The sequence below is a fragment of the Mycolicibacterium tokaiense genome, assembly GCF_010725885.1.
Lineage (GTDB): Bacteria > Actinomycetota > Actinomycetes > Mycobacteriales > Mycobacteriaceae > Mycobacterium > Mycobacterium tokaiense.
Window position 1 is genome coordinate 4,717,063 of the sequence record NZ_AP022600.1, and the last position, 461,373, is coordinate 5,178,435.

The following is a 461,373-nucleotide window of genomic DNA, read 5'->3' on the forward strand; positions in this document are numbered from 1 at the left end:
GCCGATGAGTCCGCTGACGGCGCGCAGATACTCCTGCACTACCGCGGTTTTACTCGGGAAGTGTTGATACAGCGTCCGTTTGGACACCGACGCCTCTGCGGCCAGTTGCTCGACACCGGTTGCGTTGATGCCTTCGTGATAAAACAGATCGGCCGCGGCATCCAGGATTCGCTGGCGTGCGCCGCGCCCCCCGGAGCCGGCGGTGGTGCTGTCGCGCTGCATGGCCATCACCTCAGGATACCGATGGGTGTACCGCCTCAGCTCCAGCTGCGGGCCGAGCGCGCCGTCCAGTACTCCTGCGGATCCTCGCCCGCGCTGACCAGCTCGGCCAGCACGCCGGTCGGTAGTGGTGTGCGTGCTCCTTGGATGTGCGACTCGATCTGAGCCACCGTGACGGCGCCGGATAACACGCGTGCTGCCCACGGCTGGTGTACCGCGGCGGCGATCGCCAGCTGGTCGAGTCCGATCTGCAGCTCTGCGGCGATGTGTGCGGCTCGTTGCACTGCGGGGGAGAGGTCGGATGTCCCGGGTACCAGCCGCCCGTTGGCGAAGCATTCCTTGATGACCACCGCCAGGCCTGCGGCGTGTGCCTCTGAGAGCGCCTCTTGCGCAGAGGTTTCCAGGAGATTCCACGTCGACTGGACCGAGGCGAACAGCGGTGCGCCGCCGACCTCGAGGCCGAGGGCAGCTCGGATGACCGTCGCCTGCGACGGTCCCGAGGTGGAGAGCCCGACCCGAACACCCCGGTCCCGCAGAGTGGCCAGCATCTGCTGCAGCCGGGGGTTACCGAGGACGGGACTGTCGGGGGTCACCGAATGAACCTGATAGAGACTCAGCCGGGGCCCCAGCAGCGCCGTGGTCTCGGCCAGCTGGGTCTCGAAAGCGGCGGGCGTGTGATCCTTGATCTCGTGCTCGCCGGCATCAACGCGCCAGTCGCCGACGTAGCGGTAACCCCATTTGGATGCGACGACGACGTCACCGACGTCGGGTCGTGCCCGCAACCAGTCAGCCAGGAATTCCTCGGCGCGGCCGTACGACCGCGCGGTGTCGACGTAGCGAATTCCCTTCTGATACGCGGTATCGAGGACATCGAAGGTTCGCTGTCGCAAGGCGGTCACCGATCGATCCGGGCCGATGTCGCTGCCGCGACTGCTCGTCAGGTACGCGGGTCTGCCCAATGCAGCGAGGCCGAGGCCCACCCGGGTGTCGGCGTCGCCGGTGATCTGTCTGGTCATCGTGCTCCTCGCTTCTGACGTCATGACGCTTAGTGGCGCGTGTAGGTATCCAGGACCCCGGTCCGTGCGGCATCGCGAAGTCGGGAACGATCACCGGGGTCTGCGTGGAGCGCCACACCGTGGCCAGATCGCGGCCTTCCTTCTCGGATGCCGCGTCCAGCGGTGCCAATTTCTCGCCGTACCGGTTGTTCGAGCGGTTCGCACCATTGCGTTGCCTCAAGCCGTGACTGGTCCACCCCGCGAGCGTAGGTCGCCGGGCCGTCAGAGCGCTTGGAGTGGGTGACGGTGTGAGGGTCCGTGCCGTCAGGCGGCCAGGTCCAACCACTGACCAACCGCCAGCACGCGTGCGCGCCGACCGGCGTTCGCGGTGAATTCGCCCGCCGGGTCGCCGACCTCCACGTAGCCCGCAATCTTGTTGGGCTGCTCGGCTTCGTAGTGCATCGGCACGGCATAACGGGCATCGAGAATCTCCGCGGCCGCGGCGGCCTGCATGGGATCCATGGCAGCGGGCAGCGGGCTCGGCGGCTGCAGGTGCGGCACATCGACCACTGCTCCGTTGGCGGGCAGGAACACCGCGTCGAACGGGCTGTGTCGGCGCGCGATACGCCACCAGGCGCCGTGGAACATGGTGTCACCTCCGTGGAAGAGCCGCTGGCCGTCCGCCTCAACCACCCAGTTCAGCTGCGGGTCGCCCAGCCCGTCGATCGCGGGCACCGCCGTCACGGTGAACGGCCCGAGTTCTCGGGTGGACCAGGTGTCGACCACTTCGGCAGCCAAACCGTGGTCGGCCAGTTCGTGCTCGGCCAGCAGCGTGGTGACGTTGTCGGTGTCGTCGCCGTAGCCGCGCGCCGGACGGAGCACCGGCGCTCCCGGCACAAGAACCTCGGCGAGCGCAGCAGCATCGGTGTGATCCCGGTGCAGGTGCGTGACCAGTGCGGCGCTGACCGGCCCACTCGGCGCTGTCAGGCCCAGGCCGTCTATCCAGTCCGCGAACAGCGGAGAAATGTCCCCTACGTAGTCGATCACCAGACGTTCGCCGCCCGCTTCGATCTCCACACCTGCCCACCCGAGGCGTCGCACCCGCATCGTGCACTTCCTTTCAATCAGATTTCACCGTCGCCAAAAATTTAGCGTACGAACGTTCTCCAAGCAATAGCGTACATACGTTCGCTATTCTTGCCAGATGTCACCACGACGTTCAGCCGCTGAGGCCCAGGCCACGCGAGGTCGAATCCTCGGCCGGGCCGCCGAGATTGCTTCCGAGGAAGGATTGGAGGGCATCACCATCGGCCGACTTGCCGACGAGCTGGGCATGAGCAAGTCGGGTGTTCACAAACATTTCGGCTCCAAGGAGGTTCTCCAGATCTCCACGCTGGACAAGGCTTTCGTGGATTTCTGGCATCGGGTCGTGGAGCCGGCTCTTGGTGAGCCCGTGGGGCTGCGGCGACTGCGCGCGGTGTGCGCGAACTCTGTTGATTACCTCGAGACGCCGCTATTGCCGGGAGGTTGTCTGATGACGGCAGCGCTCACAGAGTTCGACGGCCGTCCCGGCCCGGTTCGCGACGCGGTGGCCGAGGTGTGGTCGCGCTGGCGCGGGCAACTGCGGGCGGACCTCGCAGCAGCGGTTGCCGGCCGCGAACTGCCTTCCGACTTCGATGTCGAGCAGGCGCTGTTCGACATCATTGCTGCCGGGCTGGGCTTGAATGCGGCCATGCAACTCGAAGGTGACCCGGCAGCCCCGGGTCGGGCCCGCAGGGCAATCGAACGGGCGCTCGAGCAGCCCTGAAGGCTGCACCGGGCAGACGTGGGCCGGCAGCGCCCGCACAGCCAATAGACCAGCAGCACAGGTCAATTCGTCACTGTGACGGTATGGCGGGTGATGGGCTTGTGCGCACGGGGGCAGGAGGGTGGCGTCGGGCGGTCGCATGTCGTCTTGGCGGGCGAGGTGACATCGGTGACCGCGCCAGGGGTCGCAGCAGATTTCCGAGTCCTATAGAGCGCGGGACCAAGCCATTCGTCACTGTGACGTATTGCAGGAGGAAGCATGGCAGAGGGTCGAGCCGGACATCGTCGAGCGGCTCACCGTCGCGACATCCACATCGCGGCGTCGGCCGGTTGACTCGTTGTCCATGTCCCAGCCCAAGCTGAAAGCTTGGGCTGGGGGCTGCGCGCAGGCTGCGGCCGCGGGCCGGGACGGTCGAACTACGGAGCGGGCAGTGCCGAGGGGCGTCGGGACCTCGAACCGGATAGAGACGGATGTTGCCCCTACGAACCGCAGGTCGACAATTCGCCGATAAGCCACATTATGTCAACTAAAGTACGCCGTGTCGCATTGCTGCTCAACGGTTCTCGCCTACCGCGCAAGACCGAGGAATGCCATCAGCGCTCGCTCGACCCCGACGACTTGCTCCGCCGTCAGTCGACCGACTCGGGCGTGGACGCTCGACCTCTTGACGGTTGTGAGCTTGTCGATCATCACGTCACTGTCGTCACCACGCACGCAGCGTCTCCATATCGCGCAGGACCTGCACGGCCTCAGCACGGTCTGACTCGTCTTCGGCAAGCCTCTCGGCCTCGGCGCGAATCGACGCGGCGGCCTTTCGTCGCGCGGCACCGCGTCGTCGGCGAGGAATACGGCCGGATCGAATACGGCTGGTTCCCAGTAAGCTAATCCATTTTCGTCAGGTGAATCATTGGCGAGTTGTGCATGCCCCAACGAACGCATCGCCGCCCGTGTGGCACGACACTTGATCAACCGGTGAGATCGTCGCCTCCCCCAGCGCCCCAATCTTTACGCTCTCCCTCAGCGGTGAGCAAAGCCCGGACTTGCGGGATCGGCTGCAAGCGCCCCGTTTTGCTGTCTGTCCAGTCGCCGAGCCTCACACCGTAGCCATCGGCGGACGACGGCTGGTCATCGGCGATGTTTATGCCATTTTTCCCCGCGCCACAGCGGTAAACGCTGACGCGGCCATCGCCGCCAGGCCGGACCGAATCCTCCACCAGGAATTGGTCCGGCGAGTACGACACCGGCTGCCCCGCCATCACTCGCCTCTCTTCGCCAACCTTCGGTACAGGGTCGCACGGGAAACGCCCAACGTCTGCTCGATCACTGGAACCGTGTTCGGGGCGATGCTTGGGCCAGAATGGGCCCGTCGCCTCGGGGTGGTGCGCCGCGCGCTGTCTCGCCGATAGGCCGCTCGGCCGGGCCGTCGCGCTCCGACGTTCAGCGGAATTGAGAAAGACTCCTCGCAGCAGGAATACGACCGAATCGAATATGGCGGGTTCCCCGTTTAACATCGTTGCACAGCAGAAAATTTCACACGCCGACAAGTTATTCGGTCGCGGGTGACCACTGACGAAGATGTTGTCCCACAGCACAATCGATTACGCGAGCCGTACTAGAGTTCATCCTTTCATCGCCACACTTCGGAAAGCAGCCGAAGGACGTTGCCGCCGAGGACCGCCCGTATGTCGATGTCGCTGTATCCATGTTGCACGAGCCATCCCGTTATGTTGAAGAAGTTCTCGCTCGGGTTCTCCATTCCGTCCACGAAGGCCACCCGGTCGTACTTCAGGTCGCCTGGATGTAGAACCGAGGAAAACCCGGCAGCCTCGCCCGTGGCGCGGTGAAACCCGACGTGGTCGCCGTAGAACGTATCCGGCCCGAAGGCGACGTGATCGATACCCATGATCTCCACCGCGTGGACGAAGTGATCCATCACCGAATCGATCGAATGGGTGCGGTGACCGTAGGACACCGTGGTGTGGGGAGCCGCCTCTATCCCCAACACACCTCCGCGTTCGGCGCAGGCTCTCAACACCTCGTCTGGCTTCATCCGAGCAGTAGGCCACACAGCGCGAGCGCCGGCGTGCGTGATCGCCACTGGGGTCGACGACGCGTCGATGGCGTCGAGCGAGGTCTGGTCGCTCGCGTGCGAGACGTCGACGAGCATGCCCAGCAGGTTCATTCGCTCGATCGCCCGGCGTCCAAACGTGGTCAGCCCGCCGTCGCGCGACTCCTTCTGTCCGCTACCCAGCGCGTTCGACTCAGCAAAGACCAAGCCCATCTGCCTGAGACCGAGGCCGTGCAAGACGTCGATACGGTCGAGGTCGTTCTCGATCGGGGTCGACGACTCTGTCCCCATCACGAAGGCGACATCACCGTCACGGTGGGCATTGATGATGTCTGACGACGTTCTTGCCACGACGACGCCAGGCTGCTGGTCGATGTCGGCGAGGCGGGTGCCCAGCCAAGTGATCAGTTCCGTCCACGTCCAGCTTCCGAGGACTCCGAACCAGTTGTCGAAGACCGCCGTCATTCCTGATCGACGAAGATCCGTGTATGCCGTGTAGAGGTGTGACTGCCGCAAGTACTCAGCCGTGTGTGCCACATTGCTGGGCAACATCTGGGGGTGGTCATGGAAACTGATGACTAGCTCATCCGTCACCAGCCGGTCGACCCGCGCCCTCTGCTCCTCGTCCAGCTGCGGGTCGAATCTGCTGCGGCGCAATGCGGGATCCGACAGTTCGACGGCGGGAAAGTCCACTCCCCGCCTGAGGTGGCCATAGGATTCGTAGAACGAGTTCCCCCTCGAAGGACTGGTCATGACAGGCTCGACGAGTGTTGACCTGAGTTGCGGCGGACGTGTCCGCTGGACGTCACCACGACGGTGGCGTCCAATTGCCGTGAGGCCATGGCGAAGTCATGAAGAATCGACCGGCCCACGCCAGGCCGAGCCATGATCGGCTGACTGTCGGAATCCAGTTCGCAAGGCTCCAGGCGCAGCGTCGGTCCGTCGGGGCCGCCGAGTCCGACGTAGAACACCGCGCTTTGATACCAGGGTCCGCTGAGGAGACCCGCTCCGTAGGGCGCGTTCAACTGTGAGGATTCGGTCGGCGTCATCGACGTGGGGCTCCATCCGTCGCACCAGTCGAAGAGGAAGTTGCCGGTTGAGTACAGAATCAACGCATTTCGGTAGAACTCTGCGGGGTGGATGCAGTGCGGGTGATGCCCGATGATCAGATCAGCTCCGGCGTCGACAAGACGCCGAGCCAGCGGCTGCTGGTACTCGGCCAGTGGGCCCTGCGCGATCGGTAGGTATGAGAATGGGACGCCCCAGTGCATCGCGACGACCACGAAGTCGTTCCGGGATTTCGCCTCTCGGATGAGGACTTCGGCTGTTCGAACGTCCGGTTCGTGAGCATGCGAGTGCACGAATGGCGGGATGCCGGGGGTTTCGTCGAGTAAGCCACTGTCCACCTCGAACGTCGAGCGCACCCGTATGGCGGCAATTCCCGGCCTGTCCATCGTCGCATTCGCCCCCCGTGGTAGAGCCGAACAAAAACTGAAGAAGGCAACTGACTGGCCCGCGGCTGTGAGCACCTGCGGGCGGGTGGCCTCCGAGTGGGATTCGCCGAACCCCGCATGTCTGACACCGGCAGCGTCGAGCGCCCGGACCGTGTCCCGCATCCCGTCGGCGCCGAAGTCCATCGCGTGATTCATCGCCAGTGACACGAGGTCAAAGCCCAACTCGGCCAACTCCTTGGCGGCCGACACTGGCGCGCGCATGGTGACGAGCTTCTCGGCGCGGTCGTTCGAGTCCGTGAGTGGAACCTCGAGATTGCCGATGGTCAGGTCCCCTGCGGGCAGGAGGCCGAGAGCCGAGTCCCCCGGGCCGGGACGGTCGAGCCGTGGCCGGCGCGGTCGACCGGAAACTACTACGTCGCCGACGACGGTCAATTCCATGAATACCTCGTTCCGCAAAGTGGCACGTTGTACCGTAATGTAATACACACCAGGCCGATCGGCAAGGTCTATGCCACCATGTGGAACGGCGTACGTGAGTGTTATGGTCGATTCCCCATGAACGCAGCAGATGGCAGTTCCGGAGCGCCGGGTCCCGACAATGTGGCCAGCATCCGCTCGATGAACAGCGTCCTGAGCACTCTTCGGATCTTCGAAGAGGTGGCGATGCGCCAACCAATCGGTGTCTCGGACTTGTCACGCGTGACCGGGATACCCAAGAGTTCAGTCCAACGGTGCCTGGTGACGCTCAGGCAGGCTGGTTGGCTGAGAGTCGTCGACACGGTCCAGACCCGTTGGGGCGTAACGGCACGGGCGCTTTCTCTGGGGCTTCGAGGCGCTGGTGAACAAGATCTCCGACAGCTGGCCGATCCGGTGATCAAGCGCCTGGCAGCCGAGACCGGCGAAACGGTGCACCTCGCTCTGCGGGACGGAAACGAGAGCGTCATCATCGGCAGGGCCGACACGACGAAGGATGTGCGGGTGATCCTGGAACTTGGCACCCGCCTGCCATTGCAAGCCACGTCGGCGGGTGTCGCGATGCTGGCCCGCCTCGCGCCCGCCGACGTCGCCGAGGTGCTCAAACACGAGGTGGACCAGGTCGAGGGCGCCACGGTACCGAGCACCGATCAACTCCGGCGGGAAATCGAACTGACCGCCGTCCGCGGCTACGCGCTCAACGTCTCGTCCTGGTACCGACCCCACGTCTGCTCCATCGGGGTCGCGGTGACGGACTCGATGGACAAACCGATCGCAGGGATCGCGATTTCGATACCCGAGATGCGGTACGACTCCACGAACGAAGCAACGCTGGCCGAGTTGGCGAATGCGGCGGCCGCGGAGATCAACGGGCTCATCCGTTCCGCGTAGCTCGCTCGCCAACGTGCGGTCACGGCGTGTGATGCAGCGTTCGGCGACCGATCGTCATTCGCCGATCAGCGACGTCAGCAGCTTCGCCGTCTCCTCGGGTGACTCGGCCGGAAAGTGGTGACTCCCCAAATCGACGGGGACGAAGTTGATCCGATCGCCGAACCGCTCAACAGCTTCAGATGCGAGGAGGGCGCGTACGGCGAAAGCCGTGATCGGCTGCGTCGTCTCACTCAGCGCATGCTCCATATTCCACCGCACCAGTCCCTCGATCGCCCGGGTGCCGGCCGGCTGGCGGACCTTCACCATCATGCCGAAGTAGGAGTCGATCAGTTCTTGACTGAATCCCTCGGGTGAGCCGCCTTCGACCAAAGCGCGGACCGCCGCTGCGAAGTCGTCGTGAAAAGGCCGCATGGTTGCCTCTGCCTGGCTGTCGTCCATCGCGGGAAACAGCCCGAGATAGTGCAGGGCATCGAGCACCACCACGTGAGTGACGACGTCGGGCAATAGGCGTCCGACTTCGACGGCTACCGCGCCCCCGAGTGAGTGCCCAACCACGACGCACTGGGTGATCGACTCGGCGGACAGTACGGCGGCAACGTCGCGAGCGAATTCCTCCATCGTCCAGGCAGTTCGACGCGACCGCGAGTCACCGTGCTCGGCAAGGTCGACGGCAACGGCCCGAAGCTCCGCGGGTAGATGGCTGACGACGTCGTCGAAATACGCTCGCTCGCATCCCCATCCATGAATCAAGACCAACGTCGGCCCCTCCGGGGGGCCGGTGACCGAGTATCGGATCGTGGTCTCCTCAGGCCGCTCGACCATGCGATCCCCCGCTGGCAATCCTTTAGTCATGCTTGCTCCTGTTCTACCGACCTTGACTCGAGGTCGGTCAAATCGATCGTGTACGGAGTGCTCTCGCAGACCGGGTATGGATTGATCACCATCCGTCCCGCTTCCATGTCCATCAGCACCGAGAACAGCGAAGCGCCCTGCTCCAGAGGATCATCGGAGACGGCCGGGTGGCGGCAGATGCTCTTCGGATGGCTCAGGTGATCCGTCAGAACAGTTTGGACGTCGCGCACCGATACCTGACGCGCGCGCAGTTGGTCTTCCAACAAGTGCCGCACGCGTCCGGATCGAATCAAGGTGAGTGGCGAGACGTTGCGGCGAAGATCCTTGACCGACAGTCCACTCTCGAAGTGGTTCGCATGGGCGATGAGACCGTCATGCGGCAACAGCCAGCCGAAGTCGTCGGGTGCAAACTCGACGTCGATCGCTTCGCCACCACGCGCGGCGATGAGAAAGTTCCCCGAGCTTATCCTGGCCGACCGCGTGACGGCCTCAATCGCATCCGAGAGATTCGTGGCTTGCAGGACTCCTCGCAAGAGAATGTGATACGGGATCCCCGCCCCTGCCCCATCCCGATCCGAGACGAGCATGTTGGAGCAGACTCCGATACCGGCACTGTTCATGCCGGCCTTGGCCAACATGCCGGCCTCGCAGAGGGTTACGACGTTGTGCCCCTCGAGATCTTGAGTGACCATGACGAAGCTCAGGGGACCCTGGTCCAGGCGCCAGTCCCAATTCTGCGCCAAAAGCGTGCTACCACTGGCGGTTCGAGAGCCCAGCACCGCGAGCGACGTGCACCCCTCTTCATGGTAGCCGCTTCCGTAGAGCAGCTCCGTGCGCGAGTTGAGGGCGTAAGCCTGCTCAGCCGAGATGCCGGCAGCGTCGGCCATCGCGGTCAGCATTGCGTCGATGTCGGATGAGTAGACACTGACGAGTCGACGAAAGTGGTTGCCCCACCGCTGGATGTCCGTGTCCGTCAACCCCGCGGAGTCCCGGAAGCTCCGCGCGTAGGAGGCATAGTTCTTGCCGATGGCGTCGCGCTTCGCGGCACCGTAGGCAGTCCCCATGTCGCCATAGGAGCCCGACAACGTGAGGACGTCGACGGTCGGCGGTGCCGACGGGCCGCACCCGGTCACGGTGTGCCCGGATGGACGAGTGCTTCACCGACGAGTCGTGTTGCGCACATCAGACCACACCGTTGTGCCCGGCGGTCGTCGGCTCCAGCGGCACTGTCTGAACGACGTCCTGCCACGCCTCGACTCCGTGTTGGAATGCCACGACGCCCGCCTCTGGCAGGGAGATTTCGATTGCCTCCAGGATCTCCTGCGGCGTCAACCCGAGATCTAGACCCACCTGAATATGGCTGCGCAGCTGCGGCAGTGGCGCACGCATGACCGTCAGGCTGAGGATGAACAGCAGTTCCTTCGTCTTGCGGTCGAGGGTCCGCTGACGCAGATAGGCGGCGTCGACGAGCTGGTTGGCTGCCTGCAGGACTGGGAAGTCCGCCGCGGCCATGACTCTGTGATAGTCGAGCACGTAGCCACGCTTGGCGACCATGTCGTCGATGTAGGTCTGAGCATCCGTTGTCACTGTGGTTTCCTTTGTTCGCGCTGCGATCGGACACGCAGCGGGGTGGCGTTCGTGTGTTCGTACACCCGAACGATCTCCGTGTGGTCGGGCGACGGACCGGTCAGTTCGCGCGCCTGCAACGCGGAGGTATGCGCTGCATCGGTTACCGGAGCGATCAATCCGGCGCCGACGGTCAAGGAACGTGCGATGGCGAGGTCCTTCAACATCAGGTCCATCCCGAAGCCGGACGAGAATGTTCCCGTGAGTACGTGGGAGGGAAACTTGACCTCGCTGGCCTGGCTTCGGCCGGTGGAAGCGTTGATGACCTCCAGCATCGCCTCCGGCTCGATGCCAAACCGCGCAGCCGCAGACAACGTCTCCGCGGCCGCGGCGATGTTCGTCGCCGAAAGCAGGTTGTTCAGCGCCTTGGCGACGTCACCGGCCCCTGGTGCGCCGACGTGGTGAATCGACCCGCCGAGCGCACCAAGGACGTTGCGCGCCCGTTCGAAGGCACTCGTCTCGGCGCCGACCATGATCGCCAACTCGGCCGTTTCTGCCTTCGCCACCCCTCCCGACACCGGCGCGTCCACGTAGGCGATACCGCGCTGAGAGGCCAGTGCGGCCAGCCGTTGGGTGCTCGAAGGTTCAGCGGAACTCATGTCGATGATCAGCGAATCGGCCGCCAGCTGCTCGAGGAGACGTCCGGGGCCAAGGACGAGGGACTCGACGACGGGGCTACTCGGCACCATCAAGACAACTGTGTCAACGCTCGTCGGTAGGCGCGCCAGGTCGACGGCCTTCGACCCCAGTTCAGCGGCAAGGGCATTGGCCACGTCGACGTTGACGTCGCTGAGGAGGACGTCGAAGCGTTTTGCGAGATTACGGGCCATCGGAGCGCCCATGTTTCCGAGTCCGATGAACAATATCGTCATCGTCTCTCGCCGTCTGCGAAGGCGCTGATCACTCCAGCCGCGATCGCCGCTCGCTCCGGGATGCGGTCGAGCAAGACGTGTTCACTGCGGGCGTGCGGTCCCGCGCCCACGGCGCCCATGCCGTCCAACACCGGTACACCGAGCGCCGCGGCGAAATTGCCATCGCTTCCTCCGCCGACCGAGATCTCACCGAGATCGACGCCAAGGGCTCGGGCAGCCGCCCTCGCCAGTCCATACATGCCGGTGGTCAGAGGACTTCGCTCCATCGCAGGGCGGTTCCACTCCCCGTCCACGGTCACCGTGGCTCCCTCCGTCGCTTCGAGCGCGTCGAGCGCCTCGGCGACGCGAGCGACTTCGGAGTTCTTCGTGAAGCGAACGTCGACTTCGGCTCGCGCGTACCCCGCGACGACGTTCGAACGGCTACCACCGTGAATCACCCCGACATTGACGGTGGTCCCGGCCCCTACGTCGGTCAGCTGGGTGAGACGAAGAACGATGCGGGCCAACTCCTCGATCGCGCTGATCCCAGACAAGAAATCCGCCCCAGCGTGCGCCTCCCGACCGGTCACCGTAACGGCGAAACGCCCGATGCCCTTCCGCGCTGTCTTGACCGAGGACTGTTCACTCGCCTCGAAAACGATGACCGCGGTTGACTTCTTGCTATAGGTCTCGATGACGGTCCGCGAATGCGGACTGCCAATCTCTTCGTCGCCGGTGAACAACATGTGCACGGTCGGACGAGCGATATCGAGCTCGGCCAATCCGCGTACTGTCCAGAGCGACTGAATCAGTCCGGTCTTCATGTCGTAGATGCCGGGCCCGGAGGCGCGGTCACCGTCGCGTGCGACCGGCCAACCCGAAATCGTGCCAACGTCCCACACCGTGTCGTAGTGGCTCAACAACGTCACTGACGCCTCACCTGAGCCTTCAAATGTGAGAGCCAGAACGTCCCCATACCCGTCACCGTCGTACACGGTGCGGTCCTGCGGTGTCGGAAGGTGCGTTCTGACCCAGCGGTCGATCCACGACAGCCCGCGGTCCAAGAGGAGCTTGTCATCGCTAGGCGTCTCGATCGACACGAACTCGAACAGGTCCGCGACGACGTTCTCTTGGTGCGTGCGCAGCCATTGTTCCATTCGACGCACGTCGTCGGCGTCGACCAGTCGGTCGGCGAGACCCGGCGGGATGGTGTCGGTCATGAAAGTACCGCCTTCCGGGGCTGATTGGCGGACCGAGTGCCTGCCCTTGCTCCACCTGGTTGGTGTCTCGCGTGGAGCGGTAGCGCGGCCCGCGCGCGGACGTAGGCGGCGACATTCCCATGGCTCGCGAACCACACCGCGTCGTGTGAGGTGGCGTACTTGATCAATTCGCGCAGGACCACGATCCGCGACCTGTGACCGATGATGTGCGGATGACAGACGAGCTGGAAGATCCCGCCGTCGGCATACGCGGAGTCGAACTCGTCCTTCATGATCGTCAGCCACTGCCGGGGTGTGGTGTACGGGCGATGGGGACCGTAACGCTGCATGGTGAAGTACGGCGCATCGTCCCGGATCCACTCCATGGGAATCTCGACGATGCCGCTTGGTTCACCCTCGACGAGAAGTTCGTAGGGCATGTCGTCGGCCATCAGCGACGTGTCGTATTCGATGCCGATCTCGTGAAAGATCTCCACCGTCGACGTGGTGAAATCAGCGCTCGGTGTGCGGACTCCGCGCGGTCTCACACCCACCAGCTTCTCCAAGGTATCCAGGCTTCGATGGGCAAGCGCTCGTTCCTCAGTTGGACTGAGCAGATCAGTGCGTTCGTGGATCCAACCATGCGCCCCGATCTCGTGACCGGCCGCTGCGTAGGCCTTCACCTCGTCGGGGTGCAGAAGTGCCGACACGGCTGGTACGTAGAACGTCGCGGGTATTGAGAACTCGTCCAACAATTGGAGAAGCCGGCGAGCTCCGACACGCGACCCGAACTCACCGCGGGCAAGTGCCCCAGGGGACGTGTCGCCGTCGCGCAGCGGGATGGTCTCGTGGTCAGCGTCGAAGCTCAAGGCGACAACGGCTTTCGCCCCGTTGGGCCACGCGGCCGGCGTGAGGTCGCGGCCCGCCCGGATGTGTCCGACGTGTTCCCGCCACACCTCGTCAGGCCACGTCCACGGACGCGACTCGTTGTCGCTCATGTGCTTACATCCTTCCGTGGGTGGGGACTGGCAGGGGATTTTGTGTCCTCGTGCTCCCCCTCAAGCGAGCGGCGTGAGGTTTCGGGGAGCGTGAGCGTGGTGAGGAAACCGACGAGGGCGACGAGTCCTACGTAGACCCCGATCCAGTGGGCCCTTCCCGTCGTGGCGAGCCAGGTAACGACGTACGGCGCCGTTCCACCGAACATGGCGACCGAGAGGGCGTAGGGAATGGCCGTCCCGGCGGCTCGCGTCTCGGTGGGGAACAACTCGTTGTACTGGCTCGCGATGATCGCGCCGTCGAAGGCGAGTAAAACGGCTCCGATGAGCTGCACCACCACGAGCATGGGCAGGCTTACGCCGAGGAGCGCCACAGCCGGGTACGAGCAGGCGACGAAGCCCAGCGTGAAGATGTACAGGTTCGTCTTGCGGCCGAATCGATCTGAGAACGCACCACAGAGTGGCAGGATGCAGCACGTGAGCGCCAGGGCGATCGTGTTGGCGACCATCGCCTGTCCTAGCGGGATGCCGCCCATCGTGTGCGCGAGGGTGGGCATGTAGGTCAGCCAGAGGTAGTTGATCGTGGTCGCTGGGATCCCAAGTCCGAAGACTTGGAGCATCTGCTTGGGATTGCGCTGCAGAGCCTCGACGGCACTGTGGCGCTTCTGCTGCCCGGCGCGGTCCTCGACACGTACGAAGGCATCGGTTTCGTCTGCTGCACGACGTAGTACGAATCCCACCAGGCCCAGAAGGAACGCGACGACGAACGCGATGCGCCACCCCCACGCCGTCAGGGCAGCAGGGGGAAGCGTGTTCGTCAGCAGGGTGCCCATCAGCGAGGCGGCCAGAATGCCGGCCGCCGACGACACCTGCTGAAACGACCCGATGAAGCCGCGTCGACCGGCCGGAGCCATCTCCGCGAGATAGGTCATCGATCCGCTGGCTTCGCCGCCGGCGGCGAAACCCTGAGCCAGGCGCGCCGTGATCAGTGTGATCGGCGCGAGGACGCCGATGGACTCGTATGAGGGCAACACCGCCATGACCAACGCCGCGAACGACGTGATGGTGACGGCGATGATGAGGGTGCGTTTGCGTCCGACCCGGTCGGCGTACGAGCCCAACACCACCGCCCCGACGGGGCGTGCCACGAAGCCAACTGCGAAGACGGCCAAGCCCGCCAGCAGGCTCGTCACGTCGTCATCGGCGACGAAGAACAGGGGCGAGAAGATCGCCACGAACGTCCCGTAGACCGCCCAGTCGTAGAACTCGACGGCATTGCCGATGGCCGCGGCCCACACCGCTCGCCTCTGGGCAACGGTGAGTTGAACATGCCTGCGCTCCAGCTGATTTGGCCTGGCATCGGTTCCTTCAGTGCAATCCACGACGGCATCCCTGGCTTCAGTGTCCTCGGCGTCCACGCGTTCTCCTGACTCCTTCGCGTGCCGTCTGACCGCGCTGCCCGCGGCGAACGACGGATCGGTTCATGCCATCTGGCGGCATGCTGTACCGTAATACGGCAAGGCGGAAGAACGCAAGCGTCATTGAAAAGGAGTTGTTGATGGACGTGGAACAGATCGCCCAACCTGTACGGCTGCGCGAGGTCGAGATACGCAACCGCATCTGGATGTCACCGATGGCGCAGTACTCGGCAACCGGCGACGGCTGCCTCACTGAGTGGCATTTGCTGCACTATGGCGCACGTGCTGTCGGCGGCGTGGGAATGGTCATGGTCGAGAGCACGGCAATCGGCCCCGACGACCGATGCACTCTCGTGGATCCAGGCATTTGGTCTGAGGCACAGGTTGATTCGCACCGAAAGGTGACTGACGTCATCCGGCGCGCCGGTGCCGTGCCTGCAGTCCAACTACAGGCGGCCGGCCGCAAGTCGTCACACCGCGTGCCGTGGGAGCGCAGCGGCCAGAACAGCCCCGTTGCCCCCGAGGAGGGCGGTTGGATTCCAGTCGCGCCGTCCGCGGTTCCGTTTGGCAAGCTCACCGTACCCCGGGTATTGCAGCGTGCCGAGATCGCGATGGTGATCGACCGCTTCGCACGGGCGGCGGTCAACGCACACGACGCAGGCTACGACGTGGTCGAAGTCCATGCCGCCCACGGATATCTGCTACACCAATTCCTTTCCCCCCTCTCGAACCAGCGAGCCGACGAGTACGGCGGATCGCTGGAGAACCGCATGCGATTTCCGCTGGCAGCGGCGCGGGCAGTGCGCAACGAGTTCCCGTCGAACAAGCCGGTGTTCTTCCGCGTCAGCACGAACGACTGGGCGGGCGGGGGGTTCGATCTGGCGGAGGCCATTGAGTTCGCACAGTGTCTGCGGGAGCTGGACATCGACCTGCTCGACGTCACATCGGGTGGCTTACTGGTGGACGCTCCTCCGCCGCCGAAGCCTGCTCTCAACGTCGAGTCGGCAGACCGCATTCGACAGGATGCCGGTATCCGCGTTGCACCGGTGGGCCAGATCGGCGATCCGAGTGTCCTGGAGGACGTCTTCAGCCGGACCAAGGTGGATGCCGTATTCCTGGGACGTCCGCTCCTGCGCGACCCGTACCTTGCCCTCCGACTCCTCGCCGGTGACCCCCATGATCTATGGCCGATGCAGTACCACCGCGCGCTCTGAAATCTACGGCGGTGGCGGCGGTTGCCTTCAAGCGCGCTCGTCGCACCGCATTGACGCCAAGGACCTCGCGGACCGCGCCGTCAACATCGCCCGCGGCTTCGACGTCATGCTGGCCGCCGCCACGGATGAATTTCTCACCATCGGTTGCAGGCAATGCTCGATCCTGGCCGAGGGTGGTGCTCGCGGTCTCGCCCCGGACAACCGGCACGCTGCATGAGATCCGCAACAACTGGGACGAACTCAGCCGGGCGCTTGCCGCCGCTGGCTTCACCGAAGAATGGCGGATCATCAACCGACCCGACACCGTCCACCAATTCCCCGGCCTTCACCTCCTCGCCTACCGCCGGTGAAGAGTCGAGTCACCAGCTCGCTGGCGGAAGGTGCTAAGAGAAAGGCCCCGCACTCTGCGGAAGAGTGCGCAAGGTACATCCTCGAATTGCTGCGCGACCTTACGGGCTTGCGTCGCCGAGCAGGTGATCGAAGAGCCGCCCCGCCGCTTGCGCGGCTGCGTGTTCGTCGCCGGCGGCGATGTGCGCCACCACATTGCTGTGGTCGACGGCCAGCGCCTTGGCGAAGGTCTTGGTGGTGGCCGCCACGCTGGCGGCAATGGTCTCCAGCAGGCCGCGGTAGAGCTCGATCAGGATCGTGTTGTGGGAACACCGCACCACGGCGAGATGGAAGTCGGCGTCGGCGCGAGCGAATTCCTCCTCCCCCGAGCTCAGGCAGTCCTGGCTTCTGGCCAACAGCGCGCGTAGTTCCCCGAGTTCGTCGGCGGTGTGGTTGAGCGCTGCCAGCCGGGCACCTTCGACCTCGAGGGCCCGCCGGACCTGCAGGATCTCGCGCAGCTCGCTGCCGCAAAGTCGTCGGAGCGCACCGGATACCTCGCTGGTGGCGCGCACGTAGGTGCCGTCGCCCTGGCGGACGTCCAAGATCCCGGCGTGCGCCAGTGCGCGGACGGCCTCGCGGACGGTGTTGCGGCCCACCCCGAGGTGGTCGACGAGTACGGACTCGTTCGGGATGCGCTCACCCACTGGCCACTCCCCGGCGTTCACCGAGCTCCGCAGTTGTTCGATCACCTGATCAACGAGGCCGGCGCGACGCGTAGTGGTCAACGGCACAGCTCGTCCTTTCATCCAATCATGGGATCTATGCAACCATAGCAGTCGTGCGAGCCGAAACATGGATGAAACAAGCCGATGATCAGGACGTTTCATCGGCGGATTTCCGGGACAACCCTGTTTCGGTTGTCGCTGGGGGTGCACTGTTGGCGGTGGCGGTGGTGCTCACCGCGCTGAACCTGCGGCCCGCGGTGACCAGCGTCGCGCCTCTGCTGGGTGAGATGCGCGTGGAATTCGGTGTCACGGCCACCTGGGCCGGTCTGCTCACCACCTTGCCCGCGCTGTGTTTTGCCGCCGCCGGACTGGCCGCCCCGCGGTTGTCGGCGCGGATCGGGCTGGGGCGCACGGTGTCACTGTCGCTGCTGATCATCGCGGCGGGCCTGCTCATCCGCGTCGCTGGCGGATCCACTGTGGTGCTGGGCGCCAGCCTGGTCGCCTGTGCCGGTATCGCCTTGGTCAACGTGCTGATCCCCGTCGTGATCAAAGGGTCGTTCCCGGCCCGGATCGGCCTGATGACCGGTATCTACACCGCTGCGCTGCAAGCAGGTGGGGCCTTGGGGTCGGCGGTCACGCCCGGTCTCGAGGGGCCGCTGGGCGGCTGGCGGCCGGCGCTGGCGGTGTGGGCGGCGCTGGCTCTGATCGCCCTGGCCGTGTGGGTGCCGGTCTCCCGGCGCCATGGCGCGGCCTGGGTCCGACGGATCGAACACGCCGAGCCGCCACGTTCGCTGCTGCGCAACCGCCTGGCGTGGACTGTCACCGTGTTCTTCGGGTGCCAGGCCTTCATGGCCTACATCGTGATGGGTTGGTTGCCCGAGGTGTTCATCGACAACGGGGTGCCCAAGGTGCAGGCCGGCGTCCTGGTGGGCCTGGCCTCGCTCATTGGTGTGCCGATCGCGCTGGTGGTGGCCCCCATGGCCGCTCGTCGCGGGAGTCAGAGCGGGTGGATCGTCGGGCTCGGCCTGTTCGGAGTGGTGGGCATTCTCGGCGTCATGCTGGCGCCGGCGGCCCAGCCGGTGCTGTGGAGTGTGCTCATCGGCATCGGGCAGAGCGTCTTCGCTCTGGCGATCGCGGTGATCGCACTGCGTGCCCGGACCGCGGAGGAAACCGCGCAACTGTCTGGGATGGCCCAGGGACTGGGCTACCTGATCGCCGGTACCGGGCCCCTGCTGTTCGGCGTGCTCCACGACGTCAGCGGTGGCTGGACGGTGCCCTGGACTCTGTTCCTCGTGGTCTACGCCGTGCAGATGGCCACCGGCGCCGTCGCCGGACGCAACCGCTACGTCTAGCTACGGGAGTGGCTGCGCCCCAGCGGGGTTCAGCGCGTCGAGCATGAGGCTCGGGTGGCGCCGGCGTAGCTCCAGTGCAGTACGTCTTCTTCACTGTTGCGCAGTTCGCGCACCGTGACTGCATCCACATATCCAGTGAATCACCGGTGAGGCACGAACGCGGGGTATTGGGAGTGCACCGTCGCGCGCGGATGAATATGCATGGCCTGAATATGCAGTCTTACCGGTAAAGTACGCCGTGTTCATCTAATGGATCATCATGCGGCGCCCGACGTGCCCTCGCCTGCCGCATCGGATCACGATGACCAAAGGACCTCGACGCCAACGGCTTTCGGAACGTGCACGGACGTGGCCAGCAGGCGGCTCTATGGAGTCCGCAAGCGGCGCACGATCACCTTCACCGCCCACCCCGGGTCCCGAATCCCCCACCGCACCAGGGGACCTACCTGACCCAATTCCTTGGGGGGTTTGGCATGTTGCCCGGGGCATTGCAAGGAGCTCAACATTCAAAGCGTGGAGCCGGACGCCCCTTCACCGGCACCCAGTCGTCGGGGCAGGTGACGCACCCGGGGGCCGAGTTCCTTCCGGCATAGCGTGGCGAATGCGTCGAGGTGCGGCATGATCCGATTCGTGTTGTACGCCAGGGCAACCGCCTGCGGCGGCGCGTCCCTGACCGGTATGCACCGTACGCTCGCATCGACGGAGAACGCTGCGATGCCTCTGGGTAACAGCGCGACAGCTTGACCGGCAGATACCGCCAATACCGCCCGAGCCGATCGACCTCGACATCGACCACGGCACACGGACGCTCTACTGGACCGACCGCGGTGATCCGCCGCGCGGAAACACCGTCAGCCGGGCGCCGCTGGAGGCCGGTCCCGATGGCAGGCCCGAACCCGAGATCCTTGTCGATCACCTGATGGAGGGCATCGGCCTGGCGCTCGACATCGCCGAGGTCCGCGACTGGGCCGAACAACCGTTGTGCTCCTGCGCGGCGTAGCCCGCAGTGCGGACCGTCGGCGTCTGACTGCGCTGTGGCGGCGTTATCCGGCTGATCCGTGGTACTCGTTCAGGTCGAGGAAGTCGTCAACCCCCAACATGCCCAGTACCCGTCGCTCGAGTGGTCTGATGCTCGTGCGCTCTGGGTCGTGGACGATCCGCGGCTCGGACAAGGTCAGCGTGCGGCCCTGGGTTCGCAACGTACAACCCTGTGCCGCGACGACATTCTTCACCCATTGGCTATCGGCGCCGTAGGTGAGGGCGATGCGTACCCCGGTTGGCGTCCGAAAGACACTGACGGGGGTTGTATAGCTTCGCCCGGAGCTGCGACCCTGGTGAATCACCAGCCCAAAACCTGGAGCCCAGGGCGCGATATGTTGGGTGACCTTATTGAGGCCCACTCGATTCAACCGGGCCACCGACTTCGGAATCGGCATTCGCCACCCCTCCCCAAGTTGGGACACACGCACTGCGGACTACCGCACGCGCAAATACTGCCACAGTCCGATGGGGTCCACTCAAGATGTTGAAACGGCGATGTGGCGAACGTCCGCGATCAGCGCCAAGGACCGCAATCCCCACTGATCGGCGACAACCGGCTCGGTACCCACGCTGTATCGGCCGCCGCTGAAATCCTGCGTTGGCAAGGGTGGCGATCATGAGGTCGATATCGTGGCGGAGGGCATCCGGGTTCACCGGCGGTAAATTCTCGCGGCGACGAATCAGTTCCGCAGTCAGGTTTCAGCCGGTGCCGACACCTCGGATTCTGCGGCAAGGAACGCGGTTCGGTATCTGCCCGGTGGAACGCCCTGCCACCGAGCGAAGGTCCGATTGAACGCATATTCCGAGCTGTATCCGACGTCACGGGCAATATGTGCAACCGGGAGCGCGGTGAGCCGAAGTTTGTTCGCGGCCAGTTCCATTCGCCATCTTGTCAGGTACTCGGACGGCGGGCATCCCACCTCTGTGCTGAAGCGGCGCACGAGCGTCGCACGGGAAACTCCGGCGCTTCTGGCGAGAGTGTCCAGCGTCCACGGATGCGCCGGATCACGATGAATCGCCGTGAGCGCTGCGCCGGTGACAGGATCGGTGAGTCCACGTAGCCAAGACGGCGGGTGTTCCTCCGCGCGACTTGATTCGAGCCAAACCCGCAGCAGCAGAATGAGCATGATGTGCACGATGTGGTCGAGGACCGCGCTGGTACCTGGCCCGGGGTGACCCAACTCGTCACCTAGCAGCTGCAGCGCACTTCGCAGAGGCGGCGGCGCTGTCAGCGCTGGAACGTGTACGACATCCGGCAACAGGCCGAATGCATTGAACGCCGTCGCCGGATCGTGTCGGAAAGCCACGCACAAGATGCGGGTAGCCGCTGGCTGACTGCCCACCGGTAGGTTCTCTCCCGCCCTGACGGCTGCCGCCGCGCCGTCGTGGTCGAAAGGTCGCACCGGAGCGCTGGGGTCGCTGGCCAGCACATGGGTGGGGCCGCTCGGCAGCAGCACCAGATCGCCGGACACAAGAGAGAGTGGGCTACGACCGTCCACCAACAAACACGCGCTACCTGCCGTGACCGCGTGGAATGCTGCGCCGGGCATGGCATCTGCATCCATGAGCATTCCCCAGCGTCCCCCGGCGACCACGCTGGCGGCCAACGAGCCGCGAACGGACGCCCGCTCAAGGACGTCGGTCAAAGTGTCCATCGCTTGAGGGTATTACCAATAGCTTCATCACAACAGATGTCGCGATCTGATCAGACAAAAAAGTGAGTAGCTCAGACATCGCCGAGATCTGCTCTGCGCTATAGCGTCAACGGGGCCGGAGATTGGCAGAAGAATTCCTAGCGCTTCCCAAGGAGTATCAGTGCGAGTTCTCATCGTCTACGCCCACCCGAATCCGAGGTCGCTGAACGCAACCTTGCGGGACCACGCTGTCAGTGTGCTGCAGCGCGGTGGACACGACGTCCAGGTATCAGACCTCTACGCGATGAAGTGGAAAGCCGTCGCCGACGCCGACGACTTCCCGTCGCGAGACAGCTCAGCGCCGCTCGACCTCGTTTCGGCGTCCGGAGAAGCCTACCTTGCCGGTTCCCAGATGCGTGAGATCGCAGCCGAACAGGACAAGCTGCTGTGGGCGGACGCCATCATCTTCCAATTCCCCATCTGGTGGTACGGCCTACCGGCGATCCTCAAGGGCTGGGTCGACAGGGTGTACGCGTACCGCTTCGCGTATGGCTACAAGGACGGAACCAATGCCTACCGCTTCGGCGAAGGCATCCTCGCCGGCAAGCGAGCATTGGTTTCAGTGACCGCAGGCGGGCCCGCCGCCGATTACGGGCCTCGCGGAATCAACGGCCCATTGGAACAACTCCTATTCCCCTTCACCCGTGGGGCACTGTTCTACCCAGGGATGGAGGTGTTGCCGATCTTTGCTGTGTATGGCGCGATGTTTCTTGACGGTGACGGGGTTCAGTGCGCCCGGGAGGCGCTCGAGCAGCGGCTCATGGGGCTGTTCACCGACACCCCTATCCCCTTCCGCCGCCAAAACGGTGGCGACTACCCCGATAGGCACACGCTGGCTGAGGATGTCGCTCCTGGGGTCTCCGGTCTGGCGGCCCATCTGGCCTAGATACAGCAGCACACGTCATGGCCGCCGGGAAGACGGTAAATCGAAGGCACTGGAAATGAAAGCAGTGCAAATGGTGGGTTTTCAGTGGGATCGCGAGTCTGCGACTTGTCGACATCGAGCCATCGCGTCCGAGCCTCGGGAGGTTCTGACGCGGTTGGCGCGTGATCATCACGACCGCCTCGATGGGGCAACGACTACTCGGTGCACCCGTCGGTTATTGGGCACGAGGTCGGATGGTCCCGGATATACAGCGATCGCGGCGCAGGAAGCGCCGCGGTTTGGAACTCGGGAGAACATAGGGGAATTGATGGTTGATGGAAGGCGTCGTGTCGTGATGCCGTTGCCGGACAACGACTTCGACACCACCGAGGCCGCCGTGTCGTGGAAGGCATTCGTACAAGGCGGCTGTGAGGTGACTTTTGCCACCGAGCATGGGCGCGTGGCTGCCTGCGATCAGCGGCTGCTGTCAAGTGGCTGGTTCCATCCACTGCCGGCGCACGAGGAAGCCGTAGTGGCCTACGACGAGATGATCCAGACGGCAGCGTTTCTGTCGCCAATCACGTATCGCGCGATCGAGGCCGACCATTTCGATGCGATACACCTTTCGGGTGGGCACGCCAAGGGCATGCGGCAGTACCTCGACAGCACGGTGCTGCAGCAGAAGGTGGTCGACTTCGTGCGGGCCGACAAATTGGTAGGTGCGGTGTGCCATGGAGTGCTGGTGCCCGCCAGGGCCATCGACCCTGCCACGGGAAAGAGCGTGCTTGACGGTCACCGGGTGACCACGCTGACGAAGCCGCTGGAGAAGTGGGCGTTCCGCACCACTGTCTTGCGTGTTGGTCGCCGATACCGGACCTACTGGAAGTACACCGAAACCGAGGTGCGTGCCGCTGTCGGAACGACGGGTGCCATGCTCCGCGGGGAGACCGTCGAATCGCCGTTCATCGTCGAGGACGGTCGGTTCCTCACCGGTAGATACCCACTCGACGTTGCGCTCTACGCCCAGACCTTCGTGCGGATGTTGGCCGACGCGCATCACCAGGACGCATAGGTGCCACTGGCATCGCCATGCCGGGCTGGCGAATAGCGGTCGTCGAACCGTGGATGAGGCCACCTCGTCCCGCCCGAGGCGCCGCCTCGCCCGCCACCGGCGCTGCGACCGGGCGGTGTCGGTCACCCCGAGGACACGCCGTGTCCCCTGGAAACGGCATCGCCGCATGGCGGTCAGGCCGAGTGGCCGCCGGCGGGCGACTGACCACAGGCCGACGGCTGTTTCCCGTTCAAGCAGAGTACGAAGGACGAAGATCATGAGTTACAGCAGGATATTGTCGAGTTTTGTTATGGCTTGGCTTGTTTCGGCCGCACAGTCAGCCGTCGTCGCACCCTCCGCGTCGGCTGCGTCGTGTCCCGATGTCGAGGTTATCTTCGCTCGCGGAACCCACGAACCCCCCGGTGCAGGGAAAACGGGCCAGGCATTCGTCGATGCGCTGCGCCCGCAGTTGGGCGAGCGCTCACTCGAGGTCTATACGGTTGACTACCCGGCATCCGATCAATGGGCTACGGGCGCTGACGGCATCAGGGACGCCGCCGCTCGCGTGGTCTCAATCGCGACGTCCTGCCCCCGAACCAAGACGGTGCTCGGGGGGTACTCGCAAGGAGCCGCGGTGGCAGGCTTCGTGACGTCGTCCGCCGTGCCGAACGGTGTCGATCCCACGACGGTACCCCAACCGCTGTCCCCGGACGTGGCCGAGCACGTCGTAGCAGTCGTGCTGTTCGGTCTGCCGAATGCCCGTGCAATGAACTTCCTCGGTCAGCCGCCGGTGACGATCGGCCCGCTATACGAGGGCAAGACCCGTGAACTGTGTGCCGTGGATGATCCCGTCTGTTCAGACGGGCTCAACTTCGCGGGCCACAACCCCGCTAACTACATCGGCGAACTAGCCAGTCAGGGGGCGTTGTTCGCCGCCGGTCGCCTGGTTGACGGAACGCGTTGACGCCGTGGCCTCAGGCTGTCGGTTATCCAGCGTCGATGAATGCGCGATGGGGCCTCGAATTGGCTCAGTCGAAACCATCCCGCCTCACGGACTGGGCGCGGTGCGAAGCCGATCCGCAACCTGCAGTCACGAGCTTGAGGCTTGAGACATTCACGCTGCGGCTGTCGCCCATCCAGCACCTGGCCCCTACCGCTCAGCACACCCACCACATGTCAGACCCATGTGGTGGACCTCCACGAACTGCGTTCGCGGATCGCGGCCAAATCCCGGTTCATGATGCCCGGGTACTGCTTGCCCGGGTACCAGGGCTGCGCGGTCACGTCGTCGAACCCGGGCATGGACTGCATGTGCGCGAGCATCCGTGCGCGCATCTCGCCGTCTGGAAGTGGGCCCTGGCAGGCCCCCATGTTGTCGACAAGGTGATCCGGGTTCGACGTGGCCGGCAACACGACGGTCACAGCGGGGTGTGCAATGACCCATTTGAGGAAGTACTGCGACCACGTCTGGATGCCCAGATCGGCGACGAAGTCCGGTAACGGCTGGTTCCGCACGAACTGGTGCAGCCGGCCCTTTTCCAAGGGCATGTTCACCGTCACCGCCACACCGTTGTCCGCAGCCATCGGCAAGATTCGTTCCTCGGCGCTACGTTGTGCGATCGAGTACCGGGTCTGCACGAAGTCGATGTCACCGTTCTGGATCCAGCTTGCCATCGGTTCGAAGTAGGCGGGGTCGTGATGCGTGACTCCCAACCGCTGGATGCGTCCTTCGGCCTTCCACGCGTGCAGAACCGGGACGATCATGTCGACGTTGACCAGGGCGTGACACTGCATCACGTCGATGGGCGCGGTACGCGAGAGTCGGTGCATGGAGTTGTTCAGGCTTGTCTCGGCATGTGAGTCATCGCCGAGATGTCCACCGGTGGACCAGATCTTGTTGGTGACGTACAGGTCGTCTTGTATACCTTCGGCCACTGCGGTCTGGCCGATGATCTCCTCGGCCAACCCGTACAGCGGCGAGGTGTCTATGGCTCGTCCCCCCGCGGCCCAGAACCGACGCAACACCTCGGCGCGGGCCGCCCGGGCCTCGTCGGGGATGGCATCGAAGGTTTGGAATGTGCCGAGACCGATTGCCGGCAAGTAGATGTCCGACCCGGGAACCTTTCGGCTGATCAAGCCGGCACCCACAGGTGGTGCCGCCGGGAGAGCGGATACTCCCCCAGCCCCCATCGCCTCTGGAGTTCCCGTCTGCGCCAGGCTCCGACGGCCGACCGCGACGTGGGCACCGCCGCCGACGAGCGCAGCCGCGGCACCCGCGCCGCCTACTTGCAGGAGCCGACGGCGGGAAGGCCGCCACTGACCTGGAGCGGCCGGCCTACGATCAGGTGGGTTCATATCCTCTGCTCCTCGAGCTGGGTGACGCGAACTTCTGCGCGCCGCCGCAGGATCGGTGGTCAGACATGACGGTATGCGGGACACCTCAGCGCAGCCAGGGAGACATAGGAACTTCATAAATGCGCGATCTCCCCCGAGGCGTCAGACCGGAACCCACACCGGCTCTGGCCCCAGTGCGGCATTGACTTTCGCCACCGACCCGGGTTCCGCATAGGCGATCACCGGATGGTCCGAGCACGCAGCGGAGAAGAAGCGCCGCACCGCATCGGGCGGCGTGAGAATCGACACCGCCTGCTCGATCAATCCACCGGGCAGATACTTGGCATAGAACGTGAACGCGATAGTGTGGCGGCGGTTTTCGAACTCGAATTCCAGCACGGCGTTGGCCGGCGGGTCCGGGATTCCTCCGGGCAGGGCGTCGCCGGATAACTCGAACCGCACTTGACGAGGCACGTCGCGGTGTCCGCTGATTCGCGCCAACTCCGCGACCGTGGCAACCGGATCCTCGTGGCTGACCTCGACCTGGTCGGTGAAAAAGGCCAGGCGCGCCCAGGGTGTGGCCCGCTGCTCTGCCAGCATGCCCAGGATCACCAGGGTCAACGGGAGGTCGATCTCTGTGAAAGCGTCGGTGTACTCGGCGCTTTCGATGACCGCTGCGTCGGTGACTTCACCGCTCTGCAGGATGTCGGCCTGCTGTAGCAGATTCACCATCGACAGCAGTTGTGAGCGCAGCTCGGGTGCCAGTGGATAATGTGGCGGCTCGGTGTCCGGCAGGAGCCGCTCGGGTGGCGACGGCGCATACTCCGGCGGCATGGGCAGTGCCGGTCGCGTTGGTGCCCCGCGGGGCGGCGGAGCGACGCCTCGTGCTGCGGGAAATTCTCTGCGGCACATCCGCAGACACCCGATGCCGGCCGCCAGAAAGAGCCATCCGAGAAGCTGGTCCGGCATCGGTGTCGAGGGAATTATCTCAATCGCAAACCAGACCACGACACCGGCGGCGATCAACCACAGTAACGGCGGAAGCCAGCTCAGGTATCGCATCGGGAGGCAATTCTATGGCCGTCGCGCCACCGTTGTCGCCAAGCGGCCCGTCAAGCGTGGTCTGTGGTAACCGCCAGGTCACGGCCGGCCTTCACGTCGGCGGTCAGTGCGTTGATCTTGCCCTGGGCCAGCGACACTGCGTCTGAGCCTAGCAGCTGGTGCAGCGGGCCTTGCCCCGTCACGGCGATGTCGATGATCGCCGCGGCCCCCTTGGTCGGGTTACCGAGCTGGGTGCCTTGCATCTGTAGGTGCTGTTCGGTCATGTCCCGGATCGCGGGGTACCCGTCCCCCGCGGCGACGGGGAGCGCAAGCGAGTCAGTGGTCAAGAAGTCGGTACGGAAGTACCCCGGTTCAACGATGGTGAGGTTGACGCCGAAGCCGGCCATCTCCTGCGCCAGCGCCTCACTGAGCCCGTTGAGGGCGAACTTGCCCGCACTGTAGAGCCCCCATCCTGGGAACGCGGTCAACCCGAGGATCGATGACACGTTCATGATGTGCCCGCTACCGGCACTGCGCAGGTGAGGAATGCTGGCTCGCAGCACGTTCCACGCGCCGAACACCTGCAGGTCGAACATCGCCCGCGCTTCGGTGTCTGTGGTCTCCTCAACTGCGGCGATCATGCCGTAGCCGGCGTTGTTCACCACGACGTCGAGGTGCGCGAACCGCTCCACGGTGGCGTCGACAGCAGCACTCACCGCGGTGGGGTCGGCCAGGTCGACCTCCAGTGCCAGCAGCCCGGTGGTGTCGATGCCAGACAACGCACCGAGCAGACGCTCGGCAGACCGGGTGGTCGCCGCGACGTTGTCGCCGCGCTGCAGCAGCTGGCGAACCAGCTCGAGGCCCAGGCCCCGCGAAGCGCCGGTCACGAACCACGTGGCGGGACGGTCGGTCGGGTAAGTCATGAGGTCTCCTCGCGAAGTGTATTGGCGCCGAGATCCTTTGAAATCGGCATGCAGCCAGTCTCGGCGTCCGAAGGGCTCCTCGGGGGCGCATAACAGGCCCGCCTCGGCCTGGGCCGGAGCCGCCTGGGACTCGTTGTCCTACCCTCGACCCGCCCTGCTCTGGGACGATTGTGAACATGGCCGACGCCAACCGAGACCTCGCGGATTTCCTGAAGCGCGCTCGCAGCGCAGTCGATCCCGCACGTGCGGGTCTGCCCACCGGCAGCCGGATCCGTCGGGTACCTGGCCTTCGCCGCGAAGAGGTGGCGCTGCTGGCCGGCGTCTCGACCGATTACTACACCCGGCTGGAGCAGGGTCGGCGCATCAACCCGTCGACTTCCGTGCTCGACGCGATCGCGCGTGCCCTGGAACTCGATACGACCGGGCGCGCCCACCTGGGCCGCCTCGTCGGCGCGCCGTCATTGCGGCGTAAGGCGCACCGTCCGGTGCAACGGGTCCGGCCCGGCCTGTACCAGCTGCTGGATACGCTGGACAACACACCGGCGATGATCCTGGGCAGACGCACCGATGTGCTCGCCGCCAACCACGCCGCGCGGGCAGTGTTCGCCGACTTCGACGCCATGCTCCCACGGGAGCGCAACTATGCGCGCTGGATGTTCACCACAGAGCAGGCCCGAAACCTTTTCCTGGACTGGGAGGTTCAGGCCCGATCGGCCGTCGAGAACCTGCGCCTCGACGTCGGGAGGGACCCGAACGATCCAGCTGCTGAAGAACTGATCGCCGAACTGTCCGGCCGAAGTGATGAGTTCCGGACATGGTGGTCGGAGCATCGGGTGTTCCAACGGACGTACGGCACCAAACGTCTGCACCATCCTGTCGTCGGCGAACTCTCCGTCGACTTCGAAACGTTCTCGATGCCCGGTGACGCGGACCAGGCACTGTTCGTCTACACGACCGAGGCCGGCACGCCGTCGCGGGATGCGCTGAACCTGCTACTGAGTTGGAGCTCCGCCAAGCCCGTTGATTCCGGCTCGTAGTGACCTGGGTGGGCCGCACCCAGGAACACTCGGCCCTGGTTGCGTATGCCCGCCTGCGCGAGCATGGGGTCGATTCCGCCTGTTCTCCCCTACCTGAGGACTCCATGCGCTACACCTTGCTCGGCCGCTCCGGCATCCGCGTCTCCGAGTTCGCTCTCGGCACGATGACTTTCGGTGACAATTGGGGGTGGGGCGCGCCGGTGGAGACCAGCACGAGGATGCTGGAGGTGTATGCCGAGGCGGGCGGGAACTTCATCGACACCGCCAACGTCTACACCGGCGGCGTGGCCGAGACGATCCTCGGCGAGGCTCTGCACGGGCGTTGGGACCGATTCGTGCTCGGCACGAAGTTCACTCTGCAGACCGAGGCCGGGGACCCCAACCTTGCGGGCAACCACCGCAAGAACCTGACCCGGTCGCTGGAGGCGAGCCTGCGGCGCCTGAAGACCGACCACATCGACGTGCTGTGGGTGCACGCCCGCGACACGCTCACCCCGCTGCCAGAGCTGATGCGGGCGCTGGACGACCAGGTTCGGGCCGGCAAAGTCCTCCACATCGGAGTATCGGACTGGCCTGCGTGGGAGATCGCCAAGGCCAACACCTTGGCTGAGTTGCGAGGCTGGTCCCCGTTCATCGGCGTGCAGCTGCGCTACAACCTGCTCAGTCGCTCCGTGGAGTCCGAACTGACGCCGATGGCGCACGCCGAGGATCTGGCGATCCTCGCCTGGGGCCCGTTGGCCGAGGGCAGACTGACCGGCAAGTATCTCGGCGGCGGGCAGGGACGCCTTACTCGCGGCGGCTGGGACTTCAGCGGCGAGAGCAGCGACCACATCGTCCGCGAGGTCGTCGCGATCGCAGAGGCCGGAGGGTGGACGCCCGCGCAGGTCGCGTTCGCCTGGCTGCGCTCACGAGCCGGCACCGTCATCCCGCTGCTCGGCGCCACCAGCGAGCAGCAGCTGCGGACCAATCTCGCCGCCGCCGACATCGTGCTGGGCGCCGACACGCTCGAGCGCCTGGACCGGATCAGCGCGCCGGACCTCGGCTTTCCGCACGACGTCATGGCCGGCGAAGACATGATCGGCCTGGTCTACGGCGACCAGTGGCGCCGGATCCTCGACCACCGCCGCGGATCCCGTCGTCCCGTCAACGACGACGATCGGCTCGCCCCGGTCACCGCCCCGCGCCGCTGACGCGGAGTCGACTACCAGCTTTCGTCCCTAGACTGACGCACGTGCGATTCTCCGTGTGGCCCGGCACCACTCAACCGTGGGATGACGTGCTCGAACTGGCGCAGTTCGCCGATGACGGGTTCTGGCATTCGCTGTATGTTGCCGACCATTTCATGTCCCCCGGTGACAGACCCGGCCAGACCAGCAACTGGCTGGAGGCCACCGCTGTCATGGCGGCGTTGGCCACCGGCACGTCGAACATCCGGCTGGCCAACCTGGTGCTGTCGATGACCTTCCGCCATCCGGCGGTGGTGGCGAATCTTGCGGCGACGATTGACCGGATCAGCGGAGGCCGTTTCACGCTCGGGCTGGGCGCCGGCTGGCAGGACACCGAACACGAGCAGTACGGGCTGCAGTTGGGTGAGCCCAAGGAGCGGGTCGATCGCTTCGCCGAGGGCCTTTCCGTCATCTCGGGGCTGCTGACGAACGAGACGACGACATTCAACGGGCAGTACTACCACCTGACTGATGCGTTGTGCGAGCCCAAGCCGGTGCAATCGCCGCTGCCGCTGCTGGTCGGTGGAACGGGTCGACGGATGTTGCGGCTGATCGCCCGGCACGCGCACCAGTGGAATCAATGGTCGGCACCGGGTGGGTTCGCCGAGCGATCCGCGGCGCTGGACGAGGCGTGTCACCAAGAAGGCCGGGATCCGGACACGGTGTGGCGTTCCACGCAAGCGTTGGTGATTGTCACCGATTCACCCGAAGCGGAGGCCCAAGCGAAGGCCAAAGCAGAGTCGACACCACAACCGGTGGTCTACGGGCCGGCGGCGAGAATCGCTGAGGCGGTCGCGATCTGGCGTGACGAGGGGGTCGACGAGGTGATTGTCCCCGACTTCGGGATGCCGCGTGGTCCGGAACGCTTGGACGCGTATCGCGCGTTGGCCGAGGCGTTCCGGCCGCTCAACAGCGAGAGTTGAAGCGTTCAGGTGCCGGCGCCACCGTCGAGCAACCAGTGATAGCGCATGCTGAGCGCCCGCTCGATCGCGCCGAGCGCGGCCGCCAATCCCAACGAGATCGACAGCCACAGTGGCAGGCTCAGGGGCGAGTCGACGGTGCCGAGTGTGTCCGCAATCGGCAGAATCCGGGAGATCGGTGCAGCGACCTGCAGCAGATTGAGTCCGACTCCGATGAGCAGGAAGAGAATCGACACGGCACCGAGTAGTCGGCTGGCTCCGGGATTCTCCCGGGCGAAGCGCATTCGACGTCCCTCCGCCGATGCGGGGTCGGGCACGAGTCGGTGCTCGGTGCCGTCGTCGGCGACAAAAGCGCAGCGGCGCATGCCCATCTCGCTCGTTCGCACCTCGATGGCGCCGCCGTCGATGGGAAACCGACCGGGTACACGCGACTCCGCGGCGAGACGCCCGTCGCGGTACATCCGCGCCATCACCTCGCCCGTATCGGGATCGCCGCCGTGCCGCACCTCGATGGTGTGGATGATCGCTGCGTCGCCGACCGGTAACGAGATCGACAGCACCGAACGACGCAGCATCTGCCACCACCGAAACGGCTTGAGCGCACTGCCGTCCCCCGGTTTCACCCGGCGTGCGAGCCGCCGGTCGTTCCAGCCGGACATCATCACGGACCCTTCCTGTCGAGACGCGGTATCCGAGCCACGGTAGGACCGGCTACGGGCCAGACGAATCGGCCGACGGCCTCCGATGTCGCGACTTCGGTTGCTCGGATCACGACTTTCGGATGAGGTGTCCGAGGCGCGCTCGTAGATACGCTCGCCGAATGCGCGAGGTCAGAGTGACCCCCACCGAGGCCGTCGAATTTCACCGCGTCCTCGCCACCGATCACCGACGCATCGGCAGAGGAATACTGGCGATCGTCTTGCTGATCGGCGGGTTGCAGGTGTTTGCGGTCGCCCTCACCACCGGTGCCGCCTTCCTGGATGCGGTGTCGGGTAACACGGCTCGCGGCGGCTTCACCCCGCTCACCTACGGTGCCGGCATGCTGTCCGTGGCGCTGCTGCTGCCGTGGAGCAGACTGATTCAGCGCTGGTTGTACGGTCTGCCGGGAGGCTCGTTGTCCTCGGTGACGTCTCGGTTCCGCTGGGACGTCCTGGGACGATCGCTGATCCTGGTGGGCCCGGCGTGGGTGATCATCCTGATCGTGCAGTACTGGGTTCCGTTGCCGCAAACCTCATGGGGATACCACGATGTCATCGGACTGCTGGTGATCACGCTGCTGATCGCTCCCCTGCAGGCGGCGGGAGAAGAGTACGGATTCCGCGGACTGATCTTCCAAGTGGCCGGCAGTTGGTCCGTTGGCCGCCGAGCGGGACTCGTTCTCGCGATCGCGGTTTCCAGCGTGCTTTTCGCGGCGATTCATGTCTCCACCAGCGGCTGGCTCAACCTCTGGTACGTCGTCTTCGCGGTCGGCACCGGGGTCATCAGCTGGCGAACCGGCGGGATCGAGATCGCAGTGGTACTGCATGCGGTCTACAACACGCTCAGCTTCGTCTTCGACGCCGCATTGCACATCGACCCGATCGCGACCACCAACCGTTCCGGCTCGGCGGTCGGCATCGAAGCGCTGCTTCCCGGCATCGTCATCGTCGCCGTGACGATCGTCGTCTTTCTCGTCACGAGAAGCAGTGGGCCCGTGGTTACGCCGGCGGACCCGGTTGATCAGCGACACGAGGGAGTCTCTGTTGCGTGAAAAGGTCTGCTGCGACAGCACATTGCCGACCCCTGTCGAGTACCGGCGGATTGGAAGGCGGCCCATCGCGCATGAGTGGTCGAGCCCCGAGGTCAGGTTCTTGGTGACGATCTCAGGCCAGTCCTTTCAGCATCAGGTTCCAGTACATGAACGGCAACCCGTACTTCTTCAGATACCAGTAGCCGCGGTGCGGCTTGGTCGGGTCCAGCAGCGGTAGCGACGGGGTGATGTTGAGGTCGTAGTCGAATTCCGCCAGTAGCATCGCTTGCGAGGACGTCACGACCGGACATGACCCGTAGCCGTTGTAGGAGGCGGCCGGCGGACGGCCCTTCAACAGGGAGTCGATGTTCTCGACGACCACCGGCGCCTGCTTGCGTATCGCGGCCCCGGTCTTGGAGTTCGGGGACGATCCGGCATCGCCGAGGCTGAACACGTTGGGATACCGAACGTGCTGCATCGTGTGTTTGTTGATCTCGACGTACCCCCCGGCATCGCCGGTCGACAGCGGGCTGGACTTGATCCAGTCCGGTGCCGACTGACGTGGGACGGTGTGGAGGACGTCGTAGGGCAGCAGCGTCTGGGCCCCACCCTCCCCGGTGTGGGTGACGCCCGCCTTGTGCGCGGCCGCATCGATCGAGGTCACTTCCGCGTTGGTATGCACGGTGATGCCGTAGTCCGCAGCGATCGTGTCAAGTGTGTCAGCGATCGCCGGGATGCCGAACAATCGCGGTGTCGGTACCACCAGATGTACATCGATGTCGGAGAGCACGCCCTGTTTGCGCCAGTAGTCGCTGGCCAGGTAGGCGATCTTCTGCGGCGCCCCGGCGCACTTGATCGGGCCCGACGGCATCGCGAACACCGCTGTGCCCGAACGCAGACCACGGATGAACTCCCAGGTTCGCGGAGCCAGGTCGAACCGGTAGTTCGACGACACCCCGTCCGTGCCGAGAGCGTCTGCCAGCCCTTCGGTGCGGTTCCAGTCCAGCTGGATGCCGGGGCAGACCACGAGCACGTCGTACTCGTAGGCCGCTCCGTCGGCGCAGGTGACCGTGTTGGCGTCGGGGTCGACCGTCGCTGCGGCATTCTTGATCCAGGTGGCGCCCGCCGGCATCACCGAAGCCTCGGGACGCGCGGTCGTCGACGCTTTCGCCTGTCCCCCGCCGACCAGCGTCCACAGCGGTTGGTAGTAGTGCACCTCGGACGGTTCGATGACGGCCACATCGGAGTGACCTCTACGCAGCAGGCGGGCCGCCACCGAGATTCCGGCGGTGCCACCGCCGACGATGACGATCTGGTGCTTGTCGGTGATCATGGTTCTCTCTGTCGCTCACACGTTCTGGTGTGATTCCTCCCAGGCGCCGAAGCCGCCCAGGATGTCACTCACGTCAGTGAAACCGTTGCGGCGCAACAGGCTTGCCGCCACCGAGGAACGGTAGCCGCCGGCGCAGTACACGACGGTCGGCCTGGCCGGGTCCAACTCGCCCACCCGGGCGGGCAGCTGGCCCACCGGGATGGCAATCGCGTTCGGAATGGTTCCGGCGGCAACCTCACCCGGGTTGCGCACGTCGACGACCTGCAGGTCGGCCAGTTCGGTGGCACGTTGATCGAACGCCCTGGCCGTCAGCCGAGACGCCATCTGAACGTCGTCCTGATGCGCGAACATCACCTCGAACGGGCTGTCCAGATAGCCGATGACCCGGTCGAATCCGATGCGGGCGAGGCGGGTTTTGGCTTCCAGCTCCTGACCCGGTTCGGTGAACAGCACGATGTCGACATCGGTGGGGACTACCGAACCGGCGAACTCGGCGTAGCGGCCCTCCAACCCGATGTTGACCGCGCCGCGCAGGTGGCCCATGGCGAATTCCTCGGGTCCACGTCCGTCGACCAGGATCGCGCCGCCGGCCATCGCGTCACGCACCTGCTGGTAGGTCATCGCGGCCGGCATCTTGGTCTCGTCGAGCAGTTCCCGGGCTTTGCGATTGAGAATCGCGTCGTAGACGAAGTAGCTGGGCGCCGGCGGCTGGCCCTCGGTGACCAGCGCCATGAAGGTGTCCTTGTCCGGCGCGCGCAGCGCGTAGTTGGTCGCCTTCTGCTCCCCCATCGTCGACCACAGATCGGTCGACAGATTCTTGCCGCAGGCCGAGCCCGCACCGTGGGCCGGGTAAACCCGGGTGGCGTCCGGCAGCGTCATCAGCTTGTTGTGCAGCGAGTCGTAGAGCTTCTCGGCCAATTCCTCGCGAGTGAATCCGATCGACGCCAGCAGGTCGGGCCGGCCGACGTCGCCGATGAACAGCGCATCACCGGTCAGCACCCCGTAGGGAATCTCGTCGCCGGCGTGTTCGTAGACCACGATGCTCAGCGACTCCGGCGTGTGACCGGGGGTGTGCAGGAACTCCAGCGTCACGTCGCCCAGCGAATACCGCTGGCCGTCTGCCACACCCATCGAGTCGAATTCGGTCTCGGCGACCGAGGAGTACACGATCTTGGCGCCGGTTGCCTTCGCCAGCTCCAGGTGGCCGGACAGAAAGTCGGCATGGAAGTGCGTCTCGATGACGAGCTCGATCCTGTAGCCGAGCTCTTCGGCATCGCGCAGGTACTCGGCAACGTCTCGCTGCGGGTCGACAACGACTGCGCGCCGGGTGGTTTCGTCGGCGATCAGATACGACGCATGGGACAGGCAGTCCAAGTAGTACTGGATGAACTTCATGGCGGTGGTCCTCTCATTCGGTAGGTGGCTGGCCTTCTGAGTCCAGAGTGCCGATACCCCTATGGGTATGTCAAGTACCCTAGGGGGTATAAAAGTTCCCCCTTGCTCGTACCCCCTGGGGTATGCATATCATGACTGTCGGCATACCCCCACTGGTATCTACCCATCCACACCATTCCGCGGAAAGGACACGACAATGACCGCGCCCATCACCATCGATTCCCACGACCTGAGCCGGCTGCTCGATTCGGCCACCCCACCCCGGGTGCTCGACGTGCGCACACCCGGCGAGTTCGAGAGCGCCCACATCGCCGGCGCCTACAACGTGCCGCTGGACCTGCTGCGTGAGCACCGCGACGAGATCGTCAAGCACCTCGACGAGGACGTCGTCCTGGTCTGCCGCTCCGGCCAGCGTGCCACGCAAGCCGAGGAGACCCTGCGCGCCGCCGGCCTGTCGAACGTGCACATCCTCGAAGGCGGGATATCGGCATGGCAGACCAAGGGATTTGCGGTCAACCGCGGCGCCGCGCGCTGGGACCTGGAGCGGCAGGTCCGCCTGGTGGCGGGCTCACTTGTGCTGTCGAGCATCCTGGCCAGCATCGCCGCGCCGAGACTCAAGTGGGTGGCGGGCGCGGTCGGCGGCGGACTGACGTTCGCGGCCCTGTCCAACACCTGCGCGATGGGCACGCTGCTGTCGAAGCTGCCCTACAACCGCGGCGCCTCCTGCGACGCCCAGAGCGTGGTGTCCCAGCTGGTTGACGGCAGCGTGTCATGACCGCGCTGGCCATCGGCCTGGCTGTCTTCGTCGGCATCGCACTGGGACTGCTCGGCGGCGGCGGGTCGATCCTGACCGTGCCCCTGCTGGCATACGTGGCCGGCATGGACGCCAAACAGGCCATCGCCACCTCACTGCTGGTCGTCGGCGTCACCAGCGCGATCGGCGCCGTCTCCCACGCCCGTGCCGGCCGAGTGCAGTGGCGCACCGGTCTGATCTTCGGTGCTGCGGGCATGGCCGGCGCCTATGCCGGTGGGCTGCTGGCCCGCTTCATCCCGGGCACCGTGCTGCTCATCGGCTTCGCGCTGATGATGATCGCCACCGCCGTTGCGATGCTGCGGGGGCGAAAGAACGTCCAGCAGGCGCACGATTCCCAGCGGCTGCCCGTTCCCAAGATCCTGGCCGAGGGCTTGGCGGTCGGGCTGGTCACCGGCCTGGTCGGCGCCGGTGGGGGCTTCCTCGTGGTGCCCGCCCTCGCGCTGCTCGGCGGTCTGCCGATGCCGGTTGCGGTCGGCACCTCGCTGATCGTGATCGCGATGAAGTCGTTCGCGGGCCTGGGCGGATATCTGTCCAGCGTGCAGATCGACTGGTCGGTGGCGCTGGCCGTGACGGCCGCCGCTGTGGTGGGTGCGCTGATCGGGGCGCGGTTGACCGCGATGGTCAACCCCGATGCGCTGCGCAAGGCGTTCGGTTGGTTCGTGCTGGCGATGTCGTCGGTCATCCTGGCCCAGGAGATCCATCTCGGTGTCGGGATTGCCGCGGCATCGCTCACCGCGATCGCCGCACTGATGACGTTCGCCTGCAACAGGTACGCTCACTGCCCTCTTCGCCGCCTCACCGGCGCCGGGGCCACCCGGGGTGCACCGGCGTGACTGCCGGGGAATACCCCCGCGGGTACCATCGCTGTAACGTCCGTTGAAGGGAGATATGCCATGGTTGGCGACGAAGATGCGATCGCTGCGGTGCTCAACAGGCTGCGCAGGGCGCAGGGTCAGCTCGCCGGAGTGATCTCGATGATCGAGCAGGGCCGCGAGTGCAAAGACGTGGTCACCCAACTGGCCGCGGTGTCGCGGGCCTTGGACCGTGCCGGTTTCAAGATCGTGGCGACCGGGATGCGCGAGTGCATGACGGGCGAAGCAGCAGACGGCAAACAGCCGATGACCGAAGCCGAGCTGGAGAAGCTGTTCCTGGCGCTGGCCTGACACCAACAGATCGGAGCATCATGAGTTACGCATTGTCGACGACGCTGCACACAACGTTCGAGGACGCGGTGGAGCGCACCCGGAAAGCATTGGCGGAACAGGGTTTCGGTGTGCTCACCGAAATCGACATGAAAGCCACCCTGAAAGCAAAACTCGGTGAGGACATGGAGGACTATGTGATCCTCGGCGCATGCAACCCGCCGCTGGCGCACCGTGCGGTCAACGCCGACCGCCAGATCGGACTGTTGCTGCCGTGCAACGTCGCCGTCCGCGCCGACACCTCGGGCGGCGGTGACACGGTGATCGTCGACGCGATGGACCCGCAGATCATGGTCCAGGTGTCGGATCAACCAGGGCTGCGCGAGGTCGCCGACGAGGCCGCCGCCAAACTGCGGGCCGCGATCGAGTCGCTCTGAGCCCAGCCGTCTCAGTGCGATAGATAAGGTCGTAGAGCGGTGGCCAAGATGCGGTCGAATACGCAGTCGGGCAGTAGCCGCGCCAGCGACAGCAGTTCGGCGTCGCGACCCACGGTATAACGCGTGTGTGGTCTGCGGGCCGTGATCGCTGTGGCAATCACTGCGGCGGCAACCTCGGCGTGCAGGCCGGCTAGGTCCGGTCCACGTTCTCATGCAGGGAACGGATCATCTTCTGTAGCATCCGGAACGCGGTCAGCTGCTCGGCCTCGGTCATGCCGGCCAGCATTCGGGTTTCAACGGATCGGACCGCAACCGTCGCCTTGGCCAGGCTCCGTCGGCCGCGAGGTGTGAGCTGTGCCGGAAGAACCTTCCCCACAGCCGCTTCCGCCGGCCTGGTCACGTAGCCCTCTCGCTCAAGGGCCTGCAGCAACACATTCATCGACTGCCGAGTGACGAACGCACCCCGTGCGAGCTCGGAATTCGACAGGCCCGGTCGCTGAGCCAACAGCTCGAGGCACGAGTAATGCGTCACGCTCATCCCGAGCGGGCGAAGCACCTCCTCCATGGCTGCACGCAGCGCGCTCGACGCCTCTTTCAGTAGGTATCCGAGTGACGAATCCAGGTTGATGCCAGCGCCGTCTTGACTCATGTCAGTATTCTGACATAGCTTACTGTATGTCAGAAAACTGACATGGATACGGAGGAGCGTCTACATGCCTGTCACCGGCCCAGACTTCATCTCCCTGCAGGCGCGCAACCTCAGTGCGTCGCAGGCGTTCTACGAGCGATACCTCGGGCTGGTTCGATCACCGGCCGGACCGCCGCACGCCGTTGTCTTCGACACGAAGCCAATCGCGTTCGCATTACGCAGTGTCATTCCGGGCACGGATCTGGCATCCGTCGCGCAGCCGGGCATCGGTGCCGGGATCTGGCTGCACGCCAACGACGTCCAGGCCATCCACGATGCTCTTGTCTCCGACGGTCACACCATCGTCTCTGCGCCGATCGATGGTCCTTTCGGTCGGACATTCACCTTTGCCGACCCCGACGGCTACCAGGTCACCCTCCACGACCGCACGTGATGGACGCTCAGCGCACCATGGCCAGCACGTCGCGCACCAGTCGTCGGGCGTACTCGCCGTCGACCTCCAGGGCGAAGGCCACGTGGTGGTAAAGCGGTGCGATGACGTGATCAAGGATCTGCAGGACCGTGGGAGTTGGCTCTCCCCGTTCGCTGGCCCGTCGAACCATCTCTGACGCCTGCTCCTGGCGCGTGTTCATGACCGGGCAGCTCGCGATGATCTCGGCGCGTGCCGACACCATTGCCCGGAGATAGCGGGTCCGCTCGGGGCGCGCGATGTCCGCTGCGATGATCATCGCCCACTGCGTGAGGTCCTCCTCCAACGATCCCGTATCGGGAACCGATTCGCCGTCCCGAGTGAGGGCCGCAACGGCGACTTCCTCGAGGAGCCCGTTCACGTCGGCCCAGCGTCGATACAGCGTCGTCGGGTTCACCCCGGCTCGTTCCGCAATGACCGGAAAGCTGATCTTGGAAGCCCCCTCCCCCACGAGCTCACCCACTGACGTGTAGATCGCGGTCAATACCCGGTTGGCACGCCCGTTGGGGCGGCTCGGGCCTTCGTCATTGCGCACCCCATGAGTCTACGCAAAGAACTTTGCTTTTTCCCGGCTGCGTGCCGTACGGTAAAAAGCAAAGAAAATTGCTTTCGAAGGGAGGCTGCATGTCCTGTGCATCACCATCGCCGTTGGTATCGCATACCTTCAGTACGCCTCGACAAACCACCCACTACCTGGAAAGCGGCGCGGCCGACGGACCGCTGATGATCTTCGTCCATGGCTGGCCCAGCATCGGCCTGATGTGGCGCGCCCAGATGGACGCGTTCGCAACTGACGGTTGGCGTTGCGTCGCCCCCGATCTGCGCGGTTACGGCCAGTCCTTTGCCCCGGCAGCCAACGACGCCTACACCATCGAGGCGGCCGTGACGGACATGGCCGAGCTGCATGACCACCTCGGCGGCCAACCGGCGATCTGGGTGGGCCACGACTGGGGAAGCGTTGTGGTCGCCGAACTCGCTGCCCACCATCCCGATCGCAGCCGGGGGGTGGTGCTGACCTCGCTGGCCTACCAACCCGACGGACACGCCATGCGTACCCTCCTGCCGCTGGTCGACCGGACGATCTACCCGACCAGCGAGTACCCGGATGGTCAGTGGGATTACTACCGCTATTACACAACACATTTCGAGTCCGCGGTCGCGGATCTCGATGCCGACCCGAGGTCGTCGTTGGCGTCGGTCTTTCGGCCAGGTGACCCTGGAGGCGTCGGCAAGGTATCCCCGAACGCGCTGGTGTCTCGCAACGGCGGCCGCTTCGGATCGACCCATCAGGCCCCGCCCACTGAGCCCGACCCGAACCTCTGGCCGCCTGCGGATTTCGACCTGCTGGTGAAGGCGTTCCACACGCACGGCTTTCGCCCGAGCTGCGCCTGGTACCTGAACGACGGCGCAAATCTCGCCTACGCCAACGAGGCTCCCGATGGCGGTCGGCTGGCGCAGCCGGTGTTGTTCGTCAACGGCGACTTCGACCAGATCTGCAGCATCACCGGAAACCGTCAGGGTGACCCGATGCGCGCGAGTTGCGCCGACCTCACCGAGGTGTCCATGCCCGCTGGCCACTGGCTGCCCTTGGAGCGCAAGGCGGAGCACGTTCAGGCCATCCGTACCTGGCTTCAGAACAAGCATCTCTGATGCCGGAGCCGCCGAACCCGGCAGCGTCGGCGCGGCGAAGCGGAATCGTGTTGGGCGCGTTGGTCGCTCCCGTCTCCGTCGCCATCGGTGCTCCATCGGTGGCGCTGCCTTCGGTATCGTCGGCCCTGGGGGTGTCTTTTGCCGCCACCGAGTGGATCATCTCGGTGTGGTCGCTGGGCTCCGCAGTGGCGATGCCGTTGATCGGACGCCTCGCGCAGCGGTGGGGGCTGCGTCTGACGCTTGCGTTCTCGGTGGCGGCCCTGTCGGCCGGTTCGATCCTGGCCGCCACCGCGCCGGTGCTTGCCGTCGTCGTGATCGGCCGGACTCTCGGCGGATTCGGCGCAGGAGGCATGGTGATCTGCGTCTACGCGTGCATCGATCAGACCCTGGATCGACGGGGCCGAGTCAGCGCACTGGCGGCCGTCGCGGTGTGTCAGGCCACGGCGTCGGGCAGTGGCACCCTGGTCGGCGGATTGCTGACCCAGTTCTGGGGTTGGCGCGCAACGATGGCGGTGCCCGCGCTGGCGTTGCTGATGCTTGTTCCGGCACTGCACCTCATTCCTGGCGGCGCCGACCGCCGCCGGCACCTCGACCTCACCGGAGCGATGCTGCTGTCGGCGCTGGCTGCGCTGATCATCGCGCTGTTGCACGTCACATCCGCTGCTCTGCCCCTGCCGGTTCTGCTCGTGATGGTCGGGGCGACAATCGGCACGGCCGGGGCCTTGGTGAATCATGTGAGGCTCTGTCCGCAAGGTTTCGTGCCGCGTGGGGTCATCACCGCGCCAGGGCTGCTCGCCGGGGGTGTCGTGGGCCTGACGCTGTTCGCCGGCTACTACGGAGTGCTGAGCGCGGCACCGGAACTGCTGTCACAACAACAGGATTCGCCGATGAAGACCGGCCTTGTCCTGCTGCCCGCCGCTGTGTGCGGGGTGGTGACCGGGCCGGTTCTCGCGGCGCTGTGGCGCCGCCGACAACCGCTGTGGCAGACCACGGCCCTGCTGGGGACGTTGACGGCGACAGCGGCCACGCTGGCCGGTTGGCTACCGCTGCCGGCGATCGTGGCCGGCGCCGTCGCCATGACCGCCATCGGGTTTGCCGCCGCGCAGGTCATCCTGATAGGTCATGTGCGTAACCTGGTCGCGCCCGGGGATCGTGCCGTCGCGGCGGGGTTGTTCAGCTTCATGCTCTATGGCGGCGGCTCGATCGGCCCTGCCGTCGTTGGTGGCCTGTCGGCGGTGTCGATGCGATTGGCGTTGAGCGCCGTGGCGGCGGTGGCTGTGGCCGGCGCTGCACTGAGCATCCTGACCTGGCTGAGGGGAGCTAGTGCGGCAGACCGCTGGCCATGAAGACACTCTCCGGATCGTACTGACGTTTGGCCGCCACCAGCCGTTCCCGGTTTCCGCCGTAAGCGTCCTCGGCGCGGGGATCGTCAGGAGCCATGAGATTGGTCCATCCGCCGGGTTCGGCGACGTCGTCGAGGCGACGTTCGCTCGCGTGCACCCAGGCACGTTCAGCAGTGCCGTCGCCCTGCTGCCATGTCCCGAGGATTTCCACAACCAGGTGCGGGTTCCGATAGGCGTGTGCGGTTGCGTCTGCGGGCACGCGGGTTGCAGCGCCATGGACGTGATGCACGTTCAGAACGCATCCTTGCGGCATATTGTCCCAACAGGCCAGGAACGCATCGATGAAATCCTCTGTGATACCCGAGATGATTCTCGTTCCAACGTGATAGTTGAGCCCAGGGGGAAACGACGCGTTGTTCGACTGCACGAGGTCGGCGACGGAATGCCGCGCGACATCAAGGGATACCGGTGTGCCCAGGGATCGGACGCGGTTGATCTGAGCTGGTCCCTCGTCGGCCGGTCCCGCCCACACCGGACTGGTGAACAGCACTGGCGCATCGCCGGTGTGTATGGCACCGAACATGACATCGAGTGCGTCGTCGAGGGTGTCGTGCAGGACTCGCAGATTGAGTAACACCTGCTGTGCTTCTGCTCGGCTGAATGCGACGGTGCCGGCGTACACATCGGCGATGGCGTGCAGTCTGATCCTGATACTGGTCACCACGCCGAAGTTGCCTCCGCCGCCGCGCAGAGCCCAGAACAGTTCCGCTTCGTGATCGGCGTCGGCCACCACGACAGATCCATCCGCGAGCACGACTTCCGCTGACAGCAAGTTGTCCACGCCGAGACCGGTGACGCCGAGCAAGGTGCTGTAGCCGCCGCCGAGGATGAGTCCGACCACCCCCACCGTTCCCACAGTTCCCAGTGCCGCTGACAGGCCGTGTTCACGCGCCGCGGCAAGCACGTGGTCGCTGGTCGCGCCACCGGCCACGAGGGCAACGTCGCCCTCGATGTCCACCGAACACATCCCACCCATGTCCACGACCAGACCCGAGCTCCGGATGGCCCGTCCGCTCCAGTCGTGACCCCCACCGCGCACCGAGATCGGCAGGTTGCAGCGTCGTGCAATGCGCACGGCCGTGGCGACATCATCGACCGACTCGGGCCGCACGATCATTGCCGGGACCCGGTCCACGGCGGCGTTCACCACCCGCCGTCGTTCGTCGAAGTCCTTTCCTGTCAGGATCTGCTCTGCCCTGAGTTCCTGCAGCAGCAATGATTGTGCGGCCTCTGCCGCCCCGGTGGTCACGGATCCCTCTCCTTGTCATCCTGGTGACGTCTGTTGTGTCACGAGTGGAGTCGTGTGGCGCGGGGCGTCGAGCGTTACGCCGGTGGTGCACTCCCGGCTCGGCTCGGCCCGCGGAGTGCTCGCCCCGCGCCACGCGCTAGTGTTCGCTGGGCAGATACCCAGCGTTCGTGAGGTAGGTGGACAGTGGAGTCCGATACGGCCGATCGCGGTGTTGTGGGCCGTGTGGCGCATCTCGATGTCACCGCGGTCAAAGGCTTCACCGTCGTCACCACTGATCGCATCACCGTCACCGAAACCGGCGTCCTCGGTAACCGCGAGTTCTTCTTCGTCGAACCCAGCGGCCGGCTGTACTCGGTGGATGTCGACTCGGGCCTGCTGCCGTATTGGTCGCAGTATGCGCCATCGACCAACCGACTGAGCATCGGCAGGGGCGCGGACCAGATCTTCGACGAGTCCGTTCCCGCCGACGGCCGGACCGCTGAGTTCGAGTTCGAGAGCTCCGCTCGACGTGGCCGGTTCGTGCCGGGTCCGTGGGACGAGTGGGCGTCCTCGGTGACCGGTCGGACACTGGCGCTGGTGCGTAGCGTGGAACCGGGCGGCGCCTACGACACCTATCCGCTCACCCTGCAGACCGAGGCCTCGTTGGCCGCGCTCGGCGTCGAAGCCGACGGCTCCCCGATGGACCGTCGCCGCTTCCGGATGCAGCTGACGCTGGCAGAGGTGGATTCTGCGTTCGTCGAAGATGATTGGGAACAGCGGACGGCACGGGTGGGCAGCTGCCTCATCCGGATCGGTGGTCCGGTGCCGAGATGCGTTGGGGCCGAGCACAACCCCACGGATCTCTCCCGCACGGTGAAGGTTCTGCAGACCATCAACCGTGTCCGGGGGCCCGGGTTCGGGGAGTTTGGCCGTGGACTCATGTTCGGGGTGTACGCATCGGTGCTCGAACCCGGAGTCATCAATGTCGGTGACACCCTGGCTCTCGACCCCACCTGAACGGCGCCGCACGTTTCCGAAGGGCAGGCTCAGTGCGCCGGCGGTCACCGTCTACGAACCCCTGACCACCTACGGCGAGTACAGCGCGCTGGAGTTCCGGGCCCTGGTCGAGTACGGCATGAGCACGGCGGAAGCGATCACGGCCGCCACCGTGACTGCCTCACAGGCTGTGGGGATGTCACATCTGATCTGCAGCGTGGAACCCGGGAAGCTGGCTGATCTGCTGGTGCTGCGCCGGGACCCGACGGTTGATCCGATGGTGGTCTACGACGTCGCGAACATCTACCTGACGTTCTGCGATGGCAAACTGACCGTCGTGGACGGATTGTTGGCGTGGTGAAACACTGTGCTTGACACAGGGTTTCGGCTTCCTGCTAGGGCTGAGGCCGACCGAGGTGAAAGCCCTGGCCGTATTCGATACCCAGACGAATCAGCGTCTCGAGCTGGTCGGCCGTCTCCACCGCCTCGGCGATCAACTTCGCATCGAGCTCGGCTGCCAGGGAGGTGAGAGCGGTGGCTATCGCACGCTTGGCCGGATCTCGCTCGATGCCTGCGACCAACTCGCCGTCGATCTTGATGATGTCAGGCCGGAGCCGCAGCAGTTGGATGAAGCTGGCGTAACCCGCGCCGGCATCGTCGACTGCCACTTCGATCCCCCGCTCTCTCAGCGCCGTCAACCCGGTACCGAGGTCTTCGGGAAACGGTTCGTGCTCGGTGATCTCGACAATCAACTGTCGATCCTGGCGTACCAGGAAATCCTGAATTGCCGGCTCCAGCACAGCGGTTGGGCTCAGGTTGACCGAAACCGGGTAATCGCCCGGGATGGCGGCAGCGGCGGCGGAGACCGCACGCAGTGCGGCGCATTCCAGGTCGAGGCCTCGACCCAATCGGCGTGCCGTACTGAACCATTGCGCCGGGGTCAATCCCATCGATGCGGGAAACCGCGCCAATCCCTCGTACGCGATCGGAGTGCGGCTTGCCAGCCGAACAATGGGCTGAAACGCCACGCCCAGCATGTCTGGGTGATCGAGCAGCGAGTCCAGTCGATTCTGGTGCCTCTCGGCCTCTACAGCTTCGGGCATCATCACCGATGCCACGAACCGAGCGGTGAAAGCTCCCTGCCCGCGGTCGGGGCCGTCGGTGATCACGTCGGTCAGCAGCGTCGAGAGCTCGAACTGGCTGCCGATCAACGTCGAGACGAAGTTGCTGACCGCAACCATCGGTTCGATATCGGTCTCGGTGAACGCTTCAGGGCCTGCTGCGGCGAGCATCAGCGACCCGATGACCGTGTCGTTGTACACCAGCGGGATCATCGCCCAAGAGCGGGTGCCCCACTGCCTGTTGCTCGCGCGAACACTCTCGGAGAGCCGTCGGTCAACCCGTGCATCCCGGATCAGAATTGGGTGTCGCTCCCGCGCGGCTACGCCTTGCAGACTGCCGTCCTTGGCGATCACGTAGCCCATCGCCGGCGCGAGGACGCCGCTTGCCGACACGGTGACGTAGGCATTGTCGGTGCCGCGGAGCAGGTTGATTGCTGCACCGTCCGCGCTTGCCACGAATGCGCACGCCTGTTCTGCGACGCGGACCATCAACGACGCTGGATCAACCGAAGCGGTCAGTGCTCGAACCAGCCGATCCATTGCGCTCTTCCTCCGCCTGGCAACGCGGCATTGCCAGCGAGTCTGTGTGCGGGGCGAGGCCCGAGTTCCTCCGGAGCCCGCCTTGGTCGCACAAGGGTACCGAGTTGTCCGTGAGGAGGCCTCACAACAGCGAAAGTGACACCCATTGCTAGACGACAGGCATAGCCGTCATCCTGGCGGCCGCGGCTGTTCTGAGGTCCTGACCTTGGACCGGGGCGGCAGCGATGCGCCCGACGTGAGGCACTGGGCGAACAGAAGACTGCAGTGAGTGGAGAGTGCCAGACGCAGGTCGCCGCTCTACTGGGCGAAGCGCACGGTGATCTTCGTTGTCGCCTCGACAGGTTGGCCAGGGGCTGGACTCTGAAACGCTATCTGGTTTACCGAGTACTCCCCAGCAGCGACATCGGGTTCTTTGACCACAGAACCCGCCCAGCCTGCAGCGCCCAACACCTGTTCGGCCTCAGCCCAGAACATTCCGGTGATGTCCGGCATGGCAAAGCTCACGGGATCTGGAGCTGCGGGGCCCACCGAGGCGGGGGCTGATGCTGATGCGGGTGTTCGCCCACCCGCGCACCCCACCGTCAACACCAGCACCGTCACCGCAATCTGAAGCGCTCGCATCGCTCCACCATCTCACCGCCAGCCCAACTCCGGTGCCACCTGGGTCAGCACACTGTGGACGACGTGGGCGTTGTAGTCGACCCCGAGTTGATTGGGCACAGTCAGCAGCAGCGTATCGGCCGCGGCGATGGCTTCATCCTCGGCGAGTTCGGCGACCAGCTTGTCGGGCTCCCCCGCGTAGGTCTTGCCGAAGCGCGCTGTACCGCCGTCGAGGAAACCGACCTGGTCGGTGCTGTCGCGGTTATGCCAGAACAATTGCTTGTCCACGTCGTTGACGATCGGGAAGATGCTGCGGCTCACCGAGACCCGCGGCTCGCGGTCGTGCCCCGCCTGCTTCCAACTATCACGGAAGCGCTGGATCTGCTCGGCTTGGAGTTGATGGAAGGGCACACCCGTGTCTTCGGAGAGAAGCGTCGAACTCATCAGATTCATCCCGTGCCGAGCTGTCCACTCAGCGGTGGCGCGGGTGCCCGCACCCCACCAGATCCTTTGGCGCAGCCCCGGCGAGTGCGGCTCGACCCTGAGCAGGCCGGGCGGATTGGGAAACATGGGGCTCGGATTGGGTTGCGCAAAACCCTCCCCCTTCAGCACCTCCAAGAACACCCGCGTGTGTTCGCGCGCCATCTCGGCGCCGTCGGCGTCATCCTCGGCGGGTTCGTAACCGAAGTATCGGTAACCCCCGATCACCTGCTCGGGTGATCCGCGGCTGATGCCCAGTTGGAGCCTGCCACCCGAAATCAGGTCCGCAGCTCCCGCATCCTCGGCCATGTACAGCGGGTTCTCGTAACGCATGTCGATGACGCCCGTACCGAGCTCGATGCGGTGGGTACGGGCAGCCGCCGCGGCAAGCAGTGGGAACGGCGAGGCAAGTTGTCTGGCGAAGTGGTGCACGCGGAAATAGGCCCCGTCTGCGCCCATCTCCTCTGCTGCCACGGCCAACTCCACTGATTGCAGCAGCGCGTCCCCCGCGGAGCGCACCCGGGAGTGCGGGCTGTCCGACCAGTGTCCGAAAGACAGGAAGCCGATCCTTTTCACGAGACCACCAACGAACCGCGGCGACGGCGAATTCCCTGGGTGGCGACCATCCTGGTTCGACGCGGGGCCGGCTGGGCACTCTGAACCGACCACGCATGCCACCTGGAACGAGGATCCCGCGATGACGATGCCCAGTGATGCTGCCGACGCAGTGGAACCTCGGGGAACCAACGATGGTCCCCGTGATCACCACGACGTCGACACCGATCACAACGCCCACGTCGATGACAACAACGTTCCCCACCCTGGTCGCCAGTCCACAGACGGATAGCGGCTGATGCCACAGTGACCGGTTCCGCACGTGGGACCGTTACGGATCGCTCGGAGTCATCTCTGGTCGTCTGCCCACGACGCCAGCAGGACCAACTTGTCGGAGGTGGAACTTCCAGCAGGCGCGGTGTAGACGTTGACATGCAGATCGGGGTCAGTAGCGAGGTCCAGAGACTCGAAGTCGAGATCGAGCCGACCGACGACCGGATGGTCGATCTGCTTGCTGCCGTGACCGTGTAGCCGCACATCCTGTGACGCCCACTGCTGCCGAAACGCTTCGCTCTGTGCGTAGAGCTCGTTCACCAGTGCGCGGAGTTCGTCATCATCGGGGTGGCGGCCCGTCTGCATGCGCAGAACCGCCGCGCAGTTGCGCGCCACCTGGTTGTACTCGACGAAAAACATCGCGGCTTCGCGTGGGTGTAGATAGACGAAGCGCGCCACGTTCGCGGGCCGTCGGGCGTCGGCCAGCACCGGCGCAAACAGCGCGCGAGCAAGGTGATTCATGGCGAGGACGTCGTGGCGCCCATTGCGGATCAAGGCCGGCGCACCGGTGATGGCGTCGAGCACGTGCTGCAGCGCCGGACGCACACTCGCCGAGGATGTGGGGTGGTCGCGCCCTCCGGCTGCGGAGCGGCGCGCGAGACCGAACAGGTGATCGCGCTCGGCAGCGTCGAGCTGCAACGCGGCGGCGAGTGCGTCCAGCACCCGCTCCGAGGTACCGGCGATGTTGCCGCGCTCGATGCGCACGTAGTACTCGATCGAGATCCCCGCCAGGACCGCCACTTCTTCGCGGCGCAGACCCTCGACCCGACGGGTGCCGGTGTGCGACGGCAACCCGGCTGCCTGAGGTGCAATGCGGGCGCGTCGCGACCTGAGGAATTGGCGAACCTCGGTACGCAGATCAACCGTGGCAGTCATCTCCTCACGATAGGCCCACGCGTCAGGCAGTCGTTGCGATACCGCCGTCGACAGGCACGATCGCGCCGGAGACGTAAGCCCCGGCCCGGCTGGCCAGAAACACCGCGACGCCCGCCATGTCGTCGTCGCGCCCGATCCTGCGCAGCGGGGCGGACGCCGCGATCGTGTCACCCAGTTCGTCGAGGGTGGCGGCCATCATCGCCGATGGGAACGGGCCCGGCGCCACCGCGTTCACCGTGATGTGCTGTGGACCAAGCTCCTTGGCAAGTACGCGGGTGAGTTGATGCAGTGCAGCTTTGCTGCTGGAGTACGAATAGTTGGGCCGGTTCGGGATGTGGATGGCGGCGATGCTGCCGATATTGATGACCCGAGCGGGATCGTCGGCCGTACCTGCGTGGCGCAGAGCCGGAAGCAGCGACTGCACCAGCCAGAAAGGCGCCTTCAGATTGAGGTCGAGGACGGAATCCCAGCCCACATCCGGGAAGGTGGCCAGCGGTTCGTCCCACATGGCTCCTGCGTTGTTGACCAGGATGTCGAGGCTCTCGGAGCCGTCGGTGACCAGGTCTGCGAGGCGGACGCACTCCCGATGCTGCGACAGGTCGGCGGGAGTGGCCGAGACATCGCCGAATTCTGCAAGGTGCTTCTGCGCCCGATCGCACGCAGCGGCGTCGCGTGAGCTGACGGTGACGCGCGCGCCCGCCTGCAGGAGCCCGCGGGCAATCATCATCCCGATGCCCCTGGTGCCCCCGGTGACCAGCGCGCGCTTACCGCTGAGGTCGAAAAGCCGCTCGTGAGTTGTGTATTGAGTGTCGATCACCCCCAGCACGCTAGGGGAGATGTCAGACGACGGACAGCTCCCGCCAGTAGGGGTAGTGACAGTGTCCCCCACGCGGGATCTGAGCCGCCGCTCAGCCGGCCTGACTCTTGCGTGCCGCAATCGTGTAGGTGAGGGGCAGACGCTCTGGATTGCGCGCCAGCACGTACTCGCCGTCGAACTCGGTACTGTCGATCATCGCGTCGCCCAACGCTTTCCAGGGCACCTCGCGGTGCTCATCGAGAGCGGTGACCGTCAGGCCGGCTTCGGTGAGGGCGGTGAAGACCTCGCCGATGCCGTGATTGAACGAGACGCCCCGCGGCGCCGATACCGACCCCTGACCGCCGTACGTGCTGTCGTCCGAGAACGGAGTCCCAGCGGTTTCGAAATACGGATAGTGCACCACCAGCAGATCGTCGTCACGGTCGTCACTGAGGGTGTCGAGCATGGGGTGGCCCTCCCTCAGGAACACCCGGCCCCCGGGACGCAGCAGGTCGGCGACCACCGTCGCCCACTGTCGGATGTCGGGAAGCCAGCACAGCGCGCCGATGCCGGTGTAGACGAGGTCGCAACAGCCGGTGCCGAGAAACCCCGCGGCGTCGTAGATATCGGACACCACGAACGCGGCGTCGACGCCGATGCGCTGCGCCAGGTCGGTCGCGGCGGCAACGGCGGACGGAGAAAAATCCAGCCCGGTCACCGAACGCGCGCCGAGCCGTGCCAGTGACACTGTGTCGGTCCCGATGTGGCACTGCAGGTGGACGACATCCAGACCGGTGATGTCGCCGAGGCGGGGTCGGTCAAAGCGCACCACCGTGGATAAGAACTCGGGGTCCGCGAAACCGGCCAGATCGTAGCCATCAAGACCCAGATGCACCGGCACCCGCGCCTCCCAGTTCGCCAGGTTCAGAGCCCGCCAGTCCCCCGCCACAGGGCGATCCTTGCAGAACTCCGCCTCACCTCACGACACGGCGGCGCCGCAAGGCCAGCACGGCGGCGCCGATGATGGCGACGATCGCCGCGACCGCGGTCGCCGACAGTGGCGCGCTGCCCCGCTGTGATGCGCCAACCGTGATGGCAACCAGGGCCCAGAGCACACCGGCGACGTATCCGGGTGTGCCGTTCAGCATGTTCGTCACCCCGACCGCGACCACGGTCGCCACGATCAGCACCGCCAGCTGCCACCACAGGGTGGTCGCCGACGCTCCGGTGGAGATCAGCGCCGCAGCCACGTTGGCGAACACCGCGATGCTGCTCCACCCGAGATAGAGCCCGAACGTGACGGTGGCCAGCGTCGCCAACCAGGAGGGGCAGTTCAGATCGTGCCGGCGTCGGACCAGCAGCCGCATGATGTGCACCAGACCGGATGCCATCACAGCGAATATCACGACGCTGACCCACAACCAGTCCTGCGCTGCCACCACCAGCCAGAGGCTGAATCCGACGAACACCACGCTGGCGTCGACCAGCACCGCGGTCTCCCACCACGAGCCCAGACCGAAGCGCAGCACGGCGATCATCGTCACGGCGCACAGCAGTGTGATCAGACCCCACAGACTGAATGCGTAACCGGCCGGCGTGATCAGGGCCTCGTTGGTGGCGCCGTCCCGCAGGAAATTGCCCGCGAGGGCGTTCGCCACCACCGGCGCAGCGAGCTGCGTCAACGCCAGGACCATCGCGATCCAGCGCCAGGGCCGGGTCGAAGGAGCGGTGGCAAGCGGGGCGTGTTCGGTCGGTGTCATGGCCTTCCTCGGTCGCCGTGCAGCGTTCACCGAGTATTCGGAGCCAATTCCGCCGCGGATGGGTGTGCGCGGAATAAACCCGCACCGGGGCAACTTGGCTGAAGAGTCGACCGTCCCCGACCCAGGAGCCAATATGCCCCGTCCCGTCCGTGTCGCTGTGCAGATCGTCCCTGGAGGCACCCCCGACTACCGCACCTGGCGTGACGCCGTGCTGGCCGCCGACGACCTGGGCGTGGACGTGATCTTCGGGTACGACCACTTCCATCTCCCGGCGATGGACGCCATGGTCGACGGCAAACCCGTGATGTCCGAGGTACAGGCCGACGTCGCCAACTTCGAGGGCTGGACCGCGCTTGCGTCGTGGGGCGAGATCACCTCGCACGCCGAAATCGGACTGCTCGTCACCGGTGTCGGGTACCGCAACCCGGACCTGCTCGCCGACATGGCCCGCACCGTCGACCACATCAGTGGCGGCCGGGTGATCCTCGGCCTCGGCGCCGGGTGGTACGAAAAGGACTACACCACCTACGGATACGAGTTCGGTACCTTCGGATCACGCTTCGACCTCTTCGACGAGAGTCTGATCCGCATCGAGAAGCGACTGGCAGTACTCAATCCGCCGCCGGTGCGCACGATGCCGATCCTCATCGGCGGAACGGGCCCGAAGCGGTCCCTTCCGGCAGTGGCGCGGCACGCCGACATCTGGCACGCCTACCAGGAGCTCGACGCGTTCCGCCGGTCCAGCGACCGGGTGGACGAGCTGGCCGCGACGTTCGGGCGCAGCGGCGCCGACATCGAGCGTTCGACGCTGTGGCAGAACCCCGAGAGCGCCGACGCGTTCCGCGACGTCGGCGTCACGCTCTTCCAGACCGAACTCACCGCCCGTGACGGCTACGATCTCACGGCACTCAAGCAGGTGCTCGGCTGGCGCGACAACGGCTGACGGCTCAGCAGCGGAACCCGCGTGCCGCGGTGACCGACCAGATGGGCTCGACCTCGCCGTCGCGCACCGTCAACAGGTCCACTCCGGCCACCCCGTCGGACATGGTGCGCAGCAGCGCGATTCGACCGCTTCTCTCATCGACGACCAGTTGCCGGTGCACGGTGTATCCCAGCTCTTCGGCCCAGGTATGCGCCAGCTTCGCCATCGTGTCGCGGTCGAGCGCATCGCCGGGCGCCGGATCCGGCGCGTCGCGGTGCGGGCCCACGAACGTCCAGTTCTCCCGAATGCGATTGCCCTGCAGCACATTCACATCGATTCCGCTCATCACCGTGCCTTCCCGGGACGTCACGTCCCACAGGTAGGCGTAGGTATGGCCGTCGATGACGTACAGCCGTGGCACGAACACGTTCCCGGTCTTTTCCCGCGCTGCCGTGACAAAGGATTCCTGTTGAACCGGACCGACGACCGAGTCCAGGTCAGGGCCGCTGCCCCACCACTGCACACAGTCGTCGGTCATCAATTGGTGTGCCAGTGAGGAGTCCTCGTTCCACATGCGGGCCCAGGCCTCGGTGAGGTCGATGATGTCTTGTGTGCTCATGCCCACCACTGTGCCCACCGATGGCGACACCGTTGTGTCGGTGTTTCAGATCACATTTTCAGCGGTCCAAGGGCGAGGCGCCGATGCGGTCGAGCTCCTCGCTGTACTCGATGTCGCGGGCCGGCGCGTGCTCATCGGTCAGCCGTGCTGCCGTGATGCGGTCGAGCCGAAAGCCCCGGACCCCGGATCGCAACCGGCACCAGGCCACCAGACACCATCCCCCAGGGAGCTGTAACAGGCCGAGCGGCTCGACAGCACGGCTGGTGCGGGCACCGTCGCCGCCCACGTAATCCAGCTGCAGCACCCGTTCCGCGGCGATGGCTGCCGACACGGTGTCGTTGATCGCGGCATCGGCGTGCGGCGGTGGCCGGCCGACGGTGTGGACGCGGGTGGCCAAGGATTCCTCGCGGGCGCGCACGTCGGCCGGCAGGACGGCCAAGACTTTCTGCGCGGCGATGCGCGCCGACGCTGCGAATGGTGAGCTGGTGATCGAGCGCATGGCGAGGCTGATGGCCAGCGCTTCGGTGGCGGTGAGGGTCACCGGCGGCAGGGTGCGATCGCGGTCCAGGAAGTAGCCTCCTGAGCGCCCCACTCCCCCGCGAATCGCAACCCCCGATTCGCGCAGGGCCGCCAGGTCGCGCTCGATGGTGCGGGTGGTGATCTCGAAGCGGTCAGCCAGCCAGGCCGCCGTGCGGGGGCGTGGCGACACCGCACGCAGCTCCTCGACGATGGCGTACAACCGGTCCGCGCGGTTCACAAACCGAGTGTAGGGGCAAGCTCGATCGTCTCGGCCAGCTGCCGCAACGCCGATTCCGAAGTCGACCCCGGCGTCGCGTCACAAACCAACAGGTGCTGCTCACGGGCGGCCGGAATGTCGAACGTGTGGTAGTCGAGGATCACTGTGCCGACAGCAGGGTGTTGCAGCGCCTTGGTGTGGTGGCCTTTGTCCACGACGTGGTGGCTGTTCCACATGGCCTCGAATGAGTGGCTGGCACTGAGCAATTCATCGACCACGGACTGCACGGCCGCTCTGGAGTACCTCTTCCCCCATGCCTGCCGCAGCGACGCTGCCGTCGCCAGCGCAATCTGGTCCCAGTCGACGAAGAATCGCTTACCTTCCGGGTCGAGGAAAATCATCCGCGCGAAGTTGTCCGACGCCGAGAACCCCTGATGCAGAGCATGACCCAGGCCATTGGCGGCCAGAATGTCCTGTGCGTCGTTGTAGACGAACGCCGGCGTCGAGGACCAGCGCTGCAGCAACGCCCGCGTGGGTTCCGCGACAGCCGTTGCGCCCGGGCCGACGCGCGCAGTCGGGTCCGCGCCGGCCAGCCGAAACAGATGGAGGCGCTCGTCGGTATTGAGGTGCAGCACCCGCGCCAACGCCTCCAATAATTGCGCGGACGGATGTGACTCGCGGCCCTGCTCCAGCCGCGTGTAGTAGTCGCTGCTGATCGCGGCCAGGGTGGCGACCTCCTCGCGTCGCAGCCCCTGCACCTGGCGGCGGCCGCGCGGCAGACCCACCTGCTCGGGTTCGAGGGCGTGACGTCGCGAACGCAGGTAGGCGCCGAGATCGGTGCCCCTGCGCCCCGAAGATGCCGTCATACGCGACAAGCGTAGCGGCTGAGAACAGTTGGGTGTCAGATGCTCACCCGGTCCACGATCTCGTAGTACGCGAACAGATCGAGCCACTCGATGCCGGCGACCACCTTGTGGTTCTCCATGGTCAGGATGTACAGATAGCTGTTGGCGTACGGTTGCCCATCCTTCGCCATCCCGGTGCTGTCGATTCTGGCGATCACGTCGTCTCCGTCCGCCCAGATTCCCCGCGAGGTGACGGCCAGCGGCCCGGCCAGGCGATCGAACAACGCAGCCTCGGCCTTGTCGTGCAATTCCCGGAGCCCGTGGTAGACCCCCGCGACCGGGCCGTGGCCGGCAATGGTCCATTCGGTGTCGTCGGTGAAGAGTTCGGTGAAGAAAATCGTGAAATCGTCCGCCGCTTTGTTCAGGGCTTCTTCGACGGCTGCCCGGTTACGTTGCTCTGTCTCTGAATACGGCATGGCTTCCCTTCGATCGGCAGAGTCGCTCTTTGCAACCCCAGATCGAACCTAGCCAGGCAGCTGGTCGCCGGGCAGGTGACGCTTCCCCTGGGTGTCGTGCACCCCCCGGCGTGACAACCGCTGCGGTCAGCCCGCGACCTCCGTGGCCAGCTTCGCCAGCGTGTCGGACAGCTGGTCTTCGGTGACCAACGGAAACTTCACCTTCTCGAGCAATTTCTTGTCGGTCACCTTCGACCAGTCGTAGGTGTGGCGGACCAGGGTCTCACCCGGACCCTGGGATTCCAGCTCCCACAACCATTCCCAGCCGGGCGGTTCGGTGCCGGCGGGCGCGGTCTGCCACGCCAACAGCTTGTCCTTCGCATAACCGGTCACGTGGTTGTCCGTCTTGTACTCACCACCCATGTGCGCGCCCTCCATGTTCATCGTGAACACGTCGCCGACCTTCTGGATGCGGTCGGCATGGTCCACGCTGCGTACGAACCCCGAGCCGTCGAGGGCCTGGTGCCGGTTGGGGTTGGAAAGGACATCGAAGACCGCGTCCACGGGCGCCGGGATGGACCGCTGCACTGTCACCTTGCTTGTATCGCTCATGCCTTCACAGTGCCCGCCCTGGCCCCCCGTGTAAACGTGACCGACGACCGTCATGGGTGCCAGCACTACCAAGCACCTGCACGCCAGCGGCATTGTTGTCACTCGCCACCGGCGGAGAAGCTGGACCGGTCATCCCAGATCGACAGGAGTCCGCTCATGAGTACCGCAGTCCGAGACGATCTTGTTCTCTCCCACGCAGTGGTGACCGCCGACGTCGAGGCTCCTTTTGCTCGCGTCGACATCGCCCAGTGGCTCAAGACCCTGCCCACCCACGAGTACCAGCGCTGTGCACCGGGAGATCACAAGGCCGCCGGCTACACCGTCGACGATGACGGCACGCCGATGTCGATCAACATCGAGATGATCGGCACCGGACTGGTGATCCAGCAGTATCGCTTCGAGGTGGCGCAAGCGCACTATTGCAAGATGGTCTCGCTGTCCGACGTCCTGACCCCCGCGGGGTGGACCACCACCCAGGTGATCTGGGAGCTGCATATGGAGCAACTCGACGGCGACAGCTGCCGCTACACCAACACGGTCACCTCGCACCCCACCGAAGACTTTCTCACATTTGTTGCGGCACAGGGCCAGACGTTTGACGAGGCGGCGGCGGCGCGGCAGGACGCTTCCGGTCGGCACTGCCGCGTCGAGACGCCGAACTACGCGCGCTCCATCGCCGAGTGGGCGCGGCAACAGTGACGTCGGCCATCCTCTTCGACCAGCCCGGCCCACCCGAGGTACTGCGCTGGACGCCGGTCGATCCGGTGCGGCCGGCGCCGCAGGACGTGGTGATCCGCATCGCTGCCGCAGGGGTGAACAATGCCGACCTGATGCAGCGACGGGGGCGCTATCCGGTGCCGGCCTGGGCGCCACGGCCGCTGGGCCTGGAATGCGCGGGCGTAATCACCGCCGTGGGCGCCGAGGTGACGGGCTGGGCGCCCGGGGACGAGGTCTGCGCGCTACTCGACGGCGGCGGGTACGCCGACGAAGTTGCGGTGCCGGGAACCCAGGTGATGCCGATCCCCAGCGGACTCAGCCTGCTCGAAGCCGCGGCCGTCCCCGAAGTGGCGGCCACGGTGTACTCCAACCTCGCGATGGTGGCCGGACTCACCGCTGGGCACACCGTGCTCATCCACGGCGCCGGCGGCGGCATCGGAACCTTCGCCATCCAGTGGGCCGCCGCGATCGGGGCGACGGTCATCACCACCGCGGGCAGCGACGCCAAGGTGCAGGCAGGGCTGCAACTCGGTGCCGACACTGCGATCAACTACCGCACTCACGACTTCGTCGCCGAGACGCTGGCTGCGACCGGTGGCCGCGGTGTCGACGCCATCCTGGACGTGGTGGGCGCCGACTACCTGGAACGCAACGTTGCGACCCTGGCACCGGACGGTCATCTTGTGGTCATCGGCGGATCCACCGCCCCCGCCCCGCTGGACCTGGGCTTGCTGATGTCCAAACGGGCCAGTGTGAGCGCCACGATGTTGCGCGCCCGGCCCGTCGACCAGAAGGCCGCGATCATCGCCGGTGTCACCCGCGACGTGCTGCCGCTGTTCAGCAGCGGCGCGATCCGGGTGGTGGTGGACACCGTGATCCCGATGGCGGAAGCAGCACGCGCACACGCGCTGCTGGAGTCCAAGGGCACTGTCGGCAAGGTCATCCTCGAGAACCGGGGCAATTGACGCCGTTGCGGGTAGAGAGGAGAGGTGACAGACGCGACAAAGGCGGCGCCCGGCCGCGGAGCGGTGTACGGGGGCCATCTCCGATCGACGGCGGTGGTGGCGCTGCAGTTCATCGCGGTGGCCGCCGCTCTGTGGGTGCTGGCCTGGGTGGTCGGGCAGACCTGGGTGATCCTGCTGCCGGTGGTGTTGGCGCTGATCGTGTGCACGGTGCTGTGGCCGCCGGTGCGCTGGTTGCGCAACAAGGGCGTGCCCCCGGCTGCCGCTGTGCTGGCGGTCCTCTTGGTGGCGGTGGGGGTGATTGCGGGCATCGTCGCCGCGATCGCCCCTGCCATCGTGGAACAGTCCACCGAACTGGCGCAACAGGCCTCGGCGGGTATAGTCCAGGTGCAGGACTGGCTGGCCGGCCCGCCACTGAACATCAGTGAGGCACAACTCAATTCGGCTGTCTCGGCCATCACTGACCGTCTGAATTCGAGCAGCGCCCAGATCGCGTCGGGCGTGTTCACCGGCGTGGGCGCCGCCACCTCGGCGCTGGTGACCGTGTTCACCGCCGTGGTGGTGACCTTCTTCTTTCTCAAGGACGGCCCCCGGTTCCTGCCGTGGCTCAAGCGCACGGTGGGCTCCCCTGCGGCCCCGCACGTCGGCGAGGTCCTCAGCCGGGTGTGGGCCACGCTCGGTGGGTTCATCCGCACCCAGGCGCTGGTGAGTCTGGTTGACGCGGTGTTGATCGGGATCGGCCTGCTGATCCTCGGGGTGCCGCTGGCCTACGCCCTGGCGATCCTCACCTTCATCGGCGGCTTCATCCCCATCGTCGGCGCCTTCGTCGCCGGCGCGTTCGCGGTGCTGATCGCCCTGGTGTCCAACGGCCTGGTGAACGCCCTGATCGTTCTGGGCATCATCATCGCGGTGCAACAACTCGAGGGCAACGTGCTGCAACCGTGGCTGCAGGCCAAGTCGATGAAGTTGCACGCGGTGATCGTGCTGCTCGCGGTGACCCTGGGGGCGTCCACGTTCGGCGTCATCGGCGCCTTCCTGGCGGTCCCCGTTGCCGCTGCGGGCGCGGTGATCCTGCGCTACTACGACGAGCAGGTCAGCTTGCGTTCGGGCGAGAAGCCGCCGCCAAGTGATGACGAGGCCAGTGATGATGAGGAAGACGAGGCCGCGGATCCGGTAGCCGATCCCGCGTGAGCGTGCCCGGCTACAGGTGTTCCGAGTAGAACGCCGCCAGACGGTCCACGGCCTGGTCGACGTACCGCGGCTCGTCGTACATCTCGTAGTGTCCGGCGCCGTCGACCACCAGCAGATCCACCGGGTTCGCCGCCTTCTCCCACAGCGCCATCCCGGCCTCGTACTGCCCGGTGTTTCCCCGCCGGCCGGCCACGATCACCTGCAACGGCTGCGTCAGGAGCTGGTCGACGAGATGGAAGGCGTCGAAGCCGAGCAGCAGGGAGTCACTCCAGCGCAGCCGACGGTTGGTGGAGCGCTCGTTGCGGCCCCGCGGGGTGCGGTAATACGTGACGGCCTGGGTGGTGTCCAGATCGGTGAGTCCGGCGGTGGCGGCGTCCTCGAGGGTGTCCGGCAACCAGTTGACCCGTTCTTCCGGCTGCGCTTGACGCGCCTCGGCGAGCGCCTCCAGGGCCGCAACCGGTCCCTGCGGCGAGAAACCCGGGCTACGCCAGGACGTTCCCATGTTCCCGGCCACCACCGTGCCGAGGGCTTTGATGCGGTGGTCGGTGCGGGTGGTGTACACGGCGTAACCGCCACCGGCGCAGATACCGAGGGCGCCGATCCGACCGGGGTCGACACCATCGATACCGCTGAGGGCATCGATCACGTAGGAAATGTCTTCACTGCGGCGGTAGGGATCCTCGAGATCTCGAGGTTCTCCCCCACTCTCACCCTGGTGGGCAGGGTCGAAGGTGATGGCGGCGAAGCCGCGGGCGGCCAGCCGCGACGCGTAGTTCGCGCCGATCTGCTCTTTGACGCTGCTGCCCGGCGTCGACAACACCACGGTGGGGTGAGGTTGCCCGGACCCGAAGCCCGGCGGGACGTGCAGGTCGGCCGCGAGGGTGATCGGACCGCGAGGGATGGTGAGATGGTGAAGCATGGACAACTCCCGAAGTTGTTCGAAACTAAACTAGTTTAAAACTGTACCATCGGCCAGGAGGTGGGATGTCGAACGAGGACGGCGCCCAGCTGTGGAAGTTGAACCAACGGCTCCTGACCCGCGTGATGAACGCCGCCGCCCCGCAGTTCGCCGACCTGGGGTTGGAGACCAAGGAGTTCTTCGTCCTCGACGAGGTGGACACCTGCCACTATCCGGTGGCGATCGCCGAAAAATTGATGCTGCCGAAAGCCAGCGTCACGGTGTATCTGCGCAATCTTGTGGCCGCCGGACTGGTGCGGCGCGAGATCGACGAAAGCGATCTGCGCCGGCACCGCCTCACCACCACCGACAAGGGCCGCCGGGTGCTCGCCGACGCACTCGACGCGCTGGCGCACCAGTTCGGGATGATGATGGCCCGTCTGGAGGCTCGCGATCAGGTGGAACTGCGTCGCATCCTGCTCACGCTGCTTGAGTCCGACTGAGTCGAGTCACCCTGCGGTGAGGCTGCGGTGCTCCGCGGACGTGATGGCCACCGCCGCCACGGCGATACCCACGACGATCCCGATGGCGGTGTCGGCGATGCGGTCCACCGCCACCGCAGGAGCCAATCCCGTGCCCAGGCCGGTGAGCAGCAAGGCCATCGGCGTCACGGCCAAAGACGTCAGCGCGTAGTTGACTCCTGCGCACACCTCCGCGGCGATCTGGAAGACGATGATCGCGGCGACCGCACCCCAGTACCCCAGCGGTAGCGCGAGCAGCGCGGCTGCCACCACCGCGCCACCGATGTTGCCCAGTAGCCGCTGGGCGCCGCGCTGCACCGTCATGTGATAGCCGACGCCCTGCATGGTCGCCACCGCGCCCATCGCGGCCCACATCGGATGGTCGAACCCCAGACCGGCGGCCACAGTGGCACCCAAGGCGCCCGCGCACGCGATACGCAGACCCCGGACAGCCAGTGCGGCGTGCGGTGCGCGGGTCAACGTCGAGGTCAGTGATTCCCGCTGCGCCGCAGTCGGATTCGCGGCTGGACGTCGAGAGAGCCACCAGGGTGCCATTGCCGCTGCCACGCCGATGACCGCACCGCCGACGGTCATCCCCGTCAACCGGGCCACATCGCCGGCGTCCCCGGCTGCACCCTGAGCGCCAACCGCCGCGAACACGAACACCACCGCGCCCGGTCCGACGATGTGCAATGCCCACATCAGATAGGCGGCAGCGCCGGCCAACAACGCGATGACGACGACGTCTACGGCGAAGGGAAGCGCGGCGGCACCCAGCACTGCGCCGGCGCCCACCGACGCAGTGATACCCGCGGCCAGCATCAGGAGCCGTCCTTGCCGGACCGGATACGGATCGGGTCGGCAGAACGCGGACACCAGTGCCCCGAGTGCCGCAAAGCCGGCCAGGTGGTGCAGATGCACGAGGCCGCCGACGACGAACACCACGGCCATCGCCAGCCCCACGCGCAGCGGAGCGCCGAGGGAGGCGCCGCGAAAATCGGCTCGCAACGCACCACGCCAGGACCTCGGAGAGAGGGCGTGTTGCAGTGCGGCGGAGCTACGGCTGACGTGGTGAAGCGCGATCACCGCTGAACTTTAACACTATTTTACTAGTGAACTATCGTCCGGATACCATGTCTGGCGTGTCCCAGTCGTCGAGAGGTGCCCCACCCACGGATGTCGTGGACGGCATTCGCAGCGAGTGGCAGCAGGCGTATCCCCATCTCGACACCGCACCCGTGGAGATCCTGGGCCGGGTGCATCGCATCGCCTCGATCAGTAACCAGCGCCTCGATCTGCACCTCGAGCGCCACGGCATCAACCGGTCGGAATTCTCCGTGCTCAGCGCCCTGGCCCGCGCCGCCCGTCCACTGCGCGCCAGCGAGGTGGTGTCGACCACCATGTTGAGCGGGGCGTCCATCACCAAGATCACCGACAGCCTGCTGCGTCGCGATCTCCTGACCCGGCAGAAATCCGAACGCGACGGCCGGGTGGTGCTACTGGTGCTGACGGACGCGGGCCGGGCCGTCGTCGACGACGAGATGCCGCGACGGCTCGCCGACGACGAGGCGATGATCGCCGGCCTCGATCCTGCAGAGCGCGACACCTTGGCCCAGCTGCTGCGCAAGGTCTGTGTGACGCTCGGCGGGTGACGGGTCAGTCCGAATCGTCGGAAACGCTGCCCTGTGAGCCGCTCGATCCGTTGCCTGCCCCGAGTCCGCCGGAGCCCCCCGTACCGCCGGCGCCGCCTTCCTTGCCACCGCTGACGCTGTCGGCATCACCGCCGTCGCCGCCGTCCCCGCCGCGACCACCGAGCCCGCCCGAGCCACCCAGGCCGCCGTCCCCGCCGGAGACGTCACCGCCGTCGGCGTCCGCGTCGCCACCCTGGCCACCCTTGCCGCCCTGACCCAGCAGACCGCCGCCGGCACCGCCCACGCCGCCGATGCCGCCCTTGGCGTCACCGTCGTCCGACGTGGCGGCGCCGCCCTGGCCGCCGGTGCCGCCGCGACCCCCGATTAGTCCGCCCGATCCGCCGGACCCGCCTGCTGCGCCCTCGGCAGCCTCGTCGACGCCGGCCTCCGAGGAGTCGTCCGCGCCCCCGCGACCCCCTGCGCCGCCGTTGCCGAAGCCCCAGCCCGCCTTGCCCCCGGCGCCTCCGGCGGTGGCATCAGATTCGCGGTCCGCATCGACGTACACCGCATCGACGCCGTCTCCGCCTGCCCCGCCGTTGCCCCCGAAGAGTCCGCCGGCACCACCTGCGCCGCCGGCAGTGGCCGGAAGGTTGTCCTGCGCAAAGGTTCCGGTGCCGCCGGTGCCGCCGTTGCCGAACAGGCCGGCATTTCCGCCCTTGCCACCGTTGGCGCCATTGCCGCCGTTACCGAAGAAGAGGCCACCGTTGCCTCCGTTGCAGGCGTCGCCGGTGCAGTCTGCGGAGGCGTTCACCCCGTCGCCGATCAGGAGTCCGCCGGTCCCGAACAGGGGGCGGGCGCTGAAGACATCGGGAAGCCCGGCCAGCGCGGCGGCGGAATCGCCGACTCCGGTGTCGCAGTTGGGGTCGAGGATGTCGCAGTCGGCGGCCACCAGGGCCACTGGGGTCTGCTGTGGCGTCGGGATGTCGGGAACGGCCAGCGCCAGTGCGCCCAGGCCCACCAGCGCGGCACCGGCAAGTCCGGTGGTGAGGTATTTCTGACCCGTGCGTCGCCCGGCGGTCACGTACATGGAGACTCCCTCGTTGCACACCACCCGGCGCTGCGGCCGGGTCGCTCCCTTAGTTTTTCCTGAGAGAGCCCGCCATGATTGTTGAGTTTGCCAGCGTGTCCGTCAAGCCCTGGCGGCGATATGCACCTACGTCAATATTTTGTTTGCGACAGAAGGTCAATGACGCCTCTTCGTCGGCCTTCGTAGTGACCACCGGTTTGCGCGAAACTCCGGCTCCCTGATGGCCGCGAAGCTACGATCATTTGCTTCGTCAGAACGGTGTCGGCTGCGTCGAGGGTAGGTCATCGAGCAACGCGCTGACCATCGGCGTCAGTACCATGCTCGGCCTCGCCGCCTCGCAACCTGAACATCGTGACGGCATGTTCGAGGGTGACCCCGTCCGCGTCGCCGACCATGACCATCGTCGGAGCCGGAATCGCGCGCACCTCGTCGTCGCTGATCTCCTGATCGTTGATGTTGAGCGTCTTCATCTTCGTTGTGTACGCCCCGAATGCATCTTGGTCCGGGGTGTGGGCCTTGAAGATCGTCTTGACCGTTGTCCCGGAAAAGCTCTCGGGAACAAGCGTTTTCATGGCCCCGAACACCGCCGGGTACCAACCGTCGCGATGGAAGGTTGCCGACATCATCACCAGTTTGTTCACCAGTGGGGCATGACGGATGGCGAGCTGCAGGGCTATCTCACCACCTTGTGAATACTCCAGTGCGTCAGCACTTTTCGCATCACGCGCGCGCAGCAGTGCGGCCGTGGCCCTGCTGATCGAACACGATCACGGTGCGTTCGGGCGCGAACGCACGCGTCCACGCCTGCGTCGAGTCGGTGGACATGAACGCACCCGGGATCGCCAAAAGCGGCGCGGCGGCGGCGTCGAGCGTGCCGTAGACCTCGAAGTAGATTTCCAGCCCGTTGGTCGGCAGGTGGCCGCTGCTGGAACTCATCGCGATCTAGTCTGGGCCGGTGAAACAGTGGGCCGACCCGGAACCCACGGTGTGGCGCTGGCACGCAGTCGGCCTGGTCGCCCTGCTGCTGATGCTGGGTCTGTACGCGGTGGCCGGGTATGCCGCCGGCGGTCGTGGCGGGCTCTTCGCCGTGTTGGGCACGTTCGCCGCCGTCGCGGTTGCCGCGGCGCTGCTGGGCAGGGCGTGCCGGTGGCAGGAGAGCCGCCGGCCGATGATCGCGTGGCCCACCATCGCACTGCTGGCCACGCTGTTCGCGGGCTGGGTGGACCCGGCGGCCACCCGCGATCTGCCTGGGACCATCACCATCACCTTCGCTTTCATCGGGCTCGCCTGCGGACGTGGACGCTCGATCCTGCTGCTGCCGTTGGGAATTGCTGCATTTGTGATAGCTGCCGACGATCCCGGCCTGCCCACCGTCGTGGTGACCGCGCTGATGTGGGTGCTGGTGGCTGAGGTGCCCGCGTGGTTGATCGCCCGGCTGGAGGAACAAAGTGCGCTCCTGCGTCGGATAGCGCAGACCGATGCGCTGACCCAGTTGCTCGACCGCAGCACCCTGGCCGCCCGGATGTCCGAGCACGCCGCGGATGCCGCGGTGCTGCTGATCGACCTCGACGGCTTCAAGCGCTACAACGATCGCTGCGGCCACGAGGAGGGCGACAAGCTGTTGGTCGCCTTCGCCGACGCGCTGCGCCAGTCGATCCGAGGGGAGGACCTGGCCTTCCGGCTCGGCGGTGACGAGTTCTTGGTGTTGCTGCCCAGGGCGGACCAAACGGCTGCCGAGGGTGTCCTGGTCGGGCTTCGGCAGCGCTGGTCCGAGGCCGGCACCCCCGTGAGCTTCAGCGTTGGCATCGCCGCCGCGGAGCCGGACCTGGTGCGGGTGGCTGACGAGCGGATGTACCGGGACAAGCGATCGCGCGGCTTGCCCGCGGACTGACGCGTCGACGTGATGTTGTTTTGGGAGGATGGGTCGGTGACCGGACCGACGCACTCCCCCGATGAGACACCGGCGCCCGGTTTGGGGTCCCGCGCTGCAGCGGTGCTGGCCGTGTTGTCGTCGGCGGCGGTGCTGGTAGTCGAGATCACCGCCCTGCGCCTGCTGGCTCCCTACCTCGGCCTCACACTCGAGACCAGCACCCTGGTCATCGGTATCGCGTTGGCGGCGATTGCCCTCGGGTCCTGGTTCGGCGGCCGCGCCGCCGACGTGGTGAATCCGCGTCGGCTCATCGGTGCAGCGTTGGGAGTGTCGGGTGCGGTGGTGGCGCTCACGCCCGCACTCTTGCGGACGGCGGCCGAGTGGGCCCAACCGCTGCTGATGCTGATCGCCGCGTTGACGATCCTGGTGCCCGGTGCCCTCTTGGCCGCAATCACCCCGATGGTCACCAAGCTGCGTCTGACCAGTCTGACCGAGACCGGGACCGTGGTGGGCCGCCTGTCCGGGCTGAGCACTGTCGGCGCCATCGCCGGTACGGTGCTGACCGGCTTTGTCCTGATCACCTGGTTGCCCGTGAGCGCCATCCTGGTCGGTCTGGGCGTCCTGCTGGTCCTCGGCGGGGCGCTCGTCGAGTGGCGGATGCGGCGCTGGAACGCCGGGCGCACCGCAGTGCTGACCGTCTTCACGGTGGCCGGCGGGCTTGCGGGCTACTTCGGGCCCGGCGGCTGCGACACCGAGACCAAATACCACTGCACCCGCGTGATCGCCGATCCTGAACGCAGCAGTGGCCGCACTCTGCTGCTCGACGGCATTCAGCACTCCTACGTCGATCTCGATGACCCGACGTTTTTGCGCTACACCTATGTCCGCGCCATTGCTTCGGTGGTCGATGCGGCTTTCCCGCGCGGCCAAGCGCTGGCGGCCTATCACCTCGGTGGCGGGGGGCTCACCGTGCCGCGATACCTGGCGGCCACCCGGCCGGGCACCCGCAGCGTCGTCTCCGAGATCGACGGTGGCGTGGTGCGGATCGACTACGACGAGCTCGGTCTGCCGCGGGATGCCGGGATCGAGGTGCGGGTCGAGGATGGCCGGCTGGGGCTGCGCGAGCTGGAGTCCGACAGCCGCGATCTCGTCGTCGGCGACGCGTTCGGTGGTGTCGCGGTGCCCTGGCACCTCACCACGGTGGAGGCTGTGAGCGAGGTCCACCGGATACTCGACGCCGACGGGGTGTACGTGGCGAACCTGATCGACTACGGCAACCTCGGCTTCGCCCGCGCCCAGGTGGCCACCTTGCGGGACGTCTTCGAGCACGTGGTGGTGCTGGGAGAACCCAACGACCTGGGGCTCGATCCGGTGGAGCCCATCGACGGCGGGAACATGGTGGTGGTGGCCTCGGATCGACACCTGGATCTGGATGCGGTGCGACGGGCTCTGGATGCCGAATCCACCGGGTGGACCGTGTCGTCGGGCGACGACCTGGCCCGTTGGGTTGGCGATGCGGTGGTCCTGCGCGATGACCATGCCCCGGTTGACCAACTGCTCGAACCCACCCGGCCGGCGCGAAGCTGACCGGCGCGTAGGTTGGTCCCGTGGTGCGCGCCCTGGTTTTCGACGTCTTCGGCACGCTCGTCGACTGGCGCAGCGGTGTCGCCGAGGCATTCCGAGCGGCCGACGTCCCCGGTGATCCGGGTGAGCTCGCCGACGCGTGGCGGGCGCGGTACCGGCCGATCCTGGACGCGGTCAACGACGGCCAACGGCCGTGGGGCACCTTCGACGAGCTGCATCTGGTGACACTGGACGATCTGCTCGCCGAACGCGGGGTGTCTGTGCCGCTTGCAGTGCGTCAGCAGTTGGTGCATGCCTGGCACCGGCTGGACCCGTGGCCGGATGCGCGCAGCGGGCTCGAGGAGCTGCGCCGCGAGCGAGTGGTGGCGCCGCTGTCCAACGGCCACGTCGCACTGCTGGTGGACCTGGCCCGACACGGCGATCTGCGCTTCGACTGTGTGCTGTCGGCCGAACTGGCCAACGCCTACAAGCCGGCGCCCCAGACGTACTTGACCGCAGCCCGGCTGCTCGACGTCGCACCAGAAGATCTGATGCTCGTCGCGGCCCACCCGTCCGATCTGCAGGGCGCCCGATCCGCCGGGCTGCGCACCGCGTTCATCGATCGCCCTCTGGAGTTCGGGCCGCACACCGCGTCCCGGCAGGACCCGGCGGCCGATGTCTCGGTGGCTGATCTGCACGAGCTGGCGGTGGCGCTGCAATAGCCCCTGGACAGGGGTGCAGAAGGTGGCTTAGATGCACGAGTGATTGCTGAGCACGCCCGCAGCGGCGTTGCCATGGCCATCGGCGCCCAGGTCTCGGTCCAGCTCGGCATGGTTGTCGCCATCGGGCTGATCGACCGGATCGGCTCGGACGGCACCGCGTGGCTGCGGATGGCGTGGGCGGGGGTGCTGCTCCTGGTCGTCGTCCGTCCCCGCCCCTCGGCATTCACCTGGCGAACCTTCGGCATGTGTGTGGTTCTCGGATGCGTCACCGCCGCGATCTCGCTGCTGTTCATGGCCTCCCTGGACCGCCTCAGTCTCGGCACGGCAACCGCCCTGGAATTCCTGGGACCGCTCGCGGTAGCGGCCGTGCACGGCCGCGGACGGCACCGGTACGTCTGGCCCGGGCTGGCCGCGCTGGGCGTCATCCTGCTGTGTGAACCATTCAGCGGCGGCATCGACGCCAAGGGGGCGCTGCTGGCCATCGCAGCCGGAATCTGTTGGGCGGCCTACATTCTGCTGACACAGCGGGTCGGTGACGAGGTGGCCGGCGTCAACGGCCTGGCGATCTCGATGCCGGTTGCTGGGCTGGTCTCGAGTCTTTTCGTGAGCACAACGGTGTTCGAGAACATGACACCCGAGCTGCTGCTGATCGGGCTCGGCATGGCGGTCCTGCTGCCGGTGGTGCCCTACGTGCTGGAGCTGGTGGCATTGCGCTCGCTGACCACCGCTACCTTCGGAACTCTGATGGCGCTCGAACCCGCGTTCGCGCTCGTGGTCGGATGGCTGCTGCTGGAACAGGACTCCGGTGTGCTGGGCATCCTCGGTATCGCCGCGGTGGTGGCTGCGGGCATCGGTGCGGCCAGGGGTGGTGGCCGGGAGATGGCCGTCCCCCTCGAAGTCGGTTGACCCGGCTCCCTCAGGGTGCCGGGAACACCGGAGCCGGCGCGGCCGGCCCCGCCGGCGGAGCCGGGAAGACCGGGGCGGCGGGGTCACCGGCGGGCTGGTCGTACCAGCCGGGAGGCGGCGGTCCGCTGAGCGGGTGATAGCCCTCGGGCAGCGCAGGACCGCCCAGCTGCGGCTCGGCGGAGTTGCGTTCCCCGGGCGCGGACGTGGTGGACTCCGGTGCATTGATCGACACGAAGCCCGGCGGCAGCGCCGGAGCGGGGCCGGCCCCTGCGGGCGGCGGCGCCGGAGCACCTGCGGGCCCACCGGCCAGCGCACCTACCGGGTCACCGCTGCGGGCGGCGCGCCAGATGTCGCCGAGGTAGCCGAACGGGCTGCCGGAGTTGCCCTGGCCGTAGGCCGGATTCGCCATCTGCGGCACCGGTGGAGGTCCGGGTGGCGGAGGCGGCATCGCCGGCCCGGGCGCAGGCGGCGGCGCGGGTACCGGCTCGGCAGCGGCAGTGCCCGCGGCGCCGAGCGCGCCCGCGGCGGCCAGCAAGCCGGCGAGTGCGACCTTGGCGGCCAACGTGGCCGATACCGGTGTGTCGTGTTCCCGCTCAGTCATGAATCCCCGTAGTTCCTCTCGTATGGCGCCCGCGAGGCGTCCGTAAAGGATCGCAGGACCGACATCGCCCCTAGGCTAACGCCTCCACCGAAGATCGTCAGCCCGATCACACCCGCTATCGCGCCGGTCATCCGCCTCGTTACGCCTGGCCGGCGTCGTCGGCCTCGTTGGATGCCGGCTGATCGTCACCGCCACCGGCATCGGTGTCGTCATCGGTGTCCTCGTCCGCAGTGGGCGCGTCTTCGTCGGTCTCGGTGGTGTCGTCGGTCTCGGTCTCGGTCTCGCTGACCTCATCCTTGTCGACTTCATCCTCATCTGAGTCGTCCGTCAGCGACGCAGCCCTGACCGAACCTGAGCTGCGCGACGGACGTTCCTCGGAGTCGGACTCGTCCTCCTCGACAGCCGCGGTCTCGGCATCGGTGCCCGCGGGAACCGGCGCCTCGAACAGCTCATCGGCCTCCTCCTGGGTGGACGGCCTGTCGTACTGCGCCTCGACGTGTTCACGCCAGTCGTCGTTCACCAGATCTGCCACCCAGCCGAGACCGAGGTTGCGCAGCGGATCCAGGATCGGCAGGTCTTGGTCGACCACCATCTCGTAGGTGATCCCGCCGGCGGTCCAGGTCACCACGTTGCCCGCGGCTCGCTCAGCGTCGAGATCGAGGTCGTCGTAGACAGTGGGATGGACGAACAACATGCCGTACACCGCGTTGGCGACGGCCAGCACATCGAACCGGTCCGGCCAGTCGGCCCAGCCGTCGTACTGCTTCCACACCTCGGTGACCTCGAAGCCGGTATCGGTGGGGACCCTGGGCGCCCACGGCACGCCGTAGGTGTTCTCCGGGTCGCCGACCAGCAGGAACGACGTGGAGCCCGGGTCAACCGCGGTGGTCGGGGCGTAGTTGCGCAACCAGAAGCCGGCCACCTGGGCGCCCTGGGAGAAACCGAACACGAGCTTGGTGTCGGCGTCTGCGGTCAATCGGTCATCGAGGCGGGCGGCGCCCTGAGAAATGGCTCCGTTCTCGCCGAACACACCGCGCCGGTGCGACAGGTCCAGCGAGGCCGACGTCGGGACCCGTTCGCACTCGTACACCAGGCAGACCGCTCCCCCGAACAGGCTGGGGGTGGTCTCGGCCAGGTTGTAGTTCAGCGGCTCCAGTGTGTAGGCCGTCGCAGCCTTTGCCGCCGGTGTCGCAGTCGGCGGGGCGGCAACCAACGCGCCGGCCAGCACCGCGATCGGGATCACCACAGATCTGTTCATCGAAAACCGCCCCCTACCCCCCGCGTCACGCACGTAGTGGAGGTGACGCTAGCAAATCCAGCATTCCCTGGCGGGGGAACACAGCGGTTTGCTGCACGGGATCCGAAGCCAGGTCGGGTAGACCTGTGTCATGACACGGTCTCGGGTGTTGATCCTCGGCGGCGGCTTCGGCGGCCTGTTCTGCGCGCGTCGTCTCGGCGGAGTGGATGTCGACGTGACACTGGTGGACCGGGCCGGCTCCCATGTTTTCCAGCCGCTGCTCTACCAGTGCGCCACGGGGACCCTGAGCATCGGTCAGATCAGCCGGTCGCTGCGTGAGGAGTTGGCCGGTCATCACAATGTCACCACGCTGATGGGGGAAGCGTGTGACATCGACGTCGATGCGCGGCGGGTCACGGTGCGCCGACCTGACGACACCACCTTCGGGCTGGATTACGACGTGCTGGTCCTCGCAGTCGGGATGCGGCAGGCGTACTTCGGGCACGAAGAGTTCGCCCAGTGGGCGCCGGGCATGAAAACCCTCGACGACGCCGTGAGCATCCGGCGACGGCTGTTCGGCGCCTTCGAGATGGCCGAGACCCTGCCGCCCGGACCGGACCGGGACGCCTGGCTGACCTTCGCCGTCGCCGGCGGTGGGCCCACCGGTGTTGAGTTGGCCGGCCAGATCCGGGAGATGGCCACCCGGGCACTGGCCAACGAGTTCCACAGCATCGAGCCCCAAGACGCCCGGGTGATGCTCTTCGACGGCGGTGAGCGGGTGCTGGGCAGCTTCGCGCCGGCGCTCACCGACAAGGCGACCAGGATCCTCCAACAGCTCGGCGTCGAACTGAATCTGGGTGTGCACGTCACCGATGTGCGCAGCGACGGAATAACCGTCACCCCGAAAAGTGGTGGACCCGAACAGGTTCACCGCACTCACACCGTGCTGTGGACTGCGGGGGTGGAAGCAGTTCCGTTCGCCCGCAAGGTCGCGGCCGCCTTGGGCGCCCAGACCGACAAGGCCGGTCGCATCGCGGTCGAGGCTGACCTCACGGTGCCCGGGCATCCCGAAGTGTTCGTGATCGGCGATCTGGTGGGACGCGATCATCTGCCCGGTGTCGCCGAGAACGCCATGCAAGGTGGTCTGCACGTCGCGTCCTGCATCCGTCGCGACGCCACCGGCGCGCCCCGGCGCCCATACCGCTACCGGGATCTCGGGTCAGCGGCCTACATCAGCTACGGGCACGCCCTGCTGCAGGCCGGGCCGGTCAAGCTGTCCGGCCGGCTCGGGTGGCTTGCCTGGGGCTTCATCCACATCGCGTTTCTCACCGGCGTGCAGAACCGGATCAGCACCGTCGCCTCGTGGCTGACCACGATCGGGCGGGCTCGCCGCACCGACCGTACGTTCACCCTGGGCAACACCACCTCGCCGGAACACCCGTACAACTGGCTGAAGTTTGTGCATCCCAACATGATTCACCACACAACGACAGGGGCCACCGCGAACCCGGAGGTTCGTGGTGGCCCCGTCGTCGACGCCGATCAGTAGGTCGGGACGAACACTCCGTTGACCCAGACACCCCAGTGCTGCCAACCCTGGTCCCAGACCTGCGGGTTGCCCTGGGCCCAGATCGGATCAACCGGTTTGGGCGGAGCCCAGGCCGGCGGCGTTGCCGTGCTGGGGCCGGCCGGCGGCACCGGCGGCGGAGTCCAGCCCGGCTCGGCGGCAGCCGTCGCGGCGCCGAACCCGGCGGCACCTACAGTCAGGCCGCCCACCATGGCGGCCCCGGCGAGAACTTTCTTCCACTTCATGACAGATCACTCCATTCCTGGGTCCACTGCGACCCATTTCCTGTTGCGAACAGGATCTAACTAACCCGCGGACCGGGGTGATAAACCCGAATGTGACGATCGAGGTGATGATGGACGGTGTGGAATCGACCCGCGTGGACCGGTGGCTGTGGGCGGTGCGGCTGGCCAAGACCCGACCTGACGCGGCCGAGGCCTGCCGCGGCGGGCACGTCCGCGTCAACGACCGCACGGCCAAACCCTCCACCACGGTGGTCCCCGGCGATACCGTGCGCGCCCGGCTCGGCGACACCACCCGCATCGTCGAGGTGGTGCAGGTGATCCAGAAACGGGTCGGGGCCCCGGTGGCCGTGACCTGCTATCTGGACCGCACACCGCCCCCGCCGAGTGTGCCCGCCATCCCCATTGCGATGCGCGACCGCGGTACCGGTCGTCCCACCAAACGCGACCGCCGGGTGCTGGACAGGTGGCGGGCCGGTCAAGGCTGATCCAATCGCGGGATTGACGTGCGACGATGTGCCGGTGACCCGCATGGCACACGTGCTGACGCTGTTGGGCGTGATCGCGGTACCGGTCATCGGCTGGTTCGCCGCGGACTGGTCCGGGGCCACCACCTTGGTGGTGTACTGGTTCGAGACGCTGGCGGTGTGCGGCTTCATCTGCGCCAGGCTGGCCCTGCACCGGCGCTGGAAACCGTTGCGCGGACACTTCGACTACCGCGGACCCAGCGAAGGGCGGAGCGCCCAGACCTCCTCGTTCATCTCGGGGTTTGCGTTGATCGCGTTCGCATTCAGCGCAGCGCACGGACTGTTCCTCGGCGTCATCCTGTTGTTGCTCAACCACAACGGGGTCGGATCGCTGGTCCAGATCGACTGGCACAGTGTGGGTTTTGGATGCCTGACGGTGGTCGGGCTGTTGGCCCTGGATTTTCTGATCGATCTCATCAGCCTGCGGCAGTGGACGTTCTGGCAGGTCGAGCAACTGGCCAACGGCGGACTGTCCCGGGTGATCGTGGTGCACCTGACGCTCATCTTCGGATTCCTCGGGGTGGCCATCACCAGTGCTCCGGACGCGTTCTTCGGCGTTTTTGTGGTCCTCAAGAGCATGGCCGCGCTCAGTGGTGTGGTTCCCCAATACGAGCCGGCCGTGGCGCCGAAATGGTTGAGCTCCATCATGAATCGGGTGCCCAGCGTCCACCCGGGCAAGAAGTTCGAGGACTTCTGGACCCAGGATCGCGCCGACGAGCGAGAGCGCCGGGAGCGTAACGAACAACCCTGGGTACGGGGCCGGCGTTAATCGAAGTCGGCGGTGGCGGCGTTGTCGCGTTGGGCGGACACCTCGATCAGCCGCTGCGACAGGGCGGCGGTCATCAGAGCCCAGGCGTCGGACCCCAGCACCAGGCGCCGGGGCGGGTGATCAGCGTCGGCCGCCCGGATGATCGCGGCCACAGTGCGTTCCGGGCTGTCGGGCATGTCCTCCTCGGCGATCGCGGCCACGTCGGCCGGGCCCCCGCGATACGAGGCGCTGAGGTCCACTCGGGCTGCGGCATCGAAGAACCCGGTACGCACCACCCCCGGTTCGATCAGCGTGGTGTGAATGCCGAAGGGTTCCACTTCGACGGCCAGCGCGTCATAGAAGCCCTCGATGCCCCACTTGGTGACGTGATACAGCGAGAAGGCGGGGAAGGTGATCTGTCCGCCCATGCTCGACATCTGCATCAGATGGCCGCCGCCCTGGGCGCGCAGTCGCGGCACCACCGCTCTGGCCAGCTGGATACTGGCGGTCAAATTGGTCGCGATCATCTGATCGATCTGCTGGTCGGTCAGATCCTCGGCGACGCCGAACACCCCGTATCCGGCATTGGAGACGGCGACGTCGATGTGCCCCACCTCGTCGAACGCCTCGCCCACCACCTGCCGCATCGCGGTGGTGTCGGTGACGTCCAGAGCGCGCCGCCAGAGCCGGGCGCCGTAACGGGTGGCCAGGTCGTCGAGATCTGTCGGGCGGCGGGCGGTGGCCGCCACCGTGTCGCCCCGTTCGAGCGCCTGCTCCACCAGCAGCCGCCCCATACCGCGGGAGGCGCCGGTGATGAACCAAGTCGTGGTCATGTGAATCCCTCTCTGTTGATACAAGTCAACCGGGCGCGGGACCGTTGTTATCCATTCCGGTTATGAGAAGTTCGGCGAGTACCCATACGTAAAATGAATGGCTACCGTGGAGCCCGTGGACGAAGTGACGCTCGAAGGCCTGCGGGTGTGCCGGGAAATCGCACTCCTGGGGTCCTTCAGTGCGGCAGCACGCTCGCTCGGTTACTCCCAGCCGGCCATCTCACGTCAGGTGGCCGCCATGGAAAGCGCTGTGGGACAACAGTTGTTCATCCGCGAAGTGCGCGGGGTGAACCTCACTGCGGCGGGATCCGTGCTGCTCGAACACGCGCCGCGCATTCTCGGCAACGTAGCCGACCTGCAGCGCAACCTCGAGAGCCTCGGTGACAGCGTGACCGGACGCGTGTCGGTGGGGGCCTTCCCCGCGGCCATGGCCGTGCTGGTGCCCCTGGCGGTCGCGCACCTGGGTGGTGAGCATCCCGGGCTTCGGGTGGCGCTGACGGAGGCAGCCACCCCCGCCTTGCTGCGCGACTTGCGCACCGCCCGTCTCGATGTGGTGGTGATCGGTGTGGGCGCCGGTCTGCCCGACTATGACCTCGATGGACTCCGGTCGCACCGGGTGTACGCCGGCGACCTGTGTGTTGCCGTCAGCCGGCACCACCGGTTGGCCGCTTCGGCCGAGGTCGACGTCCGGGAACTGCTCGATGAAAGCTGGATCGCCGGAACCGGTTCCACAGCTGAACCCCAGTTCGGCGCCTGGCCCACGCTGCCTGATCCGGTGATCAGGTATCGGCTGCGGGGCTGGCCGGCACGGTTGGGCATGGTCGCAGCCGGACTCGGGATCTGCCTGCTCCCGGAGCTGGCGGCCCGCTCGGTCCCCGCGGGCGTGGCCGTCCTCCGGGTCCGGGATGCCGGATGGAGCGGCCGGGCCACCCTGGCGCTCACTCGGGAGGACCCGGCGCCGTCTCTGACCGCTGTGGTGGCCGCGCTGCGCGCCGCTGCCGGCGATATCGCCGCACCCTGAGGACTCACCCGGGATCGGGCACCTGGGCTTGCCAGCGTCGCCGGCGCTGCTGCTCGGTCTGCTCCCACCAGGGCGGGCTCCCGCGCTCCCCCAGAGCCACCTTCGCGGCCTGCACCCCGGCCCGCGCCGCCGCCTCGCCCTCGGTGCCCTTGGTGCGACGGACCTCCCGTCGCCACGCCATCAGCACGCGGGTCAGCTCGGCTCGGCGCGCCTCCGGGATCATCGGGTCCGTCGCACGCCACCGGCGGCCGTCGATCAGGAAGTGGTGACCGTCGTCGGTCAGCTCGGGCATCGCTGTGGATAGCCTGCGGGCCCGAACCGGAAACCGGGTATCCGCGACGGCGTGGTGGCATCGCTTCGACGGCAGCTGCGAGACAGCATCCGGGACATGGCGACCGCACGCGGCCCGGAAAGCAGCATCTGCCCCTCCGACGCGGCGCGGGCTGTCGGTGGCCAGGACTGGCGCGACCTGATGGACGACGCCCGCGACTGCGCGCGCGAACTGGCCCGAGCCGGCCAGGTGGAGATCACCCAGCGTGGTGAGGTGCTGGATCCCGACGCACAGTGGCGTGGACCGGTGCGTATCCGCATAGTGCGCCGCTGAACGGGTATCGCTGGCTGATGACTGCACCTGGTTCCCCTGATTCCGATCAGCACGACGCGGACGTCCCGCCCGCCAATCCGGCCTACGCGACCCCGCCCCCGGACGGGCTGCCCGACGCCGAGAGTGCGGACACCGACTAAGCGGATTTGAGGGTGCCGTGCGCGGCCTTTTCGGTGCGGATGTCCACCGGGAGTTTGCGGACGTCGATCATCCGGCGCATCCACAGCCGGGCCGGCTCCTCGACGAAGTGATACAGCAGCGCTGAGGCGGCCAGGGCCCCGAGGATCAACCCCGCCACCACCCCTTTGGCCCACCAGCTGGGCACCAGCACGATCTCGAACTGGAGCACCGCCCAATTCCAGGCGGTGTGCACGATCTCGTGCACCATGTAGAGACAGAACGAGATGTGCCCCAGATAGACCATCGGCCGCCACGACAGCAGAGTCGGCAGGCTGCCCGCGCCGACGGCAAGCGCGACCACGAACGGGACGAACAGCACGTCCACCAAGCCCACCGAGTCGTAGATCCGCGGCGAGGGGTTGGCGTCGAACCAGTAGAGCAGGCCCACGATGGCCGCCACCAGTCCCAGCGAGGTCCAGCCCGAAATTCGGCGGGAGCGGTCAGTGGGCCGCAGCTTGCGGACCGCGGCGCAGGCCAGAGCCCCCGCGGTGAACTGCATGACGATGCGGGGCAGCCAACTCCACGGCGAGTAGAAGTAGCCGCTGGCCAGCAGCAGCATGATCGGGGGCAGCGACGCCGCAACTGCCAGCAGGATCAGCCCGCGGGCGCGGGTGGCCTGGCTGATCCGGAAGATCACCAGGATCAGCGCCCCGAACAGTAGGTAGGCCAGCCATTCTGCGCTGATGGACCAGGCCGGCCCGTTCCAACTGGTGCCGTCGAAGAACGGCACGGACCACAACTGCACCATGAAGAACTGCGACAGATAGTTACCGGCGGTGAGTTCGTGGACGGCCTCGCTGGGAATGTGGCCGACGTAGAGGGTGAAGATGATCCACAGCGCAGCCAGGTGCATGGTCACCAGGTAGATGGGCCAGACGCGGGCCAGCCGTAACCACAGGAAGTGCAGGGTGGCTCTGGTGGACCAATGCGGCCCCATCTTGTCCAGGTAGCTCCAGGTCAGCACGAACCCGCTGAGGATGAAGAACAGGTCCACGCCCTGGGCGCCACTGTTGAGGACGGGTGCCAGCGCGGAGCGGAAACCAGGTGCTGCCTGCTCCAGCAACGGACGGAAGTGGAACAGCACAACCCATAGGGCAGCCACGATGCGCAAGCCGGACAGGGCTTTGATCTCTCCGGTGCGCACAAGACTCTTTCGTGTGGATTTCTGCAGGTTTCGATTCGGCGTCGGCGGTTCGGACGATACCAGCGAGGGGGTGGCGTCGCGGTGCCCCGACGCGCCCCCGGCGGTGTGTTCACAGGGAATAACCACTATCCGGTGACGTTGCCGGACACATGCGAGCCATCGTCTACAACCCCCGCGCCCGAGCCGATCTCGACTTCGCCGACGTCGCGGAACCGCAGCCGGCGGCGAATGAGGCCCTCATCGAAGTGCGAGCCATCGGGCTGAACTTCGGGGAGATCCATTGGGTCGACTTCGCCCGGCAGCCTGGGGAGATTCCCGGCTGGGACAGTGCGGGTGTGGTCCTGCAGGCAGCCGCCGACGGCTCGGGTCCGCCGCCCGGCACCCGGGTGGTGGGATTCGGTCCGGCGGCGGGATGGGCGCAGCGCCGGGCGGTGGCGACGCAGAACCTGGCTACGTTGCCCGACCGCGTCGACTTCGAGGAGGCGGCGGCGGTACCCGTGGCCGGCGTCACGGCGCTGCAGGCGCTGCGCGCCCTCGGTCCGATCGTCGGGCGCCGCGTCTTGATCACCGGCGCCTCGGGCGGTGTCGGTCGCTTCGCGGTCCAGATAGCGGCCCGGGCCGGCGCCCATGTCATCGCCGCGGTGGGGAGCCGGGCGCGCGGGGCGGGACTGACCGAGCTGGGCGCGGACGAGGTTGTCGTCGGCCTGGCCGAAGTCGACCAGCCGGTCTTCGGAGTACTGGACAACGTGGGCGGCGAATTGCTGGACGAGGCCTTCCGGTTGGTCGGCGAAGGCGGGTCGGTGCAGTCCATCGGGATGGCGTCCGGGCGACCCACCACGATTGACTTCGAGGCGCACCGGCGCCTCGGCGTGCACAAGCGCATCGAACCGTTCACCGTGCGCCTGCCGCTGCGCGACGATCTGAACCACCTGCTGACGCTGCTGGAACGCGGCGACCTGGACCCGCAGATCGGTCTACGCGACAGCTGGGACACCATTGCGGACGCCGCCGAGGCGCTGCTGGGCCGCCGCGTTGCGGGAAAGGCGGTGTTGACGGTCAGCTGACCCGCGGGATTCCGTTGCGCAGGTTGTTGTCGGCGAAGGCGCCGCGGAACTCCGCCGCGGGGTGCGAGTCCGGCAACCTGTCCCCCTTGCCCAGCAGCTTGTGCCGCAGCGTTCCCGATTTCTCGGTGGTGATCAGGCCACGCTCACGCAACGTGGGGAACAGCCGGTCGGCCACTTCCTGGAATGAGCCCGGAACGGTGGCGTGGTAGACGTTGATGCCGTTGACGCCCGCGTCGCGCCAGTCTTCGAGGCGATCCGCGATTTCACTGGCGGTGCCCACCACGCGGTTGGCACCCTCCATCACCCAGGCCAGATCCCGGATGGTCGGCTCCGCATTGCCCGACGACTCCGCGGCCCACCGGGCGTAGCTCTTCACTCCGGTGAACTCCCCCAGTTCGCTCAGCGGGGTGTCGAGCGGATGGCTGCCCGCGTCGATGCCGGCGTCACCGAGGGCATGCAGCGCAACACCTTCCAGATCGAGGTAACGCTTGATCTCGTCGTTGCGCCGTACCGCCTCGGCGTGGGTGTCGCCGATGACGAAGGACAGTCCCTGCGCGAAGGTGATGTCGTCGGGGTCGCGTCCGTTGTCTGCGGCCAGTCGGCGCGTCTCCGTCGTCAGTGTGTGCGCGGCTTCGGGATTCGGGCTGCTGATATAAACGCCCTCCGCGTTGCGCGCCGAGAACAGCTGCCCGGCCGGCGAGGAGCCGGCCTGGAACAGCACCGGGGTGCGCTGCGGGGACGGCGAGGAAAAGTGTGGGCCCTCCACGGTGTAGCGCTTGCCGACATGGTTGATCTTGTGGATCTTGCCCGGGTCGGAGTGGATTCCCCGTTCTTTGTCCTGGACCAGGGCGTCGTCGTCCCAGGAACCCTCCCACAGCTTGTAGGCCACCTCGACGTACTCATAGGCCCATTCGTAGCGCTCGTCGTGGGCGAGGGTGCCCTCGTGACCGAAGCTGCGGAACATGTTCTCGTTGAAGCTGGTCACGATGTTCCAGCCGAGTCTGCCGTCGGTGTAGTGATCCAGTGACGACATCCGCCTGGCGAAGTCGAACGGGTGGTCCTGGATGATCGAACTGGTGAACACGATGCCCAGGTTCTCGGTGGCCGCCGCCAGCGCCGAAGCCAGCACCGACGGGTCGTTCACCGGTATCTGGATGCCCGCCTCGACGGCCTTGCTCCAATTGCCGTTCCACGTCTGGCGCAGACCGAAGACATCGGCGAAGAACAACAGGTCGTAGCCGGCCTTGTCGACCTGCGCGGCCAGCGACGTCCAGTGCCGCAGTTCGTTGAACTTGTGGTTCTGCGCTTCCGGTGCCCGCCAGAGTCCGTGCAGCACATGAGAAGCGGTGTTCATGACAAACGCCGAGTAGTAGAGCGGCCTCGTGGTGTCAGCCACCGATGGGGCCCAGCGTGTCGCGGATCAGGGCGTTGTCGGTGGTCTCCAGGAACTCGGCGATCTTGGGGTCTTGGAAAGTCTCGATCAGCTTCTGCACGTTCGGATCCTCGAGGTGCTTGTTGCTCACCACGAGTCCGCCCTCGCTACCCGCGGGGGCGGGGTGGCGGGCCAGGATCTGGTCTTCGGTCAGACCGGCGGCGTAGACGTCGGAGATGTGCACGGTGACGGCATCGACGTCGGCGAGGCTGCGCGCCAACTGGCCGATGGGCACCTGGACGAACTCGTAATTCTTCGGATTGGACTCGATGTCGCCCAACTGCGGCAGGCCGTCGATGGTGTCCTTACCTGGCTTCAGTGTGATCTGACCGGCCTCGGCGAGGTCCAGCAGGGCGATGGCCTGGCCGGCCGGGTCGTCGCGCAGGGCGATGCTGGCCCCTGTGGGCAACTCATCCCAGCTGCGGTAGTTGTTCGAGTAGGTGGCCTGATCCCAGGTGAATGTCGGTGCAGCCAGGGTCAATTCGAAACCGTTGGCGGCGATGGCGTCGTTGAGGAACGGCTGGTGCTCGAAGAAGTTGCCGGCGACGTTGCCGGCGTCGACGGCGCGGTTGATCTCGATCAGGTTGTCGATCTGGACCGGTTCGATGGTGATGCCATGATCGGGTGCGACCTCGGTGCTGATGAACTGCAGCAGGTTCTCAGCGGCGATGTCGGTGCTCCAGGTGGCCACTTTCAGATTGGTGCCGAAAGGTTGATCCGCATTGGAGGTGTTGGCGTAGATGATGCCGCCGACGACGGCGGCAATGGCCACCCCGCCACCGGCAAGCTTCAACACCAGCGGCCTGCGGCCACGCTTCTTGGTTTCGATCGCGATGGTCACAGTTTTCCTAACGGGTGAGTGCGGCGACCGCGCGGTCACCGACAAATTGGACGACCTGGATGGTGACGATCAACGTGATGACCGTGGCGATCATGATGTTGTCGTCAAAACGGTTGTAGCCGTATGTGATTGCAAGGTTGCCGATGCCGCCGGCGCCGATGGATCCGGCGATGGCCGAGTATTCGATCATGGCGATGGTGTTGACCGTCAGCGCTCCGGCCAGTGCGGGCAGCGCCTCGGACAGCTGCACCGAGCGGATCACCTGTACCGCCGAACCGCCACTGGCCTGCCCCATGTCGGTGACGTCGGGGCGGACGTCACGCAACGCGTTCTGCACCAGCCGTGCGAAGAACGGAACGCCGGCAACGGTCATCGGCACGATGGCGGCGGGAATGCCGATGGTGGTGCCCACGATGAAGCGGGTGACCGGGATGATCGCCGCCATCAGGATCAGGAACGGCAGCGAGCGCCCGATGTTGACGATCGTGTTGAGCACCCGGAACACCCGGGGGTCCGGGAACAGACCCAATCCCGACGTGTTGTGCAGGACGATGCCCACCGGGGTGCCGATCAGCACCACCAGCGCCATGGTGACCGCCACCATCACCCAGGTCTGGCCGTAGGCCGGCAGCAACAGGCTGGGCACGTTCGCCCACGGGGTGTTGAAATCCTCGATGGCCAGCAGGGTCGTCACGCGACGGCCTCCGCCACAGGTGCTGTGGTGGCGCGCACGTGCAGTCCGCGATCGGTGAGGTAGTCACGGAAGCCCCGCGGTGCTGCCGGTGCAATGGCCAGCACGGCGCGACCCACCGCGATTCCTCGGATGGCCTCGACGCTGGCGCTGAGCACACTGACTGTCGCGTCGGCGATCCCCGGAGCGGCGGAGATCGTCGTCAACCAGTCCAGCGGTACGTCCCGTGAGGCGTAAGAGACCTCCCACACCTCGCCGTCGCCGCGCACCGGCACGCTCGGCCGGTCCGGCAGCAGTTCGTGTGCGAGCAGTGACGTCGGATCCAGGATGACGTCCTCGACCGACCCGCTCTCGATGATCCGTCCGTCGTCGATGCGGGCCACTGAGTCGGCGATCTCGCGGACCACCTCCATCTCGTGCGTGATCAAGATGATGGACAGCCCGTACTCGTCTCGCAGATGGCTCAGCAGCCCGAGAATCTGCTTGGTGGTGCTCGGATCGAGGCCGGAGGTGGCCTCGTCGGAGAGCAGATTCGCGGGCCCCAGCGCCAGCGCCCGGGCGATGCCCACACGTTGCTTCTGCCCGCCCGAGAGCTGGGCTGGATAGAACCCGCTGCGATCGGTGAGACCCACCCGATCCAGCAGTTCGGCGACCCGCGACTGGATGGCATTGTCGGTGGCGTGCAGGTATTCCAGTGGCAGCGCGACGTTCTGGGCGACCGTGCGGCGGCGCAGCAGCGGTGCCGACTGGAAGATCACCCCGACGCTACGACGTGCGGTAAGCAGCTCGGCTCCGTCGATGCGGGTGAAGTCCTTGCCGTCCACTCGGACCGTGCCGCTGGTCGGGCGCTCCAGAAAGCTCACACATCGGGACAGGGTGCTCTTGCCGGCACCACTGGGTCCCACCACCGCCAGGATCTCCCCGCTGCCGACCGACAGGGTGATGTCGTCGAGCACAGTGCGGTCCCCGAACCGTTTGGTCAGGTTCTCGATCTCGATCATGAACGCTCTCTTGTCGAAAGGAATTGTGGGCGCGTGTGTTTGCGTGGCCGGTCAGGCGCACAGCCGCCCAAGCTACGCAGCTGTCACACAGCCGAGAAGAGTAGGAATCGCACTGATTCCAACGACGGCGCGGAGGTGCCCGCGCAACGCCGATGAGCTGCGCGGACGGTGGATCGTGAGGTTCACCACTGCCGGGGATGGGGCTGTGGGTCCGCTAGCGTGAAAGCAGTTGTCATCAAACAGAACCGAACAGTGAGGCGTCGTGAGCCCGAAGTTCCACTGGTACTTGCCGACACACGGCGACACCACCACCATTGCCGACAACCGAGGGACCGCCGCGGTGCGGAGCCGGTCTCACCTGGAACCCACGCTGCAAAACCTGACGGCGCTCAGCCGAGCGGCCGAGGACTTCGGGTTCGAAGCGGTACTGACGCCCACCGGCTCGCACTGCGAGGACTCCTGGATTGCCACTGCAGCCCTGGCTCAACACACCGAACGGTTGAAGTTCCTGGTGGCCTTCCGGCCGGGCGTGCTGTCACCGAGCCTGGCGGCCGCTCAGGTGAGCACCTACCAGCGGTTCACCGGGAACCGGTTGGCGCTCAACATCGTCACCGGCGGTGACGATACCGAGATGCACCGCTACGGCGACCACATCGACAAGGCCGCGCGGTACCGTCGCACCGGAGAGTTCCTCACCGTCGTGCGCGGGATCTGGGGCAACCCCGAATTCTCCTTTCGCGGTGAGTTCTACGACGTGACCGCCGCGACGACGGCCTATCCCATCGAGCAGGTGCCGACCGTCTACTTCGGCGGGTCCTCGCCGGAGGCGATCGAGGTGGCGGCCCAGCACGCCGATGTCTACCTGACCTGGGGTGAACCGCCGGATCAGGTAGCGGACAAGATCTTTCGGGTGCGCGAAGCCGCCGCCCGGTACGGCCGGACGCTGCGGTTCGGCCTGCGACTGCACTCCGTGGCCCGGCCCACCCACGAGCAGGCCTGGCAGCGGGCCGACGAGTTGATCGCTGGTTTGTCGGCCGAGAAAGTGCGTGCCACCCACGAGCGGTACCTGGCCAGCGGTTCCGAAGGTCAGCGCAGAATGGCGGCGCTGACCACCGGCGAGCTGGTGGATGCGCGCAGCCTCGAGGTCCACCCCGGGCTGTGGGCCGGGCCCAGCCTGCTGCGCGACGGTGCCGGCACCGCCGCCATCGGCAGCTACGAGGAGGTGGCCGCGGTGTTCGACGAATACCGCCGGCTGGGCATTTCCGAGTTCATCCTGTCGGGGTATCCGCAATCGGTCGAGATCGACCACGTCGGACGCGGTGTGCTTCCCCTGTTGGCGTCAGCTCCCGCTGCCGCCCACCTCGGCGGGTAGCGGCGGCCGGTCGTCAACGGGTGTGGCGGGCTCGGCCGGGGCTGCCTCGGGCGCGGCCGGTGTGGCGGTGCCGTGGAAATCCAACATGGTCTCGGAGCGCAGTGTCTGCGAACCGCTGGTGATCTTCAATGCGGCGGAGGTCACGGTGTAGGTGACTCCGTCCCGGGTCGCGGTATAGCTGCCGCCGGATCCGGTTGCGGGCAGAATCAACCGGGCGCCGTCGCGCACCCGCACACCGCGGTACTGCAGGCCGTCTGCCGTCTCGCAGATCGCGACCCGCGAGGTCGATGTACTGCCGAACACCACAGTGTCGGCCACTGATGTACACCGCGCCGTCGAGTCGAGGTACCCCTGGCCGTCGGACGGCGGCGCGGCGTTCGCGGTGGGCGCCGCGAAGACGGCGCCAGCAGCGGCCAAGGATGTCAGCACCATGCGGGAAGTAGCCATTGATATCCAGGTCATCACAACGGCATTCCCGCCTTCAGCATCTGCGGCGGAAACGTGCGTGATCGTCACCGGATTGCAATCGCCGAGTTACCGTCCGGGGGCGGTACTCGCTGACGCATACTGCCGACCATGAGCTGCCGACGTCTCGTTGCTGTGAGCACCCTGGTGTCGATGTTCTGCGCTGGCATCGCGAGCCCCGCGTGGGCCGGCCCGCAAGCATCGGCCCCGACTGTGGAGAGCGCCGAGCAGACCATCGTCGACGGCTATGTGTCCAAGCAGATCGCCTGCACCCCCGAGATGCCGCCGGCGTTTGAGTCGATCACGTGGGACCCGCCCGGCTTCGTGCCTGCTACCGGAGGCAGCGGAATGATCACCGACGCGAACCCGGCCCTCGGTGGCCAATTCACGGCGGCCTGGACCGGCTCCGAATGGTCAGTCGAATACCTGTACTGCTAGGCCCTATATGAACGGCGATCGGGTGGGTGGGCCGTGGTCGAGGGCGCGTAGCAGGGCGTTGTGTTCGCGTTCGGTGGTGATGCGTTGGGCGGTACTCCCGGATGGCAGTAACCAGCTCCTTGGGGGTCAGATCCCCGTAGGTCACCGGATCCGGAAGCGTATCGAACATACATTCGATTGTGCCACCACCCACCGACACGACGGAAGCCGCCGAATCCCTGCCTGTGGATAGAGATACAGCAACCTCGCAATGCCCCTCCGCTGTCACCCATGGCGGCTAGACTCGGCACTCTCACAGGGAAAATGCGAGCTCAACGAGGAGCGTGAGCCCATGGCCATCGACGCCGACGCCACCGCCCAAACCCCCTTCGATCAACAGGTGACTGCCACCCAGCGATACTTCGAGGACCCGAGGTTCGAGGGCATCATCAGGCTTTACAGCGCCAGGCAGGTGGTCGAACAGCGCGGCACCATCCCCGCCGACTACCCGGTGGCGCGGGAGGCTGCGGTGGCATTCCATGCCCGCCTGCGCGAGTTGTTCGCGCAGAAGAAGAGCATCACCACATTCGGGCCGTACTCCCCCGGCCAGGCGGTGGTGATGAAGCGGATGGGCATCGAGGGCATCTATCTCGGTGGCTGGGCCACCTCGGCGAAGGGCTCCATCTCCGAGGACCCGGGGCCGGATCTGGCGAGCTATCCACTCAGTCAGGTGCCCGACGAGGCGGCCGGCCTGGTGCGCGCGTTGCTCACTGCCGACCGAAACCAGCAGTACCTGCGCCTGCAGATGACCGAGGAACAGCGCGCGGCCTCCCCCGCGGTCGACTACCGGCCCTTCATCATTGCCGATGCCGACACCGGCCACGGTGGAGATCCACACGTGCGCAACCTGATTCGACGCTTTGTCGAGTCCGGTGTTCCGGGCTACCACATCGAGGACCAGCGTCCTGGCACCAAGAAGTGTGGGCACCAGGGTGGCAAGGTGCTGGTGCCCTCGGATGAACAACTCAAGCGGCTCAACGCAGCACGCTTTCAGCTCGACATCATGGGCGTGCCCGGCATCATCGTGGCGCGCACCGACGCCGAGGCCGCCAACCTGATCGACAGCCGCGCCGACGAGCGCGATCAGCCGTTCCTGTTGGGTGCCACCAATCTCAAGATCCCGTCGTACAAGTCGTGTTTCCTGGCGATGATGCGGCGGTTCTACGAGCGTGGCGCCAGCGAGATCAATGGGCACATGCTGTACGCCCTGCCCGAGGGGGAATACAGCACCGCCACCGCGTGGCTGGAACGCCAAGGTCTCATCGCCGTCATCGACGACGCTGCCGCCGCGTGGCTGGACGGCAAAGCCGCGTCCATCGATGCGGTCTACGACGAGGTGGAGTCGAAGTTCATCGACGCCTGGCAGCTTGACTCGGGCCTGCAGACCTACGGCGAAGCGGTGGCCGAGCTTCTCGAGTTCCGCGCCAGGGAGGGCGAATCGGCCGAGATGACGGCCGCGCAGTGGCGCGAATTCGCCGTGACCGCACCGTTGTACACGGCCAGGGAGAAGGCCAAGGAACTGGGCGCCGATGTGGCCTGGGACTGCGAACGGGCCAAGACTCCGGAGGGCTACTTCCAGGTGCGCGGCGGCATTCCGTATGCCATCGCCAAATCGCTGGCCGCAGCGCCGTTCGCCGATGTCCTGTGGATGGAGACCAAGACCGCTGACCTGGCTGATGCCCGCGAATTCGCCGAGGCCATCCACGCGGTGTACCCGGAGCAGATGCTGGCCTACAACCTGTCACCGTCGTTCAATTGGGACACCACCGGGATGAGCGACGACGAAATGCGGGCATTTCCAGAGGAACTCGGCAAGATGGGCTTCGTCTTCAACTTCATCACCTACGGCGGCCACCAGGTGGACGGGGTGGCCTGTGAAGAGTTCGCCACCGCGCTCCGGCAGGAGGGCATGCTGGCCTTGGCGCGGCTGCAACGGAAGATGCGTCTGGTCGAATCCCCCTACCGCACACCTCAGACGCTGGTGGGTGGGCCCCGCAGCGACGCAGCCCTGGCCGCGGTGTCGGGGCGCACCGCCACCACCAAGGCCATGGGCAAAGGATCCACCCAGCACCAACACCTGGTGCAGACCGAGGTGCCCAAGAAGCTGCTGGAAGAGTGGTTGGCGCTGTGGAGCGAGCACTACCAGCTGGGCGAGAAACTGCGGGTGCAGCTGCGTCCGCGGCGCGCCGGGTCGGATGTGCTGGATCTGCAGATCATCAGCGAAGGCGCACAGGAGGGCGCCGACCCGCTGGCCAACGTGGTGGTGGACCCCATCAAGGACCGCCACGGCCGCAGCATCCTGACCGTCCGCGACCAGAACACCTTCGCCGAGAAGTTTCGCAAGAAGCGCCTGATGGACCTCATCCACCTGTGGCTGATCCACCGCTTCAAGCCGGAGATCGTCTACTACGTGACGCCCACCGAGGACAACATCTATCAGACCGAGAAGATGAAGTCGCACGGCATCTTCAGCGACGTCTACCAGGAGGTCGGCGAGATCATCGTCGCCGACGTCAACCAGCCGCGCATCGATGAGCTGTTGGCCCCCGACCGGGAGGCATTGGGTCGACTGATCCGTAAAGACGACTAGGAGTGGGTACCCGGCGCGGCATGAGTGAGTGGGAAGTCATCGCCGCCCGGGCACACAACCCCGGTGACCCTGCCGACGGCGCGGAGGAGCAGCTGCTGGTGCGAGGGTCAGAGGCGGAGGCACGCCGCGTGTTCGCCGACACCGTGGCCGAGGCGGCGGAAGCACACTACGACTACGTGCGACTGCGCGACGGGCAACGAGTGGTGCAAGCGTGGCCGCAACCGACCGGATGGACCAGTTGAGCTCTAGACTCGTGGAGTGCTGAGAGTTCTCGCCGCCCTGTGCGTGCTCATGTGGACGGCGGCGGGCGTGGCGGGTGCTGAACCTGCGACCGACCGCCCGGCCACCACCCAACGCATCGAGGTCAGCGCTCCCGCAGCGAATTCGCCGACCGGCACGCTGACCGCCTATGAGTGGATGAACGGGCAATGGCGGGTGTTTCTGGGGCCCACCCATGCCGACCTGGGTGAGTTGGGTGTCGGGGTGAGCGAGGACGACGTGTTCCGGACGCCCGTGGGCACCTACCCGCTGGGGCAGGCTTTCGGTCGCGAACCCAACCCGGGAACGCGGTTGCCCTACTTCCAGACCACCGACGCCGATTGGTGGGACGAGGACCCCGAGTCGCCGACGTACAACACCCACGTGCATTCAGAAGACATGCCGTCCGACGATGCCGAGAACCTCTACGACTCCGGCGTGATCTACGACTACGCAGTGCTGATCGAGCACAACCCGCAACGAATCCCGGGCCGCTCTGCCGGCATCTTCCTGCACGTCACCGACGGCACGCCCACGTGGGGCTGTGTGGCCATCGGGCGTGATGAGATGCGCACGCTGCTCACCTGGCTGGACCCCGCCGCCGCGCCGCAGATCACCGTCGCTGTCAGCGGAAACCCATCGGACTGAAGGAGACCACCGTGACTGCGCTGACCCCCGAGGTCGTCGAGTTCCTCATGACGGGAACCCGCACCGGCATGCTGGGCTACCTGGCCTCCGACGGTCGCCCGCTGGTGGCGCCGGTGTGGTTCCTGGTCGAGGACGATCACCTGGTGTTCAACACCGCTGCGGGCACCGCGAAAGGCAAGGCCCTGCAACGCGATCCGCGGTTAGTGATGACGGTCGACGACCCCCATCCGCCGTTCTCGTTCGTCCAGGTCCAGGGGGTGGCAGAGTTGAGCGATGATCCCACCGCCCTGCGCGACATCGCGACCCGGATCGGCGGCCGCTACATGGGCGCCGACCGCGCCGAAGAATTCGGCAGGCGCAACGGTGTCCCGGGCGAGCTCATCGTCAGGGTGCGTCCCACCAAGGTGATCGCCGCGTTCAACCTCGCGGATTAACCGCGCTCGCCGACCGCCGCCTCCAGCCGGTCCTCGTAAGCTCCCTCACCGCGGCCCAGAGCGATGGTCGCGGCCACCATGACCAGTGCGGCCAGCAGCAGAGCCAGCGCCTCCAGGCCGTTGACCGATATGTCTTCCGAGAGCATCACCGCACCGAGGGCCACCGCCACCACCGGCTCCAGCACCAACATGGTGGGCACGGAGGTCTGCAGCGCGCCGGCGTGAAAGGCGGACTGCTGCAGGACCGTACCGATCACCGCCACCGCAATCAGGAGATAGACCTCGGGGCGTAGGAACACCGCACCGGCACCGGCATGAGTGGCAGTGTGCATGACGATCTTCGTCAACACCGCCATCACCCCGAACAACACACCCACCACGACCGCCAGCAGCACGGCCCGCGGGGTACCGGAGGTCCGGATGGCCAGGGCCACCAGGGCAACCGAGAACACGGCGGTGACCGCGCACAGAAGGGTCAGCGTGAGCGTCGGCACCACATACTCTCCGGGCTCGGTGCGCGCGAGGATCACGAACACGGTCAACGCGACCGTGAGCAGCACCGCCCACAACCACTCGCTGGCCGAGACGGTGCGATCGGCCAGCCGGGCACTCAGCGGCAGCGCGAACAGCAGTGCCGACACCAACAGCGGCTGCACCAGGATCAGTGAACCGTGCGCCAGCGCCGCCGCCTGGAACGCGTAGCCGGTCACTGCGGCCCCGGTGCCCGCCCACCACAGCGGCCGCCGAACCAGGGTGCGCAGCATCACGGGGCTGACGCCGGCTTCAGGTGGGACGTCGAGGGTGGCTCGCTGGCGCACCACGATGCCAACGGCCATGAAGACGGCGGCGAGCAACGCGGAAACCACGGTCAGACTGTGCGTGACCAACGTTGTGTCATCCTTCCCGGCACTGCCGGCATGAGTCGGTGTGCCGGAACATCAACCGTAATGGTTCCCCGTTGAAGCGTCCGCGTACCGCGGCCGATCCTGGGCATCCCTGATTCGTGGAGACCACCGAATACGCCCCGGGCCGCGCCGTCGATGTGTTCGGCGGGCCGGGCCGCCCGACCGTCCTGCTGTGGCACGGTATGCAGACCGATGCCCGTGCGGCCGTGCGACCGCTGGCGGAATTGATCGCGAGGCACGGCCCGGCCGTGTTGGCCCCGGACTGGGACTCGCATGCCGCCGACGGCGGTCGCGCCGATCTGCTGGCGTCGGCGGCCTTCGCCCGGGAGCGCGCCGGCACCGCCGACGTCGTGCTCGTGGGATGGTCGCTCGGTGGCGCGGCGGCCGCGGGTATGGCCCTGGGCCGTGCGGACTCCGAGCTCAGTCCGGTGCACACGGTGACCCTGGGCGGCGCCTTCACGGCGCCGGACCCGCTGACGGGAAGGCCGTTGACCAACCTGGTTCCGCAGCGGCCGGACGGGCCGTTGCTGCTGCTGCATGGACGCGTCGATGACGTCGTCCCTGTCGCTGTCAGCCGGGACTTCGCCGCCCATCTGACGCGCATCGGCCGGCCGGTGCGCCTGGCCGAGCTCGACACCGACCACGCCGCGATCGCGGGCGCCCGGTACGACGCGGCCGGCGACCGGTACCTGCCCGCCGAGGATGCTGACGCGCTTGCCGTCACCGCCCTGGTCGCGGTGCAGATCGCCGGTCTGCTGTCTACGTGCTCACCGTGATCAGAACGCGTAGCGGATCCGGCACGACGGCAGGTATTCCCCGATCATCCCGGTGAGCTGATCCACCCACCGGCGTTTCCAGGTGCTCTTGTAGCGCACGTTCGACTGGCCGTTCTGACTGAGTTTGGCCTCCTGCAGGTCGGGCCGCCACAGCAGTTCCTCGCCTCGCGGGTGCCAGCCCAGGTTGACCTCGTGCAGCCCGGCGTTGTGGGTCAGGAAGATGATCTCGGCGGCCAGCTGCGCCTTGGTGCGGTCGTTGGTGCCGTCGGCGATCTGCTGGAGCAGGGTCGCCCACTCGGCCTGCCAGTGCTCGTGCACGATCACCGGACTGAAGTTCAGGTGCACCTCGTACCCGGCGTCGACGAAGTCGTCCAGCGCGGCGATCCGATCCACGATCGACGAGGTGCGGATATCCACCAGCTTGGACGTCTCCTTCGGCATCAGGCTGAACCGGACCCGGGTGCCGCCCCGGGGCTCGAGGTCGAGCAGGCCGCGGTTGACGTACTTGGTCGCGAAACTGGCCTTGGCGTTGGGTATCCGGCCGAACAGGTTGATCAGATCGGCGACGTTGTCGGAGACCAGGGCGTCCACCGAGCAGTCGCTGTTCTCGCCGATGTCATAGACCCAGTCCACCGGATCACATTGATTGGGCTCGGGTTTGACGCCCTGGCGCCGCGCGTGGCGTTCGAGGTAGCCGAGGATCTGTTCGATGTTGGCAAACACCGTGATGGGGTTGGCGTAGCCCTTGCGCCGCGGGACATAACAGTAGGAGCAGGCCATGGCGCACCCGTTGGATGTCGAGGGGGCGATCCAGTCGCTGGAGCGCTCGTTGCGGCGCGCGGTCAGACTTCTCTTCTCCCCCAGCACCAACACGTTGCGCTTGATCCGCACCCAGTCTGAGACATTGCCTTCATTGCCATACAGCCCCGGAATCGACTGGTGCGACGGCACTTCGACGAGTTCGGCATCGGGGTGGCCGGCCAGGATCTCCCGAGCCCGGGCGAAACGGGTGATGTCGGGTTCATGGTAGATGCGGGTGATGTCCAGCAGCCGGCCGGTCTGCGTACTCACGTGTCGCCCGAAGCCGTGGCGCGGGCCACCAGATAGAGCACGGCGCCCACCGTCAGCAGGATCGCCGCGAAGAGCCAGACCTGCGCAGTCTGCTGGGTCAGCAGCAGCACACACGAGCCGACACCCAACACCGGGATCGCCGTCCAGACGCGGAAGTGCTCGTACGGCACGGTGTCTCGGCGCAACACGAGCACCGCGACGTTGGTGGAGATGAACACGAACAGCAGCAGCAGGACCACCGTCTCGGCCAGGGTGGCCAGGTCCCCGACCAGAGTCAGCCCCATCGCGACCACGGTGGTGGCGATGATCGACACCCAGGGCGTGTGCCGATGCGGCAGCACCCGGCCCAGTACCGCCGGCAGCAGACCGTGCTCGGCCATGCCGAAGGCGAGCCGGCTGGCCATGATCATCGTGAGGAGCGCACCATTGGCCACCGCCACCAGGGCGATGGCGCTGAACAGCCACCCGGGTACCGCCACACCGGTGGCCGCCACGACGTCCAGCAGCGGACCCGACGACCCGGCGAGCTCCTCCGGCGGCAGCGCGACGGCGCTGGCGATTCCGACTGCGGCGTAGACGATTCCGGCGGTGATGAGGGCACCGAACAGCGCGGCCGGATACACCTTGCTGGGGTTGCGGATCTCTTCGGCCACATTGGCCGAGGTCTCGAACCCGACGAAGGAGTAGTAGGCCACGATGGCACCGCCGAGGATGGCCAGGGCAGGGCTGGTGTCGGCCGGGAACTGCCCGACCCGGCTCAGTTCTCCTCCCCCGCCCCCAACCATGACGGCCACCGTGACGATGACGATCAATAAGCCGGTCAGCTCGATGGCGGTCATCACCACATTGGTCTTCAGGGACTCGCTGATGCCCCGGGCGTTGAGACAGGCGATCAGCGCCAGGAACACGATGGCCGCCAGCACAGGCGGAACGTCGATGAACGTGGTCAGGTAGTCGCCGCTGAAGGCCAGCGCCAGGCCCGCCGCACTGGTGATGCCCGCAGCCAGCATGCAGAAGCCCACCAGAAACGACACCAGGGGTCGCCCGAAGGCCCGCTCGGCGAACACCGCCGCGCCGCCGGCCCGTGGGTACTTGGTGACGAGCTCGGCATAGGAGCCTGCAGTGAGCAGGGCCAGCAGCAGGGCCGTGACCAGCGGGGCCCACAGCGCGCCGCCGACGTCGGCGGACAGTTCGCCCATCAGGGCGTAGATGCCGGCGCCGAGCACGTCTCCGAGGATGAACAGGAACAGCAGCGGTCCGGTGATCCTGCGATCGAGTTTGGTGTCGCTCGTGGTGGTCACCGAGGCGTGGTACCCGCCCCGGACCGGGCGACACCTACAGGCGGCCCACGCGGCGTAATCCGTCGGCCGTGTCGGCGACCGTCTCGGCGGGATCCCGCAGCAAGATGCCAAAATCCCGCTCTGCGGCCGAATCGTCGGACCTCGGCATCTGCGTGTAGTACTGCATGGCCGCAGAATTGATCGGGGTCTCGAACGGCAGCTGGTCCCCGATGACGTCGAAGACGCGCCCGACTGCCCGCAGCGCGGTGTCCGGCACCGGGTACACCAGCAGGCCGCGGTCGGCCGCAGCGCCGATCATCGAGGCCAATTCGCCCACCGAGACGCGGCGGCCGCCGGCCATGTAGCGCCGCGGGCCCTTCCCGGGCTCGAGCAGCGCCACGTGCAGCGCGGCCAGGTCGCGAACGTCGACGACGATCCAGGCGGCACTGCGGCCGGGGACGCCCCACATCTTGACCGAGGCCTCGACGCCGTCGGCGGCCTCGCCGAACTGGTCGCCGGCGGGCGGGCCCAGGACCATGCCGGGATAGGTGATGTCCACGGGTGCGCCGGCGTCCTGCAGCCCCCGGGCGTAGGCCTCGACCAGGGCCTTGGACTTGCCGTAGCCGTCGGAGCCACCCGCGACCGGCAGATCGGCGTGCAGCACGTCGAGGCCCGGCCGAAACAGGGCGGTGAAGCTGGAGACGTGGATGATCGGGTCCAGCTCGGCGGCCACCGCGCCTCCCAGGACATTGCGCGCACCTTCGAGGTTGGTGATCAGCATCTCGTCGGCCCGGTCCGGATCGGTGGACACCATTGCCGCGCAATGGATCACCGCATCACAGCCGTCGAGCGCGGCAGCGGTGGCGGCGGAATCGGCGATGTCACCCACCACGTGGTCGGAGATGTCGGCGCCGATCTGTTCGGCGCTGGTGCGCAGCCGCTGCGGACTGCGGACCAGGAATCGCACCTGGTGACCCGCGTCCTGGACAGCTTTCGCCGTCCACGCGCCGACGAAACCGGTGCCCCCGGTGACCAGGACCTTCACTGTGCCTCCCTCGTGTTACCGCCTCGAACGGTAACCGACAGGTGTCCAGCTAAGGGTCAACTCGCGGGGTAATCGCGCATCAGCAGATCGGCCAGGCAGTACACCGGCACGCCGAGCCGGGTGCGCAGCCCGTCGGCGTAGGCGCGGGCGATCATTTCGCCGCGCGCGGGATCGAAGTCCCCGGACAGGTCGACAGCGATCCGGCAGCCGAAGGTGTCGGTGCCGACGACGGCCACCTGCGTCACACCGTCAGGAACGGTCGATCCGGCAACTGCGGTCCGCACGGCGTCCACATCGGCCGACCCCTCTACGTATACCGCGACAAAAGACTCCACGTTGTCGATCATGACCAGTTCGGCGTTGCCGCGCAGTGCGCCGCGCCTGCGTTTGCCGGAGCTTCATCCAGCGTTTACGTGCTCAGCCATCTCCGCGATCCGGTGCACCGCGACAGCGAGCACCGGGAGATATGCCGGTGCCCAGACGGGGCTGCTCATCCACACCCGGCACCCGGACTGCTGGGGGCTGACGCCGTGCGCGGTAGCCGGGATGCCGGCGACCTTCCACGCCCAGCGGTGCTCCGGCTCGAAGTCGGTGATCTCGAACGGGACCGAGATGCCGACGGGTGTGGTGACGGTCCCGCGGGCACCGAGTTCCAACGGGCCTGCGGTGAGCCGGGCGCGCGACACCGTCGGCCCCCACTTCGGCCACAGGTCGAGGTCGGTCAAGATCTGCCACACCACATCCGGCGAGGCGTCGACGTGCGTTCCGGCGGTCCACATGGCAACAGGGTTACCCAGTGGGAGCGGGTCCGGTCAGCAGGTGCGCGATCAGGGGCGCAGCCCAGCGGATCAGCTCGTCGCGGTCGAGGTCGGCGACGGCCGGATTGGCCACGACGTACCGCGTGGTGGCCAGGCCGATGATGAACGCGCCGAGCAGTCCGGCCCGCTGCGCGCCGTGGTCGGGCACCACGGCTGCCACGGTGGGTGCCACCTGCTCGGCGAACACCCGGCGCATGGTGTTGGCGGCGGTGTTGCTGGTCATGGCCGCGCGCAGCAAGGCCACGAAGGTGGTGCCCTCCTCCCACACCGCGAAGAAACGCGACAGCAGGGCCTCGGCGATGTGGTGGGGATCCAGACCCCGCAGGTCCGGCAGGTCGAGGTCGAATTCAGCGGCTGCGGCGAACAGATCCTGCTTGCTGCCGAAATACCGGATGACCAGCGCGGCGTCCACGCCGACGTCGGCAGCGACAGCCCGCAGCGTGGTCCGTTCGTAGCCGTCCGCACCGAAGCGGGTGCGTGCGGCGGCCAGGATGTCCGACCGGGTGGCCTCGGCGTTGCGGGGGCGTGGGGACGGCATCAGCGAAGTCTAAGTCATCGGCTGTTGACATGGCCTCGGCCAGCGGCATAGCGTCTAAGTCATCAACCGTTGACATAGCTCAGGAGGCAACCGTGCACCGCGTGACGGCCATCCAGATCGGCCTCGACCCCGACGTCATCGACTACACCTCCCCGGCGTTTGCACAATTCCCCGGCCTGACCCCGGCGGGGTTGCGCGCGGCCAACGACCAGAACCTCGCCGGCCTGCGATCGGCGGGCTACCAGGTGGACAACTGCCTGATCCCGGCCGACCGGACCGGGGCCGATCAGGCGCGCGACGCGCTGGCCGCCCGGCGTTATGACGCCGTGCTGATCGGCGCCGGCATCCGCCTGGTCGCCGACAACACCCTGTTGTTCGAAGCCATCGTCAACGCCGCGCACACCCTGGCGCCGCAGTGCCGCTTCGTCTTCAATCGTGCCGCGGCCTCCACCCCTGACGACATCCGACGCTGGTACCCGAATCCGGAGCTGGCGTCGTGACCGCCGGATGGGACGGCGACGTGATCGTCGTCGGCGCCGGCCCCACCGGACTCACCGCCGCAGGCGACCTGGCCCGGGCCGGCCGATCGGTGCTGGTCCTCGACCGTCGCCTCGCGGTGAACCCGTCCAGCCGGGCCTTCGCCACCATGGCCCGCACCCTGGAGGTGCTGGACGCTCGCGGCCTCGCCGACGACCTCTTGGCGCTGGGGCAACATGCTCCCGGTGTCACCCTGTTCGCCGGTGCCCGGCTGGATCTGACGCATCTGGAATCGGACTACCGCTTCGTCCTGGTCACCCCGCAGACGAACATCGACGCTGCGCTGGCCACATACGCGGGCGACGCCGGGGCCGAGATCCGCCGCGGTGTGGAGGTGGCGGCCCTGGAGCAGGACGACGACGGCGTGACGGTTGCCGTGACGGGCGGGCAGCGACTGCGGGCGCGCTACGTGATCGGCGCCGACGGTGCGCACAGCACTGTGCGCACCCTGGTGGGCGCGGACTTCCCGGGCAAGACGGTGCTCTCCTCCATCGTCCTGGCGGACGTGCAACTCGAGCGCACCCCCGACGGCGACGGGCTGACGGTCGGCAGCACCCGGGACGTGTTCGGCTTCCTGGCGCCGTACGGGCGCCGCGAGGACGGCGGTGACTGGTACCGAACCATGGTCTGGGACCGCCGGCATCAGGTGCCCGACACCGAGCCGGTGTCCGACGCCGAGGTGATCGATGTCCTGCGACGCGCGATGGGCATCGACTACGGGGTCGCGAGCATCAGCTGGCGCTCCCGGTTCCATTGCGACGAACGGCAGGTGACGTCCTACCGGCACGGCCGTGTGTTCCTGGCCGGCGACGCCGCGCATGTGCACTCGCCGATGGGCGGTCAGGGGATGAACACCGGGATCCAGGACGCCGCCAACCTGGCCTGGAAGATCGACGCCGTACTCGGCGGCGCGCCGGAGTCGCTGCTGGACACCTACCACGACGAGCGCCACCCGATCGGCGCCCGCGTGCTGATGCAATCCGGCCTGATGGCGCGTGCTGTCACCCTGGCATTCCGCCCGGCCCGTCTGCTGCGAAACCTGCTGATACCCAGACTGCTTCGGCTGGCACGCGTGCGTGATCTGATGGCCGGCAGCTTCGCGGGCACCACGCTGCGCTACGGCCGGGGCCGGGGCGACCATCCCCTGGTGGGCACCAGGGCCACCGCCATCCCCCTGACCGACAGCCGGGTGACCGTGCTGCAGCGTCAACCGGGTTTCCTCCTGATTCGCGAACGTGGCACCGCCCAGCCCGATGCGCAGGCCGTGCTGCACGCCGAGCGCGCTGACGGCGGGCCCGCGGTGCTGGTGCGCCCGGACGGCTACATCAGCTGGGCCGGAACCGGATCCGACGTCGCCGGGTGGACGGCGGTGCGCAATCGCCTCACGCCGTCACGCGTGGCTTCCTGACGAAGAACGCACCCACCACGGTGAGCACCGACAGGGCGGCGGCGGCCAGGAACGCGGTGTGCACGCCCGAGGCCTGGGCGGCCACCGGGTCCGCGCCGCTGCCGATCGCGGCCGCGGTTGCCGTGGACATCAACGTGATGCACAGCGCGGTGCCCGCGGCGCCGGCGAGTTGCTGGCCCGTGCTGACAATGGCACTGCCGTGGGAGTACAGCCGCGCGGGCAGGGCTCCCAGCGCCGAGGTCATCAGTGGAGTCAGCATGAAAGACAGTGATACACAGAGCATCACGTGCATCACGATCACCGCTGTCACGGTTGATCCCCCGTCCAGGGTGGTGAAGCCCCAGAGCGCGGCACTCAGCGTGACGGAACCCGGGATCACCAGGGGCCGGGCGCCGAACCGGTCGAACAACCGCCCCACCACCGGACCCAACACCCCGAGGGCCAGACCGCCGGGCAGTAGCAACAACCCGGTCTGCAGGGTGTCCAGGCCCAGCACGTTCTGCAGGTAGAGCGGCAGCAGGATCAGGGTGCCGAACAGAGCGCCCATGCTGATCAGCACCAGCGCCACCGCTGTGCTGAACGTGCGCACCGCAAACGGGCGCAGGTCCATCAGCGCGCGATCGGTGCGCTGCAGGCGCACCTGCCGTAGCACGAATGCCACCAGGGCCGCGGCGCCCACGGCAATCGGGATGGCCGGCGGCAGCAGGGCGTGACCTACGCTGGCCTCGCCGATGCTGCTGAGCCCGAAGATCAGGCCGCCGAAGGCCACGGCCGAGGCAGCCACCGACAGCAGGTCGAAGGACACCGGTCGGGGTTCGTTGACGTTGCGCACCAGGATGATTCCCAGCACCAGCGCCACGACGGCCGGCGGCAGCATCACGAGGAAGAGCCAGCGCCAGCCGAGACTGCTGAGCACCAGGCCGGACGTGGTGGGCCCCACCGCAGGTGCCATCGCGATGACCACGGTGATCAGACCCATCATCCGGCCCCGCCGAGCTTCGGGGACGAAGGTCATCACGGTGGTCATCAGCAGCGGCAGCAGCAGGGCCGTGCCCGCGGCCTGGATCACCCGACCGGCCAGCAGCATCGCGAAACCCGGTGCTGCTGCGGCACACAACGTACCCGCGGTGAACAGCGAGGCTGCGGTGATGAACACCGCACGGGTGCTGAACCGGTCGAGAATCGAGCCCGTCATCGGGATCACCACCGCCATGGTGAGCATGAAGGCCGTCGTCAGCCATTGACCCGTCGATGCGGTGATGTCCAGCTCGGTCATCAGCTTGGGCAGGGCCACGCCCATGATCGTCTCGTTCAGGATCACCAGGAACGTCGACAGCAGCAGCAACGCGATCAGCTTGACCACGCCCGGAGGCAACCGCTGCTCCGGTGGCACTGAGGTCACGTGCAGCACGTCCCCACCTGTTCTCCCCCGGCCCGCATTTTCGGCAAACTCTGTCATAATGGCACCAACTGGCGTCTTGACAGTTACTGTCACAAGACTAGCAGCCTTCGGAAAGGGCCGATGACGCACTCGACTCCTGATCTCCGCACGCGCCGGCGCCTGGCCACCGAGGAGGAACTGCACCAGGCTGCGCTGGCACTGATGACCGAGCGCGGCTTTGCGGCCACCACGGTCGATGACATCGTGGCCGCGGCGGGGGTGTCGCAGCGCACGTTCTTCCGGTACTTCGCCACCAAGGAAGATGCAGTGCTGCTGGGATACCGCGAGCTCGATGACGCCATCGACTCACTGCAGGTCCCCGGTGACCCCCACAGCGCACTGGCGGCGCTGCTGCTCTTCCACCAGGATCAGTTGGACCAGTTGGCGCAGGACGAGGCGGACCGGTACCTCCTCCTGCAGCGGCTGATCAGCACCGAGCCCGCGCTGCGTGACGCGGTGGCCGCTCGCGAGCTGGCCAGCATGGACCGTCTGCGGTTACGACTGCAGACGCAGCTTCCGGCGACACCGCCGCTGACCAGCAGGCTCATCGCCGAGATGGCGACGGCGGTCCTGCGGGTCACGTTCGACCACTGGCGTGCCGACCCCGACGGCTCGGTCGCCGAACTGCCGCGGCTGTACCGCCAGGTGCGGGCGACCGCACAGGCCCTGGTGACGCCACCGCGCCGCTAGTGAGGGTGTTGAGTCGCCCACTCGGTCAACAGCTGCGCCGCCTCGCTCTGGTAGGCGTGTTCGGCCCAGTCTGCAGGGGTGCCCCCGAACCGGGACTCGACCACCGTCGGATCGGCGCCCGTGGCGAGCAGCCGGCGCATCAGCGGCAGATCACCCTTCCAGGCCGCGTGATGCAGCGCGGTGGCACCGGTTTCGTCGCGGGCGAACGGATCCGGCGGCGGGGCCGGCGGCGCCATCTCCGCACCGGAGGTGTCGATCCCGAACCTCGCCAGCAGCCGCAGTCGATCGGCGAACCGATGTTCGGCGGCCCAGTCCAGCTGGCGCCGCCACATCTGCTCCCGCGACTCCATCCGGTCGCCGAGACGCGTCTCCCACGGACCGGGACCCGCGTCGGCCAGCCCGTGGCCGAACAGCAACTCCAGGTGGGTGTTGTCGGGCCGGAACATGCGGTTGTACAGGGTCTGCTGATCCACCGGGTGCGCCCCGCGGCGCAGCAGTAACTCGGCCAGCGCCGGTTCGGCCAGGTGTCGCGGCTGACGGCGCGGCCCCTGCTCGCCTTCCCCGAAAACCCCGGTGAGCGCGGTAAAGGGCGGCGTCAGACCCTGCCACAGAAAGCCCGCGTCGGGATCGGCGCCGGCGTCCAGAAGTGTTGTCGCGCATGCCAACGCATCCGTCACAGACTCACACGCCCGGCTGTAGCACAGATACAACAGCGGCTCCCACTGCATCGGGCCACCCCGCGTCGATGCAGCCGCAACGTCACGAGCGCAGTGCGCCGCCACGGCGGCCGGGTCGGCTGCTGCAGCTGCAGCCCAGACATGCGCCCCGGGTAGAGCAGGATCCGAGCGCAGCATTGCGGTGGCGGCGGCAAACCGCGGCGGGGCGTCGGTGACGTCGTAGTGCAGCACCGCCAGGGCGCAGAAGTGATCTGCGGCGCTCAGGTCTTGTGGCGGTGTCACCAGTGACAGGATAGGCCCCGTGGCCGAGCGTGTGACATTCGAGAGCAGCACCGGACCCCTGCTGGCAGGCATCCTCGACCTACCCGACGGTGAGGTGCGCGGTTGGGGTGTGTTCGCTCACGGCTTCACTCTGGGCAAGGACTGCCCGGCCGCCAGCAGGATGTGCAAACAGCTTGCCGCCGAAGGCATCGGCATGCTGCGGTTCGACAACCTCGGTCTCGGACATTCCGAGGGCGACTGGGGTGACGGCTCCTTCTCACACAAGGTGGCCGACACCGTGCGCGCGGTGCAGTTCCTAGGTGACACGGGCCGGGAGGTGCGCCTGCTGGTGGGCCACTCGTTCGGCGGTGCCGCCGTGATCGCCGCGGCCCACGAGTGCCCGACGGTGGCGGCCGTGGCCAGCGTCGGAGCGCCGTTCGACCCGGGCCATGTGGAACACAACTACGACGCGCTGATCCAGCGGATCGAGCAGGACGGCGAGGCGACGTTTCTGGTCGGCGGCAAGGCGTTGACCCTCAAACGGCATTTCATCGAGGATGTCCGGGCTGCCGACCTTCGGGAACGCATCCGCACGCTGCGGCGAGCACTGCTGGTCATGCATTCGCCTACCGACAACACCGTGGGCATCGCCAACGCCAGCGACATCTTCCGCACCGCCCGGCACCCACGCAGTTTCGTCTCCCTGGAAGGGGCCGACCACTTGCTGACCGGCAAGAACCAGGCGGCCCGCGCCGCCCGCATCATCAGCGCCTGGGCCGATCCCTATTTGTGAGCAGCGCAACGGGGTAACGAACGCTGCTACCGTGGCGATGAGAAAGCTGTGCGAGGTCACAATGACCACGCGGCGCCCACGGGGGCGGGCAATGAAAGGTGTAACCAGATGTCGATGGCGAAGAGGCTGATCATCGGTTCCGGCGCGGCGCTGGTGGCGCTGGCTGCGGGTAGCGGGATCGCCGCCGCCCAACCCGATGTCGAGACGATCGTGAACTCGTCCTGCTCCTACCCGCAGGTGATGGCCGCGCTCAACGCGCAGTCACCGGAGTCCGCGAAGCAGATCGAGAGCAACCAGGTGGCCAACTCGTGGCTGCAGCAGCTGGTCGCGTCGCCGCCGGACGGCCGCCGGGCGATGATCGCCCAGATCCAGGCCTACCCGCAGCTCAACAGCTACACCGGGCTGATCAACTCGGTGGCCGCCAGCTGCAGCAACTACTGAGCTGAGCCGCCGGGCAGCGTGTGAGCGCACTGCGGACGGGTATGCGCCCGAACATGTCGTTGGACAAGCACCCGCAGAGCGATCCGTCGCTGCCCCCGGATCCGGATCCGTCGACCGCCACTGGGCTCGAGCCCGGTGGCGGTGTCGTTCCCGGGGACACCCCGCCGGATTCGGCGTCGGCGACCACCGGGTTGGGTGAACCCGAGCCGCGACCCCGACGCAAGATGACGCCCACCGGCGCCATCACGCTGGCCGTCATCGTGCTCTTCGCCGCGCTGTTCGCTGCGGCCGCCGTCGGCGCACTGCTCGAGGTTTTCTGAGATTCAGTCCGGGTCGGCGGCCGGCTGCACCGGCGTCAGACTGGCCAGACCGCTGATGTCCAGCACCGGGATCAGCACGGGGTTCGCGATCACCCGGACCCGCTCGCTGCGGTGGAACAGCACACTGATCGCACCGCTGTCGAGATAGTCCACCGCACTGAGATCCACAGTTACCCGCGCGGTCCCGGGAACCTCCGCGACCACCGCATCGAGTGCACTGCTGAAGCGGGCGACGTTGCTGAGATCGATCTCACCGGCTGCGATCAGCACCGACGTTCCGTCATCGGTGCGGCGGGTGTCCAGCGACAGCGGAGTCGTCATGCGCGGATCCTCGACGACAGCGCGACGGTGGTCCCGTCGGCGCTGGACTGGATCGACACGTCATCCATGAGCGCATGCATGAGGGTGACGCCACGCCCGCGGGTGATGTCGGCGCCCGGGCGGGGGGTCTTCCAGACCCCGGTGTCGACGACAGCGAGGTGCAATTCGTCGACCAGGATGTCCGCACGCAGGTGCACCTGCCCGCCCGGCGAATCGCGGTGCCCGTGTTCGATCGCATTGGCCACCGCTTCACCCACCGCGATCAGGATGTTCTGCGCCTGCTCGAGTCCGACCCCGGCGCGGTTGAGCCATCCGCGTAACTCGCCGCGGGTGGGGGCCAGATTCGAGACGTCGGCGGTGAAGTCCAGCTGCAGGGGGCCGGGCTGGCGATACAGCAGCAGGGCGACGTCGTCCTGATAGCCGCCGTCCGGTGACAACCGGGTCATGATGCGGGTGGACAGGTCCTCCAGGCCGAGGGTGCGGCCCTCCTGCACCAGACCGGCGGCGCGCGTGATGCCGTGGTCCAGCGGGTCGCTGCGCCGCTCGACCAGGCCGTCGGTGTAGAGCAGCAGCGTCGAACGGGCCGGCAACACGTGGACTGCCTCCGGGCGGGTCCAGCCCTGGCGGATGCCCAACGGAATGGTCCTGGCGTCCTCGAGCAGTGTCACGCTGCGGTCGGATCGCACGACAATCGGCGGCGGGTGTCCGGCGCTGGAGTACACCAGCTCGCCGGTCCCCGGTGTCAGGACGGCGCAGAACGCCGTCGTGCAGGCGGCGCCGGGCAGGCGGGCGGCGAAGCGGTCCAGGCCGCCCAGCGCAGCACTCGGGCTCGCGTTCTCCAACAGCAGCGCGCGGCACGCACTGCGCAGTTGACCCATCACCGTCGCTGCCGAAAGCCCGTGTCCCACACAGTCTCCGACGATCAGGCCCACGCGACCGTCATCGAGGTCCACGACGTCATACCAGTCGCCACCGACCTGCAGCGGCCGCGACGCCGGTTGGTAGCGCACCGCGATGCCGTTGGGCAGCTGAGCGGGTCCCAGCAGAGCGTGCTGCAGCGCCAGGGCGGTCTCGCGTTGCTGGTCGAGCTGGTGGACGCGCTGCAGGCCCTGCCCCAGCCGGCCGGCCAGCACGGTGAGCAACGTCTGGTCCTCGGCGGTCAGCTCGCGGGATTCCGACAGCTGCACCCAGAGCACCACCACGCCCCGGGGATGATGCAGTGCGACACCGGCATAACCCGGCGCCGCGGCCACCGTGGTGAGCAATTCACCGTCGCGCAGCTCGGTGATGCGGTCGCGCACCCAGCCGGGCAACTGCGCCCAGGACGCGGTCTGGCCGGCGCCGAGTACCACCGGGTCCGCGTCGGCAAACTCACCTGCGGTGGCGAACACGACGGCCAGCACGTGGCGGGCCTGCCAGAGCCCGTGCAGTTCGGCGGCCGCAGCCTGTAGTGCCTCATCGACGGTATCCGCTTGTGCCAGTTGGCGATTGAGCTCGGCGAGTACGGTCTGACGCTGCACCGTGTAGTGCTCGGCGGTCACATCGCGCAAGGTGCCGACGGTGACCTGACGTCCGGTGTCCGGGTCGGCGGCCTGGCTGAAGGTGAACGTCACCCACACCCGGTGGCCGTTACGGTGAGTCACCGGCACCGTGTACTCACCGTGGGTGCGGCCCAGCAGCCCGTCGAAGGCGCGCTGCACCTGCTGGTGCGCCTGCTGGTCGGTCGCGGGATCCGGCCACCAGGGATGCACCGCGGGATACGGCAGGCCTTCCGGGCCGTAGCCCAGGATATCGGCGAACGCCGCGTTGATCTCGATGACGGCCCCGCTGTCGTCACAGACGAAAAACGCCTCCTGCAGGGACTCGATCAGCGCGGTACGCCAGCGGGCGTGATGGTTGCGCAGCCGCGACAGCTCGATGTTGGCCCGGACCCTGGCCAGCAGTTCGGCCGCCGCAAACGGCTTCACCAGGTAGTCGTCGGCCCCGGCCTGCAGTCCTTCGATGGAGGCCTCCTGGCCGGCGCGCGCCGAGAGCAGCAGTACCGGTACGGCGGCGGTGCGCGAATCGGTGCGCAGCGCAGCCACCAGCCCCAACCCGTCGAGCCGGGGCATCATCACGTCGCTGACCACCAGGTCGGGTTGATCGGTGCGAATGGCCTCGAGCGCTTCCTGGCCGTCGCGCGCGGTGCTGACCTGGTACCCGGACTCAGACAGCAACCGGCCGAGGTAGTCGCGCATGTCGGCATTGTCATCGGCCACCAGCACTCGTGCGGAGGCACTGTCGGTGACGCCCACCGCGGCGTCGGCCAGCTCGTCCCCGCCGGGCAGCCAGCGCAGGGCCTCGTGCACATACGTCTCCGGGGACACCGCCGCCGGGCGGTCGGGGGCGGTGGCGGTGGCGGACACCGCATCGGCCGGGAGGTGGGCGCTGCCGAACGGCACCCGGATGGTGAATGTGGTGCCGGAGCCCTCGACGCTCTCGGCGGTGATGGTGCCGCCGTGCAGGCTCACCAGTTCTTTCACCAAGGCCAGCCCGATCCCGCTGCCCTCGTTGGAGCGGGCCCGGACGTTCTCGATGCGGTGGAAGCGCTCGAACAATCGCGACTGCTCGGCGGCCGGGACGCCGACCCCGGTATCGGCAACGGTGACCACCGCGCCGGCCGCTGCCCGACCCACCGTGACGGTGATGGTGCCGTCGAAGGTGAATTTCAGTGCATTGGAGAGCAGGTTGAGCATCACCTTCTCCCACATGTCGCGGTCGATGTACACCGGCTCGTCGAGCGGTGGACAGTTGACCACCAGCGCCAACCCGGCCCGTTCGATCGCCGAGCGGAACACCCCGGCCAGTTCGGCGGTGGCCCCGGCCAGGTCCACCGGCTCGAACCGGGCCTGCATCCGGTCGGCCTCGATCCGCGAGAAATCAAGCAGGGTGTTGACCAGCTTGCCCAGTCGTAACCCGTTGCGCCGCACCACTTCCAGCTCCCGGCGCGCGGCGTCGGGCAGGGCATCTTCGGCGCCGAGAAGGTCGTTGACCGGACCCATGATCAACGTCAGCGGGGTGCGGAACTCATGGCTGATGTTGGAGAAGAAGGTGGTTTTGGCCCGGTCCAGCTCGGCCAGTTCCTCGGCCCGCTGCTGCTGACTGCGGTAGCTGCGCGCGCTGCCGATCTCGGCGGCCAGATGGGCGGCCACCAACTCGACGAACCCCCGGTAGCCGTCGTCGAACGGCCGGTAGCGATTCAGGCCGGCGACCAGGAATCCGCTGGGGGCGCCACCCTGCTGCAAGAGTGGGACCACCACCGCCTGCGCAGGCGGCTGGTCCCAGTCGCCGGTCGGCAGGTCCGCGACACCGTCGAGTTCCACCACCACAGAGTCACCGCGGGCGGGCACCTCGACCGGCCAGACGGTCGACCCGTTGGCGGGGATGTAGTCGGGGGCGGCCGGATGGGAGGGGTCGATGCCGCTGGTGGCGGCCAGGCGAGCCCCGTCGGCGTCGAAGAGATAGGTCAGGGTGAACGGCAGATCGCGTCCATTGATCGCCAGCCGGCGCGCCGCGGCCGCCAGCATCAGGTCCTCGGAGATCACCAGGCTGGGTTCGGCACCCAGGTCACGCAGGGTGGTCATCCGGCGCTCGTTGATGACCCGCTCGGTGTCCTCGCTGACCACGCAGAGCAGGCCGACGGCCCGGCCCGAATCGTCGTGCAGCGGGCTGTAGGAGAACGTGTGGTACGTCTCCTCCTGGTAGCCGGACCGTTGCAGGAACAGCAGCAGCGCCTCGTCCCAGGTGGACGAGCCCTCCACCACCACCTCGTGGACCCGCGGACCGATGTCGTCCCAGATCTCCGCCCACACCTCCTGTGACGGCCGACCCAGCGCCCAGGGGTACTTCTTGCCCAGGGTGTCGTCCCGGTAGGCCGCGTTGCAGAAGAACGTCAGCTCGGGCCCCCAGGCCGCCCACATGGAAAACCGCGACGAGAGCAGGATCTGGAGCGCGGTCTGCAGACTCTGCGGCCACTGCGCGGGCGGCCCCAGCGGAGTCTGCGCCCAGTCGACCAGCGCCAATTGACTGCCGACGTCCGGGTCGGCGTCGAAGACGGTCGCGGCTCCGGTGGGCGGAAGAGGGTCGGTCCCCGCTGAACTCACTCGCTCGATCCTCCCGCGACAAACCGACACTCAGGACGTAAACATACGTCAACTACCCAGTCCTGCGAGGTAAGCAGCCCGGCAGGCGCGCCTGGCCAGCTTGCCGCTGGTGGTACGCGGGATGGTGCCCGCGGGAACCAGCTGCACGTCGGCCACCGGCACCCCGTGCCGGTCCGAGACTGCCGAGCGGACCGCGGCCGTCGCGGCGGCGGCATCGAGGCGAGCGGTGCCCGCCGCCCGTTCGGCAATCACCACCACCTGCCCATCGTCGACGGTGAACGCGGCGACGTACCCGCGCCGCACCATCGGCGACGCCGCCGCCGCGGTGTCCTCGATGTGGTGCGGGTAGAGCTGGCGCCCGTCGACCAGCAGCAGATCGGCGCGGCGGCCGGTGACATAGAGCTGCCCGTCGAGATACAGCCCGAGGTCACCGGTGCGTAACCAGCGGGCGTCCCCGGGTACGCCCGCCCCGTGTCGCGCGCCGGGTCGGGCCAGCCGGGCGCCGAAGGTGTCTGCGGTGTCGGCGGGACGGTTCCAGTAGCCGCGCCCGATGTTGGCGCCGTGCAGCCAGATCTCGCCGACTCCCCCGTCGGGAACTTCCTCGCCGGTGTCGGGGTCGACGATCACCGCCGCCAGGCTCCGAGCCACCTGCCCGCAGGCCACATGGGCCTGCGCCTGCGGATCGGTGTCCGAAACCACCACGGCCTGGCCTGTTTCCAGATGACGGCGGCTCAAGTGCGTCACGGTCGGTTCGTCCCGCGGCCCGATCGTCGATACGAACAGGGTGGCTTCGGCGATGCCGTACGAAGGTTTGAAGGCCGTGCGGGGCAATCCGTACGGACCGAACGCGTCCTCGAACGCGCGGATGGCGACCGGGCTGACCGGCTCGGAGCCGATGATCAGGACCACGTTGGCGAGATCGATCCCGGTGGTGCCGGCGTCGGGACGTCCGCGCAGGGCTGCCCACTCGTAGGCGAAGTTGGGTGCCGCGGTGATCACCCGCGCATCTCGTGCCTCGTCGGACAGGGCGGTGATCCAGCGCAGCGGACGGCGCACGAACGCCGTCGGTGACATCAATGTCGAGTGGCCGCCGTAGACGGCGGGGAAGCCGATCATCGACAGCCCCATGTCGTGGTAGAGCGGCAGCCAGCTGACGCCGTGGATGTCGCGGTCCAGCAGGTCGATGGACAGGATCATCTGGATCAGGTTGGTGCCCACCGCCCGGTGGGTGATCTCCACCCCCACCGGCGCACGGGTGGAGCCGGAGGTGTACTGCAGGTGCGAGACATCGTCGACGTGGATCTCGATGTCCGCGAAGTGTTCTCCCTCTGCGTCGTCGATGGTGTCGACACTCACCACATGCGGCTGATCAGGTCTGCCGGCGAGGAACGCCTGCACCGCGGCCGCGACGGCGGTGGTGGTGAGCACCACGGTGGGGGTGGCGTCGCGCAGCGCGGTGTCCAGGCGTTCGGCATGGCCGGGCAACTCGGGAGCGAACAGCGGAACGGCGATGTTGCCGGCCTTCACGGTGGCGAAGAACGCGGCCACGTAATCGAGGCCCTGGGGTGCCAGGATGGCCACCCGTTCGCCGCGGCTGGTGAGCCGCTGCAGCCGCGCGGCGATGGCGGCCAGTCGGCGCCCGAGCTGCGCCCAGGTGTATTCGACGGCGCTTCCGCGTTCCGAGGTCGTGAAGTCCAGGTACCGGTAGGCGACGGCGTCACCGACGTGGGTGATGTTGCGGTCGATCAGTGACAGCAGCGTCACACCGGGCGGCAGGACGATGTTGCCTCCCGGGTCCAGGCACTCTTCGATGCGCAGCAGTCCCGGCGGCGGTTCGTAGGTGGTCGGGATGTCGGGGGTCACCGCAGGTTCTTACGGATCCAGGCGCCGAACGGGTGCTTGACCGTCAGTGCGCCGAAGCGGACGTTGCCGCGCACGATCAGATGCACGCGCCCGACCGGGGGGCCGGCGTTCACCCGGGAGTTCGCGCTGGCGCCCAGGCACCGCAGGTGATCGAGGTCGGCGGTGAAGTCGTCCGGCACGATGATGTCGGTGCTGCCGCAGATGTCGTCGAGGTCGAACGTCACCACCGGCGTGCGGATGTCCGCCTGCGTGAGGTCCAGGACGACGCTGGAGAAGCGGCTCTTGATCGCCACCCGACCCGGCACGAGCCAGCGACCGCTGCGGCGGATCGAGGACATGGTGACGTTCAGCGGCAACACCTCGACCTGGGCCGGCGCCGAGTGCACGGGCAGATCGGCCACCACCTCCCCGAGTTCGCCGCGGGTGCGCGCGGCCAGCGCGGCATCCATCCGGTCGGTGAATTCGTCGAGGGTCAGCATGCCCTGGCCGACGGCCTGCTGCAGCAGCCCGACCACCTGTTCGCGCTCGGCATCTCCCACCCGGTAGTCGCGTGCGTCCACCCGTACCAGCATAGGGACGAGACCGATCCGTAACACTCGTCCCATCCGTCACGACTCTTTACGGAGACGACAGTTACGGAGGATGACGTGCGGACAGTACTCGCGACCCTGGTCCTGGTGTTCGCCGTCGCGTTCGGCGGCCACGTCGCCGCGCCCGCCCAGGCGCAGCCGCTGGCCACCGCGGGAAAGGACTTCTCCCGACCCGCGATCGTGATCCTCGGTTACGGCCTCAACGACGACGGCAGCATGCGCACCATCCTGCGGCGCCGGGTGCTCACCGGCATGGCGGTGGCGGCGATGTTCCCGCAGTCGCCCATCATCGTCACCGGCGGTAATCCGCGCAACGGCAGGACCGAGGCCGGGCAGATGCGAAACATGCTCATGCTCTTCGGATTTCCGGCCAGCCGGATCATCGTCGAAGACCGCGCCACCAGCACCGTGCAGAACGCCCGGTTCTCCGTGCCGTTGGCGCGTGACGCCGGCACATCCGGGATCATCCTGGTGACCTCCTCGACGCACCAGGACCGCGCAGACGGGAACTTCGCCGACGCGGGTGCGAACGTGCTGGCCACTGTCAGCTACCCCGACGGCAATCCGTCGGTGAACACCGCCCAGTTCGCCCGCGACATGCTCAGCCCGTTCCTGGCGATCAATTAGTGGGCGAGGCCGACCGGGCCCACTGGGATGCCCGCTACGCGCAGCCCGGATCCACGGAACCGGGGCTGTCGGAGGTGTTCGCGCCGTACCTCGACCTGTTCCCCACCACGGGCATTGCGCTGGACATCGCGTGCGGGCGCGGAGCGGCCGCGGTGTTCCTGGCCCGGCGCGGGATGTCGGTCACCGGGGTGGATGTCTCCCCGGTGGCCGTCGAGCAGGCGCGTGAGCTGGCCGACCGCTACGGCGTGCGCTGCCGCTTCGAGGTGGTCGACCTCGACGACGGTCTGCCCCCGGGACCGCCCGTGGATGTGGTGGTGTGCCAACGCTTCCGCGATGCCCGGCTGGATGCAGCCATCGTCGACCGGCTGACGCCCGGTGGGCTCCTGGCGATCAGCGCGCTCAGCGAGGTGGGTGCCGGCCCGGGCCGGTTCCGGACGCCTGCCGGCGAGTTGGCGCGGGCGTTCGCCGGCCTCGCCGTCGCAGCCACCGGCGAAGCCGACGGCGTCGCGTGGTTGTTGGGTCGCCGTCCGGTTTGACACGACCCCAGGTTGGTCACTCTGCGTAGGCTTACCTAACCTGAATGAGGGTTGGTAGTCGGGCGCACAGCGAGGAGGACCAGGTGTTCGGGAAGATCCGCGGGCTCGCAGCAGCCCTGACGGCGACAGCCCTGGTGGTGGCCGCATGCGGCACCGCCGAGAACACCGCCGCCGGCGGCGACGGGTGGTCCTACACCTCCGGTAACGGCGAGACCGTCACGGCCGACGCGGTACCCAGCCGGATCATCGCCCAGGGCGAGGCGGCTGCCGCGCTGCTGAGCTTCGGGATCCGGCCGGTGGGCATCTATCTCAACCAGGCGCTGTCGGAGACCCGTGCCCTCGACGGCTTCGACCTCGACGGCATCGAGATCCTGGGTGAGACCTGGGGGCAGATCGACGTCGAGAAGGCCGCCGGGCTGCGCCCGGATCTCATCGTGAGTGGTTACTGGCCCGTCGAGCAGGCCTACGGCGGGTTCGAGGAGGGCGTCGAAGCCACCTCGAAGAAAGCTGCCGAGCTGGCGCCCGTGGTCGGACCGGTCGCCACCGAGTCGGTCCAGTCGATGTTGGCCGGTTTCGAGGAGCTGGCCGTGACGTTGGGCGCCGACGTCGACAACGCCGAGATCAACGCACAGAAAACCGATTTCGAGCAGGCCAAGCAGCGCTTCACCGACGCCGTGGCCGCCAAACCCGGCCTGACGGCCATGGGTATGTCCCCCGGCGACGAACTGCTCTACATCGCGGTGCCGGAGCACTCCGCAGAGCTGGCGGACTTCAGCTCGTTCGGGCTCGACATCCTGGTGCCGGACAGCCCGGATCCCGCATTCCCGTACTGGGAGAATCTGAGCTGGGAGAACGCGGACAAGTATCAGCCCGACCTGATCCTGCTCGATGACCGGACCTACGACGCCAGCCTGGACAAGGCGCAGCGCCAACCCACCTGGGGCCAGCTCAAAGCCGTGCAGGCCGGTGCTGTCACGCCGTGGCCGGCCTTCTGGATCAGCACTTGGGCGGCCTACGCCGAGCAGCTCGACCAACTGACCGCCGCCGTGGAGAAGTCGAACCCCAGCCTGTCGTGACCATCCACACCCGCCCCGGCCGTCTGGGCGCCGTCTATGCGGTGCTGCTCGTGGTCCTCGCCGCGGTGATCTGCGCCGGCATCGGGTGGGGGTCCCGTGATGTCGACGTCTCCACCGTCTGGTCCGCGTTGACCGATTTTGATCCGGACGCCCCCGCACAGACCGTGATCAGAGAGATGCGCCTGCCCCGCACCCTGATCGGCCTGCTGGCCGGTGCCGCGTTGGGTCTCGGCGGAGCGATTCTGCAGGGATCCACCCGCAACCCGCTGGCCGATCCGGGGATCATGGGCATCAACGCCGGTGCCGGCGCCTTCATCGTGATCGCCATTCTCCTGGTCGGCGCCATGCCGTTGAGTGTGTATGTGGTGCTTGCCTTTCTCGGGGCGGCCCTGACCACTGCCCTGGTGTACGTGGTCGCGGCGTTCGGCCGCGAAGGCGCCACGCCGGTGAAGCTGGCTCTCGCCGGTGCCGCCGTCAGCGCCGGGTTGTACTCGGTGACCTCCGGGGTGGTGCTGCTCGATGTCGACGCGCTCAACGAGCTGCGGTTCTGGCAGGTGGGTGCGTTGGCGGGCAGGTACTGGCCGGTGCTGACACAGGCGGCGCCGTTCCTGATCATCGGCATCGTCGCCGCGCTGGCCTGCGGCCGGTTGCTCAATGGGCTGGCATTGGGCGACGACCTCGCGGTGGCCCTGGGTCAGCGGGTGCAGCGCACCCGCATCGGGCTGTTCCTGGTGGTGGCGGTGCTCTGCGGTGCCGCGACGGCGGCCTGCGGCCCAATTGTGTTCGTCGGGCTGGTGATTCCGCACGTGGCGCGCGCACTGTGCGGCCCGGATTACCGCTGGGTGCTCGCCTACAGCGCCGTCCTGGGTCCCATCGTGCTGCTGATCGCCGACATCATCGGCCGCGTCATCGCACCACCGGGTGAGGTGCAGGTGGGCGTGGTGCTCGGGGTGCTCGGCGCACCCGCGTTCATCGCCCTGGTCCGCCGCCGCGACCTCGCGGAGTTGTGATGGTGGGCACCGGAGCAGACACCTTCCGCCACACCAGGGCTCGGCTGCGCCGCCGGTCGGTGGTGGTGACCACGCTGCTCGGCATGGCGGCCGCGGCGCTGGCCGTCGTCACCATGATGGTGGGCGACACTGCGCTGAGCGCCGGGGAGGTGCTCGGATCGGTACTCGGTTTCGCCGAAGACGCGGCCGTCGACTTCGTGGTCTGGGAGTTGCGGCTGCCGGGCGCGGCCACGGCGCTGTTCGTCGGGTTGGCCCTGGGTGCGGCGGGCCTGATCGTCCAGACGCTGCTGGCGAACCCGCTGGCGTCACCGGATCTGATCGGGATCTCCTCTGGCGCAGGTCTTTTTGCGGTGACAGCGATTGTGCTGCTCCAGGTCGGCGCGCTGGCGGTGGCCGGTGCCGCGGTGGCGGGAGCGGTAGTGGCGGCGGTGCTGATCTACGTGCTGGCCTGGCGCGGCGGCCTGACGGGTTACCGGTTCATCCTCGTCGGCATCGGCATCACGCAGCTGATGACGGCGCTGATCGGGTGGGTGCTGGCCAAGGCCGAGATCGGCGACGCGCGGCAGGCGATGACCTGGCTGGTGGGGTCGGTGGGGCAAGCGGGCAGTGTGCAGCTGCGACTGCTGGCCGGGGCGGTGGCGGTGCTGTTGCCGGTCGCGCTGCTGTCGGCGCGGGCCCTGCGGGTGCTTCAGTTGGGTGACGACGGCGCCCGGGGGCTCGGCATCCGGGTCGAGACGGCGCGATCGGCGATGATCGGGGTGTCGGTGCTGCTGGTGGCGTTCTCCGTCGCCGCGGCCGGACCACTGGCGTTCGTGGCCCTGACGGCGGGGCCCATCGCGGTGCGCCTGCTGCGCGGCTCGGGTACCGGGGTATTAGCCGCCGCATTCGTGGGCGCCATCATCGTGCTGGCCGCCGATCTGGTTGCCGCACATGGTCTTCCGGTGTCACTGCCAACGGGTGTGGTGACCGGCGCGGTGGGTGCGCCCTATCTGATCTGGTTGTTGACGACGGTGAACCGGGAAGGACGTGGCGGATGACCACCGACCACCAGCTCAGCGCTACCGACCTCACGCTGGGATACGGCGACACCGATGTGGTGGCCCACCTCGACGTCGCAGTGCCGCCGGGGCGGGTGACGGTGATCGTCGGGGCCAACGCGTGCGGCAAGTCCACCCTGTTGCGCGGGCTAACGCGACTGCTCACGCCGCGCGGGGGCGCGGTCCTGCTGGACGGCAGCTCGGTGCAGGAGATGGCGAGCATCGACGTGGCCAAGGTGGTCGGGCTGCTGCCGCAGTCTCCCGTGGCGCCGGATGGGATCACGGTGGCCGACCTGGTGGGCCGCGGACGGTATCCGCACCAGGGCTGGTTTCGGCGGTGGTCGGCCGCGGATGACGCAGCTGTTGGAAAAGCCCTGGAGGTCACCGCAACTCGCGAGCTGGCCGACAGAACCCTGGCGTCGCTGTCCGGTGGCCAGCGCCAGCGCGTCTGGGTGGCAATGGCCCTGGCCCAGCAGACCGACATCCTGCTGCTCGACGAACCCACCACGTTCCTGGACATCAATCACCAGGTCGACCTGCTTGACCTGCTCACCGACCTCAACCGCGCCGACCAGACCACGGTGGTGATCGTCCTGCACGACCTCAACCTCGCCTTCCGGTATGCCGACCACGTCATCGCGATGAAGAGCGGGCGCATCGTCTCCCAAGGAGCACCCCGCGACATCGTGGACGCCGAGTTGGTGGGTGACGTCTTCGGCCTGGATTGTGTGGTGATGCCCGATCCGTTGGGAGGCGCGCCGATGGTGGTTCCGCGCGGCCGCCATCACAGCTGAGCCCGCAGCAGGCTGCCCTCCCCCAGGTCGATTCCGCTGACCTCCAACACCCTCAGGTGCGGCACGCCGGCGGCATCGGACCGCTCCGGGAAGTCGAACACCGCCAAGAAGAGGAACATCGGATAGTCGGGGGCCTGGTCGGTGCTTCTGGTGTGCACGCCGTCGATGCTGAAGTCGACACGACCGCTACGCCATTCGACCGCGTAGCGGTGTGGCTCGCCGACGTCGATCCGCCGCCGCGGCGCCGAGAAGTCCTCGCGCAGTGCCGGATCGCGAAACCGGTGGATGCCCTGTCCCACGTCGGCGTGCCCGTCGCGCACGGTGTCACCGAACACCTCCATCAGGCAGATCTCCCCGCACCGGTCCGGCTGGTCCTCCAGACCCACCATCCACGCCGAGAACATCGACCGGTCGGTCAGCTCCGCCGAACACGTCACCTCCACCCGGCCGAAGTGCGGGGCGAATCCCAGGACCGTCGGCTGGTGCTCGCGGACCCGCTGGCCGGGCAGGAATGGTTGCGGGGCGTCTGTGGAACCCACCGGACCGGACCGATTGACGCTCTGGATGCCGGACACCCGCAGCGGCGGCGAATGCTGATCGGGGCACCACAGCGGATGGCTGTCCGGGATGGACAGGTCAAGGCCTGCGGCGCCCGTGGTGTAGGTGGCGGCGGCCTGGGCTCGTGAACTCCAAGCCGGCAGGTAGGCGGGGGTCCATACCTCGGTGTCGAGGTGGGAAAACCGATCCCGGAAGGTCATGGGATCAGTGTGACCGCAGGCACCGACAGTTCGAATCGTGGTGACGCAAAGCAGTGCTCTCCCGCGGGACGACGTCGAAAATCCTGCCAGTGACCCGCACCATCCGCTTCAACGCGTTCGACATGAACTGCGTGGCCCACCAGTCCCCCGGCCTCTGGCGACACCCCGACGACCGGTCCGCCACCTACACAGACCTGACCTACTGGACCGAGCTCGCGACGCTGCTGGAGCGCGGCCGCTTCGACGGGCTGTTCATCGCCGACGTCCTGGGCACCTACGACATCTACGGTGCCAGCGACGAAGCCGCCATCCGCCAAGCTGCGCAGGTGCCGGTCAACGATCCGCTGATGCTGGTCTCCGCGATGGCCTACGTCACCGAACACCTGGGCTTCGGCATCACCACCGGCACCGGGTTCGAGCATCCCTACCCCTTCGCCCGCCGGGTCTCCACGCTCGATCACCTCACCAAGGGCCGGGTGGGCTGGAACGTCGTCACCGGGTACCTGCCGGCCGCCGCGCGCAACATGGGCCAGACCGATCAACCCGCCCACGACGCCCGCTACGACCACGCCGACGAGTACCTCGAGGTGCTCTACAAGCTGTGGGAAGGGTCCTGGGAGGACGACGCGGTGGTCCGCGACGCCGCCCGCGGCGTGTACACCGATCCGGCCAAGGTGCACCACATCGGCCACCAGGGACGGCACTTCAGCGTGCCCGGCATCCATCTGTCCGAGCCGTCGCCACAGCGCACCCCGGTGCTCTTCCAGGCCGGCGCCTCCCCGCGCGGCGTGCGCTTCGCCGCCGAGAACGCCGAGGCCATCTTCACCGCCGCCCCCACCAAGGCGATCCTGCGCGAGAACGTCACCACCATCCGGCGCGAGCTCGAACTGGCCGGCCGCGATCCCTATGCCGCCAAGATCTTCAACCTCTCCACCGTGATCACCGCCGCCACCGATGAGGAGGCCCACGCCAAGCACGCCGAGTACCTGTCCTACGGCGACGCCGAGGGAGCGCTGACCTTCATGTCCGGCTGGATGGGCGTTGACCTGTCGCGCTACGGCCTCGACGAGCCGATCGGCCACGTCGACTCCAACGCCATCCTCTCCGCGGTCAAGGCCTTCCAGTCCGCCGATCCCGACGGCGGCGAATGGGCGGTGCGCGACATCGCCGACTGGGGCAAGATCGGCGGCATCGGTCCCCGGTTCGTGGGCTCCGGTGAGCGCATTGCCGACCTGCTCCAGGAGTGGGTGCACGAGACCGACGTCGACGGCTTCAACCTCGCGTACGCGGTCTCTCCCGGCTCGTTCGCCGATTTCATCGACCACGTGGTACCGGTATTGACCGCACGCGGGGCCTACCAGAGCGAATACACCCCTGGGTCGTTGCGCCACAAGCTGTTCGGCCGCGGGGACCGGCTGCCCGACGAGCATCGCGGCGCGCGCTATCGCGTCGGCGGGCCGGCGGCGACCATCATCGAGCGGCCGTCCACGGTGCCGTCGTCGTCGGCGTCGGTAGCCTCGCAACCGAACGCGACGCGCTAGGAGAGATGACGAGATGACGCTGAAGCTGCACTGGTTCCTGCCCACCTACGGCGACAGCCGCCTGATCGTCGGCGGCGGTCACGGGCTGCCGGCAGGCACCGCGCACAGCGACCGGGACGCCTCGATCGACTACCTGGCCACCATCGTGCGCAGCGCCGAGTCCTTCGGGTTCACCGGAGCCCTGATCCCCACCGGCGCCTGGTGTGAAGATGCGTTCGTCACCGCCGCCCTGCTGGCGCGGGAGACCACCTCGCTGGCCTTCCTGGTGGCGTTCCGCCCGGGCCTGGTGAGCCCCACCCTGTCCGCCCAGATGGCCGCGACGTTCGCCCGCCACGCCCCCGGCCGGATCCTGCTCAACGTGGTGGTGGGCGGCGAGGCGCACGAGCAGCGGTCCTTCGGTGATTACCTGGACAAGGACGCCCGCTACGAGCGGTGCGACGAGTTCCTCGACGTGGTGCGGCGGCTGTGGGCCGGGGAGACCGTGAGCAAGCACGGCAACCACATCAGCGTCGACGAGGCGGCACTGGCGATGCCGCCCAACCCGATTCCGCCGTTGTACTTCGGGGGCAGTTCCGCGGCGGCCGGGCCCGTGGCGGCCAGGCACTCCGACGTCTACCTGACCTGGGGTGAGCCGCCGGCGGCGGTGCGGGACAAGATCGAATGGATCCGCAAACTGGCCGCCGAGGAGGGTCGCACGGTGCGCTTCGGCATTCGGCTGCACACCATCTCGCGCGACACCGCGCAGGAGGCGTGGGCGCAGGCCGGGCGGCTGCTCGACGCGCTGGACGAGGAGACGGTGCGCACAACCCAGGAAGGATTGGCGCGCAGTCAGTCCGAGGGCCAGAAGCGGATGCTGGCCCTGCACGAGGCCAACCGGGCCGACGGCACGTGGAACGACGCCCGCAGCCTGGAGATCGCGCCGAATCTCTGGTCAGGCGTGGGCCTGGTGCGCGGTGGTGCGGGCACTGCGCTGGTGGGCAGCCACACCGAGGTCGCCGACCGCATCGCCGAATACGCCGAGATCGGTATCGACGAGTTCATCTTCTCCGGCTACCCCCATCTGGAAGAGCTGTACTGGTTCGGCGAAGGTGTGGTGCCGATTCTGCGGCAGCGCGGCCTCTTCAGCGGTGGTGTCTCCGGGCCGGCGGCATCCATCCCGTTTGTGGGATCGGCGCGGTGAACGTACTCGGGGTTGCCGCTGCGTTGTCCCGCGATTTCGCCTTCGAGGCGGCGGCCCGGGACGCCGAGCGGCGGCTGCCTCACGATCAGGTCAAGGCGCTCAAGGAATCCGGGCTGCTGGCGCTGTCGGTGCCGACCGAGTACGGCGGCGTCGACGCCCCGGCCGAGGTGATCGCCGAGGTGTTCCGCCTGATCGGACATGCCGACGGATCGCTGGCGCAGATTCCGCACTCGCACTACACCTTCCTGGAGGCGCTGCGGTTACAGGGCACCCCCGAGCAGTGCCGGTTCTACTACGGCCACGTGCTCGACGGCGCGCTGTTTGCCAATGCCCAATCCGAGCGCGGGCCGCACGCCATCAATGTCGACACCACCACGCTCACGCTGCAGCCCTCCGGCGACTATGTGCTGTCTGGTCGTAAGTTCTATTGCACGGGAGCGCTTTTCGCTGACTGGGTGATCGTGCGGGCGTCGCTGGCCGATGGGCAGCCGCCGACGTCGTCGACGCCGAAGGCGCTGGCCTACGTGCCCCGGGACATCCCCGGCCTGGAGGTGGTGGACGACTGGGACGGTATGGGTCAGCGCACCACCGCTTCCGGCACCGTCACTCTTGATGACGTCCAAGTGCCCGCCGAGTACGTGGTGCCCTTCTCCCCCATCTTCGCCGGCCCCACGGTGTACGGCTCACGAGCCCAGTTGCTGCATGCAGCCATCGATGTCGGCATCGCCACCGGCGCGCTGGACGAGGCGGTGCGTCAGGCCGGCAAGGCGCGGCCGCACTTCGAGGCCGACGTCTCGGCGTCCGCGGATGACCCGACAGTGATCAACATCGCCGGCGAGCTGACGGTGACGGTGCGTGGCGCGCAGGCGCTGCTGGCCGAGGCGGCACGCCAGGTCGATGCCGCACGCGCTGACCTCACGGAGGACACCTGCGCGGCCGCGGCGATCGCGGTGGCCGTGGCCAAAGTCGCTGCGGTACGGGCCTCGTTGGAGGCCACCTCGACACTGTTCGATCTCGGTGGCACCCGCAGTGCCTCCGGCAGTGCGAACCTGTCGCGGTACTGGCGCGATGCCCGCACCCACACGCTGCACGATCCGACCCGGTGGAAGCTGCAGCACATCGGCCGCTACACGCTGTCCGGGACGACGCCGCCGCGGCACGGGCAGCTCTAGCTGTACTCAGCCGTGACGTTGGTAGCGGGCGTGTTGGCTTGATGTGAGGAGAACCTCCGGGTGAGGTGTGGCTTGTCGAAGGCCCATCACCAACCCGGAGGTTCTCGTGTCTCACCGTAATGCCCGCACCACGCTGCATGGGCGAAGGCTCATCGTCGAGCGCTACCAGCAGGGCTGGAAACAGGCCCATATCGCCGACGCGATGGGGATCTCCCGCAAGTGTGTCCACACCTGGATTAGCCGGTTCGCCGCCGAAGGCGAAGCCGGACTCTACGACCGGTCCTCGCGGCCGCACCACAGCCCTACGCGCACCTCGGCACGGGTAGAACGCCAAGTAGTCGCCGCGCGGCGCAGCATCGCCGGGGCCAGGACTGGCTAGGCCCTGAGCTGGGAATCCCTGCCCGGACAGTGGCACGGATTCTGCGGCGCCGCGGCGTGCCGTACCTGCGTGATTGCGATCCGATGACCGGTGCGGTGATCAAAGCCTCCCGGGCCAGCACACGACGCTATGAACGCGAACACCCCGGCGAACTGGTGCACGTCGACGTCAAGAAGCTTGGCCGTATCCCCGACGGTGGCGGATGGCGTGCCCACGGGCGCAGCGAAGACGTCCGTGGCCGCGGAATCGGCTATGACTACGTGCACTCCATGATCGATGACCACAGCCGGCTTGCGTACTCAGAGATCCACGCTGACGAGAAAGGCGCGACCTGCGCGGGGTTCATCTCTCGGGCCGCGCAATACTTTCAATCCCAGGGCATTCCGCACATTGAACGGGTCATCACAGACAACCATCTGAGCTATCGCCGCTCAGCAGCGGTCGCTGCGGCCATCGACGCACTCAACGCCCGGCATCTATTCATCAAGCCGCACTGCCCCTGGCAAAACGGCAAAGTGGAGCGTTATAACCGCACCCTGCAAACAGAATGGTCTTATCACCGGGTGTTCGCATCAAACGCACACCGAGCCCAAGCCCTTGCACCCTGGGTCGAGTTCTACAACACTCAACGCCGCCACAGCGCACTCGACGGGCTACCACCGATCAGCCGACTGCGACCAACCTGATGGCCGAGTACATCTAGCTCGTTCAGGTGTAGAGCGTGATGGGCTGGACGTCGCCGGTCAGATAGTGCGCGCCGATCTCCAGCTTCTTGTAGTCGACCGGGTCGTGCAGGGAGTGCGTACGGATGTTGCGCCAGAACAGGTCCAGGCCTACCTCCGAGCGCGCTGAGCTGGACCCGGTGACCTCGAACACGCGGTGGGCCACCTCGAGCGCGGTCTCCGTGGTCACCACCTTGGCGTGGGCGATCCCGATCTCGACCTCCGCGCGATCGGCGGCCGTCACTGCGTCACCCCGGGCGATGACCCGGTCGAATCGGCCGTTCCACCGGTCGGCGAGGGCCTCGGCCGCGGCGGTCTTGGCCAACAGTTCACCGAACACCCGCTGCACGAACGGGTCCCGGGAATAGTGCTCGGCATCGCTGAGCAACCACGCACCCTTGCGGGCCAGAGTCAGCTCCCGCGCCCGGGCCAACGCCCCCTCGGCGATGCCGAGGTAGAGGTTGGCAAAGCCCAGCTGTACGCCCGGGGTCACCAAGGTGGAGTAGGGCTCGTCGCCCACGACACCCAGGACGTCGTCCGGACTGACGGCCACATCGGTGAACCGGACGCTGCCGCTGGCGGACAGCCTCTGCCCCAAGGCATCCCAGTCACCGAGGTACTCGACACCGGGGCGGTCGTGCTCGAGCACCGTGGCCAGCACGCGATCCGTTTCGAGCGCCATCACCAGGGTGACGTCGCCGGTGGAGGCACCCGTGGAGAACCGCTTGACGCCGTTGAGGCGGTACCCGTCTCCGTGTGCCGTCAGCGTCAGGTCGGGGTCCACCGGATTCACCGAGTCGCCCCAGAGCCAGCGTCCGTCGGCGGATGCGCTGAACCAGTGCTCCCAACGCGACTCCTCGCCGAAGAACACGATGGATGCGTGGTTGCAGTAGTGGTAGCTGAGGATCTGCGCGATGGAGGCGTCGGTGCGGGCAAGCACCCGGACGGCGCGCAGCGCGCTGGACCAGTGGCCGCCACCGCCGCCGTAGCGAGTGGGGATCAGCAGAGTGGCCAGTCCGGATTCCTTCAGTAGCTTGAGCTCTGCGCTCGGGTCCTGATTCGCGCGGTCCCGGTCCAGGACATCGGCAGCAAGGGTCTGGGCCACCTCGGCGGCCACGGCATCCCAGTGTCCGGTTTCGGTGTCGTCCAGCGGGGTGGTCCAGGGCGTACGCGACATGAGCGACGAGCGTAGTGCCGCCGGTGCCCTCGGTACCCAGTTCTATTCTGCGAGAACTTAATCAAACGGCACCGCTGGTCGGCCCATGGAGCGCTGATTGAATGGGCGGCGTGAGTGTGCGAGAGAAGTGGGCGGCGGTGATCTCGGCTGCGGCCGCGGGGGACGTGGCGCAGCGGGATCGCGCCCGAGAGTTGCCGTTCGCGTCGATCGATGTGCTCAAGTCGGCGGGCTTCGGGGCGCTGCGGGTTCCCGAGGAGTTCGGTGGTGCCGGACTGCGGTGGGTCGACATCGTCCCGCTCTGGATCGACCTCGCCGCTGCGGATGCGAACCTGACCCAGGCGCTACGTGGACATTTCACGTTCGTCGAGGACCTGCTGTTCCGCCACCGCCGCGGGCAGGATCAGAGCCGATGGTTCGAGCGGTTTGTCGCGGGCGAGATCGTCGGGAACGCGTGGACGGAGATCGGGACCACCACGATCGGTGACCTGGCGACCGTGTTGCGCACCAACGGGGATCACCACCTGCTCACCGGGCGCAAGTTCTACACCACCGGAACGATCTTCGCTGAGTGGGCCGACGTCACCGCCACCCTCGACGGCACCCACGTGGTGGCCGCCGTGCGCACCGGCCAGCCGGGCGTCCGGGTGCTCGACGACTGGGACGGCTTCGGGCAGCGCGGGACCGGCAGCGGCACCGCCGAGTTCACCGACGCGCGGGTGGAGTTCGACGATGTGCTGCCGTTCGACCAACGCCACCCGTATCAGACTGCGCTCTATCAGGTGAACCTGGTGGCGACGCTGGCCGGGATCGCCGCCGCGGTGCACCGCGATGTCATCGCCGAGGTGCAGGGGCGCACCAGAAACTATTCGCACGCCAACAGCAGCCGAGTGCGGGACGACCCGCAGGTTCTCGGACTCATCGGAGAGATATCGGCGACGGCGTACGCCGCCGAAGCTGTGGCGGTGCGGGCTGCCGAGGCGCTGGACAATGCGGCGGTCTCGTCGGATGACCATTCGGCTACTGAACGCGCCGAGCTGGAGGCCACTGCCGCGCAGGTGGCGGTCTCTCGAATGGTGCTGAGGTCCACGTCGGATTTGTTCGACGCGCTGGGCGCCTCCGCGACGTCCGCCTCGCGTGCCTTGGATCGGCACTGGCGCAACGCCCGAACTGTCGCGTCGCACAATCCTCGGATCTTCAAGGCCCGCGTTCTGGGCGCTCACGACGTGAACGGCACCCCGCCCCCGTATGCGTGGGCCATCGGGACGACCGCGGCCAAATAGTGCTGCCAATGTCCTATTTTTGCTGGCAGACGCGGTGCGACGATGATAAAATCGAATGTATGTTCGAAGGATGCGATCCCGGAGCGCTGCTCACCGAGGTGGAGTGCACCCGCCTTGATGAGTCGGCGGTGTGGGCGCATCGGATGGCCGCCATCGCCGCGCTGCTGGCCCAGCGGATGAACGAAGGCTACGACCAACAAGCCCTGCTACCCGACGGTGATCCCGGCTTCGGGTTGATCTCCGGGTTCGTGCGCACCGCCGCCGAAGTCGGGCCCGCGTTGGGGGTGCCGCCGGCGGTGGCCATGAAAGTCGTCGGTTATGCCGATGCGTTGGAGGAGCGGTTGCCGCAGATCTACGGCCTGCTGGCCTCCGGGCGGTTGGACTGGGAGTCCACCAAACTGATCGTCAACCGCACAGCACAGGTGTCCGACACCGCAATCCGGGATGTGGACCGCAATCTGGCGGCGAAGATCGCGACCTGGGACTGCTGGTCGCGGACCCGGCTGCAGGGCGCGGTGGATCGGGCGATCCTGCACGTCGATCCCGAGGGTGCGAAAGAGCGTCGGGTCGCCGCGGACACCGAACGCCGGGTCAGCGCGAAGGCGCTGCCCAACGGGATGGGTGAGATCCGCCTGTATGCCGGCGCTCCGGTGATCGCGAAAGTGGATGCGCGGCTGGATCAGATGGCCAAGGCGGTGTGCGCCCAGGATCCGCGAACGTTGGTGCAGCGGCGGGTGGATGCGGCGGAGGCCATCGCCGACGGCAGCTTTGTGTTGGCGTGTGCGTGCGGGCTGGAGGACTGCCCGGCACCGAAACCCACCACGGACGCGACTGCGGGCGCGGCGGCGCAGTACGTCATCAACGTGATCGCCCCCGCCGCCACCGTCACCGGCGACAGCGACGAACCCGGCTTCCTGCAGGGCTACGGGGTGATCGACGCCGACCAGGTACGCGAACTCGTTGACCAACCGGGCACCGTGTGCCGCGATGTGCGCAACCCCGACACCGACCCGAATGCCCCCACCGAAACCCGCGACGGCACCTCGATGCTACTGCGCCACCACTGGTCCGCAGCCATGGACCGCTGGGTCCGCGTCCGTGGCCTGACATGCTCGTTCCCGTTCTGCAACCAACCCGCCTGGACAGCCGACCTCGACCACAGCATCCCGTTCAACCACCAACATCCGCTGCGCGGTGGCTGGACCGCCGGGTTCAACCTGGACCCCAAATGCCGCACCCATCATCGCATCAAAACCTTCCTCACCGGCGAAAGCGGCTGGACCACCACACAACTCACCGGCGGCACCATCGAATGGACCTCCCCCACCGGCCGGACGTACCGGTCGACTCCGGATGGGGCGGAGTTGTTCGACGACCTCGCCGCAGCGTGCCGCCCCAAACCGTGGACCCGACCCCGGGACCCCAAAGTCCAGAAAGCCAACCGGATCGCGGCCGCTCGGGCCGGGTTGGCCGCCAAACAAGCCGCCAACCAGCAGACCCGGTGGATCAACCAGGGGCGGGCACACGAAATTCAGCAGCGGGTGCGGCGCAACGACGTCCGCTTCAAGCGACTGGTCCTCAGTGGCAGGCGCCGCACCGCCAGCTGGTGCCCCTGGATAAACGATCCGTGGGAAGACGAGTCGATCACCGCCGACTGGCGACCACCACCCCCACCGCCACCGCGCGACGACAGCGACGAACCACCCTTCTGACGGGTGATCAGGCGACGCGCTGCCCGTCGCCGGTATTGAAGACGTGGGCACGACCGGGACGCACCCGCACCGATACGGGAGCTCCCGGAGTCAGCGTAGAGCTCCACGCCGCGGCCTCCACCACCGCGGTGAGCCGATGCTCCCCCACCGTGACGATGACGACGTAGCGGGGGCCCAGGAGTTCGACCAGTTCCACGGTTCCATCGGCAGATTCGGCCGCGGCAGGCTCGATCAGCACATCTTCGGGACGCACGGCGATCGTGACATCACCGATGGCGGTAATCGGCCACACGACACCGCCTGAGGTAAACACACCGCCGCGCGCGCTGCCGGTGAGCAGGTTGGCGCTCGGTGACCCGATGAAGCCGGCGACGAAGGTGGTGGCCGGGCTGCCGTAGAGCTCAGCAGGTGTGCCGCGCTGGGCGATCCGTCCCCCGTCGAGGACCACCAGTTGGTCGGCGATGGTCATCGCCTCCTCCTGATCATGGGTCACATACAGGGCGGTGATACCCAGGTCTTGCTGCAACCGCCGGATCTCGGAGCGCAGTTCCACCCGCAGCTTCGCGTCCAGATTGCTCAGCGGCTCGTCGAACAGGAACAGCGACGGTGTACGCACCAGGGCTCGGGCGATGGCCACGCGCTGCTGCTGACCACCGGAAAGCTGGCGCGGCTTGCGGTCGAGCAGCGCGGTGATACCCACGCGATCGGCGGCCTGGCGAACCCGTTGAGTGACCTCGTCTTTCGGCACCCGGGCGTTGCGCAGGGGAAAGCCGATGTTGCCCGCCACGGACAGCTGCGGGTACAGCGCGTAGTTCTGGAACACCATCGCCACGTCCCGGTCCCGCGGCGCCTCGGCAGTGACATCACGCCCGTCGATCAGAATGCTGCCACTGTCCGCCGCTTCCAGGCCCGCAGCGATCCGCAGCGTGGTGGACTTGCCGCAGCCCGACGGACCCACCAGGACCGTCAGCGAACCGTCCGGCAGCTCGAGATCCAGTCCGTCGACCACGGTGTTGCCGCCGAAAGCCTTGGTGATGCCTCGCAACTCGACGGCGCTCACTTGGTCGCCCCCACCGACAGACCTCCGACCAGGAACCGCTGAGCCGCCAAAGCCAGCACGTAGACCGGCAGAATTCCCAGCAGCCCGGCCGCCGCCTGCTGCCCGAACTGCACATTGCGGTCGCCCTGGAACAGCGACAAGCCCACCGTCAACGTCTGACTCTCCTTCGTCACCGCCAGGTACACCGCGAACAGGAAATCGTTGTAACTGAGGAAGAACACCACCAACAACGCCGCGACGATGCCCGGCCACAGCAGCGGAAGCACGGCCTTACGGAAAGCACCCGCCACAGACAGGCCGTCGATCACCGCGGCCTCGTCGATCTCCACCGGAATCCGCCGCACGAACCCGTCCAGCAGCCAGGCCGCCACCGGTACGTTGGCGACGCCGTTGACGACGATCAAACCGAACACGTTGTTGGTCAGACCCACATCACGCAGCAGGAAGAACAGCGGGATGATCGCCACGATAGGCGGGGCACAGTAACTGGCCAACAACACCGTCAGCAGTTGCTCGCCGCGGAACCGCCGGGCAGTGAAATATGCTGCCGGCGTGGCGATCACCACCGCGAGCAGGGCCGCACCGATGGCCGAGATCCACGAGTTCTGCAGCATGGTGCCCAACTCGATGGTGTCGAACACGGATGTGAAGTTGTTCAGCGTCCACGCCGACGGCAGCAGGCTGGAGTTCAGCACATCAGCGGGCGGGCGCACCGCCAGCGACACGAGGTAACCGATCGGCACCAGCGCCACCGCCGTGGCGACCAGGAGCACCGCCCACACCACCGGACGCCGGCTCACTGCTGTTCCCCCTGCACGGCGCGGGCCCGCATGGCCGTCACGACGGTCGCCACGGCGCCGACCACCGTCGCGAACACCAGCGTCTGAACAGCCGCGGCACCCATGTCAAAGCTGCCGCGCAGACCCGTCTGATAGATGACGAACGGTGACAGGGTGGTCGCGAAACCGGGTCCGCCCGAGGTGATCACGACGATCAGATCGAAGACCTTGTAGCCGATGACGAGTTCCAGCACCGCCACCGCCCAGACGGTGGGGGCGATCGCCGGCCAGGTCACCGTGGTGAACGTGCGCCAGGCGCCTGCACCGTCGATGCGCGCCGATTCCACCAGTTCGGGGCGCACCACCCCGAGTGCGGCGAACACCACCAGCACCGCGAACGGCACCCACTGCCAGATGTGGATCACCAGCAGCACCAGGAAAGCGCCGACGCCGGAGCCCAGCGGATTCGCCCCGGCCAGGCCCACCGCCGCGAACACATTCGCCAGCCCACCGCCCACCGGCGCCAGCAGCAGTTTCCACGCCACACCGATGAGCACTGGCGCCGTGACCAGGGGCAGCAGCAGCAACGCCCCCACCACACCGAATCGGGCACCCCTGGCTCGCAGCAACACGGCGATCACGGTTCCGATACCGGTGGTCAACACCGCCGCCAGCACCGCAAAGACGGTCGACTTCCCCAGCGACGGCGTGAAAGCCGGCGCTGCGAAAGCAGTCCGGACGTTGTCGATCCCGCTGAACGCACGCAGGGGGTGGGCCAGTGAGGAATCCGTGAACGCCAGGCCGAGCAGATACACCGTGGGATAGCCGAGGAACAGCACCAGTCCGGCAATGGCCGGCAGCGCCAGCCACAGCGGGACGCGTCGCATCATGAAGCGGCGCTCTCCCAACTACTCTGGGCGTTCTCCAGCGACTGATCCACCGTCTGGGTCCCCGCGATGGCCAACGCCAGCTGATCCACCAGGTCTTGCAACAACTTCGGCGCACCGGCCTGCTTGGGCCACACCAGCGGGTCACCGTTGAGGCCGGCCCGGATCGGCTCCACCGCAGCCGTCACCACCTTGGCGTAGCCGTCGGAATCCAGCACCTCCCCGCGCACGGGGTCGATGCCGGCGCCGGCGGTCGAGGACACCGCAAGGTTCTGCGGCCCGGCAGTAGCCCAGTTCAGGAAGGCTGCAGCGGCGTCCTGCTGCTGCGACGCCGTCGAAATACCCAGGCCGAACCCGGCGTCGAGCGCTGTCCGCGGCGTGGTGTTGGTACCCCCGACCGGCAATGACACCGCGCCCCATCGGCCGGCGATCTTCGAGGCCGTCGGGTCCTCGGCGCGCAGTGCCATGTCGGTCCAGGTGTCCAGCAAGGCACCCTGGCCGGACAGGAACGACTGATTCGCCTGATCGAACCCGACCTGCAGTGGGGTGGGCAGTGCCACGGGGGCGACGTCCACCAGATGCTGTAGAGCGGCGCGGGAGGCGTCCGACGTCAGATCGGGCTTGCCGTCGGCATCGAGCAGGTTGCCGCCGTAGCCGGTGAGCCGGTTGATGTACGAGCAGCCGAGGATCATGGGCACCTGCTGGCCGGACACGATGGCCCCGTACGCGGCCCCCCGGGCGTCCGTGGTGATCTTGGCTGCCACGTCGTCGTACTCGTCCCAGGTGGTGGGCGGCTCGACGCCGTAACGGTCCAGCAGTTCGGCGTTGTAGAAGAGGATGTGGACGTCGCCGTCGTAGGGCAATCCGTAGCGTTTGTCGTCGAGCAGGGTGTACGGGTCATAGATCGACGGCAGGTAACCCGCGACCCCGATGCCGTCGGCGTTGGCGTCGATCCACTGGGTCAGATCGACCAGCGCGCCGGCGTCCACCAGGTCCCCCAGGCCGAAATAGAAGTAATCGAAGACGTCGAATTCCCCAGTGCCGCTCTGCACGTCGAGGATCTGCTTGCTGGTCAGCTGGTCATATGGCGCCGCGGTGACTTCCAGGGTGCCGCCCGTCGCCGCGTTCCATGCCGGCGCCAGGACGTCGCGGAACGAGGTCACGTGCGGTTGGTTGACCAGAAGTCGTAGTGTCACCCCGTCGAATTTGCCTGTCAGCGCCGTGTTTTCGGCGAGGGCATTGCCGCCGCCGGATGATCCGCACGCGGCCAGCGTGGGTGCCAAGGCGGCAGCACCGCCGGCCAGGGCGAGCAACTGCAGAGCGCGCCGCCGGGAAAGAACCTGTTGGGTCACGGAAACGCAGGGTACAAATGGGGCTGCCGCGCGGCGAGACAAAAACTCACCGGGATCCTGACCGCCAGTGAGACTCCGTACCCATTTGCGGCTCTGCTATGCCCGATCCGACAATCGTCACAAATCAGGTTGTGCACCCCCCGTGCCCGGGTAGGCAACTTACATGCGCATCAGCGCTGTTGAATACATCTATCGACTCGACCACGGGAGAGAGCCGAACATGACCACAATCGCCAAAACCACTTTGATCGCCCAGCTGCGCGCGGTGCTGGACCTCACGCACACCGAGATCCAGGTCGCCGAAACTCGCGTGGCGCAGGCCCGCACCGACGCCGTCCGGACCGAGCTGGAGCAGAACGCCGCCAACGGGCGGCTGCGGGCAGAGGCCGTGGAGCAGGCCATCCGGGACCTCGGTGGTTTTCCCGACGTCATCGGACCGCTCCTGGGCCGCGCGGCAGCAGCCGTCAAGGCACTGACCGAGCAGGCGGCGCCGTTTGACGAAGCTCTGCTGGGCGACCTGGCGTTGGAAGACCAGCTGCTGGACCGCTCGCGCTACATCAAGGCACTGGCCGTCGCCGCGAAGGAACCCGACGTCGTGGCGCTTGCCGACCAGCTCATCGCGGCGCATTCTGCCACGGTGACCTGGCTGACCACGGTGCTGGCTGAGGATGCCCTCGGCGGTCCGGCGGCACTGCGGCGGACGCCGGTGCAGGCCGTGGCCGGACTGGCCGTCAAGTTGGCCAACCTCCCGGTCACCTGGTCCTACCGCGCCGCCGACCGTGCGGTTGATTCGCTGCGCAACACCCGGCCGGCGCTGCAGAATCTGCGTGAACGCGGCGGTCGCGCCGGTGAAATCACCGGTAAGGCGGTTGCGGCTGCCCGTGACGGTGCACTGTTGAGCGCCGAGAAGACCGTGCGTCGCGAGGGTGCCGCCGACGCCGCCGATGCACTGCACAGCGTCCGCGCCGGAGCCGGTGTGGTCGACGACAGCGAACTGCCCATCACCGGGTACGACGAGCTGAACCAGACCGACGCCATCGCTGCCGTCAAGGAACTCGACGATCCCGCCGACATCCGTGTGATCGTCGCCTACGAGGAGGCCCACAAGGATCGGGCCCGGGTGGTGTCGGCAGCGCAGACCCGTATTGCCGCCATTGCTCAGGAGGTCGTCGGCATCAGCTGATGTCGACTCAGAACCAGCCGGTGGCCGACGAGAGCTGACGTTCGAGCTCGTCGGTCATCGAGCGCACGTAGGTCGCCGAGAGGTGGTGTTCATCGTGATACACCAGCACGTTGCCCTCCACCGCTCGGCACACCTCGGCGCTGCACACCGCATCGCTGAGGTCCAACAGGTGTAGGCCGGGATACCGATCCACATAGTCCAGGGCCGGGTTGCGGTCGTTGAGCGCCTCGCTGCGCGGCAGCCCGCACGAGTCGGCGTCACCGCCGGCGGCCAGGCAGTCCGGCGGGGAGAACAACACTCCGTCCCGGAACATCCACGGGGTGTCCCGCAACGCGAGCACCGGAATTCCGGCGTCCTCGAATCTGTCCCAGATGCCCAGATAGTTGTCCGGCACAAAGTCCCCGGGGGCGTCCGTATAGGGGCGGGTGGCCGTGGTGAACACGAAATCCGGCCGATCGGCGACCATCCGCGACATGGCCTCGTCGATCCACACCCGGCACTCGGGGTAAGGCTCCAGCGAACCGGCGATGATGGGGACTTCAGCAGTGGTCAGCGGGCACCCCATCTTGAGGTACGTCGTGACGGTGAATCCGTGCCGACGGCCCAGTTCGTCCAGCGCAGTGATCCAGTGCTCGGAATGCGACCCCCCGGCCAGGGCGACGGTGCGCGTCGCTGACCGGTCGCCGTACTCGCACATCACCAATTCCGTGCTGAGGAAGTCGGAGACACACCCGTCGATGCTCGTCATGGGCAGGTCGTCACGCGCTTCCAGGACTGACGGCCGCATCGGCAGCTTGGCCACCCGGGCAGATTCGAGCAGCGCCCGCGCCCCCGGATAGTCCCGCGGCGGAAGGGCGGTCAGCTCGCTGCCACCGGCACGGACGGCCTCGACGTGGCCCCGCCACGCCACCGAGGCAACCACCAGTCCCGCCGTCAAGGCCACCACCACGGTGGCCGCCGCGGCCGCAGGCCACCGCCACGCCATGGGACGGTTGCGTTCCCGCAGCGGTTCCTCCACCAACCGCATGGTCACCCAGGCCAACGCGAGCGACACCGCGATCACCGCCGCCCCGTCGAGGAGCCCCGCGGATTCGCGATCGGTGTGGGCCAGCCAGAAGATCAGCAGCGGCCAGTGCCACAGGTACAGCGCATACGCCAGACCGCCCAGGGTGACCATCGCCGGGGTGCCCAGCATCCGCAGCGGCCAGCCACCGGTCCGGTTCCCGTCACCACCGCCGGCCAGGACCACCAGCAGGGCCGCACCCACCGGCACCAGCGCCCAGCGCGCCGGATACTCCCGCACCCCGTCGATCAGCCAACCGCAGAGCAGGATCGCGACCACCCCTGCTGACGCCGCCACCACCCTCAACCAGCCGGGCCAGCGCACCGCGGACACCACCGCCGCGGCCAGCACCCCCACCAGAGGTTCCCAGGCCCGGGCGAAGGTGTCGTAGTAGGCGCTGGCCTGGTCCGTGGCGTGGGCCAGATTGGCGTAGACGAATGACGCCAGGGCCGCGCCGGCGACCACGGTGAGGATCATCGTGCGGCGGTGTCTGGCGGGCAGCGCGACACCGACGGCCATGACCGCGGCGACGACCACCAGCAGGGCCAGGAAGAACTGCCCCTGGACGGACATCGACCACAGGTGCTGCAGGGGGCTCACCGATTCCCCGGCCCGCAGGTAGTCGCTGGCGGTGTCGGCCAGCTGCCAGTTCTGGAAGTAGCCCAGGCTGGCGAGCGACTGCTCAGCGAAGGTCTCCCAGCGGGTCTGCGGCTGAATGGCCACGGTGAGCGCCGCGCAGGCTGCCAGCACCACTGCCAGGGCGGGCACCAGGCGTCGCACCAGTCTGCGCAGTTCGGTCAGCAGCGGCAGTTGTCCCCCGTCGGCCGCCAGCCTCAGCAGGCGACCGCCGAAGAAGAAGCCCGACAGCACCAGGAACACGTCCACGCCGCCGGAGACCCGGCCGAACCAGACGTGGAACACGACGACCAGCGCGATGGCCAGGCCTCGTAGGCCGTCCAGATCGCTGCGATACCGCCTAACCTCGGCGGGAGAGGTCACGTCCTGTGTCAGTGGGTGCAAAACTCATCGATCCTGCACCGTGTCGCAGGCCCTTTCCGTCAGCCGATGATACGGCCCAGGTACGGCGTCATATCCGCGGTGCGTACCGGTGACACCGCCACGCCCTTGTCACCGACCTCGACCATCTGGCCGTTGCCGATGAACAGGGCCACGCTCTGGGTACCCTCGGGGCCGTAGAACAGCAGGTCGCCGGGCAGAGCCTGGGCCGGCAGCACCTTGCGCACAGCCTGGTACTGCTCGCCGGAGGACCGCGGCATTGTGATGCCCACTCCACCGAAGGCGTAGACGATCAGGCCGGAGGCGTCGAAGCCCACGACGTCCGGAACCGTGGGGGCCGACGGGGCCACCGGCGCGGTGGTGGGCGCAAGGGTCAATCCACCCAGTGTCGGCGGCACGGTGATCGCAGGGGCCGGAGCGGCCGCGTCGGTGACGGCCGCGGCGGCCGGGCGCGGTTCGCCCTTGGTGGGTCCCTGGGCGTTGCCGCCGCCGTAGGTGAACGGGACGCCGCGCGCAGCCATGGCCCGCGAGATGACCACGTTGATGGCCTGCAGCTGTTCGGGGGTGCGGCCGAATGGGTCCGCGGTTGCTGTTCCGGCGCCGAAGCCGATCCCGACCGACGCCATCAAGACAGCCAAGCTGCACACGATCGCGTAGAGGCGCCTGCTCATCTCACCCATTTCGCCATGGGTCCACCACCCCGCGGGCGGACCACTGTGCCTCTACTTGTACAGCGAAATCCGCCCGCGGCTCCAATTGGCGCACGGCACAACGTCAATGAGATGCCGTACCGTGACCGAACGGTTACGACAGAGCGGCCAGGGCGGCGTCGTAGTCGGGTTCCTGTGCGATCTCGGGCACCAGTTCGGTGTAGGCCACCGTGCCGTCGGCGTTGATCACCACGATGGCGCGGCCCAGCAGACCCGCCATGGGGCCGTCGGCGATGGTGATGCCGTAGTCGGCGCCGAAGCTGTCGCGAAAGCCCGAGCCGGTGGTCACGTTCTCGATGCCCTCGGCGCCGCAGAACCGCTTCTGTGCGAAGGGCAGATCGTTGGACACGTTCAGCACGGCGACACCACTGGCTGCGGCGCGCTCGTTGAAGGTCCGCACGCTGGTGGCGCACACCGGGGTGTCCACGGACGGAAAGATGTTGAGCAGCAGCGGTTTGCCCGAGAACTGATCACTGCCGACGGTTCCGAGATCGGTTCCGGTGAGGGTGAACGCCGGCGCCGTGGACCCGACGGCGGGCAGCTCTCCGACAGTGTTGATGGGGTTTCCCTTGAGCGTTATCTGTGCCATGGGGCTATAAGTTACCGGCGTCCTGACGAGCCGTCCTACGCTGGGCTGGTGCAGGTGCTCTCCATCCACATCGCCAAGGCCCGCAGGCTGCCGGCCCGTCCGGTGGACTCGGTGTTCGCCGAAGAGGGCAAGGGCCTGGTGGGTGATCGTTACCACGGCACCCGGCACCGGCACGTCACCATCCAGTCCCAGCAGCGCCTCGATGAAGCCGCCGCTGACCTGGGCCACGGCTTCGACCCCGGAGCCACCCGGCGCAACATCACCGTCGACGCCGGGGACATCCCCACCGCACCCGGGACCCGGCTGCACATCGGTGACGTCGAACTCGAGGTGGTCCGGGTGGCGGCGCCGTGCCGTCTGCTCGACGACGACATCGGACCCGGCGCGGCGGCGGCGTTGCGCCGACGGGGCGGCTCGGTCTTCCGCATTCTGCGTTCGGGCACCATCAGTGTCGGAGACGCCGTTCTGCCCGCTTAGAGGTCCACCGGCAGTTCGGCCAGCCCGCGCAGCGTGACGTTGGGCTTGTACACCGGCTCTGCCCCCAGCCGCGCGCCGGGGAAACGCGCCGTCACCGCCGACAGGGCCGCGGCGGCTTCGAGGCGGACCAGCGGCGCCCCCAGGCAGAAATGTGTGCCCCGGCCGAAAGCCAAGTGTCGGATTGTCTTTCGATCCGGATCGAACTCGTCGGGCCGCTCGTTGGCCGACGGGTCACGGTGGGCCGCGGCCAGCAGCACGATCATGGTGTCCCCTTGTGGTACCCGCGTACCACCGATCACCATCTCCTCGGCCGCGATGCGGCCCAGCAGCTGTGCGGGGGCGTCATAGCGCAGGGACTCCTCGATGACCTTGCCCACGCGACTGCGGTCTGCGCCCAGGGCCGCCCACTGCCGGGGATGGCGCAGCATCGCCAGGACGGCGTGAGCGATCAGGCTGACGGTGGATTCGTGGCCGGCGATGAGCAGCAGGTTGCAGGTCGAGATGATCTCGTCCTCGGTCAGCTGGTCCCCGGTCTCCTCGACCGCGATGAGCGCAGAGATCAGGTCGTCACCCGGGTGGCCGCGGCGGCGTTCGATGAGGTCGCGGAAGTACCGGCGCAGCCACTTGCCTGCCTCGATGCGTTGGTCGAAACCGTCCGGCACGGCGCCGGTGGCCGCCAGGAACGGGTCGACGGTCTGGCCGAGCAGAGTCGAGGCGCGTCCGAACTGCGGCTCGTCTTCAACCGGGACCCCGAGCAGCCGGCAGATCACCCCGACCGCCAGCGGGTAGGCCAGGTCGGCCACCGCATCGAAGTGGCCACGCCGCTGCGCGGCGTCCAGCAAGTCGTCGACCATGGCCGCGATGTCGGGAGCCAGCTCGTTGACCACTTTGGGGACGAAGGCCTTGCTCACCAGGGTGCGCAATCGGGTGTGGTCCGGCGGATCCAGGAAGAGGAACGCCGGGGCGCGACGGCGGTCCACCAGGCCGGCCAGACCGAAGGGCCGCGGGGCTTCCCCCGCGGCGATCTGCCGCTGTGCCAGTGTCGATTTGAGGCGGTCGCTGGCGGAGGCCGGATGCCGCAGCACCGCATCGCAGTCGGCGAAGGAGGTGAAGACGGTGAGACTGACCTCCGGTATCTGGACCGGGCCGTGTTCGCGCAGGGCGTGGAAGTGCGGATAGGGATCGAGTCGGTTCGACGGTGAGAGGGCCGCTCCCAGCAACGCATGCGATTCGGTCACGGTCACCATGGACTCATTGTGCAGAATGCGACGGCCGCAACGGAATGAACACGGATTCCAGGACGGCGGACCGTCCCGCGCGCGCAGCGGTCCGACGCGACGCCGTGTTCAGCCGGTCGATGGTCCCCACCAGCAATCTCCGCGGGTCGACGCCGGGCAGTCTGCCCCACGCTGCCTGCGCGGACGCGGCCAGGTGGCGACCCCGGTGCGTAGTGAGAATCACTTCTTCCTGGATCTCGTAACCATCGATCCACAGCACCTCACCCGGCGCGACGGCGAGCGCGCCCACCGGCATGTCGTCGACGGTGATTGCGTGCACGGTGTTGTCCCGGTGCCAGCGGCGCACGTCGTCGGGATCGGCGGCGCGCAGGTTTCGGGCGAGTTGCGGGTCCTGCTCTGCAAGCGCCGCGTAGCGTGCGATCACCAAGTCGACGGCCTCCTCTGCATCGCCGAAGGCGGTCAGGCCGACGCGGCCGTCGGGTGCGGTCAGTCGCGCACACGGCGCCGCGAATACCGTGTCGTCGACGACGGTGCCCGGCAGCGGCCGCACCCCGGGCAGGTCGTGCAGCCGGGCCCAGCGCACGTCGAAGGTCCGCCACTCCCGGCGCACGCAGTCGGCCAGCGCGGCGACGTCGGTGAAGTCGTGACAGATCACGTCGACGAACGGGCGGCCGATGTCGCGGCCGTAGAATCGGATGCCACCCATCATCACGCCCGCCGACGTGGTGACGATGCGGTGGGCGTAATCGCCCTCGACCACGCCGGGCAGCTTGATGTGGGCGCTGAACTCGCGGTCGAAGTCAGCGTTGCCCACGCGGTGAAACTCCCCCGCCAACCACTGAGTCACGCGGGCAAAACCCTTGTCGCCGAAGAGGTTTGCGGCACACATCAGATGCCCGGCCAGCGAGGGCCACCGTGCCGGATCGCCGCCCATCCCCCGACCTTACCGTGGGCTAGAGTGGCCCCGGTGACAACACCGAGCGCCGATCCGTGGTCCACGCAGCTGTGGCAGGAGATCACCCCGATCTTCGAGGCCATCGTCGCGCATCCGTTCATCACCGGCCTGACCGATGGCTCGTTGGAGGCCGACGTCTTCGCCCACTATGTGGCTCAGGACGTGCACTACCTCCGGGAGTACGCGCGCACGCTTGCGTTGATCGGGGCCAGGTGCCCCACGCTGGCCGACACCGCGATGTTCGCCAAACATGCCGCCGGCGTGGTGGACGACGAGCTGGCCCTGCACGCGTCCCTGCTGCCGGAGCTGGGGCTGGACCCGGCCGACATCGCTGCCACGCCAGTGGCACCCACCACGGTCGCCTACACCAGCTACCTGCTCTCCACCACCTACTCGGGCAGTTTCGTCGACGGCCTGGCGGCCATCCTGCCCTGCTATTGGATCTATCTCGAGGTGGGCCGCCATCTGGTGACGAAGGGTTCACCGGACCCCCGGTTCCAGCGCTGGATCGACACCTACTCCGGCGACGAGTTCGCCGCCGCCGTGGCCGAGGTGATCGCCCTCGCCGACCGGGTGGGTCCGACGCTGGACCCCGAGGCGCAGGTTCAGGCCCGGATGCACTTCACCACCACGGCACGGTACGAGTGGATGTTCTTCGACGCGGCGTTTCGCCGTGAGAACTGGCCCGTCTGACAGTCTTTCAGATCGTGACCCGGGGACGGCGCGGTTGCGTAGGCTCAGGCACACGGGGTGAGCCGTAGTTCGCGGGGTGGAACATGACCGAGATGCCGCAGTGGCGCCATCGCCGTGATGTCCGCGCCTCTGCGTCCTCTCCCGACCACGCGCTGTTCCCGGCGATGTCGGAGCTGCTGGATGGCGCCGGTACCGAGCGGGTGGATGTCCTGAGGTCGCTGCTGCACATGTCCCAGGCGGTGCTGTGCGCGCGGTACTTCGACGAGGTACTGGAAGTCGTTGCGCACCACACCCTGTCGGTCCTGGATGCGGCGTCGGTGTCGATCAGCCGCTGGGAACGCGACGAAAACGCGCTGCGCACCCTGATCAACGCCGGCAAACTCGGCCCGGGCGAAGAACCGTGGCCGGAGAACGAAACATATCCGGTGGATGTCGATCGCCGCATCATGCAGCTGCTGCGCCAGGGGCTGCCCTACGTCCATTCCATCGACGATCCATCCCCGGATCCCCGCTCGGTGCTGTGGACCGTCCAGAAGGAGAGCGAGCTGGCCGTTCCGGTGATGTACAACGACGCCATGTGGGGCGAGCTGTGGGTCAGCGGCACCGACGGCAGGCGTTTCGGCGCCGATGACGTCCAGCTGCTGCAGGCCATCGCCGCGCACATGGCCGTGGCTGTCGGCCGGTCCCAGCTGTTCAGCACGGTCTGGCGGCAGGCGTTCGAAGACCCCCTCACCGGGCTTGCCAACCGGCGCGGCCTCGATCAGGCGTTCGCCGACATGACCGTCGAGGAGGTCCGGCCGGCATTGCTGGTGTGCGACCTGGACGGTTTCAAGGAGGTCAACGACCAGCGCGGGCACCCCGCCGGTGATGCGCTGCTGCGCACCGTCGCCGACGCATTGGCAGCCACCGCCTCGGCCATCCCCGGTTCCGTGGTGGCCCGACTCGGCGGTGACGAGTTCTGCGTGGTGTTGCCCCGCTGCGGACTCCAGGACGCCGAGAACTTCGCCGTCGGCGCCACCCGCGCGATCATCGAGTATGCGGGCGAGCCGATCTCATTGAGCTGGGGCGCCGCAGTCAGCGGAACGTCGGTGGCCGACGGGCCTGCACTGGTGGCGGCGGCGGACGCAGCCCTGCTGCAGTCCAAACGGCTGGGGCCGGGCCGGTTCAGCACCGGGATCGCCGACGACAACCCGGTACCCGCAGCGGGGGTTCGGCAACGCGGTGTCCTGCCGGCGCTGACCGTCGACCTGGTGGCACACGTCACCGGCCTGCTGGACCGCTACCCACCGCGGACACCCGCCCAGGCTCTGCAGATCCTGGCCGTGCAGGTGTGCAATGTCGCCGGCGCGGCGGCCTGGTCGCTGTCGATGGTGACGGAGGACGGTCAGGGCATCCGCGCGTATCGCGGGGTGGAGAGCGCCCGCGACGGGGTGTCCGGGTTACGGGTGCTGGCCGCGCCACAGGACACCGTGTTCGCGCTGGCCGACTACCCGGCCACGGCACGGGCGCTGACCACCGGCGTGCCGTTCCTGGCGTCGGTCGACCTCACGGAGTCGGATCCGGCGGAGGTCGCGCTGCTCGAGGAACTCGGCTACCGCGCGGTGCTGGTGGCCACGGCCGACGACGGCGCCACCCGCTACATCGTCGAGATCTACTCCGATACCGGCCACACCGAACTGGCGGCCATCATGGCGCAGGTGCGGGTGCTCGCGGCGTACTGCTGCGCCCCGCGGCGGCCGTGACGGCCTACGCGTAGAGCTTCTCGAACTGCTGCACCGAACGCTCGATGTCCCCTTTGACCGCGCGCGCGGCCACCGCGCCGATGGGACCGAACAGCGGTGGGCCGCCGAGGTCGAGGGTCACGGCGAACGCGCATCCGTTCGCGGTCGGCGTCACCTTCATGGCGAGCCCGTACCTGGTGCCCCCGACTCCCGAGCCGATGACCTCGAGTTGTGAAGGTGGGTCGAACCGTTTGACCGTCCAGGTGACGCGATTGCGCATCCCCTTGGCGCCTGCCACCCCGACAATCCTTGTGCCTACGGTGATCTCGTCGGGCAGGTCGCTGCGCCACCCCTCGTGCATCACCAGCCAGTCCCCCAGGGAACCGAGATCGGAGGCGTGCGCCCAGGCGTCGTCGGGGCTCAGGGACAGCTCCCGGGTGAGCTGGAGTTTGGCCATGGCCCGAATGATAACGGGTGCTACCACAGCCCTTTTCAGATTGGTGGCGGCCAAGTCTTGACTCATTCCAGAAAAGCGGGCAGGGTGGCGGATGTGAACCCGGACTCGGATTACGCGGAGCAGCTGCGCACAGCTGACCTCCGGGTGACACGACCCCGGGTCGCCGTTCTCGAAGCCGTCCACGCCCACCCGCACGCCGACACCGAGACGATCTTCGGTGCCGTCCGCTCCGCTCTGCCGGAGGTCTCCCGGCAAGCCGTCTACGACGTGCTCAATGCCTTGACTGCTGTGGGGCTGGTGCGACGGATCCAGCCGTCGGGCTCGGTTGCCCGCTATGAATCGCGGGTCGACGACAACCACCACCACGTGGTGTGCCGCTCCTGTGGCGTCATCGCCGACGTCGACTGCGCCGTCGGCGACACGCCCTGTCTCACCGCATCAGACGATCTCGGCTTCACCATCGACGAGGCCGAGGTCATCTACTGGGGCCTGTGCCCCGATTGTGCAGCACCTGTTTCATCAGCCCTGAGAAGATAACCGCCCTTCTGAAAGGAATCTCGTGTCCTCTGATACCTCCGATGCGCGCCCTCCGCACTCGGATGCCAAGACCAGCAGCAACAGCGAGTCCGAGAACCCGATCATCGACTCGCCGACGCCCAAGGTGCATGCTCCGCTGACCAACAAGGACTGGTGGCCCGAGCAGGTCGACGTCTCGGTTCTGCACAAGCAGTCATCCAAGGGCAATCCATTCGGTGAGGCCTTCGACTACGCGGCGGAATTCGCCAAGCTCGATGTCGAGGCGTTCAAGGCCGACGTCATCGACCTCATCCGGACCTCGCAGGACTGGTGGCCCGCCGACTACGGCAACTACGCCGGCCTGTTCATCCGGATGAGCTGGCACGCCGCAGGCACCTACCGGATCTACGACGGCCGCGGCGGGGCCGGGCAGGGCGCGCAGCGCTTCGCCCCCCTCAACAGCTGGCCCGACAACGCGAACCTGGACAAGGCGCGCCGGCTGCTGTGGCCGATCAAGCGCAAGTACGGCAACAAGATCTCCTGGGCCGACCTGATCGCCTACGCCGGCAACGCCGCGCTGGAACAGTCCGGCTTCAAGACCGCGGGATTCGCGTTCGGTCGCGAGGACATCTACGAGCCCGAGGAGATCCTGTTCGGTCAGGAGGACACCTGGCTGGGTACCGACAAGCGCTACGGCGGCACCAACGACAGCGACCGCGAGCTGGCCGAGCCGTTCGGCGCCACCACCATGGGCCTGATCTATGTCAACCCCGAAGGCCCGGAGGGCAAGCCGGATCCGCTGGCCGCCGCGCACGACATCCGCGAGACATTCGGCCGGATGGCGATGAACGACGAAGAGACCGCGGCGCTGATCGTCGGTGGCCACACCTTGGGCAAGACCCACGGCGCCGCCGACGTCAACGTGGGCCCCGAGCCCGAAGGCGCCCCGATCGAGCAGCAGGGCCTGGGCTGGAAGTGCCCCTTCGGTTCCGGTAAGGGCAACGACACGGTCACCAGCGGGCTCGAGGTCATCTGGACCGGCACCAACAGCGAGTGGAGCAACCGCTACCTGGAGATCCTCTACGGCAACGAGTGGGAGCTGACCAAGAGCCCCGCCGGGGCCTGGCAGTTCGAGGCCAAGGACGCCGAGGCCACCATCCCCGATCCGTTCGGCGGTCCGCCGCGCAAGCCCACCATGCTGGTGACCGACGTCTCGATGCGCGTGGATCCGATCTACGGTGAGATCACCCGCCGTTGGCTCGACCATCCCGAAGAGATGGACGAGGCCTTCGCCAAGGCCTGGTACAAGCTGCTGCACCGAGACATGGGCCCGATCAGCCGCTACCTCGGCCCGTGGGTGGCCGAGCCGCAGCTGTGGCAGGATCCGGTGCCGGCCGTCGAGGGTGCGTTGGTCTCGGATGCCGAGGTCGCGGACCTGAAGGCGAAGGTCCTGGATTCCGGCCTGTCGATCCAGCAGCTGGTCAAGACGGCGTGGGCGTCGGCGTCGAGCTTCCGCGGCACCGACAAGCGCGGCGGCGCCAACGGCGCCCGGCTGCGTCTGGAGCCGCAGCGCAGCTGGGAGGTCAACGAGCCCTCCGAGCTGGCCAAGGTGCTGCCGGTGCTGGAGAAGATCCAGGACGAGTTCAACGGCAAGGCTTCTGCATCTGTCTCACTGGCCGACCTGATCATCATCGCGGGTAACGCGGCGATCGAAAAGGCCGCCAAGGACGGCGGTTTCGACATCACGGTGCCGTTCACCCCGGGCCGCACCGATGCCACCCAGGAACAGACCGACGTCGAGTCGTTCGCAGTGCTCGAACCGCAGGCCGACGGCTTCCGCAGCTTCGCCAAGGCGGGCGAGAAGGCTCAGCTGGAGCAGTTGCTGGTGGACAAGGCGTACTTCCTGGACCTCACCGCTCCGGAGATGACCGTCCTGATCGGCGGGTTGCGGGCACTGGGCGCCAACCATGGCGGCAGCAAGCACGGCGTGTTCACCGACTCCCCCGGTGTGCTGTCCACCGACTTCTTCGTCAACCTTCTGGACATGGGGACGAAGTGGAAGTCGGCGGAGACCGGGGAGAACGTCTACGAGGGCGTCGACCGGGCCACCGGCGAGAAGAAGTGGACCGCCACCGCCGCCGACCTGGTGTTCGGCTCCAACTCGGTGCTGCGTGCCATCGTCGAGGTGTACGCCCAGGACGACAACAAGGACAAGTTCGTCAACGATTTTGTCAAGGCGTGGGTCAAGGTGATGGAGGCCGACCGCTTCGACATCTGATCGACGACCGACTGACGCCCCGCGAGCATGCGTGCTCGCGGGGCGTTCTCGTTTGCTTTGTCGGTGCCGGTTCCCTAGTTTGCCGGCGAGCCCACAGAACTTACCCGCAAGTAATCTCTGCCCTGTTGAGCCGGGTCCACTGAGAAGTGTGTGACGACTGTTTCTTATCAAAGCATTAGCTGAATCGGGCTCCGTAGCGGGTGGGCGGCGATACCGTAGATCACAGTTCGGTCACCATCGGGAAACGAGGCTGTCAATGACTGCTGATATTCGTGCTTGCTCGCGCCACCTCGCCACCGTGGTCGCCGTCCGCGGGGACATCACCGCTGCCGACATCGAACCGGTGACGGCCCGGGTGCTGCGCTTCGTCCTGCCGGACACCTCCTTCGTGCTGGATCTCAGTGAGTCGACGTCCATCGCCGCCGAAGGCGCCGCACTCCTGGCCGCCGTTGATGACGCGTGTGCCGTTGCCGGCGTGGAATGGGCGCTGGTCAGCGCGGCGCCCGTGATGGCGCTGTTCGACGAGGACCTGCGGGACCGACTGCTGCCGGTGGTCGACAGCGTCGCCGACGCGCTCCATGATTTTGCCGACGCCGCGGCGGCCCGGCGCAGCATGCTGCTGCCACTGCTGCAACGCACGGCCTGACGGCGCGCCCCCTGCCTTCGAACATGTGACCGCCGTCCACGGTAAGGTCGTCTGGTCGCACTCCAGCAAGGGTTGCGCCGTCTGACCGGCTGTGACCGAAGGACCCTGATTTGTCGATGACTGCGCCGCACGTCCCGGATCCGGCGCCGGTCCTGCCCTACCATCCCTATGATCAGCGGCTGTCGCTGTTGCTCGTTGAGGATGACCGCGCCGATGCCGTTCTGGTCGAGGAACTGATCGCCGACACCGCCGCCGACATCGGGCTGGTGTGGGCACCGACAATGGCCGACGCCCAACGCGAACTGGCCGCCGCGCGGCCGGACTGTGTGCTGCTGGACCTGAACCTGCCCGATGCGGCCGGTATCACCGCGCTGGACCGGATCGCCGCCTTCGACTCCACCGTCCCGGTCATCGTCCTCACCGGGCTCAACGACGAACCCTTCGGAGTGTCCGCGGTGGCATCCGGCGCGCAGGACTATCTGGTCAAGGGCCGGGTCGAACCCGAGATGCTGCGCCGCGCGGTGCTCTATGCCATCGAGCGCAAGCGCGCCGAGCTCACTGCTGTGGAACTCCACGCCAGCCAGCTGCGGGCCTCGGAGAACGCCCGCCTGGAGCGCGGACTGTTGCCGTCGCCTCTGCTGCTCGACCACCCGGGGGTGGAGATCGTGGCGCAGTACCGTCCCAGCCGCGCGAATGCGCTGCTGGGGGGCGACTTCTACGACTTCGTCCAGACCCCGGACCGCACGGTGCACGTCATGATCGGCGATGTCGCCGGGCACGGTCCCGACGAGGCGGCGCTCGGGGTGGCGTTGCGGATTGCCTGGCGCACCCTGACGCTGGCCGGCCTGCGGGGGTCGGACCGCATGGGCCAGCTGGGCCGAATCCTGCACGCCGAACGCGCCACCAGGAAGATCTTCGCGACTGTGCTGAGCCTCGCGATCCCGCCGGACAGCCCCACCATCACCGCGGTGCGAGCCGGCCACCCCGGAATGCTGCTGCACGGCGGCGGCACCGTGGAGTGGGTGGAACCGCCGGGCGGACCCGCGCTGGGGCTGCGCAGCGGGTCGTGGGAAGCCACACAGGTCGCCCTGCCGCCCGGGTACGGGCTGGTGCTGCTCACCGACGGCCTGTTCGAGGGGCACTCTGGGCGCGGCAATGAACGCCTCGGCGAAGACGGCCTGCTGAAGCTGGCTCGCTCCTTCGCGGACCTGCGCGGTGCGGAGTTCGTCGACGCTCTCATCAACGGCGCCGAGGACCTGGCCCGCGACCACGGCGGACTCACCGACGACATCGCCGTGGTCCGCGTCGAGCGGGTCACCCGATGACCGAACCGCACACCCGATCCGACCGGATTCTCACGGTGCAGGGTTGGCTGAACCTGGTGCTGTCCGTCATGGGCCTGGTGGTCCTGGCCGGCGGTGTCGCGACGGTGCTGCTGCTGGGCCGCTCCGACCAGGTCACCGAGGAACTGACCGAGGACATCGGCCCCGCCCGCATCGCCGCGTATCAGCTGCAGGCAGCGCTGCGGGATCAGGAGACGGCAGTACGCGGTTACCTGATCGCCGCCGACCGCCAGTTCCTGGCCCCCTACTACGACGGTCAGCGGCTGGAAGCCGAAGCCGCCGCCGCCCTGCGCGAATCCGTCGGCGACCGCCCGGAGCTGATGGAGGACCTGACTGCCATCGAGGAGACCGCGGCCACCTGGCGCTCGGGGTACGCCGAGCCGGTGATCAGCACTGTCACCCCGGGAATCCCCGCGCTGGTGGACACCGCGACCGCCGAATCGGGCCGGGTGGCCTTCGACCGCCTGCGCGAGATGTTCTCCGTCCAGAACGCCAACCTGGTGCAGGCACGCCAAGCCGCCGCCGATGACCTGGACCGGGTGGACACCTGGCGCAACATCGTGCTGATCACGGTGGTGGTGGCCTTCCTGCTCACCGCGGGCCTGCTGGCGATCCTGGTGCGCAACGCCGTCACCCGGCCGTTGGCGATGCTGGCTGCCGCGTGCCGGCGCATCACCGATGGCGAATTCGCCGAACGCATTCCCCAAAGTGGCCCCCGCGACATCCGCGGGATTGCCAGCGACGTCGAGGACATGCGGCGGCGCATCGTCGAGGAACTCGAGACGTCCACCACCGCGCGCGCACGCCTGGCCGAACAGGCCGCCGAGCTCGACGAACAGGCGATCGAACTGCGCCGCTCCAACGCCGAACTCGAGCAGTTCGCCTACGTGGCCTCCCATGACCTGCAGGAGCCGCTGCGCAAGGTGGCGTCGTTCTGCCAGCTGCTGGAGAAGCGCTACGGCGACCAACTCGACGAGCGCGGCACCGAATACATCCGGTTCGCCGTCGACGGTGCCAAGCGGATGCAGCAGTTGATCAACGACCTGCTGGCCTTCTCCCGGGTGGGCAGGCTCAACGCCGCCCACGCCGACGTCGACCTTGCGGCCACCCTCGACGCCGGGCTGGCGAATCTGGCCGCCGCCGTCGAGGAGACCGGTGCCGAGATCGTCCGGCCCGCCACGCTGCCGCACCTGGTCGGTGATCCGACGCTGCTGGCGCTGTTGTGGCAGAACCTGATCGGCAATGCCATGAAGTTCCGCCGACCGGAAGCCGTGCCGCGGATCGTCATCGACTGCGCACCGGGTTCCGGGGAACGCGCCGGGTTCTGGGTGTTGTCGCTGACCGACAACGGGATCGGCATCGAGGCCGAGTTCGCCGACAAGGTATTCGTGATCTTCCAGCGCCTGCACGGACGCGACACCTACAGTGGCACCGGTATCGGTCTTGCGGTGTGCCGCAAGATCGTCGAACACCACGGCGGAACCATCTGGATCGACACGTCGTACACCGACGGAACACGTTTCTGCTTCACCCTGCCCGCCGAAACCCTGCCCGCCGAAACCCTGCCCGCCGAACCGGAAGGAAACCCCGCATGACAGACGAGGGTCGCGCGATCGACGTACTGCTCATCGAAGACGATCCCGGTGACGAGCTGATCACCCGGGAAGCGTTCGAGCACAACAAGATCAAGAACACCCTGCACGTCGCGCACGACGGTCAGGAGGGCCTGGACTTCCTGTACCGCCGGGGCCCGTTCGAGGGCGCACCGCGGCCCGACCTGATCCTGCTGGATCTGAACCTGCCCAAGTACGACGGTCGTCAGCTGCTGGAGAAGATCAAGTCCGACGCCGAACTGTCGTTGATCCCGGTGGTCGTGCTCACCACCTCCTCCGCCGAGGAGGACATTCTGCGCAGCTACAAACTGCACGCCAACGCCTACGTGACCAAGCCCGTGGACCTGGACCAGTTCATGAACGCCGTCCGTCAGATCGACGAGTTCTTCGTCCAGGTCGTCCGGCTGCCCAAGTACTGAGTCGCCATGCCGTCCATCCTGACCGTGAACATCGCGGCTGCGCGCGTGAACCCGGACAAGCCCGACCTGTCCACCGGTATCGACAAGCGGCCCACCGGAGACCCGGTCGAGGTGCGCGAGCCCGGCCCGCGCCGCGGTGGTCTGGGCAGCGGGCTGGTGGGCGACCTGATCGGCAACCCCAAGTTCCACGGCGGTGACGATCAGGCCGTTTACGCCTACGCCCGCGAGGATCTCGACGCCTGGCAGATCGAACTCGGCCGGGAGCTGCCCAACGGCATCTTCGGCGAGAACTTCACCACCTGCGGGCTCGACGTGACGGGGGCGCGGATCGGGGAACGCTGGCAGGTGGGCTCCCACGGCCTCGTCCTCGAGGTCACCTCGCCGCGGACGCCGTGCCGCACCTTCGCCAAGTTCCTCGACATCCGGGGCTGGATGAAGACGTTCACCGAAGCCGCCACCCCGGGCGCCTATCTGCGGGTGATCCACCCGGGCACGGTGCAGGCCGGCGACGAAGTGGAACTGGTGAGTCGCCCGGACCACGAGATCACGGTGGGCATGGTGTTCCGCGCGATCATGGGCGAACCCGAGCTGCTGCCGCACCTCCTGGTTGCCGATGCATTGCCGGACAAGATCAAGCAGAAGGCCGGCAGGCACGCCTGACCCGGGTGCGCGTCAGGACCACTCGAAGTGCTGGTAGTCCTTCGGTGTTCGCCAGTTGCCGCCCCAGGTCCAGCCGTGATCGGTGAAGGCGCGCACGGCGGCATCACCGTCCTTGAGCAGCCCGGGGTCGATGCGGTTGCGGTCGACGAACACCTCGGCGTTGGCCGGCTGATAAGCCCCGGTGCGGTCGATGTAGGGGTTGAAGCGGGGATTGATGTCGATGGCCTGACCGTAGGCGTGATAGGACCAGCTGCCCGAGCCGGGAATGTCGCGACAGTTGAAGGCCGAGGTGTTGTTGTCGCGCATCGACAGTTCGTCGTCGGCGTTGGGATAGTTCTCGACGGTGCGCATGCGTTCGATCGGGAAGCCCAGCCGGTAGAGCCGGTCGAACGCCGCGATCACCGCGTCGGTCAGGTCCTGGTGCACCACCAGTTGCCCGCGGTGGGTCTGCAGGTCCAGCCCCAGATAGTCGAGTTCGACCAGCCGCAGCTGCTCGGGTGGCACCGGGCAGCCGGGTCGCCAGGTGGCGCCGAGTTGCTCTGCGGTGACGGGTGACACGGTGGCCGGCTGGGCGTGCGCAACCGGTGCCGCGAGACACCCGATGGCGATCAGCAGGCTAGTGGCAGCCGCCAGCGTTGTGGTCCTCACCGTATTCATCGTGCCAGCGCCACCACTGATACGGCGGGGACTGCGGCGTGCCTGCCGGTGAATCCTCCCACTGCTCCTGGCGACCCAGCGCTGTGATGTCGAGATAACTCCAGGTGGAGCCCAGTGCCTCGTCACCGCGGTTGTTGATGAAATAGGTCCGGTAGATGCGACCGTCCTCGCGGATGAAGGCGTTGGTGCCGTGCCAGAGATCCACCCCGAAGTCGGCGTCGAAGCTGTCGGTGAGGGTGAACCACGGCATGGCCCAACCCATCCGCTGCCTGACCCGGGCGATGTCCGCCTGGGCGCCCCGGGAGACGAACACCAGAGTGGTGTCGCGGGCGTTGAGGTGGGCCAGGTTGCCGACGTGGTCGGCCACCATCGAGCACCCGACGCAGGGACGGTCGGGCCAGCCGTGCACATCGTCGTCGAAGAAGGCGCGGTAGACCACGAGCTGGCGGCGACCGTCGAACAGATCACCCAGGGTGGCCGGTCCGTCGGGGCCGTCGAAACGGTAGGGCCGGGTCACTTCCAGCCACGGCATCCGACGGCGTTTGGCAGCCAGTGCGTCACGCGCCCGGGTCAGCGCTTTCTCCTCGATCAGCAGCTGCTGCCAGGCCGCCTCCCACTCCTGTTGGCCCACAACGGTTCTGGTGGTCATGCCGCCACCCCGGCTGCTTCCAGGCCGCTCTTGAGATTGGACAGCTTCCACGGCCAGCCCCCCGAGATCAACGGGCGCACCACGCTGCCCGGGGGGAACCCGGCATGCACCACGGTGAGTTTGACCTGGTCCTCGACGTGAACGAGTTCGAAGGTGACCGTGGAGCGCGGCTCGGTGGCGGCCTGTTCGACCACGCCTGCGTCGATGCCCTTGGCGGTGGCTATCTCAGGCACGAAGGTGTGGAAGGTGACCGACAGCCGGGTGTAGGGCTGGTAGTCGAGTACCACCTGCTCGGGGTTGCGGATGTCGAGTTGCCCGTCGCACCAGGCGTAGGTGGAACCGACGTCCCACTTCTCGGTGACCAGCGCGTGCCCCAGGTAGCGCTGGGAGAACACCGGGTCCGTGAGCGCCTGCCAGAGCCGCTCTGGTGTTGTTCTGATGTAGGTTGTGTACACGAAATCTGTTGTCTGGGTCATGGTTTCACCTTCCAGTGCGGTCTTGAGGTCGGCCAAGGCCTGCACGCGGGCCCGGTCGTAACGGCGGATCCAGCGATCGGCGATCGCGTTGATGGGTTCGGCGTTGACGTAGTGCAGCTTTTCCCGGCCCTGCCTGCGGGTGCTGATGAGGTTGGCCGCTTCGAGCACGGCGAGGTGTTTGCTGACCGATTGCCGGGCCATCGCCAGGCCGCTGCACAGCTCGGTCAGGGTCTGCCCGGTTCGCTCGTCGAGACTGTCCAGCAGGGCGCGCCGGCTGGGGTCGGCCAACGCTTTGAACACCTCGTCCATACGGGAGGACAATATGCAGCCATGTGGCTGCATGTCAAGGGTGGTGTTGAATTCCACCATGGGAACTCGCTGGACCGGAACCGATGCACCCCGCGGAGACGACTACGACCGTCGATGGCGCCGGCTGGCTCGGGCCGGCCAGAACGTCCACGGCGAAGCCGACCTGGCGCAGCACCTGCTGCAGGAGACCGGCGGCACACGCGTCCTGGACGCCGGCTGCGGAACCGGAAGGGTGGCAATCGAATTGGCTGCCCGCGGGTACAGCACGCTGGGCGTGGACGCCGACGAGGGCATGCTGACCGCCGCCCGGTCGAAGGCACCCGGCCTGAGCTGGGTTCTGGGCGACCTGAGCACGTGGGAAGCGCCCGAACCCGTCGACCTGGCCCTGCTCGCCGGCAATGTGATGATCTACCTGGCGCCCGGTTCCGAAGCCGCAGTGCTGCAGCGAATGGCGGCCACGGTGGTCGACGGTGGCCTGGTGGTTGCCGGCTTCACCCTGCGCCCGGACCGCCTGGGGCTCAGCGACTACGACCGCCACGCCGAGGCGGCGGGCCTGACCCCGGTACACCGCTGGGCGACGTGGGACCGGGCGCCGTTCACCGGCGGCGACTACTCGGTCTCGGTGCACCGCAAGTGAACTCCGCCCTCCCCCAGCCGGATCCCGCGCTCCCCCACCTTGCCGACGTGGTCCCGGGGGTGCTGGCCGCCATGGGCGTCGGCGGTCTGGACTCCCCGCTGTCCTTCGGAGAGGTGTCGGGTGCCTGCGTCCTGCTGGTCGACGGGCTGGGTGCGGATCTGCTGGACGCCCACGCCGCCGACGCGCCCACCCTGGCCGCGCTGCGCAGCAGCAGTCTGCAGGTGGGCTTCCCGTCCACCACCGCTGCCGGGCTCGCCGCCGTCGGCACCGGCCGGCGCTCCGGGCAACACGGGATGGTCGGCTACACGTTCCGGGTGCCCGGCACCGGGGTGATCAACGCGTTGCGCTGGCGCCCCCATCCGTGGGGTGCCGACCTGCGCGAGCAGCTGATTCCCGAAGAGGTGCAACCACTTCCGACCACATTCGAGACCGCCGCGATGGCCGGGGTGGCGGTCAGCGTCGTCTCGGCAGCGGAGTTCACCGACTCGGGCCTGACCCGGGCGGTGCTGCGCGGCGGTCGCTACGTCGGGGTGCACGCCCTCGGTGACCTGGCCGCCACCGTCGCCCAGGTGATCGACGACGGCGGCTTCTGCTACGGCTACCACGCAGATCTGGACCTGGTGGGCCATCTGCACGGCCCCGGGTCCCGGGCCTGGCGGCTGCAGCTACGACAGGTGGACCGGCTGGTGGAATCCGTGGTCGAGGCACTGCCGCCGGGCGGTCTGCTGGCGGTGGTGGCCGACCACGGGATGGTCACAGCCGACCCGGAGACCACGCTGGACATCGACGCGGCACCGGAACTGCTGGACGGGGTCGAGGACATCGCCGGTGAACCCCGCGCCCGGCACGTCTATGTCCGGGCAGGTGCGGCCGCCGACGTGGGCCAGACCTGGTCGGCCGTCGTCGCCGACCGGGCCTGGGTACTCACCCGCGACCAGGCCATCACCGCCGGCTGGTTCGGCCCGCAGGTCAGCGCCCGGGTGGCCGCCCGGATCGGCGACCTGGTGGTGGCGGCCAGGGACTCTGCGGCGATGGTGCGGCGCACCGTCGAACCACTGGAATCGGCGCTGCTGGGCCACCACGGCTCGCTGACCTCCGCCGAGCAACGGGTGCCGCTGCTGCTGGCCCGCGGCCGGCTCGGTTAGGGTCTGCGCCGTGATCGTGCTGCTGCCACCCTCGGAAACCAAACAGCCCGACGGGGACGGGCCGCCGCTGGACCTCGACAGCCTGGCCACCGCGGAGCTGACCCCGCTGCGCGCCGAGCTGATCGACGAGCTGGTGACCCTGGCAGCCGACCGGCCCGCCAGCCGCGCCGCGCTGGGCATCTCCGCCGCCCAGGACGCCGAAATCGACCGCAACGCCGCCCTGCGCACCGCCCCGACGATGCCCGCGATCCACCGCTATACCGGCGTGCTGTACGACGCACTGGATGTCGGATCCCTGCGGGGTGCCGCGGCGGCGCGCGCAAGCGCCCGGCTGGCCGTCGGCTCCGCACTGTTCGGCCTGCTGCGCGCCGATGACCAGGTACCCGCCTACCGGCTCTCGGCCGGATCGAAATTGCCCGGTAGACCCACGTTGTCGGCCCGTTGGCGGCCGGTGCTGGAGCCCGCGCTGGCCCAGCTGGCCGATCGCGAGCTGGTGGTGGATCTGCGGTCCGGGTCGTACGCGGGTCTCGGCCGGCTACCCGCCGCGGTACGGGTGGATGTGCTGGCCGAGCATCCGGACGGGCACCGCAGCGTGGTGAGCCATTTCAACAAGGCGCACAAGGGCCGACTGGCCCGGGCGCTGGTCTCCTCGCGGGCCGAGCCCACCGATGCCGCCGGGGTGGCCGCCGTGGCCCGCCGCGCCGGGATGCGAATGGAGCGCAGCGGAAACGAGCTCACCGTGGTGATCCCCGCCTGACGGCAGCTCCGGCTGATCTCCAGCTGTTCTCCACACAAGCTCCAAGCTCGCGCCGCGCCGACCGCGCAGGATCAACCACATGCGAATCCAGAAACCTGTGTTGTCGATCTCCGCGGTTGCCGTGGTGGGTGCCGGACTGTGGCTGGCCAACGTCGCCGCCGATCCCGGCTCCGGCCCCGAGCTGGCATCGCCCCCGCCGTCGCCCGCCGCCGCCACCCTCACCACGGTCGCGCCCGCACCCCCTCCGCCACCGGTGCAGCAGTTCCCCACGGCGGCAACCTATTCTGGAACGGTCACCACACAAGGGGCGCCGATCGCCGTGGACATCACCGTCACCGACGGCACCGCCCGTGCCTACGTCTGCGACGGCGCGGCGATCGAGACCTGGATGTCCGGCACCGTCAGCGGCAATGTGATGAAGCTGGCCAGTGCCGACGGCACCATCGACGCGACGCTGCGCGACGCCACCGTGACCGGGACCCTGACCATCGGCGAGAAAAGCTGGGCGCTCACGGCACCGCAGGTGACCGATGCGCAGTGAGCTGGACCCCGACGCTCCCACCCAGCGTGCGCCCGTGGTCGGTGCGTCGCAGGCGGCCGTGCTGGGTACCGTCCTGATCGGGGCGGCAGTGGCAGTGGGACTCGGGGTCTTCGCCAAGGTGCACGAGCCCCGCTTCTTCGCGGTGAACGTGGCCGGATTCTCCAGCCCCACCGCGGTGAAGTCGTGGCTGGCCACCCTGGCGATGGCCCTGGGGGTGTTCCAGATGCTCTCGGCGCTGGCGATGTACCGGCTGCTGCCCCCCACCCGGACCCCGACCTGGCTGCGGCCCGCCCACGTCTGGTCCGGCCGGGTGGCCGTGCTGGCCAGCCTGCCGGTGGCGGTGCACTGCCTCTACGCGCTGGGCTTCCAGGCCTCCGACAGCCGGGTGCTGTTCCACTCCCTGTTCGGGTGCCTGTTCTACGGCGTCTTCGTGACCAAGATGCTGCTGCTGACCAAGCCGGGATTGCGGCCCTGGGTGCTCCCGGTCGCCGGCGGTCTGCTGTTCTTCGCGCTGGTGTACACCTGGCTGACCTCGGCGCTGTGGTTTTTCCAACTCAAAGGACTGACGCTGTGAGCACAGACGACAACAATCCCACCATGGACATCCCCGCCCTCAGGATCACCCGCCCCCGCTTCCTCGCCGCCCTCGGCCTCGGGGGTGCTGCCGCCACGCTGGCCGCGTGCAGTACCTACTCCGAGCAGTCGGCACCCTCGTCGTCGGGAGAGGCCGCCACCCCCGCGGCCCCGAGCGGATCGCAGGCTTTGGCGGCAACGGATCAGGTGCCGGTGGGCTCGGGCATCATCGTCGACGACGTGGTGCTCACCCAGCCGGTGGCCGGCGAGTTCAAAGGCTTCTCCAACATCTGCACCCACACCGGGTGCACGCTCAACGAAGTCGCCGACGGCACCATCAACTGCCCCTGCCACGGCAGCAAGTTCAACCTCGACGGCACCGTCGCCCGTGGGCCGGCGAGCCGACCGCTGGATCCCGCAGCCATTGTGGTGGAAGGCAATTCAATCCTGGCCGGGTGACAGGTTGGCCAGCACGGCGGCCGTGGTGTCCGCGGCCGTCATGCAGGTGAAATGATCACCGGCCGACTCGACGACGCGCACGCCTGCGTTGACCTCGCGCAGCGCCGCCACCGTCGCCGCCGGCACCACCTGCGGACCCGGCGCTATGGCCCGCACCACCGCAGCCGACATGGTCAACGCCCGCCAGTACGGGCTCCAGTCCCGCGGCCAGCGTTGCCCCAGATCTTCCTGGGCGGCCTGCCACGACGTCGTGGGTGCCCAGCGACCGTCGGGCAACTGGGCCAGTTCGTAGCGGTAGAACTCTTCCCAGTAGTCCGACCACGGCGCGATGTGTCCCGCAGCCCGCACCGCCGCCAGATACTCCTGCGGGTCATCGACGGTGCTCTGCAGCCGGGCCAGCCCGTCGCGGATCGGCACCAGCGCTGCCGGATCCGTCGGTCCCGCGTGGTCGATCAGCGTGATGCTGTGCAGCCGATCCCCGTCGTCGCGGGCGACCTGCATGGCGATGAGAGCGCCCAGTGACCAACCGATCAGGTCGAAGGTATGCGCTCCCAGCACGTCGGCCAGCGCGCGGACGTCGGCGGCGTGGCTCGCCAGACCGTAGGTGCCGGTGGTGGTGATCTCGCTGCGGCCGGTACCGCGCAGATCGAAGGCCACCGCCCGTCGGCCCGTGGCCGCGACCGCTTCACCGAGGTGCGTGTAGGCGGTCAGATTCGCCGCCAGCCCGGGCACACACAGCACCAGTGGCGTCGCCGGGTCACCCCAGCTGCGGATGCGGATCCGGCCCGACGGCAGGAGCAGGTCGTCGTCCATCCGGGCAATGTACTTGACCCCAGAAACGATCACGGGTCGTCGCCGGGGTCGATGATCCGTTCACCGGTGGTGGAGGTTGTTGGTGCGGGATCGCCCGCAGTCGAGGTGTGGGGGCGGTATCCACTCGGTGACACCGTCCTCGGGGCGGTTGCGGGTGGTCCAGCCGGTGGTCTCGACCATGCGGTAGTTGGGCCCGCACGCCAGGGTGAGGTCGTTGATGTCGGTGCGGCCGCCGTCCTTCCAGTCCTGGTTGGCGTGATGCACCTGGCAGCGGTACGCACTGGCGGTACACCCGGGCATGGTGCAGCCCCGGTGTTTGGCGAGCAGCATCAACCGCTGGGCGAGGGTCGCGGTCCTCTTGGCTCGGCCCAGGTGCAGGGGTAGGCCGTTGCCGTCGAACAGCGCCAGCCACGGGCGGGAGTGGGCGGCGAACTTGAGCACGTCGGCGATCGGCAGCCTCGTGCCGCCGGCGGTCAACCCGTGGCCGGTGCCCTTCTCCAGATCGGTCAGGCTGACGGTGATCGCGACATTCGCCGGTAATCCGTTGATGGTCCCGGTCGGCTTCGTGGTGAGCATGCGTTGGCACAGGGCGAGCAGAGCGTCGTGGTTGCGTTTGCCGGCGGTGCGGGTGTCGTTGCGTATCTGCTCGTCGGTGGGTTCACCGTCAAGGCAGGGGGTTTCGTCGGCGAGGTTGCACATCCCCGGGGCGGCGTTGCTTGCCGACCCGGATGTAGGCCAGGGCTTGGCGGTCCTCATCGGAGAGTTCGCCGTCCTGGTTGAGCAGGTAGAGCATGTGCGCGGCGGCGGCGCGGAACTCGGCGGGTCCGAGTTCGCAGGCATGCTGGGCCAACTGGACCTCGGCATTCTTCCGGGTCTGGAAGTCCACGAAGCCGGGCAGCTTGCGGAAGAACCACCGGACATGCTTGATGTGCTCGGCGCCGATCAACCCCTGCGCCTGACCGCGCGCAAACCCCGGCATTGTGGGCGCCATGGGCTCACCGGTCAGCGAGGTCCGCGGCCCCAACAACGCCGCGTCATCAAGCCGGCGGTGCGCTTCCGAGGTGGAGATCCGTAGCCGCTGCGACAGCACTGCGGCGTAATTCTTGGCGCCCAGGGAGATCGGTGAGCTTTGGGAGGTGATCCTTTGATACACCCGGTGATCGAGCACCGGCTGCGCGCGGGTGATGGGTTCGCGCCGCTGCTGCAGCGCCAACAACTCGGCATCGGAGAATGCGTCGATCGACAACCGATTCATCCGGGCGGTCAGCTCTTCGATCTGCGCCAGGGCAGCCAGCATCGCCTCCCGGTCTGCGACAGGTGACGTTCCCATGCCTAGAACATATAGGCGACCACCGACATTTAGATTGAGTGAGTGCTCGCGGACAGCCAGGCTACCGACTGGAACCTTCTGGGATTCCTGATTTCTGAGTGGCTGTCGCGGCACAACCTGCGCGATTCTGGTGTCCCTGTTCGGGAACTTGGAGCCGACTGATGGTTGGACTCCTGCTTATGGAATGTCTGGGCTATGCCAGCCTCGATCGCAGGTTAACCACCCACTTGATCGAAAGGACATGGCATGGAACTGATCCTAGGCATTGATGTCGCCTGCAGGGCTGCTCATCAAGCGTCCCTGGCGCGCCCTGACGGGACCTTCGTCTGGACAGGTCGGCGATTCTTCACTCGCCCCGATGAACTCGAGAAGCTCTGGACCGCTTGCGGACTAAAGAAGCGCGACACCGTACGCATCATCATGGAACCCACCCGCAACGCCTGGGCGCCGTTGGCATCGTGGTTCCGCCACCGAGGTGCACGAGTGTCCATGGTTCCCACGACGCAATCTGCCGATCTACGAGCCTATTACTCCAAACACGCCAAAAACGACCACCTCGACTCCAAAATGCTGGCCCGGCTGCCACTCCTGCACCCGAAGGATTGCGCGATCACACCGGCGGCGGCCCGGCTGAGCCACTGCGCCGGATCGTCAAAATCCGATCATCCATCGTCAAACGCCGCACCGCGGTCTTTCAACGCCTCGATGCCCAACTGGAGTTGCTCGGCCCGGCCTGGTACGACGCCTTGAGTGCCCGATTCGGCAAGACCGCCCTAGAACTGCTGGCCCGCTACGCCGATCCCAACACAGTGATCCGCCTCGGACATGCACGGCTGACCCGATTCCTGATCCGCCACTCCCGCGGCGCCTGGCGTGAAACCTACGCCACCGCGATCCTCGCTGCAGCTCGGGAATCGTTGCAGCTGTGGGGCTCTGGCGACGACGCGCGCATCGATTTCGCCGAGTTGGCCGCCGATATCGCCGTAGAAGCCGAACAAGCCCTTGCGTTGACCGAACAAATCGACGACCTCGATGAACGAGCCGCCAACCTCTACGCCGAAGCCGACCCCAACGGCATCATCGCCTCCGCGCCCGGCGTCGGTCCGATCATTGGCGCCGTCATCGCCGGCCGTCTCGGGGACCCCCACCGATTCCACTCGTTAGCTGCCATCCGCGCCTACTCCGGGCTGATTCCCAAGCTCAACCAGTCCGGGCAAACCCATCAACAGACCGGATTGACCAAGGCCGGCGATCCGCTGCTGCGGGAAGCGCTCTTCGCCGCCGCCGATCATGCCCGCAAGACCGATCCCCAGTTGGCCGCCAAGTACAAACGGCTCATGCAAACCGAGCGTCATCATGACTCAGCGCTCTGCCACATCGCCACCATACTGCTGACCCGTATCGCCACCTGCCTCCGCACAGGTCAGCCCTACAAAATGCGGGATATCGACGGCCGACCCATCCACGCTGACGAAGGCCGAAAATTGGTCACCGCCCACCACCGCGTCGACCAGAAGATTCGAGTCAAGGCCGCCGACACCCGCCGCACACAGCGACTCAAAGGAAGGACGGGCCGGGGACAACAGGAGTCGCCAAGCGCTCCAATCCACCGGCCCGTCAACCACAGTCTAGAAGCCGCCTCATGACTTGACATCGCTTAGGAACTCAGAAAATGCGCCGATGTTGCATCAGATACTCAAGTGACACAGGGGATTTCACGTATCGGGGATACCAGCTGGGCCTCGGCCGCGAGAACTCGCACCGAGCCCGCGTTCGTGGCCCGCCGGTATCCTCAGCGAGTGGACTTCGTTACCGCACTCGAACTCGCCGATGTGGACGCGCTGGGGCAGGCGCAGCTGGTGGCCGCCCGCGAGGTGTCCGCGAAAGAACTCCTGGAGGCGGCCCTGCTCCGGCTGGAGGCCGCCCGGGGGCTCAACGCGGTGATCGCCGATCTGTTCGACCGGGCCCGCGAGGCGGCGGGCGCGTTGGAAGTGTCCGGACCGCTGGCCGGAGTTCCCTTCCTGCTCAAGGATCTGGGGGCGTCGCTGGCGGGGACCCCGGAGGCGATGGGCTCGCGGGCGCTGCGCAGCCACGTCTCCGCCGAGACGTCCTGGGTGGTGCAGCGGTACCTGGACGCGGGGCTGGTGGTGTTCGGCAAGACCAACACCCCGGAATGGGGCAACCACTGCACCACCGAACCGTCACTGTTCGGGCCCACCGTGAACCCCTGGTCCCCCGACGTCACGCCAGGCGGCTCCAGCGGTGGATCGGCTGCGGCCGTCGCCGCCGGTGTGGTACCGGCCGCGTCCGGCGGTGACGGCACCGGCTCGATCCGCGTGCCCGCGTCGTGCTGTGGGCTGGTGGGCCTCAAACCCCGCCGGGGCCGGTCCTCCTTTGCCCCCGACAGCGGTCATGGGCTCGAGGGTCTGGTCAACGGCCACGCGTTGACCCGGACCGTCCGCGACAGTGCCGCGCTGCTGGACGTGATCGCTGGCTCGGCGCCCGGTGATCCGTACACGGCGCCGTTGCCCAGCGGCGGCTTCCTGGCGGCGCTGGCGGACCCCGCGTCCGGGGTGCGGATCGCAGTCTCGACGGAGTCGCCGTTCCCCGGGCCGGTCACCGATCCTCAGGTGGTCGCCACTGTGGAGAACACCGCGCGGCTGCTGGGCGAGCTCGGCCACCATGTGGAGCCGGCCGCCCCGAGCGTGGACGCCGATGCGGTGGCCGACGCGATCGCGGTGCTGCACAACGTGAGCAACGCACAACTTCACGCGCTCGCCACCGATGTGCTGGGCCGGGCGCCCCGTGAGGACGAATTCGAGCCGAGCACCTGGGTGATGGTGCGCGAAGGATTTGTGACCACCGGGGTGGAGTACGCCGGCGCCATCGAGACCGTGCATGCGCAGACCCGGCGGTTCGCCGCAGGGATGACGGGTTTCGACGTGCTGTTGGTGCCCACACTGCTGACCCCGCCGCCGGGGTACGGGTTGCTGGACCAGCCTCGGGGCACCACCCGCGCGTTCTTCGACGTCGAGTTCGCCACGACGGGGTGGACCTCGCTGGCCAACGTGACCGGGTGGGCGGCGATCTCCCTGCCGCTGGGAATGACGGCGGACGGGCTGCCGATCGGGGTGCAGCTGATGGCGCCGGATGAGACGGTGTTGTTGGGGCTGGCCGCGCAACTCGAGCAGGCGGCCCCGTGGCGCGACCGGAAACCGCCGGCCTGGGTGGGCTGAGACGGCGTGCGAGACTGTGCGGATGGTTCCCGCGATCGAACGCCCGAAGTTGGAGGGCAACATCGCCGTTGGCCCGCGGCGGCGACTCGGTTTCGCCGAATTCGGTGATCCGCAGGGCCGGGCGGTTTTCTGGTTGCACGGCACTCCCGGGGCGCGACGCCAGATTCCCACGGAGGCCCGCGTCTTCGCCGAGCAGCAGGGCATCCGGTTGATCGGGATCGACCGCCCTGGCATCGGTTCGTCAACGCCGTTCCAGTACGCCAATGTAGGCGAGTTTGCCTACGACCTGGAGACCATCGCGAACACACTGGGCATCGGCAAGTTCGTCGTGGTGGGGCTCTCGGGCGGCGGGCCTTACACCCTGGGTTGTGCTGCGGCACTACCCGATCGGGTGCTGGCGGTCGGGGTGCTCGGCGGGGTGGCGCCGACGGTCGGGCCCGACGCGATCGGTGGTGGCGTGATGGGCTTCGGTACCACCGTGGCGCCGTTGCTCGAAGTGGCCGGGTTCCCGTTGAGGATGGCTGCCACCGCGCTGGTCCAGCTGGCCCGGCCGATCGCCACGCCTGCGCTGTACCTCTACGCCCGGGTGTCACCGGAAGCGGACCGCCGACTGCTGGTGCGCCCGGAGTTTCGTGCCATGTTCCTCGATGACCTGCTCAACGGCAGCCGCAAACAGCTGGCGGCGCCGTTCGCCGATGTGGTGGTGTTCGCCCGGGACTGGGGTTTCCGGCTCGACGAGGTGAAGGTTCCGGTGCGGTGGTGGCACGGCGACAAAGACCACATCGTGCCGTTCGCACACGGCGAGCACGTGGTATCCCGATTGCCGGACGCCCAGTTGTTCCCGCTGGCCGGCGAGAGCCACCTGGCCGGGCTGGGCCGCGCCGAGGACATCCTGCGCACCATGCTCGATCTATGGGATGAGCAACTGCCGCAACAGATGTAGGGCGATGGTGGTGGAGCGTTCCCGGATGTCGGCACGCTCGCCGGGCATCAGCCTGGTCACGGTACGGCCCCGGCCGTCGGCGGTCTGCACGCTGAAGCACACCGTACCCACCGGCTTGTCCTCGGTACCGCCGCCGGGCCCGGCGATGCCGGTGATGGCCACCGCGGTGTCGGCACCGAAGCGGCTGAGCGCACCGCGGGCCATGGCGTCGGCCACCGGCTCGGACACCGCGCCGTGTTCGTCGATCAGCTTCGGATCCACCTGCAGCAGTTGTGCTTTGGCGGAGTTGGCGTAGGCCACCACCGAACCCAGCAGGTAGGCCGAGCAACCGGGCTGATCGGCCAGCCGGGCGGCCAGCAGGCCCGCGGTGCAGGACTCGGCGGTGGCGATGGTGCGCCCGGCCAGCAGTCCGGCCACCTGCTCGTCGATCAGGGCGCCGTCGGTGGAGAACACCTCGGCGGCGTGCCGCCGCTGCAGCAGGTCGAGCAGCTCGGCGTACACCGGGGCGGCGTCGGGCTCGTAGCGGGTGACGATCTCGAGTTCGCCGCGGCGCAGGCACGTCGTGATCTCCAGCCGGTCGAATCCGGCCACCTCGGACTCTGCGTCGCGCAGGGTCTCGGCCAGCGCGGATTCCGGCAGCCCGAACATCCGGACGGTGCCCTGCTGGTAATGGGTGCGCCCGGCGATGGCCTGCTGCACCTCGGGCGTCTGCACGGCCGCGCGCCACATGGGTTGCAATTCCCTTGGCGGGCCGGGCAGTACGACCACCGTGGGGGCGCCCGTCACCACCACGCCGGGGGCCGTGCCCACCGGCGGGAGCACTGCGGCGCCGGCGGGGATCAGCGCCTGCTTGCGGTTGGCTGCCATCACCGCCTCGAAGTCGAGGTTGTGCCCACGGGCGGCGTTGAGCTTGCGGAGGATACCGGCGATGGTGTCTTCGAGCTCCGGGTCCAAGATCAGGTCCCGTCCGCAGAATGCCGCCACCACCGCCACCGTCATGTCGTCGGCGGTGGGACCCAGCCCGCCACTGGTGATGATCAGGTCCACCCCGTCGGCGGCCAAAAAGCGCAGCTGGGCCTCGATGTCCTGCGGCCGGTCGCCACACAGCGTGATGTGTGCCAGTTCGATCCCGAGTTCCAGCAGCTGGTCTGCCAGCCACGGCCCGTTGCGGTCCTGCACCCGCCCGGTCAGAACCTCTGTCCCCGTCACCACGATGCCCGCGCGTACCGTCACGCAGCGAGCCTACGCACGTTCAGCGCGGCGCTGCTCCGGGTGCCCGGACCACCATGGGCACCGCCGGGAAGTAAGCCGCCATCTCGCTGCGGCAGCGACGCAGTGCGGCGGTGCCGTAGCCCTTCTGGCGATGGTCGGGATGGATCCAGATGCGGACGTTGACCTCCCCGTCCACGAGCTCGCCGAAGGCCATCCCGACCTTCTGGCTGCCCTCCAGTGCGACGAACCACGCGGCCTCCTCGGCGCGCACCCGTGCGCTCGCAGCGCGGATCTCGTCGTCCAGACCTGCCGCCGGAGCGCCGGAACCGTCACCGGCAGAACCGATGTCCTGGGTGCGCGTGGCGAAGATGTCACGGTCGGTGTCCCCGTCGAAGGGGCGCAGGGTGAGGCTCTCGTCCAGGCTGGCGGGGCGCTCGCCCAGGGTGAAGGTCAGCTGGCTGTTGTCGTCGTCGAGTTCTTTGGCGATGGTGCGCCGCGACTGGCGGGTCAGCCGGTCGAACGACAGTCCAGCCACCGCCTCGGCCCCGCGGACGGAGATGTCCAGCAGCTTGGCGATGCGGGCCACCGCATCGGGGTGGTCTTCGGCGTCGACGATCACGTCGAGTACCTCGTGGCGCCGGTCCAGTGCCGTCAACAGGGCCTTGGAGATCTCGCGCCGCATCGTGGCGATGTCGTGGTCGGTCATGTCGCAAGAGTAATCAGCAATTCGTGATTTGCCAGACCATCACCATCTCGGAGGTCGACACTGAAGACATGCGATCACCCGCCCGCCGACGCAGCGCGGCGCTGGTCGCCGCGGCGGTGCTGGTCGCGGCGCAGGCCGCGTGCGGCGGTGTGGCGCCCGCGCCGCCTCCGCCGGCTCCGCCGCCACCCCGGGTGGCCGTCGCGCTGGTCACCCACCAGGCACCCGGGGACACCTTCTGGGACCTGGTGCGCCGGGGTGCGCAGACCGCCGCCGACAAGGACGGCATCGACCTGCGGTACCTGCATGACCCCGATCCGGTGCAGCAGGCGCGCCAGGTCGACGAGGCGACGCGCCAGGGCGTGGCGGGCATCGCGGTCACGCTCGCCGACCCGGACGTGCTGGCGCCGGCGGTGCACCGGGTCGTCGACGCGGGTGTCCCGGTGGTGGCCGTGAACACCGGCATCGACACCTGGCGCGAAGTGGGTGCGGTTGCCTACTTCGGGCAGGACGACCTGGTGGCGGGCCGGGAGGTCGGCAAACTGCTGCAGCACGAGGGGGCGCGCGCCGTGCTCTGCGTCGTGCAGGCCCGGGCGCATGTCGGACTGGAGGCCCGTTGTGACGGCGCGGCGCAGACGTTCCCCGGCCCGGTGCACAAGCTCTATGTCGACGGGACCCGGCCGCCGGCGGTGAAGGCGGACCTGGTGTCCACACTGCAGCGCGACCGGTCCGTCGACCGGGTGCTGACCCTGGGTGCTCCGGTCGCCCTGACCGCTCTGCAGGCCGTCGGCGAAGCCAACAGCTACGCGAAGGTGGTCACCTTCGACACCAACCCCGGAGTGTTGGACGCGGTGGAATTGGGTGTCATCGGCTGGGCCGTGGATCAGCAGCCGTTTTTGCAGGGCTATCTGGCCGTCAGTGCGTTGTGGCTGTACCTGACCAACGGCAACGTCATCGGCGGCGGCCTGCCGACGCTGACCGGGCCGTCGTTCGTCGACGAATCCAACGTGGCGACGGTGGCGCAGCGGGCCCAGGCGGGCACCCGCTGACCGTCAGCAGGTGGCCTTGTACTCGTACTGGTCGGCTTTGTCGTTCTCCCCTTCCCGGACGGTCACCAGCTCGGTGGTGACGGTCGGTTCAACCTGCTCGCCGTCCAGAAGGGCCTTGAGGGTCTGCATCGCCACGGCGCCTTGTTCCGTAGGGTTCTGCGCGATGAGGGCCTGGATGGAGCCGTTCTTCAACGCATTCACCTCGGCAGTCGCCGCGTCGTAGGCGACGACCTTGACCCGGCCCACGGCGTCGGCCTGCTGGAGCCCGGTGACGGTTCCGATGGCGCCCTGGTCGTTGGTGACGAAGATGGCGGCAAGGTCGGGGTGGGCGGCGAGGGTGGCAGTGACGATCTGGGCGGCCTTGGCGGGGTCGTTGGACTGGTACTGCGCGCCCAGGTACTCGAGCCCGGAGAACTTCGCCAGGGCATCGACGAAACCCTGGGTGCGTTGGTCCTGGGCGGTGGATCCGGGTGGCTGGGTGATGACCAGAACCTTTCCGGTGCCGTCGGTCAACCGGTTCACCTCCTCTGCGGCCATCGCGCCACCGGCGATGTTGTCGGTGACAACCTGGGTCTCTGCCACATCCGGATCGGCCAGCGTCTGGTCGACGGTGATGAGCTTGGTCCCGCTGGCGGCGAGCTGCTCCAGTGGCGGAATCAGCGCTTGCGCATCCGTGGGCACCACCGCAGCCGCCGCCGGGCGGCTGGCGGTCACCGCATTGACCACCGGGATCTGGGCGTCGGCGGCGAATGTGCTGGGGGCGGTGACGTCGAGGGTGAGCCCCAATTTCTCGGCCTCGGCCTCGGCGCCGCAGGACAGCGCCTCGTAGAACGGGCTGCCGCTGGTGCCCAGAACGAGCGCGACGTTGTTGCCCTCGGGGGTGGGCGCTCCGGCGTTCTGCGACGAACCGCTGGTGCATCCGACCACCGCGCACGCGATGGAGCCGGTCACGAAAATGGTTGACAATACGGATCTCTGCATGGCTTTTCCTTCGTGGTCGATCAGGACAGAATTCGGTTACGTCGTTTGAGTTGGTCGACGTAGACGGCGAGGATCAGAACCGCGCCCATGGCGACGGTCTGCCAGAACGGCGGGATGCCGGTGATGACGAATCCGTTGAGCAGGACGATGGGGATGAACACCCCGATGACCGTGCCCAGGATGGAGCCGATGCCGCCGAAGAGGCTGGTGCCTCCCAGCACCACGGCCGAGATGGTGGCCAGGTTGTCCGCCGTGTGCCCCCCGATGGTGGTGGTGGAGAACCTGGCTACCGACATGACGGCGGCGAGCCCGGCCAGACCGCCCGCAAGGGCGTACACCTTGATGATCTGCGCCCGTAGTGGAACCCCGGATCGTCGAGCTGCCTCCGAGCTGGAGCCCACGGCGAAGACCCACCGTCCGAATCGGGTGCGGTGCAGGATGATCCCGGCCACCAGCGCCACCGCCAGTGCGATCACCACCAGCACGGGGATGCCGGCCACAGCGCCGTTGCCCACGTGGTCGACGAGGATCTGCGGTACCGCCCGCACGTCCTGGCCGTTGGTCAGGAGCTGGGCCACGCCCAGGGCGATGCCCATGGTGCCGAGGGTGACGATGAGGGCCGGGATCCGGGCGTACGACACTAGCAGCCCGTTGATCACGCCGAAGAGCAGACCGGCCAGGATCGAGGCCAGGGTGCCGATTGCGATCACTGCCCACCCTGCATCCGTGGTTCCGTAGGTGGCTCCGTCGGCGCCGGACAGTGCGAGCATCACCTGCGTACCCACGACGGAGGCGAACACCAGTACAGACCCCACAGACAGATCGATCCCGGCGGTGATGATGACGTAGGTCTGTCCGACGGCGAGGACCAACAGGATGGCCGCGTCGACTGCGAGGGTGGACAGGTTGTAGCCGGTGGCGAATCGGCCGGGTTGGGTGATGGTGAAGAAGGCCAGCAGGGCCACCAGGAACAACAGCACCCAGCCACCGCCCAGCCACTGGGTCAGCCGTTCACCGAGGGAGTGGGTGGAGGATGTGGGCACCACGGCGGTGGGCGCCTGCTCAGTCGAATTCATCGGGGCTCCATCGATTCGGAGTCGGTTGTGCCGGTGGTCATCGCGGTGACCAGGCGTGCCACGGTGGCTTGCCCGCGAGTCAAGGTGGCCACGGAGGACCCGAGCCGCAGCACCTCCACCCTGTCGGCGACGTCGACGACGTGGGTCATGTTGTGGGTGATCAGGACAACGCCCAGTCCTTGGTCGGCAACCTGGCGCACCAGGCGCAACACCCGGTCGGTCTGCACGACACCGAGGGCGGCGGTGGGTTCGTCCAGGAAGATCACGTTGTCAGCCCACTTCGCCGCCCGCGCAATGGCCACCGACTGCCGCTGCCCACCCGACAGTGATGCCACCGGTACGGTCGCTGACCGCAGTGTGACGCCGAGTTTCGCGAACTGCTCTGCTGCCTCGGTGCGCATGGTCTTGCGATCCAGGAACCCGAATCGTCCGGCGAGCCCCGGTTTGAGGATCTCCCGGCCCAGGAACAGGTTGTCGGCGGCCGCCAGTTCGGGTGCCAGTGCCAGGTCCTGGAACACGGTGGCGATGCCCAATTGCTGTGCGGCGGCGGGGTTCTCGATGGCCACCGCTCGTCCGTTCAGGCGGATCTCCCCGCCATCGGGGCGCTCGACGCCGGAAAGGATCTTGACCAGGGTCGATTTGCCTGCGCCGTTGTCGCCCACCAGCGCACACACCTCACCGGCGTGCACCGTCAGACTGGCGTCCTCCAAGGCGGTCACCGACCCGTAGGACTTGGTGATGTGCTGTGCGGTCAACAACGGTTCACTCATGGCAGGCGATTCCCTACGTTGTTGGAGAACTCGAACCATTCGGCATATCCCGCAGCGACTTTCGCCGCCCAGTGCTCGTAGGCGGCCTCGTAGCCGGCGAAGGACCAGATCTCGACCGTGGAGTAGTCACTCTGGCCTCGGACGAAGAAGCTGCCCATCGATTGTGCTCCGGCCGACTGCGCGTGGGAGTCGAGCGCGGCCCACGTGCGCTGGAGTTCGGCCTGTGTCTGTTCGGGAAGTTCGTACCAGGCACTGCGCGGCCGGGCGTAATGGATCCAGACGGTGGTGTTCACGAGGCGGCTCCCAGGACGTCGGTCATCGGGCGACGCCGGCCGATGTAATGCAACGAGGTGGTGAATTTGAAGTCGGCGACCCGTTCGTGGGTGGCCATCGCATCATCGAGCAGGGCGAGGGCGGGTAGCTCCCACATTCCCAGGTGGTGCCAGCGGCTGCCGGGGTCCAACCGGTGCCGTCCGGCGATGGAGATTCCGGAACCGACGTCGGAACTGAACGCGACGTCACACTCCTGGTCGTAATGCAGGCGTTCGGCCGGGGTGGCCTGTTGCCAGGCATCGTTCCACTGCCACAGCGCGAAAAATGCCCAGGGCGAGGAGGGGTCGCGGCCGGCCGTCGACGGCACCGGCGCGAACTCACGTCGACCAACCAGCCAGGCCGTCCGGAACGTCCGCGCCCAGCCGGCCTGCTCCAACCGCGCGATGCCGGCGTGTGCCTGCGACAGGCCGGGGGCTTCAAAGGCCCCCACGACATCGACATCGTGGGCGAAACCGGCGTCATAGAGCGACATCTCGTCGCTGCCGGTGAACATCGCATCGATCGAGAGCAGCCAGCCCTCGGCGCGCAGCGTCTCCAGTTCGTCCAGGAGCGTCGTGGGAGCAGGGCCGGCGCCGTGGCGCCGTGCGGTGAAGAACACCACGGCCCGCTCGCCTTCACCCAGAGCGAAGAGATCCGTGGCGACGGTGACCTCGGTGCTCGTTGTGCGTTGCTCGTTCACAGCCCGCCCCGGAATTTCTCGGCGGCGGTGACCAGCCTGGCGACCCGGTCTGGGTCGACGGGATTCCACCACAGGCCGTCGACCTTGAGCCACTGCCCGACGATGGCGCCGTCGGCGACACCGAACAGGCTGTCGAGCTGTTCGGGGCCCAGGCCGGATCCGACGATGACGGGCAGGTTGGTGCCGGCGCGGACGTTGTTCACCTCGTCCGGTTGCGTGGGCGAACCGGTACGGGTCCCGGTCGCGATCAGGACATCGGCGTCGAACCACTCGGCGTCGGTGGCCTGTTCGGCGATGTCCCGGTCGGCGGTGATGGCATGGGCGCCGAACTTCACGTGGACATCGGCCAGGATTCGCACATCCTCGGCGTCGATGGCCTTGCGGTAGCGTAGGGCCTGCGGTGCCGGCCCGTTCAGGAAGCCTTCGTTCGCGACGTAGGCATTGACCCACTGATTGGCGCGGACCCAGCGCGCCCCGACTGCCTTGGCCACCGCCAGCCCCGGGATCACACCGTTGGCCACGCAGGTGATACCGATCGGCACCTCGACTGCGGCGGCGATCTCCATGCAGGCGGCGGTCAATGCGGCCACCGTCTCGGGTCCGATGTCCTCGGGGCGCAGGAAAGGCATGTCGGAGGCGTTTTCCACCATGATGCCGTCGATCCCGCCTTCGGCGAGGGTGCGGGCATCCTGCACCGCGCGGCGGTACACTTCACGCACCGGCTCGCCCTGGTAGCGCGGCGCACCGGGAAGCGCGTTCAGGTGGACAACGCCGATGATCGGCTTGGGCGTGGGGAAAAGCTCTCCCAGCGCGCTGGGCCGCGGTGGGTGAACACGAGGCGGTGCCATCAATTGCTCTGTCCTATCTTGTTTCTCGTCATCTGCTCGGCGACTCCGAGCACATCGTCGACATCGGGGTAACTCGTGATGCCCCCGCCGGCGCACACGGAGAGGCTTGCGGCGGCAACTCCCTTGGTGAGCGCCTCGACGGCGCTGTCACCGACGCAGCGGCGAGCGGCGTGCCACCCGGCCAGCGCGTCTCCGGCGCCTGTGGTGTCCACAACAGGTCGATTCAGCACAGGAGCCTCGATGACCGTCGTGCCCGACGCGGTATGCAGCCGAATCCCTCGGCTGCCGCGTGTCTCGACAACCTCGGGTACCCCTGCGTCCAGAAGGCGTGCCACCGCCGTGGCGCCTATCAGGTTGTGGGCGCGCTCGTTCAGGAAAACGGTGTGGCAATCACCCACCAGGCCCGCGATGTCGTCGAAACCCGCGGGCATGGTCGCGGGTTCCAGGTCGATCGAGGCCCGCACGCCGTGTGAACGGCAGCGCGTGAGCAGCAGTGCCGCCGTCGTGCGGTCGTAGGCGGCGGTGTGTACCCACGCCACGTCATCCAGAGCCAGGTCCATGACCGTGCGCCGCTGCGGATACATGACAGCGTCCGGTGAGAGCAGCACCCGCTTCTCGCCGCCGGCATCGATGAGAATGACTGCGCGGCAGGTGTTCTTCTCGGTGATGTCGACGTGGACATCGAGCCCAGCGGCCTCCAGCTGTGCAGCCAGCGTCCGCCCCGCGGCGTCGTCGCCCACCCCGGTGAACAGTCCGACGCGGGCTCCCGCGCCCGCCGCTGCAACCGCGGCATTGGTGACGACTCCCCCGGGCCCCTCGGCCAGTGCGTCGGCCACCACCTTCTCGTCCGGGTCGGGCAGGCGGGCGAACCGGATCATGGTGTCGAGGCCGACATCGCCGACGAAGAGCACGCGCTGGGTCGTCATGGCCGTGACAATTCGATCCGGTAGCGATACCGATCGGCCCGATAGTGGCGCACGGCGTATTCGAGTGGGGCGCCGTCGTGGTCGCACGCGGTGCGCCGCGCCACCAGCACTGCACTGCCGCCCGTGGTTTCCAGCAGCGCAGCAAGCTCTTCGTCGGCGACGCCGCCCTCGATGACCTCGGTGCCGATCGCCACGCGCACTCCTCGGTGGCGCTCCAGCCAGTCGTAAAGCGATGTCAAGGAATCCACCTCGGAGAGATCGGCTTCCGGCGCCAGCACTCGCGGGGACAACCAGGATTCACTCATCGCAATGGGTACGTCGTCGGCGAGTAGCACTCGGCGCACCCGGACCACCCGGTGCCCGTGGGTGACTTTGAGCTCGGCGGCGACATCTGCGGGCGCGGGAGCGGCGTCCACCCGCACGTCGCGGTATCCGGGCGCCAGGCCGCGGGCGCGCATGTCCTCACTGAAGCTGGACAACAGGTTCAGAGGTTGTTCCACCTTGCGCGGCAAGACGATCGACCCGCGTCCGGACTTCTGCGTGATCAGCCCACGCTGAGCGAGGCTGCCGAGGGCAGCGCGGGCGGTGGTACGGCTGACGGAGAAACGCCGCCCCAGTTCGGCTTCCGACGGCAGGGTGTCACCGACGACGAACTCGCCGGCCTCGAGTGAGGCCGTCAACCGCTCGGCGATCTGGAACCACAGTGGAACCGGGCCGGGCGTCAGGTCGTCGGAGTCCCATGCCATGGACCGAACGTACAAACGTCATAACGTTTCTACAACCGGTTTGGCGAATGTTTACCCCCGAGAAACATCCAGGGGGCGTCGACCCGGGGGTGCGTCAACCGCTAAACTAGAACACGTTTCAGTTTTGTCCGCGTCTGCGCAAGGATTCCGGTATGCACACTCCCCTCTGTGACCAGCTGGGCATCGAGTTCCCGATCTTCGCTTTCACGCACTGCCGGGATGTGGTGGTGGCGGTGAGCAAGGCCGGCGGCTTCGGCGTCCTGGGTGCCGTGGGCTTCAGCCCCGAACAGCTCGAGATCGAATTGAAGTGGATCGACGAGAACATCGGCGACCACCCCTACGGCGTGGACATCGTGATCCCGAACAAATACGAAGGCTCCGACGCCGCGGACATGGACCCGGAAGTCCTGAAGAAGACGCTCAACGATCTGGTGCCGGACGAGCACATCGCCTTCGCCAAGAAGATCCTGTCCGATCACGGTGTGCCGGTGGAACACAGCGACGACGATGCGCTGCAACTGCTCGGCTGGACCGAGGCCACCGCCACCCCGCAGGTCGAGGTGGCGTTGCAGCACCCCAAGGTCACCATGATCGCCAACGCCCTGGGCACGCCCCCGGCGGACATGATCGCCCATATCCACGACGCCGGCCGCGTCGTGGCGGCGCTGTGCGGCTCGCCGTATCAGGCGCGCAAACACGCCGACGCCGGCGTCGACCTCATCATCGCCCAGGGTGGTGAGGCCGGCGGGCACTGCGGCGACATCGGCTCGATCGTGCTCTGGCCGCAGGTGGTCAAGGAGGTGGCCCCGATCCCGGTGCTGGCCGCGGGCGGTATCGGCAGCGGCCAGCAGATCGCCGCGGCGCTGGCCCTCGGTGCGCAGGGCGCCTGGACGGGTTCGCAGTGGGTGATGGTCGAGGAGTCCGAGCACACGCCGGTGCAGCACGCCGCCTACGCCAAGGCCACCAGCCGCGACACCGTGCGCAGCCGCTCGTTCACCGGCAAGCCCGCCCGGATGCTCAAGAACGACTGGACCGAGGCCTGGGAGAACCCGGAGAACCCGAAGCCGCTCGGAATGCCGTTGCAGTACATGGTCTCCGGCATGGCGGTGGCCGCCACCCACAAGTACCCGAACGAGTCCGTCGACGTGGCGTTCAACCCCGTCGGTCAGGTGGTCGGACAGTTCACCAAGGTGGAGAAAACCGCGACAGTGATCGAGCGCTGGGTGCAGGAGTACCTGGAGGCGACGGGCCGGCTGACCGACCTGAACGAGGCAGCGGGAGTCTAGATCTGATCCACGTTGACACTGCGTTCACCGCGACCGCCACTCGCACTTCCTCGCGGTGGCCGCAGCGTCAACGGAGCTCAGGCGTAGAAGTCCTGCTGCCAGCCGCGGGACTCGGTGCACTCCAGGGCCAGGCCGTCGACGGTCTGGGCCGCCGCACTGCGGTAGTTGGGACAGGGCGCGCCGATCTCCTGCACGCCGTACAGCGGCGGTGAGTACACCCAGAAGCCGGTGTACTTCGGCGGCCACTGGTTCGGGATGTAGTGGCAGGCGTAGGTCTGGCCGTTGGGGTTGCGGCCGAAGATGAACCGCTCCCAGCTGTGGCACGCGTAGGTGACCTGGACGTCGGGCCCGAACACCATGTTCGGCACATCGGCCATCGTGATGCCGGGGTCGTTGGGGACCGCACCGGCAATGGGGGCCGCGACCACGCCGAGGGCCGCGACCACGGCGGCGATGCTCAGTCCTCGCATCCGCCGAGCCTAGACCGGGCGTCGTGGCCCACCCGCCGATTCGCCGATCTTTTGCGAAACACGGCGGCGATGAACACGGAGTTGGGCGGCCGGGGTGGTTTGCTTGGTTGACCATCCACGGGAGGAAGCCATCGCCATGCCCACCGGCCGTCAACTGCTGGCATCAACCGGAGCAGCCGCTGCCCTCACCGCGGCGGTCCTGCTGCCCGGGACCGCGACCGCGGAGCCGACCATCACCAGTGACGAACAGGGATACGTCGGCACCAACGCCCATTGCGACGCCACACAGCTGGCGGTCGCCTACGGCCGGACCACCCGCTCCCTGGTGGCCATCTGCACCCTGCCGTCCGGGGGGTATGAGTACCGCGGCGTGCGCCTGAGCGACGAGGCCGGCCTCAAGGCCGCCGCCAAGGCGGTCGACGGCGGCTTCGAGGTGGAGAACGACGGAGCGACGTACTCGGTGACACCGCAGCAGCTGCTGGTGACCGCCGAGGACGGCAAGGTGGTCTACCGCGACACCTGGGTGGAATACGAGCAGCCGCGGTTCACCGCCGAAGGCACGTCACCCTCGACGTCCTCCACCTCGTCTGCGCCGACGTCCACGTCCTCGGCCACATCCACGGCCACATCCGCGATCCCGACCGCGACCGTGACGGTCACGGTGACCGCCGAACCGACCGGTTAAGCGGGAGGCGCGGGTAACGGGGCAGGCGCGGCCATCGGGTCGACCGGCAGCGCGGCGGGCGCCGGCGGCAGCGGAGCCTGGGGTCCGGCGGGCATGCCCATCGGCGGCGGCGTGTTCGCGGTCATCGGCCGCTGGGTCAGCAACAGCACGGCATCGGCCTTGCTGACCTCTTGGGTCTGCACCGCGTGCCACAGTTCACGCAGGTAGGACATCCCGCTGCTCTGCTGCGGACCGGTGGGGGTCAGGCTGGCACCCGGTGGCAGGTTCTCGGGGCTGGACAGGTGCGAGACCGGTGCCGGCGGGGCCAGCGGATCCACGACGGGCGCGGCAAGCGCAGCTGGGGCACCGGGGGCCGGGGCCGGGGCCGGGGCCGGAGCGGGGGCGACGATGCCGGGCGCCGGCGCCGGCGTAGGTGGCACCGGCATGGGCTCGGCCGATGCCGAGGGGGCTGCGCTGAGAAGAGCGGCCGCGCCGAGCGCACCGAGAGCCGCTGACCATGCTGCACTGCGTGTGTGGATCCGCACCATGCCATGTGATTCTGCCAAGCGGACGGTTTTGTTACATCCCCCGAAACGATTTCTCATCAGGGGCACATCTGGCTCAGACCCGGATCTTGACGGCCGCGCGCCCCACCAGGGACAGCAGGTAGCCGAGGCCGACGAATCCGGCGGCCAGGATCGAGACGTTGACGGCCACCTCCGCGGCGCCGATGCGCCCGGCGTCCAGGAAGTAGTACGGCGCGCGACGGCCCAGGTTGTTGAGCACCACCACCGCCAGGCCCAGATAGGCGGCGGGGTAAGCCAGCCACGCCAGCGGCTGCCACCACCGCACCCGACTCTGGCTGTGCCCCACCAGCAACCAGTCCACGAACGCCAGCGCCGGCACCACCACATGCAGCAGGAAGTTCGCCGGGGTGTACCCGGCACTCATCTCCACCAGGTACAGGTTCCAGACCACACCGGCCACCACGACGTAGAGCACCACCGCGCCGCGCAGCCCGACCCGCTGGTCGGCGCGCGGATTCACCAGCGTCCACGCGTAATAGATCGCGGCCAGCAGGTTGGCCTGGTAGGTGAAGGTCACGAACCGCCACAGCACCCCGGACCGGGATTGGGACTCGACGTACACCATGGCGGCCAGCACAGCGACGATGATCGCCGTGCGCAGCACCACCCGGGCGGTCCGGCGATCGGGGAACTGGGCGGTCTCTGTCACGTCAGGACAAACTCCGGACTGCGCCAATCGGTTCCCGCGCACTGTCGAGAACACGTTTCAGTTCAGTTTTCGCCAACCGGCCACGATGCGCGGATCTGCGGTGTACCAATGCCTTACACGGCCCCGCGTCACACAGACCATCTCAGGAGAGCGCACCATGGCGACCCCGAACCTGCCGCCCGGCTTCGACTTCACCGATCCCGACCTGAACAGGGAACGCCTGCCGATCGACGAGCTGGCGCATCTGCGCCGCGTCGCGCCGATCTGGTGGAACGAGCAACCCGATGGAATAGGAGGGTTCGACGACGGTGGCTACTGGGTGGTCACCAAACACAAGGATGTCAAGGAGATCTCACGGCGCAGCGACGTGTTCTCCAGCCTGGCCAAGACTGCACTCCCCCGGTACCCGAAGGGCTCCACGGGCGAACAGATCGAAACCGGGAAGTACGTGCTGCTGAACATGGACGCGCCGCACCACACCCACCTGCGCAAGATCATCTCCCGCGGATTCACCCCGCGCGCAGTCGAGCGGTTGCGCGACGACCTGCACGCCCGGGCGCGGGACATCGTGGCCAAGGCCGCCGCGGAGGGGTCCGGCGACTTCGTCGAACAGGTGGCCTGTGAGCTGCCCTTGCAGGCCATCGCCGGGCTGATCGGCATCCCGGTCGAGGATCGCAAGAAGATCTTCGACTGGTCCAATCAGATGGTCGCCGACGACGATCCCGAGTTCGCCCACCACGATGGCCGCAACTCCGCGATGGAACTCATCATGTACGCCATGCAGCTCGCGGCCCTGCGCGCCGAGGAGCCCGGCGAGGACATCGTCACCAAGCTCATCGAGGCCGACGTCGACGGCCACAAGCTCTCCGACGACGAGTTCGGGTTCTTCATGGTGCTGCTGGCCGTCGCGGGCAACGAGACCACCCGCAACTCGATCACCCACGGGATGATCGCGTTCACCGAACACCCGGAGCAATGGGAGCTCTACAAGCGGGAACGGCCGGCCACCACCGCGGACGAGATCGTGCGGTGGGCCACCCCGGTCACCTCGTTCCAGCGCACCGCGCTGCAGGACACCGAGCTCTCCGGCGTGCCGATCCGCGCGGGGCAGCGGGTGGTGATGTCCTACCGATCGGCCAACTTCGACGAAGAGGTGTTCACCGACCCGTTCCGCTTCGACATCCAGCGCAACCCCAACCCCCACGTCGGGTTCGGCGGCACCGGGGCGCACTACTGTGTCGGCGCCAACCTGGCGAAGATGACCATCGACCTGATCTTCGGCGCCATCGCCGATCAGATGCCGGACCTGACGCCGCTGGGGACGCCGGAACGGTTGCGCTCGGGCTGGCTCAACGGCATCAAGCACTGGCAGGTGGATTACACCGGCAAGCGCGCGACCGCGCTGGTCTGACTCAGCCCGGCGGGATCGGCACGCCCGGCGGCGGCACCGCCCCGGGCGAGACCTGCCATTCGGGCCCGTCGGGACCCGGCTTGAGCTTGTCCTTGAACCGCTCCCACAGGCTGCGGCGTTCCGGCACCACCGGCGACTGGTACAGCGGGGGCGGCGGCGGTGTGAACACCGACGCCGGCGGTGGGGCAGGTGCCTCCGGGACGTATTCGGGCACGTACTCCGGGACGTATTCGGGGGCAGCGGCCTCCGGGGGCGGGGGCGGCGGCAACGCCTCGACCGGCGGCAGGACCTGTTCGGCGACGACGGGGGCGACGGCGGGCGGGGCCGGCGCCTCGGCCGGTGGGGCGGCAGGCGCCGGCGGCGTCGGGCGGGCCTGCGGAACCGCGCGGGTCTGCTGCACCTTCTCCACCGAGGCCGTCGGCACGGGATCCGGCGCGAGCTGATTTCCCACGGCGACCGACAGCGACACCACAAAGGTGACAGCTCCGGCGACCAGCAGAGTCAGGGGGGCGGTGACCGGATTGCGCCGCTGGGTGGTGGGCAGCACCGGCACGTCGAAGTCGAAGGGCCCACCGCCGCCGAAGGACACCGCGCCGTCGTCGGCAGAGGCTAGCGCGGCGCCGTGGGCCAGCGCCAGCTCAGCTTCGGGAGGATTGAAGACCGGCAGCTCCAGCTCGGCTTCCAGGGTGGTTGCGGTGTCACGCAGTCCGGGCACCGATCCGACCATGAAGAGGCCTTCGGGCCGCGCGTCCTGCGCCAGCGCCGTGCCCACCCAGTCGATCAGGGCGCCCTCGGTGTCGATGGCGTGGCTGATCAGCACATCCACCGACTCCTCGCCGGCGTCGACCACCGCGAGCGCCGCGGTGTCGGGCTCCACCACACAGAGCGCGGTGCGCTGGTAGCCGATGACCCGGCCGATGCTGGTGGCCAATGCCTCGACCGCCTCGGACAACGGAACCGCACTGACCCCGGTGAGGCCGGCGCGCGCCATCGCATCGAGCACCACCGACGCCTCCAGTTCGGCGTCGTCGCTCCAGGTGACGCCGATGGACGCCACGAACTGATCGTCGGCCTCGGCCTCGTCCCGGGCTTGCTTCAGCGCAGACCCGACCTCGTCGAAGACGTCGTATTCGTCGTGGTCGAGGGTGGCGCCGTCGGCGCAGCGTCCTTCGACCAGCACGGACCGGACGTTGGTCGGGGTCACCGACACGCCGAGCACCGTGTCCATCACATGCAGCTCCCTTCGTGCCCGGGCCGCATGGGAGAGAACAGACCCGGGGTGGCGGAGCCGTGCAACGCCCCGCGCAGGGGCCTCCGACGAGACCCCCGCCAATTCTCTACCTCATCGACGGCCCGAATGCGAGCCGGGATCAGTGCGCAGGGATGTTCCTGGCGGGCATGGCCGCGATCAGCGGGGTGTCGACACCCACTGCACCCAAGGTCGCGGCTCCGCCCGGCTCGCCGAGGGCCGCCGCCCGGCCGGGCAGGACCTCCGCGAAGAAGGCGGCGTTGTCCTGCAGGTGCGCGAGTTCGGAGTCGGGTAGGTCGGTCTCGTAGTAGATGGCGTCCACGCGGCAGGCGATCCGGCAGGCGCCGCAGTCCACACATTCGACCGGGTTGATGTAGAGCGAGCGCAGCCCTTCGTAGATGCAGTCCGCCGGGCACTCCTGCACGCAGGACTTGTCCATCACGTCGACACACTCGGATCCGATCACGTACGTCATGGACACGACGGTAGGAACTCGCCGGGCGTTGCGCGGCCGCCGAAGGTCCCCGTTCGGTGAGACCTTGGTCCTCTCGGTTCTGGGTCCTCTCAGTTCTGCCGGGGCAGCAGCTCGTCGGCAAACCGCGCGACGAACCTCTCGGTGTCGCCCGTACCGGCGCGGATGACGAACTTGGTCAGACCGGCCTCCAGGTAGCCGTCCAGCTGCCGGTGCAGGGCGGCCCAATCGGCGGCCACCAACTCGGACGGGTCGACGTCGGGCCGGCGGGACCGGATGGCGGCGGCCAGCCGGTCGGGCAGGGCGCCGTCGAGCACGGTGAGGCTGATGCCGAAGTGATCCGGCTCGATTTCGCGTCCGGCGAGCTGCGCCTCGTGCTCGATGGCTTGTCGGGCCCGGCCGGCCTCGGCCGGGGTCAGGAAGCTACCCAGCCATCCGTCGGCCAGGCGCCCGATGCGCCGGAACGCTGCGGGCGCCGACCCGCCCAGCCACAGGTCCATGGGCGCGGCGGGCAGGGCTCCCACGGCGGCGCCGGTGACGGTGAAGAACTCCCCCGCAAAATCCACCGACCTCTCGGTCAACAGGGCACGCACCAGGCGCAGGGATTCGTCGAACACGGCAGCCCGACGGCCGTCAGGCACCGTGAAGACATCCCGCTCGGCGGGGGTGGCCGAGCGCAGCCCGAATGCGGGCAGTACCCGCTTGGGGCCGAGGCTGGCCAGCGACGCCAGCTGTTTGGCCACCAGCACCGGATGGCGCCCGCCGGGCAGCACCGCCACCGAGGTACCGACCTTGAGTTCGGTGGTGCGGGCCAGGGCGGTTGCCATTCCGATGAAGGGGTCGACGGCATCGGAGTACACCAGCTCGGAGAACCACAGCGAATCGATGCCGGCGGCCTCGAGCGCGTCGACGACGGCGGGCAACCGGGCCGCCGGGGTTTCCGGACCGAGGCCGATTCCGAAACGAATTTTCATGAGGCTCTCCGATGCAGATATGGGTGTTATTGAATTACACTAATGTGACTCGTGATATTCCTGAGATGGCATTAAAGTTATGTGACTGAAATAAACTTCTGTGGCGGGGATTAAAGTTTGTTTCTGGAGTAACGCGTGCGTCAAGAGTTACGAAATGCCCATCATGAAGATCGTCGGGAAACTCTTCGCGCTGGCTGCCTTCACCGGTGCTCTGCTCTACGGGATGTTGGCACTGTCCTCCGGCACTGCCAACGCCGACAGCGTCAACTGGGACGCCATCGCCGCGTGCGAGTCCGGCGGCAACTGGAACATCAACACCGGCAACGGCCACTACGGCGGCCTGCAGTTCAAGCCGGCCACCTGGCAGGCCAACGGCGGTGTCGGGCATCCCGCGCAGGCCAGCCGCGCCGAACAGATCCGCGTCGCCGAGAACGTGTTGGCCACCCAGGGGCTCAAGGCATGGCCCACGTGCGGCGCCAAGGCAGGCACCCCCTACACCGCGGTCCGCAACACCCTGACCCCCGCGGCGCCCGCCCCGGCAGTGCGCCAACCCGGCGATTACATCCGGGCCACCATCAATGAAATCGTCGCGCTCATTCCGCTGCAGGGCCGCTGACCGCCGTATCACAAACCGACAAATTCGTTCCTGCGCAGCTATTTCCGACAGTACTGGAATTACATTCTGATATCGATCCCCGCGCCGGCCAGTAGGCTCGGTCGGCATGGGAATCGCCTCGCGTACCAACGGTGCTCCACCGCCACATGTGCCGCTGGACGACATCGATCTGGGCACGTGGGAATTCTGGGCCGGCGACGACGACGCCCGCGACGCTGCCTTCGCGACACTGCGCCGGGAATCCCCCATCGCCTACTTCCGCGAGCACATCAATCCCGACGGCCGCGGATTCTGGGCCTTCACCACCTACGATGACGTGCACTTCGCCAGCAGACACCCCGATCTGTTCAGCTCGGCGGCCGGCATCACCATCGGTGACCAGACCCCGGAACTGGCCGAGTATTTCGGCTCGATGATCGCCCTCGACGATCCCCGCCACCAGCGGCTGCGCTCCATCGTCAGCCGCGCCTTCACCCCGAAAGTGGTGGCTCGCATCGAAGAATCGGTGCGCGACCGCGCCCGCCGGCTGGTGGCCGGCATGATCGAACGACACCCCGACGGCAACGCCGATCTGGTCACCGAATTGGCCGGGCCGCTGCCCCTGCAGATCATCTGCGACATGATGGGCATCCCGGAGGCCGACCACGACCGGGTCTTCGCCTGGACCAACATCATCCTGGGCTTCGGCGACCCGGACCTCACCACCGACTTCGACGAGTTCGCCCGCGTGGCAATGGAAATCGGAGCCTACGCGCATGCCCTCGCTGAGGACCGCCGCACCGATCCGGGACAGGACCTGACCACCAGCCTGGTCCAAGCCGAGGTCGACGGTGAGCAGTTGACCTCCGCCGAAGTGGCGTCGTTCTTCATCCTGCTGGCCGTGGCGGGCAACGAGACCACGCGAAACGCGATCAGTCACGGGGTGCTGGCACTGTCCCGGCATCCCGATCAGCGCCGACAATGGTGGGCCGATTTCGACGCCGTCGCTCCCACCGCGGTCGAGGAGATCGTCCGCTGGGCCTCGCCGGTGGCCTACATGCGCCGCACCGTCACCCGCGACATCGAGCGCAACGGCGTCCGATTGGTCGAGGGCGACAAGGTGACGCTGTGGTACGGCTCGGCCAACCGGGACGAGCAGAAGTTCGACGATCCATGGCGTTTCGACGTCCGCCGAGACCCCAATCCGCATCTGGGCTACGGCGGCGGCGGAGTGCACTTCTGCCTGGGCGCCAACCTGGCCCGCCGCGAGATCCGGGTGGTGTTCGAGGAACTGCACCGGCAGATGCCGGACGTCACCGCCACCGAGGAACCCGACCGGCTGCTGTCGGCCTTCATCCACGGCATCAAGAAGCTGCCGGTCAGCTGGACGGTCTCAGAGCACCGCTGACTTAGGCCCCAGCGAGGAGCAGAACGACGTCGGCGGCGTGGTGGTTGCCGCGCAGCCGCGGCCGCTGACGGTGTAGGTGAGCCCGGGGACGTAGGGCGACAGGTACACCTGTGCCGTCACGTTGCCGTTGGAATTGTTGCAGCGGCCCACCTTGCCGGGGGTGGACAGGCAGGCCTGCAGCACCGTGGTCACCGCCGCCGGGCACGCGGCGGGTTGCATGGTGGCGGTGACCATCGGAGTCCCCGCGACATCAACGACATAGGGCGCGCTGAGCGTGTACGCACACTCTGTCGGCGCAGCCGGTTGTGCCGCCGCCGGCACACCGGAGAACATGCCCGCCGCCAGCACCGCGGCCACTGCCGCACCACGCCGCATCATGCACGGAGCCTATACCGGGACGTCCCGGGTGCTGGCGGCTTCGGCCACGCCGTGCGTAGCGTGGAGCGCGTGAAGCAACGGCTGCACTGGTTGGCGATGCACGGCGTGGTGCGGGTGGTGGCGGGAATGGCCGCCCGCCGCGGCGATCCGCAGGGGCGGTTGGTGGCCGATCCCGCCGTCCGGGCCGACCCCGTGCCCTTCTACGACGAACTGCGGGCGCACGGGCCGCTGGTGCCCTGCCGGGTGAGTTACCTGACCGTGGATCACGCTCTGGCACATCAGCTTCTGCGCTCCGACGACTTCCGGGTGATCGTGCTGGGCGCCAACCTGCCCGCTCCGCTGCGCCGCCTGGAACGCCGTACCCGGTCCGGGATGCTGCACCCGCTGCGGCCGCCGTCGCTGCTGGCCGTGGAACCGCCGGAGCACACCCGCTACCGCAAAACGGTGTCCTCGGTGTTCACCACGCGCGCGGTGGGCGCACTGCGGGAACGTGTGCAGCAGACCGCCGATGCCCTGCTCGATGACCTGGCTGCGGATTCCTCGGCGCCCGTCGACATCGTGGAACGGTACTGCGCTCAACTGCCCGTCGCCGTGATCAGCGACATCCTGGGAGTGCCCGCACAGGACCGCGGCGCCGTTCTGCGCTTCGGTGAGTACGCCGCGCCCAGCCTGGACATCGGGCTCACCTGGAAGCAGTACCGGCAGGTGGAAGAAGGCCTGGCCGGGTTCAACACCTGGCTGAGCGAGCATCTGCAGCGGCTGCGCCGCGAGCCGGGCGACAATTTGATGAGCGACCTGATCCGGGCCTCGGACGCTGAGGCAGCGCTCTCCGAGGAGGAACTGCGTGCGGTCGCGGGTCTGGTGCTGGCGGCCGGCTTCGAGACAACGGTGAACCTGTTGGGCAACGGTATCCGGCTGCTGATCGACCATCCGGAGCAACTCGCGCTGCTGCGGGAACAGCCTGAGCACTGGTCCACCGCCGTCGAAGAGGTGCTGCGGCTGGACTCCCCTGTTCAGCTGAGCGCGCGAGTCGCATTACGCGACACCGATGTCGCCGGGACCGAGGTCAAGCGCGGCGAGATGGTGGTCATCTACCTGGCCGGCGCCAACCGCGATCCGGCCGTGTTCGAGGATCCGCACCGGTTCGACGTCACCCGCCCCAACGCGGGCAAGCACCTGTCCTTCTCCGGGGGCCGGCACTTCTGCCTGGGCGCCGCGCTGGCCCGCGCCGAGGGTGAGGTGGGTCTGTCGGCGTTCTTCACCCGCTTCCCCGAGGTGGCCGCCGCCGCGGCAGGAACGCGCAGGGATACCCGAGTGCTGCGCGGCTGGGCCTCGCTGCCGGTACAGCTCGGACCCGCCCGCGCGCGTGCTGCCGTGACGGACTAACGCACGTCGGTCTGGTGGGGCGCCTGCGTCTGCTGCGGAGTCACGGTGTCCTGGGCAACGGCGTCGGTGTCCTTGACCCGGGGATCGATGGAGTCGGCGTGCGCACGTCGCTGGTCGAGGTCTTCCTGTGACGACGCCACCGCGCTGCGGTGCACATCGGCACGGTCGGCCAGCCGCTTGGCCTCGGCGGCTTTGGCTTCCGCTTCCGCCTGTGCGGCACGGGCTTTGGCTGCAGTTTCCTCAGCGAGCGCTTCGCGCCGACGCACCTGGACACTCTCCTGCTCGACGTCCTCGCGGATCTGTTCGGCCTTGCCGTGCAGTGCCTTGTTGCGCCTGCTGCGGCCCAGGATGATCACAGCCGCCAGGATCAGCAGCAGCGCGACGACGGCGACGACGATCCACCCGGTGGTGTTCATCTCGGTACCTCTTTCGCTCGGTCGGCGGGCCGGAACGGGTACGGCCCCGTCAATACGGCGGGTTGCCCCGATCGACCTTTGCCAAACCGAGGTCAGGGCCGGCCGGCTCCGAGCGCCTCGAGCATGCCTTGGGCCGACCCCGGCCAGGTGAACCGTTCGGCCTGGCGGCGGGCGGCTGTGCGGCGCTGACCCTCCGGCCTGCCCAGGACTTCACCCACCGCCACGGCAATGGCGTGCGGATCGTTGTCGGCCCAGGCGCCGCTGTCGGTGGTGAGCACCTCGGTCAACGCCGAGGTCCGCGACACCACCGCCGGCGTCCCGCAGGCCAGCGCCTCCAGCGCCGCCAGCCCGAACGTCTCGTGCGGCCCCGGCGCCAGCGCGATGTCCGCTGTGGCCAGATGGGCCGCCACCGTCTCGCGGCGGTCGATGAAACCGGTGAAGTGCACCGGCAGCCGGGCGGCATGGCGCTGCAACCGCGGCCGCAGCGGGCCGTCACCGATGATCACCAGGCGCGCGTCCACACCTGAATCCCTCAGTGCGGCAAGGGTATCGATACTGCGATCGGCCCGCTTCTCGATGGACAGCCGGCCGCAGTGCACCAACAGCAGCTGCCCCGGGTCCGTCCACTGCCGGCGCACCGCCGCGCAGTACCGGCGCGGGTGGAACAGCTCGAGGTCCACGCCCAGCGGCACGGTGGCCACATTGGTGGCGCCGATCCGGTCGAACTCTTCGCGGGCGAATGCCGTGGTGCACAGAACCGTGTCGTAGTCGGCGGCGGTGCGCCGGTTGGCGATGTCGGCGGCGCGGCGGGCGATCGGTTCGGGTAGGAGCTGCCCGGTGAGCCGGTCGAGGCGTTCGTGGGAGATCATCACGGTGGTGACGCCGCGGCGGCTGCCCCAGCGGCCCAGGCTGCGCAGGGTGAACCGGTCGGACACCTCGATGGCGTCGGGCGCCAGCTGCTCCAGCAGCGTCGTCACCGGCCCCGGCATGACGGCGCGGTAGCCGCCGGTGAAGGGAATGCGCGGCGCGGGAACGCTCACGCGCACCACACCGGAGGCCAGTTCGGTACGTCCCGCCTGCGGCCCGGGCACGATCAGGTAGACCTCGTGACCGGCGGCGTGATACTCGGCACCCAGCCGGTCGACCGCGGTGCGCAATCCTCCGGATCGCGGCCCGTAGAAGTTGGCCACCTGGACGACCCGCATACCTGCATTCCAGCGGTCCGGTGTGTGCGGTCAACAACGCCGCCTCGGCCACTGGATGAATCTCCGGTGAACACGTCAGCGGGCCGGTGGGAAGTACACCTCCTGTGCGGTCGAGCACACCAGCGCACCGTCGCGGGTGAACATCCGTCCGGTGGTCAGTGCGCGGCGGTGCGCGCCGCTGGCGCAATCCTGTTCGTAGTACACCCAATTCGCCAGATCTGCCGTGCCGTGCCACCAGACGGAATGGTCCAGCATCGGCGCGATGGAGACCGGTTCGGCGCCGCGGCGGGCGAGCACCGCCGCCTCGACCAGGGTGACCGCCGACAGGTAGGCCACCAGCACCCTGCCCAGCACAGGGTCGCCGGGCACGTCGCCATCGGGGCGCCACCACAGCCCCGGCCCGCCCGGCACGTCGCGGCGATCGAACCATTCCAGGCTGGACCAGACGCCGGGCCGCACGGTGGCGGGCAGCGAGTCCGGTTGCAAAACAGCAGGCATCACCGGTTGGTGCGCCGGGTCCTCGGCTGCCGCCCGGCTGAACGACACCGTGGACTCCATCAGAATGGCGCCGTTCTGGCGGGCTGTGGTCCGCCGGGTGGAGAAGGTGCCGCCGTCATGCAGAGCGCTGACGTCGAACTCGACAGGTTTGCGGGCATCTCCGCTGCGCAGGAACTGGGCGTGCAGGCTGCGCGCGGTGCGCTCGGCGGGCACGGTCTGCGCGGCCGCCAGCAACGCCTGGGCGCCGATGTGGCCGCCGAGGATGTGGTGGTCCGGACCGTCGAGCTGAGCCCCGACGAACAGATTCTGGTTGACTTGATCGAGTGCGAGGGTCGACAACACCTCGGGCAGCGTGGAACTCATCTCGGGCATCATGCAACAGGAGGTTTCCCATGGCGTTCGGCGGGCCGATCCGTCCCCTTGTCTCCACGATCAACTCCGGGGTCACCGCGTTGACGCGGGTCCCCGTTCTGGGCCCGGTGATGCGTAAGTCCTTCACCGAGATCAGCTACACCGGGCGCAAGTCCGGCAAGCGGTTCACCCTGCCGGTCAACTACCGACGCCGGGGCGACACCGTGACCATCTGGGTGGGCATGGCAGACCAGAAGAGCTGGTGGCGCAACTTCTCCGGCGCTGGTGCGCCGTTGACCGTGCACCTGCCCGACGGTGACCGGGCCGGCCTGGGCGTGGCCGCGCGCGATGCCAAGGGCCGGGTGTCGGTGACAGTGACGCTGGACCCGCTCTGAGTTTCTACAGGTACTGCTCGAACCAGTCCTGCATGCGCGTCCAGGCGTCCACCGCGGCCACCGCGTTGTAGCGCTCGCCGGTGTCGTTGAAGAACGCATGATCGGCACCGGGCTCGATGATCACGTCGTGGGGCATACCTGCGGCGTCCAGGGCGGCTGACGCGGCCGGTTCGGTGGCGTTGACCCGGTTGTCGAGCGCGCCGTAGAACGCCAGTACTGCGACGTCGGCGGATCCGCTGAAGTCCGGGTTGTCGGGTGTGGGCCCGTAGAACGGCACGGCCGCGGCCAGCTCCGGCGCGCCCGCGTCCAGCAGGCGCCACACCAGCCCACCGCCCATGCAGAACCCGACCGCCGCCAGCTTCTGCCCAGGGGACCGGCTGGCCAGTTCGGTGAGACCGGAGCGGATGTCGGCGATCATCGTCTCCGGGGGGATGTTGCCCAGGGCTGCGGTGGCCTCGGCGGGATCGCTGAACGTGGCGGTGCCACCCTGGCCGGACAGCAGGTCGATCGCCAGTGCCGAGTAGCCGGCGCCGGCGAGACGGCCCACCACCGATCGGGTCCAGTCGTTGAGTCCCTTGTTCTCGTGGATCACCAGGACTGCACCTTCCGGCGCATCGGCCGCCGCCCACGCGCCCTGGAGTTCGCCCCCCGGCCCGGCCCAGGTGATCGGGCTGGTCGGCAGCGCCTGGGCCATGCCCGGTGGCGGCTCGGTGCTGGTCGTGGTGGGCGCGGGCGCCGGCGGCTGCGTCTCGTCGGCCTCCTCGCCCGCCTGGTAGGCGCGTTCGTCACTGCAGGACGCGATCAGCGCAGAGGCCGCCGCCGCCGACATGCCGAGCAGACCCAGGCGGCGCACCGCCTCGCGGCGGGACAGCAGGCCGTCGAGGTGGTCGGTGGCGATCTCTTCGGCGATGTAACGCTGCAACGAGGTCATGGTGTCCACCGTAGGCCCCGAAGCGGACTCAACCGGAGGCTTCTGCTGCAGTCTCGTCGTGTTGCTGTGTGTACTGCCGCAGTTGGGCACGCGTCGCACGGTCGAGTGCCCGGTCCATGCTGGCGTGAGCACGGCGCCGGGCCACCTTGCGCATCACGTCGACGAGATCGGCCGCCCAGGCGAACTCGGCGTCATCGTCCGGGTACCAGCCGGCGCCGCGTTGTCGGACCACCTCGGCATGTGCGGCTGCCGACAGCAGGTGGGCCGCCTCGTCGAGTTTCTGGTCGACCGCTCCGGTGGTGGCCAGGATGGCCGACAACGGCATCTGGCGTGCGGCCAGTTCGGCGAAGTCGTCGATCAGGCCACGATCGCGAACGAGATACGACTGCCCGTCGTCGGTGGGTTCGACGATGTCGCCGGCGATCAATTGCTGCACGGTCTCTTCCGACAGCGGACCCAAACGAGTTTCCAGTTGCGCCCGCGTCATGGTGAGTGGCTTCGCGCGCGAGAACGGTTCGGTCACCAGTTCACCGAGATCGGTGAGGTCGAGCACCTCGGCGAGGCCCTGACCGCGCTGCACTCCGGTGATGAACTTCAGGATGTGCTTGACGGTGAAGCCCTGGCCGAGTAACCGGACGACCGCCAGCAACCGGGTCAGATGCTCGTCGGTGTAGATGGCGGCGCGTCCGCGGCGCTGGGGTCGAGGCAGCAGACCGTTGTCGAGGTAGACGCGGACGTTGCGGGTCGTCGTCCCCGCCTCCCGCGCGAGGTCGTCGATCCGGTATTCGGTCACCATCGCATGCTAGGCGGTCAGCACCGGTGCACCCCGTCGTTCGCCCTCGGTGATCCGGTAGTCCTGCAGATCCACTGACCGCAGCTGCCGGACGTACTGGCTGGCGAAACCGGGATACATCGTGGCGTTGAACCCGTCCGCGGTCAGATACCAGCTCTGACACCCGGAATTCCAGGTGGTGGAGCGCAGCCGGCGCTGGATCTCGGCGTTGTGGCGGGTCTGCGCTTCGGGGCGGACGTCGAGCGCCTTCCAGTCGAACCGGAGCAGGGCGCCGATCGCCTCGACGATGTAGCCGATCTGGGCCTCCATGTACACCAGTGCCGAGCTGTGCCCGGGACCGGAGTTGGGCCCGAAGGTGAAAAACAGGTTTGGAAATCCCGAGACCGCGACGCTGCGGTAGGCGTAGGCGCCGTTGCTCCATTCCGATGCCAGGTCGCGGCCGTCGACACCGGAGACCGGAAACGGGGTGCCGGCCTTGGACACCTCGAAGCCGGTGGCGAACACGATGGCGTCGAACTGGTGCTCGATGCCCTCCACGGTGCGGATGCCGCGCGGCGACAGGCGCGCGATCGGCCACGTGACCAGCTTGCAGTTGTCCGCCTGCAGCGCCGGGTAGTAGTCACTGGTCATCAGCAGCCGCTTGCACCCCGCCGCGAAGTCCGGTGTCAACTGCCGGCGCAGCCACGAATCTTTCACCTGCCGACGCAGATTGGCTCGGCTGATCGCTTCCACCAGCCGGGTGAACGGGGTGTCCCAGACCACCCCGAGAGCCACCGATTCGTGACCCCAGAACCACGCCGAGCGCACGGCCTTCTCTGCCACGGGCGCGCTGGCGTAGAGGCGTCGGGTCCAGTCGGCGGTGCGGGTGTTCAGCCGCGGAAGCACCCAGCCCGGCGTGCGCTGGAACACCTTGACCGATCCGGCGGTCTTGACCAGTTGGGGGATGATCTGCACGGCGCTGGCGCCGGTGCCGATGACGGCGACCTTCTTGCCGGAGAAGTCGTATTCGTGATTCCAGCGGGCACTGTGGATCTTGGTGCCCTCGAAGGTATCGATACCAGGAATGTCCGGCAGGCTGACGTTGGAGAGCGGACCGGAGGCCACGATCACGGTCCGGGCCCGAATCGGCTTGCGGCCCTTCAACCTCACCGTCCACTCCCCCGCGGCTTCGTCGTAGGCCACCCCGGTGACGGTGTGTTCGAAGCGGATCCGCCCCGCCAGCCCGGCAGTCTCGACCATCCGCTCGATGTACTGCAGGATCTCGGCGCTGCCGGAGTAGGTGTGCGACCAGTCCGGGTTGGCCGCAAAGCTGTAGGAGTACAGCCGCGACGGGATGTCGCAGGCCGCACCGGGATAGGTGTTGTCCCGCCAGGTGCCGCCCACCCGGGTGTCGCGTTCGAAGAGGACAACGTCGGTGATGCCCTGCTGCTGCAATCTGATGGCGGCGCCGATCCCGGCGAATCCGGCGCCGACGATCGCCACGTTGACGGTCATCAGGCCACCGGCTCGTAGGTGAGTTCGTCCGACCAGGTCGGGGTGTGGCGCACCAGCGGCATCGGGATGGCCCCGGTGACCTTGACCAGCGAGTCCGCCAGCCAGTGGTACTTCGAGCTGCGGTCGATGACCTTCTTGCTGTGCCAGGAGATGAACCGGTACATGGGAACCCGGTGGACGAATTCGCTGCGCTGGCCGACACTGCGGAACCTGCGCATGGCCTGGTAGAGCTTCTCTTCGTCGACGCCCATGGCAACGATGTTGTCGCGCATCTTGTTCAACAGCGGAAAGTAGCTGAGGGTGCCGATCAGGAGTGCAGGGTTCATCCAGCTGCCGACGAACTCGACAGCCAGCTTGCGTGCGGTCGCGTGGCCCAGGATGTCCATCACCTCGAAATCGACGGCCAGATGCCGTGATTCGTCGGAGTTGATGCGCTTGAACACCTCCTGGGCCACCGGATCCTTCACCTCGTCGGTGATGAACTTGATCAGCGCACCGTCGAGCGCCACCTCGAGCATCGGTATGACCGTGCCCAGAATCGACAGCGACATCCCGTCGGAGAACTTGTCCAGCCACGTGATCACCAACTGCACATTGACACTCGGCGGCGGGATCTCGTCGTCCTCCAGCATGCCCCAGCGGCGCATCAGGGCCAGTTCGGCGTTCGCATGCTTCTGCTCTTCGGCGTGGAAGTGCTCGTAGATGCTCTTCAGCGTCGGAGTGGGGGCCTTCTTCGCGAGCGCGGCGAACCCGCGGGCGCCGACGTTCTCGATCCACATCAGGTCTGTCATGAACGGCTTGAGCTTGGCCCACAGGTCGTCGTCGATGAGCTCGGCGCCGGGTGCATCCCAGTCGATGTCGACCAGGGCCCACTGCTTGTCCTTGATCTTCTGCAGCATGGTGTCCAGATCCATCGCCACGAGCGGTCCTTTCAGTTGTCGGGCAGCAGGCGGCCGAGGAGTCCGGCGCCGCGGACGTAGAGGGCGGGAAAATGCCGTTTGAGGTGCCAGATGACGATGGCGTCGAGTTGCGGGACGACGTACAGCCGCCCGCTGGCGTGGGCGTCGAGGGTGCGCACGGCGACGTTGTCGGGCGACAGGCCGGTCCAGCGCGCCAGCTGTTGGCTCAGGTTCATCGAGGCCGGCGTGATGCGGCCGTCGGTGAACACATTGGTCTGCACGAAGGTGGGACACAACACGGTGACCGCGATACCGGTGCCGTCCAGTTCGGCGGCCAGCGTTTCCGACAGCGACATCACGCCGGCCTTGGACACGTTGTAGGCGGCCATCGAGGGTGCGGCGGCGAAGCCGGCGGCGGAAGCGACGTTGATGATGCCGCCGCGGCCGGCCTGCCGCAGGATCGGGGTGAACACCTCACATCCGTAGACGACCCCCCAGAGATTGATCCCCAGCGCCCAGTCCCAGTCATCGAATCCGATGTCGCCGATCGGTTTTCCACCGATCCCGACGCCGGCGTTGTTGATCACCAGTGTCGGTGCGCCGTCGAAGATCTGCTGCGCCTGTTCGGCCAGGAGTTCCACTGCGGCTCGGTCGGACACGTCGCACGGCACGGCATAGCCGGCGCCGGTGGGGAGTTCCTGGATCAGTGTGACAGTCTCCGCGGCGCGCTCGGGGTCGATGTCGGCACAGACGACGTGTCCGCCGCGGCGGGCCAGTTCGAGGGCGAACGCACGTCCGATGCCGCTGCCCGCGCCCGTGATCACTGCGTTGGCAGCGGTGGTGCGCCGCGGCCCGCGCCACGCCCGCAGGGCGGTGCCGATGCCGAGCATCAGCCCAGCTCCCGAAGCTCGTCGACCCGGCTGACGGGGAGGTGTTCGGTGATGAACTCGGCCGCTCGGCGCAGCGCGACGGTCGCCTCCGGCGCGACCCTGGGCAGCGCCTGGAAGACGTGCACCATCCCCGGCCACACCTCCAGGGTGCTCCGGCCGCCGGATTCCGAGAGCTCGGCGTGCAGGTGCCGGGCGTCGGCGCTGAGCATCTCGAAGCTGCCGACCTGGATCAGCATCGGTGGGAGCAGGCGGGCGTCGGTGAAACGCAGCCGCAGCCGAACATGCAGCGGGTCCTGGCCGTGGGTGTAGAGCTCGACCATCCGTGCTGCCGCAGCTGCCGACATCGCGGGGTCGCGTCGTGTCCTCTCCTGCTGCTTGGCCAGTGCCATGGTCAGGTCGATCAACGGCGAGAACAGCACCACGGCTGCAGGCTGGAACGCGGCGTGGCGGGTGTGGGCCAGCAACATGTCGCAGGTGAGGTGCCCTCCGGCCGAGTCGGCGCCGATCACGATGTCAGAACCCGAGTAACCCTGCTCCAGCAGCCAGCGGTAGCCGGCCTCGACATCCTCGGCGGCAATCGGGAAGCGGTGCCGGGGTGCCAAGCGGTAGTCCACCACGAAGAACGGCAGTCCCGTGGCTTCCGACAGCCGGGCCACCAGCTTGCGGTGGGTGGCGGTGGAGCAGAGCACGAAGGCGCTGCCGTGCACGTAATATCCTGCCCGCGAGCCGAATTCGACGCCGGGGCCGAGTACCCACTCGCCGCGCACGCGTGACGTGCGGACGGGGACGACCGTCGTGCCGGCCGGCATGGACCCGCCTGCGGCCATGATGGTCGCGATCAGTCCGCGGCCGAACCAGACGCCCGGTTGATTGGCGGGAATCGCGCTGGTCAGGCATCCCAGCGTCCAGCGCGTGATGGTCGCGGACGCCAGAGCACGCACGGTGGGGCCGGGCGGCATCGCAGTGGTGGGCACGCCTGAAGACCATCATCAATTGTGTCATTTGTCAATGTCACAATGTCGAGTGCGCAAATCCGCAGTCGAAATTTTGTGAACACAGTTCGGAATCTGTGCATTCAGTCGTTGACAGTCATTTCTGGAACAGGTTCTATGAACGATGTGACCTACGACACGATCATCCGCGGCGGGCGTTGGTTCGACGGTTCCGGCTCCGCCTCCGCAGTGCGCGACATCGGCCTGCGCGGCGGTCACGTGGCGGCCATCAGCGCCGAGCCGCTGGACGTCGGCGACTGTCCCGAGGTGATCGACGCCGCGGGACACTGGGTGCTGCCCGGCCTCATCGACATCCACACCCATTACGACGTCGAGGTGCTCGGCGGCCCCGCGCTGACGGAGTCGTTGCGCCACGGTGTCACCACGATCATGCTCGGGTCCTGCTCGCTGTCGACGGTGTACGTCGACGGCACCGAGGCCGGTGACCTGTTCGGACGCGTGGAAGCCATTCCGCGCGAACACGTGATCTCGGCGGTGGACGGGCACAAGACCTGGAACTCGTGCAGGGAGTACATCGCCGCACTCGAGGCTCGCCCGCTGGGCCCGAACGTGGCGGCGTTCATCGGGCATTCCGACATGCGCACGGCCACCATGGGATTGGACCGCGCCACCCGCGCCGATGAGCGCCCCACCCGCGCCGAGCAGGCTCGGATGGAGGACATGCTCGCGGAGGCACTCGATGCCGGCATGGTCGGAATGTCCTCTCAGCAGCTGCTTTTCGACAAGATCGACGGCGAAACCTGTCGCTCGCGGACCTTGCCGTCCACCTACGCCAAGCCCCGGGAACTGCGCCGGCTCAAGGCGTTGCTGCGGCGCAGTGGCCGGATTCTGCAGTCCGGGCCCGATATCGCCAACCCGGTCAACGTCGGCTCACAGGTGTTCAGCTCACTGGGCCTGTTCCGCAAGAAACTCAAGACCAGCCTGCTCTCGGCGGCCGACGTGAAGGCCAACCCCTACGCGGTGACGATCATGGGACCGCTGGCGGGCCTGGTCAACCGGTTCGGCGGCGACTTCCGGTGGCAGCACCTGCCGGTGCCGTTCGAGGTGTACGCCGACGGGATCGACCTGGTGATCTTCGAGGAGTTCGGCGCGGGGGCAGCGGCCCTACACCTGCGCGACGAGGTGGAGCGCAACGCGTTGATGCGCGACGAGGCCTACCGGCGCAGGTTCCGCAAGGAGTACGAGAGCAAGCTCGGTATCCGGGTGTGGCACCGCGACTTCTTCGACGCCCAGATCGTGGCCTGTCCCGACGCGGCCGTGGTGGGCAAGTCCTTCGGCGAGGTGGGCACCGACCGGGGCGGGCTGCACCCGGTGGACGCGTTCCTGGATTTGGTGCTCGAGCACGGGCGCGCCTTGCGCTGGCGTACCACCATCTCCAACCACCGCCCCGAGATCCTCAAGAAGCTGGCTGCCGAACCCGGTGTGCAGATGGGCTTTTCGGATGCCGGCGCACATCTGCGCAACATGGCCTTCTACAACATGGGCCTGCGATTGCTGCGCCACGTGCGCGACGCCCAGCGCGCAGGCCGGGAGTTCATGACCATCGAGGCGGCGGTGCACCGGCTCACCGGTGAACTGGCCGACTGGTATCGCCTCGACGCCGGGCATCTGCGCATCGGTGACCGCGCCGACCTGGTGATCATCGACCCCGAGAAGCTGGATGGCTCCCTCGACGACTACGCCGAGGAGCCGGTGGCCCAATACGGCGGCCTCTCGCGGATGGTGAACCGCAATGACGCCACCGTGGCCGCGGTGCTGGTGGGCGGTGCGACGGTGTTCCGGTACGGCCGGACCACCGATCTCGTGGGCGCCGAGCGCACCGGTAGCTTCCTGCGGGCCGGCGTACCGGTCCCCGCCCGGCACCGGGAGCTCAGCCATGCCGGTTGAGCAGGCCACCCGCAGCGCCGCGGACACGGTGCTGGGCATGTGGCGGTCCCTGTCGGCCCGCGACTGGGCCGCCGTGCCGGCCTTCCTGGCTCCCGACTGCATCTACCTCGATATGCCGGTGGGCCCCACCGCCGCAGCCAAGGGCCCCGACAACATCGTCAAGCGGCTCAAGATCGGGCTGGCACCGCTGGCGGCGTACGAGAACTTCGACGGCCTGCTGGTGGCCGACGGCGAACACGTGATGTACGAGCACTCCGAGTCGTGGCGGTGGCGCACTGGCGAATCCGCGTTGTTGGAGTTCGTCACCGTGCACCGCGTGGTCGACGGCCGGATCACGCTGTGGAAGGACTACTGGGACATGGGCGCGCTGACCGCCCACGCGCCGTCGACGTGGTTGAGCGACTTCGCCACCGCCGACATGTCCTGGGTGTACGACGCGTCGGCGGACCTCTGAGAACCCAGGCGCGGCACAGGTAGCCTGCCTGCATGTCCGAGCCGCCACCGTTCAGTCCGACCATCATGCTGCTGACGGTGAGCCGGGTCTGGGAGGCCGCCCTGGCGGACGCGCTGAAGCCGCTGGGGCTGACCATTCGCAAGTACGGGATGCTGGGCCATATCCGCGGGACCCCCGACATCTCGTTCAGTGAGTTGGCCCGACGCTCGCGCATCACGGTGCAGAGTGCGCACGCCGCGGTGACGGGGTTCGTCGCCGCGGGCTGGGTGGACGACGGCACCGCCCATGCCGGGTCGGCCTCCACCCTGCGTGTGACGCCCGAGGGCGCGGCGCTGCTGGACCGAGCCGCCGCCCATGTGCGCCGCCTCGATGGGGATTTCACCGCGCGCTCCCCCGAGCTGGCGCAGATGCTGCGCCGGCAGATGACCCGACTCGCGGAAGGCAACCCAACCTTCAGTTAGTCTGAAGGTATGGAATCCGTTCTGCTGTCCGTCCACGTGGTGGCCGGCATCCTCTTCGTCGGCCCGGTGGCCGTGGCGGCGAGCCTGTTCCCGCGCTATGCCGTCGAGGGACCCACAGTGGCCGCCGCCCTGCACCGGATCACCCGGGTGTACGGCGTTCTGGCACTGGTGGTTCCTGCCGTCGGGATCCTGCTGGCGTTGGTGCAGGGCCGCACCACCGAGATCTGGGTGCTGATCGCGCTGGCCCTGACCGCGCTGGCCGGCGGGCTGCTCCTGGAGATCGCCCCGCGCCAGCGAGCGGCCCTGGCGGCGCCGGAAACTGCGGCGCTACGCAGCATCGGCATGCTGACCGGCGTGTTCAACCTGCTGTGGGCGATTGTGGTGGTGCTGATGATCGTCCGGCCGGGGGCGTCGTGAAGTTCCGGCACTATCTGCGCCGACCCCCAGCGGTCAGCGCCGCCGATGCCATCCAACTGATGGCCGAGGGAGCCCTGATCGTCGATGTCCGGCGGGACTTCGAGTGGAACCGGGTGCACATCCCCGGGTCGGTGCACCTGCCGTTGGAAGTCTTGGCGCAGCGCTGCCTGGAACTGCCCGATGACCGCTTGTTGATCGCCTTCTGCACCGGTGGACTGCGCTCTGCGGGGGCGGCGAATCTGTTGGTGGAGAACGGGTTTCAAGCCACCAACTGCAGCGGCGGGTTGATCCATTGGCGGGCCGCGGGCGGGCCGCTGACCTGACGGACAGATCTAGCCCAGGTGGTAGATGCGCCGCGCGTTGCCGAAGGCGATCAGCTCCGCCACCCGGATGGCGTCGGCCTCGCACCACTGGCCGCTGTCGACGAATTCGCCCAGCACCCTGGCCATTCCGTCGCGCCACAGCCGGGCGCCGAGGTAGTGCAGTTCGGCGGGCCCGTAGGCGTCCGAGGAGTAGAGGATCTTGCGGAACGGCGCCATCTCCAGCAGCCGGGCCAGGAAGGACACCGACCGCGCGCCCAGGTAGTTGATGCTCAGTCCGCCGTCGAGGTACACGTTGTTGAACGCCTGTGCCAGATACCCCGCCTCACGTTCGAACGGGTAGCAGTGCAGCAGCGTCACCGGGGTGTCACCGGAGTGGCGCAGGAACTCCAACAGATGCAACGGGTTGGTTCGATGCAGATCGCAGTCACGGTCGCCGAACCCGACGTGGAACTGCAGCGGCTTGCCCAGCCGGAGCCCTTGATACAGCCCGAAGCGCAGCAGGGTCCGGTCGGTCAATCGGGTGCCACCCGCATCGCGCCAGCGCTGCGCGGCCTCGCGTACCTCGGCCGCAGACGGCTCCGTCAGATCACCTTCGAAGCCACCTCGGTAGGCCAGGATCGACTTGGTGCCCACGGCATCAGCGCCCCGGCGCTCGACGATCTCGGTGAACGCCGCGGCGTAGTCGCCCTCGGCGGCCGCAGCCTCTTCGGCCACCTGTTCCAGCCGCACCACCTCATGGGCGCGGCCTCCGGACAGGGCGGCCATCTGCTTGGGCGCGCTCACCCCGGCGGCGAAACCGGTGTCGAGCACCCAGTCGCTGACGCCGGCTGCGGGCAGGAACACTGCCGTCAGCTCCTGCTCGCCGAGCTCAGTGCGCCGGGACCAGTACTGCTGCGGCTCCGCATGTTCCGGCAGTCCCAGCAGGGGCGCGCAGTGTCTGCGGATGGCGAAGCCCAGCTGGGTGTCGAAGGCGGAGTCGAACGCCGCCAGCGGCTCGGTGTTGGCTTCGTTGAGACTGTTCTCGAACCGGGCCCGCGAACCACCGTCGACCCAGCAGCCGTGCACATGGTGATCCACCAGCGGCACCGTCGCCAGGAGTTCGGTCAGCAGCGACACCTCACAGACTCCAGGCCAGCCGGAACCGGGCGGCCAGCTCGTCGGCGGGCAGCGCGCCGAAGTGCTCGATCTCATAGCGGCGCACCGCCACCAGGGCGTCGACAGCCGGATCGCCAAGGATGCCACGCACCAGCGCCGAAGAGTCGAGCGCGTCGATGACGGTGGCCTGGCTGTCGGACAGCTGGACCGTGGCGGCCGCAGCGCGCTGCTCGGCGGTCTGCGTGGCCGGGTCCACGGTGGTCTCCCCCGGTAGCGTCGCCGACCGGTCGATGCCGTCGAGAGCCAGCCCGAGGATGGCCGCCGTTGCGAAGTAGGGGTTGGCCGAGGGGTCCACGATCTTCACCTCGACGTTCGCACCGTGGGGGTTGGCGGGGCCGCCGGTCAGGAAGCGCACCGCGGCTTCCCGGTTCTCCACGCCCCAGCAGGCGTAGGCACCTGCCCAGTGCCCGGGCTGCATCCGCAGGCCGGAGAGCACCGACCCGGAGAACACTCCCTGAGCCTGTGGCAGGCCCGCCAGCACGCCGGCCGCCGCGGCCTGGCCCTGCGGTGTCATCCCGTGCGGACCGTCCCCGCCGGAGAACAGTGGAACGTCGTCGCGACTCAGCGAGAAGTGTTGGTGGGCACCCGATCCCACGGCACCGGCAAACGGTACCGGTGAGAAGCTGACCCGCAGCCCGTGCGCGCGGGCCACCCGGCTGATGATGATGCGGGCCAGCACCACATGATCAGCGGCGGCCACCGGTGTGCGGGGTCGCAGGGACAGCTCGAACTGGTTGCCGCCGTATTCGGGATGGAACTGTTCGATGCCGACACCGGCGGCGGTGGCCGCCGTGGTGACTTCCCGGATGAAACCCTCGTACTCCAGCACGCCGGCCAGCCCGTATTGGGCCCAGGCACGGGTGGGCAGCGCGTCGCCGTCGTTGCCGACGAGCACGAACTCGAGTTCGTGCCCCACCTGTGCGGTCAGTCCGTGTTCGGCCAGTCGCTCCTCGACGCCGGTCAGCACACCGCGGCTGCACTGGGGCACCCGTTGCCCGTCCTGGGTGTAGAAATCCCCTGGCGCCCAGGCCCATCCGTCGCCGAGGACACGCAGGGCCGTGAGGTCGATGCGGATACGCTGATCCCCCACCACGCCGATGTCTCCGGTGAAGGCGATACCGGCCTGGTCGATGGCGAAACCGTGCCACACCGGGCTGGCGCCCAGCCCGGGGTCGGCGAATGCGTTGGTCCGCATCACCGGAACGGTCTTGGCGTGCGTCAGGCCCGCGGGATTGACGACGGTGCCCAGCACCGTGACAACGCCGTTGGCGTCGAGTTGGGCCAGTGACGCCGAGGGGGCTGGGGTGGCTGTCATGCAGCCATCATGCCCGCTTACCCGCGACTGGGGATGGTGAGCGCGCAGGCCTGCCCGATGTCCAGGGTGCGCAGCATCCGTCCCATGCCCACCCACATGGCGCAGGACAGGGCCAGGTCGGCCATCAGTTCGTCGGAGAAGTGGGCGCCCGCCCGCGCCCAGAAGTCCTCGTCGTCACGCAGCGCGGTGTGGTCGGTGCCGAAGCGGTGCGCGAATTCGGCGGCGATGCGTTCCTCCTCGGAATAGCCCGGCCAGGTGCGCCACTGGTCGGCGTGGTCGTAGAGCTCTTCGTCGACGCCGGCGGCGGGGCCGTCGGCGTCGCGGGTGTTGATGCACACGGCGCACTCGTTGTCGTGGGCGATCACGATCCGCGCGAGCTCCCGCACACGCATCGGCAGCCGGTTGTTGTTGTAGACGGCGTGGGTGTATCCCGCCATCGCGGCACCGATCTCCGGGGACTTGACGATCCAACCCGCGACATCGTCGGCCGGGAACTCTCCGATACGGCTCATGGCCGCGATGCTACGCGGTGGAGCCCGGTAGTGGAACGCGTTCTAGTTTCTGCTCGTCCCAGTCTCGCTGCACCAGCATGCGGTGGGCGATCCGCTCGAGCGCGGCCTCCACCTGTTCGCGGTCGGGCCGGCCCTCGAAGTGCGGATCAGCGGCCAGTTTCTCCAGGATGCGGCCGACGATCGCGGTCGAGGCCACGTCGACCTGATGTCGCCCGGCCTGGGTCAGCCACATCTGGTCGTCGGTGCGCAGGGCGTAACCGTCGGCCACCAGCTTGTCGAAGGTGGGTTCGAGTACTTCGCACGGCATCCGCAGGCGGTCGCCGATCTCCGAGAGGGTGGCGGAGCCGAAGACCTGGTTCTGTCGGAAGATCTGGATCAGCGCCCACAGTCCGGCGACGTCGACCTCGCACCCGTACCGCCCGGCGATGTGCCGCAGCCGGATCTCCGGGGAATCGCGGAACATCCGGCCCACTGCGGTTTCCAGGATCCGCTCCGGGGTGTCGGCGCCGGGCATCCCGAAGCCCTCACCGAGGTCCGTCGCCGACACGGCGTCGATGTCGCGCAGCGGCACCTCTTTGAGGAACAGCGACACCACAAAACCGACCACCGCCACCGGCGCGGCGCACAGGAACACCAGCCCCAGGGAGTCGGCATAGGCGTCCACGACCGGTGCGGCCACCTCCGGTGGGAGCGCGTGCAGCGCTTTCGGGGAATCGGCGGCCCCCGGGGGCACCGCACCGCCGGTGAGTGCGGGAGCCAGGCGACCGGCCAGGAAGTTGGCGAACAACGACCCGAAGATGGCGGCGCCGAACGAACTGCCGATGGTGCGGAAGAAGGTCACCCCGGAGGTGGCGACGCCGAGGTCCTCGAAGCGCGCGGTGTTCTGCACGGTCAGCACCAGGACCTGCATGCACAGGCCGATGCCCGAGCCCAGCACGAACAAAGACAGCGACTGCATCAGCACCGGGGTGGTGGCATCCATCCGGGACAACAGCACAAAGCCGACGCTCATCACCGCGGTGCCCGCGACGGGAAAGATCTTGTAGCGGCCGGTGCGTCCCACGATCTGACCGCTGCCGATCGAGGTGAGCAGCAGCCCGGCCACCATGGGCAGCGTGCGCAGTCCCGACTCGGTGGCCGACACCCCGTCGACGAACTGCATGAACGTCGGCAGGAACGTCATGGCCCCGAGCATCGCGAACCCGACGATGAACGCCAGGATGCAGCACACCGTGAACACCGGGCTGGCGAACAGCCGCATCGGCAGGATCGGCTCGGCCGCGCGGGTCTCCACCCACACGAAGACACCCAGGGCAGCGGCGGATCCGACGAAGAGGGCGATGATCACCGGGGAGGTCCACGGGTATTCCCCGCCGCCCCAGCTGGTGGCCAGGGTCAGGCCCGAGGCGCCCACGCCGACGAACAGGATGCCCGCGTAGTCGATGACCGGGCGGCCGGCGCGGGTCAGTGCGGGGATGGCCGCGGCACCGACGGCCACCACCACGAGGGCGACGGGGACGTTGATCCAGAAGGCCCAGCGCCAGCTCAGATGGTCGGTGAAGAACCCGCCCAACAGCGGGCCGATCACCGTCGTGACACCGAACACCGCACCCAGTGCGCCCTGGTAGCGTCCGCGTTCGCGCAGCGGGATGACCTCGCCGATCACCGCCATGGCCGTGACCATGATCGCGCCGCCTCCGATGCCCTGCAGGGCGCGGGCGGCCACCAGGGTGGACATGGACGCGGCCAGCCCGCACAGCACCGACCCGAGCAGAAAGAACAGCACCGAGACGCAGAACACCCGCTTGCGCCCGAACAGGTCGCCGAGCTTGCCGACGATCGCGGTCGCGATGGTAGAGGCCAGCAGGTAGCTGGTGACCACCCAGGACTGATGACCCGCGCCGCCGAGGTCGGCCACCACCGTGGGCAGAGCGGTGGCGACGATGGTCTGGTCGAGCGCGGCCAGCAGCATGCCGAGCAGCACCGCAACAAAGATGAAGTTACGGCGTGCGGGGCTGATCAGCGAGGTGCCGGCCGACTCGTCGGGTGAGTTCGACACAATAGTTAGTTACACTAGCATTACTTTGCGCTGTCCGAGCGTGAGGGCACTGGCGGCGGTATACCGATCAAGCACATCCGGCGTGGGTTCCCCGGTGTAGGTTTCCGAACCCTCCAACTGCCAGGCCGGCGGCGCATCGCCGCCGGCGAGCACCCAGGCCGCCTGCTTGGCCGCGCCGAGGGCGACGTACTCCCCTGGCGTGGGCACCTCGACCGCGCGGCCCAGCACCGCGGGGGCGATCTGGCGGACCGCCGCCGACCGTGCCGCGCCACCGACCATCAGCACCCGATCGACGGCCACCCCCTGCTCGGCGATCTTGTCCAGGCAGTACGCCATGGACGCCAACAGCCCTTCGACGGCCGCGCGCGCGACGTTGGCCGGCGACAGGTTGGTGGTGCTGACGCCCTGCAGCGCGCCGCGGGCCTCGGGCAGGTTGGGTGAGCGTTCCCCGTCGAAGTACGGCACCCAGATCAGCCCCTCGGCGCCGGGCGGCGCCGACAGGGCCAGCTCGGAGAAGCGGCTCAGATCCACGTCCAGCATCGCGGCCACCGCCGCCAACACGGGTGCGCCGTTGAGGGTGCACACCAGTGGCAGCTGCCTGCCGGTGGCATCGGCGAAGCCGGCGACGATGCCGTCCGGGTCGTGCGAGGCGGTCTCGCCGACCGCGCTGATGACCCCCGAGGTGCCCAACGACATCACGCAGTCGCCGGACGCCGCTCCCAGCCCCAGGGCAGCTGCGGCGTTGTCGCCCGCGCCCGGCCCCAGCGCCGCGCCCCGGTGCCGCAACACCGACTCGTGGGGGCTGAGCACCCGGGGCACCCGTGGCAGCCGGCCGCGGGTGGCCAGCAGCAACAGGTCCTCCTGGTAACTGTCGTCGGCACCTGAGTAGTAGCCCGTGCCGCTGGCATCACTGCGATCGGTGATCAGGTCGGCGATGTCGGTCGAGCCCGACAGCTTCCAGGTCAGCCAGTCATGCGGCAGGCAGACCGCGGCGGTGCGATCGGCGTTGCCCGGCTCGTTGTCGGCCAGCCAGCGCAGCTTGGTCGCGGTGATCGACGCCACGGGTACGACGCCGGTCTCCTGCGCCCACTTCGCCGCCCCGCCGAGTTCATTGATCAGATCCACGGCGGCATCGGCGGAGCGGGTGTCGTTCCACAGCAGCGCCTTGCGCACCACCTCGCCGTCGGCGTCCAGGCAGACCATGCCGTGCTGCTGGCCACCCACCGAGATGGCGTCGACGTCGTCGAGGCCGCCGACGTCGGCGATGGCGCTCTGCAGGGCCTCCCACCAGGCAGCCGGATCCACCTCGGTTCCGCCGGGGTGGGGCGCCGAGGCGGAGCGAACGACGGCGCCGGTATCGGCGTCACAGACCAAGACCTTGCACGACTGCGTAGAGGAGTCGATTCCCGCGACTAGAGACACGCCGACGAGATTACGCGCCGCGGATCACTGCTCCTGTGAGCTCGGCGGGCGCGACACGCACTGCGCGAGGTAGAGCTGTTCACCCAGCTTGTCCATCAGCTCCAGCTGGGTCTCGAGGTAGTCGATGTGCTCTTCCTCGTCGGCCATGATCTTCTCGAGCAGGTTGGCACTGGTGCTGTCCTGCTTCTCGCGGCACATGATGATGCCGGGCCGCAGCCGCTCGGCCACCTCGTACTCGACGGCCAGGTCGGATTCGAACTGCTCACGCAGGGTCTGGCCCACCCGCAGCGAGAACAGCCGCTGGTAGTTGGGCAGCCCGTTGAGCAGCAGGATGCGGTCGGTGATCAACTCGGCGTGCTGCATTTCTTCGAAGGACTCTTTGCGCGTGTGCGCTGCCACCTCGGTGAAGCCCCAGCTGTCCTGCATCTTGGAGTGCAGGAAATACTGGTTGATCGCGGTGAGTTCGCTGGTCAGCTGCTCGTTGAGCAACTTCAGAACGTCGGGGTCACCGTGCAACATGAGGGGCTCCTGGGGTCGCGAGGAAACGGCAGGGTCGGTAGCGGCTGTGGTGTCGAATCTATCCCAGCAACCGCGTCAAAGCACGTGCGAATCGCCCGAAAAAGCCGATCTACCTGCGGTTTTATCGTAGGCACACCTAACTGAGGGGGCCCTAACAAATCCGGCTAGGTTAGGTTAGACTCCGCTAATCATGCGTATCGACGAAAAGGTGGGGGCCTGATGTACGTCTGTCTGTGCACCGGCGCCACCAGCCACTGCGTGACCACCGCGGTGAACAAGGGCGCCTGCACGTCCAAGCAGGTCGCCGCGGCCTGCGGGGCCGGGTCGGACTGCGGCCGCTGCAAGATGACGGTCCGCGCCCTGATTGCCGCCACGCTGGCCGAACAGACCGCCGTCGCGTCTTAATTCTTGCCCGGGGCGGTGTTGAACTCCGCCAACGCCGCGGCGTTGGCCGCAGCGCCCATCAGTTCCACAAAACACTGGTTCTCCCGCGCCCGCGCAGCGGCGATCTCGGCCCGCAGCGGCGCCATCATGGTCGCTTTCACCGCGGCCAGGCTGGCGATGGGCCGCGACGCCAAGACCTCGGCGTGGCTGCGCGCCTGCGCCAGCAGGTCTTCCGGTTCGCACACCCTCCACACCAGGCCCATGCGCAGCGCCTCCTCGGCGCTCACCCACTCCGAGGACATCAGCAGCCATGCTGCGTTCTGCCTGCCGATCAGTTGCGGCAGCAGGTAGGACGACGCCGCCTCCGGCGCCACCCCCAGGCTGGTGAACGGGCACTTCAACTTGGCCGTCGACGCCATGAACGCGATGTCGGCGAAGCCGAGGATGGTGGTCCCGATGCCCAGACCCAGTCCGTTGACCGCGCAGATCAGTGGCTTGGGAAAGTCGGTCAGGGCGTCGACCAGGCCCAGGAACCCGTACTCCCCGGGCGTGAAGTCCGCGTCGGTGATCCGGGCCTGCATCTCTGCCAGGTCGGTGCCCGCACTGAAGGCGCGCCCGGTTCCGGTGATCAGCACGACGGCCACCTCGGGGTCCTCGGCGGCGTCGCGCAGCGCCACGGTGGTGGCGTCGTAGAGCGCCTCGTTGAACGCGTTGAGGGCGTCGGGACGATTCAGGGTCAGGGTGCGCACCCGGTTGTCATCGGCGATCGTCAGTGTCACGCCCCTGAGACTAGAGGGTCTAGTTCGAATAGACCCGCGTTGGTGTGATCAGGACCGCGGTGCGCCGCTGGCGGACCATCTCGGCGTCGTACGTTTCCCAGTCGTCGTGGGTGCCGCCGGCCGCGGTGAAGATGTCGCGCAACAGCAGCCGCAACTGATCGGCGCCGGTCAGCCAGCCGGCCGGATCGTCGGGCCCGGCCAGCTCGGCGCGTCCCTCCACGGTCGCCCACTGCCAGCCGCTGCGGAACGTCGCGGCCAGCGCGGGACGGGTGCGCAGGTTGGCCAGCTTCACCCGGCCATAGGTGACGAACGCCAGCACCTCGTTGCCGGTACGGGGGTGGGTGATGATGCCCGTGTTGACCAGCGAGGCCTGCACGGTGGCGTCGGCGCGCAGCGTCGAGACCACCGCCAGTCCGCTCTCGCCGCGCGCCAGGGCCACGGCATCCTGCAGCGTCGTCATGCTGCCACAAACGGGTCGCGCCACACGTAGCGGCTGGTGGGAATGGTGTCGACGTTCTCGTTCGCTCCGAAAGCCGTTGTGCTGGTGATCATCCGGGTGAGCCGCCTGCTCAGCTCGTCGTCGTCGGCGGCGCCGAAGAACGCCTTGAGGTCACCGACCGCGGCGTCGGGGAACAGTTCCTCGACGATGGCGGCCAGCTCGGGCGCCTGCGGCGTCAGCGGCCGCACCACCGCGTTCTGCACATAACCGAAGGTGGCCTGGGTGTCGATCGCCACCGGGGTGTGGTCCACATGCCAGCGGTGCCGCCAGGTGGCCTCGTCCAGGGCCGCGGGACGGCGAAGCAGCGCGATGTTCGCCAGTCCCGTTGTGCGCGAGCCGGGTTCACCGATCGGTGGAACCAGCGGGGTTGACTCGGTGACCAGGTAGGCGAAGACATCGAGGGCGTCGGCGGCCAGGATGTCCACAACCGCGGACACCTGCGGACCGTAGGACTGTTGGGTCCAGATGCTCACGACGGCCGTCGCGGGCGGGTCGAGCACCGAGAGGGTCATCATCGACTCCCGGACCGCAGCGTCCTTGACGTTGACCGTCAGACCGGGCAGCCCCAGTTCCAGCAGTCGGGCGGCGACCGTGCCCCGCAATCGCTGACACCAGGCGTCGTCGGCGTCGGCGCGCACCACGAACATGACCTTCTCCATGAACGCCGAATGTACCCGGTGCCCGCCAGCGCATAATGACGTTCATGAAGCCGGCCTCGCCCTACGTCGGTGAGGTCACGCGCAGCCTGCTCGGGGCGCTGCTGGTGATCGCGGTGGCGCTGCTGTGGGGCCAGCCGGTGGGCGCCATGGCTGCCGGCGGCGGCGCGGCGATCGCCGGTGCCGCAGCGCTGCAAGACAATCCGCGACGATTGCGGTCCGCGGTCACGGTCACGGCGACCGCGGGTGCTGCCGTACTTCTCGGTACCACCGCGAGTGCGCACGGTCTGCTGACTGCGCTCGTCGTCCTGCTGTGGTCGGTGGGCGCCGGGCTGGTGTGGGCGGTCAGCGCGAACACCGGACTGGTGGCCGCGGCTCTGGGCGCCCTGCTGGTGTGCTGCGCGCGCGAACCGGTGTCGGCACCGGATGCGGTGATCGCCACTCTGCTGGCGGTGGGCGGCGGCCTCACCCAGGTGGCCCTGGTGGCCGCGTGGCCGCGCCAGCAGTGGCGGGTGCAGCGGGACGCGCTGGCGGCCGCCTACCGGTCGGTGGCGGCGGGGGCCCGGGCTCTGACCACCGATCCTGCGGCCACCTTCGACGTCGCTCCCCTGCTTGCGCTGCGCGAGGCCCACACCCTGACCGAGGAACAGGCACGCCGCCGGCCGCCGGCGGTGCGGGGGTTGTTCGGATTGCCGGAGCGGGTGGCGATGACCATCACCGCAATACAGACGGCGTCGGCGGACCCTGCCACCCGGGTGGTGCTGACCGCCTCGGCCGAGGCACTCGACGGCATCGCCGACGGTTCGCGCGCCGCTGCCGAGGCGGGCCTGACCGCGCTGGACACCGCGGTGGACGGCGTCGGCGCCGCGGCGGTGCTTCCGGCCAGGCGCCTGCAGACCCTGGTGCACGAGGCGGCGACGCTGCGCTTCGGTGGGTCGACGGGTCCGCTTGCCACCCTGGCATCGGCGCGAAAGTCCTTGCACAACGAGATGTCCTGGAATTCGCCGGTGCTGCGGCACGCCGTGCGCCTCGGTGCCGCCGCGGGGCTGGGGGCTGCCGCGGTCGCACTCACGGGGATGGCCCAGGGGTACTGGGTGGCGCTGACGGTGCTGTTGGTGGTGCGCCCCGAGACCGCGCACACCTACACCCGTTGCGTGGTGCGGGTGGCCGCTCTGGTGGGCGGGGTGGTGGTGGCCACCGGGGTCAGCGCGCTGTGGCACCCCGCGGGCCTGGTGTCCGCCGTGCTGGCCGTGGCGTGCGTGGGGGTGGCCTACGCCGTCTCGGGCATCGGTTCGGTGGCGGTGACCGGCGCGGTGGCCGCCGCCACCGTGTTCCTGGCCGACATCGCCACCGCGGCACCCACCGACGCGCTCGGGGAACGGGCGTTGGCGGCCGTCCTCGGGGGCGCTCTGGCCATCAGCGGGCACGTGTTGTTGCCGGACCGGTCACTGGTGCGCCTGCATCAGCGGGCCGGGGAGCTGCTGAAGGCGGAGATCGACTATGCGGCGACGGTCATCCGTGGCCTGGTTCATCCGATGCCCGACGCGGAGGCAACCTTGTCGGCGTCCTGGGAACGTACGGTGCGCGCCCGATCGGCGTTCGAGGCCGCCACCGGCAGTGGCCGCGCCGATGTGGCAGCGGTGCGACGCTGGCTCACCACCTACCGTGCGGGGATCAACGCCGTGACGGCATCGTGTGCGGTACTCGAGCGTCACGTGCCTGCCTCCCGCACCCAGACCCTGGACCGTCGCTTCGTGGTGGCCGTGGACGATTTCGTGGATGCCCTGCGCGGCGAGACCCCTCGGGCCGGGCAGGCGTGGACACTGGACGCCACCCATCTGGTGTCCACCGAACAGCAGGTGCGGGAGTCTGCGGCGCACCTGGACAAGACCCACGTTGCGCAGCGGGTCCTGGTGGGCGAGATCGAGACCATCACCCGGCATCTGATGGCTGTCGCCGACGCGTGAATTGACCTGTTGCCGTTGCATTTTCGTCTTGTCCGGTCTGCTGCCGCACCGAGCCGGGGCAACCTGCCCTTACAATTGTCGACAGTCGACGGATTATGAACCCGCGGAGAGGACACCCAGCACCGCCATGGCGGCACCCAGAACCCAGCCAGCAAGCGCACTTCCGGCGACTCTGGTCGAGGTCGCCGCCCACCGGGTGCGCGACGCCATCATGAGCGGATCGCTGCAACCCGGCGAGAAGATCGTCGAGGAGCAGCTGTGCGCCGATCTGGGCATCAGCCGGGCGCCGCTGCGGGAGGCGTTACGCCAGCTGGCCCAGCAGGGCCTCGTCGAACATCTCCCCCGCCGTGGGTCCCGGGTCGCGCAGTGGTCACCCCGGGACATCCTGCAGCTGTTCGAGCTGCGGGGTGTGCTGGAGCGGCATGCCATCGAATCCGCGTTGCCGCTGACCGACCCCGACACCGCGCTGGCGCCTGTGCGCGCCGCTCTGGATCACATGCGCCGGGCCGGCACGGACCTGGAGCGCGACGACGCGCACCGCGAATTCCATGCCGCCGTCGTCGCCCTGGCCGACAACCGGCAGCTGGACATCGCGCTGGAGCCCATCCTGCTCAAGCTGCAGCTACCCATGGCGGTCAACCTGCGCGAAGAAGCCAGGCACCACCATGCGCACGATGGCATCGAGCGCCACGAATCGATTCTCACCGCGTTGTCGAGCAATGACGCCGCCGTGGTGGTGGCAGCCATGCACGATCACGGCCACCTGAGTTATCTGCCGCTTTGATCCGCGGTTTGCACCGGTCTTGCTAACACGATCGATACACGCGCGACCCTGATCCGCCATCATTCTGTCGACAATCGACAGTTATGGTCGTCTACTCTTCGGGTCCGTCACTCGGGCCATCCGTTGCTGACATCCTGGAATCGCATGCGGGAGGGTCGGGTTCGCCCACCAAGACCGCCGCGCGTGTCGCCGACGCCATCGCCGCTCGCGGAGACGATGGCACCTGGCTGTCCACTGTCCCGCGCGACGAGCTCCTGGCGGCGGCCCGCGAGATCGAGAACCGCCCCGGAGCGCGGGCGCTGCCCCTGTACGGGGTGCCGTTCGGTGTGAAGGACAGCATCGACGTCGCCGGCGTCCCCACCACGCTGTCGTGCCCGGACTTCTCCTACGTTGCCACCGAGACCGCTCCGGTCGTCGCGCGCCTGCTCGACGCCGGGGCGCTGTACGTCGGCAAGACCAACCTCGACCAGTTCGCCACCGGACTGAACGGCACCCGCACGCCGTACACCGTGCCGCGCAGCATCTACAGCGCCGACATGATCTCCGGCGGCTCGTCGTCCGGATCGGCCCTGGCCGTCGCACTGGGGCAGGTGCCGTTCGCCGTCGCCACCGACACCGCGGGCTCGGGCCGGGTGCCCGCCGCCCTCAACGGTGTCATCGGTTTCAAGCCGTCGCGCGGGTTGCTGAGCACAGTCGGACTGGTACCGGCGTGCAAGTCGCTGGACTGCATCACGCTGATGGCCGGCTGCATCGACGACGTGGACCGCGTGTTCGACGTGATGGCCGCCCGCGACGACGACGATGCCTGGTCCCGCGACCGCGGCCCCCGCTACGACGGCGCCCGCATCCGGGTGGGCCTGCCTGCCGTCGACGAGCTCGAGTTCTTCGGCGACGAGCCGATGAAGCAGGCCCACCTGGCATTCCGGCAGCGGCTGGCCGGCCAGGTGGACACCGTGGACGTGTCGCTGGCGCCCTTCCTGGCTGCCGGGGAGCTCCTGTATCAGGGGCCGTGGGTGGCCGAGCGGCTGGTGGTGTTCGGCGAATTCCTCTCGGCTGCACCGGATTCGATCCATCCGGTGGTACGGGACATCCTGCTGTCGGGGCAGCGCTACACCGCGGTGGACGCCTTCGCCGCACTACAGCGGTTGCAGGAGCTGCGCGCCGAGGTGGCCCGGCTGTGGCGCGACATGGATGTCCTGGTGGTGCCCACCATCGGCACCACCTTCACTGTCGACGAGGTGCTGGCGCGGCCCATCGACACCAACACCATGCTGGGTCACTACACCCACTTCGGCAATCTGCTGGATCTGCTCGGGGTCGCGATCCCGCTGGGCACCCTGACCGACGGACGGCCCCACAGCGCGACCCTGCTGGGTGCCGCCCTCAGCGACGACACCGCACTGCACCTGGCCGCGCAGTTGCTCGACGAACCCCGCGTCGCTGTCCCGACCTCCACCGCCGTCCCCTCCAAGGAGCATCTGTGAGTACTGCCGTCGAGATCCCCGCCGAGCCGTCGCCATTCGCGCTGATGGCCGGCAAGACCGCACTGATCGTCATCGACATGCAACGGGACTTCTTGCTGCCCGGCGGTTTCGGAGAGAGCCTGGGCAACGATGTCGGTCGGCTGGCCGCTGTGGTGGAGCCGCTGGCCGCGCTCATCGCCGCAGCGCGCCGGGCCGGCATCATGGTGATCCACACGCGCGAAGGTCATAAGCCCGATCTCTCGGACTGCCCGCCCGCCAAGCTGTCCCGCGGCGCCCCGTCGAAGCGCATCGGCGACCCGGGCAAGTACGGCCGCATCCTGATCCAGGGCGAGTACGGCCACGACATCGTTGACGAGCTGGCCCCGGCGCCGGGCGAGCTGGTGATCGACAAGCCCGGCAAAGGGGCCTTCTACGCCACCGAATTGCAGGACGTGCTGAGCGCGGGCGGCATCACCCAGTTGCTCATGACCGGCGTCACCACCGAGGTGTGTGTACACACCACCACCCGCGAAGCCAACGACCGCGGTTACGAGTGCCTGGTGGTATCCGATTGTGTCGGTTCATATTTCCCGGAGTTCCAGGAAGTCGGACTCAAGATGATCGCCGCCCAGGGCGGCATCTTCGGCTGGGTGGCCGACACGGCCGCCGTCATCCCCGCACTCACCTCGCTGACCCCCACCCCTGCCTGAGAGGACCGTCATGAGCACAGACGTCACACCGGTACAGCACACCTCCGGTATCCCCTGGTGGACCCGGGGCGATCTCAATGCGTTCTTCGGGCTGGGGTTCAACATCCTGGTCAATGTCCTGACCCTGACCGGGCTGATGATCGGCGTCGTCGCCGTACCCGCGGGCGACGTTCTGGGCACGGTGCTGCCGGCGCTGGGCGTCGCGCTGATCCTGGGCAATCTGTACTACACGTTCCTGGCCCGGCGGCTCGCGAAGCGCGAAAACCGCAGCGACGTCACGGCATTGCCCTACGGGCCCAGCGTGCCCCACATGTTCATCGTGGTGTTCGTGGTGATGCTGCCCGTGTACCTGAACACCGACGACCCCGTGCGCGCCTGGGAGGCCGGATTGGCATGGGCGTTTCTGATCGGCGTGATCGTGATGATCGGCGCCTTCGTCGGGCCCTACATCCGCAAACTCACTCCGCGCGCAGCCATGCTGGGCACGCTGGCCGGCATCTCCATCACGTTCATCTCGATGCGACCGGCGGCGCAGATGTGGGAGGCCGCGTGGATCGGTCTGCCCGTGCTGGCGATCATCCTGATCGGCTTCTTCACCAACATGAAGCTGCCGTTCAACATCCCGGTCGGCCTGGCAGCGCTGCTGGTGGGCACCGCGATCGGCTGGGCGGGCGGGTTCATGTCGGCGCCCGATGTCACCGCGGCGGTGTCCAACATCGCCATCGGCATCCCGGATCTGCGGATCGATCTTCTGTTCAACGGTTTGTCAGACCTGGCGCCGCTGCTGGGGACCGCGATCCCGCTGGGCGTGTACAACTTCACCGAGGCCATGAGCAACGTCGAGTCCGCCGCGGCGGCCGGGGACAACTACAACCTGCGCAGTGTGCTGCTGGCCGACGGAGCCGGGGCCGTCGTCGGCTCGGCCTTCGGGTCGCCCTTCCCGCCGGCGGTGTACATCGGCCACCCCGGCTGGAAGGACGCCGGAGGGCGCGCGTCGTACTCGCTGGCCAGCGGCGTGGCCATCGGAATCCTCTGCTTCATAGGCCTTTTCGGCATCCTCGATGCACTGCTGCCGGTGCCGGCGATCGTGCCCATCCTGCTCTACATCGGTCTCCTGATCGGCGCGCAGGCGTTCCAGGCGGTACCGCGGCTGCACGCGGTGGCCGTGGTGGCCGCACTGCTACCCAACCTCGCGGAATGGGGTCGCGGGCTGATCGACAATGCGCTGAACGCCGCGGGCACCTCGGCCGCCGAAGTGGGCATGGAAGCTCTCAACAGCGCCGGCGTGGTCTACGAAGGCCTGAAGGTGCTCGGCGAAGGCGCGGTACTGGTGGGCCTGATCCTGGGCAGCATGGTCTGCTTCATCCTGGAGAAGAAGTTCGTCTACGCCGCGATCGCCGCCGCGGTGGGTGCGGCGCTGTCGTTCATCGGGCTGATCCATGCTCCCCAGGTGGAGTGGGCGGCCAGCCCCGCGGTGTCACTGGGCTACCTGTTCTTCGCCGTGGTGTGCTTGATCTACCACGTCCTGCCGGGGTCCAAGGAGCCGGTGGTGGTCGACGAGTCGGATGTGGTGGCCGGGCACTGACCGTGGCGTGAACGTTTTGGCTCGCCGCGACGTTACACGCGGAATGAGCACCTCGACGGACCTTGTTGTCACCAATGCCCGCGTCTACACCTGCGATCCCGCATCGAGCTGGGCGGAGGCGATAGCCGTATCCGATGGCCTGATCACCGCGGTGGGGACCGCCGCGGACGTAGCTGAGCACGTCGGGGCCGACACCGTGGTGGTCGACGCGGGTGGGCGCATGGTCATGCCCGGTCTGGCCGACGTGCACACCCACCTCATGCTCGGTGGAAACGCGATGGCATGGGAACTGACCATGCCACCCAGCGCCACCCTCGAGGAGATACTCACCGCGGTGGAGGCACACGCGCGTACACTCGCCGCAGACGAGTGGATCGTGGGTGGAATCGTCGGCAGCCCCGTGCTGGATGAGCTTGCCTCCGGCGGGTACCTCGCGGCACTGGACAGGGCTGCCGGTGGGCGACCGGTGGTGCTGCGCGACGACTCGTATCACAACCGGTGGGTGAATTCGGTAGCTCTGGAGCGCATGGGCATTGATGAATCGACCCCTGCCCCGCCCACGGGAATCATCGGCAAGGACCGCAACGGACACCTGACCGGCCTGCTCTACGAGTCGGCCTCCGACCTGGCCGAGAACGCCGCCGCAGCAGCCATCGCCGATGCGGCCGGGCGTGATCGAGTGGCCATAGGGACTGCGATCTCGCTGATGAACTCCTTCGGGATCACGGCAATTCAGGATGCTGCGACTCTGGAGCCCTCGCTGCGCGCGCTGAGCGACCTCGACGACAAGGGTGAATTGACAGCGTGGGTGGTGGGCACGCTTCCGGCTCGGCCGTGGATGTCGGACAACATCGCAGGAAACGATCTGTACGTCGCTGCGCCTGCCTATCGCAGGAACCAGGTACGCCCCGACTTTGCGAAGTTCTTCCTGGACGGGGTCCCGATGACACGCACGTCGGCACTCCTGCAGCCGTACCTCTGCCATGGGCCTCACGAGGATCCAGCGGACGTGGGGCCGCTGTTCTGGTCCGACGACGAACTCCTGGATGCCCTCGAGCGTTGCCATGCGGCAGGACTGGGGGCAAAGTTCCACGCCACGGGTGACCGAGCCGTGCAACAGGCGCTCAACGCCGTTGAGATATTCCGAGAGCGCCATGGTGCCGGGCGGCTGTTCCACATCGCCCACGTGGCCTATATCGCACCCGCGGATCTGGCGCGGTTCGCCGCACTGGGAGTGGTCGCCGACGCGTCGCCGTACATCTGGTTCCCGACACCGTTTGCCGGCATCATCAACAGTCAGGTGCCGCCGGCGATCGTCGATCGATCCTGGCCGTTCCGGGATCTGCTCGATCACAGGGCCGTGCTGGCTGTCGGGTCCGACTGGCCCGTCGTTCCGAGCCCGAACCCGTGGATCGCCCTCGAGGCGCTAATCACCCGGGCCAATCCCGACCCTGACATCGACGGGCAGAGCAACCCGTCGGCCGCAATAACCCTGAGTGAGGCCATCTCAGTGCTCACCACGTCCGGCGCAGAAGCGATGGGCATGGGTGAGACCAACGGCGTCATCACACCCGGGCGATCTGCTGACTTCATCGTGCTGAACCACAACTTGTTCGACGTCGAGGCAACCGAGATCCACCGAACGACCGCGTTGCAGACCTATTTTCGAGGGCGGAGAGTCCACGGGACAGAACTGTGACTCGTGGGAAGGACGGGGCTGTCACCGATTCGACGCTGATAGGTCGTTGCGGAGCCGGCGCTTGGCACGGTGGAGGCGAGACGCCACTGTTCCCACCGGCACCCCCAAGATGCCGGCGATCTCCGTGTTCCGGTAGCCCTCGATGCAGGCGAAGTAGACGACACCACGAAGCTCGACTGGTAAGCGGAGCAGCGCCGAATGGGCTTCGCCGACCATCCGGCTCAGTGCCTCGGTCTCCGCCGATTGCTGACACTGGTCAATCCATCGAGAATCGACAGCCACCTGGACCTCGACGCCCTCCGCCGACATGCGCTCGACTGGTCGTCTCTGAGCTCGCCGGTGGTTGTCCAGCCATTTGTTGACCAGGATGCGATGCAGCCACGAGCGGATATTCGAGCCTTCGCGGAACGTCCCCAGGGACACATAGGCTCTCGCCATCGTTTCCTGCACCAGGTCTTCTGCATCAGGACGCTGACTGGTCAGCGCCAACGCATGCCGAAAGAGGTAGGACCTCAGGGGCAGGACATCACGGTCGTACTGCGCCTTATCGACAGTTTCGGCCGCCTCGAAACCCTCGTCCACCTCGGACGTCGTGGCCACAACAACGGGGACGGCGCCGTCGGTGCCGGTGATCTGATCATTCTCGATGTACCTGGACGCCACCGGTCGACGTGTCGACTGGATGCCGTTGCGTTACAGCGCCCGCATCACTCCGGTATGAACGCCACTTCGGTGCCCGGCGCCAGAACGACGTACATCCGGCGCCAGGGGTCGTCGCCGACCAGTTGCCACTGATGTCCGCTGCCCACGGTGTCCTCCGCCAGCAGGATGTCGCCGGGGTACAGCACAAACTGCTCGCCGTCGCGGGTGACGAACTGCAGTGTGCCGCTCAAGGTCACGACCAGTTGTCGCACCGGTGCGGTGTGCCAGGCCAGCTCTCCCCCGCCCGCGGTCTCCTCGACCGTGACGTGCGTCGTCGACATCGCTCCGGACACCAGGTCATCGTTGCGGCCCGGCTGCATGTCCAGACGCCCGACCTCCACGTGCGAGCCACCCTCTTGACCGGTCCACAATCGAACGCAACGAATCATGGTGGTGATGCTACTGAGCGCGTCGAGACTGCACGCTGAGCGCAGTCTCGATGACATGCGAAAACCCCTGCGTCACTTGGGTATCTGGCGTCACATTCCGAGCCTTTTTGTCGGTGGTTCGAACTAGTGTTCGAGGTATGGGAACGTCAGCTGTCGCCGATCGTGAGGCGATGCTGGCCGCCCTGGCCCAGATGGAAACCCTGCAAGCGCAGATGAACTCACTGTCCATCGACGCCTTCACCCCGCTGGAGTTGTTGGACCTGCAGCAGCGCCGCGAAACACTGGCCTGGCAACAACCCGTCCTCGACCACACGATCTACCAACGCCTGCGCGCCGAATGCACCCCCAAAGAACTCGGCGCCAGCAGCTACACCAAAGTCCTGGCCGCCCGCCTGCGGATCAGCGAAGCCGAAGCGTTCCGGCGCCTCAAGAACGCCGAACTGCTCGGCCCGCGCACCGCCCTGACCGGTGAGCCGATGCCCCCTGCCTTGCCGAACGTCGCCGCCGCCCAAGAGAAAGGCCAACTCGGGCCTGAGCATGTCAGCGAGATCAAGTCGTTCTTCCGCACCCTGCCCCAATCGGTGGACTTCCAGGCCCGCGAGGCCGCCGAAACCGACCTGGCCCGGCATGCGTGCACTCTCGGTGTCGACGGGTTCGCTGCTGTTGCGGACCGGTTGAAGTATCTGCTCGATCAGGACGGCACCTTCACCGACGCCGACCGCCAAGCCCGCCGCGGGCTGCGCCTGGGCAGGCAACGCCCCGACGGCACCGTCCCTTTCTCCGGCTACCTGACGCCGGAAGCTGCGGCGACCTGGGAAGCGGTGAAGGCCAAGCTGGCGGCCCCCGGCATGTGCAATCCCGCCGATGACACCCCCCAGGTCGACGGCGAACCCGACTCCGAGCACGCGGCCACAGACGCCCGCACCCAGAGCCAACGCGACCACGATGCGTTCCTGGCGGCGGGTCGCGCGGTCCTGGCCTCGGGTGATCTCGGCCAACACAAGGGCCTACCGGCCACGATCATCATCCGCACCGAACTCAAAGACCTGGAAAAAGCGGCCGGGCACGGACTCACCGCCGGCGGAACGTTGATTCCGATGCGCGACGTCATCCGCATGGCCTCCCACGCCTACCTCTGGCTGGCACTGTTCGACGGCAAGGGAGTGCCGCTGCACCTGGGGCGTACCCGCCGCACCGCCTCACCGGGACAACGCATCGTGCTGCTGGCCCAGCACCGCGGCTGCACCGCCCCAGGCTGCACCGCCGACGGCTACCACTCCGAGGTCCACCACGCGAACAAAGACTGGAAAGACGGCGGCAACACCGATGTCGAGGACATGACCTTGGCGTGCGGGCCGGACAACAGGATGGTCGAAACCACCGGCTGGACCACCCGCAACCGCCCCCAAGACGGGGTCACCGAATGGGTGCCGCCACCAGCCTTGGACTGCGGGCAATCCCGCACCAACCCCTACCACCACCCCGACCGCATCCTCGCCCCCGACGAACCCGACGACGACCCACCCGGCGACGACCCCTGAGCGCAGCGAAAGCCAATGAGCCGACGGACCCACCAGGGGCCGCCGGCCAGAGGTGCGCGCCGAGGCATGGCTGAACCGCACCGCGACGCCCTAGGGTATGCAGCATGACTACCGACACGGTGGACGCCGAACCCTATTACGACCTCGGTACGTATCACCGTCCTGTCGAAACCCCCTCGGCAGAAGCACAATTGTGGTTCGACCGCGGCCTCGTCTGGGCCTATGCATTCAACCACGACGAGGCCATCGCCTGTTTCGAAAAGGCACTCAGCCACGACCCGATGCTGGCGATCGCGCGCTGGGGCATCGCGTATGCGATCGGCCCCAATTACAACAAGGCCTGGGACGCCTTCGACCCTGTCGACATGGCCGTATCGCTGGCCCGTGCCCGGACCGAGCTCGAGCTCGCCGCAGAGGGTCGCGCCACACCCGCCGAACGCGGGCTGATCGACGCTCTGGCCGCCCGCTTCCCCACCGACGACCCGAACGATTCGACCGCGCTGTCGGCCGGCCACACGGCCTACGCCGACGCGATGCTGGAGCTCAGCGCTGCCCATCCCGCCGACATCGACATCCAGACGCTGGCCGCCGACGCCCTGGTGAATGTCACGGCGTGGGCGTTGTGGGACACCCGTACCGGTGAGCCCGCCCCCGGCTCCCGTGTGCTGGAGGCGACCCGCATCCTGGACGCCGCGCTGGCCACCGACGCCGGCAAGGCACATCCCGGGCTACTGCACATCTACCTCCACACCATGGAGATGTCCGCTCATCCGGAGGTCGCGCTGCCCGCCGCCGACCTGCTGCGCAATCTCGTGCCCGACGCCGGGCACCTGCAGCACATGCCCACCCACATCGACGTGCTGTGCGGCGACTACCGCACCTCGGTGGTGTCGAATCAGTCCGCGGTCCGCGCCGACCGCAAGTTCGTGGAAAACGAAGGGCCACTGAACTTCTACTCGCTGTACCGCGCCCATGATCTGCATTTTGTGGTGTACTCGGCGATGTTCAGCGGTCAGTTCGGCGTGGCACTCGCGGCCGCTGAGGAACTGGCGGGTCAGCTGACGCCGGAGTTGCTGTCCATTGCCTCGCCCCCGATGGCTGACTGGCTGGAGGCGTTCGTGCCGTTGCGGACCCACGTGCTGATCCGGTTCGGCCGCTGGGATGACCTGCTTTCCCAGGCACTGCCCGACGACACGGCGCTCTACTGCACCACTGCTGCCACCATCCACTACGGCCGCGGCGTCGCGTATGCCGCCACCGGTCAGACGGCGCAGGCCAGGGTGGAACGCGAGGCCTTCGAAGCCGCGTATGCCGGCATTCCGGAGAGCCGCTACCTGTTCAACAACACCAGCCGCGACATCCTCGACGTCGCGCGCGCCATGCTGGACGGCGAGATCGCCTACCGCGAGGGCAACCACGAGGTGGCGTTCGAAAGCCTGCGCAAGGCAATCGAATTGGATGATTCACTGCCCTACGACGAACCCTGGGGGTGGATGCAGCCCACCCGGCACGCCTACGGTGCGCTGCTGCTGGAGCAGGGCCGCGTGGCAGAAGCGGCCCAGGTGTACGAGGCCGATCTGGGGCTGGATCCCACGCTGGCGCGCTCCTGCCAGCACCCGAACAACCTGTGGAGCCTGCACGGCTATCACGAATGCCTGCAGAGGTTGGGCCGCACCGCGGAGGCTCAGATCATCAGCCGCCAGCTGGACCTGGCGGTGGCCCGGGCCGACGTGCCGATCACCGCCTCGTGCGCGTGCCGGATGAGCGCCTGACGCGGCCGACGTCTGTCAAGCAGCGCTGAACCTCGCGAACCGAACGGCCAGGCGTTCAGGGTCGGGGCGATCAGCGCGCCGTTTGGGTATGTGCATCAGAGGCTGTTCATGGTGATGTTGCAGACCATGGCGGAGCATAGGGCCGTCGATCTCGTCCAACAGTCGGTGATGTATCTCGATCGTGAGGTCGGGCCGAATACCGAGAATGTTCTGGTCGTAGGCGGCGTGGTGAATCTTGCACAGCGCTAGGCCATTGGGGACCACCGGGAGCCCAAGTGGTTCGCTGTCGGGCAGTATGTGGGCCGCATCGAGTAACTCTCGATGCTTCAGCGCACACACCGCGCAGCGCACCTCGTAGGCAAGCATCACGCGACTTGCGAAAAGCGGTTGATGCAGGCGGCGCTTGGTCTCGGCAAGCAGATAGCGTTTCAGCGCACCCTCCATCGGGCTGTCCAGGTCCACATCGACCTGATCCGGCGTAAGTGCCAGGACGAACTGATCCTGCTCAGCTTCTTCATCGATCAGGTACACGGGAGAGATGGCGTTGAAGATGCCAGGAGCGACCCCTACGAACCAGATCAATGGCAATCGATATCTCAAAGCGATTCGAAGTCCTTCGTTTTCGGTGCTGCCCCGCTGATCCCGTCGGAGCTTGTACCTGTGCAGGCCATCGGGTCCTTCTCGGTCGTCGTATGCCGCGATCCCCGCCTTGGGGTATGAGGTGGTGATTGACAGTGCCGCGTGCCACCCCGCGGGCTTTCTGATCCCGCGCCGCGATCGATCAGAGGAAACCGCTCTCCACCCACCACGAAATCGTTTGCGAGCTCATCGCGGGTGATCGGCCGAGTGCCATCCAGCGTCTGCCTGCGGACCCATTCCAGCGCAGCCGAGCGCAACGCCTCTTGGTCGAATCCAGGGACCACGGCCGTATTTTGCCCTGCGGCCGCAACAGCGGCGGCGGTTTCGTCGAGGATCCGGGTACCTTCGGACGGTGGCTCAATGGTCGGACACTGCTGATCGTACGACGCGGCCCCGGTTCGCCGGCGGCGCACCGCTGACCTTCACCTGGCTGGGTGTACTCCTGGCCACCACGCTGATCCAGCACGCCCTCACCGGCCACAAGCTGCGCGAGGTTCTGCTGGGCGGCTCGACCAATCTGCACCACCTGGCCGTGGACCCCGTTCAGGTGTTGGTGGCCAGCCTGCTGTGGATCGACGGCTACTACTGGTGGCCGTGGGCCATCGTCTTCGCCCTGTTCCTGGCGCCGGCGGAGCGCTGGCTCGGACAATGGCGCTGGCTCGCGGTCGGGTTGCTGGCCCACGTCATCGCCACCTACGTCAGCGAGGGTGTGCTCTACCTGCAGATCCGGGAGGCCATCGCCTCACCGCGCCTGACCGACGCCCGTGACATCGGCGTCAGTTACTTCGTCGCCGGAATCGCCGGAGTGCTGACCTACCGCATCGTGGTGCCGTGGCGCTGGTGCTACACCGCGGTGATGGTCCTGGCGGTGGGCATTCCGTTGGCCGTTCATCCGAACTTCACCGCCCTCGGACACGCGTGCGCCCTGGCGGTCGGTCTGGCGTGCTATCCGCTGGTGCGTAGACTCACGCCTCGTGGCCCTCAGCGACCTTGACGTCGAACTGTTGGCGCGGTGTGTCGAACTGGCTCGCGTCGCACTCGACGACGGAGACGAGCCGTTCGGGTCCGTCCTGGTGGACGCCGACGGCAACATCCTGTTCGAGGACCGCAACCGCGTCCAGGGTGGTGACGCCACCCAGCACCCGGAATTCGCCATCGCCCGGTGGGCCGCAGAGAACGTGGCACCCGTTCGCCGGGTCCGAGCCACCGTGTACACCTCCGGCGAGCACTGCCCCATGTGCGCGGCGGCGCATGCCTGGGTGGGGCTCGGACGCATCGTCTACGCCACCTCGTCCCAGCAGCTCTCGCAGTGGCTCGGCGAATGGGGTGTACCCGCCGCGCCGGTCGCGGCGTTGCCCATCACCACCGTCGCGCCCCGTGTGGTCACCGACGGACCCGCCCCACAATTCGAGGCCGAAATGAAAGCCCTGTACGAAGCCCGGTTCCGCTCATGACCGAGCCCGAGTGGGTCGAACACGCAATCTGGTGGCAGATCTACCCGCTCGGATTCGTGGGTGCTTTCCCCGCCGACGTCGACCCCGGGCCCGACGAGCACCGGCTGCGCAGGGTGATCGACTGGCTCGACCACGCCATCACCCTCGGCGCCTCCGGCATTGCGCTCGGTCCGGTATTCGCCTCGCGCACACACGGTTACGACACCACCGATCACCGCCGCATCGATCCGCGCCTCGGTGACGACAGCGACTTCGACGCCGTGGTCGGCGCCGCACACGAGCGCGGATTGCGGGTGCTGCTGGACGGGGTGTTCAACCACGTGGGTACCGATTTCCCCGCCTACCGGGCTGCCGTCGACGGCGACGAGGACGCCGCCCGTTGGTTCCGTGGCCGGCCGGGCCGGTTCCACACCTTCGAAGGTCACGGCGAGCTGATCACCCTCAACCACAACAACCCCACGGTGGTGGACTACACCGTCGAGGTGATGTCGCACTGGCTGGATCGTGGCGCCGACGGGTGGCGGCTGGATGCGGCATACGCTGTGCCGCAACGGTTCTGGAGTCAGGTACTGCCGCGGGTACGGGAAGCCCATCCGCAGGCGTGGTTCGTCGGCGAGGTCATCCACGGCGATTACACCGGGATGGTCACCCAGGCGGGCTTCGACGCCGTCACCCAGTACGAACTGTGGAAGGCGATCTGGAGCAGCCTCAACGACGGTAACTTCCACGAACTGAACTGGGCTCTGCGCCGGCACAACGAGTTCCTGGACTGCTTCGTCCCGCAGACCTTCATCGGCAATCACGACGTCACCCGCATCGCCAGTAAACTGGACCATCCCGCGCACGTCGCGCACGCGGTGGTGCTGCTCATGACGCTCGGTGGGGTGCCCACCATCTACGCCGGTGACGAGTTCGGATTCCAGGGCATCAAGGAGGACCGGGCCGGCGGCGACGACGCCGTGCGTCCGGAGTTCGGCTCTCCCCCGTTCCCGGCCGACGAGACCGGCCGGGAACTGTTCGCCCTGCACCAGTTCCTGATCGGCCTGCGCCGCCGCCACCCCTGGTTGCACACCGCGCGCACCAAGTCCGTCAGCGTCGACAACCGCGGGTTTGTCTACGAAACCCGCGGCGACGACCGGGCTTTGGTGGTGGCGCTCAACATCGACGACGCCCCCATGCCGTTGGACGTGCCCGGCCTGGTGGTTGCCGGCTCCGGGGCCCCGCCGCAGGAACGGGTGCAGCGCGCCGAGGTGCCCGCGCACGGCTGGCTGATCCTGGAACCGGGAACAAAATAGGCTCCTGCGACGTTGGCCGACTCGTGACCGAACTGAGCCCCACCGAGTGGGTACGCGAGCAGACCGAACGCATCCTGGCCCAGGGCACCACCGACGGCGTGGAGGTGATGGACCGCCCTGTCGTCCTGTTCACCACCACCGGGGCCAAATCCGGCAAGAAGCGGTATGTCCCGCTCATGCGGGTCGAGGAGAACGGCCGCTACGCCATGGTGGCGTCCAAGGGTGGCGACCCGCAGCACCCGTCCTGGTACCACAACGTCAAGGCCAACCCCACCGTCACGGTGCAGGACGGCGAGAAGGTCTTCACCTTGACCGCCCGCGAGATCGACGGCGCCGAGCGTGAGCACTGGTGGAAGCTCGCGGTCGAGGCCTACCCGCCCTACGCCGAGTACCAGACCAAGACCGATCGCCAGATCCCGGTCTTCGTCCTCGAGTGACCTCTTAACCCTGCAGGTAGGCCAGCACGGCCAGCACCCGGCGATTGCGTTCGTCACCCGCGTGCAGGTCCAGCTTGGTGAAAATGCTGCGGATGTGCTTTTCCACCGCCCCTTCGGTGACCACCATGGTGCGCGCGATGCTGGTGTTGGAGTGCCCCTCCGCCATCAGCGTCAGCACCTCACTCTCCCGTGCGGTCAAAGTACGTAGCGGTTCGTCGCGACGGCGCCGCACCAGGAGCTGATTGACCACCTCGCGGTCCAGGACGGTCCCACCGGCCGCTACCCGTTCCACGGCGTCGAGGAACTCGTCGATGGCCATCACCCGGTCCTTCAGCAGATAGCCGATGGCGCCGGTACCCGCGGCCAGCAGGTCATCGGCGTAGGACGCCTCGACGTACTGCGAGAGCACCAGCACCGGCGACCCCGGCACCTTTCGGCGAGCCTCCACCGCCGCGCGCAGCCCTTCGTCGGTGTGCGACGGCGGCATTCGCACGTCGACCACCGAGATGTCCGGCCGGTGCTCCTCGACCGCCGCGACCAGTGCGGGACCGTCGCCCACCGCCGCCACCACCCGGTGGCCGTTCTCGGTCAGCAGCCGCACCAGGCCTTCCCTCAACAGCACCGAATCGTCGGCCACCACCACTGTCAGCACGGCAGCTCCACCCCGATCGTCGTCGGCCCACCCGCGGGGCTGTCCACGGTCAGCGTGCCGCCTCCGGCGCGTACCCGGTCGGCCAGGCCGGACAGTCCATGGCCCTTGCCGACATGGGCGCCACCGTCACCGTCGTCGGTGATCTGCACACGCAGCGCCCTCGGCCCCTGCGCCAGCGTGACCCGACAACACCCCGCGCGGGAGTGTTTGGCGACATTGGTCAACGCCTCGGCCACCGCGAAGTACGCGGTGGTTTCCACCACCGCAGCCGGCCGCCTGGCCGGGGTGCCCAGGTCGGGGTCGACAACCAGGTCGACCGGGACCGGGCACCGCGCCGCCAGGGCGGCCAGTGCACTGGGCAGCCCGCGGTCGGTGAGCACCGGCGGAGCGATGCCCCGCGACAGCGCCCGCAGCTCGTCGAGGGTCTCCTGGGTCTGCCCGATCGCCTCGTCGAGGGTGCGACGCAACGCCTCGGGATCGGTGTCGAGGTGTCGGCGGGCCCGGGTCAGGTCCATCGCCAGCCGGATCAACCTCTGCTGCGGCCCGTCGTGGATGTCGCGTTCCAGCCGGCGCAGCGCAATCGCCTCCGCCGACGCCGCGGCTGCCTTCTGATCGCTGAGCACCGTGATGGTCTGGCGCATCTCGGCCACCCCGCTGAGCAGCAGCCTGCTGAACCCCGCCGAGAACAACGCACAGCCGCGCACCACCAGCGGCAACGTGATCAGACAGACCAGGCCCGCCGCCGTCTGGAACCCGATGCGCGCCAGGTCGCTGTCCCCCAGCCCGATCAGCTGCGCCAGCGACACGTTGTCCCGGCCACGGGGAATGCTCCAGTCCCACAACACCGTCGACGTGCCCCCCACCGCCGTCGCCCACCAACTGACCACCACACAGAAGGTGGCCAGCGAGACGGGCAACACCAGGATGCCGTGGGCGACGTCGAGCCAGAACTGCACCTGCCCCAAGGGGGTGAGCATGCGCTTCCAGATCCCGGCGCCCGCAGCGGCCGCCGGGTAGGCGGGCCGGGCCCGGGGCCGGCGCAGCACCCCCGCGATCCGGAGGCGCTCGATATCGGCGAACGCCCGGCCGGTCAGCAGGGTCAGCGTCAGGATGGGCACGCCCACGATGATCACCACCGTGCCCAGCCCGACGGACAACCCCGTGACCAGCACGCAGAAGCTCAGCACGGCCAACGGGAACCCGAACAGGACATAGCCGGTGTCGATGGCGAGCTGACGCAGCACAGCTTTCACCTGCACGACGCTAGGCACGTTGCGTCGTCACCCCCATCCCGTACGCCTGCGTGTTCAGGGTAGGGCTGCCCCTACCGTCGCGGGATCCTGCTCACCGCCGTAGAAGCGATCCAGCACGGCGGTGAAATCCGCCGCGTCCTCGGTGCTCAGGGCAAACAACGTCATGCAGCTGCGCAGCTTGAGGTCGTCGGGGAAGCCGAACACTTGCTGCGCCGACCGGCCCTCGATGCCCGCGACGATGCGCGCACACTCCCGCAGTCGCGGGCCGAGCACCGGATGAGCCAGGTAGGCCCTCGCCTCGTCGAGCCCCGAGATGCCGAAATGCTGCGCGGTCGCGCTGCGCCCCAGGCTGGCCAGTTGCGGGAAGACGAACCACATCCAGTGTGTATGTTTGCGCCCGGCCCGCAGCTCGGCGAGCACCGTGGCGTACACCGGTTCCTGGGCATCGAGGAATCGCTGGAGCGCAAACGGATCCGACATGACAGTTCACGCTAGTGTTCTGAACCGATGACCACACCCACCACGGAGCCGAAAGTCGGGCCGCTGGAAAAGCGCCTGCTGATCTCGCGGATCAGCATCCAGTCCAAGCTCCTGGTGATGTTGCTGCTGACCAGCATCTTGTCCGCGGCGGTGGTCGGCTTCATCGGCTACACCTCAGGCCGGGACTCTTTGCGAGCCTCGGTGTTCGACAGACTGACCGAGATACGTGAATCCCAGACCCGCCAGCTGCGCGCACAGTTCTCCGATCTGACGAACTCGCTGCTGGTCTACTCGCAGGGTGAAACAGCGACGCAGGCACTGCAGGATTTCACCGCCGGCTTCAACGAACTGGCCGGTGCGCCGGTCAGCCCGGCGCAACAGCAGCAACTCGTCGACTACTACACCAACGTCTTCGCCCCCGCCAAGGAGGCCCAGACCGGGACCAAGCTGAACATCGACGCCCTGGTGCCGGCGTCCAATGCGCAGCGTTATCTGCAGTCGCTGTACACGGCGCCGTTCACAGACTGGAACGTCTCGCTGGCCAACAACGACGCTCGGGACGGCAGCGCCTGGTCGGCAGCCAACGCACGGTACAACAGCTTCTTCAGTGAGATCGTCACCCGTTTCGCCTACGAGGATGCCCTGCTGATCGACGATCGCGGCATCGTTGTCTACAGCGCCTACAAGGGCGTCGACCTCGGTACCAACATCTTCACCGGCCCCTACCGCGGGGGCCAGCTCACCACGGCCTACACCAAGGCCATGGAGTCGAATGCGGTGGACTACGTCGGCGTCACGGACTTCAGCGACTATCAGCCCGCCGACGAGCCGACCGCCTGGCTGGTCTCGCCCGTACGCGCAATGGGCCAGGTGGGCGGGGTCCTGGCTCTGCAATTCCCGATCTCGCGGATCAACACACTGATGACGGTGAACGGCCAGTGGGAGACCGCTGGGATGGGCCGCACCGGCGAGACCTTCCTGGTGGGGCCGGACGAGCTGATGCGCTCGGACTCGCGGCTGTTCCTGGAGGATCCCGACGAGTACCGGGCCGACGTGGTGGCTGCGGGCACCCCGCCCGATGTCGCCGACGCTGCCATCCGCCAGGGCGGCACCACCCTGGTCCAATCCGTGGCCACCACGGCCACCAAGCTGGCGTTGCAGGGCCAGACGGGCACAACCATCGACCGCGACTACCTGGGCCACGAGACCCTGCAGGCCTACGCGCCGGTGAACCTTCCCGGCCTCAGCTGGGCGGTGGTCGCGAAGATCACCACCGAGGAGGCGTTCGCGCCGGTCACCGATTTCACCCGGACACTCGTGTTGTCCACCGTCGCGATCATTCTCGGTGTGTCCATGGCGGCGATGGTGTTGTCGCGGCTGTTCGTCCGACCGTTGCGCAGACTGGAGGCCGGAGCCCACCGCATCAGCGCCGGCAATTACGGCATCACGTTGCCCGTGCACACCCGCGACGAGTTCGGGGATCTCACCAAGGCGTTCAACGAGATGAGCCGCAACCTGTCGATCAAAGAGGAACTGCTGGCCGAGCAGCGCCGCGAGAACGACCGCCTGCTGCTGTCGCTCATGCCGGAACAGGTGGCGCAACGCTACCGCGACGGCGAAGAGACCATCGCGCAGGACCATCAGGACGTCACCGTGCTGTTCGCCGACCTCGACGGCCTCGACACCCTGTCCACGCAGCTGCCGGCCGAGGAATCGCTGGCGATCGTGAACCGGCTGATCCGGCAGTTCGATTCGGCCGCCGAGAATCTGGGTGTCGAAAAGGTCCGGACGCTGCACAACGGTTACCTGGCCAGCTGCGGGCTCAACGTCCCCCGCCTGGACAACGTGCGGCGCACCGTCGACTTCGCCGTCGAGATGCAGCTGATCGTCGATCGCTTCAACAGCGAGACGGGCCACAAGCTGGGTCTGCGCGCGGGCATCGACACCGGCACCGTGACCAGCGGCTTGATCGGCCGCACCAGCCTGGCCTACGACATGTGGGGTGCGGCGGTGAATCTGGCCTTCCAGGTGCAGAGCGGCTCACCACAGCCCGGCATCTACACCACCTCACGGGTCTATGACCTGCTGCGTGACAATCGGCACTTCGTCTCCGCGGGAGTGGTGACCGTGGACGGCACCGAGGAACCCATCTGGCGACTCGCGGACCGGCCGCGATGACCGATCTGTTGGCGAGTTCGTGGTTCTACTGGGCCATCGGTGTGGCAGTCGGGCTTCCGGTACTGGTGGTGACGCTGACCGAAGTGCAGCACACGCTGGCCCACCGGCACAGCCCGCTGATCCGGCCGATCACGTTGATCCGCAACTACATCCTGCCGCTGGGGGCACTGCTCCTGCTGCTGGTGAAGGGTTCGGACGTCTCTCCCGACGCGACCCCGGTACGCGTCATCTCGACGGGACTGGCCTTCGTGGTCCTGATCCTGTTGTTGTCCGGCTTGAACGTCACGCTGTTCCACGGCGCTCCGGAAGGCAGCTGGCGCAACCGGATTCCGACGATCTTCCTCGACGTCGCACGCTTCGTGCTGATCGCACTCGGCCTGGCCCTGATCCTGTCCTACATCTGGGGCGCCAACGTCGGCGGCCTGTTCACCGCACTCGGCGTCACCTCCATCGTGCTCGGCCTCGCGCTGCAGAACTCGGTGGGCCAGGTGATCTCGGGTCTGCTGCTGTTGTTCGAGCAGCCCTTCGAGTTGGGCGACTGGATCGACACCCCGTCGGCGCGCGGGCGGGTGGTCGAGGTGAACTGGCGGGCCACCCACATCGACACCGGCAGCGGACTGCAGGTGATGCCCAACTCCGTGCTGGCGGGCGCGTCGTTCACCAATCTCAGCCGCCCGGCGGGCGCCTTCGCGACGTCGGTCACCACCACGTTCGCCACCGACGACCCACCCGACGAGGTCTGCGCGATGCTGGTCCGGGTTGCCGCGACGCTACCCCAGCTCAAACCGGGGGCACACCCGTCGAGCGTGACCACCGGGGCCGGGCAGTACAGCACGTCCATCCCGTTGCGCTCCCCGGCCGACGACTGGGCCGCGAAGACGACCTTCCAGCGCTGGATCTGGTACGCCGCCCGGCGGGCCGAGCTGCATCTGGACGAGGCGTGGGACGACTTCAACACCCCGGCCCGCCTCAGCCACGCGCTGCAGGTCGTGGCACCGACGTTGCGGCTGACGGCCGAGGATCGGGAGCAGCTGCGCAGCGAGGTTCGGGTGGTCCGGTACGGGGCCGAGGAGATCATCCAGTTCCCCGGTGAGGTGCCCACCAGGATGCTGTTCGTGGTGCACGGGCGGGTGAGCTTGACCGCAGTGGGCGACGACGGCGAAGTGCTCACGGTGCGAACACTGACCGAGGGTGACTTCCTGGGGCAGACGACGCTGACCCGGGAACCGGTCATCGCCGGCGCTCACGCCCTCGACGAGGTGACAGTTCTCCAGATCGACCGGACTCCACTCGAGCAGCTGATGACGCGCAAGCCGGCCTTGCTGCACGACCTCGGCCACGCCATCGACGAACGCCGGTCCTCCGTGCGCCGGACGATCGCCTCGGCGGCCGACTGACCCTGCTGTCCGACCGGCGCTAGGACTGCCCCCCGCCCAGGTACTGGTTGTCCAGGAACTCGGCATAGTTCGGCAACGTGGTCGACGGTTCGATCGACTTCTGCGTCTTGGCCCACTCGCCGAGGTCGGTCAACTTGGTCGCGAGGTCCGGTTGCAGTTGAATGCCGAAGTCGAATTCGGCGAGAACGGTCCGCAGGAGTTCGGGCTCGAGCTGGGTGGCTTCGGCCACCGCGTCGACTGCGGCGCTGTCCTGCTGCGTCAGCGCGGCTCCCGCATCGGCGAGCGCCGCGAAGAAGGCGGAGATGGCCTCACCCTTGGTGCTGCGGGCACTCTCGGTGGCCAGAAAGAGGCTGTGCTGGTTGTAGGTGCCGCCGGTCAGCTCGACGACGTCGCCGTCGAGCGCGGCGATGGCCTGCGCCTGGTACGGCTGGAAGATCGATACCGCGTCGACGTTGCGCTGGCTGATGGCGGTGACGATGGCCGACGGCGCCACCTGCACCAGGGTGGCCTCGATGTTCGCGGTGGCCAGGGCGTTCGAGATGAAGTAGGCCGCACTGGTGCCCAGTGGGGTGCCGATGGACTTACCTGCCAGATCCTCGACGCCGGTGATGCCGGCACTGCGGCGGGCCACGATCCGCGAGCCCTCCCACCGGGAGCCGTCGGCCACCACACGCAGCGTCGGTGTCCGGGTCAGGGCTGCTGCGGTGGGGACGTCGGCGGCGGTGGTGATGTCCACCTGTCCGGCGGCGGCGGCCTGCAGGGCCTCGACGCCGGACTGGAAGTTGATCACCTCCACCTCGACACCGTGCTCGGCGAACAGGCCGGTGTCGGCGGCCACCGGCACCTGCGCCCAGGACGGGTCGACGACAAAACCCACGGTGAGAGCCTGGGTGTCCGCGGTGTCGGAGCCGGCGCATCCGGCGAGTGCCAGCGCGGTGGCGGCGGTGATGGCGGTCAGAAGCGGTCTGAAGCGAAACGTCATGTGCTGGGCGTCCTTTGGTCGATGCCGAGTTGGTGGTGCAGGGACTTGCGGATCTCGCTGTAGCCGGGCTGGTCGGCCAATGCGTCGGCGGGGCGGGGCCGGCTCAGCGGATTGGTGATGTGGTCGACCACCCGGCCACCGCGCAGCACGCTCACGGTGTCGCCGAGCCGGATCGCCTCGTCGATGTCGTGGGTGACGAAGACGACGGTCCGGTTGAACCGGGTCCACAGATCGATGAGCAGATCCTGCATCCTGAGCCGGGTCAAAGCGTCCAGCGCGGCGAACGGTTCGTCCATCAGCATCACCGACGGCTCCCCTGCCAGGACCCGGGCGATGCTGACCCGCTGGCGCATGCCGCCGGACAGCTCGGTGGGGCGCTGCCGTGCCACGCTCGCATCGAGCCCCACCACATCGAGCAGTTCCCGGATCGTGGTGGTTCGTTGCGCCTTGGGCACCTTGCGCGCAGCGAGGGCGAAGTCGATGTTGTCGGACACGCTCATCCACGGGAAGAGCACGTCGCGTTGGAAGGCCACCCCGCGGCGCGGGTCCGGTGCGGTGACCGGCTCCCCATTGTCGAACACACCACCCGCGGTGGGGGTGAGCAGGCCCGCGAGGCAGTGCAACAAGGTCGATTTCCCGCTGCCCGACGCGCCGACGAGCACGGCGAAGGAACCGTCGGGAATGGTCATCGAGATCCCGGAGAGCGTCGGGTGCTCCTGTCCGGGGAAATGCAGGACGAGATCACGGGTTTCGATGGCCACGTCAGTGCTCCTCGGAAGCCCACCGCGTCAGCGGTGATGTTGCGCTGTGCACTGCGAGGTCACACAGCGCACCCACGATCCCGAGCACGATCAGGCAGAAGATCAACCGGTCGGCTTGGGAGAACAACTGCGCCTGGTAGATGCGGTACCCGATACCTGCTGTGGTGCCGGTCATCTCGGCAACCACGATCAGGACGAAGGCCATGGCGGCTCCCACGCGCAGGCCGGCTGCGATGTCCGGCGCCGCCTCCGGCAGCACCACCTTGCGCAGCGTCTGCCACCTGCCCGCTCCCAGGCAACGGGCTGCTTTGAGGTAGTCGACGGGCGTGCCGGCCAGACCGGAGTGACTGTTGATCCACACCGGAACGAACACCCCGAGCGCGATCACCAGGATCTTGCTGTTCTCCCCCAGACCGAACCAGAGGATGGCCAACGGCACCAGGCCGATGGTCGGAATCGGCGAGAAGACCCGCAGGACCGGTTGCAACAGATTTCTGCCCGCCGCGGTCGTGGCGGTCAGCACGGCAACCACGATGCCCAGTACGGCCCCGATGGCGAACCCGGCGGCGGCCCGGCCGAGGCTGGCGGTCACGTCGTTCACCAGCAGGCCGTCGGCCCACATGGTGTGGCCGGCGGCCAGGATCTCCGGCACGCTCGGAAACAGTTGTCGGGGAAAGCGTCCCGAGGCCACCGCCACCGACCACAGCCCCGACGCCAGCAGCAGCGACGCGACAGTCCAGCCGAGCACCCGGAAGCGCGCCAGGCTGACCCGGCGCCCGGGTGAAGACGGGACCACCGACGCGACGGGGGCCGCGTCCACGCCGGCGGTCACCCCCGACCCGGCCTCAGGTCGACTGCGCGCGGCGGCTCGACCGCGGTACCGGCCGGGGCCCAGTCGAAGGGGACGGCCTGTGCGCGGTAGACCAGCGAGGTCAGCGACAGCCGGTCCACGCCGGGCACCCTGGGTTGCTTGACTTCCGGCTCGCCGGCCACGCCATAGCCCTGGTAGGGGCTGTGATACTCCCAGACCACATCACCGTCGGGGGTGACCTGGAAAAGCCTGCCCTGCATACCTTCATCGATCAGGGTGTTGCCGTTGGGCAGGCGTTGGGCATTGCTGACGAACGAGCTGAAGAACGCCCACGACGGCAGACCGGAGTCCTCGGCGGTGTACTGCCACACAATGTCTCGCGTGGACGGGTCGATCTCCAGCACACGCGAACCGGCATAGATGCCCAGCGGGGCCGGGGGGTAGCCGGCGCCACCCTGGTTGTCGAACACCAGGATGTTCCCCGCCCCGGGCAGCCCCGGCGCGATCATGTGCGGATTGTGTTGCCCCGAGGTCTGGTCCAGCGGCCGCGGCACCTTGTGTGCGTTGATGCGTTGGTGCTGGGCACCCGCCTCGGCGGTGTAGTACGGGCCCAAGCGCCAGACGACGGCACCGGTGGACTTCTCGATCACTGCGATGATGTTGGCCTTGCGGAAGCTGACCAGGATGTTGTCCGCGGCGAAGACCGGGTCATCCCAGTGGTTGTGGCCCAGGGACTTCGCACTGTTCATCTCCAGGTAGCCCCACGGGTCTTCCGGATCGCGCGCGACGGTCTCCCGCAGCGCCGCCCAGCCGGCCTCGGAGAACCCGAATTCGTCGAGGTGGTCACCGGCCAGCCACTGCCAGACCACCTCTCCTGCGGCGGTCACCTCCACGAGGCCCTGGTCGCCCACCACGTCGTCCCCCAGCCCGGGGACCACGCGCGGGAACGTGACCAGGATCAGCCGGTTGCCACTCGGCAGCAACTCCCAGTCGTGGTTCTGGCGCGCCGCGCCACCGGCGGCCTGGGTGCCCCACTCCCACACCCGCTCTCCGGCCCAGTCGAGTTGGCCGATGGTGCCGTTGGCATAGATCCCACCGCGTGGGTCACCGCTGTCGGTCAACTGCACCCCCACGTCGCCGACCCGCCCACTGTTGAGCGCCGGGTCCAGGATGCGCGGTGGCACACCGGCATACGGCCACTGGTGAATGACGGTGCCGTTCAGATCGATCAGCCGGGTGATCGAGTCGGCGCCACTGAACAGCACGTAACTGGGGTGGGCGAGTTCGGGGTCGAGGTAGGTGACTCCAGAGAGTCGAACGAAAGCCATGTCAACTACTCCACCAAGGGGTTGTTACGTCCATGCGTCCTCCCAGTAAATTGTCTAATCGATTAGCGTAATCGGCGGCGATCGAAGCGGAAGTGTCACAATCATGGTGATTCGAACTCACCGGCCATCGGTGACCGACACGTCGGAGGACAACGCGGTGAGTGGTAAGCGGCCAACTCTGGCCGATGTGGCAACCCGCGCGGGTACGTCGACCGCGGTGGTGAGTTACGTGCTGAACAACGGGCCGCGACCGGTCTCGGAGTCGTTGCGCGCCAAGGTCGTCAACGCACTGGACGAACTGAACTATCGGCCGGACACCCGGGCCAGGGCACTACGCAGACCCCGTCGCTGGCAGCAGATCGGGCTCCTGGTTCCCGATCTGACCCTGCCCCTGTTCGGTGAATTCGTCGGCCGCATCGAGATCGAGGCGCGCGCCCGCGATCATCTGACCATGATCGGCAACACCGGTTACGACCCCGAGCGGGAACTGGAATTCGCCACCGCATTCACCGAAGTCGGTGTCGACGGTCTGGTGGTGATCGGCGCCGCGAATGCCCGCGAGACGGCCAAGTTGTGCAGCCAGGAGCGCGTTCCCGTGGTGTGGATGCACAACGTCCGAGGCGAGGTCGACGCCGAGATCGTCGGTGTCGACCATGAGCTGGCCGGGGCAATCGTGACCGGCCACCTGGTGGACGTTCACCACTGCTCCGACATCGCGTTCATCGGCGGTATCACCGAAGACGATGCCGCCCACGGCGACCTCGAGACCGTCAAACAGCGGTTCGCCGGGGTGCGGGGCAGGGCCGGCGCGGACGTCACCGTGGTGCCCACCAATCTGACCGCCGACGGCGCGTATGCCGCCGTCAGCCAGTTCCTGTCCGGAGTTGCCCACCCTCCCCAGGCGTTGGTGGTGGGAACCTTCGGCCAGGCCTCGGCAACCATCCGCGCGGTCACCGACGCGGGGCTGGCCGTGGGCACCGAGATCCGGGTGGTGGGGTTCGACGGCCACCCGCATGACTACGGGCAGTTCGACGTGACCGCGGCCCAGCAGCCCGTCGAGACCATCACGGCGCGGGCAGTGGCCCGGCTGCTGGATGAACCGACATCCGACGATCCCATCGCGGTGTCATTGCACATCGGCGTCACCTGCGGCTGTACGCCGCAGGCATAGCGGGGAACAATTCCGGCACCCCAAAGGTTGAGCGCAACAGAATCAACTTTGGAGGTTTGATGCCTGACACCATCACAGTGCCCGTCCTGTTCCTGAGCGAACCCATCGTGCTGCCCACGATGGTGGTGCCCATCGAACTCGACGACGCCGCTCGTGCCGCGGTGGACGCAGCCCAGGCCAGTGAATCCGGCAAGCTGCTCATCGCACCCCGCCTGGACGACCGCTACCCCACCCACGGCGTGCTGGCCTCGATCGTGCAGGTCGGCCGCATCGCCGGCAGCGGTGGCGCCGCAGCCGTGGTGCGCGGCGAACGTCGTGCCCACATCGGCTCCGGCACCACCGGCCCCGGCACCGCGCTGTGGGTCGAGGTCACCGAGGTCGAGGAAGATGTCGTTGCCGACGACACCAAGACCCTGGCGGCCGAGTACAAGAAGCTGCTGCTGGCCATGCTGCAGCGCCGCGAGGCCTGGCAGATCGTCGACGTGGTGAACCGGATCACCGACCCCTCGGCGCTGGCCGACACCGCGGGATACGCGTCCTACCTGACCGATCCGCAGAAGCGCGAGCTGGTGGAGACCGAGAACGTCGCGGCCCGGCTGCGGCTGCTGATCGACTGGACCGGCGACCACCTGGCCGAGGTGGAGGTCAACGACAAGATCGCCGAAGACGTCCGCTCCGGCATGGAGAAGACGCAGAAGGAGTTCCTGCTGCGCCAGCAGCTGAACGCGATCCGCAAGGAGCTCGGCGAGGGTGAGCCCGAGGGTTCCGATGACTACCGGGCCCGGGTGGAGGCAGCCGACCTGCCGGACACCGTGCGCGAAGCCGCGCTGCGGGAGGTCGGCAAGCTCGAACGCGCCAGCGACCAGAGCCCCGAAGGCGGCTGGATCCGCACTTGGCTCGACACGGTGCTGGAGCTGCCCTGGAACACGCGCACCGAGGACTCGACGGACCTCAAGGGCGCCCGCGAGATCCTGGACGCCGACCACCACGGCCTCGACGATGTGAAGGACCGCATCGTGGAGTACCTGGCGGTGCGGGCACGGCGCGCCTCGCGAGGCATGGCGCTGGTCGGCGGCCGCGGTTCCGGTGCGGTCATGGTGCTGGCCGGTCCCCCCGGTGTCGGCAAGACCTCACTGGGTGAATCGGTGGCCCGCGCGCTGGGCCGCACGTTCGTCCGCGTCGCCCTCGGCGGCGTGCGCGACGAAGCCGAGATCCGCGGACACCGGCGTACCTACGTCGGCGCGCTGCCGGGCCGCATCGTGCGGGCCATCAACGAGGCCGGTTCGATGAATCCCGTTGTGCTGCTGGACGAGATCGACAAGGTGGGCTCCGACTACCGGGGCGACCCGTCGGCGGCGCTGCTGGAGGTGCTGGACCCCGCGCAGAACCACACGTTCCGCGACCACTACCTGGAGCTGGACCTGGACCTGTCCGACGTGGTGTTCCTGGCTACGGCCAACGTCATCGAGAACATCCCCGGTGCGCTGCTGGACCGCATGGAGCTGATCCAGCTGGACGGCTACACCGAGGACGACAAGGTGGCCATCGCCCGCGACTACCTGCTGCCGCGGCAGCGGGAACGCGCCGCGCTGTCGGACGACGAGGTGTCGGTGACCGACGCCGCGCTGCGCAAGATCGCCGCCGACTACACCCGCGAGCCGGGTGTGCGGCAATTCGAGCGGCTGCTGGCCAAGGCCATGCGCAAGGTCGCCACGCGGCTGGCGGACGACCCGATCCAGATCGACGAACCGGATCTTGTCGACTACCTGGGCCGTCCGCGGTTCACCCCGGAATCGGCGGAACGCACCGCAGTGCCCGGGGTCGCGACCGGGCTGGCGGTCACCGGCCTGGGCGGCGACGTGCTCTACATCGAGGCAGGTTCGGTCGAGGGTGAAACCGGGCTGAAGCTCACCGGTCAGCTGGGTGACGTGATGAAGGAATCGGCGCAGATCGCGCTGTCCTATGTCCGGGCCCACGCCGCAGAGTTGGGCGTCGACCCGACCACTCTCAACCGGCAGATCCACGTGCACGTGCCTGCCGGGGCGGTGCCCAAGGACGGTCCGTCGGCGGGTGTGACGATGGTGACCGCACTGGTCTCGATGGCCACCGGACGCAATGTCCGCTCGGATGTCGGCATGACCGGTGAGGTGACGCTCAACGGCCGGGTGCTGCCCATCGGTGGGGTCAAGCAGAAACTGCTTGCGGCGCAGCGGGCCGGGCTGACAACGGTGTTCATCCCGCAGCGCAACGAGGCCGATCTCGATGAGGTGCCGGCCGAGGTGCTGGAGGCGCTGACGGTGCTGCCGATGACCGATGTCGCCGAGATCGTCGCGCAGGCCCTCGAGCCGGCTGCCGAGTCGGTGACGCAGGCCGCCTAGCGGTGCCAGGAAAGAGCTCGGGTGCTGGTGCACCCGAGCTCTTTTGGTGCTCAGGCCGGGTTGCCGATGTTCACCTGGACCCGGTGGTGGCTGTCCTGCTCGATGAGGTCGACGACGCCGAGCGCGTAGTCGGGCGCCGAGATGGCGCCACCGGACTGCGGGTCGACGGCCACGTCGTCACCGAGCAGATAACGGCCCAGCTTCTCCCCCGGCGCGAACGAGCCGAACATCCGCGGCGGGCTGACGAACACCCAGTCCAGGCTCTCCGGGGCAGCCGGCAGGTCCTCGAGGATCAGCGCGGCGCCGGCGAGGATCTCGTCGTGCACGTCGGCCGGGACGTTACTGAGGTCGGTGACGAAGCGGTCCGCCCCCGGGGCGGGGCGCAGCGACGAGAAGCCGCCGATCACGAACAACCGGGCCCCGGCGGCATCGGCCAGCCCGGCGACGGTGCGGTAGACGTCACGGAAGGTGCGCGCCAACAGCCCCCGGGGTGCCAGCGCGGCCACCACCACGTCGGCGTCGGCGATCACCGCGGAGAGAGTTTTCTCATCGGTGGCGTCACCCTCCACGTAGTGCACGCCGGCAACCGGTTCGGGGGGCGCCGTCCTGCTCAGCGCCGTGACCTGGTGCCCACGGGAGGCGGCCTCATCGACAATGGCCGACCCGGCGTAGCCGGTGCCGCCGAGGACAGTGATACGAGACAACTCCATGTTCTCCTTTCGCGGCGGATGGCACGCGCCGCCCGCCCTGGTTACCGTAGGAGCGTTGGTCTCTCCCGGGAAGAAGGCACTGTGTGGTAACCACCTCCCTCTTCGGCCCCTACCAGGCGGACTGCCCCACGCGGCGGATCCTCGACCGCATCGGCGACCGGTGGACAGTGCTGATCGTGGGTGTGCTCGGCGACGGCGACGCCCGCTTTTCCGAGCTGCGCCGACAGATCGAGGGCGTGTCCCAGAAGATGCTCACCCAGACGCTGCGCAACCTCGAACGCGACGGCCTGGTACACCGCACCGTCTACCCGGAGGTGCCCGTCCGGGTGGTCTACTCCTTGACCGAGGCCGGCCGCACGCTGCAGGGCCCGCTGCGCGCTCTGCAGGACTGGTCGATCGAGCACCTGTCCGAGGTGTCCGCTTCGCAGGCCGCCTACGACGCTGCCACGGCGGACTGAACCATGCCACGACGCGGAGAACCCCTGCGCAAGTTGGGCTTTCTGACCATCGGCCGGTTCGACACCGCCGCCCCGTTGCCCGGCCACGAAGAGACCCTTGAGGTGATCGAGCGGGCCGAGCACCTCGGTTTCGACAGCGTGTGGTTGCGCTGTCGCCATCTGCAACCCGGCATCTCGTCGCCGGTGGCCATCATGGCCGCGGCCACGCAGCGCACGCGACGGATCGAACTGGGCACCGCGGTGATCCCCCTGGGCCTGGAGAATCCGTTCCGGCTGGCCGAAGACCTTGCCACCGTGGACATCCTGTCCGGCGGTCGGGTCAATCCGGGGGTCTCGGTGGGCACACCGATGCGCTACGACGACTACAAGACCGCGCTGTACCCCGATACCTCCGACGCCGAGGACTTCTCCAAGGAGCGGGTGCTGCGACTGCTCCGGCATCTGCGGGGTGAACCGGTGAGCGAGTTCGAGGGCACCGTGGGCATCGAACGGTTCACCCGCAGCATCCAGCCGCACTCCCCCGGCCTGGCCGATCGGGTCTGGTACGGCGGCGGTATGTCGTCGGCCCGGTGGGCCGGCGAACAGGGCATCAATTACCTCACCAGTTCGGTGGTGAGCATCGAGGGCACCGACAGCTTCGATTTCGCCACCATCCAGGCGCAGAACATCGACACCTACCTGGCGCACCATCCGAGACCCGAAAACGCCAGGGTGTCACAGGGTTTGGTGGTCATTCCCACCGACAGCGCCACCGCTGACCAGGTGCGGCGCTACCGTGAGTACGCCGCAGGCCGGTTCGAGCGCACCAGGACTCCGCAGGGACCCCGCGGCATGCTGTTCTCCCCCGACTACGTAGGCACCTCCGACGAGCTTGCCGACCAACTGTTCGATCACGCGGGGTTCCAGCGCGCTTCGGAGGCGGCCTTCGCGCTGCCCTTCAGCTTCGGCGCAGACGATTACCAGCAGATCATCAACGATCTGGCCGAAAACCTGGGGCCTAGACTGGGCTGGCGCCCGACCAGCTGACCCTCCCACCGAACGGGACCGAGATGGCCTTCGACGAGTACACGGCCAACCGCATCCGCGAACTGCTCAGCGGCGAAAACGCCGAGGAGAAGCCCATGTTCGGCGGGCTGGCCTTTCTGATCGGCGGCCACATGGCGGTCGCGGTGAGCGGCCAGGGCGGCCTGCTGGTGCGGGTACCCAAGGAGGAGACCGCGACCTTGAGCAGCCGAGCACATGTGTCGCCCATGATCATGGGCGGCCGCGAGATCACCGGCTGGCTGCGGGTGGCCGCCGAGGGGGTGCAGACCAAGCGCCAGCTCGCGAGCTGGGTGAACAGAGGCGTGTCGTATGCGCGCACGCTGCCGGCCAAGTGACACCCGTTTCCCGGGGCAGGCAGTGGGTACGCCGCGGCTATGAGCACACCGCACGAGATCGCCGCGGATCTGCTGGACCGAGCGGGCACCACCTATGCCGCCGATGCGGGCATCACCCTCAAGGACACCCCGAAGCCGCTGTTCCAGCTGCTCGTGCTGTGCATGCTGGCCAGCAAACCGATCGACGCCGACATCGCGGTGGCCGCCGCCCGGGAGATCTTCCACGCCGGTCTGCGCACGCCTGAGGCGGTGCTCGACGCCGACCGGCGCACCATGATCGACGCCTTCGGGCGGGCCGGCTACGCCCGCTACGACGAGAGCTCGGCGACGCGGCTGACGGAGATGGCCCAGCGGGTCCAGGAGCGCTACGACGGCGACCTGCGCAGGCTGGCCGAGGCCGGCGACCGGGACGTCGGCCAGGTCGCACGGCTGCTCCAGGAGTTCACCGGCATCGGCCCCACCGGCGCGGACATCTTCCTGCGGGAGGTCCAGGCGGTGTGGCCATGGGTGGCACCGTTCTTCGACGAGCGTGCCCGCAGCTGCGCCGGCGACCTCGGATTGCCCACCGACACCGCCGAACTCGCCAGTCTCGCACCGCGACGGACTGCCGAGTTGGCCGCGGCGCTGGTGCGGACCGCACTGGACAGGTGATCCGGATCGGAATCTCCGGGTGGTCCTATGACCACTGGGAGAACGTCTTGTATCCACCGGGGCTACCCACCGCCCGCCGCCTGGCCCGCTACGTGGAGGTGTTCGACACCGTGGAGCTCAACGCGAGCTTCTACCGGTGGCCCAGGGACAGCACCTTCGCCGGCTGGCGCACCCGGCTGCCCGAGGGTTTCACCATGACCGTGAAAGCCCATCGCGGGCTCACCCACTTCCGGCGGTTGTCCACCCCCGAGCCATGGGTGGAGCGCTTCGAACGCTGTTGGGCGGCACTGGGTGAGCGCCGCGAGATGCTGCTGGTGCAACTGCATCCCGAACTCGAGCGCGACGACGCGCGCTTGGAGCATTTCCTGACCGTCATGCCCGATCAGATCCCTGTCGCCGTCGAGTTCCGGCACCCGTCCTGGTATGACGATGCGGTCTACCGAGTGCTGGAACGCCACGGCGCCACGTACGTGGTGACCAGCGGCGCGCATCTGCCCTGCGTGCTGCGCGCCACCAGCCCCCGGGTCTACGTGCGTATGCACGGCCCCGACCCCGACGTCCTCTACGCCGGCTCGTACTCCGACGACGACCTGCGCTGGTGGCGGGACCGCATCCGGGAATGGCAGGAGCAGGGCCGCGACGTCCTGGTCTACTTCAACAACGACGGCGAGGGGCACGCGGTGCGCAACGCCCTGCGCCTGCGGGAACTCCTGTCCAGCTGACGCCGGTAGGTTGGTCCGGTGCGATCAGCCCTCTCGGAGCTCCCCACCGATCGGGTGATCTGCCTCGAGGGGCCGACCGTCGAGCAGTTCGCAGTGGCCATCGACCCACTGCCCGAGAACGCCCCGGTGATTGTCATGCTCGAGATCGGTGCGGCAGCGGATGCGGCCGGCGCCGTGGGCATCGTCTTGGACGCCCTGGAGTCGGTGGCCCGGGCGCAGCTGACCGCCTGGCTTCCCGCCGCCGTCGCGGTGACCGCCAGTAGCGACGCAGAGCGCCGCACCATCCGCCGACTGGCTCGCGAAACCGCTTCGAGCACATCTCTTTACGGCCCCTACCTGGCCGACCTGGCCGAAGCGGCCCTGCGGCGGCAACCGCGCGTCCACCGCCACGATGCCGACACCCGCGCCGCCGCGCTGTCCGGGATTCTGGCCCGCACCTACGGCCGCGCCGCAGTGACCCTGGCGTGGTGGGCCGCGGCCGCGCTGCCGCCGGTGGCGCAGCAGGTGCTGGGAACCGCAGCGCACTGGTTCACCGGGCGCGGCTTCGGGATCTGGATCCTCGGGGCGGGCGTGGTCGAGCCGGGCCGGTTCCCGACGGTGACGCTGACCGCTGCTCCGCCCGCCGACGCTGCGAGCCCCGCGCTGACTTTTCCGGTGCTGGCGGGCCGACCGCACCCGGGCAGCGCTGTCGAACTGGACGTCGAAGCACGGCTGCAGCGGCACGCCTGGGCACGTGGGCGCACCTGGAACCAGATTTATCACCCGCACCCGCTCACCCCGCCCATCCGGGTGGACCTGATGTGGCCCGCCGAGCGGGTGGTGGTGGAGCTCGACGGGCCGGACCACCGTGGCATCGTGAAGTACGCCGACGACCGTCGGCGTGACAACGCGCTGACCGTCGGCGGCTACGCGGTGCTGCGGTTCACCAACGCCGAGGTGACCACCGATGCGTCACGGGTTCTTGCCATGATCGAAGGACTGCTGGCCGCACGACGTGAGGGAGGGACACCGGGTGAAGATCGGGCTCGATGAGCTGACCGGAACCGAACAAGCCGTACTCCTGGTGTTACTGGCGCAGGCGCGGCCGGTGCCCAACCCCGAACTCGGCGCCCTGGGCCCCGTTCTGACCAAGCCCAGCCGCGACAAACTCAACCGAATGGGCCTGGTGCACAGCGCCAAGGTGGGGCCGCGACTGGTCCACGAGCTGACCGACGACGGCTGGGCGTTCTGCCGACGGCTCTTCGGTGCGCCGGCCCCCGAACGGGCCACCGCGCAGGGCAGGGCGCTGTACACGGTGCTCCGCAGCCTCGACCGGTTCTTCACCGGTGCCGACCTGCCGCTGGCCGAGGTGTTCGGTCCGGGCGCGGCGCCGTCCGACACGCCGACGCCGACCGCGCCGCCCGATGAGCAACAGGTCCGCGACGCCTACCGCCGGCTCGCAGGTCAGGCCGGCGACTGGGTGGGGTTGGCCCGGCTGCGGGCCGAACTCCCCGATGTGGCACCCGCTGAACTCGATGACACACTGAAACGGATGTATCGCAAGACTGGCGTGCACCTGATCCCCGAAGAGAACCAGAAAGTGCTCGGCGAGCACGACTGGGCCGCTGCCGTCGTCATCGGCGACCAGCACAAGCACCTGATCGCGATCGAGGCCTGATGCAACCACGCGATCGCGAGGCGCTGTCGTCGCTGCGTCTGACCTGGGCGCCCACCACCGACGATCTGTGGCGTTCGCAGGCCGGCCTGCATGTCAGCGGTCTCAACGAGGGTCCGCTGTCGGAGGTGCTGGCCGCCGTCGACGACGCCAGGCTGGGTCCGGACGCCAGCCCGCTCGGGGTGGTGCTGCGAGGGCAGGCCGGATCCGGCAAGACCCACATGCTGGGCCAGGTGCGCGAGCGGGTGCAGGCCGACGGAGGATACTTCTTCATCGTCGAACTGCTGGACGCCACCAGCTTCTGGCAGTCGGCGCGCGCCGGGATCCTGGAGAGCCTGGGCCGTCCGGGCGTCACCCGCGAAACCCAGCTCAAAGACGTGCTGTGGGAACTGGCGTCGGTGGCGCACGTGTCCCGCGCCGACCGCCGCGCCATCGTCGGCGACGACGAGCTGACCCCTGACATCCTCGAGCGTTTTGTCACCGCGCTGTTCAAGGTGCACCGCGAGACGGTGCGCCAGTGCCGGCATGTGCTGCGTTCACTGGTGCTGCTCGGCGCCCTGGACTTCGGGCAGCAGGACATCGGGCAGGCGTTCCTGAGCTCCAACGACGAACCCGACGACCGGTCTCGGTGGGGGTTGCCCGCACCCAAGGCCACCGCCCAGGAGACCGTGCGCGACATCGCCAGGGTGGTGGCGCTGGCCGGACCGATGGTGCTGGCGGTGGACCAGATCGACACCCTGTTGGCGCAGTCGCCCGAACGCACCGAGTCCTCCAGCGAGCAGACCGACAACCGCGATCTCGAACACGTCGCGCACGGCCTGATGTCGGTGCGGCAGAACATGCGGCGCACGGTGGCGGTGGTGGCATGCCTGCCCGCCGCCTGGGAGGCCATCCGGGTACGCGCGACATCGACGGTGGCCGACCGGTTCCGTGTCACCTCACCGCTGCAGGGCCTGCCGACTCCCGAGCTGGGCCGGGCGATCCTGGAGCGACGCTTTGCCGCCGCGTACGCCGGTGTGGGCTTCACCCCGCCCTACCCCAGCTGGCCGATCGCCGCGGCCGCCTTCGACGACGCCCCGGAGTACACCCCTCGGCAGCTCCTCAAGCGGGCCGACAGCCATGTGCGGCACTGCCTGGGCACCGACACGCTGATCGAATTGACGTCGCTGTCAACGGAATCCGAGGCGGTGGAGCGCCCCGCACCCGCACCGGACGTCGACGCCGGCGACCTCGCTGCTCTGGACGCCCGGTTCGTGGCCTACCGCAGACAGGCTGTCGCCGCGGTGGCGTTCGACCCCGAGGGCGAGGACACCACCATGCCGGAGCTGCTGGACGCGGCGCTGCGGGCGTGGATGGTCGAGGCCGGCGACGCCGGATCCGACTTCCGCGTGGACCCCCCGCCGGGTGCCAAGGTGACGCTGCACGCGCGGCTGCGTCAGAGCCTGGACGCCGACACCGACGACGAACAGCACTGGGCGTTTCGGGCCATCGCCGCGTCCAACGCCGTCGCCGCGCTCAACCGCATCCGAAGCGCCAGCGACGCAGCAGGTCTCAACGCCACCACCGATCGCCGCAAGCTGTTCCTGCTGCGTAACTCACCGTGGCCCAGCGGCAAGAAGACCGCCGAGGTGATCGCCGATTTCGAGGCCGCCGGCGGCCAGACGCTGCCCCTGTCGGATGAGGACCTGCGCACCATGACGGCGCTGCGTGATCTGGTGGCCGATGACAACCCCCGGCTGCAGGCCTGGCTCACCGCCCGTAAACCGGCCCACGGAATCACCGTGCTGCGCACCGCACTCGGCGACGTGGCCGATGCCCAGGCCGTCGAGGTGCCCGACGCCGTCGAGGACGCCGCAGAGGCGGCGGCACCCGCGGACCTCACACCCCGCAGCGACACCGCGATCGCCGTGGGCGTCGACGTGGGCAGCGGCGAGCGCCAGGATGTCGAGCTCGAGGAGTTGCGCAAGCACACCGCGATCTTTGCCGGCTCGGGCTCGGGCAAGACGGTGCTGATCCGTCGCATCGTCGAGGAGTGCGCCCTGCGCGGGGTGTCCTCCATCGTCCTGGACGTCAACAACGACCTCTCCCGCCTGGGCAGCCCCTGGCCGCAAACCCCGCGGGGCTGGGACCCGGCCGATGACGCGCGGGCCGCCGAATACCTGCAGAACGCCGAGGTGCTGGTGTGGACGCCGGGCCGAGAAGCCGGGCGCCCCTTGACGTTTGCGCCCCTGCCCGATTTCGCCGGCGTGCTCGGCGATCGTGACGAGTTCGCCCAGGCGGTGGACTCGGCGGTCGCCGCACTGGAACCGCGGGCCCTGATCACCGGCAACTCCGGCAAGGCCGGCCGGATGCGCGCGGTGCTGCGCGAGGCGCTCACCTTCTACGGCAGCCAGGGCCGCTCGGATCTGCCCGGGTTCATCACCCTGCTCGGCGCCCTGCCCGAGCACGCCAGCACCATGACGCGGGCCGCCGAGCAGGCTGCCGAGATCGGGCAGAACCTTAAGGCCGCCGCCATCAACGACCCGTTGTTCGGTGGCGCGGGGCAATCCGCCGATCCCGGGGTGCTGCTCACGCCGTCGCCGGGGCACCGCGCCCGCGTATCGGTGATCAGCATGATCGGACTCGCGTCCGAACAGCAGCGCGAAGGCTTCGTCAACCAGCTGCAGATGGCGTTGTTCGCCTGGATCAAACAACATCCGGCCGGCGATCGCCCCTTGGGCGGGCTGCTGGTGATGGACGAGGCGCAGAACTTCGCCCCGTCGGGCCGGTCCACCATCAGCCTGCGCAGCACCTTGGCGCTGTCGTCGCAGGCCCGTAAATATGGGCTGGGGCTGGTTTACGCCACCCAGTCCCCCACCGGGCTGCACAACCACATTCCGGGCAATGCGGCCACCCAGTTCTACGGGCTGCTGAACTCCGCCACCCAGATCTCCTACGCCAAGGAGCTGGCCCGGGTGAAGGGTGGGCTGGTGCCCGACATCAGCCGGCTGCGGGCGGGCAACTTCTACCTCGCTGCCGAAGGCCAGGCCTTCCACCGGATCCGCTCGCCGTGGTGCCTGTCATTCCATCCGCAGAGCCCGCCGACGACGGAGGACGTGCTGCGGTTGGCTCAGGCCGGTCAACGAGGCGGGTGAGGTACGAGCCCGCCGAGGAAGGGCCGGGCTTCGATGTTCAGGCCGGTCAACGAGGCGGGTGAGGTACGAGCCCGCCGAGGAAGGGCCGGGCTTCGATGTTCAGGCCGGGTCGCCGTAGATCACCAGGTCGGCACGGTTGCGGGTGGCGTCGATCAGCCGGGCGTTGGGTTCGTCGCTGCGCTGCACCCAGTCCTGGGCCTGCGCGGCGGTCTTGCCGAACTCGATGTGCCGGGCCACCAACCGGCTGACCCGCTGCTGCTCGTCGGGCACCAGGAACCAGGCCTCGTCCAGCAGGTCGCGAACCTCGCCCCACGGATCATCGGGCAGCAGCAGGTAATTGCCCTCGGTGATCACCAGCGGCACCTCCGGCGGCACGGCGATGGCGCCGGCGAAGGACTCCTCGACCTCGCGGTGGAACTCCGGGGCGTAGACCGTCCGCCCGTCCGGGTGGCGCAGCCGCTGCAACAGCGCCACGTACCCGGCGGCGTCGAACGTCGGCGGGGCGCCCTTGCGGTCGGCCAGCCCCAGGCGGGCCAGTTCCGCACCGGCGAGGTGGAATCCGTCCATCGGCACGATCACCGCCGCCGCCCCCAGCGCCGCACGCACCGCCTCGGCCACCGTGCCCTTGCCCGACCCCGGCGCTCCGGCGATGCCCAGCAGCCGCCGCTGCCCCGGGACAGCCAGCGCGGCGGCGCGGTCGATCAACGTGGCCAGGTGCATCATTCGAGGTTGGTGTGGCGGGCGCGCATCACCTCGGCGGATTCCTGGCGCAGTGCGCGCACCCGGTTGGTGATCAGGTCGACGAGCACGAACAGAGCGATCTCGTAGCCACTGCCCATCGGCAGCACCGCTGCGGATCCCCCATCGGAGGCCATGGTCTGGGCGGAGATCACCACCACCCGGTCGGCCAGCGGGGCCGGCGGCTGGCCGGGCTCGGCGGTGAACAGCAGCACCCGGGCACCGGCCTTGGATGCCACGCCTGCCAAGGCCTCGACCATCGAGATGTTCCCCGGGCCGCAGGACAGGATCAGCAGATCACCCTGGCCGACCGCCGGGCAGGTCATCTCGCCGACGGAGTGCGCGTCCAGCCCGGCGTGGAACAGGCGCATGGTCAGGCCCTTCATCACCAGACCTTCGCGGCCCCCGGCGTAGGTGGCGATGACCTTGGCCGCGGCGATGTCGGCGGCAACGGCGTCCAGGGTCGGCGCGTCCACACTGTGGACGGCGGCGGCGACTTCCTCGATGGCGCCGTCGACGTCCGACGCGGGTGATTGCTGCTGGCTCATCGCAGCGAATCTACCGGCTCAGTCGGCGGCGTCCGCCCGCGCCATGGCATCGTTGTAGTCGGCAGCGTTGAACTCCTCGGCCACAACGGTTTTGGTGCCGTTGTAGACATCTCTGTCGATCTCGTCGTCGGCGGTGGCCACCAGCATCGCCACGAAGGTATCGCCGTTGACGTTGAGGAAGGTGCGGAAGATGCCGGCAAACCAGTCCACCGCGATCAGCAGACCCACGGCTTCGAACGGCAGCTCCAGCGAGGTGGCCAGGAACATGGCCACCACCGGGAAACCGCCGGGGACCGTGATGGTGCCCATGTTCAGCAGGATGGCCAGACCCATGCCCAGCACGATCTGACCGAACGACAGCTCGATGTCACCGGCCTGGGCCAGGAACACCACCACGATCATGTAGTTCAGGACCGCGCCGTAGGAGCCCATGGTCAGGCCGATGGACAGAGTGAAGTTGGCGACCCGCTGGCTGACGCCCACCTTCTCCACGGTGTTCTTCAGCACCGTCGGGAAGGTGACCGCCGAGCTGGTGGTCGTGATGGCGATGGCGGTCTGCTCGGCCAGCTTGCTGGGCAGCTTCGAGGGATTGAGCCGGGTGCGCACGGTCACCACCACGACGAACAACACAAACAGGATCAGCACACCGAGCAGCGTCGTCCCGAGGTACTTCAGCGCGGTGGTGACCACAGAGAAGCCCACATCCCCGGCGAGGGCGGCCAACAGGCAGAACACCCCGACGGGCGCGACGTACATCACCAGCCGGATCATGGTGAGCACGATCTGCTGGATCTGGTCGATGAAGCCGAGCACCCGGGTGTCCCCGGTCTTGCTGATCTGGCTGCGCAGCGCGATTCCGAACAGCAGCGAGAACACGATGATGGGCACCATGGTCGCCGTCGACATGGCGTCGAACACGTTGGTGGACACGAAGTTCAGCACGGTGTCCTGCCAACCCAACGCCTCCCCCGCGGACTCCTGCAGGCTGGGGTCCAGTTCCTCGGTGAACACCATGCCGGCGCCGGGTCGGATGAGGACGCTCAGCACCCACGCGAGCACCGCCGCGACCACGGAGAAACCGAGCATCCAGGCGAAGGTGCGCACCGCGATCCTGCCGGTGCCGGTGCCGGTCATGGAACCGGTGGCCACGATCACCGACGCCATCACCAGCGGTACGATCGACATCTGGATGAGCCGGATGAAGATGTCGCCGATGAACTTGACGTTGGCCGCCCAGTCACCGACGACCAGACCGAAGACGATGCCGGCCACGGCGGCGATTCCGATCTGGACAGCGGGGTGTCGCAGTGTGGTCATGGTCGCAACCTAGGTCGGCTACGTGCCGACCTCGTTGCGCCCAGGTAACCCCTGTGTCAGGCCGTCCTGACCAACTCGATCACCGGGATGACGCGCTCGGTGTTGCGCTGGTACTCGGCGAACTGCGGTTCGACGGCGCACTGGCGGGCATATACCTCGTCGCGTTCGGCGCCGTCGAGAAAGCGTGCGGTGGCCTGGTAGGTCTCGGTGCCCTGTTCGACCGTGATCTGCGGGTTGGCCACCAGGTTGCGGTACCAGTCCGGGTGGGTGTCGGCGCCGCCCTTGCTGGCGAAGACGTACGACCGGTCTCCCTCGACCAGCGCGACCAGCGGGGCGATGCGCTCAGTGCCGGATTTGGCGCCGATGTGGTGCACCAGCACCAGCGGTTTGCCCTCGAAGATGCCGCCCGCCACGCCACCGCGGGCGCGGAACTCCTCGATCACGGGGTTGTTCATCGCGTCGAAGTCAGCTTTGTCCATGACTCCAGTCAGCGCCGTCGGCGCACGGCTTATTCCGTCAGAGCAGGGCGGCCGTGCCGTCGGCCCTCACGGTCACCTTGGTGCCGGAGATGTCGCCGGTGACGACCTCGGCGGCGACCGCAGGGTCGGTGATCACCGCCAGGGTGCGGGCGTCCTCGGGCGTGCGTACCGCCAGGAACGCCTTCTCGGGTGCGCCGTCGCGACCGAAGGGTGCGGTCCACGTCTCGACGGTGCCGATCCCCTCCCAGGACACCAACGCCTCGCGGGTCGGCTCGCGGTCCACGGCGTCCTGCACGTCCTCCCAGGCGAACTGGTGCGGTGGCGGTTCGCTGCTGTACACGCCGAAGGCGTGTTTGGTGAGGTAGCCGCCGTTGGCGGTGATCAGGCCGCGGGTACCGGGATTGGCCGTCAGGATCTCGGCCATGGTGGCGATCGAGTGCATGACGTAGTTGTTCCACGGTCCACCGGCGAAGGTCAGGCCACCGGTGACGGTGAGTGGGCGGGCCGGGTCATCGAGACCCAGGCCGATCTCGGCGGCGGCGATCTGCACCGCGGACGGGAAGCAGGAGTAGACGTCGACATGGGCGATCTCGTCGACTCCGGTGCCGGCGAGCTCCAGGGCCCGCCGCGCGCCGATCCGGATGGCGGGTGAGGTGTGGTACTGGAACCTCTCGGTGATCGAGTAGGTGTCGTGGGAGTCGGTACCCGCCCACGGGAAAACCCAGCGTTCCGTGGGGATCCCGAGTTCGGTGGCGCGCCGCACCGAGGTGAGGATCAGAACCGCACCCTGGTCCACCATGTTGTTGGAGTTCATCAGCTTGGTGTAGGGCCAGCTGATCATGCGGTTGTCCGGGGCGGGCGCCCAGATGTCATCGGCGGTGTAGGCGGCATTGCTCCACGCGTGCGGATTCTGTTGCGCCACTTCGTTGAACCGTGCCCAGAGCGCGCCGATACGCATGCGGTGAGCATCCGGAGTCTCGCCGGAGGCCACCCGGATGGCCTCTTCGAACATGGGGTACACGTCCGACGGCAGCCCGAGCCCGATGCGCATCAGGGACTCTCCGGCCATCTCCATCGGATCCTCGCCGCCCGGCGGGATGGGCACCGACTCGTCCTGCACCGGCCAGTCCGGCCGCACCCCGGCGCTCTTGAGTTTTTTCCTGGTCCGCCACGTCTCGGCTCCGGCCAGCAGCACCACCTGGTGGCGGCCGGCGATGATGTCCAGGCAGGCCTGGTTCACCAGCGATTGCGGGACGTTGCCGCCGATGCCGGTGTACACCGTGGCGGGGTTGTCCGCGCCGATCAGCTGACCGAGCAGCAGGCCGGGATCACGGTAGCGCCAGGACAGCAGGTTGACCACCCGGATGGCGTCGACGTCGGCCAGCACCGTGTCCGTGGTGGCCTCGCGGGCTGCCGCAGCCATCAGACCGACCGGGTCGAGCTCGCCGTCGTGCTGGTTGACCTGGCCGTAACCGACCAGCACAGGAGTGGTGGGATCCAGTGACATGGGATGACCGTATCAGTAGTTGACAGGTGTCAAGACGACACTCTCCGGTAGATCGACTTGACCGTCTGATACGCCTGCAGCCCTTCGGGTCCGAGCTCTCTGCCCAGGCCGCTGGCCTTCACGCCGCCGAATGGTGCGGCGATGTCCAACTGGTAGTCGTTGACCCCGATGGTGCCGGTGCGGACGCGGCGCGCCACCTCGGTGGCCCGGTCGGTATCGGTGGACCACACCGTGCCCGCCAACCCGTACTCGCTGTCGTTGGCCAGGGCGACGGCCTCGGCGTCCCCGTCGTAAGGGATCACGGCCAGGACCGGACCGAACACCTCTTCCTGCGCCAACCGGTCGGAATTCGACACCCCGGCGAACACCGTCGGCTCGACGAACCAGCCGCGTGACCGGTCCTTCGGAACCGAGCCGCCGGCAACGAGTTTCGCCCCGCCCGCCTGACCGATGGCGATGTACTCGAGCACCCGCTGCTGTTGCCGCTGGCTGACCAGGGGCCCGATGTCGGTGGCCTTGTCCAGCGGGTCACCGACCTGCAGACCGGCCGCCAACGCCGCGATGGCCTCCACCACCTCGTCATAGCGTGACCGGGGCGCCAAAATGCGTGAGCTCAGGTGGCAGGTCTGCCCGTTGTTGACAAACGCCGCCGAGCGCAGGCCCTTGATGGCCGCATCCAGGTCGGCGTCGTCGAGGATGATCGCTGCGGACTTGCCGCCGAGCTCGAGGGTGACCGGCCGCATCAGCCGACCGCAGATCTCGCCGATGGCCCGTCCCGCAGCCGTGGAGCCGGTGAACGCCACCTTGTCCACCCCCGGGTGGCTCACCAGATGCGCGCCCGCGGCGGCGTCGCCGGGCACGATGTTCAGCACCCCGGCGGGCAGCCCGGCCTCATCGGCGGCCTCGGCGAACACCAGGGCATCCAGAGCGGTCTCGGGTGACGCCTTGAGCACCATGGTGCAGCCGGCCGCCAGGCCCGGTGCCAGCTTCATCGCCGCGAGCGCCTGCGGGTAGTTCCACGGCGTGATGGCCCCCACCACGCCGACCGGTTCGCGGCGCACGATCGTGTGCCCGATCGCGCTGGGCCGGATCTCCTCATCGGGGGTGTCGATGATCAGGCCCGCGTAGTAGTCGAGCAGCACCGCTGGAAACATCCCGTTGGCGCCCTTGGACAGCCGCGCCGGCATCCCGTTCTCCCGGCTGACCAACTCGGCGGTGGCCGCACCCCGGGCCATCAGTGCGGCGCCGAACGCCCGCAGCAGTGCGGCCCGGTCCTGTGCCGGAGTGGCCGACCATGCCGGCAGCGCCGCCCCGGCGGCCGCCACGGCGGCGTCGATGTCGGCAACGGTGGCAGCAGCACCGTCACCGAGGTGCTCACCGGTGGCCGCTTCGATGACGGGGTGGGTGCCGGTGGTGCGGAACGTACCGTCGATGTACACCTGCGCGGTCATCGGGCCTCCTGTCGAGGTGCTTCGGTGTGGAACAGCACGCCGTCGTCGATCAGGCGCGTGATGGTGTCGTCGTCGAAACCCAGTGTCTTCTGGCAGATTTCGCGGGTGTCCTGGCCGGGCAGCGGTGCCGGCCGGGTGGGTGCGGGCCCGATGCTGCGATACGGTGCCGGGCCGCGTTCGCTGGGCAGGGGCACGTCGAACAGTGGATGCCGCATCGGCTGGAAGAGCCCGCGGCTGAGCAGTTGCGGATCCTCGAGCAGTTCCATCCGGCGCAACATCGGTGCCGCGGCGATCCCCACCGCCTGCAGCGCCTCGGCGGCGTCGGCGGGTGAGCGGGCGGCGGTCCACTCGGCGAGCGCCGTGCCCCCGGTGAGCTCGGCGATCGCGGCGCGGTCCTCGTCGCGGACCGAGACGACACACCACTCGTCGTCGCCTGCACACGGGTACACGGCGTGCTCGACGGCCTCGGGCACCACGTCGGCGCCCGCGGCCTGTGCCACGAACACGGTGTCGAGCTGGCTCACGCAGGCCTCGGCCTGCGAGACGTGCACCCGGGCACCGGTACCGGTGAGGTCGCGGTGGATCAGCGCGGCGAGCGCGCCGATGGCCGACACACGCCCCACCACGTGATCGGGGAACACCGTGGTGGCGTCGAAGAACCTGTGCCGGTGCGAGGTCTCTTCGCCGGGCCCGGGCGGTGCGGTCCACAGCCGGGTCACCCCGGTGCCCGCCCGCACCAGCGGTCCGTAGCCCATCCGGGTGCTCCATGGCCCGGTGTCGCCGTAGGCGCTGCTCTCGGCCAGCACGATGTCAGGATTGATCTCACGCAACCGGTCATAGGGGAAGCCAAGTGCGGCAAGGGTTCCGGGCTTGAAGTTGGCGAACACGGCGTCGGCGTCGGCGACCAGCCGGGTGAACACCTCGGCACCTGCCTCGCTGCGCAGTTCCAGCCCGAGGCCCAGCTTGTTGCGGTGTGTCCAGGCGAAAGACTCACTCATCAGATCCCCGGCCCGCGCCTGACGCAGCCCGTCGGGATAGGCCTTGCTCTCCACCTTGATCACCTCGGCACCGAGGTCGGCGAACAACCGGCTCAGCTCGCCGCCGGCGACGATGATGCCGAGGTCGACGATACGCAGCCCTTCGAACGGCAGCGCGCCGAAGCCGACGTTTCGCCCATCACCACTCGACTTTTCGGGCCCGTGTGTCGGTGTGGGCGGGGTCAGCCAGCGGGGTTCGTCGGCGCCGGCGGCCGGGGCGGGGGTACGCAGACCGGCGCGGGCGCCGTCGACGGTGTAGTAGCCCAGCGGCACGGTGGCGCTGACCCCCGGCGCCAGTTCGGTCACCGCGGCGGCCCCGACCGTGCGGAAGTGCTCGGAGTCCAGCGCATCGGCGGGATCGAGCACCTCGGCGATCGGCACCCCGTGCGACTGTCCCTGGGCCACCAGGTCGGCCATCGACTGTCCGGCGAACTGCTGCGCCAGCACGGTCCCGATGCGGTCCCACACCGCGAACCGCTCGGCGATCACGTCGTACCTGGGGTCCTGGAACTCCTTGGGATCCCCCATCCAGGCCCGCAGCCCGCGCCACTGCCGCGGCGCCATCACCACCAGACGGACATAACCGTCGGCGCAGGCGATGATCGGATACGCGTCCTGGTTCTTGGGCCGCCCCCGCCAACGCTCCCCCCGGCGCATGCCCGCTGCGGCCTGACCATGCGAACCGAAGGGCGGGTCGAGCGTCATCACCACCGCTTCCAGCCGGGAGAAGTCGATGAAATCACCTGCCCCGGTGCGTAACCGGTGATAGAAGGCCACCAGCACCGCCCAGGTGGCCTGCACCGCGGCGGTGGCGGTGGCGATCCCGTCGGGCGGCAGCACCGGGGTGCCCACTGCAGGCCCGGAACGCGACAGCGCCGACGACAGCGCGTAGAGCACCGCGTCGGTGGCCCGCCACGACGACCGCGGTCCGGTGGACCCGAAGTCGGACACCGCGATGCTGACCAGGTGTGGCAGCCGGTCGGCCAGCTCCGCCGCGCCCGTGCCGTAGTCGGTCAGCCGCCCGGAATCGACCACGATGTCGGCTTCCGCCGCCAGTTCCAGGAGCCGGCGGCGGTCACCGGCGGCGTGCGGGTCCAGGATCGCACTGCGTTTGTTGGCGTTGTGCAGCGCGAAGGCGATCCCGACGCCGCCGAGAGTGGGCGCCGCCGACCGCTGCGCCGTACCACCGGGTGGCTCCACCTTCAGCACGTCGGCACCCAGATCGGCCAGCAGGCGCCCGATGATGTCGGCACCGGAGTCGGCGAGGTCCAGAACCCGGACCGACCGCAAAAGTTGACACGTGTCCACAGTGGGCATCGTCACAGTATCCACTATGCCCACCGCCACCCGGCGTCCTACTCGTTGTCACCGCCGGTGTCCGAGCCCACGCCGGCAGCAGTATCCAGACCGCGGGCGTCGGGCCACACCCAGTCCTTGACCTCCGGGATGTCGTCGCCGAACTCCCGGGTGTACTCACGTGCGGCAATCCGCTTGTCCACCATGGCTTGTCGCAGGGTGGCGCACGTCGAGCCCAGGGACGGCACCCGGTCGATCACGTCCATCACCAGGTGGTAGCGGTCCAGGTCATTGAGCATCACCATGTCGAAAGGTGTGGTGGTGGTGCCCTCCTCCTTGTACCCCCGCACGTGGATGTTGACGTGCCCGGTCCGGCGGTAGGTCAGCCGGTGGATCAGCCACGGGTAGCCGTGATAGGCGAAGATCACCGGCTTGCTGGCGGTGAAGATCATGTCGAACTGCCGGCTCGACAGCCCGTGCGGATGTTCGGTGTCGTCCTGCAGGCGCATCAGGTCCACCACGTTGACGAACCGCACCTTGAGCTCGGGCAGATGCCGGCGCAGCAGGTCCACCGCGGCCAGACCCTCCAACGTCGGGACGTCGCCGGCGGTGGCGATCACCACGTCCGGGTCGGTGCCCACCTGCTCGGTGCCAGCCCAGTCCCAGATGCCGAGCCCGCGGGTGCAGTGCGCGATCGCCTGATCCATGGTCAGGAAGTTCGGATGCGGCTGCTTTCCCGCCACCACCACGTTGACGTACTGCCGGGAGCGCAGGCAGTGATCGTAGGTCGACAGCAGCGTGTTGGCATCCGGCGGCAGATACACCCGCACCACCGCCGCCTTCTTGTTGACGACGTGGTCGATGAAGCCCGGGTCCTGATGGCTGAAGCCGTTGTGGTCCTGACGCCAAACATGGCTGGACAGAAGGTAGTTCAGGCTGGCGATGGGCCGGCGCCACGGGATGTGGTTGGTGACCTTCAGCCATTTCGCGTGCTGGTTCATCATCGAGTCGATGATGTGGATGAACGCCTCGTAGCAGTTGAACAGCCCATGCCGGCCCGTGAGCAGGTAGCCCTCCAACCAGCCCTGGCACTGGTGCTCGGACAACATCTCCAGCACCCGTCCGGCCCGCGCCAGGTGTTCGTCGACCTCCGGGCCGGCGAACTCGGCGTTCCATTGTTTGTCGGTGGCGTCGTAGACCGCCTGAAGCCGATTGGACGCCGTCTCGTCCGGTCCGAAGATGCGGAAGTTGTGGGGGTTGAGTCGCACCACATCGGTGAGCCACTCACCCAGCACCTTTGTCGCCTCGGCCACCGTGCCGCCCGGCACGGGCACGTCGACCCCGTACTCGCGGAAGTCCGGCAGCCGCAGATCCTTGAGCAGCGCGCCGCCGTTGGCGTGCGGGTTGTCACTCATCCGCAGCTCCCCCGGCGGGGCCAGCTCTGCGATCGACGGCAGCAACCGGCCGTCGGCATCGAACAGCTCCTCGGCCCGATAGGACGCCAGCCAGTCGGCCAGTACCTGGAGGTGTTCCGGGGTGTCGCGGGCGCTGGCCAGCGGCACCTGATGCGCGCGCCAGGATCCGGTGGTCAACTTGCCGTCGATCACCTCCGGGCCGGTCCAGCCCTTGGGCGTGCGGAAAACGATCATCGGCCAGCTGGGACGCTCGTCGTCCCCCGCAGCCGCACGGGCCTTGATGTCGGCGATCTCGTTGAGCACCGTGTCGAGCAGTTCGGCGAACCGGCGGTGCGCACCGTCGTGGTCGCCGGCGGCGTCGTCGTCGACCTCGAAGAAGTACGGGTTGTGCCCGTACCCCACCAGCAGCGAGCGCAACTCGTCCTGCGGGATCCGCGCCAGCACCGTCGGATTGGCGATCTTGTAGCCGTTGAGGTGCAGGATCGGCAGCACCACCCCGTCGTTGACCGGGTTGACGAACTTGTTGGAGTGCCAGCTGGTGGCCAATGCCCCGGTTTCGGCCTCCCCATCACCCACCACCGCGGCCACCAGCAGGTCAGGGTTGTCGAAGGCCGCTCCGTAGGCATGGGAGAGGGCGTAGCCCAGCTCGCCGCCCTCGTGGATGGACCCCGGCGTCTCGGGTGCCACGTGCGAGGGGATGCCGCCGGGAAACGAGAACTGTCGGAACAGCCGGCGCAGTCCTTCGGTGTCGCCGGTGATGTCCGGATACACCTCGGAGTACGTGCCGTCGAGATAGGCGTTGGCCACCAGGCCGGGGCCGCCGTGCCCCGGGCCGGTGACGTAGATGGTGGACTGCTGGCGTTCTGAGATCACGCGATTGAGGTGGGCGTAGAGAAAGTTCAGACCGGGTGTGGTGCCCCAGTGCCCGAGCAGCCGCGGCTTGACGTCCTCGCGGGCCAGCGGTGTGCGTAGCAGCGGGTTGTCCAGCAAGTAGATCTGTCCCACCGACAGGTAGTTGGCAGCACGCCACCACCGATCCAGTTGTGTCACGGTGTCGTCGTTGATCGGCGTCACTTCAGCGTTGCGCCATGCGGTCGTCATGCCCGTTCTCCTCCCGACTGTCCTGCCGTTCATCCTTGCGCGTACCCGCCCGCCGCGCAGTTGTGCACCAGGTGTTCATCTGAGGTGACAAACAGCAGGCGCCGCTACACTGCGAAAGTCATGTCTGATGTCAGCGCGGTGGACGCGCGCCCGCACCCACTGCTGGCACAGCTGTCGGCCATCCACCACTTCCGGGTCTACGCGGACATTGCCGTGGTGGTCGTGGTGTTGGCCCTGTCGAACCTGATCGCGCACTTCACCACACCCTGGGCCAGCGTCGCGACCATCCCAGCCGCCGCCGTCGCGCTCCTGGCGCTGGTGCGGGCCCGCGGGCTGTGCTGGTCCGAACTCGGGCTGGGCCGCGAACACTGGCGCTCCGGTGCCGGATACGCCGCGGCTGCCGTCGGACTGGTACTGACCGTCATCGCCATCGGCGCGCTGCTGCCCTGGACGCGTCCGATGTTCATGAACAACAACTACGCGACCTTGTCCGGCGCGCTGCTGGCGTCGCTGATCATCATCCCGCTGCAAACGGTCATTCCCGAGGAACTGGCCTTCCGCGGGGTGCTGCACGGCGCCCTGAACCGGGCCTGGGGCTTCCGCGGTGTCGCAGCGGGCGGTTCGCTGTTGTTCGGCCTCTGGCACATCTCCACGTCGCTGGGTTTGACCAGCAGCAACGTCGGCTTCACGCGCATCTTCGGCGGCGGCGTGCTGGGCATGATCGCCGGCGTGGTGCTGGCTGTGGTGGCCACCGGGGTGGCGGGCTTCGTCTTCACCTGGCTGCGGCGCCGCAGCGGCAGCCTGATCGCGCCCATCGCGTTGCACTGGTCGCTGAACGGCCTGGGTGCGCTGGCGGCGGCGCTGGTCTGGCACGCCTCCACCTGAGCTGCAGGACAAGGAGCGGTCGAGGCAAGCCTGGAGGAGCGGGTCCCTCCGCGACTAAAACGGCCGACGGTGGCTGCGGATGGGGAGAACTCCCCTGCCCGTAACCCACCGCCGGCCGGTTGACCAGGTGGCGCATCCCCCCGAATGCGGGGGGCGCGTCAGCTAGGCGCGGCTTCGCACCTTGCCGACGATCCAGAGCAGGATCACCGAGCCGAGCAGCGCGGTCAAGAAGGTGAAGATCCACCCGCCGCCTGCGGTGTCGAAGGCGAAGCTGAGCAGGAAGCCGCCGATCAAGGCGCCCACGATGCCGATCACGATGTTCATCAGGATGCCGGATCCGGCGCCCTTCATGATCTTGCTGGCCACGAAGCCGGCCAGTCCGCCGATGATGATGTAGCCGATCAACCCCACGCTGGTGGTGGTTGTCGAGCGGGCCAGGATGTCCACCGATTCCGCGACAAGAGCTGTATCCATGCGTACGGTATGCCCACTTCTGACGACTTCTTGCTCTCGATTCGGCAACGGTTTGCCACCATACGCCGACAGCCCCGACCACGTAGGTCAGGGCTGTCAGGACATCAGGCAATCAGGCCGGTGGCGGCGTCATCTCGGGCACCGGAGTGGTGACCGGGACGGGCACGCCCACCTGGGCCCGCGGCGGAGGCGGCGGCGCGTCGGGATCCGGCGGCGGCGCATTCGGGTCAGCCGGCGGCGGCGCGGCGTTCGGGTCCGCGGGCGGTGGAGGCGGCGGAGGCGGGGGCGGGCTCCACGGCCGGATCGAGTTGGCCAGCGCGATGGCGGCGCCGGTGTCGACCGGATCGTTGGCGGTGCCCAGCCACACCACGAACCAACGCTCGTTGCGCTGTCCACGCGGTGCGTTGACGGCCTGGTTGCCCACCACGCCGGCCCAGATCTGGCCGTCGGGCTTGGACGTGTCGGTGAACTTCACCTCGTAGTAGGACGCCGAGCCCGGCAGGCCGTTGGCGTCCAGCGCGGCGGTCTGCTGGTTCATGCGGGTGCCCGCGAAGGGCATGAAGAACTCACCCATGTCGGAGGCCAGTCGGGTGGCGGCCTTGGCGTTGTCGGGCTCGGCACCGGCGAACAGCTTCAGGTCCAACCGGCCCAGCAGGATGCTGGTGTCGGTGGCCACGGCCGCGGGCTGGCCGGGGGCGGCAGCCGGGTTCGATTTCACCAGCAGCGCTGATCCGTAGTTCAGCCGGGCGGCGTCACCCTGCTCCCACCCGGGCGGAAGCACAAAGCTGAAGCCGCCGGCGGGATTGTCGACACGACCGGGTTCGGGGGCCGGCGGAGGGGGCGGGGCATTGGGATCAGCCGGCGGCGCGTTCGGATCTGCGGGCGCAGGCGGCGGCGCATTCGGATCCGCGGGCGGCGGGGGCGGCGCATTCGGATCCGCGGGCGGCGGGGGCGGCGCATTCGGGTCCGCCGGCGGCGGCGCGACCGTGCTGGGCGCCGGCGGCGGAGCCGGCACAGGCTCGGCGTGACCGACGGCGGTGGGGAGAACCAGGGTGATGGCGCTGGCGCCGGCCGCGGCGGCAAGCCCCAGCGACCCCCACTTACCCTTGCGCCGTTTCAGATTCTGCTCCGGCTCATCCATGGCGAAGAACCTACCGTGTTACTCGGGTGACGCAAGCGTGGCCTGGTCACTGGTGTTTCGTGTGTGCGCCCGGTTGAGCGCCACTGCCCCTTGTGTCGCATGGGACGGCGAAATCGTTTCCGTCTCGTTCCCGCGCCGGGTTTCCGGACATAGCTACTGTCCAGTAACATAAGCTCTCGTTCGACGCGGCTCCCCGCGTGGTTCAACGGTGAACGACTAGGAGGTAAGGCCATGGAGGTGCTGGTCACCGGCGGCGATACCGAGCTCGGACGCACAGTTGCGGAGGGCTTCCGCAACGAGGGTCACCGGGTGGTCATCTCTGGCGCCCGCCGCGAGGAACTCGAGGTCGCGGCCAAGGAACTCGACATCGACGCCGTCGTCTGCGACACCACGGAGCCGGCGAGTCTCGCCGAGGCCCGATCCGCCTTCCCGCAGCACCTGGACAGCATCGTGCACGTGCCTGCCCCGCGCTGGCAGGACGGTGATCCCCGCACCTACAGCCTCTCGCAGCAGGCCACCGCGTGGCACAACGCCCTGGACACCACCGTGCTGTCCGCCGCGCTGACCCTGCAGACCATCGGCGATCACCTGCGCGCCGGCGGCTCCGTGGTCAATGTCGTTCCGGAGAGCCCGCGCGATGGCAGCGCCGAGGCCGCCGTCAAGGCCGCGCTGTCGGCGTGGACCGCCGACCAGGCTGCGGTGTACGGCACCCGCGGGATCACCATCAACGTCGTGGCCGCAGGTCGCGGCTCCCAGCCCGGATACGACGGGCTGTCGAGCACGGCGCCGTCCACCGCCGCCGAGATCACGCGGCTGGCGCTGTTCTTGTCGACCGCCGGCGCTCGCCACGTCACCGGCCAGACGCTGCACGTCAGCACCGGAGCGTTGGCTCACTTCGGCTGACCCTCGGCCGCGCAGCGGCGGCCACCGAATATTCCCGCGTTCGCGTCGAGCGAAACGGGGTTCCCGCCCCGCTTATGCGTGGTTACTGTCGGGTTCGTGACCATCAAACTCGGTTTGCAGATCCCCAACTTCTCCTACGGCACCGGCGTCGAACAGCTCTTCCCCACCGTGATCGCGCAGGCGCAGGAGGCCGATGCGGCGGGCTTCGACTCCGTTTTCGTGATGGACCACTTCTACCAACTGCCCGGTCTCGGTGCGCCCGAAGAGCCCATGCTGGAGGCCTACACCACGCTCGGCGCACTGGCCACCGCCACCCAGAAGGTGCAGCTCGGCACGCTGGTCACCGGCAACACCTACCGCAACCCCACCCTGCTGGCCAAAGCCATCACCACCCTCGACGTGGTCAGCGCGGGCCGCGCCATCCTCGGCATCGGCACCGGCTGGTTCGAACTCGAACACGACTCCCTGGGTTACGAATTCGGCACCTTCACCGACCGCTTCAACAAACTCGACGAGGCGCTGCAGATCATCCTGCCGATGCTCGAAGGCGAGCAGGTGACGTTCGAGGGCAGCTACTACCGGACCAAGGAGGCCTTCGCCAATCCGCGCTTCCGAGACCACATCCCGCTGATGATCGGCGGCAGCGGCGAGAAGAAGACCATTCCGCTGGCGGCCAGGCATTTCGACCACCTCAACATCATCGCCGGGTTCGACGAGCTGCCCCGCAAGGTCGCGGTGGTCAAGGAGAACTGCGAGAAGATCGACCGCGACCCCGCGACGTTGGAGACCAGCATCCTGGCCGTGGCGATCATCGACGAGAACGTCACCGCGGACGTCATCCCCGAAGACTTCCGGCAGCAGGCCGTATTCGGCTCGCCAGAGCAGATCGTCGACCAACTCAAGACCAAGGTGCTCGACGTCGGCGTCGACAGCGTGATCCTCTCGCCCGTCACCAACATCAACGGTTACCAGCCCGGCGGCATCACTGCCGTCGCCGAGAAGCTGCTGCCGCTGCTCAACGAGAGCCGGTCATGACGATCAAACTCGGCTACCAGATCCCGAACTTCTCCTACGGCACCGGCGTCGAACAGCTCTTCCCCACCGTCATCGCGCAGGCGCAAGAGGCCGATGCGGCGGGCTTCGACTCCGTCTTCGTGATGGACCACTTCTACCAACTGCCCGGAATCGGTGCGCCCGAAGAGCCCATGCTGGAGGCCTACACCGCTTTGGGGGCGCTGGCCACCGCCACCCAGAAGGTCCAGCTCGGCACCCTGGTCACCGGCAACACCTACCGCAACCCCACCCTGCTGGCCAAAGCCATCACCACCCTCGATGTGGTCAGCGCGGGCCGCGCCATCCTCGGCATCGGTGCAGGCTGGTTCGAACTCGAACACGACTCCCTGGGTTACGAATTCGGCACCTTCACCGACCGCTTCAACAAACTCGACGAGGCGCTGCAGATCATCCTGCCGATGCTCGAAGGCGAGCAGGTGACCCACGACGGCACCTACTACCGGGCCAAAGGGGCCTTCGCCAATCCGCGCTTCCGAGACCACATCCCGCTGATGATCGGCGGCAGCGGCGAGAAGAAGACCATTCCGCTGGCCGTCCGGCACTTCGACCACCTCAACGTCATCGCCGGGTTTGATGACCTCACCGCCAAGCTCGACGTGGTCAAGGCCCGGTGTGAGGACATCGGGCGCGATCCCGCCACATTGGAAACCAGCATGCTGCTCACCGTCGTCCTCGATGACAACGCCAGCCTCGATGACGTGCCGGAGGCGCGGCGGGTGCGTGCTGCCATCGGCAGCCCGGACGCAGTGGCCGAGCAGATCAAGACCAAGGTGCTCGACAAGGGCATCGACGGTGTCATCGTCAACATGCCGTCCTACCGGCCGGGTGCGGTGGCGGCGGTGGCAGAGGCGCTGCGGCCCGTGCTGGCGGGCTGAGCGGCCCGCGGCGAGGCATCTCACTTCGCTCTGCGGAAGACCGCCGACTAACCTAGTCGTTGTACCTGATGTAAGAAGCGGTCATCCGTCAAGGAGCGTCACATGAGCCACCCCGGAGCTACGGCATCGGACAGGCACAAGGTTGTCATCATCGGATCGGGCTTCGGCGCGCTCAATGCCGCCAAGGCCTTGAGGCACACCGACGTCGACATCAAGTTGATCGCGCGCACCACGCATCACTTGTTCCAACCGCTGCTGTACCAGGTGGCCACCGGCATCATCTCCGAAGGCGAGATCGCTCCCCCCACCCGGTTGATCCTGCGCAAGCAGCGCAACGCGCAGGTGCTGCTGGGTGACGTCACCCACGTCGACCTCGAGCACAAGATGGTCGACTCGGTGCTGCTCGGGCACACCTACCGCACGCCGTACGACACGCTGATCCTCGCCGCCGGCGCCGGGCAGTCCTACTTCGGCAACGATCACTTCGCCGAGTTCGCTCCGGGCATGAAGACCATCGACGACGCGCTCGAGCTGCGTGGCCGGATCCTGGGCGCCTTCGAGCAGGCCGAACGCTCGAGTGACCCCGAGCGCCGCCGCAAGCTGCTGACGTTCGTGGTGGTGGGCGCGGGCCCCACCGGCGTGGAGATGGCCGGCCAGATCCAGGAACTCGCCGACCAGACCCTCAAGGGCAGCTTCCGGCACATCGACCCCACCGAGGCGCACGTCATCCTCCTCGACGCCGCCCCTGCGGTGCTCCCGCCGATGGGTGAGAAGCTCGGGCTCAAGGCCAAGGAACGCCTCGAGAAGATGGGTGTGGAGATCCAGCTCAACGCCATGGTCACCGACGTCGACCGCAACGGCATCACGGTCAAGGAGAAGGACGGCTCCACCCGTCGCATCGAGGCCGCCACCAAGGTGTGGTCGGCCGGTGTGCAGGCCAGCCCGCTGGGCCGCGACCTGGCGCACCAGTCCGATACCGAGGTGGACCGTGCGGGCCGCGTGGTCGTCAACCCCGACCTGTCCATCCCCGGGCACCCGAACGTCTTCGTCGTCGGCGACATGGCGTTCGTGCCCGGTGTGCCGGGCATGGCCCAGGGTGCGATCCAGGGCGGCAAGTACGTCGCCAAGATCGTGCACAACGAGCAGAAGGCCCGCGAGCACGGCACCATCCCCAAGCCCCGCGAGCCGTTCAGCTACTTCGACAAGGGCTCGATGGCCACCGTGTCCAAGTACAACGCCGTGGCGCAGATCCCGATCGGCAAGGGCAAACTGGAATTCGGCGGGTTCATCGCCTGGCTGGCGTGGTTGGGCTTGCACCTGATCTACCTGGTGGGCTTCAAGACCAAGATCGCCACCCTGCTGTCGTGGGCGGTGACCTTCTTCGGCCGTCAGCGCGGCCAGATGACGATCACCGAGCAGCAGGCGTACGCGCGCACCCGGTTGGAGCAACTCGAGGAGATCGCCGCCAGTCTCGAGGACGAGAAACAGGCCAGTTAGAGCCGCTCACCCTGCCAGGTGGTCAGCACTCCCCCGCCGGCGAGTTCCAGGGACACACGTCCCCGGAGTTCGCCGGCGGTGCTGTCTGCGGCGGGGTAGATCAGCTCGCTGACACCGGCCCGCGGCGCCGACAACGCATCGTCGGCCACCGCCCCGGTCCCCAGTTCCATCCGGTGGCGCAGCAGCGGCTGCCCTTTGACGTCCGCCCGTAGACCGCCGCTCCAAAAACCCTGCCGCTCACCGCTTCTGCCGATCTGAACCCGCTCCCGCAAGCGGAGCGTGCCGGCGGCGTCGATGTCCACGGCCACCGTGGCGAGGTGGCGGGCGTCGGCGGCCACCACCGTCGGCTCCATGTCCAGGTCGAGGTGGCCACCCACCTCCAGGTGCATCGCCGACCGCGACGTCGTGTCGTCGCGGCCAGGCAGTGCCACCATCGCAGCGACGCTGCGCACCGCCAGCCGGGCACCGGGCTCGACGACCACCCGGATCGAGATGGTGTCCCCGCCCAGCGGAGTGGCCACCGACGACACCAGATGCACGGTGTCGGCCATGGTCGACCGTGCGGCGATCCCGCCGCGGCATTCCAACCGTGGCAGCCGGCCTGCCCGCGCCACGATCACAACCTGCGAGTGCATCAGACGGCGTGTGCCACCGCGAGCTGCTCGCGGACCCAGGCCAGCACGTCGGTGGCCGCCGGGTCGTCGGTGAGGCTGATCAGCACGAACGGCCGACCTTCCCGGACCGCCCCGGCATCCCGGCGCATCACGTCCAGGTCGGCGCCCACCATGGGCGCCAGGTCGGTCTTGTTGATCACCAGCAGATCCGAGAACGTCACGCCGGGTCCACCCTTGCGCGGCACCTTGTCTCCGCCGGCGACGTCGATGACGAAGATCTGGACGTCGATCAGGCCGGAGGAGAACGTCGCGGTGAGATTGTCCCCACCGGACTCCACCAGGATCAGATCCAGGTGATCGTGCCCGGCGATGAGATCGTCGATGGCGTCGAGGTTGGCGGTGATGTCGTCGCGGATCGCGGTGTGCGGGCACCCCCCGGTCTGCACCGCGGCGATGCGGTCGTCGGGCAGCACGGCATGACGCCGCAGGAAGTCGGCGTCCTCGGTGGTGTAGATGTCGTTGGTCAGCACCGCCAGCGACAGTTCGTCGCGCAGTTGCCGGCACAGCGCAGCCACCAGGGCCGTCTTACCGGAGCCCACCGGTCCCCCGACGCCGATGCGCAGCGGTTCCCCGGGCCGGCGCACGCGCCTGGGCCGCTCACTGTGACCGTGCGGCTGACCGTCGATGAAATGTGGTGGCATGGTTGACCTTTCAGTACTAGCTGACGAACAGGGGACGCTCGCGGGCGGCGTGACGCTGGGCCAGCACGTCGAGCAGCGGATCGGACAGGTCGGCGAGCCCGGCCAGGGCCTCCATTGCAGTGTGGTCACACAGGTCCGAACAGGCGAAGGTCAGGGCGGCCACGTCGGCAGGGTCCAGCGCCAGCAGACGCTGCGCGGCCGTCGCGGACCCGGTCATGGTGGTGTAGACCAGGGACAGCGCGGTGTGTTCCGGGTCGAGTTCGCTGACCCGTCCCACCACACCGGCTACCACCCCCAGGTGCGGCGCCCGGCCCAGCGCCGACCAGTCGCCCGGCCACACCCGTTTGGCCAGTCGCAGCAACCCGCGCCCCTGGGCGCGCGACGCACGGCGGGCCGCCGGTGCCGGGGTGCGGGCGTCGGTCTCCAGATCCGCGAGTTCGGTGGTGAGCGTGCCGGATTGGACCGCCACCGCCACCGACGCGGTGATCAGTCCACTGGTCCGGATCCGGCGGCGCAGGAACGCCTCGAGGGTGGCCAGGTCGGTGACCAGACCGCTGACCACGGCCTCCTCCATGCCGCCGGAGTGCACGTGCCCGCCGGTCGGCAATCGCGAGTCGGCCAGATTGAGCAGGGTGGTCAGCGTGGGCATGGCGGCCTAGAAGAGGAAATAGCGTTGCGCCATCGGCAGTTCCGCTGCAGGCTGCTCTTCCCAGACCTGTCCGTCGATGCGCACCGTGAACGAGTCGGGGTCCACCTCGATGGACGGCAGGGCGTCGTTGAGCGGCATGTCCGCCTTTCCGACCTTGCGGACGTTGCCCACCGGCACCAGCCTGCGCCTGATGTCCAGCCGGTCGGCCAGCCCGTCCTCGATGGCGGCCGGCGCCACGAAGTGCACCGACGTGGCGGCCGCAGACACCGGGGCGGCACCGAACATGGGCCGCGGCAGCACCGGCTGCGGCGTCGGGATGGAGGCGTTGGCATCCCCCATGGCCGCCCAGGCGATCATGCCGCCCTTGATGACGGCGTGCGGCCGGACCCCGAAAAACGCCGGCTCCCAGAGCACCAGGTCGGCGAGCTTGCCCACTTCGACCGATCCGATCTCGGAGTCCATCCCGTGGGCCACCGCGGGGCAGATGGTGTACTTCGCGACGTAGCGCTGCACGCGGTTGTTGTCGGCGTTGGTGTCGCCGTCGAGGAAGCCGCGGCGCTTCTTCATCACGTGGGCGGTCTGCCAGGTACGCATCACCACCTCGCCGATACGGCCCATGGCCTGGGCGTCGGAGCCGATCATCGAGATCGCGCCGATGTCGTGCAGCAGGTCCTCGGCGGCGATCGTCGAAGGACGAATGCGGCTTTCGGCAAAAGCCAGGTCCTCGGGCACACTGGGATTGAGGTGATGGCAGACCATCAGCATGTCCAGGTGCTCGTCGAGGGTGTTGACGGTGTGCGGCCGGGTGGGGTTGGTGGAGCTGGGCAGCACATTGGGGTGCGACGCCACGGTGATGATGTCCGGCGCGTGTCCGCCGCCGGCACCCTCGGTGTGATACGCGTGGATCGAGCGCCCCTTGATCGCCGCGAGGGTGTCCTCGACGAACGCCATCTCGTTGAGGGTGTCGGTGTGGATGTTGGCCTGCACACCGGCCGCGTCGGCGACCGTCAGGCAGGCGTCGATGGCGGCCGGGGTGGTGCCCCAGTCCTCGTGCAGCTTGAATCCCGCTGCGCCGCCGCGCAACTGCTCCCACATGGCCTCGTGGCTGACGGTGTTGCCCTTGCCGAGCAGCGCGATGTTCAGCGGCCAGTGGTCGAGCGACTCCAGCATCCGGGCGAGATGCCAGGCGCCGGGGGTGACGGTGGTGGCCTTGCTGCCTTCCGCCGGCCCGGTGCCACCGGCGACGATCGTGGTGATGCCGCCGCCGAGCGCCTCTTCCATGATCTGCGGGCAGATCAGGTGGACGTGGCAGTCGATGGCGCCGGCGGTGACGATGCGGCCGTTTCCGGCGATGATCTCCGTCGACGGGCCGACCACCAGGTCGGGGTGCACCCCGGACATGATGTCGGGGTTGCCGGCCTTGCCGATGGCCACGATGCGGCCGTCGCGGATCCCGATGTCGGCCTTGATGATTCCCCAGTGGTCGACGATGACCGCACCGGTGATGACGGTGTCGGGGGCGCCGTCGGCGCGGGTGGCCCGCGACTGCCCCATCGATTCACGCAGCACCTTGCCGCCACCGAACACCGCTTCGTCGCCGGCCAGGTCCGGGCCTCCGCTGCGGTCCTCGGTGATCTCGATCAGCAGGTCGGTGTCGGCGAGCCGGATGCGGTCGCCGGTGGTGGGACCGAACAGCGCGGCGTGACGGGACCGGGACAACGCGGCCATCAGGAGTCCAGCTTTCCGGGAGGGGTCAGAGACAGGCCGGGCACTTCGCGGGCGCCGCGCAACGGGACCAGGCTGACGGTCTGCGCCACCCCGGGCTCGAAGCGCACCGCAGTGCCGGCCGGGATGTCGAAGCGGTAGCCGTGGGCGGCCGCACGGTCGAAGGACAGCGCCGAATTGGCTTGCGGCAGATGGACGTGGCTGCCCACCTGCACCGGACGGTCACCGGTGTTGACGATCTCCAGCTCGAGGCGCTGCGCGCCGGCATTGAGTTCGATGTCGCCGGCACCGAACAGGATCTCACCGGGGATCATGAGATCGGGTGGTGCACGGTCACGAGCTTCGTTCCGTCCGGGAACGTCGCTTCGACCTGGACGTCATAGAGCATCTCGGGCACCCCCTCCATCACGTCCTCCCGGGTCAGCACCTCCCGGCCCGAACTCATCAGCTCGGCCACGGTGCGGCCGTCGCGCGCTCCTTCGAGCAGATGGTCGGTGATGAGTGCCACCGCCTCCGGGTGGTTGAGCTTCAAGCCCCGGGCCTGCCGACGCCGGGCGAGCTCGGCTGCGTACGACAACAGCAGCCGTTCCTGTTCATGCGGGGACAAACGCATGAGGATCGATCCTGCCACCCTTTGTACTGCCGCGCCGGATGAGCGGTCCGGCTCAGTCCGTGGTCGCCTCGAGGTTCTGGAGCCGGACCTGGCCCCGCGCTCCACTGCCCCCGATCAGTCCGTGGTCGCCTCGAGGTTCTGGAGCCGGACCTGGCCCCGCGCGATGACACGATCCTTTTCGTCCTTGACCGTCACCAGCCACAGCTGCTGGCGGCGTCCGCGGTGCAGCGGCTCGGATTGTCCGTAGACCGTGCCGGAGGAGATAGCCCGCAGGAAGTCGGTGTTGTTGTTGACGCCCACCACGTTGCCGCCGCCGTGGGCGGCCAGCCAGGTGTAGGCCGAGACGCTGGCCATGCTCTCGATGATGGTGGAGTAGACGCCGCCGTGGACGATGCCCATGGGCTGATGCAGGGCCGGCTTCACCTCGAGCTCGGCCTTGGCGCCGTCCGGGGTGACTTCGGTGTAGACCAGGCCTATCTCAGTGTCGAACGGCGCGGTGAAGTCGAGCGGGATGACCGGCGAGTTATCTGGCACGTGTCTTGTTTACACCGCACCTGACCCGCAAATGACGGCGAGCCCCGCGCAGGGTGCGCGGGGCTCGCCTCTTCGAGTGGACCGGGGGTCTCTGCAGCCCTCAGGACTCCGGCTCGGTCCGTTAGCTCGACCTGTTCAATATAGGCAAGGCTGCCCTAATTTGGCAAGACCTTCGTGACGACCGGGGCGAGCGAAGAGGCTGCCGGCTCGGCGCAGCCGCGACGGACCGCGCACCGGGAGGCCGAATCCGACCAGTGCATCCAGCACCGCCTGCCCGCGTCGCATGCCCACCACCTCGCTGTAGCCGGCGAGCATGGGCACCTGGGTGGCCGCCACCACGATCGCCGACCCGACCGTCTGCCACATCGATTCCACGCTCACCGCGCCATCGCTGATCTGGTGCAGCTTGGCGAACAACGGGGTGAGCGAACGATGGCACCGGTGGGCGATCCAGGTGGCCAGAGCGGCCTCACTCGGCAGCTCCACCACCCCTTCGGCAGGACGCCCACTGCGGACACAGGGGTCGTCCGGCAACACCCGCACGGTGGGATCCACCACGCCGAGCCAGTCGATGGCGCCCTCGGAATCGACGTGCACCCACAGGTTCTCCAGGCCGGTGTCCCACGCCCGGCCCTCCAGGACAACCAGTGCGACAACACGTCCGATCACCGCGTGCGCCAGCGTCGCAGCCAGTTGTTGGGCCGCCGCGGTCCGACTGTCCATCTCCTCGGCGGCGGCGGCGAACATCACCTCGAGGCGGTCGCCGGTCACAGCCGCCGTCAGAGGCCACCACCGGCGCCGGGATACGTCGCCCATGACCGCGACGCCGTAGACCCGGGGGCATTCCGGGTAGAGCACCCGCAATCGCCGACTCGACTCGTGCAGCGGCAACACCCGGCGAATCGTCATCCCAGCGATGAGTGGATCGTCCACCACAGCAGTCATGGCACCTCCTCGTATGCTTAGGTAAGCCTAACCATAAAAACATGAGGGGCACGTACCGAACCAGGTGAGCACGCTCACAAACCCGGGCGGCCGCTGGGAAACATTCGGCGGGCGACGTTCGTTACAGCCCAGCAAGGTAGTTACGACGGTCGGTAGTAATCCCGGGTAGTCTGACCACATAGGTTTTTCGGAGATGAACGGAACATGGCCAAGGTGGCGCGTTTAGGAGAGTTGGAGCAGGCGGTCATGGACCGCCTGTGGTCCACGGGGGAACCGCAGACCGTACGGCAGGTGCACGAGGCGCTGTCGGAACACCGTGACCTGGCGTACACCACGGTGATGACGGTGCTGCAGCGCTTGGCCAAGAAGCATCTCGTGGTGCAGCACCGCGACGACCGGGCTCATCGGTACGCGCCGATGCACGGGCGCGACGAACTGGTCGCCGGACTGATGGTGGACGCCCTGGATCAGGCCTCCGATACCGGCAGCCGGCAGGCCGCGCTGGTGCACTTTGTGGAACGGGTGGGCGCCGACGAGGCGGAAGCCCTGCGTCGCGCACTGGCTGAACTGGAAGCAAAACACGGCCTGACCAGCGCGGCTGGCGACTCCGCGAGCGCCTGACGGATACTGGCAGCGTGTCCGCGCTGGCCTTCTCCGCTCTCGCGCTGCTGTTGGTGGGCCCGGTGCCCGCTCTGCTGGCGCGATCGACGTGGCCGCTTCGCGCACCCCGCGCCGCCGTGGTGCTCTGGCAGTCCATCGCCGCGGCCGCCGTGCTCTCCGCATTCTCGGCCGGGATCGCCATCGCCAGCCAGCTCTTCGTCCCCGGGCCCGACGGCCGCCCCACCACCCTGCTCGGCGAGATCGACCAGTTGGGTTGGCCGCTGTGGCTGATGTCGATCACCGTGTTCGGCCTGACCCTGCTGGTCGGCGCCCGCCTGATCGTCGCGGGCACCCAGGTTTTCGTCTCCACCCGCCGGCGCCGGGCTCACCACCGCACCCTGGTGGACATCCTCGGGGTCAGCAACGACCGCGCCGCCGCGCAGGCCTGCACGCGGGCCAGCGAACTGCGCATCCTCGACGTCGCGCAACCCCTGGCCTACTGCCTGCCGGGGGTCCGCGGCCGGGTCGTGGTCAGCGAGGGCGCCCTGAGCACCCTGGCCGACGACGAGGTGACTGCCATCCTGACCCACGAGCGGGCGCATCTGCGCGCCCGCCACGACCTGGTGCTGGAGGCGTTCATCGCCGTCTACGTGGCTTTCCCCCGTTTCGTCCGCAGCCGCAGCGCGCTGGACGCGGTCCGCCTGCTGATCGAACTGCTTGCCGACGACGCCGCCGTGCGCGCCGCCGGACCCACTCCCCTGGCCCGGGCTCTGGTGGCCTGCGCCGCGGGCCGCGCCCCCAAAGGTGCGCTGGCTGCCGGCGGGCCCACCACCGTCATCCGGGTGCGTCGCCTCGCGGGCCGCCCCAACAGCACGCCGCTGGCCGTCGCCGCCTACCTGAGCGCGGTGGCCATCCTGGTGGTGCCCACCTTCGCCGTGGTGGTGCCGTGGCTGCACGAGCTGGAGCGGCTGTTCTCCGGTTAGGCTCTTGGAGACTCAAGAACTGAACAACGGAGGCGCCTCAATGTCCGACCCTTCCACCGATGGCACCGCTCAGATCGGCGTCACCGGTCTGGCCGTGATGGGTTCCAACCTCGCGCGTAATTTCGCCCGGCACGGCTACACCGTCGCGCTGCACAACCGCACCGTCGCCAAGACCGACGCCCTGCTGGACGAGCACGGCTCTGACGGCAACTTCGTCCGCAGCGAGACCATCCCGGAATTCCTTGCCGCACTGGAGAAACCGCGCCGCGTGATCATCATGGTCAAGGCCGGCGACCCCACCGACGCCGTCATCAACGAACTGGCCGACGCCATGGAACCCGGCGACATCATCATCGACGGTGGCAACGCCCTCTACACCGACACCATCCGCCGCGAGAAGGCCATCCGCGAGCGTGGGCTGCACTTCGTGGGCGCCGGCATCTCCGGCGGTGAAGAGGGTGCGCTGAACGGGCCCTCGATCATGCCCGGCGGCCCCGCCGAGTCCTACAAGAGTCTCGGCCCGCTGCTGGAAGAGATCTCCGCCCACGTCGACGGTGTGCCCTGCTGCACCCACATCGGTCCCGACGGTGCCGGGCACTTCGTCAAGATGGTGCACAACGGCATCGAGTACTCCGACATGCAGCTCATCGGCGAGGCCTATCAGCTGCTGCGCGACGGCCTCGGCAAGAGCGCACCCGAGATCGCCGAGGTCTTCCAGGAGTGGAACTCCGGCGACCTGGACAGCTTCCTGGTCGAGATCACCGCCCAGGTACTGCGCCAGACCGACGCCAAGACCGGGCAGCCGCTGGTCGACGTCATCCTCGACGAGGCCGAGCAGAAAGGCACCGGCCGCTGGACCGTCAAGTCCGCACTCGATCTGGGGGTGCCCGTCACCGGCATCGCCGAGGCGGTGTTCGCGCGCGCCCTGTCGGGATCGGTGGCCCAACGCAAGGCCACCACCGGACTGGCCTCCGGCGACCTGGGCGACAAGCCCACCGACGACGCACAGTTCACCGAAGACATCCGCCAGGCGCTGTACGCGTCGAAGATCATCGCCTACGCCCAGGGGTTCAACCAGATCCAGGCCGGCTCCGACGAGTACAACTGGGACATCAAACCCGGTGACATGGCCAGGATCTGGCGCGGTGGCTGCATCATCCGGGCCAAGTTCCTCAACCGGATCACCGAAGCCTTCGACAACGATCCCCATCTGCCCACGCTGATCGTCGACCCGTACTTCCGCGACGCCATCGAGGCCGCGATCGACAGCTGGCGCCGGGTGGTGGTCACGGCCACCGAGCTGGGCATCCCGATCCCGGGCTTCTCCTCGGCACTGTCCTACTACGACGGGCTGCGCACCGAGCGGTTGCCCGCCGCGCTCACCCAGGGGCTGCGTGACCTTTTCGGCGCGCACACCTACGGCCGCATCGACGCCGACCGCGACAAGCGGTTCCACACCCTGTGGAGCGGGGACCACACCGAAGTCGAGGTCTGACGGCCCCGCAGGAAGGGTTTCGATCGCGAGCAGACGTCAACTCGGGTGAGTCCACGCGGATTCACCCGAGTTCGCGTCTGCTCGCCGACGTAGGGTGGGGTACGTGCAGTTTCTCGAAGGCCACCAGCCCCCGTATGACCTGACCTACGACGACGTCTTCGTCGTGCCGAATCGCAGCGAGGTGGCGTCCCGCTTCGATGTGGACCTGTCCACCTCGGACGGCACCGGCACCACGATTCCGGTGGTGGTGGCGAACATGACCGCAGTCGCCGGGCGGCGGATGGCGGAGACCGTGGCGCGCCGCGGTGGCATCGTGGTGTTGCCGCAGGACCTGCCCATCTCCGCGGTGCGCGAGACGGTGGATTTCGTCAAGAGCCGCGACCTGGTGGCCGACACCCCGGTGATGCTGGCGCCTGAGGACTCGGTGTCCGACGCGGTGGCCCTGATCCACAAGCGCGCTCACGGCGCGGCCGTGGTGGTCGACGACGGTCGGCCCATCGGCCTGGTCACCGAGGCGGCCTGCGTCGGCGTGGACCGCTTCGCACGGGTGCGCGACGTGGCCGCCACCGACTTCATCACCGCGCCGGTGGGCACCGATCCGCGCAAGATCTTCGACCTGCTCGACCACGCCCCCATCGGCATGGCGGTGCTCACCGACGCCGACGGCCGGTTGGCCGGCGTGCTCACCCGCACCGGCGCCGTGCGAGCGGGCATCTACACCCCCGCGGTGGACGCCCAGGGCAGGCTGCGCATCGCCGCCGCCGTGGGCATCAACGGTGACGTGGCCGCCAAGGCCACCGCCCTGGCCGAGGCCGGGGCCGACGTCCTGGTGGTCGACACCGCGCACGGGCACCAGCAGAAGATGATCGACGCCATCTCCGCGGTGGCCGCCCTGGAACTGGGCCTGCCCCTGGCCGCAGGCAACGTGGTGTCGGCCGCAGGCACCCGGGACCTCATCAACGCCGGTGCGTCCATCGTCAAGGTCGGGGTGGGCCCCGGCGCCATGTGCACCACCAGGATGATGACCGGTGTCGGCCGGCCGCAGTTCTCGGCCGTGTTCGAATGCTCCACGGCCGCACGCGAACTCGGTGCGCACGTGTGGGCCGACGGTGGCGTCCGCCACCCCCGCGACGTGGCGTTGGCCCTGGCCGCCGGTGCGTCGAACGTGATGATCGGCTCGTGGTTCGCCGGCACCTACGAATCCCCCGGCGACCTGATGCGCGACCGCGACAACCGGCCGTACAAGGAGAGCTACGGCATGGCGTCCAAGCGCGCCGTCGCCGCCCGCACCGCCGCCGACGGCGCCTTCGACCGGGCCCGCAAAGCCCTGTTCGAGGAGGGCATCTCCACCTCGCGGATGGCCGTCGACCCCGAACGCGGCGGCGTCGAGGACCTGCTGGACCACATCACCTCGGGTGTGCGCAGCACCTGCACGTACGTGGGTGCGGCCACACTGGCCGAGCTCTACGAGAAGGTGGTGCTGGGCGTGCAGTCCGCAGCCGGATTTGCCGAAGGTCACCCGCTGCCGGCCGGCTGGTGACCCGCAGACAGTTAATATGTCAACCCATGCGGATTGATCCGCAACGTGAACGAAAGGGAGAGCGTGCCTCAGGCACCCAGTGACACGGGCGCTGTTGTCCTGGCCCGGAATCCGGTGCAGGACCCCGCGGCCGAAGCCCAGGACGCCGAGCCTTCCTCTAGACAGCCGGGCTGCGTGCCCGGCGCCCACACGGTGGTGACCCGTCCATGAGTGTCTGGTTCACCGTCGTGTCCCTGCTCGCCATCGTGGTGCTGACCGCCGGCACGGCGCTCTTCGTCGCCGCGGAGTTCTCGCTGACCGCACTGGAACGCAGCACCGTCGAGTCCAACGCCCGCTCGGGCAACCGGCGCGACAAGTTCGTCCAGCGGGCCCACCGCACGCTGTCCTTCCAGCTCTCCGGGGCGCAGCTCGGCATCTCGATCACCACGCTGGCCACCGGCTATCTGGCCGAACCGGTGGTGGCCCGGTTGATCGCGCCCGGGCTGCGCGCCATCGGCCTGCCCGAGGGCAGCATCGGCGGACTGGCACTGGCACTGTCACTGCTGATCGCGACCTCCATCTCGATGGTGTTCGGCGAACTTGTGCCGAAGAACCTGGCGGTGGCTCGCCCGGTGCCCACCGCGCGCGCCGCCGCGGGCCCGCAATTGATGTTCTCCGCGCTGCTCAAACCGGCCATCGTGGCCACCAACGGCACCGCGAACTGGGTGTTGCGCCGTCTCGGCATCGAACCTGCCGACGAGCTGGCTTCGGCCCGGTCACCGCAGGAACTGGTGGCGCTGGTGCGCAACTCGGCCCGCCGCGGCTCACTGGACGCCGTCACCGCCACCCTGGTGGACCGGTCGCTGCAGTTCGGTGAGCGCACCGCCGAGGAGCTGATGACACCGCGGCAGAAGATCGTCGCGTTGGACGCCGATGACACCGTGGCCGACCTGGTGGCCGCGGCCGCCGAGAGCGGCTACTCCCGTTTCCCGATCATCGACGGCGACCTCGACGAGACCGTCGGCATCGTGCACATCAAACAGGTTTTCGCGATCGCGCGCCCGCAGCGCGGGTCCACCAAGCTGTCCACGCTGGCCCAGCCGGTGGCGGTGGTGCCCTCGACGCTCGACGGTGACGCGGTGTTCGCCCAGATCCGCGGCAACGGCCTGCAGACCGCACTGGTGGTCGACGAATACGGCGGCACTGCAGGCATGGTCACCGTCGAGGACCTGATCGAAGAGATCGTCGGCGATGTCCGGGACGAGCACGACGACGCGACGCCCGACGTGGTGCAATCCGGGGACGGCTGGCAGGTATCGGGGCTGCTGCGTATCGACGAGGTGGCCACCGCCACCGGCTACCGCGCCCCCGAGGGCGAATACGAGACCATCGGTGGCCTGGTGCTCGAGGAGCTCGGGCACATCCCGGAGGCGGGAGAGTCCGTGGAACTGGGGGCGCTGGATCCCGACCGCCCACTCGACGAGCCGGTGCGCTGGCGGGCGACGGTGCTGGCGATGGACGGCAGGCGCATCGACCAACTCGAGCTGACACAACTGGAGCCGGACAGCCGCGACGACGAGAACGACGGAGGCGAGCGCTGATGGGCGGCGACATCTTCGGGGTCCTGCTCACCGTGTTCCTGCTGGCCGCCAACGCGTTTTTCGTCGGCTCGGAGTTTGCGCTGATCTCCGCGCGCCGCGACCGGCTGGAGGCGCTGGCCGAACAGGGTAAGAAAAGCGCCGTCACCGTCATCCGTGCCGGCGAGCAGCTCTCGCTCATGCTGGCCGGGGCTCAGCTGGGCATCACCATCTGCTCGATCCTGCTGGGCCGCGTGGGCGAGCCCGCGGTGGCGCACCTGCTCGAGGGTCCCTTCGGCCTGTTCGGCATTCCGGATGCGGTACTGCACACGGTTTCGTTCATCATCGCCCTGGCCATCGTGGTGACGCTGCACGTGCTGCTGGGTGAGATGGTGCCGAAGAACATCGCGATCGCCGGACCGGAATCCACCGCCATGCTGCTGATCCCGGTGTACCTGGTGTACGTGCGGGCGGCGCGGCCGCTGATCGCGTTCTACAACTGGTGCGCCAACATCACGCTGCGGGCGGTGCGGGTGGAGCCGAAGGACGAGCTGGACATCACGGTCTCGACGGTGGAACTGTCGGAGATGATCGCCGAGTCGGTCTCCGAGGGGCTGCTCGATCCCGAGGAGCACACCCGGCTGACGCGGGCCCTGCAGATCCGCACCCGGGCGGTCTCCGACGTCGCCGTACCGCTGCCCAGGATTCGCGCGATACCGGTGGCCGACGCCGGGTCGGGCCCCACCATCGGGGCGGTGGAGCAGGCCCTGGTCGAGACCGGGTACTCCCGCTTCCCGGTCACCGGCGTCGACGGCATCTACCTCGGCTACCTGCACATCAAGGACGTGCTGGCCCTCGGCGACGACCCCGACACCGTGGTGGACCTGTCGGTGATCCGGCCGTTGCCGCATGTGCCGGAACGGCTGCCGCTGCCCGATGCGCTGTCACGCCTGCGCCGCAGCAACGCCCACCTGGCCCTGGTCACCCAGGGCGACGGTGGACCGTCCGTGCCGGTGGTGGCCATGGTGGCCCTGGAAGACCTGGTGGAGGACCTGGTGGGCACCGTCCGCGACGGAACCCACCGTGTCTGACGTCGCCGTCGGCGCGCAGGTCCTGACCGCACCCCGGTGGCGGGCGCTGGCCGCCGCGCACCGCGACCGGGCCGAGGCGTTCCTGGCTCCGCACCGCAGCCGCGCCGCGGCGGGCCAACCTCATCCGGTCTGGGATTTCCTGTTCACGTACTACAGTCTCAAGCCCCGGCAGGTGGTGCGCTGGCATCCCGGGTTCGGGGTGGTGCTCGCCGACGCGCCGGAGTATCTGAGCCGCTCGGGCTACGCCGCACATCCGGCGGGCGTGACCGTGAGCGCCGACTACCTGGCCACCCGCCGCGACACCGTGGCCTTCATCGCCGGGTTGCTGGCCGCCACCGCGTCCCGGCCCGCGCAGCTCACCTGCTTCGGTCTGCACGAATGGGCGATGGTGTACCGCAGCAGCGACGTCCGCCACGCTGCGGTACCGCTGCGTCTGGGCCCCTCCGGCACCGACGCGGTGGTGGAGTCGATGCCGCTGCGCTGCACTCATTTCGACGCGTTCCGCTTCTTCACCGCCGACGCGGCGCCCCGCAACGCCGCAGCGCTGACCCGCGGCTCCCAAATCGATCAAGAACAACCCGGATGTATTCACGCTGCGATGGATCTGTACAAATGGTGCGCGAAGCTGGGTCCGCTGGTGAGCGGCGATCTACTGCTGGATTGCCTCGAGCTGGCGGCGGCCGCGCGGGAACTGGACATGCGCGCCAGCCCCTACGACCTGTCCGGGTACGGTTTTGCGCCGATCCGGATCGAGGAGCCCGAGGGGCGGGCTGCGTATGTACGTTGCCAGCGCGACTTGTCGCAACGCGCGGCCCTGCTTCGAGACGCTCTGCGGGAACGCTGTGACCTGCTCCAAGGTGACGACGATGGCGGAAACGCAGCTTACTGACGGGTAGTATGGGTGGATTGCCTGGCCGAGGAGGATCAATGTCTGAGCGTGTGACCGTGGGCAATCTGCGGGTCGCCAAGGTGCTGCACGACTTCATCACCAATGAAGCGCTGCCGGGCACCGACCTGGACCCCGACAGCTTCTGGGCCGGCGTGGACAAGGTGATCACCGATCTGGCGCCGCAGAACGCCGAACTCTTGGCACGCCGCGACGAGCTGCAGGCGCAGATCGACAAGTGGCATCGCCACCGGGTGATCGAGCCCCACGACGCGCAGGCCTATGAGGCGTTCCTGCGCGAAATCGGTTATCTGCTCCCCGAACCCGATGATTTCACCATCACCACCTCGGGCGTGGATCCGGAGATCACCTCCACCGCCGGACCGCAGCTGGTGGTGCCGGTGCTCAACGCGCGGTTCGCGCTCAATGCCTCCAACGCCCGCTGGGGTTCGCTGTACGACGCGCTCTACGGCACCGACGTCATCTCCGAGGACGACGGCGCGGAGAAGGGCACCAGCTACAACCGGGTGCGCGGGGACAAGGTCATCGCCTACGCGCGCGCGTTCCTCGACGAGGCCACCCCGCTGGAATCCGGCTCCTGGACCGAGGTGACCGCGCTGAGCGTCGCCGACGGCACCCTGGCGGTCGCCCTCGGCGACGACGACAGCACCGGCCTGGCCGACGCCGAGCAGTTCGCCGGCTATCTGGGCGAGCCCGACGCCCCGTCGGCGGTGTTGCTGGCCCACCACGGACTGCACATCGAGATCCTCGTCGATGCCGACTCCCCCATCGGCAGCACCGACGCCGCCGGCATCAAGGATGTGGTGCTCGAGTCGGCGATCACCACGATCATGGACTTCGAGGATTCCGTGGCCGCCGTGGACGCCGAGGACAAGGTGCTCGGCTACCGCAACTGGCTGGGGCTCAACCGCGGTGACCTCTCCGAAGAGGTCAGCAAAGGCGGCAAGACCTTCACCCGCGTGCTCAACGCCGACCGCACCTACACCGCCCCCGACGGTGGCGAGGTGACCCTGCCCGGGCGCAGCCTGCTGTTCGTCCGCAACGTCGGGCACCTGATGACCAATGACGCCATCACCATGCGCGGCAGCGCCGACGAAGAGGTCGAGGTGCCCGAGGGCATCCTCGACGCGCTGTTCACCAGCCTGATCGGCATCCACGGCCTCAAGGACACCGAAGAGAACGGGCCGCTGCTCAACAGCCGTACCGGCTCGATCTACATCGTCAAGCCCAAGATGCACGGCCCCGATGAGGTGGCGTTCACCTGCGAACTGTTCAGCCGCGTCGAGGACGTCCTGGGCCTGCCGCAGGGCACCCTCAAGGTCGGCATCATGGACGAGGAGCGCCGCACCAGCGCCAACCTCAAAGCCTGCATCAAGGCCGCCGCCGACCGCGTCGTGTTCATCAACACCGGCTTCCTGGACCGCACCGGCGACGAGATCCACACCTCGATGGAAGCCGGCCCGATGGTCCGCAAGGGCACCATGAAGTCCCAGCCGTGGATCACCGCCTACGAGAACCAGAACGTCGACATCGGCCTGGCCGCCGGCTTGAGCGGCAAGGCCCAGATCGGCAAGGGCATGTGGGCCATGCCCGATCTGATGGCCGACATGATCGAACAGAAGATCGGCCAGCCCAAAGCAGGAGCCACCACCGCATGGGTGCCCTCGCCCACCGCAGCCACCCTGCATGCACTGCACTACCACCAGGTGGACGTGTTCGCCGTCCAGCAGGAACTGGCCGGCCAGACCCGCAGCACCCTGGATGAGTTGCTCACCATCCCATTGGCCGATTCGTCGCTCACCTGGTCCCCCGACGAGATCCACCAGGAGGTCGACAACAACTGCCAGTCGATCCTCGGGTACGTGGTCCGCTGGATCGACCAGGGCGTGGGCTGCTCCAAGGTGCCCGATATCCACGACATCGCGTTGATGGAAGACCGCGCCACGCTGCGTATCTCCAGCCAGTTGCTGGCCAACTGGCTGCGCCACGGGGTGATCACCGCCGCCGACGTGCGCAGCAGTCTCGAGCGGATGGCACCGGTGGTGGACCGGCAGAACGAAGGCGACAGCACCTACCGACCGATGGCACCCGACTTCGACTCCAGCATCGCCTTTGCCGCCGCCCAGGAACTCATCCTCGACGGCGGAGCCCAGCCCAACGGCTACACCGAGCCGATCCTGCACCGGCGCCGCCGCGAGTTCAAGGCCACCGCCGGTCAGTGACTAGACTCAGCGCCGGGTTCATCACGGCCCGCGTCGGGACAGGTCTGAGGAGAGGTTCGGTGGAGTCAGGGCATGGGTAGACACAGCAAACCCGGGCCCGACGACGACGATGACGTGTACCTGCCGCCGCAGGACTCGGGCTTCGACGACGCGCAGTTCGACGACGACGAAATAGATCCCGACGAGCGCTATCGCGCCGAACCCACCTCGAGCACAACCGATGACCGCTCGGTCTCCGACCAGCCGGACAACGAGACCACGGCGGTCATCCGGACCTCGGGACAGCTCTCGGGCGGGCACCGCAACGCCGGCGAGTGGACCGGCAGCCACCGCACCGTCGCGCCGGGCAGGCGCGGAGTCAGTGTGGGCGTGATCGCCGCGCTGGTCACCGTCGTCGTCGTGGTGGGCGCGGTCATTCTGTGGCGCTTCTTCGGTGCTGCTCTCGACAGCCGCCGTGACGCCGCCGCGGCCAACTGCCTGGAAGGCGAGATGACGGTCTCGGTGGTGGCCGACCCGGCGATCGCCGACCCGCTGGGCCCGCTGGCCGAGCGGTTCAACGGTTCGGCCAGCCCGGTGGGCGATCACTGCGTCAAGATCGCCATCCAGTCCGCCGACTCCGATGCCGTGATCGACGGGATCTCCGGGCAGTGGCCCAGTGATCTCGGCGGCAAACCCGCGCTGTGGATCCCCGGCAGTTCGGTCTCGCCGGCCCGGCTGTCGGCCGCCGTGAACCCCCAGACCATCAGCGCCAGCACGTCGTTGGTCACCTCACCGGTGGTGCTGGCCATCCGTCCGGAGCTGAAGCCGGCCGTGGAGAACGAAGGCTGGGCCGCGCTACCCGGCCTGCAGTCGCGGCCCGACAGCATCGACCTGCCCGGCTGGGGTTCGCTGCGCCTGGCCCTGCCCACCGTCGACGACAGCGACGCCGCCTACCTGGCCGCCGAGGCCGTGGCCGCCGGCGCTCCCGCCGGCGACGGCGCGGCCGCGGTCCGCACGCTGCGATCCGGGCAGCCCGAGCTCCCCGACCCCGAGGCCGGCACCGCGATGTCGGCCCTGCTGGACGCGGACAACCCGGCCGACGCCCCGGTGCACGCCGTGGCGACCACCGAACAGCAGCTGTTCACCCGCAGTACGGACCTGCCCGACGCCGCCGCCACCGTGACGGCCTGGATGCCGAACGGGCCGACCCCGGTGGCGGACTTTCCCGCCGTTCTCCTGGACGGCGACTGGTTGTCCGATGAACAGGTGAGCGCGGCAAGCCAATTCGAACGCTTCCTGCGGCAGCCCGAACAGCAGCAGGAGCTGCGCAACGCGGGCTTCCGCACCACGGAGGGCACCCCGCCCGGCAACGACGTGACGCCGTTCGGTGAGGTCTCGGCGGCACCGGCGGTGGATGACCAGCAGCGGGTTGATCTCGCCGATGCGCTGACCGCACCGGCGGCCTCGCCGGTGGTGACGATCATGCTGGACCGCTCGCTGGACCTCGAACCCGTGCGCGATGCTCTCAAGGCGCGGATCGCGGCCCTGGCCCCGACCGCGGTGGTCGGCTTGACGACCTTCGACGGCGCCAGCGGGAGCACCGCGGTGGCACCGGGACCGCTGAGCGAGGACGCTCCTGCCCTGACCGCGGCGCTCGACGGGCTGACCACGGGATCCTCGGGCGCGGTCTCGTTCACCACGCTGCGCAACGTCATCACCGACGCCCGCTCCGGCTACCGGCCCGACCAGCCGAACTCGGTGCTCGTCATCACCGCGGGCCCGCACACCGATCAGTCGCTGGGCGCCGAAGGCCTACAGGACCTGGTCCGGGCCGGTGACCCCGCGCGGGCGGTGGCCGTCAACGTCATCAACGTCGGCGACGACCCCGACCGGCCCACCTGGGAAGCGGTGGCCGAGATCAGCGGCGGCACCTACGAGAACGTGCCCAACACGTCGGCGCCGGAGTTCGCAGCAGCCGTCGACACCCTGCTCAACTGACCCGCGAGACCGCGCAGGGTGCGCAGATTCGGGCGGAATCCACGCACCCTGTGCAGTCTCGGCTCGACGAACTAGGCGGGGTTGCTCGCCTGAGCTCCTCCCCGCCTCGTATCTCGGCGCATCGTCGTCAGGCGAAGGCCTCCACCGGCGGGCACGAGCACACCAGGTTGCGGTCACCGTAGGCGCCGTCGATGCGACGCACCGGCGGCCACACCTTGGGCCGGTAGTTCTTGCCCAGCGGGTAGGCCGCCTCTTCGCGGGTGTACGGGTGCTCCCAGTTGTCCACCAGCAGGCACTCGGCGGTGTGCGGGGCATTGCGCAGCGGGTTGTCCTCGGCCGGCCACTGCCCCGAGCCCACCTTGTCGATCTCGGCCTTGATCGCGATCATGGCCTCGCAGAAGGCGTCGACCTCGGCCAGTGATTCACTCTCGGTGGGCTCCACCATCAGCGTGCCCGCCACCGGGAAGCTCATGGTGGGCGCGTGGAAACCGAAGTCCGCCAGGCGCTTCGCCACATCGTCTACGGTGACGCCGGTGGCCTTGGTGATGCCGCGCAGATCGAGGATGCACTCGTGGGCCACCATGCCGTTCTCGCCGGTGTAGAGCACCGGGTAGTACTCGTCGAGGCGGCGGGCGATGTAGTTGGCCGACGCGATGGCCGTCAGCGTCGCCGCCCGCAGGCCCTCGGCGCCCATCATCGCGATGTAGGCCCAGGTGATCGGCAGGATCGACGCCGAGCCGTAGGGCGCCGCGGACACCACGTGCCCGGAGGGCAGCTCGTCGGCCAGCGGGTGACCGGGCAGGAACTCGGCCAGGTGGGCACGCACCGCCACCGGCCCGACGCCGGGGCCGCCGCCGCCGTGCGGGATGCAGAACGTCTTGTGCAGGTTGAGGTGGCTGACGTCGCCACCGAACTTGCCGGGGCGGGCCAGGCCCACCAGGGCGTTGAGGTTGGCGCCGTCGACGTAGACCTGCCCGCCGGCGTCGTGCACGGCGGCGCAGATGTCCTCGACGTCGTGCTCGTAGACACCGTGGGTGGACGGGTAGGTGATCATCAGCGCGGCCAGGTTGTCGGCGTGTTCGGCCACCTTGGCCCGCAGGTCGTCGAGGTCGACGTCACCGTTGTCGCGGCAGGCCACCACCACCACCTTCATCCCGGCCAGCGCGGCCGAGGCGGCGTTGGTGCCGTGGGCGCTCGACGGGATCAGGCAGATGTTGCGGTGGCTCTCCCCGCGGCTGGCGTGGTAGTCGTGAATGGCCAGCAGGCCGGCGTACTCACCCTGGGAACCGGCGTTGGGCTGCAGGGACACCGCGTCGTAGCCGGTGACGGCCACCAGCCAGTTCTCCACGTCGGCGATCAGCGCCCGCAGGCCCGCCGTGTCACCCGCCGGCCCGAACGGATGCTGGCGGGAGAACTCCGGCCAGGTGACGGACTCCATCTCGGCGGCGGCGTTGAGCTTCATGGTGCACGAGCCCAGCGGGATCATGGTGCGGTCCAGCGCCAGGTCCTTGTCGGACAGCGAGCGCAGGTAGCGCATCATGGCCGTCTCGGTGCGGTAGGTGGTGAACGCCGGGTGGGTCAGGAATTCGCTTGTCCGCGTGGCGATCTCGACGGTCCGAGCATCGGCGGCGGTGACGCCGAACGCCTGCAGCACGCTGTCGACGTGGGCGTCGGTGGTGGCTTCGTCGCAGGCCACCGACACGTGGTCGGCGTCCACCCGCCACAGGTTGATGCCCAGCGCCTTGGCCGCGGCCACCACCTCGTCGGCGCGGCCCGGCACCCGGGCCAGCACGGTGTCGAAGAAGCTCTGGTGCACCACCGCATCACCGAGGCCGGCGGCGACCCGCTCGGCGTGGGCGTGCACCCGGCGCGCGATGCCGGTCAGGCCCTCGGCACCGTGATAGCTGGCGTACATGGCGGCCATCACGGCCAGCAGTACCTGCGCAGTGCAGATGTTGCTGGTGGCCTTGTCGCGGCGGATGTGCTGCTCGCGGGTCTGCAGGCTCAGACGGTAGGCCGGCGCCCCGTCGGCGTCGACGGACACCCCGACCAGCCGGCCGGGCAGCTGCCGCGCCTGCTTGGTGGACACGGCCAGGTAACCGGCGTGCGGGCCGCCGAAGCCCATCGGGACGCCGAAGCGCTGGGCGCTGCCGAAGGCGATGTCCGCGCCCAGGTCTCCGGGCGGGGTCAGCAGCGTCATGGCCAGCAGGTCAGCACCGACGGCCACCAGCGCGCCGCGTTCGTGGGCCTCCTCGATGACTGCGCTCCAGTCGGTGATGCGGCCACTGGCTCCCGGCAGCTGGGTGATGACGCCGAAGAAGTCCCCCTCGGGCAGCCCGTCGCGCAGGTCGGTGGTGACGATCTCGATACCGAGCGGCTGGGCGCGGGTGGCCAGCACCGCGGCGGTCTGGGCGAAGACGTCGGAGTCGACGACCAGCCGTGTCGCCTTACCCCGCACGGCGCGCTGCATCAGTGTCATGGCCTCGGCGGCGGCGGTGGCCTCGTCGAGCATCGAGGCATTGGCGATGTCGAGGCCGGTCAGGTCGGCCACCATGGTCTGGAAGTTCAGCAGCGCCTCGAGGCGGCCCTGGCTGATCTCGGGCTGGTACGGGGTGTAGGCGGTGTACCAGGCGGGGTTCTCCATGATGTTGCGCAGCAGCACCGGCGGGGTCAGGGTGTCGTAGTATCCCTGTCCGATCATCGAGACGGCGACGGTGTTGGAGTCTGCCATGGCGCGCAGTTGGGCCAGCGCCTGGTGTTCGGAGACCGCCGGCGGCAAGACGTCGAGACCGGGTGCCAGCCCGTCGGGGTTCAGCGCGTCGAGGATGCCCGCGGGCAGGGCCTTGGCGGCCAGTTCGTCGAGGGACTGCACCCCGATGACCCCGAGCATGGTGTCGATGTCGGCCGAACCGGGGCCGATGTGCCGATCGGCGAACTTCGGTGCGCGGTCATCAAAGAGGACCATGGGTGAACTCCTAGGCAGGACGAGCCGGTGCGTCCTCCCCCTCTGTCGTCGACCCGGACGGGCTGCCTGAGAGATTCGGCCCGGTCACCGTGGACGGGCCTTTCCCCATGGGCGGGTGCGTGCACCGCTTTCCAGAGGCATCGTGGCCGGGCGCGGTCCTGGGGCCTGAGAGGTTGACGGAGAGGTGTTGCTCCTTCGGCGCCTGTGACTGGCGGCCACAGAGCTCTCCCGCGCGAGGGCGATGCGCCCATCAGTTTAGCGCGCAGCGAGGTCCGTTGCCGTCCAGGCCGAATCCGACAGCACGGACATAAAAAAGGGGCCGCCGAAGCAGCCCCGTGGAGCACGCGGTGAGCGCCGCCCGGTCCCGGTCAGCCGATCTTGCGGTCGCGGTGCTTACGGCGGGAGGCCAGCTCGTCCTCGGGAGCAGCGATGGACTCGCCACCGTCGGCCCGTTCGCCCGGGAAGTCGGCGATGGCGCCGGTGAGCTCACGCATGGCCCCGGAGACGGCGATACCGAACACGCCCTGACCGCCCTGGAGCAGATCCACCACCTCTTCGGCGGAGGTGCACTCGTAGACGGTGGTGCCGTCCGAGAACAGGGTGATGTTGGCCAGATCCTGCACGCCGCGCTGACGCAGGTGGTCCACCGCGACGCGGATGTTGTGCAGCGAGATGCCCGTATCGAGCAGACGCTTGACGATCTTGAGGACCAGGATGTCCTTGAAGGAGTACAGCCGCTGGCTGCCGGAGCCGGCGGCGCCGCGGATCGACGGCACCACCAGCGAGGTCCTGGCCCAGTAATCGAGCTGGCGGTAGGTGATGCCGGCGATCTGGCACGCACTGGGCCCGCGGTAGCCGATCAGGGCGTCCGGCACCGAGTCGTCCGGGAACAGGCCAGGCTGCACCGGTTCGGTGACCACAGGCTCCTGGCTTGTCGTCGAGTCGTCGGCGCCAAGATCCAACTGCCCCTGACGTGGCTGCTCGCCCACCTGTGATTCCTCTCGCCGATCGGTCACGTCGTCAGCTTCCTGCCCCGAGCCCGAGTGCCCTGAGCATACGCTTCCGGACAGGTCCCCGATGCCTACTGGACCCGCCAACGTGACCCAGTATGGGCCCGTCTGCGGACCGGGATGTGGTCATTGCGGGCGTGTCGAATCCGGACCACCAGTTGAGACGCATCCGTGATCGGTCCGCGTTCGGAATGATTCCTGGGCGGGCGACAACCGCTCAGGTCGCCTTGAAATCGTCCGGTGACACGCTGTCGAGGAACTCCTTGAACTTCTCCACCTCGTCCTCGCGGACCGCGCCGGTGGCTTCCTCGTCGTTCTCGTCCGGGATCAGCAGACCCGCCTCGGCGAGCACCGCTTCCTCCACGTAGATCGGCACCCCCACGCGCAGCGCGATGGCCACCGAATCCGACGGCCGCGCCGACACTGTGATGTCGCGGTCGAAGATCAGGTCGGCGTAGAAGGTGCCTTCCTGCAGATCGACGATCCGTACCTCTTTTAGAGTGTGGCCCAGGGCTGCGATCACGTCGCGGAAGAGGTCGTGGGTCATGGGTCGCTGCGTCTCGACACCCTGTTGCTCCAGCGCAATCGCGGCTGCCTCGGACTGCCCGATCCAGATGGGCAGATAGCGGTCACCGTTGGACTCTCGCAGCAGCAGAACCGGCTGGTTCTGAGGTTGCTCGACACGAATGCCGACGACCCGCACTTCACCCATTGTGTGTCTGCCCTCCGCACTTGTCAGTGCTCTTCGACGCCCCGGTCACGATCACCGGTACGCCCTCGCGAGTCTAGTCCTCACCGGTTGAGTACGTCGCGCACAGCGGATTTCACCAGCGCGGTGTGCAAGGTGATGGCCAGCGCCGCGACTTCGCGGGCCAGATCGTCGGCCCGATCGCGGGCGCCGGTCTTGTCCGCCTTGGTCAGTGGCCCGGCGATCTGCGCGATCAGATCCGACTGCCGATCGGCGGCGGACCGGAAGGCCCGCAGGTGCCGCGGCTCCACACCGTAGTCGGCCAGCGCGCCGGCGCACTGCAGGATCGGCACGGTGTGCTCGTCGAAGAACCCGGCGGCGCCGGTGGTGATGACGCCCGCTTTGAGCAAGGCCGACAGCAGGTCGTGTGCCACCCCGGCCGGCAGCCCGGACTGCTCGATGACGTCCTCACGGCGCAACCGGACCTTGGCCGGCCCCACCGCGGGGGACTCGTCGACTCCCGCCTCGGACACCAGTCGCGGCACGCCGTACGACGAACCCGCCGCGGGCAGTTCCCCGTCGGGCTGGGCGTCCAACTGCGCCTTGATGACCTTCAGCGGCAGGTACTGGTCTCGCTGCGCGGTGAGGATGAACCGCAGCCGAGCACAGTCGTAGGCCGTGAACCTCCGATACCCGGACGCCGTTCGCCCAGGCGTAACCAACCCCTCGGCCTCCAGGAAACGGATCTTGGAGATGGTGACGTCCGGAAAATCGGGCCGCAGCGCATCGAGCACCGCGCCGATCGACATCCCGGCGAACGCGGGAGTATCGGGTGCGGTCACTAGCTGTCGGGACCCCCGTCGTCACCCTTGGGGCCGGTCAGGAACACGAGCCGGAACTTGCCGATCTGCACCTCGTCGCCATTGGCCAGCACCGCCGAGTCGACCGGCTCGCGGTTGACGTAGGTGCCGTTGAGGCTGCCGACGTCGACCACCTGGAACTCGCCGTTCTCCAGCCGGAACTCCGCGTGGCGGCGGCTGACGGTCACGTCGTCGAGAAAGATGTCGCTGTCGGGGTGACGCCCGGCGGACGTGCTGGCCTGATCCAGCAGGAAGCGGGAACCCGCGTTGGGTCCGCGCTTGACGACCAGCAGCGCCGAGCCGACGGGCAGCCCTTCGACTCCTGAGACGGCACCTTCGCCGCCGGTGGCCGGCGGGGCGTCCAGTTCGTTCAGGAAGTCGGCGCGAAACACCGAAGTCGTCTCGACCGTCACCTCTTCAGACACCTGGTCAGCACCCGGGTTGCTGTCCTTGTCCGTCACACGCTGCTCCTCACTGGACTGCTTGTGGCGATTGTCGCCGGTGAACTGTGCTGCCTACCGTCGTGATGTCGACGTTACCGCGCCGTCGGCACGATTGCCCCCAGCACGGTAGGAAACACGGCTGGCAGGCACCCTAACAACTACCTCACTCCGTCAGCGTGGCGCGGTACGCCTCGGCGTCCAGCAGGCCCCCGAATCCGGCGTCGAGTTCGCCCGGCTGAGCCTGCAGCTCCACCAGCCAGCCCGCACCGTAGGGATCGGAGTTGACCAGGTCGGGGCTGGCCTCCAGATCACCGTTGACGGCAACCACTTTCGCGGTCAGCGGGGCGTAGAGGTCGGAGACCGACTTGGTGGACTCCACCTCGCCGAACGCGTCGCCGGAGGTGAGTTCCGTGCCCGTGTCGGGCAGTTGCACGAACACCACGTCCCCCAGGGCGGACTGCGCGTAGTCGGTGATGCCGACTCGCACGGTGTCGTCGCCGGTGCGACGGACCCATTCGTGTTCAGGGGTGTACGACAGATCGGCTGGGATCTCGCTCACGGTCGGTTCTCACTCCACTCGATGGTTTTCAGACCAGGTCATTTGACTGGCTGAGCGTATTGGCGCGGTTTCGGTTGCCGCAAGGCGGTCACGTCAACGCGGTCGGACTGCTGGATCGACATCGATCCACCGACCCGCTCGACGCTGTCCACCGCGCCACCGGGGATGTTCAGCGCGGCGGCCAGGGTGGGCGGATCCCCGATCGCCAGAACCGAATAGGGCGGGCTGAGCACCGTGTCGTCGATCTCGAGGGCACCCGGGTTGCCCACCACCCAGGTGTCCACACCCACCCGCAGAGCCCGCTCACCCGAGCGGATCTCCATGGCTTCGGCGCCGGCGGCCCGCAGTTCGTTGATCACGTCGAGCATCGTCTCGGCCGACACACCCGCGGCGGGGTCGTCGATGACGACGGTGACACCGGGTCCGGTGGCCCCCACGGTCCCGATCAGGATGGACAGCGCCGCCAGTCGGGCCCTGGCGTTGTCGATCGCCGCCTGATCGGAACTGCCCGCGGCCTGCAGCGACGCCAGGGTGCGCTGCAGTTCGGCCACCTCGGTGCTCAGCGCCGCCTCGCGCTGCTGCAACGAGTCCAGCAGCACCAGCAGATCCGCGGGGCGGGCCGTCTCCAGTGAGTCCCCGGATTCGGTCTGGCGCACCTGGGTGGCGATCGCGACACCCAGCACCAGGCACAGCAGCACCGCGAGCACACCGAACACCATCTGCGAGCGGGTCCGGGTGGGCAGTTCGTGCTTGCCGTGGGGATGGTCGGTCATCAGGCCCCGAACAGCTTGCGGCGCAGGGCCGCGGCGTTGCCGAAGATGCGGATGCCCAGGACGACGATGATCGCCGTGGACAGCTGGGTGCCCACCCCCAGCTGGTCGCCGACGTAGACGATCAGGGCGGCCACCAGCACGTTGAACACGAAGGACACCACGAACACCTTCGCGTCGAAGATGTGCTCGAGGTAGGCCCGCAGTCCGCCGAACACTGCGTCCAGTGCCGCCACCACGGCGATCGGCAAGTACGGCGCGATGACCTCGGGGACATCGGGCTGGAACACCAGGCCCAGCACGATGCCGACCACCAGCGCTGCGATCCCGATCACCGGTACATCTCCCGAATCTCCAAACTCATGGGCCGATCTGCGTCGCGAACACGATGTCACGGGTGGCGCCGGTGGGCACGGTCAGACCATCGCCGGCGCTGACCGTCACCCCCACCCCGTAGGACGCCTCGAGCAGCCGCAGCCGCACCAGGGCCGGGCTGCGGTCGAAGCCGTCGCGCAGTGTGTTCTGCGGTCCCAGCGCGACGATCTCGTAGGGGCTGGCGATGGGGTGGTTGTCGACGAGGATCGCGCCGCCCGCCTGCCGGATGGTCACGTTCGGGCCCACTCGGATGCCGTCCACCGCAACGGCTTCCGCGCCCGCAGCCCACAGCGAGTTGACCACCAGCTGCAGGTCGCGGTCCAAGATCACCTGGCGACTGCCCGGCACCCGCTCTTTGGACACGTCGGTCAGGTCCCGGGACACGCCGGGGTCGGTGACCGACACGGTGATCCCCGGCCCGATCATCGGCGTGCTGCCGGCAGGAAGGTTGAGCTGGTCGAGCTCGGTGAGCAGCTGTTGGCCCTCGGCGTCGTCGGCGAGCTGGCGGCGCTGGATGTCGTCGACCTCCGCGGCCAGCGTGTCGCGGCGGGAGACCAGCTCATCGGTGCCGGCTTCGGCGGAGCGCACGCTGCCGGCCAGCACGTGTTGGGCCTCGCTCACCCCGGGGGCGGTGGAACGGGCCTGCGCCACGGCGACGGCGAACACCGCGGCGATCAGCAGGGCCGCCAGCGCCTGCCACAGCCGGCGCGCAGCCCGTGACGGCGGTGCCGACGCCGACGCCCTGGCTTCGGCCGCCGCAGCGTAACCGGGGTCGAGGTGTTCGGACAGCAGCTGGCGCAGCAACGACGGCACGGGCAGCTTCTGCACCGCCTTGAGCCGGTCGGTGTCCAGTCCAGCGACGGGGTCGTAGCCGCCGAGCGCACGATCTCCCCCGGTCATCTGCGCCCCGCGGGCGCTCGGGGTAACCGCCGGATCACCATCGTCAGCTGGATGACGTAGAGCACGAAGGACCACACGTACATGTAGATCCCCCAGATCAGAAAGCCCCACCCGCAGACACCGAGGACGTTCGCCCAGGATGCATCCCACTGACCCACCAGGATCAGCGGGAACCCGGACATCAGCGCGAACGTCGCCGCCTTGCCGATGTAGGTGACCGGCAGCGCGGTCAGGCCGCGGCTGCGCAGCAGCGGCAGCATGGCCGCCAGCAACCCGTCACGCACGATCAGGATGGCGATCACCCACCACGGCACGATGCCCGCCAAGCCCAGCGACAGCGGCACCGCGATCATGTAGAGCCGGTCGACCGCCGGATCCAGCAACTCCCCCAGCCGCGACGACTGGTCGGCGAAGCTGCGCGCGATCTTGCCGTCCAGCCAGTCCGAGGCGCCGCTGAACATCAGGATGCCGACCGCCCACAGCGAGGCCACCTGGCTTTCGGTGCCCAGCAACAGGTACACGAACACCGGGATGAGGAGCAGGCGAATGGCCGACAGCACGTTCGGCACTGTCAGAACGCGGTCGCGCGTGCCCCCCGGCGCAGGCGTCATGGGGTGAACCTATCTGAAGATCCCCGGCAGGCTCAGCGCGGACAGCGTGTCGTCGTTGAGCGGGTTGTCGTGCACCATGTACGTCCACGTCGAGGTCGGCCGGGCCAGCTTGGACAGGTCCAGGCCGGGCTCGTCGGTCAGGATGTCGGCGGTCTCGAACGTCTGCTGGGCGGCCTCCACCGCGTCGGCGGCCAGCGAGGTGAACGCGTCGACGGCCATCCGGTGGAACTCGTCGAGCGGGTTCTGCCTGCCGAGTGCCCGCAGGTGGATGCTCTCCCGGATGTCGGCCAGGAACGCTTGGTGGTCGGCCCAGCCGCGGTCCAGGTGGTACAGCATGATGAGCCGGCAGATACGCACCAGTTCCTCGTCGGAGACCAGTTCGCTCAGTTCCTCGTAACGCTCCGGGGCCAGCTTTTTGAGCTCCTCGAACGCCGTCGGCGTGGACAGCAGCGTGTTGCGGCGCTCGACGATGATGGCGCGCTGCTGGGCGATCAGGTGGTTGTAGCGCCAGGTGTTGGCGTGCACGTCGAGCAGCCGGCCCTCGGCGATGCGCTGGGCGTGGTCGATCAGCGTCGCGGCCTTGGCGCTGGTGATGCGGCCGTCGTCGTCGGCCTCGGTGGGTAGTTTGTCGGCGTCGAGGTGGGAGAGCACCACGTCGTCCTCCCAGCTGGCGAAGAACACCGAGGAGCCCGGGTCGCCCTGGCGGCCGGCGCGGCCGCGCAGCTGATTGTCCAGCCGTTCGGTGCTGTGCCGCCCGGTGCCGACGACGTGCAACCCGCCCAGCTCCACCACCTGGTCATGGGTGGCCTCATCCGAGCCGCCGAGGCGGATGTCGGTGCCGCGGCCGGCCATCTGGGTGGACACCGTGACCGCATTCAGCGCGCCGGCTTCGGCGATGACGGCGGCTTCCTCGGCGTCGTTCTTGGCGTTGAGGACCACGGCGGGCACCTTGCGCTTGAGCAGCCGCTCGTGCAGCTCCTCGGACTCGGCGACGTCGTGGGTGCCGACGAGCACCGGCCGGCCGGTGGCATGCACCTCCTGGATGTGGGCGATCACCGCGTCGATCTTGGCCGCGGCGGTGATGTAGACGCGGTCCTCGTCGTCTTCCCGGATGTTAGGGGTGTTGGGCGGAATCTGGGAAACACCGAGCTTGTAGAACTGCCGCAGCTGCTCACCGGCGGCCAGCGCGGTGCCGGTCATCCCGCACACCGTCGGATACCGGTTGATCAGCGCCTGGACGGTGATGTTGTCGAGCACCTCACCGGTCTCGGTGGTCTCGATGCCCTCCTTGGCCTCCACCGCGGCTTGCAGACCGTCGGGCCAGCGCTGCAGCTGCGCGATGCGGCCGCGGGAGGCGTTGATCAGGTGCACGGCTCCGTCGCGGACGATGTAGTGCACGTCGCGCTGCAGCAGCACGTGGGCGTGCAGGGCCACGTTCACCTCGGTCAAGGTGGTCGCGACGTGCTCCTCGGAGTACAGGTCGATGCCGCCGAGCGCCTTCTCCACCTTCTGCGCGCCCGCCTCGGTGAGGTGGATGTTGCGCCGGTCGGCGTCGGCGGAGTAGTCGATGTTCGGGTTCAGGCTGCCGACCAGCTCGATGATCTCCAGCTTCGGCTTCTCGCGGTGGGTGGTGCCGGCCAGCACCAGCGGCACCAGCGCCTCGTCGACCAGCACCGAGTCGGCCTCGTCGATGACGGCGACGTCGGGGTTGGGTGACACCAGGTCGGCGACGTCGGTGACCAGCTGATCGCGCAGCACGTCGAAGCCGATCTCGTTGACCGAGGCGTAGGTGATGTCGCACTGGTAGGCCGCGCGGCGCTCCTGCGCGGTGGACTCACCGGTGATCCAACCGACCGTGAGGCCCAGGGCCTCCAGCAAGGGGCCCATCCACTCGGCGTCGCGGCGGGCCAGGTAGTCGTTGACGGAGATGACGTGCACCCGGCGCCCGGCCAGCGCGTACCCGGCGGCGGCGATGGCGCCGGTCAGCGTCTTGCCCTCACCGGTGGCCATCTCGACGACGTCCCCGGCGAGCATGCGCAGGGCACCTTGCAGCTGCACGTCGAACGGGCGCAGGCCGGTGGCGCGCTCGGCGGCCTCCCGGGCGATCGCCAGGAACTGCAGGATGTCCTTGGACTCGGCCAGCGCGTCGAGGTCCAGCAGTCCGGCGGCCTTGCGCAGCTGCTCGTCGTCCAGGCCGGCCGCCTTCTCGTCGAAGGCCGCCGAATCGCGCACCTCGGCCAGCGACTTCTCCTGGTTCTTGTCGGCGCTGGCACCCAGCAGCTTCCAGAACCGGCCGCTCAGCTTGCCGGGCTTGGGGTCTTTGGTTTTGGAGGAGGTCCGTGCCACAGGACAACGGTACTTGGCTTTACGGTGCACCCGACACGCTGGAGCGTCGCCGTGCAGGGGACCCGCCGCTCTGCATAATTGCGCGGTGAACGCCGCTTTCGACACCGACGTCCTGATCGCGGGCGCAGGCCCGGTCGGATTGACGGCCGCCCTCGAACTGAGCCGCCACGGGGTGGCCTGCCGCGTGGTGGACCCCCTGACCGATCCTCCGCAGTACGCGAAGGCAGTGGGTGTGCAGCCGCGGACCCTGGAGGTGTTCGAGGGCATGGGCATCCTCGCGGACATCCTGGACCAGTCGATCCCGATGCGCGGTCAGGTGGTCTACCTCAACGGCGCCCGCGTGAACGAGCTGGAGTTGCGGCTGCCGCCGGATGTGCCGTTCGGCTACATCTGCATCCCGCAGTACGCCACCGAGACGGTGCTGCGCGAGCACCTGACCCGACGCGGGGTGCGCATCTCCCGTGGCTTGGCGGTCACCGGTTTCGACCAGGACGGCGACGGCGTGACGGCCGCGGTGGGGTCCGAGCGGGTACGGGCGCGGTATCTCATCGGTGCCGATGGCGCGCACAGCGCGGTGCGCAAGGCTCTGGGGTGCGCCTTCGAGGGTGGGTCGTTCGAGGAGCATTACATGCTCGGCGATGTCGAGGTGGACTGGTCGCTGCCTCGCGGTTACGCGCTGCGCGCCGCCCACCAGGTCGACGGCACGACCGACGACCTGCTGGTGAGCATTCCGCTGCCGGGGCGCGGCCGCTACCGAATGACGATGCTGGTTCCGCCGCAGCTGACCGCCGGCGACACCCCGGCGCTGTCGGACATCCAGACGGTGCTCGACAGGTTGTCCCCGGAACCGGTGACGGCCCGCAACCTGAGGTGGGCGTCGGTGTTCCGGATCAGCCACCGCATCGTGGACAGCTACGGCACCGCCCGGGTGTTCCTGGCCGGCGATGCCGCCCACATCCACCCGCCGACGGGCGCCCAGGGCATGAACACCGGTATCCAGGATGCCCACAACCTGGCCTGGAAGCTGGCGCTGGCCGTCCGCGGCCACGCCGCCGATGGGCTGTTGGGCACCTATGACGCCGAACGCAGGCCGGTCGGTGAGGAGGTGGTGGGCCGCACGGTCCGCAGCGCCCGCGCCGGCATCGGTGCCGACTCGGCCGATCCCGACTACGTGATGCGCCGGGAGGCACAGCTGTTGATCTCGTACGCCGGCAGCCCGGTGGTGGCCGAGGGCGCCGGGGAGCGCGCCCCCGATGCGACGGGGCTGCACCGGGATTCGGTGACCGGTCCACTGCGGTTGTTCACCCTGCTGAACCGGCGTGCCCACGCGGTGGTGCTGTACGCGGGCGCCGGGGTCGCCGATGTTGCCGCGCTGGAATCAGCGGCCGATGCCGCGCGGAACGGCACGTACGGCACCGCGCAGGTGTTCGTGATCGCGGCCCCGGACGCCGACGTCGCCGACACCGTGCTGCCGGTGATCCGGGACACCGCCGGGGACTTCGCCCGCGCCTACGGCGCCGGTGGTGTCTCGGTGTTCGTCATCCGGCCCGACGGCTACCTGGGTCTGGCGGCCCGTGACATCGCCCCCACAGCCGGCGCGGGTACCGTCGCCGCGCATCTGCGCACCACCTTTGCCTGACGAGGAGCCCCATGTTCCAGCAGTCCATCGACTGGAGTGACCAGATCAGCGCGTCGCTGTGGTGGATCACGTGGGTCTTCGGCGCCACCGCTGCAGTATCGCTGGCCCTGGTGGCCGCGCTGCTGCGGTTCACCACCTGGGGCCGGCAGTTCTGGCGGGTCAGCGGTGCTTACTTCACCGGTAGGGCCAGCCTGCCGGTCTGGGGGCTGCTGGCTTTGCTGCTGGTGTCGGTGGTGGCCTCGGTGCGCCTCGATGTGCTGCTGAGCTACTTCTACAACGACCAGAGCACGGCGCTGCAGGTGGCGTTCGGCGGCGTGGCCTCAGGAGATGAGGCGGTCAAACAGTCCGGCGTGGACGGCTTCTGGACGGCGATGCGGCTGTTCGCCCTGCTGGCCACCGTGCACGTGGCCCGCACGATGCTCGACATCTACCTGATGCAGCGGTTCATCATCGGCTGGCGGGTGTGGCTGACCCACCGCCTCACCAGGGACTGGCTGAACCACCGTTCGTACTACCGCGGCCGGTTCATCGACGACACGATCGACAACCCGGATCAGCGCATCCAGCAGGACATCGACATCTTCACCACCGGCGTGGGCCCCACCCCGAACATCCCGCAGTACGGCACCGGATCGGTGCTGCTGTTCGGGGCCATCAGCTCGGTCCTCTCGGTGGCCTCCTTCGGGCCGATCCTCTGGACCCTGGCGGGGCCACTGACCCTGCTGGGGGTGACGATCCCGAAGGCGCTGTTCTGGATTGCGATCGCCTACGTGCTGCTGGCCACCGTGGTGGCGTTCTGGATCGGCCGTCCGCTGATCCGGCTGAGCTTCATCAACGAGGCCCGCAACGCCGCCTTCCGCTACTCACTGGTGCGGCTGCGCGACATGGCCGAGGCCGTGGGTTTCTACCGCGGTGAGCGCGCCGAGCGGGTGCAGCTGGAGGGCCGGTTTGCGCCGCTGATCGACAACTACCGCCACTACGTGCGCCGCACCATCGGGTTCACCGGCTGGAACCTGTCCGCCAGCCAGGCCGCGGTACCACTGGCCGACATCATCCAGGCACCGCGAATGTTCAACGGCGAGATCACGTTCGGCGAGATGACCCAGTCCGGCAACGCCACCAGCCAGGTGCTGGCCGGGTTGTCGTTCTTCCGCAACGCCTACGACTCGTTCGCCAGCTTCCAGGCCGCCATCATCCGTCTCGACGGGTTGGTGCAGGCCAACGAGAAGGCCCGTGAACTCCCCGAACTCGACACCGCCGACAGCACCGACGGCTCTGTCTCCCTGGAACGCGTCGAGGTGCGCACCCCGGCCGGCGATGTCCTGATCCGTCCGGTGGACCTGCGCCTCGAGCAGGGGCAGGGCCTGGTGATCACCGGGGTCTCCGGCTCGGGCAAGACCACCCTGCTGCGCAGCCTGGGCCAGCTGTGGCCGTTCACGTCGGGCACCCTGCGCCGCCCCGGCGGACCCAACGAGACGATGTTCCTGTCGCAGGTGCCCTACGTCCCGCTCGGGGATCTGCGGGCCGTGGTCTCCTACCCTGCCTCCCCCGGTGACATCCCCGACGCCGACCTGCAGCGTGCATTGACCCAGGTCCAGCTCTCGCACCTGGCGCACCGGTTGAACGAGGAGCGCGACTGGGTGAAGGTGCTCTCGCCGGGCGAGCAGCAGCGCGTCGCGTTCGCCCGGGTGTTGCTCACCAAACCGAAAGCGGTGTTCGTCGACGAGGCGACCGCCGCGCTGGACGAAGGCTTGGAATTCGCCATGTATTCCACGGTCCGCCGGGAGCTGCCGAACCTCATCCTGGTGAGCGTGAGCCATCGGCCCAGCGTCGAACAGCATCACGAGCAGGAGTTGCACCTGCTCGGCGACGGGCAGTGGCGCCTGGACCCGCTCGCTGCGTCCACGTAGCGGCTCCCGACGCACCTCGGGCCGACGCGGTACCTTGCCCGGGTGGAAATGGATACGTTCACACCGACGCTGGACTGGAGCAACGAGCTCTGGACCTCACTGTGGTGGATCGCCCAGGCCTGGGCTATCAGCGCGGTGGCGACGATGCTGGCCCTGGTCGGCATCGTCCGGTTCACGGTCTGGGGCCGGCAGTTCTGGCGGGTCACCCGCGGATACTTCGTCGGCCGCGACAGCGTCATCGTCTGGGTGTGGCTGGCCGGCCTGCTGCTCTCGGTGATCACCGGCGTCCGCCTCGCGGTGCTGTTCAGCTACCAGGGCAACGACATGTCCACCAGCTTCCAGGTGATCGCGTCGGGCCTGGGCAGCGGCGACGAGGCGGTGCGCCAGTCCGGCGGCAGCGGTTTCTGGCTGTCGATGATCGTCTTCACGGTGCTGGCGGTGGTGAACATCGCGCTGATGATGCTCGATCTCTGGTTCGCGCAGCGGTTCATGCTGCGCTGGCGGGCCTGGCTGACCGAGCAGCTGACCACCAACTGGCTGGACGGAAAGGCCTATTACCGGGCCCGTTTCATCGACGACACCATCGACAACCCCGACCAGCGCATCCAGACCGACATCGACATCTTCACCGCGGGGGTGAACTCGCAACCGAACCGACCGGCATACGGTTCGGAGAACACGCTGCTGTTCGGGGCGGTGTCGTCCATCGCGTCGATGATCTCGTTCACCGCCATCCTGTGGAACCTCTCCGGCCCGGTGACGCTGCCGCTGATCGGCGTCGAACTGCCGAAAGCGATGTTCGTGATCGGCGTCGTCTACATCATCTTCGCGACCGTCGTCGCGTTCCGGATCGGCCGGCCGATCATCGGGCTGTCGTTCAACAACGAGAGGTACAACGCGGCGTTCCGGTATGCGCTGGTGCGGCTGCGTGACGCGTCGGAGGCGGTCGCTTTCTACCGCGGCGAGCTCGCCGAACGCTCGGGCCTGCGGCGCCGCTTCGCCCCGGTGGTGGGCAACTACAAGAAGTATGTGAACCGGATGACGGGGTTCTTCGGCTGGAACACCTCCATCTCTCAGGCCCAGGAACTCATCCCCTATGTCGTACAGTTCCAGCGGTTCTACAACGGCGAGATCACCCTGGGCGCCCTGAGCCAGACTGCGGGCGCGTTCCGGTCGATCCTGGGCGGGTTGTCGTTCTTCCGGAACGCCTACGACGATTTCGCCGGCTACCGCGCCGCCATCATCCGTCTGCACGGCCTGGTGGTGGCCAACGACGAAGGCCGGGCACTGCCCACCCTCGATGTCGCCGCCAGCACCGGCGGGGCCGTCGCGTTGAGCAATGTCGAGGTCCGCAAACCGGACGGCACGCAGCTAATCCACCCGATCGACCTGGAGTTGAGCCCAGGTGACACGCTGGCCATCACCGGGGTGTCGGGCACCGGCAAGACCACCCTGCTGCGCAGCCTCGCGCAGCTGTGGCCGTTCACCAGCGGCACCCTGCGCTGCCCGGACGGTCCCAACGAGACGATGTTTCTCTCGCAGATGCCCTACGTCCCGCTGGGTGATCTGCGCGAGGTGCTGTCTTATCCGCGACACGAAGGTGAGATCCCCGACTCCGAGGTGATCTCGGTGCTCAACCGGGTGGCGCTGCCACACCTGGTCGAGCGGCTCGATGAGGAGGCGGACTGGGCCAAGGTGCTCTCCCCCGGTGAGCAGCAGCGTGTCGCGTTCGCCCGGATCCTGCTGACCAAGCCGAAGGCCGCGTTCCTCGACGAGGCCACCTCGGCGCTGGACGTCGGCCTGGAGACCATGCTCTATCAGCTGGTGCGCGAGGAGCTGCCCGAGACCATCCTGATCAGCGTGGCCCACCGCGGCACGGTGATCCGCCAGTGCGAGCAGGAGTTGGTGTTGTTGGGCGGCGGCGAATGGCGGCTGGGTCAGCGGGGCCCGGACCAGGACTGAGCAGTGGCGGCGTGCGCCCCCGCCCGCCGGGCTGCGTGATCACCGGCGCGCCTGCCGAAGAACGAACCCTCGCCCAGCTGGGTCCCGCTGGCGTAGCCCAGGCCGTCCTGGGCGATGTTGGAGGCGCAGGCCCCGGCGGCATACAGCCCGGGCACCACGCTGCCGTCCTCCCGCAGCACTTCCCCGTCCACCGACACTTTCAGCCCGCCCATGGTGAATCCCGAGTACATCGCGACGCCCAGGGACAGGTCAAAGGCGGCCCACGGTCCGGTGTCCTGGGCGGCGAGATAGGCGGGGTGCTTGTGGAAGTCGGGGTCCTGTCCCCGCTCGGCGTTTGTGTTGTACCGGTCCAGGGTGGCCGCCAGGTTGCCCGCCGGAATACCCAGCGCCGCTTCCATGTCCCCGACCGTCTCCCAGCCGTCCATGAACTTGATCAGCGGCATCTCGGGCATCTGCATGTGCGCCTCGTCGACGATCAGGTAGGCACGCTGGTCGCGCTGTTGCAGCACGAACGCCGAGGTGCGGGAGTGGTAGGAGTCCTCGGCCACGAACCGCTGTCCATCGGCGTTGACGATCACGCCAGTCAGCAGGATTTCCGGCGGGTAAGCCGCCGCGGTGATGAACAGCTGGTCCAGGTTCAGGGCCACGCCGCCCGCTGAGAGGCCCAGCGCGATGCCCAGGCCGTCGTCGTGGGGATTGCCCAGGATGTAGGGCGCCACCAGGCCGTGGTGTTTGGTCTTGCGCGGCTGGCCCAGGGCCGGGGTGTACTCGGCCACCATCTCCGCATTCATGGCAAAGCCGCCGGCGGCGATCACCACCGAGGTGGCCGTGATCTCCCCGGTGTCGCCGAAGTGCTTCCACCGCACGCCGGTGACCGCGCCGTCGCTGTCGGTGACCAAGGCGGTGGCCCCGGTTTCGTAGCGGATCTGCACACCCAGCTCGGCGGCCCGCTTCAGCAGGAGTTCGATCACCATGGCCGCGCCGCCCAGTTCGCCGGGCACCGGGACGGAGTGTCCGCGCGGCGCGGGGACGGCCTGCTCGCAGAACGGCCACACCTTTTCGTTGCCCGTGTAGGACAGGCCTTCGGTGCCCGGCGGGACCACCACCTTGCCTGGGTAGTAGCTGCGCTCGAACTGGAAGCCCAGCGCCTCGAGCCAGTCGAAGTGTTCGACGCTGCCCTCGCAGTAGGCCCGGATCTTGTCCGGTTCCGGGTCGCGGGACTGCGAGACCAGGTACTTGTACATCTCCTCGGCGGAATCCTCGTGCCCGGTGGCCTGTTGTACCGCGGTGCCGCCACCCAGATAGAAGTGCCCGCCCGCCATCGACGTGGTTCCGCCTGCGGCCGCGGCCTTTTCGAGCACCAGCACACGGGCCCCCCGGGCGGCGGCGCTGACCGCCGCGCAGCCGCCGGCGATCCCGAAGCCGATCACCAGCACGTCGACGTCCTCGGTGGAGGTGACGTCGGCGGCGTCGACGGTGGCGGGGATCTGGATGCTCATCGCTGCTCCTGCTTGATGTGGTCGAAGAAGGCCTTGATCTCGCCGGGGATCTGCGCGATCTCCAGGTAGGGCACCCCGGCTGCCGGGTCGGAGACATAGGCGAACCGCATTCCGCCCGGCATGGCACCCTGGGCCACCACCTCGGCCCCCTGGGCGTCGGCGTCGGCCAGGGCGGCCGCGAACGCGTCGGCATCAGCAGCCTCCACGCAGATGTGGTGCAGGCCAGGGCCGTGCTCACGCAGGAAGTCGCTGTAGATGTTGGCGCCGCCGCGGATCGGCTCGATCAGTTCGAGCTGCATGTCGTGGACGTAGCTCAGTGAGATCGCGGCGAAGAAGTCGGCCGGCTTGCCCCGGTAGGTGTTGCTCTCGGGTCCGAAATGCACCTGCGCCAGCCGGACCCATTTGCGTACCCCGAGCATTGCGCTCAGGGCGGCTTCGGTGGCGTCGAGGTCCGACGTCACCCAGGCGATCTGGACGGGAGTCCGGACAGGTGCGCTCATCGCTGGCAGAATAGCCCAGCACGCCGCGAAATTGAAACACGTTCTAGTTACGTCGGCGGCGGGTCCCCGCGGTAGAAGGCGATGGTGAGGTCCGCAGCGCGACGGGCCGAGGTCGCGCCCCCGCCGGCCGCCACCTGGGCGGCGTACCAGCCCTCCCCCGCATCCCGGATGTAGTCGCGCCCGGCGCCGGTGGTGGCCCACTGGTCCTCCCGGAACGACGGCGGCACGGCCGCGCCCGTCTCGAGGTGGATGGCCAACCCGAGCAACGCCAAATCCCAGCCCAGACCCACCGCGCCAGGCCCGTACTGCGGCCACATGGCGTCGTCGACCACCAGTGCGATGTGGTCCAACTGTAGACGGGTACCGTCACCGTCCTCAGCGAGTGACAGTTCGATCCAGCTGACCGCGCCGCCGAATTCCCAGGTGGCAGTGAAGGATCGGGGCGGATCACACGTCAGTACCGTGCCCGAGGCGTTGCCCTCCACCTGGTACGTGCCGCCGAGCGCCAGGTCGCCGGACACCGGAGCGAACCAGCGGGGCAGCCGCTGCGGATCGGTGCACGCCTCCCACAGATCCTCGACATCGGTGCCGTAGCGGCGCGACAGCGTCACCACCCGGGCCTCACCGGCCTCCAGGGTTCGGGTGCCGACCGCGCGGCGCACCGCGTTGACGTGGTGGTGGACCTCCATCACTGCTCCTTTCTCCGGCGGCGTCTGCCGCGGGCGATCTCGGTGTCCAGCGCGTCCAGCCGCGGCGCCCAGAATTGCCGGAACGCGTCCAGCCAGTCATCGACGTCACGCAACGCCTCCGGTTCCACCGCGTAGAGCCGCCGCTGCCCGTCCGGGCGCATGGTGGCAAAACCGTTGTCCCGCAGCACCTTCAGGTGTTGGGACACTGCCGGTTGACTGATCGGGAACTCTCGCTGGACCTGCGCGGCGATCACGCCGGCAGCCTGCTCACCCTCGGCCAGGATCTCGAGGATCCGGCGTCGCACCGGATCGCCCAGGACGTCGAAGGCGTGCACCCTATGAAGCTAAAGCTACTGCTTATATAAGTCAAGGTTTAATCAGCAGCCACCAGGTCGGTGAGCAGGCGTACCTGCTGATCGAACAACGCCTCGGCATCGGTCAGGGTGTCCGCCCCGTACTGCCCGAAGACCTCCAGGCTGATCGCGCCGATCACGCCGGCCCACAGCGTCACGCACCGCGCCACCACCGCGTCATCGCCGGTGAAGCCGAACTCTTCCCGGATACCGTCGAAGTCACGCGAAAGGGGTTGCGGCAGGCTCGCGTGACCGTTGGCCACGGCACCGGCGGCGATTCCGTCGGACACCGCCGCGAACAGCGCCGCCACCACCCGGGTGCCGGGGCCGACGGTCCGCTCGGCCGGGGCGCGATAGCCCGGTACCGGGCTGCCGTAGAGCAGCGCCCACCCCGCGGGCGCGGCCACCGCCCAGGCGCGGGCGGCGTGGGCCATCGCGCGCACCTGCTCGCGCCAATCGCTGCAGCCCCGCCGGGCCGCGTCCACCGCGTCGGCCAGCTCGGTGTAGGCATCGATCAGCAGCAGGGTCAGTAGGTCGTCACGGCTGGCGACGTAGCGGTAGACGGCCGAGGAGACCATGCCGAGTTCGCGGGCGATGGCCCGCAGCGACAGCCCGGCCGCACCCTCGGTCACCAGATGCCTGCGCCCCAGTTCGACGATCTGGGCCTCGATGCGTTCCCGGGATTCCTGCCGTTTACCCACGTCCACCAGTGTCACACAGAACGAGAGCATTGCTCTTGAAATTCGATTCCGGGCGTGCCATCCTCGATGGAGAGCACCGCTCTCATATCAAGGAGGCAAACGCCATGACCACCCGCTACGACCGACCCAATGCCACCGCCCGTGCCACCAACGCCGTGATCCGGTGGTTGGCAGAAGCCGGGATCAGCCTGGCCGGCAGCCAGGTACTGCGGGTGCGCGGCCGCACCACCGGCATCACCCGGGCGGTGGTGATCAATCTGATGACGGTCGACGGGGTCGACTACGTGGTGTCACCGCGCGGCAACACCCAGTGGGCGCGCAACGCGCGCGCCGCCGGCCAGGTCAGCCTGGGACCGCGCTGGCGACCCCGCACGGTGTCGGTGCGCGAAGTCCCCGACGATGCCAAACCGCCTCTGCTGCAGCACTATCTGCATCGCTGGTTCTGGGAGGTCAAGGGTCACGTCGGCGGACTCACACCGGACTCCGGGCCGGAGCAGGTGCGCCGGGTGGCACCGTCCATCCCGGTGTTCGAGATCCTGGGCTAGGGAGCGGGAACGGTCTCTGCCGACGCCGCGGTCACCACGCCGCCGAGACCCGCACGGATCAAGTCTCCGGTGGCCTGCCAGGACACTGCCGCGGGCAGCGCCCCCCAGGTGCTGTTGAACAGCCCGACGATGACGGCGCGATCACCGTCGTAGACATACACCGGGCCGCCCGAGTCGCCCTTCTGGCTCACCACACCGTTGGTCATGGTGAACCAGCCGTTGTTGACGCGTTCGACGGTGCCGCAGCTCTCCCCGGTGACGATGCCGAAGTGGCAGATCGGCTCACCGAGGGCGGCGACGCGGCCGGGAACCGACGCCAGCGGCTTACCGCTGGGCAGGACATTGTTCACCACCACGTTGTCGGTCAGGACGATCACCTGATAGTCGGTGATCACCTGGTCGGTGGTGACCACGGCGCCATTGGGCGTGTTGTCCTCCCACCGGGCGACGTTGCCGATCACCTGCCCGCTGCGGTCGGTCACGGCAGCGTTGGCGTAGCAGTGCCCCGCCGAGAACGCGATGCGCACCGCCGGATCGATGTAGCCCAAGGTGCAGCGGTTGACCCCCTGCAGGATTTCCATTCCCGGGAACACGGTGGGTCCGGGCTGCGCGGTGGCGGTGGGCGCCACCGAGGCGGACACGACCACCGCGGCCATGAGCATCAACAGCCAGCTGGCGAGATTCGCGGGGAAGCTGCGACGCATCGAGGGCTCCGATCGGTCCGGGGTCGACTTTCACTCGGGTATCGGCAGCACCACCACAAACCGTTACCGAATCTCTACAAAGTCAAGTACCCGATCGGCGTGTCGCATATTCCGGATTGATATCGACGCACTTCAGGCCGCACGGGGCCCGGAACCGGGGTCACGGCGCGTCGGTCACGCCAGAGTCACGAGTCGAAGCCCAGTCCCACCGCGTCCAACGTCTTCAGCAGGACGTTGCGCCGCCCGGCGTTGTGATCCGCGCGGTCCAGTGACCACCGGGTGGCCTGGATACCGACGCTGGCCAGCGGCTCAGGCGGGAACGGCAACGGCTTCTTGCGCACCATTTCCAGTTGGGTCCGGCGGGTGCGGGCACCGTCGAGCAGATCCAGGCAGACGTCGGCGGCGAACCTGGTGGCCCCCACACCCAGGCCGGTGAAGCCGTTGACGTAGGCCACCCGGCCACCGTGCGCTGTCCCCCAGTGCGCGCAGAACCGGGTATTGGTGTCGATGGCGCCGGCCCAGCGGTGGCTGAAGCGCACGTCTTCCAGGGCCGGGAAGGTCAGGAAGAAGTGCGACGCCAACCGGCGGTAGGACGCGGTGCGGTCCTCGTAGGCCGGGTCGACCCGGCGGCCGAAGTGGTAGATCGCGTCGTACCCGCCGAACACGATCCGGTTGTCCGCGGAAAGGCGGTAGTAGTGGAACTGGTTGGCCGAGTCGCCGATGCCCTGTCGGTTGCGCCACCCGATGCGGTCCAGCTGCTCACCGGACAGCGGTTCGGTGGAGAGCACATAGTCGTACACGGGCACGGTGTACAGCCGGTTGCGCTTGACCAGGCTCGGGAAAACGTTGGTGGCCAACATCACTCGCGCTGCGCTGATCACGCCGCCGGGGGTGGTGACCGAACAGCCGCCCGCATCCGACGACAGCGCGCGCGCCGGAGTGTGCTCGAAGATCGACACACCGGCCTCGGTGCACGCGCGGGCCAGTTCCAGCGCCAGCTTGGCCGGGTGCACGATGGCGCAGGTGTGTTCTTCGAACAACCCGGCCAGATAGGTCGGCGAGTTCACCTGCGCACGGATGGCGTCGCGATCGAGGAAGGTGCCGTGCGACTCGGCGGCGTCGCGCAGCCAATCCACCTGATGCGCCTCGGTGGCCACCGCCAGCATGCCGGTGCGTTCCCAGTCGACGTCGAGCCCCAGCTCGGAGATGTCGGCCTGCATGCCGTCGAGGTTGGCCAGGCCCAGCTCGTCCAGCTCGGCCAACTCGTCAGGCCAGCGGTTGCGTCCGTTCTCGGCGCCGTGGGTCAGGCTGGCCTCGACGAATCCGCCGTTGCGTCCGGATGCGGCCCAGCCCACCCGCTGCGCGTCGATCAGCGCGATCCGGGCCCCCGGGTTGCGCTGCGCGGCGTGCAGGGCCGTCCACAGCCCCGTGTAGCCGGCGCCCACCACCAGCAGATCGCAGCGCAACGGCGCATCCAGGCGCGGGTAGTGCTGCCGCGGCAGGTCCAGCCACATCGACCCCAACTCGCTGTTCGCCAGCGAGCGATCGATCAGCGCGGGGTCGACGTGACGGTCGAAGACGGTTTCCACAAGCGCAGGTTACGCGGGGGGCACAGGTGCAGCAGCCTGCCGGGGCGCCCAGCCGGGCGGACCGAACACGAACCCCAGCCGGTCCCGCCATCGACGCGCCCGGGCCACGTCGCGACCGATGGCCACGTACTCGCGGGTCTGCAGCGTCCAGATGTTGAAGGTGTTCACCGGTGTGGTCAGCCCGTAGTGCGGCCGGAACAGTTCGTCCTGATAGCTGCCGAAGAGTCGGTCCCAGATGATCAGGATGCCGCCGTAGTTCTTGTCCAGGTACTCCGGGTCCATCCCGTGGTGTACGCGGTGGTGCGACGGGGTGTTGAACACGAATTCGACCGGCGCCCAGAGCTTGTCGATACGTTCGGTGTGCACCCAGAACTGGTAGACCAGGTTCACCGAGAAACTGGCGAACACCATCCACGGCGGTACGCCCAGCAGCGGCAGCGGGACCCACATGAGGATCTCGCCGCTGTTGTTCCACTTCTGCCGCAGTGCGGTCGCGAAGTTGAAGTACTCACTCGAGTGGTGGGCCTGGTGGGTGGCCCAGATGATGCGCACCCGGTGGGCGATCCGGTGGTAGGCGTAGAACAGCAGGTCCACCCCCACCAGCGCGATCACCCAGGTGTACCAGGCTGTCGCGGGCAGCTGCCACGGCGCCACGTAGGCGTACAGCGCGGCATACCCCAGCAGCGCGACGAACTTCCAGCCTGCGGTGGTGGCCACCGACACCAGTCCCATGGAGATGCTGGCCCAGGCGTCGCGGCGGGCGTAGGAGCCCGCGGCGGGCCGGTCCTGTTCCAGGTGCTCGAGTTTGCGCGCCGCGGTCCACTCCAGGATCAGCAGCAGCAGGAAGAACGGCACCGCGAACAGCACCGGATCCCGCATCGGCGGTGGGAGCACCGCCAGCGCCTCGCCAACACCGGCGACGATGCCGTTCATGGCGCGAGCTTAGAGCACCTGTCACCGGAAGCTGAGGATCTCATCACCCCAGGCCGCCCGGATCCCGGCGTCCAGGTCGTCGACCACCGTGTCCTCGCGGTCGATCACCAGCGTGCGGCGCGCCTCGGCGTCGTAACCGGCCCAGTCCTCGCCCGGCGGTCGGCCGTGCGCGAACTCGGTCCAGCGCGTCCGCATCCGCTCCGACACCGCGGTTCCGGCCTTCAGACCGCCCAGCTTGAAGGTGATGTCCCGCGGTCCCATCACCAGATTGCCCCACACGTAGGGCAATTCGGTGGCGTGCGCCGCGCCCAGGCGCAGCACCCGCAGCATCGGGGTGGTCCAGTCGAAGCGGTACAGATACACCGGGGCCACCGTGGCGTGCCCTTCGGCGAACCACACTGTCGGCATCCGGAAGCCGACATCGCGGGCCACGTGCAGACCCAGGGTCCGGGTGCGGATACCGGAGTAGGCGGAGCCGATCTCGGCTTCGGAGGGCAGTTGCAGGCCGGGCTGCTCGGCGGCGATCTCGTCGAACATCGCCCTGATGGTGGCCGGCGCGATGGGCATCAGCGGCGACCGCATCCAGCGGAACAGTGCGGCCTCGTCGCGATTGGTGCCGATCAGCAACGGGACCGCCGAGGTGCGGCCTTCCCGGCCCAGCTTCACCGGGTAATCCGGGACCAAGTCGCCGTCCATGGTCGGGGCGAAGGCCAGGGTGCCGGGCGTGGTGCTGGGAACGTGGTCGAAGACGTACATCGAGGCGTCGACGAGTGCTTCGAAAGGCACCGTCCTGGCCTCGTCGGCCGTGACGCCGGCGTGGTCCAGCACCAGCTGGGCCACCGTGTGCGCCCGGCTGCTGCTGTAGATCGAGGTGGCCGGCGAGCTCTGGGCGATGGCGCGGTGGAACAGTCCCGCGGCGGCCGGCGCGGCCAGCAGCGTGGTGATGATGCCGGCCCCGGCCGACTCCCCGAACAGGGTCACGTTGCTCGGGTCGCCGCCGAATGCGGCGATGTTGTCGCGCACCCATTCCAAGGCGCGCAGCACATCCCGCAGCCCGAGGTTGGTGTCGAACTCCGGCCCGAATCCGGACAGGTCCAGGAACCCGAACGCCCCCATCCGGTAGTTCAGCGTCACCACCACCACGTCACCGCCGGAGGCCAGCACGCGGCCGTCATACAGCGGCTGGCTCGCCGCGCCGAAGATGTAGGCGCCGCCGTGCACCCAGACCATCACCGGAGTGCTGCCCGGCTCAGCGCCCGAGGGGGCCCAGACGTTGAGGAAGAGGCAGTCCTCGGCGGCCCGCGTTCCGGTGCCCAGGGGGATCGGACTCTTGGGCTGCGGGCTGATGGCGCCGAATTCGACCGCATCGACCACCTCGGTCCACCGCTCGGGAGGTTGCGGGGCGCGCCAGCGCAGATCACCTTCGGGAGCGGCCGCGTAGCGCAGGCCTTTCCATGTCTTGACCTGGCCGTCGTCCATCCCGCGGACCGGCCCGTACACCGTCTCGACCGTCGGTCTGGTGACGGTGGAGTTCACAACTGTCACAGCTACCTCCTTGTAAGCCTCGACATATCCAACGTACTGGTCGGTAACATAGATCCCGCTCCGTAACAGATCACAGTCGCGGATACCCTTGGCGCCCGTGCGGAAATGGGCCCTGCTCGGCGGGGCGATCTCGACCGAGGTGGTGGCCACCCTGTCGTTACGGGCCTTTCAGGACCACTCGGCCTGGCTGGCCGTCGTCATTCCCGGCTACGCCCTGTCCTTCGTGTTCCTCACGTTCGTGTTGCGGGCCGGGATGCCGATCGGCGTGGCCTACGGCATCTGGGCTGCCGCCGGTACCGCGTTGACCGCGGGACTGGCCGCGGTGATCTTCGCCGATCCGTTCACCTGGCCGGTGATCGCCGGCATCGGCCTCATCATCGTCGGTGTGCTGCTGGTCGAATTCGGCTCCCACGCCGGGGTGCGGCCGTGATGTGGCTGGCGCTGGCCGGCGCCATCGTGATCGAGGTCGCGGCCACGCTGGGGTTGCGGGCGTCCAATGGGTTCCGGAACAGGGCCTGGCTGATCCCGGTGGTGACCGGCTACGTCGTGTCGTTCAGCATGCTGTCGTGGTCGCTGTCACTGGGCATGCCGGTAGGCATCGCCTACGGGGTGTGGTCGGCGTGCGGCGTGGCGTTGGTGGCGATCATCGCCCGCTACCTGTTCGCCGAACCGCTCACCCGGATGATGGCTCTGGGCATCGTGTTCATCGTGGCCGGAGTCCTCACCATCGAGATCATCGGCGGAACCCACTAGCCTTCGGCCTCAACACCCCGGCCGCCAGCAGGATCAGCACACCGGCCACCGGCACGATCAACAGACCGATCCGCAAGCTGGTGGCGTCGGCGACCGCGCCGACCAGTGGCGGCGCCCCCAGGAATCCCACCCTCATCAACCACGTGACCACGGTCAGGCCGGTGTTGGGCGGCACGCCGCGCACGTTGTCGGCCGCATGGAAGGCGGCGGGCACCACCGTCGCCACCCCCAGACCTGCGGCGGCGAACCCGGCGATGGTGCCCGGCACGGTGGGCCAGGCCAGCGCCAACCCCATGCCGGCACCCGCGAGCACGGCACCGCTTCGGGCCACCGTCCGTTCCCCGAAGCGGTCCACCACCCGGTCGCCGAGCAGTCGGCCGACGAACTGTGCGCCCATCAGGGCGATGAAGCCGAAGCCGGCGATGGCCGCGGGCGCGCCCAGATCCTCCCGCAGGTACAGCGTGGCCCAGGACTGGCCTGCGTCCTCGACAGCCGCACCGGCGATGGCCAGCACCGCCAGCACCACCAGCACCAGATACGCCATCGTGCGCCGCTGCTCACCGGGGTCGGCCGAGGCGACCGGGCCGGCTGCGGGCACGTCGTGGTCCGGGCCGTGCAGCAGGAAGCGGTAGCTGGCCAGGCTCATCAACCCGAAGACGCCACCCGAGATCGCCAGCTGGACGGCGATGTCGAGCCCCAGCGCGATCGCCGCTGATCCCATGGCGCCGCCGAGCACGGCCCCCACCGACCAGACGGCGTGCATCGAATTGATGATCGAGCGGCCGTAGCCGCGCTGCACCCGCAGCGCGTGGGCGTTCTGCGCCACGTCGGTCACCGCGTCGGCGGTCCCGGCCATGAACATCGCCAGTGCGAACGCCCATGCCGCGGGCGCCAACCCGGCCACGAAGGTGAAGGTCGCGATCATCACGCTGCTGCACACCGCCACCCGTGACGAGGTGAACCGTCGGATCAACGCGCCGGCTGCCAACCCCGAGAGCATGGCGCCCGCCGGGAACGCCGCCACCGCCAGTCCGAAGACGGTGTTCGACATCTCCAGGGACGCTTTGATCTCCGGATAGCGCGGCACCAGGTTGGTGAACATCGCACCGTTGGTGAGGAACAGCACGCCCACGGCGATGCGGGCATGCCGGTCGGCGGGTGCAGGAGACACGTGGAACCATTGTGCTGCACCGGTGCGCGGGCGATCACGGTGAGTCCCGCGCTGCGGTCGTGGCCGAGTTCACCGACCAGGATGGGGAATGTGACCGCTGTGGATGCCGGACTCGTCGACCTCGCGAACCGTTTCGGGGTCGCCACTGCCTACACCGACTGGACCGGCCGCACGGTCGACGTCCCCGAGTCCACGCTGGTGTCGGTACTTGCCGCCCTGGGCGTCGACGTCGGCTCGCCCGAATTGCGGGCGGCGGCGGTCACCGACCAGGAACGCGCGTACTGGGCCAGGCCACTGCCGCCCGCCGTCGTCGGGCGGGCCGGGACCGACACCACCTTCTGGGTGCACGTCACCCACGGCGCCGACGCCCACGTGTGGGTGCGGCTCGAAGACGGCACCGTGCGCACCGGCACGCGGCAGCTGGACAACTTCACCCCGCCCTTCGACCTCGACGGCCGCCTGGTCGGGGAAGCCACGTTCGCGCTCCCCGGCGATCTGCCGCTGGGCTATCACCGGCTGCATCTGCGCTCCGGCGACACCGAGACCAGCACTGCCCTGATCGTGACGCCGCGCTGGCTCGGGGTGCCCGCCCGGCTGGGCAACCGCCGCACCTGGGGTTTGGCCACCCAGCTCTACAGCGTGCGGTCTGCCCGGTCGTGGGGGGTCGGTGATCTGACCGACCTCACCGATCTGGCAGTGTGGTCGGGCGCGCGGCACGGCGCCGGCTACGTCCTGGTCAATCCCCTGCACGCCGCCGAGCCCACCACGCCGATGGAACCCTCGCCGTATCTGCCCACATCCCGGCGGTTCGTGAACCCGATCTACCTGCGGGTGGAGGCCATCCCGGAGTACGCGGACCTGACCAAGCGCAGCAAGGTGCGGGAACTGCGTGACGAGGTGCGCAAGCGCGCCCGCAAGCACGACAGTATCGACCGGGACGCCTCGTGGTCGGCGAAGCGCAAGGCGCTCAAGCTCATTCACCGCGTCGAGCGCACCGCCGGGCGCGAGCTGGCCTATCAGGCGTTCCGCACCCGGGAGGGCAAGGCCCTCGACGATTTCGCGGCGTGGTGTGCTCTCGCCGACAGGCACGGCGCGGACTGGCACCAGTGGCCGGAGGCGCTGCGGCACCCCGACTCCCCCGCGGTCGCCCGGTTCGCCGACAAGTACGCCGAAGCGGTGGATTTCCACCGCTGGTTGCAGTGGCAGCTCGACGACCAGCTGGCCGGCGCGCAGTCCGCCGCCGTGCGTGCAGGGATGGCGCTGGGCATCATGGCCGACCTCGCCGTGGGGGTGCATCCCAACGGCGCCGACGCCTGGGCGCTGCAGGACATCCTGGCCCTCGGTGTCACCGCGGGCGCACCGCCGGACGAGTACAACCAGCTGGGCCAGGACTGGTCCCAGCCGCCCTGGCGACCCGACCAGCTGGCCGAGGCGGAGTACCAACCGTTCCGCGCGCTCATCCAGGCGGTGCTGCGCCATGCCGGCGGGGTGCGCATCGACCACATCATCGGCCTGTTCCGGTTGTGGTGGATTCCCCAGGGCGCGTTGCCCACCGAGGGCACCTACGTTCGCTACGACCACGAGGCGATGATCGGGATCGTCGCACTGGAGGCGCACCGGGCCGGTGCGGTGGTGGTGGGTGAGGACCTGGGCACCGTCGAACCCTGGGTGCGGGACTACCTCGCCGAGCGCGGACTGCTCGGCACCTCGATCCTCTGGTTCGAGACCGATCACCAGGGCGCCGGCGGTCCGCTGCCCGCCGAGCGGTGGCGCGAGTACTGCCTGTCCTCGGTCACCACGCACGACCTGCCGCCCACCGCGGGCTATCTGGCCGGCGACCATGTGCAGCTGCGGGAGTCGCTGGGGTTGTTGACCCGCCCGGTCGAGGAGGAACTGGCATCCGACAACGCCGCCAAGGCGGCGTGGATCGCCGAGCTGCAGCGGGTCGGCCTGCTGCCGGGTGGGCCCGGCATCGAGGAGCCGACGCCGGAGCAGACCATCCTGGCGCTGTACCGCTACCTGGGCCGGACGCCGTCGCGGCTGCTGTCGGTGGCCCTGACCGATGCGGTGGGCGATCGCCGGGCGCAGAATCAGCCCGGCACGATCGACGAGTATCCCAATTGGCGTGTGCCCCTGACCGATTCCCGTGGCAAGCCGGTGCTCTTGGAGAAGATCTTCGACGACCCGAACGCCGCGGTGCTGTGCGAGGCCATGCACTCCATCGTCACGCCCCGCACCACCTAGACGTCCACACTGCATTCAGCGCGAAGAAGTGCGAGTGACGGGCGCGCTGAGTGCAGTGTGAACGGGATCGACGACGCGCTACGCCTGCAACGCCTGTTGCCCGAAGGAGTTCACCGCCAATGACCCCTCGGGCAGCACGACCTCGCCGGCCTCGACGCGTGCCCGCAGATAGGCGAAGGTCTGCGCCGTCTGCGCGAACAGGTGCTCGCCTGCGCGCAGCGGTGTGCGCACCGGAGCTCCTGCGGTGACGAACTGCGGCAACGGTTTGACCTCGGTGTCGTAGTCGACGTTGAAGAACAGCGGGAACGAGTACCGTTCCTCGCGCACCTTGCGCACCCGGTGGCTGGTGGCGACGAACGCTCCGTTGGTCCACAGCTCGAGCATGTCGCCGATGTTGACGACGTAGGTGCCCTCGATGGGTGGGACGTCGATCCACTCGCCGTTGCCGTTGAGCACCTCCAGCCCGGGGGCGGTGGGCTTGAGCAGCGTGAAGCACTCGTAGTCACTGTGTGCACCGATGCCCAGGGCGTCTTCGGCGTCGGGGTTGAACGGATAGTGCACCAACCGCAGCTGACTCGGGGTCTTGGTGGCGTGGCGGGTGAAGGTGTCGGGGTCCTCCCCCAACGCGACGGCGAACGCCCACAGCAGCTTGTGCCCCACCTCGAGTACAGAGGTGTAGTAGGCGGTCACCGCCTCGGCGAAGCCGGGCAGCTCCGGCCACGTGTTCGGCCCCAGCATGGGATTGCCGGCCAGGTAGTCGGGGTCATCGGCGGGAAGGTCCAGCGCGGTGTCGAAAGCCTCTTTGAGATCGGGCTTCTCGCCGTTGAGTCCCTCTTCGCCGACGGGAACGTAACCGCGATGACACTGCGACAACCCGATGTAGGAGCGCATCTTCTCATCGAGCGGCAGCGCGAAGAACTCCTTGGTGGCGGCCAACAGGGCGTCGAAGCACGCCGGCTCGATGTCCGCACCGCTGATGTAGAAGAACCCGACATCGCGTGCAGCGCGGCCCAATTCGGCTGCCACCGCTTCCCGGTCGCTGAGCTGCTCTGAATACAGTCCACTGATGTCGATGACGGGCACCGAGGTGAATGCTGCAGTCATGGTGTCACTTCTCCTTCGCTGTCGAGCACAGTCCATGTCTGGGAGGCGCGCACCGTGAGCGTGCGGTCGTGCACCCGCGGCGCCAGATCGGTGCCGCAGTGGCCGGAACCCGAGGAGTCGGTGATCTCCCACCGCTGTCCGGTCACCGCCCCCAGGGAGATCTCGGTCCCGGCGCCGGTGTGTGCGGCCCATCCGAACAGGTCGCCGACCCGCAGCAGCAACGCACGGGCACCGCCGGGACCTGCCAGCGTCAACGCCCAGCGGGGCCCGGCGACGGGATGCAGCACCCAGTGCTCGACGTAGTCGGCGTGCACCCCGGTCTCCACCAGAACCCCGTCGTCCCAGTGCATCCGGCCCTCGTCCGGGAATTCACCGACAGGCTGCAGGCCGGTGAAGCGGTCCCAGGTGAACACCTCCCCGCTCTGACGTAGCCACCCGGCGAAGCCGTCCTGCGCCGCCGGGTTCGCGGGCACCGGTGTGCGCAGGTCGACGAACGCGGTGAGGCCCTGTAACCAGCGCACATCGCTACTGGTGTCCCGGGATCCGTCGGCGTCGATGAGCAGCGTGCGCCGCCACAGCCCGGTGCACTCCGACATCCGCACCCCGGTCACAGCCCCAGCCCCAGCGCCGTCGACAGCGGCCACTGGCTGCGCGGGTTCGGCGGTGTTCCGCCGCCCACCTTCCTGGCCTGCAATCCCAGTCCCACCAGCGACTGCGCCAGCACCACTGCGGCAGCCACCCCGTCGATCGCGGGGACACCCAGTCGCGCCGTGATCGCTTCGGTCACCCCGGCCATGCCCGCGCACCCCAGGCAGATGACGTCGGCGCCGTCCTCGTCCATCGCCCGTTGCGCCTCGGCCACGATGGCGTCCACCGCGCCGGACGGATCGGCGTCCACCGCGGCGGTGCCGAGGCCGCACGCGCGCACCGAGGCGCAGTGGGCGGACAGGCCCGCCAGCAGCAGACGGTCCTCGATGGCCGGGATGGACGCGGCCAGGGTGGTGATCACCGAGAACCTGCGGCCCACCAGATGCGCCAGATGCACGGCAGCTTCGGCGATGTCGAGCACCGGCACGGTCAGCAGTTCCTGCAGGGCGTCTTTGCCGTGTTCACCGAACCCGGCCAGGATCACCGCATCGAAGTCGAAGCTGCCGGCGTCCAGCAGCCGCGCGGTCAGATCCAGGACCCCGACCGCGCAGAGGTAGCTCTCGGCGGCCGAGTCCACCGCCTCGGCACCGAACAGCGGTGACCTCGTGACGATCTGAGTGCCGGGGGCCGCCGCCGCACGGGCCGCCCCATCGATCTCGGCCGTCATGCTGGCCGAGGTGTTGACATTGCACACCAAGATCCTCATGCCGCGACCACCGCATCCACTTGCCGTCCGGCCACCCACGTCTGCAGCACGGCGCCGTCGAGATGCCTGCCGTGATAGGGCGTCACCGGATGCCGGTGGTGCAGGCGGGTCGCGTCCACCGGCTCCGATGCCGCGGGGTCGAAGACGGTCAGGTCGGCGCGGGTGCCCACCGCGATGCGGCCGCGGTCGGTCAGTCCGGCCAGCGCCGCGGGTTGTGCGGCCATCCACCGGCACACCTGCGGCAGTGTCACCCCGCGCCGGCGCGCCTGGGTCCACACCGCCCGCAACCCCAGCTGCAGGGAGCTGATGCCGCCGAAGGCAGCTCTGAAATCACCGGCCGGCTTGAGGTGCGGGGCGCACGGCGAATGATCCGACACCACCATGTCCAGCACCCCGCCACCCAGCGCGGCCCAGAGTCGTTCGCGGTTGTCGGCCTGGCGGATGGGCGGACAGACCGCGTATTCAGTTGCTTCGCAAGGGATCTGCGCGGCGTCGAAGCTGAGGTAGTGCGGGCAGGTTTCCGCGGTGACCGGCAGTCCGTCGGCCTTGGCCGCAGCCAGCAGCGGCAGCACCTCGGCGCTCGAGACATGCACGATGTGGGTACGCGCACCGGTGCGGCGGACCTGCTCGAGCACCAGTGACACCGCACCCACCTCCGCGGCATCCGGGCGGCTGTGCAGGAAGTCGACATAGGCAGGGCCGCCGATCACCGCTCCGGCGGGCAGCAGCTCGGCGTGCACCAGCAGGACCGAGTCCAGCGTCGCCACCGCCTCCATGGCGCGGCCCAGCTGATCGGCGTCCAGCGGCGGGAAAGCCGCGTTGCCGGAGTCGGCCAGGAAGCACTTGAAGCCCAAGCAGCCCGCTGCACGCAGCTCGGCCAACACCTGCGGGGTGTCCACGTTCTCCGGTACCACCCCGCCCCAGAAACCCACGCTCACCCGGCAATGGCCCTCTGCGGCAGCCCTCTTGGCAGCCAGAGCGGCCGTCGAGGTGGTCACCGGATCGCAGTCCAGCGGCATGTCCACGATGGTGGTCACCCCGCCGGCGGCGGCTGCCGCCGTGGCGGTGGCGAAACCCTCCCAGTCGGTGCCGGGATCGTTGACGTGCACATGGGTGTCCACCAGACCCGGCATCAGGACGGTGCCCGGCGGCGTCGTCGCCTGCCGGCTGATGCTGTGGGTGCCAGGCTCCGGATCGAGGACGGCGATCACACCGTCGCGAATCCCCACCGACACCGCCCGCACCGCACCGTCGACGACGGCGTTGTCGGCGTGCAGTACCAGGTCGAGGTGGCTCACCCGAACCTCTCGTGGAAATGCTGCGTCATCTCCGGCCACGCGTGCGGATCGTGGCCGGGGATCAGCGGGTAACCCTTGGCCGCCGCAATGCTCTTGAGCCGGCGGATGGGTTCCACGGTCTCGTCCGGTTCGACGCCCACAAACCCGCCGATGGCCAGCTCGTGGTCGATGTTCTCGGTGAGATCCGCGGCGTCGAAGGCGAATACGTATCCCGGCGGTCCGCCGTCGGCGACAGACTCGTCGAGTTCCACCACAAAGCTCTGGTGCCCCGGGGTGTGGCCGTAGGTGGGCGCCGCGGTGATGCCCGGGGCCACCTCGGCCTCACCGTCGGCCAGTCGCCAGTCGATACGCGGGTCGTCGAAGTCGATCCGGAAGATGGCGTGCTTTTCCACCTCCGGGTCGCCTGACAATCCGAACTCCAGTTCGCGGCGTTGCAGGTGCACCGGGATCCGGCCGGAGAACAGCTTGAGGCCCCCGGCGTGGTCGACGTGCAGATGCGACAGCCCCACCAGGTGGATGTCGTCGATGTCCACGCCGATGCCGGCCAGGCTCTCCTCTATCGGCTCCCCTGGCCCCGGCAGCAGCGGCTGGTACTCGACGGACGGGAAGAATCGCCGGCGCAGGTAGGGGTCTCGGATCAGGGCTGTGTTGAACCCGGTGTCCAGCAGCACCCAGCCGCCGTCGGTCTGCAGCAGCACACCCGGCACCGGCTCGCGCATCCGGATGTCCTCCGGCGCACCGTGTACCGACACCGACTTGGGCAGATCCTCCCAGCCCAGCGTCAGCAGCACGATGCGCCGCACCTTGGCCTTGTGGACGAGCGTCATTGCGCCGTCAACGTCGCGATGCGCAGGGTGTTGGGGTTGGTCACGACGTGTGAGTCCTCGATCCCCTTCAACCAGGGCTGGGCCACCATGAAGTCATCGACGTCGGCGACGTTCATCCAGCACCCGGTCTTGACGGCTTCCAGTCCGGCGGTCGAGAACGGTTCCGGCGCACCGGTGACCAGGCCCTCGGCCAGCGCGTCGGTGACCGGGGGCGCCGAGCAGCCCAGGTAGTTCAATCCGCCGTCGGGGTCCCAGGAGATGTGCCCCCAGGTGTACGGCGACGGGGCATCCGGCCATGCCAGGGCGGTGAAGACGTCCGGCGCAGACATGCCGTCACTGCCGATCCAGCCGTAGATCTCCGAGGTCGGATAGCTCTGCACGGTGGCGGTGAGGCCGGCGGCGGCCAGCTGCGTCTGGATCAGGTTGCTGATCAACTGGTTGTCCGGATTGGAGGAGTCGTAGCCGATCACGACGGTCTTCTGGTCGGCGGGCAGGCCGGCGGCGATCTCGGTCAGCTTCGACGGGTCGTGGGTGATCTCCTGCTTGGCGAACTGCGCGTCAAGCATGTTCGGCGGGTAGATCTGCTCGGCCACCTTGCCGCGACCGAAGTAGGTCTGCTGCACCAGCGCCTCGGCGTCGATGGCCTGCAGCAGCGCCGTGCGGTTGGCCTGGTCGGTCAGCATGCCCTTCTTCGGGTTGAGGTAGAGGTAGTTCGACATCATGGTCGGCAGCGAGTAGTTGGCGAACTTGTCGTCATTGATGTACTCCTGTACCGCCGATGACGGCAGATCGTGCAGGATCGCCGCGAGCTGTCCGTTGTTGAACTGCAGCTGCTGGGCCGAGACGTCGGTGATCACCGGGATCTCGACGGACTCGAAATAGGGCGCCTCGCCCCAGTATTCGGGGTAGGCGGCCATGGCGTAGCGGGACCCGACTTCCGCAGCGGTCAGGGTGTACGGCCCGGTGCCGAGGTCGTTGGTGGTCAGATAGCTCTGCGCGAAGTCGTCGCCGCCGTGCTCGGCCAGCCCGGTGGGGCTCAGCATCCGCGGTCCGTACGGGCAGGCGATGTAGTCGAGGAACGCGGCGTTGGGCGCCTTGAGCGTCACCGTGACGTCGTAATCACCCTGCGTCGTGACCGATTCGATGTCGGCGACCATGTACGACGGGCCCTGGGCGACGGCCAACCGGCGATCGAAGGACGCCTTGACCGCGGCCGAGGTGAACGGGGTGCCGTCGTGGAACGTCACCCCCTCGCGCAACTTGAAGGTGAACACGCGGTGGTCCGGGGACTCCGTCCACTCCGTGGCCAGCAGCGGTTCGATCTCCGGGGTTTCGGTGCCCGCCTTGTACTGCAACAGCCCCTCGTAGATGTTGGTGGTGAGCAGCAGACCCTGGCCTGCGTAGAAGATGTCCGGGTCCGGCGGTTGCCCCGGGTCCTGCAGGAACGACAGGTGCAGCACCTTGTCGGTGGGGGCCGCGGCCGGCTCGCCACCGCCGGAGTCGGATCCGCCGCAACCGGCGAGGGTGAGCATGACGGTGGCAGCAGCTGCCAGCATCACCCGGACACGAGGGGGTGTGATCATCGAGCGGCTCCTTCGAGGACGGCAGGACTCAGGGCGGCGAATGCGTCGAGGATGTCGGTGGAGGTGCGCACAGCCCCGGTCTGCAGGTACTCCATGGCGTCCAGTGCGGCGTCGTGGCGCTTCTGGGACGAGCCACCCACACAGTCGGACACCACCCGTACGTAATAGTCGCGCTGGTGGGCGTCGGCGAAGGTGTAATGCACGCACACGTCGGTCAGGCCGCCGATCAGGATCAGCGTGTCCGCCTTCAGGCCGCGCAGCACGATGTCGAATTCGGTTCCGATGAAACCGGAATAGCGGCGTTTGACGATGTGGAACTCGGGGCGGCTGCCGTCGAGAATCGGCCGCAGGCTGGGTTCCAGATCGGTGCCGGGTTGCCCCTCGACGCAGTGCACCCCTTCGGTGCCGTCGAGTTCACGCCCGAAGTCCACCCCGCTGGGCCGGTGCACCTCCTGGAAGAACACCACCGGCAGGTCCGCGGCGCGGGCGGCGGCCAGCAGACGCTGCGCCACCTCGACCCGATCGGCGTGACCGGGCATCACCGGGATGCCCGCCTCGTCGGAGGTCATCGCCCCGCCTTCCTGGATGTCGACGACCACCAGGACCGGGTTTCCGACGATCAATGGTTGTGTGGGCACTTACCCTCCTGTGACTGCGATACGTGGATCCGCGGCGGCCTGCAGCAGGTCGACGGCGGTGTTGATGAACACATAGAGCGCGCCGAGCATCAGCGTCACCCCGGCGATGGCCGGGAAGTCGGCCACCGGGATGCTCTGCGCGATGTACTGCCCGATGCCGGGCCAGCCGAAGACCTGCTCCACCACCAGGACACCGGCGAACATCAGCCCGACCTGCAGACCGGTCATCGACAGCGCCGCGCCCACCGAGTTGCGCAGCACATGCCGGGCCAGGATGCGGGTCTCCGAAAGCCCTTTGGCGCGTGCGGTTCTGGCGTAGTCACTGTCGATGTCCGACAACAGGCTCGAGCGCAGCACCCGCCCGATGGCCACCGCCGGGCCGATAGCGATCACCAGCGCCGGCAACAGCAGGTGGTGCAGAGCGTCGAGCACCACGTCGATCCTGCCGTGCAGCAGTCCGTCGACGGTCAACAGCCCGGTCGGCCCGTCGGGCGCACTCGCGACACCACTGCGGCCGTTGGCCGGGACCCACCCCAACTGCTGGTAGAACACGATCAGTCCGAGGATGCCCAGCAGGAACATCGGCGCCGACGCCCCGGTGAACAGCACGGCGCGCAGCACGCCCGACCCTCGCCATTTCAGCGTGGTGGAGAAGGCCAGCAGCGCCGCCAGCACCAGGGCCGCGGCCATTCCGAACAGTGCCAGTTCCAGTGTGGCAGGCAGGAAGTCACCCAGATCGGAGGCCACCGGATGCCGGGTGCGGTAGGACGTGCCGAGGTCGCCCTGTACCGCGGAGGTCAGATAGTTCCAGAACTGGCTCAGCAGTGGGTCGTTGAGCCCGAGTGCGTCGCGGCGGGCGGCCACGGCGTCGGCGGAGGCCTGGGCACCCAGCTGGGCTTTCACCGGATCCAGCGGCGAGATGTGCTGCAGGATGAACATCACGCCGGTCAGCGCGATCAGGATGGCGATCATGGCCGCCACCCGGGTCACCACGAAAGTTCGCACCGTCACACCGTCTTCATCAGGTTGCGCAGGCTGTCGCCGGCGATGTTGCCGATCAGGGCCAGCACCAGCACGCCGAGGCCCGGCATCACCGGGATCCACCACTGTTGCAGGAAGTAGCTCAGATTCCGGGCGGCGTCGGCGCCGAGTTCCGGTGCCGGAGCGGACTGCCCGAGGCCCAGGAAGGACAGTGCGGCCAGGGTGAGGATGAGGGTGCCGATGTCGAGGCTGGCCGCCACCAGCGCGTTGGGTACCGCACCCGGCATGAGGTGACGGAACAGAAGCCGCAATCGGCCCACCCCGGCCAGCCGCGCCGCCTCCACGTGCGGGCGGGCCGCCAGGCGGGCCACCTCGCCGCGCACCAGCCGTGCATAAAACGGCCACCACACGATCGACACGGCGATCAAGGTGTGCACGAATCCGGGCCCCAGCGCGGCCACCACGGCAATGGCCAGCACCGGTGCGGGCAACGACAGGAAGGCGTCGGTGATCCGCATCAGGGCGGTGTCGACCCAGCCGCCGGCGGCCCCGGCGACCAACCCGACCAGCCCGCCGATGGCCAAGCCGATGGCGACCACCACCAAGGCGGCGAACCAGCTCGAGCGCACGCCGTAGAGCACCCGGGACAGCAGGTCACGGCCGATGTTGTCGGTGCCGAGCAGAAAACCCTGAGAGCCGGGCGGCTGCAGGGGCATGCCTGCGGGCACCAGCGGGTCGTGCGGCGCGAGCACGGGTACCGCCACGGCCACCAGCGTGACCACGAACAGCAGCGAGAACCCGGCCCAGTTGGCCAGCATGGCGCGGGAAGTCGGCATCGCCAGCGCGCGCCGGGGTCTGCCGGTGGCGGCCGCGGGTGCCGGCAGGGTGGCGTCGGTGATCACGGCCATTCAGCCGGCCCTCCTCTCGATGCACGCCACCTGGTGGGGTGAACCCGGGCGGCCTTCCAGGCGGACGTCCAGCGCGGTGTCGCTGCAGGCGTCGATGGCGACGGGACAGCGGGGATGGAAGGCGCAGCCGCTGGGCGGTGCCAGCGCGCTGGCCGGTTCGCCGGCGAGCAGCGGGGTCACCCGTCCCAGGTCGGGAATCGAGTTCACCAGGGCCTGGGTGTAAGGGTGGGTGGGCTCGGCGATCACCTGGTCGACGGGGCCGATCTCGACGATGCGCCCCAGGTACATGACGGCAACCCGGTCGGCGACCACCCGGGCCACCGACAGGTCGTGGGTGACGAACACCACCGACATGTCGAGTTCCCGACGCAGGTCGCCGATCAGGTTCAGCACCGAGGCCGCCAGCGAGACGTCCAGGGCACTGGTCGGCTCGTCGCACAACAGCACCGACGGCGGTACCACGGTGGCCCGGGCCAGCGAAACCCGTTGCCGCTGACCGCCAGAGAGCTGCGCCGAGCGAGACTTCATCACGTCCTGCGGCAGGCCCACCCGGTCGAGCACCCGGGCGACCGCCTCGGCGCGCTCGCGCCGGGACATCCCGGTGCGCCGCAGCCGTTCGGTGATCAGTTCGCCGACCGTCAGCCACGGCGTCAGCGAGGCCCCGGCGTCCTGGAACACCATCTGGGGACCGGTCTCCCCGCCCAGGGTGACGCTCCCCGAGGTCGGGGTGTCCAGACCGGCGATCAACCGCAGCAGCGTCGACTTTCCGGAACCACTCTCCCCCACCAGCGCCAGCGACTCACCTTGGGCCACCTGCAGCGAGATACCGCGCAACGCTTGCAGTCTGGTGTGCCGCGCGAGGGAGAACACCTTGGTAGCATCACGCACGGACACGGCGGCGGGGCCGTCGGAACGGACAACGAGAGCGGGGTGGCTCTCGGCGGTGGCGGTGGCCGCGCCATCCAAGCCGGTGTGCACCTGCTCGGCCGACAGGATGCAGGCGCTCACCCGATCCGGGGCCACGGCGACGGGATCCGGTGGCCTGCTTCCGCATTCCGGTTTCGACAGCACACAGCGAGGTTCGAAGGCGCACCCGGGCAGCGGGGTCACCGCGCTGGGGACGGCCCCGGCCAACGCAGCCAGGCGGTGATCGCGGGAGGTGTCCAGGGTCAGCCGCGAACGCAGCAGGCCGTGGGTGTAGGGATGTGCGGGCCGGGCCAGGACGTCGGCGGTGGGGCCTATCTCGGCGATCCGGCCGGCGTAGAGCACCGCGATGCGGTCGGCGATCTGGGCCGCCACCCCGAGGTCGTGGGTGATCAGCACGATGCTGCACCCGATCTCGTCACGCAGCCGACGCAGCAGCCGCAGCACCTGCGCCTGCACGGTGACATCGAGTGCGGTGGTGGGTTCGTCGGCGATGATCAGGTCGGGATCCCCGGCGATGGCGATGGCGATCATCACCCGCTGGCGCAGACCACCGGAGAGCTCGTGCGGGTAGGCACGCATCCGGCGGGCCGGGTCCGGGATGCCAACCGCGGTCAGCAGTCGTAGCGCCTCCTCGTCGGAGCCCGCCGCCTCAGCGACCTGCCTGCCGATCCGCATCGTCGGGTTGAGCGAGGTCATCGGATCCTGGAACACCGCGCCGAGGTCGAGGCGCCGCACGCGACGCAGATCCTTGGCCTGGCCCGCCACCATGTCGGATCCGGCCACCTCGACGCTGCCGTCGACGCGCGCGGTCGCAGGCAGCAGCCCCAGCATGCTGAATCCCAGAACGCTCTTACCCGAGCCGGATTCGCCGACCAGGCCGATGATCTCGCCCCTGGTGATCTGCAGGGACACCCCTCGCAGGGCGTGCACGTCCTTGCCTGCGCGGCGGAATGTCACCCGCAGGGCGCTGACGTCGGCCACCAGGTCCGCGGAGGTCCCGGGAGCCGTTGCGTCGGCCTCGATCTCGGAGGTGGCACTGGCCATCCATCACTCCCGCTGGTCGCTGTTCCAGGCGCGGGTGGCACGACGTCGAGCCGGTGAGCCTGTCGGTTGACAGTTTTCCGAGTGCGATGACGCCGTTGGTGTCGCCGGCGTAACCGATTGATGAGCGCGCGTAACCGCTTGCGACTCGGATGTTTCTGTCGTGTGACAGATAACCCACGCACTCCACTTCCCGCTGTTGCTGCGACACGATGGGCCCGTGACCACCACGCGCGGCAGACCGAGGCTCCGCTCGCAGCGCCGCCCGGGTGTCAGCGCCCGCGACGAGATCCTCGATGCCGCCGGTGAGCTGTTCACCACCCGCGGCTACGCCAGTACCTCCACCCGCACCATCGCCGAGGCGGTGGGTGTCCGGCAGGCCTCGCTCTACCACTACTTCAGGACCAAGGACGACATCCTCTCGGCTCTGCTGCACCAGACGGTCACTCCCTCGCTGCGGTTCGCCGAGCAACTCACGGAGGCTCACCAGGGCCTGCCAGCGGGCGGGCGACTGCACGCGCTCGCGGTCTTCGACGGCACGCAGCTGCTCACCGGCCCCTGGAACCTGGGCGCGCTCTATCTGCTTCCCGAGCTCCGGGAGGCCCGGCTGGCTTCGTTCTGGCTGGATCGGGAGCGGTTGCGCCTGCACTACCTCCAGTTCAGCCGGGCTACCCGGCCCGTCGACGACGACACCGCCGACCTGCCCTTCCGGCTGGTGGAAGCACTGGTCAACATGAGGGCCGCGGGTGATCACAGCAGTCCCGAACCGCTGCTGGCCACCCGCGTCGCGGACGCCTGCCTACGGGTGCTCGGTGTGCCCCCGGAGGCCATCGACACCGCGCGGGCTCATACGGCGCGCCTGCTGCCCGCCACCTGACCGGCATCCCCGACGTCGCGGGCACCCACCTGTAGCATGCGCGACATGCCGTTGGCCGACGGTGCCACCTTTGCTGGCTACACGATCATCCGCCTGCTCGGTGCAGGCGGCATGGGCGAGGTCTACCTCGCCCGGCATCCGCGTCTCCCCCGGGAGGACGCGCTCAAGGTGCTGCCGCCGTCGGTGAGCACGGACCGGGAATTCCGGGATCGTTTTGAACGCGAGGCGGACCTGGTCGCCGGCCTGTGGCACCCCCACATCGTCGGCGTTCACGACCGCGGCGAGTTCGATGGCCAGCTGTGGATCTCGATGGATTTCGTCGACGGCACCGACGCGGGCGTGCTGCTGCGTGAGCAGCCCGGCGGCCTGCCTCCCGAGCAGGTGGTGGCCATCGTCTCGGCGGTGGCCGACGCGCTGGACTACGCCCACGACCGCCGCCTGCTGCACCGCGACGTGAAACCGGCCAACATCCTCATCACCGCACCGGGAACCGGAAGCCGGCGAATCGTGTTGGCCGACTTCGGAATTGCCCGCCGCGCCGATGAGGCCAGCGGACTGACGGCCACCAACATGACCGTGGGCACGGTGTCCTACGCCGCACCGGAGCAACTGATGGGCAACCCACTGGACGGCCGGGCCGACCAGTACGCCCTGGCCGCCACCGCGTTCCACCTGCTCACCGGAGCGCCGCCGTTCCAGCACACCAACCCCGCAGTCGTCATCAGCCAGCATCTGACCGCCCGTCCCCCGAGCCTGTCGGACCGCAAGCCCGAGCTGGCCCACCTGGACTCCGCACTCGGCAAGGCACTGGCCAAAGACCCTGCCGATCGGTATGCGCGCTGCCTGGACTTCGCGCGCGCACTGGCCCACCAGATCGGCGTCTCGACCCCGATGCCCGCGGTCGACGCCGCACCGGAGGCGGGCGAGAAGACGCAGCTGGCCACCGCGGCTCGACCGCAACCGCCGGCGCGCGGCTGGGCGCGTCCGGCCGTGCTGGTACCGGTGGTCCTGGCGCTGCTCCTGGTGGTCGCGGTCGCTTTTGCCGTCGGCGAGTTCACCGCCGACCAGGAGACCGGCGTCGACGCACGCACCACCACCCGCACCACCGTGGCTGCGGCGCCGCCGCCGCCACCGGTGAGCACCGATGTGGTGACCGAGACCGAAACCGAGACCGCGGCGCCGGTCACCACCACCTCGACGGCCACCACGACGCCGCCGGCCGCAGCGGTCGGCGCAGACTGCACCGAGGCAGGTGCCACCGGCGTCACCGCGGACGGAGCCACCGTGTACTGCGCGAATCTGCAGTACACCGACCGCTACCTGTGGTCGACCAGCCCCGCCGAGATCGCCAACCCGGTGCTGACCACCTCACCGAGCACGCCGGTCCCAGACGAAACCGAATCACCGGTGCGGATCTGCATGGAACAGACCGGGCACACCAGGCTGCGCTGCGCTGCGGACATTCTGCGTGGAAACGGCGGCTGACCTGCAGCCGTGACGGTTGTGGAAACGTTTTGTGACCCGCGGGCGATAAGCCCGGCGTTGTGGTCGGAGTTTCTCGACCCCGGCGACTGCGATAGGTTCTCCCCGCAGCCACACCGAAGAAGAGGTCGTCTTGAAGAAGCCTGATGTGAAGAAGTTCGTTCTTTTCGTCGGCGGCGCCAGTGCCGCGTTCACGATGGTCGTGATGGGTACCGGCCAGGCGAACGCCGAGGTGCCCGATGTCACCGGTGAGCCCTACGGCCGCGCGGTCGCCATCTTGAAGAACCTCGGATACAAGGCCGTCTTCGGCGGCGCCATCGGCAACGACCTCCCCCAGTCGCAGTGCATGGTCCTCGAGCAGCAGCCGAACGGGCGTTCCGTCCGGCTCCGCCTGAACTGCGACCTGCAACCCGGCCAGGAGCAGCCGGTGGCCCCCAACACGCACTCTCTGGTTCCGCCCGGCGGCTCCATCCCCACCGGTACCAGCGGCGCGCCTGCACCCGCTGATCCGGGCCGTCCCACCCCGGGCGCCGGAACGGTCACCGTCACTCCCCGCCAGGTGGGCTGACCTCACCGGAGATCATCGCGTGGAGCTCGTCGAGGCTCCACGGCGGCGACGCACTGTGGTCGCGGTAGCCGAGGAGGTCCGGGCGCGGTCGGGCGAATCTGCCGACGAAGTTGCCTGCACCGATCAGGATCTGCCCCGTCACTCCGCGGGCCAGATCGCTGACCAGGTACGCGTACAGCGCGGCCACGTAGTCCGGTGGCGCCGGATCCAACGCTGCATGCATGGACACGTCGTCGAGCAGACCGCGCCGGTGCAGAGTACGGATCTGCTGTTCGTACTGCGCGCCGGTGGAGAGCCGCGTCCTGGCGCCCGGGCACACCACGTTGGCCCGCACGCCGTGCTCGCGCAGTTCGGCCGCGATCGCCATGGTGAAGCCGTTCACCGCGCCTTTTCCGGCCGGATATCCGGTACCGCCGTAATCGCCCAGGTAGGCGAAGGAACTGGTGTTGACGATCGCACCGCTGCGCTGGGCGACCATGTGCCCGGCCGCGGCCCGGCAGGTGTGAAACGCCGTACCGATGTGGCCGGCCATCAGGGTGTCGAACTGCGCGCCGGTCACGGTCAGGATCGACGAGCCGGCCGGTTCGGCGATGCCGGCACAGTTCACCAGGATGTCGATCCGGCCGAAGTGTTTGGTGCACGTCCCGATCAGTCCTTCGGCGGTGGGCTCATCGGTGGGCGAACCGGCAAAGCCCACGGCTCCGTCGATGGTGTCGACGGCTGCGGCCACCGCGTCGGGGTCTCGGCCGTTGACGACCACGCCGGCTCCCAGCCGGGCCAGCAGTTCGGCCACGGCCCGCCCCACCCCGCGGCTGCCTCCGACCACCACGGCGCCGCGGCCTTCCAGGACACGTTCCATGTCGATCAACATAGAGTGATGCGATGACGGAGCCCCCTCCGATCCGCCGGTGGGACCCGCTGCGCCCGCTGGACCTGATGAGCGCCGTGTGGTCGACAGCCGTCGCGGTGCCGCCGGTGTCGACGGGAGCGGCCGCGGCCCACCGCACCGTGTTCTTCACGCTGCGCCGCATGGTGGTGGGCCGTCGGATCACCGTGCGGGCCGCCGGCTCTCCGGTGACCATGACGGTCTCGGAGGTGGGATCCCGCCTCGATGTCCGCCGGCTCTCGGTCGGCCAACTGGACGACGTCCGGGTGGTGGCCCGCGACATCACCTGGCAGGCAAGCCGATTCGACCGTGCCTCGGCGGTGTTGCACAACGTGCACGTTCGGCCGGGAACGTCGCCGATGTTGGTGGCCGCACCGGTCGAGTTGACCCTGGACGTGCCCACCGAGGCACTCGACGACCTGGTCTCGACGATGGTGCCGCTGCTGGCGGGCACCGTGGGTGACGACGGGGTGGCTCGGCTCCGGTTCGCCCGGCGCCCCGGGCTGGGGCAGATGGAGATCGACGCCGAACTCGACGGATCGGCAGTGGCGTTGCGGGCACGGTCGGTCACCATCGGCCGACGCCGCTGGCCGCTGCCGGCGAGCACGCCCGCCTACCGGATGGCGCTGCCGGAGTTGCCGCACGGTGTACGGCTCACCGGCGTGCATTTCGAGCCCGGCCTGATGCGGCTGTCGGGGTTACTACAGCAGTGGCGGATGGGGTTCACCCCCCGCCATCTGGAATACCTGCTGGGGTTTTGACCCTCCCGACGGTCGCGGACGACCACCCCTGGCGATCGTCCGCGACCGACCCTGGTCAGGACGGGATGTAGTCGAAGGTGTCCGGGTTGGGTCCGGTGCGTCCGGCCTCACCCTTGTCCAGTGCCGAGATGGCTGCCATCTGGTCGCCGTCGAGTTCGAAGTCGAAGATGGCGAAGTTCTCCTGCATCCGCTTCGGCGTCACCGATTTGGGGAACACCACGTCGCCGCGCTGGACGTGCCAGCGCAGCACCACCTGCGCGGGGGTCTTGCCGGTGGCCTCAGCGATTCCGGTGATCGCGGAGTCGTCGAGGACCTTGCCCTGCGCAATCGGCGACCAGGCCTCGGTGACGATGTTGTGCTGTTGCCCGTAGGCCCGCACCTCGTCGTTGGTCAGGTACGGGTGCACCTCGATCTGGTTGACGGCGGGGACGGTCGACGACCCGGCCGCCAGCTTGTCCAGGTGCGCCGGCTGGAAGTTGGAGACGCCGATGCTCCGCGCCCGGCCGTCGCGGGCGAACTCCTCCAGGACGTTCCACGTCGAGACGAAATCCCCGTCGTACAGCGTGGGCAGCGGCCAGTGGATCAGGAACAGATCAACGTAGTCATAGCCCAGCGCGGCCAGGGTGTCATCGAACGCGCGACGCGCGTCATCGGGTTTGTGGAAGCCGTTGTTGAGCTTGCTGGTGATGAAGACATCGCCGCGGTCCAGTCCGGCCGCCCGGATGCCCTCTCCCACTCCCTTTTCATTGCCGTACATCTCGGCGGTGTCGATGTGGCGGTAACCGATCTCCAGGGCGGTCTTCACCGTTGATGCCGTGTCCTCCGGGGGAACCTGAAACACGCCGAAGCCCAGCTGCGGGATCGTGTTGCCGTTGTTCAGCGTGATCGCCGGGACAGTGCTCATACTCGTAACCTCTTCCTCTCCTGCGACTCTGTGCAGACCCCGGGAGCCATACCCCTTTTCCGGGCGGGTGCAACTCACGAACGAAGATGCTGATCGAAGAACCCCAGAATCCGGGTCCAGGCATCTTCGGCCTCGGGTTCTGAATAGGAGAACCCGGCCGCCCTGGTGACGAGCTGCAGTACCGCCGGGGCGCCCCAATCGTTCATGAAGGAATGCCCGACGTGGGGGTACTCCTTGACGTCGTGATCCACCCCCGCCTCGGTGAGGACCCGTTCCAACGTCGCGGCCACGTTCTTCATCGTCCAGTCACGGGCGCCATAACTCGCCACGATGGGGCAGGAATCCGCCAACACTGCAGTGTCTTTCGGCAGTGGGCCGTAGTTCGGTGCGGCCACGTCGAACACGCCCCGCGGAGCGAGTTGCAGACTGAAGCCACCTCCCATACAGAAGCCGATGACGCCGACCTTGCCGGAGCAGCGCGGGTCGGACGCGAGCGCCTCACGCGCGGCCACCAGGTCGTCGATCGCCGCGCCGGAACCACTGGCCAGTGCACGCAGGGTGCGAACCACACACCCCACCCGGTTGCCGCGCCGGTAGAGTGCGGGTGCCAACGTCAGATGGCCGGCGGCTGCCAGCCGGTCGCAGCTTCGCCTGATGTCATCGGTCACACCGAAGGCGTCCTGGATCACCACCACCCCGGGCCACGGCCCGGACCCAGCGGGCTGTGCCTCATAGGCCGGCAGCGGACCGCGGGGGGTGGGATACGTGATGTCCGCCATGGGGGAATTCTGCACCCCATCGGATGGTTGACAACATCGACGGTGCCGGGCATGCCCCGGGTACCACCCCTTCGTCGCCGCGAGCGACCGTTTGCCGAGAGGCGCACGCCGGCACCGTCCCCACTTTCAGGCGGTGGCCACCTCATCATCGTTGCGGGCCGCCAACGGGGCGATATTGCCGAAACGCATGCACACCGTGGTGCCCTGCGAACCGGCGTCGATGCCGACCTCGTCTGACAGCGCCTCCATCAGCGGAATGCCGCGGCCACGGGTGCGCCGCGGCTCTCGTTCGCTGTCGTCGCGCCAGCTGCCCCGGTCGGTGACCGTGATGGTCAGAATAGATGTCGAGCGGTCGTGCTCGGCACGGATGTCCACGGTGCCGGGCTGGCTGGCGTGCCGGTAGGCGAACTCGGCCACGTTGGCCAGCGCCTCGTTGACCGCCAACACCAGGTCGTTGAGCCGCAGCGCGTCGAGCTCGAAGCCGCGTTTGAGCCAACGCTCCAACTCTTCGCGAACCGTTACCACGCTGACCGCATCGGCCACCACATCAGAGCGGTCGAAAACGTCCGGTTCGGGCACAGCAGAGTCGTTGGTCTTCCTCATGGCAACGTTGGGGCTACCCAGTTCCTGCGCGCCTCACGCATCCAATTTTGCGAGCGCTTCGTCACGGGTCTGGAACAGGTCGACGATGTCGGCGATGCCGACGAGCTTCAGCGGCCTGCTGGTCACAGGGCCGTCGGCCACCACCCCGAATTTCACACCCTCGGGTAGCTGGTCGTGGGCTCCCACCAACACACCCATTCCGGCAGAGGCGAGGAACTCCACATCGGTGAGGTCGACGACCAGCGCAGCGGGTGTCTTGCCCAGCGAGGTCGTGATCGCTTCTTCGAGTTGAGGGGCTGTCAGCATGTCGACGACTCCGGAGACGGACAGCACCGCAACCCGGCCGACCCACTCCTCACCGATGACACACGTCACCGGGCTGGTGGATTCGCTGACGAGCTTTGGCTGTTCGGACAAGGGTTCACCTCACTGTTTGCACTGCACCGGCCTGCCGGAGCGCGTAGGGCTCGCAAGGCTACGTTCTGAACCCGGCAAGGACGTCTGTTGCACTGCAGCTAGGTTATCCCAGAAGATCCGGGCCGCGCCCCTCCCACCGGCGGTAGCCGCTTGTGTCGGTGACCCCAGCGAACCCCGCGCGGCGCGCACCTGGGAATTGTCCAGCCCTGGCATCACTGTTCCGTCACAGTCAGTAATGTCCGGCCCGGTTCCAATTCGATGGGCGCCGGTGAGCGCGCGACTACGATTTTGTCGTGGCACCACGACAGCAGGAGCTCGCGTCGCCGACCGCCGACGCAGACCCGACCACCAGCGACCGCATCCTGGCGGCCACCGCGGAGGTTCTGGCCCGCAACGGTATGACCAAGCTGAGCCTGTCCGAGGTGGCGTTGCAGGCCGGGGTGTCGCGACCCACGCTCTACCGGTGGTTCGCCTCCAAGGAGGCACTGCTGGACGCCTTCGGGCTGTGGGAGCGCCAATTGTTCGAACGCGGGATCGCCGCAGCCACCACCGGCTTGCGGGGCAGCGAGCGTCTGGACGCCGCGCTGCGGTTCATCGTCGAGTACCAGCAGTCCTACTCCGGGGTGCGGATGATCGACATCGAGCCCGGCCATGTCATCAAGCGCATGTCGCACGTCATCCCGATCATGCGGGAGCGCCTCGAGTTGCTGTTGCCCGCGTCGCGTGCTGCGGTGGCGGCGGCGACCGCCACCCGCGTGGCCATCTGCCACTACATGGTGCGCAGCGACGACGATGCCGAGTTCCTGGCCCAGCTGCGCCATGCCGTGGGACTCAAACCGTCCAACGAGGGCTGAGTCAGATCGCGATCTGCTGATCGCCGTCCTGCGGCGACTCGGTGCCCCGCCAGACTCGCACCGCGTGGTCCAGCGGAAGCCCCACCGCGTCACACAGACCGACCACGGTCCCGAAGCTCGGGCTGGGCAGACGGCCCACCTCGATCTTGCGCAGGGTCTCCGGCGAGATGCCCGCCGCGCGGGCAATGACCTCGGGGGCCCGGCCCGACCGTGCGGATCGGATCAGGGCACCGAGACGCTGCCCGGCGCTGATCTGCTCGGGACTCAAGGGCACGCGCACCATCCGGCCAGCATAGCGGTATTGAAATACCGGGGTCTGGTACCGTCGGCGCGGTATAAAAATACCAAGCTTGGAGTAGCGAACAATGATCGAACTCAAGACGGCCACCGAAATCGACAAAATGGCCGTCACCGGGGCCTTCGTGGCCCAGACCCTCGAAACCCTGGGGCAGCGCGCACAACCCGGTGTCAACCTGCTCGACCTGGAGCACCACGCCCGCACCCTGGTCGCCGACCGCGGCGCCGTCTCCTGCTACTGGGATTACGCACCGTCCTTCGGGAGCGGGCCGTTCCACAACGTCATCTGCCTCTCGGTGAACGACGCCGTGCTGCACGGCCTGCCCTGGGACTACACCCTGCGTGACGGCGACGTGCTGACGCTGGACTTCGCCGTCTCGATCGACGGCTGGGTGGCCGACGCTGCCATCACCGTGGCCGTGGGCAACGCTTCGCCCGTCGACATCGCACTCATCGAATCCACCCGCCGGGCCTTGGCGGCCGGCATCGCCGCAGCGGTGCCCGGCGGTCACCTGGGCGACATCTCCGCGGCCATCGGCGCGGTGGCCGCCGCTGAGGGGTACGCCGTCAACACCGATTTCGGGGGCCACGGCCTGGGCCGCACCATGCACGAAGATCCGCACATCCCCAACGTCGGCAAGCGCGGACGGGGGATGCGACTCAAACCCGGGATGACCCTGGCGCTGGAGCCGTGGTGGGCCCGCGGGTCGAACGAGTTGAGCGTCGACCCTGACGGCTGGACGCTGCGGTCGGCCGACGGGTCCATGACCGCCCACACCGAGCACACCATTGCGATCACCGAGGACGGACCCCGCATCCTCACTCTCGCGCCGTAGCGGGCGGCCGAGAAAGCGTATCGAGGCGCCGATCGGCGTCGGTAAACTCAGCGATGTTCGCCGATACCACCACGCTGACAGGGAGAATCACCGTCGATGACACACCCGCAGCCGCCGGGCCTGGCCGTGCACTGCGGTGAACAGACACGCATCATCTCCCCGAGCCAGGGGGAGGTCACCATCGGTCGCGGTCCCGCATCCGCCATCCGGCTGGACCATTCCTGGCTCTCGCGCAGCCACGTCCGGCTCCGCGCCGACGACGACCGCTGGATTGCCGCCGACTGCAGCAGCAACGGTATGTTCGTCGACGGCGAAAAACGCCAATCAGTGGTTGTGACAGCGGGTTTGACGATGCACCTGGGGCGGCCCGACGGACCGGCGGTGCGGTTCTCGTTCGTCGATATCGTCGCCGACGAATCCGAATCCGACGAGGATGCCGATCCGGACATCGCCAGAGCCGGCGCGGCGGTGGCCGCCCGGCGCCGCGAGCTGGACCTGACTCAACGTGGCCTGGCCCGGGACAGGATCATCAACGCCGGCGCTCTGATCTCGTTCGAGAAGGGACGCAGCTGGCCGCACGAGAGCACGCGGACGCGGCTCGAGCAGGTCCTGCAGTGGCCGGCGGGCGCGATAGCCGGGATCCGCGAGGGCGACCCGTCCCCGCCGGTGGGCAGCGGTCCCGACGACACCACCGCCGGGCTTCCCACCACCGTTGCGCCGGCGCTGCTGGCCCAGACCATCCAGCTCGCCCTGGGCGGCGTCGATGTCGCGATCAGCGATCTACCCGATCCGGGCTGCCCGGATTTCCGAGCCAGAGCCGCCGGTGTTCTGGCCGACCTGCGCAACCTCCAAAGAGTCGCCGTCGACGCCGCCCGCAACTCCCCCGGCTCCCCTGCCCTGGCGCTCGCGCTGGGTGGGGTGCGACGGCGGTATCACGACGTGATGGCGCGGGCTGCCGCCGCACCCGACGCGTCCGTGGGTGTACGACTGCACGTCGCGCGAACGCAGGCCAACCTCACCGTCGAGGATGCCGCCCTGGCCGCGGCGGTGCCCGTCAGCGCCATCGAGGCCCTGGAAGAGGAACAGCCGGTACCCGCGCATGTCCGCGACGCAGCAGAGGCCCTGATCGGCCACCTGGACGCAGCGGGAAAGTGAATCCCGGTTATCCGCGACGCTTCTAACTGGGCAAAGGACTCACTTCGTGGGACGTGCCATGCTGTCAGCCCAAAGTGAGCAGAGCCACAGCTTTTGGTTATGGCAGTGACGTGTTGTTAGCGTCCCGGCGCATGTTTGTTCTCGCAACGTTGTTGACATTCGTCAACCAGGTTTCCGGAACTCCGTACGTGGTCGGCGGAGATTCCGCCGCGGGCACCGACTGCTCGGGTCTGGCGTCCTGGGTGTCGAACGTGGCCACCGGCCGACCCGCGTACGGCGACCGGTTCAACACCGGCAACCAGGAACAGGAACTGCTGGCCCGCGGCTTCCGGTACGGCACCGCCCCCGACGCGCTGGTCATCGGCTGGAACGGCGGACACACTGCCGTCACCCTCCCCGACGGCACCCCGGTGTCCAGCGGCGAAGGCGGCGGGGTCCGGATCGGCGGGGGCGGCGCCTATCAGCCGCAGTTCACCAATCACATGTACTTGCCGATGCCTGCCGACCCCGCGCCTCCGGCCGTGGACGTCGGGCCCCCGCCACCCCCGCCACCCCCGCCGGCACCGGTGCCGCCTGCGCCCCCGATGCCGGTCTGACGGCGATGTCTCACGAGCCGGGCAGGGCCAGATTCAGGATGGGGAACGGCCGGCCGTCGGCATCGGTGTCGTGGCGGTCCACGGTCACGAAGCCGAAGCGACGGTAGAACGCGAGCGCCTGCGGATTCTGTTCGTTGACGTCGACCAGCAGCCCGGGGTGGGCGGCGATCGCCTGTTGCAGCAGTACCGCCCCCACTCCTGTCCCCCGGCGCTGCTGATCGACGAACAGCATCTCGAGCTTGCCCCCGGCGATCCCACTGAAACCCACCGCCGTCCCGTCGACAGTGGCAACGGTGAGCTCGACCACCGCGAAATACTGGGCCAGCAGCCTACTTTCGTAGAAATCGATGTCCGCCGCGGTCAGGAAGTCGTGCGTGGCGGTCACGGCACCGCGCCAGATGTGGGCCAGGACAGGCCATTCCGCACTACCCGCACACGGCCGCAACACCACCTCGGTCCGATTCACCCCGGCAAGCCTAGCTGAGTAGCTGTTCACCCAGGGCATTACCCGACGTGCTCACACCGGGCACCCTACTCCGCTCCACTACACCTGCTGGTTGACCGGTCGGCCGGCTTTGCGTCGCTCGGCGGCCGGCGCAATGCTCCCCACAACCCGACACCGATACCGACGACCGCGCCCCCGAGCCCGATGATCTGCTGTCCCCGTTTGAGGTCGTGGTGCACGCTCATGCCGCCCAGGAGGTCGGCCGCATCAGCACCACCGGAGGCCAGGAACCACCCGCGGGTGTCGCGCCCCCGGACGGCCGCCGCCAGCAGTAGCCCACCCACCAGCGCATCGCGGTACCCCATCGACCGCAACAGCAGCCGCGCCGATGGGCCCGGGTCCTCCGGCTCGCCCCAGACGCGGTTGGCGCGCAACGGATCAACGAGAAACGACACCCCCGATGCCAGCCGGATGGCCCCCACCGTCACTGCGGCCCGATCGATCGTCATGGCAGCCACCGTAGAACGCCGCCGCCGTCCAGCGGCCGTTAATGCACCACATCGGGTGCGGCCTGCAGATCGAACGCACGGTGCGGGAGGTCGGTGATGAACATGTGGCCGGGTTGGTGGAAGATCGCCAACTCGGGGCGGGCCTGCGCCACCACCGCCTGCGGTGTCACCCCGCAGGCCCAGAACACCGGCACGGAGTCGGATTCGAGATCGACGGCATCGCCGAAGTCCGGACGGTCCAACCGGTCGATGCCCAGTGCGGCGGGATCGCCGACGTGGATCGGTGCGCCGTGCATCGCGGGGAATCGCGCGCTCACTGCCGTGACCTCCGCTATCCGGTCCGCAGGGAACGGTCGCATCGACACCACCACCTGTCCGTCGAAGGATGCGACGGGCACACACCGGCGATCGGTGAGGTACATCGGCACGGTGACCCGCTGACGCTGGTGGGCGATCTCGAGGCCGGCTTCGGCCAGCGCCCACTCGAAGGTGAAGGAGCACCCGAGCAGGAACGCCACCATATCCGGTCTCCAGTATTCGGTGATGTCGGTGGGCTCGTCGATCAGCCGGCCGTGCCGCAGCACCCGGTAGCGCGGTAGGTCGGTGCGCAGATCTGCCCCCGGCGCCGCGTATGTGGGCTCCGGCGAGCCCGGCTCGGTGATGTCGACCAGCGGACAGGACTGCCGGTTCACCACGCAGAACCGCAGGAAATCGGCAGCGTTGTCCCGCGGCAGCACCACGAGGTTGGTTTGCGCGTACCCCGCCGCCAGACCGCTGGTGGGGCCGGTGAACTCGCCGCGGCGGATCACCGACCGGGCGCCGGCGGGAAGCCCCACGATCGGGTCAGCGCCCGAAGCCGGCGTCGCGCAGCGCCTGGGCCATGGAGCCCGCTGGCTGCTGCGACTCCCGACGGCCGGAGTTGTTGCTGCGGTTGGGGTTTCGCGGCGCTTTGCGATTCTGGCCGCCACCGCCACCGCCACCGCCACCGCCGGGGCCCTCGCGCCGGGGTGCGGCGTCGCCGTCCGAGCGTCTGCCCTTGCGGGCCGGCTCGTCACCGAGGCGCAGACTCAACCCGATCCGCTGGCGTTCGACATCGACCTCCAGCACCTTGACCCGGACCACCTGGCCGGACTTCACCACGTCGTGGGGGTCGGAGACGAACCGGTCGGCCATCGCCGAGACATGCACCAGCCCGTCCTGGTGCACGCCGACGTCGACAAAGGCGCCGAAGGCGGCGACATTGGTGACCACCCCTTCGAGCACCATGCCCACCTTCAGATCGGCCACCTTCTCGACGCCGGCGGCGAAGGTGGCGGTGGTGAACGCCGGGCGGGGGTCACGGCCCGGCTTCTCCAGCTCGGCCAGGATGTCGGTGACGGTGGGCAGGCCGAAGCGGTCGTCGACGAACTCGGTGGGCTGCAGGGTCCGCAGGGCGCGCTCGTTGCCGATCAGCTCGGCGAGGGTGACACCGGAGCGGTCCAGGATCCGCCGCACCACGGGGTAGGACTCGGGGTGCACACCGGAGGCGTCCAGCGGGTCGTCCCCGCCGCGGATCCGCAGGAAGCCGGCACATTGTTCAAAGGCCTTGGGGCCCAGGCGAGGAACGTCGAGCAGAGCCTTGCGGCTGCGGAACGCGCCGGCGCTGTCCCGGTGGCCCACGATGGCCTCGGCCAGGGTTTCCGAGATCCCGGAGACCCGCGACAGCAGCGGCACCGAGGCGGTGTTGAGATCCACGCCCACCGCGTTCACCGCGTCCTCGACCACCGCGTCGAGGCTGCGGGCCAGGGTCCCCGGGGTGACGTCGTGCTGGTACTGCCCCACCCCGATCGATTTGGGCTCGATCTTGACCAGCTCAGCCAAGGGATCCTGCAGCCGCCGGGCGATGGAGACTGCGCCCCGGATGGTGACGTCCAGATTGGGCAGCTCACGCGCGGCGTAGGCTGACGCCGAGTAGACCGAGGCTCCGGCTTCGCTGACCATGGCCTTGGCCGGCGCCTGCGCGCCCGCGGCGCGGATCTCGGCGATCAGCTCGGTGGCCAGGGCGTCGGTCTCGCGGGAGGCGGTGCCGTTGCCGATCGCGATCAGCTGCACCCCGTGACGCGCGACCAGTGCCGCGAGCGTGGCCTTGGCCTGGTCCCACTGCTTCTGCGGCGGGTGCGGATAGATGGCGCAGCTGTCGACGACCTTGCCGGTGGCGTCCACGACAGCCACCTTGACCCCAGTACGGAACCCCGGGTCCAGCCCGAGGGTGGTGCGGTTTCCGGCGGGTGCTGCCAGCAGCAGGTCCTTGAGATTCTTGGCGAACACCGCCACCGCGTCCAGCTCCGCGCGCTGACGCAGCTTCAGGCGCGCATCAACCGAAGCGCCGACCACGAGTTTGGTCCGCCACGCCCATCCGACCGTGGCAGCCAGCCACGGGGTGGCCGCGGCGCCCGCGCCCAGGTCGATACCCAGGCTCCGGGCGATCAGGTGGTGGTAGCCCTCCTCGTCGCCGCCGTCGAACCGCAGCGACAGGGCCTCCTCCTTCTCCCCGCGCATCACAGCCAGCACGCGGTGCGAGGGCATGGACTCCAGCGCTTCGGAGTACTCGAAATAGTCGCGGAACTTCTGTGCTGCAGGGTTTTTGGCGGCTTCCTCGGACCACGGCACGGTGCGCAGGGTGCCGTTGGTCCAGAACTTCTCCCGGATGGCGCCCACCAGCTCGGCGTCTTCAGCGGCCCGTTCCACCAGGATGTGCCGGGCCCCGTCCAGCGCCTTGGCGCCGTCCTCCACCTCCGCGGTGACGAACTCCGCCGCGACATCCTCGGGGACCAGCGTCGGGTCGGCGAGCAGGCGGTCTGCCAATGGCTCCAGACCGGCCTCCCGGGCGATCTGCGCCTTGGTGCGCCGCTTCGGCTTGTAGGGCAGGTAGATGTCCTCGACCCGGGCCTTGGTGTCGGCGGTCAGCAGGGCGGCGCGCAACTCGTCGGTGAGTTTGCCCTGCTCATCGATCGACGACAGCACCGCTGACCGGCGATCATCGAGCTCGCGCAGGTAGCGCAGCCGCTCCTCCAGGGTGCGCAGCTGGCCATCGTCCAGACTGCCCGTGGCCTCCTTGCGGTAGCGGGCGATGAACGGCACCGTCGAACCCTCGTCGAGCAACTGCACAGCGGCAGTCACCTGGCCCACACCCACAGCCAGTTCCTCAGCAAGACGGGCGTTCACGGTCTTCAGGGGAGCGCTTGTCGTCACGCCGAGACCCTACCCAACCGCGCTGACATCATCGCGCTGCCTGCCCTCCCGGGTTGGCACCACCAGCCGTCGGTGACCGAGTCAACCGGTGAATGACGCCAGCAGCTCAGGCAGCGGTATGGTCGCCATGCCGATGGCGGCGTCGCCGATGCCGTAAGGCACCACCAGGGTGTCAGCGTGGAGCATGGCTCCGCACGAATACACCACGTTGGGCACATAACCGTTCTGCTCGTCGACGGCCGGTTCGATCAGCGGATCCCTCAACCGCCCCACGATCTGCGCCGGATCGTCGAGATCGAGCAAGAGCGCGCCCATCCGGTAGGTTCGCATGGGGCCCACACCGTGGGTGAGCACCAGCCATCCGGCCTCCGTCTCGATCGGCGACCCGCAGTTGCCCAGATGCATCACTTCCCACTCCTCGCGTGAGCGCTGGCACCCTGAGGTCTGCGTCCAGACATTGGGGTGGTCGGAGAAGGCGATGGCGTTGGATTCGCGGTCTGCTCGTGACAGTGCCGCGTAGCGGCCACCGATCCGGCGGGGGAACAGCGCCAGTCCCTTGTTCGACGCGGCCCGGCCGACCATCGGAGTCGTGGTGAATCGATGGAAATCATCGGTCTGCAGGAGCTGCTGGCTGATGTGGGATCCACTGTATGCGGTGTAGGTGGCGTAGTAGGTCGACGACCCGTTGTCGTCGACGAAGCGGGCAAACCGGGCGTCCTCCATGCCCTGGGATTCAACGGACATCGCCGGCCACAGCACTCGCTCGGGGAGCGGGATCTGGCTGTCGAAGCCGACCGCGTAAAAACGGTCGGCGAACTGCGCCATGATGTCGACGACCTGCCGAGCGCGACCGCGGGTACTCCGATGGGCCAGAAGCCGGGCCAGCTGAGCATCCAGCTCGGCGCGGGTGAAGTGGCCCCCGAGGCCGTCGAGGACGAAGTCGGCCGCCTCACCGGCGTCGGTGGTGCTCAGTTCGGCGCGGAACACCGCGGCCTCCAGGGTGGTCGCCCTCGTGTCACCCACAGTGGCCAGCCCGGCGGCCGGGTCGATGTGCGGGTTACCGGTCTCGTCGATGATCCCGGTGCGGAACCCGATCGACGAGCGGTGCCCCTCGCCGATCCCTCGGACACTCATCACGAACCGCACACTGCCGTGGGCCACCCCCCTCTGATCGGGGTGCGCCACCATGCTGGGATTGCACACGGCAGCACCTTCGATGGCATATTCGTTGGTGAATGTCGCACCCAACAGCAGCATTCGCTCGTCGGAGATCTCGACAGCGGGATCCAGCCGGTCGACGAGCTCACTGGCGTGTCGGAGAAATGTGCCGCGGAGATCACGGTGGCGCGGGGCGAACCGACCCAGCAGCTCGCGCACCGAAGCCAGCACCGTGTCCTCGTCGAGAGCCATGATTCTGGCGACCACGGCCGCAGCGCGCGAGTCCTGGTGATCGAACCCTTCCTGGCCGGGCACGAAGAGCCGTGCGATGACGCGCGCGGGGTCCGCGGTCATTCGCTGTGGACTTCGGGTGACCGGTGCAGAGACCGCGGTCACTGCGCCAGCTCTGAAAAGCGTTGCGCGTGCTGCAATGTCGAGAGCACCGCCAACGTCGACTCCGCGCCCTGGTTGCGGTTGACCCGGTCGGCGTGCAGCCCGTCGTAACCTCCGCCTGTCGCGGGATCCCACATCGGCTCGCCAACATCGTTGACCCCCTGAAACCACGCCGCCGCGGCCTGCACGGCGGCCGGCCACCCGGGTGCCGGATCCACGCGGGCGGCCCGCGCGCACGCGTCGGCGATCGACGACACCTCGATTGCCTGTTGATCGAACGCCGGCCCGGTCTGCCCCGGGCCACGTCCGCCCACCGGGGTCGGAGACAGGCGGCCGTCGGGCATCTCGACGCCCAGCAACCACGCCAACAGCTCGAGCCCGCGCTGCCGGAGTCTGGAGGCCTCCAGCGCCACCCCGGCGGCGATCATCGCTTCGGCGAGAACGGCATTGGCGTAGGCGAGTCGTGGCTCCGGCCAGGGCCAGTCGGGGTCGTGACCGGGCTCCGGCAGCGTCGCCGCATAGTTCGTGATCAGATCGCGGGCGCGGCGGTGCTCTGCATCAACAGCGAGCACCTCCGCCGCCCCCAGCACGGCAAAGGCTCTGGCTCTCGGCGAAGACCCCCGGACCTGAACGGCGCGGTCGAACTGGATCAGGGCCGAGGTGCGAACCCACTTGACGCTGCTGCGCGCGGCAGCGGTGCCCAGCGCCCAGACGCATCGACCCCAGCAGTCGTCGGTGGACGGCTGATCGACCCAATCACCCCGGATGTCCATCCGGTTGCGACAGGGGCCTCCGAGCTGCTGGGCATCACCGAGGAAGCGCAGTGCGATACCCGCCATCCGGTTGACATCCGCTGTGGGATCGGGCTCTCGTGTGGTGACCACGAGGACTCGGGCCACGTCGTCGACACAGTAGCCGTGTTCGCGGCGGGGTTGGTCGCCACAAGCGTGTTCGAACGTCCCCCGGTCATCTGTCAAACGCAGCAGGTGGTCGAACTTCGGTGCGGGCGCGCCGACGGTCATACCACTGACCGCCGGTTGGCCAGAAGGTGTTGCGCCAGAACCAGATACCGGGTGGCTATCACCGGCCAGGCCAGTGTCGGCGCCAGCTGCCTGCCTGCGGCGGCCATGGAACCCGCCAACCGCGGATCGGTCAGCACCCTCCGCAGCGCCGAGACCATGGCCTCTGGGTCGTGGTGCGGCACCACAATGCCCGCTCCGCAGCTCAACAGTTCCAACGCTTGCGGAAATGCGGTCGCGATGACCGGCCTACCGTGAGCGAGGGCATCGACCAGTACACCGGAGCTCACCTGCTCGGTCGAGTCGTAGGGCAGCACCACGGCTGCCGAGGACTGGATCAGGGCGGTCAGAGCCGTGGCGCTGAGGTACCCGGGTTCGAACTCCACCGCGTCGGAGACCTGGAGACGGCGGGCCTGTTCGACCCGTTGCTCGCGATAGATCTCTCCGCTGTCTGCCAAGACCTTGGGATGTGTGCGACCGGCGACGACGTAACGTGGCCGACCAGGCAGGGTACGCAGGGTCGGCATCGCATCGATGACGCGCTCGATGCCCTTTCCCGGACCGAGCAGTCCCCACGTCAACAGAGTCGGTCGTCCGGATCGCTTCACCTGGGCTGAGGCCACGATATTGGCACCGTGCGGGATCGTGGAGACCTTCCGGCCGTCGATGTTGTATCCGCTGTCCAGCCGCACGCGAGCGGCATCGGAAATCACCACCACACGGCTGGCGGCGGCCGCCACAGCCTCCAGTACCCAACGCTGATGCTCGGTCGGACGCGTCAGCACCGTGTGCAGGATGACTATCGATGGGACCGTGAGTCCGGCGATGACGTCGAGAACCTCCTCGCCGTCGTCTCCCCCGTAGATTCCGTACTCGTGCTGGATGACGGCGAGATCACCCTGGTTCAGCCGCCTGGCCGTCTCGGCCAGGGAGGCGGGCACACCCTTGACCATTTCACCGATGACGCGACTGTCGTTGCACGCCATCCCGTCCGCGATCCGCACGATCTTGACATCGACATCGTTGGCCCGTAACCCGTCAGCCAACGCCAGACTGAACGTAGCGAGCCCGCACAGCGTGGGCGGATGGGTGCTGAGTATCCCGATGACAGGCAGGCGCGAAACAGGCTGCGCTACAGCAGGAAACAGCACAGAGGGACGGAGAGACAGATTCATGGTGATCCCGACATACGGCTATCACGGTCTGCTCGGCGTGAGCGGATGCTCTGCGATGTCAGCGGCGGACAGCTGATTCGTCCCGAACTGGCTGGGTTCCCAACCTCTTGAGACTACACCCGATTCGGGCTCACGGGTGCCGTCGGCTTCTGGCACGGCGCACCGCGTCCTCGACAATCTGCTGGGCCACCTCCGCAACTTTGCGGTGTTCTGCCTGACTGATCGCGCGCAACTGAGCAAACGAGTCCTCAGCGCTGCGTCCCGTCCGGCCGCGCAGGAGTCCGATGGCCTGATCGATGATGGGCCGGGTGGTCAACGCCACCTGGAGCTGCGCCGTCAACGTCTGCGCCTGGCTCAGGATGTGCGCGTTGTGCACCGCCACCGCAGCGGGTTTCGCGAACAGCTGCGCGAGTTCGGCTGCGTGATCGTCGAATCCGTTCCTGCGATGGCTGTAGACGCCCATCACCCCGATCACTGTGCCGGCAACGCCGAGCGGCAGGGCCAGCACGCTGTTCACTCCGAGCCGGCCGGCCCGGGGCCCGAAGCGCGGCCACCGCTTCTCGCCTCCCAACGAACCCGACCGCACGGTCATCGCATTCGCCACGGCGGTGATACAGGGCCCCTCGTGTAGGTCGGCGAACTGCAGGCGAACGAGCTGGTCGATCACGGCACCGGTGCCGGCTGATTCGATCGCCGCGCCATCTGACCGGTCGGCACCCACGAGCGTGAGCCCAACGCCGTCGGCGCCGGGAACAGCCTGGGCGCCACTGACAGCCACTTCTGTCAACAACTGGCCCAGGTCCATGCTGTCGGCCACCAGCCCTGCGAGGTGATCGATTCCAGCCTGCAGGTCGGCCTCGTCGGCGGTCGCCTTCGTCGGAGTTCCGCCCGCTTCCCCTGCATCCAGGGTCATGATGTCCGCCGATCCCGACGTATTCCGCCAGTGGGTCGGGTGCGGCGGGGCATGCTCACGTCGATCTCCACACCGTACTGCGCTTGCGGCGAACCGAGGTCCACGAGCCGGGAACATTGCAGCCGCCCCCCGCGTTGTGCAGGCGCCAACCCCAATCTTGGAGAGGATTTCGATGGCTACCGACTACGACGCACCTCGCAAGTCCGATTCCGACGACACCGAGGTCGAGTCGCTGGAAGCCCTGGCCGGCCGGCGCAACGACGCCGCGACCGCCGTGATCGACGTCGACGAGGACCTCGACGAATTCGATCTGCCCGGCGCCGATCTGTCGGACGAAGAACTCACCGTGCGCGTCATCCCCAAGCAGGCCGACGAGTTCACCTGCTCCAGCTGTTTCATGGTGCAGCACCGGCACCGGCTGGCCCGCCAGGTGGGCGACCGGTTGATCTGCGAGGACTGCGCCTGAGCCACATGTTGTGCGGTTCGTGACGCGTGCGTGGCGAACCGCACAACCGTGTAGGGCCTACCAGGCGCTGCGCGAATAGTCCTTGATGAAGCATCCGTGCAGATCCTCCCCCGCCTCACCGCGGACGATGGGGTCATAGACCCGGGCGGCGCCGTCCACCAGGTCCAGCGGGGCGTGAAAGCCCTCTTCGGCCAACCGGAGCTTGGTGGGATGAGGCCGCTCGTCGGTGATCCATCCGGTGTCGACCGCCGTCATCAGGATGCCGTCGGTGGCCAGCATCTCGCCGGAGCTGGTCCGGGTAAGCATGTTGAGCGCCGCTTTGGCCATGTTGGTGTGCGGATGCCCTGGCCCCTTGTAGGCACGGCCGAACTGGCCCTCCATCGCCGACACGTTCACCACGTACTTGCGGCGCGCCGGCGAGGCCGCCAGCGCCGGTCGCAGCCTGCTCACGAGGATGAACGGCGCCGTCTGGTTGCACAGCTGCACCTCGAGCAGCTCGAGAGCGTCCACCTCGTCCACCCGTTGGGTCCAGCTGTTCACCGCGGCGGTGTCCGGGAGCAGACCACCGGCATCGATCGCCGTGCCGGCGGCAATCCGCTCCGGTGAGGCGCTGCGCGCCTGCAGGGCGAGTTCGGCGAGCGCGTGGGGCTGCTGATGCTCGGCCAGACTGCCCGCCAGCGCAGCCGGATGGGCGTCGCTGACATGGTCGAAGGTGATGACCCCGGCCACCTTGGCAACGAGTTCCGGGGACGGCGTCCGCTCGCCCTCGACCAGCGCGGTGTACGAGCCCGGCGCGCGCCGCACCGTCTGCGCGGCGTTGTTGATCAGGATGTCGAGCGGGCCGCGCGCCGCCATGGTGTCGGCCAAGGCGATGACCTGGGCCGGGTCTCGCAGGTCGATACCGATGACCGACAACCGGTGCAGCCAGTCGGCGCTGTCGGGCATCGCGGCGAACCGGCGCACCGCGTCGTTGGGGAAGCGGGTGGTGATGGTGGTGTGGGCACCGTCGCGCAACAGCCGCAGCGCGATGTACATGCCGATTTTGGCGCGGCCACCGGTCAGCAGCGCAGTCCGTCCGGTCAGGTCGGTGCTTGCCTCGCGCTTGGCGCGGTTGCGCGCCGCGCACTCCGGGCACAGTTGGTGGTAGAACGCGTCGACCACGGTGTAATGCGCCTTGCAGATGTAGCAGGGACGCGACCGCCGGAGCGTACCCGCACTCGCACCGACGGCGGCGGAGACCAGGGGCAGGCCCTGGGTCTCGTCATCGATGCGTCCCGGGGCGCCGGTGGCCGTGGCGGCGACGACAGTGCGGTCGGCGAGAGCGATCTCGTCGCGCTTCGCATGCCTGCGGGCTTTGCGCACCGACTTCCAGATACCGGCGGTCGCGCGCCGCACCAGCACCGCGTCGGGGTGCTCGGGGGGCAGCGATTCGATGTCAGACAGCACCTGGAGACAGGTGCGGAGTTTCTCCGGATCGACCGCGGTCACGCTGGAAGGGTACGGAGCATCGGCACCGATGTTCCAATCCGGGCGATCAGGCCGTGGTGGCGCGTGAGGAGCCGGCCAGCCGCGCGGCGGCCGTGGCGGCGACGAACGCACCCAGGGACGTCCAGCCCACCGCACCGGCCAGGCCGTTCTTGGCCAGCAGCAGCACGGCGACACCCGACACGCACACCAGCACGCCCGCCGCCACGGACCGGGCGCCGGTCGCCGTCGCGGGGGCGTCCCACCAGGGCAGCGGTCGGTGTTCCAATGGCGAGAGCACCCGGAACAGCACGGCCATCACCACCGCGAACACCGCTGCACGCAAGGCCAGCAGACCCCAGAAACCCGGCGCATGTACATCGAAGGCATCGAGGCCGAAAGCGTTCAGGGAGAATGTCGCGACGGCGATGGCCGGGATGTGCCACAGGTAGAGGGTCATCGCCCCGCCATTGCCGACTGCCACGGCCCGCCACACCCGGGGCCGCGCCGCCCACCTGTTGATGCCGGCCGCGGCGGCGACGAACAGGAACGACATCCAGGTGCACTGCATCGCCAGCAGCAGTGTCGGCGGGGTGACGTTGGACGTGTGCTCCACACCGGTGACCACCAGCGCGACCTCGTAGGGCCCGAACACGGCGAGCAACACCTGCGCGGCGAAGGCGGCCGCGGCGACCGCCAGCGCGGGACATGCACCGACCAGCTGCCGCGCGTAGCCCACACCGATCACCACCGGGATCAGCCACACCGTCAGGAAGTTGGCCAGCCCGGCTTCCAGGGTTCCGACGGCGAAGCGGATGGCGTCGATCACTGCCACCGCCGCCAGCAGGCCGGCCAGGATCGCGGCCATGGTGCGCCATGACCGCATGTGCGTCAGCATGGGCACGAAGGCGAGAACCACCAGGTAGACGCCGAGGAACCACAACAGGGCCACCGCCTCACGACCCAGGGCGTCGGCGGAATCGGGACCCAGCACCAACCGCGCGACCAGCAGCGCGGCCACCCAGAACGCCAGGTACCAGAACACCGGCCGACACAGCCGCTGGGTCCGGGTGAGCAGCCAGGTGCCCCACGCCGTTCCGCGATGCCATCCGTAGGCGCCCGCTGCACCGCCGGCCAGGAAGAACAACGGCATCACCTGAACCACCCAGGTGATCGGCGCGAGGCCCGGTAGCGCGCCCAGCAGGTTGCCGATTCGCACACCGCGGTCGTCGAGGGTGGCCAACAACAGCGCGCAGTGCCCGAACATGACCACCAGCAGCGCAGCGATCCGGGCGACGTCGATGGCGCGATCGCGGGTGCGCACAGCTGGTTTCACGCTGGCGGAGACCTCGGTGCTCGTCATGTCTCCAGCGTGCCGGTCATCGGGGCCCGGCGATTGAGTAGGACTACCTGACATCGGAGCCCACCGTCAGCCGCTGCGCCAGCAACTCGGTGACCTGGGGTCGGCCGAAGTAATACCCCTGGGCCATCGCGAAACCCGTCTGCCGCAACGCCAGCGCCTGCCGCTCGGTCTCCACCCCTTCCACCACCACGGGAAGGTCGAGCGCCCGCGCCAGCGCGGCGATCGCCTGTAACAGCGGCGGTGGGGGGCTGGCCGGGTCGAGTTCGGTCCCTGCGGTGAACGAGGCATCGAGTTTGAGCAGATCGATGGGCAGCTTCTGCAGCCGGCTCAATGTCGAATAACCGGTGCCGAAGTCGTCCATCGCCACCCGGATTCCCTGGTCGCGCAGCTCACGCAACGCCGCCACCGAGGCGGGGGTGTCGACGTCGACCACGCTCTCGGTGACCTCGAGCACCAGTTGCGACGGTGGCCAGCCGGTCTCCGCCAGCGTCTCGGCAACCGTTGCCGGATAACCGTTTTCGATCAGTTCCAGACCGGAGACGTTGACCGTGAGGGTGAGTGGCAGATCGGCGCGCTGCCGCTGCAGCCACTGCACGTCGCTGCAGGCCCGCCGCAGCACGTACCGGTCCAGCGCCGAGATCAGGTTGCTGTTCTCCGCCACCGTGATCACCTCGGAGATCTGCAGGTCCGGCCGCGTGGGTGACTCCCAGCGCGCCAGCGCCTCGACGCCCACGATGAGGTTGTCCTCGGTGAGGCTGACGATCGGCTGGTACAGCACGCTCACCAACCCCGCTGCGATGGCGTCGGCCAGTTCGGCGGCCAGCGTCGGCGCGCCCGCCGACTCCAACACCGTGCGGTTGCGCCCGCCGCGCTTGGCGCGGCGCAAGGCGACGTCAGCCCGGCTCAACACCACCGACGCGGCTTCATCGGGCTGCCAGGCGGTGACGCCGGCCCCGCAGCCGGTGGCCGTGGCCATCCGGATGCGGTGACTCAGCGCGATGCCTTCGTGCTCGGTGCCGCTGGGCAGCAGGATGGCAAACTCGTCATCGCCGAGTCGGGCCAGTATGTGTTCGGGGTGCAGTACCCCGCGCCATCCGTCGACGGTGCTACGGATCAACTGGTCACCGGCCTGGTGACCGTACTTGTCCCCGATGGCATCTCGGCCCTCGAGAACCACGAGCACCACAGTGGGCCGGGGTCCGCCGGCCTGCGCCCGGTCGACGGCAGAGGCAAAGATCCGGTCGAAGCCGTGCCGGTTGGGCAGCCCGGTCAGCAGATCGCGCTCGGAGTTCGACATCAGCTGCCCCAGGCTGGCGATCACCGCTCCCATGATCGCGGTGGTACACGTCGCGATCAGCGCTGCGCCGAACGGCACACCGGGCGTGCTGGCCAGGGCCAGCGCACCGGACAGCACCGCAAAGCCCAGGAAACCGATGGTCTGCGGCCACGAGAGGAAGAATGCGGCAAAGGCCACCACGGTGTAGAGGGTGGCGACCCCGACCGCCATCACCGCCGACTGGGCGAGAATGACCGTCGCCGTGATGAGCACGATGGCCAACCCCACCAGGATCTGGAATTGCCAGGGCCGAATCCGGGACCCGCGTGTCAGGGCGGCAACACCCGCCGCCAGGGCGGTCGCGGCTATCGCGTACACGCCGCCGATGCCCTCGAACTCGGCTGGTGTGATGGTGGCCAGCGCCGTCATGAACAGCCCGCCGAACACCAGACAGCACCCGGCGACCCGCGCTTCCAAGGCCGGGACGGCGATACCCGGCCAGCGCCGAGCACCTTTCACCTGGCGCCACAGCGCCTCCGCCCGCCCCACGCAGAGATCGTAGCCTGGCAAACATACACAGCGGCGGCGCCACTCGAGGATTCCTCGAGGTGGCGCTGCCGGCGTGCGAGCGTCAGGCCTTCGCTTCCTCCAGCGTGGTATTGAAGGTCTTGCTGGGCCGCATCACCGCAGCCGCCTTCTCGGGGTCCGGGTAGTAGTAGCCGCCGATGTCCACCGGCTTGCCCTGCACCGCGTTGAGCTCGGAGACGATGGTCGACTCGTTGTCGGCGAGGGTCTTGGCCAGGCCGGCGAAGTGCTCGGCCAACTCCTTGTCCTCGGTCTGCTCGGCCAGCGCCTGCGCCCAGTACAGGGCCAGGTAGAACTGGCTGCCCCGGTTGTCGAGTTCACCGGTCTTGCGCGACGGGCTCTTGTCGTTGTCGAGCAGCTTGCCGATGGCGGTGTCCATCGTCTTGCCCAGCAGGGTGGCCTTGGCGTTGCCGGACTTGTTACCCATGTCCTCGAAGGACGCACCCAACGCCAGGAACTCGCCGAGCGAGTCCCAGCGCAGGTGGTTCTCCTCGACCAGCTGGCTGACGTGTTTGGGTGCCGAACCGCCGGCACCGGTCTCGTACATGCCGCCGCCCGCCATCAGCGGCACGATGGAGAGCATCTTGGCACTGGTGCCGAGTTCGAGGATGGGGAACAGGTCGGTCAGGTAGTCACGCAGGATGTTGCCGGTGACGGCGATGGTGTCCTGACCACGGATCACGCGCTCGAGGGTGTACCGCATGGCCCAGACCTGCGGCAGGATGGTGATCTCCAGACCGTCAGTGTCCTCTTCGGCCAGGTACTCCTTGACCTTCTTGCGCAGTTCGTTCTCGTGGGGCCGCTCGTCGTCGAGCCAGAACACCGCGGGCATGCCGGACAGCCGGGCCCGGTTGACGGCCAGCTTGACCCAGTCGCGGATCGGGGCGTCCTTGACGATCGGCATGCGCCAGATGTCGCCCTCTTCGACGTTCTGACTCAGCAGCACCTCACCGGTGTCGACGTCGACGATGTTGGCGACGCCCGCTTCGGGGATCTCGAAGGTCTTGTCGTGGCTGCCGTACTCCTCGGCCTTCTGCGCCATCAGGCCGACGTTCGGGACGGTGCCCATCGTGGTGGGGTCGAACTGTCCGTGGGTCTTACAGAAGTTGATGACCTCCTGGTACATCCGGGAGAACGTCGACTCGGGGTTGACGGCTTTGGTGTCCTTGGTGCGGCCGTCGGCGCCGTACATCTTGCCGCCGAGGCGGATCATCGCCGGCATCGAGGCATCGACGATGACGTCACTGGGCGAGTGGAAGTTCGAGATCCCCTTGGCCGAGTCGACCATCGCCAGCTCGGGGCGGGTCTCATGGCAGCGGTGCAGGTCCTCGACGATCTCCTCGCGCTGGGAGGCAGGCAGCGACTCGATCTTGGCGTAGAGGTCCGACAGACCGTTGTTGACGTTGACGCCCAGCTCGTCGAACAGCTTCTGATGTTTGGCGAAGGCGTCCTTGTAGAAGACCTTCACCGCGTGCCCGAAGACGATCGGGTGCGACACCTTCATCATGGTCGCCTTGACGTGCAGCGAGAACATCACGCCGGTCTTGTAGGCGTCCTCGATCTGTTCTTCGTAGAACTGGATCAGCGCCTTCTTGCTCATGAACATGCTGTCGATGACGTCGCCCTTGTCGAGCTTGACCTCGGGCTTGAGCACCAGGGTCTCGCCGGACGCGGTCTCGAGGACCATCTTGACGGTGCGGTCGGAGTCGATGGTCATCGACTTCTCGCCGTGGTAGAAGTCGCCACCCTTCATCGTCGCGACGTGGGTGCGCGACGCCTGCGACCACTCCCCCATGCTGTGCGGGTGCTTACGGGCGTACTCCTTGACCGCGTTCGGCGCCCGGCGGTCCGAATTACCCTGGCGCAAAACCGGATTCACCGCGCTGCCGAGTACCTTGGAGTACTTCTCCTTGATGGCCAACTCGTCGTCGTTCTTCGGCTCGCCCGGGTAGTCGGGCAGGTCGTAGCCCTTGGCTTTGAGCTCCTTGATCGCCGCCAGCAGCTGCGGAACCGAGGCGCTGATGTTCGGCAGCTTGATGATGTTGGTCTCGGGCAGCTGGGTCAGCTCCCCGAGCTCGGCGAGGTTGTCGGGGACCTTCTGCTCGTCGGTCAGGCGGTCGGCGAACTCGGCGAGGATGCGGGCGGCCACGGAGATGTCGGTGGACTTGACATCGATACCCGCGGCCGAGGCGAACGACCGCACCACGGGCAGGAACGCGTAGGTCGCGAGCAGCGGCGCCTCGTCGGTCAGCGTGTAGATGATGGACGGCTGCTCGGCGCTCATTTGTTGTTCTCCCAGCGTCAGTCTTGGTCAGATTTCGGCGATGCGTCCGCTTGTGGCGGCTGTTTACAACCTATCGCAGCAGCTGTGGCAGCGAGGGGGCAGGAGGTCACCTGCGGCGACTACGATCTGCCGGATGAAATCGCAGGCTGCCGCCTTGGTCGCTGCCACAGTCCTCGCCCTCACCGCAGCGTGGGTGACCGCGCCCCCGGCGCTGGCAGTCGAGGTGGTGTTGCCCCCGCCGACAGCGGCGCCCGATTATCAGTTGGGGGCACCGTATCCGGTACCGGCGGGCGTCTCCGTCGTGGCCCGCGACCGCAGCGCCCCACCCGCCGGTGCGTACGCGATCTGTTATGTCAACGGTTTCCAGACCCAACCCGGCGAGTTGGGCGCCTGGCCCGATGAGGTGCTGCTGCGTGGCAGCGATGGCGAGCTGGTGCACGACCCCGACTGGCCGGACGAGGTGCTGTTGGACACCCGGACGCCCGAGCAACGCGCAGCCATAACTGCCGTGGTGAGCCCGTGGATCACCGGTTGCGCCGAAAGTGGTTACCACGCTGTTGAATTCGACAATCTGGACACCTACACCCGATCTGACGGGGTATTGCGACGTGACGACGCCCTGGCGCTGGCCGCCCAGTTCGTCGCCGCCGCGCACAGCGCCGGACTGGCAGCCGCTCAGAAGAACGCCGTCGAGGACGCCCCGGCGCTGCGCGCGGCGGGCTTCGATTTCGCCATCACCGAGGAGTGCGCCGCCTATGAGGAGTGCAGCGCCATCAGCGCGGTGTACGGAGCGGGTGTGGTCGATGTCGAGTACACCGACAACCTGCCCCGGCCCTTCAGCGCGATGTGCGCCGACCCCGAGACTCCCGCCTCGGTGGTGCTGCGTGACCGTGACCTGGTGGCGCCCACGACCTCGGGCTATCACTTCGCGCTCTGCCCCTGAGCCCGCAGGCGCGTCGTTTTGGCGCAGCTGCGGAATTCCTGGTAGGAATTATGGAATGTCCACGCACCTGGTCAGCCGTCGTGCTGTCGACCTGCTGCGTGTGGCCTCGTGTCTGTGTTGTCGCTGAACTCCTGGGCCGGCTGAGCCGCCCGAACGCCGCTCGATCTTTCTGCTGCCCGCGTTCCGTAGTTCGTGTAGACAAACCGGAGTTCATCAGTGAAAACCCTCGTCCTCATCGGCCTCGTGGGCCTGGCCGCCCAGCTCGTCGACGGCAGCCTCGGGATGGCCTACGGGGTCACCACCACCACGCTGCTCCTGGCCATCGGCACCAACCCGGCCGCCGCGTCGGCGACGGTGCACCTGGCCGAGATCGGCACCACGCTGATCTCCGGGGTGTCGCACTGGAAGTTCGGCAACGTCGACTGGCAGGTGGTGCGGCGGATCGCCCTGCCCGGTGCCATCGGCGCCTTCCTGGGGGCGACGGTGCTGTCGAGCCTGTCCACCGAGGCGGCCGCGCCGATCATGGCGATCATCCTGTTGGCCCTCGGCGTCTACATCCTGTTGCGGTTCACCTTCCAGGGTCTTCCGCGCCACAACCTCGGTAAGCCGCTGCGCAAACGCTTCCTGACACCGCTGGGCTTCGTGGCCGGGTTCGTCGACGCCACCGGTGGCGGCGGCTGGGGCCCGGTGGGCACGCCCGCCATCCTGGCCAGCGGTCGCATCGAGCCACGCAAGGTCATCGGCTCCATCGACACCAGTGAATTCGTCATCGCCATCGCCGCGAGCCTGGGCTTCCTGGTCAGCCTCGGCGCCCAGGGCATCAACATCGGCTGGGTGCTGGCAATCCTGGTGGGCGGTGTGATCGCCGCACCCATCGCCGCCTGGCTGGTGCGCCACATTCCGCCGCGGCTGCTCGGCGCCTCGGTGGGCGGCCTGATCGTCCTGACCAACACCCGCAGCCTGCTGCGCAGTGATCTCGTCGACGTTGCCGACGGGGTCGCGACGGCGATCTACGCGGTGATCGTCGTGGCCTGGGTGGCCGCCTTCGTGCACTCGCTGCGGCAGTACTTCAAAGATCGCGAGCACGAGTCCGCCGACTACGCGGCCAAGGTCACCGCCGAAGCCAAGGTCTCCGATGTCGACGACGACAAGGCGCCCGCCTCGGCGTGATCACCTCAGTAGCGCGCAGTACGCCTGCTCGCGGGCGGTGAGCTGATTGCCCGTGATGGCGCCGAAGGCGGCCGCATCCGCAGCGAAACGGGTGGCCGCGTCGGGTGACGCATCGGGCCCCTCCAGCCGGAAACAGCTGGGCGCCAGGGGCCCGAACAGCAGGGCGCGCCGCAGGTCCGGCCAGCGCTCCAGCGTCGGTTCCACGCCGGCGGCGCGGGCGAACATGATGGCCGCGAGATTCATCCGGGTCTTCTGCGGCAGCCCCCGTCGCGCCCGGTAGGTGGAGATCGCGGCACGCTGCTCGCGGTCGGCGGCACCGGCCACCGTGCCACCCCAGGTGTAGGCGATCCAGCGCGCCTGCAGTTCCAACGGGACGAAATACCCGCCGGATTGGTCCCACATCCCGGAGAAGGCCAGCCCCGGCAGGTCCGGGTGAAAGGTGTGCCGGTCGGCGTCGAGGTGGACGTCATCGAGGCCGAGGATCTCGCGGATCTCGTCGCTGAGGAACGGCAGATCCAGGCGGAACCCGGTGCCGAACAGCAGAGCGTCGAACTGTTCGGCGCTGCCGTCGGCGAAGGTCACCGTCTCACCGCTCACCCGATCGATCCACGGTCGCACGGTGATACGCCCCTCGGCGACCATCGACAGATGGTGCTGACTCAGCGTCACCCCGGCGGCGAACAGCGACGGGTCGGGCTGCGGCGCGCCGTACTGCTCGGGGCTGCCGTTGGCCTCGACCACGATCTGCTTCAGTTGCCGGTCGACCTCGGCCGGCGCCAGGGTTTCGGCCGCCAGCACGCCGTAGCGGGTGAAGATCCGATGGTCGGAGGGCACCCCGGCGGCGAACTTCGGCAACACGTAGCGCTGCCTGCGCTGGGTCACCACCACCCGCGCCGCACCGTGCTGGGCGAGTTCGGTGGCGATCTCCAGTGCGCTGACCGCGCACCCCGCCACCAGCACCCGCTGACCGGCGTGCGCACCGGCGCCGCGGAACGAGAACGTCGACGACACCGGACCGGGGAACGTGTCGAGTCCTGCGACGTCCGGGATCACGGGTGTGTGGAAACGCCCGGTGGCCACCACCACCCGTTCGAAGCGCTCCTCGCCGTCGGGGGTGCGCAGCAGCCATCCGCCGGGTCCGCGACGCAGGCCTGTCACCGGGGTGGTGAAGCGAATCCGCGGGATCAGCCCGAAGGTCTCGGCGTAGCGGTGCAGATACGCCGAGACCGCCCGGTTGTGCGGGAACACCACCCTGCCTGCCGGGACCAGGTCGCTGAACGCAGTGAGGATGCGGCTGGTGTTGGTGTGCATGGCCGGCCAGACGCCGCTGCGGTTGTCGTCGCCGCTCCACTGCCCGCCGAGGGTCGATCCGCGCTCGAACAGCGTCGGCGCGAAGCCCTGCGCCAGCAACCACCGCGCCGTCACCAGGCCGCCGGGACCCGCCCCGATCACCGCCACCCGGTCGCTCATCTGTCGTATTGTGCCGCTTCGCCCGGGTGCTGCGGCCGATTCAGCTGCCGCGCATCAGGTCCGCACATTTCTCGGCCATCGCCATCACGGTGATGTTCGGATTCACCGCGGGCAGCTTCGGCATCGCCGAGGCGTCCACCACCCGCAGCCGTTGCACGCCCTTGACCCGCAGTTGCGGATCCAGCACCGCCGCAGGATCGTCGGGTGCACCCATCCTGGCGGTGGCGGCCGGGTGATACACGGTGTTGTGGGTCTTGTGCATGTAGTCGATCAGCTCGTCGTCGGTGACGGCCTCTGGGCCCGGTGCCAGCTCCCGCGCGATCCACGAGCGCAACGGGTCCTGATCGGCGATCCGGCGCGCCAGCCGGATACCCGCCAGCATCACCGTCTCGTCGTGGCCCTCGGCATCGGTGAAGTACCGCGGATCCACCTTCGCCCGATCGCGGAAGTCCCGGGACCGCAACCGCACCGTGCCGCGCGACTTGCCCTGTGTCACATTGGGTGTCAGGCAGAAACCGTTGTCGGTGGTCGGATAGCCCCACCGCAGGGTGTTCATGTCGAACGGCACACTGCCGTAGTGCATCATCAGGTCGGGCTGGGTCAATCCCTCGACGGTCGAGGCGAACAGCCCGATCTCCCACCACTGGGTGGAGGTCGTGACCATGGGCCGCGACGCCTCCCAGAACACCAGACCTTCCACATGGTCGTCGAGATTGGATCCCACCCCCGGGGAATCGACGCGCACCGGGATACCGAACTCCTGAAGGTGTTGCGCCGGACCGATTCCGGACAGCATCAGCAGTTTCGGGGTGTCGATGGCACCGGCGGTGAGCACCACCTCGCGGCGGGCGTGCACGGTGTCGTAGCCGGTGAGGTCGGGGCGGAGGTGTCGCACGCCGGTGGCGTTGCCGGCGCCGTCGAACAGCACCTCGCTGACCCACGACCCGGTACGGACCTGCAGGTTGGTGCGTGTCTCGAGGATGGGATGCAGGTAGGCGTGCGAGGTCGACATCCGGGTGCCGTCCTCGGCGGCGTTGATCTGGAACCAGCCGGCACCGTTGACCACCGTGGGTCCGCGGTTGAACTGCACCGTGGGCAGACCCACCTTGGCGGCGGACTCCAGCACCGCGACACCACACGGGTCGTCTGGCGGCACGTCGCGCAGCCGGACCGGCCCGTCGCGGCCGTGGTCACCGTCGGCGTCGTTGCGCTCCAGGCGTTTCACGTAGCGGCGCAGGTCGGTCCAGCCCGCGGCGCCCATGGCCTCCCAGTCCGCCAACCCTTCGGCCGGGGGCCAGAACGCGATGCAGGAGTTGTGCGATGAGCACCCGCCGAGAACCTTGGCCCGCGCGTGGCGCAGGAAGCTGTTGCCCTTCTCCTGCGGCTCCACCGGGTAGTCCCAGTCGTATCCGGAATCCAGCAGGTGCATCCAGTCTGCGAGCACCAGGATGTTGGGGTCGTCGACGTCGCTGGGCCCGGCTTCCACCAGGCACACGGTCACCGACGGGTCCTCTGACAGCCGTGCCGCCAGCACACATCCGGCGGTGCCGCCGCCGGCGATCACATAGTCGACCGTGATGTCTGCCATCAACGGTGATCGGTCTGTTCGCTGCGATGCGACTGCAGGCATCCGATGTGGTGGCGACCCTTGACGAAATACCAGAGCAGTCCGGCACCCACGATCACCCCGATGTAGACGAAGGCACCCCAGGTGTTGTACCAGGGCTCGCCGTACACCGCCGCCCGCGGCCAGGCCAGGTTGAGCGCCATCCCGGCGCCCCAGACCACGGCCACGGTGTTGACCGCCAGCCCCCACCGCCCCATCGTGAAATAGCCCTGGGTTTTCAGATCTGCTGGGGGCCACTGTCCCTGGAGGCGTTTCTTGAGCATCGGCCCGGTCACCATGAGATACGCCAGGTAGATCATGATGATCGCGATGGAGGTCAACACCGTGAAGATCTTGGGCTGACCGACGTTGATCAGCAGGATGATGACGGCGACGACGCCGATCACGACGGCGGGGACGATCGGCGTCTGTGACTTGGGGTTCACCGTAGCCAGCCGCTCCCCGAACGGCAGCGCGTTGTCGCGGGCCATCGCGAACGACAGCCGGATCGCCGCGGTATGCACGGCCAGCGTGCACACCGTCACCGCGATCACGATGCAGATCAGGAAGATGGTGCCCAGCGGCCCCCACATCACCTGCTCGACGATGTACTGCAGACCACCGCTGCTCTCTCCCAGCGCCGGGTCCTGAAGGTTGGGTGCGGCCATCACCGCGAACACCAGGATGGCGCCGCCGATCACGAAGGAAGCCAGGATCGCCCTGGCGATTGCCTTGGGCGCGGTACGCCGCGGGTCCACGGTCTCCTCACCCAGCGAGGCCGCGGTGTCGAACCCGTACATCACGTACCCCGAGGCCAACGACGCGATCAAGAACGCCCCCAGAAAGCCCATGCTCTCTTCGGTGCCGTACCCGTTGGTGGAGAAGAAGATATCGGGCCCGCGCTCGATGTTGATCCCCAGCAGGAAGGCGATCAGCACGGCGGCGATGAGTTCGATGAACACGCCTGCACTGTTGATCCTGGCCATCAGCTTCACGCCCACCGCGTTGACGATGGTGGTGAACGCGATCAGCACGCTGCCGAGCAGTACCGCGTTGGCCGCGTAGTCGTACTGGCCGGTGCCGTCGCCGATGATCTGGAAGCCGCTCCAGATCCGCGGCAAGTTCAGCTGGTAGGCCAGGGCCACTGCCGAGATGGTGACGATGGACGCGGTGAGCATCAGCCACCCGGCGGCCCATCCCACCAGCTTGCTGGCCAGCTTCTTCGACCAGTTGTACACCGATCCGGCGATGGGGTACTTGGCGGCCAGTTCCATGAAGCACAGGGCGACGGCCATCTGACCCACGAAGACCAGCGGCCACGACCACAGGTACGCGGGACCCGCTGTGCCGTAACCGAAGTAGAAGAGCTGGAAGGTGCCGGTGAGGATCGAGATGTAGCTGACGCCGGCTGCGAAGCTGGCGAACTTGCCGATGCTGCGGTCCAGCGATTCCCGGTAGCCGAAGTCGGCCATACCGTGGTCGTCTGACGATGTCGACGCCGATGTGGTCATGTCCTGCATTCCTTCGTGTTAGAACCAGCCCACTTCACCGGGCGCGGTGTTGGTCCAGATGTGTTTCAGTTCTTGGTATTCGGCCAGGCCGGTGGGTCCGAGTTCGCGGCCGTTGCCGGACCGTCCGAAGCCACCCCATTCGGCGGCCGCCGTGTAGACGCCGAAATCGTTGACCCAGACCGTGCCGTGCCGTAGCGCTCTGGCCACCCGCTCTGCGCGGGCGGTGTCGCCCGTGCGCACTCCGGCGGCCAGTCCGTAGGTGGTGTCGTTGCCCAGTTCGATGGCCTGCTCCTCGGAGGTGAATCGTTCGACGGTCAGGATGGGGCCGAAGGTCTCTTCGGTGACGATGCGCATGCCCCGGTCACAGCGGTCGAAGACCGTGGGCGGATAGAAGTACCCTGCCGCCAGCGCCGGATCGGTGGGCCGCTGCCCACCGGTCATCAGCACCGCACCTTCGGAGATGCCGAGTGCCACGTAGGCTTCCACCTTGTCGCGGTGCGCCGTCGACACCAGCGGGCCGGTCTGGCTGGCCGGGTCCAGCCCGTTACCGAAGCGGATCTTCTCGGCGCGGGCCACCACGGCGGCCACCAGGTCGTCGGCGATCGACTCCTCGACGATCAGCCTGGTGCCCGACGAGCAGACCTGTCCGGAGTGCAGGAACACCCCGGTCACCACGGCGTCGACGGCGCTGTCCCAGTCGGCGTCGGCGAACACCAGGTGCGGGTTCTTGCCGCCCAGTTCGAGCGCGACGCGGCTGACGTGGGGGGCCGCGGCCGCGGCGATCGAGGCCCCGGTGGAGGCCCCGCCGGTGAACGACACCATGTCGACGTCGGCGTTGTCCACCAGCGCGGCGCCGACGGCGGCACCGCTGCCCTGGATCAGGTTGAGCACGCCGGCAGGCACCCCCGCTTCGTGCGCCAGCCGCACCAGGGCGATGGTGCTCAGCGGTGTCACCTCGCTGGGTTTGGCCACCATGGTGCACCCGGCCGCCAGCGCAGGCGCGATCTTCCACACAATCTGCAGCAGCGGATAATTCCACGGGGCGATCAGCACACAGACACCAATCGGCTCCCGCACGACGCGACTCACAATCGCGGGGTTGCCCACGTCGACCAGCCGGTCGGACTGCACCGCCGCCAGCCGTGCGTAAAAGCGGAACACCGATACCACATCGTCGATGTCGATCTGGCTCTCGCGCAGCGTCTTTCCGGTGTCGAGTGTCTCGATGCGGGCGATCTCGTCGCGGTCACGCAGCAGCAGATCGGCGATGCGGTTGCACATTTCCGCGCGCTCGGCGACCGCGGTGGCCGACCAGGACGGGAAGGCGGCGCGGGCTGCGGACACCGCAGCTGCCGCGTCAGCCGGACCTGCCTCGGCCACCACCGCCACCACGCTGCCGTCAGCGGGATTGATCACCTCACGGGTCGCCCCGTCCGCGGCGTGGCGCCAGGTGCCGTCGATGAACAGGGCCGGCTGCACCCCGTCACTCATTGGCCGGCCTCCCCCAGGGCAGTTGTGACATCGGCTTGAGTCTCCGCCAGGAACGTTGCGTACTCGTCACCACTCATGAACCGCGTTGTGAACTGCCGCTGCTCGGCCAGCTGGGACCAGGTGGGGGTGGCGACCATCGTCGCCAGGGTGCGTCGCCAGTAGTCCACGGCGTACTGCGGCATACCCGGCGGACCGTAGAGCCCACGCCAGTTCGACAGGGTGACGTCGAAGCCGAGTTCACGTGCTGTCGGTGCGTCCAGACCCGGCAGCCGCTGTTCGGACAGGACAGCCAGCGGGATGAGCTGGCGGGTCCGCAGCTGGTCGATGACCTCGCTGACCCCGGCGATCGCCACCCCGATCTGGCCGTTGTGCAGAGCGTCGCTCTGTTCACCGCCGCCCTGCATGCTGACGTACCGGGTGGCGCCCGGATTGCCGCCGGCCGCGCGCACCAGCAGATCGAACGGGGCCTCGTCATCCGTGGCCGCGCCGACGACCACGCGTCCGGGGTCAGCCGCCGCTGTCTGCAGCAGGCCGCGCAGGTCGGCGAACTCGGAGCCGGGTTCGACGAACACCACGTAGTACTCCGTCATCAGGTTGGCGATCATCGTGACGTCTGTGTAGCCGTACTTCGATATGCCGCGCAGCTGGTTCATCATCATCGACAGGGACGTCACAGAAATCTGGTCATCACGGCCGGCGTACTGCTCCACCATCGTGGCCAGGAAGTCCGCGCCGATGTTGCCGGGGCGGTACTCCACAGGCAGCGGCACCTCGACCAGGCGTTCCTGTGTCAGGGTGTCCACCACGGCGCGGATGGTGAGGTCGAAACCGCTCCCCGGGTTGGCGCCCGCGGTCATGGTGACCGGGCCGGTGGGATACGGGACGGCTCTGGCAGGACCGGACTGCATTCCGGCGAGCACCAGCGCTCCGGTCAACACCGCCCCGACGACGGCCTTGATCTTCATGGATGTGTTGCTCCTCGCAGGTCGGCTGCTGTCCTCCAGAAGCTGTACACCCCGACCACCGTCGCTGTCCCGGAATCCAAGGAGCCGGGGCGGGCTTGTACCGTGGCGCGGGTGAACTTCTCCCGTGTGTGTACCTCGGCCGCCGTCGCGGCGCTGTCCGTGACCCTCGCCGCCTGCGGCTCCGATTCGGAACCTGCGGCGACCAGTGCGTCGTCCGTCGTCGACATGGCCACCACCACCGAGGCTGCCCCGCTGCCGGAGGCCAGCGGCTGCCCCACCGCGCCGCCGGCGGCGGATGTGGCGCCGCAGTGGTCCCTCCCGGGGGCCACCGGCAGCGTCTCGGTGACGGGATCCACCGACACCGCGGCGCCGGCGGTCACGGTGCAGGGTCCGTTCAGCGTGGCCGAGACGCAGGTGCACACCTTGGTGCCCGGCACCGGCCCTGTAATTGCGGACACCGCCACCGTGCTGGTCTGCTACATGGGTGTCAACGGGCGCGACGGCTCGGTGTTCGACAGCAGCTACGAGCGCGGCGCCCCGGTGGACTTCCCGCTGACCGGCGTGGTGACCGGCTTCCAAAAGGCCATTGCCGGGCAGACCGTCGGTTCCACCGTGGCTGTGGCGATGACGCCCGCCGACGGCTACCCCGAGGGACAACCCGCGGCGGGTATCCAGCCGGGTGATTCCTTGGTGTTCGCGATCAAGATCCTCGACGCGATGAACTGATCCTTCGGCCCCAAACCCCTTGTGTCGCTTCAGTATCTGGCGTCACCTTTTGAGCATTCCTGTCGGTGGTTCGAACTAGTGTTCGGGTCATGGGAACGTCAGCTGTCGCCGATCGGGAGGCGATGCTGGCTGCCCTGACCCAGATGGAAACCCTGACCGCCCGGATGAATCGGCTGTCGATCGACGCATTCTCCGATGCCGAGTTGTTGGCGCTGCAGCAGCGGCGTGAAGCCATCACCCGCGCGCAGCCGGTGCTCGATCACCGGGTATATCAAAGGATCACTTCCCAAAGCTCACCGATCTCCCTGGGCGCCAAGAATTACGCCGCGGTGTTGTCCCAGCGGCTGCGGATCTCCACCTCCGAGGCCCACCGCCGGCTGGATGAGGCGGCCTTGTTCGGGCCGCGGACCTCGCTGACCGGCGAGCCGATGGCACCCTCCATGCCCACCTTTGCGCGCGGTCAGGCGCAGGGGTTGATCGGCGCCGAGCACATCAAGCATGTGCGGTGGTTTTTCCGTGAGCTGCCCGGCTTCGTGGACTTCCAGACCCGGGCCAACGCCGAAGAACAACTGGCCCAGCATGCCTGCGAACTCGGGCCTGAGGCGTTCCGCACAGCCGCCGCGCACATGCTCTATCTGCTCAACCAAGACGGCGAGCTCTCCGATGAAGACCGTCAAGCCCTGGCCTACATCCGGGTCGGCAAGCAACGCCCCGACGGGATGCGGCCCTTCGAAGGCTTGTTGACCCCGGAGGCATGGGCCACCCTGGAGCCGCTGCTGGAGCGCAACGCCGCCCCAGGGATGTGCAACCCGGCTGATGAGAACCCCTGCCTCGACGGCGAACCCACCGAAGAGCAGATACGCAACGACACCCGCACCACCGGCAAACGGAATCACGATGCGCTGCTGGCGCTGTGCCAACGCTTGCTCACCAGAGCGACAGGCACTATCAACGGATTACCGGCGAACGTCGTGATCACCGTGAGTCTGACCGATCTGGAGAAGGGCACCGGCCACGGCCTGACTGCCGGCGGCACGCTGTTGCCGATCGCCGACGTGCTGAAATTCGCCGCCCACTCCCGGCCGTGGCTGGCGCTGTTCGACGGCAAAGGCCTGCCGCTGCATCTGGGCCGGGCCCGCCGGACCGCCACCCTCGCCCAGCGGTTGATGCTGCTGGCCAAACACCGGGGCTGCACCATGCCCGGGTGCACCGCCAGTGCGTACCGCTGCCAGGTGCATCACGCCAACCAGGATTGGAAGGACGGTGGGCGCACCGACATCGAGGACCTGACGTTGGCGTGCGGGCCGAACAATCGGATGGTGGAGACCACCGGATGGACCACAAGAAACCGTCCCGAGGATGGTGTCACCGAGTGGATCCCGCCGCCACACCTCGACTGCGGCCAGTCCCGCACCAACAACCTCCACCACCCGGAACGGATCATCGACCCCGGCGATGACCCGTGATCAACCCGCGTTACCTCATCTCCCGGTGATCAACCTTGTACGACGTCCGGTCACCGCGGTTGTACCGGAACCGCAGTTCGCGGATGCGGCCGTCGATGTCGAACATCAACGTCTCGCACAACAGAATCGGTGACCCGGGCGGCACGTGAAGCAGGCTGCTGGTCCGCGGATCACACGGCACCGCTTCCACGCTGTCCTCGGCATGGCTGTACTCGACCCCGAACCGCTCCCGGAAGATCAGCTCTCGCTCGCCATTGGGTCGCACCGTTGCGTAATCCACATCGGCGCTGACGTATCCGAGCCAGACGTGATGCGGCTCGCCGCGGACGGTGATCAGCCGCTCATGCATGAGCACATATTCCTCTTGGGTCTGCATGCGCCGCCGGATGTAGGGAGAGGCGGGAATGACCCGTTCGTCGAGCAGTTGCTCATCGAACACCTCGGTGGACGTCAGATCGGCGATCAGACCGGAGGTCTGCACCCGGGCCTCGGGATCCAGCTCATTCAGGGTGATCTGCACCATGGCCGAGGTGATGAAGGTGCCGCTACGCGGATTACGTTCCACCACGCCCTCGTCGGCCAGAAGTTGCAGCGCCACTCGCAGAGCGTTACGACTGGTCGACAGGGCCTGGACCAACTCGAACTCGACCAGTTGTGTTCCGGCGGGCAGGTAACCGGTCCGGATCGCCGAGCGCAGCAATTCGTACACCCGCCGCGATGAGGTCTGCAGCGGCGACGGAGCCGCCCGCAGTCCCTGCACAGCATTCACGGTGTGCAGCCTGTCACGGCCGCGCCAGGTTTGCAGGGCGGCGCTCATGACGATGCGCTTCGGAGCTTCAGCGGAATGCCCAGGTTGTCCCTGAGCGTCGTCGCGCTGCCGTAGCCGGTCTTGAACACTCCACGCTGCTGCAGGATCGGCACCACCTTCTCCACGAAGTCCACGACATTGCGCGGCATGAAGTTGATGATCGAGACCATGAAACCGACGTTGGGACCAGTCTCGGCGTGCAGGTCGCAGATCTGGTCGGCGATGTCGGTGGCGCTGCCGTAAAGCGTCGGCCCGCCCGCGATCATCGTCTCGCGGCCGAGCTGCTGGAACATCTGCTTGGTCAGCAGACCGCCGGGTCCGACCATCTCGGCCATCTTGGGCAGATACGCCGTCGATCCGTTGGCCGCTTCGATTGCCGCAGTGGCCTCCTCGATAGTGAAGGTGCCCGGCAGCGTGGAGAAGTCGAATCCGCTCTTGTGCGCCATGAAGACACCGCCGGCCTCCAACGGAACCGATTCGATCAGCTGTGCCTCGAGTTCCTTCGCGTGTTCGACGTTCTCACCCATCATCGGGTGCACCGGCCAGAGCACCTGGATCTCCTCCGGGGCCCGGCCCACGTCAGCAAGATGGCGGTCCAGCTCGGCGCGGAACGTCCTCATGCCCGCGGCCGAAGGACGGGACACGAACACGATGTCGGCGTTACGTGCGAACGATATGAGACCCCGTGGAGACGCACCGGCTTGGATGAGTGGCGGATGGTACTGGGGTGACGGCAGCATGTTCAGGGGACCCTTGACGTCGAAGAACTCGCCGTGATGGTCCAGATAGTGCACTTTGGCCGGGTCTGCGAACACGCCGGTTCCTGTGTCCAGCAGGATCGCCTCGGGTTCGACGCTACTCCACAGACCTTTGAGTACGTCGATGAACTCATCCGCGCGCTCGTAGCGTCGGTCGTGCTCCATCAGCTCGTCGAAGCCGAAGTTCGCGGCATCCGACCTGCGAGCCGAGGTCACGAGGTTTACCGCCATCCGTCCGCCTGTCACGTGATCGAGCGAAGAAACGTGCCGCGCAACGTAGTACGGGTGCATGTAGGTCGGTGAGAAGGTGAGGCCGAAACCGAGGTGTTGGGTCACCCGCGACATCAGGGCAATGGTGGGGCTCATGTCGTGGCGCGGCCACTGCAGGCCCCACGTGACCGCGGCGTCGATGCTGCCCTCCCAGGTATCGGGGATGCCGACACCGTCCCCGAAGAACACCATGTCGATGCAGCCACGCTCGGCCACGCGCGCGACATCCTCCCAGATGGCCGGGTGGGTGTAGTACGGGTAGTTCACCCACGAACCGGGGTTACGCCACGCCCCCTCGGTGTGGGTGAACGACAGATCGAGCGCCAGCTTGAGCGTGGGGGTCACGGCGGGAATCCTTCGGTTGCAGGTCAGTGGAACCGACCCCGAGTTCAGCCATCCGCCGTGTCAGCCGCGCAACACGCCGGAAAACTCTTGTTTGCGCCGCTTTCTCACACAACCTGACACTGCACCATCACTGCACAACAGCATCATTGAGGGCATCACTGCATCTGTTCCGCCACTGGGGACCGGCCACGGGCTGCCCGTTGCGCCGCGGCCAGCAGCTCGTCGCGGAACTCCGGATGGGCGATCGCCGCCAGCGCTTCACCGCGCTGCTGGACGGTTTTGCCTTCCAGCTCGGCGGCGCCGTACTCGGTGACGATGACGTCGACGTGGTGCCGCGGGGTGGTGATCACCGCACCGGGCCCGAACCAGGGCAGGATCCTCGACCGCAGTTCGCCGTCCCTGGTGAACGTCGACGGCAGACAGATCAGTGACCGGTCTGACAGCTCCAGGCCGGCGCCCGCCACAAAATCCTCCGCGCCGCCGATACCGCTGAATTGGTCACCATCGATGGTGTCGGCCACCACCTGTCCCTGCACGTCGACCGCAAGCGCACCATTGATGGAGACCATGTGGTGGTTGGCCGCGATGACCTCCGGGGAGTTGACGATCTCCACCGGAAGGAACACCACCTCGGTGTTGCCGTCCAACCAGGCGTACAACTCCGGCGATCCGAAGGCGAAGGTCGTCACACTGACCCCGGCGTAGATCCCTTTGTTCGTATTGGTGACTTTGCCGGCCCGGTGCAGTTGCATGCAGCCGTCTGTGAACATCTCGCTGTGCAGGCCGTACCCGCCACCGTCGCCCTCGGCGAGCTGGGTGGCGATCTGGCTGGGGATCGACCCGATCCCGGTCTGCAAGGTCGCCCCGGGTTCGATGAACCCCACCGCATGGCGCGCGATGGCGGTGTCGGCGTCGGTGGGCGGCGGCCCGGGCAGCGACAGCGGGGTGTCCGTGGAGCGCACCAGGATGTCGATCTCGTCGACGTGCACCGCGTGGCGGTGCTCCCCCGTCCCCACCGTGCGGGGATAGGCGTCCGACACCTCGACCACCAGAACCCGGTCGGGATCGGCTCCGGCACGGTGTAATTCGTCGATCGTGCCGCCGGCGTGCAGCGACAGCGAGCACCACCCCTGGTCATCCGGTGGCGCGGCGACCGTGCTCATCACCCTCGGCGCCTGCCGCTGCAGCAGCGGCCCGAAGCTCCGGAAATCGGCGGGCGTGAAGCCGATGTCGGCTCCACTGTCACGCAGCGCGCGCTCCAGGGGGCCGAAGAAGCCCGACAGATAGTGCACACCCGTCCGGCCGAACAACTCCGTGCCCACCGCCAGCAACGCGCCGTACACCCGCAAGTCGGTCCAGTCGTTGCGCTCACCGAGGGCGCGCAGGAACGCCGGCGGTTGCCCGGGTCCCAGCGGCAGCCCCAGGGTGTCGACGGTGTGCAGCCGCGCCGCAGCCTGCTGCGCGCTCAGTTCCTCCGGCATGGTCGCCACCCTGCCATGCCTCGGTCCCCGTCAGACGTCGACGCGCGTGAACCCGGTGCCTTCGTAGTGCGCGACGCAGGCCCGCCTGCGGACCTTGCCGCTGGTGGTGATCGGAATGGAGCCGGGAGCCACCAACACCAGATCGGCGGCCACCAGCCCGTGCGCATTGGAGATGGCCGAGGTGACCGCACGCCGCAGTTCGGCCACGTACTCGGCGACCTCCTCTGCGGTGTCCCCGCGCTTCTTGACCTCCATCACCACCACCAGCTGTTCCACGCCGTCCATCGCGACCGCGATGGCAGCGACCCGACCGCGGGTCAGCTCGGTCACCGTCGACTCGACATCGTCCGGTGCATGGTTGCGGCCACGGACGATGAGCAGGTCCTTGATCCGTCCGACGATGAAAAGCTCTCCGTCGCAGATGAATCCGAGATCACCGGTGCGCAACCACGGGCCCGATGGGGTGCCCGCGGCGGGATCGGTGATGGTGGCGCCGAACGTGCGCGCGGTCTCCTCGGGCTTGTGCCAGTAGCCGGCGCTGACGTTGTCGCCGTGCGCCCAGATCTCACCGGTGGTCCCGGGCGGACACTCACGCAGGGTGTCGGGATCGACGATCCGTAGCACGGGCGAAATCGCCGACAGCGGGGCTCCGTAGCTGATCAACGGCGTGCCGCCAGGTGCCGGGACCGGGTGCCCGGTGGTGAGGCTGTCCTGATCGAAGTGCACGGTCCTCGGGGGTTCACTCGGCGTGCGCGCCGCGAGATACAGAGTCGCTTCGGCCAGTCCGTACGAAGGCTGAATTACGTTGTCCCGCAGATTGAACCGGGCGAATCGCTCGCTGAACCGCGAGATGGTGGCCGGGTGCACCCGTTCCCCGCCACTCTGGATGAGCAGGACATCGCCGAGGTCCAGTCCGGCCATGTCCTCATCCGAGGTCTTCTTGGCGGCCACGTCGAAGGCGAAGTTCGGGGCCGAGGTGAACACGTTCGGGTGGCTGGCAGCCAATTGAAGCCAGCGTGCCGGTCGCTGCAGAAAGGACACCGGACTGGTCAACACGGTCGGAAAGCCGGCCACCACCGGGGTGCAGATTCCGATGATCAGGCCCAGATCGTGATAGAAGGGCAGCCACGACAGGATGGTGGGCGGGGTGATCAGACCGCCGTCGGCCAAAAAATCGGTGGTGATCTGTTGCAGGTTCGCCAGGACGTTCTGGTAGGAGATCATGACCCCGGCCGGTGCCCGCGTGGATCCCGAGGTGTACTGCAAGTAGGCCACCGACTGGATGTCGTCGGGCTCGACATCCGCCGCGCCGCCACGGACGGGGGCGTCCAGGTCCAGCGTGTCCACCTCGATCACCGCCAGGGTCGGCGCTTCGGTGACACTGTGGGCAACCGCTGATGCCACCGCGGAGGTCGTCAACACGGCGGCGGGGGTGGCGTCGCGCAGCACCGACTCGACCCGCTCGTCGGCGACGCCGCCGAACGGGACGGACAGCGGCACGGGGATCATGCCGGCCTGCAGGGCGCCGAGGAACCCGATGATGTACTCCAGGCCCTGGGGCGCCACGATCATCACCCGGTCACCGGGCACGGCGCAGTGTTGCAGTTCGCGCGCCACATTGCGAGCGCGCAGGTACAGCTGCGGCCACGTCAAGCTCAGCGGCACCCCCGCCCAATCCAGGTCGTAGTCGACGAAGGTCAGTGCCGTGTCGTCCGGCTGCAGGCTCGCGCGTTCACGCAGCAAGGCCGGGAAAGATGTCTCAACCGCCAGTGTCACGCGAAGGAAGTTACAGCAGCCGCGAAGGCTGCATCAGCGAAAACAGAACGAAAAGTGAAGTTCAGCCACTAATCTGCGTCTGCGTCAGTCACATAAGTGAATGGAAGATATGCACTGGGTCGGGGGACTCCAGCGCGTGAGTCGGACGGCGGGAAGCGTCGCTGTCGTGAGGAGTCGGGTTGGTGTCGATCGATGCGGTCGGTGGTCCGGTGGAGCTCCGCGAAGCGGTGGACCCGCACGTCACGGCAGGCACCGCTGTCGCCGTCATCGGCATGGGTTGCCGGCTGCCGCGCGGTATCGACTCCCCCGAAGCGTTCTGGGCGGCGTTGCTGCGCGGCGACGATCTGGTCACCGATGTGCCTTCGGAGCGCTGGAATTCCGACGACTTCTACGACCCCGAACCCGGAGTGCCCGGCCGAACCCGATCGCGGTGGGGTGCTTTCCTCGACGACGTCACCGGATTCGACCCCGACTTCTTCGGCCTCAACGAGCAGGAAGCAGCGGCCATGGATCCGCAGCACCGGCTCCTGCTGGAGACCTCGTGGGAGGCGATGGAACACGCCGGCCTGACGCCGACGGCCGTGTCCGGGTCCCGCACCGGCGTCTTCACCGGCCTCACCCACTACGACTACCAGATGATCAACGGCGCATCGGAGGCGATGCAGGGCCCATATGGCTTTCAGGGCAACACCTTTGCGATGGCCCCCGGACGCATCGCCCACCTGCTGGGACTGCACGGCCCCGCGGTGGCGGTCGACACCGCCTGCTCGTCCGGACTGATGGCCGTACACCTGGCGTGCCGCAGCTTGGCCGATGGCGAGAGCGACATGGCCTTCGCCGGCGGCGCCTACGTGATGCTGGACCCCCGCAAGTACGTCGCCGGTACTGCTGCCGGTCACCTGTCCCCCACCGGACGCTGCCGGGCGTTCGACGCGGCCGCCGACGGGTACGTCAGCGGTGAGGGCGCCGCGGTGTTCCTGCTCAAGCGCCTGACGGACGCGGTGGCCGCCGGTGATCGGATCCTGGCCGTGCTGCGCGGATCGGCGGCCAATCAGGACGGCCACACCGTCAACATCTCCACACCGTCGGTCACCGCGCAGAGCGCCGTCTACCGCCGCGCCCTGGCCGCCGCCGGCGTGGACCCGGCCACAGTCGGCATGGTCGAGGCGCACGGGCCCGGCACTCCGGTGGGCGATCCCATCGAGTACACCAGTCTGAGCACGGTCTACGGCACCGCCGGCCCCTGCGCACTGACGTCGGTGAAGACGAACCTCGGCCACGCCCAATCCGCGTCCGGAGCGCTCGGCCTCGTCAAGGCCGTCCTCGCTGTGCAGCACGCCACAGTGCCGCAGAACCTGCACTTCACCCACCTGCCGAAAGCCCTGGCCGGCATCGAGACCAATCTGTTTGTGCCACAGACCAACACGGCATGGCCCGGTGATCCCGACCAGCCCCGCCGCGCCGCGGTGTCCTCCTACGGTGTCTCGGGCACCAACGTGCACGCCATCGTCGAACAGGCCCCGGCGTCCGCGCCTTCGCGCACGGACACCCCTGCCGGCGCGCTGCTGTTCCCGCTGTCGGCCGGCACGCCCGAGGACCTGCGCCGCAGCGCGGGCCGGCTGGCGGACTGGGTGACGGCACACGACGACGTGCACCTGTCCGACCTGGGCTACACCCTGGCCCGCAGGCGGGTGTTCCACCCCGTGCGCACCGCGGTCATCGCAGCCACCCGATCCGAGCTCGGCCACCGGCTGCGGGAGATCGCGGCCGCAGAGCTGCCGTATCCGGCCGCGGTGGGCGCAGATGACCGGGGACCGGTCTGGGTGTTCTCCGGTCAGGGTTCGCAATGGGAAGCGATGGGCGCGGATCTGCTTGCGACCGAGCCGGTTTTCGCTGCCACCATCGCGCAACTGGAGCCGCTGATCGCCGCGGAGTCGGGATTCTCCGTCACCGCAGCGCTGACTGCTCCCGAGGTGGTGACCGGTATCGACCGGATCCAGCCCAGTGTGTTCGCCATGCAGGTGGGATTGGCCGCCGCCCTGCGGTCCCACGGTATCCACCCTGCCGCGGTGATCGGTCATTCCATGGGGGAAACGGCCGCGGCGGCGGTGTCCGGCGCGCTGTCGCTCGAGGACGCGGTCCGCGTGATCTGCCGGCGCTCGCGGCTGATGGCGCGGATCTCCGGATCGGGGACCATGGCCGCCGTGGATCTGCCTGCCAAACAGGTACTTTCGGAACTCACCATCAACGGCATCAAGGATGTGGTGGTGGCGGTGGTGGCGTCACCGCAGTCCACGGTGATCGGTGGAGCTACTGCAACGGTGCAGCAGCTGGTGCAGTCCTGGGAGCAGCGTGACGTCATGGCACGTCCGGTCGCTGTGGACGTGGCCTCCCATTCCCCGCAGGTCGATCCGATCCTGCCCGAGCTCACCGAGGCGCTGGCCGATGTCGTCGCGCGGACACCCGAGCTCCCCTTCTACACCGCCACCGGGTTTGATCCCCGCGAACAGCCGGTGTGCGACGCCAAGTACTGGGTGCGCAATCTGCGTAACACCGTCCGCTTCGCCGCTGCGGTGCGGGCCGCGCTGGAGGACGGCTTCCGGGTGTTCGCCGAACTCGCCCCGCACCCCTTGCTCATCCACGCCGTCGAACAGACCGCTGCCGGCATCGACGCCCCGCTGGCGATGCCGGCCGTCCTGCGCCGTGGGGTGGAGCTGCCCCAGGGCCTGCGCGGTGTGGTCGCCGATCTGCACGCAGCGGGCGCAGCAGTGGATTTCGCCGCGATGTACCCGCACGGGCACCTGGTGGACGCGCCGCTGCCCACCTGGTCACGGCGCCCGCTACGGCTCGCGCCAACCGCTGACGGCGCTGCCACCCGGGGCGGGCGCAACCTGGCGGTCCATCCTCTCCTGGGTCCGCATGTGCCGTTGCACGAAGAGCCCCGGCGTCACGTCTGGCGGTCCGAGCTCGGCACCACCGCCTCACCGTGGCTCGCCGACCACTGCGTCCGTGACGTGCCCGTGCTGCCCGCCGCCGCGTACTGCGAAATGGCAGTGTCGGCAGCCCGGACGGTCTTCGGACCGGGAGCGGAGGCGACCGACCTGCGATTCGATCGGGCACTGTTGCTCGACGGACACATCGAAGCCGGTGTCTCGGCCACGGACTCCGGCCCGGATACGGCGGACTTCTGCGTCGAGTCCGAGCAGAACGGCGAACGTATCCGCCATGCCGGCGCCGTGTTGCGCCGCTGTGGTGCGGAAGCTCCTGCCCGCTACGACATCGCAGCGCTGCGCGGTGCACACCCCCACACGGTCGACGGCGCCGACGTGCGCGCCGGGCTGGCGGCGCGCGGCGTCCGCTATGGCGCCGCCTTCACCGGACTCGCGGTCGCCCATGTCGGGGAGGGCGCCACCGGTTCGGTTCTGGCCGAAGTCGCGCTGCCGGGCCGGCTGCGCGCACAATCGGCCGGCTACGGCGTGCATCCGGCGCTGCTGGACGCGTGTTTTCAGACCATCGGCGCCAGCTTGCACGTACGCGCGCTCGGCGGCGACGTGCTGGGACTGCCGCTGACCGTACGCCGGATCCAGACCTTCGACCAGACCCGCACCGCGCAGTTCTGCTACACCCGGGTCACCGCTGTCGACGGCACCGGTGTCGAAGCTGATCTCGACCTCCTCGATCACGACGGGGTGGTGCTGCTGCGGGTGCAGGGACTGTGGTGCGGCTCCGCCACCTCCGGAGACAGTCACCGTGACAGGGTGCTGGCCGAGCGGCTGCTGACCGTGCAATGGCACCCACGTCAACCGCCTTCGGGCACCGGCGCGCAGACCTGGCTGCTGGTGGACACTGCCGACACCGTGAGCGCCACCGCCACCGACCTGGCCGGCGCCCTGCAGGATCTCGGCGGGACGGGCTCACTCCTGAACTGGCCCCGCGGCGGTGATCACGGGCAGTGCACCGCGCGGTTCACCGAACTCCTGCGCACCGGCGGGGTCGCCGGTGTCGCCGTCTTGACGGCGGACGACGATGATGACCCAGCATTCTCGCCGCAGTCCGGGCGGGACACCGTGGCCCATCTCATCCGCGTCGCCCGTGAACTGACCGGGCTACCGGGTGAGCTGCCTGCGCTGGCGGTGCTCAGCCGCCATGCCCAGACGGTGCTGCCGGGCGACGGGATCGACCTGTCCCAGGGCGGGCTGCGGGGGCTGATCCGGGTGATCGGGGTCGAGCATCCCCACCTGCGTGTGCACCACATCGATCTCGACTTCACCACGGCACCCGCACTGGTGGCCGCCGAGTTGCTCAGCGACTCCCCCGAAGACGAAACAGCGTGGCGGGACGGCAACTGGTACGCCGCACGCCTGCAGAGTTCCCCGCTGCGTCCCGATGAGCGGCACCACGTCGTGGTCGACCATCAGCGCGACGCGATGCGACTGCAGATCCGCAACCCCGGTGACCTCCAGACATTGGAACCCGTTGCACTCCAGCGGATGTCACCGGGCCCCGGCCAGATCGAGGTGGCAGTCACCGTCTCGAGCATCAACTTCGCCGACGTGCTGGTGGCCATGGGTCTGTTCCCCAGCATTGACGGCGAACTCCCCGAGTTGGGCATGGACTACGCGGGGGTGGTCACCGCCGTCGGCCCCGGCGTCGCCCACCTGAGCGTCGGTGACCGGGTGGGTGGTTTTTCACCGAACGGGTGCTGGGGGACTTTCGTGGCCTGTGACGCCGACCTCGCTGTTGCGCTGCCCGACCACCTGTCCGACCACGCCGCCGCCGCCGTGGCCACCGCCACCGCCACCGCGTGGTACGGCCTGCACACCCAGGCCCGCATCACTGCCGAGGACAAGGTGCTCATCCACTCGGCCACCGGCGGGGTGGGCCAGGCTGCCATCGCCATCGCCCGCGCCGCCGGGGCACAGATCTTCGCCACCGCGGGTAGCGAGTCACGGCGACAGATGTTGCGCGACATGGGTATCGATCATGTCTACGACTCACGCAGCACGGAGTTCGCCGACCAGATCCGCCGCGACACCGCCGGCTACGGGGTGGACATCGTGCTCAACTCGCTGACCGGGGCTGCGCAGCGCGCCGGTCTCGAGCTGCTGGCCGACGGCGGACGATTCGTCGAGATCGGCAAGCGCGATGTCTACGGCAACACCCGGCTGGGCCTGTTCCCGTTCCGGCGCAACCTCACGTTCTTCTATCTGGATCTGGCTCTGATGTCACGCAGCCATCCGCGGCGGGTGGCCGAACTGCTGCGCACCGTCTTCCGCCTCGCCGCCGCCGGCGAGCTACCGCCCACCCAGTTCACCGTCCACCCCCTCACCGATGCCGCGCAGGCCATCCGAACCATGGGCGCCGCACAACACACCGGCAAGTTGTTGCTCGAGGTCGGGCGCACCGCAACCACATCGGCGGTGGTCGAACCCGCTGCAGCACCGGTGTTCCGCAGCGACGGCGCTTACCTGGTGACCGGTGGCCTCGGGGGTCTCGGTCTGTTCTTCGCCGAGAAGCTGGTCGCGGCGGGTTGTGGTCGCATCGTGCTCACGTCCCGTTCGCAACCGAGCATCAGGGACCTGGAAACCATCGAGATGATCCGGGAGATGGGCGGCGACGTGCAGGTGTACTGCGGCGATATCACCCGGCCCGACACCGTAGAGGGCATGCTCGCGGTCGCGACCGCGACCGGGCTCCCGGTCCGGGGCGTCCTACACGCGGCCGCGGTGGTCGACGATGCCATGCTGGGCAGCATCACCGACGAGCTGCTGGAGCGCGACTGGGCGCCGAAGGTGCACGGCGCGTGGAACCTGCACGTCGGCACCAGCGCAGCGCCGCTGGACTGGTTCTGCTGCTTCTCCTCCGCCGCCGCCCTGGTGGGCTCCCCCGGGCAGGGCGCCTACGCGGCGGCCAACAGCTGGCTGGACGGTTTCACCCGCTGGCGCCGAGCCGCGGGCCTGCCCGCGACCTCGATCGCCTGGGGAGCGTGGGGGCAGATCGGGCGGGCCACCGACTTCGCCGAGAACCACGGCGCAGCCATCGATCCGGAGGACGGCGCCCACGCTTTCGACGCGCTGCTGCGCCACGACCGTTCCTATACGGGATATTCACCGATGCTCGGCAGTTCCTGGCTGACGGCCTTCGCGGCGCGCAGCCCGTTCGCGGAGGCTTTCCGCGCAGAAACCCGCAGCGGCGCAGACAACACCGGGCTTCGTGATGAGCTCGGACGGCTGGCGCCCGAGGAACGACCGGGCCGGATCCGCAGGCTGATCTCCGAGCAGATCAACGTGATCCTGCGTCGCAGCGTGGATCCCGACCGCCCGTTGTCGGAATACGGGGTGGATTCCCTCGGTGCACTGGAACTGCGCACCCGGATCGAGGCCGAGACCGGGGTGCGGCTCGCATCCGGTGATCTCGCCGTGGGCACCGTCCGTGGTCTGGCCGAACTCCTGTGCGAAAAGCTGGTGGCCTCAGACGTGGGCTGAGGTCACCACAGACACGGCAACAGGCGGTAGCGCACCCGGCGGCTGTAGGCGCAGTAGCCGGCGAGTTCGTCTCGCAGCAGCGTCTCCTCGTCACGAATCCGGGAGACCAGCACCAGGACACCGGGTGCCACGAACAGCAGCGCCCAATAGGAACCGAGCGCCGGCGGCGTGCCCACCAGCATCAGCACGTTACCGAAGTACATGGGGTGGCGCACCACCGCATACAGACCGGTGGATACCACCTGCTGACCGGCCTCCACCTGCACGGTGGTGGAGGCGTAGGTGTTCTGCACCGCCACCAGCACCACCATCGCGAGCCCGGCGGCCACCACCGCCGCACCGAGCACGCTCACCGCTGCCGGCACCGACGACCAGCCGAAGCGGTGGTCGAGCGCGCTCACCACACACATCGCAGCCAACGACCCGTACAGCACCGCCATCACGACCTTCTGCACGGTCCTGGCTTCGGCCACCGGACCACCGCGCATCCGTCGTTGCAACGCAGCAGGTCTGGCCATCTGGACGTACACGCTCGGCAGCCACGCCGCGCAGGCGAACACCGCCAGGAACATCCAGGCCTGCCAGTAGTGAACAGTCCAGGACGGCAGGAACAGCGCGCCGGCGATGGCGACGAACTGAACGAACCCTGCGAGGGCAACGCTGCCCACTGCTTTCACGAGTCTCCCCGCTGTGCTCTGGTGTACCACCGCGTCACGTCCTGCCCGGCGTCGTAGCGCGCCAACCATTCGGCAGCCAGCGCGGGGAGGTCCTGGTACTGGGGGTTGTGCCCGGGGAACTGGCTGCGCAGCACCCCGTATGCGGCGGCGAGTTTCTCCCGCAACCGCACGTGCGGGTAGACCCTTCCCACGGGCCCGTAGTCCGGCACGTGAAGTCCGAGGAGGCCGCAGACTCTCGGAAAGTGCTTCGCTGCAGCCTTTTTCCAGCCCGGACCGCCCGACATGGAGGTGGCATCAACCAGGCGGTGGGTCAACGGCACCAGCCGGTTGAAGTCATCGGCGGCCTGCGCCATCACCGCCCCGGCGTGGGCGAACACCGACGGGGCCACGCGCAGGCGGTACCACCGGTCGGCCACCACCGCGTCGTAGATGAGCAGCGCCGAGCTACGGTGCTCGATCTCCTCCACAAAATGCCACAGGAACAGCGATGCCACCCGGTCGTCACCGCCGGCGAAGAGGGTGTCGGCGTTGTCGAGCATCAGTTTGAAGGAGGGGGTGAAGGTCGCCTCGACATCGGCGGTGTAGGCCAGCCGGTACTTCAGTGGTGTGGTCGCCACGAGCCGGTCGTAGGAGGCGATCACGTCGCTGAAGGTCTGCGCCAGCGCGGGGTGGCCGGCGATCAGCGCCTTGACATGCTGACGGTGGGCCAGACTGTGTTGCGCCTCCTGGCGCATGAAGGTCCGCGCTTCCTGCGCGACCGCCGGTTCGGCGATCAGTGGCAATGCCTCGGTGACGGTGGCGACGATCATCTTCTCGAATCCGATGGCCAGGAATGACAGTGCATTGGCCGCACTCGAGAACGCCGGATTGTGCTGGTTCCAGGCGAACGGAACCGCCGGGTCGGAGAATCCGAAACGCATCTTGCGCACCGACAGCTCGGTCACGGCCGTTCCCGGCCACCGGATTCGGGACTGCCGACCTGCCGGCTCAGACCGTGCACGGTGGGGGTCTGCAGCACCGCCGCAACGGTCAATTGGCAACCGAGTGCCTCGTTGATGAGCCCCACCAGCCGCAACGCCGACAGTGAGTCGCCACCCAGGGCGAAGAACGCGTCGTCGATGCCGACCCGCTGGATCTCGAGAACCTGCGTGTAGAGCTCGGCGAGGCGCTGCTCGACCGCAGTGGTCGGGGCGCGGTACTCCGGCGCCGGTGGTGCCTGCGGCGGCCGCGGCGGTGTCCAGGGCCCGGGCGGCAGCTGCGCCGGCTGCAGGGGCTGCACCGGATCGGCCACCATAGCGGTCAGCGTCTGCGTGAACCCGTCGAGCAGTGCTGCGACACTCTCCGCGTCGAACACGTCGGTGCGGTATTGGACGCGTAGCTCCACCTGATCCCCGGGCACCGCCTGCACCGTCAGCGGGTAGTGATAGGTGTCCTTGGCTGTGATGTCCGTGATGGTCAGACCGGCGGCGCTGTGCGCGGTGTCCGCCGGGTAGTTCTCGTAGACGAACGCGGTATCGAACAATCGGGAATGTCCGGTGGCGCGCTGGATTTCGCCCAGCCCGAGGTGTTCGTGCTCGAGTGTCTGGTTGCGGCGGTGATGCAACTGGGTGAGCAGTTCGACGGTGCTGGTGGTGGGGCTGAAGGTGGCTCGCACCGGAACGGTGTTGATCAGCAGGCCCACCATGGCGTCGGCGCCGGGCAGGTCGTCGGGCCTGCCGGACACCACGGCGCCGAAGGCCACCTCGGAGTGTCCGGTCAGCGAGCGGAGCAGGTGTGCGAAAGCGGCCTGCAGGACAGTGCTGACGGTGGTGCGGCAGGCACGCGCGAGCTCGACGACCGCGCGGGTGGTCTGCTCGGACACCCTTGTGGAGGTGACGTGACGCGGACCCACCTCGAGAGGATCCTGTGGCCCGACCAGGGTGGGTGTATCGAAGCCGGAGAGCGCCTGTGTCCACGCCTGCCGGGCCGCGGTGATGTCGCGCTCGGCGAGCCAGCTCAGGAATCTGCGATAGGGCACGGGGGCGGGTAGCCGCTGGCCGTAGTACCCGGCGAAGACCTCGGCCAGCAGCACCGGCAGCGACCAACCGTCCAGCAGCAGGTGATGGTTGGTCAGCACGAAGCGGTGCCGGTCCGGCGCGATCCGCAGCAGAGCTGCCCGGATCAGCATCTCCTCCGCCGAGTCGCACACCGCATTGCGTTCCGCTGCGCAGAGTTTGGCGATCTGCTCGTCGAGGTCGAAGTCATGGCCGGTGAGATCGAGATACTGCCAGGGCACCTCGGGTTGCGCCGGGACCACCTGGACCGGTTCGCCGAAGCGGGTGCAGAACGTGGCGGCCAGATTGGGGTGCCGTTGCAGGGTGGCCTGGATGGCCTCCCTCATGCGGTGCTGGTCGAGGTGTCCGTTCACGGTGATCTCCAGCTGGACGGCGTACACGTCGTCGCCGGAGGTGCGGCCCAGCTCGGCGTGGAACAGCAGCCCCTGCTGCAGCGGTGTCAGGGGCAGGATGTCAGCCACCTGCTGCCGGCTGCAGAGGTCGTCGATCTGGTGTTGGGTCAACCGCGCCGGTGCAATGTCCGAAGGGGTCAGTCCCCCGCCGCCCCCGCGCACGTGGGCGCAGATCCCGGCCAGGGCGTCGAACCACAGCTGGCTGAGTCGGTTCACTTCGGCGTGGCCCAGCGCCGACGGCGCCCAGGTCCAGCCGGCTCGCAGCCGTGGGCCGGCGTCGGTGTCGACGGTGCCCGCGTTCAGTTCGACGGTGTGCATCAGCGGCATCGGGATGGCGGCCGCGGCACCGGTCACCGCCCACCCGTCGGGGCGGATCTCCCAGATGTCGCCGGACACGTCTGTCGCACCCGCACCGAGCCGGCCGAGGTAGTTGAAGCCGATCACCGGGTCGGGTCCGTCGAGGTCGACGTCGTCGTTGAGGTAACGCAGCAGTCCGTAGGTCAGCCCGTCCGGTTGGGCGCGCAGTTGTTCCTTGAGGTTCTTGATCACCGACCCCAGACCTGCACCCCCGGTACTCACCTGCGTCCAATCCAGATTGCTGATGTTCAGTGCCACCGGGTATTTGGTGGTGAACCAGCCCACGGTGCGGGACAAGTCGATGTCGTCACCCAGCCCGGGGAGATCGTCGTGGCGACCGTGGCCTTCGGCGTCGATGACCAGCGAGCCGGTGCCCAGGAATTCGCGCAGTGCCATCGCGTAGGCGATCATCAGGATGTCGTTGATGCCGGTGTGGAAGGCGGCCGGGACCTCACCCAAGAGCAGCCGGGTGGTCTCCACATCCAGCTCCACCGACAGGCTCCCTGCGGTGGCGTAGGTATCGGTGGCGGGAGAGACCGCCGGCAGGGGCACGGGTAGCGCCCTGGTCTGCTGCCAGTGCGGGGTTTGGGCAAGCACCTCGGGTCGGCGGGCGTATTCGGTGAGCAGCGCGGCCCAGCGGGCGAAGGACGTGCCAGGTTCCGGAAGGACGATCGGTTGCCCGCTGGATCGCTGGGCCCAGGCCAGGTTGATGTCTTCGAGCAGAATGCGCCAGGACACCCCGTCGACCACCAGGTGATGGGCGATCACCACCAACTGCCCCACCACCGGTACCCACAATGCACTGACCATCACCCCCGCCGCGGGATCCAGCCGCGCCCGCGCCCGGGCCACCACCTCAGCAGAGAGCGAATCAACCGTCTGCAGACACGACCCGGCATCCACCGCACCGACCTCGGCCACGGTCAACACCCAAGCACCACCGTCGGATTCATCAACCCGCAACCGCAACATCGGATGCCGATTCAGCACCGCCTGCAACACCGCCACCACGTCGGAGCGGGTAACACCGACGGGCGCCTGAATGACGACCGTCTGGTTGAACTCGTCGATCGGCCCGGCGACCTGGCGCAGCCAACCGATGATGGGAATGGCGGTCACGGCGCCGGTTCCGTCGTCGGCTACCACGTCGACCACCCCGGTGACGCGAGCCAGTCGCGCCAATCCTTCGACGGTCTGCTCGACAAAAAGATCTTTGGGTCGGCATCGCACCCCGGCGGCCCGGGCCCGTGCGACCACCTGCATCGACAAGATACTGTCCCCACCCAACTCAAAAAACGACTCGTCGACCCCCACCCGCGCCACACCCAACACCTGCGCAAAAATCCCCGCCAGAATCTCCTCCACCGCATCAGCAGGCCCCCGATATCCCTCGGCACTCTGATACTGCGGCACCGGCAACGCCCGGCGATCCAACTTCCCATTCACCGTCAACGGCATCGCCTCGACCACCACCACCGCCGAAGGCACCATGTACTCCGGCAACCGAGCAGCCACCGCCGCGCGCACCACCGCGGGATCAACAGCACCCGTCACATACCCGACCAACCGCCGATCCCCCGGACGGTCCTCCCGCACCACCACCTCAGCCTGCTCAACCCCAGCCACATCACTGAGCGCCGCCACAATCTCACCGAGCTCGATCCGATAACCGCGGATCTTGACCTGCTCATCAGCACGCCCCAGATACCGCAACTGCCCATCCCCACCCCAACACACCACATCACCGGTGCGATACATCCGCGCACCCACCCCACCGAACGGACACGCCACAAACCGACCCGACGTCAACCCCGCCCGACCCACATACCCATCCGCCAACCCCACACCCGCCACATACAACTCCCCCGCAACCCCCACCGGCACCCGACGCAGGGCCGTGTCCAACACGAAGAAGCTCAAGTGCGCCAGGGGAATTCCGATGGGGCTGACCAGCTGTGCGGTATCGGCGGTGGTGATCTCGCGCAGCGACGCGTGCACCGTCGTCTCCGTGATCCCATACATGTTCAACAACCGCGGCGAATCCGGGTGAGCCCCCACCCACGCTGACAACCGCTGCGGTTCCAGCGCTTCACCGCCGAACACCACCGCCTCCAACGCCAGCCGCGAACCCACCTCCGGCATCGCAGCATCAGCGGCCTGCAGCGCATAAAACGCCGACGGAGTCTGACTCAACACCGACACACGCTCAGAAACCAAAACCTCCAGCAGATCCTCCGGCGAGCGCACCACCTCATCCGCGACCACCACCACCCGACCACCGAACAGCAACGCCCCCCAGATCTCCCACACCGAAAAATCAAACGCCAACGAATGACACTGCGACCAGACGTGTTCGGCCAGACCCATCTCCCGGTCCAACGTCTCCAACAGTCCCAACACATTCCGATGCGGAACCGCCACCCCCTTCGGCGTACCCGTCGTCCCCGATGTATAGATCACATACGCCGTGTCAGCAGAATCCACCACCGGCAACACCCCCACCGGATCCCGTTCATCAAATCCAGCGATATCGAGCACCACGGCACCACACCCCGACAACGACGACACCCACTCACCAGTGGTCACCACCACCACCGGAGCCGCATCCGCCACCACAAAATCCCGCCGCGCCACCGGCACCGCCGGATCCACCGGCACATACGCGCCGCCTGCCTTCAGCACCCCCACCAACGCCACCACCGCATCCGCAGACCGCGGCAACACCAACCCCACCCGATCACCCCGACGCACACCACAACCAACCAACCGCCACGCCAACCGATCCGACGCCTCATCCAACTCCCGATACGACAACGTGGCGCCGTCGAACGTCACGGCCGCGGCACCGGGATCGAGCCGCACCACCGACCCGAACACCGACACCAGAGAGCCACCCCCCCAAGCCCCCGCCGGAGCCAACCCCGCCCGATTACCCCACATATCAAGGCGAGCCCGCTCCTGCTTGTCCAGGAAGTTCAGCGCGGACAGCTTTTGGGATACGTCGGCGACCATGGCACTGATGACGCGTCTCAGCCGCTCAACCAGATCGGTGATGCGTGCTTCGTCGTAGACGTCGGTGCGGAACTCGACGGCGCCGGCGATCCCGGCGGCGGTATCACCGTCCCAGCGTTCCGCCAGCGTGAACGTGATGTCCATCCGGGCGGTCGCGGTGTCCACCGGTATCGGAGTGACCTGCAGATCACCCAGTGTCAGCCCGGCGGTGGCGCTGTCCTGCCAGTCGAAGTTTTGCCATGCCAACATCACCTGCACCAGCGGGTGGTGGGTCAGGCTCCGGGCGGGTTTGAGTCGCTCGACCAGCACCTCGAAGGGGACGTCCTGGTGCTCATAGGCGGCCAGGCTGCGGCGGCGCACCTGGTCCAGGAGATCAGCGATGCTGGGATTGCCGGAGAGATCGACGCGCAGCACCAAGGTGTTGACGAAGAACCCCACCAGCTCGTCGAGTGCGGCTTCCCCGCGTCCGGCAATGGGAAAGCCGAGGGCGACATCGGTTTCCGCGCTCAGGTGTGACAGCAGGATTGCCAGCGCGGTCTGGATGACCATGAAAGGGGTGGCGTTGTGCGCGCGGGCCAGCGCCGTCACCGCCTGGTGCAGGTCGGCCGGCCAGTCGACCTCCAAGCGGGCGCCCCGCAGGTCGGACACCGCCGGGTACGGTCGATCGGTCGGAAGCTGCAACCGGTCTGGCATTCCGGCCAGCGCACGCTGCCAATAATCGAGTTGCGCACAGATCCGGCTCCCGGGGTCGGACAGCTCGCCCAGCCGCTCACGCTGCCAGAGGGTGTAATCCGCGTAGTGCACGCCCAGCGGGCTCCACGGAGGTTTCTCTCCGGCGTTGCGGTGACGATAGGCCACACCCAGATCGCGGACCAGCGGCGTGACCGACCAGCCGTCGGCGGCGATGTGATGGACGACGGCCACCAGCACGTGGTCGTCGTCGTGGAGCCGGAAGAGCGTTGCCCGCATCGGAATGTCGTTCTCGAGCTGGAACTCGTGGCGGGCTGCGGTGTCGACGGCCGCGCGCAGGCGGCTCTCGGACCAGCCGCCGGCATCCACCAGGGCCCAGCCGAAATCGGCGCCGGCGGTGGGCACAACGACCTGATGCGGGACGCCGTCGGCGGCGGGGAACACTGTGCGCAGGCTCTCGTGCCGGTCCAGCACGTCACCGAGGGCGGCCCCCAGGGCGGCGGTGTCCAGCGCTCCGTGCAGGCGCAGCGCCACCGCGATGTTGTAGGTGGCCGACGGTCCCTGGAATTGGTCGATGAACCACAACCGGCTCTGCGCGAACGACAACGGGACACGCTCAGGTCGGGCCATCGCGACCAGCGCCGCCGCCGAGGTGTCCTGTCCACCGATGCGCAGCGCCAGCTGTGCCACGGTGGGAGCCTCGAACACGGTGCGCACCGCGATGTCGGCACCCAGCCCGGCGTTCACGGCCGCAATCAGCCGCATGGCCGACAGGGAGTCGCCGCCCAGGTCGAAGAAGGAGTCGTCGGCGCCCACCCGCCCGATACCGAGGATGTCGCCGTAGATGTCCGCCAGGTGCATCTCGGCGGCGGTCGAGGGTGCGCGGTAGTGCCGGTCGCCGCGGTGGTCCGGTGCCGGCAGCGCCCCCCTGTCGAGTTTGCCGCCGACCGTCAGTGGCACCGCCTGCAGCGTGATGACCGCGGTGGGCACCAGATACGCCGGGAGCTGGGCGGCCAGCGCTGCCCGTGCTGCCGCCGGGTCCGCCGGGCCGGTGATGTATCCGACCAGGCGGTGATCGCCGGGGCGGTCTTCGCGGACGATCACCACTGCCTGCTCCACCCCGTCGACGGCGGCCAGAGCAGCCTGGACTTCGGCGGGTTCGATGCGGTGGCCGCGGATCTTGACCTGCTCGTCGGCCCGCCCGAGGTAGTCCAGCTGACCGTCGCTGCGCCACCGCACCAGATCTCCTGTGCGGTACATCCGCTCACCTGGCACGCCGAACGGTGACGCCACGAAGCGGGACGCGGTCAGCGTGGTGCGTCCCACATATCCGACGGCCACGCCACGCCCGGCGACGTACAGCTCCCCGACCACCCCTCGTGGGACGGGGCGCAGACGCTCGTCGAGCACAAACAGCGCGGTCGTCGGGACCGGTCTTCCGATGGGGGCGACACCGGACGCGGCCGAGCCGCTGCGCAGGTGATCACTCATCGAGGCATAGACGGTGGCCTCGGTCGGACCGTAGGCGTTGACGAGCACGCGCCCGGGCGCCCACCGGTCCACGATGTCGGCCGGGCACGCTTCGCCGCCGAGCAGTACCGCCACCCGGTCCAGTCGTTCGGCAGGCAATGCGGTCACCGCCGAGGGCGTCTGGGTCAAAACCGTGACCTGCTCTGCGATCAGCAGACCGAGGAACTCGCCGGGTGAGCGGACCACGTCGTCCGGCACCACCACCAACCGGCCACCACCGAGCAAGGCGGCCCAGATCTCCCACACCGAGAAGTCGAACGCATAGGAGTGGCACTGTGTCCAGACCTGCGGGTGCGGCAGGCCTGCGGGCGGGGAGTCGGCCAGGTGGGCGAGGTTGCGATGTGACACCGCAACCCCTTTCGGGGTGCCGGTGGTACCCGAGGTGTAGATCAGGTAGGCGATCTCGTCGGCGCTGGCGCAGTGCTCCGGGGCGTCGGGGCGCAAGCCGGCGGCAGCGATGTCGAGCACTGCGCCACCGAACCCGGCGACCCGGGGGCGCAGGTCTGCGCTGGTGATCACCGCGCTGGGCGCGGCGTCGGTCAGCAGGAACTCGATGCGGCTGTCGGGCAGCGCCGGGTCGACAGCGAGGTAGGCAGCGCCGATCTTCAGGGCGGCCAGCATGGCGGTCACCGCGGGGACGGATCGGGGCGCCAGTAGGGCCACCCGGTCGCCGGGTCGAACTCCGGATTCGGACAAGCTGTGCGCCAGTTGGTTTGCCTGCTCGTCGAGCTCGCGGTAGGTGATCGAGCGGTCCGTGTCGGTGACCGCCACCGCGTCGGGATGCCGTATCACCCGCGCGGCGAACAGTTCCGGAACGGTCACCGCCGCCGGGGCTGTCGCCAGTGCGGCTCTGTTGCCGAGGTCATCGAGTCGGCTGCGCTCGGATTCGGTGAGCACCTCCACCGTCGAGAGGCGGCGGGCGGGGTTGGCGGTCATGAGGTCCAAGACCCGCCGTAGCCGCTCCATCAGGGTCTCGATGCCCGCCGGGTCGAAGACGTCGGTGCGATACTCCACCATGCCGGCGATGCCGGTTGCGATGCCGTCCTGGGTGCGACGTTCGTTGAAGGTGATCGCGAGATCCACCCTGGCGGTGCCGGTTTCGAGTGGTAATTGGGTGATCTGTAGATCGCCCAGCGCCACCGCGATCTCGTCGCTGGTCTCCCCGGGCAGGTTGCGCCAGCCCAGCATCACCTGAACCAACGGGTGGTGGGTCAATGACCGGGTGGGGTTGAGCCGCTCGACCACCACCTCGAACGGCACGTCCTGGTTTTCGTAGGCCGCCAGGCTGCGGGACCGAACCTGGGCCAGCAATTCGGCTACCGTTGGGTCACCGCTGACGTCGACGCGGAGTACCAGGGTGTTGACGAAGAATCCGATGAGGTCATCAAGAGCCGGGTCACGCCGGCCGCCGATCGGAAAGCCGACTGCCACATCGGTGGTGGACGCGAGCCGGCCCAGCAGGACGGCCAATGCCGCCTGCACCAGCATGAAACTGGTGGCGTGGTGGTGGTGGGCCACCTGCGCGATCCGCTCCTGCAGCTCGACCGGCCAGTGCACGGCGATGCTGGCCCCGCGCTGGTCGGCCACTGGCGGGTAGGGACGGTCGGTCGGCAGCTCCAGCCGGTCCGGCATCCCGGCCAGTGTGTCCTGCCAGTAGGCGAGTTGCCGGGCGATCAGACTGTCGGGGTCGTCCAGTGCGCCGAACTGATGGCGCTGCCACAAGGTGTAGTCGACGTACTGGACCGGCAGTTCGGTCCACGCGGGGGCGATCCCCATGCACCGGCACAGGTAGGCGATACCGAGATCGCGCACCATCGGCGCCGCGGAGAGCCCGTCGGCCGCAATGTGGTGCGCCACACTGACCACCACGTGATCGTCGGCTGCGATTCGGAACAACCTGGCGTGCAACGGGATCTCGTGAGCCAGGTCGAAGGCATGCTGGGCCACCTCGGCGACCGCACGGTCCAGTTGTTCCTGCGACCAGCCGGCGGCATCGACGATCTCCCACCCGATGTCGGCCTCATCGGGAGGCACCACCCTTTGTTGTGGGTTGCCGTCGGGGGCGACGAACACGGTACGTAGGCTTTCGTGACGCCCAACGACATCGAGCATCGCCGCGCCCAGCGCCTCGGCGTTGAGAGTGCCCTTCAGGCGCAGGCCCACCGGCATGTTGTACATCGGTGAGGGGCCTTGCAGCTGGTCGAGGAACCACAGCCGGTGCTGGGAGAAGGACAGCGGGATCACCTCGGGCCGCGGTACGGCGCGCAAGGGCTGCAGTTGGTGTCCGCCGCCGCCGATCCGGGTGGCCAGCTGCGCCACGGTGGGGGCGTCGAACAGTGTGCGTACCGTCAGCCCCGCGTCCAGCGCGGCGTTGACCGCCGCGACCAGCCGCATCGCGGACAGGGAGTCACCGCCGAGGTCGAAGAACGACTGGTCGGCGCTCACGCGGTCCACGCCGAGTACCCGTGCGACGATGCCGGCGAGGATCTCTTCGACCGCGGTCACCGGCGCCCGATACGAGCCGGCATCGCCGAACTCGGGCGCGGGTAAGGCCCGGCGGTCGAGTTTGCCGTTCACAGTCAGCGGCAATCTGTCGATCACCAGTACCGCAGCGGGCACCATGTATTCGGGCAGCCGCCGGGCCAGCGAGGCGCGCAGGACACCCGGGTCCGCCGCGCCCACAACGTAACCCACCAGGCGCTTGTCGCCGGGGCGGTCTTCACGGACCACGACGACGGCCTGGTCCACCCCGTCCATGCCGTCCAGAGCTGCCCGGATCTCACCCAGCTCTATTCGGTAGCCGCGGAGCTTGACCTGTTCATCGGCTCGCCCCGCGTACCGCAGTTCGCCATCGGCTCCCCACCACACCAGGTCCCCGGTGCGGTACATCCGGGTTCCCGGTTCGGTGGCGAACGGGCATGCCACGAACCTGGTGGAGGTGAGCCCGGCGCGGCGCCAATAGCCTGCTCCTGCACCGGTTCCCGCGACGTAGAGATCGCCGATGACGCCGGGTGCAACCGGGCGCAGCCAGTGGTCCAACACGAAGAATGCATAACTCGGCAGCGGTAGACCGACCGGACTGAGATCGGATTCGGCATCGATGTCGGCGTCGACGATCTCGCGAAACGACGCGTGCACGGTGGTCTCGGTGGTGCCGTACAGATTGAACAACCTGGGTAGGGCCGGGTGATGTTGTCGCCATGTGCGCAGGCGTTGCGGTTCGAGCGCCTCACCGGCGAAGACCACCGCCTGTAACGCCACAGCGCTGCCGTGGTCGGAGGTCAGCGCGTCGGCCGTCTGCAGCGCGTAGAACGCCGATGGGGTTTGGCTGAGCACCGTGACCTTCTCTTTGGCCAGCAGCGCGTGAAAATCCTCGGGTGCGCGGGCCACCGGTTCGGGCACCACCACCAGACGTCCGCCGTAGAGCAGGGCGCCCCAGATCTCACACACCGAGACGTCGAAGGCAAGCGAGTGCCACTGCGACCACACGTGCTGCGCCAGCGGCATGCGGGAGTCCATGGCCTCCAGGAGGCGAGTCACGTTCTGGTGGGTGATCGCGACGCCCTTGGGGGTGCCGGTGGTGCCCGAGGTGTAGATCAGGTAGGCGATGTCGTCGGGTTCCGGGGTGGGCAGGACGGCGGTGGATCGCAACCCGACGACATCCTGCAGCACACTGATGTCGATGACGGGCAGCTCGCCGCCGTCGAGGCGGCCGGCCAGGGCCGAGGTCGTGATGGCCAGGGTGGGAGCGGCGTCACCGAGGACGAACTCGCGGCGCGCGGCCGGCACCGCGGGGTCGATGGGCACGTACGCCGCGCCGGCTTTGAGCACTGCAAGGATCGCGACGATGGCGTCGGCCGATCGGGGCAGCAGCAGTGCCACCCGCTGTCCCCGCTGCAGGCCATGATCGATCAGCAACTGGGCCAACAGGTTCGAGGACTCGTCGAGCTGCTGATACGTCCAGGACCCGTCGGCTCCGGTGACCGCTACCGCGTTGGGGCACTGTCGCGCCTGCTGGCCGAAACGGGCGGGAACAGACGCGGGTGCGGTAGTGGGTGCGGAGAGGGCCTGGCGGTTGCCCCAGTGGTCCAGACGGTCCCGCTCGAGCGGGCCCAGGACGTCGATCTGCGAGAGCACCTGCCCGGGGCCGTCGGCCATGCCCTCGAGCAGCCGGGTGAACCGCGCCATGGTGGCGGTGATGCCGGCGGAGTCAAGGATCTCGGTGTCGAATTCGACCCGCAGTGTCAGACCGTCGCCGGGGATGGCCTGGACAGCAAGCGGGTAGTGGTTGTACTCACGGTGGGTGACGTCGGTGACCATCAGGCCGTCGGTCCCGGTCAGCCGGGCCGGGTCCATCGGGTAGTTCTCGTAGACGAAGAACGCGTCGAACAGTCGGTCGTGCCCGGTGACGCGGTGGATCTCGCTCAGCGCCAGGTGGTGGTGGTCCAGGGTGGCGGTGTAGGCGTTCTTCAGCTGACCCAACAGCTCACCGACGGTGGTCCGCGGCGTCGCCGTCGCGCGCACCGGCACGGTGTTGATCAGCAGGCCCACCATGGATTCCGCGCCCGGTACCTCCTGTGGCCGGCCGGAGACCGTGGTACCGAACACGACATCGCTGTGCCCGGTCAGGGTCATCAACAGCGCGGCGAAGGCGCCCTGGAGCACGGTGCTGACGGTGGTGTGGCACGTTCGCGCCAGTTCCCCCAGTGCGTCGGTGACGGCGTGGGGTACCTGCACGTGCAGGACATCGCGGCGCCCGGCGGCGCCGTGGGAGGCTGCCCCGAGCAAGGTCGGGCTGTCGAGGCCACCGAGCACCTGCGCCCACGCCGCGCGCGCCGCCTCCAGGTCGCGACGTCCCAGCCAGTCGACGAACCTGCGGTACGGCGGTGCCGGCGGCAGCCGCTGGCCGTAGTACCCGGCGAACACTTCACCCAGCAGGATCGGCAGGGACCAGCCGTCGAGCACGATGTGGTGGTTGGTCATCAGCAGCCGGTGCTGGTCGGTCGCGGTGCGGATCAGCGTTGCACGGACCGGCGCTCGATCGCCGAGGTCGCACACCGCAGCGCGTTCGGCTGCACAGACCTCGGCGATCCGGTCCTCGGCGTCCGCCCCGGTGATCTCGAGGTACTGCCAGGGCAACACCGGGTCCCCGGGAATGATCTGGACCGGTTCGGCGAACTTTCCCGAGAACCGGGCCGCCAGATGCGGGTGCCGCGCCAGAACGGCCTCCACAGCGTGGCGGAGTCGTTCGGGGTCCAACGGACCGGATAGACAGATACTCAACTGCACTGCGTACAGATCGTCTCCGCCGGAGTCGGTCTGGGCGTGGAACAGCAGCCCCTGCTGCAAGGGAGTCAGGGGCAGGACGTCAGCTATCCGCATACTGCCGCTGCAGCTCGTCGATCTGCTGCTGACTCAGACCGGCGCCGATGTCGGAGGGGGTCAGTCCCCCGCCGCCCCCGTGGACGTGGGCGCAGATCCCGGCCAGGGCGTCGAACCACAGCTGGCTGAGTCGGTTCACTTCGGCGTGGCCCAGCGCCGACGGCGCCCAGGTCCAGCCGGCTCGCAGCCGTGGGCCGGCGTCGGTGTCGACGGTGCCCGCGTTCAGTTCGACGGTGTGCATCAGCGGCATCGGGATGGCGGCCGCGGCACCGGTCACCGCCCACCCGTCGGGGCGGATCTCCCAGATGTCACCGGACACGTCTGTCGCACCCGCACCGAGCCGACCGAGGTAGTTGAAGCCGATCACCGGGTCGGGTCCGTCGAGGTCGACGTCGTCGTTGAGGTAGCGCAGCAGTCCGTAGGTCAGCCCGTCCGGTTGGGCGCGCAGTTGCTCCTTGAGGTTCTTGATCACCGACCCCAGGCCTGCACCCCCGGTACTCACCTGCGTCCAATCCAGATCGATGATGTTCAGCGCCACCGGGTATTTCGTGGTGAACCAGCCCACGGTGCGGGACAAGTCGATGTCGTCACCCAGCCCGGGGAGATCGTCGTGGCGACCGTGGCCTTCGGCGTCGATGAGCACCGAGCCGGTGCCCAGGAATTCGCGCAGTGCCATCGCGTAGGCGATCATCAGGATGTCGTTGATGCCGGTGTGGAAGGCGGCCGGGACCTCACCCAAGAGCAGCCGGGTGGTCTCCACATCCAGTTCCACCGACAAGCTGCCAGCGTTGGCGTGCGTATCCACCGCAGGTTGCGTGCTGGGCAGCACGGGCGGCACCGCGAGGACCCTGCGCCAGTGCGTCGCCTGCTCGACCACTTCGGGATGGCGGGCGTATTCGGCGAGCAGCGCGGCCCAGCGGGTGAAGGACGTGCCAGGTTCCGGAAGGACGATCGGTTGCCCGCTGGATCGCTGGGCCCAGGCCAGGTTGATGTCTTCGAGCAGGATGCGCCAGGACACCCCGTCGACCACCAGGTGATGGGCGATCACCACCAACTGCCCCACCACCGGTACCCACAGTGCACTGACCATGACCCCCGCCGCGGGATCCAGCCGCGCCCGCGCCCGGGCCACCACCTCAGCAGAGAGCGAATCAACCGTCTGCAGACACGACCCGGCATCAACCGCACCGACCTCGGCCACGGTCAACACCCAAGCACCACCGTCGGATTCATCAACCCGCAACCGCAACATCGGATGCCGATCCAGCACCGCCTGCAAGACCGCGAGGACGTCTGCTTCATCCACGGTTGCAGGTGCGTCGAGCACCACGGTCTGGTTGAACTCGTCGACCGGCCCCGGCACCTCGCGCAGCCATCGCATGATGGGGGTGGCGAGCAGCGAGCCGGTTCCGTCGTCACCGGCGTCGCCGTGACTGTCGGACACCACGGCCACCCGGGCCAACCTGGCAACGGTCTGCTCGACGAAGACGTCTTTGGGTCGGCATCGCACCCCGGCGGCCCGGGCCCGTGCGACCACCTGCATCGACAAGATACTGTCCCCACCCAACTCGAAAAACGACTCGTCGACCCCCACCCGCGCCACACCCAACACCTGCGCAAAAATCCCCGCCAGAATCTCCTCCACCGCATCAGCAGGCCCCCGATATCCCTCGGCACTCTGATACTGCGGCACCGGCAACGCCCGCCGATCCAACTTCCCATTCACCGTCAACGGCATCGCCTCGACCACCACCACCGCCGAAGGCACCATGTACTCCGGCAACCGAGCAGCCACCGCCGCGCGCACCACCGCAGGATCAACAGCACCCGTCACATACCCGACCAACCGCCGATCCCCCGGACGGTCCTCCCGCACCACCACCTCAGCCTGCTCAACCCCAGCCACATCACTGAGCGCCGCCACAATCTCACCGAGCTCGATCCGATAACCGCGGATCTTGACCTGCTCATCCGAACGCCCCAGATACCGCAACTGCCCATCCACACCCCAACACACCACATCGCCGGTGCGATACATCCGAGCACCCACCGGACCGAACGGACACGCCACAAACCGACCCGACGTCAACCCCGCCCGACCCACATACCCATCCGCCAACCCCACACCCGCCACATACAACTCCCCCGCAACCCCCACCGGCACCGGCCGCAACCAGCCGTCAAGAACAAAAAAAGCCAAATGCCGCAAAGGAACACCAATGGGGCTGACCGCACTCGCCGCATCCGCGGCAACGATCTGGCGCAGCGACGCGTGCACCGTCGTCTCCGTGATCCCATACATGTTCAACAGTCGCGGCGAATCGGGGCGCCCGGCGAACCAGCGTCGAAGTCGCCGCGGCTCCAGCGCTTCGCCGCCGAACACGACCGACTCGAGGGCAAGGCGTTCCCTGTCTCCGCCGGCGTCCTGCAGTGCGTAGAACGCCGACGGAGTCTGACTCAACACCGACACACGCTCAGAAACCAGAACCTCCAGCAGATCCTCCGGCGAGCGCACCACCTCATCCGCGACCACCACCACCCGACCACCGAACAGCAACGCCCCCCAGATCTCCCACACCGAAAAATCAAACGCCAACGAATGACACTGCGACCAGACGTGTTCGGCCAGACCCATCTCCCGGTCCAACGTCTCCAACAGTCCCAACACATTCCGATGCGGAACCGCCACCCCCTTCGGCGTACCCGTCGTCCCCGATGTATAGATCACATACGCCGTGTCAGCAGAATCCACCGCCGGCAATGTCACAGCTGGGGACGACCCCCCGGAATCGGCGACGTCGAAGACCTCGATAGCACACCCGGACATCGACGGCGCCAATTCAGCAGTGGTCACCACCACCACCGGAGCGGCATCAGCCACCACAAAATCCCGCCGCGCCGCAGGCACCGCCGGATCGATCGGCACGTAGGCGCCGCCCGCCTTCAGAATGGCCAGCAGTGCCACCACCGCCTCGGCCGACCGTGGCAACACCAACGCCACCCGATCACCTCGACACACGCCCCGATCAACCAGCCTGCGGGCCAACCGATCCGACGCCTCATCCAACTCGCCATACGTCATCGCAGCGCCGTCGAACGTCACGGCTGCCGCGTCGGCGTCGAACCGCACCACCGACTGAAACACCGATACCAGAGAGTCGCCGTCCGAAGCTGTCAGCGAGGCCAGCCCCGCTCGATTGCCCCACACATCGAGCGCAGTCAGTTCGTCGGCAGCGAGGACGTCGATGGTGGACACCCGGCGGGCGGGGTCCGCGGTCATGGCAACCAGGACCCGTTGCAGCCGTTGGGCCAACTCACCGGTGTCGCAACCGGAGAACAGCTGGCCGGCGCCGAGAGTACTGAGCTGCAACTCCTCGCCCACGGCGTAGAAGATGATCCCGAAGCCGCCGACAAAGCCGGAGTTGGTCATCGACGCTGACGTGGACACTCCCGCGAACTCCAAGGAAAACGCCAGCGGGAAGAAGTCGACCACCACCCGCTTCGGTGACCATGCCGGGTCGTGGGCGTGCGCTCGGCGCTCCAGCGCATGCACCGGGAAACGCTGGTGCTGCAGGGTTTCCCGGATTCTCTGGTCGACATGCGCACAGAATGCCTGGACAGTTGCCCAGGGCTGCGCGTCGATCACCAGGGGCACCACACCTGCGGTCATGCCCGGTAGCGTCTTCGATATCGGTTCGGTACGCCGGCTGACCGGGAAGTCCAGCACCAGATCGGTGCCGTGGGTGCATTGCGCCCGGGCCATCAGCGCGCACGCCGCGGTGAGCACAGATGACCGAGGAATGTTCCAGACGTTCGCCAGGTCGTCCACTCGCCGGATCACCGAGGGGTCCAGGCGGACAGGCATTGATTGCCAACTCGGATCACGTTCTACAGAGCCGTCTTTCGCGGGTTGCGCGTTGTTGTCGACAGGCAGGTGCCGGGTCCAGTACGCCTCGTCGGATCGGAAGTCCGGGGAGTCCTCGTATGCCGACTCGATGTCCACCAGGTCCTGCAGCGACCCGAAGAAGTGCGCAGGGATCGGCTCACCGGTGACCAGCGCGGAGTACACCGCAGCTACCCTGTTGCCGATCAGTCCGATTCCGGCGGCGTCGATGACGATGTGATGAAAACAGCAGAACAGCTGGAATTCGGCAGCACCAGTCTGGAACAGGCCGAATCGAAAAAGCGGACCGGACAGCGGCATCGGGGTGCGCTGAATCTCCACGGCGGCCAGATGGGCATCGCCAACCGGGTCCGCCGCCGACGTCAGGTCCCGGACGTCGAGCTCGATGCTCGGGTAGTCGACGACGCGTTGCATCACCCGGCCGTCCACCTCGCAGATCGAGACGCGCACCGGCTCGGCCTCGTGGATGACACGGTGGATTGCCCATTCCAGGGCCTCCCGGTCGAGGTGGCCCTCGAACTTCACCAGCAGACCGATCTGCCAGTCCGTACCCGAATGGCCGGTTTCCTGCGCCAGCCAGATGTCGAGTTGCGCGCGTGTCAGTGGCCGCGCGTGTGCATCACAGTCCATGGATCCCCCGACCCGGTTGTCTCACCTGTTGCGAGCTCCGTCCGTTGCCAGCCTGTCGCGCAGACTCTTCGGTCGGATGTCGGTCCAGTTCTCTTCGATGTATTCGAGGCAACTCGCACGGTCGGTCTCGCCGTGCACGATGTGCCACCCGGGCGGTACCTCAGCAAACACCGGCCACAGGCTGTGCTGGTCTTCGTCGTTGCGCAGCACATAAAAGCGACCAGTCTCGTCGTCGAACGGGTTGTTACTCACATTTCTCCAGAGCGCCTGTTAATCGGCTGGAACACGTTCTAGAAAGTACTTCGCCGCAGGGACGCGTGTCCCGAAGTTGGGTGTGACGCGCATCACATTTCACCTGTCATCACCGCGAGCATTGATTTTCAGCAACATCAATGTAAAGTTCGCCCGGCGCGCGCCAGGTCTTCCAGCAGGTCCGCGGCAGCGGCAGCGCTCTCGGCCGGCGCGGTGATCCGGGCGGCCAGTGCACGCGCCCGCGCGCCGTAGTCGGCACCCAGGATGGTCCGCAGGTCCGCCACCAGTGACTGCTCGTCGGCGGTCGAGAACCGCCGCGCGGTGCCGACCCCCAACCGCCTGACAGCAGCACCGTAGATCGCGTGCACCATGTCCCAGTACAAGATCGCCTGGGGCACCCCAGCACGCATCGCCACCGGCGTGGTTCCCGAGCCGCCGTGATGGACCACAGCCCGACACCGCGGAAAGACAGTGGCATAGTTCATGGTTCCGGCCACCAGGACATGATCGGGATGTGGCAGGGCGCCGAAGTCGGTTCCGGCAGCACCGATCACCGCACGCTGACCGAGCTCGGCGCACGCGGCACTGATCATGGCGATGGTATCCGCCGGCGATTCGACAGGGATGCTGCCGAATCCGAAGAAGATGGGTGGCGGCCCCGATGCAATCCACGCTTCGATCTCGGTGTCGGCCGAGGTGGGCAACTCCAATGTCAATGTGCCCACGAAGGGGCGTTGCACCGGGCGCCTCCGCGCCGCCCACTCCTGCGCCAGACCCGGAAAGCACGCCGCATCATAGGCCTGGATCTCCGTCGCGCCACTGTCGGTGATCCGCCGCGGCGCCGAACCCCGCGATGTGGGCAAGCCCAGCTGCCGCCGTTGTGCGTCTTCCACCTTCTTGGTGCCGCGCCACGATACCCACCAGAAGCCCGCCACCACAGCGCGGCCCAGCCGCGGGGGCAGCATCGGCACGATCCGTCCGTTGGGTCGCAGGGGGAAATAGTGCAACGTTGCCAGCGGAAGGCCGTAGCGTTCCGCGACATTGGCGGCGGCGTCTTCGAAGTTGATGCCGGAGAACACCAGATCGGCACCGTCAGCAATGTCCACCAGGGCCGCACTCATCTCCTGCCACCCCCGCAGCAACGGGCCCGCGATCTCGAGCCGAGCCCGTATCAGCGTCCGCAGGCACCAGGGACGGCGAAACAGACAGGTCCAGAATTCGCGATGCGCGTCGAGGATCGCCCCGGATTCCGGTCCGAACGGCACTGCCCTGGGTCCCGCGGCTTCGGCGAACGCCACCAGGTCCGGCGGCACTGCCATCACCACCTCATGACCCCGGCGAACCAGTTCGCGTGCGGCGGCGAGGTTGGGTTCGATATCGCCGCGGCTACCCCAGGTTGCGACAACAAATTTCACCGGCGCACCCGCCGGTTCACCGCGCGGCCGGGGCAGCTGCCAGCAGGGTGTCCAGGTAGCGCGGCGGCTTCAGGTTCAACAGATGCCTGCGGTCTGCCTTCAGGTCGGCGTAACTCAGCGCCGCAACCTGCTCGGGCGAGTAGGACAGCGTGCTCTCGGGTCGCCCGCGACGGACGAAGCCGACACCCTGGTCGCATTTGAGCACCCCGACGACGAGATCGGGTCGCGTGCTGCGCAAGTGCACGATCGACTTCCAGACGTCGCCGTTCCAGAGTCCGATCACCAGCGGGCCCTTCTGCTGGGCGACGAAGTCCTCCCACGACTCCGCGCGGCGGCCCGCCAGCTCGAACGCCGGGTTGCAGTCGTGCAGGAAGATCACCCCGTCCTCGCGCAGGTGCCGAAGCGTGTTCTCGACGTCGCGCACCACCTGCTCGTAGGTGTGCAGACCGTCGATGAGCGCAACGTCGACAGGGTGGCGCTCGAGCAGATCGGCCTTCTCAGCGAAGAATTCATCACTGGTGGTCTCGATGAAATGCGTGGTACGACCACGCCGCTGGGCCTGCGCCCGGGTACGGTCGGACATCCTGAACGCCGGGTCCACAGCAATCTTGATATCGGCGTTGATCCGCGAAAAGGCCTGTCCCCGCGAAACTCCGATCTCCAAATAGACCGGGCTGCAGCGATTTTCGAGGGCCCGCGTGACCGCCCTGATCCTGTTGGTACCCGGCAAAGCGTCCACCAGGGCGACCAGCCCGCTGTTGATGCCCACGCGCCATCCTCTCCATAGCTCGAGGGCTCGCACCCAGAGTTGAATCGTCAGTGTCGACTTGCTTGATTGTGATCCTTGTTCGGAACACGCCTGAACTGGACCATAGACCACGAGAATGCCGGGTTTGCCGTGATTTGCCGAACAGAAACCGCGGACTTGTGCACACCGGGGCCCGGCAGTTGGTAGAAGTTCAGCTATGCCCCGTTCTTTCGACGGCCACACCGAATCGTCCGCCAGCGTCCAGCAGATCCACGAGGCGTTCGGCCGGAAGGACTACTGGGCCGCTCGGCTGGCGGGCGACGATCCCGCTGCCACCCTGGAGTCCCTGACCGTCGGTCGCGACGGCACGGTGGCGATCCGGATCTCCCAGCGCATCGGTCACGTCATGATGCCGAGCCTGATCACGAAGTTCGTTTCCGGCGACGTGGTGCTGACCCACACCGAGACCTGGACGCCATCCGGGGTGGATCAGGTGTGCGGCCGGTTGGACACCACCGTGTCCGGGGGGCTCGGATCCTGCCGCGCGACAACCCGACTCGAATCAGCCCCGATGGGGTGCCGGCTCCGGTTCACCGGGCGAGTCCAGGTCAGGATCCCGTTGCTCGGGGGCAACCTGGAAAAGTCCTTCGGCACCAACCTGGCCGAGCGCATTCCCGGCGTGGTGGATTTCACCACCACCTGGATCTCCGAGCAGTTGTAGGTGAGAGTGCACCAGACCCACACTGTCGAGCCCGCCGCAGCGGCCCGAGTGCCACGCGGTGGAGCTGGGGCGTTTCGACCCGATATCGAGGGTCTACGCGCGGTGGCCGTGTTGGCGGTGGTCCTGTTCCACGCCGACCTCGTGGGTCTCGACGGTGGATTCGCTGGTGTGGACGTATTTTTCGTCGTCTCCGGCTTCCTGATCACCGGGATGCTGTGGCGCGAGGCGGCGGCCACGGGCACCGTCCGACTACGCGACTTCTTCGGCGCCCGCGCCCGACGACTGCTGCCCGCGTCCGCAGTGGTGGGCGTGGTCACCGCACTGGCCGTGGTCGCCCTGCTGCCACCACTGCGGGTCCCGACCGTGCTCTACGACGGCATAGCCAGTGCGCTGTATCTGGGCAATTACTGGTTTATCGTGGCCGACGTCAACTACTTCAGCGATCTGCTGTCCCCGTCACCGTTCCAGCACTACTGGTCCCTGGGCGTGGAGGAGCAGTTCTATCTGGTGTGGCCGGTCTTGATCCTCGGCACGGCGTGGCTGGTGCGCCGGGTCCGCAGATCGCCCACCCGTCAGATCAATTCGCCGCGCCCCATCCTGGCGGTACTGGCAGTGGTCACCGTCGTATCGCTCACACTGTCCGTCGTGGTCACTCACGTGGTTCCCGTGGTGGCATTCTTCTCCTTGCCCACCCGCGCGTGGGAACTGGCTCTGGGCGGCTTGGTGGCCCTGTCCGCCGAGCGCTGGCGCAGGCTGCAGCCGTCGGTTGCTGCCGCGCTCGGCTGGTCGGGTCTGGCCCTGATCGTGGTCGCCTGCGCCGGCTTGAGTGAGACCACTCCGTACCCGGGAACGGCAGCCCTGCTGCCGACGGTGGGTACGGCGCTGGTCATCGGCGCCGGCTGCGCCGTGCCGTCGCGGGGCTGCGGGCGCCTGCTGGCGACTGCACCTCTGCGCACGCTCGGCCGGATGTCCTACTCGTGGTATCTATGGCACTGGCCGGTGCTGGTGCTCGCGCCCGCCCTGGTGGGTCAGCCTCTGGGGTGGGCGCAACGTCTGTCCGCGGTGCTGATATCGCTGGTGCTGGCTGCGATGACCCTACGGTGGATCGAGAATCCGCTGCGGTTCGCCCGGCGGTTGCGCGAATCCGGTTCGCTGAGCCTCGTTCTCGGCGGTGTCGTCACCGCCGTGGCCGTGGCGGTCTGTGTGCTGCTGCTGGCGGTGATCTCGGTACCCGGCGGTCGTGGGGTGCCACGACCCGCGCCCGCGGTCTCCGTGACCCCGCTGGCCGCCGGGGCCGGAAGCGCCGCTCATGACAGCGCGGTTCAGCAAGCCATGAGCCAGGTACAGCGGGCGGTGGCGGCCTCGGTGGGGTTGCGGGAAGTGCCCTCCGACCTGTCTCCCCCGTTGCTCGACGTTGCCGAGCAGCAGCGGCAGTTCTCGTTCGACGGTTGCCTGCGCAATCCCTACCAAGGCGGTCAACCCGAGTGCGCGTTCGCCGACATCACCTCGTCCACCACCGTCGCACTGATCGGGGACTCCAACGCCGCGATGTGGGCGCCGGCGTTGGAAGAGGCGGCTGGACAACGGGGATGGCGGCTGGAGTTGATGGCCAAGATGGCCTGCCCGCTGATGGACATCAACCTCGACGATCCGTTCCGGCGGCTCGTCGAGCGGTTCCAGCACTGTGAGCAATGGCGGGCCGGCGCCCTGGCCAGGCTGCGCGAGGAGCGCCCGGCGCTGATCGTGGTGGGGGCGTGGCGGGGGTACGGAGTCGACGAATCGTGGACCGGGTTCACCGCTTTCAATGCAGCCTGGCTCACCGGCCTGACGAATCTGGTGCGTCAGCTGCGCGACACCGGCGCCCGGGTGCTGGTGCTGGGCCCCATCCCGAGTCCCCACCAGTCGGTGCCGATGTGCCTGTCCGGCCACCTCGATGATGCGAGTGCCTGCGCGCTGCCCAGGTCAACCGCGGTGAACGACAGGGGTATCGCCGCCGAGGCCACGGCCACCGAGGCGGGTGGGGGCGACTATGCCGACCTGACCAGGTTGTTCTGCACAGCGCAACGGTGCCCCGGGATCGTCGGCAACACCCTGGTCTACCTCGATGTCAGCCATCAGACGCTGGAGTACTCCCGGTGGCTCGCACCCGTCATCGGCGCCTTGGCGGACCGCACCCTGGATCGAGAAGGTGATCGTGTCCCACGCTGACAGCGCCAACCGCACCGTGGAACGGCACACGAGTGACGCGCAGAGGGCGCGGTTTCGTCCGGACATCGAGGGGCTGCGTGCCGTCGCCGTGCTCGCCGTCGTACTCTTCCACGCCCAGATCCCCGGCCTCGACGGCGGATTCATCGGCGTCGACGTCTTCTTCGTCATCTCCGGATTCCTCATCACCGGCCTACTCTGGCGCGAGACATCCACCACCGGCACCGTCCGACTACGCACCTTCTACGGCGCCCGCGCCCGCCGCCTCCTGCCCGCAGCAGCCCTCGTCGGCATCATCACCCTCATCACCGCCGCCGCCCTGCTGCCACTCGGCCAGGCCAGGGCGGTCATGGGCGACGGCATCGCCAGCGCGCTCTACGTCAGCAACCTCTGGTTCATCCTCGCCGATGTCAGTTACTTCGATGCCGCAGGCCATCTGCCCCCGTCACCGTTCCAGCACTACTGGTCCCTCGGCGTGGAAGAACAGTTCTATCTGGTGTGGGCACCGATCTTCTTGGTCATTGCGTGGGTGATCCGCCGCCGGAACCGGTCCCGACGGCTGCGCGCGGATCTCAGTCCCTCGCCGCGGCCCTATTTCGTGGTTCTCGTGGTGATCGCCTCGGTGTCCTTCGGGCTGTCGCTGCTGATCACCTACGTCATGCCCGCTGTTGCGTTCTTCTCCCTGCCCACCCGGGCGTGGCAGCTGGCGGTCGGCGGGATACTGGCCCTGACCGCCACCCGGTGGCGTGGTCTGCCACACCGGGGTGCGGTGACGCTCGGCTGGTTCGGCCTCGTGCTCATCCTGCTGGCCTGCACGCTGCTCAGCGAAGCGACGCTCTACCCCGGTGTTGCGGCACTGTTGCCCACCCTGGGCGCCGCGCTGGTGATCGCCGCCGGGTGCGCCCTCCCCGAGCAGGGGTGCGGACGCCTGTTGGGGCTGGCACCGATGCGGGCCCTGGGCCGGGTCTCCTACTCCTGGTACCTCTGGCATTGGCCGGTGCTCATTTTCGCACCGCTGCTGATGGGCCATCCGCTCGGCATTGTGGAGAGCTCGACTGCGGCGCTGCTGTCCCTGGGCTTGGCCGCCCTCACCCTGCGGTATGTGGAGAACCCCGTGCGGTACGCCCCTGGTATCCGCGACTCCAGTGGGCGCAGCCTGGGTTTGGGCGCGGCCGCCACCGCGGCCACGGTGTGCGTGGGCGTCGGCCTGCTGGCCGTCATACCCACGCCGGTGGGCCGCGGTGCGCCTGCCACGCCCGTAGTGCTCGCCGCTGCGCCGGCTCCGGCCGGCTCGGATCTCGCTGCCTACGACGCCGCGGTCACCCGGGCGTTCGCTCAGATGCAGGGTGCGGTGGCCGCGTCTGCCGAAGTGCGCGCTGTTCCGGCCAACCTGCAACCGTCACTGGCCGACGCCCCGGAACAGAAGCAGGCGATGGCGTTCAACGGGTGCGTGGTGAGCTTCTTCGCGGACGCGTTACCCGAATGCGCCACGGGCGAGGACGGTTCGACGACCACCGTGGCGTTGTTCGGCGATTCCCATGCGGCCATGCTGGTGCCGGCTTTCCGGCAGATCACCGGAGAGCGCCACTGGCGCCTGGAAACTCTGTCCAAAGCGGGCTGCCCACCCATCGACGTGCCCATCGACAATGTGTTCGCCCGGCTGGCCGAACAACTCCAGGGCTGTGGCCGCTGGCGCGAACAGGCGATCGCCCGGCTGCGCGCCGATCCGCCCGACCTGGTGGTGGTGAGTCTGTGGCGGCAGTACAGCACCGGTAGCGCCAGCAACTGGACCCCCGGTTTCGTCCCCTACGACCCGGCGTGGCTGGCCGGCCTGACCGACCTGGTCCACCAACTCCGCGACACCGGCACACAAGTCCTGGTCCTCGGCCCCATCCCCGACCCCCAATCCATCGTCCCCGTCTGCCTTTCCGGCCACCTCGACGACGCCCGAGCCTGCGCCCCCACCCGAACCACCGCCGTCAACCACACCGGCATCACCGCAGAAACCCTCGCCACCGAACACGGCGGCGGCCACTACGCCGACCTCACCGACCTCTTCTGCACCGCCGACATCTGCCCCACCATCATCGGCAACACCCTCGTCTACCTCGATTGGAGCCACCTCACGCTGGAGTTCGCCGGATTGATCGCACCTGCACTCGGTGCGCTGACCGACCGCGCTCTCGTCGATGGCTGACACCGGCGGGTTTCGTCCGGACATCGAGGGGCTGCGTGCCGTCGCCGTGCTCGCCGTCGTACTCTTCCACGCCCAGATCCCCGGCCTCGACGGCGGATTCATCGGCGTCGACGTCTTCTTCGTCATCTCCGGATTCCTCATCACCGGCCTACTCTGGCGCGAGACCTCCACCACCGGCACCGTCCGACTACGCACCTTCTACGGCGCCCGCGCCCGCCGCCTCCTGCCCGCAGCAGCCCTCGTCGGCATCATCACCCTCATCACCGCCGCCGCCCTGCTGCCCCCGCTACCGGCACGTACCACCATCGGCGACGGGATCGCCAGCGCGCTCTACGTCAGCAATTACCGGTTCATCCTGCAGGGGGTCGATTACTCCGCCCCCACCGTGACACCCTCGGCGTTTCAACACTATTGGTCCCTCGGCGTGGAGGAACAGTTCTACGCGGTGTGGCCGGTGCTGATGATCGCCGTCGCCTGGTGGGTCCGGCGGCGCCGCGGCCCCCTCGGACCGAGCCGCTCCGCACGTCCCTACCTGGTGACCCTGGCCGTGATCGCGGTGGCCTCCTGTGCATTGGCCCTGCTGGCCTCCCACTGGGCGCCGTTCGTGGCGTTCTTCTCGTTGCCCACGCGCGCCTGGCAGCTGGCCATCGGCGGCATGATCGCCCTGACGGCGCTGCAGTGGCGCCGCCTGCCGAGCGGTGCGGCCACCGTGATCGGTTGCGGTGGACTGTTGTTGATCGGACTGGCCTGTACGTTGTTCGATGAGACCACGCTCTACCCCGGTGCGGCAGCGCTGGTACCCACCCTCGGTACCGCCGCGGTCATCGCCGCCGGGTGCGCCCAACCGGGTCGGGGCGCGGGCCGCCTGCTGGGAGCGGCCGGCATGCGGGCCATCGGCCGCCTCTCCTATTCCTGGTACCTCTGGCACTGGCCCATCCTGGTCTTCGCCCCCCTGGTCCTGGGGCACGCCCTGGATCTGGGCGCCCGGCTCGCCGCCGCACTGCTGTCCGCGCTGCTGGCCGCCCTGACGCTGCGCTACGTCGAGAATCCGCTGAGGTTCGCGACCTCGGTGCGCACGTCCTCCTGGCGCAGTGTGAGCCTCGGGATGGTGTCCACCGCGTCGGTGGTGGCCGTCGGCGCAGGGCTGCTGATCGCTGTTCCGGCGCCGGCCGGCCGGGGCGCACCCATCACACCGATCACCCTCGCCGCTGCCCCGGTGCCGGCCGGGTCTGCCCCCGACGTGTATGACCGCGCCGTGGAACAGACCTTCGCCGCGGTGCAGACCGCCGTGCGGGCTGCCGCGGACCTCACCGCGGTGCCGTCCAACCTGCAGCCGCCGCTCGCCGGGGCCGAGGACCAACTCGATGACGTCTTCCGTAACGGGTGTCTGCGCAGTGCCTGGCAGGTCGAACAACCCGACTGCGCCAGTGGTGATCTCGACTCCGACACCTCCATAGTCGTGCTCGGCGACTCCAACTCCGCGATGTGGAACCCCGCGTTTCGCGCATTGGCGCCGGCACGCGGCTGGCGCCTGCAGATGATGGGCAAGGCCGGGTGCCCGATGATGGACCTGCCGATCCGCAGCCCGCAGCTGCATCGGGAGTACACCGAATGCGCCCGCTGGCGCAGCGGTGTGCTGGCCCGTCTGCAGGCCGAGCCGCCCGACCTGGTGGTGGTGAGCATGTGGCGGGGTTACGGCTCGGACGGCTACCCCGCAGGAGTGCAGTCGTATGACGCGGCGTGGCTGGCGAGCCTGACCGAGCTGGTCCGCCAACTCCGCGACACCGGCACACAGGTCCTGGTCCTCGGCCCCATCCCCGACCCCCAATCCATCGTCCCCGTCTGCCTTTCCGGCCACCTCGACGACGCCCGAGCCTGCGCCCCCACCCGAACCACCGCCGTCAACCACACCGGCATCACCGCAGAAACCCTCGCCACCGAACACGGCGGCGGCCACTACGCCGACCTCACCGACCTCTTCTGCACCGCCGACATCTGCCCCACCATCATCGGCAACACCCTCGTCTACCGGGACCGCTCACACCTGACGGTCGAATACGCCCGGTTGCTGGCGCCTGCCCTGGGCGCACTGACCGACCGCACACTCGCACACACCTGAGGAGAGTCGCACTGTGCCGATATCCGTACTGATCACCGGCGGAGCAGGATTCATCGGCTCCGCGCTGGCCCACCGACTGGTGCAGGCAGGCTACGACGTGACCGTCCTCGATGTTCTGCACCCCCAGGTGCACGGTGCGGAACTCGCGCTGACGTTGCCGCCCTCGGCGCGGTTGCTCACCGGCGACGTCACGCACGCACCCGACCTTGACGCCATCCTGCGGTTGGTCAAACCCGATCAGGTGGTGCATCTGGCAGCCGAGACCGGCACCGCCCAGTCGCTGTCGCAGGCAAGCCGCCACGGTGCGGTCAATGTGGTGGGCACCACGCAGCTGCTGGATGCGCTGGGCCGCACCGCTCATGTCCCCCGGCACCTGGTGCTCGCGTCGTCGCGGGCGGTGTACGGGGAGGGCACCTGGATAGCCGACGGCGAGGTGTTCTACCCCCGGCCCCGCACCCACGCGCAACTGGTGGCAGGTCAGTGGGATCCGGTGAGCCCCAACGGCAGGCCGGCTCACCCCCGTGCGAGCCGCGCAGGCCACACCGAGCCCCGCCCCACCAGCATCTACGCCGCCACCAAGCTCGCCCAGGAGCACATCATGGCAGCCTGGGCAGCCGCCCATGACACCGCCTTCAGCATCCTGCGACTGCAGAACGTCTACGGGCCCGGGCAGTCGTTGACCAACTCCTACACCGGGATCATCGCGCTGTTCGCGCGGCTGGCGCGCGAACAGCACACCGTGGAGGTCTACGAAGACGGCTGCATCGTCAGGGATTTCGTCTACATCGAGGATGTGGCGGACGCGTTGTTCGCAGCAGTACAGCGTCCACCGACAGGCCAGGACCGATGCGTCGACATCGGGTCCGGCACCCCGACCACCATCGACCAGGTGGCGCGCAAGATCGCCGGGCTCTGCGCGGCACCCGAGCCCGTTGTGGTGGGCAGGTTCCGCGACGGCGACGTCCGGGCAGCCCGGTGCGACATCGGTTCCGCCATGGACCAGCTCGACTGGTCGCCCAAGTGGACCCTGGATGACGGGCTGGCCGCTCTGCTGCGCTGGATCGACGAACGCCCGGCGCCGCAGCGAACCTAGGACGTGTCGCCGCCCTCGAGGTACCACGGGTTCTGCCGAGCCCATTCGATGGTGCGGCGCAGCCCCTCCTCGAGGTCCACCTCGAGCCGCCAGCCCAGTTCTGATTGTGCCTTGGCGGAATCCGGTACCCGACGCGGAATGTCCTCGTAGCGCGCGCCGTAACGCTCTGCGGTGTCGAACGCCACCGCAGCAGAGACGGTGTCCACATCGGCGATCTTGATGGCCAGCTCCACAGCGTCGCGCATGGTGGTCTCCACCATGCTCCCGATGTTGAACACCTGACCGATCCCGATGTCGCTGTCGGCCGCCATCAACGTGCCCGCCACCGCATCGTCGACGTAGGTGAAGCAGCGGGTCTGATCACCGGAGTCGTAGAGGAACGGCTGCCTGCCGTTGAGGATGCGGTGAATGCTCTTGGAGATGACGAAGATCGGATTCTGACGCGGACCGTAGACATTGAAGAAACGCACCACGGTGACCGGCAACCCACAGGTGTCGTGCATGGCGAACACCATGTGCTCGGCCATCGCCTTGCTGGTGCTGTAACTCCAACGGGCCGTCCTGGTCGAGCCCAGTACGCGGTCGTCGTCCTCACCCCACGGGGTCGCGGGGTTCTTGCCGTAGACCTCTGAGGTACTGGTGAACACCACCCGCGCACCATGTCGGTGCGCTGCCTCCAGGACATTTCGGGTCCCGGTCACGCTGACGTCGACCACGCGCAGCGGATCCTCGACGTAGCGGTTGACCCCTACCACCGAGGCCAGGTGGTAGATCGTGTCCACATCGTCGGACACGGCCGCCGCAAGCGCATTACTGTCAGTGACATCACCCTGGATGAACCGGAATGCCGGATACCGGTCGAAGTCGATGCTGCTGTCCCGGGTGTTCTTCGCGTAGTCGAACACCGTCACGGTATCCCCGCGCTTCAGCAGCGCGGCAACCAGATGTGAACCGACGAATCCGTAACCACCGGTTACGACAACTTTGGCCATATGAGCTCTTCCACTGTTGGGTGAGGATGGTGGGTGGTGGTGGCGGGTAAGGATTCTGCCGACTAGCGGCCGATCCCCTTGTAGACGAATCCGGCCGCCCGCACGGCCGCCGGGTCGAAACTGTTCCGCCCGTCCAGGAACACGCTGCCCGGTGCTGCAAGATCTGCCATCCGCACCAGTGGAATCTGGTGGAACTGCCGATGTCCAGCCAGCACCACGACGGCGTCGGCATCCTTGACTGCCGACTCGATGTCCACCGTCAGCGGGATGGTCGTGACGCTGTGAGCCTCCTGCTCGGGAACCCAGGGATCGTGCACCGTCAACTGGCACCCGGACTGCTCGAGCAGTTCCAGCACGAACCTCGTGGGTGTCAGCCTGCAGTCGCCGGTGTTGTTCTTGAATGCAATTCCCAGTACCGCGATCTTGCTGTGCTGCAGTGTTTTGCCCTGGTCTGCGAGCAGCTCGGTCAGCAGCCCGAATGTATAGGCCGGCATGGTGTCGTTGACGGTCCGCGACGTCCGCGGGATCGCCAGGTCGAGACCCACCGAGGCGCCGAGGTGGTTGACGAACCACGGATCCTTGGTCAGGCAGTAGCCGCCCACGCCCATACTGGGCCGCAGGATGTTGGCTTCCCGCCCACCCTTGGGCATGGTGTTGGCCGCCTCGATCACCTGCAGGGCGTCCATGCCCAAGCGATCACACACCTTGGCCAGTTCGTTGGCGAGCGCGACATTGAGGTCCACCCAGAGGTTGTCGGCCAGCTTCACCATCTCGGCGGTGCGCGGATCATCGACGATGACGGATTCGACGCCCAGCGCATGCCGCCACAGCGTCGCGCAGGCGCGCGCACTGCGTTCATCGACGGCGCCGACCACCACCGGGATCGACGTGAGCTCCTGTATCGCTTGCCCTTCGGCCAGTCGCTCGGGGCAGAATGCCAGCCCGAAGTCGATGCCCGCCCGCAGCCCGGAGACCTCTTCGAGGATCGGCAGGAACAGCTTCTCCGTCGTGTCCGGCGGAACCGTGCTCTTGAGGATGATCAGGTGCCCGGTACGGACGTGCTGGGCCACGGCTCGGGCCGCCGAGGTGATGTCGTCGACGATCGGTTCGTAGTCGGGCCCCAACGGCGTGCCGACGGTGACGATCACGAAGTCGTTGTCCGCGATCACACTGAAATCATCGGTAGCGCTGAGCCGTCCGACGCGGACGCTGTCGGCCACCAGGTCGCCGAGGCCGGGCTCCGGGACGGTACTGCGGCCCTCGTTGATCTGATCCACGACATGGCGCCGCACGTCGATTCCGGTCACCGGCCAGCCGCGCTCCGCGAGCACCGCCCCGATGACGGTGCCGATGTAGCCGAATCCGACCACCGCGATACCCGACCGCATTCCGCGAACCAGGAGATCGACTTCGGCGTCGCTGCGCCCGAACACACCATCAGCCACCACGGACCAGCCCCTTCAGCCATACGCTTGACGACACCCGAGCCCCGGGTCCCCCGACCTGGCCCGTCGCGAGTCTAGGACACCTCGCAGCTCCACAACCCGGAATCGGCGAGGTTGCCCGGAATGGACTCACCTCGATTCGCCAGCGCGTGCAGTCGTTTTCGGCACGGCCGCTCGGGCGGGACAAACGGACGGTTCACGTCCGATATCGCCAACCGCGTCCGCTGCCGCCGCGTCCGCTGCTAGCCTGCGGCAGTGTTATGGCACCGTGAGAAACACACCTCCCGCACCTCGGGGCGCACGCCCCTGGCGCTGCGACGTGAAGGCCCCGCCTCGCGCGCCCCGAGAGACGTCGCGACCATTCGCCACATGGCGTCCACCACATTCATGTCGGTGAAGAGATTGGTGAATTCCGGTCTCGCCATTTTCCTCTACCAGCCCACCGGGAACGAGGCCGAGGAATATCACAAGTGGTACTACAACACCTTTGTCTGGAACAAAACCAGCTGGCTGGGCGTCGACTGCTGGAAATCGGTGGCCGACATGTGGAATTACCAGGAGATCCTCTGGGAACTGAAGCCCTCGCTGATCATCGAATTCGGTTCCAACCGCGGCGGGTCGGCGCTGTTCTTCGCCCATGTGGTGCAGCGGATGGGTCACCCGTTCACCGTCTTGTCCGTCGACATCAATCACCGTGCGCTCGACCCCGCCGTGCTCGACGACCCCAATATCGTGTTCGTCGAGTCCTCGTCGGTGGACGCGGGCGTCGTCGACCACATCCAACGGCTCAAAGCCGAGTTCCCCGGCCCCATCTTCGCCATTCTCGACAGCGATCACAGCAAAGAGCACGTCTTGGCGGAGATGACCATGTTGCGCCCGCTGCTGACACGCGGCGACTATCTGCTGGTCGAAGACTCGTGTGTGAACGGACACCCGATCCTGCCGGGTTGGGGGCCCGGCCCGTACGAGGCGATCGAAGCTTACGAAGACGAGTTCCCCGGTGACTACATCCACGACGTGGGGCGGGAGGAGAAGTTCGGTTGGACGTTCGCGCCCAACGGATTCCTGATCCGCACCTAGCGATCCAGGGCGCCGCAACTGACGTGCGCGTACTCCTCGACGCGATCGGCGGCCGCCACCGCACTCCCTGACACGGTCGACATCTGCCGCGCCACCGCACCGGCCCGGGTGACGTATCCGGGGTCCAGGGCCTTGTGCAGGTCTGCGGTCAGAGTCTTCTCCGTGGTGGCCGAGAAGCGCCTTCCCACACCTGCCTTGAGCCGCCTGAGGTTGGCGGCGAAGCTCGGTTGGTCCGGCAGCGTCCAGAGGACCACCTGCGGCACGCCCGCCCGCAGGCATGCTGCGGCGGTGCCCGCACCGCCGTGGTGCACCACCGCGCGGCACAGTGGGAAGATCGTCGCGTAGTTCACCGGACCCACCACCAGGACATGCTCATCGGGTGCGACGTCACCGAAATCGGAGCCGCCCGCGCCGACCACGGCCCGCAGGCCGAGTCGGGCACAGACCCGCGCGATCATGGCGATCGTCTGCTGCGGCGACTGTAGGGGCACGCTCCCGAATCCGAAGAACACCGGCGCGCTCCCCTGGGCGATCCAGGCGGACACCCGCTCGTCGGCACCGGTGGGCGTGGCCAGCGCCAACGCGCCGACGAACGGCCTGCGGGCCGGCCTTCGACTGTTGTGCGGCGCCCACTCTGCTGTCAGGCCAGGGAAGCAGAACGCGTCGTACGCCTGGATCTCCAGCGACCCGCGTCGCGCAATCCGCTGCGATGCGGGACAGGTGGCGGCGGCCAGACCCAACGTGCGGCGCTGAGCGTCCTCGGCGGCACGCGTACCCCGCCAGGCCGCCCAGTCGTTGAGCTGCATCGCCAGCCGGCTCAGCGCCGCAGGAAGCGGAGGCAGCAGCCGCCCATGCGCCCGGGCCGGGAAGTAGTGCAGCGTCACCAGCGGAATTTCGTGGGCTTCGGCGACATTGGCGGCGGGCTGTTCGAAAATGAGCCCGGTGATCAGAACGTCGGCACCATCGACCAAGGACGACAGCGTGTCGGTCATATCGCTCCAGCACCGCGAGGCAAATTCTGCGGTCTCACGCGCCATTCGAGACAATTGCCGGAATTTCCACGGGGTGCGGAAATACATCGTCCAATATTCTCGCTGCGCGTCCATGCTCACTCGTGAATCAAGACCACACGCCACCGCGGTCAGACCCGCATTCTCGGCGAACTCGACGAGATTCGGCGGCACCGCGACCAGCACGTCGTGCCCGCGTCCCTTCAGCTCACGCGCCAGCACCACAGCGGGCTCCACGTCACCGCGACTGCCGTAACTCACCAGCACGAATCGCATCGCCTCACCTGCCTTCTCCCCGCAGAACTGCACCAGGAGACAGAATGGCACGGCACGTGATCCCGGAGGCCGAAAACGCCGTTGCCGGCCAGGCTTTCCCGCCGTTCACCCGTGCCGCGACTGCAGCGGCGCAATGATATATTTCGAATTGCCCAGGCCGCCTCGAGCTTTGGGTCATCATCCGCTGAGGAGCTCGACTGTGGCCGACGGCGAAGCACGCGCACACGACGACGCCCGACGCATCGAGTGGGACGTCATCGTGGTGGGCACCGGGATGGGCGGTTCGGCCCTGGGCCATCAGCTGGCGCGCAGGGGCAAGAAGGTGTTGTTCGTCGAGAAGGGCCGCTCGGCGCTGCCCGGCTCGCCGGGAACCATCCGGGCGCGCATACCCGAGGTCGCGGAGCCGGCCGCTGCGCGTTCAGCACAGGCCTACCTCGAGGCGCTCGCCCGGGGCGGCCGGTGCACCGACGAGGTGCAGGACATCTCTGGCCGGTTCGCCAAGACATTCGTGCCGTTCATCGGCAGTGGCACAGGCGGTTCCACGGCACTCTACGGGATGGTGTGCGAAAGGTTCTTCGCCCGTGACTTCACACCGCGGCAGAATTTCGACGACGCCGGTGCGTCCACGGTGCCTGAGGCGTGGCCGGTCAGCTACGACGAGATGGCACCCTGGTACAGCGCGGCGGAGAAGCTGCTGCGAGTGCGCGGACAACGCGACCCCTTGCGGCCGGAGATCGCCGGTCTCGACCTTCCTGCAGCACCGGCATTTTCGGCGGACAATCAGCCGCTGGTCGACCATCTCACCGAGCGCGGCCTGCACCCCTACCATCTGCCGATGGCCTGCGACTACACCCCCGATTGCGCCACCTGTCAGACGTACCTGTGCGACCGGGCCTGCAAGAACGATGCCGGACGCATCTTCCTGGAGCCGGCGATGGCTGAACATGGGGCCCGGGTGCTCACCGAATGCCGCGTCGTGGGTCTCGAAGCCGACGGCAGACGGGTACGGCGGTTGGTCTGCGAAACCCGCTTCGGCAGATTGGAACTCACCGCCACGGTGGTGGTGTTGGCGGCAGGTGCATTGGCGACACCGGCGCTGCTGCTGAATTCGCGGTCGGGTGACTGGCCGAACGGGCTCGCGAACGGTTCGGACTGGGTGGGACGCAACCTGATGCGCCATCTGCTGGATCCCATCGAGGTCTGGCCCAGCCCGGACCGTGTTATCACGGCCGCCAACAAGGAGATCGGTCTCAACGACCTGTATTTCACCGACGGCCAGAAGCTGGGCACCGTGCAGTCTTTCGGGGCGTTGCCGCCGATGGAGTGGCTGACCAACCGTCCCGGTTGGCAGGGCCGGGCGCTGCGTTCGCTGAGTCCGGCGGTCCGTCGGGTCTACGATCGAGTCTTCACCGGCGGGCTGGTGCTGGCGGCGATGATGGAGGATCTGCCGTACCTGGACAATCGGGTGCTGGCTCCAGAGGCCTCCGGTGTCGACGGCCGGCAACGCATGAGGATCCGATATCACCTGCACAGCAATGACATCGAACGTCACCGTCTGTTCCTTCGCCGGTTCAAGGACATGCTTCGACCGTTTCGGACCCTGCGGTTGGGCACCGGGAAGGACAACTCCAATCTCGGTCACGTCTGTGGAACCTGCCGATTCGGCAGCGACCCGAAGACCAGCGTGTTGGATCCGTTCAACCGCACCCATGAACTCGACAATCTCTATGTTGTGGACTCGTCGTTCTTTCCGTCCAGCGCCGGTCTGAATCCGAGTCTCACGGTGGCGGCCAACGCCCTGCGGGTGGCCGACCACGTCAACGAGGCCTTCTTCCCCACCTGACCACGGCACCCGGTCGAGAGCGGTCAGGCGCCGGGCCCGCCATCGCCGCCGGAACCGCCGCTACCGCCGCTACCGCCGAACTGGCCCGACCCTGCCTTTCCGGCCTGCCCGGACTGGCCCCCGCCGCCGGCCGTCCCGGCGCTGCTCTCTCCGCCACTGCCACCGGCGGCGCCGGTTCCACCACCCCCGCCCTGGCCGGCACCACCGGTGGTTCCCCGGACACCGGAGGATCCGAACAGCCCGCCGCTGCCTGCGGCACCGGCCTTTCCACCGTTTCCGCCGTTGCCGCCGTCCCCGCCCCGGCCGCCGTCGCCACCATCTCCGCCGGATGCCGCCACTGCGCCCTTGCCGGTGCCCGCTCCACCGGTGCCACCGCCACCCCCGGTGCCGCCGATGGCACCCGATCCGCCGTTGCCACCAGTGCCGCCGTCACCGCCGTTGCCGCCCTGCCCGCCGAACAGGCCGGCCCGGCCGCCACGTCCACCACTGCCGCCGTCACCACCGGTGCCCCCGTTGGCGCCCACGCCGCCATCGCCGCCGTTGCCGCCGCTGCCCCCGACCGAGTTGGCGCCCCAGGCGATCCCGCCGTTGCCGCCCCGGCCGCCGGTTGCGCCCGTACTGCCGGTTCCGCCGTCGCCGCCGGCCCCTCCGGTGGCAACCCCGTCGGTCCTGGAGAAGGTGAACGCAGATCCGCCGGCCCCACCGTTGCCGCCGGGACCTCCCAGTCCACCTGCGCCGCCGTCACCGCCACGACCGCCTGTCGCGTTGCCGTCGAAACTCGTGACCCACGCGCCGGTGCCCCCCGTGCCTCCGCCGGGAATCTCGATACAACAGATGGTGCCGAACGGGTAGGCCCCGCCGGCCTGACCCGTGCCACCGGGATCACCGGACTGGTTACCGTAATCGGCGACGGACGTGCCGTTGCTTCCGGTCTGGGCCCGGGTGGTGTTGGGGGGTTCGGGGTTGACGGCGTTCTGGCCCGCCAGGCCCGTCTGCCCCCTGCCGCCGTTACCGCCGTTGCCGAAGATCACACCCCCGTCGCCGCCGTTGCCACCGGCTTGGCCCAGGGCCACTGCATCACTGCCGTTTCCACCGTTACCGATGAGTCCGGCGTGGCCCCCGCTTCCGCCGTTGGCGCCGTTGCCTCCGTTACCCCAGAGCAATCCGCCGTTTCCGCCGTTGCAGGCCCGCCCAACGCAGTCCGCGGCGGCGTCCAGCCCATCGCCGAACAGTCCCAGGAACGGGCCCGCCGGAGCTCCGCTGCTGACCACGGTGGTCCGCGATGGGGCGTGATCCCCATAGGTCAGGCCACCGGCAACACAATCGGAGTCGGCGGCCGGTGAGCAGTCGCGCGGCGGGGCCGCCAAGGCCGTCGTGGCGAACAGCACCCCCGCGCCCACTGCAGCCCCCGACAGGCCGGTCACGATCAGCAGACGGGTCACGACGGGTGACGCTGATGCCGATGTTGTGGCGATGACCATCAACCATGCCCTTTCACGGACAGCGTTTGGCCCACCCCGCCGGTGCCGGGTGCGTGCACACGGATTCCATAACTGTCCGTAACGTTATTATCATCCGCGAGCATGAATTTCTAGCAAATCACACCGAGGAATTCGGCCTGGGGTCGTCCCGTCGTCGCTGACGTGGACGGATGTCGTGCGGTCAGGCCGGAACGCGGACGGGCAGGCCCGCCGCCCGGTACATGGCATCGATCACGGACATGTTCTCGACGGAATCTTCGGGTGGGGTCAACGTCGGGGTCGCGCCCGCCACCGCCGCAGCGAAGGCATCGAGCTGATAACGGTAGCTGGGTCGCCGCGGAAAACGCTCCACCCGGCGACCGGCAGCAGTCCGGACCGAGAGGCGATGGAATAGCTGGGGTGTCACCGGATTGAGCACGGCCATGTCACCGCGGTCGCCGGTCACCCGGGCGCTCAGCCGCAACAGCGTCGACGACCACATCGAACACTGCACCCGTCCGGTGTGACCGCCGTCGAACGCCAGGTCGGCGCTCATTGCACGGTCCACGCGCGCATCGTGCATGATCGCCTCAGCGGAGACCACCCGCGGAGTCGACCCGCCGAGGGTGCGCACCAGGTGTACCGCGTAGCACCCCGCGTCCATCGCCGCGCCGCCCGCCAGGTCGTAGTTGTAGCGAATATCCGAGAACATCGGCAGCGGAAAACACATCGCGGCCTGGACCCGGACCAAGGTGCCCAGTTCCCCCGACGCGACGATGTGTTCCATCCTGCGCATCAAGGGGTGGTACCGGTAGTGGAATGCTTCCATCACCACCAGCCCGGTAGCCGACGCCAACGCCGAGATGTCGCGCGCCTCGACAGCATTTGCAGTGAAGGGCTTCTCGCAGAGCACGTGCTTGCCCGCTTCCAGTGCCGCGCGGGTCCATCTCCCGTGCAATCCATTCGGCAACGGGTTGTACACCGCGTCGATGTCCGGGTCGTCGATCAGGGCCTGGTAATCGGCAAGTGCCCGCGGAACGCCGTGACGGTCGGCGAACGTCCGCGCGCGTGCGACGTCTCGTGCAGCCACGGCCTCGACCACCACGTCGGTGGTACCGCGGGCCGGTTTGACGAGCGCCGTCGGGGCTATCCGCGCTGCGCCCAGCACGCCGATGCGGATCGGAGCTGTCATCTGAGCTGACGCAGGCCTATTTGCGCCACAACACACCGGTCCCGTCGATGTCGACGATCTCGGCCGCGATGCCGTGCTTGGCCCGGTAATCGAGAACAGCCTGCTGGCAGGCTTTCACGGCCAGAAAGTCGTCGACGATGCAGAATCCGCCGGTCGAGAGCCTGGGGTACAGCGCTTCGAGGGCCTGGATGGTCGATTCGTACAGGTCACCGTCGAGCCGGAGCACCGAGATCCGTTCGACGGGTGCACTGTGCAGGGTGTCCTTGAACCACCCGGGCAGAAATTGGACCCGCTCATCGAGCAGTCCGTATCGTTCGAAGTTGGCCTTCACCTGCTCTTGCGAGACGCCGAGGATGCCGGCCGCGAAGTCGGCTCTGATCCCTTTGTCTGCCTTGTAATTTGCCGGGTCAGACCGGGGAACTCCCTGGAACGAGTCGGCCACCCACACAGTGCGGCTGTGATCACCGTAGGCGGCCAGCACCGCACGCATCAGGATGCACGCACCCCCGCGCCACACTCCACACTCGATGAGATCACCGGGAACATCGTCCTCGAGCACCGTCTCCACACAGTGCTGCAGGCTGGTCAACCTCTCCATCCCGATCATGGTCTCGGCTTCTGCCGGCCAGTCGAGGCCGAGGTCCCGAGCGCTGCGGTCCGATGTGGTGGCACCCCGCAACAGCGGAGTCAACGTGTTCACGGTCTTGAGCAGAAGGCGGCGGCGCAGCGGCCACTCCGAGGGAACCCGCTCGTGCATACCGTACCGGGTGAGGTTGCGCCGAAGCAGATCCAGATAGAGCGACCTGACGTCGTGATCGGTAATCGTCACCTTCACCTCTGTGTTCGACTCGTGCGGTCCCCGGTGGCCGCAGCGGCGCTGAGTCTAGACAGCTCGGTGCCGCGGTTTGATGTGTTTGGTCAGATCATGGCGGGATCGGACTCGAATTCATCTGTCTCACTCGATGTTTGATGTTTGCGGGAGTAGCGAGTCTTCGACGGGACCGCGCGCCCCGGCGCTGGGGTCCTACTCTGCCGGGAACCGTTGCTGGGCAACCTCGGTGCCAGGGGGGTGACGCTGGGATGTGCGGGCGAAGTCCTCGGCGAGATCGGCCGCGGTGGCGACACTGTCGGCGGCGTCGGTCATCTCGGCGGCCACCGCGCGGGCTCTCATGGTGTACTCCGGACGAAGGATCACTCGCAGGTCCTTCACCAGCGTCTCTTCGGTGGTGGCCGAGAATCTCCGGGTGGCGCCCACCTTCAGGCCTTTGATGGCCGCTCCCCAGATCACCTGAACATCAGCCATCCACAGGATCAGTGTCGGAACACCCGCACGCAGGCTCGCCGCGGTGGTTCCCGCACCACCGTGGTGGACCACCGCCCGGCACGCCGGGAAGATCTGCGCGTAGTTCATCGCCTCGACGACCTTGACATGCCCGTGCTCCGGACCGCCGCTGAAATCGGTCCACCCGGCACACACCAGGGCCCGCTGCCCGAGCCTCCGGGTGGCCGCGGCGATCATCTCGAGCATGTCTGCCGGCGAGGCCACCGGAATACTGCCGAATCCGAAGCAGATCGGCGGCGTGCCCGTGTCGATCCACGTCATCACGTCCTCGTCGGCATCGGTCACGGAACCGAGCGTCAGAGTGCCGACGAACGGCCGGCGCACCCCGGGCTGGGCGGCCCATTCCTTCGCGAGCCCGGGGAAGCACAGATGGTCGTAAGCCTGGATCTCCAGGGAGTCGCGGGCAGCGATCCGGCCGGGCGCCGGACCCGAGGCAGGGGCCAGGCCGAGTTCTCGTCGCTGAACGTTCTCCACGGCGCGCACTCCCCGCCACACGAGCCACTCATAGGCCCTCATCAACGCCCGGATCACCGGCGCAGGCAGAGTCGGTACGAGGTGGCCGTTGACCCGGATCGGGAACCACAGCACGGTGGCCAGCGGGATGTCCCGGTACTCGGCGACATTCGCGGCCAACTCCTGGTAACTCACGCCGGTGACCAGGAGATCGGCTCCCTGGGTGAACATCTGCAGACATTCGCTCATCTCTGCCCAGGCCTGCATGCCCGGCTCCCGTGATCTCCTCAGGTACGCCGCGACGTCGCGGACCTTCCAGAAATTGCGGAAGAGGTAGGCCCAGAAGTCACGGGTGTCCTCCAGCCAGGCCTGGGTGCCGGGACCATAGGCGACGGCCGCCACGCCCCCGTCCTGCGCCGAGGCGATCAGGTCGGGTGGCACCGCCAGGCAGACATCATGACCGCGTCGGGTCAGCTCGCGACCGACGGCGATGCCTGGTTCCACATCGCCGCGGGTGCCGTAGAACGCCAGGATGAATTTCATTATCCGGATGCGCCTTTCACGTGCTCACAACGATCGTCAGGCCCAGGTGCCGGTGCGCCTGTGCACTGCTGCCAGCAGGCCGAGCGACAGGGTCACCACGGCGGGCGGGAGCAGTCGGTTCAGCGCCCGGTAGCGCCGGGCGCCGTCGAACGCAGCACCGAAACCCCGCTCGCCCGCGCGGTACGCGTCGTAGACCGTGTCCAGAACGTCGTGGTCGCAGGGCTCGTCGCGCGCGGCGGCGCTCAGCGCTGCGTACGTGACACCCAGCCAGTCCGTCCCGAACGGTTCGAACACCGGTCCGCTGGCCCGGTGATGACGTAGGTCCGGTTTGAGAAACTCCTCGATGGCCTCGACGTCCTGGCGGTCGAGGTCGATCTCCAGGGTCGCTGAGACCCGCTTGATCTCGGCACGCCAGTCCTGGAGCAGGCTCGAATAGCCGACGAAGACGCGGGGCACGCCACGGGTGTGGCGTTCGGCCAGCAAGGAGTACTTCAACCACCAGGCGCTGACCAGCTCCGGGGAGGAGCCGACGTAAAGCTGTCGACGGGAACGCTTGTGGACCGACCCGATGCACTCCCCCGGGTGACGTACCGCGATGACTGCTGCCACGTCATAGCCCGCACCACGGGCTGCCTCGAACCACAGATCGGACACCGCCGTCAGCTTCGGCTCCTTGATGACCACCACCGGCGCGGCAGGCAAGGTCGACAGGAACGAGCGGATGGCGGCGATGTCGGCGGCGTCGTGGCGCTTCGTGCCCCGTTCGAGGGACAGGTCGTACCCGGAGTTCCCGGACCGGCGCAGGATCGCCTCGTTCAGTGCGATGACCGCGCGCGGTTCCCAATAGCCGCGCGGATTGCTCGATGTGGCCCCCAGCAGATCTGCCGGAAGTGTGGTGCCGCACAACGACAACACCCGGGTCAGCGCCGACGTACCCGACCTGCCGAAACCAATCACGAACAGGACGGTTGGGCGGTCGCCGACCCCGGTTCGCTCACCAGGTTGCCCCAGAGCCATGTGTCAGGACACCTTTCGCAGCACTCCCGGGTCATTCAACCATTAGCTTGATCTGCATATTGGTGCATTTGGTGGATACTGTCGAGCTCCCGGGGAAAATGCGCCGCCCGAGCCGAGCCCGCGTCCCCCTCGCCGCTCCTGGGTACGACCTGGACAACGGGTTGCCGGTGAATCAGCAGAGCAGCAGCACTATTCACCGCATGGGGCGCTCCCGGTGACCGGCCAACAGGCCAAACACGGCCGGCCCGTACGAGGGTCGGTTATCCTGACGCCACACCTCGGCTGCGTCGCCCGAGCTCATATCACGGTCGGAGAATCAGAGTTGCCAGTTCTCGATGCTCGTACTGAAACGGGCCGCCCATCCACCGACAATCGGCTGGCACTGTTGGACCAGGCGTTCTATGAGGGGCACCGGGCGGTCGGGCAGCGCGAGGTCATGCAGGTCGGCTGGCTGTACGAGCGCTCGGTGGACATCGCAGGCTTGAAGAAGTTCCACGCCAATCTGGCCGGTGGGCTGCTCGGCCGCCAGATCGAGCGCTCCCCACTGCCGTTCGGCCGACATCGATGGGTGTGCGACCGTAGGCCGCCTGCTCTGGACCTCGCTACCCGTCCCCGGCCGCGGGCAGAGTTGTGCGACTGGTTCGACGAACGAACGCAGCTGCCGATCGACCCGGAGTCGGGCCCAGGCTGGCGACTGAGTGCCGTTCCCCTCAGCGATGGTGCCACCGCGGTCAGTTTGGTGTTGTCGCACTATGTGATCGACGGGATCGGCGGCGCCGTGGCCGTCACCGAGGCCGTCCTGGGGATGTCTCGAGACCTCGGCTATCCCCGTCCCGGCACCCGCTCCCTGCCCCGCGCGCTGCTCCAGGATGTACACGAAACCATCAGGGAGGCACCCGCTGTGGGACGCGCCTTCCTCGCTGCGGTGAAGGAGGCCCGGCGACGACAGCGTGACAAGGACCGATCGCCGGCCTCGCGCCGACCCGATACGGGACACCCGGGCGACGACACCCGGGTCACTGCGCCCAGTGTGTGGATCCGGCTACCCCTTGATCACTGGAATGCCCGTGCTGCCGAGCTGTCCGGCACCGGCAGCACCTTGGCGGCCGCACTGACCGCGTGGATCGACCGCCGCATGGGCCGCGATCACGGGCCCGCACGGGGTGTGCCGATATTGCTCACGGTCAACGATCGCAGCACCGCCGATGACGCCCGCGCGGTGGCCGTGTCCTTCACCCGGGCGGCTGTCGACCCTGCCGGGGTCACCACCGGCCTCGCCGAAGCACGGTCCGCGGTGCGAGACGCACTGGCCCACTTCAAGGACCATCGTGATGAGACCGCGGACCTCATTGCCCTGACGCCCTTCACGCCGAAACGCGGTTGGCAGCAGCTCATCGACTACGCGCTCACCGATCCCGAATCGCCCGCGTTGTGCTCCAGCCTCGGTGACACCGGGCCTGCCGCCATCCGCCCGGATGGCACGCTGTGTGACGCCGCTTTCGCCCGTGGAGCCAGTCAACACCTCACCCGACGCTGGTTGGAGCGGATCGGTAGCCAACTGCACGTCTACTACGGCACTGCCGCGGAGATCAACCAGGTCGGTATCTACGTGTGCGCCTATCACCCTGGATCGGTGACCTCGCGCGCTCTCCTGCGGGAACTGGCGGCCAAAGCGATCGCCGACTTCGGCCTCACCGCAACGATCGAGTGATACCGGCCGCGGTGTGGTACGTCAAACAACTCCGGATTCCGCGTCCTTGAGCGACTGCTGGGCGAATGCCACGTCCCGCGCGGTGTAGCGGATGAACATCGCCACCCCTGCCAGCAGAGCGGCAACTGCGGCCAGCCACAGCACTCCATAGGTGTAGCCCTGGTCCAGCAAGGCGACGTTGTCAGCGTCGACGGAACCGGCAGCGGCGCCGGAGCCTCGGGTGTGCAGCGTCATCACCACCTGGACAACCACCAGCACCAGCGGTCCTCCGAGGCTTTGCAGCATCACCACGATCGCAGATGCGGGCCCGATCCGATCTGCACCGACGCTGCCGATGAGCGACAGACCGAGCGGAACGTTGATCAGGCCGATGCCGATGGCCCCGATGATGATGGGTAGCAGGAGGTTCGGGAAATACGGCCCGTCACTGCTGAGATTGAGGCCTCCGCACAGTGTGCCTCCGAGGACCATGGCGGCTCCGGTGACCACCAGCGCCCTTGGCGACATCCGCGTGACCAGCCGTGAGGACAGCACCGTTCCGACCGCCATCGCGATCGCGATGGGGATGAAGGCCAGCCCCGCCCGCAGTGGGGGGTAACCCATGATGTTCTGCAGGTACAGCGCAATGAGAACGGTCAGCGTGAATGCCACACCGCTGACCAAGAACATCGCGATGAAGGTGGCCACCCGGTCGCGGTCGACGAACAGGCTGAACGGCACGATCGGGTTGTCGGCGCGCAGTTCCACCACCACGAACGCGATGAACCCGATCAGCGCGACGATGCCGAGAACGAGGGTGGGCGCAGAACGCCACCCGGCCTCCGGGCCCATCGAGAAACCGAACACCGCCGCGGTGAACGTCAGGGTGGCCAACACCGCCCCGGCTGCATCAAGACGCATCCGCTCGCGCTGCGTCTCGTCGAGCATCGTGTAGGCCAGACAGATCACCAGAACACCGATGGGCACGTTGAGGACGAACACCAGCCGCCACGACACCTCCGTGAGAATGCCGCCGAGAACCAGGCCCAGCACCGCACCGATGCTCGCCATCGCGCCGAACACCGCTGTGGCCGCATTGCGCGCCGGCCCCTTGGGAAAAGCTGTGGCCAACAAGGCAGTACACGTCGGCGCAACGATCGCGGCGGCCACACCGTGCAGCAATCGGGCGGCCACCAGGACCTCACCGTTCCACGCGACACTGCACAGCGCCGAAGCCGCCGTGAACAACCCCACCCCGATGATGAAGGTGCGCTTGCGGCCGATGGTGTCACCGAGGCGCCCGCCCAACAGGATCAGGCCGCCGAAGGTGAGCATGTAGGCACTGACCACCCAGGCCCGGGTCGCGTCCGAAAGCCCCAGCTCGCTTTGGATCCGCGGGAGCGCGAACACCACGATGGGCCCGTCCATGGCGGCCACGAGTTGGACGACGCCGATCGCCAGCACCGGGCCGATGAACCCGCGAGACCGCAGCCACGCCGGGAGGACACGTGCCGACCCGTCCAGAGTGGTCGATTCGGCCGCCATGGGGTCACTCTTCTCCGCGCGTTGTGAGCACTGCCGCTCCGGTCAGCGCCTGCCGCCGGGGCATCGAAGGGCGCTGTGCGCGATCACCCTAGCAGCCACTCCGGCCGGCGTGTCAGCGTTCGCCGCTCCGTGTGACCGTTACGTCTGCATCCGTGTGCGTAATGGGAGCAGTGCACTGCACCACGCCCAGCAACATTGCCGTCTTTGCTTGCTGGTGCCGACCGAAAGCCGATGTGCCAGTTCGCGGCGCACCCGTACCGGGCCGTCAACGATAACCACGCGGCTTTACTTCGAGCATTGACGGCCCACTTCACTGCCTGATCGGCGGGTGAAAGCAGTAGTCACTTGTCGGTGCCTCTCCGAAGACTGCCCCACCAGCCCGAGAACCGCTGATCCCAAACCACGCGGTGTTTGCGAAAAACACCATACGGCGGTGGAGTACATGATTGACTCTGGCGTCAATGACGTTCGCACCCTCTGCTGCGCCGGCGCCTGATGGCGCCGGCCCACCCCACGTGGAGCCGACCCGGGCCGACGTGGCCGTCGCGCGCACCTCGGACCATCAGCGCAGCGACCATGTGGCCCCACGGGCGCGCCCCCGGCGGCGCTCACCGGGCGCACTGATGTTCAGCGTCGCGAAGCGACTGTGGATTCCGCTGGTCACGGCGGCGGTCATTGCTGCCGGCGGGTGGGCGGTGTCGCAGCTCCACGGCATCTTCGGGTCCGACAACTCGGTTCCCTACGGAGACACCAGAACCGACGCCGCTCAGCCGGTGATGCCGAAACATCTGCGCTACGAGGTCTTCGGGCCTGCGGGTGCCACCGCCGACATCAGCTTCTTCGACGCCGACGGTGATCCCCGATTCCTCGAGGGGGTGGTTTTGCCCTGGTCGCTCGACTTCCCCATCACGTCGGCGACCGGCGTGGGAAGTGTTGCCGCACAGGGTGACAGCGACAGCATCGGGTGCCGCCTCTGGGTGGACGACACCGTGAAGGCCGAGAAGGTCGAGTACGCAGTCAGCGCCTTCACATCGTGCCTGCTGAAGGCCGCATGACCGATCGTCGTCGTGCCCGGCAGCGGCCCGCGGTCGCCGGGGCCATCCGCCGCTTCGCGGTGCCGATCATCCTGGGTTGGTTGATTGCCGTCACCGCCTTGAGTGTGCTGGTGCCCACCCTCGAGCAGGTTGAGCAACAGCATTCGGTGGCACTCAATCCCACTGACGCCCCGTCCTTCGAGGCGTTTGCCCGCATCACCGAGCATTTTGACGAATCGGCCGCCGGCGGCACCGTGATGATCGTGCTGGAGGGACAGCAAGCGCTGGGCCAGGACGCTCACCAGTTCTACGACAACCTCATTCGACAACTGCACGCCGACACCGAGCACGTCGCCCACATCCAGGATTTCTGGGGAGACGAGCTCACTCGGGGAGCGGCACAGAGTGCCGACGGTAAGGCGGCCTACGTCCAGGTGAGTCTCGCCGACACCGGTGAAGCGAGCGCCAACGAGTCGGTGGCCGCGGTCCGCCAGATCGTCGACCAGACCCCGGCACCGGAGGGCGTCCGGGCCTTCGTCACCGGTCCGTCGGCAATCGGGGCGGACATCGCCGCCAGCGGCAATCGGACGGTCATCCTGATGACCGTCGTCAGCATCGCGGTGATCTTCGTGATGCTGCTGTTGGTGTACCGGTCAGTGGTCACGGTGGTGGTTCTGCTGTTCGTGGTGGGCATCCAGCTGCAGGCCGCCCGGGGCGTCGTCGCTCTGCTCGGGTACCACGATGTCATCGGGCTCACCACCTTTGCCGTCAACCTGCTGGTGTCCCTGTGTATCGCGGCGGGTACGGATTACGGGATCTTCTTCTTCGGCAGGTACCAGGAAGCCCGCGAGGCCGGCGAGGATCGGGAGTCCGCTTTCTACACGACCTTCGGCGGCGTCGCGAAGGTGGTACTGGCATCTGGGCTGACCATCGCAGGCGCCATTGCCTGCTTGAGCTTCACCCGGTTGCCCATGTCCCAGACGCTGGGAATTCCGTGCGCCGTCAGCGTGGTGGTCTCCGTTGCCGTCGCGATCACGCTCTTCCCCGCGGTCCTCGCGGTGGGCGGCCGGTTCGGATTGTTCGAACCCAAACGCAAGGTCAAAGCACGCGGTTGGCGCCGGGTGGGTACCGCCACGGTCCGCTGGCCGGCGCCCATCCTGGCGGCGACCGTCGCCATCACCCTGCTGGGACTGCTGGCACTGCCGGGGTTCACACCCAGCTACAACGACCAGCAATACCTGCCCACCGACATCCCCGCCAACCAGGGCATGGAGGCCGCCGCCCGGCACTTCCCGCGGTCGGCCATGATGGCGCCGGAGATCCTGCTGATCGAGACCGACCATGATCTGCGCAATCCCGCCGACTTCCTGGTGCTCAACAAACTGGCGAAGGCGGTGCTGGCGGTGCCGGGCATCTCGGGTGTCCAGGCGGTGACCAGACCGGAGGGCACCCCGATCGCCCAGTCCACCATCCCCTACATGCTGAGCATGCAACAGGCTGGCCTGCAACAGTATTCGCAGTTCCAGAAGAAGCGCATGGACGACATGCAGCAGCAGGCCGAGATGATGACCGAGATGATCGGGATCATGAAGCACATGTACGGCCTGATGCAGCAACTGATCGGGACCACCCACGACATGGTGGCCAAAGCCAAAGAGATGCAGGAGATCACGAACGAACTGCGCGACAACGTCGCCGATTTCGAGGACTTCTGGCGGCCGATCCGCAACTACTTCTACTGGGAACCACACTGTTACGACATCCCGCTGTGCTGGTCGCTGCGCAGCATCTTCGACACCATCGACGGCATCGACCGGGTCAGCGGCAAACTCGATGAGCTGATCGACAACCTGGACCGGCTCGACGTGTTGATGCCGCAACTGCTGGTTCAGTTCCCGGAGATGATCGCGATCATGGAGAGCATGCGGACCATGATGCTGACGATGCACAGCACCATGACCGGCATCTTCGGGCAGATGGACGAATCCAACGAGAGCCCGACGGCCATGGCCAAGGCCTTCGACGCCGCGGAGAACGACGATTCGTTTTACGTTCCGCCGCAGGTTTTCCAGAACGAGGACTTCAAGCGGGTGATGAACGTCTTCCTGTCCCCCGACGGCACGGCCATGCGCATGCTGATCTCGCAGAAAGGTGACCCCGCCTCAGCCGAGGGAATCGCGCGGGTGCCGGCCATCAAGAGCGCTGCCGAGGAGGCGCTCAAGGGCACCCCTCTCGAAGGCTCCGCGATCTATCTGACCGGTACGGCGGCCATCACCGAAGACATCGTGATGGGCGCCAAGTACGACCTGCTGATCGCCGTGGTCTCGGCCATCTGTCTGATTTTCATCGTGATGCTGATCATGACCAAGAGCTTTGTCGCCGCGGTGATCATCGTCGGCACCGTGCTGACGTCGCTCGGTGCGGCGTTCGGGGTGTCGGTGTTCGTATGGCAGTACGTCCTGGGCATCGACATACATTGGGCCGTGCTGGTGATGGCCGTGATCATCCTGCTGGCTGTCGGTTCCGACTACAACCTGTTGCTGGTCGCCCGGATCAAAGACGAACTGCACGCGGGGATCAACACCGCGATCATCCGTGCCATGGGCGGTACCGGGAAGGTGGTCACCACCGCCGGGCTGGTGTTCGCGGCCACCATGGCCTCGATGATGGTCAGTGATCTCACCAGCATCGGCCAGCTGGGTACCACCATCGGGCTCGGTCTGTTGTTCGACACCTTGGTCGTGCGGGCACTGATGACCCCGTCGATTGCGGCGCTGCTGGGCCGCTGGTTCTGGTGGCCCCAACAGGTCCGCCCACGCCCGGCCAGTGCGCTGCTGCGGCCCACCGGGCCTCGCCCCTTGGTGCGCGCGCTGTTGCAGAGCCAGCGGCCCTGACCGGTGGCTGTCGGGAACGGGGGACACCAGCGCCCGCGGGCGGGCGGGTACGTCCGTGGGCTGTCGGTCCTGGTGATACTCGGGTGGACCGCAGTGACCCTGCTCCTGACGTTCGCGATCCCGTCCCTCGAGCAGGTCAGTCGCGAGCAGTCCGTCCCGATGAGCCCGAAGGACGCGCCGTCGGTGCAGGCCATGACGCGGATGGGCGCCGTCTTCGGCGAATCCAGCTCTGACAGTACGGCGATGATCGTCCTGGAGGGAGAACAACCCCTCGGTGACGCCACGCGTCCGTACTACGACCAGCTGATCCGCGACCTGCGCAACGACCCCCGGCACGTCGAACACGTGCAGGATCTCTGGAGCGACCGACTGACCGCCGCGGGCGCACAGAGCCCGGACGGCAAGGCGGTCTATGTGCAGGTCAACCTGGTCGGCGACAACGGCACCACCATCGGCCAGGAATCCGCCGCCGCGATCCGGGACATCGTCGACCGAACGCCGGCGCCACCCGGGGTGCAGACCTTCGTCACCGGACCCGGCGCGTTGGTGGGCGACATGCAGCATGCCGGCGAGCGTTCCATCCTGAAGATGACGCTGATCGGCGCAGTCATCATCTTCGCGGTGCTGATGGTGGTGTATCGCTCGGTGATCACCGTGGTGGTGCTCTTGATCACCGTCGGCATCGAATTGTTCGCCGCTCGCGGCCTGGTCGCCTACCTCGGTCACCACGATCTGGTGCTGCTGTCCACGTTCGCAGTCAATCTCCTTGTCGCGCTGGCCATGGCAGCGGGAACCGACTACGGCATCTTCTTCTTCGGCAGATACCAGGAGGCCCGCCAATCCGGACAAGATCCTGAGACGGCGCTGTCCACCACGTTCCGGGGCGTGGCGCCGGTGGTGCTCGGCTCGGGGCTGACCATTGCCGGCGCACTGCTGTGTCTGAGCTTCACCCGCATGCCCATTTTCTCGACCATCGGCGTGCCGTGTGCGGTGGGCATGCTGGTGGCCGTCGTGGTGGCACTCACCCTGTTGCCTGCCGTACTGGCGGTCGGAGGCCGGTTCGGACTGTTCGACCCCACCCGGCGGATCGGCATGCGCCGGTGGCGACGCATCGGCACCGCCATAGTTCGTTGGCCGGCACCGATATTCGCGGCCACCATGGCCGTGACCCTGCTCGGCCTGGTGGCGCTGCCCGGTTACCGGACCAGCTTCGACGACCGTCGCTACATCCCGGCCGACGTCCCGGCCAATCAGGGCTACGCCGCTGCTGACCGGCACTTCTCGCAAGCCCGGATGATGCCCGACATCCTGATGATCGAGAGCGGGCACGACATGCGCAATCCCGAAGACTTCATCGTGTTGCACAAACTCGCCAAGGCTGTTTTCCAGGTACCTGGGGTGTCGCGGGTGCAGGGCATCACCCGCCCCGAGGGGACACCGATCGAGCACACCTCGATCCCGTTCATGATCAGCATGCAGAACGCCGGCCAGCAGCAGATGATGGAGCACATGAAAAAGCGGGTCGACGACCTGCTTGCGCAGGCCGATCTCATCGGCCGGCAGGTCGCGATCACCAAGCGGATGTACGACATCCAACGTCAGGTCACGGAGCTGACGCACAATTCGATCGTGGGCACCAAGGACATGACCGCAATCATGGGTGAGCTACGCGACAGCATCGCGAACTTCGACGATTTCTTCCGGCCTCTGCGCAACTACCTCTATTGGGAGCCGCACTGCGTCAACATCCCGATCTGCTGGTCCCTACGAAGCATTTTCGATTCGATCGACGGTGTCGATGTCCTGACATCCAAGATGGACGAGTTGGTGGTCGAACTCGATGCGATGGACCAGTTGCTTCCCCAACTGCTCGATGTGATGCCGCGTCTGATCGCCAACATGGAATCCATGCACCGCATGATGCTGACCATGCACAGCACCATGTCCGGCATCTTCGAGGTGATGAACGATTCCACCCAGGACACCACCGCGATGGGCATGGCGTTCGACGAGGCCAAGAACGACGATTCGTTCTACCTACCGCCTGAGGTGTTCCAGAATCCCGACTTCCAGAAGGCCATGGCGTCCTTCCTGTCCCCGGACGGCAAGGCGGCGCGCTTCATCATCTCCCACAAAGGTGATCCCGGTGCGCCGGAGGCGTTGGCGCGAATCGATGAGATCACGGCCGCCGCCGAGGAGGCGCTCAAGACCACGCCGCTGCGGGACGCCGACATCTACATCGCCGGCAGCGCATCGACTTTCAAGGATCTGCAGGAAGGCTCCCAATGGGACCTGTGGATCGCCGCCGTCAGCGCGCTCTGCCTGATCTTCCTGATCATGCTGTTCCTGACCAGGAGCTTCATCGCGGCTCTGGTGATCGTGGGAACGGTGGCCCTGTCCCTGGGCTCCTCGTTCGGGCTGGCTGTGCTGATCTGGCAACACATTCTGGGCATCAACCTGCACTGGATGGTGCTGCCGATGGCGGTGATCGTCCTGCTCGGAGTGGGATCCGATTACAACCTGCTGCTGGTCTCGCGGATGAAGGAAGAGATCGCGGCAGGCATCAACACCGGCATCATCCGCGCCATGGGCGGCACCGGCAAGGTTGTGACGAATGCCGGGCTGGTATTCGCTTTCACCATGGCGGCCATGGTGTTCAGTGACCTGCGGATCATCGGTCAGGTGGGCACCACCATCGGCATCGGGCTCCTGTTCGACACTCTGGTGGTGCGGGCGTTTCTCACCCCGTCGATCGCAGCGCTGCTGGGCCGGTGGTTCTGGTGGCCGCAACTGGTGCGGCCCCGGCCGGCCAGCCAGATGCTGCGCGCGGTCGGTCCGCGTCCGCTGGTGCGAGAGTTGTTGCTGCCCGACAACCGCGACCCGGACACCATCGAGATGGCCGGGCCGCGAGTCTGATTCAGACGATGATGCGCACGCCCATCCCGGTGGTGTCGTAGATACACAGGTCGTCGACCCAGAATGCACCCTTGAAGACGATCAGTGTGCCGGCGTCATCGCTTGCGGTGGCGAGGATCTCGATCTCCGACCGGGTTCGCTTGTTGGTGGGGACCACCTGCCCGCGGAACCTCCAGTTGAACGACTGCCCCACAGCCACCGGCTCGAACACCGACCCCTCGCCGGCGAGGCCTGCCAGGCGCGCCGTGGCCCGGGCGGCCTGTTGCATGGCCTCGAGCCCCAGAGAACCCGGCTGGACCGGGTCCTGGAAGAAGTGCGCCTTGAAGAACCAGGCCTCGGGATGTACGTCGTACTCGGCAACCAGCCGCCCCAAGCCGGCCTCGCCCCCGCCCGGCCAGAATTTCAGCCGGTCGATCACCTGAAGTCGATTCTGCGCCAACTCCGGAGATCCGCCGAGTTCGCCATAGCCCATCGTCACCGGAGCGGTGACCGACAACGCCTGCAGCGCGCCGGGTGCCACCCGCAGACCCACCTGGTTCTTCAGCGCCTCGGGGCTGAAGAAACCGAAGGCCGTCTTCATCGTCATCACCACGTCGACGCCCTGCGTGCACACCACATCGAAGAAGACGATCGTCGATCCTCCGCCCTCGGCAAAGCGGGTCAGAGTCGATGTGACCTTCAGGGTGCCCACACCGGCGGCTTTGTGCAGGACCACATCGTTGCCGTCGAGGTTGCGGAACACCACGTCGTCGGAGCGGTTGGCGGCGAATCCCATGTAGGACGACAACCAGCCACAGGGCTGCAGCAGGATCTCGATCAGGACCGACAGCGGCACGGCGCCACAGCGACCGTCGGCAAAATACCATTCGGCCTCCGGCACATCATATTCCGCGACCACGGTACCGCCGGGAGTGGGGATGCCGGGCGGGCAGTCGATGCTGCTGATGCGCGACACGAAGTGGTACGGCTCGTCGGGCAGGCGTGGTGCGCGGCGGGTGCCGTCGAACGGTGCGTACAACGCACCGAAGGCATCCGATGGCTTGCCGCGCGCACAGGCGAGCAGCGCGCCGTGATCGCCGCGCACATCCTTGCCGTTGGCCAGGATGTGCGCCGGCCCGGGGGCCTGCGGCATCGGCCAGTCCGGGACCAACCGCATCCCGAACCGCCGGCAGTGGAACACCTTGAACCCGTCGCTGCGGCACAACAGGGCGGCGTACACCGTGGGTGTCGGACCGTCGATGATCTCCTCGATGAACACCTCGTAGTCCAGGTGATGGTCCCAGTCCGGGATCACCTGCCCACGGCACACGAAGCGTGCCAGTTCGTCCGGGACCGGCTCGAAGCGCCAACCGTCACGCTCGACGGTGAACCCGTAGGCGGCCATGGCGAACGACAGTGCCTGCGTGGCGGCGTCGGCCATCAGGGTGCCCGGCATACACGGATCGTTCTTGAAGTGGCCGTCGTAGAACCAGGCATCCGTGGGCACTTCGGAAGTGGCGCGCAGGTAACCGCGCCCCCACGGGCCGCCGTGGGGGTCGAACTCGGCAATCTCGTCGAACAGGCGCAGGCGTCCCCCGGGGGTGGCCGGCGTCCGGGTGTGGGCCGCGGCTCGCTCGAATCCGGCACCGAAACAGGCATACGCGCGCCCGTCGACAAACGCGTCGAGGTCGGCGCGGCCGAACGAGGTCTTGGTGGTGACACACGGCGGCTCGTCGCGCCGCGACCCCTCCCGCGGGGCGTCGGTGTCGGCATTCCACAACACGCCGTCGGACTGGGCCAGTTCGTCATCGGAGAAGAAGCCGGCCTGGCCGTTGCGGACGGAGATCATCAGCCGGTCACCGATGTAGCAGTCGTAGTGGAAGAAGAACAACCGGGTGTCACCGGTTGTGGCGTGACCGTCGATGTGGATGTCGTACCGCAGGGTGTCACCGGCACGTGGCAGCTCCCCCATGAACGTCAGATCACACCCGAGCAGGCGGTAGACACGCTCGCTGCGGTTGGAGAAGTCGGCGCCCAGCCAGGATGCCAACAGCAGATCGGCCTGACCGGATTCGATGACCACGCCCGGCGACATCCGCCCGTTGTGCATGTACCACGCCGCAGGATCCACGTCGGTCTCGGTGACGATCCGGCCGGTACCCATCGTGCCCGGCTCACCCTCGATGCTCATCACCCGGTCGGCCAGCAACAGCGGCGGTTCGGGCATCCGGACCAGGCGGGGATACCGATCGAGTTCGGCGAAGCCCGGCCCGAACACCTCCGAAATCGCGCCACTGGCCAGCGTTTCCAGTTGAGCCCTGTTCCACAGCGGCGCCGGCGGGACCGGGTGGGCCGCTGGCGGCGAGGCAATGGGCGCCGCGGCTACCGGCGGCACCACGGGCGGTGCCGGGACATCGGGCGGTGGCGCACTGCGCCCCGTCGCCATGGCCACCATCTCGGCGCGCATGGCCAGGAAATCCTGGTGCGCCCGGGCCTGCCGTTCGACGAAGTGAGCCTGTGCCGCGCCGGCGGCGGTCACCAGGTTCAACGCAGCAGCCATCCGGTCACCGAGTGCGGCGGGCGCGGCGGGGCGTTGGTGGACCACCACCTCAGCGGTGGGCAGCGCCACGGGGGTCGGCTGGGCCGGGGCAGGCGGCATGGCTTGGATGAGGGCGGGGTCCGGTGCCGGCATCGTGTCCTTCTGGGATGTCTCGGGCACGGAGACGATGTCCGGCCAGTGTGCGGGCACTGTGATGGCGCGGCCCGGTTGTGATGTGGAGGCGGAGAGCTCACGCAACCGCGCCATCCGAGCGTCCACGGCATCCACATCGACCTCGACGCCGTGCACCCACAACGTGGACACACTCTCGGCCAGCGCGCGCAGACCGCGGCGCTCCTGCGAATCCAGTGCGACGGCGACGTGGGGACGGTCGCCGAGGATCTTTCCGACCGCGGCGGTCAGGATGCCGCGCGGGCCGTGCTCGACGAACACCCGCACACCGTCGTGCCACGCCTGCAGCACAGTGGCGGGAAAATCGATGGGTTCCAACGCCTGCCGCGTGATGGCGTCGGCTGCAGTGTCCGCGGTGGGCGCGTACGCCCGGTTGTGCGCATTACTGTAGAACCGCACTCCGGGTGCCTCGTGGGTCCGGCGCCGGTGGATGCGCCGCCAGGTGTCCGCAAACGGGGCCATCGCGCTGCAGTGGATCACCATGTCCAGTCCCAGCGGGATGGCCACCGCACCCTCGGTCGCCTCGATGACGCGGCGGCAAGCCGCCGGGTCCCCGCCGATCACGCAGTCGTCGGGTGCCTGCACGATGGTCATGTAGGCGCGGTCCTCGGTGGACAGCGCCGCCTCGACCTGCGCCTTGGGAGCGGTGATCCGCCAGCACTCCCAGGGTGCCGGTCGGTCACCCAGGCCCCAATCCGCAGCCGCCACCGCGCATCTGCCGGTCAACTGGTCGCCGTACATCCCGGAGGCCTCGATCTCGGCCAGCATCTCCTCGAGATCCCGCCAAACCCCGAAAGCCAGCATGGCGTTGGTCTCCCCCGACGAGAGCCCGATCGCCGCGGTCGGGTTGAGGCCGAGCACGGCACGGGAGAACTCCGCGTGCGACTGGCAGACCACGGCGCATCCGGTCAGTTGTGCGCGCGGGTCCAGAGTCGTGACGTCGGCGCCGTACATCGCGGCCGCAAGGTCACCGACCCCGGGGAGGCGGGCGGCCAGCGCGTCGCCGATCTCGGGCCACGCCAGCAGCAGATCGCGTCCGGCACCCGGGTAGGCCGCAGCCGCGCCGGTGAAGCTGAAGGCCAGCTCACCGGCGATGGGCCCATCGGCGAATGCCACGCCGGGTCCGCTCGGAACCTGCCCGGCATCGAGTTGGTGCACCACCATCTGCCGCTGGGTGTCCAGCGTCGAAGTCCGTTCTGCGACCAGCGAACATCGCACGGGACCGGTCCCACCGGGGTTCCCGGCAACAAGCCGCCCGCGCAATTCCCGACGGTCGGCTGCGGCGTAGCGCTCGATCATCGGCACCGCCGCGACCGTCCAGGGTTGCGGCGCGTCCACCGCGGTCAGGGTGACGCCATCGGTGCGACCGCCGATCGACTCGATGGAGACGTGTGAGCGGACGCCACCGGGCGCCGGTTGCGCTCCCGCGCTGTCCACCCGAACCCGCGATCGCAGGGCCACCGCCCTGGCGGCGACCTCCACGGCCGCGCCGGCGGCGTGCGTGCGACCGAAGCGCTCGGCAGCGGTGTTGGTCTCGGCGCCGGCGGAGTCACCCGCGGTGTCCAGGACCGCGATGATGGGGTCGCCGGCCGCCTCCGCATCGGCTCGCCGTTTCAGGACGAACGCCACCGCGGCGTCCCCCGGCTCCGCACCGGCACCGGTCTGCACCGCCTCGGCAGCGCTCTGATGCGCACGCTCGCAACACATGTCGACGGCGCCCGCAACCACGGCGTCGAGTTCCCCGCTGTGCAGTGCCCGCGCTGCGATACGCAAGGCGGTGACCGCGGACAACTCCTCGCTGGACACGGTGAAGCCGAATCCGCGGAAATCGCGCTGTGCGTGGATGCGGTTGGCCGGGATGTTCGGCATGGTGCCCACCACGGCGTCCGCGGTCAGCTGCGGCGCGGAATCGGTGTTGGCGAGCAGCCAGCCGTCATCGTCGGCGTGCACCACACGCAGACGCTGTCGGGCGATGGTGGCATCACAGCCCATCCCGACGATCACCCCGGTGCGCTCCGGATCCGTCGTCACCTGTGAAAGGGCCTGAGCCGCTGCAGCCAGCATGGCGGTCTGTTGGCTGAGGCTGGCATGCAGTTCCACGGGCGGAAAGCCCAGCCCGGCGAGGTCGAGGGATACCGACTGCATCGGTGTGGCTGCCGCCGGGGTGCCCAGCGCGCGCCGCCGGAAGGATTCGGCGTCGGCCGCGTCTCCGGTCAGCACGCCCAGACCGCAGACCACGATGTCGCCGCGAAACAGGCGCGTGGGTGCGCACGCACGCCGAGTGGGTGCATGGCTTTCCACGATCAGGTGGGCGTTGTTGCCACCGAATCCGAAATTGCTGACCGCCGCCCGGGTGAGGGGGCCGTCCCAGGCCGCGGCGGTGGTCGACAGCTGGTAGGGCGTATCGCCCAGCGCGCGGATCGGGTTGTCGCACAGCACAGGTGGCGTGGTACCGGCCTGCATGGCCGACAGCACGTTGATGAGGCTGGCGGCGCCGGAGACGGTGATGGTGTGGCCGAGATTGCCCTTGAGCGCGCCCAGCCTCAGCGGCACCTCACCGTAGGTCGACATGATGCTCTCGAGTTCGGTCGCATCCCCGAGAGGGGTACCGGTGGCGTGGCAGTCGACATAGTCGATGTCCGACGGTCCCAGACCCGCCTGCTCCAGCGCAGCAGACATTGCACGCGCCTGCCCGGACACGGCGGGGGCCAGGAATCCGCTCTGCCTGCCGTCATTGGACAGCCCGATTCCGGTGATGACGCCGAGGATCTGGTCACCGCGCCGCTGGGCGTCGACCACCGTGCGCAGAGCCACCAGGGCGGCACCCGCGGAGGGCACCAGGCCGTCGGCCGCGGCGTGGAACGGACGGGAGCGACCGGATGGGCTCAGCGCCTGCAGAGACGTGAAGCCGAGATGCAGGAACAGGTCGTCGGCACCGTTGATCCCGCCGGCCAACATCAGGTCGGCGGCGCCGTCATGCAGCGCGTCGCACGCGAGCTTGATCGCGTACAGCGACGACGCGCACGCCGCGTCCAGTGCGAACGCCGGACCGGTCATCTGCATCGCGCCGGCCACCAGCTGCACCGGCAGGCCGGAGTTGAATCGGTTGCGTGGATCGACGTCACCTTCGCCGGACCACACGCTTTCGACGAACGCCGTGGCCGATGCGCTCGGGTAGGACAGGTTGCCCACGATCAGCCCGGTACCGGGCTCGGCCACCGGGCTGTCGAGCGCCCGCTGGGCGCAATAGGCCAGCCAGTGCACCAGAGGATCCAGCTGCGCGAAGCCCGGTATGGGCAAGGTGATCCCGGCCAGGTCAGCATCAGCAGCGATGTACCCGCCGGTGGCCGAGGCGACACGCAGTCCGGCGGTGCGACTGGCCTGCAACGCAGCGGGATCCACCCCCCGCCAGTGGTCCCGCGGCGTTGGTGACAGCAGGCTCTGACCGGCGAGTGTGGCACGGAACAGCGCCTCGGGTGAGGTGGCTCCGGGCAGGACGCAGCTGCGCCCGACGATGGCGACGGGTTCGAAATCGCTCACGCCGAGCTGTCCGCCCCGCTGCCGGCGACGTAGAACTCCACCGCGGCGAGTTCGGCCACCAACTGTCCGTCGCCGGACTCCAGCACGATGTCGAAGTCGACCTGCTTGTCGCTGACCGGGTACGCGGCGAGGCGACACCGCAGTGCGGAAGCCGCATCGACCGGCCGGTGCAGGACCGCGCGCCCGATGCGCACCGGCAACACCAGTGGCCGTCCGTGCACACCTGACCAGAGGATGCCCAGCTGCAGCCCACCGTCCACCGCAGCTGCGTCGATCGCCCAATTGTGCTGTGGCCAGCCCAGTTCGTGCAGTCCCTTGACCGTGGCGGTCCCGCCACCGGGCCCAACGGTGCCGAGTTGGTCGAGGGCGGCGAAACGCGGTCCGTGGAACAACCGGTCGGTGTAGGCCTGCGCCACGCTCATCGGCCAGTCGGCCCCGGACGTCTCGGGCACGAACAACCTGGGCACCGCGCTGTCCTCGGGAACCACCGCGGCACGATAGCGCTTGCGTCCCTCGCCGTCGGTGACGGTGACGGTGTAGGCCGGCCCGGCGGGTTCGAAATCCAATGTCAGTTCCTGCTTCTCGCGATCGGCGAAGGTCACCCCCGAGAGCACCTGGAAGTCCTGCACCACACACCGCTCACCGGCGAGCAGGCCTTCGGCTGCGCGCAGCATGGCATCCACCACCATCACCACGGGCACCACCACGCGGCCACGGACCTGGTGATCCACCAGCATCGGCAGGATCTCGGTCGAGACGTCCCAGTCCAGGCGGGCGGTCCGCAGCCGTGGCTGCGCGGGTGCGGCCACCACGATCGCGGTGGCCGGTGATCGGCGCAGTGCATGGTCGGCGAAGAACTGAGCGCCCTCCTCGAGGGGAATGACATCGACGCCCGAGCTCAGGAATCGACTCTTGAGCGTTGCGTCCACCATTCCGCCGTCCCAGGGTCCCCACCCGAAGGCACGGACCACGCAGTCGCAGCCCCGGCTGACCGACTCGCGCGCAGCGATGGTCTCCAGGGCGGCGTTGGCGGCGGCGTAGGCCGACTGCCCGGGGTTGCCTGCCCGCGCAGCGATCGAGGAGAACAACGAGATGAAGCGCAGATGGTCGGTGGCTGTTGCGGAGAGCAGCGCCTCGGCACCCATCACCTTGGTGGCGAACACCCGGGTGAACTGGGCCTCATCCAGGTCCTCCAGGCGGCGGTCTGCCAGCACTCCCGCACCGTGCACCACTCCCACGATGGGACCAAGGTCCTGCCGGACTTGGTCCAGTACCCGCCCGAGCTCAGCCCGGTCGGCGATGTCGACGGCGAAGTAACGCGCCGTGGTGCCCTGCTGCTCCGCGCCGGCGAGCGTGTCGCGTACCTCCTGCTCGGCCAGCAGGGCCGCCGCCTGGGAGCGAGCTTCCGGCAGACCCATCTGCTGACCCCGCTCCCGGGCGGACGCCACCAGGGCCGTGGCGATCTCGGTCAGAGTAGTGCCCTGGGTGCGTAGACCGGCGGGCTGCTCGCGCAGGGCGGTGCGGCCCAGGAGCGCCAGTTGCAGGCCGTGGCGTTGTGCCAGGGCCAGCGCCGAACGGGCGGTCACGCCCCGCGCGCCGCCGGTCACCACGACGACGCCGCCCTCGTCGACGCTGATGTTCTCCCCCATGGGCGACATCTCGGCGTCATCCACGGCGACCAACCGGCTGCCGTCATCACGCAGCGCCACCTCCACGCCGCTGCCCCCGGCCAACAGTTCGGCGGTGAGTCGTTGTGCGTCCAGGGTTTCCATGTCGACGGCCCGGACCGATCCGTTGGGCCATTCCCATGCCGCGGTCTTGGCCAGGCTGGCCACCCCGAGGGCAACGTCGGATTCGCGGAAGCGGCCGCCGGTGGACTGCACGGTGACGAACAATCGTGAATGCCCGTTGCTGGTGGCGACGCTACGGGCGGCGCGGAACGCGCGCAGGTGCATGTCGACGCCGTCCTGGGCGCTGTTCACCGGCCCCAGCGCGGCGAGGCTGATGACGGCGCTCGCCTGCTCCGGCACTGTGTCGACCACCCGTGCCTTGATCTCATGGGACGTCATCACCTGTTCGAGTTCGGCGGCGAACTCCGGGTCCTCATCGGTGATGAACACCTCACCGTCGCGCAGGCCCGCCATGGCGAGCCCGCTCGGCGGGGCGCTGCGGAACTCCACCTCGGTGGTGCGCAACCCGCCCGACGGGGTGGGTTCCCCCGAATCATGCTGTTTTTCTTGTTCTTCGGTGGATTCCTCGTCTGTTCCGAAGCCACCCAGGGTGTCGACCACGTCCTGCAGCGTGCGCAACCGCGCCAACTCCGACGCAGGCACCTGCGGAGCACCCGGGAACCGCGACTGCAACGCCGCCAAGATCTCGACCTGCTTGATCGAATCGATCCCCAGCTCGGCCTCCATCTCCATCTCCAGGCCCAGCATCGCCACCGGATAACCCGTCTTCTCCGACACCACCGACAGCACCACATCCCCCACCGGCTCACCCACCACCGGCTCACCCACCACCGGGGTCCCCGCCGGCACCACAACCGCAGCGCCAGAACCGAAATCCGCCAGCGAATCCACCACGTCCTGCAGCGTGCGCAACCGCGCCAACTCCGACGCAGGCACCTGCGGAGCACCCGGGAACCGCGACTGCAACGCCGCCAAGATCTCGACCTGCTTGATCGAATCGATCCCCAGCTCGGCCTCCATCTCCATCTCCAGGCCCAGCATCGCCACCGGATAACCCGTCTTCTCCGACACCACCGACAGCACCACATCCCCCACCGGCTCACCCACCACCTGCACCGGTGCCGCGGTCGCAGGTTGCGGCGTGGGGGGTGTGCTCACCGGCGGCGCGGGCGGCTGCGGCGCCAGAACAGGAGGCGCCGCGAAAGAGGGCATGGCGACCGGAACGGCGTCCATCGGTGCGGTGACGGGCGCGAGCGCCGGCGCGGCAGTACCTTCCGGAGCCCCGTTGCCGACGATCTGCGCCATCATCTGCGTCGCCATCCCCAGGAAGGCCTGATGGCTCTCGGCCACCGCGTCGAGGTACCGCTCGTGCTGGTCGGCAGTTTCCTTCTGCAGGCGATCGATCACGCTCCAGGCATCCTGGGACAGCGGTGCGTGCGCCGCTGTCGGGACGGTCACCGCGGCTGGAGCAACGGGCTTTGGCACGGGGGGCTGGGACACCTGGGTGTGGGTCAGCGGAGCCGCCGCCATCGGCTGCACCTCCGCGATCGGCGCCACTGCGGCGGCAGCCGGCGCCGACCGGGCTTTCACAACGTCACGCTTGGGAGTGATCACCGCTGCGCCGTCCGCCGGCGGATACGGTTTGCCAAGGTTCGCTCCTCCCACCCTGACGGCATGTGCCGGCGGTGGATTGTGCTTGTCGGGGATCTCGTAGGACTCGAACAGCGCTGCCAGGTCCAACGCCACGCCGTCAGCAGCCAGAGCCGCCAGGCCACGGTGCCAGCCGCGCAGTCCGTCGACCTTCGGATCGTCGAGCGCCACAGCTTTGTGTGGCGTGCCATCCAGGATCTGGTCGACCAGCCGGGTCAGCACGCGGCCCGGGCCCACCTCGATGAACCGCGTGATGCCGTCGCGGGACATCGCCTCGATCATCTCCCGGAACCGCACGGGCTGACGGACCTGATCTCCGAGTTGGTCGGCCACCGACTGCCCGTAGGGTTGCGCTGTCGCGTTCGCGTAGACCGGGAATGCGGCCGCACCCAGTTCCAGCGTCGTGAGGTACTCCGTCAGCGGTGCCGAGCTCGACGCCACGATGGGCGAGTGGAACGCCGAGGCCACCGGCAGGCGCACGGTGGTCAACCCCGCCGCTCCGGCCGCGGTCTCGACCCAGCTGATGTCTGTGCGATGTCCGGCCACCACCACCTGGGTGGGGGCGTTGTCGTTGGCGATGACGAGCGTTCCGATGTCCGCCGGGGCCGAATCCAGCAGTGCGCGAACGGTGTCGGCGCCGGCGGTGACGGCGAGCATCGCGCCGTCCTGCCCGCTGCCGGCCTCTGCCATCAAAAGTCCACGCGTGCGTGCTGTCTCGGCCAGCCGGTGCACCGGCAGAACGCCCGCGGCGGCCAGCGCCGTCACCTCGCCGAAACTGTGTCCGGCCGCAGCCTCGGCGGTGACACCCAACAGATCCAGCAACGCCAGCTGCGCCCGGCTCGTGGTCGCGATCGCCGGTTGCGCATTCTCCATGGCAGTCAACGCTGCAGTGTTGGCCTCAGACACGCTGGCGTCAAAGGCGGGTTCGGGGAACACCACGCGATGCAGATCGGCCAGGTCACCGGCCAGGTCGTCCCATACCCGCAGTGCTGCCGGGAAGGCCAGCGCCAGATCGGCGCCCATGCCGACGTACTGACTGCCCTGCCCGGGAAACAGGAACGCGGTACGGCCTGCTCGCGGCTGCCCCACACCGACCGCGATATCGGGGTCTTTCAGCTGCGTCGCCGTTCCCTGCGCCAGCGCACTGCTCAGTCGCTCGATGAGCCTACGCAGACTCGCGGTGTCCGCGGCGACCAGCCCTGCGCGAGCCGGGTGGGTGGAGTCGAACTCGCGGGCACAGTCGTAGGCAATCCGGGCCAGGCTCTCCCCGGCATCGAGCGCTGCCGCCACGGTGTCGAGTCGCGGCCCCAGCTCGGCTTCGGTGCCGGCGCTGATCAGCACGAGTTCACTCGGCAGCGTGCGAAGCCGCTTGGCCCGTTGCGCGCCGCGGTACTCCTCGAGCGTCACGTGGAAGTTGCTGCCGCCAAAGCCGAATGAGCTGACACCGGCACGCCGGGGCTGATTGCCGGAGCGAATCCAGGGGCGTGTCTGGGCGTTGAGGTAGAACGGCGTGTCGTCCAGCTCCAGTGCCGGGTTGGGCCGGTCCACCTTGAGAGTTCCGGGCAGTGTGGAATGCTGCAGCGCCAGTATCGCTTTGATCAACCCGGCAGCGCCCGCTGCAGCCTTGGTGTGGCCGATCTGGGACTTGACCGAACCCAACGCGCACCGCCCCGCCGGGTCGGTGAACACGGACTTCAAGCCGGCGAACTCTGCGACGTCGCCCGCCTTGGTGGCGGTGCCGTGCGCTTCGACGAGTTCGACGGTGCTGGGTGCGTACCCGGCGCGCTCGTAGGCCCGCCGCAGTGCCTTGGCCTGTCCCTCTGAGCGGGGGGCGTACACGCTGGACGCCCGGCCGTCCGACGACGACCCCAGACCCCGGATCACGGCGTGGATCACGTCACCGTCACGCTCGGCATCGTCGAGTCTCTTGAGCGCCAGCATGCCCACGCCTTCGCCGATGATGGTGCCATCAGCGCCGTCGGAGAACGGTCTGCAGTCGCCAGTCGGCGAGAAGGCCGGGGTCTTGGAGAAGCACATGTACATCATGACGTCGTTGAGGGCATCAACACCGCCGGTCAGCACCAGATCGGACTCGTGCAGATACAAGCGGTGCAGGGCGGTCTGCAGCGCCGACAGCGAGCTGGCGCACGCCGCGTCCACCACGAAGTTGCTTCCGCCGAGGTCCAGCCGGTTGGCCACCCGGCCGGCGACGACATTGCCCAGCAGCCCCGGGAAGGTGCTCTCCTGCCACGCCGGGTAGTTGTCGGCGATGTCCTGGCAGATGGTGTCGGCCTCGTCTTCAGCCAACCCGTTCTCCAGCAGTGCTTTACGCCAGACCGGGCGCTGCATTCGTGAGCCCATCTGGACCACGAGTTCGGTGGTGGATGCCACCCCCAGCACCACGTCCACGCGGTCGAGGTCCACGTCGGCTCCCCCGCGCATCGCCTCGTCGAGAACCTTCCTGGCGGCGATGAGCGCCAGGATCTGCGCTGAATCAGTCGAGGGCAGCGCATTGGGGGGCAGGCCGAACCGGACCGGATCGAACAGCACCGGGTCGATGAAACCACCACGCTTGCAATAGGTCCGATCAGGAACTTTGGGGTCCGGATCGAAGTAATCCTCGATCAGCCAGTGGGAGGGAGGTACATCACCGATGGCATCCCGGCCACCGATCACGGTGCGCCAATAGCCGTCCAGCCCGGGCTCGCCCGGATAAATGGCCGTCATCCCGATCACGGCGACCGGGGTGGCTGATGCGTGCTTTTCGGGTTCGGTCATGACACCTCTCATAGGCCGGACGACAACATCATCCGAGGGGACGCGGTCGGAAGTCGAAGGTGTGAGCCGGCATCGCGACACCGGCGGCACGTAGCTGCCCGGCGCGTGTCACGGTCGCGGCGCCTTCGAGCAGGTTGAGCGCAATCTGGCGGACCGAGCGCGTCTCGACGGGCTCGAGAAAAGAACCGCGCACCCAGTCGTTGAACGCCCCCATCGCCGGACCGCACCAGATCTGATAATCAGCACGCCGGTCGGCGTGGCCGTCGCGGGCCCACTGCGACCCCATGAACAGGTACCACCGAAACACCAGCGCCATCAGATGTTTGGGATCGGCCCGGGCGCGCTCCACTTCCCGGGGGTCGGCACGGGTGAAAAACGCCTCGGTCTCGGCCCAGATGTCGTCCACGTCGCGGCCCAGCACTGTCTTTTCCAGAGTCCTCAGCTCATCGATCGGGGCGTCGTCGAACGACGTGTAACGCCGGTAGAATTCACCCAGGCGTTGTCCGCGCTGGGCGAACATGGTGCCGCGCTTGAGTACCTGCACCGTCACCCCCATCTCGAACATGTCCGAGGCGGGCGCCATTGCCACGTCGGTGGACTGGGCCAGGGCCAGCAGGGCCCGCGCGTCAACGGACAGTCCGCTTTCCACAGCGGACTGGTTCACCGAGCCGGTCAGCACGTAGTCGGCGCCGCAGGCGAACGCCGCCGCCACCGCCGCGGGTGTGCCGATCCCGCCGGCAGCGCCAACCCTGGGCAGCACCGCATACCCGTGCTGGGCGGCGATCTCGTCGCGCAAGCCGATCAGCCGAGGCAGGAGAACGGTCAACGCGCGGTTGTCGGTATGCCCACCCGAGTCCGCCTCGGCGGTGATGTCCTCGGCGATCGGGATCCCGGCAGCCAAGTGGGCTTCATCGTCGGTGAGCCGGCCCTCGGCGACCAGCGCCCGCAGTATCGGCTCGGGCGCGGGTGAGAGGAAGTGGCGCGCCACCTCGTCCCTGGAGACTTTGGCGAATATGCGTCCTGCGCGCTCGATCTGACCGTTTGAGTTGCGTCGCAACCCTTTCGCGGCATAGAGCACGATGGCCGGGGTGAGGCGCATGAACGCCGACGCCGAGACGTACCGCACCCCGAGGCGGTGAAAGAGGTCGACGGTGGCGAGTTCGAGCCGGTCATCGTGGATGTTGTGGATCAGGTTGGCACCCCATCCGCCTACACCGGGTCCGAGGGCGGCGGTGATCTCATTGACCCCCACCTCGATGGCGCCGAGATCCAGTCCTGCGCTTCCGAAGAAGGCCATGACCCCGGCGCGAACCCCTTCGATGGTCATCCCCGCGGTGGCGATACCGCGCGCCATCTCTCCGATGACGTAGGGGAACCGCACCCGGTGGGCGGTGGTGAAAGCCCTTCCTCCCAGCCATTCGGGATACAGAGCAGGCAGGACCGCCAGCACCTCGTGGCGCATGATCTCCGGCGTCAGCAGACCCGCGTCATCGAGCAGCACGGCTCGCGGCCCATGGCTGGAACTCACCACAGCCACCGGCCTGCGGATCGCCGTGAGCGCCTCGGTGACGTCCGTTCGATCACGCGATGCCGCTGAGGCCTCATTCACATAATCAGACGTAGTCAGCGCTCCCCGCACGGTCGGCACTCTAACCGCAAAATTTACGGCAGGGTTGGTTTTGTGCGACTCAGTCGCATTGCGGCAACACCGCGCTAGAGCACAAGTTTGCTGCCCAAGTGCATTGACACCGTGAGGTACGTGTTCTCGCAAACGCTGGCTTGAGTTGGGCGCGGAGACCTGTCACATGACAAAAGCCCTGATCAGACAGCTGTCCAAAATAGATGCATGCGTCACGAAGCCGTTTACTTAGCGACTTGCCCCGGTGGTGACGCGGCCGTCTTTCCGCCACGTGGCCGCACCTGCCGCAGGACCGTCCTGAAACTGGCGCCTGCCAGCAGCGCAACCACACAGAGCAGCCGTCGCCGACCGTCCCGACTCATCGAACCGGACCTGCCGCGAAGGTGACGCCATCAACCCACCTCAGCATCCACGCGCAGACGCGCGCCCCATCACGATCAGAGTTTGCCGAGCGTGTCATCGAACTTTGCAGCGCGATAAGCGAAGTCGCGTGTTTGCGGAAAACTCATCGGCGCCAGTGTCACTTCGGCGTAGCATGCGCCTTTCGGGATCACCCGCGGGGGAACAAGGATGTCGATGAATCCGGTTCGGGCCAGAAGTCGCGCCATTGCTGCAGCGTTGGCCACGAGTGCACTCGTGGCCGCCCCGCTGCACACAGCGCCGGTGGCGGGCGCCACCTGTTTTTCGATCTTCGGGATCGGCAACGGGAACGGCTGTACCAGCAATCTCACCAGTTACGCCATCGCCATCGGTGAAGGGGCGCAGGCAGATGCGGGCACCGGCTTCTTCGGCGGGGCCCTTGCGATCGGCGACGCCGCCAGCGCCGCGGTGTCGGCGAGCCTGTTCTCCTTCACCACCGCGGTGGGAAACAGCGCGGCGGCGAACGCGCTCACGTCGTTCTTCAGCCTGGCGGGACAGTTCGGTCCGGGTACCGCGTCGATGATCGGCACACTCAGCATGGCCCTCGGCTTGTCTCCCGGGACCGGACCACAGACTTCCAGCGTCATCGGTGCCGGAAACCTCGCAGTACAGCTCGGCCCGGGTAGCTCGGCCGCACTCGGTGGCCTGAACCTCGTTCTCGGTGTCGGCAACGGCACCGGGTCGCTCTACCCCGAGCCCACCGGAACCAGCGGCGTCGCCAACCTCGTCGTGCAGCTGGGCCCGGGCATCGCATCGGCCATCGGACTGCTCAATCTTGCTCTCGGAGTTTCCCCCGGTGGCACCGGGGCGCAATCCACCACGGCCGGCCTGCTGAGCAGCCTGGCCCTCAACCTGTTCGGCAACGGCACCGTGCTGGTGCAGAACTTCTTCGGAGGGGCGCTGAACCTCCTCAGCGACAGCGCGGTGGAAGTGGCCGGCATCCTGGCCACCGCGGCGAACTTCCTGGGCAGCAGCAACAGAGTGGTTGTGGAGGCCGGGACCTCGCTGTTGGCAGCGGCGTTCAACTTCTTCGGCAGCAACAACATCGTCAGGGCCGTAGGGCCGCTGGCCGTGGCGGCCTCGGTTCTGCAGAACGGCGCCTCGCTGCTGCAGTCCGGTCCGGGCATCGCGCTCGGGCTGATCTTCTCCCCGGTGAGCAGCGCCGCGGGCGCGGCGTCGCGGGCCCTCGACACCGCGTCGTCGGCGGCCTCCACCGGAGATGGCGAGACCGCGCTGCGCGCGCTGTCCCGAGCCCCTGCAGATGTGGTGAACGCCTTCCTGTACGGCCATGATCCCGACGGCGCGGACGGACCCGGGGCGGCCTGGCCAGGTCTGCTCTCCGCCGACCACCCATTGCACCAGCTGCTCGTCGCCGTCCCCCGTGCCATCTCGGACGCGTTCGGCATCCCTACCGGTAGCACCGGGACCATCGCGTCAAACGAACCGGACGAGGCATCCGTCGACACCGTCGACACCACGCCACCCGCTGCCGCGGAGCCCGGGGAATCGGACGCCGCGCCCACTGGCCACGATGAATCCCCGGCGACCGATGACGACCAGCTCGCGGCGCCAGTCGATGACGAGACCGAAATCGACACCGAAGCAAACACTTCCAATGAAGTCGTCAGCGAAGAAGCATTCGGTGACGACACTGCGCCCACGGTGGATCCGGCCGCCGAAGATGATGATGAGACCATCGACGACAGCTTCACCGACGGGGACAACACAAACGACGACCAGGCCACCGACACGTCTGTAGAGCCCTCAGCGGAACCGCCATCGGAGCCGACCGCCGGCACCGACACCGACACCGACACCGAGGACAGCGCGCAGTGAGCAATCGCGCCGTCAAGGGAATCATCCTCGCCGGCGGATCAGGCACCCGGCTGCATCCGATCACCCTCGGGGTGTCCAAGCAACTGATCCCGGTCTACGACAAGCCGATGATCTACTACCCCCTCTCGACGCTGATGCTGGCCGGTATTCGGGACGTCCTGGTGATCACCACGCCCCATGACGCCGAGAGTTTCGAACGCCTGCTCGGCGACGGATCGCGGTTCGGCGTGGCCATCACCTTCGCCGTACAGCCATCACCGGACGGACTGGCGCAGGCCTTCACCATCGGTTCGGATTTCATCGGCTCTGACAACGTGGCGCTCGTCCTCGGTGACAACCTGCTCTACGGGCCCGGTTTGGGAACGCAACTCGGACGCTTCACCGATGTCGACGGCGGCACGATCTTCGCGTACTGGGTGGCCGATCCAACCGCCTACGGCGTGGTGGAGTTCGACTCCGCGGGCACAGTGGTGTCTTTGGAGGAGAAACCGAAGCGGCCCAAGAGCAACTTCGCGGTTCCCGGACTGTATTTCTATGACAACGACGTGGTGGCCATCGCACACGATCTGTCCCCCAGCGCGCGTGGCGAGTACGAGATCACCGACATCAACGGCGTTTATCTGGAGCAGGGCCGTCTGCGGGTCGAGGTGCTGCCCCGCGGAACCGCTTGGCTGGACACCGGCACCTTCGACCAGATGACCGATGCGGCCGACTTTGTCCGCACCATGGAACGCCGAACCGGACTCAAGATCGGCGTCCCCGAAGAAATCGGATGGCGGCAGGGTTTTCTCACCGACGATGAGCTGTGCGATCGTGCAACGCGGTTGGTGAAGTCCGGATATGGGACCTACCTGCTGGACCTGCTCGAGATGGGCCGCTAGTGCAGCGATTGCTCGTCACCGGCGGCGCAGGGTTCATCGGTTCCAATTTTGTCCACCACGTCCTGGCCCGCACCGACCATCACGTCACCGTGCTGGACCGGTTGACGTATGCGGGCAACCGGGACTCGCTGGCCGGGTTGCCCGTTGACCGGCTCGATTTTGTCCACGGAGACATCGCCGACGCCGATCTGGTCGATGTCCTGGTCGGCCGCGCCGATGCCGTGGTGCACTATGCCGCCGAATCCCACAACGACAATTCGCTGGCGTTCCCGGATCCGTTTCTGCACTCCAACGTGGTCGGGACGTTCACGCTACTGGAGGCAGTACGGCGGCACGACAAGCGTTTTCACCACGTATCCACCGACGAGGTCTACGGTGACCTGGCCCTCGACGACCCGGACCGGTTCACCGAGTCGAGCCCCTATAATCCCTCGTCACCGTACTCGTCGACCAAAGCCGGCAGCGATCTGCTGGTGCGGGCCTGGACCCGGTCGTTCGGGGTGCGGGCGACCATTTCCAACTGTTCCAACAATTACGGCCCCTACCAGCACGTGGAAAAGTTCATCCCGCGCCAGATCACCAACGTGGTGCGCGGTATCCGGCCCAAACTGTACGGCGAGGGCCGCAATGTGCGCGACTGGATTCACGCCGATGACCACTCCAGCGCGGTGCTGCTCATCCTGGAGCAGGGCCGCATCGGTGACACCTATCTCATCGGCGCGGACGGCGAGCGCGACAACAGGAGCGTCATCGAGATGATCCTGACGTTGATGGGTCAGGACGTGTCCGCCTACGACCGCGTGCCCGATCGCACCGGGCACGACCTGAGATATGCGATCGATCCCACCAAGCTGCGCACCGAGTTGGGCTGGATGCCACGCTATGGTGACTTCGAGCGCGGCCTCGCCGCGACCATCGACTGGTATCGCGAACACGAACAGTGGTGGGCGCCGGCCAAGGACAGCACCGAGGCGTTTTATGCCCGCCTCGGCCGATGACGAAGTGGCGGAACAACGTTGACTGGCTATGGAAAGATCCTGAGCGGCACGGAGACCCCGATTCCGGGGTTGACGGTGTGGGAGCTCCCGGTGCATGGCGACAACCGGGGGTGGTTCAAGGAGAACTGGCAGCGCAGCAAGATGATGGCAGCCGGCATGCCGGACTTCGGGCCTGTGCAACACAATGTTTCCTTCAACGACGCCGTCGGCACCACCCGCGGCATCCACGCCGAGCCGTGGGACAAGTTCGTCTCGGTGGCCGCCGGACGGGTACACGGCGCCTGGGTGGATCTACGGCGCGGGTCGACATTCGGCACCGTGTTCACCGCCGAACTCGATCCGTCGCGGGCTGTCTTCGTTCCTCGCGGTGTGGGCAACTCCTTCCAGACGCTGGAACCGGGCACCGTCTTCACCTATCTGGTCAACGATCACTACAGCCCCGACATCAGCTATCCGAGCGTGCATCCCGGCGATCCGGCCCTGGCCATCGATTGGCCGGTCCCACTGGATCGCGCTGAACTGTCCGCCAAAGACCGCACAGCGGCGCCGCTGGCCGACATCACCCCGGTGGAGCCCCGAAAGACGTTGGTGCTGGGCGCATCCGGACAACTGGGCCGTGCCTTGCGGGAGAGCTATGCAGATGCCTCACACGTCGAGTTCGCCGACCGCACCGCCTTCGACCTGACGTCGGGCAGCTTGGAGTCCGCCCGATCGTGGCGAGATTACGACACCATCATCAACGCCGCGGCATACACCGCAGTGGACGCCGCCGAAACTCCCACCGGACGCGCCGCCGCATGGGCGGTCAATGTCACGGGGGTCGGCGCGCTGGCCCGCATCGCTTCCGCCTACGACCTCACCCTGGTTCACATCTCCAGCGACTACGTGTTCGACGGCGGCGCACCACGCCCCTACCGGGAAGACGACGGGCCGTCGCCACTGGGGGTTTACGGGCAGACCAAAGCTGCCGGAGATCAGCTCGTCGCCACCGTGGCCCGGCACTACATCGTGCGTACCTCCTGGGTGGTCGGCACCGGGCGCAACTTCGTTCAGACCATGGTGTCGCTGGCCGACCGCGGCGTCGACCCGGCCGTCGTCGACGATCAGCACGGGCGCCTGACGTTCACCCCGGAACTGGCCCGGGCCATCCGCCACCTGACCGAGACCGGCGCGCCATTCGGCACCTACAACGTCACCGGGTCAGGACCGGTCTGCTCCTGGGCAGACATCGCGCGACGGACCTTTACCTCGGCCGGCCATGACCCCGACCGGGTTCGCGGGGTGTCCAGCGCCGAATACTTCAGCACGGCAACAACTCCGGTGGCACCACGACCTGCCAACAGCACACTGGATCTGGCCAAGGTCACCGCCACCGGCTTCCTGCCGGCCGATGCGACGGCGGCGCTCGATGACTATGTTCGATCGGTGTCCGCGCTCACCTCGTCGAGCCGCTGAGCCACCCGCGCGAGGGCGTCGTCGAAGACCTCGACTTTCTCACCGCGCTTCTCGTTGGCCGGTGCCGCTGCGCCGCGCGCACCTTCTGTCTCCACCCGCGCGGCGCCTTGGCGACGCAGCAGGCTGAAGTTCTTCTCCCGGGCCTGCCGCAGACGGGTCTGTAGATCCTTGAGTAATTTCTCGTCCATCCGGGCCAGCGCATCGGGATGGCTCTCGGCGATCAGCGAGTTTTCCTGCGGGGTCAGGTTCACGTGGTGAGTGCTCACCGGGAGCTTTCTACCGCACCTGGTGGCACGGCGCCCGCGAACCGCGCGGACTCGGACCAAATCGTGACGACCAGGCCACATCCGGTTCACCCGGCCTATCCTGAACAGGTCGGAAGGGAAACCGCATCATGATCGAGGCACTTTCGGACACCCCCTCGGGCGTCACCGGCATCCGCGTCTCCGGCAGACTCACCGGGGCAGACATGAAGGCGTTCGAGCCGACCATGCAGAAGCTCCTCGACGCCGGCGAGATCCGGTTCGTCGAGGTGATCGAGCCCGACTACCAGGGCTTCGGCCCCGGCGGGCTCGCTCAAGATGCCAAACAGGGTTTTGCCGCTGTGCTGCAGCATCATTCGGCGTTCACCAGGGTGGCGGTGGTGACGGACAAGGAGTGGATCGCACACACCCTGCACGCGCTGGGCTGGATGGTTCCGGGCGAGCTCAAACTCTTCGGCTTGGACGAATTGGAGCAGGCCAAGCAGTGGGCCGCAGGCTGAGCCCGCCTGCCCGCACGATGCCCGGGCAGCCTCGACTGGCCGCCCCGGGCATCGACGCCTTCGCTACTTGCCGAGACCCTCGGCAGCCTTGATCTCCACCTCGGCGGTCGCCTGGATCAACGCCAGCAACTCCTTGTCGAGGCCCGGAGCGAACTCTTCGCGACGTTCGGGTGCGATCGTCATCGGGAAGCCCTCGGGCATCACGGCGGTGCTGAGTTCGGTGCCGTCGTTCGACGGCGAAGCGCCGCGGTAGAGCTTGGCGGCCTGGCTCTGGTCATCGGCGCTGAAGGTGAACTGCACGCTCTGCAGCCCCTGATCCACCAGCTTCTTGACCTCGGGGAACTGTTCGGCGTTGGTCTTGGGGATGGGCAACACCGAACCCCAGTTGACCCCGAGGCTCTCCAGCGCCTTGGCGAACGCATTCTCGTGGGCCTGGTCACGCACGATGAGGTAGGCGATGGTGGAGCGCGCTGCCTTGTTCGCCGTCATCTCGTAGATCCGGCACTTCTGCAGCCGGCCGGTGGACTCCAGCATGAGGTTGTACAGCAGGTCCAGCACCAGGTTGCCGCTGTTGTAGACGTACGACCCCATCCAGGGGTTGCCCGCGGAGTCCACGGGCAGCGCCCCCTGCGCTCCCACCAGGTAATGGTGGATGTTGCTGTGATCCAGGGCGATCTTCAGCGGTGTGGCACCTTTGGCTCCCGGCTCGTCCACCGGATCGGTCTTCTTGCCCTTGTAATCGGGCGAGCCGTCGAGGAGTCGGGAGATGGTGGTGCCGATCAGCTCCACGTGGCTGATCTCTTCGGTGCCCACCCCTTGCAGCAGGTCCTTGTACGGCTTGGCCATCGGGTCGCCGCGAAAGTTGATGGACTGGAAGAGGTACTGCATCATCGTGCGCATCTCACCGAACTGTCCGCCCAGGCCTTCTTGCAGCGCATTGGCCGCAGCAGGGTCGGGCTCGTCGATGGCGATTTCGTTGATCAGTTGTTCTGTGTGCAGGTACACGGCTCTCCTCGGGATCGAGGTTCGGGGCCGACCTGTGTCATCAGGTTGACGAACTCCGGATCTGGAAGCGTCGGCCCGGCAGTAGTGCCCGCGAGGATTGGGTTCAAACGTCACGGCGCAAAATCCTCCGGGTGAGCCAGGCGTTCACCACCGGGTTGGCCCGACCTGCGATGGCGCTGGTGATCGGCAACGGACCGCGCGAGAGCGCGCCCCTCTCAACCACTTTCACCGCAGACTTCGACTGGGTGACGTGCAGCCTGCGATGTCGTGCAGAATTCCCACGATCCGGGTGATCAGCTGGTCGTGAGCAGAGTGCGGCCAGGCGGCCACCAGATCGACGCCCAGGCGGCGCGGCAGCAACGGACGATAAACCACACCCCCGATGTCGAGCGTCGCGGTCGGCGCCGGCACGATCGCCACCCCCAGCCCCGCCGCCACCAGCGTCACCAGCGTCGAGGTCTCCTCCACTTCGTGGCGGACCCGGGGGATGAAACCGGCGTCGTCGCACACCCCTGCCACCAGCGAACCCATCACCGAGCGGCCACCACCGACATGGCCCACGAAGTCCTCGTCGCCCAGGTCGGCCGGCCGTACCGTTTTGCGCCGGCTCAGCCGATGCCGCTCCGGCAACGCAACCAGGAGCGCGTCACGGCGGATCACCGCCGTCGACAGGCCGGGGTCGGTCACCGGTGGCCGCAGCAGTCCCAGGTCGATCTCCCCCGATCCCAGTGCAGCCTGCTGCGCGGGGGCCAGCATCTCACCGCGGACGCGGACGTCCACGTCGGGCAGCAGATCGGCAAGGGTGCGGACAAGGCGCGGCAGAACGGAATAGGTGGCCGATCCGACGCATCCGATGGTGATGCGGCCGGTGGTGCCGTCGGCGACCCGGCGGGCCAGGTCGGCGGCATCGTCGACGGCCGCCAGGATGGTCACCGTACGCTCCAGGAACGCCGCTCCGGCCGCGGTCAGTTCCACACTGCGGGTGGAGCGAGTCAGCAGGTCAACCCCCAGTTCGCGCTCGAGTTGCCGGATCTGTTGTGACAACGGGGGCTGGGCGATGAGCAGCCGCTGGGCGGCGCGGCCGAAGTGCAACTCCTCGGCGACGGCGCGGAAGTACCGCAGATGGCGCAATTCCATTAGGACTTCCCAGCTATCAATGATGCCGATTTGAGTATTTCAGAATATCTCCAGGCCGGCCTACCGTCGAGGCATGGATGTCGTGATCTGCAATCCCGTCCGGACCCCGGTCGGCCGGATGGGCGGGGCCCTGGCCGCGCTCACCGCCGCCGACCTCGCCACCACCGCGCTGCGGTCTCTCATCGAGCGCACCGGCCTGGGCGAAGGGGATGTTGATGACGTCGTGTTGGGCCACGGCTACGCCAGTGGTGAAGCACCCGCATTGGGGCGTATCGCCGCACTGAACGCCGGGCTGGGCACCGCGGTGCCGGGTCTGCAGATCGACCGGCGGTGCGGGTCCGGTCTGCAAGCGGTCCTGTACGCCGCCGGCCAGATCGCCACCGGCGCCGCGCACGTGGTGATCGCCGGCGGCGCGGAGTCGATGTCCAACGTCGAGCACTATGCACTCGGTCTGCGCACCGGCGTGCGGCAGGGCGCTGTCACGCTGCTGGACCGCCTGGACCGCGCTCGTGAAACGGCCGGAGGCGCACACCATCCCATCGCCGGAGGCATGATCGAGACCGCGGAGAACCTGCGGCGCGTCTACGGCATCACCCGCCAGGAGCAGGACGAGCTGGCAGTCCGCTCACACCACCGCGCGGTGGCCGCGCACCGGGAGGGCCGCTTCGCCGATGAGCTGGTGCCGGTCGCCGTCGCCGGCCGGCGCGGAGCGCCCGACACCGTGGTGGACTGCGACGAGCATCCCCGTGGCGACATCACCGTCGAGAAGCTGGCCGCCCTGCGCCCCATCCGGAGCCCCATCGACGCCGAATCCACGGTGACCGCCGGCAATGCCTCCGGCCAGAACGACGGCGCGGCGATGTGTGTGGTGACCACCGCCGCCGAGGCCGCCCGGCGTGGCCTGCAGCCGATGCTCGCGCTGCGGTCCTGGGCCGTGACCGGGTGCCGGCCGGAGGTGATGGGCATCGGCCCGGTGAGCGCGACCGAGGCGGCCTTGCAGCGCGCCGGCCTCACCCTCGACGACATCGATCTGATCGAGCTGAACGAGGCCTTCGCCGCCCAGGTGCTCGCAGTGCTGGCCGAGTGGAAGGTCGATCCTCTCGATGATCGCCTGAATCCCAACGGATCCGGGATCTCGCTGGGTCATCCGATCGGAGCAACCGGCGCGCGCATCCTCGCCACCGCCGCGCACGAAGCCCGCCGGCGCGGAGCCGAGACGGTGCTGGAGACGATGTGCATCGGCGGCGGACAGGGGCTGGCTGCGGTGTTCGAGGTGGTCCGATGAGCGCGGTCGACGTGTATTCGGTGGTGACCGGACCGCACGACGCCCCGACGGTGGTGCTGTCCAATTCTCTGGGATCCACCCACCGGATGTGGGACCCGCAGCTGACCGCACTCGAGCAGCGCTTCCGGGTGGTGCGCTACGACACCCGGGGACACGGCCGCTCGCCCGTTCCGGCCGGACCGTACTCAATCGACGACCTGGCCGACGATCTGGTGGCACTGCTGGATCGGCTCGACGTGCCGCGGGCGCATCTGGTCGGGCTGTCCCTCGGTGGTATGACCGCGATGCGGGTGGCCGGCCGTCACCCGGACCGGGTGGCGCGCCTGGCGCTGCTGTGCACCGGCGCGCAGCTGCCGCCGGCGCAGGCGTGGGCCGAGCGCGCGGCGCTGGTACGTACCCAGGGCAGCGCAGCGGTGGCCGACCCGGTGGTGCAACGGTGGTTCACCCCAGCGTTCCTCGATGCTCACCCCGAACAGCGCGACACCTTCCGGCAGATGGTCGCCGCCACCCCGGCCGAAGGATACGCGGCGTGCTGCGAGGCCATCGCCGACATGGATCTGCGCGACGAGCTCCCCCGCATCACCGCGCCCACCCTGGCGATCGCCGGTGCCGATGACCCCGCCACCCCTCCGGCCACCCTCGAGGCGATCACGTCCCGGATCCCCGGCGCGCAGCTGCTCACCGTGGACCATGCGGCGCACCTGGCCAACGCCGAACAACCGGACCTCATCACCCCCGCTCTCATCAATCACCTGGAGCAGTCATGACAGTCGACAAAGTGGTGTCCTCATCCGCAGAGGCAGTGGCCGACATCCCCGACGGCGCCAGCCTGGCCGTCGGCGGGTTCGGTCTCTCCGGCATCCCCTGGTTCCTCATCGATGCGTTGCTCGACCAGGGCGCCTCTGATCTGACCATCGTCAGCAACAACTGCGGGGTGGACGGCGGCGGCCTGGGGCTGCTGCTGGAGGGTGGGCGGATCAGCCGGGTCATCGCTTCCTATGTCGGTGAGAACAAGGAATTCGCCCGCCAATACCTGTCCGGGGAGCTGACCGTCGAACTGACACCTCAGGGCACCCTCGCCGAACGCCTGCGCGCCGGGGGAAGCGGCATCGGGGCATTCTTCACCCCCACCGGCGTCGGCACCCTGGTCGCCGACGGCGGGCTGCCCTGGCGCTACCACCCCGACGGCACCGTGGCGCAGGCCTCACCGCCCAAGGAGGTCCGCACTTTCGGCGGCCGCCCGATGCTGCTGGAGGAATCGATCGTCACCGACTACGCGCTGGTGCGGGCGGCCGTCGCCGACCGGGCGGGCAACTGCGTGTTCCACGCCGCGGCCCGCAACTTCAATCCCCCGGCCGCCATGGCCGGCAAGACCACCATCGTCGAGGCCGAAAAGCTGGTGGAGGTCGGCGAATTGGCGCCCGACGACATCCACCTGTCCGGCATCTTCGTCTCCCGCGTCGTCGCGCTGACACCGGAGCAGGCGTCACGCAAACAGATCGAGAAACGGACCACCCGGCCACGACCCGAGCCACAGGAGGCACACCGATGAGCTGGAACCGAGCCGAGATGGCCGGGCGCGCGGCACTGGAGCTGCGCGACGGCGACTACGTCAACCTGGGCATCGGGCTGCCGACCCTGATTCCCGATCACCTGCCCGACGGATCCGGGGTCACCTTGCACGCCGAGAACGGGATCCTGGGTGTGGGTCCGTTCCCGTACGACGACGAGGTCGACCCGGATCTGGTGAACGCCGGCAAGCAGACCGTCTCGGTGATGGCCGGCGCGTCCTTCTTCGACTCCGCCACCAGTTTCGCGATGATCCGCGGCGGCCACGTCGACGTGGCGGTGCTGGGCGGCATGCAGGTGTCCGGCGCCGGTGACCTGGCCAACTGGATGGTGCCCGGATCCATGGTCAAGGGCATGGGTGGGGCGATGGACCTGGTCAGCGGCGCGGGCCGGGTGATCGTCCTGATGGACCACCTGGCGAAGTCCGGTGCCGCGAAACTCGTGGCCGAATGCGACCTTCCGCTGACCGGGCGGGCGGTGGTCAGCCGGGTCATCACCGACCTGGGGGTTTTCGACGTGACCGGCAGCGGCTTCGCCGTCGTCGAACTCGCCCCAGGGGTGAGCCTCGACGAGGTGGTGGCCCACACGGCGGCACCGGTGACCGATGAGCGTCACCGTCGCAGCGCCGCCAGCTCCGAACGTGAGCGCACACCGAGCTTGGCGTAGACCCGGATTTGGCCGGCCCCGAACCGGTGTCACAGCGGCTCCTGATCGGGAGACTTCGTCGCCTGTTTGAACGCAGCCACCGCGGTGGGCAGGGTCAAGAAGACGCGTTCCTTGCCGATCTTGTTGATCAGCCCTACTGCTCGCAGTGCTTCGCGCAGGTCCTGCTTGACTCGGGCAAGGGCAAACACCACGCCTCGGCGATCGCATTCAGCTCGAACCCGGTCGAGGGCATCCAGTGCCGTCAGGTCCACCTCGACGTTGGCTTCGGTGTTCAGCACGAACCATCTCACCGGAGAGCCCGAGGTGTCCATTGCCTGCAATGCCCTGCGGTGGAAGTCCTCGGCGTTGGCAAAACACAACGGAGCGTCATAGCGGTACACCACCAGGCCGGGCAGCTGAAAAGCGTCGGGGTAATCATCGACATCGTGCATTCCGGCCAACCCCGGCACGAACCCTTGAATGCTGTCGTGAGCACGTGCCAACCGTCGCAACAGATCGAGAATGGTCAGGGTCACCGCGGCGAGCACCCCCGGCAGGACGCCAAGAGCCCCGACCGCCAGTGTCGTGGCCACCGCCAGCAACAGCTCGCTGCGCCGAAATCGTGCCAATCGCACGAATTGTCGCGTGTCGACCAATTTCGTGGCCGCGAAGACGACCACCGCTCCCAGGGCGGCAGACGGAATCGAGGAGATGACGTCGACCCCCACGGCCAACACCACCAACACGATCACCATGGCCGCCACGGAGTACATCTGGGTTCGAGCTCCGGCGGCCACGGCCAGCGCGGTGCGGCTGCCACTTGAACTCACCGGGAAACCGTGCGTCAGTCCCACCGCGAGGTTACACATGCCAAGTGCCCGCAGCTCCGCGTTGGCGTCCACGTATTCACCCACCCGGGCCGCAAACGCGCGAGCGGTCAGCATGTTGTCGCAGAAGCCCACCACCGCGATCCCCAGCGCTGGGACCGCAAGCGCCACAACTTCGTCGGGCGCCAGCCGGGGAACCCCGGCGGTGGGCCACGCCACCGGGAACTCACCGACCGTCGCAACCCCGTGGTCGGAGGCAACTACGCCAGCCGCGATGGTGGCCAAGACAATGGCGGCCAAGGGTCCGGGCACCCCGGGTGCCCACCGCTGTAGAACCAGGATGAGCACCAGGACGCTGACCCCGAGCAATGTTGTCGGCCAATGAATATCGGACAGGTGGGTGGTGAAGTACCAGAACTGCGTTGCGAGTGTCTCGCCGTCCAGTGGTCCCGAGCCGGTGACTCGTCCGAGCTGGCTGACCACCATGATGGCGGCGACACCAGCCAGGTATCCCACCAGAACCGGCTCGGACAGCAGGCTCGCCACAAAACCGAGCCGCAACATGCCGGCGATCAGGCAGAAACCGCCCACCAGGACAGCCATCCCAGCAGCGTAGACCGCGTACCGCGCGGGATCGCCGACCACCAGCGGCGCGATCACCGCGGCGGTCATCAAGGCCGTCGTCGACTCTGGGCCCACCGAGAGATGTCGCGATGAGCCCAGAATGGCGTAGATGATCAACGGCGGCAACGCCGCCCACAATCCGGCTATCGGGCTCAGACCGGCAAGAGTCGCGTACGCCAGAGTCTGCGGGATGAGATAGGCCGCGACGCTGGCGCCCGCAAGCAGATCACCCCGCCACCAATCCCGGTGGTAACCAGACAGGGCGGCGCATCCTGGTGCCACCCGCCGCCCGAGCCCGCCGGCACGAAGCGATCGGACGCCTTCGGCCCACACGGCTCAGCACCTGACGAAAGCACGCCGAGGAGGGGTCATGGGAGGGGAGGTGCGGTCAGCATTGCCGGGCCACGATCACCGGTACACGTGTCGCCTGCACCACCGCGTTGCTCACCGAGCCCAGCAGCATTCCAGCGAAACCGCCACGCCCGTGGCTACCCAGCACCACCAGCTGAGCCGTCTCCGCCTGCTCGACGATCCAGCGAGCAGGGCTGGTACGCGCCACGACGGTGTGCACCTGCACATCCGGGTACCGGTCCCGCCAGCCGGCCAGCTGCTCGGAGAGCACTTCTGCACCCAGAGTCTCCAGATCCGGCCAGCCCACGTCCGGGAGATCGAGGTTGTCGTCGCTGCACGCGTGCACGGCCACCAGATCCACGCCGCGCCAGGATGCTTGGTCGAAGGCGATACCGGCAGCCAGCACCGAGTTGGGCGAGCCATCGAGGCCGACGACCACCGGCCCGTCCGTCGGAACAGGCGTCTCGGCATGCACCACTACCACCGGGCACCGCGCGTGCTGAAGCAAGCCCCTGCTCACCGAGCCCACAAGCACACCGGCGAGCGCGCCGAGGCCGCGTCGACCCACCACGATCATGTCGGCGTCCTTGGACACGTCGACCAACGCCGGGACCAGCGCGTCGGCCGCCAGCTGGGTCTCGACCGGCACGTCATCGGGCGCCTCGAGAAGACCGGCCACCAGCGCGCGAGCCTCGGCCAGTAGTTCGCGACCCTGGCGTCTGCGTTCCGCCGCCAGGCGCTCCCCTAGTGGCGCATCGATCCATTCGCTCATCTCCGGGGTCAGCACCACATGGACCAGCCGCAGGGCGCGGTGGCGCCGGGCGGCATCTCGCGCGGCCCACTCGACAGCCGCTCGTGATGCAGCGGTGCCGTCCACGCCGACTACTATTTCGCCGTCCCGTACAGGTTCCATGGTGTCGCCCCTCAGTGATGTGGTTGATTTCCCGGCTGGGACCGGATCGTTCAGCGATAGCGCGGATGCTTGTCGCCGCCGTCGGTCATGCGGCGAAAGCCCTGTTCCCACGCGGCATACCGGTTGCGATCAAGGCGTGAACGGGCAAGTGCGAGCGCAGCAGCGCACGTGAGCGCGGCTGCACCCCATACCGCTGCGCCGGCGATGCCCGTTGCGAGCGCGATGTCGGTCGAGGTGGGTGGCGCCGGGACTCGAGAACCGGTTTCATCCACCCACACCATCACCGGGTCGCCGAGCCGGTGCGAGTCCCGGGAACTCACCACATCGTCGTACACCTGGTTGCCGACCACCCAACGAACAGGCGTCAGATATGCCGTACCACCCGGCTCGGTTGCGGGTGTGCTGTCACCGCTGGCCTCGGCTGCAATCTGATGGCGGGTGGCCAGTGCGTCCGTGAGGTAGGTGGTTTGGCTTTCGTGCACCGCCGCCCCGACCGCGGCTGCCACCGGCAGGGCAAGGATCACCAGGACGGCCAGCACCGCGGTGATCGCGGCTTCAATCCGGTCGCTGCCCCGAACCAGTGGATTGCCTCCCAGCGCGCGAAGCAACCACGGTGTTCTGATGGTGAAGTGAACGGTGTCCATCACAGCCCCTCGGAGAATCGAGACAAATTCAGATTGTGCCTGCCCATTGATCATGACTGGATGGGCCAACCTGATTCAGAGGCCAAAGTCCCCTCCCCGCAGGGGCATTGGATGGCATCGGCGGGCATCGGATGCAGCTTGCTCGTCACCCAGCCGTACCACCGTTTGGGCAACAGGGCGGCGCGGTGTGAGCGGCGGGGGCTGCGCTCCCGCCGCAGGTCGTCCGACACGGATCAGCATCTGCGGGAAGCTACGACCATCGAAGATGCTCTCCGCCAGCTCATCCCGGGTCTCGCCCACTTCCAGCGGCTCGGAGAACAGGCAGGTCGCCAAACCTCGCGTGGTCGCTGTGAGCAGAACCGCACTGGTTGCCTCGCCCGCCCGCAAGCGCGCCGCCGTGTCGTCGGTGGTGGTGCCAAGGGCCAGCAGTTTCGCGTGGTCGGCCACTCTGGCCGAACCGTGGGCCACGGCAAGTTGCGCATCAGCGAAAAGTCGACCTGGAATAACGGCGTCCGGATCGGGCCTGGGAACGTTTCGAGCGGGTACACCGTCGTCAGCGGCGTGCTTGCCACTCCAGCCGGCCAGTTCCTGCTGATACAGCGGATCCCGGCTGTGTTCCTGCGCCGCTGAGGAGAGCAGCGCCCGGAAGCCGGGAGTGGGGTTGACGTGCCTCATGGTCACCCCGTAACGGGCGGCCCTGGCTCCCATCAGTGCGATGTCACCGAGCCCCACCTCCGCTCCGGTGTAGGGCCGACGATCTGTGCGCCGCCACGGGATGGCAGATGCCAACGAGACCTCGGCGTCTGACGGTGATGCTCTGTGGAGTTCCAACGAGGCCAGGTGGTCCGGCTCCGCAGGATTCGGAATGCGGTGCACCACTGCGCGCCAGCACAACGCGGCAAAGGCGACAACACAATGATGCAGCGCGGCACCACAACTGACCATCATGTCCCGGCCGTCAGGGTCGGTGTGCGGCAGGTGATGACCGGGTTGCGCATACAGATGTACTGTCTGGCTACCGACCTTCCACAGCCAGGGTTGCGAATTATGCAGGGAGGGAGCCCGATTGGCCATCTCCAGCGCGGTAGCCACGATGTGATGGTCGGGGTGCTGGACGCTCATAGTGACGCCTCGCTCATTGGGTAGGGTCGACCAGGTCGCCGATTCACGGACGGATCACCGCGGCCTCGAACTCGCAGAATGCCGCATAGGCTCGTGCTCCGGAGACGGTGGCCGGTTCGCCGTGCATCATGATGGCCACAGCTACCGCCTCAGCTGCCTCCTGCGCTGTGACGCCGGCCTGCACCGCCGCCTTCGAACTGGCCGCGACGGCCCCGTCCTGGGCCTGCACCACCGCGATGGCCAACGCTATGAGCGATTTGCACTTGGTGGTCAGCGCGCCGTCGTCCACTGCCTCGGCACTCAAGTTTTCGAAGCTCTGGTACACCTCGGGGATGGCCTGGCGTAATGCCCGCTGTTCGAGCCACAAGGCTTCCCGTGTCTCGTGCGAAGGCCGTGAGCTCTGCATCCCCCGATCTTGGCGCGCGGCCCGCGTCACCGCACAGGGACGAAAGTCATGAGAACGAGTGACATTTCCCCTTCGTTACGACAGGGGGGCCGCCCAGCGCAGCACGGTTCCACCGGTCGCCCCGGCACCAACAGAGAATGTCCCCCGCATCTCCTCCGCGCGTTGCCGGAGATTGCTCAGACCACTTGTGGTGAGTGTCGCGGTGTCGGGGATGCCGACTCCGTTGTCAGTGACCGTGATGCTCAGATCGTCACCGACGTCGATCAGCACCGACAGCTCCGTGGCCCCGGAGTGCCGTACCGCATTGCTGACCGCCTCCCGCAAGACGGCTTCGGCGTGCTCGGCAAGATCGGCGTCCACGACGGACAGCGGACCCTTGTATTGCACCGTGGTGCGCACGTCACTCCCGGCGAACTGGGCGACTGCCTCGTCGAGACGCTGTCGCAATCGGGTGACCTCCGACGCTCCGCCGTGCAGATCGAAGATCGTGGTGCGAATCTCCTGGATGACACTCTGCAGGTCGTCGATGCATTCGGTGAGGCGCCGTTGCGCCTCGGGGGCCCGCGTGCGCGGGATGGTGCCCTGCAGCGCCAGACCGATCGCGAACAATCGCTGGATCACGTGGTCGTGCAGGTCGCGGGCGATGCGGTCGCGGTCGGCCAGCACGTCGAGTTCACGGAGCCTGCGTTGGGTGTTGGCCAGCTGCCAGGCCAGCGTGGCCTGATCGACGAATGCGGCCATGATCGACAACTGGTCAGCGGCGAAAGGGCGAGTGTCGTTGCCGCGCATGATCACCAGCACGCCGGCCACCATGTCGGTGGTCTGCATCGGCAGCAGTAGTACCGGACCGGACGCCTCGAAGATCTCGGTGGGCACCTCCGCAGCATCGACCATCCCGGGACGTCGGTGGTGAAACACCTCTCCGAGGGCAGTCCCGCTCAGCGACATGGTGGCCATCACGCTGATGGCGTCACGACGGACATTGCCGACAGCCTCGATGACGGCCAACTCCCCTAGTTCGGCAGGTGGAATTTCGGGATCTGCCGGAACAGCCACCAGCACCGCATCGGCGTTGGTGAGCTTCAACGCTTCGTCCGCGATGGAGCGGAAGATCCCCCCGGGATCTCCGCCACGGAGCAGTTCCGTGCCGATGTCGCGGGTGGCCTCTATCCACGCCTGGCGCATCCGGGCTCCTTCGAAGAGCCGGGCATTGTCGATCGCGATGCCGGCTGCGGCGGCCAGTGCCTGGGTGAGTACTTCGTCGTCCTCGTCGAACGGCTGCCCGGACATTTTCTCGGTCAGATACAGATTGCCGAACACCTCGTCACGAATCCGGATCGGCACACCGAGGAACGTCTTCATCGGCGGATGGTGGTGCGGGAAACCGACCGACGCGCTGTGTTCATGAATGTTGGTGAGTCGGATCGGATGGGGGTCATCGATCAGCGCACCGAGAACACCTCGGCCCTGGGGCAGCGGTCCGATCTTCTCGCGCGTGACGGGATCGATTCCCTCGTAGATGAATTCAACCAGTTCGTGGCCCTCGCCCCGGACGCCGAGGGCACCGTAGCGTGCATCGATCAGCTCGATCGCGGTGTGCACGATGGTGCGCAGCGTCGAGTCCAGATCCAGCCCCGACGTCACGGTGAGCATGGCGTCCACCAACCCGTCCAGACGATCGCGACTCTCGACGATCTGGTCGATACGGTCGCGAACTTCACCCAGCAGTTCGCGTAGCCGCAACTGCGAGAGGGTTTCCGAGATTGGCCGGTCCCTGCCACCGGTCCCCATCCCGGTCATGACTCCAAGTCTGCACCCTGGACCGGCTTTATGACATCTCTATGACCGATTCTCAGCTCTAACCGACTATCTTCTCAGCCATATCCCGGCCGTTCATGGGTGTGCAGTTTGGAGACGAACACCGCTGCCTGGGTGCGGCGCTGCATGCCTAGCTTGGTCAGCAGCCGCGAAACGTAATTCTTCACTGTTTTCTCAGCCAGGAACATCCGGTCTGCGATCTGTTTGTTAGTCAGTCCCTCCCCCAGCAGGTCCAGCAAGATGCGTTCCTGCTCGCTGAGAGCCGACAACGGATCAGTGTGCTCGGCGGCCCCCCGCAGCTTCGCCATCAACGCCGAAGCGGCGCGCGTGTCCAACAACGAGCGTCCCGCGCCGACTTCCTTGACGGCATGGGCCAGTTCCATCCCTTTGATGTCCTTGACCACGTAGCCGCTGGCACCCGCGAGGATCGCGTCGAGCATCGCCTCATCCGAGGTGAACGAAGTCAACATCAGACAGTGCAGATCTGGCATGCGTGACAGGAGCTCACGGCAGAGCTCGATACCGTTGCCGTCCGGCAGCCGCACATCGAGGACCGCGACGTCAGGGCGCAGGGCCGGAATGCGGCCCAGCGCCTCTGACACCGAGCCCGCCTCCCCGACGATCTCCAAGTCGGGGTCTGCGCTGAGCAGGTCGATCAGGCCGCGTCGCACCACCTCGTGATCATCGACCAGGAACACCGTCACCATCGTCGGCCTCTCGAGGGGTTGTGCGGGCGCCGAAAGCACCGGCCTGATGCGAGTATCGCTCACAGCACCCGGTTGCTGCCGCAGATCAGCAGCGAACAGGTGGTCTCACTGAGCGCGGGATGCGCACTGGTGTTCGGACCTCGTGAGTTACCCCCGGCCTGCCGCTGACCGACCACCAGAAGCTCGATCAAGTCCCGATGTTGGGCAACATAATTGACCATGTTGCCAGGAGTGATCACGGCAGCGATGTCCAACGACGGGTGCCGCCTTCGCCACCATTCGAGTTGCTTGTCCAATTGCCCTCGAGCCTGGCGATTGATCGCGGTGGTGTTGGAGGCGTCGGCGACGTCGGAGAATCGCGGACGCCAGCTGGCCAGAACTCGCAGGGGGCGGTGCCGGAGCAACGCCTCGGCTACCGAGATCTCCAGAACGTTCGCGCGGTCCGGGGAATCGTCGAGTTCGGCAAGGATGAATCCAGACTTCGGCGGGTGCGAGTGAGCAATGATCGCCACCGGGCATCTCGCGGTCCGGGACACCACCGCGGCCACCGACCCGTAGTGACGTCCGGTGGACTGTCCGATCCCCCGGCTGCCGAGACACAGCATGAGCGCCGAGTAGGAGGCATTGATCAGCGCGCGCCGGGCACTGTCCTGCACGATCTCGACCTCGATCTTCAGCGGCAGGTTCAGGGCCTCGATCGCCATGAAAGCCTCGCGGATCGAGATCTCCGCAGCAGCCAGGTCTCGTGCTGCCTGGTCGGCGCTCGGCACGGGCCGTGGCTCGATGGCGTAGAGGAGGCGTAGCGGAAGGTCGCGCTCCTCTGCCTCGGCGACCGCCCACAGGGCCGCTGTCAATGCCGCACGTGATCCATCGACACCGACAACGATGGCGGGCGAAGGCGGTGGACGATCCTTCATGGCGGTCCTTTCCCGACTGTCTGGTCGCAACGCTAAGGGTGACGTAGGTCGGACCCGTAGAGGCAAAGGTCCTCAACCCGGTTTCCAGCGATCGCTACACACGCACTGTGAATACATCGTCGATGGGCCGGCGGGGGGTCGGAGCCGGTTGATCGTCGTCGGCTGTGCGCTGCCCCACCCGCACCAGAACCTGTGGATGGTCGCGATGCACAAGAGAGCGGACCATGTCACGGCTGACGTCGACCTCCAGGACATGGGTCAATGGGCAGGTGGACAGCTGGCTCATCTCTGCTTCCAGCAGAACCCGGGACAGAGCCTGGCCGCAGCACACCACGTCCCGACGAGTGTTGCTGTAGGTCGACAGGACCACAATCTCAGAACGGTCCTGCGCAATCTCCGTCCTGCGGTCCCGGCTGTGATGAGTGACGGGAAAAGACCGCCCGACATCCACGCGTTGGCCTTCGGTGGCCGATACCAGCGAGGCGTGCGGGATTCCATCACTGTCTCCGAACGGGCCGGTCCACCAGTCCAGTTCGGCGTGATAGTCCGAGTCGTACTGGCGCAGAGCTTCCGAGAGACGCGACGCCTCGGCCAACGTCGTGCGGTCGTCGTGGCTGAGCACGTCGAAGATGGCGGCACTGTCTTCGTCGGGCCTGCCCTCAGCGGCCCGGCTGAGCAGAAGCTCTGCGGCCGGCCAGTTCTGTGGTGAACGGAAGGGCAGACGGTCACTGCGTCGAGTCAGTATCGCAGCCGCGCGACGCCGGTGCGCGACGGTCACGTACGTCATCGGTGTAAAACCCACCGAGGCGACGAACAGCGGATCGTTCGGGTTGGGGAGATAGTCCACGAGGATTCGCCATCCGGTTGCTGCCGCAGCGACACCGAGATGGTCCAAGACCGCCCCGCAGCTGATCAACGCCTGCCGGCGCGACGGATCGGTCGCCACCAAGCGGTCCGTGTCGAGTTCCAGGTGCAGATCACCGCCGCTGAACACCCAGCGCCACGGTTGGCTGTTGTGCACCGACGGCGCGTGGCAGGCCAATTCGACCCATTCCCTGAGTATCTCGATCGTCGGTCGGTGCACCGCCATGGTTGACCTCTCCCCGGTTCACCGGCCACCCTGTCGCGGGAAGCCCGCTTCGGCAAGAGTCTTTGGTCACCTCGGCGGGTGATGGTGACTTTCTGCCTTGGCCAATCGTGACCTTTCGGCGCAGTTGAGGGGGACACAGGGCCACTGCGTGACACCTGCGCCGCGAGTCAGAATCTTCCCATGCCGGCACCGCGGACCGTGACCCCCAGCGAGGAGGGGCCGGCCCCCACCTCCTGTGAAGTGCGAGAGACACACACGGGTCTGGTCCTTCTTGTGGGCAGCTACGCGTACAAGGCGAAGAAACCGATTGCCACCGATTTTCTCGACTTCCGTTCCGTCGACGAACGCGAACGCGTCTGCGAACGCGAGGTTCTGCTCAATCGCCGTCTCGCACCGGAGAGTTATCTAGGGGTCGGCCACTTCATACCTCCGGACGGGACGGCACCCGAGCCGGTTATCGTCATGCACCGCTATCAGGACCGTATTCGGTTGCGATCCATGGTCGAACAAGGTGAGCCGGTCGAGCCTCATCTCACCGATCTGGCCGGACGTCTCGCGGCCTTCCACGCCCGCGCGGAACGTTCACCCGACATCGATGACGCCGCAACGGTGTCCAGGATCGCCGAACGCTGGCAGGAGAATCTGTCCGAACTGGACCGCCTCGGTGCCGGATCAGGATTCTCCCCCGGCCAGATCTGCGAAGCGCGGCGCCTCGCCATGAGCTACATCGCGGGCCGCAAGCTGCTGTTCGACGCCCGGACCGGTGAGCGGCGGATCGTCGACGGCCATGGCGACTTACTGGCCGACGACATCTTCTGCACGAGCAGCGGCCCGGTCCCCCTGGACTGCCTCGAGTTCGACGACCAGCTACGGTACGTCGACGGTCTCGACGATGCCGCCTTCCTCGCCATGGATCTCGAATTCCTGGGCCGCCCCGATCTCTCGGCGCTGTTCTTGGACAGCTACCGACACGCCGCCGAAGACGGCGCACCGCAATCGCTGGCACATTTCTACATCGCCTACCGCGCGGTGGTCCGCGCCAAGGTCGACTGCATCAGGATGTCCCAGGGCCGAGTTGGCGCCGACGAGGATGCCCGTCAGCACCTCGAGTTGGCGCTCGATCATCTCCGGGCCGCCACCGCCCGGCTCATCCTGATCGGAGGGGGGCCTGGCACCGGCAAATCCACGCTCGCCGCGGCCCTGCATGAATCCCTGGACGCAGAGGTCATCTCGACCGACGTGGTACGACGTGAATTGCAACGGTCCGGGGACCTGTCCGGCTCCGCAGGTGACGTCGACGGTGGCCTGTACACGCCGGGCAATGTCGCACGGGTGTACGCCGCGGTGCTTGAACGAGCCGCGGGTGTACTGGCTCGGGGACGTTCGGTGATCCTGGACGGTACCTGGCGTGACCCCCGCCAGCGCCAGAGGGCCATGGAGGTGGCGCAGCGGTCATCGGCCACGATGGTGGAAATCGCCTGTCAGGCGAATCTTTCGCTGTCCCAGCACCGGATCGGGACGCGTGGCCCCACCAGCTCCGATGCCACCGCCGCGATCGCGGCCGAGATCACCTCGGCGCCGTGGCCCGGCGCACACACCGTCGACACCAGCCGGCCGCTGGCCGAATCCGTTGCCGACGCTCAGCGCATCTGCTGTCTGGCGTTCTGATTCTGCTCAACGAAGGGAAAACATCATGCACGCCTTGGTGTATCACGGTCCGGGCCGTCGGTCATGGGAGCAGGTGCCGAACCCTGCGCTCCAGCGCGCGACCGATGCCATCGTCAAAGTGGACGCGGTGACCATCTGCGGAACCGACCTCCACATCCTCAAAGGCGACGTACCCGAGGTCCAACCGGGCCGGATTCTCGGCCACGAGGCCGTGGGCACCGTGACCGAGGTCGGTACCGCCGTGGAGAAGGTAGCGGTCGGTGACCGAGTGCTGATCTCGTGCATCAGCGCGTGCGGCAGCTGCCGGTACTGCCGTGACGGCCAGTACGGCCAGTGCCTCGGGGGCGGCGGTTGGATCCTCGGTCACCTGATCGACGGCACTCAGGCGGAGTACGTCCGGGTGCCGTTCGCCGACAACAGCACTCACACGATCCCGCCGGGGGTCAGTGACGAGCAGATGGTGATGCTCGCCGACATACTGCCCACCTCCTACGAGGTGGGGGTGCTCAACGGCCGCGTGCGGCCCGGTGACGTGGTGGCAATTGTCGGCGCCGGTCCCATCGGTCTGGCAGCCGTCCTGACGTCGCGGTTGTACAGTCCCGCACACGTGGTGGTGATCGATGTCGCCGCAGCGCGGCTGGAAGCGGCCCGCAAGCTCGGCGCCGACGTCGTGGTGGACGCGTCGGCCCAGGACCCCCGTGCGGTCATCGACCAGCTCACCGCCGGATTGGGTGCCGATGTCGCCATGGAAGCCGTGGGACTGCCCGACACCTTCGAACAAGCCGTTCGCCTGACCCGGCCCGGCGGGCATGTGGCCAACATCGGCGTGCACGGCGCCCCGGCCACCCTGCACCTGGAAGATGTGTGGATCAAGAACCTGACCATCACCACCGGACTCGTCGACACACATTCCACCCCGACCCTCATGGGCCTGGTGGCCGGCCATCAGATCGACACCTCATCCATGATCACCCACCGGTTCGGATTCGACGAGTTCGACCTGGCCTACGACGTGTTCAGCCAGCCCGCCGACACCGGCGCCCTGAAAGTGCTCCTGACCGCCCCCGTGCATGCGGAGACCGAGGCCGGCTCGTGACCGACGCGGCAGACGCACGTCCGGTCGTCGTCGGGATCGATGGATCCGACAGCGGTGTCAGCGCGGCGCAGTGGGCAGCTGCCCTGGCCGCGGCCCTCGGTACGTCGTTGCACCTGATGCACTCCGACAGCACGGCCGGCTCGTTCATTTCGGACGCGGCGGTGATTGCCGTCAGAGCGGCGGCCACCGCCGACCGACACGCAGACGCCCAGCAGATCCTCGCGCAGGCGCAGACGGCGGTCCGGCAGCGTTTTCCCGCCCTGCAGGTCACCTCGGAGGTGGTCTCGGAACCGGCCGATGTCGCATTGATCCGCCGCAGCCGCACCGCCCGCTTCGTGGTCACCGCGGGCGAAGACGTCAGCCGCGCTGCGGCTTTGCTGCTTGGTTCCACGACGCTGACGGTCGCGACCCGCGCCGAGTGCCCGGTGGTCGCCTGGCGCGGTACGGCTGCGCCCACCACGGCGGCGGTGGTGGTGGGGGTCGCTTTCGGTGACGCGGATTCAGAGGCACTGGCCACCGCCTTCACCTTGGCAGAGATGTTCGCTGCACCGGTGACCGCTGTGCACGCCTGGTCCACCACCAGGTCAGTCGACCATGCCACCGTGCCCTACCTGATCGACTGGGATGCGGTGGAGCGCAACGAAACCAGGGGCCTGCGCACCGCGGTACAGCCATGGGCCGAACGCCACCCCGACGTCGAGGTCCGGTACGTGGTGGACATCGCGAAACCGAGTCGGGCGCTGCTGGACCGACTCGCTGACGCTCAACTGGTGGTGGTGGCCACGCATCGCAGCAACGCCCTGGCCGCGGCCCTGCTGGGATCGACGACGCTCAATCTGCTGCACCACAGCCCGGTTCCGGTGGTGGTGTGTCAGACGCCAAACCATCCGTGAACGTCGAGGATCCCGCAGCCGAGGTGTCCCGGTGCCCCCCCCGCTCAGGCGGCGTGCCGGATGTCCGGTCGGTGCGGGCCCTGCTGCGGCAGGGGTTTCGTGCCGGCGGCGGCTGGACTCCATCCGACGTAGCTCAGGTAGATGCCGATCAGGGCCATCACCACCATCGACGCCTGCCACCAACCATCCCGGCCCAACAGGCCCTCGGCCATGGCGACCGCCTGCTGCGGGAACACCAGCAGCATCACACCCTTGGCCGTCATGAGCCAACCGAGCGCGGACACCACACCAGCCGCCACGCCGCGCCACTCCGTGTGCGTCGCCACCACCGTGAGACCGATGAGTACCACGAACGCGCCTGTCACCCAGAACCATGCGGAACTCGCGGTGAAGTCGGACATCAGCATCTGCATCTGATTGGCGCGCGCCACTGCGGCAATCGCCATCACCACCAGGTACGAACCCAGAATACGGGCGAAAACCCGCGTGCGGTCCGAAGGTTGCCGTGTATGTCGCATGATGTGCCTTCTGGAGAATCGGGGGCTTTCGACGGCCACGTCACAGCGGTCTCGTCGCCGCCTGCTCTGATGACATCAACGAACACACATGTGCCGGTAGAGGACGAGGACGCGAGGCCTACGGACGAACGTCCCGGCTGCGCAGGTCCGAACGGCGTCGACAGGACGTCCTCGAGGAGAGGGCCAAAGCCTCTCGCACCGGCGGCGCCCACCGGAGCACATTTGGATTGCGTCGAAGCGCGGACCACTGCGCCTGTTTGATCGTCGAAGCGTGGGAGGTTTCGGTGTTGTCTGACAGTCAGGTGTCTGCGGTTGAATCCATGGCTTGGTTTCACGTCGACCATTCGCCAACCATGCTGTTGGACACACAGTTGCGTATCCGTGCGGTCAACAAGGCCTATGAGAGAATCACCGGGCATACCCGTGCGGAACTGGTGGGTGCGGCACTGTTCGACATTTTCCGGACACCTCCGCGGACCCTCAGGACGACGGAGCCGCCACCATCCCCTCGTCGATCGAGACCGTCCTGCGGCGCCGCGTCAGGCATGTGGTGGGTGTCCAGCGCTACGATCTTCCCGATCCGGCTCACCCCGGCTCTTTCCGGTATCGCGTCCGGACACCCGTGAATTCACCGCTCGTGATCGACGGCGCCACCGTCGGTGTCGTGCACCGGACCCAGGACCTGACAACGGCTTTCGCGGCGGCACCGGCCAACAGCGCCGATACTCCCCCCAGTCCGCTGCGCTGGACGAACTGGCAGGAATCCTGGGCAGGAGCTTTCCGGAGCTGCCGTATCCGGAGATCCTCGGAATCGTCGCCGAATCCCATTGTGTGGTGGCCCGGTCCCTGGGCCGGCCGGACGACGGGCGGACCGGCGAGCTGGCTGCACTGCGGGCGGAGATCCGCGTCGGACAACAGTCAACTGCGCCGATACGACTGCTTGGAAGCTAGAGGACGAGGACCAGAGCCGCGACCCGGAGGACTCCGCCGGGGAATTCCCAACTCTGGATGCCGAATTCGAGGGCCGACCGCTTGATGCACATCTGTACCATCTCACCGGCTCGCTCGGGGATGCTCGGGTGGTGACCGACATGGTTCCGCCTTCCCGCGACGACACACCCCGACCGAACTGCGAACAGGGGCTTGAGTCACCGCGCGCCGTCCTCGAGCCCAAAGGCTCTCGGACCGGGGACCAAGGCCTCCGGTAGGCCCCGCCCGGCGTCCCTACGGTGAGCAGTGAAGCCACAACAATGCGAACGGAGCCTCGACATGGTTGCCAAGACGGCATCACGACACGTTGTGGTGGGAGTCGACGGATCCGCGTTGTCGACGGCCGCGGTGATATGGGCCGCACGGGAGGCCCACATACACGGGCTGCCGCTGATGCTCGTGTACGTGACCCCGACGCTTCCGATCGAGTCCGAGGCAGCGCTGACCGCCGCCGAAATCGAGGCGTTCACCGAAGCCGAGCACACACGTGCGCGTGAACTTCTCGAACAGGCATGTGAAACCGCGGCACGGTCGATCACGCCCGATGGGGCGCCGATACGTCAAGCTGTCGCGGTTCTCGACGGTCCGGTGTTGTCGACACTGGTCGAACTGTCGCGCGAAGCGGCACTCATGGTGGTGGGGTCTCGCGGCCTCGGTACGGTCAGCCGGGCACTTCTGGGCTCGGTGAGCACCGGGTTGACACACCACGCCCAGTGCCCCGTGGCGATCGTCCACAGCAACGACGGGGACGGCCCGGATCCGTCCGACGGACCCGTGGTCGTCGGTGTCGACGGCTCCCCGACATCAGAATCGGCCACCGCCCTGGCCTTCGAAGAAGCTCACCTGCGTGGCGTGGATCTGGTGGCCGTCCATGCCTGGAGCGACATGGGGCCGATCGGATTTCCGCCCAGTAACTGGTCACCGATCGAGTGGCGCAACATCAAGGAACGGGAAGAAAAGTTGCTGACCGAGCGTCTCGGAGAGTGGCGGCGCCGGTTCCCCACGGTGACGGTGTTCCCGCGGGTGGTCTGCGATCAGCCCGCGCCCCGGTTGCTGGAGGCAGCGCAAGGCGCCCAACTCCTGGTCGTGGGTAGTCGCGGCCGCGGCGGTTTCGCCGGCCTGCTCCTGGGGTCGGTCAGCGCCACCGTCGCCGGTGCCGCCACCGTTCCGGTCATCGTTGTTCCCGCCGACAAACTCGTTGCCACTCAACCATTTTGCCATCCGCAACCTCTGGAGTGATCACCATGACATCATCCGTGGAGCGTCCCCGCGTCCGGCTCCCGCAGCGCCACACCCCTCGCGGCACGCCGCCGCCCCGCGGCTGCGCACCGCACCTGGCTGCCCCCAGCTTTGGTGACCGGCAGCAGGTCGACCAGCTTTTTCGCGAACTGGACGAGCTGGAGACACAGGTGGTGCATATCCGCCACCGCATCGCCGAACTGGGAAACGTACCTCAGCACAGCTGACTGAGCGACACCCGGGTACCGGCCTGCCCGGACACTATCGCCGCAATGTTTCTCAGCGCTCCGATCACGGCATCATGACCGGTACGCCGAGTGAAATCGCACGCCGCCTGCACCTTGGGTCCCATCGATCCAGCCGCAAACGACATCCGCGCGAGGCGGTCGGGATGGACCCGGTCCAGTCGGCGCTGATCCTGTGTGCCCCAGTCGGTGTACACACCGTCGACGTCGGTGGCGATGACGAGCAGGTCCGCGTCCAGCTGTTCGGCCAGGAGCGCCGAGGCCAAATCCTTGTCGATCACGGCTTCCACGCCACTGAGCACCCCATCGGCGGCACGGATCGTGGGAATCCCGCCACCGCCGGCGCAGACCACGATCACACCGTGTTCGACCAACTGGGCGATGACATCCAACTCGACGATGACCTTGGGCTGCGGGCTCGGCACCACCCGGCGGTAATGCGCTCCGTCCGGCGCGATCGACCACCCACCTGCGGCTGCCAGCCGCTGCGCGGTGGCATGATCGTAGATCGGCCCGATGAACTTGGTGGGTCGCGCAAATGCGGGGTCGTGCGGGTCCACCTCGACCATGGTGAGCAGCGTCGCCACCGACCGTTGCCGCGGTAGCAGGTTCCTCAGTTCCTGTTCGATGACATATCCGATCATGGCATCGGTCTGGGCGCCCAGCACATCGAGCGGGAACGGCGCCGAATCGTCCACGACGTCGTGGTAGGCGGCGGCCTGCAGGGCCAACAGACCAACTTGAGGTCCGTTGCCGTGCGCCACCACGAGCTCGTTGTCCCCGGCGACGGAGACAATGCTCTCCACGGCCGTCCGGATATTGGCCCGCTGATTGTCGGCGGTCATCGGCTGGCCGCGCTGCAGCAACGCGTTGCCGCCCAGCGCGATCACGAGACGCATTGCACTCGCCTCAACCGAGCGCGGCGACGAGAACGGCCTTGATGCTGTGCATCCGGTTCTCGGCCTGATCGAAGGCGATGTTGGCGGGGCCCTCGAACACCTCCTCGGTGACCTCCACACCCGTTGCCAGTTCGGGGTACTGCGCAGCGATGCGTGCCCCCACCGTGGTCTCGCTGTTGTGCAGGGCCGGCAGACAGTGCATGAACTTCACCCGAGGGTTGCCGGTCGCAGTCAGCAGCGCGCTGTTGACCTGGAACGGCAACAGCATCGCTATACGTTCGGACCAGGTTTCCACCGGCTCGCCCATGGATACCCACACGTCGGTGTAGATGAAATCGACGTCGGTCACCGCCTTGACCGGATCATCGCTGATGGCCAGCCTGGCACCCGACTGAGCTGCGAACCGTTCGCACATCTCCACATGGTCCGCGGCGGGCCAGAGCGCCTGGGGCGCACCGATCCGGACATCCATGCCCAGCTTGGCCCCGACCAGCAGCAGCGAGTTGGCCACATTGTTGCGGCCGTCGCCGACGAAGGCAAACCTGATGTCCGTCAACGCGTTGGCGCAGTGTTCTGTCATCGTCATCACGTCGGCGAGCATCTGGGTGGGGTGGTAATCGTCGGTGAGGCCGTTGAACACCGGAACGCAGGCATACTCGGCCAGCTCCTCCACCGTGTCCTGGGAGGAACCCCGGTACTCGATGGCGTCGTACATGCGTCCCAGTACCCGCGCAGTGTCTTTCATCGACTCCTTGTGGCCGATCTGCGAGGACGCCGGATCGATGTAGGTGACGTGCGCGCCTTCGTCGTAGGCTGCGACCTCGAAAGCACACCTGGTGCGTGTCGAGGTCTTCTCGAAGATCAACGCGATGGTCTTGCCCGACAGCCGTTGTGCGCGCAGACCCGAGTACTTGGCGCGCTTGAGGTCGCGGGCCAGCTCCAGCAGATAGAGCAGGTCACGGTCGGTGTGGTGGACCAGGCTCAGTACACTGCGGTTTCGGTTGTTGTATGCCACGTCAGCTCATCCTCGTCGAATGCTCAGGTGTACAGCGGGTCTCGGGCAACGGGGCATGTCATGCACCGCCCGCCGCCCCGGCCCCGGCCCAGCTCGCTGGCGTCGATGGTGACCACCTCGATGCCCGCCTTGCGCAACGCGGTGTTGGTCAGGGTGTTGCGGTCGTAGCCGATCACCACACCGGGTGACAGTGCCACGACATTGTTCGCGTCGTCCCACTGCTCACGCTGCACACCGTAGATGTCGCCGGCGGTGGTGATCACGGTGAAGCTGACCCCGAGTGCCCGACCGATGGTGTCGACCAATCCGAGCGATTCACGTCGGATGTCCAGCCCGGAGGGGGCCGAGTCGTCCGGCCGCAGGGTGAACGGCACCACACCGTCCACCACCGGCGGGTAGGCCGTCACCACGTCCTGATCGCAGAAGGTGAACACGGTGTCCAGGTGCATGGCTGCCCTGCTGCGGGGAAGTCCGGCGACGATGACCTGTTCGGCGGCGCCGGCGGCGAACAGGTTCCGGGCGACCTGAGTGATCGCTTGGTGTG

General features: G+C 67.8%; 423 protein-coding genes, 5 pseudogenes and 2 riboswitches (2 of these 430 cut by a window edge). Of the genes and pseudogenes, 186 read left to right on the plus strand and 242 right to left on the minus strand.

Annotated elements, in window-relative coordinates:
- From G6N58_RS22965 to G6N58_RS22975, 3 genes are all read right to left on the minus strand, one after another.
- Positions 1-228: the 5' end (the start) of a TetR/AcrR family transcriptional regulator gene (locus G6N58_RS22965; RefSeq protein WP_115277162.1), read on the minus strand. 366 nt of this gene lie to the left of the window's left edge; only the first 228 of its 594 coding nucleotides appear in the window; it begins with the start codon at positions 226-228; its stop codon lies beyond the left edge, outside the window.
- Between the two features lie 29 nt (positions 229-257).
- Positions 258-1,235 carry an aldo/keto reductase gene (locus tag G6N58_RS22970; protein WP_115277161.1) on the minus strand — a complete coding sequence of 326 codons (978 nt, stop codon included), beginning with the start codon at positions 1,233-1,235 and terminating at the stop codon, positions 258-260.
- A gap of 303 nt (positions 1,236-1,538) precedes the next feature.
- The gene (locus tag G6N58_RS22975) at positions 1,539-2,321 is read right to left on the minus strand and encodes an MBL fold metallo-hydrolase (RefSeq protein ID WP_115277160.1); all 783 of its coding nucleotides are present in this window, start codon (positions 2,319-2,321) and stop codon (positions 1,539-1,541) included.
- Between the two features lie 97 nt (positions 2,322-2,418).
- Between G6N58_RS22975 and G6N58_RS22980 the strand changes: the two genes are divergently transcribed.
- Positions 2,419-3,021 (plus strand): TetR/AcrR family transcriptional regulator, encoded by a 603-nt coding sequence (locus tag G6N58_RS22980; RefSeq protein ID WP_115277159.1) that lies wholly within the window; start codon positions 2,419-2,421, stop codon positions 3,019-3,021.
- 965 nt (positions 3,022-3,986) lie between these two features.
- Here the strand turns inward: G6N58_RS22980 and G6N58_RS22990 are convergent.
- The 3 genes from G6N58_RS22990 to G6N58_RS23000 form a co-directional block, all read right to left on the minus strand.
- Positions 3,987-4,277: a hypothetical protein gene (locus tag G6N58_RS22990; protein WP_147289281.1), complete on the minus strand. Its 291-nt coding sequence runs from the start codon at positions 4,275-4,277 to the stop codon at positions 3,987-3,989.
- Between the two features lie 371 nt (positions 4,278-4,648).
- Positions 4,649-5,842 carry a dipeptidase gene (locus G6N58_RS22995; RefSeq protein WP_115277157.1) on the minus strand — a complete coding sequence of 398 codons (1,194 nt, stop codon included), beginning with the start codon at positions 5,840-5,842 and terminating at the stop codon, positions 4,649-4,651.
- On the minus strand, positions 5,839-6,981 hold the full coding sequence (locus G6N58_RS23000) for a CapA family protein (protein WP_147289280.1): 1,143 nt from the start codon (positions 6,979-6,981) through the stop codon (positions 5,839-5,841). Before G6N58_RS23000 ends, G6N58_RS22995 begins: the two co-directional genes overlap by 4 nt.
- A 225-nt stretch (positions 6,982-7,206) precedes the next feature.
- On the opposite strand from G6N58_RS23000, the pseudogene G6N58_RS31360 reads away from it, so the two are divergent.
- Together G6N58_RS31360 and G6N58_RS30890 are read left to right on the plus strand one after the other, a co-directional pair.
- Positions 7,207-7,266 (plus strand): annotated as a pseudogene (locus tag G6N58_RS31360) (hypothetical protein); the annotation flags it as partial.
- Positions 7,267-7,413: 147 nt separating this feature from the next.
- Positions 7,414-7,908, plus strand: coding sequence for an IclR family transcriptional regulator (locus G6N58_RS30890; protein WP_232068142.1), 495 nt, complete (start codon positions 7,414-7,416; stop codon positions 7,906-7,908).
- A 54-nt stretch (positions 7,909-7,962) separates the two neighbouring features.
- On the opposite strand, the gene G6N58_RS23010 is transcribed toward G6N58_RS30890, so the two are convergent.
- The 7 genes from G6N58_RS23010 to G6N58_RS23040 are packed head-to-tail and all read right to left on the minus strand — an operon-like array spanning position 7,963 to position 14,849.
- Positions 7,963-8,760 (minus strand): alpha/beta fold hydrolase, encoded by a 798-nt coding sequence (locus tag G6N58_RS23010; RefSeq protein WP_163908340.1) that lies wholly within the window; start codon positions 8,758-8,760, stop codon positions 7,963-7,965.
- The gene (locus tag G6N58_RS23015; protein WP_264035982.1) at positions 8,757-9,893 is read right to left on the minus strand and encodes a C45 family autoproteolytic acyltransferase/hydrolase; all 1,137 of its coding nucleotides are present in this window, start codon (positions 9,891-9,893) and stop codon (positions 8,757-8,759) included. Before G6N58_RS23015 ends, G6N58_RS23010 begins: the two co-directional genes overlap by 4 nt.
- Before the next feature lie 49 nt (positions 9,894-9,942).
- Positions 9,943-10,347, minus strand: coding sequence for a carboxymuconolactone decarboxylase family protein (locus G6N58_RS23020; protein ID WP_232067960.1), 405 nt, complete (start codon positions 10,345-10,347; stop codon positions 9,943-9,945).
- Positions 10,344-11,258, minus strand: coding sequence for an NAD(P)-dependent oxidoreductase (locus G6N58_RS23025; RefSeq protein WP_115277152.1), 915 nt, complete (start codon positions 11,256-11,258; stop codon positions 10,344-10,346). The genes G6N58_RS23020 and G6N58_RS23025 overlap by 4 nt, the downstream gene beginning before the upstream one ends.
- Entirely contained in the window at positions 11,255-12,457 is a 1,203-nt protein-coding gene (locus G6N58_RS23030) for a M20 family metallopeptidase (RefSeq protein WP_115277151.1), read from the minus strand. The genes G6N58_RS23025 and G6N58_RS23030 overlap by 4 nt, the downstream gene beginning before the upstream one ends.
- The gene (locus G6N58_RS23035; RefSeq protein ID WP_115277150.1) at positions 12,454-13,434 is read right to left on the minus strand and encodes a polysaccharide deacetylase family protein; all 981 of its coding nucleotides are present in this window, start codon (positions 13,432-13,434) and stop codon (positions 12,454-12,456) included. The genes G6N58_RS23030 and G6N58_RS23035 overlap by 4 nt, the downstream gene beginning before the upstream one ends.
- Positions 13,431-14,849: an MFS transporter gene (locus G6N58_RS23040; protein WP_115277149.1), complete on the minus strand. Its 1,419-nt coding sequence runs from the start codon at positions 14,847-14,849 to the stop codon at positions 13,431-13,433. The genes G6N58_RS23035 and G6N58_RS23040 overlap by 4 nt, the downstream gene beginning before the upstream one ends.
- Positions 14,850-14,914: 65 nt before the next feature.
- On the opposite strand from G6N58_RS23040, the gene G6N58_RS23045 reads away from it, so the two are divergent.
- A complete protein-coding gene (locus tag G6N58_RS23045; protein WP_232067961.1) occupies positions 14,915-16,063 on the plus strand; it encodes an NADH:flavin oxidoreductase/NADH oxidase in 1,149 nt (382 codons plus the stop codon).
- 173 nt (positions 16,064-16,236) lie between these two features.
- Positions 16,237-16,413 carry a hypothetical protein gene (locus G6N58_RS23050; RefSeq protein WP_163908342.1) on the plus strand — a complete coding sequence of 59 codons (177 nt, stop codon included), beginning with the start codon at positions 16,237-16,239 and terminating at the stop codon, positions 16,411-16,413.
- Positions 16,414-16,512: 99 nt separating this feature from the next.
- On the opposite strand, the gene G6N58_RS23055 is transcribed toward G6N58_RS23050, so the two are convergent.
- Positions 16,513-17,181 carry a FadR/GntR family transcriptional regulator gene (locus G6N58_RS23055; protein WP_115277147.1) on the minus strand — a complete coding sequence of 223 codons (669 nt, stop codon included), beginning with the start codon at positions 17,179-17,181 and terminating at the stop codon, positions 16,513-16,515.
- Between the two features lie 65 nt (positions 17,182-17,246).
- On the opposite strand from G6N58_RS23055, the gene G6N58_RS23060 reads away from it, so the two are divergent.
- Complete coding sequence (locus G6N58_RS23060) at positions 17,247-18,467, plus strand: CynX/NimT family MFS transporter (RefSeq protein WP_115277146.1); 1,221 nt, start codon at positions 17,247-17,249, stop codon at positions 18,465-18,467.
- A 506-nt stretch (positions 18,468-18,973) separates the two neighbouring features.
- On the opposite strand, the gene G6N58_RS31250 is transcribed toward G6N58_RS23060, so the two are convergent.
- From G6N58_RS31250 to G6N58_RS23075, 3 genes are all read right to left on the minus strand, one after another.
- Positions 18,974-19,270, minus strand: a complete 297-nt coding sequence (locus G6N58_RS31250) for a LysR substrate-binding domain-containing protein (protein ID WP_115277145.1) — start codon at positions 19,268-19,270, stop codon at positions 18,974-18,976.
- A 240-nt stretch (positions 19,271-19,510) separates the two neighbouring features.
- Positions 19,511-19,903, minus strand: a complete 393-nt coding sequence (locus tag G6N58_RS23070) for a nitroreductase family deazaflavin-dependent oxidoreductase (RefSeq protein WP_115277144.1) — start codon at positions 19,901-19,903, stop codon at positions 19,511-19,513.
- A 297-nt stretch (positions 19,904-20,200) separates the two neighbouring features.
- Positions 20,201-21,163 (minus strand): AraC family transcriptional regulator, encoded by a 963-nt coding sequence (locus tag G6N58_RS23075; RefSeq protein ID WP_115277143.1) that lies wholly within the window; start codon positions 21,161-21,163, stop codon positions 20,201-20,203.
- A gap of 160 nt (positions 21,164-21,323) precedes the next feature.
- Between G6N58_RS23075 and G6N58_RS23080 the strand changes: the two genes are divergently transcribed.
- The 3 genes from G6N58_RS23080 to G6N58_RS23090 all read left to right on the plus strand — a co-directional run bounded on the left by G6N58_RS23080 (position 21,324) and on the right by G6N58_RS23090 (position 24,082).
- Positions 21,324-22,088, plus strand: a complete 765-nt coding sequence (locus G6N58_RS23080) for an NAD(P)H-dependent oxidoreductase (RefSeq protein ID WP_115277142.1) — start codon at positions 21,324-21,326, stop codon at positions 22,086-22,088.
- 334 nt (positions 22,089-22,422) lie between these two features.
- Positions 22,423-23,139, plus strand: a complete 717-nt coding sequence (locus G6N58_RS23085; RefSeq protein ID WP_232068143.1) for a type 1 glutamine amidotransferase domain-containing protein — start codon at positions 22,423-22,425, stop codon at positions 23,137-23,139.
- 289 nt (positions 23,140-23,428) lie between these two features.
- Positions 23,429-24,082: a cutinase family protein gene (locus G6N58_RS23090; protein ID WP_435406379.1), complete on the plus strand. Its 654-nt coding sequence runs from the start codon at positions 23,429-23,431 to the stop codon at positions 24,080-24,082.
- Between the two features lie 212 nt (positions 24,083-24,294).
- Here the strand turns inward: G6N58_RS23090 and G6N58_RS23095 are convergent, their stop codons facing one another.
- From G6N58_RS23095 to G6N58_RS23105, 3 genes are all read right to left on the minus strand, one after another.
- Positions 24,295-25,254 carry an aldo/keto reductase gene (locus G6N58_RS23095; RefSeq protein ID WP_197746439.1) on the minus strand — a complete coding sequence of 320 codons (960 nt, stop codon included), beginning with the start codon at positions 25,252-25,254 and terminating at the stop codon, positions 24,295-24,297.
- Positions 25,255-25,614: 360 nt separating this feature from the next.
- Positions 25,615-26,286 carry a hypothetical protein gene (locus tag G6N58_RS23100; protein ID WP_115277139.1) on the minus strand — a complete coding sequence of 224 codons (672 nt, stop codon included), beginning with the start codon at positions 26,284-26,286 and terminating at the stop codon, positions 25,615-25,617.
- Between the two features lie 278 nt (positions 26,287-26,564).
- The gene (locus G6N58_RS23105) at positions 26,565-27,416 is read right to left on the minus strand and encodes an SDR family NAD(P)-dependent oxidoreductase (RefSeq protein ID WP_115277138.1); all 852 of its coding nucleotides are present in this window, start codon (positions 27,414-27,416) and stop codon (positions 26,565-26,567) included.
- 176 nt (positions 27,417-27,592) lie between these two features.
- On the opposite strand from G6N58_RS23105, the gene G6N58_RS23110 reads away from it, so the two are divergent.
- The 3 genes from G6N58_RS23110 to G6N58_RS23120 all read left to right on the plus strand — a co-directional run bounded on the left by G6N58_RS23110 (position 27,593) and on the right by G6N58_RS23120 (position 30,602).
- The gene (locus tag G6N58_RS23110) at positions 27,593-28,453 is read left to right on the plus strand and encodes a helix-turn-helix domain-containing protein (protein ID WP_115281327.1); all 861 of its coding nucleotides are present in this window, start codon (positions 27,593-27,595) and stop codon (positions 28,451-28,453) included.
- A 104-nt stretch (positions 28,454-28,557) separates the two neighbouring features.
- Positions 28,558-29,643 carry an aldo/keto reductase gene (locus G6N58_RS23115; RefSeq protein WP_115281326.1) on the plus strand — a complete coding sequence of 362 codons (1,086 nt, stop codon included), beginning with the start codon at positions 28,558-28,560 and terminating at the stop codon, positions 29,641-29,643.
- A gap of 41 nt (positions 29,644-29,684) precedes the next feature.
- On the plus strand, positions 29,685-30,602 hold the full coding sequence (locus G6N58_RS23120) for an LLM class flavin-dependent oxidoreductase (protein WP_115277137.1): 918 nt from the start codon (positions 29,685-29,687) through the stop codon (positions 30,600-30,602).
- A gap of 5 nt (positions 30,603-30,607) precedes the next feature.
- Here the strand turns inward: G6N58_RS23120 and G6N58_RS23125 are convergent, their stop codons facing one another.
- On the minus strand, positions 30,608-31,258 hold the full coding sequence (locus G6N58_RS23125; protein WP_232067962.1) for a hypothetical protein: 651 nt from the start codon (positions 31,256-31,258) through the stop codon (positions 30,608-30,610).
- Between the two features lie 161 nt (positions 31,259-31,419).
- Here G6N58_RS23125 and G6N58_RS23130 point away from each other — a divergent pair, with 161 nt between their 5' ends.
- Positions 31,420-32,349 (plus strand): CPBP family intramembrane glutamic endopeptidase, encoded by a 930-nt coding sequence (locus G6N58_RS23130; protein WP_115277135.1) that lies wholly within the window; start codon positions 31,420-31,422, stop codon positions 32,347-32,349.
- Positions 32,350-32,461: 112 nt separating this feature from the next.
- On the opposite strand, the gene G6N58_RS23135 is transcribed toward G6N58_RS23130, so the two are convergent.
- Positions 32,462-33,661, minus strand: coding sequence for an NAD(P)/FAD-dependent oxidoreductase (locus G6N58_RS23135; protein WP_115277134.1), 1,200 nt, complete (start codon positions 33,659-33,661; stop codon positions 32,462-32,464).
- 15 nt (positions 33,662-33,676) lie between these two features.
- Positions 33,677-35,056: an MBL fold metallo-hydrolase gene (locus G6N58_RS23140; protein ID WP_115277133.1), complete on the minus strand. Its 1,380-nt coding sequence runs from the start codon at positions 35,054-35,056 to the stop codon at positions 33,677-33,679.
- Between the two features lie 196 nt (positions 35,057-35,252).
- On the opposite strand from G6N58_RS23140, the gene G6N58_RS23145 reads away from it, so the two are divergent.
- Genes G6N58_RS23145 through G6N58_RS23160 form a run of 4 tightly spaced genes read left to right on the plus strand, consistent with a single transcriptional unit; the run spans position 35,253 to position 37,449 of the window.
- On the plus strand, positions 35,253-35,831 hold the full coding sequence (locus G6N58_RS23145) for a rhodanese-like domain-containing protein (protein ID WP_115277132.1): 579 nt from the start codon (positions 35,253-35,255) through the stop codon (positions 35,829-35,831).
- Positions 35,828-36,703: a sulfite exporter TauE/SafE family protein gene (locus tag G6N58_RS23150; protein ID WP_115277131.1), complete on the plus strand. Its 876-nt coding sequence runs from the start codon at positions 35,828-35,830 to the stop codon at positions 36,701-36,703. Before G6N58_RS23145 ends, G6N58_RS23150 begins: the two co-directional genes overlap by 4 nt.
- A gap of 60 nt (positions 36,704-36,763) precedes the next feature.
- On the plus strand, positions 36,764-37,033 hold the full coding sequence (locus tag G6N58_RS23155) for a metal-sensitive transcriptional regulator (RefSeq protein WP_068916848.1): 270 nt from the start codon (positions 36,764-36,766) through the stop codon (positions 37,031-37,033).
- A gap of 20 nt (positions 37,034-37,053) precedes the next feature.
- Positions 37,054-37,449: a DUF302 domain-containing protein gene (locus G6N58_RS23160; RefSeq protein WP_115277130.1), complete on the plus strand. Its 396-nt coding sequence runs from the start codon at positions 37,054-37,056 to the stop codon at positions 37,447-37,449.
- A gap of 190 nt (positions 37,450-37,639) precedes the next feature.
- Here G6N58_RS23160 and G6N58_RS23165 read toward each other — a convergent pair whose 3' ends face one another.
- Positions 37,640-38,098, minus strand: coding sequence for a MarR family winged helix-turn-helix transcriptional regulator (locus G6N58_RS23165; RefSeq protein ID WP_115277129.1), 459 nt, complete (start codon positions 38,096-38,098; stop codon positions 37,640-37,642).
- A gap of 64 nt (positions 38,099-38,162) precedes the next feature.
- On the opposite strand from G6N58_RS23165, the gene G6N58_RS23170 reads away from it, so the two are divergent.
- Positions 38,163-38,531: a VOC family protein gene (locus tag G6N58_RS23170; protein WP_115277128.1), complete on the plus strand. Its 369-nt coding sequence runs from the start codon at positions 38,163-38,165 to the stop codon at positions 38,529-38,531.
- A 7-nt stretch (positions 38,532-38,538) separates the two neighbouring features.
- Here G6N58_RS23170 and G6N58_RS23175 read toward each other — a convergent pair whose 3' ends face one another.
- Positions 38,539-39,102: a TetR/AcrR family transcriptional regulator gene (locus G6N58_RS23175; RefSeq protein WP_197746440.1), complete on the minus strand. Its 564-nt coding sequence runs from the start codon at positions 39,100-39,102 to the stop codon at positions 38,539-38,541.
- 23 nt (positions 39,103-39,125) lie between these two features.
- On the opposite strand from G6N58_RS23175, the gene G6N58_RS23180 reads away from it, so the two are divergent.
- A complete protein-coding gene (locus G6N58_RS23180) occupies positions 39,126-40,217 on the plus strand; it encodes an alpha/beta hydrolase (protein ID WP_197746441.1) in 1,092 nt (363 codons plus the stop codon).
- Positions 40,217-41,563, plus strand: coding sequence for an MFS transporter (locus G6N58_RS23185; protein ID WP_163908348.1), 1,347 nt, complete (start codon positions 40,217-40,219; stop codon positions 41,561-41,563). Before G6N58_RS23180 ends, G6N58_RS23185 begins: the two co-directional genes overlap by 1 nt.
- Here G6N58_RS23185 and G6N58_RS23190 read toward each other — a convergent pair.
- The gene (locus G6N58_RS23190; RefSeq protein WP_147289443.1) at positions 41,538-42,737 is read right to left on the minus strand and encodes an FAD-binding oxidoreductase; all 1,200 of its coding nucleotides are present in this window, start codon (positions 42,735-42,737) and stop codon (positions 41,538-41,540) included. The two genes, G6N58_RS23185 and G6N58_RS23190, sit on opposite strands and share 26 nt — an antisense overlap.
- On the opposite strand from G6N58_RS23190, the gene G6N58_RS30895 reads away from it, so the two are divergent.
- The 3 genes from G6N58_RS30895 to G6N58_RS23200 all read left to right on the plus strand — a co-directional run bounded on the left by G6N58_RS30895 (position 42,642) and on the right by G6N58_RS23200 (position 44,205).
- Positions 42,642-42,839: a hypothetical protein gene (locus G6N58_RS30895; protein WP_147289278.1), complete on the plus strand. Its 198-nt coding sequence runs from the start codon at positions 42,642-42,644 to the stop codon at positions 42,837-42,839. The two genes, G6N58_RS23190 and G6N58_RS30895, sit on opposite strands and share 96 nt — an antisense overlap.
- A 213-nt stretch (positions 42,840-43,052) precedes the next feature.
- On the plus strand, positions 43,053-43,865 hold the full coding sequence (locus G6N58_RS23195) for an MOSC domain-containing protein (protein ID WP_115277125.1): 813 nt from the start codon (positions 43,053-43,055) through the stop codon (positions 43,863-43,865).
- Positions 43,831-44,205 (plus strand): amidohydrolase family protein, encoded by a 375-nt coding sequence (locus tag G6N58_RS23200; RefSeq protein ID WP_115277124.1) that lies wholly within the window; start codon positions 43,831-43,833, stop codon positions 44,203-44,205. The genes G6N58_RS23195 and G6N58_RS23200 overlap by 35 nt, the downstream gene beginning before the upstream one ends.
- Positions 44,206-44,239: 34 nt before the next feature.
- On the opposite strand, the gene G6N58_RS23205 is transcribed toward G6N58_RS23200, so the two are convergent.
- From G6N58_RS23205 to G6N58_RS23235, 7 genes are all read right to left on the minus strand, one after another.
- A complete protein-coding gene (locus G6N58_RS23205; protein ID WP_115277123.1) occupies positions 44,240-45,505 on the minus strand; it encodes a sensor domain-containing phosphodiesterase in 1,266 nt (421 codons plus the stop codon).
- A 297-nt stretch (positions 45,506-45,802) separates the two neighbouring features.
- On the minus strand, positions 45,803-46,009 hold the full coding sequence (locus G6N58_RS23210; protein WP_163908352.1) for a PASTA domain-containing protein: 207 nt from the start codon (positions 46,007-46,009) through the stop codon (positions 45,803-45,805).
- 129 nt (positions 46,010-46,138) lie between these two features.
- On the minus strand, positions 46,139-47,161 hold the full coding sequence (locus tag G6N58_RS23215) for an LLM class flavin-dependent oxidoreductase (protein ID WP_115277121.1): 1,023 nt from the start codon (positions 47,159-47,161) through the stop codon (positions 46,139-46,141).
- A gap of 327 nt (positions 47,162-47,488) precedes the next feature.
- Positions 47,489-48,349 carry an MmyB family transcriptional regulator gene (locus G6N58_RS23220; protein WP_115277120.1) on the minus strand — a complete coding sequence of 287 codons (861 nt, stop codon included), beginning with the start codon at positions 48,347-48,349 and terminating at the stop codon, positions 47,489-47,491.
- A 22-nt stretch (positions 48,350-48,371) separates the two neighbouring features.
- The gene (locus G6N58_RS23225) at positions 48,372-49,166 is read right to left on the minus strand and encodes an SDR family oxidoreductase (RefSeq protein WP_115281324.1); all 795 of its coding nucleotides are present in this window, start codon (positions 49,164-49,166) and stop codon (positions 48,372-48,374) included.
- A 91-nt stretch (positions 49,167-49,257) separates the two neighbouring features.
- Complete coding sequence (locus G6N58_RS23230) at positions 49,258-50,094, minus strand: class I SAM-dependent methyltransferase (RefSeq protein WP_115277119.1); 837 nt, start codon at positions 50,092-50,094, stop codon at positions 49,258-49,260.
- A 25-nt stretch (positions 50,095-50,119) separates the two neighbouring features.
- A complete protein-coding gene (locus G6N58_RS23235) occupies positions 50,120-50,905 on the minus strand; it encodes a TspO-related membrane protein (RefSeq protein WP_115277118.1) in 786 nt (261 codons plus the stop codon).
- Positions 50,906-51,038: 133 nt separating this feature from the next.
- On the opposite strand from G6N58_RS23235, the gene G6N58_RS23240 reads away from it, so the two are divergent.
- Positions 51,039-51,848: an LLM class F420-dependent oxidoreductase gene (locus G6N58_RS23240; protein WP_115277117.1), complete on the plus strand. Its 810-nt coding sequence runs from the start codon at positions 51,039-51,041 to the stop codon at positions 51,846-51,848.
- A gap of 4 nt (positions 51,849-51,852) precedes the next feature.
- Here the strand turns inward: G6N58_RS23240 and G6N58_RS23245 are convergent, their stop codons facing one another.
- The 5 genes from G6N58_RS23245 to G6N58_RS23265 form a co-directional block, all read right to left on the minus strand.
- Entirely contained in the window at positions 51,853-52,446 is a 594-nt protein-coding gene (locus tag G6N58_RS23245; protein ID WP_147289277.1) for a nuclear transport factor 2 family protein, read from the minus strand.
- A 58-nt stretch (positions 52,447-52,504) separates the two neighbouring features.
- A complete protein-coding gene (locus G6N58_RS23250; RefSeq protein ID WP_115277115.1) occupies positions 52,505-53,203 on the minus strand; it encodes a helix-turn-helix transcriptional regulator in 699 nt (232 codons plus the stop codon).
- Positions 53,200-54,048, minus strand: a complete 849-nt coding sequence (locus tag G6N58_RS23255; protein WP_115277114.1) for a helix-turn-helix domain-containing protein — start codon at positions 54,046-54,048, stop codon at positions 53,200-53,202. The genes G6N58_RS23250 and G6N58_RS23255 overlap by 4 nt, the downstream gene beginning before the upstream one ends.
- A 35-nt stretch (positions 54,049-54,083) precedes the next feature.
- Entirely contained in the window at positions 54,084-54,503 is a 420-nt protein-coding gene (locus G6N58_RS23260; protein ID WP_115277113.1) for a nuclear transport factor 2 family protein, read from the minus strand.
- A 126-nt stretch (positions 54,504-54,629) separates the two neighbouring features.
- Positions 54,630-55,094 (minus strand): SRPBCC family protein, encoded by a 465-nt coding sequence (locus G6N58_RS23265; protein WP_115281323.1) that lies wholly within the window; start codon positions 55,092-55,094, stop codon positions 54,630-54,632.
- 156 nt (positions 55,095-55,250) lie between these two features.
- Between G6N58_RS23265 and G6N58_RS23270 the strand changes: the two genes are divergently transcribed.
- From G6N58_RS23270 to G6N58_RS23280, 3 genes are read left to right on the plus strand one after another with little or no spacing between them, the layout of a single operon-like run.
- Positions 55,251-55,793: a hypothetical protein gene (locus G6N58_RS23270; RefSeq protein ID WP_115277112.1), complete on the plus strand. Its 543-nt coding sequence runs from the start codon at positions 55,251-55,253 to the stop codon at positions 55,791-55,793.
- Positions 55,775-56,776 (plus strand): NAD(P)H-quinone oxidoreductase, encoded by a 1,002-nt coding sequence (locus G6N58_RS23275; RefSeq protein WP_232067963.1) that lies wholly within the window; start codon positions 55,775-55,777, stop codon positions 56,774-56,776. Before G6N58_RS23270 ends, G6N58_RS23275 begins: the two co-directional genes overlap by 19 nt.
- A gap of 24 nt (positions 56,777-56,800) precedes the next feature.
- A complete protein-coding gene (locus G6N58_RS23280; protein ID WP_115277111.1) occupies positions 56,801-57,964 on the plus strand; it encodes an AI-2E family transporter in 1,164 nt (387 codons plus the stop codon).
- 10 nt (positions 57,965-57,974) lie between these two features.
- On the opposite strand, the gene G6N58_RS23285 is transcribed toward G6N58_RS23280, so the two are convergent.
- Complete coding sequence (locus tag G6N58_RS23285; protein WP_115277110.1) at positions 57,975-58,883, minus strand: alpha/beta hydrolase; 909 nt, start codon at positions 58,881-58,883, stop codon at positions 57,975-57,977.
- A gap of 65 nt (positions 58,884-58,948) precedes the next feature.
- Here G6N58_RS23285 and G6N58_RS23290 point away from each other — a divergent pair, with 65 nt between their 5' ends.
- Positions 58,949-59,365 (plus strand): MarR family winged helix-turn-helix transcriptional regulator, encoded by a 417-nt coding sequence (locus G6N58_RS23290; protein ID WP_115277109.1) that lies wholly within the window; start codon positions 58,949-58,951, stop codon positions 59,363-59,365.
- A 6-nt stretch (positions 59,366-59,371) separates the two neighbouring features.
- Here G6N58_RS23290 and G6N58_RS23295 read toward each other — a convergent pair whose 3' ends face one another.
- Positions 59,372-60,469, minus strand: a complete 1,098-nt coding sequence (locus tag G6N58_RS23295) for an FUSC family protein (RefSeq protein WP_172544946.1) — start codon at positions 60,467-60,469, stop codon at positions 59,372-59,374.
- Positions 60,470-60,516: 47 nt separating this feature from the next.
- On the opposite strand from G6N58_RS23295, the gene G6N58_RS23300 reads away from it, so the two are divergent.
- Positions 60,517-61,035: a MarR family winged helix-turn-helix transcriptional regulator gene (locus tag G6N58_RS23300; protein ID WP_115277108.1), complete on the plus strand. Its 519-nt coding sequence runs from the start codon at positions 60,517-60,519 to the stop codon at positions 61,033-61,035.
- Between the two features lie 4 nt (positions 61,036-61,039).
- Here G6N58_RS23300 and G6N58_RS31095 read toward each other — a convergent pair whose 3' ends face one another.
- The 3 genes from G6N58_RS31095 to G6N58_RS30920 all read right to left on the minus strand — a co-directional run bounded on the left by G6N58_RS31095 (position 61,040) and on the right by G6N58_RS30920 (position 63,037).
- Positions 61,040-62,101, minus strand: a complete 1,062-nt coding sequence (locus G6N58_RS31095) for a hypothetical protein (protein WP_163908354.1) — start codon at positions 62,099-62,101, stop codon at positions 61,040-61,042.
- A gap of 281 nt (positions 62,102-62,382) precedes the next feature.
- On the minus strand, positions 62,383-62,742 hold the full coding sequence (locus G6N58_RS30915) for a hypothetical protein (RefSeq protein WP_232067964.1): 360 nt from the start codon (positions 62,740-62,742) through the stop codon (positions 62,383-62,385).
- A 79-nt stretch (positions 62,743-62,821) separates the two neighbouring features.
- The gene (locus G6N58_RS30920) at positions 62,822-63,037 is read right to left on the minus strand and encodes an alpha/beta fold hydrolase (protein WP_232067965.1); all 216 of its coding nucleotides are present in this window, start codon (positions 63,035-63,037) and stop codon (positions 62,822-62,824) included.
- Between the two features lie 19 nt (positions 63,038-63,056).
- On the opposite strand from G6N58_RS30920, the gene G6N58_RS23315 reads away from it, so the two are divergent.
- Genes G6N58_RS23315 through G6N58_RS23330 form a run of 4 tightly spaced genes read left to right on the plus strand, consistent with a single transcriptional unit; the run spans position 63,057 to position 67,162 of the window.
- Complete coding sequence (locus tag G6N58_RS23315) at positions 63,057-63,992, plus strand: GGDEF domain-containing protein (RefSeq protein ID WP_232067966.1); 936 nt, start codon at positions 63,057-63,059, stop codon at positions 63,990-63,992.
- A 36-nt stretch (positions 63,993-64,028) separates the two neighbouring features.
- Positions 64,029-65,558: a fused MFS/spermidine synthase gene (locus tag G6N58_RS23320; protein WP_115281319.1), complete on the plus strand. Its 1,530-nt coding sequence runs from the start codon at positions 64,029-64,031 to the stop codon at positions 65,556-65,558.
- A 20-nt stretch (positions 65,559-65,578) separates the two neighbouring features.
- Entirely contained in the window at positions 65,579-66,256 is a 678-nt protein-coding gene (locus tag G6N58_RS23325) for a haloacid dehalogenase type II (RefSeq protein ID WP_115277107.1), read from the plus strand.
- Positions 66,257-66,295: 39 nt separating this feature from the next.
- Positions 66,296-67,162 (plus strand): EamA family transporter, encoded by an 867-nt coding sequence (locus tag G6N58_RS23330; protein ID WP_172544945.1) that lies wholly within the window; start codon positions 66,296-66,298, stop codon positions 67,160-67,162.
- Between the two features lie 10 nt (positions 67,163-67,172).
- Here G6N58_RS23330 and G6N58_RS23335 read toward each other — a convergent pair whose 3' ends face one another.
- Together G6N58_RS23335 and G6N58_RS23340 are read right to left on the minus strand one after the other, a co-directional pair.
- Complete coding sequence (locus G6N58_RS23335) at positions 67,173-67,763, minus strand: hypothetical protein (RefSeq protein WP_115277105.1); 591 nt, start codon at positions 67,761-67,763, stop codon at positions 67,173-67,175.
- A 139-nt stretch (positions 67,764-67,902) separates the two neighbouring features.
- Positions 67,903-69,021 (minus strand): PE-PPE domain-containing protein, encoded by a 1,119-nt coding sequence (locus G6N58_RS23340; protein ID WP_115277104.1) that lies wholly within the window; start codon positions 69,019-69,021, stop codon positions 67,903-67,905.
- A 130-nt stretch (positions 69,022-69,151) separates the two neighbouring features.
- Here G6N58_RS23340 and G6N58_RS23345 point away from each other — a divergent pair, with 130 nt between their 5' ends.
- On the plus strand, positions 69,152-70,549 hold the full coding sequence (locus G6N58_RS23345; protein ID WP_115277103.1) for an NAD(P)/FAD-dependent oxidoreductase: 1,398 nt from the start codon (positions 69,152-69,154) through the stop codon (positions 70,547-70,549).
- On the opposite strand, the gene G6N58_RS23350 is transcribed toward G6N58_RS23345, so the two are convergent.
- Positions 70,543-70,812: a hypothetical protein gene (locus G6N58_RS23350; protein ID WP_115277102.1), complete on the minus strand. Its 270-nt coding sequence runs from the start codon at positions 70,810-70,812 to the stop codon at positions 70,543-70,545. The two genes, G6N58_RS23345 and G6N58_RS23350, sit on opposite strands and share 7 nt — an antisense overlap.
- A 119-nt stretch (positions 70,813-70,931) precedes the next feature.
- Between G6N58_RS23350 and G6N58_RS23355 the strand changes: the two genes are divergently transcribed.
- Entirely contained in the window at positions 70,932-71,297 is a 366-nt protein-coding gene (locus G6N58_RS23355; RefSeq protein WP_163908669.1) for an Hsp15 family ribosome-associated heat shock protein, read from the plus strand.
- A 43-nt stretch (positions 71,298-71,340) separates the two neighbouring features.
- On the plus strand, positions 71,341-72,105 hold the full coding sequence (locus tag G6N58_RS23360) for a DUF6498-containing protein (RefSeq protein ID WP_172545047.1): 765 nt from the start codon (positions 71,341-71,343) through the stop codon (positions 72,103-72,105).
- Here G6N58_RS23360 and G6N58_RS23365 read toward each other — a convergent pair.
- A complete protein-coding gene (locus G6N58_RS23365; RefSeq protein WP_115277101.1) occupies positions 72,102-72,917 on the minus strand; it encodes an SDR family oxidoreductase in 816 nt (271 codons plus the stop codon). The genes G6N58_RS23360 and G6N58_RS23365 overlap by 4 nt on opposite strands.
- A 115-nt stretch (positions 72,918-73,032) precedes the next feature.
- Here G6N58_RS23365 and G6N58_RS23370 point away from each other — a divergent pair, with 115 nt between their 5' ends.
- Entirely contained in the window at positions 73,033-73,938 is a 906-nt protein-coding gene (locus G6N58_RS23370; RefSeq protein WP_115281316.1) for a LysR family transcriptional regulator, read from the plus strand.
- 4 nt (positions 73,939-73,942) lie between these two features.
- Here the strand turns inward: G6N58_RS23370 and G6N58_RS23375 are convergent, their stop codons facing one another.
- Positions 73,943-74,230 carry a hypothetical protein gene (locus G6N58_RS23375; protein WP_115277100.1) on the minus strand — a complete coding sequence of 96 codons (288 nt, stop codon included), beginning with the start codon at positions 74,228-74,230 and terminating at the stop codon, positions 73,943-73,945.
- Between the two features lie 54 nt (positions 74,231-74,284).
- On the opposite strand from G6N58_RS23375, the gene G6N58_RS23380 reads away from it, so the two are divergent.
- Positions 74,285-74,542, plus strand: a complete 258-nt coding sequence (locus G6N58_RS23380) for a DUF3253 domain-containing protein (RefSeq protein ID WP_115281315.1) — start codon at positions 74,285-74,287, stop codon at positions 74,540-74,542.
- Positions 74,543-74,559: 17 nt separating this feature from the next.
- Complete coding sequence (locus G6N58_RS31100; protein WP_264034544.1) at positions 74,560-74,682, plus strand: hypothetical protein; 123 nt, start codon at positions 74,560-74,562, stop codon at positions 74,680-74,682.
- On the opposite strand, the gene G6N58_RS23385 is transcribed toward G6N58_RS31100, so the two are convergent.
- Positions 74,679-75,866 carry an acyltransferase family protein gene (locus G6N58_RS23385; protein ID WP_115277099.1) on the minus strand — a complete coding sequence of 396 codons (1,188 nt, stop codon included), beginning with the start codon at positions 75,864-75,866 and terminating at the stop codon, positions 74,679-74,681. The genes G6N58_RS31100 and G6N58_RS23385 overlap by 4 nt on opposite strands.
- A 149-nt stretch (positions 75,867-76,015) precedes the next feature.
- On the opposite strand from G6N58_RS23385, the gene G6N58_RS23390 reads away from it, so the two are divergent.
- The gene (locus G6N58_RS23390; RefSeq protein ID WP_115277098.1) at positions 76,016-76,930 is read left to right on the plus strand and encodes a zinc-binding dehydrogenase; all 915 of its coding nucleotides are present in this window, start codon (positions 76,016-76,018) and stop codon (positions 76,928-76,930) included.
- On the opposite strand, the gene G6N58_RS23395 is transcribed toward G6N58_RS23390, so the two are convergent.
- Genes G6N58_RS23395 through G6N58_RS23410 form a run of 4 tightly spaced genes read right to left on the minus strand, consistent with a single transcriptional unit; the run spans position 76,923 to position 80,895 of the window.
- The gene (locus G6N58_RS23395) at positions 76,923-78,284 is read right to left on the minus strand and encodes an NtaA/DmoA family FMN-dependent monooxygenase (protein ID WP_115281314.1); all 1,362 of its coding nucleotides are present in this window, start codon (positions 78,282-78,284) and stop codon (positions 76,923-76,925) included. The two genes, G6N58_RS23390 and G6N58_RS23395, sit on opposite strands and share 8 nt — an antisense overlap.
- Before the next feature lie 34 nt (positions 78,285-78,318).
- Positions 78,319-79,203, minus strand: a complete 885-nt coding sequence (locus tag G6N58_RS23400; protein ID WP_115277097.1) for a MetQ/NlpA family ABC transporter substrate-binding protein — start codon at positions 79,201-79,203, stop codon at positions 78,319-78,321.
- A 7-nt stretch (positions 79,204-79,210) separates the two neighbouring features.
- The gene (locus tag G6N58_RS23405; RefSeq protein WP_163908356.1) at positions 79,211-79,897 is read right to left on the minus strand and encodes a methionine ABC transporter permease; all 687 of its coding nucleotides are present in this window, start codon (positions 79,895-79,897) and stop codon (positions 79,211-79,213) included.
- On the minus strand, positions 79,894-80,895 hold the full coding sequence (locus G6N58_RS23410; RefSeq protein ID WP_115277096.1) for a methionine ABC transporter ATP-binding protein: 1,002 nt from the start codon (positions 80,893-80,895) through the stop codon (positions 79,894-79,896). Before G6N58_RS23410 ends, G6N58_RS23405 begins: the two co-directional genes overlap by 4 nt.
- A 262-nt stretch (positions 80,896-81,157) precedes the next feature.
- Between G6N58_RS23410 and G6N58_RS23415 the strand changes: the two genes are divergently transcribed.
- The gene (locus G6N58_RS23415) at positions 81,158-82,267 is read left to right on the plus strand and encodes an LLM class flavin-dependent oxidoreductase (RefSeq protein WP_115277095.1); all 1,110 of its coding nucleotides are present in this window, start codon (positions 81,158-81,160) and stop codon (positions 82,265-82,267) included.
- On the opposite strand, the gene G6N58_RS23420 is transcribed toward G6N58_RS23415, so the two are convergent.
- Complete coding sequence (locus G6N58_RS23420; protein ID WP_232067968.1) at positions 82,235-82,699, minus strand: hypothetical protein; 465 nt, start codon at positions 82,697-82,699, stop codon at positions 82,235-82,237. The two genes, G6N58_RS23415 and G6N58_RS23420, sit on opposite strands and share 33 nt — an antisense overlap.
- Before the next feature lie 168 nt (positions 82,700-82,867).
- On the opposite strand from G6N58_RS23420, the gene G6N58_RS23425 reads away from it, so the two are divergent.
- The 5 genes from G6N58_RS23425 to G6N58_RS23445 all read left to right on the plus strand — a co-directional run bounded on the left by G6N58_RS23425 (position 82,868) and on the right by G6N58_RS23445 (position 87,139).
- Positions 82,868-83,170 (plus strand): hypothetical protein, encoded by a 303-nt coding sequence (locus tag G6N58_RS23425; RefSeq protein ID WP_115277093.1) that lies wholly within the window; start codon positions 82,868-82,870, stop codon positions 83,168-83,170.
- A 331-nt stretch (positions 83,171-83,501) separates the two neighbouring features.
- Positions 83,502-85,799 carry an isocitrate lyase ICL2 gene (gene aceA, locus G6N58_RS23430; protein ID WP_163908358.1) on the plus strand — a complete coding sequence of 766 codons (2,298 nt, stop codon included), beginning with the start codon at positions 83,502-83,504 and terminating at the stop codon, positions 85,797-85,799.
- A gap of 20 nt (positions 85,800-85,819) precedes the next feature.
- Complete coding sequence (locus G6N58_RS23435; RefSeq protein WP_115281312.1) at positions 85,820-86,041, plus strand: hypothetical protein; 222 nt, start codon at positions 85,820-85,822, stop codon at positions 86,039-86,041.
- A 16-nt stretch (positions 86,042-86,057) separates the two neighbouring features.
- Entirely contained in the window at positions 86,058-86,705 is a 648-nt protein-coding gene (locus G6N58_RS23440) for a L,D-transpeptidase family protein (RefSeq protein WP_308213261.1), read from the plus strand.
- Between the two features lie 11 nt (positions 86,706-86,716).
- A complete protein-coding gene (locus G6N58_RS23445) occupies positions 86,717-87,139 on the plus strand; it encodes a PPOX class F420-dependent oxidoreductase (RefSeq protein WP_115277092.1) in 423 nt (140 codons plus the stop codon).
- Here G6N58_RS23445 and G6N58_RS23450 read toward each other — a convergent pair.
- A complete protein-coding gene (locus G6N58_RS23450; RefSeq protein ID WP_115277091.1) occupies positions 87,136-88,026 on the minus strand; it encodes a DMT family transporter in 891 nt (296 codons plus the stop codon). The genes G6N58_RS23445 and G6N58_RS23450 overlap by 4 nt on opposite strands.
- A gap of 116 nt (positions 88,027-88,142) precedes the next feature.
- Between G6N58_RS23450 and G6N58_RS23455 the strand changes: the two genes are divergently transcribed.
- Positions 88,143-88,820: an alpha/beta hydrolase family protein gene (locus G6N58_RS23455; protein ID WP_115277090.1), complete on the plus strand. Its 678-nt coding sequence runs from the start codon at positions 88,143-88,145 to the stop codon at positions 88,818-88,820.
- On the opposite strand, the gene G6N58_RS23460 is transcribed toward G6N58_RS23455, so the two are convergent.
- Genes G6N58_RS23460 through G6N58_RS23485 form a run of 6 tightly spaced genes read right to left on the minus strand, consistent with a single transcriptional unit; the run spans position 88,821 to position 93,572 of the window.
- Entirely contained in the window at positions 88,821-89,891 is a 1,071-nt protein-coding gene (locus G6N58_RS23460; RefSeq protein WP_115277089.1) for a spore photoproduct lyase family protein, read from the minus strand.
- Complete coding sequence (locus G6N58_RS23465; protein ID WP_115277088.1) at positions 89,888-91,192, minus strand: APC family permease; 1,305 nt, start codon at positions 91,190-91,192, stop codon at positions 89,888-89,890. Before G6N58_RS23465 ends, G6N58_RS23460 begins: the two co-directional genes overlap by 4 nt.
- A 34-nt stretch (positions 91,193-91,226) precedes the next feature.
- Complete coding sequence (locus G6N58_RS23470) at positions 91,227-92,216, minus strand: NAD-dependent epimerase/dehydratase family protein (protein WP_115277087.1); 990 nt, start codon at positions 92,214-92,216, stop codon at positions 91,227-91,229.
- Positions 92,217-92,272: 56 nt separating this feature from the next.
- The gene (locus G6N58_RS23475) at positions 92,273-92,563 is read right to left on the minus strand and encodes a hypothetical protein (RefSeq protein WP_115277086.1); all 291 of its coding nucleotides are present in this window, start codon (positions 92,561-92,563) and stop codon (positions 92,273-92,275) included.
- A gap of 51 nt (positions 92,564-92,614) precedes the next feature.
- A complete protein-coding gene (locus G6N58_RS23480) occupies positions 92,615-92,995 on the minus strand; it encodes an SRPBCC family protein (protein WP_115277085.1) in 381 nt (126 codons plus the stop codon).
- A gap of 10 nt (positions 92,996-93,005) precedes the next feature.
- Positions 93,006-93,572 (minus strand): TetR/AcrR family transcriptional regulator, encoded by a 567-nt coding sequence (locus G6N58_RS23485; RefSeq protein ID WP_115277084.1) that lies wholly within the window; start codon positions 93,570-93,572, stop codon positions 93,006-93,008.
- Between the two features lie 101 nt (positions 93,573-93,673).
- Between G6N58_RS23485 and G6N58_RS23490 the strand changes: the two genes are divergently transcribed.
- Both G6N58_RS23490 and G6N58_RS23495 read left to right on the plus strand, forming a co-directional pair.
- Positions 93,674-94,072, plus strand: a complete 399-nt coding sequence (locus G6N58_RS23490; protein ID WP_115281310.1) for a hypothetical protein — start codon at positions 93,674-93,676, stop codon at positions 94,070-94,072.
- On the plus strand, positions 94,069-95,517 hold the full coding sequence (locus tag G6N58_RS23495; RefSeq protein ID WP_115277083.1) for an FAD-dependent oxidoreductase: 1,449 nt from the start codon (positions 94,069-94,071) through the stop codon (positions 95,515-95,517). Before G6N58_RS23490 ends, G6N58_RS23495 begins: the two co-directional genes overlap by 4 nt.
- On the opposite strand, the gene G6N58_RS23500 is transcribed toward G6N58_RS23495, so the two are convergent.
- Positions 95,492-96,919: a DHA2 family efflux MFS transporter permease subunit gene (locus G6N58_RS23500; RefSeq protein ID WP_232067969.1), complete on the minus strand. Its 1,428-nt coding sequence runs from the start codon at positions 96,917-96,919 to the stop codon at positions 95,492-95,494. The genes G6N58_RS23495 and G6N58_RS23500 overlap by 26 nt on opposite strands.
- 120 nt (positions 96,920-97,039) lie before the next feature.
- Here G6N58_RS23500 and G6N58_RS23505 point away from each other — a divergent pair, with 120 nt between their 5' ends.
- Positions 97,040-97,648, plus strand: coding sequence for a TetR family transcriptional regulator (locus G6N58_RS23505; protein ID WP_115277081.1), 609 nt, complete (start codon positions 97,040-97,042; stop codon positions 97,646-97,648).
- On the opposite strand, the gene G6N58_RS23510 is transcribed toward G6N58_RS23505, so the two are convergent.
- Complete coding sequence (locus G6N58_RS23510) at positions 97,645-98,607, minus strand: ankyrin repeat domain-containing protein (RefSeq protein ID WP_232067970.1); 963 nt, start codon at positions 98,605-98,607, stop codon at positions 97,645-97,647. The genes G6N58_RS23505 and G6N58_RS23510 overlap by 4 nt on opposite strands.
- A 19-nt stretch (positions 98,608-98,626) precedes the next feature.
- On the opposite strand from G6N58_RS23510, the gene G6N58_RS23515 reads away from it, so the two are divergent.
- The 3 genes from G6N58_RS23515 to G6N58_RS23525 all read left to right on the plus strand — a co-directional run bounded on the left by G6N58_RS23515 (position 98,627) and on the right by G6N58_RS23525 (position 100,140).
- Positions 98,627-99,379, plus strand: coding sequence for an alpha/beta hydrolase family protein (locus G6N58_RS23515; RefSeq protein WP_115277079.1), 753 nt, complete (start codon positions 98,627-98,629; stop codon positions 99,377-99,379).
- Positions 99,380-99,487: 108 nt separating this feature from the next.
- Positions 99,488-99,820, plus strand: coding sequence for a hemophore-related protein (locus G6N58_RS23520; RefSeq protein ID WP_115277078.1), 333 nt, complete (start codon positions 99,488-99,490; stop codon positions 99,818-99,820).
- Between the two features lie 53 nt (positions 99,821-99,873).
- Positions 99,874-100,140 carry a DUF6480 family protein gene (locus G6N58_RS23525; protein ID WP_115281309.1) on the plus strand — a complete coding sequence of 89 codons (267 nt, stop codon included), beginning with the start codon at positions 99,874-99,876 and terminating at the stop codon, positions 100,138-100,140.
- 3 nt (positions 100,141-100,143) lie between these two features.
- On the opposite strand, the gene G6N58_RS23530 is transcribed toward G6N58_RS23525, so the two are convergent.
- Genes G6N58_RS23530 through G6N58_RS23545 form a run of 4 tightly spaced genes read right to left on the minus strand, consistent with a single transcriptional unit; the run spans position 100,144 to position 107,026 of the window.
- Complete coding sequence (locus G6N58_RS23530) at positions 100,144-100,461, minus strand: STAS domain-containing protein (RefSeq protein WP_115277077.1); 318 nt, start codon at positions 100,459-100,461, stop codon at positions 100,144-100,146.
- Positions 100,458-104,603, minus strand: a complete 4,146-nt coding sequence (locus G6N58_RS23535; RefSeq protein WP_115277076.1) for a SpoIIE family protein phosphatase — start codon at positions 104,601-104,603, stop codon at positions 100,458-100,460. Before G6N58_RS23535 ends, G6N58_RS23530 begins: the two co-directional genes overlap by 4 nt.
- 48 nt (positions 104,604-104,651) lie before the next feature.
- On the minus strand, positions 104,652-106,466 hold the full coding sequence (locus G6N58_RS23540) for a fatty acyl-AMP ligase (protein ID WP_232067971.1): 1,815 nt from the start codon (positions 106,464-106,466) through the stop codon (positions 104,652-104,654).
- Positions 106,463-107,026, minus strand: coding sequence for a DUF1707 SHOCT-like domain-containing protein (locus tag G6N58_RS23545; RefSeq protein ID WP_115281307.1), 564 nt, complete (start codon positions 107,024-107,026; stop codon positions 106,463-106,465). Before G6N58_RS23545 ends, G6N58_RS23540 begins: the two co-directional genes overlap by 4 nt.
- Positions 107,027-107,140: 114 nt before the next feature.
- Between G6N58_RS23545 and G6N58_RS23550 the strand changes: the two genes are divergently transcribed.
- Genes G6N58_RS23550 through G6N58_RS23575 form a run of 6 tightly spaced genes read left to right on the plus strand, consistent with a single transcriptional unit; the run spans position 107,141 to position 112,136 of the window.
- Positions 107,141-107,683 carry a YdcF family protein gene (locus tag G6N58_RS23550; protein ID WP_172545044.1) on the plus strand — a complete coding sequence of 181 codons (543 nt, stop codon included), beginning with the start codon at positions 107,141-107,143 and terminating at the stop codon, positions 107,681-107,683.
- Positions 107,683-108,219, plus strand: a complete 537-nt coding sequence (locus G6N58_RS23555; RefSeq protein ID WP_115277074.1) for a class I SAM-dependent methyltransferase — start codon at positions 107,683-107,685, stop codon at positions 108,217-108,219. Before G6N58_RS23550 ends, G6N58_RS23555 begins: the two co-directional genes overlap by 1 nt.
- Positions 108,220-108,263: 44 nt before the next feature.
- A complete protein-coding gene (locus tag G6N58_RS23560) occupies positions 108,264-109,295 on the plus strand; it encodes an ABC transporter substrate-binding protein (protein ID WP_115277073.1) in 1,032 nt (343 codons plus the stop codon).
- Complete coding sequence (locus G6N58_RS23565) at positions 109,292-110,305, plus strand: FecCD family ABC transporter permease (protein WP_197746442.1); 1,014 nt, start codon at positions 109,292-109,294, stop codon at positions 110,303-110,305. Before G6N58_RS23560 ends, G6N58_RS23565 begins: the two co-directional genes overlap by 4 nt.
- Positions 110,305-111,342, plus strand: coding sequence for a FecCD family ABC transporter permease (locus G6N58_RS23570; RefSeq protein ID WP_115277072.1), 1,038 nt, complete (start codon positions 110,305-110,307; stop codon positions 111,340-111,342). The genes G6N58_RS23565 and G6N58_RS23570 overlap by 1 nt, the downstream gene beginning before the upstream one ends.
- Positions 111,339-112,136 carry an ABC transporter ATP-binding protein gene (locus G6N58_RS23575; protein ID WP_115277071.1) on the plus strand — a complete coding sequence of 266 codons (798 nt, stop codon included), beginning with the start codon at positions 111,339-111,341 and terminating at the stop codon, positions 112,134-112,136. Before G6N58_RS23570 ends, G6N58_RS23575 begins: the two co-directional genes overlap by 4 nt.
- On the opposite strand, the gene G6N58_RS23580 is transcribed toward G6N58_RS23575, so the two are convergent.
- Positions 112,127-112,894 (minus strand): glycoside hydrolase family 16 protein, encoded by a 768-nt coding sequence (locus G6N58_RS23580; RefSeq protein WP_115277070.1) that lies wholly within the window; start codon positions 112,892-112,894, stop codon positions 112,127-112,129. The genes G6N58_RS23575 and G6N58_RS23580 overlap by 10 nt on opposite strands.
- 89 nt (positions 112,895-112,983) lie before the next feature.
- Here G6N58_RS23580 and G6N58_RS23585 point away from each other — a divergent pair, with 89 nt between their 5' ends.
- The 4 genes and pseudogenes from G6N58_RS23585 (at position 112,984) to G6N58_RS23595 (ending at position 117,852) form a co-directional block, all read left to right on the plus strand.
- Positions 112,984-114,435, plus strand: coding sequence for an LLM class flavin-dependent oxidoreductase (locus G6N58_RS23585; RefSeq protein ID WP_115277069.1), 1,452 nt, complete (start codon positions 112,984-112,986; stop codon positions 114,433-114,435).
- Positions 114,436-114,448: 13 nt separating this feature from the next.
- Positions 114,449-115,615, plus strand: coding sequence for an LLM class flavin-dependent oxidoreductase (locus G6N58_RS30925; RefSeq protein WP_232067972.1), 1,167 nt, complete (start codon positions 114,449-114,451; stop codon positions 115,613-115,615).
- On the plus strand, positions 115,603-116,787 hold the full coding sequence (locus G6N58_RS23590; RefSeq protein ID WP_232068144.1) for an SfnB family sulfur acquisition oxidoreductase: 1,185 nt from the start codon (positions 115,603-115,605) through the stop codon (positions 116,785-116,787). Before G6N58_RS30925 ends, G6N58_RS23590 begins: the two co-directional genes overlap by 13 nt.
- A 106-nt stretch (positions 116,788-116,893) precedes the next feature.
- Positions 116,894-117,852: pseudogene (locus G6N58_RS23595) on the plus strand (IS481 family transposase).
- A 22-nt stretch (positions 117,853-117,874) separates the two neighbouring features.
- On the opposite strand, the gene G6N58_RS23600 reads toward G6N58_RS23595, so the two are convergent.
- Positions 117,875-119,065 carry an acyl-CoA dehydrogenase family protein gene (locus tag G6N58_RS23600; protein ID WP_115277067.1) on the minus strand — a complete coding sequence of 397 codons (1,191 nt, stop codon included), beginning with the start codon at positions 119,063-119,065 and terminating at the stop codon, positions 117,875-117,877.
- Between the two features lie 110 nt (positions 119,066-119,175).
- On the opposite strand from G6N58_RS23600, the gene G6N58_RS23605 reads away from it, so the two are divergent.
- Complete coding sequence (locus G6N58_RS23605; protein WP_197746443.1) at positions 119,176-120,345, plus strand: acyl-CoA dehydrogenase family protein; 1,170 nt, start codon at positions 119,176-119,178, stop codon at positions 120,343-120,345.
- A gap of 59 nt (positions 120,346-120,404) precedes the next feature.
- Positions 120,405-122,057, plus strand: a complete 1,653-nt coding sequence (locus G6N58_RS23610) for a DUF222 domain-containing protein (RefSeq protein WP_163908361.1) — start codon at positions 120,405-120,407, stop codon at positions 122,055-122,057.
- 7 nt (positions 122,058-122,064) lie between these two features.
- On the opposite strand, the gene G6N58_RS23615 is transcribed toward G6N58_RS23610, so the two are convergent.
- Genes G6N58_RS23615 through G6N58_RS23630 form a run of 4 tightly spaced genes read right to left on the minus strand, consistent with a single transcriptional unit; the run spans position 122,065 to position 126,135 of the window.
- A complete protein-coding gene (locus G6N58_RS23615; protein WP_115277064.1) occupies positions 122,065-123,117 on the minus strand; it encodes an ABC transporter ATP-binding protein in 1,053 nt (350 codons plus the stop codon).
- Positions 123,114-123,917: a carbohydrate ABC transporter permease gene (locus G6N58_RS23620; protein ID WP_232067973.1), complete on the minus strand. Its 804-nt coding sequence runs from the start codon at positions 123,915-123,917 to the stop codon at positions 123,114-123,116. Before G6N58_RS23620 ends, G6N58_RS23615 begins: the two co-directional genes overlap by 4 nt.
- The gene (locus tag G6N58_RS23625; protein ID WP_115277063.1) at positions 123,914-124,786 is read right to left on the minus strand and encodes a carbohydrate ABC transporter permease; all 873 of its coding nucleotides are present in this window, start codon (positions 124,784-124,786) and stop codon (positions 123,914-123,916) included. Before G6N58_RS23625 ends, G6N58_RS23620 begins: the two co-directional genes overlap by 4 nt.
- Positions 124,783-126,135 carry an ABC transporter substrate-binding protein gene (locus tag G6N58_RS23630; RefSeq protein ID WP_115277062.1) on the minus strand — a complete coding sequence of 451 codons (1,353 nt, stop codon included), beginning with the start codon at positions 126,133-126,135 and terminating at the stop codon, positions 124,783-124,785. Before G6N58_RS23630 ends, G6N58_RS23625 begins: the two co-directional genes overlap by 4 nt.
- Before the next feature lie 220 nt (positions 126,136-126,355).
- On the opposite strand from G6N58_RS23630, the gene G6N58_RS23635 reads away from it, so the two are divergent.
- Entirely contained in the window at positions 126,356-127,318 is a 963-nt protein-coding gene (locus tag G6N58_RS23635) for a ferritin-like domain-containing protein (RefSeq protein WP_115277061.1), read from the plus strand.
- 7 nt (positions 127,319-127,325) lie between these two features.
- On the opposite strand, the gene G6N58_RS23640 is transcribed toward G6N58_RS23635, so the two are convergent.
- The 3 genes from G6N58_RS23640 to tpx form a co-directional block, all read right to left on the minus strand.
- Positions 127,326-129,380, minus strand: a complete 2,055-nt coding sequence (locus G6N58_RS23640) for an acyltransferase family protein (RefSeq protein ID WP_232067974.1) — start codon at positions 129,378-129,380, stop codon at positions 127,326-127,328.
- 59 nt (positions 129,381-129,439) lie between these two features.
- A complete protein-coding gene (ripD, locus tag G6N58_RS23645) occupies positions 129,440-130,069 on the minus strand; it encodes an NlpC/P60 family peptidoglycan-binding protein RipD (protein ID WP_115281302.1) in 630 nt (209 codons plus the stop codon).
- A 133-nt stretch (positions 130,070-130,202) separates the two neighbouring features.
- Entirely contained in the window at positions 130,203-130,697 is a 495-nt protein-coding gene (gene tpx / locus G6N58_RS23650; protein ID WP_115277060.1) for a thiol peroxidase, read from the minus strand.
- Positions 130,698-130,745: 48 nt separating this feature from the next.
- On the opposite strand from tpx, the gene G6N58_RS23655 reads away from it, so the two are divergent.
- Positions 130,746-131,174, plus strand: coding sequence for an MOSC domain-containing protein (locus tag G6N58_RS23655; RefSeq protein ID WP_115277059.1), 429 nt, complete (start codon positions 130,746-130,748; stop codon positions 131,172-131,174).
- Here G6N58_RS23655 and G6N58_RS23660 read toward each other — a convergent pair.
- Together G6N58_RS23660 and G6N58_RS23665 are read right to left on the minus strand one after the other, a co-directional pair.
- The gene (locus G6N58_RS23660) at positions 131,171-132,421 is read right to left on the minus strand and encodes a cytochrome P450 (RefSeq protein ID WP_115277058.1); all 1,251 of its coding nucleotides are present in this window, start codon (positions 132,419-132,421) and stop codon (positions 131,171-131,173) included. The two genes, G6N58_RS23655 and G6N58_RS23660, sit on opposite strands and share 4 nt — an antisense overlap.
- Before the next feature lie 4 nt (positions 132,422-132,425).
- Complete coding sequence (locus G6N58_RS23665; protein ID WP_115277057.1) at positions 132,426-133,346, minus strand: hypothetical protein; 921 nt, start codon at positions 133,344-133,346, stop codon at positions 132,426-132,428.
- A 33-nt stretch (positions 133,347-133,379) separates the two neighbouring features.
- Between G6N58_RS23665 and tenA the strand changes: the two genes are divergently transcribed.
- Both tenA and G6N58_RS23675 read left to right on the plus strand, forming a co-directional pair.
- Entirely contained in the window at positions 133,380-134,060 is a 681-nt protein-coding gene (gene tenA, locus G6N58_RS23670; protein WP_232067975.1) for a thiaminase II, read from the plus strand.
- 83 nt (positions 134,061-134,143) lie between these two features.
- Entirely contained in the window at positions 134,144-135,802 is a 1,659-nt protein-coding gene (locus tag G6N58_RS23675; RefSeq protein ID WP_232067976.1) for a sensor domain-containing diguanylate cyclase, read from the plus strand.
- A 4-nt stretch (positions 135,803-135,806) separates the two neighbouring features.
- Here G6N58_RS23675 and G6N58_RS23680 read toward each other — a convergent pair whose 3' ends face one another.
- Positions 135,807-136,238: a type II toxin-antitoxin system Rv0910 family toxin gene (locus G6N58_RS23680; protein WP_115281300.1), complete on the minus strand. Its 432-nt coding sequence runs from the start codon at positions 136,236-136,238 to the stop codon at positions 135,807-135,809.
- 93 nt (positions 136,239-136,331) lie between these two features.
- Between G6N58_RS23680 and G6N58_RS23685 the strand changes: the two genes are divergently transcribed.
- The 7 genes from G6N58_RS23685 (at position 136,332) to G6N58_RS23715 (ending at position 143,713) form a co-directional block, all read left to right on the plus strand.
- Positions 136,332-136,775, plus strand: a complete 444-nt coding sequence (locus G6N58_RS23685) for a Fur family transcriptional regulator (RefSeq protein WP_115282118.1) — start codon at positions 136,332-136,334, stop codon at positions 136,773-136,775.
- A gap of 22 nt (positions 136,776-136,797) precedes the next feature.
- Positions 136,798-139,032, plus strand: coding sequence for a catalase/peroxidase HPI (gene katG, locus G6N58_RS23690; RefSeq protein WP_115281299.1), 2,235 nt, complete (start codon positions 136,798-136,800; stop codon positions 139,030-139,032).
- A 256-nt stretch (positions 139,033-139,288) separates the two neighbouring features.
- Positions 139,289-139,678: an STAS domain-containing protein gene (locus G6N58_RS23695; protein WP_115281298.1), complete on the plus strand. Its 390-nt coding sequence runs from the start codon at positions 139,289-139,291 to the stop codon at positions 139,676-139,678.
- Positions 139,679-139,794: 116 nt separating this feature from the next.
- Positions 139,795-141,003: a PP2C family protein-serine/threonine phosphatase gene (locus tag G6N58_RS23700; protein WP_163908369.1), complete on the plus strand. Its 1,209-nt coding sequence runs from the start codon at positions 139,795-139,797 to the stop codon at positions 141,001-141,003.
- Positions 141,000-142,616: a sensor histidine kinase gene (locus tag G6N58_RS23705; RefSeq protein ID WP_115281297.1), complete on the plus strand. Its 1,617-nt coding sequence runs from the start codon at positions 141,000-141,002 to the stop codon at positions 142,614-142,616. The genes G6N58_RS23700 and G6N58_RS23705 overlap by 4 nt, the downstream gene beginning before the upstream one ends.
- Entirely contained in the window at positions 142,613-143,053 is a 441-nt protein-coding gene (locus G6N58_RS23710) for a response regulator (protein WP_115281296.1), read from the plus strand. The genes G6N58_RS23705 and G6N58_RS23710 overlap by 4 nt, the downstream gene beginning before the upstream one ends.
- 6 nt (positions 143,054-143,059) lie before the next feature.
- Positions 143,060-143,713 carry an MOSC domain-containing protein gene (locus G6N58_RS23715; RefSeq protein ID WP_115281295.1) on the plus strand — a complete coding sequence of 218 codons (654 nt, stop codon included), beginning with the start codon at positions 143,060-143,062 and terminating at the stop codon, positions 143,711-143,713.
- A 12-nt stretch (positions 143,714-143,725) separates the two neighbouring features.
- Here the strand turns inward: G6N58_RS23715 and G6N58_RS23720 are convergent, their stop codons facing one another.
- Genes G6N58_RS23720 through G6N58_RS23730 form a run of 3 tightly spaced genes read right to left on the minus strand, consistent with a single transcriptional unit; the run spans position 143,726 to position 145,804 of the window.
- Complete coding sequence (locus G6N58_RS23720) at positions 143,726-144,370, minus strand: M15 family metallopeptidase (protein ID WP_115281294.1); 645 nt, start codon at positions 144,368-144,370, stop codon at positions 143,726-143,728.
- On the minus strand, positions 144,330-145,019 hold the full coding sequence (locus G6N58_RS23725) for a DUF899 domain-containing protein (RefSeq protein WP_115281293.1): 690 nt from the start codon (positions 145,017-145,019) through the stop codon (positions 144,330-144,332). The genes G6N58_RS23720 and G6N58_RS23725 overlap by 41 nt, the downstream gene beginning before the upstream one ends.
- Positions 145,016-145,804 (minus strand): ArsR/SmtB family transcription factor, encoded by a 789-nt coding sequence (locus G6N58_RS23730; RefSeq protein WP_115281292.1) that lies wholly within the window; start codon positions 145,802-145,804, stop codon positions 145,016-145,018. The genes G6N58_RS23725 and G6N58_RS23730 overlap by 4 nt, the downstream gene beginning before the upstream one ends.
- A 58-nt stretch (positions 145,805-145,862) precedes the next feature.
- Here G6N58_RS23730 and G6N58_RS23735 point away from each other — a divergent pair, with 58 nt between their 5' ends.
- The 6 genes from G6N58_RS23735 (at position 145,863) to G6N58_RS23760 (ending at position 149,916) form a co-directional block, all read left to right on the plus strand.
- The gene (locus G6N58_RS23735) at positions 145,863-146,441 is read left to right on the plus strand and encodes a class I SAM-dependent DNA methyltransferase (protein WP_115282116.1); all 579 of its coding nucleotides are present in this window, start codon (positions 145,863-145,865) and stop codon (positions 146,439-146,441) included.
- Positions 146,438-147,586, plus strand: a complete 1,149-nt coding sequence (locus G6N58_RS23740; protein WP_232067977.1) for an alkaline phosphatase family protein — start codon at positions 146,438-146,440, stop codon at positions 147,584-147,586. The genes G6N58_RS23735 and G6N58_RS23740 overlap by 4 nt, the downstream gene beginning before the upstream one ends.
- A gap of 10 nt (positions 147,587-147,596) precedes the next feature.
- Positions 147,597-148,343, plus strand: coding sequence for a peroxide stress protein YaaA (gene yaaA / locus G6N58_RS23745; RefSeq protein WP_115281291.1), 747 nt, complete (start codon positions 147,597-147,599; stop codon positions 148,341-148,343).
- A 79-nt stretch (positions 148,344-148,422) separates the two neighbouring features.
- The gene (locus G6N58_RS23750; protein WP_115281290.1) at positions 148,423-148,884 is read left to right on the plus strand and encodes a hypothetical protein; all 462 of its coding nucleotides are present in this window, start codon (positions 148,423-148,425) and stop codon (positions 148,882-148,884) included.
- The gene (locus G6N58_RS23755) at positions 148,874-149,458 is read left to right on the plus strand and encodes a DUF6529 family protein (RefSeq protein ID WP_115281289.1); all 585 of its coding nucleotides are present in this window, start codon (positions 148,874-148,876) and stop codon (positions 149,456-149,458) included. Before G6N58_RS23750 ends, G6N58_RS23755 begins: the two co-directional genes overlap by 11 nt.
- Positions 149,455-149,916: a Rieske (2Fe-2S) protein gene (locus tag G6N58_RS23760; RefSeq protein WP_407664133.1), complete on the plus strand. Its 462-nt coding sequence runs from the start codon at positions 149,455-149,457 to the stop codon at positions 149,914-149,916. The genes G6N58_RS23755 and G6N58_RS23760 overlap by 4 nt, the downstream gene beginning before the upstream one ends.
- Here G6N58_RS23760 and G6N58_RS23765 read toward each other — a convergent pair.
- Both G6N58_RS23765 and G6N58_RS30930 read right to left on the minus strand, forming a co-directional pair.
- Entirely contained in the window at positions 149,899-150,729 is an 831-nt protein-coding gene (locus tag G6N58_RS23765) for an alpha/beta fold hydrolase (RefSeq protein ID WP_115281288.1), read from the minus strand. The two genes, G6N58_RS23760 and G6N58_RS23765, sit on opposite strands and share 18 nt — an antisense overlap.
- A gap of 60 nt (positions 150,730-150,789) precedes the next feature.
- A pseudogene (locus tag G6N58_RS30930) lies at positions 150,790-152,059 on the minus strand (HNH endonuclease signature motif containing protein).
- A gap of 246 nt (positions 152,060-152,305) precedes the next feature.
- Here G6N58_RS30930 and G6N58_RS31365 point away from each other — a divergent pair.
- The 4 genes and pseudogenes from G6N58_RS31365 to G6N58_RS23790 form a co-directional block, all read left to right on the plus strand.
- Positions 152,306-152,608: pseudogene (locus G6N58_RS31365) on the plus strand (IS110 family transposase); the annotation flags it as partial.
- A gap of 53 nt (positions 152,609-152,661) precedes the next feature.
- Positions 152,662-153,705, plus strand: coding sequence for a transposase (locus G6N58_RS31200; RefSeq protein WP_435406376.1), 1,044 nt, complete (start codon positions 152,662-152,664; stop codon positions 153,703-153,705).
- A gap of 153 nt (positions 153,706-153,858) precedes the next feature.
- Positions 153,859-155,295 (plus strand): amidase, encoded by a 1,437-nt coding sequence (locus tag G6N58_RS23785; protein WP_115281285.1) that lies wholly within the window; start codon positions 153,859-153,861, stop codon positions 155,293-155,295.
- A gap of 22 nt (positions 155,296-155,317) precedes the next feature.
- On the plus strand, positions 155,318-156,238 hold the full coding sequence (locus G6N58_RS23790; RefSeq protein WP_115281284.1) for an alpha/beta fold hydrolase: 921 nt from the start codon (positions 155,318-155,320) through the stop codon (positions 156,236-156,238).
- On the opposite strand, the gene G6N58_RS23795 is transcribed toward G6N58_RS23790, so the two are convergent.
- Together G6N58_RS23795 and G6N58_RS23800 are read right to left on the minus strand one after the other, a co-directional pair.
- Positions 156,206-157,471, minus strand: coding sequence for a competence/damage-inducible protein A (locus tag G6N58_RS23795; RefSeq protein WP_115281283.1), 1,266 nt, complete (start codon positions 157,469-157,471; stop codon positions 156,206-156,208). The two genes, G6N58_RS23790 and G6N58_RS23795, sit on opposite strands and share 33 nt — an antisense overlap.
- Before the next feature lie 19 nt (positions 157,472-157,490).
- Positions 157,491-158,156: a GNAT family N-acetyltransferase gene (locus tag G6N58_RS23800; protein WP_115281282.1), complete on the minus strand. Its 666-nt coding sequence runs from the start codon at positions 158,154-158,156 to the stop codon at positions 157,491-157,493.
- A gap of 68 nt (positions 158,157-158,224) precedes the next feature.
- Between G6N58_RS23800 and G6N58_RS23805 the strand changes: the two genes are divergently transcribed.
- Positions 158,225-159,202, plus strand: a complete 978-nt coding sequence (locus tag G6N58_RS23805; RefSeq protein ID WP_115282114.1) for a substrate-binding domain-containing protein — start codon at positions 158,225-158,227, stop codon at positions 159,200-159,202.
- 3 nt (positions 159,203-159,205) lie between these two features.
- Here G6N58_RS23805 and G6N58_RS23810 read toward each other — a convergent pair whose 3' ends face one another.
- From G6N58_RS23810 to G6N58_RS23845, 8 genes are read right to left on the minus strand one after another with little or no spacing between them, the layout of a single operon-like run.
- Positions 159,206-160,183 carry an ABC transporter substrate-binding protein gene (locus G6N58_RS23810; RefSeq protein ID WP_115281281.1) on the minus strand — a complete coding sequence of 326 codons (978 nt, stop codon included), beginning with the start codon at positions 160,181-160,183 and terminating at the stop codon, positions 159,206-159,208.
- Between the two features lie 20 nt (positions 160,184-160,203).
- Positions 160,204-161,259 (minus strand): ABC transporter permease, encoded by a 1,056-nt coding sequence (locus tag G6N58_RS23815; protein WP_115281280.1) that lies wholly within the window; start codon positions 161,257-161,259, stop codon positions 160,204-160,206.
- The gene (locus G6N58_RS23820) at positions 161,256-162,029 is read right to left on the minus strand and encodes an ATP-binding cassette domain-containing protein (protein WP_115281279.1); all 774 of its coding nucleotides are present in this window, start codon (positions 162,027-162,029) and stop codon (positions 161,256-161,258) included. Before G6N58_RS23820 ends, G6N58_RS23815 begins: the two co-directional genes overlap by 4 nt.
- A complete protein-coding gene (locus G6N58_RS23825; RefSeq protein ID WP_115281278.1) occupies positions 162,026-162,322 on the minus strand; it encodes a hypothetical protein in 297 nt (98 codons plus the stop codon). Before G6N58_RS23825 ends, G6N58_RS23820 begins: the two co-directional genes overlap by 4 nt.
- Positions 162,319-163,041 carry a hypothetical protein gene (locus G6N58_RS23830; protein WP_115281277.1) on the minus strand — a complete coding sequence of 241 codons (723 nt, stop codon included), beginning with the start codon at positions 163,039-163,041 and terminating at the stop codon, positions 162,319-162,321. Before G6N58_RS23830 ends, G6N58_RS23825 begins: the two co-directional genes overlap by 4 nt.
- Complete coding sequence (locus G6N58_RS23835; protein ID WP_115281276.1) at positions 163,038-163,889, minus strand: BtpA/SgcQ family protein; 852 nt, start codon at positions 163,887-163,889, stop codon at positions 163,038-163,040. The genes G6N58_RS23830 and G6N58_RS23835 overlap by 4 nt, the downstream gene beginning before the upstream one ends.
- The gene (locus tag G6N58_RS23840) at positions 163,889-164,815 is read right to left on the minus strand and encodes a carbohydrate kinase family protein (protein ID WP_115281275.1); all 927 of its coding nucleotides are present in this window, start codon (positions 164,813-164,815) and stop codon (positions 163,889-163,891) included. Before G6N58_RS23840 ends, G6N58_RS23835 begins: the two co-directional genes overlap by 1 nt.
- Complete coding sequence (locus tag G6N58_RS23845) at positions 164,812-165,561, minus strand: GntR family transcriptional regulator (protein ID WP_115281274.1); 750 nt, start codon at positions 165,559-165,561, stop codon at positions 164,812-164,814. Before G6N58_RS23845 ends, G6N58_RS23840 begins: the two co-directional genes overlap by 4 nt.
- Positions 165,562-165,713: 152 nt before the next feature.
- Here G6N58_RS23845 and G6N58_RS23850 point away from each other — a divergent pair, with 152 nt between their 5' ends.
- A complete protein-coding gene (locus G6N58_RS23850; protein ID WP_115281273.1) occupies positions 165,714-166,847 on the plus strand; it encodes a nitronate monooxygenase in 1,134 nt (377 codons plus the stop codon).
- Positions 166,848-166,924: 77 nt separating this feature from the next.
- On the opposite strand, the gene G6N58_RS23855 is transcribed toward G6N58_RS23850, so the two are convergent.
- Positions 166,925-167,317, minus strand: coding sequence for a hypothetical protein (locus tag G6N58_RS23855; RefSeq protein WP_115281272.1), 393 nt, complete (start codon positions 167,315-167,317; stop codon positions 166,925-166,927).
- Between the two features lie 103 nt (positions 167,318-167,420).
- On the opposite strand from G6N58_RS23855, the gene G6N58_RS23860 reads away from it, so the two are divergent.
- On the plus strand, positions 167,421-168,002 hold the full coding sequence (locus tag G6N58_RS23860; protein ID WP_163908373.1) for a hypothetical protein: 582 nt from the start codon (positions 167,421-167,423) through the stop codon (positions 168,000-168,002).
- On the opposite strand, the gene G6N58_RS23865 is transcribed toward G6N58_RS23860, so the two are convergent.
- Both G6N58_RS23865 and G6N58_RS23870 read right to left on the minus strand, forming a co-directional pair.
- Entirely contained in the window at positions 167,999-168,529 is a 531-nt protein-coding gene (locus G6N58_RS23865) for a hypothetical protein (RefSeq protein ID WP_115281269.1), read from the minus strand. The genes G6N58_RS23860 and G6N58_RS23865 overlap by 4 nt on opposite strands.
- 73 nt (positions 168,530-168,602) lie before the next feature.
- The gene (locus tag G6N58_RS23870; RefSeq protein ID WP_163908375.1) at positions 168,603-169,217 is read right to left on the minus strand and encodes a Pr6Pr family membrane protein; all 615 of its coding nucleotides are present in this window, start codon (positions 169,215-169,217) and stop codon (positions 168,603-168,605) included.
- A 157-nt stretch (positions 169,218-169,374) separates the two neighbouring features.
- On the opposite strand from G6N58_RS23870, the gene G6N58_RS23875 reads away from it, so the two are divergent.
- Positions 169,375-170,628: a cytochrome P450 gene (locus tag G6N58_RS23875; RefSeq protein ID WP_115281268.1), complete on the plus strand. Its 1,254-nt coding sequence runs from the start codon at positions 169,375-169,377 to the stop codon at positions 170,626-170,628.
- Position 170,629: 1 nt separating this feature from the next.
- On the opposite strand, the gene G6N58_RS23880 is transcribed toward G6N58_RS23875, so the two are convergent.
- The 3 genes from G6N58_RS23880 to G6N58_RS23890 form a co-directional block, all read right to left on the minus strand.
- On the minus strand, positions 170,630-171,856 hold the full coding sequence (locus tag G6N58_RS23880; RefSeq protein ID WP_115281267.1) for a DUF7159 family protein: 1,227 nt from the start codon (positions 171,854-171,856) through the stop codon (positions 170,630-170,632).
- A gap of 142 nt (positions 171,857-171,998) precedes the next feature.
- Positions 171,999-172,352 (minus strand): ferredoxin, encoded by a 354-nt coding sequence (gene fdxA, locus G6N58_RS23885; RefSeq protein WP_115281266.1) that lies wholly within the window; start codon positions 172,350-172,352, stop codon positions 171,999-172,001.
- 89 nt (positions 172,353-172,441) lie between these two features.
- A complete protein-coding gene (locus G6N58_RS23890; RefSeq protein WP_115281265.1) occupies positions 172,442-173,323 on the minus strand; it encodes a TIGR03854 family LLM class F420-dependent oxidoreductase in 882 nt (293 codons plus the stop codon).
- Positions 173,324-173,477: 154 nt separating this feature from the next.
- Between G6N58_RS23890 and G6N58_RS23895 the strand changes: the two genes are divergently transcribed.
- Positions 173,478-173,939, plus strand: coding sequence for a transglycosylase family protein (locus G6N58_RS23895; protein ID WP_163908377.1), 462 nt, complete (start codon positions 173,478-173,480; stop codon positions 173,937-173,939).
- 106 nt (positions 173,940-174,045) lie between these two features.
- Positions 174,046-175,326 carry a cytochrome P450 gene (locus G6N58_RS23900; protein ID WP_115281264.1) on the plus strand — a complete coding sequence of 427 codons (1,281 nt, stop codon included), beginning with the start codon at positions 174,046-174,048 and terminating at the stop codon, positions 175,324-175,326.
- On the opposite strand, the gene G6N58_RS23905 is transcribed toward G6N58_RS23900, so the two are convergent.
- The gene (locus G6N58_RS23905; RefSeq protein WP_115281263.1) at positions 175,312-175,704 is read right to left on the minus strand and encodes a hypothetical protein; all 393 of its coding nucleotides are present in this window, start codon (positions 175,702-175,704) and stop codon (positions 175,312-175,314) included. The two genes, G6N58_RS23900 and G6N58_RS23905, sit on opposite strands and share 15 nt — an antisense overlap.
- A gap of 69 nt (positions 175,705-175,773) precedes the next feature.
- Here G6N58_RS23905 and G6N58_RS23910 point away from each other — a divergent pair, with 69 nt between their 5' ends.
- Positions 175,774-177,090 (plus strand): cytochrome P450, encoded by a 1,317-nt coding sequence (locus tag G6N58_RS23910; protein ID WP_115282111.1) that lies wholly within the window; start codon positions 175,774-175,776, stop codon positions 177,088-177,090.
- Here the strand turns inward: G6N58_RS23910 and G6N58_RS23915 are convergent.
- From G6N58_RS23915 to G6N58_RS23925, 3 genes are all read right to left on the minus strand, one after another.
- Complete coding sequence (locus G6N58_RS23915; protein WP_174904659.1) at positions 177,087-177,506, minus strand: hypothetical protein; 420 nt, start codon at positions 177,504-177,506, stop codon at positions 177,087-177,089. The genes G6N58_RS23910 and G6N58_RS23915 overlap by 4 nt on opposite strands.
- A 92-nt stretch (positions 177,507-177,598) precedes the next feature.
- Complete coding sequence (locus G6N58_RS23920; protein WP_115281262.1) at positions 177,599-178,711, minus strand: glycosyltransferase; 1,113 nt, start codon at positions 178,709-178,711, stop codon at positions 177,599-177,601.
- Positions 178,712-178,786: 75 nt separating this feature from the next.
- Positions 178,787-179,572 carry an acyl-CoA thioesterase gene (locus G6N58_RS23925; RefSeq protein ID WP_115282110.1) on the minus strand — a complete coding sequence of 262 codons (786 nt, stop codon included), beginning with the start codon at positions 179,570-179,572 and terminating at the stop codon, positions 178,787-178,789.
- A 29-nt stretch (positions 179,573-179,601) separates the two neighbouring features.
- On the opposite strand from G6N58_RS23925, the gene G6N58_RS23930 reads away from it, so the two are divergent.
- Positions 179,602-179,955, plus strand: coding sequence for a hypothetical protein (locus G6N58_RS23930; protein WP_115281261.1), 354 nt, complete (start codon positions 179,602-179,604; stop codon positions 179,953-179,955).
- A 4-nt stretch (positions 179,956-179,959) separates the two neighbouring features.
- Here the strand turns inward: G6N58_RS23930 and G6N58_RS23935 are convergent, their stop codons facing one another.
- The 6 genes from G6N58_RS23935 to G6N58_RS23960 are packed head-to-tail and all read right to left on the minus strand — an operon-like array spanning position 179,960 to position 185,921.
- Positions 179,960-180,886 (minus strand): dienelactone hydrolase family protein, encoded by a 927-nt coding sequence (locus G6N58_RS23935; RefSeq protein ID WP_115282109.1) that lies wholly within the window; start codon positions 180,884-180,886, stop codon positions 179,960-179,962.
- A 28-nt stretch (positions 180,887-180,914) separates the two neighbouring features.
- Positions 180,915-181,679 carry a MerR family transcriptional regulator gene (locus G6N58_RS23940; RefSeq protein WP_115282108.1) on the minus strand — a complete coding sequence of 255 codons (765 nt, stop codon included), beginning with the start codon at positions 181,677-181,679 and terminating at the stop codon, positions 180,915-180,917.
- A gap of 9 nt (positions 181,680-181,688) precedes the next feature.
- Positions 181,689-183,173, minus strand: coding sequence for a flavin-containing monooxygenase (locus tag G6N58_RS23945; protein WP_115281260.1), 1,485 nt, complete (start codon positions 183,171-183,173; stop codon positions 181,689-181,691).
- Positions 183,173-184,093 carry a ferritin-like domain-containing protein gene (locus G6N58_RS23950; protein ID WP_115281259.1) on the minus strand — a complete coding sequence of 307 codons (921 nt, stop codon included), beginning with the start codon at positions 184,091-184,093 and terminating at the stop codon, positions 183,173-183,175. Before G6N58_RS23950 ends, G6N58_RS23945 begins: the two co-directional genes overlap by 1 nt.
- A gap of 11 nt (positions 184,094-184,104) precedes the next feature.
- Positions 184,105-184,962 (minus strand): SDR family NAD(P)-dependent oxidoreductase, encoded by an 858-nt coding sequence (locus G6N58_RS23955; RefSeq protein ID WP_115281258.1) that lies wholly within the window; start codon positions 184,960-184,962, stop codon positions 184,105-184,107.
- Entirely contained in the window at positions 184,962-185,921 is a 960-nt protein-coding gene (locus G6N58_RS23960; RefSeq protein WP_115281257.1) for an alpha/beta hydrolase, read from the minus strand. The genes G6N58_RS23955 and G6N58_RS23960 overlap by 1 nt, the downstream gene beginning before the upstream one ends.
- 150 nt (positions 185,922-186,071) lie before the next feature.
- Between G6N58_RS23960 and G6N58_RS23965 the strand changes: the two genes are divergently transcribed.
- The 5 genes from G6N58_RS23965 to G6N58_RS23985 are packed head-to-tail and all read left to right on the plus strand — an operon-like array spanning position 186,072 to position 189,517.
- Complete coding sequence (locus tag G6N58_RS23965; protein ID WP_115281256.1) at positions 186,072-187,862, plus strand: N-acyl-D-amino-acid deacylase family protein; 1,791 nt, start codon at positions 186,072-186,074, stop codon at positions 187,860-187,862.
- Positions 187,852-188,316 (plus strand): nuclear transport factor 2 family protein, encoded by a 465-nt coding sequence (locus tag G6N58_RS23970; protein ID WP_115281255.1) that lies wholly within the window; start codon positions 187,852-187,854, stop codon positions 188,314-188,316. The genes G6N58_RS23965 and G6N58_RS23970 overlap by 11 nt, the downstream gene beginning before the upstream one ends.
- 32 nt (positions 188,317-188,348) lie before the next feature.
- Positions 188,349-188,777 carry a MarR family winged helix-turn-helix transcriptional regulator gene (locus G6N58_RS23975; protein ID WP_115281254.1) on the plus strand — a complete coding sequence of 143 codons (429 nt, stop codon included), beginning with the start codon at positions 188,349-188,351 and terminating at the stop codon, positions 188,775-188,777.
- 9 nt (positions 188,778-188,786) lie between these two features.
- On the plus strand, positions 188,787-189,194 hold the full coding sequence (locus tag G6N58_RS23980) for a hypothetical protein (protein WP_115281253.1): 408 nt from the start codon (positions 188,787-188,789) through the stop codon (positions 189,192-189,194).
- On the plus strand, positions 189,191-189,517 hold the full coding sequence (locus G6N58_RS23985; protein WP_115281252.1) for a rhodanese-like domain-containing protein: 327 nt from the start codon (positions 189,191-189,193) through the stop codon (positions 189,515-189,517). Before G6N58_RS23980 ends, G6N58_RS23985 begins: the two co-directional genes overlap by 4 nt.
- A gap of 9 nt (positions 189,518-189,526) precedes the next feature.
- Here G6N58_RS23985 and G6N58_RS23990 read toward each other — a convergent pair whose 3' ends face one another.
- Genes G6N58_RS23990 through bfr form a run of 6 tightly spaced genes read right to left on the minus strand, consistent with a single transcriptional unit; the run spans position 189,527 to position 196,496 of the window.
- Positions 189,527-190,633: an amidohydrolase family protein gene (locus G6N58_RS23990; protein WP_232067979.1), complete on the minus strand. Its 1,107-nt coding sequence runs from the start codon at positions 190,631-190,633 to the stop codon at positions 189,527-189,529.
- A gap of 1 nt (position 190,634) precedes the next feature.
- On the minus strand, positions 190,635-191,987 hold the full coding sequence (locus tag G6N58_RS23995; protein ID WP_115281250.1) for a type I glutamate--ammonia ligase: 1,353 nt from the start codon (positions 191,985-191,987) through the stop codon (positions 190,635-190,637).
- Between the two features lie 17 nt (positions 191,988-192,004).
- Positions 192,005-192,499: a carboxymuconolactone decarboxylase family protein gene (locus G6N58_RS24000; RefSeq protein ID WP_115281249.1), complete on the minus strand. Its 495-nt coding sequence runs from the start codon at positions 192,497-192,499 to the stop codon at positions 192,005-192,007.
- Positions 192,500-192,509: 10 nt separating this feature from the next.
- The gene (locus G6N58_RS24005; protein WP_115281248.1) at positions 192,510-194,558 is read right to left on the minus strand and encodes an MDR family MFS transporter; all 2,049 of its coding nucleotides are present in this window, start codon (positions 194,556-194,558) and stop codon (positions 192,510-192,512) included.
- Between the two features lie 9 nt (positions 194,559-194,567).
- Complete coding sequence (xylB, locus tag G6N58_RS24010) at positions 194,568-195,980, minus strand: xylulokinase (protein ID WP_115281247.1); 1,413 nt, start codon at positions 195,978-195,980, stop codon at positions 194,568-194,570.
- 24 nt (positions 195,981-196,004) lie between these two features.
- Positions 196,005-196,496 carry a bacterioferritin gene (gene bfr, locus G6N58_RS24015; RefSeq protein ID WP_115282107.1) on the minus strand — a complete coding sequence of 164 codons (492 nt, stop codon included), beginning with the start codon at positions 196,494-196,496 and terminating at the stop codon, positions 196,005-196,007.
- Between the two features lie 222 nt (positions 196,497-196,718).
- Here bfr and G6N58_RS24020 point away from each other — a divergent pair, with 222 nt between their 5' ends.
- Positions 196,719-196,904 carry a (2Fe-2S)-binding protein gene (locus G6N58_RS24020; protein ID WP_115281246.1) on the plus strand — a complete coding sequence of 62 codons (186 nt, stop codon included), beginning with the start codon at positions 196,719-196,721 and terminating at the stop codon, positions 196,902-196,904.
- Here the strand turns inward: G6N58_RS24020 and G6N58_RS24025 are convergent.
- Genes G6N58_RS24025 through G6N58_RS24035 form a run of 3 tightly spaced genes read right to left on the minus strand, consistent with a single transcriptional unit; the run spans position 196,901 to position 198,820 of the window.
- Positions 196,901-197,662, minus strand: coding sequence for an enoyl-CoA hydratase/isomerase family protein (locus G6N58_RS24025; protein WP_115281245.1), 762 nt, complete (start codon positions 197,660-197,662; stop codon positions 196,901-196,903). The genes G6N58_RS24020 and G6N58_RS24025 overlap by 4 nt on opposite strands.
- A 19-nt stretch (positions 197,663-197,681) precedes the next feature.
- Positions 197,682-198,122, minus strand: coding sequence for a TIGR03618 family F420-dependent PPOX class oxidoreductase (locus G6N58_RS24030; protein ID WP_115281244.1), 441 nt, complete (start codon positions 198,120-198,122; stop codon positions 197,682-197,684).
- On the minus strand, positions 198,119-198,820 hold the full coding sequence (locus tag G6N58_RS24035; protein ID WP_115281243.1) for an EthD domain-containing protein: 702 nt from the start codon (positions 198,818-198,820) through the stop codon (positions 198,119-198,121). Before G6N58_RS24035 ends, G6N58_RS24030 begins: the two co-directional genes overlap by 4 nt.
- A 44-nt stretch (positions 198,821-198,864) precedes the next feature.
- Between G6N58_RS24035 and G6N58_RS24040 the strand changes: the two genes are divergently transcribed.
- The 6 genes from G6N58_RS24040 (at position 198,865) to G6N58_RS24065 (ending at position 207,025) form a co-directional block, all read left to right on the plus strand.
- Positions 198,865-200,784, plus strand: a complete 1,920-nt coding sequence (locus G6N58_RS24040; RefSeq protein ID WP_147289441.1) for an FUSC family protein — start codon at positions 198,865-198,867, stop codon at positions 200,782-200,784.
- Between the two features lie 127 nt (positions 200,785-200,911).
- Entirely contained in the window at positions 200,912-201,568 is a 657-nt protein-coding gene (locus G6N58_RS24045) for a GntR family transcriptional regulator (protein ID WP_115281241.1), read from the plus strand.
- Positions 201,569-201,651: 83 nt separating this feature from the next.
- Positions 201,652-203,052, plus strand: a complete 1,401-nt coding sequence (locus tag G6N58_RS24050) for an allophanate hydrolase (protein ID WP_115281240.1) — start codon at positions 201,652-201,654, stop codon at positions 203,050-203,052.
- Between the two features lie 44 nt (positions 203,053-203,096).
- Entirely contained in the window at positions 203,097-203,741 is a 645-nt protein-coding gene (locus G6N58_RS24055) for a cysteine hydrolase family protein (protein WP_276016567.1), read from the plus strand.
- A gap of 10 nt (positions 203,742-203,751) precedes the next feature.
- Entirely contained in the window at positions 203,752-205,326 is a 1,575-nt protein-coding gene (locus G6N58_RS24060; protein WP_115281238.1) for a SulP family inorganic anion transporter, read from the plus strand.
- 43 nt (positions 205,327-205,369) lie between these two features.
- Positions 205,370-207,025, plus strand: a complete 1,656-nt coding sequence (locus G6N58_RS24065) for an amidohydrolase (RefSeq protein ID WP_163908379.1) — start codon at positions 205,370-205,372, stop codon at positions 207,023-207,025.
- A 21-nt stretch (positions 207,026-207,046) separates the two neighbouring features.
- On the opposite strand, the gene G6N58_RS24070 is transcribed toward G6N58_RS24065, so the two are convergent.
- Both G6N58_RS24070 and G6N58_RS24075 read right to left on the minus strand, forming a co-directional pair.
- Positions 207,047-207,688, minus strand: a complete 642-nt coding sequence (locus G6N58_RS24070) for a sigma-70 family RNA polymerase sigma factor (protein WP_232067980.1) — start codon at positions 207,686-207,688, stop codon at positions 207,047-207,049.
- Positions 207,689-207,732: 44 nt separating this feature from the next.
- Positions 207,733-208,068: a cupin domain-containing protein gene (locus G6N58_RS24075; protein WP_435406187.1), complete on the minus strand. Its 336-nt coding sequence runs from the start codon at positions 208,066-208,068 to the stop codon at positions 207,733-207,735.
- Positions 208,069-208,253: 185 nt separating this feature from the next.
- Here G6N58_RS24075 and G6N58_RS24080 point away from each other — a divergent pair, with 185 nt between their 5' ends.
- Together G6N58_RS24080 and G6N58_RS24085 are read left to right on the plus strand one after the other, a co-directional pair.
- Complete coding sequence (locus tag G6N58_RS24080; protein ID WP_115281236.1) at positions 208,254-209,657, plus strand: HNH endonuclease signature motif containing protein; 1,404 nt, start codon at positions 208,254-208,256, stop codon at positions 209,655-209,657.
- Positions 209,658-209,761: 104 nt separating this feature from the next.
- On the plus strand, positions 209,762-211,429 hold the full coding sequence (locus G6N58_RS24085; RefSeq protein ID WP_115281235.1) for a tetratricopeptide repeat protein: 1,668 nt from the start codon (positions 209,762-209,764) through the stop codon (positions 211,427-211,429).
- Positions 211,430-211,444: 15 nt separating this feature from the next.
- Here G6N58_RS24085 and G6N58_RS30945 read toward each other — a convergent pair whose 3' ends face one another.
- The gene (locus G6N58_RS30945; protein ID WP_232067981.1) at positions 211,445-211,960 is read right to left on the minus strand and encodes an HNH endonuclease; all 516 of its coding nucleotides are present in this window, start codon (positions 211,958-211,960) and stop codon (positions 211,445-211,447) included.
- 460 nt (positions 211,961-212,420) lie between these two features.
- Here G6N58_RS30945 and G6N58_RS24095 point away from each other — a divergent pair, with 460 nt between their 5' ends.
- Genes G6N58_RS24095 through G6N58_RS24110 form a run of 4 tightly spaced genes read left to right on the plus strand, consistent with a single transcriptional unit; the run spans position 212,421 to position 215,254 of the window.
- Entirely contained in the window at positions 212,421-213,062 is a 642-nt protein-coding gene (locus G6N58_RS24095; protein WP_115281234.1) for a rhomboid-like protein, read from the plus strand.
- Positions 213,043-213,522, plus strand: a complete 480-nt coding sequence (locus tag G6N58_RS24100; protein ID WP_115281233.1) for a nucleoside deaminase — start codon at positions 213,043-213,045, stop codon at positions 213,520-213,522. Before G6N58_RS24095 ends, G6N58_RS24100 begins: the two co-directional genes overlap by 20 nt.
- Positions 213,519-214,817 carry an alpha-amylase family glycosyl hydrolase gene (locus G6N58_RS24105; protein WP_115281232.1) on the plus strand — a complete coding sequence of 433 codons (1,299 nt, stop codon included), beginning with the start codon at positions 213,519-213,521 and terminating at the stop codon, positions 214,815-214,817. Before G6N58_RS24100 ends, G6N58_RS24105 begins: the two co-directional genes overlap by 4 nt.
- Before the next feature lie 23 nt (positions 214,818-214,840).
- Entirely contained in the window at positions 214,841-215,254 is a 414-nt protein-coding gene (locus tag G6N58_RS24110) for a nitroreductase family deazaflavin-dependent oxidoreductase (RefSeq protein ID WP_115281231.1), read from the plus strand.
- A 4-nt stretch (positions 215,255-215,258) separates the two neighbouring features.
- On the opposite strand, the gene G6N58_RS24115 is transcribed toward G6N58_RS24110, so the two are convergent.
- Genes G6N58_RS24115 through G6N58_RS24125 form a run of 3 tightly spaced genes read right to left on the minus strand, consistent with a single transcriptional unit; the run spans position 215,259 to position 217,639 of the window.
- A complete protein-coding gene (locus tag G6N58_RS24115) occupies positions 215,259-215,903 on the minus strand; it encodes a response regulator transcription factor (protein WP_115282104.1) in 645 nt (214 codons plus the stop codon).
- A complete protein-coding gene (locus G6N58_RS24120; protein WP_232067982.1) occupies positions 215,900-217,159 on the minus strand; it encodes a sensor histidine kinase in 1,260 nt (419 codons plus the stop codon). The genes G6N58_RS24115 and G6N58_RS24120 overlap by 4 nt, the downstream gene beginning before the upstream one ends.
- 54 nt (positions 217,160-217,213) lie before the next feature.
- A complete protein-coding gene (locus tag G6N58_RS24125; RefSeq protein WP_115281229.1) occupies positions 217,214-217,639 on the minus strand; it encodes a DUF1810 domain-containing protein in 426 nt (141 codons plus the stop codon).
- 27 nt (positions 217,640-217,666) lie between these two features.
- On the opposite strand from G6N58_RS24125, the gene G6N58_RS24130 reads away from it, so the two are divergent.
- Together G6N58_RS24130 and G6N58_RS24135 are read left to right on the plus strand one after the other, a co-directional pair.
- On the plus strand, positions 217,667-219,817 hold the full coding sequence (locus tag G6N58_RS24130; RefSeq protein ID WP_179968224.1) for an adenylate/guanylate cyclase domain-containing protein: 2,151 nt from the start codon (positions 217,667-217,669) through the stop codon (positions 219,815-219,817).
- The gene (locus tag G6N58_RS24135; RefSeq protein WP_115281228.1) at positions 219,814-221,214 is read left to right on the plus strand and encodes a mechanosensitive ion channel family protein; all 1,401 of its coding nucleotides are present in this window, start codon (positions 219,814-219,816) and stop codon (positions 221,212-221,214) included. Before G6N58_RS24130 ends, G6N58_RS24135 begins: the two co-directional genes overlap by 4 nt.
- Before the next feature lie 19 nt (positions 221,215-221,233).
- Here G6N58_RS24135 and G6N58_RS24140 read toward each other — a convergent pair whose 3' ends face one another.
- The 4 genes from G6N58_RS24140 to G6N58_RS24155 are packed head-to-tail and all read right to left on the minus strand — an operon-like array spanning position 221,234 to position 225,096.
- Entirely contained in the window at positions 221,234-222,196 is a 963-nt protein-coding gene (locus G6N58_RS24140) for an ABC transporter substrate-binding protein (protein WP_115281227.1), read from the minus strand.
- Positions 222,193-222,957, minus strand: coding sequence for an ABC transporter ATP-binding protein (locus tag G6N58_RS24145; protein ID WP_115281226.1), 765 nt, complete (start codon positions 222,955-222,957; stop codon positions 222,193-222,195). The genes G6N58_RS24140 and G6N58_RS24145 overlap by 4 nt, the downstream gene beginning before the upstream one ends.
- A gap of 1 nt (position 222,958) precedes the next feature.
- Entirely contained in the window at positions 222,959-223,777 is an 819-nt protein-coding gene (locus G6N58_RS24150; RefSeq protein ID WP_232067983.1) for an ABC transporter permease, read from the minus strand.
- An 8-nt stretch (positions 223,778-223,785) separates the two neighbouring features.
- Positions 223,786-225,096 (minus strand): aryl-sulfate sulfotransferase, encoded by a 1,311-nt coding sequence (locus tag G6N58_RS24155; RefSeq protein ID WP_115281224.1) that lies wholly within the window; start codon positions 225,094-225,096, stop codon positions 223,786-223,788.
- A gap of 130 nt (positions 225,097-225,226) precedes the next feature.
- On the opposite strand from G6N58_RS24155, the gene G6N58_RS24160 reads away from it, so the two are divergent.
- Together G6N58_RS24160 and lon are read left to right on the plus strand one after the other, a co-directional pair.
- A complete protein-coding gene (locus G6N58_RS24160) occupies positions 225,227-226,267 on the plus strand; it encodes a LacI family DNA-binding transcriptional regulator (protein ID WP_232067984.1) in 1,041 nt (346 codons plus the stop codon).
- A 59-nt stretch (positions 226,268-226,326) separates the two neighbouring features.
- Positions 226,327-228,645 carry an endopeptidase La gene (lon, locus tag G6N58_RS24165; RefSeq protein WP_115281223.1) on the plus strand — a complete coding sequence of 773 codons (2,319 nt, stop codon included), beginning with the start codon at positions 226,327-226,329 and terminating at the stop codon, positions 228,643-228,645.
- 50 nt (positions 228,646-228,695) lie between these two features.
- Here lon and G6N58_RS24170 read toward each other — a convergent pair whose 3' ends face one another.
- Entirely contained in the window at positions 228,696-229,355 is a 660-nt protein-coding gene (locus G6N58_RS24170) for an NAD(P)-dependent oxidoreductase (protein ID WP_197746444.1), read from the minus strand.
- 83 nt (positions 229,356-229,438) lie between these two features.
- On the opposite strand from G6N58_RS24170, the gene G6N58_RS24175 reads away from it, so the two are divergent.
- The 8 genes from G6N58_RS24175 to G6N58_RS24210 are packed head-to-tail and all read left to right on the plus strand — an operon-like array spanning position 229,439 to position 237,353.
- Positions 229,439-229,813 (plus strand): winged helix-turn-helix transcriptional regulator, encoded by a 375-nt coding sequence (locus tag G6N58_RS24175; protein WP_115281222.1) that lies wholly within the window; start codon positions 229,439-229,441, stop codon positions 229,811-229,813.
- A gap of 3 nt (positions 229,814-229,816) precedes the next feature.
- Entirely contained in the window at positions 229,817-230,839 is a 1,023-nt protein-coding gene (locus G6N58_RS24180; protein ID WP_115281221.1) for an LLM class flavin-dependent oxidoreductase, read from the plus strand.
- Positions 230,840-230,862: 23 nt separating this feature from the next.
- On the plus strand, positions 230,863-231,192 hold the full coding sequence (locus G6N58_RS24185) for a TfoX/Sxy family protein (protein ID WP_115281220.1): 330 nt from the start codon (positions 230,863-230,865) through the stop codon (positions 231,190-231,192).
- Positions 231,193-231,231: 39 nt separating this feature from the next.
- Positions 231,232-231,843, plus strand: coding sequence for an HhH-GDP family DNA glycosylase (locus G6N58_RS24190; protein WP_115281219.1), 612 nt, complete (start codon positions 231,232-231,234; stop codon positions 231,841-231,843).
- Positions 231,840-232,565, plus strand: a complete 726-nt coding sequence (locus tag G6N58_RS24195; protein ID WP_115281218.1) for a DUF72 domain-containing protein — start codon at positions 231,840-231,842, stop codon at positions 232,563-232,565. The genes G6N58_RS24190 and G6N58_RS24195 overlap by 4 nt, the downstream gene beginning before the upstream one ends.
- Positions 232,566-232,583: 18 nt before the next feature.
- Positions 232,584-233,597 carry an endonuclease domain-containing protein gene (locus tag G6N58_RS24200; RefSeq protein ID WP_147289440.1) on the plus strand — a complete coding sequence of 338 codons (1,014 nt, stop codon included), beginning with the start codon at positions 232,584-232,586 and terminating at the stop codon, positions 233,595-233,597.
- Positions 233,578-234,222, plus strand: coding sequence for a hypothetical protein (locus G6N58_RS24205; protein ID WP_115281216.1), 645 nt, complete (start codon positions 233,578-233,580; stop codon positions 234,220-234,222). Before G6N58_RS24200 ends, G6N58_RS24205 begins: the two co-directional genes overlap by 20 nt.
- A complete protein-coding gene (locus tag G6N58_RS24210) occupies positions 234,222-237,353 on the plus strand; it encodes a helicase HerA domain-containing protein (protein ID WP_115281215.1) in 3,132 nt (1,043 codons plus the stop codon). The genes G6N58_RS24205 and G6N58_RS24210 overlap by 1 nt, the downstream gene beginning before the upstream one ends.
- A gap of 99 nt (positions 237,354-237,452) precedes the next feature.
- On the opposite strand, the gene G6N58_RS24215 is transcribed toward G6N58_RS24210, so the two are convergent.
- From G6N58_RS24215 to G6N58_RS24250, 8 genes are read right to left on the minus strand one after another with little or no spacing between them, the layout of a single operon-like run.
- Positions 237,453-238,076 (minus strand): nucleoside/nucleotide kinase family protein, encoded by a 624-nt coding sequence (locus tag G6N58_RS24215; RefSeq protein ID WP_115281214.1) that lies wholly within the window; start codon positions 238,074-238,076, stop codon positions 237,453-237,455.
- On the minus strand, positions 238,073-238,639 hold the full coding sequence (locus G6N58_RS24220) for a phosphoheptose isomerase family protein (protein ID WP_115281213.1): 567 nt from the start codon (positions 238,637-238,639) through the stop codon (positions 238,073-238,075). Before G6N58_RS24220 ends, G6N58_RS24215 begins: the two co-directional genes overlap by 4 nt.
- 18 nt (positions 238,640-238,657) lie before the next feature.
- On the minus strand, positions 238,658-239,956 hold the full coding sequence (locus G6N58_RS24225) for a dicarboxylate/amino acid:cation symporter (protein WP_115281212.1): 1,299 nt from the start codon (positions 239,954-239,956) through the stop codon (positions 238,658-238,660).
- Between the two features lie 56 nt (positions 239,957-240,012).
- On the minus strand, positions 240,013-240,435 hold the full coding sequence (locus tag G6N58_RS24230; protein WP_115281211.1) for a nitroreductase family deazaflavin-dependent oxidoreductase: 423 nt from the start codon (positions 240,433-240,435) through the stop codon (positions 240,013-240,015).
- Positions 240,436-240,472: 37 nt separating this feature from the next.
- Entirely contained in the window at positions 240,473-241,942 is a 1,470-nt protein-coding gene (locus G6N58_RS24235; RefSeq protein WP_115281210.1) for an acetyl-CoA acetyltransferase, read from the minus strand.
- Positions 241,943-241,971: 29 nt separating this feature from the next.
- Complete coding sequence (locus tag G6N58_RS24240) at positions 241,972-243,393, minus strand: aldehyde dehydrogenase (protein ID WP_115281209.1); 1,422 nt, start codon at positions 243,391-243,393, stop codon at positions 241,972-241,974.
- Positions 243,390-245,747 (minus strand): CaiB/BaiF CoA-transferase family protein, encoded by a 2,358-nt coding sequence (locus G6N58_RS24245; protein ID WP_115281208.1) that lies wholly within the window; start codon positions 245,745-245,747, stop codon positions 243,390-243,392. Before G6N58_RS24245 ends, G6N58_RS24240 begins: the two co-directional genes overlap by 4 nt.
- 38 nt (positions 245,748-245,785) lie before the next feature.
- Positions 245,786-248,242 (minus strand): phosphoketolase family protein, encoded by a 2,457-nt coding sequence (locus tag G6N58_RS24250; RefSeq protein WP_115281207.1) that lies wholly within the window; start codon positions 248,240-248,242, stop codon positions 245,786-245,788.
- Between the two features lie 120 nt (positions 248,243-248,362).
- On the opposite strand from G6N58_RS24250, the gene G6N58_RS24255 reads away from it, so the two are divergent.
- On the plus strand, positions 248,363-249,127 hold the full coding sequence (locus tag G6N58_RS24255) for a CPBP family intramembrane glutamic endopeptidase (RefSeq protein ID WP_115281206.1): 765 nt from the start codon (positions 248,363-248,365) through the stop codon (positions 249,125-249,127).
- 162 nt (positions 249,128-249,289) lie between these two features.
- On the opposite strand, the gene G6N58_RS24260 is transcribed toward G6N58_RS24255, so the two are convergent.
- Positions 249,290-249,601, minus strand: coding sequence for a GlsB/YeaQ/YmgE family stress response membrane protein (locus G6N58_RS24260; RefSeq protein ID WP_115281205.1), 312 nt, complete (start codon positions 249,599-249,601; stop codon positions 249,290-249,292).
- Between the two features lie 112 nt (positions 249,602-249,713).
- Positions 249,714-250,742, minus strand: coding sequence for an APA family fibronectin-binding glycoprotein (locus G6N58_RS24265; protein WP_115281204.1), 1,029 nt, complete (start codon positions 250,740-250,742; stop codon positions 249,714-249,716).
- Between the two features lie 231 nt (positions 250,743-250,973).
- Between G6N58_RS24265 and G6N58_RS24270 the strand changes: the two genes are divergently transcribed.
- The 4 genes from G6N58_RS24270 to G6N58_RS24285 all read left to right on the plus strand — a co-directional run bounded on the left by G6N58_RS24270 (position 250,974) and on the right by G6N58_RS24285 (position 255,091).
- Positions 250,974-251,645, plus strand: a complete 672-nt coding sequence (locus G6N58_RS24270; protein ID WP_115281203.1) for an SDR family oxidoreductase — start codon at positions 250,974-250,976, stop codon at positions 251,643-251,645.
- A 96-nt stretch (positions 251,646-251,741) separates the two neighbouring features.
- Positions 251,742-252,680 (plus strand): LLM class F420-dependent oxidoreductase, encoded by a 939-nt coding sequence (locus tag G6N58_RS24275; protein WP_115281202.1) that lies wholly within the window; start codon positions 251,742-251,744, stop codon positions 252,678-252,680.
- Complete coding sequence (locus G6N58_RS24280) at positions 252,677-253,594, plus strand: LLM class F420-dependent oxidoreductase (protein WP_115281201.1); 918 nt, start codon at positions 252,677-252,679, stop codon at positions 253,592-253,594. Before G6N58_RS24275 ends, G6N58_RS24280 begins: the two co-directional genes overlap by 4 nt.
- Before the next feature lie 102 nt (positions 253,595-253,696).
- Entirely contained in the window at positions 253,697-255,091 is a 1,395-nt protein-coding gene (locus tag G6N58_RS24285; RefSeq protein WP_115281200.1) for a type II NADH:quinone oxidoreductase Ndh, read from the plus strand.
- Here the strand turns inward: G6N58_RS24285 and G6N58_RS24290 are convergent.
- From G6N58_RS24290 to G6N58_RS24325, 8 genes are all read right to left on the minus strand, one after another.
- Entirely contained in the window at positions 255,088-255,726 is a 639-nt protein-coding gene (locus tag G6N58_RS24290) for an urease accessory protein UreD (protein WP_115281199.1), read from the minus strand. The genes G6N58_RS24285 and G6N58_RS24290 overlap by 4 nt on opposite strands.
- Entirely contained in the window at positions 255,726-256,406 is a 681-nt protein-coding gene (gene ureG, locus G6N58_RS24295) for an urease accessory protein UreG (RefSeq protein WP_115281198.1), read from the minus strand. Before ureG ends, G6N58_RS24290 begins: the two co-directional genes overlap by 1 nt.
- Before the next feature lie 16 nt (positions 256,407-256,422).
- Positions 256,423-257,055: an urease accessory protein UreF gene (locus tag G6N58_RS24300; RefSeq protein WP_115281197.1), complete on the minus strand. Its 633-nt coding sequence runs from the start codon at positions 257,053-257,055 to the stop codon at positions 256,423-256,425.
- A 6-nt stretch (positions 257,056-257,061) separates the two neighbouring features.
- On the minus strand, positions 257,062-258,783 hold the full coding sequence (locus G6N58_RS24305) for an urease subunit alpha (RefSeq protein WP_115281196.1): 1,722 nt from the start codon (positions 258,781-258,783) through the stop codon (positions 257,062-257,064).
- Complete coding sequence (locus tag G6N58_RS24310) at positions 258,783-259,094, minus strand: urease subunit beta (RefSeq protein WP_115281195.1); 312 nt, start codon at positions 259,092-259,094, stop codon at positions 258,783-258,785. The genes G6N58_RS24305 and G6N58_RS24310 overlap by 1 nt, the downstream gene beginning before the upstream one ends.
- Entirely contained in the window at positions 259,091-259,393 is a 303-nt protein-coding gene (locus tag G6N58_RS24315) for an urease subunit gamma (RefSeq protein ID WP_068917038.1), read from the minus strand. The genes G6N58_RS24310 and G6N58_RS24315 overlap by 4 nt, the downstream gene beginning before the upstream one ends.
- Before the next feature lie 114 nt (positions 259,394-259,507).
- Positions 259,508-259,927, minus strand: a complete 420-nt coding sequence (locus tag G6N58_RS24320; RefSeq protein ID WP_115281194.1) for a PaaI family thioesterase — start codon at positions 259,925-259,927, stop codon at positions 259,508-259,510.
- A 135-nt stretch (positions 259,928-260,062) separates the two neighbouring features.
- Entirely contained in the window at positions 260,063-260,872 is an 810-nt protein-coding gene (locus G6N58_RS24325) for an iron reductase (RefSeq protein WP_115281193.1), read from the minus strand.
- Between the two features lie 204 nt (positions 260,873-261,076).
- On the opposite strand from G6N58_RS24325, the gene G6N58_RS24330 reads away from it, so the two are divergent.
- The 9 genes from G6N58_RS24330 (at position 261,077) to G6N58_RS24370 (ending at position 273,243) form a co-directional block, all read left to right on the plus strand.
- Positions 261,077-261,493, plus strand: coding sequence for a BlaI/MecI/CopY family transcriptional regulator (locus G6N58_RS24330; protein WP_115281192.1), 417 nt, complete (start codon positions 261,077-261,079; stop codon positions 261,491-261,493).
- Between the two features lie 14 nt (positions 261,494-261,507).
- Positions 261,508-262,455 (plus strand): M56 family metallopeptidase, encoded by a 948-nt coding sequence (locus G6N58_RS24335; RefSeq protein WP_115281191.1) that lies wholly within the window; start codon positions 261,508-261,510, stop codon positions 262,453-262,455.
- Between the two features lie 40 nt (positions 262,456-262,495).
- Positions 262,496-263,950: an NADP-dependent phosphogluconate dehydrogenase gene (gene gnd / locus G6N58_RS24340; protein ID WP_115281190.1), complete on the plus strand. Its 1,455-nt coding sequence runs from the start codon at positions 262,496-262,498 to the stop codon at positions 263,948-263,950.
- A 103-nt stretch (positions 263,951-264,053) separates the two neighbouring features.
- Positions 264,054-265,490, plus strand: coding sequence for a GuaB1 family IMP dehydrogenase-related protein (locus G6N58_RS24345; RefSeq protein ID WP_115282100.1), 1,437 nt, complete (start codon positions 264,054-264,056; stop codon positions 265,488-265,490).
- A gap of 206 nt (positions 265,491-265,696) precedes the next feature.
- A complete protein-coding gene (locus tag G6N58_RS24350; protein WP_115281189.1) occupies positions 265,697-267,070 on the plus strand; it encodes a hemolysin family protein in 1,374 nt (457 codons plus the stop codon).
- Entirely contained in the window at positions 267,070-268,137 is a 1,068-nt protein-coding gene (locus G6N58_RS24355) for a hemolysin family protein (protein ID WP_115281188.1), read from the plus strand. Before G6N58_RS24350 ends, G6N58_RS24355 begins: the two co-directional genes overlap by 1 nt.
- Complete coding sequence (locus tag G6N58_RS24360) at positions 268,130-269,026, plus strand: 3-methyladenine DNA glycosylase (RefSeq protein WP_115281187.1); 897 nt, start codon at positions 268,130-268,132, stop codon at positions 269,024-269,026. The genes G6N58_RS24355 and G6N58_RS24360 overlap by 8 nt, the downstream gene beginning before the upstream one ends.
- Before the next feature lie 38 nt (positions 269,027-269,064).
- Positions 269,065-271,266 carry a malate synthase G gene (locus G6N58_RS24365; RefSeq protein WP_115281186.1) on the plus strand — a complete coding sequence of 734 codons (2,202 nt, stop codon included), beginning with the start codon at positions 269,065-269,067 and terminating at the stop codon, positions 271,264-271,266.
- Between the two features lie 72 nt (positions 271,267-271,338).
- Complete coding sequence (locus G6N58_RS24370) at positions 271,339-273,243, plus strand: substrate-binding domain-containing protein (RefSeq protein ID WP_115281185.1); 1,905 nt, start codon at positions 271,339-271,341, stop codon at positions 273,241-273,243.
- Positions 273,244-273,370: 127 nt separating this feature from the next.
- Here the strand turns inward: G6N58_RS24370 and gcvP are convergent, their stop codons facing one another.
- From gcvP to secA2, 11 genes are all read right to left on the minus strand, one after another.
- Positions 273,371-276,208 (minus strand): aminomethyl-transferring glycine dehydrogenase, encoded by a 2,838-nt coding sequence (gene gcvP, locus G6N58_RS24375; RefSeq protein WP_115281184.1) that lies wholly within the window; start codon positions 276,206-276,208, stop codon positions 273,371-273,373.
- Between the two features lie 32 nt (positions 276,209-276,240).
- Positions 276,241-276,351, minus strand: a riboswitch (glycine riboswitch).
- Positions 276,352-276,449, minus strand: a riboswitch (glycine riboswitch). It abuts the riboswitch before it with no gap.
- 127 nt (positions 276,450-276,576) lie between these two features.
- Positions 276,577-277,197, minus strand: coding sequence for a MerR family transcriptional regulator (locus G6N58_RS24380; protein WP_083739975.1), 621 nt, complete (start codon positions 277,195-277,197; stop codon positions 276,577-276,579).
- A 238-nt stretch (positions 277,198-277,435) separates the two neighbouring features.
- Entirely contained in the window at positions 277,436-277,930 is a 495-nt protein-coding gene (locus G6N58_RS24385; RefSeq protein ID WP_068917050.1) for a bifunctional nuclease family protein, read from the minus strand.
- Between the two features lie 80 nt (positions 277,931-278,010).
- A complete protein-coding gene (ftsR, locus tag G6N58_RS24390) occupies positions 278,011-278,748 on the minus strand; it encodes a transcriptional regulator FtsR (protein ID WP_115281183.1) in 738 nt (245 codons plus the stop codon).
- Positions 278,748-279,227 carry a glycogen accumulation regulator GarA gene (gene garA, locus G6N58_RS24395; RefSeq protein WP_115281182.1) on the minus strand — a complete coding sequence of 160 codons (480 nt, stop codon included), beginning with the start codon at positions 279,225-279,227 and terminating at the stop codon, positions 278,748-278,750. The genes ftsR and garA overlap by 1 nt, the downstream gene beginning before the upstream one ends.
- 145 nt (positions 279,228-279,372) lie before the next feature.
- On the minus strand, positions 279,373-279,768 hold the full coding sequence (gene gcvH / locus G6N58_RS24400) for a glycine cleavage system protein GcvH (RefSeq protein ID WP_115281181.1): 396 nt from the start codon (positions 279,766-279,768) through the stop codon (positions 279,373-279,375).
- Positions 279,769-279,806: 38 nt separating this feature from the next.
- Positions 279,807-280,541, minus strand: coding sequence for a DUF881 domain-containing protein (locus G6N58_RS24405; protein WP_115281180.1), 735 nt, complete (start codon positions 280,539-280,541; stop codon positions 279,807-279,809).
- Positions 280,541-280,873 carry a small basic family protein gene (locus G6N58_RS24410; RefSeq protein WP_068917055.1) on the minus strand — a complete coding sequence of 111 codons (333 nt, stop codon included), beginning with the start codon at positions 280,871-280,873 and terminating at the stop codon, positions 280,541-280,543. Before G6N58_RS24410 ends, G6N58_RS24405 begins: the two co-directional genes overlap by 1 nt.
- Before the next feature lie 25 nt (positions 280,874-280,898).
- On the minus strand, positions 280,899-281,813 hold the full coding sequence (locus G6N58_RS24415) for a DUF881 domain-containing protein (protein WP_115281179.1): 915 nt from the start codon (positions 281,811-281,813) through the stop codon (positions 280,899-280,901).
- The gene (locus G6N58_RS24420) at positions 281,810-282,424 is read right to left on the minus strand and encodes a CDP-alcohol phosphatidyltransferase family protein (RefSeq protein WP_115281178.1); all 615 of its coding nucleotides are present in this window, start codon (positions 282,422-282,424) and stop codon (positions 281,810-281,812) included. Before G6N58_RS24420 ends, G6N58_RS24415 begins: the two co-directional genes overlap by 4 nt.
- Positions 282,425-282,433: 9 nt before the next feature.
- On the minus strand, positions 282,434-284,770 hold the full coding sequence (gene secA2 / locus G6N58_RS24425) for an accessory Sec system translocase SecA2 (RefSeq protein ID WP_115281177.1): 2,337 nt from the start codon (positions 284,768-284,770) through the stop codon (positions 282,434-282,436).
- 85 nt (positions 284,771-284,855) lie between these two features.
- Between secA2 and G6N58_RS24430 the strand changes: the two genes are divergently transcribed.
- Genes G6N58_RS24430 through G6N58_RS24440 form a run of 3 tightly spaced genes read left to right on the plus strand, consistent with a single transcriptional unit; the run spans position 284,856 to position 290,281 of the window.
- Positions 284,856-286,409 carry an FAD-dependent monooxygenase gene (locus G6N58_RS24430; RefSeq protein WP_115281176.1) on the plus strand — a complete coding sequence of 518 codons (1,554 nt, stop codon included), beginning with the start codon at positions 284,856-284,858 and terminating at the stop codon, positions 286,407-286,409.
- 11 nt (positions 286,410-286,420) lie between these two features.
- Positions 286,421-288,319, plus strand: coding sequence for an ABC transporter ATP-binding protein/permease (locus G6N58_RS24435; RefSeq protein ID WP_115281175.1), 1,899 nt, complete (start codon positions 286,421-286,423; stop codon positions 288,317-288,319).
- A gap of 48 nt (positions 288,320-288,367) precedes the next feature.
- Positions 288,368-290,281 carry an ABC transporter ATP-binding protein/permease gene (locus G6N58_RS24440; RefSeq protein WP_115281174.1) on the plus strand — a complete coding sequence of 638 codons (1,914 nt, stop codon included), beginning with the start codon at positions 288,368-288,370 and terminating at the stop codon, positions 290,279-290,281.
- Here G6N58_RS24440 and G6N58_RS24445 read toward each other — a convergent pair.
- Genes G6N58_RS24445 through G6N58_RS24465 form a run of 5 tightly spaced genes read right to left on the minus strand, consistent with a single transcriptional unit; the run spans position 290,257 to position 294,023 of the window.
- Positions 290,257-291,780: an FAD-binding protein gene (locus G6N58_RS24445; RefSeq protein ID WP_163908380.1), complete on the minus strand. Its 1,524-nt coding sequence runs from the start codon at positions 291,778-291,780 to the stop codon at positions 290,257-290,259. The genes G6N58_RS24440 and G6N58_RS24445 overlap by 25 nt on opposite strands.
- Complete coding sequence (locus G6N58_RS24450; RefSeq protein WP_115281173.1) at positions 291,777-292,280, minus strand: VOC family protein; 504 nt, start codon at positions 292,278-292,280, stop codon at positions 291,777-291,779. Before G6N58_RS24450 ends, G6N58_RS24445 begins: the two co-directional genes overlap by 4 nt.
- Before the next feature lie 47 nt (positions 292,281-292,327).
- On the minus strand, positions 292,328-292,972 hold the full coding sequence (locus G6N58_RS24455; RefSeq protein WP_115281172.1) for an SRPBCC family protein: 645 nt from the start codon (positions 292,970-292,972) through the stop codon (positions 292,328-292,330).
- The gene (locus tag G6N58_RS24460) at positions 292,969-293,304 is read right to left on the minus strand and encodes an ArsR/SmtB family transcription factor (protein WP_115281171.1); all 336 of its coding nucleotides are present in this window, start codon (positions 293,302-293,304) and stop codon (positions 292,969-292,971) included. The genes G6N58_RS24455 and G6N58_RS24460 overlap by 4 nt, the downstream gene beginning before the upstream one ends.
- A gap of 38 nt (positions 293,305-293,342) precedes the next feature.
- A complete protein-coding gene (locus G6N58_RS24465; protein ID WP_115282099.1) occupies positions 293,343-294,023 on the minus strand; it encodes a TetR/AcrR family transcriptional regulator in 681 nt (226 codons plus the stop codon).
- A gap of 104 nt (positions 294,024-294,127) precedes the next feature.
- On the opposite strand from G6N58_RS24465, the gene G6N58_RS24470 reads away from it, so the two are divergent.
- Entirely contained in the window at positions 294,128-294,568 is a 441-nt protein-coding gene (locus G6N58_RS24470; protein ID WP_115281170.1) for a nitroreductase/quinone reductase family protein, read from the plus strand.
- Here G6N58_RS24470 and G6N58_RS24475 read toward each other — a convergent pair.
- The 4 genes from G6N58_RS24475 to G6N58_RS24490 all read right to left on the minus strand — a co-directional run bounded on the left by G6N58_RS24475 (position 294,565) and on the right by G6N58_RS24490 (position 299,339).
- Entirely contained in the window at positions 294,565-295,272 is a 708-nt protein-coding gene (locus G6N58_RS24475) for an Rv1815 family serine proteinase (protein WP_232067985.1), read from the minus strand. The two genes, G6N58_RS24470 and G6N58_RS24475, sit on opposite strands and share 4 nt — an antisense overlap.
- Before the next feature lie 185 nt (positions 295,273-295,457).
- Complete coding sequence (locus G6N58_RS24480) at positions 295,458-296,861, minus strand: NAD(P)/FAD-dependent oxidoreductase (RefSeq protein ID WP_115281169.1); 1,404 nt, start codon at positions 296,859-296,861, stop codon at positions 295,458-295,460.
- Positions 296,862-296,870: 9 nt separating this feature from the next.
- Positions 296,871-297,794 (minus strand): sterol desaturase family protein, encoded by a 924-nt coding sequence (locus G6N58_RS24485; RefSeq protein ID WP_163908382.1) that lies wholly within the window; start codon positions 297,792-297,794, stop codon positions 296,871-296,873.
- A 21-nt stretch (positions 297,795-297,815) separates the two neighbouring features.
- Positions 297,816-299,339: a carboxylesterase/lipase family protein gene (locus tag G6N58_RS24490; protein WP_264036483.1), complete on the minus strand. Its 1,524-nt coding sequence runs from the start codon at positions 299,337-299,339 to the stop codon at positions 297,816-297,818.
- Positions 299,340-299,436: 97 nt separating this feature from the next.
- On the opposite strand from G6N58_RS24490, the gene G6N58_RS24495 reads away from it, so the two are divergent.
- Both G6N58_RS24495 and G6N58_RS24500 read left to right on the plus strand, forming a co-directional pair.
- Positions 299,437-299,769, plus strand: coding sequence for a DMT family transporter (locus G6N58_RS24495; protein WP_115281167.1), 333 nt, complete (start codon positions 299,437-299,439; stop codon positions 299,767-299,769).
- A complete protein-coding gene (locus tag G6N58_RS24500) occupies positions 299,769-300,092 on the plus strand; it encodes a DMT family transporter (RefSeq protein ID WP_115281166.1) in 324 nt (107 codons plus the stop codon). The genes G6N58_RS24495 and G6N58_RS24500 overlap by 1 nt, the downstream gene beginning before the upstream one ends.
- Here the strand turns inward: G6N58_RS24500 and G6N58_RS24505 are convergent.
- Entirely contained in the window at positions 300,073-301,263 is a 1,191-nt protein-coding gene (locus G6N58_RS24505) for an MFS transporter (protein ID WP_264036481.1), read from the minus strand. The two genes, G6N58_RS24500 and G6N58_RS24505, sit on opposite strands and share 20 nt — an antisense overlap.
- An 81-nt stretch (positions 301,264-301,344) precedes the next feature.
- On the opposite strand from G6N58_RS24505, the gene malQ reads away from it, so the two are divergent.
- Positions 301,345-303,507, plus strand: a complete 2,163-nt coding sequence (gene malQ, locus G6N58_RS24510) for a 4-alpha-glucanotransferase (protein WP_163908384.1) — start codon at positions 301,345-301,347, stop codon at positions 303,505-303,507.
- Positions 303,508-303,585: 78 nt separating this feature from the next.
- Here the strand turns inward: malQ and G6N58_RS24515 are convergent, their stop codons facing one another.
- Genes G6N58_RS24515 through G6N58_RS24560 form a run of 10 tightly spaced genes read right to left on the minus strand, consistent with a single transcriptional unit; the run spans position 303,586 to position 314,171 of the window.
- On the minus strand, positions 303,586-304,611 hold the full coding sequence (locus tag G6N58_RS24515; protein ID WP_115281165.1) for an isopenicillin N synthase family dioxygenase: 1,026 nt from the start codon (positions 304,609-304,611) through the stop codon (positions 303,586-303,588).
- Positions 304,608-305,222, minus strand: coding sequence for a hypothetical protein (locus G6N58_RS24520; RefSeq protein ID WP_115281164.1), 615 nt, complete (start codon positions 305,220-305,222; stop codon positions 304,608-304,610). Before G6N58_RS24520 ends, G6N58_RS24515 begins: the two co-directional genes overlap by 4 nt.
- Entirely contained in the window at positions 305,219-305,965 is a 747-nt protein-coding gene (locus G6N58_RS24525) for an aspartate/glutamate racemase family protein (RefSeq protein WP_115281163.1), read from the minus strand. Before G6N58_RS24525 ends, G6N58_RS24520 begins: the two co-directional genes overlap by 4 nt.
- On the minus strand, positions 305,962-307,263 hold the full coding sequence (gene allB, locus G6N58_RS24530; RefSeq protein WP_115281162.1) for an allantoinase AllB: 1,302 nt from the start codon (positions 307,261-307,263) through the stop codon (positions 305,962-305,964). Before allB ends, G6N58_RS24525 begins: the two co-directional genes overlap by 4 nt.
- Entirely contained in the window at positions 307,260-308,090 is an 831-nt protein-coding gene (locus tag G6N58_RS24535; RefSeq protein ID WP_115281161.1) for an N-acyl homoserine lactonase family protein, read from the minus strand. The genes allB and G6N58_RS24535 overlap by 4 nt, the downstream gene beginning before the upstream one ends.
- Complete coding sequence (locus G6N58_RS24540) at positions 308,087-309,673, minus strand: ABC transporter substrate-binding protein (RefSeq protein ID WP_115281160.1); 1,587 nt, start codon at positions 309,671-309,673, stop codon at positions 308,087-308,089. Before G6N58_RS24540 ends, G6N58_RS24535 begins: the two co-directional genes overlap by 4 nt.
- Complete coding sequence (locus tag G6N58_RS24545; protein WP_115281159.1) at positions 309,670-310,311, minus strand: cysteine hydrolase family protein; 642 nt, start codon at positions 310,309-310,311, stop codon at positions 309,670-309,672. Before G6N58_RS24545 ends, G6N58_RS24540 begins: the two co-directional genes overlap by 4 nt.
- The gene (locus G6N58_RS24550) at positions 310,312-311,316 is read right to left on the minus strand and encodes an ABC transporter permease (protein WP_115282095.1); all 1,005 of its coding nucleotides are present in this window, start codon (positions 311,314-311,316) and stop codon (positions 310,312-310,314) included.
- A 2-nt stretch (positions 311,317-311,318) separates the two neighbouring features.
- Positions 311,319-312,200 (minus strand): ABC transporter permease, encoded by an 882-nt coding sequence (locus G6N58_RS24555; protein ID WP_115281158.1) that lies wholly within the window; start codon positions 312,198-312,200, stop codon positions 311,319-311,321.
- Positions 312,201-314,171 (minus strand): dipeptide ABC transporter ATP-binding protein, encoded by a 1,971-nt coding sequence (locus G6N58_RS24560; protein ID WP_115281157.1) that lies wholly within the window; start codon positions 314,169-314,171, stop codon positions 312,201-312,203.
- Positions 314,172-314,388: 217 nt separating this feature from the next.
- Between G6N58_RS24560 and G6N58_RS24565 the strand changes: the two genes are divergently transcribed.
- The 3 genes from G6N58_RS24565 to G6N58_RS24575 all read left to right on the plus strand — a co-directional run bounded on the left by G6N58_RS24565 (position 314,389) and on the right by G6N58_RS24575 (position 317,095).
- Complete coding sequence (locus tag G6N58_RS24565) at positions 314,389-315,045, plus strand: TetR/AcrR family transcriptional regulator (RefSeq protein WP_115281156.1); 657 nt, start codon at positions 314,389-314,391, stop codon at positions 315,043-315,045.
- Between the two features lie 45 nt (positions 315,046-315,090).
- Positions 315,091-316,530 carry a serine/threonine-protein kinase gene (locus G6N58_RS24570; protein ID WP_115282094.1) on the plus strand — a complete coding sequence of 480 codons (1,440 nt, stop codon included), beginning with the start codon at positions 315,091-315,093 and terminating at the stop codon, positions 316,528-316,530.
- A gap of 130 nt (positions 316,531-316,660) precedes the next feature.
- The gene (locus G6N58_RS24575) at positions 316,661-317,095 is read left to right on the plus strand and encodes a hypothetical protein (protein ID WP_147289439.1); all 435 of its coding nucleotides are present in this window, start codon (positions 316,661-316,663) and stop codon (positions 317,093-317,095) included.
- On the opposite strand, the gene G6N58_RS24580 is transcribed toward G6N58_RS24575, so the two are convergent.
- Positions 317,073-317,954, minus strand: coding sequence for an SDR family NAD(P)-dependent oxidoreductase (locus G6N58_RS24580; protein ID WP_115282093.1), 882 nt, complete (start codon positions 317,952-317,954; stop codon positions 317,073-317,075). The genes G6N58_RS24575 and G6N58_RS24580 overlap by 23 nt on opposite strands.
- A 23-nt stretch (positions 317,955-317,977) precedes the next feature.
- On the opposite strand from G6N58_RS24580, the gene G6N58_RS24585 reads away from it, so the two are divergent.
- Positions 317,978-318,742 carry an LmeA family phospholipid-binding protein gene (locus tag G6N58_RS24585; RefSeq protein WP_115281154.1) on the plus strand — a complete coding sequence of 255 codons (765 nt, stop codon included), beginning with the start codon at positions 317,978-317,980 and terminating at the stop codon, positions 318,740-318,742.
- Between the two features lie 55 nt (positions 318,743-318,797).
- Here the strand turns inward: G6N58_RS24585 and G6N58_RS24590 are convergent, their stop codons facing one another.
- The 4 genes from G6N58_RS24590 to G6N58_RS24605 form a co-directional block, all read right to left on the minus strand.
- Entirely contained in the window at positions 318,798-319,646 is an 849-nt protein-coding gene (locus G6N58_RS24590; RefSeq protein ID WP_115281153.1) for an aldo/keto reductase, read from the minus strand.
- Positions 319,647-319,720: 74 nt separating this feature from the next.
- Positions 319,721-320,425, minus strand: coding sequence for a dienelactone hydrolase family protein (locus tag G6N58_RS24595; RefSeq protein ID WP_115281152.1), 705 nt, complete (start codon positions 320,423-320,425; stop codon positions 319,721-319,723).
- A gap of 126 nt (positions 320,426-320,551) precedes the next feature.
- Positions 320,552-321,028: an ATP-binding protein gene (locus tag G6N58_RS24600; protein ID WP_115281151.1), complete on the minus strand. Its 477-nt coding sequence runs from the start codon at positions 321,026-321,028 to the stop codon at positions 320,552-320,554.
- 33 nt (positions 321,029-321,061) lie between these two features.
- Complete coding sequence (locus G6N58_RS24605) at positions 321,062-321,445, minus strand: STAS domain-containing protein (RefSeq protein WP_115281150.1); 384 nt, start codon at positions 321,443-321,445, stop codon at positions 321,062-321,064.
- 293 nt (positions 321,446-321,738) lie between these two features.
- Between G6N58_RS24605 and G6N58_RS24610 the strand changes: the two genes are divergently transcribed.
- Positions 321,739-322,299 carry a TetR/AcrR family transcriptional regulator gene (locus tag G6N58_RS24610; protein WP_435406186.1) on the plus strand — a complete coding sequence of 187 codons (561 nt, stop codon included), beginning with the start codon at positions 321,739-321,741 and terminating at the stop codon, positions 322,297-322,299.
- A 1-nt stretch (position 322,300) separates the two neighbouring features.
- Here the strand turns inward: G6N58_RS24610 and G6N58_RS24615 are convergent, their stop codons facing one another.
- Positions 322,301-322,582: a helix-turn-helix domain-containing protein gene (locus G6N58_RS24615; RefSeq protein ID WP_115281149.1), complete on the minus strand. Its 282-nt coding sequence runs from the start codon at positions 322,580-322,582 to the stop codon at positions 322,301-322,303.
- Positions 322,583-322,664: 82 nt separating this feature from the next.
- On the opposite strand from G6N58_RS24615, the gene map reads away from it, so the two are divergent.
- The 3 genes from map to G6N58_RS24630 all read left to right on the plus strand — a co-directional run bounded on the left by map (position 322,665) and on the right by G6N58_RS24630 (position 325,183).
- Entirely contained in the window at positions 322,665-323,432 is a 768-nt protein-coding gene (gene map, locus G6N58_RS24620) for a type I methionyl aminopeptidase (RefSeq protein WP_115281148.1), read from the plus strand.
- Between the two features lie 96 nt (positions 323,433-323,528).
- Positions 323,529-324,587, plus strand: a complete 1,059-nt coding sequence (locus G6N58_RS24625) for an FHA domain-containing protein (protein ID WP_115281147.1) — start codon at positions 323,529-323,531, stop codon at positions 324,585-324,587.
- 131 nt (positions 324,588-324,718) lie between these two features.
- Positions 324,719-325,183, plus strand: coding sequence for a peptidoglycan endopeptidase (locus G6N58_RS24630; protein WP_115281146.1), 465 nt, complete (start codon positions 324,719-324,721; stop codon positions 325,181-325,183).
- 10 nt (positions 325,184-325,193) lie between these two features.
- Here G6N58_RS24630 and G6N58_RS24635 read toward each other — a convergent pair whose 3' ends face one another.
- The 8 genes from G6N58_RS24635 to G6N58_RS24670 all read right to left on the minus strand — a co-directional run bounded on the left by G6N58_RS24635 (position 325,194) and on the right by G6N58_RS24670 (position 334,026).
- On the minus strand, positions 325,194-325,649 hold the full coding sequence (locus G6N58_RS24635; RefSeq protein WP_232067986.1) for a GNAT family N-acetyltransferase: 456 nt from the start codon (positions 325,647-325,649) through the stop codon (positions 325,194-325,196).
- A 65-nt stretch (positions 325,650-325,714) separates the two neighbouring features.
- Positions 325,715-326,137, minus strand: coding sequence for a DUF4267 domain-containing protein (locus G6N58_RS24640; RefSeq protein ID WP_115281144.1), 423 nt, complete (start codon positions 326,135-326,137; stop codon positions 325,715-325,717).
- A 38-nt stretch (positions 326,138-326,175) separates the two neighbouring features.
- Positions 326,176-326,976 (minus strand): putative hydro-lyase, encoded by an 801-nt coding sequence (locus tag G6N58_RS24645; RefSeq protein WP_197746495.1) that lies wholly within the window; start codon positions 326,974-326,976, stop codon positions 326,176-326,178.
- Positions 326,977-326,980: 4 nt separating this feature from the next.
- Positions 326,981-329,350 (minus strand): Tex family protein, encoded by a 2,370-nt coding sequence (locus tag G6N58_RS24650; RefSeq protein WP_276016539.1) that lies wholly within the window; start codon positions 329,348-329,350, stop codon positions 326,981-326,983.
- 99 nt (positions 329,351-329,449) lie between these two features.
- The gene (locus tag G6N58_RS24655; RefSeq protein WP_115281141.1) at positions 329,450-330,880 is read right to left on the minus strand and encodes a glycoside hydrolase family 130 protein; all 1,431 of its coding nucleotides are present in this window, start codon (positions 330,878-330,880) and stop codon (positions 329,450-329,452) included.
- Between the two features lie 38 nt (positions 330,881-330,918).
- Entirely contained in the window at positions 330,919-331,941 is a 1,023-nt protein-coding gene (locus G6N58_RS24660) for a glycosyltransferase (protein WP_115281140.1), read from the minus strand.
- A complete protein-coding gene (locus G6N58_RS24665; protein WP_115281139.1) occupies positions 331,938-333,113 on the minus strand; it encodes a glycosyltransferase in 1,176 nt (391 codons plus the stop codon). Before G6N58_RS24665 ends, G6N58_RS24660 begins: the two co-directional genes overlap by 4 nt.
- Positions 333,114-333,243: 130 nt before the next feature.
- On the minus strand, positions 333,244-334,026 hold the full coding sequence (locus tag G6N58_RS24670) for a GAF and ANTAR domain-containing protein (protein ID WP_115281138.1): 783 nt from the start codon (positions 334,024-334,026) through the stop codon (positions 333,244-333,246).
- A 172-nt stretch (positions 334,027-334,198) separates the two neighbouring features.
- Here G6N58_RS24670 and G6N58_RS24675 point away from each other — a divergent pair, with 172 nt between their 5' ends.
- Complete coding sequence (locus G6N58_RS24675) at positions 334,199-334,492, plus strand: DUF4193 domain-containing protein (protein ID WP_068917101.1); 294 nt, start codon at positions 334,199-334,201, stop codon at positions 334,490-334,492.
- A 57-nt stretch (positions 334,493-334,549) separates the two neighbouring features.
- On the opposite strand, the gene G6N58_RS24680 is transcribed toward G6N58_RS24675, so the two are convergent.
- The 4 genes from G6N58_RS24680 to G6N58_RS24695 form a co-directional block, all read right to left on the minus strand.
- Positions 334,550-335,980, minus strand: a complete 1,431-nt coding sequence (locus G6N58_RS24680; RefSeq protein WP_115281137.1) for an SDR family NAD(P)-dependent oxidoreductase — start codon at positions 335,978-335,980, stop codon at positions 334,550-334,552.
- Positions 335,981-336,026: 46 nt separating this feature from the next.
- Complete coding sequence (locus tag G6N58_RS24685) at positions 336,027-337,319, minus strand: acyltransferase family protein (protein ID WP_115281136.1); 1,293 nt, start codon at positions 337,317-337,319, stop codon at positions 336,027-336,029.
- Positions 337,320-337,362: 43 nt separating this feature from the next.
- Entirely contained in the window at positions 337,363-339,144 is a 1,782-nt protein-coding gene (locus tag G6N58_RS24690; protein ID WP_232067987.1) for a putative bifunctional diguanylate cyclase/phosphodiesterase, read from the minus strand.
- A gap of 82 nt (positions 339,145-339,226) precedes the next feature.
- Positions 339,227-341,464, minus strand: coding sequence for an NADP-dependent isocitrate dehydrogenase (locus G6N58_RS24695; protein ID WP_115281135.1), 2,238 nt, complete (start codon positions 341,462-341,464; stop codon positions 339,227-339,229).
- A gap of 133 nt (positions 341,465-341,597) precedes the next feature.
- Between G6N58_RS24695 and G6N58_RS24700 the strand changes: the two genes are divergently transcribed.
- The 3 genes from G6N58_RS24700 to G6N58_RS24705 all read left to right on the plus strand — a co-directional run bounded on the left by G6N58_RS24700 (position 341,598) and on the right by G6N58_RS24705 (position 343,577).
- On the plus strand, positions 341,598-342,407 hold the full coding sequence (locus tag G6N58_RS24700; protein WP_115281134.1) for an endo alpha-1,4 polygalactosaminidase: 810 nt from the start codon (positions 341,598-341,600) through the stop codon (positions 342,405-342,407).
- Positions 342,408-342,462: 55 nt separating this feature from the next.
- The gene (locus G6N58_RS31255; RefSeq protein ID WP_353961422.1) at positions 342,463-342,534 is read left to right on the plus strand and encodes a putative leader peptide; all 72 of its coding nucleotides are present in this window, start codon (positions 342,463-342,465) and stop codon (positions 342,532-342,534) included.
- Between the two features lie 89 nt (positions 342,535-342,623).
- On the plus strand, positions 342,624-343,577 hold the full coding sequence (locus tag G6N58_RS24705) for a sulfite exporter TauE/SafE family protein (protein WP_115281133.1): 954 nt from the start codon (positions 342,624-342,626) through the stop codon (positions 343,575-343,577).
- Here G6N58_RS24705 and G6N58_RS24710 read toward each other — a convergent pair whose 3' ends face one another.
- Genes G6N58_RS24710 through G6N58_RS24730 form a run of 5 tightly spaced genes read right to left on the minus strand, consistent with a single transcriptional unit; the run spans position 343,578 to position 350,620 of the window.
- Complete coding sequence (locus G6N58_RS24710; protein WP_115281132.1) at positions 343,578-345,047, minus strand: flavin-containing monooxygenase; 1,470 nt, start codon at positions 345,045-345,047, stop codon at positions 343,578-343,580.
- Between the two features lie 40 nt (positions 345,048-345,087).
- Positions 345,088-346,635, minus strand: a complete 1,548-nt coding sequence (locus G6N58_RS24715) for a GMC family oxidoreductase (RefSeq protein WP_115281131.1) — start codon at positions 346,633-346,635, stop codon at positions 345,088-345,090.
- Complete coding sequence (locus G6N58_RS24720; protein WP_115282091.1) at positions 346,635-348,164, minus strand: APC family permease; 1,530 nt, start codon at positions 348,162-348,164, stop codon at positions 346,635-346,637. The genes G6N58_RS24715 and G6N58_RS24720 overlap by 1 nt, the downstream gene beginning before the upstream one ends.
- An 18-nt stretch (positions 348,165-348,182) precedes the next feature.
- On the minus strand, positions 348,183-349,655 hold the full coding sequence (locus G6N58_RS24725; RefSeq protein ID WP_115281130.1) for an aldehyde dehydrogenase family protein: 1,473 nt from the start codon (positions 349,653-349,655) through the stop codon (positions 348,183-348,185).
- Positions 349,652-350,620, minus strand: a complete 969-nt coding sequence (locus G6N58_RS24730) for a tripartite tricarboxylate transporter substrate binding protein (RefSeq protein ID WP_115281129.1) — start codon at positions 350,618-350,620, stop codon at positions 349,652-349,654. The genes G6N58_RS24725 and G6N58_RS24730 overlap by 4 nt, the downstream gene beginning before the upstream one ends.
- A 102-nt stretch (positions 350,621-350,722) precedes the next feature.
- On the opposite strand from G6N58_RS24730, the gene G6N58_RS24735 reads away from it, so the two are divergent.
- Both G6N58_RS24735 and G6N58_RS24740 read left to right on the plus strand, forming a co-directional pair.
- Entirely contained in the window at positions 350,723-351,346 is a 624-nt protein-coding gene (locus G6N58_RS24735; RefSeq protein ID WP_232067988.1) for an FKBP-type peptidyl-prolyl cis-trans isomerase, read from the plus strand.
- An 89-nt stretch (positions 351,347-351,435) separates the two neighbouring features.
- A complete protein-coding gene (locus G6N58_RS24740; protein WP_115281128.1) occupies positions 351,436-352,812 on the plus strand; it encodes an HNH endonuclease signature motif containing protein in 1,377 nt (458 codons plus the stop codon).
- Positions 352,813-352,822: 10 nt separating this feature from the next.
- Here G6N58_RS24740 and G6N58_RS24745 read toward each other — a convergent pair whose 3' ends face one another.
- The 4 genes from G6N58_RS24745 to G6N58_RS24760 form a co-directional block, all read right to left on the minus strand.
- On the minus strand, positions 352,823-353,581 hold the full coding sequence (locus G6N58_RS24745; RefSeq protein ID WP_163908386.1) for a GntR family transcriptional regulator: 759 nt from the start codon (positions 353,579-353,581) through the stop codon (positions 352,823-352,825).
- Between the two features lie 44 nt (positions 353,582-353,625).
- A complete protein-coding gene (locus G6N58_RS24750; protein ID WP_163908388.1) occupies positions 353,626-354,993 on the minus strand; it encodes an NtaA/DmoA family FMN-dependent monooxygenase in 1,368 nt (455 codons plus the stop codon).
- Positions 354,994-355,148: 155 nt separating this feature from the next.
- Positions 355,149-356,474: an acetyl-CoA hydrolase/transferase family protein gene (locus tag G6N58_RS24755; protein ID WP_115282089.1), complete on the minus strand. Its 1,326-nt coding sequence runs from the start codon at positions 356,472-356,474 to the stop codon at positions 355,149-355,151.
- 30 nt (positions 356,475-356,504) lie between these two features.
- On the minus strand, positions 356,505-358,250 hold the full coding sequence (locus tag G6N58_RS24760) for an AMP-binding protein (RefSeq protein WP_115281125.1): 1,746 nt from the start codon (positions 358,248-358,250) through the stop codon (positions 356,505-356,507).
- A 209-nt stretch (positions 358,251-358,459) separates the two neighbouring features.
- On the opposite strand from G6N58_RS24760, the gene pks2 reads away from it, so the two are divergent.
- Positions 358,460-364,735 (plus strand): sulfolipid-1 biosynthesis phthioceranic/hydroxyphthioceranic acid synthase, encoded by a 6,276-nt coding sequence (gene pks2 / locus G6N58_RS24765; protein ID WP_264036573.1) that lies wholly within the window; start codon positions 358,460-358,462, stop codon positions 364,733-364,735.
- 2 nt (positions 364,736-364,737) lie between these two features.
- Here the strand turns inward: pks2 and G6N58_RS24770 are convergent, their stop codons facing one another.
- The 7 genes and pseudogenes from G6N58_RS24770 to G6N58_RS24800 all read right to left on the minus strand — a co-directional run bounded on the left by G6N58_RS24770 (position 364,738) and on the right by G6N58_RS24800 (position 385,799).
- On the minus strand, positions 364,738-365,412 hold the full coding sequence (locus G6N58_RS24770) for a methyltransferase family protein (protein WP_435406185.1): 675 nt from the start codon (positions 365,410-365,412) through the stop codon (positions 364,738-364,740).
- Positions 365,409-366,356, minus strand: a complete 948-nt coding sequence (locus tag G6N58_RS24775) for a metal-dependent hydrolase (protein ID WP_115281124.1) — start codon at positions 366,354-366,356, stop codon at positions 365,409-365,411. Before G6N58_RS24775 ends, G6N58_RS24770 begins: the two co-directional genes overlap by 4 nt.
- The gene (locus G6N58_RS31370; protein ID WP_435406380.1) at positions 366,353-366,706 is read right to left on the minus strand and encodes a phosphopantetheine-binding protein; all 354 of its coding nucleotides are present in this window, start codon (positions 366,704-366,706) and stop codon (positions 366,353-366,355) included. Before G6N58_RS31370 ends, G6N58_RS24775 begins: the two co-directional genes overlap by 4 nt.
- A gap of 6 nt (positions 366,707-366,712) precedes the next feature.
- Positions 366,713-383,363 (minus strand): annotated as a pseudogene (locus G6N58_RS24780) (amino acid adenylation domain-containing protein); the annotation flags it as partial.
- Positions 383,364-383,384: 21 nt separating this feature from the next.
- Positions 383,385-383,615 carry an MbtH family protein gene (locus G6N58_RS24790; RefSeq protein ID WP_115281121.1) on the minus strand — a complete coding sequence of 77 codons (231 nt, stop codon included), beginning with the start codon at positions 383,613-383,615 and terminating at the stop codon, positions 383,385-383,387.
- 137 nt (positions 383,616-383,752) lie between these two features.
- Positions 383,753-385,030: a glycosyltransferase gene (locus tag G6N58_RS24795; protein WP_115281120.1), complete on the minus strand. Its 1,278-nt coding sequence runs from the start codon at positions 385,028-385,030 to the stop codon at positions 383,753-383,755.
- A 16-nt stretch (positions 385,031-385,046) separates the two neighbouring features.
- Positions 385,047-385,799 carry a class I SAM-dependent methyltransferase gene (locus G6N58_RS24800; RefSeq protein WP_232067989.1) on the minus strand — a complete coding sequence of 251 codons (753 nt, stop codon included), beginning with the start codon at positions 385,797-385,799 and terminating at the stop codon, positions 385,047-385,049.
- Between the two features lie 196 nt (positions 385,800-385,995).
- Here G6N58_RS24800 and G6N58_RS24805 point away from each other — a divergent pair, with 196 nt between their 5' ends.
- From G6N58_RS24805 to G6N58_RS24825, 5 genes are read left to right on the plus strand one after another with little or no spacing between them, the layout of a single operon-like run.
- Positions 385,996-386,499 carry a DUF2505 domain-containing protein gene (locus tag G6N58_RS24805; RefSeq protein ID WP_115281119.1) on the plus strand — a complete coding sequence of 168 codons (504 nt, stop codon included), beginning with the start codon at positions 385,996-385,998 and terminating at the stop codon, positions 386,497-386,499.
- Positions 386,500-388,707, plus strand: coding sequence for an acyltransferase family protein (locus G6N58_RS24810; RefSeq protein WP_115281118.1), 2,208 nt, complete (start codon positions 386,500-386,502; stop codon positions 388,705-388,707).
- Positions 388,694-390,901: an acyltransferase family protein gene (locus G6N58_RS24815; RefSeq protein ID WP_232067990.1), complete on the plus strand. Its 2,208-nt coding sequence runs from the start codon at positions 388,694-388,696 to the stop codon at positions 390,899-390,901. The genes G6N58_RS24810 and G6N58_RS24815 overlap by 14 nt, the downstream gene beginning before the upstream one ends.
- On the plus strand, positions 390,894-393,020 hold the full coding sequence (locus G6N58_RS24820; protein WP_115281116.1) for an acyltransferase family protein: 2,127 nt from the start codon (positions 390,894-390,896) through the stop codon (positions 393,018-393,020). The genes G6N58_RS24815 and G6N58_RS24820 overlap by 8 nt, the downstream gene beginning before the upstream one ends.
- Before the next feature lie 13 nt (positions 393,021-393,033).
- The gene (locus G6N58_RS24825) at positions 393,034-394,113 is read left to right on the plus strand and encodes an NAD-dependent epimerase/dehydratase family protein (RefSeq protein ID WP_115281115.1); all 1,080 of its coding nucleotides are present in this window, start codon (positions 393,034-393,036) and stop codon (positions 394,111-394,113) included.
- Here the strand turns inward: G6N58_RS24825 and G6N58_RS24830 are convergent.
- Both G6N58_RS24830 and G6N58_RS24835 read right to left on the minus strand, forming a co-directional pair.
- Positions 394,110-395,105 (minus strand): NAD-dependent epimerase/dehydratase family protein, encoded by a 996-nt coding sequence (locus G6N58_RS24830; protein ID WP_115281114.1) that lies wholly within the window; start codon positions 395,103-395,105, stop codon positions 394,110-394,112. The genes G6N58_RS24825 and G6N58_RS24830 overlap by 4 nt on opposite strands.
- 62 nt (positions 395,106-395,167) lie before the next feature.
- Positions 395,168-396,550 (minus strand): nucleotide sugar dehydrogenase, encoded by a 1,383-nt coding sequence (locus tag G6N58_RS24835; RefSeq protein WP_115282084.1) that lies wholly within the window; start codon positions 396,548-396,550, stop codon positions 395,168-395,170.
- A gap of 387 nt (positions 396,551-396,937) precedes the next feature.
- On the opposite strand from G6N58_RS24835, the gene G6N58_RS24840 reads away from it, so the two are divergent.
- The gene (locus G6N58_RS24840; RefSeq protein WP_115282083.1) at positions 396,938-397,630 is read left to right on the plus strand and encodes a rhamnosyl O-methyltransferase; all 693 of its coding nucleotides are present in this window, start codon (positions 396,938-396,940) and stop codon (positions 397,628-397,630) included.
- Here the strand turns inward: G6N58_RS24840 and G6N58_RS24845 are convergent.
- Positions 397,627-398,916, minus strand: coding sequence for a glycosyltransferase (locus G6N58_RS24845; RefSeq protein WP_115282082.1), 1,290 nt, complete (start codon positions 398,914-398,916; stop codon positions 397,627-397,629). The genes G6N58_RS24840 and G6N58_RS24845 overlap by 4 nt on opposite strands.
- A 199-nt stretch (positions 398,917-399,115) precedes the next feature.
- Here G6N58_RS24845 and G6N58_RS24850 point away from each other — a divergent pair, with 199 nt between their 5' ends.
- Entirely contained in the window at positions 399,116-400,759 is a 1,644-nt protein-coding gene (locus G6N58_RS24850; protein ID WP_232067991.1) for a GMC oxidoreductase, read from the plus strand.
- Positions 400,760-400,782: 23 nt separating this feature from the next.
- Here the strand turns inward: G6N58_RS24850 and G6N58_RS31105 are convergent, their stop codons facing one another.
- The 5 genes from G6N58_RS31105 to G6N58_RS24875 all read right to left on the minus strand — a co-directional run bounded on the left by G6N58_RS31105 (position 400,783) and on the right by G6N58_RS24875 (position 406,712).
- Positions 400,783-402,201 (minus strand): hypothetical protein, encoded by a 1,419-nt coding sequence (locus tag G6N58_RS31105; protein WP_163908394.1) that lies wholly within the window; start codon positions 402,199-402,201, stop codon positions 400,783-400,785.
- A 220-nt stretch (positions 402,202-402,421) separates the two neighbouring features.
- Positions 402,422-403,411: a Gfo/Idh/MocA family protein gene (locus tag G6N58_RS24860; protein ID WP_115281112.1), complete on the minus strand. Its 990-nt coding sequence runs from the start codon at positions 403,409-403,411 to the stop codon at positions 402,422-402,424.
- Positions 403,412-403,427: 16 nt separating this feature from the next.
- Positions 403,428-404,240: a TylF/MycF/NovP-related O-methyltransferase gene (locus G6N58_RS24865; RefSeq protein WP_115282081.1), complete on the minus strand. Its 813-nt coding sequence runs from the start codon at positions 404,238-404,240 to the stop codon at positions 403,428-403,430.
- A gap of 195 nt (positions 404,241-404,435) precedes the next feature.
- Positions 404,436-405,749 (minus strand): glycosyltransferase, encoded by a 1,314-nt coding sequence (locus tag G6N58_RS24870; RefSeq protein ID WP_115281111.1) that lies wholly within the window; start codon positions 405,747-405,749, stop codon positions 404,436-404,438.
- 36 nt (positions 405,750-405,785) lie between these two features.
- Positions 405,786-406,712, minus strand: coding sequence for a sulfotransferase family protein (locus tag G6N58_RS24875; protein WP_115282080.1), 927 nt, complete (start codon positions 406,710-406,712; stop codon positions 405,786-405,788).
- Positions 406,713-407,151: 439 nt separating this feature from the next.
- Between G6N58_RS24875 and G6N58_RS24880 the strand changes: the two genes are divergently transcribed.
- Entirely contained in the window at positions 407,152-408,477 is a 1,326-nt protein-coding gene (locus G6N58_RS24880; protein WP_115281110.1) for a condensation domain-containing protein, read from the plus strand.
- A gap of 21 nt (positions 408,478-408,498) precedes the next feature.
- Here the strand turns inward: G6N58_RS24880 and G6N58_RS24885 are convergent, their stop codons facing one another.
- Positions 408,499-410,001 carry an MFS transporter gene (locus G6N58_RS24885; RefSeq protein ID WP_115281109.1) on the minus strand — a complete coding sequence of 501 codons (1,503 nt, stop codon included), beginning with the start codon at positions 409,999-410,001 and terminating at the stop codon, positions 408,499-408,501.
- 623 nt (positions 410,002-410,624) lie between these two features.
- On the opposite strand from G6N58_RS24885, the gene G6N58_RS24890 reads away from it, so the two are divergent.
- The 3 genes from G6N58_RS24890 to G6N58_RS24900 are packed head-to-tail and all read left to right on the plus strand — an operon-like array spanning position 410,625 to position 416,845.
- Positions 410,625-411,056, plus strand: a complete 432-nt coding sequence (locus G6N58_RS24890; RefSeq protein WP_115282079.1) for an MmpS family transport accessory protein — start codon at positions 410,625-410,627, stop codon at positions 411,054-411,056.
- A complete protein-coding gene (locus G6N58_RS24895) occupies positions 411,053-413,929 on the plus strand; it encodes an MMPL/RND family transporter (RefSeq protein WP_115281108.1) in 2,877 nt (958 codons plus the stop codon). The genes G6N58_RS24890 and G6N58_RS24895 overlap by 4 nt, the downstream gene beginning before the upstream one ends.
- A gap of 3 nt (positions 413,930-413,932) precedes the next feature.
- On the plus strand, positions 413,933-416,845 hold the full coding sequence (locus tag G6N58_RS24900) for an MMPL/RND family transporter (RefSeq protein ID WP_115281107.1): 2,913 nt from the start codon (positions 413,933-413,935) through the stop codon (positions 416,843-416,845).
- 1 nt (position 416,846) lies between these two features.
- Here G6N58_RS24900 and G6N58_RS24905 read toward each other — a convergent pair whose 3' ends face one another.
- The 4 genes from G6N58_RS24905 to G6N58_RS24920 all read right to left on the minus strand — a co-directional run bounded on the left by G6N58_RS24905 (position 416,847) and on the right by G6N58_RS24920 (position 431,479).
- Positions 416,847-423,095: a beta-ketoacyl synthase N-terminal-like domain-containing protein gene (locus tag G6N58_RS24905; RefSeq protein WP_115281106.1), complete on the minus strand. Its 6,249-nt coding sequence runs from the start codon at positions 423,093-423,095 to the stop codon at positions 416,847-416,849.
- Positions 423,092-429,214 carry a type I polyketide synthase gene (locus G6N58_RS31110; RefSeq protein WP_163908396.1) on the minus strand — a complete coding sequence of 2,041 codons (6,123 nt, stop codon included), beginning with the start codon at positions 429,212-429,214 and terminating at the stop codon, positions 423,092-423,094. Before G6N58_RS31110 ends, G6N58_RS24905 begins: the two co-directional genes overlap by 4 nt.
- 28 nt (positions 429,215-429,242) lie before the next feature.
- Positions 429,243-430,742, minus strand: a complete 1,500-nt coding sequence (locus G6N58_RS24915; RefSeq protein ID WP_232067992.1) for a PfaD family polyunsaturated fatty acid/polyketide biosynthesis protein — start codon at positions 430,740-430,742, stop codon at positions 429,243-429,245.
- Between the two features lie 548 nt (positions 430,743-431,290).
- A complete protein-coding gene (locus tag G6N58_RS24920) occupies positions 431,291-431,479 on the minus strand; it encodes a hypothetical protein (protein WP_147289435.1) in 189 nt (62 codons plus the stop codon).
- Between the two features lie 10 nt (positions 431,480-431,489).
- Between G6N58_RS24920 and G6N58_RS24925 the strand changes: the two genes are divergently transcribed.
- Genes G6N58_RS24925 through G6N58_RS24940 form a run of 4 tightly spaced genes read left to right on the plus strand, consistent with a single transcriptional unit; the run spans position 431,490 to position 436,443 of the window.
- Positions 431,490-433,109, plus strand: coding sequence for a hypothetical protein (locus G6N58_RS24925; RefSeq protein WP_115281102.1), 1,620 nt, complete (start codon positions 431,490-431,492; stop codon positions 433,107-433,109).
- The gene (gene rfbA / locus G6N58_RS24930; RefSeq protein ID WP_115281101.1) at positions 433,106-433,990 is read left to right on the plus strand and encodes a glucose-1-phosphate thymidylyltransferase RfbA; all 885 of its coding nucleotides are present in this window, start codon (positions 433,106-433,108) and stop codon (positions 433,988-433,990) included. Before G6N58_RS24925 ends, rfbA begins: the two co-directional genes overlap by 4 nt.
- Entirely contained in the window at positions 433,990-434,988 is a 999-nt protein-coding gene (gene rfbB / locus G6N58_RS24935; RefSeq protein ID WP_115281100.1) for a dTDP-glucose 4,6-dehydratase, read from the plus strand. The genes rfbA and rfbB overlap by 1 nt, the downstream gene beginning before the upstream one ends.
- Before the next feature lie 18 nt (positions 434,989-435,006).
- Positions 435,007-436,443 (plus strand): sugar nucleotide-binding protein, encoded by a 1,437-nt coding sequence (locus G6N58_RS24940; protein WP_115281099.1) that lies wholly within the window; start codon positions 435,007-435,009, stop codon positions 436,441-436,443.
- Here the strand turns inward: G6N58_RS24940 and G6N58_RS24945 are convergent.
- The gene (locus G6N58_RS24945; RefSeq protein ID WP_115281098.1) at positions 436,401-436,709 is read right to left on the minus strand and encodes a hypothetical protein; all 309 of its coding nucleotides are present in this window, start codon (positions 436,707-436,709) and stop codon (positions 436,401-436,403) included. The two genes, G6N58_RS24940 and G6N58_RS24945, sit on opposite strands and share 43 nt — an antisense overlap.
- Positions 436,710-436,837: 128 nt before the next feature.
- On the opposite strand from G6N58_RS24945, the gene G6N58_RS24950 reads away from it, so the two are divergent.
- Complete coding sequence (locus G6N58_RS24950; RefSeq protein WP_115281097.1) at positions 436,838-437,206, plus strand: SpoIIAA family protein; 369 nt, start codon at positions 436,838-436,840, stop codon at positions 437,204-437,206.
- A gap of 63 nt (positions 437,207-437,269) precedes the next feature.
- Here the strand turns inward: G6N58_RS24950 and G6N58_RS24955 are convergent, their stop codons facing one another.
- Positions 437,270-438,211 carry a manganese catalase family protein gene (locus tag G6N58_RS24955; RefSeq protein WP_115281096.1) on the minus strand — a complete coding sequence of 314 codons (942 nt, stop codon included), beginning with the start codon at positions 438,209-438,211 and terminating at the stop codon, positions 437,270-437,272.
- Positions 438,212-438,436: 225 nt separating this feature from the next.
- Positions 438,437-439,348: a LysR substrate-binding domain-containing protein gene (locus G6N58_RS24960; protein WP_115281095.1), complete on the minus strand. Its 912-nt coding sequence runs from the start codon at positions 439,346-439,348 to the stop codon at positions 438,437-438,439.
- 73 nt (positions 439,349-439,421) lie between these two features.
- Between G6N58_RS24960 and G6N58_RS24965 the strand changes: the two genes are divergently transcribed.
- From G6N58_RS24965 to G6N58_RS24980, 4 genes are read left to right on the plus strand one after another with little or no spacing between them, the layout of a single operon-like run.
- Positions 439,422-440,633, plus strand: coding sequence for an acetyl-CoA C-acetyltransferase (locus G6N58_RS24965; protein WP_115281094.1), 1,212 nt, complete (start codon positions 439,422-439,424; stop codon positions 440,631-440,633).
- Positions 440,630-441,400, plus strand: a complete 771-nt coding sequence (gene pcaD / locus G6N58_RS24970; protein WP_115281093.1) for a 3-oxoadipate enol-lactonase — start codon at positions 440,630-440,632, stop codon at positions 441,398-441,400. Before G6N58_RS24965 ends, pcaD begins: the two co-directional genes overlap by 4 nt.
- Entirely contained in the window at positions 441,397-442,185 is a 789-nt protein-coding gene (locus G6N58_RS24975; RefSeq protein WP_115281092.1) for a CoA transferase subunit A, read from the plus strand. The genes pcaD and G6N58_RS24975 overlap by 4 nt, the downstream gene beginning before the upstream one ends.
- Entirely contained in the window at positions 442,182-442,868 is a 687-nt protein-coding gene (locus tag G6N58_RS24980; RefSeq protein WP_115281091.1) for a 3-oxoacid CoA-transferase subunit B, read from the plus strand. The genes G6N58_RS24975 and G6N58_RS24980 overlap by 4 nt, the downstream gene beginning before the upstream one ends.
- A gap of 29 nt (positions 442,869-442,897) precedes the next feature.
- Here the strand turns inward: G6N58_RS24980 and G6N58_RS24985 are convergent, their stop codons facing one another.
- The 9 genes from G6N58_RS24985 to G6N58_RS25025 form a co-directional block, all read right to left on the minus strand.
- The gene (locus G6N58_RS24985; RefSeq protein ID WP_435406184.1) at positions 442,898-444,631 is read right to left on the minus strand and encodes a SulP family inorganic anion transporter; all 1,734 of its coding nucleotides are present in this window, start codon (positions 444,629-444,631) and stop codon (positions 442,898-442,900) included.
- 55 nt (positions 444,632-444,686) lie between these two features.
- Positions 444,687-445,526 (minus strand): universal stress protein, encoded by an 840-nt coding sequence (locus tag G6N58_RS24990; RefSeq protein WP_308213300.1) that lies wholly within the window; start codon positions 445,524-445,526, stop codon positions 444,687-444,689.
- A gap of 86 nt (positions 445,527-445,612) precedes the next feature.
- Positions 445,613-446,206 (minus strand): Rv1733c family protein, encoded by a 594-nt coding sequence (locus G6N58_RS24995; RefSeq protein ID WP_115281088.1) that lies wholly within the window; start codon positions 446,204-446,206, stop codon positions 445,613-445,615.
- Between the two features lie 75 nt (positions 446,207-446,281).
- Complete coding sequence (locus G6N58_RS25000; RefSeq protein WP_435406183.1) at positions 446,282-447,298, minus strand: Acg family FMN-binding oxidoreductase; 1,017 nt, start codon at positions 447,296-447,298, stop codon at positions 446,282-446,284.
- 73 nt (positions 447,299-447,371) lie between these two features.
- Entirely contained in the window at positions 447,372-447,734 is a 363-nt protein-coding gene (locus tag G6N58_RS25005) for a carboxymuconolactone decarboxylase family protein (RefSeq protein ID WP_115281087.1), read from the minus strand.
- Between the two features lie 75 nt (positions 447,735-447,809).
- Positions 447,810-449,534 (minus strand): sensor histidine kinase, encoded by a 1,725-nt coding sequence (locus G6N58_RS25010; protein ID WP_115281086.1) that lies wholly within the window; start codon positions 449,532-449,534, stop codon positions 447,810-447,812.
- Positions 449,535-449,608: 74 nt separating this feature from the next.
- Positions 449,609-450,259, minus strand: coding sequence for a response regulator (locus G6N58_RS25015; RefSeq protein ID WP_115281085.1), 651 nt, complete (start codon positions 450,257-450,259; stop codon positions 449,609-449,611).
- A 59-nt stretch (positions 450,260-450,318) separates the two neighbouring features.
- Positions 450,319-451,176 carry a universal stress protein gene (locus G6N58_RS25020; protein ID WP_115281084.1) on the minus strand — a complete coding sequence of 286 codons (858 nt, stop codon included), beginning with the start codon at positions 451,174-451,176 and terminating at the stop codon, positions 450,319-450,321.
- 94 nt (positions 451,177-451,270) lie between these two features.
- The gene (locus G6N58_RS25025) at positions 451,271-452,266 is read right to left on the minus strand and encodes an Acg family FMN-binding oxidoreductase (RefSeq protein ID WP_115281083.1); all 996 of its coding nucleotides are present in this window, start codon (positions 452,264-452,266) and stop codon (positions 451,271-451,273) included.
- 180 nt (positions 452,267-452,446) lie between these two features.
- On the opposite strand from G6N58_RS25025, the gene G6N58_RS25030 reads away from it, so the two are divergent.
- From G6N58_RS25030 to G6N58_RS25040, 3 genes are read left to right on the plus strand one after another with little or no spacing between them, the layout of a single operon-like run.
- Entirely contained in the window at positions 452,447-453,934 is a 1,488-nt protein-coding gene (locus tag G6N58_RS25030; protein WP_115281082.1) for a bifunctional aminoglycoside phosphotransferase/ATP-binding protein, read from the plus strand.
- Between the two features lie 25 nt (positions 453,935-453,959).
- A complete protein-coding gene (locus G6N58_RS25035) occupies positions 453,960-455,030 on the plus strand; it encodes a zinc-dependent alcohol dehydrogenase family protein (RefSeq protein ID WP_115281081.1) in 1,071 nt (356 codons plus the stop codon).
- Positions 455,027-455,923, plus strand: coding sequence for a universal stress protein (locus tag G6N58_RS25040; RefSeq protein ID WP_115281080.1), 897 nt, complete (start codon positions 455,027-455,029; stop codon positions 455,921-455,923). Before G6N58_RS25035 ends, G6N58_RS25040 begins: the two co-directional genes overlap by 4 nt.
- A gap of 44 nt (positions 455,924-455,967) precedes the next feature.
- Here G6N58_RS25040 and G6N58_RS25045 read toward each other — a convergent pair whose 3' ends face one another.
- Entirely contained in the window at positions 455,968-456,441 is a 474-nt protein-coding gene (locus G6N58_RS25045; RefSeq protein WP_115281079.1) for a hypothetical protein, read from the minus strand.
- 320 nt (positions 456,442-456,761) lie between these two features.
- Here G6N58_RS25045 and G6N58_RS31260 point away from each other — a divergent pair, with 320 nt between their 5' ends.
- The 3 genes from G6N58_RS31260 (at position 456,762) to G6N58_RS25060 (ending at position 458,897) form a co-directional block, all read left to right on the plus strand.
- Positions 456,762-457,067, plus strand: coding sequence for a PAS domain S-box protein (locus tag G6N58_RS31260; protein WP_353961423.1), 306 nt, complete (start codon positions 456,762-456,764; stop codon positions 457,065-457,067).
- A gap of 643 nt (positions 457,068-457,710) precedes the next feature.
- Complete coding sequence (locus G6N58_RS25055; RefSeq protein ID WP_115281077.1) at positions 457,711-458,670, plus strand: universal stress protein; 960 nt, start codon at positions 457,711-457,713, stop codon at positions 458,668-458,670.
- Between the two features lie 5 nt (positions 458,671-458,675).
- A complete protein-coding gene (locus G6N58_RS25060) occupies positions 458,676-458,897 on the plus strand; it encodes a hypothetical protein (protein WP_147289433.1) in 222 nt (73 codons plus the stop codon).
- Here G6N58_RS25060 and arcC read toward each other — a convergent pair.
- The 3 genes in view from arcC to G6N58_RS25075 are tightly spaced (at most 23 nt apart) and all read right to left on the minus strand, a layout consistent with a single transcriptional unit that may run on beyond the window.
- Complete coding sequence (arcC, locus tag G6N58_RS25065; RefSeq protein ID WP_115281075.1) at positions 458,885-459,814, minus strand: carbamate kinase; 930 nt, start codon at positions 459,812-459,814, stop codon at positions 458,885-458,887. The genes G6N58_RS25060 and arcC overlap by 13 nt on opposite strands.
- Before the next feature lie 10 nt (positions 459,815-459,824).
- Positions 459,825-460,829, minus strand: a complete 1,005-nt coding sequence (locus G6N58_RS25070; protein WP_115281074.1) for an ornithine carbamoyltransferase — start codon at positions 460,827-460,829, stop codon at positions 459,825-459,827.
- Positions 460,830-460,852: 23 nt separating this feature from the next.
- Positions 460,853-461,373, minus strand: the final stretch of a protein-coding gene (locus G6N58_RS25075) for an arginine deiminase (protein WP_115281073.1). It continues 739 nt past the right edge of the window; only the last 521 of its 1,260 coding nucleotides appear in the window; its start codon lies off the right edge, out of view; its stop codon occupies positions 460,853-460,855.

What these genes read in the sequence shown, in the direction of transcription:
- G6N58_RS24470 (WP_115281170.1), top strand. Translation starts at nt 294,128, where the DNA reads ATGACCACCCGCTACGACCGACCCAATGCCACCGCCCGTGCCACCAAC.
- G6N58_RS23755 (WP_115281289.1), top strand. Translation starts at nt 148,874, where the DNA reads ATGCGCAGTGAGCTGGACCCCGACGCTCCCACCCAGCGTGCGCCCGTG.
- G6N58_RS24230 (WP_115281211.1), bottom strand. Translation starts at nt 240,435, where the DNA reads ATGGACAAAGCTGACTTCGACGCGATGAACAACCCCGTGATCGAGGAG.
- G6N58_RS23290 (WP_115277109.1), top strand. Translation starts at nt 58,949, where the DNA reads ATGTCGAACGAGGACGGCGCCCAGCTGTGGAAGTTGAACCAACGGCTC.
- G6N58_RS31100 (WP_264034544.1), top strand. Translation starts at nt 74,560, where the DNA reads ATGACTGCACCTGGTTCCCCTGATTCCGATCAGCACGACGCGGACGTC.
- G6N58_RS31260 (WP_353961423.1), top strand. Translation starts at nt 456,762, where the DNA reads ATGGCTTGGTTTCACGTCGACCATTCGCCAACCATGCTGTTGGACACA.
- G6N58_RS24440 (WP_115281174.1), top strand. Translation starts at nt 288,368, where the DNA reads ATGGATACGTTCACACCGACGCTGGACTGGAGCAACGAGCTCTGGACC.
- G6N58_RS24755 (WP_115282089.1), bottom strand. Translation starts at nt 356,474, where the DNA reads ATGCCGGAGGAACTGAGCGCGCAGCAGGCTGCGGCGCGGCTGCACACC.
- G6N58_RS24615 (WP_115281149.1), bottom strand. Translation starts at nt 322,582, where the DNA reads ATGGTGCGCGTGCCCTTGAGTCCCGAGCAGATCAGCGCCGGGCAGCGT.
- G6N58_RS23375 (WP_115277100.1), bottom strand. Translation starts at nt 74,230, where the DNA reads ATGCCCGAGCTGACCGACGACGGTCACCACTTCCTGATCGACGGCCGC.
- G6N58_RS23090 (WP_435406379.1), top strand. Translation starts at nt 23,429, where the DNA reads ATGGCTTGGCTTGTTTCGGCCGCACAGTCAGCCGTCGTCGCACCCTCC.
- G6N58_RS24405 (WP_115281180.1), bottom strand. Translation starts at nt 280,541, where the DNA reads ATGACCGACCATCCCCACGGCAAGCACGAACTGCCCACCCGGACCCGC.
- tpx (WP_115277060.1), bottom strand. Translation starts at nt 130,697, where the DNA reads ATGGCACAGATAACGCTCAAGGGAAACCCCATCAACACTGTCGGAGAG.
- G6N58_RS23035 (WP_115277150.1), bottom strand. Translation starts at nt 13,434, where the DNA reads ATGAGCGACAACGAGTCGCGTCCGTGGACGTGGCCTGACGAGGTGTGG.
- G6N58_RS25020 (WP_115281084.1), bottom strand. Translation starts at nt 451,176, where the DNA reads ATGAAGGATCGTCCACCGCCTTCGCCCGCCATCGTTGTCGGTGTCGAT.
- G6N58_RS23625 (WP_115277063.1), bottom strand. Translation starts at nt 124,786, where the DNA reads ATGATGCGACGCGTCCCGCTGTGGCTGGCGCTGCCGGCCATTGCCGGA.
- G6N58_RS23710 (WP_115281296.1), top strand. Translation starts at nt 142,613, where the DNA reads ATGACAGACGAGGGTCGCGCGATCGACGTACTGCTCATCGAAGACGAT.
- G6N58_RS24235 (WP_115281210.1), bottom strand. Translation starts at nt 241,942, where the DNA reads ATGTCACTGGATCCCACCACTCCTGTGCTGGTCGGTTACGGCCAGGTC.
- G6N58_RS23435 (WP_115281312.1), top strand. Translation starts at nt 85,820, where the DNA reads ATGAGTGAGTGGGAAGTCATCGCCGCCCGGGCACACAACCCCGGTGAC.
- G6N58_RS24830 (WP_115281114.1), bottom strand. Translation starts at nt 395,105, where the DNA reads ATGGCCAAAGTTGTCGTAACCGGTGGTTACGGATTCGTCGGTTCACAT.
- G6N58_RS24135 (WP_115281228.1), top strand. Translation starts at nt 219,814, where the DNA reads ATGACCGATCTGTTGGCGAGTTCGTGGTTCTACTGGGCCATCGGTGTG.
- G6N58_RS23410 (WP_115277096.1), bottom strand. Translation starts at nt 80,895, where the DNA reads ATGATCGAGATCGAGAACCTGACCAAACGGTTCGGGGACCGCACTGTG.
- G6N58_RS24240 (WP_115281209.1), bottom strand. Translation starts at nt 243,393, where the DNA reads ATGACCGCGCAGGTGTACATCGACGGTACGTTCCGCACCACCGGCACC.
- G6N58_RS24125 (WP_115281229.1), bottom strand. Translation starts at nt 217,639, where the DNA reads ATGTCGGATCCGTTTGCGCTCCAGCGATTCCTCGATGCCCAGGAACCG.
- G6N58_RS24035 (WP_115281243.1), bottom strand. Translation starts at nt 198,820, where the DNA reads ATGGAGAAGGTCATGTTCGTGGTGCGCGCCGACGCCGACGACGCCTGG.
- G6N58_RS24260 (WP_115281205.1), bottom strand. Translation starts at nt 249,601, where the DNA reads ATGGATACAGCTCTTGTCGCGGAATCGGTGGACATCCTGGCCCGCTCG.
- G6N58_RS24980 (WP_115281091.1), top strand. Translation starts at nt 442,182, where the DNA reads ATGAGCTGGAACCGAGCCGAGATGGCCGGGCGCGCGGCACTGGAGCTG.
- G6N58_RS23700 (WP_163908369.1), top strand. Translation starts at nt 139,795, where the DNA reads ATGACTGCGCCGCACGTCCCGGATCCGGCGCCGGTCCTGCCCTACCAT.
- arcC (WP_115281075.1), bottom strand. Translation starts at nt 459,814, where the DNA reads ATGCGTCTCGTGATCGCGCTGGGCGGCAACGCGTTGCTGCAGCGCGGC.
- G6N58_RS24225 (WP_115281212.1), bottom strand. Translation starts at nt 239,956, where the DNA reads ATGACCACACTGCGACACCCCGCTGTCCAGATCGGAATCGCCGCCGTG.
- G6N58_RS24080 (WP_115281236.1), top strand. Translation starts at nt 208,254, where the DNA reads ATGGGAACGTCAGCTGTCGCCGATCGTGAGGCGATGCTGGCCGCCCTG.
- G6N58_RS24655 (WP_115281141.1), bottom strand. Translation starts at nt 330,880, where the DNA reads ATGACCGCGGACCCCGCGCGCGTCATCGCACGGCTCTTCGTGCCCGGC.
- G6N58_RS23875 (WP_115281268.1), top strand. Translation starts at nt 169,375, where the DNA reads ATGGCGACCCCGAACCTGCCGCCCGGCTTCGACTTCACCGATCCCGAC.
- G6N58_RS23220 (WP_115277120.1), bottom strand. Translation starts at nt 48,349, where the DNA reads ATGACTGCCACGGTTGATCTGCGTACCGAGGTTCGCCAATTCCTCAGG.
- G6N58_RS22990 (WP_147289281.1), bottom strand. Translation starts at nt 4,277, where the DNA reads ATGGCGGGGCAGCCGGTGTCGTACTCGCCGGACCAATTCCTGGTGGAG.
- G6N58_RS23925 (WP_115282110.1), bottom strand. Translation starts at nt 179,572, where the DNA reads ATGAGTTCCACGCTGCCCGAGGTGTTGTCGACCCTCGCACTCGATCAA.
- G6N58_RS31110 (WP_163908396.1), bottom strand. Translation starts at nt 429,214, where the DNA reads ATGACCGAACCCGAAAAGCACGCATCAGCCACCCCGGTCGCCGTGATC.
- G6N58_RS23570 (WP_115277072.1), top strand. Translation starts at nt 110,305, where the DNA reads ATGGTGGGCACCGGAGCAGACACCTTCCGCCACACCAGGGCTCGGCTG.
- G6N58_RS24255 (WP_115281206.1), top strand. Translation starts at nt 248,363, where the DNA reads ATGTCTGATGTCAGCGCGGTGGACGCGCGCCCGCACCCACTGCTGGCA.
- map (WP_115281148.1), top strand. Translation starts at nt 322,665, where the DNA reads ATGATCGAACTCAAGACGGCCACCGAAATCGACAAAATGGCCGTCACC.
- G6N58_RS23300 (WP_115277108.1), top strand. Translation starts at nt 60,517, where the DNA reads ATGTCTGGCGTGTCCCAGTCGTCGAGAGGTGCCCCACCCACGGATGTC.
- G6N58_RS23155 (WP_068916848.1), top strand. Translation starts at nt 36,764, where the DNA reads ATGGTTGGCGACGAAGATGCGATCGCTGCGGTGCTCAACAGGCTGCGC.
- G6N58_RS23270 (WP_115277112.1), top strand. Translation starts at nt 55,251, where the DNA reads ATGAGTACCGCAGTCCGAGACGATCTTGTTCTCTCCCACGCAGTGGTG.
- G6N58_RS24435 (WP_115281175.1), top strand. Translation starts at nt 286,421, where the DNA reads ATGTTCCAGCAGTCCATCGACTGGAGTGACCAGATCAGCGCGTCGCTG.
- G6N58_RS24105 (WP_115281232.1), top strand. Translation starts at nt 213,519, where the DNA reads ATGACCGAGCCCGAGTGGGTCGAACACGCAATCTGGTGGCAGATCTAC.
- G6N58_RS24560 (WP_115281157.1), bottom strand. Translation starts at nt 314,171, where the DNA reads ATGGCCAGTGCCACCTCCGAGATCGAGGCCGACGCAACGGCTCCCGGG.
- G6N58_RS24170 (WP_197746444.1), bottom strand. Translation starts at nt 229,355, where the DNA reads ATGGAGTTGTCTCGTATCACTGTCCTCGGCGGCACCGGCTACGCCGGG.
- G6N58_RS24695 (WP_115281135.1), bottom strand. Translation starts at nt 341,464, where the DNA reads ATGAGCGCCGAGCAGCCGTCCATCATCTACACGCTGACCGACGAGGCG.
- G6N58_RS24805 (WP_115281119.1), top strand. Translation starts at nt 385,996, where the DNA reads ATGCCCCGTTCTTTCGACGGCCACACCGAATCGTCCGCCAGCGTCCAG.
- G6N58_RS24740 (WP_115281128.1), top strand. Translation starts at nt 351,436, where the DNA reads ATGGGAACGTCAGCTGTCGCCGATCGGGAGGCGATGCTGGCTGCCCTG.
- G6N58_RS24085 (WP_115281235.1), top strand. Translation starts at nt 209,762, where the DNA reads ATGACTACCGACACGGTGGACGCCGAACCCTATTACGACCTCGGTACG.
- lon (WP_115281223.1), top strand. Translation starts at nt 226,327, where the DNA reads ATGCCTGACACCATCACAGTGCCCGTCCTGTTCCTGAGCGAACCCATC.
- G6N58_RS23190 (WP_147289443.1), bottom strand. Translation starts at nt 42,737, where the DNA reads ATGATCGTGCGGCCCGAGTCGGTCGATGATGTCGCCACGGCCGTGCGC.
- G6N58_RS23075 (WP_115277143.1), bottom strand. Translation starts at nt 21,163, where the DNA reads ATGGACACTTTGACCGACGTCCTTGAGCGGGCGTCCGTTCGCGGCTCG.
- G6N58_RS23150 (WP_115277131.1), top strand. Translation starts at nt 35,828, where the DNA reads ATGACCGCGCTGGCCATCGGCCTGGCTGTCTTCGTCGGCATCGCACTG.
- G6N58_RS24730 (WP_115281129.1), bottom strand. Translation starts at nt 350,620, where the DNA reads ATGAAGATCAAGGCCGTCGTCGGGGCGGTGTTGACCGGAGCGCTGGTG.
- G6N58_RS23915 (WP_174904659.1), bottom strand. Translation starts at nt 177,506, where the DNA reads ATGAACACCACCGGGTGGATCGTCGTCGCCGTCGTCGCGCTGCTGCTG.
- G6N58_RS24215 (WP_115281214.1), bottom strand. Translation starts at nt 238,076, where the DNA reads ATGATGCACCTGGCCACGTTGATCGACCGCGCCGCCGCGCTGGCTGTC.
- ureG (WP_115281198.1), bottom strand. Translation starts at nt 256,406, where the DNA reads ATGCCACCACATTTCATCGACGGTCAGCCGCACGGTCACAGTGAGCGG.
- G6N58_RS23705 (WP_115281297.1), top strand. Translation starts at nt 141,000, where the DNA reads ATGACCGAACCGCACACCCGATCCGACCGGATTCTCACGGTGCAGGGT.
- G6N58_RS24870 (WP_115281111.1), bottom strand. Translation starts at nt 405,749, where the DNA reads ATGAAATTCATCCTGGCGTTCTACGGCACCCGCGGCGATGTGGAACCA.
- G6N58_RS31370 (WP_435406380.1), bottom strand. Translation starts at nt 366,706, where the DNA reads ATGGTGGCCGATCCGGTGCAGCCCCTGCAGCCGGCGCAGCTGCCGCCC.
- G6N58_RS23420 (WP_232067968.1), bottom strand. Translation starts at nt 82,699, where the DNA reads ATGGTGCTGACATCCTTGGCCGCTGCTGGCGCCGTCTTCGCGGCGCCC.
- G6N58_RS23530 (WP_115277077.1), bottom strand. Translation starts at nt 100,461, where the DNA reads ATGACGACTCCGCTGTCGCTGGACACCCGCCGCACCGATGACGGAACG.
- G6N58_RS24720 (WP_115282091.1), bottom strand. Translation starts at nt 348,164, where the DNA reads ATGACCACATCGGCGTCGACATCGTCAGACGACCACGGTATGGCCGAC.
- G6N58_RS23360 (WP_172545047.1), top strand. Translation starts at nt 71,341, where the DNA reads ATGGCACACGTGCTGACGCTGTTGGGCGTGATCGCGGTACCGGTCATC.
- G6N58_RS24885 (WP_115281109.1), bottom strand. Translation starts at nt 410,001, where the DNA reads ATGGCGGCCGAATCGACCACTCTGGACGGGTCGGCACGTGTCCTCCCG.
- G6N58_RS23085 (WP_232068143.1), top strand. Translation starts at nt 22,423, where the DNA reads ATGCCGTTGCCGGACAACGACTTCGACACCACCGAGGCCGCCGTGTCG.
- G6N58_RS24685 (WP_115281136.1), bottom strand. Translation starts at nt 337,319, where the DNA reads ATGACGAGCACCGAGGTCTCCGCCAGCGTGAAACCAGCTGTGCGCACC.
- G6N58_RS22980 (WP_115277159.1), top strand. Translation starts at nt 2,419, where the DNA reads ATGTCACCACGACGTTCAGCCGCTGAGGCCCAGGCCACGCGAGGTCGA.
- G6N58_RS24895 (WP_115281108.1), top strand. Translation starts at nt 411,053, where the DNA reads ATGACCGATCGTCGTCGTGCCCGGCAGCGGCCCGCGGTCGCCGGGGCC.
- G6N58_RS23665 (WP_115277057.1), bottom strand. Translation starts at nt 133,346, where the DNA reads ATGGGCGGCGATCCGGCACGGTGGCCCTCGCTGGCCGGGCATCTGATG.
- G6N58_RS23185 (WP_163908348.1), top strand. Translation starts at nt 40,217, where the DNA reads ATGCCGGAGCCGCCGAACCCGGCAGCGTCGGCGCGGCGAAGCGGAATC.
- G6N58_RS23905 (WP_115281263.1), bottom strand. Translation starts at nt 175,704, where the DNA reads ATGATGCGGCGTGGTGCGGCAGTGGCCGCGGTGCTGGCGGCGGGCATG.
- G6N58_RS23865 (WP_115281269.1), bottom strand. Translation starts at nt 168,529, where the DNA reads ATGGTGCGGATCCACACACGCAGTGCAGCATGGTCAGCGGCTCTCGGT.
- G6N58_RS24325 (WP_115281193.1), bottom strand. Translation starts at nt 260,872, where the DNA reads ATGACTGCTGTGGTGGACGATCCACTCATCGCTGGGATGACGATTCGC.
- G6N58_RS23340 (WP_115277104.1), bottom strand. Translation starts at nt 69,021, where the DNA reads ATGAACAGATCTGTGGTGATCCCGATCGCGGTGCTGGCCGGCGCGTTG.
- G6N58_RS24190 (WP_115281219.1), top strand. Translation starts at nt 231,232, where the DNA reads ATGAGCACACCGCACGAGATCGCCGCGGATCTGCTGGACCGAGCGGGC.
- G6N58_RS25005 (WP_115281087.1), bottom strand. Translation starts at nt 447,734, where the DNA reads ATGCAGAGCTCACGGCCTTCGCACGAGACACGGGAAGCCTTGTGGCTC.
- G6N58_RS24535 (WP_115281161.1), bottom strand. Translation starts at nt 308,090, where the DNA reads ATGACGCTCGTCCACAAGGCCAAGGTGCGGCGCATCGTGCTGCTGACG.
- G6N58_RS24185 (WP_115281220.1), top strand. Translation starts at nt 230,863, where the DNA reads ATGGCCTTCGACGAGTACACGGCCAACCGCATCCGCGAACTGCTCAGC.
- G6N58_RS24245 (WP_115281208.1), bottom strand. Translation starts at nt 245,747, where the DNA reads ATGCCCACTGTGGACACGTGTCAACTTTTGCGGTCGGTCCGGGTTCTG.
- G6N58_RS25035 (WP_115281081.1), top strand. Translation starts at nt 453,960, where the DNA reads ATGCACGCCTTGGTGTATCACGGTCCGGGCCGTCGGTCATGGGAGCAG.
- G6N58_RS23995 (WP_115281250.1), bottom strand. Translation starts at nt 191,987, where the DNA reads ATGACAGCCACCCCAGCCCCCTCGGCGTCACTGGCCCAACTCGACGCC.
- G6N58_RS23070 (WP_115277144.1), bottom strand. Translation starts at nt 19,903, where the DNA reads ATGCCGATTCCGAAGTCGGTGGCCCGGTTGAATCGAGTGGGCCTCAAT.
- G6N58_RS23140 (WP_115277133.1), bottom strand. Translation starts at nt 35,056, where the DNA reads ATGAAGTTCATCCAGTACTACTTGGACTGCCTGTCCCATGCGTCGTAT.
- G6N58_RS24725 (WP_115281130.1), bottom strand. Translation starts at nt 349,655, where the DNA reads ATGAGTGACGGGGTGCAGCCGGCCCTGTTCATCGACGGCACCTGGCGC.
- G6N58_RS23900 (WP_115281264.1), top strand. Translation starts at nt 174,046, where the DNA reads ATGGGAATCGCCTCGCGTACCAACGGTGCTCCACCGCCACATGTGCCG.
- G6N58_RS23025 (WP_115277152.1), bottom strand. Translation starts at nt 11,258, where the DNA reads ATGACGATATTGTTCATCGGACTCGGAAACATGGGCGCTCCGATGGCC.
- G6N58_RS23520 (WP_115277078.1), top strand. Translation starts at nt 99,488, where the DNA reads ATGTCGATGGCGAAGAGGCTGATCATCGGTTCCGGCGCGGCGCTGGTG.
- G6N58_RS24475 (WP_232067985.1), bottom strand. Translation starts at nt 295,272, where the DNA reads ATGCGTCGCAGCTTCCCCGCGAATCTCGCCAGCTGGCTGTTGATGCTC.
- G6N58_RS24570 (WP_115282094.1), top strand. Translation starts at nt 315,091, where the DNA reads ATGCCGTTGGCCGACGGTGCCACCTTTGCTGGCTACACGATCATCCGC.
- G6N58_RS23525 (WP_115281309.1), top strand. Translation starts at nt 99,874, where the DNA reads ATGTCGTTGGACAAGCACCCGCAGAGCGATCCGTCGCTGCCCCCGGAT.
- G6N58_RS23485 (WP_115277084.1), bottom strand. Translation starts at nt 93,572, where the DNA reads ATGCCGTCCCCACGCCCCCGCAACGCCGAGGCCACCCGGTCGGACATC.
- G6N58_RS23205 (WP_115277123.1), bottom strand. Translation starts at nt 45,505, where the DNA reads ATGGATCGGCTGGTTCGAGCACTGACCGCTTCGGTTGATCCAGCGTCG.
- G6N58_RS23170 (WP_115277128.1), top strand. Translation starts at nt 38,163, where the DNA reads ATGCCTGTCACCGGCCCAGACTTCATCTCCCTGCAGGCGCGCAACCTC.
- G6N58_RS24840 (WP_115282083.1), top strand. Translation starts at nt 396,938, where the DNA reads ATGTCGGTGAAGAGATTGGTGAATTCCGGTCTCGCCATTTTCCTCTAC.
- G6N58_RS24710 (WP_115281132.1), bottom strand. Translation starts at nt 345,047, where the DNA reads ATGAGCGACCGGGTGGCGGTGATCGGGGCGGGTCCCGGCGGCCTGGTG.
- G6N58_RS22975 (WP_115277160.1), bottom strand. Translation starts at nt 2,321, where the DNA reads ATGCGGGTGCGACGCCTCGGGTGGGCAGGTGTGGAGATCGAAGCGGGC.
- G6N58_RS23480 (WP_115277085.1), bottom strand. Translation starts at nt 92,995, where the DNA reads ATGTGGACCGCCGGAACGCACGTCGACGCCTCGCCGGATGTGGTGTGG.
- G6N58_RS24500 (WP_115281166.1), top strand. Translation starts at nt 299,769, where the DNA reads ATGTGGCTGGCGCTGGCCGGCGCCATCGTGATCGAGGTCGCGGCCACG.
- G6N58_RS24280 (WP_115281201.1), top strand. Translation starts at nt 252,677, where the DNA reads ATGACGATCAAACTCGGCTACCAGATCCCGAACTTCTCCTACGGCACC.
- G6N58_RS24220 (WP_115281213.1), bottom strand. Translation starts at nt 238,639, where the DNA reads ATGAGCCAGCAGCAATCACCCGCGTCGGACGTCGACGGCGCCATCGAG.
- G6N58_RS23165 (WP_115277129.1), bottom strand. Translation starts at nt 38,098, where the DNA reads ATGAGTCAAGACGGCGCTGGCATCAACCTGGATTCGTCACTCGGATAC.
- gcvP (WP_115281184.1), bottom strand. Translation starts at nt 276,208, where the DNA reads ATGGTCCTCTTTGATGACCGCGCACCGAAGTTCGCCGATCGGCACATC.
- G6N58_RS23850 (WP_115281273.1), top strand. Translation starts at nt 165,714, where the DNA reads ATGCACACTCCCCTCTGTGACCAGCTGGGCATCGAGTTCCCGATCTTC.
- G6N58_RS24590 (WP_115281153.1), bottom strand. Translation starts at nt 319,646, where the DNA reads ATGAGCACTGTCCCGGCGATCACGCTGAACAACGGCAACACGATCCCG.
- ripD (WP_115281302.1), bottom strand. Translation starts at nt 130,069, where the DNA reads ATGAGCAGGCGCCTCTACGCGATCGTGTGCAGCTTGGCTGTCTTGATG.
- G6N58_RS23475 (WP_115277086.1), bottom strand. Translation starts at nt 92,563, where the DNA reads ATGATCGACAACGTGGAGTCTTTTGTCGCGGTATACGTAGAGGGGTCG.
- G6N58_RS24585 (WP_115281154.1), top strand. Translation starts at nt 317,978, where the DNA reads ATGACGGAGCCCCCTCCGATCCGCCGGTGGGACCCGCTGCGCCCGCTG.
- G6N58_RS24050 (WP_115281240.1), top strand. Translation starts at nt 201,652, where the DNA reads ATGGTCGTCTACTCTTCGGGTCCGTCACTCGGGCCATCCGTTGCTGAC.
- G6N58_RS24265 (WP_115281204.1), bottom strand. Translation starts at nt 250,742, where the DNA reads ATGGATGAGCCGGAGCAGAATCTGAAACGGCGCAAGGGTAAGTGGGGG.
- G6N58_RS23345 (WP_115277103.1), top strand. Translation starts at nt 69,152, where the DNA reads ATGACACGGTCTCGGGTGTTGATCCTCGGCGGCGGCTTCGGCGGCCTG.
- G6N58_RS23390 (WP_115277098.1), top strand. Translation starts at nt 76,016, where the DNA reads ATGCGAGCCATCGTCTACAACCCCCGCGCCCGAGCCGATCTCGACTTC.
- fdxA (WP_115281266.1), bottom strand. Translation starts at nt 172,352, where the DNA reads ATGACGTACGTGATCGGATCCGAGTGTGTCGACGTGATGGACAAGTCC.
- G6N58_RS24675 (WP_068917101.1), top strand. Translation starts at nt 334,199, where the DNA reads ATGGCTACCGACTACGACGCACCTCGCAAGTCCGATTCCGACGACACC.
- G6N58_RS23945 (WP_115281260.1), bottom strand. Translation starts at nt 183,173, where the DNA reads ATGACCGTCAACGTGGCGATCGTCGGCGCCGGATTCGCCGGGATCGGC.
- G6N58_RS23060 (WP_115277146.1), top strand. Translation starts at nt 17,247, where the DNA reads ATGAAACAAGCCGATGATCAGGACGTTTCATCGGCGGATTTCCGGGAC.
- G6N58_RS24030 (WP_115281244.1), bottom strand. Translation starts at nt 198,122, where the DNA reads ATGACGACGCTGCAGGATGCCGTGGCCCTGGCGCGCGGCGAGAGCGGA.
- G6N58_RS24600 (WP_115281151.1), bottom strand. Translation starts at nt 321,028, where the DNA reads ATGAGGAAGACCAACGACTCTGCTGTGCCCGAACCGGACGTTTTCGAC.
- G6N58_RS24420 (WP_115281178.1), bottom strand. Translation starts at nt 282,424, where the DNA reads ATGACGCCTGCGCCGGGGGGCACGCGCGACCGCGTTCTGACAGTGCCG.
- G6N58_RS24860 (WP_115281112.1), bottom strand. Translation starts at nt 403,411, where the DNA reads ATGACAGCTCCGATCCGCATCGGCGTGCTGGGCGCAGCGCGGATAGCC.
- G6N58_RS23235 (WP_115277118.1), bottom strand. Translation starts at nt 50,905, where the DNA reads ATGACACCGACCGAACACGCCCCGCTTGCCACCGCTCCTTCGACCCGG.
- G6N58_RS25015 (WP_115281085.1), bottom strand. Translation starts at nt 450,259, where the DNA reads ATGGTGACGGTGTTCCTGGTCGATGATCACGAGGTGGTGCGACGCGGC.
- aceA (WP_163908358.1), top strand. Translation starts at nt 83,502, where the DNA reads ATGGCCATCGACGCCGACGCCACCGCCCAAACCCCCTTCGATCAACAG.
- G6N58_RS23890 (WP_115281265.1), bottom strand. Translation starts at nt 173,323, where the DNA reads ATGAAAATTCGTTTCGGAATCGGCCTCGGTCCGGAAACCCCGGCGGCC.
- G6N58_RS25055 (WP_115281077.1), top strand. Translation starts at nt 457,711, where the DNA reads ATGGTTGCCAAGACGGCATCACGACACGTTGTGGTGGGAGTCGACGGA.
- G6N58_RS23600 (WP_115277067.1), bottom strand. Translation starts at nt 119,065, where the DNA reads ATGTCGCGTACGCCCTGGACCACCCCGCTGGACGACACCGAAACCGGA.
- G6N58_RS23730 (WP_115281292.1), bottom strand. Translation starts at nt 145,804, where the DNA reads ATGGACGAGGTGTTCAAAGCGTTGGCCGACCCCAGCCGGCGCGCCCTG.
- G6N58_RS23675 (WP_232067976.1), top strand. Translation starts at nt 134,144, where the DNA reads ATGACCGAGATGCCGCAGTGGCGCCATCGCCGTGATGTCCGCGCCTCT.
- G6N58_RS23930 (WP_115281261.1), top strand. Translation starts at nt 179,602, where the DNA reads ATGGCGTTCGGCGGGCCGATCCGTCCCCTTGTCTCCACGATCAACTCC.
- pcaD (WP_115281093.1), top strand. Translation starts at nt 440,630, where the DNA reads ATGAGCGCGGTCGACGTGTATTCGGTGGTGACCGGACCGCACGACGCC.
- G6N58_RS23695 (WP_115281298.1), top strand. Translation starts at nt 139,289, where the DNA reads ATGACTGCTGATATTCGTGCTTGCTCGCGCCACCTCGCCACCGTGGTC.
- G6N58_RS24995 (WP_115281088.1), bottom strand. Translation starts at nt 446,206, where the DNA reads ATGGACACCGTTCACTTCACCATCAGAACACCGTGGTTGCTTCGCGCG.
- G6N58_RS23790 (WP_115281284.1), top strand. Translation starts at nt 155,318, where the DNA reads ATGGTTCCCGCGATCGAACGCCCGAAGTTGGAGGGCAACATCGCCGTT.
- G6N58_RS23100 (WP_115277139.1), bottom strand. Translation starts at nt 26,286, where the DNA reads ATGCCGCCGGAGTATGCGCCGTCGCCACCCGAGCGGCTCCTGCCGGAC.
- G6N58_RS23560 (WP_115277073.1), top strand. Translation starts at nt 108,264, where the DNA reads ATGAGGGTTGGTAGTCGGGCGCACAGCGAGGAGGACCAGGTGTTCGGG.
- G6N58_RS24270 (WP_115281203.1), top strand. Translation starts at nt 250,974, where the DNA reads ATGGAGGTGCTGGTCACCGGCGGCGATACCGAGCTCGGACGCACAGTT.
- G6N58_RS24950 (WP_115281097.1), top strand. Translation starts at nt 436,838, where the DNA reads ATGATCGAGGCACTTTCGGACACCCCCTCGGGCGTCACCGGCATCCGC.
- G6N58_RS23245 (WP_147289277.1), bottom strand. Translation starts at nt 52,446, where the DNA reads ATGAGCACACAAGACATCATCGACCTCACCGAGGCCTGGGCCCGCATG.
- G6N58_RS24365 (WP_115281186.1), top strand. Translation starts at nt 269,065, where the DNA reads ATGTCTGAGCGTGTGACCGTGGGCAATCTGCGGGTCGCCAAGGTGCTG.
- G6N58_RS23980 (WP_115281253.1), top strand. Translation starts at nt 188,787, where the DNA reads ATGGAATCCGTTCTGCTGTCCGTCCACGTGGTGGCCGGCATCCTCTTC.
- G6N58_RS24700 (WP_115281134.1), top strand. Translation starts at nt 341,598, where the DNA reads ATGAAATCGCAGGCTGCCGCCTTGGTCGCTGCCACAGTCCTCGCCCTC.
- G6N58_RS24330 (WP_115281192.1), top strand. Translation starts at nt 261,077, where the DNA reads ATGGCCAAGGTGGCGCGTTTAGGAGAGTTGGAGCAGGCGGTCATGGAC.
- G6N58_RS24515 (WP_115281165.1), bottom strand. Translation starts at nt 304,611, where the DNA reads ATGACTGCAGCATTCACCTCGGTGCCCGTCATCGACATCAGTGGACTG.
- G6N58_RS24355 (WP_115281188.1), top strand. Translation starts at nt 267,070, where the DNA reads ATGGGCGGCGACATCTTCGGGGTCCTGCTCACCGTGTTCCTGCTGGCC.
- malQ (WP_163908384.1), top strand. Translation starts at nt 301,345, where the DNA reads ATGGGGAATGTGACCGCTGTGGATGCCGGACTCGTCGACCTCGCGAAC.
- G6N58_RS25030 (WP_115281082.1), top strand. Translation starts at nt 452,447, where the DNA reads ATGCCGGCACCGCGGACCGTGACCCCCAGCGAGGAGGGGCCGGCCCCC.
- G6N58_RS23160 (WP_115277130.1), top strand. Translation starts at nt 37,054, where the DNA reads ATGAGTTACGCATTGTCGACGACGCTGCACACAACGTTCGAGGACGCG.
- G6N58_RS23960 (WP_115281257.1), bottom strand. Translation starts at nt 185,921, where the DNA reads ATGCCGCCCGGCCCCACCGTGCGTGCTCTGGCGTCCGCGACCATCACG.
- G6N58_RS24965 (WP_115281094.1), top strand. Translation starts at nt 439,422, where the DNA reads ATGGATGTCGTGATCTGCAATCCCGTCCGGACCCCGGTCGGCCGGATG.
- G6N58_RS24290 (WP_115281199.1), bottom strand. Translation starts at nt 255,726, where the DNA reads ATGCACTCGCAGGTTGTGATCGTGGCGCGGGCAGGCCGGCTGCCACGG.
- G6N58_RS23725 (WP_115281293.1), bottom strand. Translation starts at nt 145,019, where the DNA reads ATGACCACCAGAACCGTTGTGGGCCAACAGGAGTGGGAGGCGGCCTGG.
- G6N58_RS23720 (WP_115281294.1), bottom strand. Translation starts at nt 144,370, where the DNA reads ATGAATACGGTGAGGACCACAACGCTGGCGGCTGCCACTAGCCTGCTG.
- G6N58_RS24485 (WP_163908382.1), bottom strand. Translation starts at nt 297,794, where the DNA reads ATGAACGGCATCGTCGCCGGTGTTGGCGAGGCGCTGGCGGTGCTCCCA.
- G6N58_RS23750 (WP_115281290.1), top strand. Translation starts at nt 148,423, where the DNA reads ATGCGAATCCAGAAACCTGTGTTGTCGATCTCCGCGGTTGCCGTGGTG.
- G6N58_RS24315 (WP_068917038.1), bottom strand. Translation starts at nt 259,393, where the DNA reads ATGCGTTTGTCCCCGCATGAACAGGAACGGCTGCTGTTGTCGTACGCA.
- G6N58_RS23130 (WP_115277135.1), top strand. Translation starts at nt 31,420, where the DNA reads ATGCGCGAGGTCAGAGTGACCCCCACCGAGGCCGTCGAATTTCACCGC.
- G6N58_RS23045 (WP_232067961.1), top strand. Translation starts at nt 14,915, where the DNA reads ATGCCATCTGGCGGCATGCTGTACCGTAATACGGCAAGGCGGAAGAAC.
- G6N58_RS24370 (WP_115281185.1), top strand. Translation starts at nt 271,339, where the DNA reads ATGGGTAGACACAGCAAACCCGGGCCCGACGACGACGATGACGTGTAC.
- G6N58_RS23815 (WP_115281280.1), bottom strand. Translation starts at nt 161,259, where the DNA reads ATGAATTCGACTGAGCAGGCGCCCACCGCCGTGGTGCCCACATCCTCC.
- G6N58_RS23765 (WP_115281288.1), bottom strand. Translation starts at nt 150,729, where the DNA reads ATGGACGACGACCTGCTCCTGCCGTCGGGCCGGATCCGCATCCGCAGC.
- G6N58_RS23935 (WP_115282109.1), bottom strand. Translation starts at nt 180,886, where the DNA reads ATGACCTCGTTGCAGCGTTACATCGCCGAAGAGATCGCCACCGACCAC.
- G6N58_RS23635 (WP_115277061.1), top strand. Translation starts at nt 126,356, where the DNA reads ATGACCACAATCGCCAAAACCACTTTGATCGCCCAGCTGCGCGCGGTG.
- G6N58_RS23285 (WP_115277110.1), bottom strand. Translation starts at nt 58,883, where the DNA reads ATGCTTCACCATCTCACCATCCCTCGCGGTCCGATCACCCTCGCGGCC.
- G6N58_RS23110 (WP_115281327.1), top strand. Translation starts at nt 27,593, where the DNA reads ATGGCCGACGCCAACCGAGACCTCGCGGATTTCCTGAAGCGCGCTCGC.
- G6N58_RS22995 (WP_115277157.1), bottom strand. Translation starts at nt 5,842, where the DNA reads ATGACCAGTCCTTCGAGGGGGAACTCGTTCTACGAATCCTATGGCCAC.
- G6N58_RS23255 (WP_115277114.1), bottom strand. Translation starts at nt 54,048, where the DNA reads ATGACGGCATCTTCGGGGCGCAGGGGCACCGATCTCGGCGCCTACCTG.
- G6N58_RS24310 (WP_115281195.1), bottom strand. Translation starts at nt 259,094, where the DNA reads ATGATCCCCGGTGAGATCCTGTTCGGTGCCGGCGACATCGAACTCAAT.
- G6N58_RS23105 (WP_115277138.1), bottom strand. Translation starts at nt 27,416, where the DNA reads ATGACTTACCCGACCGACCGTCCCGCCACGTGGTTCGTGACCGGCGCT.
- G6N58_RS24065 (WP_163908379.1), top strand. Translation starts at nt 205,370, where the DNA reads ATGAGCACCTCGACGGACCTTGTTGTCACCAATGCCCGCGTCTACACC.
- G6N58_RS23030 (WP_115277151.1), bottom strand. Translation starts at nt 12,457, where the DNA reads ATGACCGACACCATCCCGCCGGGTCTCGCCGACCGACTGGTCGACGCC.
- G6N58_RS23735 (WP_115282116.1), top strand. Translation starts at nt 145,863, where the DNA reads ATGGGAACTCGCTGGACCGGAACCGATGCACCCCGCGGAGACGACTAC.
- G6N58_RS23240 (WP_115277117.1), top strand. Translation starts at nt 51,039, where the DNA reads ATGCCCCGTCCCGTCCGTGTCGCTGTGCAGATCGTCCCTGGAGGCACC.
- G6N58_RS25045 (WP_115281079.1), bottom strand. Translation starts at nt 456,441, where the DNA reads ATGCGACATACACGGCAACCTTCGGACCGCACGCGGGTTTTCGCCCGT.
- G6N58_RS23840 (WP_115281275.1), bottom strand. Translation starts at nt 164,815, where the DNA reads ATGACGACCCAGCGCGTGCTCTTCGTCGGCGATGTCGGCCTCGACACC.
- G6N58_RS24350 (WP_115281189.1), top strand. Translation starts at nt 265,697, where the DNA reads ATGAGTGTCTGGTTCACCGTCGTGTCCCTGCTCGCCATCGTGGTGCTG.
- G6N58_RS23610 (WP_163908361.1), top strand. Translation starts at nt 120,405, where the DNA reads ATGTTCGAAGGATGCGATCCCGGAGCGCTGCTCACCGAGGTGGAGTGC.
- G6N58_RS24845 (WP_115282082.1), bottom strand. Translation starts at nt 398,916, where the DNA reads ATGCGATTCGTGCTGGTGAGTTACGGCAGTCGCGGTGACGTGGAGCCC.
- G6N58_RS24285 (WP_115281200.1), top strand. Translation starts at nt 253,697, where the DNA reads ATGAGCCACCCCGGAGCTACGGCATCGGACAGGCACAAGGTTGTCATC.
- G6N58_RS24630 (WP_115281146.1), top strand. Translation starts at nt 324,719, where the DNA reads ATGTTTGTTCTCGCAACGTTGTTGACATTCGTCAACCAGGTTTCCGGA.
- G6N58_RS23350 (WP_115277102.1), bottom strand. Translation starts at nt 70,812, where the DNA reads ATGAAGTGGAAGAAAGTTCTCGCCGGGGCCGCCATGGTGGGCGGCCTG.
- G6N58_RS23880 (WP_115281267.1), bottom strand. Translation starts at nt 171,856, where the DNA reads ATGGACACGGTGCTCGGCGTGTCGGTGACCCCGACCAACGTCCGGTCC.
- G6N58_RS23855 (WP_115281272.1), bottom strand. Translation starts at nt 167,317, where the DNA reads ATGCGAGGACTGAGCATCGCCGCCGTGGTCGCGGCCCTCGGCGTGGTC.
- G6N58_RS22970 (WP_115277161.1), bottom strand. Translation starts at nt 1,235, where the DNA reads ATGACCAGACAGATCACCGGCGACGCCGACACCCGGGTGGGCCTCGGC.
- G6N58_RS23715 (WP_115281295.1), top strand. Translation starts at nt 143,060, where the DNA reads ATGCCGTCCATCCTGACCGTGAACATCGCGGCTGCGCGCGTGAACCCG.
- G6N58_RS24890 (WP_115282079.1), top strand. Translation starts at nt 410,625, where the DNA reads ATGTTCAGCGTCGCGAAGCGACTGTGGATTCCGCTGGTCACGGCGGCG.
- G6N58_RS25060 (WP_147289433.1), top strand. Translation starts at nt 458,676, where the DNA reads ATGACATCATCCGTGGAGCGTCCCCGCGTCCGGCTCCCGCAGCGCCAC.
- G6N58_RS24975 (WP_115281092.1), top strand. Translation starts at nt 441,397, where the DNA reads ATGACAGTCGACAAAGTGGTGTCCTCATCCGCAGAGGCAGTGGCCGAC.
- G6N58_RS24715 (WP_115281131.1), bottom strand. Translation starts at nt 346,635, where the DNA reads ATGGCAGACATCACGGTCGACTATGTGATCGCCGGCGGCGGCACCGCC.
- G6N58_RS24040 (WP_147289441.1), top strand. Translation starts at nt 198,865, where the DNA reads ATGAAGCCGGCCTCGCCCTACGTCGGTGAGGTCACGCGCAGCCTGCTC.
- G6N58_RS24385 (WP_068917050.1), bottom strand. Translation starts at nt 277,930, where the DNA reads ATGGGTGAAGTGCGGGTCGTCGGCATTCGTGTCGAGCAACCTCAGAAC.
- G6N58_RS24130 (WP_179968224.1), top strand. Translation starts at nt 217,667, where the DNA reads ATGACCACACCCACCACGGAGCCGAAAGTCGGGCCGCTGGAAAAGCGC.
- G6N58_RS23000 (WP_147289280.1), bottom strand. Translation starts at nt 6,981, where the DNA reads ATGGAATTGACCGTCGTCGGCGACGTAGTAGTTTCCGGTCGACCGCGC.
- G6N58_RS23805 (WP_115282114.1), top strand. Translation starts at nt 158,225, where the DNA reads ATGCGATCACCCGCCCGCCGACGCAGCGCGGCGCTGGTCGCCGCGGCG.
- G6N58_RS24250 (WP_115281207.1), bottom strand. Translation starts at nt 248,242, where the DNA reads ATGACGACCGCATGGCGCAACGCTGAAGTGACGCCGATCAACGACGAC.
- G6N58_RS23835 (WP_115281276.1), bottom strand. Translation starts at nt 163,889, where the DNA reads ATGGCACCGCCTCGTGTTCACCCACCGCGGCCCAGCGCGCTGGGAGAG.
- G6N58_RS23010 (WP_163908340.1), bottom strand. Translation starts at nt 8,760, where the DNA reads ATGACTAAAGGATTGCCAGCGGGGGATCGCATGGTCGAGCGGCCTGAG.
- G6N58_RS23505 (WP_115277081.1), top strand. Translation starts at nt 97,040, where the DNA reads ATGACGCACTCGACTCCTGATCTCCGCACGCGCCGGCGCCTGGCCACC.
- G6N58_RS24820 (WP_115281116.1), top strand. Translation starts at nt 390,894, where the DNA reads ATGGCTGACACCGGCGGGTTTCGTCCGGACATCGAGGGGCTGCGTGCC.
- G6N58_RS23125 (WP_232067962.1), bottom strand. Translation starts at nt 31,258, where the DNA reads ATGTCCGGCTGGAACGACCGGCGGCTCGCACGCCGGGTGAAACCGGGG.
- G6N58_RS25010 (WP_115281086.1), bottom strand. Translation starts at nt 449,534, where the DNA reads ATGACCGGGATGGGGACCGGTGGCAGGGACCGGCCAATCTCGGAAACC.
- G6N58_RS24640 (WP_115281144.1), bottom strand. Translation starts at nt 326,137, where the DNA reads ATGACGATCGATCGGGCCGCAGTGACGGTGGGGGCCATCCGGCTGGCA.
- G6N58_RS24210 (WP_115281215.1), top strand. Translation starts at nt 234,222, where the DNA reads ATGCAACCACGCGATCGCGAGGCGCTGTCGTCGCTGCGTCTGACCTGG.
- G6N58_RS23970 (WP_115281255.1), top strand. Translation starts at nt 187,852, where the DNA reads ATGCCGGTTGAGCAGGCCACCCGCAGCGCCGCGGACACGGTGCTGGGC.
- G6N58_RS23575 (WP_115277071.1), top strand. Translation starts at nt 111,339, where the DNA reads ATGACCACCGACCACCAGCTCAGCGCTACCGACCTCACGCTGGGATAC.
- G6N58_RS24525 (WP_115281163.1), bottom strand. Translation starts at nt 305,965, where the DNA reads ATGAGGATCTTGGTGTGCAATGTCAACACCTCGGCCAGCATGACGGCC.
- G6N58_RS23260 (WP_115277113.1), bottom strand. Translation starts at nt 54,503, where the DNA reads ATGCCGTATTCAGAGACAGAGCAACGTAACCGGGCAGCCGTCGAAGAA.
- G6N58_RS24670 (WP_115281138.1), bottom strand. Translation starts at nt 334,026, where the DNA reads ATGACCCTGGATGCAGGGGAAGCGGGCGGAACTCCGACGAAGGCGACC.
- G6N58_RS24580 (WP_115282093.1), bottom strand. Translation starts at nt 317,954, where the DNA reads ATGGAACGTGTCCTGGAAGGCCGCGGCGCCGTGGTGGTCGGAGGCAGC.
- G6N58_RS30925 (WP_232067972.1), top strand. Translation starts at nt 114,449, where the DNA reads ATGACGCTGAAGCTGCACTGGTTCCTGCCCACCTACGGCGACAGCCGC.
- G6N58_RS24305 (WP_115281196.1), bottom strand. Translation starts at nt 258,783, where the DNA reads ATGGCCGCGTTGTCCCGGTCCCGTCACGCCGCGCTGTTCGGTCCCACC.
- G6N58_RS23395 (WP_115281314.1), bottom strand. Translation starts at nt 78,284, where the DNA reads ATGAACACCGCTTCTCATGTGCTGCACGGACTCTGGCGGGCACCGGAA.
- G6N58_RS24415 (WP_115281179.1), bottom strand. Translation starts at nt 281,813, where the DNA reads ATGACCGGGGGAGATCGTGCGCTCGGCGGCTACGACCCCGTCGCTGGA.
- G6N58_RS23920 (WP_115281262.1), bottom strand. Translation starts at nt 178,711, where the DNA reads ATGCGGGTCGTCCAGGTGGCCAACTTCTACGGGCCGCGATCCGGAGGA.
- G6N58_RS24180 (WP_115281221.1), top strand. Translation starts at nt 229,817, where the DNA reads ATGCCACGACGCGGAGAACCCCTGCGCAAGTTGGGCTTTCTGACCATC.
- G6N58_RS23680 (WP_115281300.1), bottom strand. Translation starts at nt 136,238, where the DNA reads ATGGCCAAACTCCAGCTCACCCGGGAGCTGTCCCTGAGCCCCGACGAC.
- G6N58_RS23200 (WP_115277124.1), top strand. Translation starts at nt 43,831, where the DNA reads ATGTCGGTGACACCCTGGCTCTCGACCCCACCTGAACGGCGCCGCACG.
- G6N58_RS24555 (WP_115281158.1), bottom strand. Translation starts at nt 312,200, where the DNA reads ATGGCCGTGATCACCGACGCCACCCTGCCGGCACCCGCGGCCGCCACC.
- G6N58_RS24960 (WP_115281095.1), bottom strand. Translation starts at nt 439,348, where the DNA reads ATGGAATTGCGCCATCTGCGGTACTTCCGCGCCGTCGCCGAGGAGTTG.
- G6N58_RS23975 (WP_115281254.1), top strand. Translation starts at nt 188,349, where the DNA reads ATGTCCGAGCCGCCACCGTTCAGTCCGACCATCATGCTGCTGACGGTG.
- G6N58_RS23895 (WP_163908377.1), top strand. Translation starts at nt 173,478, where the DNA reads ATGCCCATCATGAAGATCGTCGGGAAACTCTTCGCGCTGGCTGCCTTC.
- G6N58_RS24020 (WP_115281246.1), top strand. Translation starts at nt 196,719, where the DNA reads ATGTACGTCTGTCTGTGCACCGGCGCCACCAGCCACTGCGTGACCACC.
- G6N58_RS24300 (WP_115281197.1), bottom strand. Translation starts at nt 257,055, where the DNA reads ATGCCCACGCTGACCACCCTGCTCAATCTGGCCGACTCGCGATTGCCG.
- G6N58_RS24450 (WP_115281173.1), bottom strand. Translation starts at nt 292,280, where the DNA reads ATGAGCGCACCTGTCCGGACTCCCGTCCAGATCGCCTGGGTGACGTCG.
- G6N58_RS23800 (WP_115281282.1), bottom strand. Translation starts at nt 158,156, where the DNA reads ATGACCGACCACGACATCGCCACGATGCGGCGCGAGATCTCCAAGGCC.
- G6N58_RS23580 (WP_115277070.1), bottom strand. Translation starts at nt 112,894, where the DNA reads ATGACCTTCCGGGATCGGTTTTCCCACCTCGACACCGAGGTATGGACC.
- G6N58_RS30920 (WP_232067965.1), bottom strand. Translation starts at nt 63,037, where the DNA reads ATGAGTTCCAGCAGCGGCCACCTGCCGACCAACGGGCTGGAAATCTAC.
- G6N58_RS31095 (WP_163908354.1), bottom strand. Translation starts at nt 62,101, where the DNA reads ATGTACGTGACCGCCGGGCGACGCACGGGTCAGAAATACCTCACCACC.
- G6N58_RS23145 (WP_115277132.1), top strand. Translation starts at nt 35,253, where the DNA reads ATGACCGCGCCCATCACCATCGATTCCCACGACCTGAGCCGGCTGCTC.
- G6N58_RS23365 (WP_115277101.1), bottom strand. Translation starts at nt 72,917, where the DNA reads ATGACCACGACTTGGTTCATCACCGGCGCCTCCCGCGGTATGGGGCGG.
- G6N58_RS24000 (WP_115281249.1), bottom strand. Translation starts at nt 192,499, where the DNA reads ATGAGCCGTATCGGAGAGTTCCCGGCCGACGATGTCGCGGGTTGGATC.
- G6N58_RS24625 (WP_115281147.1), top strand. Translation starts at nt 323,529, where the DNA reads ATGACACACCCGCAGCCGCCGGGCCTGGCCGTGCACTGCGGTGAACAG.
- G6N58_RS24055 (WP_276016567.1), top strand. Translation starts at nt 203,097, where the DNA reads ATGGCCGGCAAGACCGCACTGATCGTCATCGACATGCAACGGGACTTC.
- G6N58_RS23820 (WP_115281279.1), bottom strand. Translation starts at nt 162,029, where the DNA reads ATGAGTGAACCGTTGTTGACCGCACAGCACATCACCAAGTCCTACGGG.
- G6N58_RS24665 (WP_115281139.1), bottom strand. Translation starts at nt 333,113, where the DNA reads ATGAATCTGTCTCTCCGTCCCTCTGTGCTGTTTCCTGCTGTAGCGCAG.
- G6N58_RS23115 (WP_115281326.1), top strand. Translation starts at nt 28,558, where the DNA reads ATGCGCTACACCTTGCTCGGCCGCTCCGGCATCCGCGTCTCCGAGTTC.
- G6N58_RS24445 (WP_163908380.1), bottom strand. Translation starts at nt 291,780, where the DNA reads ATGAGCATCCAGATCCCCGCCACCGTCGACGCCGCCGACGTCACCTCC.
- gnd (WP_115281190.1), top strand. Translation starts at nt 262,496, where the DNA reads ATGTCCGACCCTTCCACCGATGGCACCGCTCAGATCGGCGTCACCGGT.
- G6N58_RS23845 (WP_115281274.1), bottom strand. Translation starts at nt 165,561, where the DNA reads ATGGCATGGGACTCCGACGACCTGACGCCCGGCCCGGTTCCACTGTGG.
- G6N58_RS23965 (WP_115281256.1), top strand. Translation starts at nt 186,072, where the DNA reads ATGAACGATGTGACCTACGACACGATCATCCGCGGCGGGCGTTGGTTC.
- G6N58_RS24140 (WP_115281227.1), bottom strand. Translation starts at nt 222,196, where the DNA reads ATGACGTTTCGCTTCAGACCGCTTCTGACCGCCATCACCGCCGCCACC.
- G6N58_RS23335 (WP_115277105.1), bottom strand. Translation starts at nt 67,763, where the DNA reads ATGACTGAGCGGGAACACGACACACCGGTATCGGCCACGTTGGCCGCC.
- G6N58_RS25025 (WP_115281083.1), bottom strand. Translation starts at nt 452,266, where the DNA reads ATGGCGGTGCACCGACCGACGATCGAGATACTCAGGGAATGGGTCGAA.
- G6N58_RS23660 (WP_115277058.1), bottom strand. Translation starts at nt 132,421, where the DNA reads ATGGTGACCGTGACCGAATCGCATGCGTTGCTGGGAGCGGCCCTCTCA.
- G6N58_RS24060 (WP_115281238.1), top strand. Translation starts at nt 203,752, where the DNA reads ATGAGCACAGACGTCACACCGGTACAGCACACCTCCGGTATCCCCTGG.
- G6N58_RS23810 (WP_115281281.1), bottom strand. Translation starts at nt 160,183, where the DNA reads ATGCAGAGATCCGTATTGTCAACCATTTTCGTGACCGGCTCCATCGCG.
- G6N58_RS24155 (WP_115281224.1), bottom strand. Translation starts at nt 225,096, where the DNA reads ATGGCTTTCGTTCGACTCTCTGGAGTCACCTACCTCGACCCCGAACTC.
- G6N58_RS24045 (WP_115281241.1), top strand. Translation starts at nt 200,912, where the DNA reads ATGGCGGCACCCAGAACCCAGCCAGCAAGCGCACTTCCGGCGACTCTG.
- G6N58_RS24540 (WP_115281160.1), bottom strand. Translation starts at nt 309,673, where the DNA reads ATGATCACACCCCCTCGTGTCCGGGTGATGCTGGCAGCTGCTGCCACC.
- G6N58_RS24595 (WP_115281152.1), bottom strand. Translation starts at nt 320,425, where the DNA reads ATGGCGGACATCACGTATCCCACCCCCCGCGGTCCGCTGCCGGCCTAT.
- G6N58_RS23955 (WP_115281258.1), bottom strand. Translation starts at nt 184,962, where the DNA reads ATGCTCGGCATCGGCACCGCCCTGCGGGCGTGGCGCGGGCCGCGGCGC.
- G6N58_RS23265 (WP_115281323.1), bottom strand. Translation starts at nt 55,094, where the DNA reads ATGAGCGATACAAGCAAGGTGACAGTGCAGCGGTCCATCCCGGCGCCC.
- G6N58_RS24660 (WP_115281140.1), bottom strand. Translation starts at nt 331,941, where the DNA reads ATGACCGTCGGCGCGCCCGCACCGAAGTTCGACCACCTGCTGCGTTTG.
- G6N58_RS23135 (WP_115277134.1), bottom strand. Translation starts at nt 33,661, where the DNA reads ATGATCACCGACAAGCACCAGATCGTCATCGTCGGCGGTGGCACCGCC.